This is a genomic window from Brevibacillus ruminantium, from assembly GCF_023746555.1.
GTDB lineage: Bacteria > Bacillota > Bacilli > Brevibacillales > Brevibacillaceae > Brevibacillus > Brevibacillus ruminantium.
Genome location: NZ_CP098755.1, coordinates 3,994,755 through 4,405,000, shown reverse-complemented (window position 1 = coordinate 4,405,000; position 410,246 = coordinate 3,994,755). Strand labels below are relative to the sequence as shown.

Annotated in this window: 362 protein-coding genes, 14 tRNA genes, 1 rRNA gene, 6 pseudogenes, 3 riboswitches and 2 other annotated features (2 of these 388 cut by a window edge); of the genes and pseudogenes, 303 read left to right on the top strand and 80 right to left on the bottom strand. The window is 50.0% G+C overall.

Going from position 1 to position 410,246, the window contains the following annotated elements:
• The 17 genes from NDK47_RS21675 to NDK47_RS21595 all read left to right on the top strand — a co-directional run.
• Nucleotides 1–1,292: ribosomal RNA gene (locus NDK47_RS21675) — 23S ribosomal RNA — on the top strand (it extends 1,636 nt beyond the left edge of the window).
• Nucleotides 1,293–1,412: 120 nt separating this feature from the next.
• Nucleotides 1,413–1,488: transfer RNA gene (locus NDK47_RS21670), tRNA-Asn, on the top strand.
• 3 nt (nucleotides 1,489–1,491) lie between these two features.
• Nucleotides 1,492–1,584, top strand: a tRNA-Ser gene (locus NDK47_RS21665).
• Nucleotides 1,585–1,589: 5 nt separating this feature from the next.
• Nucleotides 1,590–1,666 (top strand) — tRNA-Glu (locus NDK47_RS21660).
• An 84-nt stretch (nucleotides 1,667–1,750) separates the two neighbouring features.
• A tRNA-Val gene (locus tag NDK47_RS21655) sits at nucleotides 1,751–1,826 on the top strand.
• A gap of 84 nt (nucleotides 1,827–1,910) precedes the next feature.
• Nucleotides 1,911–1,987, top strand: a tRNA-Met gene (locus NDK47_RS21650).
• A gap of 75 nt (nucleotides 1,988–2,062) precedes the next feature.
• Nucleotides 2,063–2,139 (top strand) — tRNA-Asp (locus NDK47_RS21645).
• Between the two features lie 199 nt (nucleotides 2,140–2,338).
• Nucleotides 2,339–2,414 (top strand) — tRNA-Phe (locus NDK47_RS21640).
• A gap of 3 nt (nucleotides 2,415–2,417) precedes the next feature.
• Nucleotides 2,418–2,491, top strand: a tRNA-Trp gene (locus tag NDK47_RS21635).
• A gap of 6 nt (nucleotides 2,492–2,497) precedes the next feature.
• A tRNA-His gene (locus tag NDK47_RS21630) sits at nucleotides 2,498–2,573 on the top strand.
• Nucleotides 2,574–2,588: 15 nt separating this feature from the next.
• Nucleotides 2,589–2,663, top strand: a tRNA-Gln gene (locus NDK47_RS21625).
• A 4-nt stretch (nucleotides 2,664–2,667) separates the two neighbouring features.
• Nucleotides 2,668–2,743 (top strand) — tRNA-Gly (locus NDK47_RS21620).
• 82 nt (nucleotides 2,744–2,825) lie between these two features.
• Nucleotides 2,826–2,899 (top strand) — tRNA-Cys (locus NDK47_RS21615).
• Between the two features lie 9 nt (nucleotides 2,900–2,908).
• Nucleotides 2,909–2,991, top strand: a tRNA-Leu gene (locus NDK47_RS21610).
• A gap of 119 nt (nucleotides 2,992–3,110) precedes the next feature.
• Nucleotides 3,111–4,139, top strand: a complete 1,029-nt coding sequence (locus NDK47_RS21605) for a DUF4850 domain-containing protein (RefSeq protein ID WP_251871822.1) — start codon at nucleotides 3,111–3,113, stop codon at nucleotides 4,137–4,139.
• Entirely contained in the window at nucleotides 4,136–4,453 is a 318-nt protein-coding gene (locus NDK47_RS21600; protein WP_251871821.1) for a hypothetical protein, read from the top strand. Before NDK47_RS21605 ends, NDK47_RS21600 begins: the two co-directional genes overlap by 4 nt.
• A 247-nt stretch (nucleotides 4,454–4,700) precedes the next feature.
• Nucleotides 4,701–6,026 carry a purine/pyrimidine permease gene (locus tag NDK47_RS21595; protein WP_251876319.1) on the top strand — a complete coding sequence of 442 codons (1,326 nt, stop codon included), beginning with the start codon at nucleotides 4,701–4,703 and terminating at the stop codon, nucleotides 6,024–6,026.
• A gap of 80 nt (nucleotides 6,027–6,106) precedes the next feature.
• Here the strand turns inward: NDK47_RS21595 and NDK47_RS21590 are convergent, their stop codons facing one another.
• The gene (locus NDK47_RS21590) at nucleotides 6,107–6,781 is read right to left on the bottom strand and encodes a B3/B4 domain-containing protein (RefSeq protein WP_251871820.1); all 675 of its coding nucleotides are present in this window, start codon (nucleotides 6,779–6,781) and stop codon (nucleotides 6,107–6,109) included.
• Between the two features lie 149 nt (nucleotides 6,782–6,930).
• Here NDK47_RS21590 and rnhA point away from each other — a divergent pair, with 149 nt between their 5' ends.
• From rnhA to NDK47_RS21570, 4 genes are all read left to right on the top strand, one after another.
• A complete protein-coding gene (rnhA, locus tag NDK47_RS21585) occupies nucleotides 6,931–7,365 on the top strand; it encodes a ribonuclease HI (protein WP_251871819.1) in 435 nt (144 codons plus the stop codon).
• Nucleotides 7,362–8,531, top strand: coding sequence for a tRNA epoxyqueuosine(34) reductase QueG (gene queG / locus NDK47_RS21580; RefSeq protein ID WP_251871818.1), 1,170 nt, complete (start codon nucleotides 7,362–7,364; stop codon nucleotides 8,529–8,531). The genes rnhA and queG overlap by 4 nt, the downstream gene beginning before the upstream one ends.
• A gap of 141 nt (nucleotides 8,532–8,672) precedes the next feature.
• Nucleotides 8,673–9,200 (top strand): methylated-DNA--[protein]-cysteine S-methyltransferase, encoded by a 528-nt coding sequence (locus NDK47_RS21575; RefSeq protein WP_407653460.1) that lies wholly within the window; start codon nucleotides 8,673–8,675, stop codon nucleotides 9,198–9,200.
• Nucleotides 9,201–9,325: 125 nt separating this feature from the next.
• A complete protein-coding gene (locus NDK47_RS21570; RefSeq protein WP_251871817.1) occupies nucleotides 9,326–10,360 on the top strand; it encodes an amidase domain-containing protein in 1,035 nt (344 codons plus the stop codon).
• 138 nt (nucleotides 10,361–10,498) lie between these two features.
• Here NDK47_RS21570 and NDK47_RS21565 read toward each other — a convergent pair whose 3' ends face one another.
• The 3 genes from NDK47_RS21565 to NDK47_RS21555 all read right to left on the bottom strand — a co-directional run bounded on the left by NDK47_RS21565 (nucleotide 10,499) and on the right by NDK47_RS21555 (nucleotide 13,266).
• Nucleotides 10,499–11,704 (bottom strand): MFS transporter, encoded by a 1,206-nt coding sequence (locus NDK47_RS21565; protein WP_251871816.1) that lies wholly within the window; start codon nucleotides 11,702–11,704, stop codon nucleotides 10,499–10,501.
• Between the two features lie 139 nt (nucleotides 11,705–11,843).
• Nucleotides 11,844–12,146, bottom strand: coding sequence for an ArsR/SmtB family transcription factor (locus NDK47_RS21560; protein WP_251871815.1), 303 nt, complete (start codon nucleotides 12,144–12,146; stop codon nucleotides 11,844–11,846).
• Nucleotides 12,147–12,291: 145 nt separating this feature from the next.
• Nucleotides 12,292–13,266 carry a DMT family transporter gene (locus tag NDK47_RS21555; RefSeq protein WP_251876315.1) on the bottom strand — a complete coding sequence of 325 codons (975 nt, stop codon included), beginning with the start codon at nucleotides 13,264–13,266 and terminating at the stop codon, nucleotides 12,292–12,294.
• Nucleotides 13,267–13,397: 131 nt separating this feature from the next.
• Between NDK47_RS21555 and pdxR the strand changes: the two genes are divergently transcribed.
• A complete protein-coding gene (gene pdxR / locus NDK47_RS21550) occupies nucleotides 13,398–14,777 on the top strand; it encodes a MocR-like pyridoxine biosynthesis transcription factor PdxR (RefSeq protein WP_251871814.1) in 1,380 nt (459 codons plus the stop codon).
• Between the two features lie 217 nt (nucleotides 14,778–14,994).
• Here pdxR and NDK47_RS21545 read toward each other — a convergent pair whose 3' ends face one another.
• Nucleotides 14,995–15,684: a ferric reductase-like transmembrane domain-containing protein gene (locus NDK47_RS21545; RefSeq protein ID WP_251871813.1), complete on the bottom strand. Its 690-nt coding sequence runs from the start codon at nucleotides 15,682–15,684 to the stop codon at nucleotides 14,995–14,997.
• A gap of 96 nt (nucleotides 15,685–15,780) precedes the next feature.
• Nucleotides 15,781–16,533: a class I SAM-dependent methyltransferase gene (locus tag NDK47_RS21540; protein WP_251871812.1), complete on the bottom strand. Its 753-nt coding sequence runs from the start codon at nucleotides 16,531–16,533 to the stop codon at nucleotides 15,781–15,783.
• A gap of 184 nt (nucleotides 16,534–16,717) precedes the next feature.
• Here NDK47_RS21540 and trmL point away from each other — a divergent pair, with 184 nt between their 5' ends.
• From trmL to yhbH, 4 genes are all read left to right on the top strand, one after another.
• Nucleotides 16,718–17,188, top strand: a complete 471-nt coding sequence (gene trmL, locus NDK47_RS21535) for a tRNA (uridine(34)/cytosine(34)/5-carboxymethylaminomethyluridine(34)-2'-O)-methyltransferase TrmL (protein ID WP_251871811.1) — start codon at nucleotides 16,718–16,720, stop codon at nucleotides 17,186–17,188.
• A gap of 59 nt (nucleotides 17,189–17,247) precedes the next feature.
• Entirely contained in the window at nucleotides 17,248–17,976 is a 729-nt protein-coding gene (locus NDK47_RS21530) for an HAD family hydrolase (RefSeq protein WP_251871810.1), read from the top strand.
• A gap of 610 nt (nucleotides 17,977–18,586) precedes the next feature.
• A complete protein-coding gene (locus NDK47_RS21525) occupies nucleotides 18,587–20,485 on the top strand; it encodes a PrkA family serine protein kinase (RefSeq protein ID WP_251871809.1) in 1,899 nt (632 codons plus the stop codon).
• A gap of 187 nt (nucleotides 20,486–20,672) precedes the next feature.
• Nucleotides 20,673–21,830 (top strand): sporulation protein YhbH, encoded by a 1,158-nt coding sequence (gene yhbH / locus NDK47_RS21520; protein ID WP_251871808.1) that lies wholly within the window; start codon nucleotides 20,673–20,675, stop codon nucleotides 21,828–21,830.
• 76 nt (nucleotides 21,831–21,906) lie between these two features.
• On the opposite strand, the gene NDK47_RS21515 is transcribed toward yhbH, so the two are convergent.
• Nucleotides 21,907–22,797, bottom strand: a complete 891-nt coding sequence (locus NDK47_RS21515) for a DUF6282 family protein (protein ID WP_251871807.1) — start codon at nucleotides 22,795–22,797, stop codon at nucleotides 21,907–21,909.
• Between the two features lie 135 nt (nucleotides 22,798–22,932).
• On the opposite strand from NDK47_RS21515, the gene NDK47_RS21510 reads away from it, so the two are divergent.
• From NDK47_RS21510 to NDK47_RS21480, 7 genes are all read left to right on the top strand, one after another.
• Nucleotides 22,933–23,610, top strand: coding sequence for a GntR family transcriptional regulator (locus NDK47_RS21510; RefSeq protein ID WP_251871806.1), 678 nt, complete (start codon nucleotides 22,933–22,935; stop codon nucleotides 23,608–23,610).
• Between the two features lie 224 nt (nucleotides 23,611–23,834).
• A complete protein-coding gene (locus tag NDK47_RS21505; RefSeq protein WP_251871805.1) occupies nucleotides 23,835–24,167 on the top strand; it encodes a cupin domain-containing protein in 333 nt (110 codons plus the stop codon).
• Nucleotides 24,160–24,954 (top strand): HpcH/HpaI aldolase family protein, encoded by a 795-nt coding sequence (locus NDK47_RS21500; RefSeq protein ID WP_251871804.1) that lies wholly within the window; start codon nucleotides 24,160–24,162, stop codon nucleotides 24,952–24,954. Before NDK47_RS21505 ends, NDK47_RS21500 begins: the two co-directional genes overlap by 8 nt.
• Nucleotides 24,955–24,987: 33 nt before the next feature.
• A complete protein-coding gene (locus NDK47_RS21495) occupies nucleotides 24,988–26,025 on the top strand; it encodes a TRAP transporter substrate-binding protein (protein WP_251871803.1) in 1,038 nt (345 codons plus the stop codon).
• 92 nt (nucleotides 26,026–26,117) lie between these two features.
• Complete coding sequence (locus tag NDK47_RS21490; protein ID WP_251871802.1) at nucleotides 26,118–26,600, top strand: TRAP transporter small permease; 483 nt, start codon at nucleotides 26,118–26,120, stop codon at nucleotides 26,598–26,600.
• Entirely contained in the window at nucleotides 26,597–27,889 is a 1,293-nt protein-coding gene (locus NDK47_RS21485) for a TRAP transporter large permease (protein ID WP_251871801.1), read from the top strand. Before NDK47_RS21490 ends, NDK47_RS21485 begins: the two co-directional genes overlap by 4 nt.
• A 240-nt stretch (nucleotides 27,890–28,129) precedes the next feature.
• A complete protein-coding gene (locus NDK47_RS21480) occupies nucleotides 28,130–28,450 on the top strand; it encodes a WGxxGxxG family protein (protein ID WP_251871800.1) in 321 nt (106 codons plus the stop codon).
• A gap of 47 nt (nucleotides 28,451–28,497) precedes the next feature.
• Here the strand turns inward: NDK47_RS21480 and NDK47_RS21475 are convergent, their stop codons facing one another.
• Nucleotides 28,498–29,367, bottom strand: a complete 870-nt coding sequence (locus NDK47_RS21475; protein WP_251871799.1) for a DMT family transporter — start codon at nucleotides 29,365–29,367, stop codon at nucleotides 28,498–28,500.
• Nucleotides 29,368–29,487: 120 nt separating this feature from the next.
• On the opposite strand from NDK47_RS21475, the gene NDK47_RS21470 reads away from it, so the two are divergent.
• The 3 genes from NDK47_RS21470 (at nucleotide 29,488) to NDK47_RS21460 (ending at nucleotide 32,564) form a co-directional block, all read left to right on the top strand.
• A complete protein-coding gene (locus tag NDK47_RS21470) occupies nucleotides 29,488–29,652 on the top strand; it encodes a hypothetical protein (protein ID WP_251871798.1) in 165 nt (54 codons plus the stop codon).
• Nucleotides 29,653–29,772: 120 nt separating this feature from the next.
• Nucleotides 29,773–31,902 (top strand): bifunctional diguanylate cyclase/phosphodiesterase, encoded by a 2,130-nt coding sequence (locus NDK47_RS21465; protein WP_251871797.1) that lies wholly within the window; start codon nucleotides 29,773–29,775, stop codon nucleotides 31,900–31,902.
• A gap of 176 nt (nucleotides 31,903–32,078) precedes the next feature.
• Nucleotides 32,079–32,564, top strand: coding sequence for a ferritin family protein (locus NDK47_RS21460; RefSeq protein ID WP_251871796.1), 486 nt, complete (start codon nucleotides 32,079–32,081; stop codon nucleotides 32,562–32,564).
• 104 nt (nucleotides 32,565–32,668) lie between these two features.
• Here the strand turns inward: NDK47_RS21460 and NDK47_RS21455 are convergent, their stop codons facing one another.
• Together NDK47_RS21455 and NDK47_RS21450 are read right to left on the bottom strand one after the other, a co-directional pair.
• Entirely contained in the window at nucleotides 32,669–34,795 is a 2,127-nt protein-coding gene (locus NDK47_RS21455; protein WP_251871795.1) for an RNA degradosome polyphosphate kinase, read from the bottom strand.
• Nucleotides 34,796–34,856: 61 nt separating this feature from the next.
• The gene (locus tag NDK47_RS21450; protein WP_251871794.1) at nucleotides 34,857–36,392 is read right to left on the bottom strand and encodes a Ppx/GppA phosphatase family protein; all 1,536 of its coding nucleotides are present in this window, start codon (nucleotides 36,390–36,392) and stop codon (nucleotides 34,857–34,859) included.
• 216 nt (nucleotides 36,393–36,608) lie between these two features.
• Between NDK47_RS21450 and NDK47_RS21445 the strand changes: the two genes are divergently transcribed.
• The 4 genes from NDK47_RS21445 (at nucleotide 36,609) to NDK47_RS21430 (ending at nucleotide 40,114) form a co-directional block, all read left to right on the top strand.
• Nucleotides 36,609–37,736 carry a response regulator gene (locus tag NDK47_RS21445; protein ID WP_251871793.1) on the top strand — a complete coding sequence of 376 codons (1,128 nt, stop codon included), beginning with the start codon at nucleotides 36,609–36,611 and terminating at the stop codon, nucleotides 37,734–37,736.
• A 160-nt stretch (nucleotides 37,737–37,896) separates the two neighbouring features.
• Nucleotides 37,897–38,137: a binding site (T-box leader), on the top strand.
• 81 nt (nucleotides 38,138–38,218) lie between these two features.
• Nucleotides 38,219–38,719 carry an Lrp/AsnC family transcriptional regulator gene (locus NDK47_RS21440; RefSeq protein ID WP_251871792.1) on the top strand — a complete coding sequence of 167 codons (501 nt, stop codon included), beginning with the start codon at nucleotides 38,219–38,221 and terminating at the stop codon, nucleotides 38,717–38,719.
• The gene (locus NDK47_RS21435; protein WP_251871791.1) at nucleotides 38,716–39,900 is read left to right on the top strand and encodes an aminotransferase; all 1,185 of its coding nucleotides are present in this window, start codon (nucleotides 38,716–38,718) and stop codon (nucleotides 39,898–39,900) included. The genes NDK47_RS21440 and NDK47_RS21435 overlap by 4 nt, the downstream gene beginning before the upstream one ends.
• A gap of 70 nt (nucleotides 39,901–39,970) precedes the next feature.
• A complete protein-coding gene (locus NDK47_RS21430; protein ID WP_251871790.1) occupies nucleotides 39,971–40,114 on the top strand; it encodes a hypothetical protein in 144 nt (47 codons plus the stop codon).
• An 80-nt stretch (nucleotides 40,115–40,194) separates the two neighbouring features.
• On the opposite strand, the gene NDK47_RS21425 is transcribed toward NDK47_RS21430, so the two are convergent.
• Nucleotides 40,195–41,637 carry an amino acid permease gene (locus tag NDK47_RS21425; RefSeq protein ID WP_251871789.1) on the bottom strand — a complete coding sequence of 481 codons (1,443 nt, stop codon included), beginning with the start codon at nucleotides 41,635–41,637 and terminating at the stop codon, nucleotides 40,195–40,197.
• Nucleotides 41,638–41,752: 115 nt separating this feature from the next.
• Nucleotides 41,753–41,940: riboswitch (Lysine riboswitch) on the bottom strand.
• Nucleotides 41,941–42,181: 241 nt separating this feature from the next.
• On the opposite strand from NDK47_RS21425, the gene NDK47_RS21420 reads away from it, so the two are divergent.
• A complete protein-coding gene (locus NDK47_RS21420; protein WP_251871788.1) occupies nucleotides 42,182–46,048 on the top strand; it encodes a cadherin-like beta sandwich domain-containing protein in 3,867 nt (1,288 codons plus the stop codon).
• Nucleotides 46,049–46,154: 106 nt separating this feature from the next.
• Here NDK47_RS21420 and NDK47_RS21415 read toward each other — a convergent pair whose 3' ends face one another.
• From NDK47_RS21415 to NDK47_RS21405, 3 genes are read right to left on the bottom strand one after another with little or no spacing between them, the layout of a single operon-like run.
• Entirely contained in the window at nucleotides 46,155–48,110 is a 1,956-nt protein-coding gene (locus tag NDK47_RS21415; RefSeq protein ID WP_251871787.1) for a hypothetical protein, read from the bottom strand.
• Nucleotides 48,107–48,910: a PilW family protein gene (locus NDK47_RS21410; protein WP_251871786.1), complete on the bottom strand. Its 804-nt coding sequence runs from the start codon at nucleotides 48,908–48,910 to the stop codon at nucleotides 48,107–48,109. Before NDK47_RS21410 ends, NDK47_RS21415 begins: the two co-directional genes overlap by 4 nt.
• Nucleotides 48,907–49,422 (bottom strand): prepilin-type N-terminal cleavage/methylation domain-containing protein, encoded by a 516-nt coding sequence (locus NDK47_RS21405; RefSeq protein ID WP_251871785.1) that lies wholly within the window; start codon nucleotides 49,420–49,422, stop codon nucleotides 48,907–48,909. The genes NDK47_RS21410 and NDK47_RS21405 overlap by 4 nt, the downstream gene beginning before the upstream one ends.
• A gap of 244 nt (nucleotides 49,423–49,666) precedes the next feature.
• Between NDK47_RS21405 and NDK47_RS21400 the strand changes: the two genes are divergently transcribed.
• From NDK47_RS21400 to pilO, 10 genes are all read left to right on the top strand, one after another.
• Nucleotides 49,667–50,479: a hypothetical protein gene (locus tag NDK47_RS21400; protein ID WP_251871784.1), complete on the top strand. Its 813-nt coding sequence runs from the start codon at nucleotides 49,667–49,669 to the stop codon at nucleotides 50,477–50,479.
• Between the two features lie 8 nt (nucleotides 50,480–50,487).
• Nucleotides 50,488–52,167, top strand: a complete 1,680-nt coding sequence (locus tag NDK47_RS21395; protein ID WP_251871783.1) for a VanW family protein — start codon at nucleotides 50,488–50,490, stop codon at nucleotides 52,165–52,167.
• Between the two features lie 5 nt (nucleotides 52,168–52,172).
• On the top strand, nucleotides 52,173–53,828 hold the full coding sequence (locus tag NDK47_RS21390; RefSeq protein ID WP_251871782.1) for a GspE/PulE family protein: 1,656 nt from the start codon (nucleotides 52,173–52,175) through the stop codon (nucleotides 53,826–53,828).
• A 40-nt stretch (nucleotides 53,829–53,868) separates the two neighbouring features.
• Nucleotides 53,869–54,912 carry a type IV pilus twitching motility protein PilT gene (locus NDK47_RS21385; RefSeq protein WP_305883345.1) on the top strand — a complete coding sequence of 348 codons (1,044 nt, stop codon included), beginning with the start codon at nucleotides 53,869–53,871 and terminating at the stop codon, nucleotides 54,910–54,912.
• Nucleotides 54,913–56,121: a type II secretion system F family protein gene (locus NDK47_RS21380; RefSeq protein WP_251871781.1), complete on the top strand. Its 1,209-nt coding sequence runs from the start codon at nucleotides 54,913–54,915 to the stop codon at nucleotides 56,119–56,121.
• Between the two features lie 33 nt (nucleotides 56,122–56,154).
• The gene (locus NDK47_RS21375; RefSeq protein WP_251871780.1) at nucleotides 56,155–56,601 is read left to right on the top strand and encodes a prepilin-type N-terminal cleavage/methylation domain-containing protein; all 447 of its coding nucleotides are present in this window, start codon (nucleotides 56,155–56,157) and stop codon (nucleotides 56,599–56,601) included.
• A 262-nt stretch (nucleotides 56,602–56,863) separates the two neighbouring features.
• Complete coding sequence (locus tag NDK47_RS21370) at nucleotides 56,864–57,622, top strand: prepilin peptidase (protein ID WP_251871779.1); 759 nt, start codon at nucleotides 56,864–56,866, stop codon at nucleotides 57,620–57,622.
• Between the two features lie 242 nt (nucleotides 57,623–57,864).
• Nucleotides 57,865–58,890, top strand: coding sequence for a type IV pilus biogenesis protein PilM (pilM, locus tag NDK47_RS21365; RefSeq protein ID WP_251871778.1), 1,026 nt, complete (start codon nucleotides 57,865–57,867; stop codon nucleotides 58,888–58,890).
• A 5-nt stretch (nucleotides 58,891–58,895) separates the two neighbouring features.
• The gene (locus NDK47_RS21360) at nucleotides 58,896–59,543 is read left to right on the top strand and encodes a PilN domain-containing protein (RefSeq protein ID WP_251871777.1); all 648 of its coding nucleotides are present in this window, start codon (nucleotides 58,896–58,898) and stop codon (nucleotides 59,541–59,543) included.
• A gap of 10 nt (nucleotides 59,544–59,553) precedes the next feature.
• Nucleotides 59,554–60,453: a GspMb/PilO family protein gene (pilO, locus tag NDK47_RS21355; protein WP_251871776.1), complete on the top strand. Its 900-nt coding sequence runs from the start codon at nucleotides 59,554–59,556 to the stop codon at nucleotides 60,451–60,453.
• A 78-nt stretch (nucleotides 60,454–60,531) separates the two neighbouring features.
• Here the strand turns inward: pilO and NDK47_RS21350 are convergent, their stop codons facing one another.
• The gene (locus NDK47_RS21350; protein ID WP_251871775.1) at nucleotides 60,532–61,023 is read right to left on the bottom strand and encodes a DinB family protein; all 492 of its coding nucleotides are present in this window, start codon (nucleotides 61,021–61,023) and stop codon (nucleotides 60,532–60,534) included.
• 149 nt (nucleotides 61,024–61,172) lie between these two features.
• Between NDK47_RS21350 and NDK47_RS21345 the strand changes: the two genes are divergently transcribed.
• Nucleotides 61,173–61,730 (top strand): CGNR zinc finger domain-containing protein, encoded by a 558-nt coding sequence (locus NDK47_RS21345; protein WP_251871774.1) that lies wholly within the window; start codon nucleotides 61,173–61,175, stop codon nucleotides 61,728–61,730.
• A gap of 13 nt (nucleotides 61,731–61,743) precedes the next feature.
• Nucleotides 61,744–62,652: a GNAT family N-acetyltransferase gene (locus NDK47_RS21340; RefSeq protein ID WP_251871773.1), complete on the top strand. Its 909-nt coding sequence runs from the start codon at nucleotides 61,744–61,746 to the stop codon at nucleotides 62,650–62,652.
• 143 nt (nucleotides 62,653–62,795) lie between these two features.
• Here the strand turns inward: NDK47_RS21340 and NDK47_RS21335 are convergent, their stop codons facing one another.
• From NDK47_RS21335 to NDK47_RS21325, 3 genes are all read right to left on the bottom strand, one after another.
• Nucleotides 62,796–64,019 (bottom strand): MFS transporter, encoded by a 1,224-nt coding sequence (locus NDK47_RS21335; RefSeq protein WP_251871772.1) that lies wholly within the window; start codon nucleotides 64,017–64,019, stop codon nucleotides 62,796–62,798.
• Nucleotides 64,020–64,409: 390 nt separating this feature from the next.
• Complete coding sequence (locus NDK47_RS21330; protein WP_251871771.1) at nucleotides 64,410–65,048, bottom strand: bifunctional 4-hydroxy-2-oxoglutarate aldolase/2-dehydro-3-deoxy-phosphogluconate aldolase; 639 nt, start codon at nucleotides 65,046–65,048, stop codon at nucleotides 64,410–64,412.
• A 79-nt stretch (nucleotides 65,049–65,127) separates the two neighbouring features.
• Nucleotides 65,128–66,078, bottom strand: a complete 951-nt coding sequence (locus NDK47_RS21325) for a sugar kinase (protein WP_251871770.1) — start codon at nucleotides 66,076–66,078, stop codon at nucleotides 65,128–65,130.
• A gap of 492 nt (nucleotides 66,079–66,570) precedes the next feature.
• Between NDK47_RS21325 and tnpA the strand changes: the two genes are divergently transcribed.
• Together tnpA and NDK47_RS21315 are read left to right on the top strand one after the other, a co-directional pair.
• A complete protein-coding gene (gene tnpA / locus NDK47_RS21320; protein ID WP_251871769.1) occupies nucleotides 66,571–66,969 on the top strand; it encodes an IS200/IS605 family transposase in 399 nt (132 codons plus the stop codon).
• An 11-nt stretch (nucleotides 66,970–66,980) separates the two neighbouring features.
• A complete protein-coding gene (locus NDK47_RS21315; RefSeq protein ID WP_251871768.1) occupies nucleotides 66,981–68,093 on the top strand; it encodes a transposase in 1,113 nt (370 codons plus the stop codon).
• A 118-nt stretch (nucleotides 68,094–68,211) separates the two neighbouring features.
• Here NDK47_RS21315 and NDK47_RS21310 read toward each other — a convergent pair whose 3' ends face one another.
• A complete protein-coding gene (locus NDK47_RS21310; protein ID WP_251871767.1) occupies nucleotides 68,212–68,400 on the bottom strand; it encodes a hypothetical protein in 189 nt (62 codons plus the stop codon).
• A gap of 268 nt (nucleotides 68,401–68,668) precedes the next feature.
• On the opposite strand from NDK47_RS21310, the gene NDK47_RS21305 reads away from it, so the two are divergent.
• Nucleotides 68,669–69,418 (top strand): alpha/beta fold hydrolase, encoded by a 750-nt coding sequence (locus NDK47_RS21305; protein ID WP_251871766.1) that lies wholly within the window; start codon nucleotides 68,669–68,671, stop codon nucleotides 69,416–69,418.
• A 4-nt stretch (nucleotides 69,419–69,422) separates the two neighbouring features.
• Here NDK47_RS21305 and NDK47_RS21300 read toward each other — a convergent pair whose 3' ends face one another.
• The 3 genes from NDK47_RS21300 to NDK47_RS21290 form a co-directional block, all read right to left on the bottom strand.
• Nucleotides 69,423–69,824 (bottom strand): LexA family transcriptional regulator, encoded by a 402-nt coding sequence (locus tag NDK47_RS21300; protein ID WP_251871765.1) that lies wholly within the window; start codon nucleotides 69,822–69,824, stop codon nucleotides 69,423–69,425.
• 95 nt (nucleotides 69,825–69,919) lie between these two features.
• The gene (locus tag NDK47_RS21295) at nucleotides 69,920–70,441 is read right to left on the bottom strand and encodes an ImmA/IrrE family metallo-endopeptidase (RefSeq protein ID WP_251871764.1); all 522 of its coding nucleotides are present in this window, start codon (nucleotides 70,439–70,441) and stop codon (nucleotides 69,920–69,922) included.
• Nucleotides 70,442–70,530: 89 nt separating this feature from the next.
• On the bottom strand, nucleotides 70,531–70,977 hold the full coding sequence (locus NDK47_RS21290; protein ID WP_251871763.1) for a helix-turn-helix domain-containing protein: 447 nt from the start codon (nucleotides 70,975–70,977) through the stop codon (nucleotides 70,531–70,533).
• Nucleotides 70,978–71,162: 185 nt separating this feature from the next.
• Here NDK47_RS21290 and NDK47_RS21285 point away from each other — a divergent pair, with 185 nt between their 5' ends.
• The 60 genes and pseudogenes from NDK47_RS21285 (at nucleotide 71,163) to NDK47_RS21000 (ending at nucleotide 136,251) form a co-directional block, all read left to right on the top strand.
• Entirely contained in the window at nucleotides 71,163–71,615 is a 453-nt protein-coding gene (locus NDK47_RS21285) for an ArpU family phage packaging/lysis transcriptional regulator (RefSeq protein WP_251871762.1), read from the top strand.
• 246 nt (nucleotides 71,616–71,861) lie between these two features.
• Nucleotides 71,862–73,595: a hypothetical protein gene (locus tag NDK47_RS21280; RefSeq protein WP_251871761.1), complete on the top strand. Its 1,734-nt coding sequence runs from the start codon at nucleotides 71,862–71,864 to the stop codon at nucleotides 73,593–73,595.
• 24 nt (nucleotides 73,596–73,619) lie between these two features.
• A complete protein-coding gene (locus tag NDK47_RS21275) occupies nucleotides 73,620–79,163 on the top strand; it encodes an RHS repeat domain-containing protein (protein ID WP_251871760.1) in 5,544 nt (1,847 codons plus the stop codon).
• 13 nt (nucleotides 79,164–79,176) lie between these two features.
• Complete coding sequence (locus tag NDK47_RS21270; protein ID WP_251871759.1) at nucleotides 79,177–79,488, top strand: hypothetical protein; 312 nt, start codon at nucleotides 79,177–79,179, stop codon at nucleotides 79,486–79,488.
• Between the two features lie 142 nt (nucleotides 79,489–79,630).
• On the top strand, nucleotides 79,631–80,929 hold the full coding sequence (locus tag NDK47_RS21265; RefSeq protein ID WP_251871758.1) for an RHS repeat-associated core domain-containing protein: 1,299 nt from the start codon (nucleotides 79,631–79,633) through the stop codon (nucleotides 80,927–80,929).
• A gap of 10 nt (nucleotides 80,930–80,939) precedes the next feature.
• Nucleotides 80,940–81,317 carry a hypothetical protein gene (locus tag NDK47_RS21260; protein WP_251871757.1) on the top strand — a complete coding sequence of 126 codons (378 nt, stop codon included), beginning with the start codon at nucleotides 80,940–80,942 and terminating at the stop codon, nucleotides 81,315–81,317.
• Nucleotides 81,318–81,517: 200 nt separating this feature from the next.
• A complete protein-coding gene (locus NDK47_RS21255; protein ID WP_251871756.1) occupies nucleotides 81,518–82,534 on the top strand; it encodes an RHS repeat-associated core domain-containing protein in 1,017 nt (338 codons plus the stop codon).
• Between the two features lie 10 nt (nucleotides 82,535–82,544).
• Complete coding sequence (locus tag NDK47_RS21250) at nucleotides 82,545–82,790, top strand: hypothetical protein (RefSeq protein ID WP_251871748.1); 246 nt, start codon at nucleotides 82,545–82,547, stop codon at nucleotides 82,788–82,790.
• Between the two features lie 122 nt (nucleotides 82,791–82,912).
• Nucleotides 82,913–84,133 (top strand): RHS repeat-associated core domain-containing protein, encoded by a 1,221-nt coding sequence (locus NDK47_RS27875; RefSeq protein ID WP_407653331.1) that lies wholly within the window; start codon nucleotides 82,913–82,915, stop codon nucleotides 84,131–84,133.
• 16 nt (nucleotides 84,134–84,149) lie between these two features.
• Complete coding sequence (locus NDK47_RS21240) at nucleotides 84,150–84,548, top strand: hypothetical protein (RefSeq protein ID WP_251871755.1); 399 nt, start codon at nucleotides 84,150–84,152, stop codon at nucleotides 84,546–84,548.
• 203 nt (nucleotides 84,549–84,751) lie between these two features.
• Nucleotides 84,752–84,955, top strand: a complete 204-nt coding sequence (locus NDK47_RS21235) for a hypothetical protein (protein WP_251871754.1) — start codon at nucleotides 84,752–84,754, stop codon at nucleotides 84,953–84,955.
• Between the two features lie 23 nt (nucleotides 84,956–84,978).
• Complete coding sequence (locus NDK47_RS21230) at nucleotides 84,979–85,440, top strand: polymorphic toxin type 35 domain-containing protein (protein ID WP_251871753.1); 462 nt, start codon at nucleotides 84,979–84,981, stop codon at nucleotides 85,438–85,440.
• Nucleotides 85,437–85,871: a hypothetical protein gene (locus tag NDK47_RS21225; RefSeq protein ID WP_251871752.1), complete on the top strand. Its 435-nt coding sequence runs from the start codon at nucleotides 85,437–85,439 to the stop codon at nucleotides 85,869–85,871. The genes NDK47_RS21230 and NDK47_RS21225 overlap by 4 nt, the downstream gene beginning before the upstream one ends.
• A 90-nt stretch (nucleotides 85,872–85,961) precedes the next feature.
• Nucleotides 85,962–87,314 carry an RHS repeat-associated core domain-containing protein gene (locus NDK47_RS21220; RefSeq protein ID WP_251871751.1) on the top strand — a complete coding sequence of 451 codons (1,353 nt, stop codon included), beginning with the start codon at nucleotides 85,962–85,964 and terminating at the stop codon, nucleotides 87,312–87,314.
• Nucleotides 87,315–87,336: 22 nt separating this feature from the next.
• A complete protein-coding gene (locus NDK47_RS21215; protein ID WP_251871750.1) occupies nucleotides 87,337–87,999 on the top strand; it encodes a hypothetical protein in 663 nt (220 codons plus the stop codon).
• Between the two features lie 121 nt (nucleotides 88,000–88,120).
• Nucleotides 88,121–89,380, top strand: coding sequence for an RHS repeat-associated core domain-containing protein (locus tag NDK47_RS21210; RefSeq protein WP_251871749.1), 1,260 nt, complete (start codon nucleotides 88,121–88,123; stop codon nucleotides 89,378–89,380).
• A gap of 10 nt (nucleotides 89,381–89,390) precedes the next feature.
• Nucleotides 89,391–89,636 carry a hypothetical protein gene (locus tag NDK47_RS21205; RefSeq protein ID WP_251871748.1) on the top strand — a complete coding sequence of 82 codons (246 nt, stop codon included), beginning with the start codon at nucleotides 89,391–89,393 and terminating at the stop codon, nucleotides 89,634–89,636.
• 122 nt (nucleotides 89,637–89,758) lie between these two features.
• Entirely contained in the window at nucleotides 89,759–90,949 is a 1,191-nt protein-coding gene (locus NDK47_RS27870; RefSeq protein WP_407653330.1) for an RHS repeat-associated core domain-containing protein, read from the top strand.
• Complete coding sequence (locus NDK47_RS21195) at nucleotides 90,946–91,263, top strand: hypothetical protein (RefSeq protein ID WP_251871747.1); 318 nt, start codon at nucleotides 90,946–90,948, stop codon at nucleotides 91,261–91,263. The genes NDK47_RS27870 and NDK47_RS21195 overlap by 4 nt, the downstream gene beginning before the upstream one ends.
• A 496-nt stretch (nucleotides 91,264–91,759) precedes the next feature.
• On the top strand, nucleotides 91,760–92,014 hold the full coding sequence (locus NDK47_RS21190) for a preprotein translocase subunit TatA (RefSeq protein ID WP_251871746.1): 255 nt from the start codon (nucleotides 91,760–91,762) through the stop codon (nucleotides 92,012–92,014).
• A 57-nt stretch (nucleotides 92,015–92,071) separates the two neighbouring features.
• Nucleotides 92,072–92,275: pseudogene (locus NDK47_RS27865) on the top strand (RHS repeat-associated core domain-containing protein); the annotation flags it as partial.
• A 60-nt stretch (nucleotides 92,276–92,335) separates the two neighbouring features.
• Complete coding sequence (locus NDK47_RS21185) at nucleotides 92,336–92,827, top strand: hypothetical protein (RefSeq protein ID WP_251871745.1); 492 nt, start codon at nucleotides 92,336–92,338, stop codon at nucleotides 92,825–92,827.
• Nucleotides 92,817–93,065, top strand: coding sequence for a hypothetical protein (locus NDK47_RS21180; RefSeq protein ID WP_251871744.1), 249 nt, complete (start codon nucleotides 92,817–92,819; stop codon nucleotides 93,063–93,065). The genes NDK47_RS21185 and NDK47_RS21180 overlap by 11 nt, the downstream gene beginning before the upstream one ends.
• 66 nt (nucleotides 93,066–93,131) lie before the next feature.
• Nucleotides 93,132–93,494 carry a hypothetical protein gene (locus NDK47_RS21175; protein WP_251871743.1) on the top strand — a complete coding sequence of 121 codons (363 nt, stop codon included), beginning with the start codon at nucleotides 93,132–93,134 and terminating at the stop codon, nucleotides 93,492–93,494.
• Nucleotides 93,491–94,438 (top strand): RHS repeat-associated core domain-containing protein, encoded by a 948-nt coding sequence (locus tag NDK47_RS21170; RefSeq protein WP_251871742.1) that lies wholly within the window; start codon nucleotides 93,491–93,493, stop codon nucleotides 94,436–94,438. The genes NDK47_RS21175 and NDK47_RS21170 overlap by 4 nt, the downstream gene beginning before the upstream one ends.
• A 16-nt stretch (nucleotides 94,439–94,454) precedes the next feature.
• Entirely contained in the window at nucleotides 94,455–94,985 is a 531-nt protein-coding gene (locus NDK47_RS21165) for an immunity 42 family protein (protein WP_251871741.1), read from the top strand.
• A gap of 621 nt (nucleotides 94,986–95,606) precedes the next feature.
• Entirely contained in the window at nucleotides 95,607–96,881 is a 1,275-nt protein-coding gene (ltrA, locus tag NDK47_RS21160; protein WP_251871740.1) for a group II intron reverse transcriptase/maturase, read from the top strand.
• Between the two features lie 201 nt (nucleotides 96,882–97,082).
• The gene (locus tag NDK47_RS21155; RefSeq protein WP_251871739.1) at nucleotides 97,083–98,090 is read left to right on the top strand and encodes an RHS repeat-associated core domain-containing protein; all 1,008 of its coding nucleotides are present in this window, start codon (nucleotides 97,083–97,085) and stop codon (nucleotides 98,088–98,090) included.
• A gap of 2 nt (nucleotides 98,091–98,092) precedes the next feature.
• Nucleotides 98,093–98,347 (top strand): hypothetical protein, encoded by a 255-nt coding sequence (locus NDK47_RS21150; RefSeq protein ID WP_251871738.1) that lies wholly within the window; start codon nucleotides 98,093–98,095, stop codon nucleotides 98,345–98,347.
• Between the two features lie 493 nt (nucleotides 98,348–98,840).
• Nucleotides 98,841–99,326: a hypothetical protein gene (locus tag NDK47_RS21145; protein WP_251871737.1), complete on the top strand. Its 486-nt coding sequence runs from the start codon at nucleotides 98,841–98,843 to the stop codon at nucleotides 99,324–99,326.
• A 255-nt stretch (nucleotides 99,327–99,581) separates the two neighbouring features.
• A complete protein-coding gene (locus NDK47_RS21140) occupies nucleotides 99,582–100,748 on the top strand; it encodes an RHS repeat-associated core domain-containing protein (RefSeq protein ID WP_251871736.1) in 1,167 nt (388 codons plus the stop codon).
• A 21-nt stretch (nucleotides 100,749–100,769) separates the two neighbouring features.
• Complete coding sequence (locus NDK47_RS21135) at nucleotides 100,770–101,075, top strand: barstar family protein (protein WP_251871735.1); 306 nt, start codon at nucleotides 100,770–100,772, stop codon at nucleotides 101,073–101,075.
• Nucleotides 101,076–101,321: 246 nt separating this feature from the next.
• On the top strand, nucleotides 101,322–101,798 hold the full coding sequence (locus NDK47_RS21130; RefSeq protein ID WP_251871734.1) for a hypothetical protein: 477 nt from the start codon (nucleotides 101,322–101,324) through the stop codon (nucleotides 101,796–101,798).
• 64 nt (nucleotides 101,799–101,862) lie between these two features.
• Complete coding sequence (locus NDK47_RS21125; RefSeq protein ID WP_251871733.1) at nucleotides 101,863–102,027, top strand: hypothetical protein; 165 nt, start codon at nucleotides 101,863–101,865, stop codon at nucleotides 102,025–102,027.
• A 124-nt stretch (nucleotides 102,028–102,151) separates the two neighbouring features.
• Nucleotides 102,152–102,328: a hypothetical protein gene (locus NDK47_RS21120; RefSeq protein WP_251871732.1), complete on the top strand. Its 177-nt coding sequence runs from the start codon at nucleotides 102,152–102,154 to the stop codon at nucleotides 102,326–102,328.
• A gap of 78 nt (nucleotides 102,329–102,406) precedes the next feature.
• Entirely contained in the window at nucleotides 102,407–102,610 is a 204-nt protein-coding gene (locus NDK47_RS27860; protein ID WP_407653329.1) for an HGGxSTG domain-containing protein, read from the top strand.
• Nucleotides 102,611–102,749: 139 nt separating this feature from the next.
• On the top strand, nucleotides 102,750–102,920 hold the full coding sequence (locus tag NDK47_RS21115; protein ID WP_251871731.1) for an IDEAL domain-containing protein: 171 nt from the start codon (nucleotides 102,750–102,752) through the stop codon (nucleotides 102,918–102,920).
• 234 nt (nucleotides 102,921–103,154) lie between these two features.
• The gene (locus NDK47_RS21110) at nucleotides 103,155–104,408 is read left to right on the top strand and encodes a helix-turn-helix domain-containing protein (protein WP_251871730.1); all 1,254 of its coding nucleotides are present in this window, start codon (nucleotides 103,155–103,157) and stop codon (nucleotides 104,406–104,408) included.
• 427 nt (nucleotides 104,409–104,835) lie between these two features.
• A complete protein-coding gene (gene istA / locus NDK47_RS21105; RefSeq protein WP_251871729.1) occupies nucleotides 104,836–105,966 on the top strand; it encodes an IS21 family transposase in 1,131 nt (376 codons plus the stop codon).
• A 1,093-nt stretch (nucleotides 105,967–107,059) separates the two neighbouring features.
• Nucleotides 107,060–107,431, top strand: a complete 372-nt coding sequence (locus NDK47_RS21100) for a BlaI/MecI/CopY family transcriptional regulator (protein ID WP_251871728.1) — start codon at nucleotides 107,060–107,062, stop codon at nucleotides 107,429–107,431.
• On the top strand, nucleotides 107,424–109,283 hold the full coding sequence (locus NDK47_RS21095; RefSeq protein ID WP_251871727.1) for a M56 family metallopeptidase: 1,860 nt from the start codon (nucleotides 107,424–107,426) through the stop codon (nucleotides 109,281–109,283). Before NDK47_RS21100 ends, NDK47_RS21095 begins: the two co-directional genes overlap by 8 nt.
• Nucleotides 109,284–109,762: 479 nt before the next feature.
• Nucleotides 109,763–111,169 carry an MBOAT family O-acyltransferase gene (locus NDK47_RS21090; RefSeq protein WP_251871726.1) on the top strand — a complete coding sequence of 469 codons (1,407 nt, stop codon included), beginning with the start codon at nucleotides 109,763–109,765 and terminating at the stop codon, nucleotides 111,167–111,169.
• 21 nt (nucleotides 111,170–111,190) lie between these two features.
• Complete coding sequence (locus NDK47_RS21085) at nucleotides 111,191–112,465, top strand: DHHW family protein (protein WP_251871725.1); 1,275 nt, start codon at nucleotides 111,191–111,193, stop codon at nucleotides 112,463–112,465.
• Nucleotides 112,466–112,892: 427 nt separating this feature from the next.
• A complete protein-coding gene (aroF, locus tag NDK47_RS21080) occupies nucleotides 112,893–113,906 on the top strand; it encodes a 3-deoxy-7-phosphoheptulonate synthase (RefSeq protein ID WP_251871724.1) in 1,014 nt (337 codons plus the stop codon).
• 13 nt (nucleotides 113,907–113,919) lie between these two features.
• Nucleotides 113,920–114,600, top strand: a complete 681-nt coding sequence (locus tag NDK47_RS21075; protein ID WP_251871723.1) for a cyclase family protein — start codon at nucleotides 113,920–113,922, stop codon at nucleotides 114,598–114,600.
• A 1-nt stretch (nucleotide 114,601) separates the two neighbouring features.
• Nucleotides 114,602–115,750, top strand: a complete 1,149-nt coding sequence (locus tag NDK47_RS21070) for a DUF362 domain-containing protein (protein WP_251871722.1) — start codon at nucleotides 114,602–114,604, stop codon at nucleotides 115,748–115,750.
• A gap of 4 nt (nucleotides 115,751–115,754) precedes the next feature.
• Nucleotides 115,755–117,185, top strand: coding sequence for an anthranilate synthase component I family protein (locus tag NDK47_RS21065; RefSeq protein ID WP_251871721.1), 1,431 nt, complete (start codon nucleotides 115,755–115,757; stop codon nucleotides 117,183–117,185).
• The gene (locus tag NDK47_RS21060; protein WP_251871720.1) at nucleotides 117,182–117,775 is read left to right on the top strand and encodes an anthranilate synthase component II; all 594 of its coding nucleotides are present in this window, start codon (nucleotides 117,182–117,184) and stop codon (nucleotides 117,773–117,775) included. The genes NDK47_RS21065 and NDK47_RS21060 overlap by 4 nt, the downstream gene beginning before the upstream one ends.
• Nucleotides 117,776–117,793: 18 nt before the next feature.
• Entirely contained in the window at nucleotides 117,794–118,879 is a 1,086-nt protein-coding gene (locus NDK47_RS21055; protein WP_251871719.1) for a phenylacetate--CoA ligase family protein, read from the top strand.
• Nucleotides 118,880–120,274 carry an aldehyde dehydrogenase family protein gene (locus NDK47_RS21050; RefSeq protein ID WP_251871718.1) on the top strand — a complete coding sequence of 465 codons (1,395 nt, stop codon included), beginning with the start codon at nucleotides 118,880–118,882 and terminating at the stop codon, nucleotides 120,272–120,274. It begins immediately after the preceding gene.
• A complete protein-coding gene (locus tag NDK47_RS21045) occupies nucleotides 120,271–121,008 on the top strand; it encodes an SDR family NAD(P)-dependent oxidoreductase (protein WP_251871717.1) in 738 nt (245 codons plus the stop codon). Before NDK47_RS21050 ends, NDK47_RS21045 begins: the two co-directional genes overlap by 4 nt.
• 31 nt (nucleotides 121,009–121,039) lie before the next feature.
• Nucleotides 121,040–122,317, top strand: coding sequence for an ATP-grasp domain-containing protein (locus NDK47_RS21040; RefSeq protein WP_251871716.1), 1,278 nt, complete (start codon nucleotides 121,040–121,042; stop codon nucleotides 122,315–122,317).
• 39 nt (nucleotides 122,318–122,356) lie between these two features.
• Entirely contained in the window at nucleotides 122,357–123,619 is a 1,263-nt protein-coding gene (locus NDK47_RS21035; protein ID WP_251871715.1) for an ATP-grasp domain-containing protein, read from the top strand.
• A complete protein-coding gene (locus NDK47_RS21030; RefSeq protein WP_251871714.1) occupies nucleotides 123,606–124,934 on the top strand; it encodes an ATP-grasp domain-containing protein in 1,329 nt (442 codons plus the stop codon). The genes NDK47_RS21035 and NDK47_RS21030 overlap by 14 nt, the downstream gene beginning before the upstream one ends.
• A gap of 20 nt (nucleotides 124,935–124,954) precedes the next feature.
• Nucleotides 124,955–126,202, top strand: a complete 1,248-nt coding sequence (locus NDK47_RS21025; protein WP_251871713.1) for an MFS transporter — start codon at nucleotides 124,955–124,957, stop codon at nucleotides 126,200–126,202.
• On the top strand, nucleotides 126,192–127,586 hold the full coding sequence (locus tag NDK47_RS21020) for a pyridoxal phosphate-dependent decarboxylase family protein (protein WP_251871712.1): 1,395 nt from the start codon (nucleotides 126,192–126,194) through the stop codon (nucleotides 127,584–127,586). Before NDK47_RS21025 ends, NDK47_RS21020 begins: the two co-directional genes overlap by 11 nt.
• A 36-nt stretch (nucleotides 127,587–127,622) precedes the next feature.
• Nucleotides 127,623–128,999 carry an APC family permease gene (locus NDK47_RS21015; RefSeq protein WP_251871711.1) on the top strand — a complete coding sequence of 459 codons (1,377 nt, stop codon included), beginning with the start codon at nucleotides 127,623–127,625 and terminating at the stop codon, nucleotides 128,997–128,999.
• Nucleotides 129,000–129,014: 15 nt separating this feature from the next.
• Entirely contained in the window at nucleotides 129,015–130,343 is a 1,329-nt protein-coding gene (locus tag NDK47_RS21010) for an aminotransferase class V-fold PLP-dependent enzyme (protein WP_322112074.1), read from the top strand.
• A 116-nt stretch (nucleotides 130,344–130,459) separates the two neighbouring features.
• Entirely contained in the window at nucleotides 130,460–131,287 is an 828-nt protein-coding gene (locus NDK47_RS21005; RefSeq protein ID WP_251871710.1) for an alpha/beta fold hydrolase, read from the top strand.
• Nucleotides 131,288–131,502: 215 nt separating this feature from the next.
• Nucleotides 131,503–136,251, top strand: a complete 4,749-nt coding sequence (locus NDK47_RS21000; RefSeq protein WP_251871709.1) for an S-layer homology domain-containing protein — start codon at nucleotides 131,503–131,505, stop codon at nucleotides 136,249–136,251.
• Nucleotides 136,252–136,368: 117 nt separating this feature from the next.
• On the opposite strand, the gene NDK47_RS20995 is transcribed toward NDK47_RS21000, so the two are convergent.
• Together NDK47_RS20995 and NDK47_RS20990 are read right to left on the bottom strand one after the other, a co-directional pair.
• Complete coding sequence (locus NDK47_RS20995; protein WP_322112073.1) at nucleotides 136,369–136,692, bottom strand: metal-sulfur cluster assembly factor; 324 nt, start codon at nucleotides 136,690–136,692, stop codon at nucleotides 136,369–136,371.
• 104 nt (nucleotides 136,693–136,796) lie between these two features.
• Nucleotides 136,797–137,210, bottom strand: a complete 414-nt coding sequence (locus NDK47_RS20990) for a YjdF family protein (protein ID WP_251871707.1) — start codon at nucleotides 137,208–137,210, stop codon at nucleotides 136,797–136,799.
• Nucleotides 137,211–137,807: 597 nt separating this feature from the next.
• Here NDK47_RS20990 and NDK47_RS20985 point away from each other — a divergent pair.
• Both NDK47_RS20985 and NDK47_RS20980 read left to right on the top strand, forming a co-directional pair.
• Nucleotides 137,808–139,748, top strand: a complete 1,941-nt coding sequence (locus NDK47_RS20985; protein ID WP_251871706.1) for an ABC transporter ATP-binding protein — start codon at nucleotides 137,808–137,810, stop codon at nucleotides 139,746–139,748.
• Between the two features lie 225 nt (nucleotides 139,749–139,973).
• The gene (locus tag NDK47_RS20980) at nucleotides 139,974–140,447 is read left to right on the top strand and encodes a Rok-like winged helix domain-containing protein (RefSeq protein ID WP_251871705.1); all 474 of its coding nucleotides are present in this window, start codon (nucleotides 139,974–139,976) and stop codon (nucleotides 140,445–140,447) included.
• Nucleotides 140,448–140,510: 63 nt separating this feature from the next.
• Here NDK47_RS20980 and NDK47_RS20975 read toward each other — a convergent pair whose 3' ends face one another.
• Nucleotides 140,511–140,945, bottom strand: coding sequence for a Dps family protein (locus tag NDK47_RS20975; RefSeq protein ID WP_251871704.1), 435 nt, complete (start codon nucleotides 140,943–140,945; stop codon nucleotides 140,511–140,513).
• Between the two features lie 278 nt (nucleotides 140,946–141,223).
• On the opposite strand from NDK47_RS20975, the gene NDK47_RS20970 reads away from it, so the two are divergent.
• Entirely contained in the window at nucleotides 141,224–142,588 is a 1,365-nt protein-coding gene (locus NDK47_RS20970) for a putrescine aminotransferase (RefSeq protein WP_251871703.1), read from the top strand.
• Between the two features lie 289 nt (nucleotides 142,589–142,877).
• Here NDK47_RS20970 and NDK47_RS20965 read toward each other — a convergent pair whose 3' ends face one another.
• The 5 genes from NDK47_RS20965 to NDK47_RS20945 all read right to left on the bottom strand — a co-directional run bounded on the left by NDK47_RS20965 (nucleotide 142,878) and on the right by NDK47_RS20945 (nucleotide 148,756).
• A complete protein-coding gene (locus NDK47_RS20965; protein WP_251871702.1) occupies nucleotides 142,878–143,963 on the bottom strand; it encodes an ABC transporter substrate-binding protein in 1,086 nt (361 codons plus the stop codon).
• A 57-nt stretch (nucleotides 143,964–144,020) separates the two neighbouring features.
• The gene (locus tag NDK47_RS20960) at nucleotides 144,021–144,800 is read right to left on the bottom strand and encodes an ABC transporter permease (protein WP_251871701.1); all 780 of its coding nucleotides are present in this window, start codon (nucleotides 144,798–144,800) and stop codon (nucleotides 144,021–144,023) included.
• Between the two features lies 1 nt (nucleotide 144,801).
• Nucleotides 144,802–145,602, bottom strand: coding sequence for an ABC transporter permease (locus tag NDK47_RS20955; RefSeq protein ID WP_251876309.1), 801 nt, complete (start codon nucleotides 145,600–145,602; stop codon nucleotides 144,802–144,804).
• A 110-nt stretch (nucleotides 145,603–145,712) separates the two neighbouring features.
• The gene (locus tag NDK47_RS20950) at nucleotides 145,713–146,795 is read right to left on the bottom strand and encodes an ABC transporter ATP-binding protein (protein WP_251871700.1); all 1,083 of its coding nucleotides are present in this window, start codon (nucleotides 146,793–146,795) and stop codon (nucleotides 145,713–145,715) included.
• A gap of 140 nt (nucleotides 146,796–146,935) precedes the next feature.
• The gene (locus NDK47_RS20945; RefSeq protein WP_251871699.1) at nucleotides 146,936–148,756 is read right to left on the bottom strand and encodes a sigma-54-dependent Fis family transcriptional regulator; all 1,821 of its coding nucleotides are present in this window, start codon (nucleotides 148,754–148,756) and stop codon (nucleotides 146,936–146,938) included.
• Nucleotides 148,757–149,062: 306 nt separating this feature from the next.
• On the opposite strand from NDK47_RS20945, the gene mobA reads away from it, so the two are divergent.
• Entirely contained in the window at nucleotides 149,063–149,692 is a 630-nt protein-coding gene (gene mobA, locus NDK47_RS20940; RefSeq protein WP_251876307.1) for a molybdenum cofactor guanylyltransferase, read from the top strand.
• A gap of 18 nt (nucleotides 149,693–149,710) precedes the next feature.
• Here mobA and fdhD read toward each other — a convergent pair whose 3' ends face one another.
• The gene (fdhD, locus tag NDK47_RS20935; RefSeq protein WP_251871698.1) at nucleotides 149,711–150,508 is read right to left on the bottom strand and encodes a formate dehydrogenase accessory sulfurtransferase FdhD; all 798 of its coding nucleotides are present in this window, start codon (nucleotides 150,506–150,508) and stop codon (nucleotides 149,711–149,713) included.
• Nucleotides 150,509–150,892: 384 nt separating this feature from the next.
• On the opposite strand from fdhD, the gene NDK47_RS20930 reads away from it, so the two are divergent.
• From NDK47_RS20930 to NDK47_RS20885, 10 genes are all read left to right on the top strand, one after another.
• Entirely contained in the window at nucleotides 150,893–152,167 is a 1,275-nt protein-coding gene (locus NDK47_RS20930; RefSeq protein ID WP_251871697.1) for an L-lactate MFS transporter, read from the top strand.
• A 52-nt stretch (nucleotides 152,168–152,219) separates the two neighbouring features.
• Nucleotides 152,220–152,585: a Na-translocating system protein MpsC family protein gene (locus tag NDK47_RS20925; protein WP_251871696.1), complete on the top strand. Its 366-nt coding sequence runs from the start codon at nucleotides 152,220–152,222 to the stop codon at nucleotides 152,583–152,585.
• Nucleotides 152,586–152,791: 206 nt separating this feature from the next.
• A complete protein-coding gene (locus tag NDK47_RS20920; RefSeq protein ID WP_251871695.1) occupies nucleotides 152,792–155,140 on the top strand; it encodes an FdhF/YdeP family oxidoreductase in 2,349 nt (782 codons plus the stop codon).
• Between the two features lie 48 nt (nucleotides 155,141–155,188).
• A complete protein-coding gene (locus NDK47_RS20915; RefSeq protein ID WP_251871694.1) occupies nucleotides 155,189–156,448 on the top strand; it encodes a molybdopterin molybdotransferase MoeA in 1,260 nt (419 codons plus the stop codon).
• Between the two features lie 3 nt (nucleotides 156,449–156,451).
• On the top strand, nucleotides 156,452–156,973 hold the full coding sequence (gene mobB, locus NDK47_RS20910; RefSeq protein ID WP_251871693.1) for a molybdopterin-guanine dinucleotide biosynthesis protein B: 522 nt from the start codon (nucleotides 156,452–156,454) through the stop codon (nucleotides 156,971–156,973).
• Between the two features lie 119 nt (nucleotides 156,974–157,092).
• Entirely contained in the window at nucleotides 157,093–158,877 is a 1,785-nt protein-coding gene (locus NDK47_RS20905) for a M3 family oligoendopeptidase (protein ID WP_251871692.1), read from the top strand.
• 270 nt (nucleotides 158,878–159,147) lie between these two features.
• The gene (locus NDK47_RS20900) at nucleotides 159,148–160,110 is read left to right on the top strand and encodes a metal-dependent hydrolase (protein WP_251871691.1); all 963 of its coding nucleotides are present in this window, start codon (nucleotides 159,148–159,150) and stop codon (nucleotides 160,108–160,110) included.
• A 148-nt stretch (nucleotides 160,111–160,258) separates the two neighbouring features.
• Nucleotides 160,259–161,185: a winged helix-turn-helix domain-containing protein gene (locus tag NDK47_RS20895; protein ID WP_251871690.1), complete on the top strand. Its 927-nt coding sequence runs from the start codon at nucleotides 160,259–160,261 to the stop codon at nucleotides 161,183–161,185.
• On the top strand, nucleotides 161,185–162,411 hold the full coding sequence (locus tag NDK47_RS20890) for an MDR family MFS transporter (RefSeq protein ID WP_251871689.1): 1,227 nt from the start codon (nucleotides 161,185–161,187) through the stop codon (nucleotides 162,409–162,411). Before NDK47_RS20895 ends, NDK47_RS20890 begins: the two co-directional genes overlap by 1 nt.
• Nucleotides 162,412–162,545: 134 nt before the next feature.
• Nucleotides 162,546–162,980 (top strand): DoxX family protein, encoded by a 435-nt coding sequence (locus NDK47_RS20885; protein WP_407653327.1) that lies wholly within the window; start codon nucleotides 162,546–162,548, stop codon nucleotides 162,978–162,980.
• An 80-nt stretch (nucleotides 162,981–163,060) separates the two neighbouring features.
• Here NDK47_RS20885 and NDK47_RS20880 read toward each other — a convergent pair whose 3' ends face one another.
• The 3 genes from NDK47_RS20880 to NDK47_RS20870 all read right to left on the bottom strand — a co-directional run bounded on the left by NDK47_RS20880 (nucleotide 163,061) and on the right by NDK47_RS20870 (nucleotide 165,131).
• Nucleotides 163,061–163,678 carry a DUF6143 family protein gene (locus NDK47_RS20880; RefSeq protein ID WP_251871688.1) on the bottom strand — a complete coding sequence of 206 codons (618 nt, stop codon included), beginning with the start codon at nucleotides 163,676–163,678 and terminating at the stop codon, nucleotides 163,061–163,063.
• Nucleotides 163,679–163,739: 61 nt separating this feature from the next.
• Complete coding sequence (locus NDK47_RS20875) at nucleotides 163,740–164,600, bottom strand: arylamine N-acetyltransferase (protein WP_251871687.1); 861 nt, start codon at nucleotides 164,598–164,600, stop codon at nucleotides 163,740–163,742.
• A 156-nt stretch (nucleotides 164,601–164,756) separates the two neighbouring features.
• The gene (locus NDK47_RS20870; RefSeq protein WP_251871686.1) at nucleotides 164,757–165,131 is read right to left on the bottom strand and encodes a DUF423 domain-containing protein; all 375 of its coding nucleotides are present in this window, start codon (nucleotides 165,129–165,131) and stop codon (nucleotides 164,757–164,759) included.
• 183 nt (nucleotides 165,132–165,314) lie between these two features.
• Here NDK47_RS20870 and NDK47_RS20865 point away from each other — a divergent pair, with 183 nt between their 5' ends.
• The 6 genes and pseudogenes from NDK47_RS20865 (at nucleotide 165,315) to NDK47_RS20840 (ending at nucleotide 173,141) form a co-directional block, all read left to right on the top strand.
• Nucleotides 165,315–165,497 (top strand): hypothetical protein, encoded by a 183-nt coding sequence (locus NDK47_RS20865; RefSeq protein ID WP_251871685.1) that lies wholly within the window; start codon nucleotides 165,315–165,317, stop codon nucleotides 165,495–165,497.
• Nucleotides 165,498–167,479: 1,982 nt separating this feature from the next.
• Entirely contained in the window at nucleotides 167,480–167,677 is a 198-nt protein-coding gene (locus tag NDK47_RS20860; protein ID WP_251871684.1) for a hypothetical protein, read from the top strand.
• Between the two features lie 806 nt (nucleotides 167,678–168,483).
• Entirely contained in the window at nucleotides 168,484–168,861 is a 378-nt protein-coding gene (locus NDK47_RS20855) for an ASCH domain-containing protein (RefSeq protein ID WP_251871683.1), read from the top strand.
• A 312-nt stretch (nucleotides 168,862–169,173) separates the two neighbouring features.
• Nucleotides 169,174–169,902 (top strand): annotated as a pseudogene (locus NDK47_RS20850) (transposase).
• Nucleotides 169,903–170,284: 382 nt separating this feature from the next.
• On the top strand, nucleotides 170,285–171,496 hold the full coding sequence (locus tag NDK47_RS20845) for a hypothetical protein (protein WP_251871682.1): 1,212 nt from the start codon (nucleotides 170,285–170,287) through the stop codon (nucleotides 171,494–171,496).
• Nucleotides 171,497–171,716: 220 nt separating this feature from the next.
• Complete coding sequence (locus tag NDK47_RS20840) at nucleotides 171,717–173,141, top strand: SpoVR family protein (RefSeq protein ID WP_251871681.1); 1,425 nt, start codon at nucleotides 171,717–171,719, stop codon at nucleotides 173,139–173,141.
• Between the two features lie 86 nt (nucleotides 173,142–173,227).
• Here the strand turns inward: NDK47_RS20840 and NDK47_RS20835 are convergent, their stop codons facing one another.
• Complete coding sequence (locus NDK47_RS20835; RefSeq protein WP_251871680.1) at nucleotides 173,228–173,473, bottom strand: hypothetical protein; 246 nt, start codon at nucleotides 173,471–173,473, stop codon at nucleotides 173,228–173,230.
• Between the two features lie 84 nt (nucleotides 173,474–173,557).
• Nucleotides 173,558–173,740: a hypothetical protein gene (locus NDK47_RS20830; protein WP_251871679.1), complete on the bottom strand. Its 183-nt coding sequence runs from the start codon at nucleotides 173,738–173,740 to the stop codon at nucleotides 173,558–173,560.
• A 159-nt stretch (nucleotides 173,741–173,899) separates the two neighbouring features.
• On the opposite strand from NDK47_RS20830, the gene NDK47_RS20825 reads away from it, so the two are divergent.
• Nucleotides 173,900–174,298: an NUDIX hydrolase gene (locus NDK47_RS20825; protein ID WP_251871678.1), complete on the top strand. Its 399-nt coding sequence runs from the start codon at nucleotides 173,900–173,902 to the stop codon at nucleotides 174,296–174,298.
• A 139-nt stretch (nucleotides 174,299–174,437) separates the two neighbouring features.
• On the top strand, nucleotides 174,438–174,926 hold the full coding sequence (locus tag NDK47_RS20820) for a GNAT family N-acetyltransferase (RefSeq protein WP_251876303.1): 489 nt from the start codon (nucleotides 174,438–174,440) through the stop codon (nucleotides 174,924–174,926).
• Nucleotides 174,927–175,743: 817 nt separating this feature from the next.
• Here NDK47_RS20820 and NDK47_RS20815 read toward each other — a convergent pair.
• Nucleotides 175,744–176,961, bottom strand: a complete 1,218-nt coding sequence (locus tag NDK47_RS20815; protein ID WP_407653326.1) for an MFS transporter — start codon at nucleotides 176,959–176,961, stop codon at nucleotides 175,744–175,746.
• A 339-nt stretch (nucleotides 176,962–177,300) separates the two neighbouring features.
• On the opposite strand from NDK47_RS20815, the gene NDK47_RS20810 reads away from it, so the two are divergent.
• The 15 genes and pseudogenes from NDK47_RS20810 to map all read left to right on the top strand — a co-directional run bounded on the left by NDK47_RS20810 (nucleotide 177,301) and on the right by map (nucleotide 192,376).
• Nucleotides 177,301–177,765, top strand: coding sequence for a RidA family protein (locus tag NDK47_RS20810; protein WP_251871677.1), 465 nt, complete (start codon nucleotides 177,301–177,303; stop codon nucleotides 177,763–177,765).
• A 13-nt stretch (nucleotides 177,766–177,778) separates the two neighbouring features.
• Nucleotides 177,779–178,729, top strand: a complete 951-nt coding sequence (locus tag NDK47_RS20805; protein WP_251871676.1) for a threonine ammonia-lyase — start codon at nucleotides 177,779–177,781, stop codon at nucleotides 178,727–178,729.
• 149 nt (nucleotides 178,730–178,878) lie between these two features.
• Complete coding sequence (locus NDK47_RS20800; protein WP_251871675.1) at nucleotides 178,879–179,397, top strand: hypothetical protein; 519 nt, start codon at nucleotides 178,879–178,881, stop codon at nucleotides 179,395–179,397.
• Between the two features lie 185 nt (nucleotides 179,398–179,582).
• Nucleotides 179,583–180,632: a D-alanine--D-serine ligase VanG gene (gene vanG, locus NDK47_RS20795; RefSeq protein ID WP_251871674.1), complete on the top strand. Its 1,050-nt coding sequence runs from the start codon at nucleotides 179,583–179,585 to the stop codon at nucleotides 180,630–180,632.
• Nucleotides 180,629–181,390 (top strand): M15 family metallopeptidase, encoded by a 762-nt coding sequence (locus tag NDK47_RS20790; protein ID WP_251871673.1) that lies wholly within the window; start codon nucleotides 180,629–180,631, stop codon nucleotides 181,388–181,390. The genes vanG and NDK47_RS20790 overlap by 4 nt, the downstream gene beginning before the upstream one ends.
• Nucleotides 181,387–183,565 (top strand): annotated as a pseudogene (gene vanT, locus NDK47_RS20785) (serine racemase VanT catalytic subunit). Before NDK47_RS20790 ends, vanT begins: the two are co-directional and overlap by 4 nt.
• 107 nt (nucleotides 183,566–183,672) lie before the next feature.
• Nucleotides 183,673–183,882, top strand: a complete 210-nt coding sequence (locus NDK47_RS20780) for a hypothetical protein (RefSeq protein ID WP_251871672.1) — start codon at nucleotides 183,673–183,675, stop codon at nucleotides 183,880–183,882.
• Between the two features lie 367 nt (nucleotides 183,883–184,249).
• Complete coding sequence (gene qoxA, locus NDK47_RS20775; RefSeq protein ID WP_251871671.1) at nucleotides 184,250–185,263, top strand: cytochrome aa3 quinol oxidase subunit II; 1,014 nt, start codon at nucleotides 184,250–184,252, stop codon at nucleotides 185,261–185,263.
• Between the two features lie 23 nt (nucleotides 185,264–185,286).
• Entirely contained in the window at nucleotides 185,287–187,257 is a 1,971-nt protein-coding gene (locus NDK47_RS20770) for a cbb3-type cytochrome c oxidase subunit I (RefSeq protein WP_251871670.1), read from the top strand.
• A complete protein-coding gene (gene cyoC, locus NDK47_RS20765; RefSeq protein ID WP_251871669.1) occupies nucleotides 187,257–187,877 on the top strand; it encodes a cytochrome o ubiquinol oxidase subunit III in 621 nt (206 codons plus the stop codon). Before NDK47_RS20770 ends, cyoC begins: the two co-directional genes overlap by 1 nt.
• A gap of 1 nt (nucleotide 187,878) precedes the next feature.
• Nucleotides 187,879–188,196, top strand: coding sequence for a cytochrome o ubiquinol oxidase subunit IV (gene cyoD / locus NDK47_RS20760; protein WP_251871668.1), 318 nt, complete (start codon nucleotides 187,879–187,881; stop codon nucleotides 188,194–188,196).
• A gap of 225 nt (nucleotides 188,197–188,421) precedes the next feature.
• Nucleotides 188,422–188,994 carry an FAD-dependent oxidoreductase gene (locus NDK47_RS20755; protein ID WP_251871667.1) on the top strand — a complete coding sequence of 191 codons (573 nt, stop codon included), beginning with the start codon at nucleotides 188,422–188,424 and terminating at the stop codon, nucleotides 188,992–188,994.
• 169 nt (nucleotides 188,995–189,163) lie between these two features.
• Nucleotides 189,164–189,865 carry a hypothetical protein gene (locus tag NDK47_RS20750; protein WP_251871666.1) on the top strand — a complete coding sequence of 234 codons (702 nt, stop codon included), beginning with the start codon at nucleotides 189,164–189,166 and terminating at the stop codon, nucleotides 189,863–189,865.
• A gap of 114 nt (nucleotides 189,866–189,979) precedes the next feature.
• Nucleotides 189,980–191,524 carry an MDR family MFS transporter gene (locus NDK47_RS20745; RefSeq protein ID WP_251871665.1) on the top strand — a complete coding sequence of 515 codons (1,545 nt, stop codon included), beginning with the start codon at nucleotides 189,980–189,982 and terminating at the stop codon, nucleotides 191,522–191,524.
• Nucleotides 191,525–191,626: 102 nt separating this feature from the next.
• Nucleotides 191,627–192,376 (top strand): type I methionyl aminopeptidase, encoded by a 750-nt coding sequence (gene map, locus NDK47_RS20740; RefSeq protein ID WP_251871664.1) that lies wholly within the window; start codon nucleotides 191,627–191,629, stop codon nucleotides 192,374–192,376.
• Between the two features lie 270 nt (nucleotides 192,377–192,646).
• Here map and NDK47_RS20735 read toward each other — a convergent pair whose 3' ends face one another.
• From NDK47_RS20735 to NDK47_RS20705, 7 genes are all read right to left on the bottom strand, one after another.
• Entirely contained in the window at nucleotides 192,647–193,177 is a 531-nt protein-coding gene (locus NDK47_RS20735) for a cupin domain-containing protein (RefSeq protein WP_251871663.1), read from the bottom strand.
• A 19-nt stretch (nucleotides 193,178–193,196) separates the two neighbouring features.
• Nucleotides 193,197–193,991: an ABC transporter ATP-binding protein gene (locus NDK47_RS20730; protein WP_251871662.1), complete on the bottom strand. Its 795-nt coding sequence runs from the start codon at nucleotides 193,989–193,991 to the stop codon at nucleotides 193,197–193,199.
• Between the two features lie 5 nt (nucleotides 193,992–193,996).
• The gene (locus tag NDK47_RS20725) at nucleotides 193,997–194,980 is read right to left on the bottom strand and encodes an ABC transporter ATP-binding protein (RefSeq protein WP_251871661.1); all 984 of its coding nucleotides are present in this window, start codon (nucleotides 194,978–194,980) and stop codon (nucleotides 193,997–193,999) included.
• 12 nt (nucleotides 194,981–194,992) lie between these two features.
• Nucleotides 194,993–195,871 (bottom strand): ABC transporter permease subunit, encoded by an 879-nt coding sequence (locus tag NDK47_RS20720; protein ID WP_251871660.1) that lies wholly within the window; start codon nucleotides 195,869–195,871, stop codon nucleotides 194,993–194,995.
• Between the two features lie 16 nt (nucleotides 195,872–195,887).
• Nucleotides 195,888–196,892 (bottom strand): ABC transporter permease, encoded by a 1,005-nt coding sequence (locus tag NDK47_RS20715; RefSeq protein ID WP_251871659.1) that lies wholly within the window; start codon nucleotides 196,890–196,892, stop codon nucleotides 195,888–195,890.
• A 27-nt stretch (nucleotides 196,893–196,919) separates the two neighbouring features.
• The gene (locus NDK47_RS20710; protein WP_251871658.1) at nucleotides 196,920–198,536 is read right to left on the bottom strand and encodes an ABC transporter substrate-binding protein; all 1,617 of its coding nucleotides are present in this window, start codon (nucleotides 198,534–198,536) and stop codon (nucleotides 196,920–196,922) included.
• A gap of 66 nt (nucleotides 198,537–198,602) precedes the next feature.
• Entirely contained in the window at nucleotides 198,603–199,310 is a 708-nt protein-coding gene (locus tag NDK47_RS20705) for a M15 family metallopeptidase (protein WP_251871657.1), read from the bottom strand.
• A 175-nt stretch (nucleotides 199,311–199,485) separates the two neighbouring features.
• Here NDK47_RS20705 and NDK47_RS20700 point away from each other — a divergent pair, with 175 nt between their 5' ends.
• The 26 genes from NDK47_RS20700 to NDK47_RS20575 all read left to right on the top strand — a co-directional run bounded on the left by NDK47_RS20700 (nucleotide 199,486) and on the right by NDK47_RS20575 (nucleotide 227,626).
• Complete coding sequence (locus NDK47_RS20700) at nucleotides 199,486–200,136, top strand: DUF421 domain-containing protein (protein WP_251871656.1); 651 nt, start codon at nucleotides 199,486–199,488, stop codon at nucleotides 200,134–200,136.
• A gap of 80 nt (nucleotides 200,137–200,216) precedes the next feature.
• Nucleotides 200,217–200,435, top strand: a riboswitch (cobalamin riboswitch).
• Nucleotides 200,436–201,472: 1,037 nt separating this feature from the next.
• The gene (cobO, locus tag NDK47_RS20695; RefSeq protein WP_251871655.1) at nucleotides 201,473–202,021 is read left to right on the top strand and encodes a cob(I)yrinic acid a,c-diamide adenosyltransferase; all 549 of its coding nucleotides are present in this window, start codon (nucleotides 201,473–201,475) and stop codon (nucleotides 202,019–202,021) included.
• Nucleotides 202,021–203,130: a threonine-phosphate decarboxylase CobD gene (cobD, locus tag NDK47_RS20690; RefSeq protein WP_251871654.1), complete on the top strand. Its 1,110-nt coding sequence runs from the start codon at nucleotides 202,021–202,023 to the stop codon at nucleotides 203,128–203,130. The genes cobO and cobD overlap by 1 nt, the downstream gene beginning before the upstream one ends.
• Nucleotides 203,121–203,660: a bifunctional adenosylcobinamide kinase/adenosylcobinamide-phosphate guanylyltransferase gene (gene cobU / locus NDK47_RS20685; RefSeq protein WP_251871653.1), complete on the top strand. Its 540-nt coding sequence runs from the start codon at nucleotides 203,121–203,123 to the stop codon at nucleotides 203,658–203,660. Before cobD ends, cobU begins: the two co-directional genes overlap by 10 nt.
• Nucleotides 203,657–204,490 carry an adenosylcobinamide-GDP ribazoletransferase gene (locus tag NDK47_RS20680; protein ID WP_251871652.1) on the top strand — a complete coding sequence of 278 codons (834 nt, stop codon included), beginning with the start codon at nucleotides 203,657–203,659 and terminating at the stop codon, nucleotides 204,488–204,490. Before cobU ends, NDK47_RS20680 begins: the two co-directional genes overlap by 4 nt.
• Nucleotides 204,487–205,182 (top strand): histidine phosphatase family protein, encoded by a 696-nt coding sequence (locus NDK47_RS20675; RefSeq protein ID WP_251871651.1) that lies wholly within the window; start codon nucleotides 204,487–204,489, stop codon nucleotides 205,180–205,182. Before NDK47_RS20680 ends, NDK47_RS20675 begins: the two co-directional genes overlap by 4 nt.
• Nucleotides 205,183–206,139, top strand: a complete 957-nt coding sequence (gene cbiB / locus NDK47_RS20670) for an adenosylcobinamide-phosphate synthase CbiB (protein ID WP_251871650.1) — start codon at nucleotides 205,183–205,185, stop codon at nucleotides 206,137–206,139. It abuts the gene before it with no gap.
• An 87-nt stretch (nucleotides 206,140–206,226) separates the two neighbouring features.
• Complete coding sequence (gene cobJ / locus NDK47_RS20665) at nucleotides 206,227–208,134, top strand: precorrin-3B C(17)-methyltransferase (protein ID WP_251871649.1); 1,908 nt, start codon at nucleotides 206,227–206,229, stop codon at nucleotides 208,132–208,134.
• Between the two features lie 34 nt (nucleotides 208,135–208,168).
• On the top strand, nucleotides 208,169–209,176 hold the full coding sequence (locus NDK47_RS20660) for a sirohydrochlorin chelatase (protein WP_251871648.1): 1,008 nt from the start codon (nucleotides 208,169–208,171) through the stop codon (nucleotides 209,174–209,176).
• A 12-nt stretch (nucleotides 209,177–209,188) separates the two neighbouring features.
• Nucleotides 209,189–209,977, top strand: a complete 789-nt coding sequence (gene cobK, locus NDK47_RS20655) for a precorrin-6A reductase (protein ID WP_251871647.1) — start codon at nucleotides 209,189–209,191, stop codon at nucleotides 209,975–209,977.
• 40 nt (nucleotides 209,978–210,017) lie between these two features.
• Complete coding sequence (locus tag NDK47_RS20650; RefSeq protein WP_251871646.1) at nucleotides 210,018–210,668, top strand: precorrin-8X methylmutase; 651 nt, start codon at nucleotides 210,018–210,020, stop codon at nucleotides 210,666–210,668.
• 3 nt (nucleotides 210,669–210,671) lie between these two features.
• On the top strand, nucleotides 210,672–211,805 hold the full coding sequence (locus tag NDK47_RS20645; protein ID WP_251871645.1) for a cobalt-precorrin-5B (C(1))-methyltransferase: 1,134 nt from the start codon (nucleotides 210,672–210,674) through the stop codon (nucleotides 211,803–211,805).
• Nucleotides 211,771–213,000 carry a precorrin-6y C5,15-methyltransferase (decarboxylating) subunit CbiE gene (cbiE, locus tag NDK47_RS20640; RefSeq protein WP_251871644.1) on the top strand — a complete coding sequence of 410 codons (1,230 nt, stop codon included), beginning with the start codon at nucleotides 211,771–211,773 and terminating at the stop codon, nucleotides 212,998–213,000. The genes NDK47_RS20645 and cbiE overlap by 35 nt, the downstream gene beginning before the upstream one ends.
• On the top strand, nucleotides 212,997–213,713 hold the full coding sequence (cobI, locus tag NDK47_RS20635; RefSeq protein WP_251871643.1) for a precorrin-2 C(20)-methyltransferase: 717 nt from the start codon (nucleotides 212,997–212,999) through the stop codon (nucleotides 213,711–213,713). Before cbiE ends, cobI begins: the two co-directional genes overlap by 4 nt.
• Nucleotides 213,710–214,492, top strand: coding sequence for a precorrin-4 C(11)-methyltransferase (gene cobM, locus NDK47_RS20630; protein WP_251871642.1), 783 nt, complete (start codon nucleotides 213,710–213,712; stop codon nucleotides 214,490–214,492). Before cobI ends, cobM begins: the two co-directional genes overlap by 4 nt.
• Nucleotides 214,489–215,631 carry a cobalt-precorrin 5A hydrolase gene (locus NDK47_RS20625; RefSeq protein WP_251871641.1) on the top strand — a complete coding sequence of 381 codons (1,143 nt, stop codon included), beginning with the start codon at nucleotides 214,489–214,491 and terminating at the stop codon, nucleotides 215,629–215,631. Before cobM ends, NDK47_RS20625 begins: the two co-directional genes overlap by 4 nt.
• On the top strand, nucleotides 215,628–217,040 hold the full coding sequence (locus NDK47_RS20620) for a cobyrinic acid a,c-diamide synthase CobB (protein ID WP_251871640.1): 1,413 nt from the start codon (nucleotides 215,628–215,630) through the stop codon (nucleotides 217,038–217,040). The genes NDK47_RS20625 and NDK47_RS20620 overlap by 4 nt, the downstream gene beginning before the upstream one ends.
• 133 nt (nucleotides 217,041–217,173) lie before the next feature.
• Nucleotides 217,174–218,661, top strand: a complete 1,488-nt coding sequence (locus NDK47_RS20615) for a cobyric acid synthase (RefSeq protein ID WP_251876299.1) — start codon at nucleotides 217,174–217,176, stop codon at nucleotides 218,659–218,661.
• Nucleotides 218,662–218,672: 11 nt separating this feature from the next.
• On the top strand, nucleotides 218,673–219,719 hold the full coding sequence (cobT, locus tag NDK47_RS20610; RefSeq protein WP_407653459.1) for a nicotinate-nucleotide--dimethylbenzimidazole phosphoribosyltransferase: 1,047 nt from the start codon (nucleotides 218,673–218,675) through the stop codon (nucleotides 219,717–219,719).
• On the top strand, nucleotides 219,716–220,531 hold the full coding sequence (gene cobA, locus NDK47_RS20605) for a uroporphyrinogen-III C-methyltransferase (protein ID WP_251871639.1): 816 nt from the start codon (nucleotides 219,716–219,718) through the stop codon (nucleotides 220,529–220,531). The genes cobT and cobA overlap by 4 nt, the downstream gene beginning before the upstream one ends.
• Nucleotides 220,513–221,157 carry a precorrin-2 dehydrogenase/sirohydrochlorin ferrochelatase family protein gene (locus NDK47_RS20600; protein WP_251871638.1) on the top strand — a complete coding sequence of 215 codons (645 nt, stop codon included), beginning with the start codon at nucleotides 220,513–220,515 and terminating at the stop codon, nucleotides 221,155–221,157. Before cobA ends, NDK47_RS20600 begins: the two co-directional genes overlap by 19 nt.
• Before the next feature lie 106 nt (nucleotides 221,158–221,263).
• Nucleotides 221,264–221,710: a methyltransferase gene (locus NDK47_RS20595; RefSeq protein WP_251871637.1), complete on the top strand. Its 447-nt coding sequence runs from the start codon at nucleotides 221,264–221,266 to the stop codon at nucleotides 221,708–221,710.
• A 168-nt stretch (nucleotides 221,711–221,878) separates the two neighbouring features.
• Nucleotides 221,879–222,895, top strand: a complete 1,017-nt coding sequence (locus tag NDK47_RS20590; protein WP_251871636.1) for an ABC transporter substrate-binding protein — start codon at nucleotides 221,879–221,881, stop codon at nucleotides 222,893–222,895.
• Nucleotides 222,892–225,087 carry a PAS domain-containing sensor histidine kinase gene (locus NDK47_RS20585; protein ID WP_251871635.1) on the top strand — a complete coding sequence of 732 codons (2,196 nt, stop codon included), beginning with the start codon at nucleotides 222,892–222,894 and terminating at the stop codon, nucleotides 225,085–225,087. The genes NDK47_RS20590 and NDK47_RS20585 overlap by 4 nt, the downstream gene beginning before the upstream one ends.
• Complete coding sequence (locus tag NDK47_RS20580; RefSeq protein WP_251871634.1) at nucleotides 225,077–226,453, top strand: sigma-54-dependent transcriptional regulator; 1,377 nt, start codon at nucleotides 225,077–225,079, stop codon at nucleotides 226,451–226,453. Before NDK47_RS20585 ends, NDK47_RS20580 begins: the two co-directional genes overlap by 11 nt.
• A 225-nt stretch (nucleotides 226,454–226,678) precedes the next feature.
• A complete protein-coding gene (locus tag NDK47_RS20575) occupies nucleotides 226,679–227,626 on the top strand; it encodes a c-type cytochrome (protein ID WP_251871633.1) in 948 nt (315 codons plus the stop codon).
• 57 nt (nucleotides 227,627–227,683) lie between these two features.
• Here the strand turns inward: NDK47_RS20575 and NDK47_RS20570 are convergent, their stop codons facing one another.
• Both NDK47_RS20570 and NDK47_RS20565 read right to left on the bottom strand, forming a co-directional pair.
• The gene (locus NDK47_RS20570) at nucleotides 227,684–228,172 is read right to left on the bottom strand and encodes a hypothetical protein (protein ID WP_251871632.1); all 489 of its coding nucleotides are present in this window, start codon (nucleotides 228,170–228,172) and stop codon (nucleotides 227,684–227,686) included.
• Nucleotides 228,173–228,486: 314 nt separating this feature from the next.
• Nucleotides 228,487–230,013: an L-lactate permease gene (locus NDK47_RS20565; RefSeq protein WP_251871631.1), complete on the bottom strand. Its 1,527-nt coding sequence runs from the start codon at nucleotides 230,011–230,013 to the stop codon at nucleotides 228,487–228,489.
• A 136-nt stretch (nucleotides 230,014–230,149) separates the two neighbouring features.
• Between NDK47_RS20565 and NDK47_RS20560 the strand changes: the two genes are divergently transcribed.
• The 9 genes from NDK47_RS20560 (at nucleotide 230,150) to NDK47_RS20520 (ending at nucleotide 238,398) form a co-directional block, all read left to right on the top strand.
• Nucleotides 230,150–230,707: a helix-turn-helix domain-containing protein gene (locus tag NDK47_RS20560; RefSeq protein WP_251871630.1), complete on the top strand. Its 558-nt coding sequence runs from the start codon at nucleotides 230,150–230,152 to the stop codon at nucleotides 230,705–230,707.
• Between the two features lie 107 nt (nucleotides 230,708–230,814).
• Nucleotides 230,815–232,323, top strand: coding sequence for an SLC13 family permease (locus NDK47_RS20555; protein ID WP_251871629.1), 1,509 nt, complete (start codon nucleotides 230,815–230,817; stop codon nucleotides 232,321–232,323).
• Between the two features lie 261 nt (nucleotides 232,324–232,584).
• Nucleotides 232,585–233,607, top strand: a complete 1,023-nt coding sequence (locus NDK47_RS20550; RefSeq protein ID WP_251871628.1) for a TRAP transporter substrate-binding protein — start codon at nucleotides 232,585–232,587, stop codon at nucleotides 233,605–233,607.
• A gap of 122 nt (nucleotides 233,608–233,729) precedes the next feature.
• The gene (locus NDK47_RS20545) at nucleotides 233,730–234,221 is read left to right on the top strand and encodes a TRAP transporter small permease (protein WP_251871627.1); all 492 of its coding nucleotides are present in this window, start codon (nucleotides 233,730–233,732) and stop codon (nucleotides 234,219–234,221) included.
• Nucleotides 234,209–235,483: a TRAP transporter large permease gene (locus NDK47_RS20540; RefSeq protein ID WP_251871626.1), complete on the top strand. Its 1,275-nt coding sequence runs from the start codon at nucleotides 234,209–234,211 to the stop codon at nucleotides 235,481–235,483. Before NDK47_RS20545 ends, NDK47_RS20540 begins: the two co-directional genes overlap by 13 nt.
• A gap of 70 nt (nucleotides 235,484–235,553) precedes the next feature.
• Nucleotides 235,554–235,654, top strand: a riboswitch (guanidine-I (ykkC/yxkD leader).
• 171 nt (nucleotides 235,655–235,825) lie between these two features.
• The gene (locus NDK47_RS20535) at nucleotides 235,826–236,173 is read left to right on the top strand and encodes a DMT family transporter (RefSeq protein ID WP_251871625.1); all 348 of its coding nucleotides are present in this window, start codon (nucleotides 235,826–235,828) and stop codon (nucleotides 236,171–236,173) included.
• Complete coding sequence (locus tag NDK47_RS20530) at nucleotides 236,173–236,487, top strand: DMT family transporter (protein WP_251871624.1); 315 nt, start codon at nucleotides 236,173–236,175, stop codon at nucleotides 236,485–236,487. Before NDK47_RS20535 ends, NDK47_RS20530 begins: the two co-directional genes overlap by 1 nt.
• 77 nt (nucleotides 236,488–236,564) lie before the next feature.
• Nucleotides 236,565–237,533 carry an MraY family glycosyltransferase gene (locus NDK47_RS20525; protein WP_251871623.1) on the top strand — a complete coding sequence of 323 codons (969 nt, stop codon included), beginning with the start codon at nucleotides 236,565–236,567 and terminating at the stop codon, nucleotides 237,531–237,533.
• A gap of 238 nt (nucleotides 237,534–237,771) precedes the next feature.
• Entirely contained in the window at nucleotides 237,772–238,398 is a 627-nt protein-coding gene (locus NDK47_RS20520) for a hypothetical protein (RefSeq protein WP_251871622.1), read from the top strand.
• Nucleotides 238,399–238,660: 262 nt separating this feature from the next.
• Here the strand turns inward: NDK47_RS20520 and NDK47_RS20515 are convergent, their stop codons facing one another.
• Nucleotides 238,661–239,515 (bottom strand): metallophosphoesterase, encoded by an 855-nt coding sequence (locus NDK47_RS20515; protein ID WP_251871621.1) that lies wholly within the window; start codon nucleotides 239,513–239,515, stop codon nucleotides 238,661–238,663.
• A 255-nt stretch (nucleotides 239,516–239,770) separates the two neighbouring features.
• Nucleotides 239,771–240,814 (bottom strand): DctP family TRAP transporter solute-binding subunit, encoded by a 1,044-nt coding sequence (locus tag NDK47_RS20510; RefSeq protein WP_251871620.1) that lies wholly within the window; start codon nucleotides 240,812–240,814, stop codon nucleotides 239,771–239,773.
• A gap of 157 nt (nucleotides 240,815–240,971) precedes the next feature.
• Between NDK47_RS20510 and NDK47_RS20505 the strand changes: the two genes are divergently transcribed.
• The 8 genes from NDK47_RS20505 to coaA all read left to right on the top strand — a co-directional run bounded on the left by NDK47_RS20505 (nucleotide 240,972) and on the right by coaA (nucleotide 249,272).
• Nucleotides 240,972–242,525, top strand: a complete 1,554-nt coding sequence (locus NDK47_RS20505; protein WP_251871619.1) for an ATP-binding protein — start codon at nucleotides 240,972–240,974, stop codon at nucleotides 242,523–242,525.
• 54 nt (nucleotides 242,526–242,579) lie between these two features.
• The gene (locus NDK47_RS20500; RefSeq protein ID WP_251876295.1) at nucleotides 242,580–243,278 is read left to right on the top strand and encodes a response regulator; all 699 of its coding nucleotides are present in this window, start codon (nucleotides 242,580–242,582) and stop codon (nucleotides 243,276–243,278) included.
• 144 nt (nucleotides 243,279–243,422) lie between these two features.
• The gene (locus NDK47_RS20495) at nucleotides 243,423–243,623 is read left to right on the top strand and encodes a hypothetical protein (RefSeq protein ID WP_251871618.1); all 201 of its coding nucleotides are present in this window, start codon (nucleotides 243,423–243,425) and stop codon (nucleotides 243,621–243,623) included.
• 81 nt (nucleotides 243,624–243,704) lie between these two features.
• Nucleotides 243,705–245,360: a peptide ABC transporter substrate-binding protein gene (locus NDK47_RS20490; protein WP_251871617.1), complete on the top strand. Its 1,656-nt coding sequence runs from the start codon at nucleotides 243,705–243,707 to the stop codon at nucleotides 245,358–245,360.
• Nucleotides 245,361–245,399: 39 nt separating this feature from the next.
• On the top strand, nucleotides 245,400–246,326 hold the full coding sequence (locus NDK47_RS20485; RefSeq protein WP_251871616.1) for a S66 peptidase family protein: 927 nt from the start codon (nucleotides 245,400–245,402) through the stop codon (nucleotides 246,324–246,326).
• The gene (locus NDK47_RS20480) at nucleotides 246,323–247,546 is read left to right on the top strand and encodes a M20 metallopeptidase family protein (protein WP_251871615.1); all 1,224 of its coding nucleotides are present in this window, start codon (nucleotides 246,323–246,325) and stop codon (nucleotides 247,544–247,546) included. The genes NDK47_RS20485 and NDK47_RS20480 overlap by 4 nt, the downstream gene beginning before the upstream one ends.
• 132 nt (nucleotides 247,547–247,678) lie before the next feature.
• Complete coding sequence (locus tag NDK47_RS20475; protein WP_251871614.1) at nucleotides 247,679–248,167, top strand: Dps family protein; 489 nt, start codon at nucleotides 247,679–247,681, stop codon at nucleotides 248,165–248,167.
• 169 nt (nucleotides 248,168–248,336) lie between these two features.
• On the top strand, nucleotides 248,337–249,272 hold the full coding sequence (gene coaA / locus NDK47_RS20470; protein ID WP_251871613.1) for a type I pantothenate kinase: 936 nt from the start codon (nucleotides 248,337–248,339) through the stop codon (nucleotides 249,270–249,272).
• A 1,016-nt stretch (nucleotides 249,273–250,288) separates the two neighbouring features.
• Here coaA and NDK47_RS20465 read toward each other — a convergent pair.
• Together NDK47_RS20465 and NDK47_RS20460 are read right to left on the bottom strand one after the other, a co-directional pair.
• Nucleotides 250,289–251,812, bottom strand: a complete 1,524-nt coding sequence (locus NDK47_RS20465) for a glycine betaine uptake BCCT transporter (RefSeq protein WP_251871612.1) — start codon at nucleotides 251,810–251,812, stop codon at nucleotides 250,289–250,291.
• A 138-nt stretch (nucleotides 251,813–251,950) separates the two neighbouring features.
• Complete coding sequence (locus NDK47_RS20460; RefSeq protein WP_251871611.1) at nucleotides 251,951–252,844, bottom strand: LysR family transcriptional regulator; 894 nt, start codon at nucleotides 252,842–252,844, stop codon at nucleotides 251,951–251,953.
• Between the two features lie 138 nt (nucleotides 252,845–252,982).
• On the opposite strand from NDK47_RS20460, the gene NDK47_RS20455 reads away from it, so the two are divergent.
• The 6 genes from NDK47_RS20455 (at nucleotide 252,983) to NDK47_RS20430 (ending at nucleotide 262,556) form a co-directional block, all read left to right on the top strand.
• The gene (locus NDK47_RS20455) at nucleotides 252,983–254,278 is read left to right on the top strand and encodes an NCS2 family permease (RefSeq protein WP_251871610.1); all 1,296 of its coding nucleotides are present in this window, start codon (nucleotides 252,983–252,985) and stop codon (nucleotides 254,276–254,278) included.
• 155 nt (nucleotides 254,279–254,433) lie between these two features.
• Entirely contained in the window at nucleotides 254,434–254,748 is a 315-nt protein-coding gene (locus tag NDK47_RS20450) for an antibiotic biosynthesis monooxygenase (RefSeq protein ID WP_251871609.1), read from the top strand.
• 105 nt (nucleotides 254,749–254,853) lie between these two features.
• Complete coding sequence (locus NDK47_RS20445) at nucleotides 254,854–256,227, top strand: class II fumarate hydratase (protein WP_251871608.1); 1,374 nt, start codon at nucleotides 254,854–254,856, stop codon at nucleotides 256,225–256,227.
• Between the two features lie 118 nt (nucleotides 256,228–256,345).
• Entirely contained in the window at nucleotides 256,346–256,834 is a 489-nt protein-coding gene (locus NDK47_RS20440) for a ferritin-like domain-containing protein (protein ID WP_251871607.1), read from the top strand.
• A gap of 212 nt (nucleotides 256,835–257,046) precedes the next feature.
• Nucleotides 257,047–261,459, top strand: a complete 4,413-nt coding sequence (locus tag NDK47_RS20435; protein ID WP_251871606.1) for a DUF8508 domain-containing protein — start codon at nucleotides 257,047–257,049, stop codon at nucleotides 261,457–261,459.
• Between the two features lie 278 nt (nucleotides 261,460–261,737).
• Nucleotides 261,738–262,556: a helix-turn-helix domain-containing protein gene (locus NDK47_RS20430; RefSeq protein ID WP_251871605.1), complete on the top strand. Its 819-nt coding sequence runs from the start codon at nucleotides 261,738–261,740 to the stop codon at nucleotides 262,554–262,556.
• 80 nt (nucleotides 262,557–262,636) lie between these two features.
• On the opposite strand, the gene NDK47_RS20425 is transcribed toward NDK47_RS20430, so the two are convergent.
• Nucleotides 262,637–264,346 (bottom strand): glycoside hydrolase family 18 protein, encoded by a 1,710-nt coding sequence (locus NDK47_RS20425; RefSeq protein WP_251871604.1) that lies wholly within the window; start codon nucleotides 264,344–264,346, stop codon nucleotides 262,637–262,639.
• A 296-nt stretch (nucleotides 264,347–264,642) separates the two neighbouring features.
• Nucleotides 264,643–265,629 carry a tryptophan--tRNA ligase gene (gene trpS, locus NDK47_RS20420; protein WP_251871603.1) on the bottom strand — a complete coding sequence of 329 codons (987 nt, stop codon included), beginning with the start codon at nucleotides 265,627–265,629 and terminating at the stop codon, nucleotides 264,643–264,645.
• Between the two features lie 58 nt (nucleotides 265,630–265,687).
• Nucleotides 265,688–265,955: a binding site (T-box leader), on the bottom strand.
• Between the two features lie 295 nt (nucleotides 265,956–266,250).
• Here trpS and NDK47_RS20415 point away from each other — a divergent pair.
• The 7 genes from NDK47_RS20415 (at nucleotide 266,251) to NDK47_RS20385 (ending at nucleotide 272,585) form a co-directional block, all read left to right on the top strand.
• The gene (locus tag NDK47_RS20415; RefSeq protein WP_251871602.1) at nucleotides 266,251–267,549 is read left to right on the top strand and encodes a helix-turn-helix domain-containing protein; all 1,299 of its coding nucleotides are present in this window, start codon (nucleotides 266,251–266,253) and stop codon (nucleotides 267,547–267,549) included.
• 22 nt (nucleotides 267,550–267,571) lie between these two features.
• Nucleotides 267,572–268,021 (top strand): hypothetical protein, encoded by a 450-nt coding sequence (locus tag NDK47_RS20410; RefSeq protein WP_251871601.1) that lies wholly within the window; start codon nucleotides 267,572–267,574, stop codon nucleotides 268,019–268,021.
• Between the two features lie 148 nt (nucleotides 268,022–268,169).
• A complete protein-coding gene (locus NDK47_RS20405; protein WP_251871600.1) occupies nucleotides 268,170–268,445 on the top strand; it encodes an autorepressor SdpR family transcription factor in 276 nt (91 codons plus the stop codon).
• A 4-nt stretch (nucleotides 268,446–268,449) separates the two neighbouring features.
• Complete coding sequence (locus NDK47_RS20400) at nucleotides 268,450–269,103, top strand: SdpI family protein (RefSeq protein WP_251871599.1); 654 nt, start codon at nucleotides 268,450–268,452, stop codon at nucleotides 269,101–269,103.
• Nucleotides 269,093–269,890 (top strand): CPBP family intramembrane glutamic endopeptidase, encoded by a 798-nt coding sequence (locus NDK47_RS20395; RefSeq protein WP_251871598.1) that lies wholly within the window; start codon nucleotides 269,093–269,095, stop codon nucleotides 269,888–269,890. The genes NDK47_RS20400 and NDK47_RS20395 overlap by 11 nt, the downstream gene beginning before the upstream one ends.
• 208 nt (nucleotides 269,891–270,098) lie before the next feature.
• A complete protein-coding gene (locus tag NDK47_RS20390) occupies nucleotides 270,099–271,328 on the top strand; it encodes a Zn-dependent hydrolase (protein WP_251871597.1) in 1,230 nt (409 codons plus the stop codon).
• Nucleotides 271,329–271,394: 66 nt separating this feature from the next.
• Nucleotides 271,395–272,585: a M20 family metallopeptidase gene (locus tag NDK47_RS20385; RefSeq protein WP_251871596.1), complete on the top strand. Its 1,191-nt coding sequence runs from the start codon at nucleotides 271,395–271,397 to the stop codon at nucleotides 272,583–272,585.
• Nucleotides 272,586–272,732: 147 nt separating this feature from the next.
• On the opposite strand, the gene NDK47_RS20380 is transcribed toward NDK47_RS20385, so the two are convergent.
• The gene (locus NDK47_RS20380; protein ID WP_251871595.1) at nucleotides 272,733–273,374 is read right to left on the bottom strand and encodes a MerR family transcriptional regulator; all 642 of its coding nucleotides are present in this window, start codon (nucleotides 273,372–273,374) and stop codon (nucleotides 272,733–272,735) included.
• Between the two features lie 414 nt (nucleotides 273,375–273,788).
• On the opposite strand from NDK47_RS20380, the gene NDK47_RS20375 reads away from it, so the two are divergent.
• Together NDK47_RS20375 and NDK47_RS20370 are read left to right on the top strand one after the other, a co-directional pair.
• Entirely contained in the window at nucleotides 273,789–274,427 is a 639-nt protein-coding gene (locus NDK47_RS20375) for a cyclase family protein (protein ID WP_251871594.1), read from the top strand.
• A gap of 83 nt (nucleotides 274,428–274,510) precedes the next feature.
• Nucleotides 274,511–275,203, top strand: a complete 693-nt coding sequence (locus NDK47_RS20370) for a metal-dependent hydrolase (protein WP_251871593.1) — start codon at nucleotides 274,511–274,513, stop codon at nucleotides 275,201–275,203.
• Nucleotides 275,204–275,207: 4 nt separating this feature from the next.
• Here the strand turns inward: NDK47_RS20370 and NDK47_RS20365 are convergent, their stop codons facing one another.
• Nucleotides 275,208–276,077 (bottom strand): LysR family transcriptional regulator, encoded by an 870-nt coding sequence (locus tag NDK47_RS20365; protein ID WP_251871592.1) that lies wholly within the window; start codon nucleotides 276,075–276,077, stop codon nucleotides 275,208–275,210.
• 123 nt (nucleotides 276,078–276,200) lie between these two features.
• Here NDK47_RS20365 and NDK47_RS20360 point away from each other — a divergent pair, with 123 nt between their 5' ends.
• Complete coding sequence (locus NDK47_RS20360; RefSeq protein WP_407653324.1) at nucleotides 276,201–276,932, top strand: ankyrin repeat domain-containing protein; 732 nt, start codon at nucleotides 276,201–276,203, stop codon at nucleotides 276,930–276,932.
• 189 nt (nucleotides 276,933–277,121) lie between these two features.
• Here NDK47_RS20360 and NDK47_RS20355 read toward each other — a convergent pair whose 3' ends face one another.
• Nucleotides 277,122–278,339 carry an RNA-guided endonuclease InsQ/TnpB family protein gene (locus tag NDK47_RS20355; protein ID WP_251871591.1) on the bottom strand — a complete coding sequence of 406 codons (1,218 nt, stop codon included), beginning with the start codon at nucleotides 278,337–278,339 and terminating at the stop codon, nucleotides 277,122–277,124.
• A gap of 201 nt (nucleotides 278,340–278,540) precedes the next feature.
• On the opposite strand from NDK47_RS20355, the gene NDK47_RS20350 reads away from it, so the two are divergent.
• Complete coding sequence (locus NDK47_RS20350) at nucleotides 278,541–278,987, top strand: TspO/MBR family protein (protein ID WP_251871590.1); 447 nt, start codon at nucleotides 278,541–278,543, stop codon at nucleotides 278,985–278,987.
• A 160-nt stretch (nucleotides 278,988–279,147) separates the two neighbouring features.
• Here the strand turns inward: NDK47_RS20350 and NDK47_RS20345 are convergent, their stop codons facing one another.
• Both NDK47_RS20345 and NDK47_RS20340 read right to left on the bottom strand, forming a co-directional pair.
• Nucleotides 279,148–279,927: a MerR family transcriptional regulator gene (locus tag NDK47_RS20345; protein WP_251871589.1), complete on the bottom strand. Its 780-nt coding sequence runs from the start codon at nucleotides 279,925–279,927 to the stop codon at nucleotides 279,148–279,150.
• 93 nt (nucleotides 279,928–280,020) lie between these two features.
• Complete coding sequence (locus NDK47_RS20340) at nucleotides 280,021–281,301, bottom strand: MFS transporter (protein WP_251871588.1); 1,281 nt, start codon at nucleotides 281,299–281,301, stop codon at nucleotides 280,021–280,023.
• A gap of 25 nt (nucleotides 281,302–281,326) precedes the next feature.
• On the opposite strand from NDK47_RS20340, the gene NDK47_RS20335 reads away from it, so the two are divergent.
• Nucleotides 281,327–282,286 carry an AraC family transcriptional regulator gene (locus tag NDK47_RS20335; RefSeq protein WP_251871587.1) on the top strand — a complete coding sequence of 320 codons (960 nt, stop codon included), beginning with the start codon at nucleotides 281,327–281,329 and terminating at the stop codon, nucleotides 282,284–282,286.
• A gap of 75 nt (nucleotides 282,287–282,361) precedes the next feature.
• Here the strand turns inward: NDK47_RS20335 and NDK47_RS20330 are convergent, their stop codons facing one another.
• Nucleotides 282,362–283,654 (bottom strand): amidohydrolase, encoded by a 1,293-nt coding sequence (locus tag NDK47_RS20330; RefSeq protein WP_251871586.1) that lies wholly within the window; start codon nucleotides 283,652–283,654, stop codon nucleotides 282,362–282,364.
• 203 nt (nucleotides 283,655–283,857) lie between these two features.
• Here NDK47_RS20330 and NDK47_RS20325 point away from each other — a divergent pair, with 203 nt between their 5' ends.
• The 9 genes from NDK47_RS20325 (at nucleotide 283,858) to NDK47_RS20285 (ending at nucleotide 293,019) form a co-directional block, all read left to right on the top strand.
• Complete coding sequence (locus NDK47_RS20325) at nucleotides 283,858–284,709, top strand: MurR/RpiR family transcriptional regulator (protein ID WP_251871585.1); 852 nt, start codon at nucleotides 283,858–283,860, stop codon at nucleotides 284,707–284,709.
• A gap of 22 nt (nucleotides 284,710–284,731) precedes the next feature.
• Complete coding sequence (locus NDK47_RS20320) at nucleotides 284,732–285,772, top strand: serine hydrolase domain-containing protein (RefSeq protein WP_251871584.1); 1,041 nt, start codon at nucleotides 284,732–284,734, stop codon at nucleotides 285,770–285,772.
• Nucleotides 285,773–285,827: 55 nt separating this feature from the next.
• Complete coding sequence (locus NDK47_RS20315) at nucleotides 285,828–287,168, top strand: ABC transporter substrate-binding protein (RefSeq protein ID WP_251871583.1); 1,341 nt, start codon at nucleotides 285,828–285,830, stop codon at nucleotides 287,166–287,168.
• A 100-nt stretch (nucleotides 287,169–287,268) separates the two neighbouring features.
• Entirely contained in the window at nucleotides 287,269–288,222 is a 954-nt protein-coding gene (locus NDK47_RS20310; RefSeq protein ID WP_251871582.1) for a carbohydrate ABC transporter permease, read from the top strand.
• A gap of 106 nt (nucleotides 288,223–288,328) precedes the next feature.
• The gene (locus NDK47_RS20305; RefSeq protein ID WP_251871581.1) at nucleotides 288,329–289,153 is read left to right on the top strand and encodes a carbohydrate ABC transporter permease; all 825 of its coding nucleotides are present in this window, start codon (nucleotides 288,329–288,331) and stop codon (nucleotides 289,151–289,153) included.
• Nucleotides 289,140–290,138, top strand: a complete 999-nt coding sequence (locus NDK47_RS20300; protein WP_251871580.1) for an N-acetylglucosamine kinase — start codon at nucleotides 289,140–289,142, stop codon at nucleotides 290,136–290,138. The genes NDK47_RS20305 and NDK47_RS20300 overlap by 14 nt, the downstream gene beginning before the upstream one ends.
• Nucleotides 290,119–291,021, top strand: a complete 903-nt coding sequence (gene murQ, locus NDK47_RS20295; protein WP_251871579.1) for an N-acetylmuramic acid 6-phosphate etherase — start codon at nucleotides 290,119–290,121, stop codon at nucleotides 291,019–291,021. Before NDK47_RS20300 ends, murQ begins: the two co-directional genes overlap by 20 nt.
• A 392-nt stretch (nucleotides 291,022–291,413) precedes the next feature.
• A complete protein-coding gene (locus NDK47_RS20290) occupies nucleotides 291,414–291,746 on the top strand; it encodes a DUF3870 domain-containing protein (RefSeq protein WP_251871578.1) in 333 nt (110 codons plus the stop codon).
• A 61-nt stretch (nucleotides 291,747–291,807) separates the two neighbouring features.
• Complete coding sequence (locus tag NDK47_RS20285) at nucleotides 291,808–293,019, top strand: sensor domain-containing diguanylate cyclase (protein ID WP_251871577.1); 1,212 nt, start codon at nucleotides 291,808–291,810, stop codon at nucleotides 293,017–293,019.
• Nucleotides 293,020–293,030: 11 nt separating this feature from the next.
• Here the strand turns inward: NDK47_RS20285 and nhaC are convergent, their stop codons facing one another.
• Complete coding sequence (gene nhaC / locus NDK47_RS20280) at nucleotides 293,031–294,377, bottom strand: Na+/H+ antiporter NhaC (protein WP_407653323.1); 1,347 nt, start codon at nucleotides 294,375–294,377, stop codon at nucleotides 293,031–293,033.
• A 314-nt stretch (nucleotides 294,378–294,691) separates the two neighbouring features.
• Between nhaC and ybaK the strand changes: the two genes are divergently transcribed.
• The 5 genes from ybaK to NDK47_RS20255 all read left to right on the top strand — a co-directional run bounded on the left by ybaK (nucleotide 294,692) and on the right by NDK47_RS20255 (nucleotide 298,238).
• Nucleotides 294,692–295,159 (top strand): Cys-tRNA(Pro) deacylase, encoded by a 468-nt coding sequence (gene ybaK, locus NDK47_RS20275; protein WP_251871576.1) that lies wholly within the window; start codon nucleotides 294,692–294,694, stop codon nucleotides 295,157–295,159.
• Between the two features lie 276 nt (nucleotides 295,160–295,435).
• Entirely contained in the window at nucleotides 295,436–296,359 is a 924-nt protein-coding gene (locus NDK47_RS20270; protein ID WP_251871575.1) for an NAD(P)/FAD-dependent oxidoreductase, read from the top strand.
• Between the two features lie 26 nt (nucleotides 296,360–296,385).
• Nucleotides 296,386–296,634 (top strand): glutaredoxin family protein, encoded by a 249-nt coding sequence (locus NDK47_RS20265; RefSeq protein WP_251871574.1) that lies wholly within the window; start codon nucleotides 296,386–296,388, stop codon nucleotides 296,632–296,634.
• 457 nt (nucleotides 296,635–297,091) lie between these two features.
• The gene (locus NDK47_RS20260; protein WP_251871573.1) at nucleotides 297,092–297,589 is read left to right on the top strand and encodes a peroxiredoxin; all 498 of its coding nucleotides are present in this window, start codon (nucleotides 297,092–297,094) and stop codon (nucleotides 297,587–297,589) included.
• 121 nt (nucleotides 297,590–297,710) lie between these two features.
• Complete coding sequence (locus tag NDK47_RS20255) at nucleotides 297,711–298,238, top strand: hypothetical protein (protein ID WP_251871572.1); 528 nt, start codon at nucleotides 297,711–297,713, stop codon at nucleotides 298,236–298,238.
• Nucleotides 298,239–298,281: 43 nt separating this feature from the next.
• On the opposite strand, the gene NDK47_RS20250 is transcribed toward NDK47_RS20255, so the two are convergent.
• From NDK47_RS20250 to NDK47_RS20230, 5 genes are all read right to left on the bottom strand, one after another.
• Nucleotides 298,282–299,031 carry a hypothetical protein gene (locus tag NDK47_RS20250; RefSeq protein ID WP_251871571.1) on the bottom strand — a complete coding sequence of 250 codons (750 nt, stop codon included), beginning with the start codon at nucleotides 299,029–299,031 and terminating at the stop codon, nucleotides 298,282–298,284.
• A 154-nt stretch (nucleotides 299,032–299,185) separates the two neighbouring features.
• Nucleotides 299,186–300,502, bottom strand: a complete 1,317-nt coding sequence (locus tag NDK47_RS20245) for a YheC/YheD family endospore coat-associated protein (RefSeq protein ID WP_251871570.1) — start codon at nucleotides 300,500–300,502, stop codon at nucleotides 299,186–299,188.
• Nucleotides 300,503–300,538: 36 nt separating this feature from the next.
• The gene (locus NDK47_RS20240; protein ID WP_251871569.1) at nucleotides 300,539–301,915 is read right to left on the bottom strand and encodes a YheC/YheD family endospore coat-associated protein; all 1,377 of its coding nucleotides are present in this window, start codon (nucleotides 301,913–301,915) and stop codon (nucleotides 300,539–300,541) included.
• 14 nt (nucleotides 301,916–301,929) lie between these two features.
• On the bottom strand, nucleotides 301,930–303,009 hold the full coding sequence (locus tag NDK47_RS20235) for a YheC/YheD family endospore coat-associated protein (RefSeq protein ID WP_251871568.1): 1,080 nt from the start codon (nucleotides 303,007–303,009) through the stop codon (nucleotides 301,930–301,932).
• A gap of 6 nt (nucleotides 303,010–303,015) precedes the next feature.
• The gene (locus NDK47_RS20230; protein WP_251871567.1) at nucleotides 303,016–304,431 is read right to left on the bottom strand and encodes a YheC/YheD family endospore coat-associated protein; all 1,416 of its coding nucleotides are present in this window, start codon (nucleotides 304,429–304,431) and stop codon (nucleotides 303,016–303,018) included.
• A gap of 93 nt (nucleotides 304,432–304,524) precedes the next feature.
• Here NDK47_RS20230 and NDK47_RS20225 point away from each other — a divergent pair, with 93 nt between their 5' ends.
• The 3 genes from NDK47_RS20225 to NDK47_RS20215 all read left to right on the top strand — a co-directional run bounded on the left by NDK47_RS20225 (nucleotide 304,525) and on the right by NDK47_RS20215 (nucleotide 308,392).
• A complete protein-coding gene (locus NDK47_RS20225) occupies nucleotides 304,525–305,682 on the top strand; it encodes a DUF445 domain-containing protein (RefSeq protein ID WP_251871566.1) in 1,158 nt (385 codons plus the stop codon).
• Nucleotides 305,683–305,897: 215 nt separating this feature from the next.
• On the top strand, nucleotides 305,898–307,208 hold the full coding sequence (locus tag NDK47_RS20220; protein WP_251871565.1) for a DRTGG domain-containing protein: 1,311 nt from the start codon (nucleotides 305,898–305,900) through the stop codon (nucleotides 307,206–307,208).
• A 428-nt stretch (nucleotides 307,209–307,636) separates the two neighbouring features.
• On the top strand, nucleotides 307,637–308,392 hold the full coding sequence (locus NDK47_RS20215; RefSeq protein ID WP_251871564.1) for a leucine-rich repeat domain-containing protein: 756 nt from the start codon (nucleotides 307,637–307,639) through the stop codon (nucleotides 308,390–308,392).
• Between the two features lie 18 nt (nucleotides 308,393–308,410).
• Here NDK47_RS20215 and NDK47_RS20210 read toward each other — a convergent pair whose 3' ends face one another.
• Nucleotides 308,411–308,944 carry a C39 family peptidase gene (locus tag NDK47_RS20210; protein WP_251871563.1) on the bottom strand — a complete coding sequence of 178 codons (534 nt, stop codon included), beginning with the start codon at nucleotides 308,942–308,944 and terminating at the stop codon, nucleotides 308,411–308,413.
• 338 nt (nucleotides 308,945–309,282) lie between these two features.
• Nucleotides 309,283–309,594 carry a YtpI family protein gene (locus NDK47_RS20205; RefSeq protein ID WP_251871562.1) on the bottom strand — a complete coding sequence of 104 codons (312 nt, stop codon included), beginning with the start codon at nucleotides 309,592–309,594 and terminating at the stop codon, nucleotides 309,283–309,285.
• Between the two features lie 181 nt (nucleotides 309,595–309,775).
• Between NDK47_RS20205 and NDK47_RS20200 the strand changes: the two genes are divergently transcribed.
• The 12 genes from NDK47_RS20200 (at nucleotide 309,776) to NDK47_RS20145 (ending at nucleotide 324,625) form a co-directional block, all read left to right on the top strand.
• A complete protein-coding gene (locus NDK47_RS20200) occupies nucleotides 309,776–309,868 on the top strand; it encodes a putative holin-like toxin (RefSeq protein ID WP_251871561.1) in 93 nt (30 codons plus the stop codon).
• A 246-nt stretch (nucleotides 309,869–310,114) separates the two neighbouring features.
• Nucleotides 310,115–313,543: a DNA polymerase III subunit alpha gene (locus tag NDK47_RS20195; protein WP_251871560.1), complete on the top strand. Its 3,429-nt coding sequence runs from the start codon at nucleotides 310,115–310,117 to the stop codon at nucleotides 313,541–313,543.
• A 160-nt stretch (nucleotides 313,544–313,703) separates the two neighbouring features.
• Entirely contained in the window at nucleotides 313,704–314,948 is a 1,245-nt protein-coding gene (locus NDK47_RS20190) for an NADP-dependent malic enzyme (protein WP_251871559.1), read from the top strand.
• Between the two features lie 92 nt (nucleotides 314,949–315,040).
• Nucleotides 315,041–315,712, top strand: coding sequence for a FadR/GntR family transcriptional regulator (locus NDK47_RS20185; RefSeq protein ID WP_251871558.1), 672 nt, complete (start codon nucleotides 315,041–315,043; stop codon nucleotides 315,710–315,712).
• A gap of 84 nt (nucleotides 315,713–315,796) precedes the next feature.
• A complete protein-coding gene (locus tag NDK47_RS20180) occupies nucleotides 315,797–315,979 on the top strand; it encodes a glutamate decarboxylase (RefSeq protein WP_251871557.1) in 183 nt (60 codons plus the stop codon).
• Nucleotides 315,980–316,000: 21 nt separating this feature from the next.
• The gene (accD, locus tag NDK47_RS20175) at nucleotides 316,001–316,909 is read left to right on the top strand and encodes an acetyl-CoA carboxylase, carboxyltransferase subunit beta (RefSeq protein ID WP_251871556.1); all 909 of its coding nucleotides are present in this window, start codon (nucleotides 316,001–316,003) and stop codon (nucleotides 316,907–316,909) included.
• Nucleotides 316,910–316,912: 3 nt separating this feature from the next.
• Nucleotides 316,913–317,869: an acetyl-CoA carboxylase carboxyl transferase subunit alpha gene (gene accA / locus NDK47_RS20170; RefSeq protein WP_251871555.1), complete on the top strand. Its 957-nt coding sequence runs from the start codon at nucleotides 316,913–316,915 to the stop codon at nucleotides 317,867–317,869.
• A 220-nt stretch (nucleotides 317,870–318,089) separates the two neighbouring features.
• Entirely contained in the window at nucleotides 318,090–319,049 is a 960-nt protein-coding gene (gene pfkA, locus NDK47_RS20165; RefSeq protein ID WP_251871554.1) for a 6-phosphofructokinase, read from the top strand.
• Between the two features lie 33 nt (nucleotides 319,050–319,082).
• Nucleotides 319,083–320,837, top strand: coding sequence for a pyruvate kinase (gene pyk / locus NDK47_RS20160; RefSeq protein ID WP_251871553.1), 1,755 nt, complete (start codon nucleotides 319,083–319,085; stop codon nucleotides 320,835–320,837).
• A 495-nt stretch (nucleotides 320,838–321,332) separates the two neighbouring features.
• A complete protein-coding gene (gene nrdJ, locus NDK47_RS20155) occupies nucleotides 321,333–323,588 on the top strand; it encodes a ribonucleoside-triphosphate reductase, adenosylcobalamin-dependent (protein WP_251871552.1) in 2,256 nt (751 codons plus the stop codon).
• 205 nt (nucleotides 323,589–323,793) lie between these two features.
• Entirely contained in the window at nucleotides 323,794–324,225 is a 432-nt protein-coding gene (locus NDK47_RS20150; protein ID WP_251871551.1) for an acyl-CoA thioesterase, read from the top strand.
• Between the two features lies 1 nt (nucleotide 324,226).
• Nucleotides 324,227–324,625, top strand: coding sequence for an FxsA family protein (locus tag NDK47_RS20145; RefSeq protein ID WP_407653322.1), 399 nt, complete (start codon nucleotides 324,227–324,229; stop codon nucleotides 324,623–324,625).
• A gap of 124 nt (nucleotides 324,626–324,749) precedes the next feature.
• Here the strand turns inward: NDK47_RS20145 and ytvI are convergent, their stop codons facing one another.
• Complete coding sequence (ytvI, locus tag NDK47_RS20140; RefSeq protein WP_251871550.1) at nucleotides 324,750–325,871, bottom strand: sporulation integral membrane protein YtvI; 1,122 nt, start codon at nucleotides 325,869–325,871, stop codon at nucleotides 324,750–324,752.
• 511 nt (nucleotides 325,872–326,382) lie between these two features.
• On the opposite strand from ytvI, the gene citZ reads away from it, so the two are divergent.
• The 15 genes from citZ (at nucleotide 326,383) to NDK47_RS20065 (ending at nucleotide 344,184) form a co-directional block, all read left to right on the top strand.
• A complete protein-coding gene (citZ, locus tag NDK47_RS20135; RefSeq protein WP_251871549.1) occupies nucleotides 326,383–327,495 on the top strand; it encodes a citrate synthase in 1,113 nt (370 codons plus the stop codon).
• Nucleotides 327,496–327,646: 151 nt separating this feature from the next.
• Nucleotides 327,647–328,930 (top strand): NADP-dependent isocitrate dehydrogenase, encoded by a 1,284-nt coding sequence (gene icd, locus NDK47_RS20130; RefSeq protein ID WP_251871548.1) that lies wholly within the window; start codon nucleotides 327,647–327,649, stop codon nucleotides 328,928–328,930.
• Between the two features lie 67 nt (nucleotides 328,931–328,997).
• Nucleotides 328,998–329,936, top strand: a complete 939-nt coding sequence (gene mdh / locus NDK47_RS20125; RefSeq protein WP_251871547.1) for a malate dehydrogenase — start codon at nucleotides 328,998–329,000, stop codon at nucleotides 329,934–329,936.
• 314 nt (nucleotides 329,937–330,250) lie between these two features.
• The gene (locus tag NDK47_RS20120) at nucleotides 330,251–331,675 is read left to right on the top strand and encodes an FAD-binding oxidoreductase (RefSeq protein WP_251871546.1); all 1,425 of its coding nucleotides are present in this window, start codon (nucleotides 330,251–330,253) and stop codon (nucleotides 331,673–331,675) included.
• A gap of 4 nt (nucleotides 331,676–331,679) precedes the next feature.
• Nucleotides 331,680–332,984: a (Fe-S)-binding protein gene (locus NDK47_RS20115; protein WP_251871545.1), complete on the top strand. Its 1,305-nt coding sequence runs from the start codon at nucleotides 331,680–331,682 to the stop codon at nucleotides 332,982–332,984.
• A 307-nt stretch (nucleotides 332,985–333,291) separates the two neighbouring features.
• A complete protein-coding gene (locus NDK47_RS20110) occupies nucleotides 333,292–333,987 on the top strand; it encodes a response regulator transcription factor (RefSeq protein ID WP_251871544.1) in 696 nt (231 codons plus the stop codon).
• 16 nt (nucleotides 333,988–334,003) lie between these two features.
• Nucleotides 334,004–335,770 carry a two-component system histidine kinase PnpS gene (gene pnpS / locus NDK47_RS20105; RefSeq protein ID WP_251871543.1) on the top strand — a complete coding sequence of 589 codons (1,767 nt, stop codon included), beginning with the start codon at nucleotides 334,004–334,006 and terminating at the stop codon, nucleotides 335,768–335,770.
• 106 nt (nucleotides 335,771–335,876) lie between these two features.
• The gene (phoU, locus tag NDK47_RS20100; RefSeq protein WP_251871542.1) at nucleotides 335,877–336,533 is read left to right on the top strand and encodes a phosphate signaling complex protein PhoU; all 657 of its coding nucleotides are present in this window, start codon (nucleotides 335,877–335,879) and stop codon (nucleotides 336,531–336,533) included.
• Nucleotides 336,534–336,782: 249 nt separating this feature from the next.
• Nucleotides 336,783–337,865, top strand: coding sequence for a hypothetical protein (locus NDK47_RS20095; protein ID WP_251871541.1), 1,083 nt, complete (start codon nucleotides 336,783–336,785; stop codon nucleotides 337,863–337,865).
• A gap of 70 nt (nucleotides 337,866–337,935) precedes the next feature.
• A complete protein-coding gene (locus tag NDK47_RS20090; protein ID WP_251871540.1) occupies nucleotides 337,936–338,886 on the top strand; it encodes a VanW family protein in 951 nt (316 codons plus the stop codon).
• Nucleotides 338,887–339,030: 144 nt separating this feature from the next.
• The gene (locus NDK47_RS20085) at nucleotides 339,031–339,456 is read left to right on the top strand and encodes a MarR family winged helix-turn-helix transcriptional regulator (protein WP_251871539.1); all 426 of its coding nucleotides are present in this window, start codon (nucleotides 339,031–339,033) and stop codon (nucleotides 339,454–339,456) included.
• Nucleotides 339,457–339,465: 9 nt separating this feature from the next.
• On the top strand, nucleotides 339,466–340,125 hold the full coding sequence (locus NDK47_RS20080) for an HlyD family efflux transporter periplasmic adaptor subunit (protein WP_251871538.1): 660 nt from the start codon (nucleotides 339,466–339,468) through the stop codon (nucleotides 340,123–340,125).
• A gap of 2 nt (nucleotides 340,126–340,127) precedes the next feature.
• Entirely contained in the window at nucleotides 340,128–341,357 is a 1,230-nt protein-coding gene (locus tag NDK47_RS20075) for an efflux RND transporter periplasmic adaptor subunit (RefSeq protein ID WP_251871537.1), read from the top strand.
• Between the two features lie 14 nt (nucleotides 341,358–341,371).
• The gene (locus tag NDK47_RS20070) at nucleotides 341,372–342,952 is read left to right on the top strand and encodes a DHA2 family efflux MFS transporter permease subunit (protein ID WP_251871536.1); all 1,581 of its coding nucleotides are present in this window, start codon (nucleotides 341,372–341,374) and stop codon (nucleotides 342,950–342,952) included.
• A 161-nt stretch (nucleotides 342,953–343,113) separates the two neighbouring features.
• The gene (locus tag NDK47_RS20065; protein WP_251871535.1) at nucleotides 343,114–344,184 is read left to right on the top strand and encodes a branched-chain amino acid aminotransferase; all 1,071 of its coding nucleotides are present in this window, start codon (nucleotides 343,114–343,116) and stop codon (nucleotides 344,182–344,184) included.
• A 191-nt stretch (nucleotides 344,185–344,375) separates the two neighbouring features.
• Here NDK47_RS20065 and NDK47_RS20060 read toward each other — a convergent pair whose 3' ends face one another.
• Nucleotides 344,376–345,320: a DMT family transporter gene (locus NDK47_RS20060; RefSeq protein WP_251871534.1), complete on the bottom strand. Its 945-nt coding sequence runs from the start codon at nucleotides 345,318–345,320 to the stop codon at nucleotides 344,376–344,378.
• A gap of 97 nt (nucleotides 345,321–345,417) precedes the next feature.
• On the opposite strand from NDK47_RS20060, the gene NDK47_RS20055 reads away from it, so the two are divergent.
• Complete coding sequence (locus NDK47_RS20055) at nucleotides 345,418–346,194, top strand: N-acetylmuramoyl-L-alanine amidase family protein (RefSeq protein ID WP_322112072.1); 777 nt, start codon at nucleotides 345,418–345,420, stop codon at nucleotides 346,192–346,194.
• On the opposite strand, the gene NDK47_RS20050 is transcribed toward NDK47_RS20055, so the two are convergent.
• Nucleotides 346,171–346,995: a divergent polysaccharide deacetylase family protein gene (locus NDK47_RS20050; protein ID WP_407653458.1), complete on the bottom strand. Its 825-nt coding sequence runs from the start codon at nucleotides 346,993–346,995 to the stop codon at nucleotides 346,171–346,173. The two genes, NDK47_RS20055 and NDK47_RS20050, sit on opposite strands and share 24 nt — an antisense overlap.
• Nucleotides 346,996–347,163: 168 nt before the next feature.
• Between NDK47_RS20050 and polA the strand changes: the two genes are divergently transcribed.
• The 5 genes from polA to NDK47_RS20025 all read left to right on the top strand — a co-directional run bounded on the left by polA (nucleotide 347,164) and on the right by NDK47_RS20025 (nucleotide 353,867).
• Nucleotides 347,164–349,809 (top strand): DNA polymerase I, encoded by a 2,646-nt coding sequence (polA, locus tag NDK47_RS20045; protein ID WP_251871533.1) that lies wholly within the window; start codon nucleotides 347,164–347,166, stop codon nucleotides 349,807–349,809.
• A 108-nt stretch (nucleotides 349,810–349,917) separates the two neighbouring features.
• Nucleotides 349,918–350,778 carry a DNA-formamidopyrimidine glycosylase gene (gene mutM / locus NDK47_RS20040; protein ID WP_251871532.1) on the top strand — a complete coding sequence of 287 codons (861 nt, stop codon included), beginning with the start codon at nucleotides 349,918–349,920 and terminating at the stop codon, nucleotides 350,776–350,778.
• 14 nt (nucleotides 350,779–350,792) lie between these two features.
• A complete protein-coding gene (coaE, locus tag NDK47_RS20035) occupies nucleotides 350,793–351,395 on the top strand; it encodes a dephospho-CoA kinase (protein ID WP_251871531.1) in 603 nt (200 codons plus the stop codon).
• Nucleotides 351,392–351,955 carry a lytic transglycosylase domain-containing protein gene (locus tag NDK47_RS20030; protein ID WP_251871530.1) on the top strand — a complete coding sequence of 188 codons (564 nt, stop codon included), beginning with the start codon at nucleotides 351,392–351,394 and terminating at the stop codon, nucleotides 351,953–351,955. Before coaE ends, NDK47_RS20030 begins: the two co-directional genes overlap by 4 nt.
• An 865-nt stretch (nucleotides 351,956–352,820) precedes the next feature.
• Nucleotides 352,821–353,867, top strand: a complete 1,047-nt coding sequence (locus NDK47_RS20025) for a glyceraldehyde-3-phosphate dehydrogenase (RefSeq protein WP_251871529.1) — start codon at nucleotides 352,821–352,823, stop codon at nucleotides 353,865–353,867.
• A 105-nt stretch (nucleotides 353,868–353,972) separates the two neighbouring features.
• On the opposite strand, the gene NDK47_RS20020 is transcribed toward NDK47_RS20025, so the two are convergent.
• Nucleotides 353,973–355,103: an HD-GYP domain-containing protein gene (locus NDK47_RS20020; RefSeq protein ID WP_251871528.1), complete on the bottom strand. Its 1,131-nt coding sequence runs from the start codon at nucleotides 355,101–355,103 to the stop codon at nucleotides 353,973–353,975.
• Between the two features lie 136 nt (nucleotides 355,104–355,239).
• On the opposite strand from NDK47_RS20020, the gene nrdR reads away from it, so the two are divergent.
• The 3 genes from nrdR to dnaI all read left to right on the top strand — a co-directional run bounded on the left by nrdR (nucleotide 355,240) and on the right by dnaI (nucleotide 358,300).
• Nucleotides 355,240–355,710 (top strand): transcriptional regulator NrdR, encoded by a 471-nt coding sequence (gene nrdR, locus NDK47_RS20015; RefSeq protein WP_251871527.1) that lies wholly within the window; start codon nucleotides 355,240–355,242, stop codon nucleotides 355,708–355,710.
• A gap of 185 nt (nucleotides 355,711–355,895) precedes the next feature.
• Complete coding sequence (locus NDK47_RS20010; protein ID WP_251871526.1) at nucleotides 355,896–357,353, top strand: replication initiation and membrane attachment family protein; 1,458 nt, start codon at nucleotides 355,896–355,898, stop codon at nucleotides 357,351–357,353.
• An 8-nt stretch (nucleotides 357,354–357,361) separates the two neighbouring features.
• Nucleotides 357,362–358,300, top strand: coding sequence for a primosomal protein DnaI (gene dnaI / locus NDK47_RS20005; protein WP_251871525.1), 939 nt, complete (start codon nucleotides 357,362–357,364; stop codon nucleotides 358,298–358,300).
• Nucleotides 358,301–358,331: 31 nt separating this feature from the next.
• Here the strand turns inward: dnaI and NDK47_RS20000 are convergent, their stop codons facing one another.
• A complete protein-coding gene (locus NDK47_RS20000) occupies nucleotides 358,332–358,967 on the bottom strand; it encodes a YdcF family protein (protein ID WP_251871524.1) in 636 nt (211 codons plus the stop codon).
• Nucleotides 358,968–359,235: 268 nt separating this feature from the next.
• Between NDK47_RS20000 and NDK47_RS19995 the strand changes: the two genes are divergently transcribed.
• The 5 genes and pseudogenes from NDK47_RS19995 (at nucleotide 359,236) to NDK47_RS19975 (ending at nucleotide 366,742) form a co-directional block, all read left to right on the top strand.
• The gene (locus NDK47_RS19995; protein ID WP_251871523.1) at nucleotides 359,236–361,824 is read left to right on the top strand and encodes an Ig-like domain-containing protein; all 2,589 of its coding nucleotides are present in this window, start codon (nucleotides 359,236–359,238) and stop codon (nucleotides 361,822–361,824) included.
• A gap of 368 nt (nucleotides 361,825–362,192) precedes the next feature.
• Complete coding sequence (locus tag NDK47_RS19990) at nucleotides 362,193–364,109, top strand: copper amine oxidase N-terminal domain-containing protein (RefSeq protein WP_251871522.1); 1,917 nt, start codon at nucleotides 362,193–362,195, stop codon at nucleotides 364,107–364,109.
• Nucleotides 364,110–364,287: 178 nt separating this feature from the next.
• A tRNA-Ala gene (locus NDK47_RS19985) sits at nucleotides 364,288–364,363 on the top strand.
• Nucleotides 364,364–364,562: 199 nt separating this feature from the next.
• Complete coding sequence (sstT, locus tag NDK47_RS19980) at nucleotides 364,563–365,801, top strand: serine/threonine transporter SstT (RefSeq protein ID WP_251871521.1); 1,239 nt, start codon at nucleotides 364,563–364,565, stop codon at nucleotides 365,799–365,801.
• Between the two features lie 390 nt (nucleotides 365,802–366,191).
• Nucleotides 366,192–366,742: pseudogene (locus tag NDK47_RS19975) on the top strand (DUF1697 domain-containing protein).
• A gap of 428 nt (nucleotides 366,743–367,170) precedes the next feature.
• Here NDK47_RS19975 and NDK47_RS19970 read toward each other — a convergent pair.
• The 4 genes from NDK47_RS19970 to NDK47_RS19955 all read right to left on the bottom strand — a co-directional run bounded on the left by NDK47_RS19970 (nucleotide 367,171) and on the right by NDK47_RS19955 (nucleotide 369,850).
• A complete protein-coding gene (locus NDK47_RS19970) occupies nucleotides 367,171–368,130 on the bottom strand; it encodes an alpha/beta fold hydrolase (RefSeq protein ID WP_251871520.1) in 960 nt (319 codons plus the stop codon).
• Between the two features lie 114 nt (nucleotides 368,131–368,244).
• Nucleotides 368,245–369,030, bottom strand: a complete 786-nt coding sequence (locus tag NDK47_RS19965; protein WP_251871519.1) for a TetR/AcrR family transcriptional regulator — start codon at nucleotides 369,028–369,030, stop codon at nucleotides 368,245–368,247.
• Nucleotides 369,031–369,411: 381 nt separating this feature from the next.
• On the bottom strand, nucleotides 369,412–369,624 hold the full coding sequence (locus tag NDK47_RS19960) for a DinB family protein (RefSeq protein WP_251871518.1): 213 nt from the start codon (nucleotides 369,622–369,624) through the stop codon (nucleotides 369,412–369,414).
• The gene (locus NDK47_RS19955; protein WP_251871517.1) at nucleotides 369,590–369,850 is read right to left on the bottom strand and encodes a DinB family protein; all 261 of its coding nucleotides are present in this window, start codon (nucleotides 369,848–369,850) and stop codon (nucleotides 369,590–369,592) included. Before NDK47_RS19955 ends, NDK47_RS19960 begins: the two co-directional genes overlap by 35 nt.
• A 230-nt stretch (nucleotides 369,851–370,080) precedes the next feature.
• Here NDK47_RS19955 and NDK47_RS19950 point away from each other — a divergent pair, with 230 nt between their 5' ends.
• From NDK47_RS19950 to NDK47_RS19935, 4 genes are all read left to right on the top strand, one after another.
• The gene (locus NDK47_RS19950) at nucleotides 370,081–371,559 is read left to right on the top strand and encodes a YcdB/YcdC domain-containing protein (RefSeq protein WP_251871516.1); all 1,479 of its coding nucleotides are present in this window, start codon (nucleotides 370,081–370,083) and stop codon (nucleotides 371,557–371,559) included.
• A 331-nt stretch (nucleotides 371,560–371,890) separates the two neighbouring features.
• The gene (locus tag NDK47_RS19945) at nucleotides 371,891–373,336 is read left to right on the top strand and encodes a YcdB/YcdC domain-containing protein (RefSeq protein ID WP_251871515.1); all 1,446 of its coding nucleotides are present in this window, start codon (nucleotides 371,891–371,893) and stop codon (nucleotides 373,334–373,336) included.
• Between the two features lie 175 nt (nucleotides 373,337–373,511).
• Complete coding sequence (locus NDK47_RS19940; RefSeq protein ID WP_251871514.1) at nucleotides 373,512–373,820, top strand: MmcQ/YjbR family DNA-binding protein; 309 nt, start codon at nucleotides 373,512–373,514, stop codon at nucleotides 373,818–373,820.
• Between the two features lie 163 nt (nucleotides 373,821–373,983).
• The gene (locus NDK47_RS19935; protein WP_251871513.1) at nucleotides 373,984–374,541 is read left to right on the top strand and encodes a DUF1697 domain-containing protein; all 558 of its coding nucleotides are present in this window, start codon (nucleotides 373,984–373,986) and stop codon (nucleotides 374,539–374,541) included.
• 314 nt (nucleotides 374,542–374,855) lie between these two features.
• Here NDK47_RS19935 and NDK47_RS19930 read toward each other — a convergent pair whose 3' ends face one another.
• A complete protein-coding gene (locus NDK47_RS19930) occupies nucleotides 374,856–375,341 on the bottom strand; it encodes a MarR family winged helix-turn-helix transcriptional regulator (RefSeq protein ID WP_251871512.1) in 486 nt (161 codons plus the stop codon).
• Between the two features lie 153 nt (nucleotides 375,342–375,494).
• Between NDK47_RS19930 and NDK47_RS19925 the strand changes: the two genes are divergently transcribed.
• From NDK47_RS19925 to NDK47_RS19910, 4 genes are all read left to right on the top strand, one after another.
• Nucleotides 375,495–375,920, top strand: a complete 426-nt coding sequence (locus tag NDK47_RS19925; RefSeq protein WP_251871511.1) for an SgcJ/EcaC family oxidoreductase — start codon at nucleotides 375,495–375,497, stop codon at nucleotides 375,918–375,920.
• A 1,032-nt stretch (nucleotides 375,921–376,952) separates the two neighbouring features.
• Nucleotides 376,953–378,305, top strand: coding sequence for a YopA family protein (locus tag NDK47_RS19920; protein ID WP_251871510.1), 1,353 nt, complete (start codon nucleotides 376,953–376,955; stop codon nucleotides 378,303–378,305).
• 646 nt (nucleotides 378,306–378,951) lie between these two features.
• Entirely contained in the window at nucleotides 378,952–379,884 is a 933-nt protein-coding gene (locus tag NDK47_RS19915; protein ID WP_251871509.1) for a hypothetical protein, read from the top strand.
• A 13-nt stretch (nucleotides 379,885–379,897) separates the two neighbouring features.
• Nucleotides 379,898–380,542, top strand: coding sequence for a hypothetical protein (locus NDK47_RS19910; protein WP_251871508.1), 645 nt, complete (start codon nucleotides 379,898–379,900; stop codon nucleotides 380,540–380,542).
• A gap of 499 nt (nucleotides 380,543–381,041) precedes the next feature.
• On the opposite strand, the pseudogene NDK47_RS19905 reads toward NDK47_RS19910, so the two are convergent.
• Nucleotides 381,042–381,613 (bottom strand): annotated as a pseudogene (locus NDK47_RS19905) (TetR/AcrR family transcriptional regulator).
• Between the two features lie 708 nt (nucleotides 381,614–382,321).
• On the opposite strand from NDK47_RS19905, the gene NDK47_RS19900 reads away from it, so the two are divergent.
• The 4 genes from NDK47_RS19900 (at nucleotide 382,322) to NDK47_RS19885 (ending at nucleotide 386,531) form a co-directional block, all read left to right on the top strand.
• Entirely contained in the window at nucleotides 382,322–382,867 is a 546-nt protein-coding gene (locus NDK47_RS19900; protein ID WP_322112102.1) for a DUF6431 domain-containing protein, read from the top strand.
• Between the two features lie 38 nt (nucleotides 382,868–382,905).
• On the top strand, nucleotides 382,906–384,258 hold the full coding sequence (locus tag NDK47_RS19895; RefSeq protein WP_216541446.1) for a DDE-type integrase/transposase/recombinase: 1,353 nt from the start codon (nucleotides 382,906–382,908) through the stop codon (nucleotides 384,256–384,258).
• Entirely contained in the window at nucleotides 384,251–385,051 is an 801-nt protein-coding gene (locus NDK47_RS19890) for an ExeA family protein (protein WP_216541447.1), read from the top strand. Before NDK47_RS19895 ends, NDK47_RS19890 begins: the two co-directional genes overlap by 8 nt.
• A gap of 496 nt (nucleotides 385,052–385,547) precedes the next feature.
• Nucleotides 385,548–386,531 carry an arsenic resistance protein gene (locus NDK47_RS19885; protein WP_251876284.1) on the top strand — a complete coding sequence of 328 codons (984 nt, stop codon included), beginning with the start codon at nucleotides 385,548–385,550 and terminating at the stop codon, nucleotides 386,529–386,531.
• 182 nt (nucleotides 386,532–386,713) lie between these two features.
• On the opposite strand, the gene NDK47_RS19880 is transcribed toward NDK47_RS19885, so the two are convergent.
• On the bottom strand, nucleotides 386,714–387,175 hold the full coding sequence (locus tag NDK47_RS19880) for a DUF3995 domain-containing protein (protein ID WP_251871507.1): 462 nt from the start codon (nucleotides 387,173–387,175) through the stop codon (nucleotides 386,714–386,716).
• Nucleotides 387,176–387,324: 149 nt separating this feature from the next.
• Between NDK47_RS19880 and tnpB the strand changes: the two genes are divergently transcribed.
• Nucleotides 387,325–388,443 carry an IS200/IS605 family element RNA-guided endonuclease TnpB gene (gene tnpB, locus NDK47_RS19875; protein WP_251871506.1) on the top strand — a complete coding sequence of 373 codons (1,119 nt, stop codon included), beginning with the start codon at nucleotides 387,325–387,327 and terminating at the stop codon, nucleotides 388,441–388,443.
• Nucleotides 388,444–388,881: 438 nt separating this feature from the next.
• Here the strand turns inward: tnpB and NDK47_RS19870 are convergent, their stop codons facing one another.
• On the bottom strand, nucleotides 388,882–390,045 hold the full coding sequence (locus NDK47_RS19870) for an alpha-hydroxy-acid oxidizing protein (protein WP_251871505.1): 1,164 nt from the start codon (nucleotides 390,043–390,045) through the stop codon (nucleotides 388,882–388,884).
• Between the two features lie 407 nt (nucleotides 390,046–390,452).
• Here NDK47_RS19870 and NDK47_RS19865 point away from each other — a divergent pair, with 407 nt between their 5' ends.
• From NDK47_RS19865 to NDK47_RS19810, 13 genes and pseudogenes are all read left to right on the top strand, one after another.
• On the top strand, nucleotides 390,453–390,893 hold the full coding sequence (locus NDK47_RS19865) for a hypothetical protein (RefSeq protein WP_251871504.1): 441 nt from the start codon (nucleotides 390,453–390,455) through the stop codon (nucleotides 390,891–390,893).
• A 78-nt stretch (nucleotides 390,894–390,971) separates the two neighbouring features.
• Nucleotides 390,972–391,716, top strand: a pseudogene (locus NDK47_RS19860) (SDR family NAD(P)-dependent oxidoreductase).
• Between the two features lie 138 nt (nucleotides 391,717–391,854).
• Nucleotides 391,855–392,625 carry a nucleotidyltransferase domain-containing protein gene (locus NDK47_RS19855; RefSeq protein WP_251871503.1) on the top strand — a complete coding sequence of 257 codons (771 nt, stop codon included), beginning with the start codon at nucleotides 391,855–391,857 and terminating at the stop codon, nucleotides 392,623–392,625.
• A 174-nt stretch (nucleotides 392,626–392,799) separates the two neighbouring features.
• A complete protein-coding gene (locus tag NDK47_RS19850) occupies nucleotides 392,800–393,330 on the top strand; it encodes an RNA polymerase sigma factor (RefSeq protein ID WP_251876269.1) in 531 nt (176 codons plus the stop codon).
• A complete protein-coding gene (locus NDK47_RS19845; protein ID WP_251871502.1) occupies nucleotides 393,314–394,657 on the top strand; it encodes a peptidoglycan D,D-transpeptidase FtsI family protein in 1,344 nt (447 codons plus the stop codon). The genes NDK47_RS19850 and NDK47_RS19845 overlap by 17 nt, the downstream gene beginning before the upstream one ends.
• Nucleotides 394,658–395,036: 379 nt before the next feature.
• Entirely contained in the window at nucleotides 395,037–395,468 is a 432-nt protein-coding gene (locus tag NDK47_RS27745; protein ID WP_322112071.1) for a hypothetical protein, read from the top strand.
• Between the two features lie 33 nt (nucleotides 395,469–395,501).
• Nucleotides 395,502–397,055 (top strand): HelD family protein, encoded by a 1,554-nt coding sequence (locus NDK47_RS19840; RefSeq protein WP_322112070.1) that lies wholly within the window; start codon nucleotides 395,502–395,504, stop codon nucleotides 397,053–397,055.
• A 169-nt stretch (nucleotides 397,056–397,224) separates the two neighbouring features.
• On the top strand, nucleotides 397,225–397,797 hold the full coding sequence (locus tag NDK47_RS19835) for a MarR family winged helix-turn-helix transcriptional regulator (protein ID WP_251871501.1): 573 nt from the start codon (nucleotides 397,225–397,227) through the stop codon (nucleotides 397,795–397,797).
• Nucleotides 397,784–398,758 (top strand): alpha/beta fold hydrolase, encoded by a 975-nt coding sequence (locus NDK47_RS19830; protein ID WP_251871500.1) that lies wholly within the window; start codon nucleotides 397,784–397,786, stop codon nucleotides 398,756–398,758. Before NDK47_RS19835 ends, NDK47_RS19830 begins: the two co-directional genes overlap by 14 nt.
• A 189-nt stretch (nucleotides 398,759–398,947) precedes the next feature.
• Nucleotides 398,948–399,958 (top strand): ATP-binding cassette domain-containing protein, encoded by a 1,011-nt coding sequence (locus NDK47_RS19825; protein ID WP_251871499.1) that lies wholly within the window; start codon nucleotides 398,948–398,950, stop codon nucleotides 399,956–399,958.
• On the top strand, nucleotides 399,955–400,770 hold the full coding sequence (locus tag NDK47_RS19820; protein WP_251871498.1) for an ABC transporter permease: 816 nt from the start codon (nucleotides 399,955–399,957) through the stop codon (nucleotides 400,768–400,770). Before NDK47_RS19825 ends, NDK47_RS19820 begins: the two co-directional genes overlap by 4 nt.
• A 230-nt stretch (nucleotides 400,771–401,000) precedes the next feature.
• The gene (locus NDK47_RS19815) at nucleotides 401,001–401,522 is read left to right on the top strand and encodes a TetR/AcrR family transcriptional regulator (protein ID WP_251871497.1); all 522 of its coding nucleotides are present in this window, start codon (nucleotides 401,001–401,003) and stop codon (nucleotides 401,520–401,522) included.
• A gap of 105 nt (nucleotides 401,523–401,627) precedes the next feature.
• Nucleotides 401,628–402,599 (top strand): SDR family NAD(P)-dependent oxidoreductase, encoded by a 972-nt coding sequence (locus NDK47_RS19810; protein WP_251871496.1) that lies wholly within the window; start codon nucleotides 401,628–401,630, stop codon nucleotides 402,597–402,599.
• A gap of 135 nt (nucleotides 402,600–402,734) precedes the next feature.
• On the opposite strand, the gene NDK47_RS19805 is transcribed toward NDK47_RS19810, so the two are convergent.
• Nucleotides 402,735–403,895 carry a stalk domain-containing protein gene (locus NDK47_RS19805; RefSeq protein ID WP_251871495.1) on the bottom strand — a complete coding sequence of 387 codons (1,161 nt, stop codon included), beginning with the start codon at nucleotides 403,893–403,895 and terminating at the stop codon, nucleotides 402,735–402,737.
• 418 nt (nucleotides 403,896–404,313) lie between these two features.
• On the opposite strand from NDK47_RS19805, the gene NDK47_RS19800 reads away from it, so the two are divergent.
• The 5 genes in view from NDK47_RS19800 to NDK47_RS19780 are tightly spaced (at most 37 nt apart) and all read left to right on the top strand, a layout consistent with a single transcriptional unit that may run on beyond the window.
• A complete protein-coding gene (locus NDK47_RS19800; protein WP_251871494.1) occupies nucleotides 404,314–406,542 on the top strand; it encodes a hypothetical protein in 2,229 nt (742 codons plus the stop codon).
• 37 nt (nucleotides 406,543–406,579) lie between these two features.
• The gene (locus tag NDK47_RS19795) at nucleotides 406,580–407,749 is read left to right on the top strand and encodes a HEAT repeat domain-containing protein (RefSeq protein ID WP_251871493.1); all 1,170 of its coding nucleotides are present in this window, start codon (nucleotides 406,580–406,582) and stop codon (nucleotides 407,747–407,749) included.
• A 22-nt stretch (nucleotides 407,750–407,771) separates the two neighbouring features.
• Nucleotides 407,772–409,220: a glycosyltransferase family 2 protein gene (locus tag NDK47_RS19790; protein WP_407653321.1), complete on the top strand. Its 1,449-nt coding sequence runs from the start codon at nucleotides 407,772–407,774 to the stop codon at nucleotides 409,218–409,220.
• A 26-nt stretch (nucleotides 409,221–409,246) separates the two neighbouring features.
• The gene (locus NDK47_RS19785; protein WP_251871492.1) at nucleotides 409,247–410,059 is read left to right on the top strand and encodes a response regulator; all 813 of its coding nucleotides are present in this window, start codon (nucleotides 409,247–409,249) and stop codon (nucleotides 410,057–410,059) included.
• A gap of 5 nt (nucleotides 410,060–410,064) precedes the next feature.
• Nucleotides 410,065–410,246 carry the 5' portion of a nucleotide sugar dehydrogenase gene (locus NDK47_RS19780; RefSeq protein ID WP_251871491.1) on the top strand. Its footprint extends 1,174 nt past the window's final position, so only the first 182 of its 1,356 coding nucleotides appear in the window; its start codon is at nucleotides 410,065–410,067; the stop codon falls past the right edge of the window.

Here is a 410,246-nt window from a genome sequence, read left to right as displayed (position 1 = left end):
AGGTGCCCGTACCGCAAACCGACACAGGTAGGCGAGGAGAGAATCCTAAGGTGCGCGGGATAACTCTTGCTAAGGAACTCGGCAAAATGGCCCCGTAACTTCGGGAGAAGGGGCGCCCCGGTAGGGTTTATAGCCCGAGGGGGCCGCAGTGAAAAGGCCCAAGCGACTGTTTAGCAAAAACACAGGTCTCTGCGAAGCCGCAAGGCGAAGTATAGGGGCTGACGCCTGCCCGGTGCTGGAAGGTTAAGGGGATGGGTTAGCGCAAGCGAAGCTTTGAACCGAAGCCCCAGTAAACGGCGGCCGTAACTATAACGGTCCTAAGGTAGCGAAATTCCTTGTCGGGTAAGTTCCGACCCGCACGAAAGGCGTAACGACTTGGGCGCTGTCTCGGCAAGAGACCCGGTGAAATCATAATACCTGTGAAGATGCAGGTTACCCGCGACAAGACGGAAAGACCCCATGGAGCTTTACTGTAGCCTGGTATTGGAACTTTGTGCATCATGTACAGGATAGGTGGGAAGCTGAGAAGCAGGGGCGCCAGCCTCTGTGGAGCTGTCGGTGGGATACCACCCTTGATGTACGGAGTTTCTAACTCGTCACCCTGATCGGGTGAGAGGACCATGCCAGGTGGGCAGTTTGACTGGGGCGGTCGCCTCCTAAAAGGTAACGGAGGCGCCCAAAGGTTCCCTCAGAATGGTCGGAAATCATTCGTAGAGTGTAAAGGCAGAAGGGAGCTTGACTGCGAGACCTACAAGTCGAGCAGGGACGAAAGTCGGGCTTAGTGATCCGGTGGTTCCGCATGGAAGGGCCATCGCTCAACGGATAAAAGCTACCCTGGGGATAACAGGCTTATCTCCCCCAAGAGTCCACATCGACGGGGAGGTTTGGCACCTCGATGTCGGCTCATCGCATCCTGGGGCTGAAGTAGGTCCCAAGGGTTGGGCTGTTCGCCCATTAAAGCGGTACGCGAGCTGGGTTCAGAACGTCGTGAGACAGTTCGGTCCCTATCTGTCGCGGGCGCAGGAAGTTTGAGGAGAGCTGTCCTTAGTACGAGAGGACCGGGATGGACGCACCGCTGGTGCACCAGTTGTCACGCCAGTGGCACAGCTGGGTAGCTATGTGCGGAAGGGATAAGCGCTGAAAGCATCTAAGCGTGAAGCCCCCTCCAAGATGAGACTTCCCACAGCGCAAGCTGGTAAGACCCCTCATAGACGATGAGGTTGATAGGTTCGGTGTGGAAGCGCGGCAACGTGTGGAGCTGACGAATACTAATCGGTCGAGGACTTATCCACAAAACCCTTTAGCAATCATGTATATCCAGTTTTGAAGGTGCGAAACCGCACAAATGCTGTGCCAGTGCCGACGTTGAACAAGAACGTTGGCGATTTTGGTCAGCGCCCCTTCCTGAATATTCCTCGGTAGCTCAGTTGGTAGAGCAATCGGCTGTTAACCGATCGGTCGGGGGTTCGAGTCCCTCCCGAGGAGCCATGTGGATGGATGTCCGAGAGGCCGAAGGAGCACGATTGGAAATCGTGTAGACGGGGATGACTCGTCTCGTGGGTTCAAATCCCACTCCATCCGCCATATTTGGCCCGTTGGTGAAGCGGTTTAACACAGCAGCCTTTCACGCTGTCATACAGGGGTTCGAATCCCCTACGGGTCACCATACTACCCCACAAAGTGAAGTGAATGCTTTGTAGCAGCACCGGGTACTTTGCAGGGACCCTAAAACGAATGTTGAGGGGTATCTGGAGGCTTAGCTCAGCTGGGAGAGCATCTGCCTTACAAGCAGAGGGTCGGCGGTTCGATCCCGTCAGCCTCCACCACTCTTTCTTCGAAGCTTTCGACACGGGATCTCACCGTACCGGTTCACCCTCGAAGAAAGACCAGGAAGTAGAATATCATATCGTCGCGGGATGGAGCAGTCTGGCAGCTCGTCGGGCTCATAACCCGAAGGTCGCAGGTTCAAATCCTGCTCCCGCAACCAAATCATCTACTTGAACAATGTCGAGTTACTGCTTGATCGAATAAGATGGAATTGCCCTTAGGCGCAACTAAATATGGAGCTGTGGTGAAGTTGGAGTTCACGCCGGTCTGTCACACCGGAGGTCGCGGGTTCGAGTCCCGTCAGCTCCGCCATTTCAAAGAAGTCATGGGCCTCTCACCCGTAAACGGGTTCACCCTTGCAGAAGACTCATGAAGAATTGCTCGGGTACTGCAGATCTGGCTCGCCAAGAAGGTTTTCGAGGTAGAATCGCCAGTGGAAGCGAGTCCCGTCAGCTCCGCCATTTCACAAAGAAGTAGCGGGTTCTACTCCTTTTCTTATTTTTTGAAATGTGGCTCGGTAGCTCAGTCGGTAGAGCAGAGGACTGAAAATCCTCGTGTCGGCGGTTCGATTCCGTCCCGAGCCACCATAGAGGGGCATAGTTTAAAGGTAGAACGAAGGTCTCCAAAACCTTTGGTGTGGGTTCGATTCCTACTGCCCCTGCCATATGTGGCGGTCGTGGCGAAGTGGTTAACGCATCGGATTGTGGCTCCGACACTCGTGGGTTCGATTCCCATCGATCGCCCCATTTCCAACCTATCCTTGGGGCATAGCCAAGCGGTAAGGCAACGGACTTTGACTCCGTCATGCCTAGGTTCGAATCCTAGTGCCCCAGCCATTTTGCGGACGTAGCTCAATTGGTAGAGCGTCGCCTTGCCAAGGCGAAGGTCGCGGGTTCGAGACCCGTCGTCCGCTCCATTGAAATTAATCAGTCTCTCACCCGTACCGGGTTCACCCTCGGGGACAGACAGAAAGCAACGCTTTCTCAACAACCAAATACGGAGGCATAGCCAAGTGGTAAGGCACGGGTCTGCAAAACCCTTACCCCCGGTTCAAATCCGGGTGCCTCCTCCAAAGCAATGAGCCGGTATGGCGGAATTGGCAGACGCGCGCGACTCAAAATCGTGAGGGAAACCGTGGGGGTTCAAGTCCCTCTACCGGCACCATAAGAAAAAGGAATCGATGAACGATTCCTTTTTTTATTTGTCTGTATTTGGTAACGAAAAGAATGACAAATGCGTCTACCCATTATAAGCAAAGCATGAATAGATTGGGGAGGACGAACTTGAAGAATGGGGTACCTAAACCAATAGCAAGGATCGATAGCAAAACAAAAGCGATACTGATTGTGGCTTGGCTAGCTCTTATCGTAACCGGATGTTCGCCGGTACTGCAAACAAAAGCGATGGGTAATCAGATTCAGGACGAGAGCAGAATAGTCACGGCAAACACATCTAAAGGGACGCAAACAGCTGTTAGCGGAATCTCTGAAATAACTAAGAGCTCAACGGGTCCAAACCGAACAACTGAATCAACCCAATCAACTAACACCAGTGCAGGAGATGGGGAAAAGAGCAGCCCATCAGCAATTCAAAAAGTGCCCCGGATGATTTCCAGTGGCGAAGTCTCCTTGCAGGGAAAAGCAGAAGAAAAAATAGTCACCATCCCGCTGAAAGTCATCGTCGCCGAATTTTATCTCGACTACATGGAACTGCCTGCCGAGTCACCGGTAAAGCCTTACCCTGTGCTGCCGCTTTCCATCCCTGCTGAGAGCCTGAATGAGATGGCAGCTTATTGGATGGATCTTATGCATGATCAAAGTGTATTTTTTATCGGTCCCCGTGATTGGGAATTGGAATCAGCAGGTGTCGGTGCCAACGGCTCCATCTCCATTTCTTTAAAAAACCCGCAGAACCCCGGGGAAAAACTGGAATACCGGGATAACGCCGGCGGTTGCCAGGGGTGTGCGATAGGGGATGTCGGAACCTACTTCCCAGAAAGGGAAAAATGGGCAGATGAGCTCGGATTCGCTCCGTTTAAAAAAATGGATTTTTCAAAGAGAGTCATGGTGGCTCCAACTACCGTCAGATACGATCTGGCTCCCTCTGCTGAGGGAATGATAAAATCAGGTGTCGCCCATTATCTCGATGACCAGGGAAGTATTCGTTTTCTCAAAATGGAAGTGACCCACCCCTCGGGCGATACCAAGGCGTTTGAGGCGCTGCTTCATTTATTTGCCCAGACAGCCGGAAAAGAATGGAATACGTACGTTGAACATCAAAAACAGGCTGAAGGAGAAGCGTTGAAGAAATGAGCACAGTAACCTTTCCTGCCTGGTTTTGGGCAATCTATTACTTGCTGTTGCTCGCTACTCTGGGAACAGCAATTGTTTGCCTTATACGGGGGAAGATCGTGATACCGTCTAGCCTCGCCGTTGTTTTTGCCATTACCGTTCCGATCGTCAGTCTGTTGAACAGCATAGGAAGGGCAGAGGGGCTGAACGAATTTGCGCATCTGTTCAGGCAAATCCAACACGGGGCGATTTGGTCCGTCTATGCTTCGATCGGTTACTTGTACATCCTGGTATGGTGGGCCTTCTTTATCATGAACAGCAAAAAGAAGGAGTAGGATACATTTCAACGGATGATTTCCGGGAAGGACTTATGATAAAATAGCAAAGTCATCACCGAGCTAATTCAATTCCGACTTTTGCAGATGCAAATCATGCAGACGCTAAGGCAATATGATGGAGTTTTTAGAACGCACGCTATCGATGGCGTGCTTTCTATTTTCCCAAAAAACATATATGGGGTATTTGCCTTTCGCGTTCACAAAAAGAAAAAGTCAGGAAAGAGAAAAGAGGTTGTCGAACAAAATGGGATATGGATTACAGGAGAAACCCCCATTTGGCATTACCATCTTGTCGGCCTTGCAGTGGATGATTGTCACCGTTTCCAGTAGTGTGGCAGTTCCGCTGGCGATTGGCGATATTTACGGGCTGACGCCGGACGAGATCGGTGTGTTGATGCAGCAAACCATGTTTTTCGTCGGGCTTGCTTCTTTTCTGCAAGTCTGGATCGGCCATCGTTATCCCATGATTGAGGGACCGGCTGGATTGTGGTGGGGAATTTTTATCATTCTTGCGCAAATTGGAACGAGTGTGGGGATTGCGCCTCGAGAAATCGGGCAATCATTTCAGCTGGGCTTGCTTTTGGCCGGGGCTATGTTTTTTCTGTTTGGTCTATTGGGCTGGATCGGAAAAATTCAACGCTGGTTTACCCCGCTTGTTTCCGGTACTTATATGGTGCTGCTCGCCGTCTCCTTGTGCAGCAGCCTCGTAACCGGGATGCTGGGGATCGGTTATCAACACGCCAAGCAGGTTGATCCGGGGATTGCCCTTGTTTCGGTCGTTATTGTGGCACTGGTACTGATCTTTTTACGGACCAAACGGTTGGCCAGCTTTGCTGTGTTGCTCGGCATGTCGGTAGGCTGGGCCTTGTTTGCAGTCTTGGGCTGGACCGAGCCGGTACGGCCAACCGAGCAGTTTATCGTGATGCCTACTCTGTTTTTCTGGGGGGCACCGAAATGGGACTGGGGTGTGGTCTTGACCAGTCTGTTGACAGGATTTGTGTTGCTGACCAATCTCGTAACCAGTATGAATGTAATGGGAAAAGCAACACAATCGCCTCCGACCGTGCAACAGTTCAACCGGGGCGGGGTATTTACCGGGGTCTCCCATATGCTGTCCGGTTTATCCGGCGTGGTCGGGATGATTCCTTTGTCGATTGCAGCAGCCGTGATCGAGACGACCAAAATGGCTGCGCGGCTGCCGTTTCTGCTGGCGATGGGAGGAATGATGATCATTGGTCTTTTGCCATCCGTCTCTCAATTCTTGGCGGCGTTGCCTACGCCTGTTGCCTATGCCGGCATGTTTATCACCTATACCCAGTTACTCGGATTCGGGTTGAAGGATATCGCTTCAGTCCAGCTCGATAGCCGCGCCATTACAGTGGCAGGAAGCTCTATTTTGGCGGGGATTGGCGTGATGTTTGTCCCCACATCTGCATGGCAGCAGCTTCCGTCACTCGCCAGCTTTTTGTTTGGGAATGGTTTGCTGCTCGGTGTCATGGTCTGCATGCTGCTTGAGCATGTGGCTTTTCGTCAAAAAGGGGATGCGAAAAAAGACGGCCAGTCAGTCTGACGAGCCGTCTTTTTCATACAGTTGCAAGCTGAACAAAATCCATGTAAAGTGGAGCGTAAACACGCTGGCAAAACAACCATTCAGCGGGCAGTAACGATGATGGAGGAACGAACCTCACCGCCGTTGATTTCTGTAAACATGCGGGCAGTCGATCCCAGGATTTCCTGTTGCTGCTCGGGCGTGAGCTGTTCATGAAAGAAAATCACTTGCATCAGAGAAGTGCTGCCTTCTTCCACAGGGGTGCGCTTGGAGTCGACGATCGGACTGCCAAAAGCGCCGAGTTCATCCGCAAGCACCAGTTTTCCCTCCATATGTACGTCCCGCCCGTTTAGTCCCTCATATACGTCGGAGGCTTGTCCCAGTCGACAAACGACATCGCCTTCCAGTTTTGCTTCGTCATAGATGCCATAAGGCAGTGCGTGAAGAACGGAAAGGAAATTGTTTACGTCGACAGCGCTGTTGATCCAGAAAAAGGGGTTGCCTTGAAGCAATCTGCGTAGCAATGCTTCCGAAGATGGGCGATAACGGGACGGATCGATACCCAGACGTTTAAAACCCGAACGCCACTGTGTCACGCCCTCGATCTCGTTGATGCGGGATAGCTCGTGCTCCAAACGAAGGGATTCCACGAACAAATTGATCCGCCCCTGAAGCATTTTGGGAGAGGGGCTCACAGTCACGTCCGTGTAGCGCAGCACTCCCAGAGCAAACGAGGGAAGGATTTCGGCCAGCTCCGGGGATATTCTTACCGTCATAGTAGGTCACTCCTTCTCGAGTATGTGAAAAAGTGTATTACCTTTTGACATACTCATCTGACATCATTTTTGGGTAGTATAACAAATTATTTTTGTGATCGCGACTATCCTTCGATACAATAAGAGTAGACAGGAGGGATTCCTTGATCATGCGTGAAGTAACGATCTATACCGACGGAGCATGCTCCGGCAATCCAGGCCCGGGTGGCTGGGGAGCTGTGCTGATGTACGGTGAACATAAAAAAGAAATGTCCGGCGCCGAAAGGGAAACCACCAACAACCGCATGGAGCTGAAGGCCGCGATTGAAGCATTATCTGTGCTGAAGGAGCCTTGCAAGGTAACATTGTACAGTGACAGCGCCTACCTGGTGAACTGTTTCCAACAGGGCTGGTACAAAGGCTGGCTGCGGAACGGATGGAAAAACAGCAAAAATCAACCGGTGGAAAATCAGGATCTGTGGAAAGAACTGCTCCGGCTGATGGAGATCCATACAGTTCAGTACGTAAAGGTGAAGGGCCATGCAGACAATGTATGGAACAACCGCTGTGACGAACTGGCGACGGGAGCGATCAAGACGCTGTGAATCACCAAGGCTATTGGGAGCAAACCAAGCAGGCCATCATCCGTTACGCAGAAGAAATAGGCATCGACAAGATCGGCTTCTCCAGTGCTGATCCCTTTCTCACGTTAAAACAACGTCTGCTCGAGCATCGCGAAAAAGGGTATGAATCCGGTTTTGAGGAGCCTGATTTGGACAAACGAACCGATCCTTCTCTCAGTTTGGAGGGGGCGCGTTCGCTGATCTCAATTGCCCTTGCTTATCCAGCGAAGCTCACAAATCCGCCGAAGTCAGAGCCAGGGGCTTATCGTGGAATCATGTGCAGGGCTGCGTGGGGGACGGATTATCACCACGTCCTCAGGGAGAAGCTGGACAAGCTGGCCAGCTTTATCCGCCAACTGGAGCCGCATGCACAGGTAGAGTCGATGGTCGATACGGGATCGTTGTCTGATCGGGCTGTGGCAGAAAGAGCAGGTTTGGGCTGGGTCGGGAAAAATTGTGCGCTAATTACTCCCGAGTTTGGCTCGTGGGTGTACCTGGGGGAGATGGTTACCAATCTTCCCTTGCCTCCAGATACACCGGTTGAAGAAGGCTGTGGAGATTGCAATATCTGTGTAGATGCGTGCCCCACAGGTGCTCTCGTCCAAGGCGGGCAGCTTGACTCACAGAAATGCGTAGCCTTTTTAACCCAGGTAAAAGACTTTATTCCCGAGCAGTATCGAGCCAAGATCGGCAATCGCCTGTATGGCTGTGATACGTGCCAGACGGTTTGTCCAAAAAATCGGGGTAAGCACTTCTCTCATCACGAGGAGTTCCAGCCTGACCCGGAAATCGCCAAACCACTCTTGCGGCCTCTGCTGACGATGAGCAATAAAGAGTTTAAACAAAAATTTGGACTTTCTTCTTCCTCCTGGAGAGGGAAAAAGCCGATCCAACGCAATGCCATTCTCGCGCTTGCCCATTTTCGTGACCGCTCAGCAGTTCCTGATCTGATCCAGCTCCTGGAGAACGATCCGCGTGAAGTCATCAGGGGAACAGCGGCGTGGGCGCTTGGCAAAATCGGAGGAAATGAAGCAAAGGACGCACTTCTTCAAGCATTGGAGAAGGAGGCATCTGGTGAGGTTCTCTCTGAAGTGAGAAGAGGATTGGAGCTGCTCGAAGAAAACAAACTCTCAAAAAGCAGCAATTAAAACGGGACAAGGAAACACAGTGCAGTGGGCAAATGCGGAACCTGCTTTGCCTGGTACCTGTTGGCACAACAAGTTGGTTGGGAGAGGAAAAAACGGGTAGGGAGGAATGCTTACGTGGGACAAGTGATTGGCTATACCACCATGAATTCACCGATTGGACCGTTACTGTTGGCTTCTACCAAAGAAGGCTTGTGCTATCTCGGCTTTGGAAATGAGGAGCAGGGCTTGCCCGATCTGCAGCGATGGGCGAGGAAGATGTTTCTGGGTGCTGTCGTCGAACAAAATGAGGTCATCAATCAACAAGCGCAAACCGAACTGGAGGAGTATTTTTCCGGAAAACGGACAAAATTTGATGTTCCTGTTGTTTTGTATGGGACCGCCTTTCAGAAGGCTGTTTGGAATGAATTGACGCGAATTCCCTTTGGAGAGACAAAATCGTATAAAGATATCGCCCAAGCAATCGGGCAAGCGAAAGCGGTACGGGCGATTGGCGGTGCAAATAACCGCAATCCGATTCCCGTAATCGTTCCTTGTCACCGGGTCATTGGCTCGAATGGTGCCCTGGTCGGTTATGGCGGCGGGCTCTCCATTAAAGAAAAACTGTTGGCCCTGGAAGGGGGAGGCACCGCTTCCTCTGTCCCGAAATCTGTGGAAGCTATCCGCCGTTAGGTGGGTAGCTTTTTTGCTGTCTTTTCCTTCTGAATCTGAGGAACTGGTCATATTTTATCAGCATGGGTAGTATTCCAGAATGTTGGGATATGGCAGGACATGCAGGGGGGAAGGAGGATGAATGAATGGTCGACAGGTACGATTACGATTCTACTGAATCGGTGAGCCACCTGGAATGGCAGCAATTTCTGAAGGATTACTTTGATGATGTGCACCGTTTTGTTGTTGATCAGGGCTATGAACGCATCTGGCCGTTTTGGAAGGAGGGGCGGGAGCAGAAGCCGCAGATTTGGGAGCAGTGGCAGCGATGGGAGGAACAGCTTCAGCAACGAGGAGCAACCACCCTGGCCGTTCGAGGATGGGCCAAACCTTTGTATTGGCTGGAGCAAAAAAGAGAAGTGCAAGTCTGTGTCGTTTGGCATTTGCAGTACTGGTATGACTTGAATGGAAAGAAAGGAATGGAGGAAGCGAAGAGACTCATGCGGGTTGTGTTGGCTCGCAAAGAGGACGGCTGGACGGTGGAAAGTATGGAGGAACAAGGGGGAGATGGTGGTGCTGCCTCGCCTATGCAGGATGAGCAGCCTCCGCAAGCAACAGCGGAAGCAGAAAAAGAAGGAGAAGAAGAGAGGCTTGTTTACCCTACTTTGATTGTGCATGGAGCGGGAGGGTATGATCCCGAACGGGCAATTGCCTATGCCGAACGCTATTGGAATACGGCCAATCCGGCCTACCCCCATTTCACGGATAATTGTACGAACTATATCTCACAATGCCTGCATGCGGGAGGAATCCCGATGCTTTTTTCAAAGGAAAAAGGCAGGGGCTGGTGGATGCGGGGGAACGGGACGGAAGCAAATTGGAGCTTTAGTTGGTCGGTTGCGCACAGCCTGTACCTGTTGTTGAAGTCAGGAGGCCCTCCGCTCCGTGCCGTGCAGGTATCTTCAGTCGAGGAATTGGAGCCTGGCGATATCATCTGCTATGATTTTAACGGGGACGGACGCTTTCAGCATAACACCATCGTCGTTGCCAAGGATGAGGGCCAGGTGCCGCTCGTGAACGCAAATACAACAAACAGCCGGATGCGTTATTGGGAGTATAGGGATTCTACCGCCTACACCCCCGACATTCGCTATGCGTTTTTCCGCATCCGGGGGACATAATTCTCCGGTGATTCAGGCCTTCTGTGAACTGCTCCCCACACAGCAACATTTTTTTATCAGTAAACTGTCTACTGTACGGGGAGCGTATCACCTTACGGGAGGCCTTTTTTATTTTGGAATCTCCATCAAGCACCTGAATCAATCTGACAAAGCATGTTCTTGCGGCATGCCTTCTTTTCTGACCTCTTGTCTTATCCATGAAAATAATAATAAGGAGGCCGCGACTGCTATTGCCACACCGATTGTCCCGAACCACGGGATGGATGACAAGGATACCTGATCCACGGCGAGCCCGCCGATTCCCGCCCCTGCTGCCATCGATAATTGCATTGTAGACTGGTTGAGCCCGAGCATGACTCCCGAGTAATTCGGCTCAATTCGGATCAAATTATATTGCTGTGTAGGACCGGACGACCATGCTGCAAATGACCATAATATAAGGACCCCGACAACGACGGCCCAAGAACTATTGAGAGCAACGGCAGCAGAAAGTAACAGGAAAGCCGCGATGTGCAGGAGCATTCCCCCGATTAATGTGAAAGAAACCCCCCATTTATCCGTACTGTACCCGCCGAATTTGGAACCGATTAAGCTGGCCACGCCGAACGCCAGCAATACCCCGCTGAGCATTCCTTCATTTATGCCCGCAACCTTGAGAAGATAAGGAGAAATGTAGGTATACGCTATAGAGTAGCCGCCAAGCCAAAAGAAAGTAATCGAGAGTCCAAGGGCTACTTTTCTACTTTTGAGAAGCGCAAGTTGCTTGGTTAAAGGTACAGGGGCATCCCCTTTTACTTGCGGGATCGCTCTATATAAAACAAAGATGGCCAAAAGCCCCATTATCGCAATGAAGCCGAACACCGATTTCCAGCCATATGCTGCAGCAATCATGCGTCCGAGAGGAACACCGATAATTAATGAAGTAGTAAACCCCATCACGACAGTTGCAATCGAGCTGGCCTGTTTACCTTCGGGCGCGATTTTTGCTGCAATATCCAAGGCGGTAACCACAACCATTCCTGCGCCTAAAGCCATCAACACGCGCGCAAACACAAAAAGTCCGAAGCCCGGCAGAACAAAAGACAAAATGTTGGCTAACACGAAAATTCCCAGTGCTCCAACGAGCAGCTTTTGCCTCTCGATTTTTGCCGTCAAAGCCATTAATACAGGGGTACAAATGGCATATATAAAGGAAAAAACGGTCACAAGCTGCCCGGCCGAAGTAATGGAGATCCCCAGCGTATCCGAGATCTTGTCTAAAATACCTGAAATGACATATTCGGATGTCCCGACCAAAAAACTGACAATCGCCAAAAAATAAACCTTCCAAGTGCTCGCCTTCAATTTCACCACTCCTAATTTTTTCACATCTATATATATTAAATTATCGATGTGTTCCACATAAAAAATCTACACATCATAATATGTCGATATGTAGGTTTGAAACAAACCGAATCCTCAGGAGAGATTCAGCTTGTTGTCATCAAATTTCGTTATTGAAGAAGGCACCGATTTGGCGGATTACTTCCTCATTTCTTTTGAAGTACGTATACTTACCGATCCGTTCTGCTGTGACCAGACCTGCCCGTTGGAGTATCGATAAATACTGGGAAGTTGTAGACTGTGTCATCTTCAGCGTTTCCGTGACTTGACCAACACATACCCCGACTTTCCTCATATCAATCCCTTCGTGGGGCGTAAAATGTTTTTCAGGCTCCTTCAACCAACGTAAAATTTCCAATCTCGACTCGTTAGACAGTGCTTTAAAAATTTCAATCGGTTCCATACACATTATAATATCGCAAATTATCGATGTGTCAAGAGTGCTTATTTTGAGGTGAAAACAGTATATTCTTTCGAGTAAACTTGAAAGCAAGCAGTTTTTTTGCTTGGGATGAAACGGCAGAAAAATGAGGCGGGAAGCCGCCTCTTCATTTTGTCTGTAAGGATGTATGGCTGTCGCCAGCGTCAAAGGAAAGGCTTTCTGTGCGATCAGTCTCGGATTGTTGATTTGCCCCGATCAGAATCATGCCGAGGATAACGAGAAGACCACCCGACCATTGCTGCCACCCGGCACGCTCTCCCAATACGATTACAGACAGAAATAATGCACTAAAAGGCATCATGCCAGATAAAGCGGCAGCCGTCTGCGCATCACATCGTTTTATGCCTGCATACCAAAAAATGAAGGCAAGGGCTGTGACAAACGGTCCGTACCAAACCAGTGCCAGCCATTGCTTCCACCCAATTGCAAAGAGTGAGGATACGGGATGCTCAAAAAAGGCAGGAATCAGACATAAAGTCAATGCCATGGCCGTTACGAGCGTGGTTTGAGCAATAGGGTGGAGCGGTTCTCTGTGTGAGGCTTCGGTTTTAACCGCGAAGCGTGAAAATATATTAAACAAGGATTCGCTCACCGCAGCGCAGAGCACCAGTACATTGCCGGCAAGATGATGGATGGAGAATGTGCTGATTGATCCTGGTGCGAACAGCTTTTGTATGAGAAGAATACCTGCAACGGTACTGCCAATCCCCAGGAGCGCGGTTCGATTGACCGTTTCTTTCAACAGAAACATGGCAAGCAGAACGGTGACGGCAGGTGTTGCGCCGGTAATAATCCCGGCCTCGCCAGCGCTTGTATGGACAAGACCGTACAGCAAAAACATGCGAAACAAAAAAACGCCAAACAGCGCTTGAAAGGATAGAAGAATCCAGTCTCTCAAAGATAAACGGCGGACCGTCTTCACGAGTTCCCGCAAGCCTAATGGCAGCAGGCACAGCAGGGCGAAAAACAAACTGACTGCTGTTATTGTAAAGACCCCCAGATTATCGTCTAAGAACCGAGCAGCAATAACAGAGGTGCCAGCAAGCGAAAAAGCGCAAAACAGGTAAAATACCCCTTTCATACGTTCCAAAAAATCACATCCCCCACAAGTCGATAGAAAACTGGAAAAATCATGCTACAATCGTAATGAATAAACTGGTATGGGAAAAGATCCAGTATGACACAAGTTTATACGGACCAGTTGGAGGCTATATGTGGGGGATAGAACTGCATCGGCAAAGTGAAGTGCCATTGAAACGTCAGATTTATCAGGTTCTGAGGGACCAGATTTTAAACGGTAGATTGCAAGCAGGCGAGGCATTGCCTTCTACCCGGGAATTGGCAAGCGAACTGAAAGTATCCCGCAATACCGTGAATGAGGCATACGAAATGCTTATTGTTGAAGGCTTTGTTTTGAGCCGTCAGGGAGCACCAACACGAGTGGCAGATGGGGTGTGTTTGGAGAAAAAAACTGAAGCTGGATCGCCTGCCCAGGAAAAACCGAGACTGCCATTTTTGGCTGATTTCCGGACGGGGCAGCCGGATTTGCGGCAATTCCCACGATATGTTTGGAAGCAGATCTCGCAGAAAACGATGCAGGAGATGGCTCCTAGCCTCTTGGGATATACCGGCCCCGAGGGTTTGCCGAGGCTGCGTGAAGAAATTTCCGCATGGCTTTTTCGCAGCAAGGGCCTTTCGGTTGATGCTGAAAAAATCTTTATTACGGCGGGAGCCACCCATGCCCTGCATTTGATTGCCGTCTTGTTGTATCAGGAAGGGAAGGAAATCCTGGTTGAGGATCCGTGCAATGCCGGCATGTTAGGTGCGTTGGCAAGTAAAGGATACCCGATCACGCCAATTCCCGTAGATGCTTGGGGACTGCAGCCAGAATACCTGTATGGAAAACGCGCCTGCGCTGTTTATGTTACGCCATCGCATCAATTTCCTCTGGGAGGGATTCTGCCGGCAGGCCGTCGCGCCCAATTGATTCGATATGCACGAGAAAATGAAAGCTATATTGTGGAAGATGATTATGACAGCGAGTTTCGGTATTACGGCAATCCGGTAGCACCGCTGTATGCCATGGATCCCGAGCGGGTTATTTACGTCGGCACATTCAGCAAAGTGCTGTTCCCGGCGCTTCGCATCGGCTATGTCATACTGCCAGACAAGTTACATAAACGCTGGCGCCGTTTGCGCACCTTTACAGATGTGCAGAATCCGCCTTTTGAACAAGCGGCACTGGCTGAATTTTTGCATACGAGAAAGTTTGACCGGCATATCGGAAGAATGAAAAAGCTGTACGGAGGGCGTCGACAGGTGTTGCTGACAACGCTGAAAGAGCAGTTCAAAGATACATGGCACTCTTGGGGAGATGCCGCCGGGCTGCATCTTGCTGTAGAGTTTCCAGGCATGTCCTTTGACGATGCGTTTGTGGAAGCTTCCAGGCGCCACAAGATTCGCATTACGCCAGTGGAATATCATTGTATCCAAAAAGGTAAACATATGGACAAGCTGTTGTTTGGCTACGGTCATCTGGAACCGGACGAAATCTATAAAGGGATTTTATTGTTAAAAAATTTATTGCTTTGACAAACCAGCCGAAGTGATGTCTATCGTCATGAACAACATTCAAACAATTTCTGACAAGATCATACCCGAGAGTACCACCTGTTTGGCTCTGGCGTAATTCATTCAGGCAGAGTCGGCAGCGATGCGGTACAGGAACAACGAGAAAGCCCATCTCTCGGGAATGTTGCGAGAGATGGGCTTCTGACAGGTTGCCAGTCGTTGCACTGGCAGCTATTTTTCATGATGATCGTCTTTTGATTACATTCCGAACGAACGTAACCAGACGTATGACCGCAACCGGCACAGCCAGCCACAGAATATCACCGGGAGTATGCGGTTCCCCTTTTATGGATTGGACATAGATGAGTGCGTGAAACATCACCAGTACCATGATAAGAGGGTTTTGCAGATGGAGGCGTTTCCAGCTGGCGCCTCCCAGCAGCTTCTCGGCGTACCGTGACGATGTAAGCAGCAGGGTGATGATCATAAGGAAAGCAAGCAGTCCCATGTAGTTCGCGATCCCGATGAGAGAAAAATTAGGAGAGAGGCCGGCCCCGTAACGGCTATAATCGACGAAAAACAGGCCGAGCCACCCGTTCGCTGGTTTTTCCATTTGCAAGAAAAAGAGCTTGGTACCGCGCTCAAAGATATACAGGACCAATGAAACATGACTAATTGCGCAAAGCCCGGCCGCAATCCCTAAGTCCCGGCGCAGCACGAGCAGGTGCGGTCCCAGTCGCGGCAGCAGCCATTGCCTGATCGGCCCCAGCAAAAGGGTGAGGGCAATCAGAATGTATGCCAGATAACCAAGCAGCATACTGGTTGCTTCTGCAGCGGGAAATGCGGAAAATTGCGGCCATTTGATCCAGACGATGACGAGCAGAGCAAGCAGGCTGATCACAGAGGCAATCAGTCGAAACCTAGCCATGTACACATCACTCCCGTTGGGTCGTCAAACCCGTTTCCCTTTTGGATGCAGCAGCTCAGCAGTTTGTTACAGGAGTGAGGTTGGATACGTCATTTTTTATTTGTAGGCTTCAAAAGTAAAGACTTGATTGGCGTCAGATGGCGGATTGAGATACTGGTAGCCAGCCGAAACCGTGATGTCTGAGAAGCCGATGGATTGAAGCAAAAGCGTAAACTCTTCGATCCCGTACCATCTTAAAGGGAAGCGCTGGAGTTCCGTCTTCACAAGCTGCCCATTTTTCCACTTTTCGTATTTGAGGTAGGTGACCGTGTACTGGTCAAGAAGATTGACTTCCACTTGCTTGGATTCCATCGTAATGACATGCTGGTCCGGGGTCGTCCAGGTTTTCGTGGTGACGGAGCCTGTTGTGAAGTCACTGGGCAAAAAAACATCGAGAATTACCCGGCCTCCTTCGCCCAGGTGTTGGTAAAAGCATTGCAATGCGGCGATCGAATCTTTGCGCTGTTCCAACAACAAAAAGGAGCCGGTTGGAATGATAATCGCATCATACTTATTGGGAAGAGAGAATCCCTGCAGTTCTCCTTCATATAAGGAAGGCTGAAGTCCCCTTTCGGCACATCGGTTGCGGCAGGAGGCCAGCATCTCTGGGGAGTTGTCCACTCCATCGACAAGAAATCCTGCCTGGAGAAGAGGGATCAGCATACGGCCTGAACCAACAGCCGCCTCGAGAATTCTTCCTTTGCAACCGGATAGTCTTTGCATGTAATACTCAATGTCTCCAAAGGAATGGCCGACGGGCTTGTCCAGATCATATACTTCTGTGGCAAGTTCACTATAACTGCTAAACATGGTGAGTCGCCCCCTGTTATTTTTTGTGTAATAAACAAGACATTTCCATTATAGTAGCAACTCATCCGTCGGGAAAGCCCTGGTGCTTGCAATGTGGAAAGGGACGTGGCTTTTCGGTTGTCGCTTTCGGTATAATAGAGGGTGTTTCACAAGAGAGTTCGGATACCAAGGAGATTGTCAGAATATGCCGTTACATATTGTTTTGCACGAACCGCTCATTCCTGCCAACACAGGGAATATCGCTCGTTCCTGTGCTGCTACCGGGGCTCATCTGCACTTGATTCATCCCCTTGGCTTTTCTACGGATGATCGTTACTTGAAGCGTGCCGGCCTGGATTACTGGCATGCTGTCCATGTGCATCACTACGATAATTTTGAACACTTCGCCCAGGCTCAGGGAGAGCATGCTGGGACGTTTTACTTCGTGGAAACCTGGGGGGAGACCTTGTACACCGAAGTGTCCTTTCGCGATGGAGACTACATCATCCTGGGCAAAGAGACTACCGGCCTTCCTGAAGAATTGACAGATCGGTATCGGGAGCAGACAATCCGCATCCCGATGAGCGGGGCCACCCGATCGGTGAATTTGTCCAATTGTGCCGCGATCGTATTGTTTGAAGGCCTTCGGCAGTTAGGATTTCCCGGATTGAAGTAAGAGACAGATGCGTTCTTAAGCAGGATTGCGCCAATCGAAGAAAAGGGAGAGGACGAAAAATGACCATCAGTACAATACTGTTTGATCTGGATGGCACGCTTTTGGAGATGAGAACGGACCCGTTTGTCAAAGGGTATCTGCAAGAGCTTGGCCGTTTTCTGGGAGACCGCTACGATAGCGAGGCGCTTCTCGGGCTGATCTGGGAAGCGACAAAAGCGATGATCATGAACCAGGATGCTGACAAGACCAATGAACAGGTGTTTATCGAATATTTCTCGCAGCGCAGCCCGTGGCCAAAAGAAGAGCTGTGGCCTCTGTTTGATCGATTTTACCAGGAGGTATTCCCGACACTTTCCCATCTGACTCATCCTTCGCCATGGGCGAAAAAAATTATTGCCGCAGCAAAAGAGCAAGGCTATCGCATCGCTGTCGCAACCAATCCGGTCTTTCCCCGTGATGCCATTCACAGTCGGCTGGCTTGGATTGAACTGACTCCGGGAGACTTTGATCTGGTTACGGTCTACGAGGACTCCCATTTCACCAAACCAAACCCCGGTTACTTTCAGGAGATATGCGACAATCTGGGGGTAGAGCCATCTGCATGCATCATGGTCGGCAATCACATGCAGGAGGACATGGTGGCCAGCAAGCTGGGCATGAAAACCTTCCTGGTGACAAACTGGCTGGAAGATCGCGGAGAGCCGCAATATGAGATTGATCAGCAGGGAACACTGGAGGAGCTGTACGAGGCGATCGTGAATCGGACAGGTGTCTTTTCCAGAGCGTAACAGGGGAACAGAGAACCTAATCGTGCATGGCTTCTAAAAGCTCAACGTTTCTCGGACAATAAAAAACACTCCCTATGAAAAACAGGATGCCTGTACAAAAGGCATCCTGTTTTTCCTGGGAGCGTAGAAAGGTCAGCCGTTGATACGGCTTGTCCTTAGAGATTCCAGGTTTTGTCTTCGTTATATCCCGCTGTCAGCATAAAGAACAGAAAAGCGGCAAAGACCAATCCCACGATAAAAGTACCCATGTTGGACCGCTCCTTTCGTTACCAAACTACTCCCATTATATCGTAGCGTTCCCCGTTTGCAAGGACTATAAAAACAGCGTTTTCTGTCATTCTGATGAACATTTTGATCAAGCCCCCCTCCCTTATTTCAAAGGCAAGAGAGTTTGACGAAAAAAAGAAGCATGGCCAGAATGCGCAGATCGTAGCAAGTTGACTGAAACATGTATCGTCTTCCCGCATACAGATAGAAAAAGCCGGGAATTGCGTCATCGCCCGGTTTAGAAAACAGCTTCGATGTGAATGCGAAACCGCAAGCGGACATATACATGAAAGTACATGGTCGTTCGCGAAGAGAGAGGGCTTATGAGGGAGGAGAGACGAGCATGGACATATTAAAACGCATCGCCGAGCACCGGGCCCGTGAAGAAAAATTGATGTGGAAAGGCACTTTCGCCGAATACCTGGAGTTGGTTCGGAAAAATCCGCAAATTGCCCAAACGGCTCATTCGCGCGTTTATAACATGATCAAAAGTGCAGGCATAGAGGAAAATGATGATGACAGTCGTTCATACCGTTTCTTTAGCCGGGAGATTTTTGGCCTGGACCGTGCCATAGAACGACTTGTAGAAGAGTATTTTCACTCGGCTGCACGCAGGCTCGATGTTCGCAAACGGATTTTGTTATTGATGGGTCCCGTCAGCGGAGGGAAATCCACCATCGTGACGATGCTGAAAAAGGGTCTGGAGGAATTTTCACGTACGGATGAAGGGGCTGTCTACGCGTTGGACGGCTGCCCGATGCAGGAAGAACCACTCCATCTGGTCCCGCGTGAGCTCCGGCCGGAGATTGAAGAAGAGCTGGGGGTCAAGATCGAAGGAGAGCTGACGCCGTATAACCGCATGCGGCTGGAAACGGAGTATGGCGGACGCATTGAGGACTTCCCTGTGAGACGCATCCTCTTTTCCGAGGCGGATCGGGTTGGCATCGGCACTTTCAGTCCATCTGATCCTAAATCCCAGGATATTGCTGATCTGACGGGAAGCATTGATTTCTCTACGATTACCAAATACGGCTCAGAATCTGACCCGCGTGCCTATCGCTTTGACGGCGAATTGAACAAGGCTAACCGCGGGCTCATGGAGTTCCAGGAGATGCTGAAATGCGATGAAAAATTTCTCTGGCATCTGCTCTCGCTGACGCAGGAAGGGAATTTCAAGGCAGGCCGCTTTGCCCTGATTTCAGCCGATGAACTGATTATTGCTCATACTAACGAATCAGAGTACAAAGCGTTTATTTCCAATAAAAAGAATGAAGCCCTGCAATCCCGGATCATCGTCATGCCGATTCCGTACAATTTGCGGGTCAGTGACGAAGAAAAGATCTATGCCAAGCTGATCAAGCAATCCGATCTGGGGCATGTTCACATCGCTCCGCACGCGCTGCGTTCGGCCGCTATTTTCTCCATCCTGACCCGGTTGAAGGAATCCAAAAAGCAGGGAGCCGACCTGCTGAAAAAGATGCGTCTCTACGATGGCGAATCGGTAGAGGGCTTCAAGGGCGCTGATCTGGATGAACTGCGAAACGAGCATGTGGATGAAGGCATGGCCGGCATTGACCCCCGCTATGTGATCAACCGGATCTCCAGCGCATTGATCCGCCGCGATACCGAATGTATCAACGCTTTGGATATTCTGCGCGCGCTGAAGGAGGGCTTCGACCAGCATCCATCAATCAGCAAGGAGCAGCGGGAGCGTTTTCTCAACTTTATCTCCCTGGCTCGCAAAGAGTACGATGAGCTGGCGAAGAAGGAAGTCCAGAAAGCATTTGTCTATAGCTACGAAGAATCAGCCAAAACCCTGATGGACAATTATCTCGACAATGTGGAAGCGTACGCCAATATGAATAAACTTCGCGACCCTGTCACGGGTGAGGAATTAGACCCGGATGAGCGGCTGATGCGCTCGATTGAAGAACAGATCGGCATTTCGGAAAACGCCAAGCGTGCTTTCCGGGAAGAAATTCTGATTCGCATCTCCGCTTATGCGCGGAAAGGCAAGCGATTCGATTACAGCACGCATGATCGACTGCGCGAAGCGATTGAGAAGAAGCTGTTTGCTGACTTGAAAGATGTAGTGAAGATTACCACCTCGAACAAGACACCCGATGAACATCAGTTGAAGAAGATCAATGAAGTGACGCGCCGACTAATCGAAGAACATCACTATTGCCCCGTTTGTGCCAATGAACTGCTCCGGTATGTGGGAAGCCTCTTGAACAGGTAAGCGGGGGAGAAAAGAGCATTCTCGGCGCCGTAGCGCCAGTAGGAGGCACCCAAAGGGCACGCGGATCTGGCTTTGCAAGGAAGCATTCACGGCGCAGCTGCGCCAGTAGGAGGCACCCAAAGGGCACACGGATCTGGCTTTGCACGGAAGCATTCTCGGCGCAGCTGCGCCAGTAGGAGGGGACCCTATGGAGGATTCGGTACCGTTTGTCGTCTCCCGGGAAGACTGGTCGCTGCACCGCAAAGGGTACCAGGACCAGAACCGACATCAAGAAAAGGTGAAGGAAGCGATCAAAAAAAATCTGCCTGATCTGGTCAGTGAAGAGAGCATTATCATGTCAAACGGACGTGACGTCATCAAAATCCCGATCCGCTCCCTCGACGAATACCGGCTGCGCTACAATTTCCAAAAAGGAAAGCATGGCGGGCAGGGAAAGGGAGACAGCAAGGTAGGAGACGTGATTGCCAAGGACGGGGACCCGGCCCAGGGAGCAGGAAAAGGCCAGGGAGCAGGGGACCAACCGGGTGTTGATTACTTTGAAGCGGAAATCAGCGTGGAAGAGCTGGAGGAGATGCTCTTTTCCGAGCTGGAGCTGCCCAATCTGCAGCGCAAGGATGAGGATCAGATCGTCATCGAAGAGACGCGGTTTAACGATGTTCGCAAAAAGGGCTTAATGGGAAACATCGATAAAAAGCGTACGCTGATCGCCGCGATTCGGCGCAATGCCTTGGCCGGTTACAGCGATCTGGAGCTGGGGATCACAGATGAAGACCTTAGGTTCAAGACCTGGGAGGAAATCATCAAGCCGCATTCCAATGCTGTCATTATTGCGATGATGGACACTTCGGGGTCGATGGGCGTCTTTGAAAAATATATCGCGCGCAGCTTCTTTTTCTGGATGGTGCGCTTCCTGCGGACGAAGTATGAAAAAGTGGAGATTGCCTTTATCGCCCACCATACCGATGCCAAGGAGGTACCGGAGGACGTCTTTTTCTCCAAGGGCGAGAGCGGCGGGACGATCTGCTCCTCCGCGTACAAAAAAGCTTTGGAGATCATCGACAGCCGTTATCCCACTTCGCAGTACAACATTTATCCGTTCCACTTTTCGGACGGCGACAACCTTACCTCGGACAACGAGCGCTGCGTCAAACTGGTCAAGGAATTGATGGAGCGGTGCAATATGTTCTGCTATGGCGAAGTAAATCAATACAACAGGCACAGCACCCTGATGTCCGCCTACCGCCATATCAAAGACCCGAAATTCCAGTATTGTGTGATACGCGAGAAGGGCGAGGTCTATAAAGCTTTGCGAACGTTTTTTGGAAAAAGAGAAGCACTGGTCTGAAGAGAAGAAACGCTCTCTCCGGTATATCGGAGGGAGCGTTTGCGTGTGGTATTCATTTCGGAACGGAAAGGAGAGCCTACCCCTCCGCCAGCATTGTCGTATTTTCCACAGTCATCTTTTTGATCTCAGCTTTCGTAAATCCGTTTTCGAGCAAATTCTGCACGAAGGTAATCATCCCTTCATCCGGATAAGGGTTGTTTACCTGTCCCAGATCACTCGACAGGATACAATGCGCAGGACCGACATACTGGATGGTTTCATAAAGGCCGTCCCAATCAATCCCATAAACGGGCGTGATTACACCAAAACACTGCTCCAGATAGGCACCCAGCTCTGCCAGCTCTTTTTGTTCCTCTTTTGACAGGTTGACCGAAGAAAAGGTCGGGTGCGTAATGACGATATTTTTGACCTGCTGCTCTTTCGCCGCTTTGACCAAGGCAAAAATTTCGGTTTTGCTCAAGTGGCCGGTCGCAAGAATGAGCCGGTGCTGGGCAACAATATCCAGGACATCCAGCGTGCTTTTGGTCAATTTGCCGTCTTCCAAAATGCTGATACCGGCTTGCCCCTTTCCTTGCTGATTCAATTCCAGCTGGACTTTGGCCCAAGGCGGCAGTTCTCCATAACTGCCCTGATTCAAGAGATAATCCAGCTCGTTTGCCGCATCAAAGGTGGGCATCCAAACAATTTTGGCACCGTCTCGTGCTGCCATTTCTACGGCCGCAGGATTGATGCCGCCTGTCGGATAATTCAGGCAAACGGCGCCGAGCGGATTGATGTCCGGATACAGCTTCTTTACAAGACGAGCCCGTTCCGCTGTACAAAAATAATGGGATTTGATCCCGAAGCCTTTCATGCCGATTTTTCGCAACCTCTCTGCCATATCCAGGTCGTCCAGCTTTCTGGGGCTGACGTCGGGACCGGTGTGGACATGAAGATCGTAGGCGCCCTCAAGAATTTCAGCGTACATTATATCAACTCTCTTTCCAGGATAAAATGGAATCCGGCATGGCATTATATATAATTTCGTGTTAAATTGTATATTATAAGATGCGGCTTCATTTTTCAAGTAGGGATCATTTGCAAATAGAGAGGGAGTTGTTTGATGCTGATGGACCATCTCGAAGGGAATACCAAATCAGATAAAGTCTATGAATTTTTGAAGGAACAAATTAATACGGGGGTATACAAGCCGGGGGACCGTATCATCATACGTGAAATTTCTCGCCAATTGGGCGTAAGCGACATCCCGGTCAGGGAAGCAGTAAAAAAATTGGGCTCGGAAGGCTTGCTCGAAGTGAAGTCTCACAGCGGGGCTCGCGTGGCAGCACTAAATATCAACAATCTGGAAGAGATCTTTCTGATCCGGGTGGAGTTGGAAACCCTGGCGACTCGTCTTGCGGTCAGATCAGCAACTCCGGAAGAAGTCGCTGAGCTGGAGCGCTGCGTGGGGAAGATGGAGGAGAGCTACCAAAATAACGATATTCCCGCTTACACAGCCCACAATCGAGAGTTTCACCAACTCCTTTATCGGGCATCCCATGCACCATATTTGACAGAAATCATTGAAAACCTGTATGTGCGAAGCGAAAACTCCAAAATGATCTTCCAACACGACCCGGAACGGCTGCGCAGGTCAAATGCGGAGCATCGGGAAATTATAGAGGCAATCATCGCAAAGGATGAAGAGAAAGCGGCAGCGGTGATCCGCTTTCAGAAAGAAAATGGTTTCCGGGGCGTGTTACATGCATTGCGGTTATCACAATCACTTCTCGGAGGTTAAAATGGGCAGGCACCCATTTTACCTGATATTTGTATTCGGAATATTCAGTTAATTATATACAGCCCTTCCTCCTCAAAAAACAAAACGCAAAAAGCATATATTTTCGAATTGACAGTCTTTTTCTATTTATATATAATTCGAATCAAATAATATATAATTTGAGAAAGAATTATATAACTATTTTCGAAATAAGATATATCCGATAAAATTTAGGAGGAAGACAGATGCTGAAGGTTTCCAACTGGAATCAGATTCAAGAGGTTTTTGTTCGGGAAGGAGTAACCAGGAAAGGGTTTAGCGGCGAAGGAGCAACGCTCGCTATTAACACGCTGGTACCGGGACACGAACCGAGGCCGCACAGCCACCATTACGAGCAAATCGTGTATATCATGAGTGGCAAAGTGAAATTTCATGTGGGGGAAGAAGCAGTCATTTTAGAAGAAGGAGGATTATTGGTGGTTCCGCCTGATGTTGAGCATTATGCGGAAGTGATCGGTGATGAAGTCGTCATCAATCTTGACGTGTTCACACCGAAGCGGGCTGAGTATGATGAATAAGATCAAGCGTGAAACACCGCTGATGAAACAACAGCTTTCTGCGGGCAAACCGCAGATCGGAATCTTTTCGAAAGCGCATTCATTGGAACTGGTTGAAATCATCGGGCTGGCCGGCTTTGATTTTATCGTAATTGACATGGAGCACACCGCCTTGACGTTTCAGCAGGTGGAACAGATGGTTCGGGCAGCCGATCTGTACGGACTCCATACCATCGTCCGCGTTCCGGATGCACAAGCCAGCACAATTCTTCATGCGCTTGATCTGGGGGCAACAGGGATACAGGTCCCGCAAATCAATGATGCCCGGGACGTTAAGGCGGTCATCAAAAGCGCGATGTACCCTCCACGGGGTATACGGGGAGTTACATACGCGCACCGGGCAGCCAAATACGGATTTGTTTCCGGCAAGCAGTATATGCAGGAAGCAAATGAGAGAACCACGATCGCTGTCCACATCGAAACAGTAAGTGCGTATCAACAGGTGGACGAAATCTGCGGCGCGGACGGATTGGATGTCGTTTTTATCGGTCCTGTGGATCTGTCGATCGCCTTGCAGGTTTCCCCGGATTATCTAGAGGGAGGACTGTCTGAGGCGGTAAAAACGATCCTGGAGTCCTGCCGTAAAAATGGGAAGCAGCCAGGGATTGTCGTCAATAACGAAAGGGAGTACCGATTCGCTTTGGAACAAGGAATTCCTTACATCGTCTGGGGATCGGACTTGGCGGTGTTTAAACAAGCCCTAACCAGTATCAAGCAATTGCAGGAACAAATTGATCGCGAAATTTGATAGTTGGCAAACAGAGAGAAAGAGGGGATTTTCATGAAAAAAAGAAGCGGTTTTCTGGTAAGTTTGTCGATGGCGCTCCTGTTAACAGCTTGCGGTGGACAAGCTGGCGGCGGTTCGACTGCGAATTCGTCCGATGCAGGGGCCCCAAAAGAGCAAGTCATAAAAATTAAGTTTGCTCATGCGGCTGCAGAGACCCATCCTTTCCACATGGCTACCGAAAAATTTGCCGAGCTGGTGAAAACGAAAACGAACGATCGCGTCATCCTGACCGTTTTTCCGTCGCGTCAGCTTGGTGACGACAGAGAAATCCTGGAGCAAACGATGAACGGCACCTTGGATGCGGCTGCTGTTTCCAGCGCCATTTTCAGCGGATTTACCCCGGTGCTGGATGCCGTACAGATGCCGTTTCTTATCAATAACTACGATCTGGAAGCAAAGGTATTGAAGTCGCCGGTGACCAAGGAATTGCTGGACAGTCTCGACGGGTCTCTTGGATTGAAGGGGTTAACCTTGTTCGAAGGCGGCATGCGTCATATTGCCAACAACAAGAAAAAAGTGGAGACTCCCGCAGATTTGAAGGGACTGAAGCTTCGGGTGGTGCCTTCTGATCTGATCAAGGATACGTTCAGCTCGCTGGGTGCTTCTCCTACCCCGATGGCCTATGGCGAAATCTATTCCTCCCTGCAAACGAAGGTGATTGATGGGGAAGAGATTAATTTGACGTCCATCGTATCGGAAAAGCACTACGAGGTTTTGAAACATGTGACACTGTCGGGGCAGTTCCCTTTCCCCGCCGCAGTCGTGTTTAACTCCGATGTATTCAACAAGCTCTCCGCAGAGGATCAAAAAGCGATTCAGGAAGCGGCTGACGAGGCAGCGGTATACGTGCTGGAGGAAGTAAAGAAATTGGACGAGGACGCTTTGAAAACGTTAAAGCAGGAAGGTATTGAGGTCACCGAGTTGCAAGACAACAAAGAGTTTTTGGACATTACCCATGCTGTCTATGAGACCTACACGGCGAAAAATCCGCTCATTGGCAAATTTGTAGATGAAGTGCAAAAAATGAAATAAACAAAAGAGTGGGGCAAAGGGATCAGCTTTGCCCCGGTCTGCTTTCACAACAGGGTATCTGCTCATGACTAAACGGTAAGGTGGCGATTCGCTTGCAGCAGTTGAGCAACTGGGTATATCGAATTTCAACATGGCTGATCATGGTTCTGGTCGGGATCATGGCATGCGTTACGCTTACAGAAGTGATCGCAAGAAACGTTTTTCATCACTCGTTCTCCTGGTCGGAAGAAGTGGCGCGGTTTACGCTGGTCTGGCTTACCTTTATCGGAGCCAGCGCAGTCTATAAAAGGAAAGAGCTGGTCGGGTTTGATATGTTCATGCGCATGCTTCCTTCGCACGTCCGAAAAATCGCTTCCGGCTTCCTGCACTTTTTCACAATCAGCTTCATTCTGGTTCTGACTTTTTACGGCTTGCAACAAACCTTCTCAAAAACAGCGATGATCCAGCATACACCTGGACTGCAGATGCCCATGTTTGTGGTGTATATGTCCATTCCGCTCGGCATGCTAATGACGCTTGTTCATGCGGTCGCCCTATTGGTGGAGAAGAAACAGGAAGGGGGAGCTGACCAATGATGTACGCGCTGATTGGATTTGTGGTCCTGTTGGGACTGGGAGCTCCCATCGCCTTCGTGATTGGGATCACCGGTTTTCTCCATCTGCTCAGCACCGGCGAGTTCCACCTCTTACCGGCGATGACCCAGCGGATGTATTCCAACGTGGACAGCTTTACATTGCTTGCGATCCCGTTCTTTATTCTGGCGGGCGAGCTGATGAATGCCTCCGGGATAACGACAAAGCTGATTGGATTTTCCCGCAGCCTGATCGGATATGTACGGGGAGGGATCGGCTATGTCAATGTGGTGGTAGCGCTCTTTCTTGGTGCGATCGTTGGTTCAGCCAATGCGGAAGCGGCGATTCGCGGCTCGATGATGGTTCCCGAGATGGAGAAGGATGGATATGACCGCGATTTTTCTTCCGCACTGACGGCCACCTCTTCGATAATCGGGCCGATTCACCCGCCAAGCTTGATCTTCATCATTTATGGAGTGGCTGCCAGTACGTCTATTGGCGCGTTGTTCCTGGCGGGGATTATTCCGGCGTTCCTGATCGCTGTGGCTCACATGGTTGTCGTGTATTTCTATGTACGGAAAAAAGGAGTGGCACTAAAAAAGCACCCTTTCCCCACCTTTAAAGAGTTTTGGCTCTCTTTTTATCAGGCAATCCCTGCTTTGCTGATTCCCCTCATTATCTTGGGCGGTATTTATTCCGGTATCTTTACACCGACAGAATCCGGTGCGATCGCCTGCTTTGTGGCGTTGATCGTGGGATTGTTTGTCTACCGGACGTTGAAGCTTTCGCACCTGCCAAAAATTTTGCTGCACACCGGGATCATAACAGCTTCGATTACCTTTATTATCGCCACCTCGAATATTCTGGGATGGTCGCTGGCTATCGAGCAGCTCCCCCAAAAAATCGCGTCCGTAATGCTGGCCATCAGTGACAGTCCGATCGTGATCCTGCTTTTGATCAACGTCCTGCTCTTGATCGTCGGCATGTTTCTGGATATTACGGCAGCGCTTCTTATTTTGGTACCGGTGCTTCTTCCCGTTGTCACCAGCATCGGTGTCGATCCGGTTCATTTCGGTCTCATTATCTCGATTAACCTGGCACTTGGCCTGGTGACACCTCCCGTCGGCGTGGTTTTGTTCGTAACGTCCAACGTGACGAAGGTACCACTGCAACGGCTGGTAAAGGCATGTGTGCCGTTCTTTATTTCCATTCTGGTGACGCTCTTGGTCGTTACCTATGTGCCTGAGCTCTCTCTGTTCCTGCCGAAGATGGCAGGGTTGATCGGACAGTGAGAAACGCACTCCGACACCTCGAACGCTTGACAAACTCCTTTCTGTCAACGATCATGAGCCTGTTTGCCAAGAAGGAAAACGCGGAGCATCAGGTAGCACAGGAGAAAGGCAAACCGCCAATTTGTAACGCGGATTTGTAAAGTGGAACGGGCCAGCTTCCGTTAAAGAGCATGAATATTTACCCTTCAGGATGGAAACTCTTGCTAATAGCAAGTGATTATCCATTTTGGGGGGTTTTTCATGATGAAGAAGCTGGGTACATTGATTTTGACTCTCGCTCTGGTTTTCACAATGGGCGGCGTATCTGCGTTTGCGGAGACTGGAGGAACCGGGAATGTCGGTGCTACAACCAATACCGGAACCACTGGGCCAGGAACAGGAACTGCTGTAGGAACCGGCACGGGAACAGGCGTAACCGGTACCACAGGCGTCGACGGCTATCGCAATATGTACAGAACCACGGCTGCTACCGGCAGAAACTGGGGCTGGATCGGCTTGCTGGGACTGTTCGGTCTGGCCGGTTTGACGGGTCGTAACCGGAGCCGCGAACCACAGCGGTAAGCGAATAAACCTGGGTACTATTTTTCAACAAAAAGAACCCGCCTTGGCTAAGCTGAGGCGGGTTTTGGTTTGGCGACCGTCCAGTTGACCAGAAAGATACCGGAGAAAATGAGTGCGCCACCCAGATAGACGTACCACTCCACTTTTTCGCCCAGCAGCAGCCAGCCCGACAACACGCCAAAAAACGGAGCTAAAAAGAGGAATGCGCTTGTTTTGCCGGGATCGCCTTTGGCCAGAAGATAAAACCAGCCGGCGAATTGAACAATCGAGGCCATGATAGCGAGCCAGAGAATGATAAAAACTGAGGTGGGAGTCACGATCAGTTTGGGTGTCTCCAGGGTGACCGCCATCAAAAGCAGAAGCAGTCCACCAAATAACATCTGGAACGCAGTCAATACCCAGACGTGCAGATCAGCTCCCCACTTTTTGATGGAGAGGGTGCCGAGTGACCAAAAGATGGCTGCACCCAGACCCCAAAGCGTGCCGGTACTCCACTGCAAATGAAATCCCAGTGTGATGGCAACACCGATAAATCCGATGAGAACCCCGAGCCATTGGGAAGGACGGTATTTGGTACCGAGCAGCCAGGTACTTAGAATGACGACGAGCAGGGGATTTAAAAAGGTGAGAATGGATGATTCGGCAGCCGTGATCGTGCGCAAGCTGAGAAAAATACAGCCCATGACGCCGGCCGTTTGCAAAAAACCGATGAGAAGCACTCGCGTCCACCCTTGCAGGGTTTTCGGAAATGGCATGTTTCGCACCCATAGCGCCATCAGCAGACCGGCCAGTGTGAACCGACAGCCCACCAGCAAGAGTGGGGAAACATAGTCCAAGCCTATTTTCCCAATGGCAAAGGAGGAACCCATCAAGAGTGTGGTCAGCACGACGAGGCTTCCGTACAGCACAGGATTCATTTTCCAACCTTCTTTCCTTCAAGTTGTGAGGGGTTTCATTTTCTTCGTACACAGGCTCACATTTTTTATCTGTCATCATTATCGTACGGTTTTTACGTTTCGATTAACATCGAAGTATGCATGTTGTACGATAAAAGCGAAGAGTGGGAATCGTACGGGACCAATCGACTCTTTGAACTGGGCTGGATTGAGCGCCTTCCGAATGGGCGGGCCGTCCGCGTGACCGCTGCCGGACTAGCAGGGCTTTCCGACCAATTTGGACTTAGCCTCGAAGAACGAAAGTGAAGAAAGTCCATAAAAATTGGTACACTTTTCGTAACTTATCACGTATTTGTTTGTCAAGATGAGAAGATATGGTAATGTGGTAGAGAGAGAGCGTAATGACGGGAAAGAACCGGTGATAAAATGAAAAGTGAATTGTTTTCCCTCGATCAAAAGGAATGGGCTGGACTTTTCCAGACCAATGACAGATTAAAAGAAGTAATGCGCGAGCTGGCGGATGTGAAATATGCGCTTGACCAGTCCTCTATCGTTGCGATCACAGATCACAAAGGAATCATCCTTTACGCCAACGAACAGTTCTGCAGGATTTCCGGTTATGAGCCGGATGAACTGATCGGGGAGGATCATCGCATCCTGAACTCCAGCTACCACCCGAAGGAATTTTTCAAAAACATGTGGGCGACGATCGGTTCGGGCCAAATTTGGCGGGGCGAAGTGTGCAACCGCGCCAAAACCGGCTCTATCTACTGGGTGGATACCACCATCGTGCCTTTTATGGATGAAAAGGGAGTACCGTACCAATATGTATCCATCCGCAACGATATTACCGACCGCAAAAAGATGGAGGAAGAGGTAAAGCAAAGCGAAGAGAAGTATCGTTTGATCACAGAAAATACGACAGATTTGATCGGTGTAATCGACCGGGAAGGCAACTTCCTTTATCTTTCGCCTTCACATGAAGTGGTGCTTGGCTATGATATCGCTGAAAACGCAGAGCATAACCTGCTCTCCTGGATAGCGGAAGACGACAGGGAGATTATGAGCGAAGCGGTTGAACATGCTTTTGCAACCCGGAAGAGCAGGCAAATTGAATACCGTCTCTGTACCAAGGCTAAAAAGCCGATTTGGGTAGAAACGACGCTCAATCCGGTTTTGACTGCTGCTGGAGCCGTGCGCAAGCTGGTTCTGGTGTCACGTGACATTACCGAGAGAAAGAAATCTGAGCAAACGATCCACCATTTGGCGTACCATGATACGTTGACGGATTTGCCCAATCGCCGGTTATTTGTTCAGTATCTGAGCAAGGAGCTGAATAAAGCCAAAAGGGTCGGTGCCCAGCTGGCGGTGCTGTTTCTGGATCTGGATCGTTTGAAAGACATCAACGACACCTGGGGGCATGACGTCGGGGACTTGATCCTGCTGGAAGCGGCCAAACGCTTGAAAAGCTGTATCCGCAAGCATGATATGGTTGCCCGGCTCGGCGGCGATGAGTATACCATCGTACTGACCAATATTTCCGGCCAGGAAGAGGTAGAGAGCATCGTTTCCCGTCTGCAGGGGCTGCTGCAAAAGCCTCTCCTGGTGGCAGGACAGAGCTTTACGCTTTCAATGAGCATCGGGATTTCCCTGTTCCCCAAAGACGGGGATCAGTTGGATGACCTGCTGAAGAGAGCGGATACGGCACTGTATGTAGTGAAATCCAGAGGGCGAAACAGCTACGAATTCTTTGACCCGACGATGGAAGCGAAGACGCTGGAGCGCATCCTGATGGAAAATGAACTGCGCAAGGCCATTGCTCAGGGGCATTTTGAAATTTACTATCAACCGAAAAAGGATCTGTCGACGGGAAAATTGACCGGGATGGAGGCGCTTGTCCGCTGGATTCATCCGGAGCTGGGAATCATTCCGCCCAATCGCTTTATCCCGATCGCAGAAGAGACCGGGATGATTATCGAGCTGGGAGAGTGGATCTTGCGGCACGCATGCCAGCAGAACAAGCGATGGCAGGATGAGGGCTTCCCGCCGCTCAAGGTATCCGTCAATCTGTCGGCCCGCCAGCTTCACCAGAAAAATCTTGTCGAGGTGATCCAGACGGTCCTCAAAGAGACGGGACTGGACGCCCAATGGCTGGAGCTGGAGATCACCGAGAGTGTTTTGGTCAAGCTGGAAGAAGCGATTGAGATTTTGCAAGCGATCCGGGACTCCGGTGTGCAGATATCCATCGATGACTTTGGAACCGGTTATAATTCTTTTAGCTATATCAAACACTTGCCGATTGATACGATTAAAATCGACGCCTCCTTTATTCAGGATATCCATCAAAATCAGGAGAGTCAGGCGATTGTGAAAGCGATCGTGACGATTGCGGAAAGCCTGAATCTCAACGTCATCGCCGAAGGAGTAGAGCTGCTAGACCAAGTGGCGGCCCTCAGCGAAAACGGTTGTGATCAGGGACAAGGCTACCTGTTCAGCAAGCCTTTGCCGACAGGGGATTTTGAGCAGTATCTCTTGTCTGCCCATAAAAACTCATAAGATTTTCTCGGAATTGCCGGATACCATCCAGAGAGCCATGCTGCCATGCGCTCTCTTTTTACGTTCAAAAAAGCGGCAATTTCATAGGTTCCCTCTTTTCTCTAAAGTTGGGCGCACCTCCCTCTGGGCGGATCATATGCTGTGGTTGAATACCCATATCGTCTGGAGGAAAAAGCATGTACGGATACCCCGTCTACCCGGTGCGCTGGCCTGTACCGATGCAGGACGAAGGCAGGCAAAGGGCTGTTGAACCGGCAGAGAGGAGATTGGCTGCAGATCTCTTGCGGGCTGTACGCCGCGAGGAAAGGGCGGGAAAATTTTACGCCCAACTGGCGGAACTAGCCCCCAGCGAGAATCTGAGAGTCTTGATCAATATCATCAAGGACGAGCGAATCAAGCACTTGACGAACTTTTCCCAACTGTACAGACAGATTACCGGGAGAGAACCGCAACTGCTCAGAGAAGCTGTCCCTGCGCCCGAATCCTTTCGCAAAGGAGTTGAACTGGCGATTCGAGATGAGCTGGAGTCGATGGACTCGTATCGAGATTTTGCTGAGGCGACAGCGAATCCCCACATCAGGCGAGCATTTCTGCGGGCTGCTGAGGATGAACAGCGCCATTCCACCTGGTTTAGCAATATCCTGATTTCACTTGGCAGCTAAGCAGCTGTCACACAAGGTATGTACGGATCAGCCAAGGGGAAAATTGCAAAAAGAAGGCAGCCTCGGGGAAAGAGGCCGCCTTTTTTTCATTCATCACATGCCGTTTATTCTTCCGGGGCTGTGGTGATGGGCTGAAGACGCTGAAGCGAATTGTCCGCCTCTTGCTCCTGAACAAATTGATAGGCTTCTTCCCAAAAAGTGTCCTGGCTGTTCAAGGGAAAAGGGTCATCGGACAAAATCCGCTGGTAGGTTCCATCGGGCTGCAAAAGATGGGATTTTGCATTGTCTTTGAGCATCACGTCCAGCATGTGCAGGATACGCTTCTTGAGGTCTTCCTGAAGGACCGGGAAGAGAATTTCGACGCGGGCGACCATATTGCGGGTCATCCAGTCGGCACTGGAGCAAAAAATTGCTTCATCCCCGTCGCTACCGAAGCAGAAGATCCGACTGTGTTCCAGAAACCTTCCGATGATGCTGATGACGCGAATATTTTCACTGACACCTGGAATGCCCGGACGCAAACAACAGATCCCGCGGACGATCAGGTCAATTTTTACACCCGCGCAAGAGGCTTCGTACAACGCTTCAATAATTTGCTTGTCAGTGAGCGAATTCATCTTGGCGATGATCCGGGCAGGCACTCCGGCGAGGCTCTTGTCACGCTCTCGCTGAATCAGGCGCAAAAAGGTTTCACGCAATCCGACCGGTGCGGTGGCGATCATTTTCCAGGCCGGCGGATGGGAGTACCCCGACAGATGGTTAAAGAAATGGCTTGCATCGATACCAAACTCTTCGCGAGCGGTAAGCATCCCGATATCTGTATAGATGCGAGCAGTCGTATCGTTGTAATTGCCTGTACTCAGGTGGACGTAGCGGCGAAGCGCGTCATCCTCTGCCCGCACGACCAGGGTAATTTTGCTGTGCGTTTTGAGACCGACCAGCCCGTAAATGACGTGGCAGCCGGCCTTCTCCAGTTTTTTGGCCCAGACGATATTGTTCTCCTCGTCAAAGCGGGCCTTTAATTCGAGCAGGACCGTTACCTGCTTGCCGTTGTCTGCAGCGCGCAGCAAGGCATTGACGATGGGGGAGTCGCCGCTGACACGGTACAGCGTCTGTTTGATCGCCAGTACTTTGGGATCGGCAGCGGCCTGCTGCACAAACGCGACGACGGGATCAAAGGACTCATAGGGATGATGCAGCAGGATATCCCGTTGCCTGATCGTGGCGAAGATATCTTCAGAGCCGAACAGGTCGCGCGGAGGCTGGGAGACCAGCGGCTCAAAACGGAGATGATCAAAGCCGGGCAAGCTGTAGAATTTAAAGAAAAAGCTGGGGTCAAGCGGCCCGTCCAGCCTGAATACCTCGGAATTGTCCAGCTCTAGCCAGTCCTGCAAAGTGAGCTGCAAAAAGTCACTCATTGAGGCGTCGACTGCGAGGCGGACCGGCTCTCCCATTTTCCGCTTGCGCAGCTCCTGCTCAATGGCTTCCAGCAAATCCTCCGTTTCGTCCTCATCGATTGTCAAATCGGCATTGCGGGTGATCCGAAACGGACTCGACTCCAGGATGCGATACCCTTGAAACAGGCTGTCCATATGATCGCGGATGACGTCTTCCAGCAAAATGAAATGGGCTTCTCCAGCGGGAGAAGGAAGCTCTAAAAAACGCGGCACAACAGACGGTACCTGCACAACTGCAAAAAGCGGCCCTTCCTCCCGATCTTCCGGGTCCTCCAGCAGGACGGCCAGATTCAGACTTTTGTTCAGCAGCATCGGGAAAGGGTGGCTGGAATCGACCGCCATCGGCGTCAGGACGGGGTACAAATGGTGGTGAAAAAAGCCGTCGACAAACTGGCGCTGCTCCGCGTTCAATTGCTCATTTTTCAAAAAACGGATACCGGCCTGCTCCAGCTCAGGCATGATCTCGTGTTTCAACACATCGAACAGCCGCTGCATGACGGTATGCGTTCGCTCCCAGATCGCGGCAAGCTGCTGGGTCGGGGTCATCCCTGATTTGTTATCCGGCTTGCTGAAGCCAGCTTTCACCTGATCCTTCAGTCCGGCTACGCGCACCATGAAAAACTCGTCAAAATTACTGCTGGCAATCGCGATAAACTTCAGACGTTCCAATATCGGATAATCCGGATTGGACGCTTCGCCCAGCACCCGTTCATTAAATGCCACCCAGCTTAACTCGCGGTTTATGTAGTAGTTTGGATTGTCAAAATGCTCCATGTGGATCAACCTTTTTCTCCAGAGATAATGATGAAAACGATTCCAGTATAGCAATCTTCTGTTAAGAGTGTGTTAAGCTGCTGTGGACGAACACCCTGACCGGTTTTTTCCATGCCTTTGCCGCTTTTTGCACCGTCTCCTCCAACAGATCGTACTCAATCAGAGAGGGCTTGGTTCCATAGCAGTGCAGGAGGGTCTCCTTCTCTCCAATCTCGAGCTGGACTTGTTTGATTTGCTGCATCATCGTACGATCCAGTGAGCGGGCAAGCTGGACGAGCATGCCCAGCTTTTCAGCAGTGCCCTTGTCCGATTTGCTGAGGATATCAGCGTGAGTGGCGACCTGCTGTAGCAGCAGCTTATTGTTTTTGTAGGAGGCGATCATCGCGATGAGAAGCCGCTGACGATGTGTGTATCCCCATAATAAAACATTGGAGAGCAGGTAAAAGGTATGCTCAGAGACTTCATAGACGTTGATGGAGCGTCCGGCATCATGCAGGAGAGCGGCTGCCTCCAGAAAATCCCGCTCGGCATCGGAATACGGCAGAATGCCACCGTCCACAAGCTGGTCAAATAGGGAGAGAGCCAGGTCTCGCACATGCTCGGCATGCTTTTTGTCGATCCTGTAGCGCTGCATGAACTGTTCGATGCTGCGCTTCCTGACAGCGGTCGCATCGGGAGGAAGCGCAGGGCCCCATACCGCCTCATAGAGAACACCGTCTCTCAGGCCTTTATTGCTGACAATCAGTTCTTTGCCGCCGGAGAGGGTAAGCAAGGTGTCAAAGACCGAAAGCCCGGATAAGATGACGTCTGCTCTGTCCTTGGAAAGACCGGGCAGTTGTTTTCGCTCCTCCAACGGCAGAGAGAGGGTGGCAGCCAGGATGTTTTGGACGGTATCTGCGGACAGCTGATAATGATGCAGGCTGCCCAGAGAGTACCCCGTGCTGCGTTGATGCATCTTGGCCAGATTTCGCGCCGTACCGCCGATCGCGATAACCGGGCAGGCTTTGTCCCGAAGCCAGTCGCAGGTCTGAAACTGCGTGATCAGAAAATCCCGCAAGGACGTGACTTCTCCGGGTGCGGGCGGGTCCTGATGGAGAAAGAGGCGTGTCAGTGTGACGATGCCAAAGGGAAAGCTGACGCAATGCTGCAATTTCCGATCAGCAAAGTAGGTAAGCTCGGTGCTGCCTCCGCCAATATCTACCGTAATGCCTTCTGACAGATTCATCGTGTGCATGACAGCCAGATAGCCGTACCTGGCTTCTTCCTCGCCGCTCAATACGCGCATGGTAATGCCCGTCTCTGCTTCGATGGACTTGATCAGCTCGCCGCCGTTTTCTGCTTGTCTGACCGCTGCGGTGGCTACGCCGATCACCTTCGATACCTGATGGGCTGCCAGAATATCGCGGAACTGACGCATGCACGCCATGGTTTTTTCCCACCCGGCCGGGTCCAGCCGTCCGTCCTGCAGATGACTGCTCAGCCGCAGCCCTCGCTTGATATTATCCAATTCGTATACGAGTCCTTGCGCATCCTGCTGGTAGATAACCAGCCGCGCTGTGTTGGAGCCAAGGTCGATGACTCCCATATCGTTATGCATCGGAAATCCTCGCTTTTTGACAGTTTCGTTGTTGTCCGTATTTCTACTTCCATTATGCCATAGGATCGGCTGTTCTTGGAAAGTCTGTGTAAAACATGAAGAGCGCAAACCTCCCCTTCGCGCTTTTGAGCCAAAGTGTAAAGATTGGGAAAGATATAAGCCGTCTGACAGGTCCTGAGGTACAATAGACAAATAGCGAAGGACAAGACGTCGGGGGTGTTTAACCTGAAAGCGGTTATCGTAGATGACGAACGCCTGTCAATACATCTGTTAGACAGTTTGCTAAGCCGTTGTGAGGGTATGGAAGTGGTCGGACAGTTTCAGAATCCTTTTGAAGCCCTGAAACAAGTAAAGGCGTTGTCACCGGATGTCGTTTTTCTGGACATAGAGATGCCGCAGATCAACGGGATGGAGCTGGCTGAAATCGTCTCGCACGAGCTTCCTGAAACCGATTTCGTCTTTGTCACGGGTTATGATGAATACGCTGTGAAGGCGTTTGAATTAAATGCGATTGATTACGTCCTGAAGCCTGTCCAAAGCGAAAGATTGGCCAAAACAATCCAGCGTTTACGAGAAAGAAAAAACGGAGTGATTGAACAGCAGGCTATCCAAACAGGGATGATCCGCTGCCTTCAGTCGCTCCAGATCGAGTTGGCCGGGCAGGGACCGGAGAAAATTCGCTGGCGTACGGCCAAGGCGCAGGAGCTGTTCTCCTATCTGCTTTACCGCCGGGAGCAGCTTGTGCGAAAAGAGGCGTTGCTCGACCTTTTCTGGGCGGATGTGGAATGGAAAAAAGCTTTTTCACAGCTGTATACAACGATTTACCAAATTCGCAAAACACTGGATCTACTGAGGAGCGGCATTCAAATCAAGAGCCTGGAAGACGGCTACATGCTGGAGTTGATCAACATGAAAGCCGATGTTGATGTGTGGGAAACCGGGCTGCGTGAGGCGGGGGAGGTCACGGATGAATCCATCAAAAAGCATCTGGAGCTTCTGGAGCTGTATAGGGGGCATTATCTGGAGGATTGCGATTATGGCTGGGCTGAAAACGAACGGCAGCGTCTGCGCTCTCTTTGGTATTATCAGGCCAATGAGGTTGCGCAGCATCTGGTTTCGGTCAAAGATTTTACGAAGGCCTCGAATGTCTATCATCAGATGCAAAAGCTTCATCCCGAAGGGGAAGAAACCTATCTGGAGCTGATGAAATTATACGAGCTTATGGGCAAGCGGGATTTGGTCGAGGCCCAATACAACAGTTTTGTCAAAATGGTCAAAGAGCATTTTGATGAATCGGTTTCCCCGCTGGTACGGGAATGGTACAAAAACTGGAAAGAAACCTAGGCAAAAGCATGGCGTTCTTTACAGCGGTCAGCCATTTCGATCAATAAAGCCGCTGAGTCAAAACACCCGGACACAGATTTTTCCTGCATCCCTTTATTGACAAGTGGCGAAGTTCTTTTTATAATCTGAGTCATTCCTGATTTGGACAAAAAATTTATCACATACAGCTTGGATGAGGAAGAGTAAAAGAGAGCGCTGATGCCCAGAGAGCAGGCCCGTATGCTGGGAGGGCTGCCATCACCTCCCTTTGAAGCCGCCTTGGAGCTCTGCTTTTGAAACAACAGTAGAAAGCAGCGGATGGACACCGTTATTCGTCGCAAGTCTTCAGCAAGACTTCCAGAGTCTGTTCTTCGCGAGGGGAACAGAAAGCTGAGTGGTACCGCGAACAGTTCGCCTCAGCAACCGATTACCGGGATTTTAACCGGTCGGTTGCTGGGGCGTTTTTTGTTCTGACCTTGGATAAGAGAATGGAGTGGAGAGAAATGGATCGTCAGAAGCAACGAGAACTGCTGCGACTGCTCGAGGATGACAGCCGCCGAACACCTGAACAAATTGCCCGATTGATGGGCGTCGCTCAAGCAGAGGTCGAGGAAGCCATCGCCGCGCTGGAGAGAGACAAAGTCATCGTGAAATACCCGGCCCTGATCAACTGGGACCTGGTCGAGGATCATCCCTGTGTGACTGCGATGATCGATGTCAAAGTGACGCCGAAGCGGGACGTTGGTTTTGACGAGGTAGCCGATCGCATCTGTCGTTTTCCTGAAGTGGAGGCTGTCTACCTGATGTCCGGGGCAAGCTACGATTTGTCTGTGGTACTGGAGGGAAAAACGATGCGGGAGGTAGCGGCATTTGTCTCGCAAAAGCTGGCGACACTGGACTCAGTCGTCTCGACGGCCACGCACTTTATTTTAAAACGGTACAAGCATGACGGTATTCAGTTTGAAGACCGGGACGAAGACCGCAGGATGGTGGTTACGCCATGAGTCAGCAAACTGTGGTACGCAACCGCCTGTCGCAAACCGTGTCTGCGCTCAAACCATCGGGGATTCGCCGCTTTTTTGACCTGGCGGCTTCCATGGAGGGAGTCATCTCGCTTGGTGTCGGTGAGCCGGACTTCGTCACCCCTTGGCGGGTGCGGGAAGCCTGCATCTCCTCGCTGGAGAGAGGCTACACCGCCTATACATCCAACGCGGGCTTGCTGGAGCTGAGAGTCGAAATCAACAAATACCTGGAGGAGCGCTTCGCTGTCTCTTATCATCCAGAGACAGAGATGCTGATAACGGTCGGGGCAAGTGAAGCGATTGATATTGCGCTGCGGGCGATTGTCGATCCGGGAGATGAGATTCTAGTCGTAGAGCCCTGCTATGTCTCCTATGAGCCGGTCATCCGACTGGCGGGAGGTGTTCCTGTCTTCCTGCGGACGACGGCCGAGCAGCAGTTCAAGCTGACGCCCGAAGAACTGGAGGCTCACATCACGGCGCGGACCAAGGCGATTATCTTTTGCTATCCCAACAATCCGACCGGCAGCACGATGACCGCCGAAGAGTGGAAACGACTGCTGCCGGTTATTGAGAAACATGATCTCTTGGTCATTTCCGACGAAATTTATGCAGAGCTGACGTATGGACGGATGCACGACAGTATCGCAGCCCTGCCTGGAATGAAAGATCGCACCATCCTGATTTCCGGCTTCTCCAAAGCGTTTGCGATGACTGGCTGGCGTCTCGGGTATGTCTGTGCCTCCCCTGACCTTTTGTCCGGCATGCTGAAAATCCACCAGTACACGATGCTCTGTGCACCTGTGATGGCCCAGATGGCAGCGCTGGAGGCATTGCGTCATGGACAGTCCGACATGGAGCGGATGGTAGAGAGCTATCGTCAGCGGCGCAACTTCGTGGTTCAGGGCTTTCAGGAGATTGGCCTGGCCTGCCATGAGCCGGAGGGAGCCTTTTACGCTTTCCCTTCGATCCAGTCTACAGGTCTGGAGGCGTCCCAGTTTGCTGAGGGCTTGCTTTTGCAGGAGAAGGTAGCCGTCGTGCCTGGGGATGTGTTCGGCGATTGCGGCAGGGGGCATATCCGCTGCTCCTATGCGACCTCGCTGGAGCAACTGCAAAAGGCGCTGGAGCGGATTGGCCGATATGTCCAGAAGGTATCTGCCGGGTGACAAAAAGCAGGTTTTGGTACCGGAAGCCGTTCATGCTGCAGGAATGAAGAGGTAGCAGGCAGAACGAAGCGTGAAACATAAAAAAGCAGATGGCGTGCTTGAAGAAAAAAGGCCGGAGACAAAAGCCCCGGCCTTTCGGTTTGGAGAAGACAGTATTCATGGCTCCATGCACGTCGATCAGCACGATCAGCAAGTGCTGCCCTGCCTTGCCTGACATTGCTTGCATAACGTTGCTTTGACATTGCCCCTGCGTGACTGACTCTGTTTGCCTGCCCTGTTCGAATGGAATGTCCGCTATCTTTCTTTGCAGGAAAGATCGACATCCTGAAGCGGAACCAGCTTGGTCTTCATCGTAAACTTGTACCCCAGCCATACGGCGAGGAAGAGCGGAAGACCGATGTAGGAGACAAGTACGCCGTTCCAGTCAATGGAGTCCCCGGTAAAAGCCGTGTAGTTCTGGCCGAGCACTACGAACAGACAGATGATAAAGGCCAGGATAGGGCCAAACGGGAACCATTTGGAGCGGTAGGGAAGCTGGCTAAGCTGGTAGCCTTGCGCAAGGTACGCTTTTCGGAACCGATAGTGACTGACGGCAATTCCCAGCCACGCGATAAAGCCAGACATGCCGGAAGCATTCAGCAGCCAGATGTACACGGTGCCCTCACCAAACAAGGAAGCCAAAAAGGCAAACATGCCGATGCTGGCAGTCAGCAGCAGGGCGTTTACAGGCACGCCGCGCTTGTTCAGTCTGGCGAAGAGCTTGGGAGCCTTTCCTTCTTTGGCAAGCACGTACAGCATCCGCGTGGAGGCGTACATACCGGAGTTGCCCGCTGAGAGAACCGAGGTCAGGATGACCGCATTCATCACCGAGGCAGCAAAGGCAAAGCCCGCTTTTTCAAAGACCAGAGTAAACGGACTGACGGCGATATCGGCAATGTCGCTGTGGACCAGGTTGGGATTGTCAGAAGGAATCAGCAAACCGATAATGAAGATGGCAAAAATATAGAACAGCAGGATGCGCCAGAAAATTTGCTTGACGGCTTTCGGGATGTTGCGCGCCGGATCTTCGCTTTCCCCTGCCGCTATCCCGACCAGCTCCGTTCCCTGGAAGGAAAAGCCGGCAATCATAAAGACGCCGAGAATGGCCATAAAGCCGCCGTTAAACGGGGCGTCACCTTTGGTAAAATTGCTGAAGCCGACCGCTTCACCGCCCATGATTCCAAAAATCATCAGCGTGCCGACGATGATAAAGATGATGACGGTGCTTACCTTGATCAGGGAAAACCAGAACTCGGATTCCCCGTAACCTTTTACGGAAAGCATATTCAAACCAAACATCAGAACGAGAAAAAGGGCGCTCCACAGCATCGACGGAGTGTGGGGGAACCAGTATTTCATAATCAGCGCGCCGGCTGAAAGCTCGACAGCGATGGTAATGGCCCAGTTGTACCAGTAGTTCCAGCCCAGCGCAAAGCCGAGAGACGGATCGATGAACCTGGCTGCATAGGTGCTGAAGGAACCGGAGACGGGCATGAAAGCGGCCATCTCACCGAGGCTCGTCATCAGGAAGTAAACCATCAGGCTGATGGCCAGATAAGCGACCAGTGCGCCGCCAGGTCCCGCGGAGTGGATAGAGCCGCCGCTGGCCAGGAAAAGACCGGTGCCGATGGAGCCGCCGATCGCGATCATGGTCAGATGCCGGGCTTTTAACCCGCGCTGCAATTGATCTGAAGACATAAGAGGGAAGCACGACCTTTCTGTATTTATTTAGAAGGAAGGCCGGAAATCAAAAATACCGCCACAAGCCAATAACGGCATAAGGGCGGTATCATCCAATCCCCATCAAGCCTTCACGGAAGATAGCACAACACGTTTGCCGGCAAACAAACGTGACAGTTCTGTCCCTTTCGAGTACAGCCCCAGCCCGTGCACACAGAGAACGCGCAAACAGACTTCGGCAGCTTTTCCTTCTTCTGCATTCATGGATCTTCTCTGGATCTCGTGCAGAATAATATAAAAGCCGCGACCTCTATCCTCATCGTGGAGATGAGGATATATAGTATGAAAATATGTTATGGTTCAAGTATATGGATTTATGCCAGAATTTCAATAGTGATTTTGTGGCAGGCAGGCAAACCAGGTTGTAACAGATTGTTTCAAAACCATTATCCATATGAGTCTTTATTCATGGTAAAATAGTACCATAATAAGGAATTTTGTCTCCAATAGCGCAATCGATCAGAAGCATACATACAACGAAACTTTGGAAAGAGGTGGACCGATGGTAAAAGGGAGCATCCAACGTCTGTTCCTGATGTGCCTGGTATTTTTAATTGGTTGGACGAGCTTCTCGCCCCAGTGGACGGACAATACGGCCTTTGCCGCAGTAGATCGAAAAAATGACCCTTTGAACGGGGACTGGTCCAAGCCGTACGAAGTAAAATACGATACGGCCGAGGCTGACCTGATGGTGCGGGTTGGCGATATCGACAATCTGGGGATGGGATGGCCGGACGGTTATGATCCGTTTTCAGGGAAAAGCACCCCTGCCCCCTACCCGAGAGTGATTCACCAGTCCACGGACCCCCAAGGGACTGACCAGCTAATGGTCATCAGCTCGTTTCGCTATCCATCTCTCGCGGGTGCAAGAGACGCGGATACCATAGCGGATGGCTACACGCGCTCCAATACCTATAGCAAAGGGGCCAACCCGGTCGTTCCCGTCAAAATTACGTTTGATACGAGAAACACTCCGATTGAAGGCGCCATCCTTCAGATGTTCATCAATGATTACCAGCCGCAGAAATATCCGGGGCGCGTCAAGTATACAGCCGAGCTGAACGGCGTGCGGGCACCGTTTCTGGAGAATATCATCAACTCGCTGAATCAGCACGGACCGGTTGGAAAGCTGATCAGCGTAAAAATCCCGGACGAATATCTGCCGCTTTTAAAGGATGGCAGTCTCAGCATCGTTCTCGATGACAAAACAACAAAAGACCCATACGGAGATGCAGGAGCCATCGATTTCGTCAAGCTGCTGATCAATCTGGGCCAATATCAAAATACCGGGACGATCACCGGCAAGGTTATGGACTCTTCACCGACGCCCAAACCGCTGGCAGGCGCACTGGTATCTGCGGGGGGAATTGTCACCACCCTGACGAATGAACGGGGAGAGTATACGCTCAGTGAGGTGCCGGCGGGGCTGGTCTCCGTAGAGGCGTCCAAAGATGGATATATCCCGCAGATCAAGCTGATCGAAAACTTCGTGGCCGGCAGCAAAGCCCGACTCGACTTTCAGTTGGAGCTGCAGCCGAGCAACAATGCATTCCTGCAAAATTTGACTGTCAAAGGGGATACGCTCATCCCGCTTGTGCCGGGCTTTGATAAGTTGGAGAGCAGCTATGAAGTACAGCTGAACAGTCACGTACCAACGGTTATGCTGACGCCCACCCTGGAAGACAGCCGGGCCACCATGACTGTAAATGGAGAGGCGCATGAGAGCGGCACGCCAAAAGCAATCGCAGTCAAACCGGGAACGACAAAGGTGACGATTACGGTAACTGCGCAGGATGGGAAAACGACCCGTACCTACGAGGTGACTATCCTCACGCCACTTACCTCCATGGAGCTTTCCCGCTCGCTGACCAAATCAGCCATCAAGCTGGGAGAAACGTCAGAGATTCGCTATACAGTGACGCCAGCTTCCTTTCAGGCAGAAGGGCTGGCCGGCAAACCCGCTGACAGGGCAACAGGGATTCGCCCGTTCTTTTTGTTGAATGGACCGTTTGTGTACGGAAAAAGCTACGACATGGCTGCCGAACTGGACAAAGTGAAAGCAAGCGGCAAGGGCAATGACAACAACGGCGGGCTTGCCCTGGATACGAGAGGGAAAAAGAGCTATCGGGAAATGCTTCTTTCCGGCTACGACGGCACAGTCTCTGTGAATCAGAGTCTGACGACAGAGCCAAGCGCCAAGCAAAGTGACATTCTGGCGGGGCTGAAAGAACTGATCCAGACGGGCACGCGGGAGATTACGATCCCGCTTGTGGATGCCAGTCAGCTTGTGAATGATCTGCATGGCCGCGACAGTATTACGGTAAATGCGTTTGCCACATTTGGCATTTCGCTCGTGAATAACCGGGTGATCGCCAACTTTATCGGATACGGCCCCTTGCCCGAATCGTTTACTGTGACAGATGTTACACTGACGGAGCCTTTTCCGCCTGAAGTGAATATTGTCAGTATCGATAAAAACTGGAGCAAAACTGTGGCAAACGGTGTGTTGACGCTAAATGTCCCGGATATCACCTTTACTCGCAACGGAGATCGGTACGAAGCGGCGCCTGTAACCTTGGGCATTACTGTCAAGCCGACCCGGATCGGCACGTATCTGCTGTCCGAATCGCAGTTTCGCTATCGCGAGGGATCAGTGGTCAACAGTCGCTTTTTTAACAACGTGACGTTGCAGGTCGACTCCAATATTCCGCCTGTCACAAGCCTCACTGTTTCTCCGAAAAATGCGACTCTAACCGTGGGGGAAACCATCGGCTTGAAAGTGACCATCACACCGAGCAATGCGGACCGCAGCGTCGTCTGGACATCAAGTGACCCTGCAGTGGCAACCGTTTCATCCAGCGGTATTGTCACCGGCACGAAGCCTGGTCGCGCCGTCATCACGGTGCACACACCAGATGGCAAGTTCTCGGCAACCAGTGAGATCACCGTGACAAGCAAGCCGGAGTTAAGTGTCTCTGCGAATCAGGGATGGAATGTCCCGTATCCGGAAAAAGCTGTCATCACGGCAGAAGTGATTGATTACGCAGCCGCTTTTCCCGTTCGGGTTGATATCCGGATTGACGGTGTATCGCTTCCGGCAGCAGCACTCACCCAGTCGGAGCCGCTCTCCCTTGGAAATGGCCGGCAAAAGGTGACCTATACCTTTGAGATAGAGGCTGCCCGGAAACAATCCGGTACAGAGATCGGGGAGGTTTTGCGCGTGAAGCCGGCCGTGATCACGGTTGATGCCCGAAATGATTTTGGCATTCCGGCTGATCCGGTGCGCAACACCCTGCTGTTCAATCCGGTTACGGCATTTACAGCGACTTTGGAGCGTGAGGGGCCGCTCGTTACCAGCACGGGTGTCTTGACGGCGACGCCGACCACGCCGGTGCTGGACGAGGTGAAATTTTTCTGGCTCCCGGATGTTCCACTCAAAGAGGTAACAGTAGACTCGCCCTGGATTCCTTTTAACCAGGGACGAAAGGCGACGGGTATTCCACTGAATCCGGTAGGCACCACAACGCTGGTTGTCGGGATGTTCCAGGATTTCAATCAGGACGGGGATTATCGACAGCCGGACGGCAGTCCCGATGAACATGAGATGGTCGTTCGTAAGGTATCTATCGGACAAAGCCTGATCCCGCCCGATTTTACGCTGAAATCTGGGGAGCGGCTGGATGATTACGTCAAAGTGGTTGTCCAGCCGATGCCAGAGACGATCCAGGTGACGACAGAATGGTACTACAAGACACCATCACAGCGGGATTGGACGGAATTTTCCTTGAGGCAGAACGGTCAGAGAATCGCTGGAGAATTCGTTGTCCCCTTTGAAAAAGGGGCGGGCGGCTTGGTGGACACACTGGTGACAGTGAAAGCGGTCACGCTCATCAATGGCGTAGAGGATGAGCGGGCGATGACAGTAAAAACTCTGCTGTTGCTGCCGGAAAAGGGCAATGACGGTGGAGGCGGCGGAGAAGTTCCGGAGGATTTCTCACCCCATGTGTACATCAAAGTGGATAACGGCCATGAAACCCTGGAAAATCGTGCGGTCCAGGTACAGCTTGGATACAGCTTTGACGGCAGTGAAGGACTGAGACTTACCTCAGCCAGCTACGCCATTGCCGAAGCAAATAAAAAGCTTGATCTCATCGGGGAACTGAAGGCCGGCAAAGGAGTCTCGATCACAAACGGGCAGAACCGCATCGTGAAAAATTTAAAGACCACATCGGGGCAGAGCCAGACCTATAAGGCAGCCATCTTAGTAGAGATCAAAATGCTTCACTCGATTACCCACGAGGTATTGTGGACAAAAGAGTACAAACAGGAAGCGGACGTAACGGTAAAAGCGAAGAATAATTTGAACTAAAGGGAAAGAAATGCAAATGAAAAAGAACCTGGGATGCAGTTCACGGTTAAACTGCGCTCAGGTTCTTTTCGCTTCATGCCCTCGTCTCAACGGCCTTAGCTTTAAATCAGGGAGTGATTTGCACGTCGCCCGGATGGGGACTGTACTGCAGATCATACAGGTCGACAAAAAACTCCTCTGCTGACGGCAGACCGGGTGTCTCTGCTTCAAAGATTCGGCGGTTGAACTGGATGGCGAGGCGGGAGGCAAGGCGTTTATCCTCTCGTTTTGTGTTCAGCTCGATATAGGAGTCTGGGCTGCCGGTTGCGATTCCTCCCTGGATGCGGTTAAAGGAGGCGATTGAGTATATTTCCATCGACTTTTCCGAATAAAGAAAGGCGGAAAAGGGCGGCAGTGACTTCCACGAGTCGACGGCATGGGTAAAATCGGTTTCCTGAACGTATCGTGACGTCAAACTGATTGTTCCCGTGGCGACGATCGCCAGATTTTTGCTGTCCAGATTGGTAATCTCCCGGATGAGCACATCACCATCGACAAAAATGGTTCCGTTGATGCTGATGTCTCCGACGATATCCAGATTTCCCTTGATGTAGATCGTGCCGGAAAAGCGGAAGGGGTCGCCGCTCATTTTTTCAGAGGAGCTCGCCTCCGGGATAAAGGAGCCAAGCCTTCCCATTTCCACCGTAGCCATAGCCCTCCTGTCCGAAGAGTCCGGGGCGATGTAGAGCTGCCGTACCCCTGCGCTCTCCAGTTGGTCACCGGTCAGGCGAGCAGTCAGGACCGTGGCTGTCGCTCCGTCCAGCTCTCCCACAGGTTCGCCAGCGAGAATCGCCACGGATTCAGTGCCAGGGGCGATATCTACAGTGCGAAAGCCGTCGTTGAGGTAGGCGTTCCTCCCGCTGTGTTCCTCTAGCTGGATGGACTGATTTGTACTCACGCGAATCGTCTTATCAGAGCTGCTTTTGCCGCGGCTGATTTGCTGCGCAAGAAACGCTCCCGTTGTCTGCCCCTCCTGAAAGGCAAGCGGCCTTGCCGTATTCGGCGTATTCTGGACGATCGGCGGTTCATAGCCGGGCTCATAGGGCTTGTCAGCCGGTGCGGATAAGAGCGTTTCGCGGCTCTCACTCGCCAAGGTTTTGGGTGAGAACAGTTCTTCCAGGTCTTTTTTATTGCTGATTACGAGCTTCTCCCGGATATCTTCCAGGGAAATCCGATTGGCTGATTCGGTCACGTATTGCAAGTCACCCTCTTTGAGCTGATACAGCCCGCTCACCAGCCCATCCGCACTGTTTCCCGGCTGGGAAAGGGAGAGAAGGCCCTCCAGATAGGGGCGGCCGTTTTCTTTGGGACGGGTCGAGTCTACATTCCACACGGGCGGCTTTGCGGAGTCCGGGTTTTCCGTGCTGTAGCGATACTCTTTGGCCGTGATAACATGATGCGCCGTAACATTGCCGATGATGTTGGAACCGCCGAACAAACGCAGCTCGCCAGGCGTACTGACCGCATAATGAAACGGCGCCGCAATGGTGTTGATGTACACCGTCGAGTCCAGCCTTACCCGGCTTTTGACGACGGACAGGTCCTGACTGCCGCGCGCGGGAATGCCAATCACAGAGACGTGCAGCTTCAATATGTACGGCTGTCCGGGATTTTCCTGCAGACGAATCTCGTCCCCCAGTATCCGATACCCGATGGCAAAGCCCTGGACCGTACCATCTTCGAGAGCGGGGAGATTGGTTTGTTTGTAGGGTCCGCTTTGGGCCGCGTCGTTCATCTCAGCGGCGATCCGATCCAATATCCTTTTGATCTCCTGCTGGCCGCTGCCGCTCTTCAGATCGTCGGCGAGCCTGGCGTAAGAAAGATTTTGTTCGGCATATTTTTGAAAATAGGCAAGGCCCATGTCGGCCAGCATCTTGCCTTGTATCTCGTCCTCGGAGAAAACATGCTGCCTTGAGCTTTGCACTACGTAGCTGAAGATGGACAGACCCAGTACGGTAAACAAGACCACAATAAACAGAACAAGCAGCAGGGCGCTCCCCTGTTCATTCCGGAGGCGGCTCATTTGTACCCTCCTCTCAGGTTGGAGACGGCAAAATCGGTTTTCACCAGGCGGATGTACCCGCTTATCTGGTCAGGGTATGCTTCCATCCTGACCAGTTCAGCCAGAACCTCCTCCAGGTTTTGGAAACGCATCTGTTGTCCATCCCGATCCACGATTTTTTCCCCCTGCGGGGCGACGAGCAGATAGAGAGTCAGCGTTTTGCTGTCCGCGGAGACCGTAAAAAGACCGCGCACCAGATAGCCTGGTTCCGTACGGAAGGCCTTCACCAGCTCATCTGTGGGATCAACGGGAGGGAAGCGATAAATCTGTCTCGTCAAAAGCGACTGGCTCACACTGTTTTCGGCGGAGGGCTGAGAGGCATCTCCGAGTGGTGCGAACACTGTTTTGCTGTTGTACAGAATTATACTGTCCGCGATGTCGTCAGTCGCAGAGCCTTCAAGCGATGACACTTGGCTTTGCCGACTACCGGAGCTGGATTGCAGCAGTTCCCCCGCCTTTTTGCTCTTCAGTATTTGTACAAGCAGCTGTTGTTCAGCCGATTCTTGCCGTTCATCCAAAGCTTCCAGCTCAAAGTACGTCGCATCCTGTACCGTGCGCATCACGTCCCCTATGACAAAATCCGCTGCGTTCCGAAGAGCCGACTGTTCTCTCGTCTGGTTGTAAACCTGAACGCCGGAGACGTAGACCGAGGTGAGCGGGATCAGGATCATCAGAAGGATGAAGAGAGAAGCGATCACTTCGATCAAAGTCATCCCCGACTGATCACGCAGCAGGCGAGTGAGGGAGAGGGACCGTCTCATGGAGAAATCCCTCCTTTTTCAGGGTTGGCCATAGCTGATTGGAGCAAAGCCAATTCCTTCCCTTCCGGTGAGGTGACCCGGACGGTGATCAGGATCATCGTCTTCTCTTGCAAGTCATAGGCCGCGTCATCCAAAAAGGAGAGGGAGAGCTTTTGTTGATAGTGTCGTTCATTTACTTCCACGGCCGGAAAAGAAATCTCTTTGACATCATAATCCTTCAGGTATTCGGTCAATTGGGCCAACTGAGGATAGGTAAGCTTGTTTGCGGAGAGGGCGCTTGGGAGATCAATCGGCATCGTTGCGGAAGTCAGATCGCCGTTTCCGGAACGCCACGCTTCTGCCAATTGTCTGGCAAGATTCATGGCCACCAGCTTGCTGTCTTCTTTGCCGGACAGCTCCAGGCCCCGCACGAGAAAGTTGCTGAGCAGCAGCAGGGCGATGGAGAGAATCACGATCGAGGCAAGCACTTCGATCAGTGTCATTCCTTTTTCATTTCGGCTGTATGCCCACATGATTCGGCCTCCCTCCTTTTCTACGAATTCCTTTCCCATCATAACGGTTTGAAAGCGGATTCTAATGTGATAAAAGCGTGACATTTCATAGAGAGACAAACAATTTTCGACAAAAAGCAAGAGGATAAGCGAGAAAAATGTCGAATAAAGTACTACCAAATGAATGGAATACTACTAATGTCCTATGTTATTCTACCACCAAAGTACTATAAATAACATGAATTGGCTATAAACAGGTGATTCTATGATTCTATCAGGTTTAAGCGGTTATTACGTCGTCTACCTGTCACTCACTCTTCTTTTTTCTCTGCTTCTTTTCAGACGTACCCCATCCAGAAAACGGCTTATTGCAATTGCGGGCTTGGGGACAGCGATCCTGCTGGGAGCCCTGCTGCCGTTCTCGCTTCTATTCCTCGGGAGGCTGGAAACAGCTGTTATTTTCATTCTGATCACTCTTGCTCTCTCTTATTTCCTTGCAGGCAGGCTTGAACGAACAGCATTTTCGGAGGAAGCGGCCGCGATGGCTGATCCGCTGTCTACCAATCTGCCAGTTCAGTCGCATGAGAGTGTCATCCCGGCTGACACGCCAACACTGTCGACGTATTCGCCGGAAACGGTCCCGGCTGAAGGTCCACATGCCTGGGAGCCGGGTCAACAGCAGGCGGTCCTGGACGAAATTGCTGCCGCACTGCAGCCGGAGAGTGCAGCTGGTGTGGAGCATGCGGTGGAACCGGATGAAAGAGAACCAGCATCGGAATTGACTGCTTTTGTGGATGATGATTTGTTGGAATGGACGCTCAAGGATGACTCTTCGACAGACGATGCATGCGCTGAGCAAGTGGAAGTCTTGGCGGAGCAGGTTAATCTTTTTACGGATCGGGCAGAACCCTTCATTTCCAATTGGCCACAAGAGAACGGGGCGTCCGAGGACAAGCTTTTAAGCAGCTTTGAAGAAGAGCTGGACCGGGTTGATGATCCCTTTTTGCGAGAAGACAGTACATATTTGAAGCGGCCCACAGGCAATCAGTCTGAGTTGGCCACAACGAATCGGAAGTGAGCGGTGACGTGGTGCGAAAGAAACAGTTCAAGTTGATGGGCAAGGTCTGGACGATTCTCTTGATCCAGTCATGTGTATTTGGTGTAGCCGCGCTTCTTGCCTCTGGCTTGTGGGAGCGGCCGGAAGCAGCTATCGCAAGCAGACTTCCCGACCTGCGCGTAGCGGGGGTTTCGTTGGAAGGGATGACGATGGAGCAGGCCCGGAACAGTGTGCAGGAGAGTATCGCCAAGCTCTCCGATTTGCCGATTGTCCTGACGAAGGAGCAGACCGTCTTTTCGCTGGACAAAGACAAGCTGGGGATTCGCTTTGAAGTAGAAAAGACATGGGAAAAGGTTGCGGAGCAGGCAGAGCGATCTTCGGGCATTCGGGGATTTGTTTACGGCTTGACTGGCGAGCCAGCAGATCGAAGTATTCCGCTGGCGGTTGTCTATGATCGCAGTGAGCTGATCAGACAAGTAACGGAGATTGCCCGCAAAGTGGAACAGCAGGCTGAGGCGGCGACGCTGCGAATTGAGCAGAACAGAGCGCTCGTCGTTCCAGAGATGATCGGGTATCGGGTCAATGTAGAAAAGACCGTCGCAGATATTGAAAACGAGCTGCAACTGCCGCGCACCGAGCTGCGTATCCCGCTTCAGGGCGAAAAAGAAAGCCCTGCAATCGTGAGCAAGGATTTGGAGAACAGTGTCCATCTGCTCGCGGAATGGACAGCTCCTTTGAATACGGCCGTTCCTGATCGATTCGTCAATGTAAAACAGGCAGCAAGTCTGCTGAACGGGACCATACTTTTACCGAACCAGGTCTTGTCCTTTAACGAAAAAACTGGCCCGTATACAGAGGCGAAAGGGTATCATCCCTCGGCATCCCCCAAACAGGATACGATCCCTGATGGTCTCGGCGGAAGTGCGGCACAGGTCGCATCTGCTCTGTTTGAAACATCGGTGCTGAGCGGTTTGGACATCATCGAACGGCACCAGGCAAGACGTCCGGTTGATTTTCAGCGTCTGGGCATGGAAGCCGTTGTGAATGGCCGGGATATGGATTTGCGTGTGGCAAACCGCCAGACTGCACCGGTGTACATCCATGCTGTCGTGGAGGATTCCCGGCTGCGGGTAGCACTGTTTGGGGGAGCGGCATCCAGCAAAGAAAAGCCGCTGCTGCTGACGGATATAGACGAGCATTTTCCGCCTGATACCATCGTCCGGGCGGACCGTTCGCTGGTGACAAACCAGGAGCGAATCGTGCGAATCGGGGAAAACGGGCTTCGCGCCAAAGTGTATTTGTATTTTCCTCAAGCAGACAAAAAAGTGCTCGTGGCCGATAACCTCTACCCGCCGATTCCCAATGTGGTCGCCGTCGGTCCGCAGTTAGCCCGGAGCAAACGTACGGATAACACGGAAGCCGACTGGCCGCTGGAAGCCGGAGCAGAGGACTGGAGCGAAAACGGAACGGATTGGACTCCGGATTACGTTTACGGTGACCAGGGAGAGTATCTGGATGGCACCTGGCCGGGGGGAACCGAAAGCTCCTCACAGGCGAGCAGTATCAAGCCGCCGGATATCGATGTTCTGCCGGGGCAACCATCTGAACCTGTTTCCACGGGCGGCGTGCCTGGCGCAGGGGGAAGCCCGTCCGGTACGGTTGAGAAAAAGAATGGCGTCATTATTTTGCATGATGCGCCGGTGAGGTGACGGGTATGGGAAGAAGACGGCTGGGTGATATCCTCGTCGAAAGCGGCTTGATCAGCGAGGAGCAACTGCAGGATGCGCTGGTCGAGCAAAAGAAGTCAAAGCTGAAGCTGGGGGATCATCTGCTGCAGCAAGGCTATATCACCGAGCAGCAATTGATCGAGATTTTGGAATTTCAGCTGGGAATTCCGCACGTTAGTCTGTATCGCTTCAAAATGGACCCCTCGCTGTCCAGCATCGTGACAGAAGAGGTAGCTAAGCGATACTCTCTGATTCCGTTGAAAAAGGAAGGAAACAAGCTGACTGTAGCGATGGTCGATCCGCTCGATTATTTCGCCATTGATGAGCTGAGGCTCAGTACGGGCTTTGTTATCGAGCCGGTGATTGCTACCCGGGATGAGGTGCAGCGTGCCATCTCCCGGATGTACAGCATGCAAGGCTCGGTAAAAGAGCTGATGGAAAAAATGGAGGCAGACGAGATCGAAGAGTCGCGGATCGTCGATGAGGACTCGCCGATCGTCCGTCTCGTGAATCAAATGTTCGAGCAGGCAGTCCAGCTCCGGGCCAGCGATATCCATATTGATCCGCAGGAAGAGGGCGTGCGCATCCGTTACCGTGTTGACGGCGTACTCAGGACGGAGCGGGTGCTGCCGCGCCATATGATCGGTATCCTGACTGCGCGGATCAAGATTATGTCCAATCTCAATATCGCCGAACGGCGCACGCCGCAGGACGGCCGCATCCAGCTTCATATCGACTACAAAGAGATTGATGTCCGCGTCTCCACCCTGCCGACGATCTACGGAGAAAAAATGGTGATGCGCCTTCTGGACGTGTCCAATGCCTTGATCGAGATTGAAAAGCTGGGCCTGACCAATCGCAATCTGGCCTATTTCCGCGATCTGGTCAATCGGCCAAACGGAATTATGCTGGTGACCGGACCTACGGGGAGCGGCAAAACGACCACGCTCTACGCTGCGTTGAACCATCTCAATCAAGAGGATGTCAACATCATTACGGTCGAAGATCCAGTAGAGTACCAGCTAGAGGGGATCAATCAGGTGCAGGTCAACGACGGTATCGGGATGAGCTTTGCCTCTGTGCTTCGCTCTATTTTGCGGCAGGACCCGGACATCATCATGGTGGGGGAAATTCGCGACCAGGATACCGCCGAGATCGCGATTCGCGCGGCTTTGACCGGACACCAGGTACTCAGCACGCTGCATACGAATGATGCCGTAAGCAGTCTTACGCGTTTGCTGGATATGGGCATTCCTCCGTTCTTGCTGGCTTCGTCGCTCAACGGTGTGCTGGCCCAGCGGCTGGTCAGACGGGTTTGCAAGGAATGCCGGAAGGAAATGCCTGCGACAGAACAGGAAAAAGCCCTGTTTGCCCAGCGCGGTATTGCCGTCGAAACACTTTGGCGAAGCGAGGGCTGCGGGAATTGCAGCATGACGGGATACCGGGGAAGACTTGCCGTCCATGAAAGCTTCCGCATGGATGATACGCTGCGGCACATGATAATCCAGCGTCTGCCGGCTGTGGAGTACAAAAAGCACGCTGTGAAAAACGGCATGGTGCTGATGTTTGACGACGCGCTGCTGAAAGTGAGACAAGGGCTGACGACCCTGGAAGAAATCTATCGGATTGCCCTGCCGGAATAATAGAGTGTCCATGCGAGATTGTAGAGGAGAGTGAATACCCATGGCAGGGGTGGAAATCAAAAAGCTGCTCAGGTACGCCTTTGAAAAAAAAGCATCCGATTTGCATGTAACCGTGGGGACGCCCCCTGTCTTTCGAATCGACGGTGAGCTGCGCCGTCTGGATATCCCGCCGCTTGCGCCAGGCGATACGGAAGAGATGGCCCAGGAACTGATCCCGCAGCATTTGTACCAGTCGTTTGTGGAAAAAGGAGAGCTCGATTTTTCCTATGGATTGCCGGGTGTCTCCCGCTTCCGGATCAATGCCTATCACCAGCGCGGCTGTATTGGTATCGTGGCGCGGGTCATTCCCGCCGGGATTCCGACGCTGGAGGAGCTTCGTTTGCCGGAGGTCATCCGGAAATTTTGCCACAAGCCGCAGGGGCTTCTCCTGGTCACCGGTCCGACGGGAAGCGGGAAGTCGACGACGCTTGCTGCGATGATCGACTATATCAACCGGACGATGCGAAAACATATCGTCACGCTGGAAGACCCGATCGAGTATCTGCACAAGCATCAGCTTTCCATGGTGAACCAGCGGGAGATCGGTTTTGATACCAACGATTTTTCCAGCGGGTTGCGCTCCGCCCTGCGGCAGGACCCCGACGTGATTCTGGTCGGCGAGATGCGCGATCTGGAAACGATCCAGACAGCCGTCACAGCAGCGGAGACCGGCCATCTGGTGCTGGCTACCCTCCATACGACAGATGCTCCGAAGACGATTGACCGGATTATCGATGTGTTTCCGGGACATCGTCATTCCCAGATCCGCATGCAGTTGGCCTCGGTATTGGTGGGGATTATCTCGCAACGGCTGTTTCCCCGCGTGGGAGGAGGACGTGCAGTTGCCACCGAAATTCTCGTGCACACCCATGCGATTGCCAACCTGATCCGCATCGAAAAGGTGCATCAGATCAAAAGCATGATGCAAACCGGCCGCGAGCTGGGCATGCACACCATGGAATCCTCGGTCACAGAGCTGGTAGAGAGAGGAGAAATCACTCAGGAGGCTGCGCAGTACTATTTGAGTGAAAGGGCGCTGGAGTAGATGCTTACTTTTCATTACGAAGCAAAGGATCGCACCGGCAAGCGAAAACGGGGAAAAATCGAAGCCAGCAGCAAGCCGGCAGCGATCGTAGAGCTGAAGCGGCAAGGCTTGGCTCTGCTTTCGATCGAGCAGGAAGCAAAGGGGCTGCTCCAACGCGAGATTCATTTTGGCAAGCCGGTCAAATCTAAGGATTTTATCGTGTTTCTGCGTCAGCTTGCTACGCTCATCAGGGCAGGCATCGGGATCGTCGACTCTGTGCACATCCTGTCCCAGCAAAGCGAGAGCAAGGCGCTTCGCAAAATCCTGATCGAGGTGGAGGCCGACATTCGCAAAGGCGGTCAGCTTTCCGAGGCCTTTGCCAAGCACCCGAAGGTCTTCCAGACGATGTTTCTCAGCATGATCCGGGCCGGGGAGGCTTCGGGGAGTCTGGAGATCGTGCTGGACAGGCTGGCCACCTATTACGAGAAGTCGCATTACACCAAGGAAAAGATCAAGTCAGCCATGATGTACCCGCTCACAGTCGGCATTTTATCCATCGCGGTGACTATGTATCTGCTGATCAATATCGTCCCTACGTTTGTCACCATGTTTGCCAGCTTTCACGCGGAGCTGCCGGCCATGACGAGAATGGTGATGAGCGCAAGTGATAGTTTAGTTAGGTCTTGGTACCTATATATAATAGGTATTATAGTCGTGTATTTTATTGTTCGAATAGTTGTCAATACTTCTTATGGACGATATTTGCTGGATTATGCTACACTGAAAATGCCGATATTTGGTAAATTACTGCAAAAAGGCGCACTGGCCCGCATGAGCCGTACCTTGAGCACGCTGTTTTCCAGTTCGGTGCCTATTTTACAGGCCCTCACGATTGTAGAGGATGTCGTCGGCAACAAGATTATCAGTCAAGCTGTGCATGAATCGAAAACCAGCCTTCGCGAGGGGCGGCCTTTGTCTGAGCCGCTGAAGCGGGCGTGGGTGATCCCGCCGCTCGTCTCTCGCATGATCGCCATTGGAGAAGAGACAGGATCACTGGACCAGATGCTGGAAAAGGTAGCTGACTTTTACGAGGCGGAGGTGGAGAACGCCGTTGACAAGATAAAGACGCTGATTGAGCCTTTGATGATCGTGATGCTTGCAGCCATTGTCGGTACGATTGTACTCGCTATTATGATTCCGATGTTTGAGATGTTTGGAAAGGTTCGCTAGAGAACCAACATGTATGTATGGGAGGAAATTATGATGTTTAGACGTTATTTGAAGGATCAGCGGGGTTTGACGCTGGTAGAGTTGCTGGCGGTTGTGGTGATTTTGGGGATTATTGCAGCGATTGCGATTCCGTCGATTGGAAATATTATTGAGAACAGTCGCAAGGATGCTCATATTGCGAATGCGCAGATGCTCGGGGAAGCGGCTCGGATGGCTGCTACTACCAAGGGAGTTGCTACGGGGACTTTCACGTTAGAGGAATTGCAAAAGGAAGGTTTGATTGGAGATATTCAGGTTCCTGGCGAAAGTGGTAAAAATTACGACCCTAAAAAGTCGGAAGTGACTATTGAAACTGACAAAAATTCTAAGAAACTCGTTACAACGGTAACACTGACAGCAGATGGTAGAAAAAAGGCATTCATTGATGATATAGATATTAGTACATTAGAAAGAGCGAATGTCCATTTAGAAGATAATTAGGAAGGGGGACCTTCTTCCTTTTAGACGAGATTCGTTCACTCTTGTAACGGTTTCTTCGTATTCTAGGAGAGACAATCATGTATCAAGGTTTTAGAGAGTCGTACGAAATCGAACATGGTACAATGAAAATAAAGGTAGAACAAAAGTCTTTGGAAAAACCAAAACTTCCTCATCCCAACTGATGCAGGAAGTTTTTTCCTGAACGTAAACACAAACCTACCAGCAAAGCGAAGGCAAAGCAAGCCTCACGAGGAGAGAGACCATGGAGTACCTCATCAGCAGCATTCTATTTCTACTGGGCCTGCTTTTCGGCTCGTTTTACAACGTCGTCGGCCTTCGCGTTCCGCAGGGGGAGTCTGTTGTGCTCCCGCCTTCGCATTGCCGAAGCTGCGGGCACAGACTGGGGCCGCTTGATCTGGTGCCGGTCCTTTCCTTTTTGCTGAGAAAGGGCAAATGCCACTACTGTCAGGCCAAGGTGTCGCCTCTGTATCCGCTGATGGAGGGCTTGTGCGGACTGGCATTTGTTCTGGTATTCGTGAAGCATGGTTGGAGCGCTGAGACGATTCTGGGCTTGCTGTTTGTCTCGATGCTGGTCATCGTCAGTGTCTCCGATCTGGCTTACCGGCTGATTCCGGACAAGATCACCCTGCCCGCGCTGGCGCTGTTTCTGATTCTGCGTTTCTGGATTCATCCGGATCAGCCGTATTGGATGCATCTGCTGGCGGGTGTGGTCGGATTTGGTCTGTTTTTTCTCCTGACGGTACTCTCTCGTGGGGGTGTCGGTGGCGGGGATATCAAGCTGTTTGCTGTTGTCGGTCTGTTTTTGGGCCTTCCCCTGCTGGCACTGGCTATCTTTTTGTCCGCCTTGCTGGGAACCTTGTTTGGCCTTGGTTTGATGCTGCTGCGAGGCGGCGGCCGGAAAACGCAGGTTCCCTTTGGTCCATTTATCGCGGCGGGCTCGTTACTCGCCTATCTGGCCGGGGACTCGATTCTGGACTGGTACCTCCGCTTGTTCTTTTGACAGAGGCCGGGGCAGATTCTCCCGGTTGTGATGGCAGGTTGAACGGCTTCAGATGTCGAATGATAGGTAGAATCAAATGAGAATTTTGTCGAATATGAAAGAAACGTATCGGAAATGCCAGCCAGCCTACGAGCGTTGGACAAGATCGACTGGTCGACGCATCCACCGGACTCTTATGGGGAATCACCGGACTGGTCGACTTAGCTCTGATCGCATGCCCGCTACAGAAAGGAAAAGAGCGGATGAAACTGCGCATCCCTTTTATACAAAATCCCGTGCGTGTTGGAATTGCTGTGGAAGAGGACGGTCTTCGTTACACCGAGGCCAGACCGACCGAAAATGGTGTGGAAATCCGTCAGGCTGGCTTGATTCCTCTGGAAGCAGGCAGCATCGAGAACGGGCGTATCACGGATATGGAACAGGCCAAGCTACAGCTCACTCTTGCCAAAAAGGAGCTGCGCCTGACGAAAAAGAAAGCGATCCTCTCGATCCCGACTTCGACTGTCGTGATCCGAAAAACAAACCAGCCCAAGCTCTCTCCTGACGATATCCGTTCGCTGCTGGAGATCGAGCTGGGCACGACCATTCATCTGCCATTTTCTCGTCCGTACTTTGATTTTCACAAAATCGGAGAAGTACCGTCTGGCCCTGACATCGATGAGCTTAGGGAGTTTGCTGTCGGGGAGAACCCGTCGCCGGAGGATGAATACCTCGTCATCGCGGCTCCGGGGGACGTGATTGATCAGTATCTGGAGCTATTAAAGGTGCTGGATATCGAGGTGACAGCCGTCGATATTGAACCGCTGGCGTTGTATCGTCTGCTTCGAGCAAGTGGAGTGGCGCACAAGACAGATTTCATGTTTCTGCAGTTGGGAGAGCACTCCGTCAACGTGAGTATTTTTCAAAGTGACATCCCGGAATTTTTGCGGAACATCCCGATCCAGATGGCTCCTATTCCGGCATCTGCTGAGAAAGCAGAAGAAGAATCTATGATCGGACTGGAGTCTTTCGTCAACGATCTGGTCAGGGAAGTAGACCGCGTCATCAATTTTTACCAGTTCAGCATGAAAAATGACGGTACCCGCATCCAGACGATCTATCTTACCGGTGAGGCAGATCATCTGGAGAAGATTGTCCAACTGCTTCAGCGCCGGCTGACCAGCTTTGAAATCGTTCCCTTGCCTGTCCATCACATGCAGTGGCCGCAATTGTCGCGCATCGATGCGCAGGCGTTCACGGCGGCAGCGGGATTAACCTTGAGAGGTTGACGAAAGTGGTAACCATAAACCTACTACCGAAAAAGAAAAAGGTGAGCAGCGGCGCCATGTGGCTGTCCCTGGCAGGGATCATCTGGCTGCTGGGGGCTGGTTGGATGGGCTGGACCTATTATGCGGAAAAAGCCGCGATTGACCGGCTTCAGCAGGAAATCTCCCAGCAAGAGCTGTTGCTCAAGACAGCAGAGAAACAGATGGGTTCCCAATCCGTATCGGCCACTTTGGATAAGTATCTGGAGGTCGCCAAGCGCGTGCAGCATTTGTTTTCGCCAACCACGCTGTTGCTGGATCAATTTGCCGAAAATCTGCCAGAGATGGGCAAGCTGCAAAAGATCAGCTACAGTCTGGACGGTGAGGTGCAGCTCGTCGGCCGCTTTGAACAGTTCGACGATGTCGCCTCTTACCTGCACAACCTGCAAGCTTCTCCGTATGTGCGAGAGGCACAGGTCAAATCGATAGTGGCCTCGCCTGTCAAATGGAAGGGACCGGTTGATCCGAACGGCCAGCCGCAATCTCCTGCGCTGCAAGCAGTAGGTGGCGCGCTTATGCCGCGCTATACCGCTACGTTTGAACTGAAAGTGCAAGCGCTGAATCTCGACGAATTGACCGAACGCATCAATGCGTTGGCGTCAGAGCCGAAAAAGTAGGAGAGTGAACATGGCAGAGAAGACACGTCAACTCCTTTTCTTGTTCGCCGCTTTGCTGTTTGCCCTGCTTGCCGTCTTCTACTATTTCTATCTCGCGCCGTTGCAAGAAAAGAAGAATCGGCAAACTCTGGAGCTGGCTCAGCTTCGGGCTTCTGTGCAGGGAATCATGGACAAAAAGCAAGAAGAGAAAAAAGAGCAGGTCGTCACCGAAGAAGCATTGGCCAAAGTGATAGAGGCCATCCCGGTTACACCATATACGGATCAGCTCGTCAAGGATTTGGGCAGACTCCAGACGATCAGCCGCGTGGAGATACTCAGCGCCTCCTTTGACGAGCAAAAGGCCATGTCGGCGAAGGATATGGCAGAGCAGATCATTCCCAAAGAGGATCAACAGAACAAGGCATCGGCTGAAGCTCCGCAGGAGCGGTCAAACGCGTCCACGAACTCCGCAGAACAAACAGTCGCAGTTCAGACGAGTGCAGAGGCAACCGCAACTCATTCTGCCAAGGACCAAAAGGAGAACGCCGGAAACGAGGCTTTGTCCATCGAGAAACTGAAGCGCTTTTTACCGGAAACGATACTGGGAAGCGTAGCGATCACGATATCTGTGAAGGGCGAATATGAACAACTGTACCAGTTTCTCACGGAGGTACAGGAGATGTCGCGCTACCTGCGGGTCGATGAGATCAGTGTAGCCGATACGGAAAAGGATGAATTTGTCGTCCCATCAGATGAAAAGATGACGGCCACGGTAAAGCTGACGAGCTACTATGCTCCGGAGTTCAAGCAACTGATTGACAAGCTCCCAGCCGTCGATGTCGAGGCGCCGTCGGGAAAAGATAACCCGTTTCGTTACGGGGCAAAGAATTCGAACGGGGAAAATCCGAAGCAAGAAGAGGCATCAAACTGATGAACACAAAAGGAAAGCCGTTGCTCTTTTGCAGGAGTAACGGCTTTTGCGTTTCGTTTTTAGAGCAAAATACCTGCGTTAATCAAAGGATCGGCGGGCGGGCCAGGAGCCTTGCAGCTTTCGGATTTGCACGATTTGTCCGGTGTGGAAGGCATCGTGGAGAATGATGCTCCATACACTCAGTCCCAGGGTTTTGATTGGGGAGGGGCGATCAAAGGCATCCTCATCGAACGTTTCCAGCAGGCTCCGAAGTTGATGGTGAACGGTCTCCATCCGTTTGACATCGGCCTGCCAAGCCGCTTCATCCTCCGGGCCGCCTGATGGAGTGAAGGTGTCGTCGTTGCTGTCCGCTGTCACCTCATCTTGATTCTGCAAACGCTGGAGCAAGCGCTCCTTGTAAAAGAGAAGATGGCTGACGTTCTCCCAGATGGTGTTGCCTGCTTCGCCAGGGGGACGCCAGCTTGCCTGAGCGGCTGTAAGTCCAGCTAACGCATCTTTCAAAGGGGGGTACCAATCTTCTTTCGCATACGTGCAATCCAGTCCGTGTACAAGCAAATCCATCCGGTTCATGTGAATCCTCCTCTTCTGGGAAAGGGTAGCGGGGAGCGGTATAATGGGAAAGATGGGGATCAACCGCTTGTAACTACCAATTTCTATTTTAATGGTTACAACAAAAATGTACCATATTATGGTGCCGGTATCAAGAGAGGAGACGCATCGTGGAGTGGCTATGCCTTGATTTTATCAACAGCGATTGCCGGGACTGGCGCGGTTCCGGTGAGCGACTAGAGCGGCTGACTAAGCCGGAATGGTGGCAATATTTTTCGCAAAAATGGGAGTTGGGGGAGGGCATGCCGACAGACCCTGACTTAATCAAAGCCCTTGCCAAGCTGCGTTCACAAATGAGAAATGTGACCGAAGCCGTCGTGGCAGAGAAGGCCCCCGATCAGCAGGACCTGGACGGAATCAACCAGGTATCCGCTTCTGTGCCGACCTGCCGCCAGATTACCTTTCAGCAGACGGGCGGCTTTCAGGCGGTGGAGCTTGTTTTGGCCGAGGGCTGGGCGCTCATCATGGGGAAAATCGCTGCTTCTTTCATCGAGTTGCTGACCGGCTCTGATTTGCGCCGGTTGAAGATATGTGAAAACCAAAACTGCCTTTGGGTCTATTACGATGGAAGCCGCAACCGTTCCAGCCGCTGGTGCGACGACAAGACATGCGGCAACCTGATGAAAGTGCGCCGGTTTCGCGAGCGGCAAAAAAACAGGGAAGAGTAAAGGGGAGAAGAGAATGCGCAACCCGGATGTGCCTGCCTTGCGATTGGAAGAGTTCACACCAAAGGAGATTCCAGGATTGGTCAAGCTCTCTGCTTCTGTTGGCTGGGATTACGACGAGGACGAAGTGAAGACGCTTTTTTCTGCCGGGAAAGTATTTGGTCACAAAGACAGCCAGGGACTTGTTTGCTCCAGTGCTGCTGTCATCCCATATGGCAAGACGCTCGCCTCCATCGGAATGGTGATCGTTCATCGTGAATGCAGGGGATTGGGACTGGGTAAAGAGCTGACCCAGGCTTGCATTGATGCGGTTAGCGGCGGCAAGGCTTTCGCGGACGACATGGATGTGGCAAATGATCCGATTCTGATGCTGATCGCTACGCCAGAGGGCAGACCTCTCTATGAGAAAATGGGCTTTGCTGCCGTCGATTGCGTCCACAAGCTGCTCTGTGACGTGTATGCGGCCCCAAAAGAGTCTCCTAAAGACTCAGCGGCTTCTGTCCAGCCGTTGCTGCCGGAGCATGTGGAGCAGGTGGTCAAATTGGATCAGCGAGCAGTAGGCGCCGAACGAAAAAGCTTTTTACAGCGGCGCATTCAGCAGGCGCGAAAAGGAGTTGTCCTGTTGGATGCGGATGGTCGAGTCACGGGGTATGGTCTCGCTATTGAAGGCCCGGTAAACCTGATTCTGGGACCGATTGTCGCACCGGATGATCAGGGCGCATCCCGGATTGTGACGGAGCTTGCGCGGGATTGCCAAGGACGGCTGCGAATCGACGTGCCGTCAGGGCATCACGCATTTCGAACATTCCTTCAATCATGCGGCTTTGTTCAGGTAAGCCAGCCGCCCGTCATGATTAAAAATGGAGAGAGGCTGCCAGAAAGAAATGGACAGCTTTTTGCCATTGCTGCGCAAGTATTTGGCTGAAAAGAACGGTTTTCTTCCCGCCCTCACGAGGGATCGGAGCGGGGGGTAACGGTAATGAAAAGAAAGACGGTCGCCAGCACCAGCGAGGATGGAAGCGACCGTCTTTTTTTGTGGAAAAACAAAAAGGGGCAGATGCTGTGATCTTACGTGGATTCCTGCCCCAGCTTTGTCTGCGGCTGAGAGCGCAGAAGCGGAACAATAAAGAGCAGTCCGACAATAAAAAGAAGGGCGGCAATTTCATAAACGGATACAAGCGAAAGCCATTTCTTCATGGAACCGGAGATACTCATGGTCAGTACCATTGCCCCTGTAAAAAGCGGGCTGAGAATCCCCATTACCCGTCCGACAAAAGAGCCCTCTGTATACTTCAGAATCATTGTATTGATCCCGATTTGGATGCAAGGCATGAAGAGGCCGGTAAATAACTGAGCAGTCATGGTCAGCCACACATGGGTCGAATAACCGGCAATGGCGAGCGAAATCGCATTGGCCAGTATCCCGACCGCGAGAAGCTTTTGCGGCAAAACTTTCTTGGCAATCGTCATCGTCAAGGCCCCGCCGATAATCATGCCCACCCCATTGACAGCCATCAGCCATTTCAGACTTTCTTTGGGCAAACCGAGGCGCTCTGTGATCAGAAATATACCCAGCGGCTGAATCAATCCGATACTAAGACCAGCGGCCAAAAAGCAGAAGCCGAGCCTGCTCAGCACCTGATTTCCCAGGACATAGCTGATCCCGGCCTTCATTTCTTGCAGCAAAGAGGTCGGCTGCCCGGATTTTTCCTCCATCCGATCTGCGGGCAGGAAAACCAGGACGCCTGCCGACAGCAAAAAAGCAACCCCCATAATCGCGATCGCCGCACTGATCCCAAATGATTGATAAACAAAGGTACCAAGCACTGGCCCGAAAATCATAAAGACGGCAAACAAGGTCTGATAGACGGCCATCCCGGATTGCATTTGTTCCTCCGGCAAATGCATTTTAAACAGTTTCATTCCGGAAGGCTGAGAAAATTGGGAGAGAATAGCGGAAATGAGCGTGGCAAAAAACACGGCTTTCCATGTTCCGAACAGAAAGGTCAACAGGACGGCAAAGACAGAGACGGCACTGAGGATGTCACACCAAACCATGGTTCGTTTGGGCCGCCAGCGGTCTGCGAAGGTCCCGCCGATGAACGAAAAGATAAAGATGGGAGCAAATTCTGCAAGATAGATCATCGAGATGGCAAAAGGATCGCCGTTTGTCTGATCCATGACGAATAAAAGTACCGCAAAGTTGCGGACCCACACCCCCACCTGCAAAAACAAGGCCGAGAGCAAAATGGTCATAACCACGCGATTGTAAAAAATTCCTTTTTCAGGCATGAAAAAGCCTCCTTATCCACGTTTCTGGACAGGAGGCAGATCGCTCAAGATCGCAAAGGGGAACCTGCAAAGCTGAAGGCAGCATGGTTAAGGTCACCCTTTTTCCCAAATGGCCCTGAAGCATACTTCGTTCGACAAGTACCAGGCTCAGCCATCTTCAGTTACTCCCTGATTCGGTACAGAGCCACAGCTCGCACAGAATGGGAAGTCCGCGATTATGAACAAACACACCAATCCGATCCAGAAACCGTTATTGTTTCCTCGTTACGCATGGAATTGTCAACGGTTTACCTTTGGAGAACAGGATTAGTTGTTCATTGTTCATAAGTCACCCTTCCGATTTCGTATGGGTCTGATCATATCATGTAAAAAAAAGGAAGTCAACTATATTTATGAGCGCGCTTCCTTCACCGTCTGCACAAACTGACGTGCTGTTTTTGTCAGATTGGACAGGAAAGCATCATCGATCTCCCCGCGAAAGCTGACGAGGGAGCTTCCTACGCCGAGTGCAACGGCCCCCGCTTGAATATAGGCGGCTGCATTGGAGAGATCCACTCCTCCGGTGGGCATCAAGGGAATATGAGGCAACGGGGCGCGAATGTCTTTCAAGTACCCCGGACCGAATACATTGGCCGGGAAAACCTTGATCACATCGGCGCCGTGTTCATAGGCGGTCAAGATCTCTGTCGGGGTCAACGCACCGGGGATGCTGACAATACCGTAACGTTTGGTCATGCGGATCGTCTCCGGGTTGACGGTGGGTGAAAAGATAAACTGCGCTCCGGCCAGAATCGCAGCCCGGGCCGTTTCCGGGTCCAATACCGTACCGGCACCAACCACCAGCTTGTCGCCGTATTCGGAAGCGATTTGTTCGATCAAAGTAAGCACCTTGGGGGTTTCCATCGTAATTTCCAGGGTGGTGACGCCGCCTTCCAAAAGCGCGTTGGCCACTGCCATCGTTTTTTCCGGCTGGGCGCCACGGATTACGGCCACGATCCCGCTATCGAGGATTTTTTGCAACTTCGTCATGACAAGCTCTCCCTTCTATTTGACAAGCTCTCCCTTCTATTTGACAAGCTCGTACTCTTTTTCATTACTTTCTGCATGTTCATCTCAGCACGTCTTCGCCGGTCGCCTCGATAAACCGTTTTACATCCGATCGCTCTGGCAGACCCTCGATATCGCCGTTTACCATCGTGACCATCGCTCCGACGGCATTGGCCCGAACCACTGCATCTGCGATTGGCAAGCCATCCAGCAGTCCGGAGACAAAGCCGGCAGCAAACCCGTCTCCGGCCCCGACCGGATCAACGACCCGCTCTACGTGAAATCCCGGCATCAGCCGATTTTCATCCGGTGTAAAGTAATGAGCCCCCGCTTTTCCGAGCTTCAAGACCACCAGCTTGGCGCCCGCGTCGAGAAAGAGCTGACCCAGCTTGTGCGGATCGCTTTCTCCGAACAAAAAAGCACCTTCCGATACACCTGGCAGGATGATGTCCGCCTGCGAAGCGATGGTTAATAATGTTTCGCGAGCCTGTTCTTCTGACCACAGCTTCCGCCGCAGGTTGGGATCAAAGACGATGGTCAACCCTTTTGCTTTTGCCATGCGGATTGCGTCCAGCGTCATTTCACGGCAATTCTCGCTCAGAGCCGGTGTAATCCCGGAAACAAAGAGGAAGCGGGCCCGGGAGAGGTAGGCTTCGTCCAGATCGGCGGATGTCATGCGGCTAGCGGCAGACCCCTTGCGGTAGTAGTACACATTGATATCGCTTGCATTTCGGAGCTCTTTAAAAAAAACGCCCGTAGGTGCTTCCGGGTCAAAACGGACGCAGCTCGTATCGATCCCTTCCCCGCGGACAAAAGAAAGCAGGGCTTTCCCAAGCTCATCGTCTCCCACTCGGCTGATCCAGCCGACACGATGCCCCAGTCTGGCAAGCCCAATGGCAAAATTGGTTTCAGATCCGGCAAATTTTCTCGAAAACGTGTGCGCATAGCGCATCAGACCGGTGCTCTCCGGCGTAAACAGGACCATGGTCTCTCCAAAGGTGACGACGTCCATAAGCGTATCCTCCAGGGTGTGCAATTATCGTGATACGGCGATCATTTATCCGTCCTGGCTGCCAGTGGCATCTTTCATGTTTACCACGGTATTTTCCAGAGACATCAAGCGGTTCATCTAGACGTTCCGTATCGTGGAACAATGTTCCTAATTTGTTTCATCAACTAATTGTAAAAATAGACTGTCATCTTTGTCAATCATAACCGGGCTGCAAACGAAAAGCCTTGGCTCCAAGCTCTATGAAAGAAAGTCATGAAAAAGCCCCTCCAGGTCAACAGCAAGGAACTTCCTTTTTACTGTCAACGTAAAGGGGAGATATCAAAAAAGGGCTTTTAACTTTCCTCCGAAAGAAGTCTCCCACTTCTAAACGTGAAGGTGCTTTTAGCAACAGTGAAAGTGGGGGATGAATTTCGGTTAGGCGTAGCCTAAAGTTGTCTCTTTTTTTGTGCCATGATACAATCAGTCTTAGATAAAAGAAGGGCTGTTATATAAATGAAATTAGACAATAATAATCATTCAGTATTCCTATTGTATTATCATCTTGTTCTGGTCATAAAATATCGCAGAAAAGTGATGGATGATACCATATCTGACTATGCAAAAAATATGTTTGTTCGATTGGGCGAAAGTTACAATATTTCCTTAGTCGAATGGAATCACGATATTGACCATGTGCATATTTTGTTCAAAGCACATCCGAATACTGAAATGTCAAAGTTCATCAATGCCTATAAAAGTGCAAGTTCACGACGTATCAAAAAGCATTTTCCACAGGTGAAAAAGAAACTGTGGAAAGAGTATTTTTGGTCAAGGAGTTTTTGTTTGCTTACAACAGGTGGTGCTCCCATTGAAGTGATAAAAAAATATATAGAAAATCAAGGTGTAAAGTGAGGTGATTCGATATGGCAAACAAAGCATATAAGTTCCGTCTGTATCCAACGCAAGAACAAGAGAAACTCCTTGCCAAAACCTTCGGTTGTGTTCGTTTCGTCTACAACAAAATGTTAGCTGAACGAAAGGAAACATATGAACAATTCAAGGGTGACAAAGAAGCGCTAAAGAAACAAAAGTTTCCTACTCCTGCTAAGTATAAGGAGGAGTTTGCATGGCTCAAAGAAGTAGATAGTCTCGCATTGGCGAACGCCCAACTGAATTTGCAGAAGGCATACAAAAACTTCTTCTCTGGTCGTGCTGAATTTCCGAAGTTCAAAAACCGTAAGGCAGGACAATCCTACACAACCAATGTGGTAAACGGAAACATTATGCTTTTGGATGGCTATATCAAATTGCCGAAACTGAAACTTGTGAAAATGAAGCAACATCGGGAAATTCCGTCGCTTCATATGATCAAGTCTTGTACGGTTTCTCGAACAAAAACAGGAAAATACTATGTTTCTATTCTCACTGAATACGAACATCAACCTGTACAAAAAGAAGTGCAAGCTGTTGTTGGCTTAGATTTTTCCATGAATGGCTTATTTGTCGATAGTGAAGAAGGTGAGACAGCCAATTACCCTCGTTTCTATCGCCAAGCCTTGGAAAAATTAGCGAAGGAGCAGCGTATTTTATCACGTAGAAAGAAAGGCTCTAGTCGTTGGCACAAACAACGTCTGAAAGTAGCGAAGCTACATGAAAAAATTGCGAACCAACGAAAGGACTTTCTCCATAAGGAATCGCACAAATTAGTGAAACTGTATGACTGCGTGGTTATCGAAGACCTCAACATGAAAGGAATGTCTCAAGCACTCCATTTCGGGAAAAGCGTTGCTGATCATGCCTGGGGCATGTTCACGACATTTCTTGGGTACAAGTTAGAAGAGAAAGGGAAAAAGCTTATCAAAATAGATAAATGGTTTCCATCATCCAAAACTTGCTCATGTTGTGGTCAAGTAAAAGAGTCTCTATCCCTTTCTGAGCGTAAATTCCACTGTGATTGTGGTTTTGTGGCAGACAGAGATTGGAACGCTTCTATCAACATCAAACGTGAAGGATTACGCTTATTAGCGTTGGTATAGCAAAAAGAACTCTTGGAACGAGAGGGATAGCTCGGTCAGTTTTCGTTGGCTACTAAAAGCAACGATAAGTCGAGAAGCCCCCACTTCAAAAACCGTAAGGTTTTAAGTGGTGGGTAGTTCACAAATGGGAATGCTGTCCAGTATTCATATCATTGCGCACTTCATTTAGATAGTTCTCTGTATACATAATCTGAGAGCTGCTTATCTTTTGGGGAATAGTCTTTTTCCTCTTCTTCACACGGTCATACATCACAGCAAACGCCATCAAGCCGCCAAAAATCGTTAAGAGGAAGGCCCACATTGGCATACAAATCCCTCCTTGATAACACTTTATATAATAGTAGACGTTTTCTTCTGCGTGATGTTGCTCCTGATTTTAACTATTTTGTCCCCAAAACACGGCCTCTCTTCGCCGGAATCTTCAACGGCAGCGCCGTCCTCTACGTCGTTTCGTTCTTAGCAGGGCGGCGGACGCACGTCATCAGACCAGCTTTTCCCTCTGTTGTGCACACAAAGACGGGAGTGGTGCATACTATTGGAAGGAAAATGAAGCATGGCGAAAGGGGGCGCTTACGATGAAGAAACGCTTTTTACGATATCTGCTGTATGTATTTATAATCATAGCGCTGCTGGTTGCCGCGATCGCCTGGTTTCTTGACCCATACCGCCCGGATGAGGCTGCCATGCAAGCGATGAAGTCCGGAAACGGTGTCAAGGTTGAGGAGGTGGAAGGGCTGATTATCTTTGAAGGGGGCGAAAACAATCCGCCGGGTGTGATTTTCTATCCAGGCGGACTGGTCGGACCGGAAAGCTATGCCCCGATTGCCCGCCTTTTGGCGTTGTCCGGCCATCGGACCGTCATCGTCAAAATGCCGATGAACCTCGCGATTACCGGTGTAGATCGAGCCGATGATGTCCTGAAAGGCTATCCAAAGGAAACCTTCGTCATCGGGGGACACTCACTGGGCGGCGTGATGGCAGCCCGCTATGCCGCGGTCCATCCCGAGAAAGTCGCGGGCGTTTTCCTGCTCGCGTCCTATCCCGATCAAAAAGGGAATTTGAAAGAAAGTGGGTTGCCCGTGTTGTCGCTGATCGGCTCCCGGGACGGGGTGATGAACCGGACGGAGTACGAAAAAGCACGGCAATTTTTGCCCGATCATACCACCTACCTTGCCATACCCGGGGGAAATCACGCCCAGTTTGGAAGCTACGGAGCCCAAAAGGGGGACCAGCCTGCTGTCATCTCGCCGGAGGATCAATGGCAACAAACAACCGCTCTTCTCAGAGGGTGGATGAAGTCAGTACTCGATATACCGGGGAAATGATACCTTAGCCTTGATGAATCTTCGGTTGGGAAATGATCCCCGAAACGACGCCCACAATGCGGATATTTTCAGAGGGAAGGATTAAAGGAGGATGGTCGTCGGTGCAGGAAAAGACGCATTCTACAGGATTCACTTCGGTCGCCACGCGAATGATGTACTGTCCCTCCTGTCGGACCATGACGGGTCTGCCGATGATCGGCTCCAGCGAGTAGTCGGAGATCAGCAGTCCATCTCCCGGGGATATCCCCAAGCCCTGCAAACCATTGTCCCTCATGATCAAAGCGAAGCGAGCCACATGATAACTGGCGATCGGAATCCACGACATCAGCGAAAGCTCCTCTTCGTCCAGCGAAAGGTCGAAAAAATGGGAACTGAAGGCGTCCCCCGCCAAAAATACTTTTTTCATAGTTCCTCCTTTCAGCAGAAGCCGTTCGTGACAGCTTGCCGGACAAGCCTGCCACCGACCGGTCTTCTACCTACTCATCGGTTTTGCGCAAACAATCACCAGATGACCGGATGCCCCTTTGCATACATTCTGCCCAGCAAACGGTCAAACCTCTTTTGAGCCAGCGAGAGAGGCACGCGAAAAGCGCTGGCCAGAAGCGAAGGTGCTTCATAACGGGTGCAATGATCCAATAAAGGGACAAACATAGGATAAGGCAGCAGCAGATGCTCGGCAAAGTGATTGGCTTGTGCTTCCTGCATCCCGATCATCGTTTCGCCGCTCCAGGGCTGAATGCCTTCGTGCAGCAGCAGATGTCCCAGTTCGTGGGCGATCTTTTCGCGTCGCTCGGGCACCGACAGGCGTTGATCAACAGCGATGACAAACCGGTCAGGCAAGAAAGGATGTGGATGTGCGCGACTGCGACCGTCGATATCCCACAGCTCAATTCCATATGCCAGGCATAGCTCAGTCAGTTGTATATCTTCCGGCTGCCGGATGTCGTGAAGCTCCAACAGCTGATAGACGCGGGATTCCAGCCAGGTTTGCGGCTGGAGTGCATCGACAACGAGAGAGAACATCGAAATAAACCTCCTGAAGGAACGTATGTTCGTTTCTTGTCCGAAAAGATTGCCCCTTTTAACGGGGCTTTTTTATTTGGCGTTTCCTACTATTCATTCTTTCGTTTTTCCGTAATGTCATACAGGGATGGCGGACGAGACTCCTTTACCCGTTGGATCTTCATCTGCTTTTTCAAATCGTACCAATACCGGCGTATTTCTTTTTTCTCCTCCTCGGAAGCTTCCAGGTAGCCGTCGAGAAAGTAATAGTCGTCCGGGTCATCGATTTTTTCCTGAAGCAAATCGTCCAGCGTCCGATTGGCACCCGTTACGGCCGCATCTGCGGAAGCAGCAGAGACGTCGTCTACACGGCCGAGCAGCCAGTCCGTCGAGACATGCAGGATATCCGCAAGCTGTGTCAGCATCTCGTTGGGCGGTGAACTGTGATTATTTTCGTAGTTGCTAATGGTCCCCTTGGTGGTCCGGACCTTTTCCGCCAGTTCTTCCTGCGTCAGTCCTTTTGCCCTGCGGGCCGTTCGCAATCGCTGGGAGAGCATGAACGAACCATTCCTTCCTGTGAGTAGGTACAAATACATTGTACAACATTGGAGATAATTAGGGAATAGTATATAAAATTTTTGTATTTACTCTATTGACATACAAGATATTTGTATTTTATGATCGGGTTGTCCTGTATAAAGGTGGAAAAGTACAAAAATCCTGTAATTAAGGAGTGAGAATAATGGAAGCATGGTTTGCCGTTCCTACCGTACAAGTAAATTGGCCTGCGACACAGCGCAGAGTGAAAAAAACGCTTGATTTGGCACGCGATTTTATCCGTATGGGGTTTCATCCGGGAATGGAGGCGAGAACCACAGCCGGATGGCAGACTACGCCGGTGTCGACAACGAACCGTTTTCGCAGCAGCACGGAGCAGGTCGCGATTCGCAATGCGACGATTGAGCAGGAGAGGCGCGAGTATGTGGAGCAAATACTCCGTGCGGTTCGGCGCCTCTCTTCGCGCGAGCGGGAGCTGATCATGACCCGCTGGTTTGACGGGGAAGACCGCACTGACATCGAAGCGTATATCATGCTGAATCTGACCCATTCCTCGTACTATCGGGTACGGAACAGCGCTTTTCGCAAGCTGGCTTGCGGTCTCGGCATAGAAGTATTCACCGAAGCGCAGGCATGACCGGGATGAGATGATTTTGAAACAGTTGTGGAACACATTTTGGAAAGCAAGCTGCTAGGATGATAGTGACACCAACAGAAAGGAGGAGGGAGTCATGGAAAAATGGTGAGCAGATTCATTTTCATAGACCTGGGGGCCGATTTCGGCTCTTTTTTGTTTGCCTTTTTTACCCGTTGCCATGCGCAACGCAGGTAAAAACATGTCCTGCGAACACACAAATTCAAAGAAAAGGTGGGAGACCAAGGAATGAAAACAAATCTGAGAAACAACTGGCGGTGGTGCGCGCTTGTTTGCTCCTGGGCGCTTGTCATGCTCGTCACGATCTCGTCGATGCCAATTCCTCGAATGACGGCTTCGGCCCAGGAACTGCCGAAGCTGTTCCAAACGAGCCCTGATCTGAAATACGAGCCTGTAAGTGAAGAAAAGGCGCAGGAGCTGATGAACTACATTTCCAAACGGAAACAGACGCCGCCGCTATCCCTGCAGCAGTCGTCCGCGGCCAATGCTGGGTTCCGCGACAACTTTGAGCCGAACAACGATGCCGCCAGCGCCTACCCGATCAAGCGGGGACAACTCTACCTGTCACTGCTGTCGTCGGCAAATGATGTGGACTACTACAGGTTTGACTCGGGCAGTCAGTCCGGTCTGATGACTGTCAAACTGGGGGTTCCTGCCGGAAAAAACTACGATCTGGTCGTGCTGGAGGGATCGGAAATCGTGGGCGGAAGCGCCAACAGTGAGCCGGGAGCCGATGAAATCGTCGAGTTTCAGGCGAAAGCCCATACCACGTACTATGTCATCGTGCTAAGCCTGGATCAGCACTACAGCACGACAGCCCGGTACCACTTGCTGCTGAGCAGTCCTCCCGAATTGGCCTGGGGAAGCGCCATTGACCTTAGTCTTCCCAAGGGTGAGGCAGCCGGCTACAAAATCATCCCCCCTGTCACGGGGAATTACCGCATCTTCACCGGCCCCTACGGAGGTACGGGTGCGCCAAATGACACCATCCTGATGCTGTTCGCGGACGATCTCATGCAGCGGCTGGTCGATCTCAACGATGACGCATCGGAGGATACCGTATTTTCCGAAATCTCTGCCAGGCTCACTGGAGGAACCGCGTATTATCTCTACGTCGTCCACCGGGCATACGTGTTCGATGAGCCGGATGAAAGCGTGCGTGCCCGGCTGACCGTCGCTGCAGATGCGCAAATCAAAGCCGAAGTTCCCGTATTGCGCGAAGCGGCGGCGAACGATGGCAGTATCGCGATGGAGCAGAAAGTGACCCTGATGAACAGCGTATTTGTCCCCAGCATCACGGACGGTGTGCAGGTAAATCGCCTCCCCGAAGGCTTGCGTGCAGAGGTGGTTAGACTAAGCGGCACACAGCTTGCGATCCGTTTTCAGGGGAAGGCGCTGTCTCATGAAAACAAGGATGATATCGCCGATGCAAGCATCACGATTGCCAAAAAGAACATCGTTGGAGCGATCCAGGATGTGACGACCAATCCGTTCGCTTTTGACTTCACCGATACCGAAGCGGTCAGCTTGCAGGCTCCGCGCGATCTGGACGTGGCGGCTTCGCAGCAGCGGATTATCAAATTTACCCCGCCTGCCACCGGTACCTACGAGCTGTTCACCGATTACTTTGGGGGGAACCCGGCAGAGGGAACCAGTGACACCGTGCTGTCCGTCTACGAGGATTATCAGCTCACCCGTCATCTGGCGACCAATGATGACGGTCCCAAACCACCCTTTTCCAGCCTGACCCTGCTCCTGGATGGAGGACGGGATTATTTCCTCAGCGTGAAAGGGTGGGGAGGAAGAGCTGTTCACGCACGGCTGGCTGTCCGCTATCTCGGTGTCGAATACGTGTACAACGAAAAGGGACAGCTTGTTCAGATGAAACAGAATGACAAGGTGATCACGGAGTTTTTTTATGACAACAACGGAAATCTGCTTCGAAAAGTCATTCGCAAATAAAACGAAAAAGAAGGAGGCAAATCCATGCGGATAAAAAAAGCAGCTTTGAAAAGTATGCAGGTATTTTTGGCCTTGTCCTTGCTGCTGCCGGCGGCGGTACAGGCACAGGGGCCAGGCTGGGAAAAGAATGCGGTCATGGTCAACAAGAGGGAAAGGATGCCGGACACCAAAGAGTGGCTGGCGCAATTTGCTGCAAGTCCAGGCAGCAAGGGAGCTTCTGTCAACGAACTTGCACCTGATGAAATCCCCGCTTACACGGATGATGAGATAAAGGCGATGCCGTGGGAGCCGATTTCTGCCCAGACGGCGATTCTGCTGAAAAATGAGCTGGACCGAACCAGCCTGCAGATCGTCGCCTGGTTCTACCCGCAAGCAGATCGGCTTTTGTCACACGAGGAAAAAGTAGAGAAGTACGGCTGGTCCGATCAGGTCGTCATGGAGAAAGTCGCCAGCCTCTCCGCCCAATCATACAGTCTTTTGGCAAAACTCGTTCCCGTTGCCGGCGAGCGCTACCAGCAGTGGAAACAGACGGAACGACAGAGCGATGCTCAGCAGATGCCATCCGTACAAAAAGAGGAGGGGCTTGCACCATCCAAAACAGAGACAAATCGGGAAGCGTCAAACGCGGCTCCGTCCGCCGTGCCGGATTTGCCGGATGCCGTCTATGATCCTGAAGGTTTGACCTACCAATACAAGCGAAACATCGATGCGCCTGTCGACGAAGTACACCGTATGTCCAACGTGGCGGAAACCGACCTGTATCTCGAAGGAAAACACGGCTTGGATCTGAAGCTCGAGCGCAGGTATTCCCAGTTTGATGCGATTCAAGAGCGGTATTATTACAGCTACAATGGAAATCGCACAAAGAGCGATATGAAATATGTGAATACCTACCATATGCCCCGGGGATGGAAGCTCAATCTGCCGATGTTTGAGGAGATTGAAAAAGTGGATGCCAGTTGCGAGTATGTCGGCACGCGCCCCGAATACACGTGCGGCTCCAGCTATGTGGGAAAACGCTATATCTTTACACTGGACGATGGCACCGTGCTGGAGTCTTCTTCGGAAAAAGGGGACTGGGTGAATTATCCCTATCAGGGCGCTGTAATGTCCGGTTACGGGAAAGGAAAAACGGAAAACGGGAAAAAGGAGATTGTCACCCTGCTGTACAACGGCTACTCCTACACCTTTTCCAAAGAGGATATGGATCAAGAAAAGTATGAAGCCACTGATGTGGTCACGAAAACCAATGTCTACGGCGATACGATCGTCTACAAATTCCCGAAAAACGGCAAACCGATCCAGATCACTGACAGCGTCGGACGCTATATCGAGATGAACCCGAACGGTGTGATCACCTATCTCAAGCTATATGCCGACGCTACGAAAACCAAGCTGCTCAAACATATCGAGTACGATTGGGGAGGAACGGCAACAGCTACTGACAGGATCATTGAGCGTGATACGAAAGGAAGCGGCAGCAAGCTGATCGCCGAATACAGCTACCTCGATCCGACCGTATTCGGTACGACGGAGTTTAATCTTCGCGCTTCCTACTATTTGCCGGCCACAAACAAGGTCATCCCGCTCGACTACAAGGGGATGGAAAATGCCACGTATCACAGTGAGGATACGCACACTCGCGGACAGATCACCTACAAGCTGCTCCGCCAGGTGAGATACCCGGTAGAGGGATTGACGATGACGTACACCTACAGCCCCTACCAGCCAAATGAGCCGGATTTTCTCAGTCGCGGCGTCGCCCGCCTCTACCATGACAAGGAAAAGCTGACCTACACGACGTATCACCCGGTTACAGCGGTCAACATCCGTTTTGCCAAGACCCCGCATCCCAACCGGCCGAAAACAGAAACGTATGCCAAAACGATCTACTACCCTCTAACCAGCAAAGAAATCTGGAAGTCAAAGAAGGATGACTCGGTTCGACTGAAAAATCAGACCATTCGCGACGGTGCTGTTGCCGTATCGCAGACTGTACAGGAGGGGGTGCCGAGCCAGGAAAAAACCTTTGCGCTTAATCCAGACAAGAACTTTTTGCTCCGCTCTGCAAAAAGCTATATCGGCACAGGTGCCAATATCGATCAAATCGAGGGCAGCCTGAACCTGACAGAAGGCGGCAAAACGTATCGGTATCATCCGGTTTCGTACGTAAGCCACCTGTATCAGGGCAGAGAGACCAAACCGGCGTACAGCTATGAATTTGCCGGAAAACAGCCTGCCCGCACAGAAGATGTGGATGTGTACCAATATCTGCTGGCCCCGTCATCGGACCGACTGGACAGCGTCAAGAAGAGACTGCCGCAGTACGCCCAGGTGACCGCTTACGCCTACAATGCTTACGGCGATCTGATCAAGCTTGTAGATCCAAAGGGAAACACATCCACATGGACGTACCTGCCGCATACTTTGTATTACTTGCGCCAGCTATCGGAGATGAGCCGGACGGCGGCAGATAACCCCGAGCATTTTCACAAGGAAGTGTACACCTACAACAGTGAAAAGCTGCTCGCGACGCGCAACGTCCTCTATTCCTATCCGGCGGGCGGGCAAGTGAAAAAAGATTCAGTTGCTCAGGTCTTCAGCTATCAAAACAAACTGGTCAGCTCGATCCAGCAGCTCACCCTGGGGCTGGACGAAAAACATCTTGTCCAGTACATCAAATCCTACGACCGGTATGGTCTGTACCCCACTCGGATCGAGATGGAGGTGGAGACGTCTCCGCAAGTCAAAACCAATCTGCAGTACCTTTTTACTTATGATGAGCTGGGAAGAGTGACAGGGCGTCTTTATCCCGATCAGAGCGCGGCCCTCTACCAGTATGACTATCTGGGACGATTGACGAGTGAGTACTTCACCAACGAAGAGGAATACCGAAGCATCACATACGGCTACGAGGACGACAAGCGAAAAGTGACCATGACGTTGCCGGACGGAACCCAAAAGATTACCCATTTTACCCCGTACGGCGAAGTGGAGTACGAGGCGCAGGTCGGGACCAACGGACAAATTCGCCCGCTGCAGTACAATACCTTCACCCCGGATGGAGAGCGCCTGTCGTCTACCGCCCCCTATGCGATCGACAGCCGCGGAACCGTCTATCTCTACAACTCCGACGGCACGCTCTGGCAAATGCGGGAGCCGATCGGTACGACCGTCTACCTGCGGGCCAATGCGTATACCGACGAGGCAGGCCGCACCATCCAGGCAGAGACAAACAGAAGCCTTTCGCCAAACGGTTTGGTGATCACCCAGTTCCACGACCGCTTCGGGCAACTGGGGCAGGAAACGACAGAGACTGCAGACGGAACCCAAAAACGAACCGCCGTCTTTGCGTACAATGCGTTTCGCCAGCCTCTGCAAAAAACGGAGCAGGAACGAAGCGGCAAATCGCGCACCTGGTCCTATCAGTACAATCCCGGCGACAAGCTGGTGCGTCTGGTAGATCCGGAGAAAAACGAATACGACTACGGCTACGACGTATATGGCAATCTGGTCACCGTCTCGGAAAACAACACGCTGACCACCCGCTATCACTACAACGCACTTTTCTGGAAGCTCAGCGAGAAGGACGTCCCTTCCGGAGCGGAGGAGACCTTCGGCTACACGCCAACCGGTCATCTCGCGGTGTTTACCGACAAAGCGGGCAACCGGCATGAGTACGCCTACACACCCTTTTACGAACTGGCGCGCCTGACGACAAAAAACGCGGCAGGAACCGTGAAAAACCAGGAAACAAAGGAGTACTATCCGAATACTTCACTGGTAAAGCGGGAAACGAACAGCAACGGTCCCAACCTCTCGTCTGCAAGCCCGCTGTACCGCGAGCTTTCCTACACCTACGATCCGTTCCAGCGGGTGGATAGCTTTACGGCCTTTGGGCGGCTGTACCAGATTCGCTACACGGATGCCGACGACCAGATGGACCAACTGATCTACCCCGGCAATGCAGCCGTCTCCTACAGCTACGACGACGCCATGCGGCTGAAAACGGTGACCATACCGGGCGAGAGCGGCACGTCGAAAGCCGTCCGCTACCAGTATGAGCTGAGCAATACAGGGGACAGCTACACGTTGACCTATCCAAGCGGCGCCAGCCTGGAGCGCAAGCGAGATTCGTTCGGACAGGTGGATACAACCCGTCACCTGCAAAACGGAACTGCCGTCTGGACAGAAAAGCAGCGGTATTCCTTTGGCAACGTCATCGCCATCGAGCGAAACGGCACTACGAACACCTACGAGTACGACAAAATTGACCGTCTGACAAAGGAATCCATGCCACTGGGGACGAATCGTTATTCGTATAACAGCCGCGGCAATCGCCAGACCTTCGAAGGCACTCTGCCTGAGCAATCTGCGCCAACCACGTACAGCTTCGATGAGCGAAACCGCCTGCGCAGCGCCAGCAACGAAACAACCGGAGCGACCGCCAGCTACACCTACCATCCGGACGGCCTGCGCGCGACCCGGACAGCAGGCGGAAAGGAAACCCGCTATGTCTATCTGAACGGAAAAGTGATCGAGGAGCTGGACAAAAACAACCAGTTGCAGGCGCGAAACATCTGGGGCAACGAACTGCTCTTCCGCAAAGATACCGCGGCCAACAAGCAGGGCTACTACCTGTACAACAGCCACGGCGATGTGGTGAAAATCGTCGGGGAGCAAGGGGAAGAGCTGAACCGCTACGAGTATGACACCTGGGGGAATATCGTTTCCAAAAGGGAGGGGATGTCCAACCCGTTCGCCTACAGCAGCGAGATGTTTGATAGCGAGACCGGGTTTTATTACTTGCGTGCGAGGTATTACGATCCGACGGTGGGGCGGTTTATTTCGGAGGATACGTATAAGGGGCAAGTGGATAATCCGCTGAGTTTGAATCGGTATACGTATGTGAGTAATAATCCGTTGAGGTTTATTGACCCGAGTGGGCATGTTAATGAGAATGCTGGAAGTGATAGCGGGTATTGGGGTCTCACCTTTCTCGACTGGAATAGAATGAGTGAAGAAACGAGAAAGATGTACATTGACCGATATATTAAATATGGACCAGATTCTATCCCCAAGGGATTAAAGAGTACAGTTGAAATTATGGCTGATCCATCTGGTTTGATTCCAGGTGCGGGTGGAATAAAAATTGTACGTAATTCTGGCAGAGCTACTATTACCGCTATTAATGGTTTGATGACTGCGACTAATCTTAGCGGAAAGGCAATTTCGTCTTTAAAAGGAATTGATATAAACAAATTTGTTATTAAAAGTAAACATTTAGATATAGCTAATAATACATCTTCATGGAGGAAATTCAATGTTGGAACTGTTGAAGAAGCACAAGAAATGGTTAAATCAATTCTAAACAATGCGAAAAACAATACTAATATGATTAAGAGCGTTGTTGACAATGGTTTCGGATCTAAAGGACAACAATCTTTTTCAGTATGGATTGACGCAGGTAGGGTGATTGGTTCAAAAGGTGAAAGTGCGATTAGGATTGTTTACGACGAAATAGGAAATATTTGGACTGTTTTTCCAGATAAACTTCCGAAAAATTGATTGGAGGATTCAAATGAAAAAAAAATTTGATAAAAATAATTTTATTGAATTAAATAATGAGTTCTTATACCAAAAACTGGAGGATTTTTTAAGAACCGAAATAAATGATGAGACTTTTTTTATTATCTATAATTTCCTCCAACTGGAAAACTTCAAACAAGGGGAATTTGAAGGAAACCAATATCTAATCCAAAAAATGAATACTAAAGAATTGCTGATAATTGACATTGTTTCAGAAGAGTTTGTAAAAGATCATTCCCAAACAAGATTTAAGATAAGTGTTTCTGAAATGATTGAACTATTGGATGAAATGCGAACTAAATAGTATTACTATAAACTACAATACGTGATAAGTATCTTATTGAGGCAACCCCAAAAAGTAGATTCAACTACTCGTTTGGGGTTTCTTTTTTGCATTCAAGGCTTATATGGCCCGTCCATACCCTGACCGCCTGACAAAGGAATCCATGCCACTGGGGACGAATCGTTATTCGTATAACAGCCGCGGCAATCGCCAGACCTTCGAAGGCACCCTGCCTGAGCAATCTGCGCCGACCACGTACAGCTTCGATGAGCGAAACCGCCTGCGCAGCGCCAGCAACGAAACAACCGGAGCGACCGCCAGCTACACCTACCATCCGGACGGCCTGCGCGCGTCACGGACAGCAGGCGGAAAGGAAACCCGCTATGTCTATCTGAACGGTAAAGTGATCGAGGAGCTGGACAAAAACAACCAGTTGCAGGCGCGAAACATCTGGGGCAACGAACTGCTCTTCCGTAAAGATAGCGCGGCCAACAAGCAGGGCTACTACCTGTACAACAGCCACGGCGATGTGGTGAAAATCGTCGGGGAGCAAGGAGAAGAGCTGAACCGCTACGAGTACGACACCTGGGGGAATATTGTTTCCAAGACGGAGGGGATGTCCAACCCGTTTGCTTACAGCGGCGAGATGTTTGACAGCGAGACCGGGTTTTATTACCTGCGTGCGAGGTATTACGATCCGACGGTAGGGCGGTTTATTTCGGAGGATACGTATAAGGGGCAAGTGGATAATCCGCTCTCACTAAACCGGTATGCGTACGTGCATAATAATCCTTTAGCTAATATTGACCCTACTGGTAACTACTGTGTCTCTGCAAATGGAAATAATGCTCATAGAGGCGGATGCAATTCAGAAAGTAGCATATATTTAGGGGACGATAAGAACTTCAGAGGCCGTCCAGTCATCGAGAATGGTAATGTTACAGGGTATATAGGGATAGCAGGGCCAGGTCATGGTCAGCAAAATTATTGGGCGACATATAAAGAAGATTATTACTACGTAAGATGGGTAAGTGGTGATAATGGACTCTATTATAGTTTGGACCAAGCCACTCAGTCTAAATTAAGAACAAGACTGCTTCAAGGTTATATGTCTGACCAAATTGAAAAAGGGTTTCCTGATCTTGAGGCAGGAATAAATCTTGATCCTAGCTCACTGACGTCTTACGCAGGATTAAAGAATTCTACTACACCATGGGATATTAAAACTGGTGCTGCAAATAAAGTCAGTTATAAATTTAATAATGAAACAGTTTATGCTTACCAAGACCCGCGAACAGGATTATATTGGGCAAAAGATACAACAGGTCATGGTGATTCAGCATTTAAGGTGTTTGAAAAACGTGGTAATGAACTTCGCTGGGTAACTGATGCTGATAAATACGGAAACTATATCCTCAATAAACACAAAAGTATTACAGGCACGAGAATCAAACTTAAGTAGGTGAACCTAAATGTATTTGTCTAAAGAGCAAGCAATGGAATTGCATAAACTGGGGTTTCTGAAAACTTATTATGAAGGAGAAATCGCACCTTTTGACTTTTATTCCTATAATGCTGAAGAATGGATATTAGGTGGCAGAATTCTACCACAAGGAGACTTGCTAGCACCTGAGGAAGTCATTTCGGGCGGAATATGGCTGCCGAGTGTGCAAGATATGCTTTATTGGTTATCAGATCATAACTTTACGTTTACTATTGAGTGTAAAGAAAAAGGATATGGTTATAAAGTAAACGCATGTAAAGAAGGAAAGAATTTCATGGAAAAAGGGGGGACACTTGAGTTTGCTTTATATAAATTGATTGTGAAAATATTGGAACATAAAATGTGAAAATGTTGTTAAAGTTGACCCCAAATGATTACTCGTCTGGGGTTTCTTTTTATATTTGGATTGTACCTGCTCGTAGGGCTCCAATGCCGGGTGCAACGCGTCAACCGTTATTAAGTTCTGATAAAGTTAAATAGTAGGCTTTTTTCTGTGGAAATGGTTAGTCAAAGACAGACACTGACGTTTAAGTGAACAGAAAAGTCATGAAAGAGCTGGACAAAAACAACCAGTTGCAGGCGCGAAACATCTGGGGCAACGAACTGCTCTTCCGCAAAGATACCGCGGCCAACAAGCAGGGCTACTACCTGTACAACAGCCACGGCGATGTGGTGAAAATCGTCGGGGAGCAGGGAGAAGAGCTAAACCGCTACGAGTACGATACCTGGGGGAATATCGTTTCCAAAAAGGAGGAGATGTCCAACCCGTTTGCCTACAGCGGCGAGATGTTTGACAACGAGACCGGGTTTTATTACCTGCGGGCGAGGTATTACGATCCGACGGTAGGGCGGTTTATTTCGGAGGATACGTATAAAGGGCAAGTGGATAATCCGCTGAGTTTGAATAGGTATACGTATGTGCATAATAATCCGTTGAGGTTTGTAGATCCGAGTGGCCGTAAGGCAGCAGAAGGAGCAGGCGGATATTTTGGTGGTAGCTATGAAGACCTAATGCTTTATTGGGCAGAAAAGGCTGCCGCTTATGCAAATGCCAACAATATTGCAGACTATGGCGATGCAGTCGATATCGTTGTGCCAACAGAACATAGGGCAGAAGTTAAAACGATCGTGTATCAAAATGGGTCAGTAAAAGCCTGGGAAATGGCGGGCGATTTGCCAGGGTTAGGATTAGGAGCTGCTGGGGCTGGGGCGGCAGCTGCTTCGCTTAAAAACACGGGTAAGAATTCCGCGAATGGGGCTGCAAATACAAAGCGTTCTCAACATTCTCTGGAGAGGAAAAGCCAAGGTAGACCAACAGGAACTGCGTTTAATGATGCACAAAAAGCAAGAGATGCGGATATCCTTATCCAGGATGATGGTCGTTGGATTGTGAGAGGACAAAATGGTAGAATACATGTATTTGAACCAGATGGACAGCATCTTACCACATTCAAAAACCCTGATAACAATACCAAGATAAGGATTCAAAGAGGGCAATGGACTAGACCTTCTCAGGAATCAATTCAAAAATTCAGAGACATATTGAACAGCTTATTGAAATAGAGGTGATTATATGGAGTATTTAGCACACAAAGAAGTGGCGAGTGTTACTCTTTTTGATCTAAGACTCTCAGAAGGAGAACTAATGGTATACGAAGGTTGTATAGAATTTGTATTGAAAAACTGCGTCGATAGTGAAATTTTTAGAATAACAGGTTGTTCATCAAGAGAAGAACTTCAATCCTATCAAGACGACTTGAAAGATTTGGTAAGAGCTTATGTTTTAAAGGAGTATTTACCAGATAAATTTAAGGAGTAAAAATTTTTAAGTCAGATTTTTTTACCCCAAGCGAGTAAACAACTACTCGTTTGGGTTTTTTGTCCATGTAGCCGCCCTAGAAGAGGGGGAGGAATGAATCTGTCCGTTCTTAGTTTCATGAGTTGGAATGTAAGTACCGAAATGCTTTAAAATATACCCCTCGCAGCGCCAGCAACGAAACAACCGGAGCGACCGCCAGCTACACCTACCATCCGGACGGCCTGCGCGCGACCCGGACAGCAGGCGGGAAGGAAACCCGCTATGTCTATCTGAACGGAAAAGTCATCGAAGAGCTGGACAAAAACAACCAGTTGCAGGCGCGAAACATCTGGGGCAACGAACTGCTCTTCCGTAAAGATACCGCGGCCAACAAGCAGGGCTACTACCTGTACAACAGCCACGGCGATGTGGTGAAAATCGTCGGGGAGCAAGGGGAAGAGCTGAACCGCTACGAGTACGACACCTGGGGGAATATTGTTTCCAAGACGGAGGGGATGTCCAACCCGTTTGCTTACAGCGGCGAGATGTTTGACAACGAGACCGGGTTTTATTACCTGCGGGCGAGGTATTACGATCCGACGGTAGGGCGGTTTATTTCGGAGGATACGTATAAAGGGCAAGTGGATAATCCGCTGAGTTTGAATAGGTATACGTATGTGCATAATAATCCGTTGAGGTTTGTAGATCCGAGTGGCCGTAAGGCAGCAGAAGGAGCAGGCGGATATTTTGGTGGTAGCTATGAAGACCTAATGCTTTATTGGGCAGAAAAGGCTGCCGCTTATGCAAATGCCAACAATATTGCAGACTATGGCGATGCAGTCGATATCGTTGTGCCAACAGAACATAGGGCAGAAGTTAAAACGATCGTGTATCAAAATGGGTCAGTAAAAGCCTGGGAAATGGCGGGCGATTTGCCAGGCTTAGGATTAGGAGCTGCTGGGGCTGGGGCAGTTGCCGGTATTGGTGCAATTAAAAATACTAGTAAGAATGTTACGAACGGGACGGTTAAACAATCAACTGTTTCAATAACTCCAAGTTCAGTATCTGGTAGAGGAGACCATTTAAGACGTACGTTCAATATTGAAGGGCGCAGTGTTCGAATTAACAGTGGTCACGGTTACAACAGGAGCCATAGAACAGGTAGCGTACAGGGAATTGGCACAATGAATGAGATTGAAGGGAACATCTTATCGGATTTAAGATCGTTAATTAAATCTAATACATCACTACCAAGCAAAAATACTTTGCAGAGGACAGTAACAGTTAATGGTAAACATGTTGGCTACGATGTAATGCAACTGAAAGATGGTACTATCAGTATTTCTACTTACTATCCGAAATGAGGTGATTGAGTTGCTAATGGAACATATTGAAACTATTCAGATGCTTCAAAAACTAAATTGGAGTAGTTTAGGTGAAAAAGAGATAAAAGAAATCGAGTTGAAATACAATTTGGCAATCGCAGGTATTGCAGAGGAATTAAAACTAATCAATAATCCGTCTGTATTAAAGGGGATCATAAATAATAATGACTTCAACGATTCTATGCCCATTGAAACTATGTTTCGAGTTTATCAGCAGCTAATACGGATTGAAGATGATAAGTATTCGGTGTTAGAAAATTTTTCGAAGTACTTGCTGCTTTATGGTCCAGATTGGCAAGATGACTCTACTGCAATTACTACAGCGTTAGATAATGGAGAGATAGAAAATGCAGTTCAAATTGCACTTCAAGTCAATTACGATAAATATCAGTGAGAAATAACTATCGGTACGTATTAAAACTTGTTATTTTTTGCCCCAAACGAGTAACAACTACTCGTCTGGGGTTTCTTTTTTTGCATTCATTTCATCAAATGGCCTGTCCGTACGTTGACCGCCTGACAAAGGAATCCATGCCACCGGGGACGAATCGTTATTCGTATAACAGCCGGGGCAATCGGTAGACCTTCGAAGCTACCATGCCTGAGCAATCTGTGTCGACCACGTACAGCTTCGATGAGCGAAACCGCCTGCGCAGCTCCCGCAACGAAACAACCGGAGCGAACCCTGGCATTGGTGCGAGTCATCGGACGGTAAATGGTCTCGGCCAACGGGAAGTGGAGGGTGTAATAGTAGTACTTCAAAATGGAGTCAAGATTATAGCCACGATGGTGACTTCATAATTGAAAATGAAAAAGTTGTAGGGATGTTTGAGTACGTTGATGGAGTAAGGGAGTTAGAAGGCTTTGAAGACCCTTTCACCTATCTTGGTGGTTTGGGTGGGCTAGTAAAAGGACTTTTCAAAGCAGGTACAAAGGAAGCCGCTAAAGAAACTGGAAAGCTCCTTTTTAAAACGGACTTACAATATTTCAGTTCAAAAATTATACCTGAGGTTGCTTCCTTAAATAAAAATAATATCAATAAAATATTGAATCCCAAACATGCTTGGAATAAAATTGTAGAAAATCCAAAAGATTGGGATTCGATTTCGGTGATTATTTCTAAGGTGATGAAAGAAGGTGTTGAACAAACCTATATGAAAGTTAGTGGAGGGAAAAACACTGCATTCTACAAGTCACTACAAATTGGAGACAACATTGTTGAAGTAACGTATCAGAAAATTGATGGCGTCATCAGAATTTCAAATTCGTGGGTGAGAACGAGATGATAAGAGAGGCGATACTAAAAGGGGATTTACTAACCGCTAAGGAGCAAGTGTCTAAAATTGACTTTTCTGCTTTTAGCGACCTTTTACACGAACTGGCATATGATACTAGTGATTTGGTTTGCTACACTTTCGTTAACTTTTTAATGTATTCTCAGGGAGAAAGAAGTGACTTGCATCACCTAGCATCGTCTTTACTCAGTCATCCTTTGTGCCATATCGAAGGAGCTTATAAATCAGCGTTGCTTCATTCTAGAAGGGCATCAGAATTATCGCCAGAGGATGTAGCCTTAAAAGAATATTTGTTGTTTTTCCATATTATACCAGAAAAGTTGGTCTCCAAAGAAGAAGCTATTGAAATAGCAAGTGTGGTACTACAAGTTGAGCCGAATAGTCAAGTTGCAAAAGATATTTTTTCTAGATACGGAAATTGATAAAGCGTATTTTTTCTTAACCCTAAACGAGTAATCAAACGCTCGTCTGGGGTTTCTTTTTTTCATTTAATACGCAGAAATATTCATGGAGTGACATGTCGAAGCATCGACCGCCTGACAAAGGAATCCCTGCCACTGGGGACGAATCGTTATTCGTATAACAGCCGCGGCAATCGGCAGACCTTCGAAGGCACCCTGCCTGAGCAATCTGCGCCGACCACGTACAGCTTCGATGAGCGAAACCGCCTGCGCAGCGCCAGCAACGAAACAACCGGAGCGACCGCCAGCTACACCTACCATCCGGACGGCCTGCGCGCGTCACGGACAGCAGGCGGAAAGGAAACCCGCTATGTCTATCTGAACGGAAAAGTCATCGAGGAGCTGGATAAAAACAACCAGTTGCAGGCGCGAAACATCTGGGGCAACGAACTGCTCTTCCGTAAAGATACCGCGGCCAACAAGCAGGGCTACTACCTGTACAACAGCCACGGCGATGTGGTGAAAATCGTCGGGGAGCAAGGGGAAGAGCTGAACCGCTACGAGTACGACACCTGGGGGAATATTGTTTCCAAGACGGAGGGGATGTCCAACCCGTTCGCCTACAGCGGCGAGATGTTTGACAACGAGACCGGGTTTTATTACTTGCGTGCGAGGTATTACGATCCGACGGTAGGGCGGTTTATTTCGGAGGATACGTATAAGGGTGCGGTGGATAATCCGCTTAGTTTGAATCGGTATACGTATGTGTCAAATAATCCGTTGAGGTATGTCGACCCTTCTGGTCATGTGCAAGCTGATGCCCATGGAAATGGCGGCTTTGATAAACAAAGAATAGAACAACTAATGAACGATGTAATTACTGGACGAGTCGATTACGATAGGCTCCCTTCTGATCAAAAGGCGATGCTCAAAGCGTACAGTGATAATCTGAAGAGACAAGCTGTAAAGGATTATTGGTTCTCGGATACAGTCACCGGGTTTGCGTCTGGATTTACCCTAGGGGTTGAAGCGGTTGAAGTAGCAGGTGCTATTAGTCTTAGTCGCGCTATGTCGACACCAAAATCAACTCCATCAACATCTTTAACCCATCTCAATCCATCCGAAATAAGATTTAGTCAAAATAGTGCAGGGGGTAATGGGAGGTATGCGCCACTTAAAGAAAGTATGCAGAAAAATGGATGGAATGGACCACCAGTTGATGTTGTTCAAACACCTAATGGGTATGTTACGATTGACAATACGAGGGTGGCAATTGCTAGAGAACTAAACATTTCTAGTATACCTGTGAACATTAGACAGATGAATGAGTTATTACCATCTTCTATGGCAGGGAGATTTGGTACTGCTAAAACTTGGGGTGAAGCATTACAGCATAGGACAAGTAAGCAGAGACCACCATTACCAATTGATGGAACTAATGACTTGCCAAGATTGCCAAAATAATCTTTTTTCAATGGAGGGATATATGCGCGGAAATGTTAGTAGAATTCACAAGCATTACATTGCACGTATTGTGCTTGATCTAAGTGGAAGAATGATGGCTCCTTTTACTATTCCAGAAAATAAATCTAAGTGGTTTATTGAAACAGTAAATGAGGATAATTCGACCCCCTCTATAATTGACGTAGAAATTGATCAAGAAAATACCTTTAAACTGATGCTGCCTTATCTTTCCGAAAAAGGAGTTTTGGGAGCAATTGAAAAATATACCACGTTTATATCCAATAATTTATGGTTACCGGATGGTGGCTTGGCATTTATTGACACAGATACAGGAGAGTTTATTCCTACGCATTGGGATGTAGGAGAAATAGAAGAATGGCGGAACGTTCTCCAAGATCTTTCTAAAACGGGAGAGAGCTTGCATACTTTCTCTTCGACGGAAGCAGTTGTCGAATTAAAGAAGTCCAATAATGATGTAGTATTACAGTCACTAGACTGGGGAATTGGTCTTGATGAAAGTCGTATTTCTTCCACAGTGCACATTTTTAAAGATATACAGAGATTTATCCAAGAGGTAAAAAAATGCCTGGAGTGGCAAGAAGATTTATTTTCCAGGGTTAATAATCATGAACATCGAGATGTTAGAGACCGCCTTTTGCAAAACTTAAGTGTCGAGCATAGATGATTAAGTTCAGCCCCAAACGAGTATCCAACCACTCGACTGGGGTTTCTTTTTTTGCTTTCAAGACACGTAAATCTTTCATGAAATTGCCCGTCCATACCCTGACCGCCTGACAAAGGAATCCATGCCACTGGGGACGAATCGTTATTCGTATTACAGCCGCGGCAATCGCCAGACCTTTGAAGGCATCCTGCCTGAGCAATCTGCGCCGACCACGTACAGCTTCGATGAGCGAAACCGCCTCCGCAGTGCCAGCAACGAAACAACCGGAGCGACCGCCAGCTACACCTACCATCCGGACGGCCTGCGCGCGACCCGGACAGCAGGCGGAAAGGAAACCCGCTATGTCTATCTGAACGGAAAAGTGATCGAGGAGCTGGACAAAAACAACCAGTTGCAGGCGCGAAACATCTGGGGCAACGAACTGCTCTTCCGCAAAGATACCGCGGCCAACAAGCAGGGCTACTACCTGTACAACAGCCACGGCGATGTGGTGAAAATCGTCGGGGAGCAAGGAGAAGAGCTGAACCGCTACGAGTACGACACCTGGGGGAATATTGTTTCCAAAAGGGAGGAGATGTCCAACCCGTTTGCCTACAGCGGCGAGATGTTTGACAGCGAGACCGGGTTTTATTACCTGCGTGCGAGGTATTACGATCCGACGGTGGGGCGGTTTATTTCGGAGGATACGTATAAGGGGCAAGTGGATAATCCGCTCACAATGAACCGGTATACGTATGTGCATAATAATCCGTTACGGTTTGTTGATCCGAGTGGGCATAAGGCAGCAGAAGGAGCAGGCGGATATTTTGGTGGTAGCTATGAAGACCTAATGCTTTATTGGGCAGAAAAGGCTGCCGCTTATGCAAATGTCAACAATATTGCAGACTATGGCGATGCAGTCGATATCGTTGTGCCAACAGAACATAGGGCAGAAGTTAAAACGATCGTGTATCAAAATGGGTCAGTAAAAGCCTGGGAAATGGCGGGCGATTTGCCAGGGTTAGGATTAGGAGCTGCTGGGGCTGGGGCGGCAGCTGCTTCGCTTAAAAACACGGGTAAGAATTCCGCGAATGGGGCTGCAAATACAAAGCGTTCTCAACATTCTCTGGAGAGGAAAAGCCAAGGTAGACCAACAGGAACTGCGTTTAATGATGCACAAAAAGCAAGAGATGCGGATATCCTTATCCAGGATGATGGTCGTTGGATTGTGAGAGGACAAAATGGTAGAATACATGTATTTGAACCAGATGGACAGCATCTTACCACATTCAAAAACCCTGATAACAATACCAAGATAAGGATTCAAAGAGGGCAATGGACTAGACCTTCTCAGGAATCAATTCAAAAATTCAGAGACATATTGAACAGCTTATTGAAATAGAGGTGATTATATGGAGTATTTAGCACACAAAGAAGTGGCGAGTGTTACTCTTTTTGATCTAAGACTCTCAGAAGGAGAACTAATGGTATACGAAGGTTGTATAGAATTTGTATTGAAAAACTGCGTCGATAGTGAAATTTTTAGAATAACAGGTTGTTCATCAAGAGAAGAACTTCAATCCTATCAAGACGACTTGAAAGATTTGGTAAGAGCTTATGTTTTAAAGGAGTATTTACCAGATAAATTTAAGGAGTAAAAATTTTTAAGTCAGATTTTTTTACCCCAAGCGAGTAAACAACTACTCGTTTGGGTTTTTTGTCCATGTAGCCGCCCTAGAAGAGGGGGAGGAATGAATCTGTCCGTTCTTAGTTTCATGAGTTGGAATGTAGGTACCGAAATGCTTTAAAATATACCCCTCGCAGCGCCAGCAACGAAACAACCGGAGCGACCGCCAGCTACACCTACCATCCGGACGGCCTGCGCGCGACCCGGACAGCAGGCGGAAAGGAAACCCGCTATGTCTATCTGAACGGAAAAGTGATCGAGGAGCTGGATAAAAACAACCAGTTGCAGGCGCGAAACATCTGGGGCAACGAACTGCTCTTCCGAAAAGATAGCGCGGCCAACAAGCAGGGCTACTACCTGTACAACGGCCACGGCGATGTGGTGAAAATCGTCGGGGAGCAAGGGGAAGAGCTGAACCGCTACGAGTACGACACCTGGGGGAATATTGTTTCCAAGACGGAGGGGATGTCCAACCCGTTTGCTTACAGCGGCGAGATGTTTGACAGCGAGACCGGGTTTTATTACCTGCGTGCGAGGTATTACGATCCGACGGTAGGGCGGTTTATTTCGGAGGATACGTATAAGGGGCAAGTGGATAATCCGCTAAGCTTGAACCGGTATGCGTATGTACACAACAATCCGATAAGGTACTTTGATCCGACAGGAAATAAAGCTGTAGAATACGCAAGTGTGGGCGGCGGCGGTGGTGGAGTTGTGCTCCCAATAAACACAAAAGAAGCGTTCAATATTATTACCTTTGGTATATTAATGGGAGCTACAGCACCGAAGGAAGTTCCACAAGTTACTCATTCAAAACCAAATTTAACCGTAATAGAAGGTGGGAAAAACTCTAATAAGAACAAACCTGCTCCATTTCCTATACCAAATCTTAAAGAAAGACCAAAAGGCAAAAATATTGTTTATCGTGCTCTAAACGGTATGGATGTTGAGAACTTAGCTAATGGAATGGGAATTATAGCAAAAAATCCAAAAGGTGACTGGACTTTGGAGCAACACATTATCGGTGGAGATGCTTCTTGGAAGAATGATCCTTGGATTGCTACAACAGAAGATTATATTATTGCAAAAACGAGATTCAATAGTGGTCAAGGTATAGTTGCAATTGATTTAAGTAAGGTTGGAACGCCTCATCTTCGTGCTTGGGAAGCGTTACCTTACGATCCAACAGATGATATATCAGCTTACGAAATAGCGTTGTATGACAGAGAAGTCTCTGTTAAATATTTTATTCCTAGAGAATCGATTGTGGGGTTTGTGCCATGATAGAGCGATTGAAGATTATTGAGGAAGAATTAAAACAGCTATCACCTGAGATTATTGTTCCAGTTAGAACTCAAAAAATTGTTAATTCCAAAGCATTCGAACGTATGTACCTTTTACTAGATGAAATATTGGAATTAATAAAGGAGGAGGATAATATCTCCCGCAAGTTAGCAGGAAGGCTGTTTTTCCTCTACACCTATCTATTGCATCAAGCCAAATACACTAATATGCCAGAAGAGATATTTCATGAGGCAGGGAAGATTAAAGAGTATTTGGATAAGTTACTACTCTCTCCTTTTAGAAATAACGATTAGATTAACATATGTTGTTCCCCAAACGAGTAATCAACTGCTCGTCTGGGGTATTTTTTCGTTCTTTAGAACTATCCCCGTCCGGGAGGGCAGAGTGTCATACGCAATACGTACCGTCTATTTTCAGTCCCTGATAGAACGAAGCTAGGCTTTTCTGATGAAACAGGGGGGCGGTAGCGAGGATGATATTTACAGACGTAACGGAAGATCAGAGTGCAAGCCCTTGCTCTAATGGCTTTAAATAGAGTCTATGTGAGATATAAATACTACCCGCCCCGTGCAAAATAGCGTGTTAAGGTGCTGTAGAGAGGCAGGTATGACGCTAGTATTGCATAAGGATTTGCAGAATTGCGGTTCATGCTTGCATTGCTGTGATGTGACAAAATCAAGAATGAGTTGCTGTCTGCTCTCAGGATGGTGGTGGGTATACATCTGTGTTAGCCTCTGGCGGTAGCCGCCTAATCTATTAGAGACAAAACTAATAGAGGAGGTTATTCAGATGAATCATCCAGTCAAAGAGTGCATCTCTATGCTGGGAGTATCACAGGTATTATTTGCCGTGTTACACGTCTTATCGTTTCAACGATTGAAGGCTTGTCTATATGAACACACTCCCGTCATCCCGTTGAGAATCGTAAATGCTCTAGTACAACACGGCTACGATGAGCAGGAAGCACAGAAGCAATATACAACAATTGAGAAAGTGGAAAGCGGAGCAGGAACTCCTCGGCGCAGCCCGCAAGGGGGGAGGTGAACACAATGAATAGACACTACCGTTGGATATTGTCGTCACGTTGATGCGAAGTGAACAACTACTCCGTTTGCCTACAGCGGGGAGATCTTTGATAGCGAGACCAGGTTCTACTATCTGCGGGCGAGGTATTACGACCCGACGGTAGGGCGGTTTATTTCGGAGGATACGTATAAGGGGCAGGTCGACAATCCGCTGAGTTTGAATCGGTATACGTATGTAAGTAATAATCCCCTTAGGTTTATTGACCCGAGTGGGCATGTTAATGAGAATGCTGGAAGTGATAGCGGGTATTGGGGTCTCACCTTTCTCGACTGGAATAGAATGAGTGAAGAAACGAGAGAGATGTACATTGACCGATATATTAAATATGGACCAGATTCTATCCCCAAGGGATTAAAGAGTACAGTTGAAATTATGGCTGATCCATCTGGTTTAATTCCAGGTGCGGGTGGAATAAGGATTGTCCAAGGTGTAGGTAAAGCTGTTATTACAGCTATTAATGGAGCAAAAATAGGTCGAACTGCGTATGATATAGCAAAAGAGGGTGGAAAACATTCAGGATTTTATAAGCAGTATAAAGGAAAAACAGAAGATGAGGTCAAAAAGGGAATCGAATCTATTAATAAACAAATTACGGAGCACTTGGACAAGATAAAAAGTCCAGAAAAGTATATCCCTGACTTCAAAAAACTAGACTCAAGACAACAAGAGGCACTAATCAACAAAAAATGGCCTAGCGACATCCAACGACAAATGGAGCAAAGGGACATACTTAAGGGGATTTTAAAGGAGGTTTTTGGTGTTGGCAAATAAGACAGAGCAATTTCACAATTTTATAGGAGATTTAATACTATTAGTTCAGGAGAAGTACAACGGTTCATTGGAGAATGAGAAGGACGAGGATGAATTAGAAAAAGCATTTAGACTCGGTTCAAATATTGCGTACTATGATGTACTTGAATTAATACATTCACAACTGGAAGCGTTTGGTTTTGATAGTAACCGTTTTGGTGTAGTCTCCCCCACTCCAGGAGAAAAACTCAATAAATAAAAATTCTTAAATCCCAAACGAGTAATCAACAACTCGTCTGGGTTTTTTTTGCATTCATTTCATCAAATGGCCCGTCCATACGTTGACCGCCTGACAAAGGAATCCATGCCACTGGGGACGAATCGTTATTCGTATAACAGCCGCGGCAATCGCCAGACCTTCGAAGGCACCCTGCCTGAGCAATCTGCGCCGACCACGTACAGCTTCGATGAGCGAAACCGTCTACGCAGCGCCAGCAACGAAACAACTGGAGCGACCGCCAGCTACACCTACCATCCGGACGGCCTGCGTGCGACCCGGACAGCAGGCGGAAAGGAAACCCGCTATGTCTATCTGAACGGTAAAGTGATCGAGGAACTGGCAAAAACAACCAGTTGCAGGCGCGAAACATCTGGGGCAACGAACTGCTCTTCCGTAAAGATAGCGTGACCAACAAGCAGGGCTACTACCTGTACAACAGCCACGGCGATGTGGTGAAAATCGTCGGGGAGCAAGGGGAAGAGCTGAACCGCTACGAGTACGACACCTGGGGGAATATTGTTTCCAAGACGGAGGGGATGTCCAACCCGTTTGCTTACAGTGGCGAGATGTTTGACAGCGAGACCGGGTTTTATTACCTAAGGGCGAGGTATTATGATCCGGCAGTAGGGCGGTTTATTTCGGAGGATACGTATAAGGGGCAAGTGGGTAATCCGCTCTCACTGAACCGGTATACGTATGTGAGTAATAATCCGTTGCGGTTTATTGACCCGAGTGGGCATGTAGCTGCAGAAGCAGCAGGTGTGGGAGGAATGTCACGCGAGGAATATGTCCATTATTGGGTAATAAAAATATTTGAGATAGAAACCTCTACCGGAATGGTTTGGACTGATGCAGTAGAGAAGTATGTGCCAGCGTACTTAAAAGATGATGTTTACGCTGAAGGATCAGGTTATGGTTCATCTGATGCGTTTTTGAAAGCAGGAGACATGCCTGATTTGGGTTTTGCAGCTCCTGTTGTGGTAGCGGGTATGATAAAAAACACAGCAAAGAACATTGTGGGGAATGCTACAGAATCTCCAGCATTGAAAGGAAGTCCTTATCACCCAAGTACAGTGGCGGAAAGGATAAAACCGAAGTATCAACCTAATCCTGCACATGATAAAAGTAGTCCATTGTACAATCCAAGGAAGACACCGGAACCTTTTGATGCTCAGTACGTTTATGAAAATGCAGTTCGTGGGGATATGAAGACATGGTATGGCGTGGGAGGAGAAGGGAAGATCTATAGGTATTTTGATGATAATGCAGGAGGTGCTCATTTTAGTGGTATAGTTTCGAAAGAATCAGTGCCTAACGAGGTTTTGAAACAATTAGGAATAAAATATAAATAATTTTAGGGGGAGAGAAATGATAGTAGGAAAGCGAGAAAGATTCGCTATTGAATTTGAACTTGACAAGGATTGTGGTGGGGTATGGCTATTCGGACGTTTTTGTTATTGGATCGCAAATAAGAAGATTGGTGACTATGAAATGGGTACCTCTTTACGTGATGTTTTATTTGCGCTCGATACAATTAAAAATGATGCTGGTAATCGTGTTAGCAATCCCTTATTCAACTTAGATGCTACTATGCTTTATAATTATCTTAATGAAGAATTGTATGGATCAAGTGAATCTAGTGCTGATAATACCATGGTAATAGAAGAGGCTTGTGCACGCTTTAATATAACTTTGCCAGTGGATATTTTTGACCTTTGGAAAATTTTCTTGGTAGAGAATCTAGAGGAATCCCGATTGCTTTTTAAAAAAATTGATAGTGAAGATTGGCAGCAGGTATATGAAATATACCTTAAAAAAGGAGAGTTTGATGAAGTCGTCATTAAGGCACATAATGAGTTAGACGACATATATAATGATGAGTTGAGAAAAAATAAATAAAAGTAGTTTATTTATTATTAGCTGCCCCAAACGAGTAACCAATTACTCGTTTGGGGTTTCTTGTGCGCCCAGCATGGGCGTCCATCTATAGGGTGAAAGTCCCGAACGGGGGCTGGCGAGCGCCTACCGTTAGCCAAGAGCAAGGGTGCCCATCGCGAGGTGGGATCTGAAGGAAGCTGGAGGCAAATGCTCGACCCAAGGTACACGAACCCAATTTGAGGCTAGGGCAGTCGGATGAGCCTGCAAGACAAGGCGAAGTCCTAAGCCGCCAAGGACTGCTCTAGTAAACTTGGGTGGGTATATGAGCAGAAAGATGGCGTTCTTACCTGGGGAGGCCTGTGTGTGGGCCATCTGACGATGGTAACCGGAGCCGTGAGGTTCCGCTGAACGCACAGGAGTCAGCAGACGCCGTAGTACACGAGTACGGGACGCCGGAAAGTGGAAGGGCCGAACGTCAACTCAAGGACGAACCAGAATCTTTCGAGACATTCGATGCGTAGAAAGCAGAATTCCGAAAGGAACTACTTCGGGAAAGTAGGGGTGAAGCCCCGAGGGCACCGAAGAGGGCAGAGCGTCGACCGGCAAGACCTGAATCTCGTCCTGCGAAGGGAGAAGTATCAAGTGGAATTGTTGGAGCAAATCCTGGAACGGAAGAATCTCTTGGAAGCCCTAAAGAAAGTGGAGTCCAACGGTGGGGCGGCAGGCATTGATGGGGTTTCAACCGAACACCTCCGAGCCTATATCGTCGAACATTGGGAAAAGATTCACCAGCAACTGCTGGACGGCACCTACAAGCCTGCTCCTGTCCGAAGGGTCGAAATCCCGAAACCCGATGGAGGAGTGAGACTACTAGGTATACCTACCGTGCTGGATCGAATGCTCCAACAAGCCATTCTTCAAGTATTGACACCGATCTTCGATCCGTGTTTCTCACCAAATAGCTTTGGCTTCCGACCGGGAAAACGAGGACACGATGGGGTGCGTCAAGCGCAAAGATATATCCGCGAAGGATACCGAATCGTAGTGGACATCGATCTGGAGAAATTCTTTGATCGTGTGAACCATGACATCCTCATGAGCCGTGTTGCGAGGAAGGTAAAGGACAAGAGGGTTCTGAAACTGATTCGCAAATACCTGAAGTCAGGCGTAATGGAAGGCGGGATTGTGAGCCACACAGAGGAAGGTACTCCACAAGGCGGCCCACTTAGCCCATTACTGTCCAACATTATACTGGATGACCTGGATAAGGAACTGGAGCGCAGAGGACTGCACTTCAGTCGTTTTGCAGATGACTGTAACATCTACGTGAAAACAAAACGTGCCGGAGAACGGGTAAAAGCTAGTATCGAGCGATACTTGGAGGGGAAATTAAAACTCAAGGTAAACAGGGAGAAAAGTGCAGTGGAGAGGCCATGGAAACGCAAGTTTCTAGGATTCAGCTTCACGGCGCAGAAAGAGGCGAGAATTCGTATCTCTCCGAAATCACTCAAGCGGGTCAAGGATAAGATTCGCGCGCTGACAAAACCAACATGGAGTATATCCATGGAGGAACGGATTCAGCGACTAAATCAATATCTGATGGGGTGGATAGGCTATTACGCACTGATTGAAACCCCATCGCCGCTTAGAGAGCTGGAGTCATGGGTAAGACGCCGACTGCGGCTCTGCCTGTGGCACCAATGGAAACGGGTTCGAACTCGTTACCGCGAACTTCGGAAACTGGGACTGACACATAGACAAGCCCTCGAAATTGCGTCTACGCGTAAAGGCGCATGGCGCACCTCGGAAACTCCTCACATACACAAAGTCCTTGGAAACGCCTTCTGGCAATCCCAAGGACTTAAGAGTTTAACCCAAAGATATTTCGAAATTCGTCAAGGTTGGCGAACCGCCTAGTGCGGAACCGCATGCTAGGTGGTGTGAGAGGTCGGGGGCTAGCCGCCCCCTCCTACTCGATTTTGTGTTTTAGAATTGCACCCGCCCGTAAGAGTTTAATGCAGAATTGCAACACGTACAACCATTATTAGTTCTGATAAAGTTAAAAGTAGGCTTTTTTCTGAGGAATTGGCTAGGCGAAATCAGACATTGTACGTTTAAGTGAACAGAAAAATCATCGGGGAGCTGGACAAACACAACCAGTTTCAAGCGCGAAACATCTGGGGCAACGAACTGCTCTTCCGCAAAGATACCGCGGCCAACAAGCAGGGCTACTACCTGTACAACAGCCACGGCGATGTGGTGAAAATCGTCGGGGAGCAGGGGGAAGAGCTGAACCGCTACGAGTATGATACTTGGGGGAATATTGTTTCCAAAAAGGAGGAGATGTCCAACCCGTTTGCCTACAGCGGCGAGATGTTTGACAGCGAGACCGGGTTTTATTACCTGCGTGCGAGGTATTACGATCCGACGGTGGGGCGGTTTATTTCGGAGGATACGTATAAGGGGCAAGTGGGTAATCCGCTCTCACTGAACCGATACACATATGTTCACAACAACCCAGTTAACAATATTGATCCTACTGGGAATTGGTGTGAGTCGGCAGATGGCAGATGGTCACATGCAGGTAGTTGTAATAGTTCCTCTTCATCGTGGAGTCCTGATTATGAGCACATTGGTAGTAGAGAGAAATATGATGGTAGACCTTATGGAGATCGTTTCACAAAAGATGATTTATCAACTTATGACAAGTATATTCTTTGGATGAGAGGGGATAACGAAGTTTACCTTAATTCTAGTAGAGAAACTCAGTTGCAGCTACGACAGTGGAATCTACAGGAATATATGGCAGATCAGATAGCAAGAGGTTATCCTGATTTTCTTGCAGGGTTAAATCTAGATCCAGACGCACTAACTAACTATCCAAAACTTACCGATCATTCTGTAACAACAGGTAGGAATCTGCCAACTTCTAGCAGACCAAATTCATCAATGGACCTGATGGATGAAGATGGAAATTTGAAAACAAGAAGATATTTTGGTTCTGATGGAAAAGCATTACGAGATGTTGATTTTACTGACCACGGAAATCCTAAGATGCATCCGAAAGTACCACATGAACATGATTGGGATTGGACAAAAAAACCACCCCGAGGACGATGGAGGTAAGAATGGAAGAAGAGATGAAATACACTTTTGAACAACTTGAAGAAGATTTAGGTTTAGGGCATGAGATAGAGTTCGTTTATCAAGGAGAAAAATATTCAATAACCCAGACTGATAAAGGCTGGAACATTATGAAGTTCTATGATTATGAGACACTTCAAATTTTCAATAATGTGATGGATTTATTGAAGGATGCTAGAATAAAGTCAAAGCAGCTTAAAGATATTTGGGCTGATGTTGAGGTTACCACTATCTTCTAATCATTTACTACGAACCCCAAACGAGTAATCAACAACTCGTCTGGGGTTTCTTTTTGCCCTGTAGCGTATAAGAGAACCAAACGAGGGGCGAAGCCCTCCGAGCGTAGCGAGGAGAAGGAACGTTCCGACTCACGCCCCCGATACAGCGATTTCTGGACGCTCTAGCGTCCAGAAATCGCCCTAGAATCTTTCCAGCCTTCTAGCGTGATAGAAGATTTGGGAGAAAAGATAAGATGAAAATTTACCCCGTTTAAATCTCCCGTAACCATTTTATACGAGGAGAAGCAGGTAAGCGGTGGGGAATATAGAGACAGGAAGCAAGCGAGACTCAAATGGGGCCCTAGTGGAAGTCTTATTCTGGAGGCGCCGTGGGAGGAAATCAAGCATAGTGATGTGATGGAACCTTTGCGACATTAAATGCAGATCGGGTTATCAAAGCTTATCCAGAATTGGATGGTATCATTTTGGGAGAAGGAGAAGAAACCTGAAATGGGTGAGAAAAATTAGAAGAGTTCTTGATGTTACAGGTAGGATATTTGATCAAGTTGATTTTACAGAATCAACAATATTTTTTCAGGCTCATAGAGAATTGCCCCAGATAACGGAAATTGAAGTGTGGGGCCTAACACTAAAAGGAATGCAAAACGATGAGGACCAGTACGTATCAGGAATAGCTTCCATCAGTTTTGAAGGGGTGACATCTGTACTTTTAGAAGTTTCGATATACCAACCTGACGGAAACAGCTTTTTGAAAGTCAATAACGATAAACTACTGAAATTATCGAAAAGCTGGGGAGAGCCATTAGCTAATGAAAAGTACCAATATTCTCTTGCTGGAGTATTAGACTGGCCGAGTGGTTATTGTCAATTAGGTATTCATGCAACTGGAAAAGTAACAGTGTGCTTTGAACCAAATGATTGTGTATCTTCAGGTAACTATGTAAAGAATCCTGAAAAATATACGTACAAAGGAAAATAGAGTTTAAGTATTCGAAACACTACCCCCAATCGAGTAACCAACAACTCGTCTGGGTCTTCTTTTTTTCAAACAAGACACGCAATCTTCCACGAAATGACCCGCCCCCGCCCATACGTTGACCGTCTGACAAAGGAATCCATGCCACTGGGGACGAATCGTTATTCGTATAACAGCCGCGGCAATCGCCAGACCTTCGAAGGCACCCTGCCTGAGCAATCTGCGCCGACCACATACAGCTTCGATGAGTGAAACCGCTTGCGCAGCGCCAGCAATGAAACAACCGGAGCGACCGCCAGCTACACCTACCATCCGGACGGCCTGCGTGCGACCCGGACAGCAGGCGGAAAGGATACCCGCTATGTCTATCTGAACGGAAAAGTCATCGAGGAGCTGGACAAAAACAACCAGTTGCAGGCGCGAAACATCTGGGGCAACGAACTGCTCTTCCGTAAAGATACCGCGGCCAACAAGCAAGGCTACTACCTGTACAACGGCCACGGCGATGTGGTGAAAATCGTCGGGGAGCAAGGAGAAGAGCTGAACCGCTACGAGTATGACACGTGGGGGAATATCGTTTCCAAAAGGGAGGGGATGTCCAACCCGTTTGCTTACAGTGGCGAGATGTTTGATAGCGAGACTGGGTTTTATTACCTGCGGGCGAGGTATTACGATCCGACGGTGGGGCGGTTTATTTCGGAGGATACGTATAAGGGGCAAGTGGATAATCCGCTGAGTTTGAATCGGTATACGTATGTGAGTAATAATCCTCTTAGGTATGTTGACCCGAGTGGACATAAACAATGTGAAGGTGCGAATAATTGTGACGGAGATAGCAAGTCTCGACTGCACCATATTTATTTAAGCACTAAAGATATGGACTTGTCACAAGCCCTAACAATTTTATCATCAAGCGGAAAGTTTTCTGAGCAAGTTGTACAGAGTGCTCAAAGGATGGTAATGTTATCAGTTGCTGGGCCAGATGGAGGTTCAAAATGGTTTAGAAATGCTAAGAGTTCAGCTCAGTTAGCAAAATATAAAGGTGTATTGAAGACGTGGCAAGATGCCAATCCATTAATTGCGAATTTAATGAGTAAAGGTAAACTACCGTCAAATTATATTACGAAAGATCAGGCACGGGCTTATGGATGGTCTGAAGGTAAAGCATTGGGGAGTTGGGTAAAGGATATTCCGAATGTTCAGTTAGGTGGAGACATATTTGAAAACAGGAATGGAATATTGCCTATGATTGATGGAAGGGTTTGGTACGAGGCTGACGTAGGACTTGTTAATACGATGGGAAGAAATAAACAGCCTGGAACGAGATTACTTTATTCTAGTGATGGACAAATGTATATCACAGTCGATCATTATGAAAATTTCTATTATATCGGTAACTATTTTGATACTGGAAATATGACGTAAAGTATAAAAGGAGCGATGATGGTGGAAAACTTAGATGATGAAGTGCGCGCTGAAATTGTAGTCATTGATGTATCAGTAGTGCAAAATTCTTATGAATTACATCAGTTATTGAAAAGACAACTCTCATTTCCGAATTTTTACGGGAATAATTGGGATGCCTTTTGGGATGCAATAACTGGACTAGTAGAATTGCCGAATAGACTTGTGTTTATAGGATGGGATGAATTGCTAGTAATTCTTCCTAGGGATGCAAAAATTTTAAAAGAGTGCCTTGAAGATAAAAATAAAAAGTATCCATCTACATTTGTTGAAGTAGAGTATAGGTAAAATGAGCCCCCCAATGAGTAAATTCTTCTCATCTTCTCGTCTGGGGGGATTTTTGTTCAGTTTTTGAAAGAAAAAAATGTAACCGGGTTTACTTCTTACAAGCAGGGTCGTACAATATAACCAATAAACCAAACACAAAAAACTTGACAAAAACACTTAGATCAACTTTCAAAGGCTTATTCCCACTTGAACGATAAGGAGGAATGAGCCTTTTTGCATGTCCAAAATCAAAGGAGGAAAAGGAAAATGGCAAAACAAACACAGGAAAAGGTAGGTTTACTTGCTCAGGCGCAAGCAGAGTATGAGGCGATAGTAGAGGAAGTGAGAGGCTACTGCCAGAAAGCACGAGAGTTGCGGCAACAGGCAGATGAGTTAAAACGTTCTGGTAGTACCGACCCGCAAGTAGCAACAGAAGTAAACAAGCTGCTCGAACAGGCTGAGTATTTTGATCAGTTGGCTGATCAGAAGGACGGACACCCAAGGCTGGAAGCAATAAGCCGAATTGAAGATTTACAACGTGAAGTATCTGGATTAAGGGAGACTAAACAGCATAACGAAAGCGTGTTAGCTCGACAGCATAAGGAACTGGAGGAAGCAAAGGAAGAAGCAGTAGTGATGATTCGACGGGCAGAGGAACGAATACAAGAAACCGAACAGTTGCTAGCCGATCAAGTGGCGAAGCTGGAAGAATTGGAGGGAAACAGACATGAGCAAGCAAGATAAGGACGAAATCATAATCGAAATCGTGGATGATGAAGATGTAATTGAGAGCGTGGAGGTCTAGCACATGACACAACTAAGCCCCGAAGCACAGGAAGCCCGCCGCCAATACAGGCGGAACTATCAACGAGAGTATCAACGGAAGTGGCGGCAGAAGCCTGAAAACAAAGAGAAGCAAAAAGAGTACGAGCGACGATACTGGGAGCGCATGACAAAGGAGTCTAAGGAATAACCCGTGCATCCACACGCTCTTATAGCGCAAACCGTATCAACAAGCGAAGCAAGGACATTTTACCCGTCAAGGAACGAAACCATGATACAAACCAAATACAACGGTCACAGGAGGAAATAACAAAATGACGGAGCATGAAAAGTTCCTATGGGAAGAACTAAGCATGGCAAACGACTCGAATCTACGAATGGCTTATCTGTTAGAGGACTATATAGACTTCATCAGTGAAACTGGACTCCAAGAAGCGTTTAAGGTGTTCCGAGAACAAAAGGCAATAAAGCAGACAGAAACAAGCAATTGAAATATGTAATGTGTGATTGATTGAGCGGCTGAGGGCGTATAGAGACCTCCCCCCCGATCGGGGAACGAACCCCATGACATGAGGTTAGGCGGTGAAAGGATGGAGAAAAAGCTGTGCGGAGCTAAGACGAGAAAAGGTACACCTTGCCAGAAGGCGGCTCTGGCGAATGGGTGTTGTAATAATCATGGCGGTAAATCAACTGGACCGAAAGACCCTACAAAACTAAAAGGGAACAAAAGTCCTTTTTGCCTTCCCGCCGTTCGTTTACCGTTATCATGGTAAGCCAGCATCATTCAACGGGCAAAAGGAACAGAACGGCATTAGGCAGAAAAATGTGTTCCCCCGTATCATTAGCCGCCAGTTGTGGAACAAAGCAAGGCAGGTCAGCTAATCATTACGTAAACATTGGGAGGATGGACAAATGAGCGAATTCAAAGAACGGATGATGATGTGTTCAGAGGACTACGACGAAATGATTGACATGGCTCTGGCTATGAAGGACAAGGAATGGTTTGAGGAACTGGTTAACAAGCAAAAGCGATTACGTGAACTAGAAACTGAAATGCGCCGTGAGTTAGGCGTACTCGACTAGCATACGGAAGAATAAACAGCAGACCAACGAGAACAGGGCGAGACGACGTTTTCAAATAGAGTCACCACAAATGACACCGATAAGGGGAGAAACAAACGAGAGCCAACCTTTGTCTGTATATTTCCCCTTTTAAGTGGTTCGTCAAAATTAGCTAACAGTTTACAATGTTCTGTGCTAGTGTTATGATTGGTAAAAATAGTTAATACAATTTTTTACAGGCAGGGGTGATGTCTGGTGTTAATAAACTTAGGAGACCTTATCTATAACTTTCGCAAACAGAATGATTTATCATTAGATAAATTAGCTGAGATGACTGGTGTCTGTAAAAGCGTACTGTCTAAGATTGAGGTAGGACAAACGAAAAAACCTAGCTTTGGAACTTGGAAGAAAATTGCGAATGTTATTGATGTGCCGTATTACGACATGATTAGTTTTTACGTTGAATCAGTTCAGCGCGGCGAGACATTAAAATATATTCTGGAAGAGGTAGTGGGGAAAAACTACATCAGCCTAGTAAGCAAAGTTGCCCTGAAATTTTTGGAGTCTCCTCGGATGGATACTTTTTTATCATTAGATTACTTAATGCAGTACGCAAATAGTGTTGAAAACCTAAAAATTAGGACAATTCTGTATGACACGGTTATTTACTATGCTCGTAACAGAGGAGTTCCTTTTTATCTTGCAAAGGCATTATACGAACGATATTTACTTGAACGGGATGACTTTCTTCGCTTGAGTGAGACCTATCGAAGAGGTAGCGAGTTGATTCACTATACTGAACATTTGAATAATTTGGAGTACACTATCTTCTTTTATCGCATCGGTGTTCATGCATATGCTCTTCAGGACTACGACAAGTGTATTTATCTTTGTAAAAAAGGGTTTGATAAGGATGATTCAGACAATCAATTAAGGGCAGAAGCTCTGTCAGCAGTGGTGGCTTCGTACCTTGCCCTTGGTGATTATACCTTAGCAGATCTTTACCTAAGGGAATATTCTGAAAGTCAATATTCTGACTACAAGAAAGATCATGCGAAAGCCATGATACTTACTAAGAGTGGAAAATTAAAGGAAGCGGAAAAGATTTATAAGGAACTCCTAGAGTCATTAGATCGTGAACGTCGGATTACTATTCTTGTCGATTTAATGGATGTTTACTTTGCTATGGATGATAGCGAGTCCATAGGTAAGTTGATTGAATCGGAGAACAATTATCTTCCATCTAACAATGTAAATAACCCTAGAAGGATAGAGAAGTTAGCAAAATACTTCGGGCTGAAGGGTTCATATATGTTATCTGTGGGGCGATTACAGGAAGGGGCAGACAACCTTCTACACAGTGCAGAATATTATCAGAAATTAGGTAATAGCCAAGAGTCGATGAAGTGTTTGGGGATGGTATTAGATTCCTATAAAAAATTTGGTGAAAAAGGTCAGAATGAATTGATGGAAAAAATTACGAAATTATGTAATGATGATACTAAATAGCGATAGGGAGGTCGATTAGTTTGAGAAAAGTAATCGCTGTTGTATACTGTTTACTAGCTTTAACAGGCGTTACTGTACTACCAAGCGCTGTTCCAGATACACCAATTGTTACAAAAATAGACCCTGAATGGTGAAAGAGGTAGGAATATCCTACTTCTTTTATTTTTTTGATGTATACTCCGTTAGTTAATTCGTCACTTTCAGGTTGATGTAAAGCCTGTATATAAGATGGATAGAATAGCTGCTAGGGAAAGCCACTCGAATGATTCTTACTCGGGTGGTTCTTGTTTTTAGGCCGGATAATGTGAATGCTAACCTAATTATTGACCACCTAGCATCATGACGCTCATAAAAAAGCTGACCACCTGAGCAACTCTTTCCGATATCTTGAATGTTGACGAGACAACAAGATATGGGAGGAAAGGAAATGCTTCAGATGGCTAATTATGAGTTTATCAGGAAACAGCACTTCGTGCTAGGAAAGTCGATTCGCCAAATTTCCAGAGAGACAGGATATTCTCGGCAAGTCATTCGCAAAGCACTAACTTCTACGGAAATACCCGTTTACAAGCTGTCCAAACCGAAGCCAAAGCCAGTCATTGAGTCTGTTAAACCAATCATCTTGGAATGGCTACCTCAAGATGAACAAGCCCCTCCAAAGCAGCGACATACTGCCAAACGTATTTACCAAAGACTTGTGGAGGAATATGGTTTCTCAGGCGGTGAATCAACTATTCGCCGCTATGTTAGACAACTGCGAGTCTCTCCACCAAAAGCGTACGTTCCTCTTGAATTCCCGCCAGGGAAGTTTGCTCAATTCGACTGGGGAGAGGTTGATATTTTATTGTTTGGAAAGCAAGTTACCATCCAGGTATTCTGCTTGCGGTGCACGTATAGCCGGAAAATCTTTGTCCAAACATTCTTTCATCAAAAACAGGAAGCACTTTTACAAGGGCATGTAAATGCCTTCGAGTTTCTTGGAGCCGTACCTAAAACCATTGTCTATGACAATTTAAAGACCGCTGTGAAGAAGATACTGGAGGGGAAAAATAGGGAAGAACAAGAGCGTTTTATCCAATTACGAGCACACTATTTGTTCGAAAGTTACTTCTGTGAGCCTGCAAAAGGGAACCAAAAAGGACAAGTCGAGAACCTTGTGAAAATGGTGAAACAACAGTTTTTCACGCCGATGCCTTCTGTCTCCTCTTTAGATGAACTAAATTATTGGCTACTGGAAAAATGCGTAGCTTATGAAAACACCAAAGTCCCACGGTCAACGATGACGGTAGCGGATGCTTATATTGAAGATAAGGAGCGCATGTTGCCACTTCCTGCTCAGCCTTTAGATTGCTATCGGATGGTACCGGTCAAGAGTAATTCGCTCTCGTTGATTAGCTTTGAGCAAAATGCGTACTCCGTGAAGGGAATTTCTCTTTATGGGATATATGGCGGTAGACCCATTACTTTAAAAGAGTTATCTATTTTCTTTACAGTGTATTCAATTTGCTTTCCGTTCTCAAAAGACGTACCGTCCAAGTATTTAAAAGAAAGATTGTAGATGTATTCTTCATCATTAACCTTGGTTTTCTCAATAACCTTATCTATTTTTACTATGTTTCCTCCATTGATTGTACAATAATTTTCCAACAATTTTTGATAATCATCCTTGGCAACTGACGGATTGTTTCCAATTAATGACTCATAATCACCACCATACAGTTTTACCATTTTGCCATAGTCTTGTTTACTCAAGGCCTCAAAATATTGATGTAAAACTATATCAGGATCTTGAGTGTAATTCTCCACTTTTTCGTCAGTTTGAAGGCATCCTGCTAAGAGGACAGTTAAAATGCAATAAAGCAATATCCAAATACCTTTAAATAGATTCTTTGCCAAGAAATCATCACCTTCTATAGTAGAATAAAAAGCTAAGATATCCAGTAACATGAATATCTTAGCATAATTGGTTAAAATCGTTAATCAATTATGGTATATGGTGTATAACTTTGTGCATCATCCCAACTTCTATAGTATGACTTTGCTTTGTCTCCTGTTCCATCTGTTGTCGATTCATAGGTGTTGAACCCTTTAGGGTTGTCAGTACCTTTTTTGACTGATTCTAGCATCCAAACGTGCCCTTTTCGTAGGCCAATGTCACCAGCTTGGAAGTTATACCAACTCCGTTGCATTGAACAGGTCGATTATGGTCAGATATCACCATGATTGACCTGTTTTTTGTTATCTTCGTTTTGACAGACGGAAAATCACCTATGAGAACCTGAAAGCTGGCAATCAGCTGAATATTCTGTTGCTGAAGGATTCATTCATGAACCCGATTACGCCGTATTTGGCGTAGAATTTTCAACAAGCTTACGGTTTACGATAATCGTTACTATCCTGAATTCAGCTTGAAAAACATCTTGTCCAGCGAGTTATGACATCCTGATCATTGCCCTGCATGATGATAATCTTTAATTATGTTTTTGAAACAAAGGATAGCAAGTAGGAATTTAAGGCTCAGTTAGTATTCGTTGCCTCAAACAAGTAACCATCACTTGTTTGGGGGTTTTTGTATTTCGACTTTACTTTCGTTTCTACATGATGTAGAATGAAAAACAACACGTAGAAACGAAGGGGTGAATCTATCTGAAATGAACATTACAAAAGCGGAAATGGAGATCATGCAGGTCATTTGGGAATGCGGGCGGAGAATGACAACGAAGGAAATTGGTGAAAAGCTGCCGGATAAAAAACCGACGACCATTCTTACGTTGGCAGGCAGGCTAATCGACAAGGGTGCTCTGCATGCTGTCAAACTCGGAAGGTCCCATGCGCACGAGTATTGGGCGGCAATCACGGAAAAGGAATACTTGAACAGGCAAACAGAGAGCTTTTTGCACACGATACATAACGGTTCTGCCAAAAGCCTGATCAGTTCGTTGTTGCAGGCGGAGAAGTTAACCAAAAAGGACATTGAGGAGCTGCGGGCATTAATCAATAGCGAGGCTGATGAGAATGATTAAATGGCTGTTGATGACATCGCTGGCAGGCAGTATTTCAACCCTTTTGCTCATGTTATTCAAGGCAAGACTTGCAGCCAAGTATGGGGGACGCTTGTATTATGGCGCCTGCTTGTCGGCACTGCTGCTGTTTATTTTGCCACTCCAATTACCTGTGCCAGCGCTTTACTCCCACTCCATATCTTTTGAAAAGAACATCGTCGATGACAGCGCAAAAGAATCAGCAGCCCAGACAGTGAAGTTGATGTCCGGACAACCAGAGAATCCACTGAACGGGGTTAATGAAGAGAATGGCAGTCCGATTCTCAGCGTTGACCAATGGCTACTGATTATCTGGGCTTGCGGTTTTATCGTTACGCTGTGTAGATACTTGCTAGGTTATTTCTTGTATAAACAAAAAATACTGCGTGAGTCCAAGTGGATAGATAGCGTGGAAAAGCTGGATGTAGTCGTCTGCGACTATGTGACCTCGCCTATGCTGATCGGGTTCTTGAAGCCGAAAATCGTTATGCCAAACGTAAAAATAGACGGAATTGATTACGAAATGGCCGTACGACACGAATGGATTCATTACAGACAAAAGGATGCTTGGTTTAAGCTTTTGGCTGTATGGATCAATAGTGTGCATTGGTTTAATCCGTTCTCTTATATGGCTTTGGCAAATTTGAGCGAAGCCTGCGAATATGCGGTAGATGAAAAAATAACGGAGCATATGACGGCAGTTGAGAAAAAACGCTACAGTGAGATGATTTTACAATTTGCTGCCAATGCTTCACCTGCGTTAAATAATCATTTGGTCGACCATAAAAAGCTGCTAATCAGGAGGTTTCGACTTATTATGAAGAAAAATTCAGGAAGAGGCAAAGCATTCTCGGGCATCCTGCTAGCCGTCATGATGGGGGCTGCTTCCGTCTTCACCTCGTCTGTTGTGTTTGCAGAAGCGACAAAACCGCTAACGGAATATAGCGGAGGAATCACAACCTACTACAATACAGCTCAGACACTGGAACAAAATGTCCAAAGCACGCTAGGCATTCCCTCTTCGACAGAAAAGACGCGAGTTGAAGTCAAATGGAAAGCTTTGTATATCGATAAGGAAGGGCGAAAAATAGGTTATTTCAATCGTACAGAGCCTTACTATAAGGTGGAGCTCAAATGGCAGGACAAAGGATCGGCTGTTGCCAGCATGACAAGCAAAACGATGTCCATCGGGGGGCAGACGGTGACGGTTGCTTTCGGGGATAAAGCGGTCGCTTACAAGGATGATCGTGTCATCGAAAAAATGGTTGAGAACCAAATCACGTTTGAGATGAACTACCAAACCACCGATAGTCGTTTCATGTATGACCATAAGGCTTTCGTGAATGAACTGATCAAGCGGGGAGCCTATGTGATTGAGGAGGTTGTGGCACCGCAGCAATTTACGTATGAGTTCAGGCAGACAAAAGCTGGAGGACAGGTAGGGGCAAAACCGCTAACAGCCTATGACAAGGTGGACGTGCTGACTCCTATTTTCAAGGGGGACGTGTTGCTCCCTAAGCAACCAGATGACAGCGACGGAAGCAAGGGACAGCAGATTGGCAATTCCTTTGTCGTGAAGCCAGGAGAAACAGTAGCGATTGATCTAAAAGAAACCACAGATAAGACGCCAACAATCAGCCTGGCTATTCTGGATGAAACAACAAGTGAAATGACTTACTGGAATCCGGCGGCAGCAAATGGTTACCGCTATATTTTTACACCGGGTCAAAATGGCCTGAACCATACTTATAAAATCGTCGCTAGTGGAGAACAGCAGGATACTGTCAAAATCGAGATTTTTACGTATCAGACAAAAAGCGAAACGGCGAAGTAACGAGTGGCAATTGAATAGAGGATAAATGAAAAACGAAATCCCAAACGAGTATGAATATACCCGTTTGGGGTTTTTTTTGTCCATGTAGCTGCCATAGAAGAGGGGGAGGAATGAATCTGTCTGTTCTTAGTTTCATGAAATGGAATGTAGACACCGAAATGCTTTAAAATATACTCCGCGCAGCGCCACCAATGAAAAAACCGGAGTGGCCGCAAGTTACACCTTCATCCAGACGGCCTGCGCGCGACCCTGACAATACACTACCAGCTTACCCCAAACTTCCTGACCATCCAAAACAGCAGGAAGTCATCTCCAAAAATCAGTGCTAGCAAACAGATTCGTATCCTTCCGCACAGGTTTTACGTAATGTTTCTAGGAGAATCCGTAGAGATTCATGTAAGATATGCTAGTTCCTTTCCGGAGTTTTTCGATTATTATTTTAGGTGTATTTGAATCGCCAGCATCAGGAGGATATCACATTGGTCTTCAGTTCCGTCAGTTTTTTGTTTTTCTTTTTGCCGCTTGTCTTTGCCTTCTACTTTGCTGTTCCGTTTGCATATAAAAATTCGATCTTATTGATTTTCAGCTTACTCTTCTATGCCTGGGGTGAACCGAGGTACATTGTTCTCATGATTTTATCTATTATCCTGAACTATGGTTTCGGGATATGGATAGATCAGGCTGAAAATCATAGAAAAAAGAGAACCGCGATTTTAACGTTGGCGATCGCGGTAAATATCGGACTTCTGGGTTTCTTTAAGTATGCGAATTTCTTAGTGGATGTTGTGAACCAGGTCCTGCAAACCGATTTTTATGTAACACCTGTGCCGCTGCCGCTAGGCATTTCTTTTTATACGTTCCATGCACTCAGTTATGTAATCGATGTGTATCGAAAAACAGAAAAAGCGCAACGAAATCTGTTCAATTTGTCGCTCTATATCACATTTTTCCCGCAGCTTGTAGCAGGTCCGATTATTCGCTACAACGCTGTCGCCGAACAACTCAGCAAACGCGTATTCTCTTCCATCCAATTCGCAGAGGGAATCAAACGATTTATTTTGGGGTTGTCGAAAAAAGTACTCTTGGCTAACCCTTTGGGCTTCGTAGCTGACACTGTGTTTGCCACACCTGTCATGGATCTTTCGTCGGGAGGGGCCTGGATTGGAATCATCGCCTATACTTTGCAGATCTATTATGATTTTTCGGGCTATAGTGATATGGCGATCGGACTGGGGAAAATGTTTGGCTTCGAGTTCGCGGAGAATTTCAACTATCCATATATTTCCAAAAGTATTTCTGAGTTCTGGAGACGCTGGCACATTTCACTTGGCAGCTGGTTCAGGGACTATGTTTATATCCCGCTCGGCGGAAGCAAGGTAGCTCCCTGGAAAATCTATCGCAATTTATTGATTGTGTGGGCGCTGACGGGGTTCTGGCATGGGGCAAGCTGGACGTTCATTGCTTGGGGGATCTATTACGGCATTTTGATCGCTCTGGAAAAAGCCGGTCTCGAAAAGATGCTGCTCAGAATCTATCCGTTAAACCACGTTGTCGTACTGCTTCTTGTCATGATCGGATGGGTTTTCTTCCGTGCCGACAACTTTGGGTATGCAGCAGATTTCATCCTGGCGATGTTCCATTCACGTGGCCACGACATATTCGATTCTCAAGCGCTCGCGCTGTTATCGATGAATTGGGTTCCCTTTGCCATCGCGATCATTGTTGCCGCACCGATATATCCGAAGCTACAAAAATGGCAATTCGGCAAGCTGATGACAAATGTACAAACTGGTTTTGCCTTGCTATTCCACTGCTTCCTCTTTGCAGAAGTGGTCTTGTATCTGGTCAATTCCACCTATAACCCTTTCTTGTATTTCCGATTCTAGTTCGACAAGAGGAGTACCGACATGAGTAAACCGGTTTCAATCGCTTATATGGTTACTTTTTTCACGATTATTTTCGGGTTCGCGATAGCCAGCCTCTTTTCACCGGAAAAGGATATCTCTGCTATCGAGAACAGAGCGCTCGGCAAGCTGCCCGATTTCAGCCTTGAAGCTGTTACTACCCCCCGTTTCTTCGAAGAGATGAATCAGTATTTCAATGACCAAATTGTCCTTCGCAACGAAATGGTGAAGCTCTATCAAAAGCAGCAAAACTCCAGGTTGTTTAACTCCATGCTGTTTGAAAACATCATGCGCGATCAAACCCAGCACAAACCCGAGGAAGGAACAATCGTAGACGATTCTCGCATCGTGTCCAATTTGGTTCTGATCAATCGCAAATGGATTTTGCCTGTTCCGGATAAAGCTGTTCATACAAGCGAAATTGACGCAGCAACAGCAAATTTAAACGACGCGGTTGCATTCGCCGAAGCTCAAAAAACAGAAACGTTTTTTGTCTTTAATCCGTCGAGAACGATTTCGCTGATGCATTTGTATCCGCCTTACCTGCAGACCGACGCGTATGTCAGATCGAGAGACTATTTCTTGTCGAAGCTCGATAAAAACATAAACGTCGTGGATTTGAGAAGCAGGTTTGATACCTTTACGAACGCGGAGTTGGAGGACCTTTACCTGGAAACCGACCATCATTGGAATATCAAAGGTGCGTTTCTGGCCTATCAAGAAATGATCCGCCAAATCTCAAACAAGTCGTCCCATTTCAAGGGTGAGCCGATGTCATTGAGCGACATTCACGTGTCTGCATTGTCGAATGGCAGATTTGAGGGCAGCTATAACAGGCAAATCCATGATGCCGTTGATCCCGAAAAAGCCGATCGAACGATGATCTATGAACCGAAAGTGCCGTTCACATTTCAACATTTTGAAGTGATCAATACGGATGGAAAGCAAACCATTCGAGACTTCAGCGATTTTTACGGTTACAAAAGCGGGCAAAGCCCGGTTTCTTATGGAACCTTCTTTGGCGGAGACAGACGAAAAATCACGTATGAAAACCCGAAAGCAGGCAATCAATTACATGTCCTGTTGCTAAAAGATTCATTCATGAATCCGATTACGCCGTATCTGGCACAAAGCTTTCAAAAACTAACGGTATACGACAATCGCTACTACCCGGAATTCAGCTTGAAAAATATTCTCGCAAGCGAACATTATGACATCCTGATTATCGCTTTGCATGATGATAATCTTTATAGTCAAAATTACAGTTTTGAAAAATAAGCCCCCAAGCAGGGGATAACGGTTTTGTTGAAACAAAAAATCAAAATTATTTTAGGTATTTTTGCTCCGGATGAGTAATAATTCTACATCTGGGGCTTTTTTTCGCCCTTTAACAGCTACGGGAACCGACCAAAGGTCAAAGCGAACCGAACATAGCAAGGAGAAGAAAAGTTTTTCCCTCGTCTCGGATATGGCCAAAAAGTGCGGCGAACCGGCGCAGCAGCTAGCGTTTCCTTGCGGGGCAGGAACGGATTTTTTCAAGAAAATTGAGCATGCATCAATATTTTGTCAACAAAAAAGGAATATGTTGACATTTATTCAAATAGCAATTATGATGTAGCTCAAAATGGAAAAAATCATATGAAATGGTAAAAAAAGGTTGTTTTTAAATTCACAGCTAACTAAATATGTATCGGGGGTGTAATTTTTGGCTACGACAACAGTCATCGAATGTTCCCCTCCAGTCAGTCAGCAGGATATTGAAGAAATTCTCCGCACCTTTTCTTACAGCAAACACATTGTGCGAAATGGAAAACACTTTATTATCGGCAATGGAAAAATTTCTCGCAAAGAGCTTCCCTTTATCCACGATTCATTCACTCTAAAGTATGTTGACTCTCCTTTTCCTCTATGCAGTCAAGAATTCCAAGCAAAAAAATCAGTTGTGAAAGTCAGAGACATCGAAATTGGAAATGGTTCACCCGTAATCATCGCAGGCCCCTGCTCCGTTGAAAGTAGAGAGCAAATCCTGACGATATCGACCAATTTAGCGGCAGCAGGATGCCATATTCTTCGTGGGGGTGCTTTTAAACCAAGAACATCTCCGTACAGTTTTCAAGGTTTGGGTCATGATGGTCTCAAGTTGTTGGCTGAGGCGCGGGAAATGAGCGGGCTGCCATTTGTCACAGAGGTTCTCACCCCAGTAGATGTTGAGTTAGTTGCCGGATATGCGGACATGTTGCAAATCGGTGCGAGAAACATGCAGAATTTCGCGCTCTTGCGTGAAGTGGGGAGAACCAAGAAACCGGTTCTGCTTAAGCGAGCGCCTTGGGCTGATGTTGTGACTTGGTTGCAAGCCGCAGAATACATACTGGCCGAAGGCAACTTTGAGGTTGTTTTATGCGAAAGGGGGATTGCTGCGACTCAGGCCTCCTCTGGGCGGCATCTTGATCTGGCCGCTGTTCATAAAGTTCAAAACCTTTCCCATTTGCCGATGATTGTAGATCCAAGCCATGGAACGGGAGACAGAAGATTAGTCGGTCCCATGGCATTAGCTTCCTTGGAAGCAGGCTGCGATGGTCTGATGCTCGAAGTTCACCATCAGCCCGAAACCTCCCTGAGTGATAAAGAACAGGCAATATCTCTGGAAGATTACGACGGCATGCTAAAGAAAATCAAACTGTTGAACAGTCAGATGTTCGTTGATCCTATCAAAGCATGAGGAGGTTACATGCATGAAAATCATCGATATCACACACGGCTTTTATCCGGATATGCCATCCTATGAAGCAAAGTGGTACCCTAAGTTCGCGATCAAACCGGTCATGACACCCGAAACCGATCCAGCACCAACGAGACGCACATTTACCCGTTTGGAATTGTTTGCTCACAATGCAACTCATGTTGACGCCCCCAAGCATTTTTTCGAGGATCGGGAATCTTTGGATAGACTGCCATTGGATATTTTTATCGGAAGGGCATGCATCGCCGACCTTTCATACAAAAAGCCCTTCGAGCCCATTACTGCGGATGACATCGAAAAAGCGGTCAGGGATATCTGGGAGCCGGGGAGTCGACTCCTGATTCGGACAGACTACCTTTTGCACAACTGGGGCAGGCCTGACTTTTGGGACAGACCGCCGTATTTAACCCCTTCCGTTGCGGACTGGGTGATCGAAAATAAAGGGGTTCTGATTGGACTGGATTGCTTGACTGAAAAACCAGGTGATGTTGAATCCCCTGTTCACTTAAAGCTGCTTGGCGAAGGAATTCCCATTCTTGAGTATATTACGCATCTGCATCTTGCGGAATCGAAAGTAAGCTGCCTGTTTGCGCTGCCTACCAAAGTGGAAGGCGTAGAAGCTTCTCCCGTACGAGCGGTTCTGCTAGAAAATGTGATGGAGGCTGCCTTTTAATATGAAAACCAAAGTATCCTTGCTTCGCGAAGGGAAACATGTCTCAGAGACCGTTGAGGAATTGCTTCATCTATTAGGAAATCCACTGGATGAGCTTCAGCCGGGAATGAAAGTCTTGATCAAACCCAATATGTTTCAGGTGAAGCCTGGATTCCACAGCAACCCCGAAATCATATGTACATTAGCCAGATTGGCTTTTGAAAAAGGAGCAAAGGTGACGGTTTCTGAAAGAACTCGAAATATCTATACGATTTTAAAGGACTCCGAAATTCATCGATATGCCGAGGTCGTAAGCCTGGACGATGTCCCTTTGCGCGTGGCACCAATCAATGAAGCAACCTCGCTGCGAGTGCCGTTGGCCTTCCCTGAAATTGTTTTGGATTGTGACTATTTTATTGGGGTGCCACAACTTCGCACTCATGCAGGTGTATTGGTGACCAACGCGATGAAAAACTTGGTTGGGTTGCTCCCGGGCTTTACGACCAGAGTCGTCCACATGGCTGGAGTAGAAGAGTCGGTTGTCGATCTGAACATACTGCGGCACCAGCATTTACTTGTCTGTGATGCAACAACCGTGATCGAGGGGAATTATCCGATGGAAGGGGAAGCCACGCGTGTCGGCATCGTATCGGCATCAACGAATGCCGTGGCAATCGATACCGTCATGAGTACGGTATCCGGATATGACCCACTGGAGGTGGAGTATCTGCGCGATGCTCATGAACGGGGGATGGGACCCATTGCGATGAACGAGATTGAAGTGCTGGGTGCACTCCCGTCTGATGTGGCATTTCAGATGAAGCGGGCTCCCTCCGCTCCTGTTTCACCGAAAGAAACGATTAAAATTCACGCAGATTCCGCATGTGTCCAATGCCAACGCTACATCGCGGGAGCATTGGAGAAGCTCACCTCAGAGTTGGATGAATATCAAGGGGAATTAACCATCCTTTCCGGCCCGATGGATTCGCTGCCGGAACTGCATGGGCAAGTGGTGTTGGTTGGAAACTGCACGTATCAACATCGTCAAGCCGGAATCTACATCGAGGGCTGCCCTCCGCGTGCAATCCAGCTGGCAGCATTTAAATACGCATTAGGCCAAGAGGTAACCGAAGATCAACGAACCCAATTCCGCGTGCCTCATGGAGGTTAGCCATATGCAGAATATCGCCGATGGTCAAAAGAGAATCGTTACGATTAAGCGTTGCACGATCAAGCGATCAAACGGCTCATTCATCGGATTCGCGCGGAAAATGAGTCATCTCGAACCAATGATGCTAATCGAAGGAGAATTTACTGCGTCGGGGAGACAAAAGCTGTTTTTGGGAGGGGCAACTCTTCGGTTCACCGGAAAAGGGGAGGACTCCCTCTCTTATTGGCAGGATCATGCCAGAAATGATTACCTTGCCAGCCAGGACCCCCTCAACCATTTGGTCCAATTGCAGAGTGCTTATGATTTTCGGGGAGATGATTGTCCGGATTTTCTCAGGGGATTATTTGGATTTATCGCTTACGATGCCGCCAGAAGGTTTGAAAGACTCCCAACTGTTCCTTCCAAACAAACTACAAGCCTCCCTGACTACGAGTTCTTTTTACCGGAAATTGCTGTTTTATTCGACGAGGACAGTACGTCAGTTGTATGTCTGTCCGTCTACGGTGAATCTTATACAGCGGAGCTCATGAAAAAAACGATTGAAATGTTGCAATCCCCCGAGGAGCAAAACTCTGAAAATGAGCGGCAATCCGTTGAAAACATCTCCGTCTCAACCAGTTTTTGCAAAGAAGAGTATATGAGAGCGGTAGAAAAAGCAAAAGAGTACATTTTAAACGGAGATATCTTTCAAGTTGTCCTCTCTCTGCGATTAGAGGTTCCTTTTTCTGGATGTCCCATCGCTTCATATCAATCTCTCGCTCGTCTGAATCCTTCTCCATTCCAGTACTGCTTCATTACGAAAGAATTTCAAGTCGTGGGTGCTTCTCCAGAACCGCTTGTGATCGCAAACGGCAAAAAAACAGTATTAAGGCCATTGGCAGGTACACGTCGCAGGGGCCATACAGACTTCGAAGACAGAATGTTGGAGAAAGAGCTGCGTTCGTCTGAAAAAGAGTTGGCAGAGCACCGTATGCTAGTGGATCTGGCTCGGAACGACCTGGGAAGGGTATGCGCCATTGGCACCGTTGAAGTTGACCGTTTGATGGAGGTGGAGTACTACTCGCATGTCATGCACCTTGTATCAAATGTGGTTGGGGAGCTTGATCAGAAATGCTCGGTTTCCGATTTGGTTCGATCAAGCTTTCCGGCGGGGACGATGACAGGCGCGCCCAAAATCCGTGCCATGGAAATTATTGAGGAATTAGAACCGGTAGATCGAGGACTGTATTCCGGTGGCGTCGGATTCCTGGCCGGGGATACGTTGAGTCTCTACATCACTATTCGGAGTATCGTGATCCAGAATGGCGTAGCATTCCTGCAGGCGGGAGCCGGTATCGTATTTGACAGTGATCCCGAACAGGAATACCAGGAATGTTTGAGCAAGCTAAGGGCTGGATTGGCAGTACTGGGTGCAGAAAAGGAGGTTTTCGGTTGATCTTTGTTCTGGATAACTACGATTCCTTTGTCTATAACCTCGTCCAATACTTTGGTTGCTTGGGGATAGATTCGGTGGTCAGGCGAAATGATCAAACGACTATCGAAGAAATTCAGCGCTTGAATCCAACGGCCATTCTCATTTCGCCGGGGCCGTGCAGCCCGAGCGAAGCGGGGCTTTCTATGGAAGTGATTCGGCGCTTTGCCGGGGAAATTCCCATCCTTGGCGTTTGTTTGGGACATCAAGCGATTGGTCAGGTATTCGGAGCGGCGATCAGAAGGGCCAAACAACCGATGCATGGCAAGGTATCTCTTATTACCCATGATCGCAGCGGGGTGTTTGCAAACCTGGAGAATCCCCTGCAGGTGGTTCGCTACCACTCTCTGGTCATTGACCGCGACACGCTTCCTGACGAGCTGGAAATTACGGCTCTTTCCGATGACGGTGAAATCATGGGGATTCGTCACAAAACCTTCCCGATCCATGGCGTGCAGTTTCATCCGGAGTCGATATTTACTTCACAGGGAATGAAGATGCTTGACAGCTTTATTGCGACCGTCAAGATGTTACGTCCACAGCTTCATCTATAAAGGTATAGGGGTGAAATCATGAACGATATTTTCAATCGAGATTTCAATGATTTGCCTGATCTTGACGAGCTGATTGTTGAGACCATGCGGTGGCATTTCAGTTCAAAAACAGGATCACCTTTTTGGCTCTCTTACAGGAAACAGCTCGATTTCGATCCGCTTACAGACATAAAAACGGTTGAAGACCTCAAACGCTTTCCGGATGTAAGCACCTTGTGGCGAGACATTCCGGTTCGAGATTTGATCCCTCAGGGATGCTTAACCGATGAGTGGAGATTCCTGGTCTTCGAAAGCGGAGGAACGACTGGCGCCCCCAAAAGAATTATTGAGATGAACTCGAGGAAAAGAGGGGTCGAGTGGGTCAATCATGTACTGCAGATGCATCAGTTTCCCGATGATGGGGATTGGATACATATTGGCCCTGCTGGACCGCATGCGGTAGGAAGATCTGTCGGTTTATTGGCGCAGATGAGAAAGAAACTGTGCTACTACATTGATTTTGACCCCAGATGGGTGAAACTGTGCATAAAAAACAAGAAGGCAGAGGAAGTCAAACTCTATATTGACCACGTGATAGAACAAGCGGCAAGCATCCTGGAAACACAGCCGGTATCCGTCATTTTTGCTACCCCTCCGGTGTTGGAAGAGATTTGTTCACGGCCAAAGACGCTGGATTTATTCAGGAAACGGGCCAAAGCCATTATCTGGAGCGGAACAAGTATATCCGATGAAACGCTTCGGCTGCTGGAGGAAGAATTCTTTCCTGATTCAAAAATAATGGGTCTCTACGGAAATACGATGATGGGAATTGCGATCCAACGGCCACCCCACCCAGGTGATTTGGACCGGTGTGTTTTTCAGACATTTTATCCGTACTGCTTCATAGATGTGGTCGATCCTGAAAATCTGCAGCAAACAGTAGAGTACGGAAAAGCAGGGCAAGTGAAAGTAACCCTGCTCAGTCGGGAATTATTTCTCCCCAATAACCTGGAGCGGGATGTGGCTGTAAGAAATCAGGCAACGGATGTTTTCAAGTCGGATGGTCTTTCGAAGGTGAAAGTTCTGAAGAATCAGCAGCAAAGCATTATTGAAGGGGTGTACTGAATGGATCAGATTCCGATCCTGAGGCCCGCCGGAGAGTATCTATCCGAAGACAAAACAATCATTACCGGGGTAAATCATGAACCGATTGCCGAAATGAGCCTCGCTCCCCCTTTGTTGCTGCAGATGATTGTGAACGAACTGAAGAAAGCGGCGACACAGCCTTACGCACAGAGGGTAGCGGCTATATCCAAAGCCGGAGAAATTTTTGCGGAAGGAATTGTTCAGGGAGAGACGCCGGAAGCGTTTTGCTTGAAACAGGCCAAAGCAACGGGTGTACCGATCAGTGTGGTCACACGCAGTCTTGGCGAAATGAAAACGTACATGAATAACATTTCAAAGGTTGTGGAGAGTCAGCGTCCACAAGGTGCATCCCGTTTATTGGAAGGTTTGGATCTTGAAAGCGGCTCTTCGGCATTCTGGATGCCGCGGGGAAAAACATTGACCGTCATCGCACCGAGTAACCATCCGATGACGCATGTAAGCTGGATACAGGCGCTTGCCTTTGGGCTGCACGTGATCATTCGTCCAGGAAGCAGAGATCCTTTTACCCCCTTGCGCCTTATCCGCAGTCTGCTGCTGGCTGGTTTGGAACCGACCCAGTTGGCCTACGTTCCATGCTCATACGCAAATGCTGAAAAGATGATAAATGCAACAGACTTATCCATCATTTACGGAAATGAAAAAACGGTAGCAAGCTATCGAAATCATCCCCATGTCCTGGTCAGAGGCCCGGGCCGTTCGAAAATTCTTGTCGATGTGGAGGAAGTGACTGATGAGGTAATCGACGTATTAGCAGCTTCGGTTGCTGCAGATGGCGGAGTGAGATGCACCAATGTCAGTGCGATCTTTGTTCACAATCATTTTCATGAGGTGGCGGAAGCACTCGCTGAAAAGCTGGCCAAGATCCCGGTTTTCCCTTCCAACCATCCAAAGTCTCAGCTTCCAAGCGTTCCCGCAGCCGAAGCGAAGAAGATCCGGCAATCACTGGAAGCGTTGATGGGCGATGCGCAGGATCTCTGCTGCCCATACTATCCGGACGGTCCTGTCTCGTACGCTGAAGATGGATCGGCAATCCTGCGCCCGTCCGTAATATTGTCGAACGGTCATACTTCCCCTGGATTTGGAATGGAGCTGCCATTTCCTTGTGTCTGGCTCTCACCATGGGAGGAGAATGATGGCATTGAGCCATTAAAAGACTCCCTGTGCGTTACATTGCTAACTGAAAACAAGCATCTCGTCAGGCAATCACTGGAAGACCATACCATCCGTAAAGTTTTTTGGGGAAGGATACCTACCTGGTATAGTACCCCTTACATTCCGCATGACGGATATGTAAGTGAATTTTTGTTGGAATCAAAGGGTTTTGTCAAAGAGGGCGGGGGATATTTTTCATGAGAGCAGATGGGAAAACCGTACTGGTGACGGGAGCTTCAGGAACCGTAGGAAAACAGATCGTGAGGAAATTCCTGGGCGAGGGCGCTCATGTGATTGCGCACTGCTTTCGTCATACGGAAAAACTAAATGATCTCAGCGCAGAAAAAAGAGAAAGCCATCAAAAGCTGCTGGTCTTGTCTGCAGACCTGACGAACCAGCATGATGTCAGGAAAATGATGAGCGTAACGGAAAAGGAGTTCGGGCAACTGGATATTTTAGTGAATAACGCGGGTGGTGCCCGACCGCGTCCGCTCCTTGAACTTGATGCAGAGGAATGGACGTCGTGTATCGAGCTAAATTTAACAGCGCCGTTCTTGTGTACAAAAGAAGCTGTCCCGCTTCTTGAGAAGTGCAGGGGTACCATTGTAAATATTTCCTCCGTCGCAGGTTTAACAGGAGGCGCGTTTGGCCCCCACTATGCATCGGTTAAATCGGGCATGGTGGGTCTAACAAAAAGCACTGCGCGAGAACTTGGACCATTGGGAATTCGTGTGAATTGTATAGCTCCGGGGCCTGTTGAGTCTCCGATGACTGACTCTCTTGATCCACAAGTGATGGATGCCATTCTAAAAGCGACTGCGCTGGGTCGAGTCGTTCAACCGGAAGAGGTCGCAGATGCAGTATTTTGGTTGTCGACTGCCGATGCGATCACAGGGCAAACCTTGGTCATTGATGGGGGAAGGTTTTTTCACTGACAATAAAATTTAGAAAATTGAGGTGTTTCGGATGCGTCAAAAGAAAAAAGTGCTGCTGCTAAGAGGGCTGGATATATCGGTCGTGAATCCCCATCTCACTCACATTAACCAATATGCGAAGGAAAATGCGGATGATATAGAACTAAGTCTCGCGTATACGGAGGGACTTCCAGAGGAGAACCCGGAGGTTTTGGACGCAGAGAAATACTTTAACGGGAACGTGTATTACTTTCCGACTGATGTCAGTCATATGGAGTTGGCCCAATTTGTCATTGAAAATGGTTTCGATGTCGTGGTTTCCATATCCATGCCGGATAAAAACAACGTAAGAGACTCGCGGTTGAAGGAACATTTGGAAAAAAATCACGGAATCAAGGTCGTTGCTCATTCACTTGAAGTATGTGAGCTCATGTGTGACAAATATCGGACCGAGCTGCATCTGAAAAAACATCATTTTCATCCGATTCCGAGCCACTTTGTCTATAACCTGGAAGAGGCCAGGGAGGTTGCGCAGGCGATTGGCTACCCGATCATCATCAAGCCTTCGGAGTTGTGTCTGTCAGAAGGAGTCGAGTACATTCAATCAGATGAACAGCTCCATGATTACTTTGAAAAGTTTGGCTTCCCCAAAATGATGCAAAAATTCCTGCAAGGAACACAGATTTCTGTAGAAGTGATTGGACAAAAAGGAAACTACATCGACATGGTTCCGATCAGCAAAGAGGAAACGGGATTTAGCGAGCATTGCCCACTGGAAAAGTTCAGGGTCGGGCCGATCAAAAACACAATAGGCAGCAACGAAGAACTGGGGAGAATTTCACGTGAGATTGCGGAGTCGCTGAACATGGAAGGTGCAATCGAAATTGAATACATCATCGCCGATGGTCAAATCTATGTGCTGGAAATCAATCCACGTACCTCCGGCTGCGTAAACTTGAGCATTGCTTCTACTGAATTGAACACGTACACGCTTTTGATCGATATGGGATTGGATCGGTTTGATCTCCACCAAGTAGAGAAGAAGAAAAATTATGTTTGCGAGTTTCCGGTTAAAAAAGAGCTGTCCTATGAGGATCTGACCTACCTCTTAAAATTGCCAGGCGTCATTCATTTTGAGAGGAACAAGGCCGAGTGGTTTGAACATGAGGAAAACTTTAACCTGACGAACTTCGGGAGATTTTATATAACCGGCAAAACCCCCGCTGACATTCGCGGAATACTGGATGATTTCCGCAGGGTAACAGGAGACTTGGGCTTTGAAGAAAAAATAGATGTTTACCTGGCAAAAGACGAAGAGGTTCTTGTGTAAAATAGCGGGTCAATAAGATCTATGATGGAGTGAATCATTGTGAAAAGACACGTTCTTATCATCGAACCGATCAGCTCCGGTGATGGATTGCCAAAAGCGGCGAAGGAATTAAATTGTCACGTCACAGCCCTCGCCCTCAACACCGGTTTTGTGAAAATTAGCCCGGAATGCCTCAGCAATATTGATACCCTGATCGAAATGAATGTCAGCGATGAACGAGAGCTGGAGCAAACCATCATGAACGTCAACGAAAAGCACCCCATTGATGCGATACTTAGCGGCTTCGAGTATTTCGTTCCGCATGCGAATCGAATAGCAGCAAAACTAGGGCTTCCATCCAATCGCTTGGATTGGGTGGAAGCCACCCGCTACAAACACCTCATGTATGAGAATTTCTCACAGTTTCACCTCCCTTGTCCAAAGACTTATATCGTCCATCAGGCAGCAGAGGCTTATGAAGCAGCATCCATTGTCGGGTTCCCATGTATCATTAAGCCTTCTGACGGAATAGGCAGCAGCAACGTTTATAAAGTGTGGAACGCGGAAGAGCTCGATGAAAAGCTTTCCATTATTCAAAATCGGCCGTTGGAAGAGGATTGGCAATTTGCCATGAGTCAAACCGTTTTGATTCAGGAGTTTATCGACGGCGAGGAGATTAGCGTTGAGACCATTGTAAGGAATGGCGAGATCACTTTTCAGAACGTAACCGACAAAATCGTTACCAACGGTCCTTGCTTTGTTGAATTGGGACATTTGGTTCCAAGCAAAAAAGACCCCCTGATCATTGACAGGATTCTTACCGTTACGCGTTTGCTTCATCAGTCTTTAGGGATCCGATTTGGAGCGACTCACGTGGAAATGAGAATCGTAAACGGTCAACCAATCGTGATCGAAGTGGCTGCGCGATTGCCGGGCGGGAATATCCCTTCCATCATTCAACAAAGCAAAGGAATCGACCTTTGGAAGGAAACCGTCGCATCTTATCTCGATTTGCCCATGGAATACACACCTGATCACCCAAAAGGTGTATGCATTCGTTTTCTGACAACAGAAAAAGCGGGTTCATTTCAAATTGAGGGCGTTGATCGCATCAAAGATCGGCCCCATTTACTGAAATACTCGGTGAAAACTTGCCCGTTTGAAACCAGCGGGCGAATTGAAAATTACGCGGACCGTTATGGATACGTAATAACTTCGGGGAAAGATGCGGAAGAAGCATTGGCGGAGGCTGAGTTTTGTATCAGTCATTTAAAATGGGTTGAATTCGTAAAGAGTGGAGCTGTTGAAAATGAATCCGAATAACAAATTGGATGCCATTGTTATCATCGGGGTCAGTTTATCCAGTTGTTTGCCAAATTTGGTAAAAGAATGTAACGAAAGAGGGCTGGCAGTCGTATTAGTCAGTGAGAATCGTTACACACCGGATATGGCCAATTACCATGAGTTCATTCATCTCTATCAAGAGCGCACCAATATGGCAGATATTTTATTCGAGGAAAAAAGCCTGACAGAAGGGAAAATCCTGCAAATTATCCAAAAAATAAGAGAGACTTGCCATATTAAAGCGATCATTGCTTCCGTTGAGACTTATGTTGAAATCACAGCAAAAATAAATGCCGTTTTGGGCTTGCAGGGGCCGGGAGCAAAGGCTGCCTTTGTTTCAAGGAATAAAATTTTGCAACGCATGCTGTTAGAACAACATGGTTTCCATACTCCGGATTACATGGTCACGGATTCGGAAGCGGATGTCAGTGATTTTATCGATAAGCATAAAACGGCCGTGATCAAACTTCACAACCGCTCGGCAAGCTTCGGCGTAAAAAAAGTCAGCAGCCGGGAGGAGCTGTCTGCCTATTTGGAGGAGTTCGACGGCCAGACTTATCTTATCGAACAATACATAAAAGGAAGGGAGGTCAGTGTAGAGTGCATCGTCCAGGATCAGCAAATCTATCTGTTTAATATCACCAGCAAGGGAAAAGGGGAAGAACCGTATTTTGTGGAGACCATGCAATTGGTGCCAGCCGGCATAGAGAACCGCGTATCGCGCCAACTTTATCAGTTGGCGAAGGATCTGATTGAGATAAATGAGATGTGCACGGGGATTCTTCATTTGGAGGTCATGATCGAAGATTCCACAGAGAAACTGTATACAGTGGAATATGCAGTCAGAGAGCCGGGACATAACATTCTTGACTTGATTAACTGGCGTTTTAACGAATCCGCGCTCGGCTTATACATGGACGCGATGCTGGGAAGCCGCATTGATTATTCTCTGGAAGAAAAGAAAGAACGAATGGCTGTTACGGCGTACGTGGATTTCCCGGAAGGAGAGATTGTCGAAATCCTTCAGCGCCGCAGTTTATTGGAAATCGAAGGTGTGAAAGAATTTGATTTTTTTGGAAAGCCAGGTGACACAGTAAAGAGAGCGGAAAGCAACTATGATCCAATCGCAGCCATTATTATTTTCGCCGAGAATGAAGATGAGCTCCGTGCCACCTTAGATGAAATCGATGATGCGTTTACAGTCAAAATCCAAACGGCATCCGGTCTGGTGAATGCCACGTTGACTGAGAAAATTCGGCAGGAAGTGGCGGTTAACAGCACCGTGAAAAATTAAGAAAAAGGGTGAAGTTGACAGTGGAGGGTATTTCCGATAAAGCAACGGACAATAAACTGAACTTTGGCATATGGGTGATGCTGATAGGGACATTCTTCGTGGTGGTTGCTGACTTCATGATTATCCCGTATTATGCCATTTACTTTACAGAAACTATGAAATACAGTGTTTTTTTTAGCGGCATGGCACTCTCCACTTTTAGCATCAGTTCAAAGGTTGCCAATTTTACGGGCGGTTATTTAATTGACCGTTTCAGGCCTGAGATCTTTATCAACCTTGGGTTCATTCTGATGATTATCGCGTATATTTCCCTGATCTTTATAAATGTACAATTCCTGTTTATTATCGCGTTGATGCTGCTCGGATTCGGAGATGGCTGCATCGGAATTGCGATGAAATACAAGCTCATCGCGCAAAGCGAAACTCCCGCCCAAAAAGCCAGAATGTTTGCGCTGATCTCGATCTGCTTCAATCTGGGGAGTATGGTCGGACCGCTGATTGGGTTCCTGCTTGTGGGACTTTCCTACAAGCTTGCATTCACATGCATTGCGATCCTGTATCTCCTCACTTACATATCCATTCGACTGTTTACTTTGCCATCTGCCGCAACGGAGAAAAGGCAATTAAATGTAAAAGAAGACTTCAAAGAGATTGCTTCTCACAAACAGTTTGTAAGTTTCATGCTGCTCGTCATCGGGTTCTTCATTGTGTTTTCACAATTCCAGTTCTCGATCCCCGTCATTTTGAAATCCATCTACCAGTCTGATGCAGCGTTTAAAATTAGTACTATTTTTGCCTTAAATGGATTGGTGATCGTCCTTCTACAGTATCCCATCGTGAGAAGGCTGGAAAACCACAATATGCTCAGAACCTCGTTAGTCGGGTTTTCGCTGGTCTTGCTTGCTTTTACCCTCATCGCCATCTCACAATTTCTCAACCTCGGCTTTAGTATGATCTACCTCTCTATTTTTGTGTTTACTGTCGGGGAGATCATGTTCAATACATTCTCAAACAGTTATGTGAGCACCATTTCTCCCAAAGGCAGGCTGGCTACCTATCTCGGATTTATCGGACTCGCTTCTGGTCTGGGAAGCTTTTTCGGCAATTCAATCAGTGGAAACTTAATTCCCACACTTCTTGCTGTCAACAAGCATTACTTGGTCTGGATTGTTTTTGTCGTAATGGGTCTACTGCTCATGGGCGTCTATTTCTTCATGAGAAAACTGCTTCTAAAAAATGAAGTTGAGGAGATTCAAAATGCCAACTAATTTCATGGAAGATCATCTCAACCGTTTTTTTTCGGAATACTATCCCCGGACACATCATTTGCAGTACAATCAAAACCTTTTAGCTGAATTGGATAGGGAGGCATTTCAGCAAAAATTCGAGGAGTTTTGCCAAAGGATATCCAAATCGGTTGATTTTGCAAGCCCCCGCTATTTGGCCCATCAGGTTTCTGTCCCTACAGATGTAGGGCTCTTGGGCTTTTTTATTGCCAGTCTCTATAATCAGAATCAACACGCCTATGAAGCCTCTCCGGTGACGACAGAGATGGAGCTGGAATCAATCCGTGAGCTGCTGGACCTCTTTGAATTCCCGGAAGAGGGGTGGGGGCATTTTACCAGTTGCGGGACAGTCGCCAATTTAGAGGCGGCTTGGCTCCATCGCAAGAAACACAAGAACAAATTCCGTTTGCTTTTCCCTTCCACCGCTCATATCTCCTGGGGGCGCATCGCTGACATCATTAACGCTGATTTCAGGATCATCGGGGTTAACGAAAAATTTCAAATGGATTTGGAAAACCTTGAAGCAGAATTGAAAAAGGCCAGGGATGAACAGATCAACGTGCTGCTCGTGGCGAATTTGGGGGCAACCGGATGTGGCGCAGTTGATCCTATACACGAACTGGTACCACTAAAAAGAACGTATGATTTTTCTTTGCATGTGGATGCGGCATGGGGAGGATATCTAAAAGTTCTCATAAACACCGGCTTGCTCTCTGATCATTTCGTAAACAGTCTCGGAGCTCTGTATCATGCAGATTCGATAACCGTCGATCCTCATAAACAGGGATTGCTCCCCTACGGCTGCGGTGCCGTTTTGTATCGGGACGCCCAATTAAAAAAAGAGATTGTTCATCAGGCACCCTATACCTTCATTCTGGGTAACAACCTGGGCCAAATTTCTTTGGAAGGGTCACGCAACGGAGCGTATGCCGCAGCAAGCTGGCTGAACACTCAACTCTACCCGCTGTCGGAACAAGGACTGGGGAAATTGCTAAAAGCGATGATCCGGCAAACAAGGCAATTGAAAGAAGAGATCGAACGAAGCGGGTTCAAAGTGCTAGTCGAGCCGGAGATGAACATTCTTTGCTTTTATCCAGACTTGAGCACACTTTCACGTATAAATGATCTGACAGAAAAATTGATTGAGAGATGCTCCATCTCAAACGGTGCGCGCTACCCTATTTTTTCGAAATTCGTCATCGATGATCTAAAATATCTGGAGCAAATGCCATGTGTTGTGGATGACAGCAAGCTCGTTGCCATTCGCTGTGTGGTATCAAAATATTATCGGGATTGGGAGGAATGGAGAAAGATTTCAAGCTCCATGGCAGACAGTATGGATTCCTTGATGGCTGAATTTGCATAGGTTCGTTTGTATTGGTGCAAAAGGGAGGGAATTAGTATGGAGGTAAGTTCAAAGACCTCAGATAAACTTACATTGGCCATTGAATCCCTTGGATACAAGCAAGAACTGGGGCGAGTATTGCGAACGCGAGATCTGTTCGTTTTCGGAATGGTTTCGATGGCCCCGGTTTCCGCCCAGACTTTTTTTGGTTCCCTTACCCAAATGTCAAACGGACACGCCGTATTAGCCTATGTGATTGGGTTATTGGCTATCATTTTCACTGCAGGCAGCTACGGGAAAATGGCTGGGGCATTTCCTATTGCCGGTTCGACGTACAGTTATACATCCCGTGCGATTCATCCTGTATTGGGATTTCTGGCAGGATGGGCGATACTTATTGATTATTTACTGATCCCGATTCTTGTTTACAAATTAAATGCACTGTTTGCCATTCAGGTAGTGCCTATTCCTTTGTGGCTTATGCTGTTAATTTTTGTGTTATTTGTAACAATATTCAATTACATCGGGAACTCGGTGACAACAAAAGTGAATATGCTCATGACGGTACTGATGATCGGCGGAATCGTGCTGTTTATGACATTTGCCATCAAAGCCCTGCAGAACGGTGTTGGAGGCGGAGCCGTTTTCTCGCTGAAAGGAATTTATAATGAAAGCACATTTTCGTGGAATGCGCTTCTTGCGGGATCATCGATCGCTGTTCTAAGCTATCTGGGTTTTGATGGTGTTTCCACATTGGCGGAAGACTCCAAAGTGACGGGAAAAATGATAGGAAAAGCCTCGATCCTTGCTTGTATCGTTTGTACCTGTCTGTATGTCGGGCAGGTTTACTTTGCAACCTTGATTATCCCGGATTTTACCAGCTTCCAATCTGCAGATACCGCGTTTTTTGAAATCAGCACCATGATCGGCGGCAGTACATTGGCGACCCTACTAACGGCAATCCTTGCAAGCTCAGGGATCTCAACGGCATTGGCAGCTCAAGCGGCCGCTTCGAGACTGTTGTATGGAATGGGGAGAGATGGCGTCATTCCCAAGGTTTTCGCCTATATTCATCCGAAATTCAAAACTCCCTCGAACAGCATTCTCTTTATGGGCGTATTGGGTTACTTTGGTGCCTTGTTTTTTGATCTCAATCTCGTCTTTCTGATTGTTGCCTTTGGCGCTTTACTGGGATTTTGTTGTGTAAACCTGTCAGTCATTTGGAAATTCTTTATCAAAGATAAAAAAAGATCCGGGATACATTTCATAACCAATCTCGTCTCTCCCTTATGTGGGTTGCTTATCTGTTCATACATTATTTATGGAATGGATCAAATCGGGAAAATTTCCGGGCTTTTGTGGTTAGTCGTTGGTCTGATTGTGCTGGCAGTAAAAAAGAAAGGTTTCTCTGCGATTCAGACATTCCACAAATAATTGGAGGGGTACCGCATGAATATTTACCAGGTCCTGGAGTTAATGTATGAAAACGAGGTTAACAAATATCGGGTGATTAATATGACACCTAGCGAGAATGAGCCAAGCGCGTTTGCACGAATACCGTTCATTCTGGATCTGTACAACCGCTACTTTTTTAATGTGGAAGAAAAGCGAAATGAATGGGTATTTCGCGGTGCACAAGGCGTGCATCGGATTGAAACGGAAGTTGCCATACCTTTACTGAAAGAACTTGGCCAAGCGAAATATGTGAACCTGCGGCCGCTTTCCGGATTAAGCTGCAGTCAAATCGTACTTCGAGCCTTCGGGGGAGGGATCGACAGCAATATTTTAGCTGTTGCACCTGAACAAGGCGGGCATCACGCAACAGAAGATTTAGCGAAGAGCGTTGGTTTACATATCCACTATATGAAAGGGATTGATGAGCACACGATTGACCTCGATTTCCTCGAGCATCAATTGAAGGAAAGATTTTATCATCTTGTTTATGTAGATCAATCGACGTGTTTGTTTCCGGTAGATATCGAAAAAATGGTCCGAATCATTCGAAAGGTTTCTCCAAAAACGATGATTCATGTTGACATGAGCCATTATCTCGGACTGGTTTTTGGAAAAGCGAAGCGCAATCCTTTGGCCCTGGGTGCAGACTCGTACGCCGGGTCTACACACAAAACGTTTCCGGGCCCCCAAAAAGCCGTGTTCTTTACCGATAATCACGAGCTGATGAAGAAGTTCGATCAGACACAGTATTATGTTGTATCCAGTCATCATTTCGGGGCTGTAGCAAGTCTGGCCCTGTCATTAATGGAGTTTAAGGAATGTGGAGGATACCAATATTCATCAAGGGTTTTGGAGAATGCGAAAACATTGGCGCATTGTTTAGACGAACTTGGGTATGAAGTAAGCGGAAAACAATACGGTTTTACGGATTGCCACCAAATCTGGGTGAGCACCAGTCGTGTGGGAATGGATTCATTTGAAGCCAGCGAGCGTCTTTTCGATGTGGGAATCCGTGTCAATGCTTATCCTAGCCTCCCTGGAATGAACGAGCCTTCTTTACGTATTGGGGTAAACGAAATCACGAAGCAGGGTGCTGAAAAAGAAGAAATTCTCCAGCTTGCAGAAATTATGGATGCGGCGATCCGCGGGACATCCCCTCAGTCAGAATTGAGAAAAAGGGTGCAAGGAATTCGAACGAAAAAGATAGAACACTATGGATATTCTCTAAAAAACAGCGAGCTGAAGGAGCTGTGCTCCCGGCTTCTGGGCGCCAGTCTTGGAGGTGTTTTTGACAGAGAAGGCCAACCTGCACCGATTTCTTAGACACAAGTTTTTTGTTTGAACGCCTTCGATAGGGAATACACTTTGAATATACTTTCGGTTATCGGTTGTTGTATTGGCGAGTGTTTGCCATCATTACTGTCTCGGAGGGAGATCACATGCACAGGAAACCGGACACACAGATCAATATCCATTACACGGAATATGGAACAGGTACACCCCTCATCATGCTGCATGGTTTCGCACCTGATAGCCGGCTCTTACTCAGGTGTATGGAGAATCTGTTTTCTGATCAATTGCATGGATGGAAACGAATTTATGTAGATTTGCCAGGCATGGGAAAGTCCCCCGGCAAAGAGTGGATCAACAGTTCCGATGATATGCTTCAGGCGGTATTGGATTTCATCGAGGAAGTGATTCCCCATCAGGATTTTGTGATCGTAGGCGAGTCTTATGGGGCGTATCTGGCACGCGGAATTATCGCCAAACAATTTGAGCGGGTGAAGGGGCTGGCGATGATTTGTCCGCTTATTGAACCAGAAAAGTCCAAAAGGGATACACCCGAACATGTGGTGCTGTATAAAGATGAATCCTTTCTCTCAACGCTCAGCCGCGAAGAATACGAAGAGTTTACTTCGATTGCGGTCATTCAGGATGAGTACAATTGGAGAAGATTTGATGAAGAGATATTATCCGGGGTGAAAATCGCTGATGAAGAATTTCTCGGCAGAATAAAGAAGAACTACGCTTTTTCGTTTGATATCGATCAGCTTCCGTCAACCTTCACCCATCCGGTCGTCATCCTGACAGGAAAGCAAGACTCGATCGTAGGGTACAAGGACGCATGGAAGATTATCGAACAATTCCCCCACGCGTCTTACGCGGTTCTCGATAGAGCCGGCCATAATCTTCAAATCGAGCAGGCCGATTTGTTTGAAAGCCTCATGCTCGAATGGTTAAGAAGAGTAGAGAAACATATCGGCTGAGTCAGGCAGCGCTGCCTTCCACAAGGTCTAAAGCCCAAAATTGCGTAAAGTATTCCCCCTTTGCTTTGTGGAGCTGTATCAGTAGAGCACAGGGGGATTTTTTTACGTATCGAAACGTTAACGCTTTTTTCTTGTACCAGTGTTTTCCGTCCGATAAAATGAAGTATACAGTTTTTGGCTTTTTCTGATCGTTAGCTTGTTTTGGAGGTGGAGAAATGAGGGGCAAAAGGCTTTACTTATGGTTCACGGCATTGCTGATGGTGTGCGCGTGGATTCCCTTTACGGCTGCGCATGCGTCGGAACTTTCAGATAGGGAGCTGGCCCAGCATTGGGCGAAAAAAGAAATACAAGCGTGGGTAGACAAGGGGTATGTGCAAGGGTACAGGGACGGGACGTTTAAACCGAATAATCCCATCACGCGCGCCGAGTTCATTTCCTTGTTGAATCGGGCACTGGACCTCAAGGAACGGGCTGCCGTGCATTTTTTTGATGTGCAAAACACGGATTGGTACGCCAGCCAGGTCGCGATTGCGGTAGCGGAAGGGTACGTAAGCGGCTATCAGGATGGGACATTTCGCCCGAATCATCCGGTGACGCGCCAGGAAGTAGCCGTGATGCTGGCCAGAATCGCCAATCTGGAAGCAAATACGAGAGCTGCTGATCACTTCCTCGATGCGATTCCGTCATGGAGCAAAGGGAGTGTAGGAGCGGTGCAGGCCATTGGCTGGATGCAAGGGTATCCAGATGGCCGTTTTGGTGTGCAGCGGCCGATTACACGTGCTGAGGCCGTCGTGACGCTGGACCGTTTTCTGAATAAGCGTCAGACGATTACCTACGATCGTGCAGGGACGTATGGACCGGCTTCCGGCCGCGGAACCACGATCGGTGATGTCGTGATAGGCACTTCCGACGTCACCTTGAAAAACATGCGGATTATCGGCAGCCTGACAGTAACCAAGCAGGTAGGGAAGGGCAGCGTTTTCCTGAAGAATGTGAAGGTGGAGGGTGAAACCAGGATATACGGCGGTGGAAAAAACAGCGTCTACTTCGAGGATTCGGAGCTGGGCAAGATCTTTGTCGACAAAGACGATGACAGTGTACGGCTGGTAGCCTCGGGAAAAACCAAGACGGATCATGTCACGCTTCAATCTGGCGCTATTCTTTTGGAAAAAGATCTGTCAGGAAAAGGATTTACCGATGTGACGATCGCGGAATCGGTCTCGGACGACGCGAGCATTTCGCTGCAAGGTGATTTCGAAAACGTAGTGCTAAAAGCCGCAGATAGCTATGTGGAGTTGAAATCGGGACAGATCGATCAACTGGAGGTCAGTAAAACCGCCGGGAAATCGGAACTAAATCTGAATCGCGGAACAAGAGTTTATCAGGCCGATTTTTACGCCAAAGCAAAAGTGACCGGACAGGGCAGGATTGACAGGGCATATCTTGCAGTAACGGGTGTCCAGTTTGAAAAGCAGCCGGATCAGCTGCGTTGTGCAACCAATGTCAGTTGCCAGGATCGCCGCGATGACGACCGGGATGACCGGGAGAAACCTACGCCGCCAGCTCCCCTGGAAATGACAGACGTGAAAACCAATCTGGACAAACGCACGATCCAGGTAAGCATCAATAAAGCGCTCCAGGGCGTCGGGACTGAAATGTATCAGCATCCGAAAGGCGGCACCATACTCATCCCGAATATCAAGCTTCCGGATAAAATTAGTTATCATGCAGGTATCTGGAAACAGGGAACAAAAGACACAGACAGCCTGAAAATTGTGGATATCGATAAAGTAGCAGGGTCCAGCCGTCAATTCCAATTGACGTATAAGCCTGATGGCATCTCGCAAGGAAAATACGTTGTGGTTCTGTACACAGGCTATCCCGGAAAAAATAACATCCGCGTTATCGCAACGAGCAGCGCGTTTTCGTTGTATGAAGAAAAAACGCCTTTGATCAAAGGGGTGAAAGCTGAACCGCAGTCGATTCGCTTGACGGCATTGAATCAAACGCGGCAAATCAGCTTGAAGGCTAGCTGGAGCAACAACACCACGACGGACGAAACCGGGAAAGCGACGTGGAGCTCGAAGGATGAAGCGATCGCAACGGTGAAAAACGGGCTGGTGACCGCCAAGCGGAACGGAAGTACGGTGATAAAAGCGACGTACGGAGGGTATACGGTCGAGATTCCCATAACCGTAGACATATACGTGGAGCCTCCTGCGCCTAAGGTAACGGATTTGGTCAGCTCCTCCCGCTTCGTACAGATGAAAGAGATTGGTCAAACCACGCAGCTTCTCGTGACGGCAAAATGGAGCGACGGCAAATCCAGCGATGTGACGAGTCAGGCGACCTGGAGCTCGGAGGATGAAGCGATCGCAACCGTGAAAAACGGGCTGGTAACCGCCAAAGGCAAAGGAAGTACGGTGGTAAAAGCGACGTACGGAGGGCAAACGGTCGAGATTCCTGTAGCCGTAGACATATACGTGGAACCTCCTGCGCCACGGGTAACGGATTTGGTCAGCTCCCCCGGCACCGTGCAGATGGAGGAAATTGGTAAAACCGTGCAGCTTCTCGTGACGGCAAAATGGAGCGACGGCAAATCCAGCGATGTGACGAATAGGGCGACGTGGAGCTCCGAGGACACGTCGGTCGCGACGGTTCAAAACGGACTTGTAGCCGCCAAAGGCAAAGGCAGTACGGTGGTAAAAGCGACGTACGGAGGGAATACAGTCAAGATTCCCGTAACGGTAGACGTATCCACTGATCCCCCTGCGCCTGTGGTGACGGAGTTGGTCAGCTCCTCCAAAGCCGTGCAGATAGATGAAATCGGTAAAACCGTGCAGCTTCTCGTGACGGCAAAATGGAGCGACGGCAAATCCAGCGATGTGACGAATCAGGCGACGTGGAGCTCCAAGGACACGTCGGTCGCGACGGTCCAAAATGGACTGGTAACCGCCAAGGGTGAAGGAAAAACGGTCGTGCATGCGGCTTATTCGGGTCAAACAGTTGCCATTCCCGTAGACGTTCAGGTAGCGGTCACTCCTCCGCCAACGATCACAAAATTACAGCAACGGCCCGCATCCGTCACACTGACTTCAAAGGGGCAAACGGAGCAAATCCAAGTGGAAGCAACATGGAGCAACGGAAAGACGACAGACGTGACGGCTGAACTCACATGGTCTTCTGAGACTGAGTCCGTCGCTACGGTAAATAAAGGGTTGGTCACAGCCGTAGGCAGCGGCACTGCAACCGTGAAAGCGAAGCATAGCGATTTCCCGGACGAAATCAAAGTTCAGGTAACCGTCGATCTGCCTGCCGAAGCAGCTAAAGTCGAAGCGAAGATGGAGAACAACAAACCAGCCGCAGGCGAAACAAACTTGGTTACCCTGAGGGTGAAGAAATCCGACAATACGGCAGATACTAGCTTTTCTGGGGAAAAAACGGTCCGAATTTCCGGCTATAGCGCCGCACCGTCAGGAACAAGCGGCAGCTTCGCCGGTACAGACTTGATCAAGGGCGGGACAGAGGTTCAAGTGAAGTTTGAGGCAGGCGAAGCAAAGATTCCGCTCATCCTGCATCATGCGGCGTCCCAATCACTGAGCTGGAGTGTGACAGGTGTCACTCATGCAGCCGCTGATATGACAGTTGAAGTCGCACCTGCTGCGCCCGAACAGCTCAATATCACAAAGCAGCCAAGCAGCACGGTCAAGAGCGGAGAAAGGTTCGACCTGCAGCCAGTGATCGAAGTCGTCGACCGTTTCCACAATCGCGTGACAGCAGCTACGATTCAAATCGTTGCCAGTATCTCCTCAGACGGATCGGGAAGTGCAGTGTTGACGGGGACAACAAAGAAGAATGCTGTCGCGGGAGTTGCCGAATTTACAGATCTGGGATTGCAGGGCACAGGAAAGGGAGTACGGCTTTCCTTTACCGCAGCGGGCTTGGAAAAGGTAGATAGTGATACGATCGACTTCATGGGGGATTTCGCAGGTGGAGAAGGTACCAAGGAAGAACCCTACGTGATCAACTCCCCGGAACAACTGGATAAGGTGAGGAACAATCTGTCTGCCCACTACATCCTGGGCGGAGATATTGATCTGGGTGGAAACGAGTGGAACCCGATCGGGTCAAACAGCCAACCGTTTTCCGGAACTTTTGACGGCAGAGGGCATACCATTTCCCGTTTAACCATAAAACGGGCAGGAGTGGCACATGTTGGATTGTTTAGCAGTGTAAGCGGGTCAAGCGCCAAGCTTTCAAACCTCACACTGAAAAATGTTGAAGTGACCGGCGAAATTTCCGTAGGGGCACTGGCTGGCTCGCTCCAGAGTGGCAGCGTGACAAATGTACATGTGAAAGAAGGAAACGTAAAAGGGCGAGCTTCCGAAAATGCTTGGAATTCACGGGAAATAGGCGGACTCGTTGGAAGCATCCGCGCAGGGGCAACAGTGTCCCAGTCGAGCGCATCCGTGCGCGTGGAGGGAACAACAAGCATTGGCGGTCTTGCCGGAGCATCTGAGGGAACGATTGAACAATCCTATGCCGAAGGTCAGGCAGAGGCCAATGGCACCGATTTGGGTGGTTTGGTCGGCGGGAATTTCGGAACCATCAAGCAGTCATACGCTCGTGTGGAAGTGACCGGAGGATCTCAAAATATCGGGGGCCTTGTCGGAGGGAACGCTGGAATAAATGGATTCCCTGGAGCCATCCAGGAATCATTCGTAGCAGGGAAAGTTGACAGCAACGCTGAAAGGAAAGGGGGACTCGTCGGAAGCAACAACATGGGGAAGGTAGAGAGTTCCTATTACAACCAGACCCTGAGCGGGTTATCAGACACCGGCAAAGGGGAGCCAAAATCACAAGAACAGATGCAGAACCAAGGAACGTTTGCAGGCTGGGACTTCGACCGAGTTTGGGAGATTCTGGGGAGTAATACTCCAACCTTCAAATGGGCGAGAAAGTAAAAAGATAAACTGCACAAAGCTAAACAGAACGTAAAAACGAAACAAACATAACGAACAAAACAAAACAGACTGCCTCGATTGGCAGTCTGCTTTCATTCAAAAGGCAAGTTCGGGCGTTCACATCAATCTCTGACGCGCCCGAATCTCCTCTCTGGCACGGTCATTCATTCGGGCCGGACTCCATTTTGGTTCCCAAACAAGTGAAACATCCACCTCTTGAATTCCGGGTACGGCCGTAACCGCTTCTTTAACATTCTTTACGATATCATCGGCCAGCGGGCATCCGGGAATGGTCAGAGTCATGTCAATTTTCGCATGCCCCTGATCTTCCACCTCAACCTCATAGACGAGCCCGAGATCAACGATATTCACTCCGATTTCCGGGTCGATCACTTCTTCCAATGCCGTCCAGATTGCATCTTCTGTATTCAAGCAGAGCACCTCTTTCCTACCTGTTCGCTACTGCTTACGATACCCAATCATGCAACCGCTTTATGTATAAAGCGGGCATTGTCTTTTGTGAATCGACACAAATCGTCACGCGCCTACCTTCCCCGATGCTTCGCTTTTGCTTTTTGCTGCCGGATTTCCCGTTTTCGTTCCCTGTCTTCTTCTTTTTGCTGACGGGAGGTTACCCGCTTTTCTTTTTTCCTCTGCTCATGCTCCAGCTTCAAAACCTCTTGGGCGTGAGAAGAGATTCCTTTTGCTTTCAGCTCGCGAGCGACCTGTCTCGCTAACCGCTTGGGATTGATCCTCCGCTCCTGAAGATCTTCCACCTTCACTTCCTGGGAAAGCCTGTCGATGATACTGAAAATGCTGTTCTGTACGATAAACTCCAAAATTTCGGTGTCCTTCGGTTCGGAGCCGAAGATCCATTTGCCAGCCTTTAGTTTGCCGTTGTCAATTTCCTCCACAACACCTACCCAAAATTGACCGTCATGATACACAGTCAGCTTCATGTCGTTTCCCCCTCAAAAAAAGTATGACGGCAAAGACGGACATCCCGAGGGGGGAAGGTTACTGATATGGTGAAGCATGCTCTGCAAGGCTGGTGGCCAAAAGAGAGCCACGCGGTCACCACATGTTCGGACTACCAACCGAACCGTGTTTTTTCATTGCCGTTTCGTATTTCCCAGTATAAAGGATTACATCGCAGATCGGAATGGATGATAGGGAAATTACAATCATATTTTTGATAATTTACAAAAATATGGTAAAATATAGATTGGGTGGTAAAACCAGAAAAATGGCACCGAAAGGATGAGTGGTCTTACCGGTTTGACGGGAAAACGAATAACTGGCAGGCAGTCCTGGTGGGGGAATGGAGTACGAAGAGGGAATCCAACAGCAGTTTGTAGTGTAAAAGTTCCGGCAAAGAGGCAGATGGACTGGCTAAAAAAGTGCGGATGATCCAACGCCAAAACAGGCAGCCCCAGATGGTAGAGCGAACCCGAAAAACATGGTACCATGTGTGTTAGCGTCTATCGCTACATTTGACAATCTGGCCGCATTCTCTCTGAATGACTGCCTATCCTACAAAAGATCAGGTGACTGCTATGCAAATCTTGACAGTAGAAAACCTCTCCAAAAGCTACGGGGAGAAGGTTTTGTTTGACGATATTTCGTTTCACATCGCCGAGGGGCAGCGGATTGGCTTGATTGGCGTCAACGGCACGGGGAAATCCTCCCTCTTGAAAATCATCGCCGGAATGGACACAGCGGATAGTGGAAAGGTGATCCATGCCAACCATTTCCGCGTCGAATACCTGCCGCAAAACCCCCATTTTGCCGAAAATTCAAGCGTACTGGAGCAAGTCTTTTACGGGGATTCTCCGCTGATGCAGCTCCTGCGCGAATACGAGCAGGCCATGGAAGAGCTGCAGGCAGATCCCGCGGACGAGCGAAAACAGTCCCGGATGCTGAGCTTGCAAAGCCGGATGGATGCCGCCAATGCTTGGGAGGCCAGTACACAGGCGAAAATGATTCTGACCCAGCTCGGTATCCTTGATTTTTCCCAGCAGGTACAAGAGCTGTCCGGCGGGCAGCGCAAACGGGTAGCCATGGCACGGGCCCTGATCCAGCCGGCCGACCTGTTGATCCTGGACGAGCCGACCAACCATATCGACAATGAAACGGTAGAGTGGCTGGAGGAGTATCTCTCCCGTTATAAAGGGGCACTTTTGCTGGTCACGCATGACCGCTATTTCCTCGATCGTGTCACCAACCGGATTTTTGAGCTGGATCGCGGAAAGCTGTACAGCTATGAGGGGAATTACGGGGTGTTTTTGGAGAAAAAAGCGGAGCGGGAGGAGCATGAAGCGGCTGCGGAGAGCAAACGGCAAAATCTGCTCCGGCGGGAGCTGGCCTGGCTGCGCAGAGGGGCAAAAGCCCGGACGACCAAGCAGAAAGCGCGCGTCCAGCGGGCAGAAGAGCTGCGCGATCGGAAAGTGGACGGGCCCGCGGATAAGCTGGAGATGACTTTGGGGGCCAGCCGTCTGGGGAAAAAGGTTCTCGAAATCGAGGAGATCAGCAAATCCTTTGGGCCGCGTCAGTTGATCCGGGATTTTAGCTATATCGTCCTGCCCCAGGATCGCGTGGGGATTATCGGCCCAAACGGGAGCGGAAAATCGACGCTGCTGAATATGCTGGCCGGCAGGCTGGAGCCTGATTCCGGTCAAATCGAGGTGGGTCAGACCGTCAAGCTTGCCTACTATACGCAGGAAAATGTCGAAATGGATGAAAAGCTGAGAGTCATCGAATACATCAAGGAAGCAGCAGAGGTAGTGCACACCAGTGAAGGGGAAGTGATTACGGCTTCGCAGATGCTGGAGCGATTCCTCTTTCCTCCACACCTCCAATGGACGCCGATCTCGCGGCTATCCGGCGGAGAGAGACGGCGGCTGTATCTTTTGCGAACACTGATGGGTGAGCCCAATGTTCTCTTTTTGGACGAACCGACCAACGATCTGGATATCCAGACGTTAAGCATTTTGGAAGACTATCTGGAAACCTTTCCAGGTGCCGTGATCACCGTATCACATGATCGCTATTTTCTCGACCGGACTGTGGATCATCTGTTTGCGTTTGAAGGGGAGGGACAGATTCGTCCCTTTACCGGCAATTACTCGGAGTACCTTGAAATCCGGCGAACAGAGCTGGAGCAAGAAGCGGCGGAAAAGCGGAAGGTGGAGAAAAAAGAAGCAGCCGACAATGCCGGAGCTGCCGATGATAAAAGCCCATCAGGCCGCGGCGGCAACCGCACCCGCAAGCTCTCCTACAAAGACCAGAAGGAATGGGATGCGATTGAGGGGAAAATTGCCGCGCTGGAGGCCAGGAGCGAACAGCTGAAACAGGAGATTGCGCTGGCGGGCAGTGATTACGGGAAAATTGAGAAGCTGTATGCCGAAGAACAGCAGGTAGCCTCGGAGCTGGAAGCAACCATTGAACGATGGACAGAGCTGTCTCTTCTCGTAGAGGAGCTGGAGCAGGGGAAATAGCTGCGAAATAAATGTGAAATAACTGCTCATCCGCAATCGGAACGAGAGTAAGATACCCCTTCCAACAGCAGGCGGTAAGGGGTATATCTGAGCAGCTTGTGATTTTTGCGAATATTACACGAAATCATAGATTCACCATTTTGTTGTTTGACAAATCTACCGTTTTCAAGTAGACACAATTCTATTATGATAAGGAATATCAAAATATGAAAAAAGGAGAACGCTATGGCTGAATACCTGACGGAACGGAAAGCATTGCATATGACTTTGCAATCTCTTTTGGAACAGCGCGCTTCATTGCGACGCCAATATGTGGACCAAGACAAGCAACTGGGTCTGGACATTAAACAAATTTTGGCAAGAGTTCGTGAGCTTGACCAGATCGAAGGGAACCTGGAATCGTATTCGGTCGATGAAGAACCTGCTTACACAAGCAGCGAAACGGCAGAGGTCATGGGAAGGGTAAAAGCGAGAAAAACCCATATTCGGCATGACTACGAAGCCGTAGCCAATCAGGTGGAAACGATTTTAAAAGAGATGTCAGCGATGACGTTGAATGACCTCTGTGACGAGCTGAAGAAACGGTGCGGCGTTGAGTTCGCAAGCCCTTACATCGGCATTCACAAAGCCATCAAGCATTTACCGCATGTGAAAATCGAAAAGGACGGAAGAAAACTTGTTTTTTCTTTGGCAACATAGAACGACTGCAAAAAAAGAGGGCAGCGTGCATCACGCACAAGCGCTCTCTTTTTTGTATCTATATTAGCCGAGCAAAGCCCTGAACATCCACGCATGTTTCTCCAGGCTGGTTTGGATCGACAACAGCAGGTCAGCCGTACTCTCATCGCCCAGCTCGTCGGACTTTTTTATGCCGTCTTTTAATTCCTCGATGATAATGGAGAAGTCTTCAATCAGGGTTTTGACCATCTCCGTCGTGTTTTCTCGGTCAGTTGCTTCTTCAATACTGGCTTCGTGGAGACAATCACCCAATGTGGCCAAGGGCTTTCCATGGAGAGCCAGGATGCGTTCAGCGAGCGTATCGATGTGCAAAGACGCTTCGGTGTACAGCTCCTCAAACTTCGCGTGCAGCGTGAAGAAAGCAGGTCCTTTTACATTCCAGTGATAGTTTTGCAGCTTCATGCGCAGGACAATCCAGTTCGCTACCTGTTTATTCAATACCGGGAAAAGGCTTTCCATGGTGCACTCACTCCTTGTTTAAAATGATTATCAACTAATATCTATTATAAATAAGTTTCCGTACTTGTCAACCTCTTTTTCCACCCTTTTCCTAACAATTTCTCGAAGGCTCCTTCACCTCCCTCTGGTTATTCTAGAATCTGAGAAGAGAATTTCTCATTTTCTATGCGGTTTCCAGCCGAAACGATGGGTGTGGAGAGGTTGCTCCCCTTTTTTTCTCTGGCATTGTTCTTGCAACTTTTCTGAAGTGAGTAACCAATCAGGAAAGGATGAGGAGAATGGAGCGCAAAACCCGGGAAGAATCTCTGGAACTGGCAAAGGAAATTCTTACTTTTATCGAAAGTGAGACGTTGAGTGTTGAGCAGAAGAAAAAGATTGTCAGTGATTCGATTGATAACTTTACCAACCATGTGACCAAAGCAATATTGGCGCATCGGAAATCCGTTTCCAACGACTTCTCGGTGGTGGAATGGGAAGACGAAGGAGCCATTTTTCGCGATACGATGGGGGATGAGTACATCGATTGTCTGGGGGGCTACGGTGTGTATCTGCTGGGTCATCGCCACCCAAAAGTGGTCAAGGCGGTAGAGGCGCAGCTCAAGCGGTACGCCCTGCACAGCCAGGAGATGGTTGACCCGTTGCGCGGCTATTTGTCCAAGCTGGTTGCCTATATTACCCCCGGAGATTTGCAGCACTCTTATCTCGTCAACTGCGGTACCGAAGCCAATGAAATGGCTTTGAAGCTGGCGCGGCTGGCGACCGGCAAGAAATGTTTTATTTCCACGGAAAAGGGCTTTCACGGCAAGACGATGTTTTCGCTCTCTGCTTCCGGGAAATCGACGTTCCGTGAGCCGTATATGCCACTCGTTCCCGGCTTCCAGCATGTTCCGTTTGGCGATGCAGATGCCGTTGAGCAGGCCATTCGCATGCTGATTGCCACCGGTGAAACCGTGGCCGGTGTGATTGTAGAGCCGATTCAAGGGGAAGGGGGCGTCAATATTCCACCGGATGATTACCTCCCGCGCCTGCGTGAAATCTGTGACCGCTACGAGTGCCTCCTGATCGTCGATGAGATTCAGACAGGCATGGGACGTACGGGTACGCTGTTTGGCGTCGATCACTGGAATGTCGTACCGGATATCATGACGCTGGGGAAAGCCTTTGGCGGAGGCGTCATGCCGATTGCAGCCATGGTTGCCAAGAAAAAATGGTGGGGCAAGATGGAAGAAAATCCGTTTCTTCTCGGCTCATCCACCTTTGGTGGAAATCCGCTTTGCTGCGCAGGCGCCATCGCGGGCATCCACACGATCCTGGAAGACAATATCCCGCAGATGGCCAAGGAAAAAGGCGATTATATCATGGTGAGACTGGGCGAGATCCAGGAGCAATATCCGGAGGTGATGGTTCAGGTACGCGGACGCGGTCTTTTGATCGGCATGGAGTTTTCTAACAACAGCCTTGGCTACACACTGGCCAAAATGCTGTTCGGCAAGAAAATCCTCGTTGGCGGTACGCTGAACAACGCCACCGTGATTCGCATCGAGCCGCCCGCAGTGATCTCGTACGAACAGATCGATTATGTGCTGGCATGCATCGAAGAGGGGATTGCGCAGCTTTCCAAAGACATGAAGGTGGCGAGGTAAACTGGGGGAAGAGAGCAAGAAAACAGGAGCAATATAGAGACCGAGAAAACAGGAGCAATAAAGGGAGCAAGACAATCAGAGAGCAAGCAAATGGAAAGGGGAGCAGGCCCAATTCTGCTCCCCTTCTTTTTTGTGCATTCATAAAGTTTACTTTCGCTAAAGCGATGGAGGGTGAAAGTATACGTGCAGCTAAGGACACGTCAAAAAGCTTGGTGGAGCCAGGTTTTCTAATAAAAAATACCCCCACCCTTCATCTGGAGGTGGGGGTACCGTGTCCCGCGCTTTCCACTTACTGCGAGCTTTTTACCTCAGACCAAACCCGGTCGTACAGCTTGACTGCCTCGCCGATATCTGCCAGGCTTTCCACCCGTTTCATCTCCTCAGGCGGTGGATAGATCGCGATATTATCCAGCGTTTCCTTGGGGAGCAGCTTGCGTGCTTCCATGTTGGGACTGATGTAGGGAAAATCCTTGGAAATTTCCGCGTTGACCTCAGGCTCCAGCAGGTAATTCATAAAGGCCTCTGCCGTTTTTTTATGCTTGGCTCCGGCGGGAATGAGCAGGTTGTCAAACGTAATCATCAGCCCTTCCTTGGGCAGCACGGTGGTAATCTGCGGCTTTTCGCGCTGAGCCAGAGCGATCTCCGGTCCCCAGACGACGGCGACATTGACCTCACCATTTACCATCAGCGTTTTGGGGCTGTCACTGTCAAAAGCCTTGATATTGGGCATCAGCTTGAGCATTTTTTGCTTGGCTTCTTCGAGGTGGGCGGGGTCGGTATCATTGCCGGAGTACCCCAGCGTTTTCAAAACCATACCCAGAATGAACCGCTGGTCGTCTACCATCACGATTTGCCCTTTCAGCTCCGGTTTCCACAGGTCTTCAAAGCTGGTGATGCTGGTTTTGATCTGGTCGGGATTATAGCCGAGAGAGACGGTATTGCCCATGTACGGAATGCTGTACTCGTTTCCGGGGTCATGCTCTTTGTTGATCAATTCCGGGTCCAGGTTCTTGAAGTTGGGAATGTTGGACATATCGAGCGGCTGGATCAACCCCTGTTTGACCATGGACTGGATCAGAAAGTCACTGGCGACGATCAGATCGTAGATGCCTCCGCCTGCCGATACTTTGGCCAGCATCTCTTCATTGGATGAAAACGTACTGTAATTGACTTTTACCCCGTACTTTTCTTCAAAGCCTTTGATCACCCGCTCTGGCAGGTATTCCGACCAGTTGAAGACGTTCAGTTGCTTGTCCAGACCATTCTCTTCGGCGGTTCCCTGTGACGCCGGCGACGAGCTGCACCCTATCGCCGTCAGCACCAGTGACAGGGACAAGCCCCCTACCGCTGCGATATGCCTCCAGCCTTGCTTCATACAAAATCCCCCTCTGAAATCAGTTGATTTATGGGCAAATGACAAACGCGCCAAAGACTATTGCTTGCGCATTCGCAGGCGTTCCGCAAAAATGACGATCACCAGCGTGACGACGAGCATCAGGGTCGAGAGCGCGTTGATTTCAGGCGTCACGCCAAATTTCACCATGGAGAATATTTTCAAAGGCAGTGTTGCACTGGCAGGTCCGGCGACGAAAAAGCTGATAATCACATCGTCGAGAGACAGGGTAAAAGCAAGCATAGCTGCGGCCAGAATACCAGGAGCGATGACGGGTATCGTTACTTTGACGAAGGTTTGCCAGGGAGTCGCGCCGAGGTCCATGGCCGCTTCCTCGATACTCTTGTCAAAGCCGGCCAAGCGCGCTCGAACGACCACGACGACAAAGGGGACGGAAAACGTGATATGAGCGGCGATCAGCGTCATGTAACCGAGCGGTACCTTGAGCTGGGCAAAGAGAGCCAGCATAGAGATGCCCATGACGATTTCCGGAATGACGATCGGCAGGTAAAGCATCGCGTCCAAAGCCGTTTTGCCGCGAAAGTGATAGCGGTACATCCCGACAGCAGCCAGCGTGCCGATCATTGTGGCGGCGATCGTGCTGATCAGCGCGACAATCAGCGAGGTCTTCATCGCTTCCAGGACATCGCTGTTCTGCATCAATTTGAAATACCAGTCAAAGGTAAAGCCGGTCCAGACTGCATTCAGCTTGGATTGGTTAAAGGAGTAGAGGATCAAAATCGCAATCGGCATGTACAGAAACAGGTAGATGAGCGAAGCGTAGAAGACTGAGAGCTTGCTACCGAGCGAGTGGCGCATCCTACATCAGCTCCTTTCCCGATTTGTCTTTGCTGATCAGGATGTAAGCCGTTATAAAGAGCAGGGTCAGCGCCATCAGGATAATCGAGCTGGCCGAACCAAAGGGCCAGTCCCGTGCCGTGAGAAACTGATTTTTGATCAGATTGCCGATCAGTACGGTTTTGCTGCCGCCCATCAGGTCCGGGATGAAAAAGAGACCGAGCGACGGTATGAAAACGAGCAGGGAGCCGGCCATGATGCCCGGAGCCGTAAGCGGCAAGGTGACCTTCCAAAAGGTTTGCAGCGGTTTGGCACCGAGATCGGAGGATGCTTCCAGAAGCGAGCGATCCAGCTTTTCGATGGAGGCGTACAGCGGCAGGATCATAAAGGGCAGCATGGTATAAACCAGTCCGATCAGGACAGCCGTTTCGTTGTACAGCAGGGAGAGGGGCTGACTGATAATGCCCATCTGCTGCAGAAGGGTATTGATCACTCCTTCGGTGCGCAGCAGAACGATCCAGGCATAGGTGCGGATCAGTGAATTCGTCCAAAAAGGAACGATAATCAAAAGCAGCAGGATATTTCGGTAGGAGGCGGGGGAACGGGCAATGATGTAGGCAAAGGGATAGCCGAGCACCAGACAGATCGCCGTCGTAAAGAATGCGAGAACACAGGAGATCCAAAGAATCTTGATATAGAGCGGGTCGATAAAACGGACGTAGTTTTCCAGCGTAAGCGGCATTTCAATCCCGCCAAAAGTGCTGCGGGAAAAGAAGCTGACCCCTAAAATCAAAAGAAGGGGCAACAGGAACAAGGCAACCATCCAGATCACGATGGGGCCGATTGTCCAGGTTTTCCCGTAATCGCGGCCAAGCCGTTTCGGATTTTCGCTTGCAGTCTTTCGGAGCGCGGCAGAGTCGATTACCGGGGCTTTCATCGGGTTAACACCACCCCGTGCTCTGGTTGCCAGTTGACGAACAGTTGGTCGCCTTCACTGACGGGCAGGAGCTGATCTGTTTTTTCCACCGCGACAAAGGGAACGCCGCCGTGCAAGGTGACGACGGTCCGTGTAATGCCTCCGCAGTAAATCCGCTCCGTCAGGCGTGCGGGGATCTGTACCAGACGACCGGGCTCCGTATCCACTGGCTCCAGACTTAAAGCTGATTTTTCCGGCCGGATCGCTACTGTTACCTTTTCATTTTCCGGTACAGACTGAAAAGCAGTGGCGACCTGTATGCCCTCGCAGTCAATCAGCATCCGGTCTGTATCCCGGCCTGTAACTGTTCCGGTCAGCAGGTTGGTTTCTCCGATAAATTCTGCAACGAACCTTGTAGCGGGACGGTCGTAAATATCAGCAGGGGTGCCGACCTGTTCGAGAACGCCTTTGTTCATCACGGCGATCCGGTCGGACATGGTCAATGCTTCCTCCTGATCATGTGTGACGAAAACAAAGGTGACGCCCAATTGTTTTTGCAGATGTTTCAGCTCGACTTGCATTTGCTTGCGCAGCTTTTGATCCAGTGCGCCGAGCGGTTCGTCGAGGAGCAGCACCTTGGGATTGTTGACCAAGGCCCGGGCGATGGCAATCCGTTGCCGCTGCCCGCCGCTCAGCTGGTCCGGTTTTCGCCCGGCGTAATCCTCCAGCTGGACCATTCGCAAAGCGTGTTTTACTCGCTGGTCGATCTCCCCCTTTGACACTTTTTTGACACGCAAACCAAACGCTACATTTTCGAAAGCGTTCAGGTGTGGAAAAAGGGCATAGCTTTGAAACACGGTATTCACATCACGGGCATAAGCGGGCAAATTCTCGACGAACTCGCCATCTAGCTTCACGTGACCGGATGTGGGATGTTCAAAACCGGCAATCATGCGCAGCGTCGTCGTCTTGCCGCAGCCGCTGGGACCGAGCAAGGTGAGAAATTCGCCCTTCTCGATATGGAGGGACAGATCGTGAACGACTGTATGTTGGCCGAAGCGCTTGACGACATTTTGAAGCTCCACCATAGGACCTAGCATGGGAACCCCCCTCACTTTCTTTTCGTACCTTTAGTCACAAGCAAAAATAATGCCAATTTCGAATATTCAAACGAATGCGCGTGTAAACAGGAAAAAGGAAGCAGACGACAGGAAAAACCTCGCTCGTTGCTTCCTAGAAATTAGAATACTTTCTCATCGTTGAGAAGTCGATGTCCCTCCAGTTTTCGATATAAAGTCGCCAGGCCGATGTCCAGCTTTTCGGCTACCAGCTTTTTCGCCTCCAGTGAATAGCCGTACTGCTGCAGCATGCTGTAGAGGATTTGCCGCTCGTGCCGGAGAATTCGCTCTTTCAGCGGTTGATCACTTTCGCCCGGTCCTGTAATGCCGCTGACGCTGTGATGCTGACGGATGCGCATCGGTACGCTCTCCATGCCGATGTACGGAGAGACTTCCATGTTGACGGCATACTCGATCGCATTTTCCAGCTCGCGCACATTTCCCGGCCAGTGGTAATGCATGAACAAGGCGCGCACCTCCGGGGTAAAATCGAGGATCGGATGGTTCAGCAGCTCGCGGTACTTGGCCAAAAAATATTCCATCAGCAAAGGGATGTCCTCCACCCGCTCCCGGAGTGCCGGCATGTGCAGCGGAATGACGTTGAGCCGGAAGTAGAGGTCTTCGCGGAACTCACGGTCACGCACCATTTCTTCCAGGTTTTTGTTCGTAGCGGAGATGACCCGGATGTTGACCGGGATGAGCTGATTGGAACCGACGCGCTCGACCTGCTTGCTTTGCAGGACATGAAGCAGCTTCACCTGCAGATGGAGCGGCAGGTCGCCGATTTCGTCCAAAAAGATGGTCCCTCCGTCTGCCAGCTCGAACTTTCCCGCTTTGCCTTCCCGTTTGGCGCCGGTAAAGGCTCCCGCTACGTAGCCGAACAGCTCGCTTTCCAGCAGAGTTTCCGGTATGGCGCCGCAGTTGACGATGATAAAGGGTCCGTTGCGACGATTGCTCGCGAAGTGTATGGCGGCCGCGAGCATGCCTTTTCCTGTGCCGCTTTCACCTGTGATGAGAATATTGGAGGTGCCGCGCGCGACTTGCTCGGCCTGCTTGATTACCAGTGCCAGCGAGCGGCTTTTGCCGATGATTTCGGAGAAGTAGAGATCTTTATGTTCATTGGTGAGGACATAGGCGAGGCGGCGCATGTCCGCCATGCGGCGAAACGTAGCGACGACACCCGTGACCCGGTCATCGACGTGAATGGGACGGGCGGTGACGATGAAATGCATTTCGTGGTCACCCAGCCGGTAGATTTCCTCCTGCTCGACATACCCGGAGCCGGTTTGCAGGACTTGCAGCATGGGGGAGTCCGTCCAGATTTCGCCAAGGGACGTGCCGATCAAATCCTGCTTGGCTCGCTGGATCAGCTGCTGTGCAGTGTGGTTGCAGGTAATGATCGTGCCCCGCTCGTCAATCGCGATGATGCCTTCATGGATCGACTCGATCAAGGTTTCCAGCTTGGTAAAGGTCTTTTTCCACTCGTTCCAGGCTTCCTGCTCGGCAATTTTCCCCGTGAGAAGCTCGGTCATGCGCTGGAGAAACGTGAGATAGGCCAGGCGATTGTGGATCAACTGCCGCCTCTGTGTTTCCGTAAAGGCGATCAGGCCAATCACCCCAATGACCCTGCCTTTGTAATGGATGGGCGTACAAAGCTCCGCCAGTTCATCGGTTACACCGGCTAACACCGATGGATCATAAAAGGGATCGCTGCGTGCATCCTCGATGAAAAACGGCTGATTGGTCGTCAAGACACGGCCGTACAGATAACCGGCGTCGATCTGGCCGTCCTCCTCCTGGAGGTTGATCCGTTCCTTGTATTTGCCTGTGCCAGCGATGATCGTCATCGTGTCGTCGACGATCTCGGTCTCAATCTGCAATGCCGCCGAGATCGCTTCTGCCACCTGTTGGGTAATCTCCTGAAATTCCCGTAAAATACTCATCGCATCTCTCCTCCCATATACGAGGTGTTCATTCACAGCCAGAGATTCTTACTCTACAAAACCACCTTCGACAAAAAATGATTGAATCCTCTCAATTTTGGGAATATTTATCAAGGAGGAATTTATCTTGAGAATAGAGAAGCAGCATGATTTCCGCATATTTGTGACGTAGAATAGAGACAGAGATATCCAGACAACGGACTTCTTCATAAGGAGCATATGCCCGTTTTGGGGATAAAAAACGGAAATTCTCTGGTTGGTAGGGAGCTGCAGGCGTATGTCCGGAGAGAAAGGTAGTTGATTCAAGTGAGAATCCCATCCATTGGCGGTGTGATCCTGGCCGGAGGAAAAAGCAGTCGAATGGGTCAGCCCAAAGAGTTGTTGCCATGGAAAGAAGGCACACTGATTGCCCATTTGCATAAAGAATTGACAGGGGCAGGCCTCCCCTGCCTGATTGTCTCCCATGCACCGGAAACAATCGAGAGGATGGGGGGAATGCAGGCTGACGCTGCGGTGGACGTAGTCCGGGACCAGGTCCCTTCCTGCGGGCCGATCAGCGGGATCGTGACGGCTTTTCGCCTGCGGAGCGAAGAGGTTCTGCTAGTGCTCTCCTGCGATTTGCCGTTCGTGGAGCAAAAACATTTAAAGAAGCTCATCGACTACGCCGCACAACAGAGTGACTGGGATGCGGTGGTGGTCAAGACGGGAGATCGGGTTCATCCCTTGCTGGCTTTGTACCATCGACGGTCCCAGCCTTACTGGGAGGAAGCGCTGAGCGCAGGTCAGTACCGCCTGATGGAGGTTTTGCAAAAGCTGCGCATCGTCTGGACGCCTCCTGACCTGCTGGACGCTTGGGCGGCTTATAACGCCAATACGCCGGAGGAGTACAGATGCGCTTTGGAGGAAAAGAAAAAGAGGGAATCGGCTTCCCTCTGATTCGCTGTGTTTGGCCCGCTAAGACAAAATGACCCGCTGCGGGTTTGTGTACACATTCATTTTGTCCTGGCGAATAAAGCCAATCGCCGTGATGTTCAATTCCTCGGCCAACTGCAGGGCCAGCTCGGTTGGTGCGGATTTGGACAAGATGATGCTGGCTCCGATCTTGGCAGCCTTTAGCAGCACCTCCGAAGAAATACGACCGCTAAAGGTGAGAATTTTATCCGCTGTCCCGATATCGTTGCGCAGACAGTATCCGTAGATCTTGTCCAGTGCATTATGCCTGCCGATGTCGGAATACTGCAGCAGCACCTGATCCGGGCTGCAGAGAGCAGCGTTGTGGACGCCGCCTGTCTGACGGTGGATATCCGATGAGGCCTGCAGGGTGTTCATCAGCTGGAGGCATTGCTCCGGCGTGACGGTAACGCCGTCCTCTGCTGGCTTGGCTGTCCGTGCATCGCTGAAAAAGTAGAAGGACTGTCTGCTCTTTCCACAGCAGGAGGTGATGCGCCGCTTGGAGTAAAAGCTCTGGGACAAAATCGTCTGCTGATGGGTATCGACGTAGGCGAAGCCTTGTCCCTCGTCAATGGTTACCTGTTTGACATCACTGTAGGATCGAATGGCCCCTTCAGCCGCCAAAAAGCCGATCACCATGTCCTCCAGGTCGGAGGGGGTGCAGACAATCGTGGCAAACTCCTCGTCATTCAGAAAGATGGTTAAGGGGTATTCGGTAACGATCTCGTCATCCTCCCAGGCGGACTGTCCTGTCTGTATCTTCAAAACAGGCCGCGTAATGGTTTGGGACAATTGAGACATGGGAGCCTCCTCCTTCTCTCGCGAATCTGGCATATCAAAAAAATTTTGAGGAACATATTGTCGAGTAAGCGCTCACATGGTAGTATACTATGTGAGGTTTTGGTTGTCACAAAATTTTCACCTTTTTGCGAAACAGTTCACAAATTGACACGGGATAGCGCACCTGTCGCCGGTTCATTTGTCTGAACTGTCCAAATGTGAATACCAAACACTAGCTGTTGATGCTGAAGTAGCGACCCTGCTGATGATTAACTGCCGTGTTTCATCTTTTCCACTGCTGTCGGTTTTGCGACGGGGGTATGTAAAGATGGACCCGGCAGTTTTCTTGTTTTCGGGGCGCTCTTCTGGATCGCCCCTTCATTCGTAAAAAAGGAGATGAATCGCATGGAGCAAAAACTGAAGAACCGCTGGCTGATCGCAGCGGCTGCGGTGGGCATCCACCTCTCTATCGGTTCGGTGTACGCCTGGAGCGTTTTTACCAACCCGATCAAGGACCAGTACGGCTGGGAACTGAAACAGGTACAATTGGCATTTAGTATCGCGATTTTGTTCCTCGGTCTGTCTGCCGCGTTTCTCGGTCACTATGTAGAGAAACACGGACCGCGCAAGGCAGGAATCTTGGCTTCTATCTTTTTCGGAATAGGGATTACAGGATCAGGGATTGCGATGAAAATGGGAAGTCTGCCGCTGCTCTATCTCTGCTATGGCGTATTGGGCGGAATCGGTTTGGGCGTCGGTTATATTACACCGGTCTCCACACTGGTAAAATGGTTCCCGGACCGCCGCGGTTTGGCAACGGGTTTGGCCATCATGGGCTTCGGCTTTGCGTCGATGATTGCAGGTCCGATTATTCAGGCGCTGATTGAAAGCGTTGGCATTCCGAACACATTCTTTATCCTGGGTATTATCTATTTCATCGTGATGTTTGCCTCTGCTCAATACCTCGCTCCACCGCCGCAGGGCTGGGTGCCGAAGGGATACTCTGCAGAAGCGAGTGCAGGACAAAAGCAAATCAAAAAAGATCTCTGCCAGCTTACTGCCAATGAAGCGGTAAAAACAAGAAGATTCTACTGGCTGTGGCTGATGCTCTTTATCAACGTAACCTGTGGGATTGCGATTATCTCGGTTGCATCGCCGATGGCGCAGGAAATCGCCGGCATGTCTGTCGGTATGGCTGCTACCATGGTAGGGCTCAACGGTTTGTTTAACGGAGCCGGACGGATCGGCTGGGCGTCCATGTCCGATTTTATCGGGCGTCCCAATACCTATACCGCCTTTTTCGCGATTCAAATCGTACTGTTCTTCCTGCTGCCAAGTCTGACCATGCAGACGCTTTTCATGATCGCCATGTTTATCATCATGACCTGCTACGGCGGAGGATTCGCCTCCATCCCGGCCTACATCGGCGACCTGTTTGGAACCAAGCAGCTCGGCGCTATCCACGGCTACGTCCTGACGGCGTGGGCAGCAGCCGGATTGGCTGGTCCAATCTTTGCAGCCTGGGTTCGTGAAAAAACAGGCAGCTACACAGGCACACTGTCTGTCTTTGTGGGGATGTTTGTGGTTGCGCTGCTCATCTCGCTGATTGTGCGTCTCGATATCAAAAAACTCAAGGATGAAGCGGCAAGGAAAGAAAACTCTGTTGAACTGGCCAGCTAGGTAATGGTAAAGTCATTAGTAAGATCAATTTAGTAAAAGGTGACTTACTTCGATGAATAAATATGAAGCTGAGTTCAGCAATCTGGTCAGAACCTTTCGAAAGCGCCATATGGGCAAGGGGCCGAGCAAGATCGTCACGACCTTTTGTAAAAATTGGGCGATTTGTGAAATGGAGGGGAACCTCTCCCCTGTAGAAAAGTTCATTGCGACTGCTGATGAAGGGAAACAGATGCTCCGCGCTGCCCGGACGGAAATGGTCAAAGAGATGTATCGCAAAAACCGTCCGATTGAAATGGAGTCGTTTCTGGGTGCGGCTCTCGTAGATTTATTCGTCGATATTGACATTGAACGCGATTTTGGCATGTCCATCTTCGTATTTGACCAGGACATCGAAAAAAAGTTCAAGAATCTGCCGTAAGCCTAGTCGAGGCAGTTGCGCTGCCCGGCGTTTGTTAGACGGAGTATCGCGTCATACACGTAAGGTGCGAGGTAGCGATCCTGCCAAAGAACCACCGTGGACATTCCCGATTTCATCTGGGGGTTGTTTCACGGTGGTTATTTTCATGATGAACAGTGCGAATCATCTCGATTGACTTGGGGAAGCCATGAGAGGAGCGAGTTAGCATGGGCAAGACGAAACATACAGGTCCCATCAAGCTGGATACGTCATGGAAACCGTCCTTGTGGTCATCTTTGGTGCCGATGGGGTTGGGAAAAGTAAAGCCGCATCATATTCGGGACACGATGAAGGTCATCTATGAAAACAGAGACAATCTGGGCTACGCGTACCGAATCCTGACGCAGGGTGTCTGTGACGGATGTGCGCTGGGTGTATCCGGTCTGTATGATCAGACTCTGAGCGGTCCGCATTTGTGCACAACACGGCTCAACGTCCTGCGGCTCAATACGATGCCAGCCATCGAACCGAAATGGCTGGAAAACGTGGCGGAGCTAAAGAAGCTGTCCAGTACCGAGCTTCGCAAGCTGGGCCGGATTCCGTACCCGCTTTCCCGAAAGCCGGGTGAAAACAAGTTTACGAGAATCAGTTGGGAAGAAGCGCTGAACCGGATCGCGACCAAGATCAGAGCCGTTTCTCCCAAACAGATCGCTTTTTTCCTGACATCTCGCGGCATTACCAACGAGGTTTATTACACGGCAGGCAAAATGGCCCGTTTTCTCGGGACGAACAATATCGACAATTCATCCAGAATTTGCCATTCGCCCAGTAAAACGGCATTGAAACGTTCGCTGGGGATCGGCGCATCCAGCTGCAACTACAAGGACTGGATCGGCACAGATGTCCTCGTCTTTTGGGGATCAGTACCGGCCAATAATCAGCCTGTGTCCACCAAGTACATGTACGCGGCCAAAAAAGCAGGGACGAAGATCATCCTGATCAATCCCTACCGGGAGCCGGCCATGGAGAACTACTGGATTCCTTCAGTTCCCGACAGCGCGCTTTTTGGCACCAAGATCGTCGATGATTTCTATCAGGTGAACATTGGCGGAGACATCGCTTTTATGAATGGAGTCATGAAAATCTGGTTCGAGATGGAGGAAGCGCAGCCCGGCTCAGCCATCGACCATCGATTTTTGCAGGAGCACGCCAACGGTCTGGAGGAGCTGCGGGCGCATGTGAAGGCGCAGGAGTGGGCAGCGCTGGAAAAGTCAGCGGGCATGGGCCGGGAGCGAATGGAGGAGTTTGCCCAGTTGATCGCCGGAGCCAAATCAGGTGTCTTTGTCTGGTCGATGGGCTTGACGCAGCATCGTTTTGCGACGGACAACATCTCCCAGGTAGCCAATTTGGCGATATTGCGCGGCTTCATCGGGAGAGAGCACTGCGGCTTGATGCCGATTCGGGGCCATTCCGGCGTACAAGGCTCGGGTGAGATGGGCGCCGATCCCTTCAGCTTGCCGGGCGGTGATTTTGACGAGCCAAACAGACAGCGCGTGGAAAAGGTTTGGGGCTTTCCGGTCCCGGATTGGCAAGGAGATATCGTCGGCGTTTCCCTGGAAAATGCTTTGCTGCCAAGCGGTCATGAGCGCAAGACGCGCCTGTTGTACACGAGCGGCGGCAATTTTCTGGAGACGATGCCTGATCCGGCTTTCATGGAAAATTGCCTGAAAAACATGGAAATGCGTGTGCATCAGGATATTATTTTCAACACCTCCACACTGGTTGATGCCAAGGAGGAGGTGATCGTGCTGCCGGCGATGACGCGCTATGAGCAGCCGGGCGGAGGAACCTCGACGAGTACGGAGCGCATGGTCTATTACAGTCCGGAGGTAGAAGGACCGCGCATCGGGGAAGCCCGGGCAGAGTGGGAAATCTACGTCAGTCTGGCAGCGCGAGTCGATCCGAAGCGAAAGCATCTCATGCAGTTTGCGAGCACCGAGGAGATACGCAAAGAAATCGCGCTCGCCAATCCCCACTACGACGGGATTCAGCATCTGAAGCAAAAAGGAGATGTCTTTCAGTGGGGCGGAGCCTGGCTGTGCGAGGGCGGGATTTGTCCGACGCCCGACGAACGGGCCCGGCTGCTTCCGATCGAACTGCCGGAGCTGCAGCGGCCGACGGGACAATTTTACGTTACGACCCGCAGGGGAAAGCAGTTCAACTCCATGATCTACGGGGAAAAGGACCCTTTTAATGCAGCGGATCGCTATGATGTGCTGATCCATCCTGATGACGCCAAGGGCTTGCACATCCGCGAAGGAGAAGCGATCGTGGTCTACAATCAGTTCGGTGTCTTTCAGGGCAGGGCGAAATACGCGGAAACCCTGCAGGGGAACATACAGGTGTACTGGCCAGAGGGGAATGTCCTCATCCCTAAAGGTGTATATGAAAAATTTGCGGGCATCCCCGAATACAATACAGCGGTTACGGTGGAAAAAGCAGATCGTTATACGGCTGGGAAGGATTTAAAATGTCGGGAAAAGCGGGTAGACGATCTGGAGGTCGATGTAAGCTGATCAGGACCCGCCTACGTGCCAGGGAGCATCCAGAAGGAGGAACAAACAATGCGCTTTCAGCGACAGACCATCAGCGTGGAAGAAGCGGTCAAGATACTTTTGTCCGACCTGGAGACACCCAGGGAGGAGCAGGTGGGAATATACGAAGCGGCCGGGCGTATTTTGGCCCGGGATATTACAGCCACCTGCGATTTGCCGCCATTTGACCGCTCGCCGCTGGACGGTTTTGCGGTGAGAGCGGAGGATACGGCTGGGGCCACGGTTGACCAGCCGGTCTCGCTAGAAGTCCTGGAGACGATCGCTGCCGGCGACGTCCCCGCGAAGACCTTGACACCGGGTACGGCCAGCCGCATTATGACAGGCGCGATGCTGCCACAGGGAGCAAATGCGGTCATCATGTTTGAACAGACCGAACAGCCAGGGGAGTGGTCTCGACAAGTGCGGGTCAAACGCTCGCTCATTGCCGGCGAAAACCTTTCCAAACAAGGGGAAGAGGTGCCCATAGGGAGTATCGTCGCCAAAGCGGGAGAGCGGATCAACGCCGGAACGCTGGCAGTTCTCGCTACCTTCGGCTATGCGCAGGTACCGGTGGTGCGCAAGCCGCGTGTCGGTTTGCTATCAACGGGGCCCGAGCTGCTGGAGATCAATGAGCCGATGAAGCCGGGGAAGATTCGCAACAGCAATGCGATTATGCTTGCAGCGCTGATTGCGGAAGCGGGCGGGATACCGGTTCCGCTGGCGGGCCTGCCGGATGAACTGCCGCTGGTAAAAAGGCAGTTGGAAGAGTGTCTGCAGGATGTTGACCTTTTGGTTACCTCCGGCGGGGTCTCTGTCGGAGATTTTGACGTGATGGCTTACCTGGCGGATGAACCCGATGTGACCCTCCTGTTTAACCGCGTAGCCATGCGGCCCGGCACACCGACCACAGCCCTTATCTACCAAAACAAACGGATTTGTGCGCTCTCGGGCAATCCGGGTGCCTGTTTTTTGGGAGCGCATCTGTTTCTCCTGCCGTTGGTGCGCAGCCTATCCGGAGAGCGGCATTCCCAGGCAAAGCGAATCCAGGCGGTGCTGGGGGAGACCTACGACAAGCCTTGTCCCTATCCGCGCTTTTTGCGGGGAAGGCTGACGGAAGAGGCTGGGCAGCTCATCTTCTGGCCGGATTGGAATCATAAGGCAGGCAACCTCTGCACGATGTCAATGAGTGAAAGCTTTGGCATTATTCCCCCCGGGGGCAGAGGGAAGCAGGCGGGAGAGCTGATCGAGGTTCTGCCCCACACCATGCCGAGCTGGAGCAGGGAGGGATAAAAGATGGCGAAGCAACCGGTAGTCCTGCAGCTTGTCGGCTACTCCGATTCAGGAAAAACAACGCTTCTGACCAGGCTGATTCCGGGAATCGAGCAGGCGGGGATTCGCGTTGGCATCGTCAAGCATGACGGCGGGCATGACTTTGAGTGGGACCAGCCTGGCAAAGATACGTGGAAGTACCGGGAAGCAGGGGCATCGCTGGTCGCGATCACATCCCGGACCAAAACAGCGATGCTGGAACAGCGGCCCCTCGCGTTATCTGAGCTGATCGACAGGATGGCAATGGCTCAGGCCGACCTGGTGCTGGTCGAAGGCTTTAAACGAGAGAGCTACCCGAAATTGGTTCTGCTGCGGCGGCCCGAGGATCAGGAGCTGCTGTCGCTGGTGACGGCCCCCGTTGCGATCATCAGTTGGGAGGCGTTTGCCCATCCTGTTTTGCCTGTGTTTTCGATTAACGATACGGATGGGATTCTACACTTTATACGGAAATATTATGAAGATGGTTGGGGAAAAGGGGCGCGATAAGCGTCCTTTTTTGTAGAAGCTGATCCGTCGCTCGTCAATTTACATTTTTTGTATATTCATGTCGTTTTCGTACACATCGTGCGAACATTGCGCTACAATAGCTTTGGGAGGGATACCATATGGAAAAACAATTGCCGCAACGCTGGGATCTGGATGTGTTTTTTCCCGGTGGAAGTGCATCGGAAGCATTTCGTACATATTTGGAAAAACTGGAAACCGAGATTGACAATCTGCGCTCGCAGTTGACGCAGGAAGACTTTTCATTGCGGGAACCAGCGGTGTTTCAGGCAGTGCTGGTCACTGTGCAAAGCATTGCTGTTCGCTTGAAAGAAGCAGGCTCTTTCATCTCTTGCCTGACCGCGCAAAATGTAAAGGATGAGCAGGCGCCACTGCTCGGAGGACGCGTCAAAAGCTTGTCTGCCGCTTTTGCATCGGCACTGACCACGTGGGATGTGCATTTGCTGAAGCTGGATGAGCAGGCGTGGAGTGAGATGCTGCGTCTCCCAGAAGTGGAGCCGGTGACGTTTCCGTTGAACGAGCGCCGCAGACGGGCTCAGGAAAAGCTCTCGCCAGGGCAGGAGATGCTGGCAAATGATCTCGCTGTCGACGGCTATCACGCTTGGCAGGATCTCTACAATGCTGTCGTCGGCCGCATGAGCCTGGAAGTAGAAGTGGAGGGCGAGACCAAACAGGTGTCGGTCGGACAGGCAGCCAACCTGATGTATCATCCGGACCGTACTGTTCGGGCCCAGGTTTTTGCCAAGTGGGAAGAAGCGTGGGCGCGTGAGGCCGACCTGGCGGCGAAAGCGCTGAACCATCTGGCCGGCTATCGTCTGAGCCTCTACCGTCATCGCGGCTGGGATTCCGTCCTGCGTGAGCCGCTTGATATCGGCCGGATGCAAGAGAAGACACTGGATGCCATGTGGCAGGCGATCAACAATCGCAAGGATCGCCTGGTCGCCTATCTAGAGCGGAAAGCAAAGCTGCTCGGAGTGGAAAAGCTGAGCTGGTACGATGTTGCAGCTCCGATCAGCAGCAATCAAAAGAAAATCCCCTATGATGAGGCGGCAGCCTTTATCCTGGAGCATTTCGGCCGTTTTCATCCGGCGCTGGCTGATTTTTCCCGGAAAGCTTTTGAGGAGGCTTGGGTCGAGGCTGAGGATCGGGCAGGAAAAAGGCCGGGCGGCTTCTGCACCAGCTTTCCCGTAAAAGGCCAATCGCGCGTCTTCATGACCTATGCCGGAAATGCCAAAAACGTGTCGACGCTGGCGCATGAATTGGGTCACGCCTATCATCAGCAGGTGATGAGCGGATTGCCCCCGTTTGCCCAGAATTACGCGATGAACGTCGCCGAGACGGCATCGACCTTTGCGGAAATGATTGTAGCGGATGCCGCTGTGAAAAACGCATCCAGCAACGAAGAGCGCATCTCCCTTCTGGAGGATAAACTGCAGCAATGCGTTGCCTTCTTCATGAACATTCAGGCGCGCTTCCTGTTCGAAACCAGATTCTACGAGCAGCGGAAAAAGGGTCTGGTCAGTGTAGGCGAGCTGAATCGCTTGATGGTCGAGGCACAGAAAGAAGCCTACAGTGATGCTCTGGCTGAATATGAACCGCATTTCTGGGCATCCAAGCTTCACTTTTATATCACGACCTATCCGTTTTACAATTTCCCGTACACCTTTGGCTATCTCTTCAGCTTGAGTGTGTACGCACGCGCACTGAAAGAAGGGCCCGGCTTCGCCGAGAAGTACGATGCGCTCCTGCGCGATACGGGACGGACAACCGTGGAGGATTTGGCGATGCGTCATCTGGGTGAAGATATTACGACGGTGGAATTCTGGCAGACAGCTGTTGATTTGGCGGTTGCCGATATTGACGAATTCCTGCGTTTAACTGAATAGCGCATTTGAAAGGGGAAAGACCGGTCTTTGGCAGACCGGTTTTTTTGTGTTCCTTCCGAGAGCTTAGCCCTCTTCCGCTGAGCCAGGCCCTTTTGCTTTTGTAAAGCTGGACCTTCAACCTTAAAGAAACCTTTACCTGACATTGACGACAGCCATACGAACTTTTCGTACAGTGAAGAGGAACACAGCAATATTCAAGATCCATTCGAAAAAACAACTGCATCAGGGATAGGGCCATACAGTCAGAAAAAATGACTCGGGGGGATCAGCATGGATACGGCAAGTCATCTGTTGCTGGGAGTAACATTGGGAGGATTGGCCTATGTCAGTCCTGCGGTTGCGAGTGATCCGACTCTTGCACAAGCCGTCATGATTGCCACGGTGGTCGGCTCTCATGCTCCTGACTTCGACACGATTGTCAGGGTGCGCGGCGAAACGACCTACATCCGCTATCATCGGGGAGTGACGCATTCGATTCCGGCGCTGTTTATCTGGCCGGGTGCGATCTCTCTGCTGCTGTCAGCCGGTTACGAGTTGTGGCAGCATCTGGGGCTTCTCTATCTATGGGCCTTGATGGCTGTGGTGTTTCACGTTTTTCTCGATACGCTGAATACGTACGGCGTGCAATGCCTGCGTCCGTTCTCACAGCGCTGGATACATTTGGACATTTTATCGATCTTTGAACCGTTTCTGTTCGGTCTGCACAGCGCTGCTGTCATCTGGTGGGTCTTCTTCCAAGGCAAAGCGGAACTTATCTTTCCTATCGTTTATTTGATTACCTTTTTGTATATCGTATTGCGCGCCCTCCAGCATCGCTGGCTGGTTCGTCAGGTGCAAAGCCGGATTGGTCTGGCAGGCATTTATCATGTCATTCCCAGCTTTCATCCATTTCTCTGGAGATTTGTCGTGGAGACGGACCGCCATTTTTATACCGGAAAGATAGAATACCGGCATGTCCGTCTGGAGGACGTCTATCAAAAAGAAAGCCGCAATGAAATCATCCGGGCCACGATCGGAATGGATGGGGTACGGGCCTTTCTCGGATTTGCCCAGCGGATTCATGTCACCTGGAAGGAGCTGCACGACGGGTATGAGGTGACCTGGAGCGACGTGCGTTTTTGGTACGACCACAAGCTGCCCTTCGGTGTCGATGTCCGATTGGATCGAGAGTTGAATGTCGTATCGCTGAAAATGGGCTGGCGAAAAAAAGCGTGGAACCCTCCTTTTGTATAGGAGCGAATGGTCACGGAGCGCAGGGATCTTCCTGCGCTTTTTCTATATACGAAAAAGCGAGAAAGCCCTCCTCGGGGCATTTTTTGTTGACAAAGAATGGGGGAAAGGATAGAGTGAAAGAAAATAAATTATGTTCGATGGTGATCGAATGAATAAACTATATTCTATTGATATAGAATTCTCTCTGGTATATGAATGTCTGGTTAGTTTCTATGCGTATGTGAATCAGAAGGAAGCGAAAAATCTCCAGCTTGGCGCAGAATGGCGAGAGCAGACGAAACAGCGGCTCCCCGCTTCCTTTGCATCCGAGCTGGAGGATGAACGCTGGGAGGTATTGCATCGGGTTGTTTTGCTTGCCGCACAATCTCCGGCGAAAGAGTCGGTGGAACAGTTTTTGGACTGGCTGGCGGGATTGCCGGCTGGTGAAATGTACGAGCGCCTGGCGCCGTGGGTCGATTCGATCCCGCTCAATCTGGGAGAAATCCGCGATCAGTCCCTGCGGCTGCTGACCCGTTGGCATGAGCATTATTTCTCGCATATCCCCAAACAGAGATGGGAGCGACTGCGGGAAAGCGCTGCGATCCTTCAAAAACGGGCAGCCAGCGTAGAGGCTCCCGCGCTGATCGATGAAGCGACAAACGGCATCTGGATTGAGCCTTCCGACCATTTGAAGCGAGTCGTGCTGGTCCCTCAGGCGCATTGTGCTCCGACGACTATCCTGGACTTCCATCGCGGCATGGCTACTGTCCTGTATCCTGTCATCGATGGAGAGATTATCAAGGAAGATACACTGAAGCAATTGCTGATGCTGACACAGTGTCTGGCCGACGAGAAACGGCTGTTGATTCTCCAGACATTGGCAGAGAAAAACGCTTCGCTCCGTGATTTGCAGCAGGCCGTTTCGTTGGCGAAAAGCACCGTGCATCACCATGTCACTGCACTTCGGAGGGCGGGACTGATCCGTGCCCATTATCTCGACTCCACCACCGCCCAGTCGTACAGCTTGCGGACATCCGCACTGAACCGGCTGCCGCACCTGCTGTCTGATTTTCTTCAAAAGGGAGGCGGCCGCTGATGGGCAGATGGAACCGAATCTGGGCCTCGCAGCATCCCATCGTCCATCTATTGATGGGCGGGACTGTATTTGTCATGCTGACGCAGTCCATGAGTCTGCCCTATTTGGCAATTTTACTGAGTCAGACGACTGCTCTTACCCCGGCGGAGATCGGGATGATTATTGGAGCCGGGCCACTGGCAGGGATGGTAGGCGGCTTTTTGGGCGGGGTGCTGTCCGATCTGTTTGGACGACGGAAGCTGATGCTGCTCTCCATGCTGCTGATGGCGGTCGCTTACGCCGGATTTGTCGTCACCAGTGATCCACTCATGCTCCTGCTTAACAGCATTTTAAGAGGGCTGGCTGGTACGTTTTTCGGCACGGTATCCAAAGCCTTGATGGGGGATTTGACCCCCGAAGAGAAGCGTTTTCGCGTTTTTGCCAATCGCTATATGGCGATCAATCTGGGGTTTGCCATCGGACCGATGCTGGGAGCCTATCTGGGAATCGCGGGCAACGGCAGCATGTTCTGGCTGACGGCGGTCATGTACGTCTTGTTTGCCGGATTGCTGTGGTATTTTTGCAGGCATTACGGTGTCGGGGATATGCCGGCCAAGGATGAGCAGAAAAATCAACCGGGCGTCTCCCAAATGTGGAAGGTTCTAAGCAGGGATGGGGCTCTGCTGATGTTTGTTTTGGGCGGAGTGCTTCTGGTGACCGTTTACGGTCAGATGTCGGTCACTTTGTCCCAGTATGTACACAGCGAGATCAAAGGCGGAGTGGCGCTTTTCAGTGCCTTGATGAGTGTAAACGGGTTCACGGTATTGCTGCTGCAAATCCCCTTGACGAGATGGGCAGAGCGCTTTACGCTGTTCCGACGGATGATCGCCGGAGCTGTTCTGATGGCAGCGGGAGAAGTGGGCTTTGCGTTTTCCCTCGGATGGACGGAATTTATCCTCGCGATGATCGTGTTTACTTTGGGGGAAATCCTGATTATTCCTACCGAATACGCTTTGATCGACCAGATCTCCCCGCCGCAGATGAGGGGTACTTACTACGGAGCGCAAAGCTTCAGTGAATTGGGCAATTTCCTTGGACCGTGGGCAGGCGGCTTGATTTTATCCATTTATGGAGGGCCGATCATGTTTCTCGTGATGGCAGTGTTGGCGCTCGTCAGCCTGGTCTTTTATGGAGCAGGCCGATCGCTGCACGCCAAAAAGCAAAAGGAGAAAGCATGGGTAGTCTAATATGCAGATTGCACAAAACCCGGACAAAGATAGTTCGGGTTTTTCCTGTTTGTCCATCCAGGTGCATATAGTAGAAGGAAAGGGATCAGGAAGGATGGGATGATGCTTTGAAGAGAGGGGAAAGCGCGAGAAACTTGTCCAATCGGCGAAACCGGCAAAACCGGCGAGATCAGCCAATCATCACGATCGGGACCCAGATCGAGCAGGCGGCCTTTTTGCTGCTGCGAGCAGTCACGGGGATTATTTTCTGGGCGCATGGATTGGCAAAATGGAAGCAGGGGCTGGGGACGGTAAGTGAGTGGTTCGGCAGTGTCGGACTGCCGGAATGGCTGGTTTATCCGGTGATCGTGATCGAGCTGGCAGGAGGGATGGCACTGATTCTCGGAGTCGCTACCCGCTATGCCGCCTGGGCGCTGGCGGCTATCATGGTCGGCGCGATTCTCACAGTCAAATGGCAGAACGGTCTAATCGGCGGGGCGGGAAAAAACGGCTACGAGCTGGACCTGGTGCTGCTTGTCATAACCGTTTATCTCGGGGTGAGGGGGAAACGCCTACAGCCAGGGAATTGAAAAAAGGGGACACTTGCACATAAAAAACCGCTCTTATCCAGCGGTTTTTTCTCTTGATGCGCCCATGAAAAAGCAGGCGTTTACCGGTAAAAGGGCTGCTCCCACCAGCCTAGCGAGACAATCAGTTCAACCGCGTCACCCTCGGCGGGAAAATGAAAAAGCAGGGCGGTTCCCGGAGCCAGTATCCATTGCCCAGATTTTTCGCTTGTGACCGATGTGTGGGCAGGGACGATGTGTGTAGCCGCGGTGGTGCCATCCGAGGGAACCGGGCCCGCATCCTGGACGATTTGACCTTGAGCGGAGGGACAGGCAGGGAATTGGATGAACCCGGATGTTATCTGCGGGGAGACAACCGGATTTCCCAGCGAGGACGCTTTGCCGAACCACAGCTTGGCTTCGACCGAATGATCTGACGAGCGATTCGTGATCGCAAATTCATTGATATACAGGTGAACGCCGGAACGCTGCGGATTGATCAGGCCTCCTGAGGCGGCCGTACCGTTACCTGCAGATATGGGGCTGGTCTGTCCCAGATAGTACTTGCATTGCAATGCCATCGCTGCGGCCAGTGGATATTCCAGATGGATATTACGCGGTTCATCGGTTTGCTGACGGGGATAAGGGAAGTAGCCCATCTGCATGTACATATCCGTCATGCCGTAGTAGTAGGGTGCCTGTGATAACAGGTGTTTTGCCATCGGATTCGCGCTCCTTCTGGGAAACTCACCTACAGGATATGGCAGTTGCCCGATTGCGGTGCTAGGCATTTTCGCTGAAGATATCAATTCCGCGCCGGGTGAGAGCTTCGACAGCGTGGCCAACGGGCATGCGGGGCAGCCCTAAATCGTTGGCCACTGCATCCTCTATTTCCTTCACCGATTCCAGAATCCGCTTTTCCTCCCGTCCATCTACGTGCATGATCAGCAGGGAGTTGTTTTTCAGGGAGACACAGCGCGCGCGGTCCAGCTGGTATCGGTGAATCCGCAGGCAGGTGAGAAAAGTGCTGTCAGGATGAAAAGAGCGGACGATTTCGGGGGAAAAGTCAGCAGGCTCTCGTCGTTCATCCGGATGAAAATGCCAACTGTCGCTGACCAGCTCCCCACCCCGGTAACGCTGATAGCGGTAACGGCCCGGCTGTTGCCGATCAGGAGCAATCCGAATCGCCTCCGATCCAAAGGGGGACGAGTTGTCCGGTTCTGTAAAAAAGCGGACAGGGCGAAACAAGGGAGCGGCAGAGCCAACGTCGACATAGAGCGGTTCATGATTCAACTCGGGAAGCCTCACGATGATTCCGGCATGAGCAGTTCCAACCAGTACGAGATGTGCAACGAAACCGAGATTCTGCAACAACTGCAGAAAATGAGTGTGGAGGGTATAGCAGGTACCGCCGAAGTGAAACTCCTGTGCTGCCTGCAAAAAGAGATCCGGAGCCGGGATGGACGGAACGTCGCTTTTTTCCGCCTGTATCAGCTTGCTTACATTTTCAAAGGGAAATGCTTGCAAATGAGCACGGCATAAGTGGCCAAGGTAAGCAAAGCTGGCAGGCTGCACATCCAGTCCGAGATGACGCAGATACGTTTGCGTCCAGTTCGACATTGCTGGTTCCTTTGATTCTGACATCGCTTAGCCTCCGCTTCTTGTGATTTTTCTCGCGAGCTGTTTGAGAGTATCTATCTTTCTAACGAGTTGTTTGAGAGTATGCTTGTGTATGAATTTTCTGCTAAATATGAGCGAGCTTCTTCCAGGGGAAGAAGCCGATCATACTTGTTGTACGGATCAGGAAGCGGATTTCCAGGCCTGAATCGCAAGCAGCGCCCAGCCGATCAAAAAGAGTACCCCTCCAAACGGAGTAATGGCTCCCAGTACCTTGACGTTCGTCAGACTGAGGGCGTACAGGCTGCCCGAAAACAGGATGATTCCGATGAAAAAGCACCAGCCTGCCCAGTTCAGCGTAGAAGATCCCGGGAAAAGCTTGATCAGAACGGCAACCGCAATCAAGGCGAGTGCATGAGTAGCTTGGTAAGTCACACCGGTTTGAAAAATGCCGATCGCATATTCATCCAGCTTTTGTTTCAAACCGTGGGCGGCAAAAGCACCGAGTGCAACGGACAAAAAGCCATTGATCGCACCCAGAAGCAAAAAGATACGCACGTAAGATCGCTCCTTTTTAAGGGGTCATTTCCATTTCTATTGTACCCCATGAGGTACCGCTCTGCCCAATTGCAAATTGATGAACACGCCCTGTTTACTCGTCCAAACCGCTTGGCCACCTCTCGCATAGGGTGTAGTAAATCCAGCAGAAGTTAGTGCTGGGTGAACGGGAGGTGACAAAAGATGAACAAATGGCTGTCGCTTGTAGGCGGTTTGTTTGGCGGCTACGGATTGCTGAAAGCGCCGTTGGACGGCTCCTTCCTCTCTGGTCTGAATCCTGTCGTGGATGGTATAGGGATTATCGCCATGCTCGTTTTCTCCGGGGCACTTATCTTTTACGGTGTACGCGACATGATTCAGAAGTAAAGTGATGTAGGGGATACAGTGATTTCTAAAAGGAAGTGGCGGTGTCTACAAACGTAGGCACCGCTTTTCGTTTGAAGCAGCGGAAAAAGTGTACGAGCTTTGGAAAGTAAGTTTGATGGTTGAAGGTGGGGTAATTGTCGCAAGGTTGTTTTTAGTGTTTGTTCCTAGTCCAAATCTCGGCAACGGTTGAAATGAATTGGTGGAAAACATGAGCAATAAACTCAAACATCATAAACCACCTTTGGAATCGACTTTAATAATAGTACGTATTGGGAAAGTTTGGGTTTCGACCCTTTTACAAAGGATAACGTGATTCTAACTTACTGGGCTCTTTTTACACATCGGTAATAGATAAAGACCGAACGGAATTGCGAACGCCGTGAGAAGAAGGGTTCGATTGGATTGCTGGGCTTAGTGGCAAGAAGTCGATTTAACACAGCGGTAATTTTGGATAGAGCGAGGCGAGTTTTCAGTCTTGGTGATAAAAAATTCCCTCGGGAAAATCCCGAGGGCTGGTTGATGGAAATGATGATTACTCGATATATTTGCTTGTTATATTGGACACACCCGCTCGCTGTCCTCCTTCAACATTCATCCGGAAATAATAGATCCCGGAAGCAAAGGAGGGTAATTTAGCAATTACTTCATCCGTTGTAGAGGTAATAGGGCTATCCACTTCCGCGTTTTGCCATGTCTGTTGGTCTGTTGAATATTGAACTTTAGCCGAGGTAACCCCCGTTAGTTGGGAAAATGACAGAAATACAAATACATCTCCCAATTCATTTTTAGCGGTTCCATAAGCAACTAAGTCAGTAATCGGTTTTGAGCTATTCTCGACTTATTCCCTTCTCTTGAGGGTTTTCGTTCGAGCCTACACCGTGCGGGCGACTTTCATCGCACACGGCGTTCCATCAACGGATAAGAAGTTGTTTACAATGGGCAACTCTATTGTAGGACGAATGGTCGGCAAAAGAACGATTGAGTAAAAGGATTGAGACAAAATTGAGACTGAACAAGACTATGACAATATACACAACAATCGAAATCAGGGATTTATTGGAAGAGAGATTTACTGGGTTCTTATTACACATCGGTAATTGGGTAGAGAAAATGCCCTTAGGAATTAACCTAAGGGCAAACTTACACTATGGCTTGATAAAAGTAAATGCATTACCAACATTGGTCTGATTATCGGCAGTTTTGACTTGAACGGACACTCCATCTCCACTATCTATTGCTGTAATAAAAGAAATATCAAATCTAGTTACTCCGTAAGCTTTAGTTGGTAATAGAGGAACGTTCGTTGCACTGGCACTTCGTGAAACGCCATTGATTCCATAAATTTCAGTAGTAGACTGGTCATTGTTTGTCACGTAAATATCAATTGTAAACACATAACCAATGATTGGATTGGAGTTTTGATCCAGTGCAGTAACAGTTACGAATTTTGTACCGCTACCATCAAGCGGTCGATCAATTTCTGCTGTGAATTTTGGTTCGCTATTCTCGTTTTATACCTCTCTCTATTTTGGTTTTATAACGAGCCTACACCGTGCGGGCGACTTTCATCGCACACGGCGTTCCATCACCGGATAAAAAGGAAAAGGTTTTACAACGGGCAACCCTATTGTACGATGAATGGTCGGCAAAAGAACGATTGAGTAGAAGGATTGAGACAAAGTTGAGACTGAACAAGACTATGACAATACAAAACACACGGTTTGATGCAGCCAGCAGAAAACGGCTTGCCAAGACACGAGGCCATCGTAATTTAACAGAACCGTAATTATGATAATTAGGTTTCTCGGCGTGAGAATATTGCTACTAGAATAAAGCACCAAAGTAAAGTCTCAAATAAACTAGTACTAAGATTAAGGTGAAAAACAATACTCCTTAAATTTATCGTTTAAATCCTATTATTACCAGATGTCTGGGAAAACCATCTATTTTGATTTAACACGATAGTTAGGGAAGAAAGAACGATGAATAGCCAAGCAGTTTTGGACGTTCTAAACAGCCTGGAAGTGGTTGACATGCAAGGTGGAGAAGACTCTTATATCCTTGTTGATAATAACGAGAAGAAGAAGAACGACCACAAAGGCGAATGGGACGTGACAATGCAAAGAAGAACAGTCATTTGTGAAGATAAAAAACCCCCGGGGTATCCGGGAGTTCGTTGATGGATATTTTAGTGACCAGTCTTTTTAATTACATTGCCGTTAATATCCTTGACCGCTCCATCAATAAAGGTAACGAAAGCTCCTGATATTAAAGGCACATCCTCAGGATGTTTGGTACGAACATTTAATGTAGGTCGACTTGCGTCAGTTACATCCCACGTCATTTCGGTTGCATAGTACCCTAAATTTATGCGAGACGCACCTTTGGGTCCTTGCCATAACCAGTCAACGACTGTCTTGGGATCAGATTTTGATAATGTTTCACTGGATAAAGCTTTATCAAACTGGATGACAACCTTTTTAAAGCTGCTTTCTGATACAAGCAGGGTTCCAATCGCAGGTTGATCGCTATTCTCGACTTATATCCTTCTCTTTTTGAGGATTTTCGTTCGAGCCTACACCGTGCGGGCGACTTTCATCGCACACGGCGTTCCATCAACGGATAAAAAGGAAAAAGAGTTACAACGGGCAACCCTATTGTACGACGAATGGTCGGCAAAAGAACGATTGAGTAGAAGGATTGAGACAAAGTTGAGACTGAACAAGACAATGACAATACACGCAACACACGATGTGCCATGGACTGATATCTCAGTCAGAAGGACACCAAGTTTTGAGCAATATACTGAAACGTGTAAGGTGCCGCGTTCCGCTTATATAACCGACGGTTGGTCGATAAAGGTTAACCTAAAAGATACGCGCCACTGAAGAACAAACGAGGCCTTATTTAACAAAAGAGAAAGTATGTACTGTAAATTAAGCTTAGATTACTATGAAATTATAAGACACATGGGGAGGCCTAAAGAATGAAACGAACAACATTTTGGGGACGAGATGAGAACGATGAACGCTTGGTTGAACAAATTATTGAGGGAAAGAAAACAGCTACCTGCACACCTAAATGTTGGTACGACGCTCTTCCAGAGGAAGCGACAGAGGTAGGAGAAATGCTAGAGGTCTTTAGTAAAAAGGGCGAGTACATGTGTACAATCGAAATAACAAAAAAATATGAAGTTCCATTTGGTCAAATTGATGATGAAACAGTAAGAGGAGAAAACTGTGTATCTTATGAAGAATTTCGCAAGGACCATATATTTGCATGGGAAAATGATCTGAAAAGAGAAGGAAAAGAATTAAATGACCACACAATCATTGTTGTGGAGCACTTTCGACTGATCAAGTAATTCGTTGATAAAATTAACGTAATACTTCTTTTGATAAATGAACGGCTCAATAGGGTCTGTCAGGATTTTCGTATTATGAGGTTAGCCAGCTAAAAACTGGCTGAACTTTTTTTATTAAAGAGGCTTTAGGTTAAAGGTAGCCGGACAGGACGTTCAAGAATTGGGGACAATGATTTCGTTACACACACTGTTCGTCCCCTACTTGTTGGATCATGTTTGAGCTGGTTGAGACATAGATCTCGAATGACAAGCGAAGCTATGAGCGACAAGAAGGATTGGGGCTACCGGCATGATATAAAGGAGAGGATGACGATGAACCCTGTAATTGGCCTGGATGTGTCAAAAGGTGAAAGCCATGGCCAAGCCTTCCTTGACAAGAACAAGCCGTACGGCAAAACATTTCGTTTTACTCATACAGCCGAAGGGGTTGCTCACTCTTTTGGATGTACTGAGATCGTTAGAAGTAGAAAGTGGCCTTCGCCCAGCTATTATTCTAGAGGCTACTGGTCATTACCATTTTCCGCTGGTGGAACTAGCTGAAGAACACAGTTATAGACTTTATCTGCTTCATCCGTTATCTTCACAACGGGCGAAGAAATCCCATCTTAGGAAGGTCAAAACTGACTTGGCGGATGCCTTCCATTTAGGTGATTTATACTATCGAGAAGAGCTTGAGATTCATATTGGTATCGGCAGTAAAATTGCAGCCGCTGTTTTATCCGAGATTGGTGAAATTGAACGATTTGATCATCCCAAAAAACTAGTTGCTTTTGCTGATGTAGACCCAAGCGTCTACTCTTCTGGTAAGTATACTGCAAGTTCGAACCGCATTACAAAACGGGGTTCCAAACGCCTCAAAAGGGCACTGTATATTGCGGAACAGTGTAGTTTAAGAAAGTACGGGAGCAAGCGATTACGTGAATACTATGATTTGAAACGAAAAGAAGGCAAGCCTCATAAAGTAGCCTTAATTGCTTGTGTGAATTATTACATTGGATTTACGCCATACTGGAACAAAAAGAGATGTATAAAACAGTTTGAACATTAATGGAATAGATGCCCAAAACCTTCCAACTAACCATCGAAAAGGAAGGTTATTAAGCATGCCATTATTTAGCCCCGAAAGAAACTTCTGTGTCCTCATAACTTGACAAGATATTAGCTGGTTTGTGTAAACTCAATCACCCGATATATAAACAGGTTTCATCCCCCTAATTGGGATGTCTTTTTCGAAACCAATAGAGTCAAGGGCGTAAGGCGAAGCGAACCTTGACGCTTTGGTAGAGAGAAAGTTAATCCCTTCGGAGATGAAGCCTTTCATTTGTTAACGGCTGTACAATTGTAAAATGGGAAACCAATCGATTTTATAAACGTCATATATAGAACAAACAATTTTTCAAATGGAGAAAGAGGGAGAAAGCTCATGATTCATAAGCGAACCGTTTGGTTTTTGACCATTCTCGCCGTGTTCATGTGGAGTGTGCTGGGCAGCAGCCCGTCCACATTTGCTACTGCGCATCTTGAACCGGTCATTGAGCAAATGGTTACGTTGGTAAAAAGCCCTGGGCAGATACTGGTTAAGGAAAGTTGGTACCATACACAGAGCAAAGATGAGCGCCATGACGAACTCCAATACTCCTATGCCGGTAGTGAAGAAATTGAGTCTAGACGAATGATTTTGAAAGAACAAGAGAAAAAAGTCTATAAGATGATTCAAAAACAGGGGAAAACTACGGAGGAAACTGGAACAAGCCCGTATCAAACAGCAATACGACCTGGTAAAACCCTATTCCAGTCTTTGCTAGATGCTTATCAAACGTCGGAATGGACTTCAACAGGTACTGTTGGGCTTGACAGCAAACTTGCAGAGAAAAAGATACGAGTGGTTCGAGAGTCGGCTGCCGTTTATACCGAGGTTGTCTATCTAGAGAAGCAAACAGGCCTGCCGATGAAAAAGGAGTATTATCAGGGAAGTGACATATCGAAAGCACCGGAGATTACGGAGGTGTACTTTTTTGAAAAAGTACACGACCCGGCAGGTGCTGTCTTCACAATTCCGAATTCCCAGACGCATGAAACAGCCATTGAACATGTGAAAAGGATGTACAAAACTGGTGATGGCAAAAGAATAAACTACTCGAGAATATGGTATGATCGTCGAAATGAAGATGAGCGAATTGAAGATTTTACGTACGACTTTTTAGAAAACAAGAGCAGAACAAAACTAACAATTATTAGTGGCCAGAGGATAAATTTGTATACAAAGAGTACGGAACGGGATGAAGTTACGGAAAAGTTGGAACAAACTAAGGAAATCCCCAGGCTGTTGTCAAGTTTCCAGACCCCTTATGGACCAAAATGGAATTTTGTAGAGAACAAGAAATTTAACGGAAGAACTGCACAAGTGTATGAACGAATAGATGATACGCCGAAGGTTATTTATCGGGAGATAGCTCTTGTGGATGGGGAAACAGGCTTACCGATAAAGGAAGAAATGTATACGACATTTAGAGCTATTTTGGACATGAAGTATTTGAACGTCCCTAATCCAGAGGAATTAGAAGGCTGCAGTATTTATGTTTTTGAGGATGAACATAATCCGATAGGTACTCTTTTTACAGCACCAATTGACTAGTCTCCTTTTTACTACCGAAAAAAATTCAAACTGATCAAAGTAGCAATGGTGTTTGGAACGTTCCAAACACCTGCTGTAACAAATTCCGCGAACATCTTATTGGGTGATGAATAGTTTCTCCTTCCGAAAAAATCACCACGAAAACTCATCTATCCCCAAGCTCCCCCCATATACATAAGATAAGAAACAGTAAGAAACGGTAAGACTTGGGGGGAACAACATGACAAATGAAGAGCTTCGAGAGCTTGAGCGTTCGATTGACGAGATCACGGAGATTGCCAAAGGCTTCGGCCTTGATTTTTATCCCATGCGCTATGAAATCTGCCCGGCGGACATCATTTACACATTCGGTGCCTACGGGATGCCGACCCGTTTTTCCCACTGGAGCTTTGGAAAATCCTTTTATAAAATGAAGCTGCAATACGACCTCAACCTGAGCAAAATCTACGAGCTTGTCATCAACTCCAATCCCTGCTACGCCTTCCTCCTCGACGGCAATAGCCTGATCCAAAACAAGCTGATCGTTGCCCACGTCCTCGCCCACTGCGACTTTTTCAAAAACAATGCCCGCTTCGCCAATACCAACCGGGATATGGTGGAGAGCATGGCCGCCAGCTCGGAGCGGATTCGCCAATACGAGATCAAATACGGCAAGGATGCAGTGGAGTCGCTGCTGGATGCCTGTCTCGCTATCCAGGAGCATATTGATCCGAGCTTGCTGCGCCCGAAGCTCAGGTGGAAGCGGGAAGCAGAAGAGGCAGCAAATCGACCGCAGACCAAAACAGAGCAAAGCAGCCCCTATGATGATCTCTGGAAGCTGGATCAGCGCGAGGCGAAACAGGAGCAGGAAAAACCGGTTCGCAAGTTTCCGCCAGAGCCGGAAAAGGACCTGCTGCTTTTTATCATGGAGTACAGTCAGATCCTGGAGGATTGGCAGCGCGATGTCCTGACCATCGTCCGGGATGAAATGCTGTATTTCTGGCCGCAGCTGGAGACCAAGATCATGAATGAAGGCTGGGCTTCTTACTGGCACATGCGGATTCTGCGCGCAATGGACCTCACGGAAGCGGAGACGATCGAATTTGCCAAGCTGCACTCCTCTGTCATCCAGCCATCGCCGACCAGCATCAATCCCTATCATCTCGGGTTGAAAATCCTTGAGGATATTGAGCAGCGTTGGGATCATCCGACCAAGGAAGAGCAGGAGCGTTTCGGCAGAATGCCGGGCCAGGGGCGGGCGAAGCTCTTTGAAGTGCGTGAGATGGAGTCGGATATCAGCTTTATCCGCAATTATTTGACCAAGGATCTGGTCAGCAAGCTCGATCTCTACATGTTTGGCAAGCAGGGGAACGATTGGGTGGTGACAGACAAAGCCTGGGAGGATGTCCGGGATGGTCTGGCGGTCACGCGCGTCAACGGCGGTTTTCCCTATATCATGGTCCATGATGGTGACCACCTGCGATCAGGAGAGCTCTACCTGAAGCATCACTACGAGGGGCTGGAGCTGGACGTCAAATACGTAGAGAAAACGATCCCGTATATCTACCAGATGTGGGGCAAGAACATTCATCTGGAATCGGTGATTGAAGAGAGGGCTGTCCAGTTTACGTATGATGGGAAAAAAGTGCATCGACGTTTTCTATGAGAAGGGCTTGCTTTCGGATGCAGCACGGAAAAGGTGCTGTGTCTTTTTTTTTGACGCAGCTTCCATTGCCTTGGCAGGGAAAGGCTCTACACGGATACAAAAACATAAATTGAATAAATCAAAGCGAAAACCTGTAAGGCGGCCACACCAAAGAGCGCATATGCCATCATACGGTTTTTCTTCCATTGAAAAGTTCCGAGCGAAGCCATGACCACACCCAGACCAAGCGTCGTTAAAAAACGTAAGACGGGAGCACCTGTGAAAAGGGAAGCGATCGCAATGACAATCACAAGAACAGAGATGAGGTAATACCAGAGAGGGTACGTTTTCATTCGTTCAACCGAACTCCTTTTTTAAAATCGATATCGTAAACAGACAGGCCCTGTGAAGAATCGGGTGCCTTGCTGAACGTATCGCTAATGACCCACGTGATCAAGGTCCTCAAGGGACCAATTGTATTCGAACAAGATCAAGATAAAGATGCAAGTGATGAGGACAACCAGCCATCTGGCCAGATAAGACTTGGTGGTTACGATAAACATCCACGCAGCTAGTAGAAGCAGCAGAATAAACATACCTGATTCGAAAATCGTCCGCATTCAAATTTCACCCCATTTGCAAATAAGTACGGTTTATCCATAGGATCGGTCACATGTCAGCCCTTTTCTCTTGTTTGGATTTGATTCATAATGGTCGGTATGTCCTTGAAATAATGATGTCCTGTTTGTCAGCCAGAGGAAAAGGGAGAGGTTTTGAATATGAACATGGTACATGTTGATGTGGTGTATGCACTTCTTTACGATGAGTCCCTGGATAAGGTCCTGACCGTTCACAATGAGAGATTTTGGAGTCTTCCCGGTGGAAAACGAGAGCATGGAGAATTGTTGATGCAGGCTGCCGTTCGTGAGGTAAAAGAAGAGACGGGGCTGGATATCAGTGTGACGGCTATCATCCATGTCAGTGAAAAGGTGATTGCCGGCGAACACGTGACCTTTATCACCTTTCGGGGGGAGCTGATCGGAGGCACGATCGGAACGACCGATTCAGAGATTCAGGCGGTCGAATGGAAAACGATAGAAGAAACCGAAGCGTTGATGCCGTACTTGGGGAGCATTCGTGAACTGTTGGGCAATAAGGCGTATTACGTTGTGGAGTAATCTTAAACGCAAAAACGATGGCAACAAACATCTCGGCTTATTGGGGAGTAAGTGGGGAAAGCTACACATCGAAATACGAGAGGCCGGAATTGTCATCGGCATGAAGACAATCGTGGAAGTATGGGAAGTGGAGATCATGTTGCATTTGACCCAAATGACAGAGAAAGATGTAAATGAAATCATCACTTGGAAGTACCCGGAGCCATATTCATTCTACGATTTTGAAGATAGCGAAGAGACCATCCAAGAACTAATGGATGGCACTTATTTTGCCGTTCATGACGAATCAAACCAATTGATCGGGTTTTTTTGTTATGGAGGAAACGCGCAAGTACCTGGAGGCAGAAAATACGGCTTGTACACGGGAGAGCATGTGTTGGACATCGGACTTGGAATGAAGCCGGAGCTGACGGGCCAAGGCGAGGGATTTTCATTTTTAGAGGCAGGAATCCGCTTTGCAGCGCAAAAGTATTCTCCGCGTTTCCTGCGTTTAAGTGTGGCTTCGTTTAATGAAAGGGCATTCAGGCTTTATTCCAAAATGGGGTTCACAGAAACGGCTTCTTTTCTAAATCATGATCGTGAATTTATCATCATGTCCATGGATGTTTCGACCTTTCTTAAAAACTGAACATATAGTTTGTTGCCCTTTACAATACTATCCGCTAGTCAATCGAAGACAGGCTGTTTTCTCGAAGGAAACAGCCTGTCTTCGATTGACTAGCGGAAACGGCGCCCAAAGAATGGTGATTCTCTAAAAAAGAAAGGTGATTCCCGGAAGAAAAAGGGTGATTCCTGAAACCTTCTAAACCCAGGTGACTCAAAGGTTCTGAATCCGCGGCCAAATCCTCCCCGGCCACGAAACGGCGGCGGATCATCATACCTCATGTATGAGGATGACTCGCATTTGCATCTACAGCGTTTCCGTGACAGTGACTTCCCCCCCTTTCCAATCTCTATATGGATATGTACCACCTGGTTTCGTGGCTTGGGTATTTTCACCAGTCACGCTAGTCTACAGCAAACCCAATTTTCCAAAAGCGCTTGAAGCAAAAATACATCAAAAGAGAAATAGGATACCGTCCGAAACAATCAATCCGGACGGTATCGGGTTACCTAGAAGAAGCGGCGGCGGCGACGTCTACGAAAGCAACGACGACGGCGACGCCCAAAGAAGAAACCAGGCACGACTCCACCTCCCCTCATTCCCGTACTGTATATGTAGTCGAGAAGAACAGAAAGTGATTGGACGAACCTTCATTGGCAATACACCTATTTTCAAGATACAGTACGAAACCACCGTGCTATCATCAGGGAAAGATGATCATAGCGCTGATGAAATGGCAACTTCGAAACTTTTTTTATGACGAACAAAAAAGCAAAGACACCTCCTACTAGAGGAAGTGCCTTTGTTGTTCCCCAAAACATGAAAACAGTTTGAAAAACGATTACTCCTGCACTGCGGGCTTAACCTGGTTGCCGCCCCCCGCCCGCCGATTCCAGGAAACAGACAGGAACAAGCTAAAGAGCAACAGGAATGCGCCAAACAGATACGGCAGGTTGATCTGCACATCGAACAGGATTCCCGCCAGAGACGGTCCAATGATATTACCGATACTCATATAGGCGTTGTTCATACCTGCGACAAATCCCTGTTCCTTTCCGGCCATTTTGGACAGCAGGGTATTAATCGCCGGGCGAAGGATCGAGGTGAAGATGAAAAAGATGCTGGTGACAATCATGACATACCAGAAGTTCCCTGACAGCAGCATCAGGATCATGGTGACCGCGGAGAAGAAAAAGCTGATGTTGATCAGACGTTTCTCTCCAAAGCGGCGAAGCAGCCGATCGATCAAAAACGATTGGATGATTACGCCAATCAGTGCGCCTACTGTAATCAAAATGGAGATATCCTTTGGTGTGTAACTGAATTTCTGATCGACATACAAGCCAAAGATCGCTTCAAAGTTGGACAGCCCAAATGTGAGCGTGAAGACCAGAATCAGTGGCACCAGGTAGACCGCTTTGAAGGATTTTGTAAACTGCTTGAAGATGTTTTCCCGCTTGTTCCCTACACTGCGAGCTGCCAATTGTTCTTCGACGGACAGCGTTTCTTTCAGAAACAAGAGGGAGGCGATCGTGGAAACAAACGCAACGGCTGCAGATACGTAGAAAGGTACGCGCAGGCCGTATTCGGCCAAAAAGCCTCCAATTCCCGGTCCAATGACAAAGCCCAGTGACATCGCGGCTCCGAGGAGGCCCATCCCTTTTCCCCGTGCCTCGTTGGTCGTGATATCAGCAACATAGGCCATCATCGACGGGATCATGAATGCCGCTCCCATTCCCCCGATCAAGCGTGACAAGAACAGAAGCCACATGTGGTCAGCAACGGCAAAGATCAGCTGAGAGATCGAAAAGGCAGCGAGGCCAGCGACAATCATCCGCTTCCGCCCGTATTTGTCGGAGAACTCTCCGGCAATCGGGGAAAAGAGGAATTGAGTCAAGCCAAAGGCTGCGACGAGATACCCCAGCGAACTTCCGCTTGCACCAAATTCCAGCATAAATTTAGGCAAGACTGGAATGATCAGGCCGATTCCAAGCATCGCAATGAACATGTTGATCATCAAGATCGTGAGCGGCCCTTTTTTCAGATTTTCTTCTTTCACTTGCTGGTTCTCTCCCTTCATGACTCTCTACATTACATTCATTTTTGCAAGACGGGAGTCTGTTACAGACTGCCCCGCAAAAATGAAAATAAAACCCATTATAGTAAAACGATCGGAAGATGGCAACTGCTGAAATCTGTAAAATGTGCTCGCTGGTAAAAAAACTGCAGTTTGTCGTTTTGGTGGTGGCGTCAGAATACATCTGTTTCTACAAAAGCTTGGTGGGAAGTAGTCTGGCAGCCGGCAGGAACGTTTTGGTACAATGCAGGTAGACAGAGTATTCGATAAAGTTGGGCAATTTGCTGAATCACAGCACAACAAGGCAAAAGGAGAATGGACATGATCAGAGAGCGTCTGCAAGAACTGAAGCTGGAGCTGCCGGAAGCGGCACCCTCCCTGTATAATTACGTCCCCGTTCTGATCCATCAGGGAGTCGCCTACATCAGTGGCCAGGTGCCCCGCGTGGATGGCGAAATCCCATATACCGGCAAGGTGGGAGACGAAGTGACGGTAGAACAAGCCCGGGAGCTGGCGAAAATCTGTGTATTGAAAGGATTAAGTTGTCTGGAAGCAGAGCTTGGCAGTCTGGATCAGGTGGAACAAGTATTGAAAGTAACCGGCTTTGTCCAGTCTGCCCCTGGATTTTCTCAGCAACCCAAGGTGTTGGATGCAGCTTCTGATCTGCTGCAAGCGATCTTTGGAGAAAAAGGAAGGCATGCTCGTTCTGCTGTCGGTGTAGCCGAGCTGCCTAGCAATACCCCGGTGGAAATTGAGTTCATCATCGCTGTCCGTACAGACAAATAAGGAGGAGTGCTCAATGATTCATGTGGAGGACGTCCGGGAAGCTCGCAGGCGCATTGCCGACGTGGTGCGTGTCACGCCGCTGCTGACTTCGGAACAGCTTTCGTCTCGTTGTGGCAATGAAATCTATTTGAAAGCGGAACATTTGCAAAAAACGGGCTCCTTTAAAATTCGCGGGGCGACGAACAAGGTGAAGCAGGCAGTCCAGGAGGGGGCGACGCACGTAACCGCAGCCTCATCTGGCAATCACGGCCAGGCCGTGGCCTATATCGCGCAGCGGCTGGGGATTTCGGCAACAATTGTCGTCCCGGAGGATGCAGCCACGTGCAAGACAGACGCGATCCGGGCATATGGAGGCGAGATTGTGCCATGTGGATTTACTTCGGCTGAAAGGCTCCCGAGAGCCAAAGAGATCGCGGCTCAAAGGAACGGCGTCTATATCCCGCCCTATGACGATCCGTTTGTCATGGCGGGACAGGGCACCATTGGACTGGAGATATTGGAACAAATAGCAGATGCAGATGCTGTCATTGTGCCGATTGGCGGCGGCGGGCTGATTTCCGGAATATTGACTGCGATCAAAGAGACCAACCCGCAGGTGAAGGTGATCGGTGTGGAGCCTGCCCTTGCCAATGATACCTGGTTGTCACGCGAGCGAAAAGAGATCGTCTCGATCCCGGCAACCAAGACGATCGCGGACGGTCTGCGGACGTCGCAGCCAGGCTCGCTTACATTTCCGGTCTTGATGAAGTACCTCGATGACCTGGTGCTTGTCAGTGAGGAGGAGATCAGGCACGCCTTCCGTTTTGTCCTGGAGCGGATGAAGCAGATGATTGAGCCGTCCAGCGCAACGACGGTGGCAGCCGCCATGTTTGGAAAGCTCCCCTTTTCCGGTAAAAAGGTGGTCACCGTGATCTCGGGAGGAAATGCGGACATCGGGACTATAACAGATATACTCGAACAGTAATGACGGAAAAAGTCAGTCGGCCCACGTGGATTTGTCCGGTCTTCCTGCAGCGGAAGCAAACGTGCACGACTGGCTTTCATACAGTTTCCCCCCTGGATGTTTTCCATCTATTTGCTATCATTGACAGACAGGGAGGGATTTTTATATTCATGCGGAAGACAATGACAAAAGAGGCTTTTGATCAGATGGAAGACAGTCAGCTTGGCTGGGCGTGTATCGAGCAGGTCCTGCTGCCGCTGCGAGGCAAGCACCCGGATGTTAAGCTCCAGGCCTTTCGGCAATGCAATAAAGGCCAGCAGGCACTGATGATGTTCCGGGTATTTTTTGATCACGCCTGCAATTCCCGTGAGGAGTATTACTGCTGGGTCAGCGAACTGCTCACGAAGCCTGATACCTGGAGTGGCGTACAAAAAGGTCTGCAATATTTCGGCGCCGACGAGATGCTGGCTTTGCTAAGTGAGACAGAAGCGTATCTGCGCTCCCGCCATCGTTTCGGGCAGGAGAGCAAGAGGCAAGCATCAGTACTGGATCTCGATGGAGACGAGGGGCTTTGCCAGTCCATCGACCAGTTTTACCACCGCTTTTCGCAGGTTGCGATGATCACGCATCACCGCATAGCGAATACAATCCGCAACGATCCGCATGAGTTTGTCCTCTTCGAACAATAGGTTTCAGCCCGTTCCGATGATTCGGGGCGGTTTTTTTTGTTTTCCAAAAGTGAAGATTTGGACGGAAGAATGTAAGGAAGCCTTAAGAATTTCTACATAAATTTTACAACTCTTTGTCAGTAGAATACATGGGACAAAACAAGTACCGTACAGGCTGCTGATTGTCCGAGGAAGGAGCTTAACCCATGAAAAAGAAAAAAATCGCCATTCTGTTTGGCGGATGTTCCACTGAATATGAAGTATCACTGAAATCTGCCTACGCCGTATTGCAGCATCTCGATCATTCCCGCTATGAATGTGTGTGCATCGGGATTACCAGACAAGGTGAGTGGTTTCAATATAGTGGCGATCTCGACAAAATCGCGGCAGACACCTGGAGAGAGGATGAGCGCTGCATCCCGGCCATCCTCTCTCCCAGCCGGAATGTGCAGGGAATCATGACCTTTCACCCAGACCGAATGGAAACGACCAGACTTGATGCGGCATTTCCTGTTCTGCATGGCCGAAATGGCGAGGATGGCACGATTCAGGGCTTGCTTGAACTGGCTGGCGTTCCTGTGATCGGGTGCGGCACACTCAGCTCCGCGCTGTGTATGGACAAAGAAATGGCGCACAAGATCGTCAGTCTGGCCGGCATCAAGGTGCCGCGCTCGATCGTGATTACCGGCAGGCAGTCAGAGGAAGAGATGCAGGAGCTGACCCAAGCGCTTTCTTACCCGCTATTCGTCAAGCCGGTTCGGGGAGGCTCGTCCTTTGGGATCAGCAAGATCCACCGCCAAGCCGAGCTGTTTCAGGCGGCTGTCAACGCGCTTGAATACGATCAAAGCGTCATTATCGAAGAAAATATCGAGGGCTTCGAGGTAGGCTGTGCGGTATTGGGAAATGAAGAGCTGATCATTGGCGAGGTGGACGAGATCGAACTTATGGGCGGGTTCTTTGACTACAAGGAAAAATATTCGCTGGAGACCTCTCGCATCCACATGCCTGCCCGCATCGACCCGGAGTTTGCCGAGCAGATCAAACACACGGCTGCCAGGATCTACCGGGCACTCGGCTGCCGCAGCTTTGCCCGGGTCGATATGTTTGTCACCCCGGATCGGGAGATTGTCTTTAATGAAGTGAACACGATACCAGGCTTTACCCCCCATAGCCGATATCCCAATATGCTTCGCGGCGTCGGGCTGTCATTTACCGAAATCATAGACAAGCTGATAAGGACGGAGATCGACCAATGAAAACAGTAGCAGTGGAAAAAGCAAATATCCGGCAGGGCAGCTTGATCCTGATCAACCGAAAGCATCCGATCTGCGAAAAGCTGGAGCCGGAATTGGTTCCCGTCGATTCCGGCTATCCCGAGATTCTGCTGGAACAAAAGGCGGCGGCCATGTACGCCCAACTGATTCAATCCCTTCAGGCAGGCGGGCAAATCGTGCCGGTCAGCGGCTATCGTTCACTACAGGAGCAGGAGAAAATTTACGCGGAATCCATGCGGGAAAACGGTGAGGACTTTACTCGCAAGTTCGTGGCTTATCCCAATCATAGTGAGCATCAGTCCGGGCTCGCTATCGATGTGGGCGAGAACAGGGCAGAGATCGACTTCATCAGGCCCGACTTTCCCTACACCGGGATCTGCCAGGCTTTTCGCCAAAGGGCAGCCCAATTCGGTTTCATTGAGCGCTATCCCAAAGGAAAGGAAGCGATCACCGGGATTGCCCATGAGCCTTGGCATTTCCGCTATGTCGGTTGTCCTCATGCGGAGCTGATGCAGCGGGAGCAGCTGACGTTGGAGGAGTATACCGAATATCTGAAAGACTTCCCCTATGGCGGAAAACATCTGCATTTCGATGCGGGCAGACATACGGCAGAAATCTATTATGTCCGCGAATCCGCTTTGTCGTCTGGAACCATTCCGATTCCAGACGACACTCCCTGCGAGGTGTCGGGCAATAATGTCGATGGATTTGTGGTGACCGTGTGGAGGAGTAAGAAATGAAGACGGAAGGAGGATACGCAGGAATTGACTTCTTCCGAATCATCGCCGCTTTTCTGGTCGTGGCAGTCCATACGTCTCCCCTTCTTTCAATCACGGATACAGGAGATTTTATTCTCACCCGGATTGTGGCGCGCGTAGCCGTTCCGTTTTTCTTTATGGCGACAGGATTTTTCCTGCTGCCTCCATTCCTGGAGAACCAGGCTTCCGACCGGAAGAGCCTGCATCGCTTTTTCAAGAAGGCGTGCCAACTATACGCGATCTCCATCCTGCTCTTCCTTCCGGTCAACCTATACGCCGATCATTTTCTGGCCGAGCCGCTAATCCCGAACTTGTTGCAGGATCTGGTTTTTGACGGTACGTTCTATCATCTGTGGTATCTGCCGGCCACTATCGTCGGTGTCGGACTGCTCTATCTTCTCTTGCAAGCTTTCCAGGTAAATATGGTTGTAAAGTTAGCGGGTCTCCTTTACCTCATCGGACTTGGCGGAGACAGCTACTACGGGCTGCTGTCGCAGATTCCGTTTGTCGAGAGCTTCTATAACGGGATTTTCAGCTTTACAGACTATACGAGAAACGGGTTGTTTTTTGCGCCATTCTTTCTTTTGCTCGGCGGGCTGATTGCAAGACAGAAGGTAACCTACCAAGTGAAAGAATGCCTGGCGGGTCTGGCGGTCTCCGTGCTGCTCCTCCTGACAGAGGGCCTGCTGCTGCATCATTTTGAGGTTCAGCGACATGACAGTATGTATCTGATGCTGATTCCCTGCATGTTTTTCCTCTATCAGCTGCTGCTTCTGTGGAAAGGAAAAAGCAATAAAAATCTGCGGACGATTTCCATGATCATTTACATCATCCACCCGCTGATGATCATCGTCATACGGGGCGTGGCCAAGCTGACCAAGCTGCAGGCGATATTGGTCGAGAACAGTGTCGTTCATTATCTGGCAGTCGCAGCTCTTTCCTTCGTATGTGCCGCGATCCTCGCCATGCAACTGAGTCGAAAACAGAAAGGAAGATTACATGAGAGGCAGGGCGTGGGCTGAGATTAACCTGAATCATCTTCGCCACAATGTAAAGGAATTGGAAAAATGGTTGCCCGAAGGCTGCAAATTGATGGCGGTCGTGAAAGCAAATGCGTACGGACACGGCGATCATCTCATCGCAAAGGAACTGAATCAGGCGGGCGTCACCGCTTTTGCCGTGGCAACGGCGGCAGAGGGCGTCCAGCTTCGCCGCCAAGGAGTCGTGGGAGAAATCCTCGTGCTCGGTTATACACCCCCGCAGGAGTTCCCGGACCTGGTCGCATATGATTTAACTCAGACGGTCATCGATTTTGCCTACGGCAAGCAGTTGAACCAGTACGGACAAACCATAAACGTACATGTGAAAATCGATACGGGCATGCACCGTTTGGGAGAAAGCGACCAGCATGTGAACACGATTGCGCAAATGTTTGCGTGGGATCATTTGATCATTACAGGGATGTACACGCATTTGAGCGCGGCTGACCACACAGGTGAACTCGAACAGAACTTTACGCGTGAGCAGATTGAACGATTTTACGGTTTGTTGGAGCAGTTGAAATCCTTGGGGCTGAAATTGCCGCGCATTCATTTTCAGAGCAGCTACGGCCTGTTGAACTATCCCGGTCTGCCCTGTGATTATGTCAGAATCGGCATTGCCCTGTATGGCGTGCTGAGCCATCCGGACCAGCCTGTCCGGGCTTCGGTCGATCTGCGGCCCGTTCTTTCCCTAAAAGCGCGCGTAGCGCTGATAAAAGAGGTAGCAGCGGGGGAAGCGGTTGGATACGGGCGTCAATACAGTGCCGCACAATGTACGAAAATCGCTGTCGTCTCGATCGGGTATGCAGACGGCTACCCCAGAAGCCTGTCAGCGGGCAACGGGTCCGTGCTGGTAAAGGGGCGAAGGGCCCCAGTCATCGGCAAAATTTGCATGGATCAACTGATGATTGACATCACGGCCATTCCTGCTGTGGAACAAGGTGACATTGTGACCCTGATCGGTGAGGACGGGGGAGAGCGGATAACAGCCGAGCAAGTAGCCGCAAATGCCGCAACGATTACCAATGAGTTATACAGCCGACTTGGACCGCGGCTTGAACGGATCGTTGTATCCAGCATGAAACCAGGAACGGTTGGTGAAAAAGTAAAAATCTGAATAAAAATTGAACAAGAATTGAACAAAAAGTGAACAAAACGTGAAAAGTGTGTTACAATTACCCTACAAACATTTCGATAAACCGATAGAGACAGGGGTCATGAGAGATGAACAACGGGGTTAAAGCTGCTGACACACTGAAATGGTTCGCCTGGATTACATGCATGATCGGCGCAGTCTTGTTCGCTTGTCATGTAAGCGATTTCAGAGCAGAAAATTTTGGACTGATGGCCGCGATCGGTTTCCTGATTGCCGCTGCAAACATCTTTTTACTCAGCGTCGTTTTCCGTCTGCTGCATCTGGAACCAGGAAAATAACCGATGTATATTAAGGAAGCTTTACGATATAAACATATCTTTTCAACAACATACGATGAAGGAAGCAAGCAAATGGTTGCCTGAGCGGCAGCCATTTTTTTTGCTGCAATCCCGCCCAATTTTGGGAGGCAAAATCCAACGCAGGATATCCGTAACAATATTTTGATCATCTCGTGAATGCTTTTTGAACACTTTGTAACAGAAAAGAGACAGAATGTTGAACGCTCAAAAAAAACCCTGCAGAAAATTTTCCCCTCTGTTAGTATGTGAATGCGAAAAAAGTTCAACTCCTTTGAACAAATGAGGAACGGACGAATCGTTTCCATTTCTGTGTCTGCTGTGTCGAAAGAGGGAAGGGGTATTCAACATGAACAAACCGAAAAGACTCCGTCAAATGGGATTCTGGTTAGTCGCGATGATCGCGAGTGTCCTGTTATCGGGCTGCGGCAGCGAATACATTGTCCTGAATCCAAAAGGACCCGTGGCGGAGACGCAGTACAACCTCATTATGATTTCCGTGATTTTGTGTGCGGTGATCGTGATACCGGTACTGGCTATTACCGCCTATATCGTGTACCGCTATCGAGACAAACCGGACAACAAAGCGCCTTATCAGCCGAACTGGTCGCACAATACGACGCTTGAAGTGATCTGGTGGGGGATTCCTGTTGTCATTATCGCGATCTTGGGCTTCTTTACTGTGCGAGACACCTATGCTTTGGTGAAGCCGCCCCATACGGAGACAAAACCGATCACGATCCAGGTTACATCGCTGGACTGGAAGTGGATGTTTACTTACCCTGAACAAAATATCGCAACTGTTAACTATGTTCCGATCCCTGCCGGAGTACCCGTGCAATTCGAAATTACTTCGGATGCGCCGATGAATTCCTTCTGGGTACCGCAGTTGGCTGGACAAACCTACTCGATGCCGGGTATGGCGATGGGCTTGTGGATGCAGGCCAATGAGCCGGGCGAGTATTTTGGTTCCGGCGCCAACTTTACAGGGAAAGGCTTCGCTCATATGAACTTCAAGGTCATTGCCAAAACACAAGAGGACTTTGACAAATGGGTGCAGGAGGTAAAAGGAACTGCGCCGAAAATGAGCAAAGAAGATTACGAGAAACTGGCTGAGCCGGGTACGTCGGATCGCTTGACCTATTCCGCATTCCCTGAGGGCCTGTTTGAGGAGATTGTGAAGAAATACGGTCACGGTCACCATCATCCAGGTGGTATGAACCACTACAAGAACAATGAAGAGCCATCAACCGAACCAAATCACGCAGAGCATGACATGTCCGGCATGAACATGGATCATGCCCCGATGCAATTGAACCAATCCGGGACGAATACGGATTCCGGCAACATACTGAATCATTAACCCAGAGGGAGGAGGAACACCGTATGTGGGAGAACATCAAAGATTTTGCATCTACGTTCTTTGTCACCGGTGATCCGTTAATTTACGGCGCTGACGTCTCCATCGCCTTGACCATGGTGGCCATCGTTTTTGTTCTGACCAAATTTAAAAAATGGGGCTGGCTGTGGCGCGAATGGCTGACGACCGTCGACCATAAAAAGATTGGGATCATGTACTTGATCGCATCACTCTTGATGCTGTTCCGTGGCGGGGTTGACGCGCTGCTGATGCGTTTGCAGCTCGCTTTTCCAAATGTAGAGTTTCTGCATTCGGAGCATTACAACGCCATCTTTACGACACACGGTACGATTATGATTTTGTTCATGGCGATGCCGATGATGTTCGCTCTCTTTAATATCGTGGTACCTTTGCAAATCGGTGCACGTGACGTCGCTTATCCATTTTTGAACGCCGTCAGCTTCTGGATGTTCCTGTTCGGCGCGATGCTGTTCAACCTGTCGTTCGTCATCGGGGGTTCTCCCGACTCCGGCTGGCTGGCCTATCCGCCGCTGTCCGAGCTGTCACATAGCCCCGGCGTCGGACAGAACTTTTACATCTGGGGTATTCAGATCTCCGGGATCGGGTCACTGGCTACCGGGATCAACTTCCTGGTGACCATCCTGAAAATGCGCGCACCTGGCATGAAGCTGATGAAAATGCCGCTGTTTTCCTGGTCAGTTTTGTCCAGCTGTATTACGATCATCTTCGCTTTTCCGATTTTGACCGTTACCCTGGCATTGCTCTTTATCGACCGTTTCCTGGGAGCACATTTCTTCACGATGACCGGCGGCGGCAACCCGATGATGTACGTCAACCTGATCTGGATGTGGGGCCACCCGGAAGTGTATATCGTGGTGCTGCCGGCATTCGGAATCTTTTCGGAGATTGTGGCAACCTTCTCCAAGAAAACGATTTTTGGCTACAAATCCATGGTCTTTGCCATGATGGTCATTAGCGTACTTTCCTTCTTCACCTGGGTTCACCACTTCTTTACGATGGGCGCAGGGGCTGACGTCAACGCATTCTTTGCGATATCGACGATGGCGATTGCGATTCCGACCGGGGTGAAAGTTTTCAACTGGCTGTTCACGATGTTCCGCGGACGGATCTCGATCAAGCAGCCGATGCTGTGGACGATTGCCTTTATCCCGTGCTTCCTCGTCGGTGGGGCAACCGGTGTCATGCTGGCAGTCGCTCCGGCTGACTATCAGTATCACAACAGCTACTTCCTGATCGCTCACTTCCACCAAGTACTGATCGGCGGTGTCGTCTTTGGATACCTCGCAGGGATTTACTACTGGTGGCCAAAAATGTTCGGCTTCAAGCTGGACGAGCGTTTGGGCAAATGGGGCTTCTGGCTCTGGAACATCGGTTTCTACGTCTGTTTTATGCCGCAATACGCACTCGGTTTCATGGGGATGACCCGCCGTCTCTACACCTATGGCTGGGACATGGGCTGGGCACCGCTCAACCTGGTTTCGACCATCGGGGCATTCCTGATGGGGGCAGGCTTCGTCTTCCAGGTATGGCAGATTCTCTACAGCATCAAGCACGGTGAGCGCGATACGACGGGTGACCCGTGGAATGGCCGTACGTTGGAATGGTCGATTCCGTCTCCGGCACCGCTGTACAACTTCGCTGTCGTTCCGCAGGTAAAAGGCGCGGATGACTGGTGGCTGACGAAGCAAGCGAGGGAAAATGGCACAGCCCAAGAAGAAAAGGTTCAGCTCGAACCGATTCACATGCCGAAAAACTCCGGAATTCCGTTTATCATGTCTGCATGCTGGTTTGTCGCCGGTTTTGGGTTTGTATTTGGGTGGATATGGATGGCTGTCGTAGGAATGATCGGTGTTGCCCTGACCATGTGGGCGCGCTCGTTCCAGTACGATACTGACTACTATATCCCTGTCGATGAAGTGAAACGCACCGAGGCTTCACTGGGGAGGGCGTTATAATGCAACAAGTCATGACACATCACGAGCATGGTCATGATCACGAGCACGATCACGGACATGAGGACCACGAGAATCTCAAGGTCCTCGGGTTCTGGATCTTCCTCGTGACGGACTGTATCCTGTTTGCTACCCTGTTTGCTACGTATGTCGTACTCATGCACAATGTCGCCGGCGGCCCGACAGCCAAAGAGCTGTTCGAAATGCCGGGTGTCATTGCCGAGACCTTTATCCTGCTGACTTCCAGCTTTACGAGCGGCCTTGCCACGCTGGCGATGCACAAAGGCAAAACCAAGCAACTGATCGGTTGGCTGGTCGTGACCGCGCTCTTGGGTTTGAGCTTCGTCGGCTTGGAAATCAACGAGTTTGTCAATATGGTAAAAGAGGGCGCCACCATCTCGACGAGCGCATTTCTCTCGGCCTTCTACACGCTGGTAGGTACACACGGACTGCACGTGTCCGTCGGCCTCTTCTGGATGCTCGCGCTGATGATCCAGCTTGGCCGCCGCGGCATCACACCGGTGACGCGCCGCAAAGTGACCAACCTCAGCTTGTACTGGCACTTCCTTGACGTCGTGTGGATCTTCCTGCTCACGGTCGTCTACCTTCTGGGGGTGATGTAAGATGACACAACATGAGAATCACGGTGAACACCACGGTTCCCTGAAGGCTTATGTGATTGGCTTTATTTTGTCGATCATCCTCACGATCATTCCGCTGGTGCTGGTGATGAACCACATCCTGACCGGCACAGCACTGGTGTTCACAATCATGGCGATGGCAGTCGCGCAGCTTCTCGTTCAGTTGTTCTTCTTCATGCATATTCGTGAAGGGGATAAGCCTCGATACAATGTACAGGCGCTGATTCTGGGCGTGGTGATTGTGTTTACCATCGTGGCTGGATCGATGTGGATTATGACTTTTAACTCACAGGTACAATAGCAGATGAAATAACATATCTATCACGAAACCGTCCTGCATATCTACATGTCAGGGCGGTTTTTTCTGGTTTTGCCGGAAATATGGCCGAAAGTATACCCATTTCCCCTGACTGTGATATGACTACGAAAAAGATTTGTTACGAATCCCTAAAATAATAATTTCTCTTTTTCTATACATACTATATAATTAAGTCGTCTGGGATAAATCTGGAAAGGTGTGTTTCTTATGTACGATATCGCGATTATCGGAGCCGGTCCTGCCGGAGCCAGCGCAGCATTGTTCGCAGCCAAAGCAGGCAAGAGCACATTGCTCGTAGACAATGACAAAAGCATGACGAAACGAGCCTGGGTAGAAAATCATTATGGTGTAGTGGGAATTACCGGCCCGGATATGATTGAGACGGGCAAAAAGCAAGCGGTGCATTTTGGAGCCGAGCTGATTGACGATAAGGTAAATGACATTGCTAAAACGGATAACGGGTTTGTGATTACGACAGAGGAGAAGGGCACGTTTGAAGCCAAGCACGTGATATTGGCAACCGGCGTTCTGCTCGATCTGGCTGAAAAAGCAGGCGTCGCCACAAAACCTGGTACAGAGCCTCGCATCAAAACGGTAGTGGATGTTGATCAGGACGGGAAAACGAATGTCCCTGGATTTTGGGCAGCCGGCACTTGTGCAGGTGTGAGTGTTCATACCATTATTACAGCAGGGGACGGAGCCAAGGTAGCGATTAATGTCATCAGTGAGCTGAATGGCGAGCGTTACGTTGATCACGACATCCTGAAAACGACGGAATAAAAGCAGCAACTATCACTCCCCACTTGTTCGCTAACGATGCATCAGGCGAGAGGTGGGGGTGTTTTGTCGAATGATGTTCATCTACACCTGGAGCTATTTTCTTGTATAATAGGAGTAGTTATCATTGATGTCGATGAAAAGAGCGACTAACGTACGGAGCTGACAGACCATGAAAAAAGTTCTGGGAATTGGTTTAATGGCAGTCCTGCTTGGCGTCAACGCCTATATTTGGCCGGCTTTGTTTAAATCGGTAGCGGCAGAGTCATCCAAAGCGAAAACGGAAAACCGGGCCGGCAACAAACAGATAGCGGCAGCCGGCACAGACTTTTCCAACCAAGATCCGACCCAAACCAAGGCAGTCTTTGACCAATTGTCACCAAAAGAAGAAACCGTATCACCCGCGTCTGTTCTGACCGCTCAGGAAACAGGTGAGAAAAAACAGACGCAGACAGCGGCGGCTCCTGCTAAAGCGGCGGCCAAAAAGCCGGCGCAGAAAGCAAGCCCGAAGAAAGCAAGCCCGAAGAAAGCAGCACCGACTCCCAAACAGGCGACGGCCAATAGCCAAGAGAACGCTTCTGAGAATCCATCGGCCACTCCATCTGACAATCTGGCCCCGATCTACACAGATGATGGCCTGTACGTCACGGATTACGGAAGCTATCGGAGCAACTGGGTAGAGCTGTCGGACGGTTCCCTCCTTCGCAAGAGCGATGGCGTACGAGCCTTTAATCTTCCGTTTGAGAAAAATCCGTATACCGGAGAGATAAAGCCGTATGTGGAACCGATGTCGCAAGCTGCTTACCAAATGTATCAAAGTCAACAGGCGGGCTTTCAGCCTTCTGTGACCACTCACTACAGCAACCCTCGCTAAAGCGAGATCGATACAGCGCTTTTTATGCGCTGTTTTTTGTCCTTTTTCAAGATAACTTGTCCTCTTTGCATATAATGAAGAGGGGGAATCTAATCAAAGCCAGGAGGGTACCGTGTGATTGCAAAGGAAAGTAAAATTGGTTTTGTTGTTGCGGGACTCCTGCTGGGTCTGCTGATAGCTTCGATGGATAACACTATCGTGGCGACGGCGATGGGAACGATCGTGGCCGAAATGGGCGGGCTGGATAAATTCGTCTGGGTCACTTCCGCCTATATGGTTGCCACGATGGCCGGGATGCCGATCTTTGGAAAGCTGTCCGACATGTACGGACGCAAGCGATTTTACATTTTTGGTCTTACCGTCTTTTTGCTGGGCTCGATTTTGTGCGGGACAGCAAGCAGCATCGTACAGCTCAGCATTTACCGCGCAATTCAGGGGATCGGCGGCGGTGCGCTGATGCCGATCGCCTTTACGATCATCTTTGACATCTTTCCGCCGGAAAAGCGGGGGAAAATGACGGGTCTGTTCGGGGCTGTCTTCGGGACATCCAGTGTTTTCGGTCCGCTCTTGGGCGCGTACATAACGGAATACTTCGGTTGGCATTGGATCTTTTACATCAACGTTCCGATCGGTCTGTTGTCCCTGTTCTTTATCAGTATGCACTACAAGGAATCGCTTGCGCACCGGGAACAGAAAATCGACTGGTGGGGTGCGATTACATTGGTCGGGGCTGTCGTCAGCCTGATGTTTGCCCTGGAGCTGGGCGGCAATAAATTTGCGTGGAACTCCCCGCAGATCATCGGGTTGTTAGCTTCGTTTGCGGTGCTGTTCTTCCTGTTCATCGTGGTCGAGCGCAAGGCATCCGATCCGATCATTTCATTTTCGATGTTCAAAAAAAGGCTGTTTGCTGCCAGCAACGCGGTGGGGCTCTTGTATGGATCGGCATTTATTATCGCGACAGTCTATATCCCGATCTTTATCCAGGGAGTTTTTGGCGGCAGCGCCACCAGCTCCGGCCTGCTTTTGACACCGATGATGCTGGGCTCCGTATTTGGCAGTCAGATGGGCGGACTGTTGAGCACGAAAACCAGCTTTCGCAACATCATGCTGCTTTCTGCTCTTTTCTTTGTTCCGGGCCTGTTTTTGCTGGGGACTTTGTCACCGGAGACTTCGCGGGGCATGGTTACGTTTTATATGATTCTCACCGGCTTTGGCGTAGGGTTTTCGTTTTCGGTTCTCGGTATGGCGGCGATTCACAACTTTGACATGCGGCAGAGGGGTTCAGCTTCTTCCACCAACTCCTTCTCCCGTTCGCTGGGGATGACATTGGGGATCACGATTTTTGGGATTATTCAGCGCAACCTGTTTGAAAGCCGTCTGGCTGCGTCTCTGGCAGATCAAGCGGGCAGTATTCCCGCAGGCGCCCTGGCCGATCCGCGAGCGGCTCTGACTCCTGAGACAAGAGCCCAGATTCCCGCGGCGATTTTGGAAAAGATTACGGACGCGATGGCGTCGTCAATCGCCCATACGTTTTTATGGGCATTGGTCCCTGCGGTTCTCTCCGTCCTGTTCATTCTGATGATGGGCAACGAGCGGATTATGCTGCCTTCAGCAGAGGGGGCTCCACAAAAACGAAAACCGGTAGGCGGGCGCTCCTAGCTAGCCAGCCAAGCCAGCCAAGCACAAAAAAAGCTACGGCTGTGGAAGGTGCCTCAGATTGTCGAGAACGTACATGCACAAAGCAGAAAAGAGGGAAGAAGAATGTCAATTGAAAATGAAGAAGATTTGGAAGGCCTTCGTAAAATAGGGAAGATCGTGGCTGAAGCAAGAGAAGCGATGCTAAAAGCTGTCCGCCCTGGAATTACTACAGCAGAATTAGATGAGATTGGCGGAACCATACTTAACAAATACGGGGCAAAGTCTGCTCCTCGAACGGAATACAATTTTCCGGGATATACCTGTGTAAGTGTAAACGATGTTGTTGCCCATGGAATTCCCGATCATACGGTGCTGCGCGAAGGAGATTATGTAAATGTTGATGTTTCGGCAGTATTAAACGGGTATTACTGCGATACAGGTGCATCCATCGTGGTAGGAAGTGCAGAAATGAACAGGAAAGATGACTTATGCCGTTGTGCGGAAGAGTCACTTTATCTTGCGCTTGAGAAAGTGAAAGCTGGCGGAAAAATGAACCAGATAGGCCGTGCTGTACAGAACGAAGCGAAGAAAAGGGGCTTTACTGTAATCAAAAATCTGACAGGCCACGGTATTGGAAGAAAACTTCATGAGGAACCGGACCACATCGTCAACTACTATGATAAAACTGACACCAGGTTATTAAAGGAAGGCTGGGTGTTGGCGGTAGAAACGTTCATCTCGACGGGTGCAGAATATACGGAGGAAGGTTCCGATGGATGGGCTTATATCACTCCAGACAAAAGCCGAGTCGCACAATATGAGCATACCGTAGTCGTCACGAAGGATAAACCGATCATTTTAACGGCCATCTGATTATTTCTTGCAGGCTTGAGGCAGGCATTGAGCAATTCCGTTCTTTCGTTGACATAGCAAAAGGGGCTGTCCAAAAAGTGGTATTTCAGCCCGATAACTAAAAAAGTCAAAACCCAAGAATGCCGTAAAATCAGCATTCTTGGGTTTTTATTTCGGTGCATTTTGCCCCAAAATGGACTTTTTGGACAGCCCCTTCATTGAACATATGGGTTTTCTCGACAACCTGGGGTACGGCTTTTGAAGGCCGTACTTTTTTTCGTTTACACTTACTTAAGTTGCCCGTGCCCAGATCGCCAGCGAGACGGACGTGCCAGGGTTGATGAAGCGGTGCGGCGCGGAACTGTTGAAGCCGATGCTGTCCCCTTCGTAGAGATGGTATTCGCGGTCGGCCAGCAGGACCTTCAGCTCTCCTTTCAGGATATAGCCGCATTCTTCCCCCGAGTGGGAGATTTGCTCTTGCTCCAGTGTCTCTCCCGGCTCAATTTCGATCAGCAAAAACTCGATTTTTCCCGCCTGCAGGGGGGTGAGGACATGGTATTTCACATGGGTGTTTTTCAACTGGATCAGCTTGTGCTGATTTTTCCGGATGACCGGTTCTTCGTTGTCTTTGGCCTTGAAAAAATGGTTGATCGGCACATCAAGCGCAGAGCATATTTTCCAAAAAGTTCCGACGGTAGGGTCAACCAGCCCGCGTTCGATTTGGGAAAGCAGGCTCATGCTAAGACCGGTCTTATCCGCCAAATTTTGCAGGGTAAGCTGCTTCTGTTTGCGAATTTCTCTTAGTTCGGCTCCGTTAAACATGGTATCGACCTTCTTTGCATTACAAGCTGGAGGTAAAGCTGTCCGAATGAAGGCTGGGCAGTGAGGCCAACAGGGTTTTCGTGTAGGGGTCCTGCGGATGTGCAAAAATGTCTGCAACAGCCCCCGTCTCCACTACTTTTCCTCTTTGCATGACAGCCATTCGGTCGCACATATAGCGAATCACGGCCATATTGTGCGAGATAAACAGATACGTCAGCCCGCGCTCCCGCTTCAGCTCCTTCAACAGATTGAGGACGTGGGCCTGAACGGAAACGTCCAGTGCGGAGGTGGGTTCGTCCAGAATAACAAACGTCGGATCTGTAATCAAGGCTCGTGCGATGGCGATTCGTTGGCGTTGACCGCCGCTGAATTCGTGGGGGTATCGGGGAAGATGCTCTGGCTTAAGGCCAACCCGGGCAATCAGTGCGTGCAACCGCTCCTTGTCGGCTTTCTGCCGACGCTCTTCCGCTGATAATGCCCACAGCGGCTCCAGGATAATATCCTGCACAGTCATGCGAGGATCGAGCGAGGACTGCGGGTCCTGAAATACAATCTGAACCTCTCCCGGCTTTCTTCTGTTGTATTTTTTCTCGTTCCACAGCGAATTTCCTTCGTAAAGGATCGTTCCGGCAGTTGGATAATCCAATCCTGTCACCATTTTGCCCAGTGTGCTTTTGCCGGAACCGGACTCGCCAATCAGCCCGAAGGTTTCGCCCGTGTTGATCGAAAAGGAGACATTGGAAACGGCTTGAAAGGTTTGGCTGCCCTTTCCGTATTGCTTGCAGACGCCGGATAGTTGGAGTAATTCCTTCATATATATCACCTCACCCAACAAGCGACTCGATGTACATCTGGCAAGTACGCATCCCCGATGCCCGTTTCCGTCACCTGCTCCAGCACAGGCTGGTCCTCACGGCAGAGCGGGATAGCGCGCTCGCAACGGGGAGCGAACACACAGCCGGCAGGGAGATTGCGCAAATCAGGCGACTCTCCCGGAATGGCATGCAAAGGCTGGTCCGGAGTGGCCAGATCTGGCAAAGCGCCGATCAGCGCGCGCGTGTACGGATGAACCGGCTGATGCAGCACCTCTTCCGTCTTCCCTGTCTCCACGACTTTCCCCGCGTACATCACGACAACCCGCTGGCAGACCTGGGTGACCACACCCAGATCATGCGTGATCAGCATAATCGAGGTCCCGCGTTTTTCGGCCAACTCCTTCATCAGCTTCAGAATCTCGTGCTGGATCGTCACATCCAGTGCGGTGGTCGGTTCATCGGCTATCAGCAAATCGGGCGGAGCGGACATCGCGAGCGCGATCACCACGCGTTGCCGCATGCCGCCGCTCAGCTCAAAGGGGTACTTGCGCGCTACCAGCTCCGGGTCGTTGATCTTTACTTCATCCAGGCTGAGTACGGCTTGCCGATAAGCCTCTTTGTAGGAGATGCTGCGGTGGCGATGAATCACTTCTGCCAGTTGGTCGCCGATGCGCATCGTGGGATGAAGGGACGTCATCGGCTCCTGAAAAATCATGGCGATTTCCTTGCCGCGCAGCTCCTGCTGTTCTTTTTTGCTGATTTGCAGGATGTTCTTTCCTTTATAAAGGATTTCCCCACTCTTGATACGCGCGTTTTTTTCGAGAAGGCCAAGGATAGTCAGGGCCGTCACGGACTTGCCCGAGCCTGATTCTCCCACGATCCCCAGAATCTCGCCAGGACCGATCGAAAACGAAACGTGATTGAGTGCCTTCACTGTCTGCAGCATCGAGGAAAACTCGACAGACAGATTATTGATTTGAAGCAGCATAGCGATCTCTCCCTATCGGTTGGCTTTCGGATCGAGAACATCCCGAATGCCGTCACCGATCAGATTAAACCCGCATGAAGCGAGAAACAGGGCTAGTCCTGGAAAGGTAGGGTACCACCAATAATCGAGCAGGTACTTCCAGCCAATGCTGATCATCGCACCCCATTCAGGAGTAGGCGGCTGCGCGCCCAGTCCGAGGAAGCCCAGTGTCGCGACCAGCAGGATGGCATCTCCAATATCCAGCGTGACCTGAATCACCACAGGGGAGATGGCATTGGGGATGATATGGCGTGCGATGATACGCCATGGCTTGATGCCAAAGGTGACTGCCGCTTTGACAAACAGCTTTTCTCTGAGAGCCAAGGTCTCGGCACGGGCCAGCCGGACATAGACGGGTATCTTGATGATCGCAATCGCCAGCATGGCGTTTTGCAGATTGGGACCCAGTGTGGCTGCTACGGCCATCGCCAGGACGAGCGAAGGAAAGGCGAGAATGATATCCATCAGACGCATGATGATCTGGTCGATCCGGCCGCCGATGTATCCTGAGATGGAACCGATAACCGTCCCGATCAGACCGGCGGAGAGGACGGCAGCCACCCCGACTCCGAGTGACAGGCGTGCACCGTACAGGATGCGGGTAAAAATATCGCGCCCCACTTCATCCGTTCCGAACCAATGTGCAGCCGACGGTGGAGCGAATCGCTCCTTGATATTGATCTTGCTCGGATCATAGGAGGAGATCAGCGGTGCACATACAGATAAAAGCAGGATGGCGATGAGCAGAAACAATCCAAACAGCGTGAGCGGGTTGCGCCGAATCCGGAACCAGAAGGGGTTTACACTCCGGGGAGCAGTGGCGGCTTCCGCTTTGATAGGCAGACTGGACAAGCTGAAAACCCCTTTCCTATTCCTTGATTTGCGGGTCCAGCACGTAATACGTGAGGTCCACCAGCAGGTTGATTAGGACGTACCCAAAAGAGATGACAAAGGTAAAGCCCATGATCGCCGGAAAATCGAGAAAGGCGATAGAATCGACGACGTATTTCCCCATACCGGGCCAACTGAAGATCGTCTCGGTGACGACCGCTCCCCCCAACAGAGAGCCAAATGAGAGACCCACAACGGTTATCGTCGGGATCAGCGCGTTGCGCAAGGCGTAGCGGATCAGCAGGACAGGGCCGTGGATGCCGTTGGCCAAAGCCGTACGGATGTACTCCTGGCCCAGCACCTCCAGCATGCTGGAGCGGACCTGCCGAGTAACGACAGCAAGCTGTGCGAACGCCAGGGTTATGGCGGGCAAAATCAGGTGCCACAAGCTGTTGGTAAATGCAGCCCAGTTCCCCGTAAACAAACTGTCAACCAGATACAGTCCAGTGATGCGGGTCGGCGCCGGGACGGTCAGATCCAACCGGCCGCTGGACGGAAGCGCGCCGAGGAATTTGTAAAAGATCAGAATTCCAACCAGTCCGCTCCAAAATACAGGTGTGGAGATGCCTGCGATGGAGAAGAAACGGCTGATGTGATCCCAGGACGTATCCTTTTTGACAGCGGCGAGTACCCCCAGTGGAACCCCGATGATGATGGCGATGACAAAAGCGGTGATCGCCAGCTCGATGGTTGCGGGGAAAAAGGTGATCAGGTCATCAACGACCGGCTGCTGGGTGCGAATCGAGGTGCCGAAGTCACCTGCAAAAAGCCCTTTCATGTATGTAAGATATTGGACCCAGACCGGCTGGTCCAGGCCCAATTGACGGCGAACTTCTTGCAGTGTTTCCTCACTGGCGCGCTGTCCCACCATCATCCGCGCCGGGTCGCCGGGAATGACGTGGGAGAGAAAGAAAGTGATCATCGTCACTCCCAGAAGCACCAGCACCAGCATGGCGAGACGTTTCAGGATGATCTGTTTCATGAGGAAAGCACTCCTTCACGTAAGGCGTTATTTAGACATATCCGCCAGGTTGTAGATACCCTCCAGCATTGGGTTGAAGAGGAAGCCCTTCAGATTTTTGCTGATCGGCAGGAGGAAATCCTTTTGGTAGAGATAGAGATAAGGCGCATCTTCGATGACGATATTCTGTGCTTCCTTGTAGAGCTTTTCGCGCTCGGCTTTGTCGTTGATCGAGGCCGCTTTGCGTACCAGCTCGTCCACTTTGTCGTTTTTGTAGAAGGCGCGGTTGCCAGCCAAACCGAAGTTGACGGAGTCAAACCAGTAGTTCATAAACATGTACGGATCACCGAAGTCAGGACTCCAGACGCCGAGGGCGAGGTCGAATTCGCCGCTGTCAATCATCTCGCGGGAAGTGGCGTAAGCGATCTTCTTGAGATTCAGCTTGATGCCGATGTCAGCGAAAAAGGCTTGCAACGTGAGCGCTTCCGTTTCCCACCACGGCTTGTTGTCGGAGTACAACAGATCCAGCGTCAGGTTGGATGCGCCGGCTTCGGCGAGAAGCGCTTTTGCCTTTTCCACATCGCGCTTGTACTGATGGGCGGATTCATCATGCCCCCAGAGACCCTTTGGAATCGGACCGCGCATTTGCGTGGCGTAGCCTTCCTGTACGGATTCGGTCAGAGCGTCATAGTCGATGGAGTAGCTGAGTGCCTGACGCACCTTTGGATTTTTGAGCGCTTCATTGCCTTTGGACGAGTTGACGTAGACATAGTCGACAAACAAGCTGGGTTTCTGCAAAACTTCTACACCGGGCAAATCTTTAAGCGCTTTCAATTGCTCGTTGGAGATCCCCTCTGCAATGTCAATCTCGCCTTGCTCCAATTGCAGGCGCTGGGCAGTTGCATCCGGGACGATTTTAAAATAAACAGTTTGGAAGGCTGGCTTAACAGAGGAGTGTGGATTTACGGTGAGCTTGAGGTACTCGCCTTTTTTCCATTCGGTCAGCTCGTAGGGTCCGCTGCCCATTGTGTTGTTCGCCAGATAGTTTTGTCCGAGATCGCCATTTTGTTCTTTTTTCTTTACCTTCGGATTGACGATTCCGCCGTAGTTAGCTGCGAGGGTGGAGAGAAATGGCGGGAAGTTTTGCGAAAGGATGAAGGTAACGGATGTCGGTGAATCTACTTTCACTTCTTTGATCACGCTGTACACATCAGCGGGTCCTTTTTTGATTTCCAGTGTACGGTCGAAGGTGAATTTGACGGCTTCTGCCGTGACAGGTGTACCGTCGGCAAAGGTGTGGCCCTCCTCCAAGGTAAAGGTCCAGGTGAGACCATCCTCGCTGACTTTCCATTCCTTGGCGAGGCCCGGCTTTACTTCCGTCGATTCACCATCGTACTCAACAAGCCGTTCATAGGTGGGATAGGTGATCTTCCAGGCAGCATTGTCAAAGGTGACGGCAGGATCGAGCGTGCCCTGGTCGGCGTTGATTGCCACGAACAAGGTGTCCGTTACGGTCTTGGATGCGGGCGGCTCTGCTGGCTTGGCCGAATTGCCAGGCGGAGTATTCTGGGCTTGAGGCTGGGTCGCTGGTGAACTACACGCTGTCACAAGCATCGAAAACGTGAGCACGAGACTGGTTAAAGCGAATGACCATCTGCGCTTCAATGAAATCTACCCCCAATATTTGATAAATGAAATATATTTTTAATATATTGCAAATATTTCCGTGATTCAACCTCTTTTGTCAAATAAATGCAAAACCCCTCCGTACATGGCTTGTCCGCTGGTTCGTTTTGCCCAAGATAGCGTACCGTACTCAAAATGCCACCATTCTTTGGGGTAATTGACGAATCCGGCATCTGACATGAGGTGAAAGAGCAGACGTCTGTTGGCCCGGATCGCTTCGTCCCTCTGGCTGCCCGGTTGGATGCTTTCATAGTAGCGGGTAGCGGCTCGCTCGCTAAAATCATCAAAGTCGGTACCCATATCAAGCCAACCCTCGGGCCCCTCAATGGTAAGGTCGACGGCTCCACCTGAGAGATGGGGAGAGGGGCGGGTCACATCATCGCTTGGCACGGCGACAAATTTGCTCAGCTCGTTTTGCAGCAACTCGCCCTCCTGCCAGCCCTGCTTCAGTAATTTCTGTTTAAAGCCATCATAGAGGGAGGCTTGTACCTGGTAGGAGCGCCAACCGTCGAAAATCACGAACCGATAGCCGTCTGGCAATCCTTTCGCAGCCTCTGCCAGACGCAAGGCGGCACTTTTTCTCAGATACGCTTCAGGTGAGGTACCCGCATACCCTTGCTGGTAGTACATAGGGCAGATTGTGATTTTGTCAGACAGGGAGGAGAGGGGGAGCATGTCTTCCCCGCATTCTTTGAGCTCTGGAAATTCTGCGAGCTGACGCAGCTCCCGGGGAATCGGGATATCCTGTTTCAACAAAAATCACCTCCTGGTAGTGGATATGTTTTCCATCATCCTAGCAGAGAAAAAAACTTTAGTAAACTGCAAGTTTTTTTCATTTACTGAATTAAGAACAAAGAACATAAAGGCGGTGAATCTTGGAAGTCTAAAGGATGAGTGTAGGAAATACAAGCAGAACGAGGGGTTGGATATGGAGTTTATCTATGAGGCGATTTTGGTTTTGATGGTTGGCTATTTACTCATTCGGATCGCCGGCAAAAAAACCGTTTCGGAGATGACCGGGCTGGAAATCATTACTCTTTTGGCGGTGGCTTCCATGGTCAGTCACGCCATTTCCGGTGACGGGCTATGGAAAACGATCGCTTCTTTGTGCATTTTTGTAGGGGTATTAGTATCGATTCAGTACCTTTCCATCAAAAGTAATCTGGTGGAGAAGCTGATGATGGGATTCGCAACTCCGGTAATCAAGGATGGGCAGATATTGATTCCCAACCTGATAAAACTTCGTATGTCTGTCGATCAATTGGAGGGGAAGCTGCGGGAAAAAGGGGTGACCTCCTTGTCCGATATCAAGACAGCCACCATCGAAATGAGCGGGAATATCGGTTTTGAACTGATGAGACATGCGAAGCCGGTCACCATCGGCGAACTGGAAAAAATTCTTGCCCAGTATCAGATCACTCCCCTGGAGGTTGGATTGGAGCCTGGGCAAACACAGAAGAAGCCGGACGTCCCCGCTCTTCTCGCTCAATCCCCTCAAGCCCCTGAAGAGTGGGGAAACCTCTTTACCGAAGTCGTCGAATCCGGTCATCGCAACCCCATACCCCCCAAGCTCCAGTAATGCGCAGCTTGTTCTTTCTATCTTCCCCCACATTTGTTATGATGGTAGCAAAGCGCCAGTCTTGGGCTGGTTTACATAGGTTCATATCGTGCAAAACAGGTCTTTGCTTCATGCGCGCATGTATGCGCAGGAAGCGAAGTTAAAAGGGAAGTTTGGTGAAAATCCAACGCGGTCCCGCCACTGTAAGAGAGGAGTTTTCCTTCACGGCATTTGCCAGCCACTGCACCCCACTGGTGCGGGAAGGTGAAGGAAAGCAGCGATTCTCAAGCCAGGAGACCTGCCTGTATTTTGCGTAAGCACTGATTTCCTTCGGGTCAAAGGAAGAGGTGGATCGTTGTAGCGAACTTTCCGCGCTTTGTCTCCCTTTGTACCAGAGGGGGCAAGGCGCTTTTTCATTTTCGGCATCGGGGCCGTAGTGAGAAGAAGCATGCTTCCCTGCTCAGCTCCGTATTCCGCCCCGCGAGGAGGACTCACTGTCCGCTCCGGATCGATTCACGGGGGAGACGCAAAAGCAGAAACGCTCCGGGGTCATCCCAAGTTGCGCTCCTTTTTCCCGCGAATCGCCCCTCCGCTGGGTCGGGCTCCACAGTCGCAACGCAGGGAAACATGCTTCTTCCTCGGAACCGGTGCTTTTAAAAAAATTGTTCGGGTGAATGCTGAGATGGAAATGGAAGAAGAAAGAAAGAAAGAAAGAAGGAAGTAAGTATTTTGCTCTCTAAGGGTGAGACGTCAGATCCTTTGTAAGTCGGGGGAATCAATGAGCAATTGTTCCTCCGCAAATCGGACGTATTGATGAGAAGTTCCTCTGTAAGTCGGACGGAGCGATGAGTGAAATGCTCCTCAGTAGGTCAGACGTATCGAGTTTTCGGAAGCCAGATGTATCGAGGAGTGAACGTACTTCCAGTTTCGAACAAGCAAAATCTTTTACTTTTATCAAAAGTGGTCTTTCTTTTCAAGCTTTTACAAACAGGAAGGAAGCAAAATGTCTGGAGAAGAATCATGGTTCCCTGCGGTGCGACTGTGTAGCCCAACTTAGCGGAGCAGTGGATGGCGGGAAAAAGGGCCGCAACCTTGGGATGACCTCGGAGCGACACGGCTTTTGCGGACCCCCGCCAGCCGCTGTGGAGCGGACAGTAAATCCTCCCTTGCGGGCGGAATACGGAGCCAAGCAGGGAACCATGATTCTTCTCGCCACAGTCGCGGTGCAAGGACTTGGAGGGTGCAACCTCTAGCGTCAAAGCTCAGCAGACTACTTACTCATAATATACGATTCGTAGTATAAAACTCGCCAAGAGCGAACATAGGGAAGTGCTTTTCATAAAGAGGAGGGACTAGCATGAACAAGGCAGACAACAAACGGGGATTGCTATTGGTCTACACCGGAGATGGAAAAGGCAAGACGACGGCGGCTTTGGGCTTGGCTGTTCGGGCCACAGGCAGAGGAAAGCGCGTGCTGATGATCCAGTTTATCAAGTCGCCGGAGCGCACATATGGGGAAAAAATCATCTTTGACCGCCTGGGAATCGAAATGGTGCAAAAAGGCGTTGGCTTCACCTGGACCAAGACACCCGAGGAGCATCGCAAAGCTCTCCAGGAAGCGTGGTGCTTCGCCCGCGAAAAGGTGCTCGGCGGCGAGTATGATGTGGTGATTCTCGATGAACTCAACAACGCACTGGCCATCGACCGCTTCCCAATCGATGATGTTCTCCCGCTTGCAGATGTGCTGGAAACGGTGCGAAACCGGCCGCGCCACGTCCATCTTGTCATTACCGGCCGTAGTGCGAAGCCTGAGATCACGGAGATGGCCGACCTGGTGACCGAGATGAAACCGATCAAACATTATTACGACGAAGGCATCCCCGCTGTACTGGGAGTGGAATACTGATGAGCCTGCTGGAAAGATACGGCCATGGCGGTGACCTGCGGACGGCAGAAGAGCGATTCGGACTGGCGGGCGATGCTTTCCTCGATTACAGTGCGAATATTAATCCGCTTGGTCCGCCCGCCAAGGTTCTGGAAGCGATGAGTCAGTCGCTTTCGGCAGTGATTCGCTATCCTGACCCGGCCCATCGTTCATTTAAGGCAGCCTTGGCAGAGCAGCTTCGCATACCCGAGTCGTTCCTTTTGCCAGCAAACGGGGCCGCAGAAGCGATGGCTTTGGCAATATTGGCCCTTGGGCCGCAGAGAGTCGGCGTGGTAACGCCATGCTTTTCCGAATATGCCCAACTGTCAGGCCAATTCGGGGCACAGGTCATCGAATGCAGGGGTCTTGAGGAACATGATTTCAAGCCGGATATGGAAGAGCTGTACCAGCTTTTTCAAAAAGCGCAACTGGTCTTTATCGCCTCTCCGAACAATCCCACCGGTATCTTGTATCAACCGGAGGAACTGCTCAAGCTGGCTGCATGGACGGATGAAACGGATACTTATTTGGTGGTGGACGAAGCCTTCCTTGACTTTGTCGCCGTGGAAAAGCAATTTTCGCTGGCGGATCGTCTGGCCGACTTTCCCCGCGTCCTGCTGATGCGGTCGATGACTAAAATGTTTGCCATCCCCGGCTTGCGGCTCGGCTACGCCATCGGCCATCCAGAGCTGATCCGTCGGATGAAAGAGAAGCAAGTAAGCTGGAGTGTAAACGGTTTGGCCCTGCTCGCAGGAGAGCTATGTCTGCAGGAGTCCGCATACGAGGAACAGACTAGACTGCTCGTCGCCAAGGAGCGAGGGTTTCTCGCAAACGGCATACGCGAGCTGGGCTGGCAAACCTGGCCGGGAGAGGCCAACTTTTTGCTGGTGCGCTCGAAAGGCGAGCTGGATGCTGCGACCCTGCAGGAGAGAATGGGAAAACGAGGTATTTTGATCCGCAGCTGTGCGATGTATCCCGGATTGACGGACCATGATTTTCGCATCGCGGTACGGTCACGGTCGGAAAACGAACGATTGCTGCAAACCTTCCGTGAAGTAGCAGAGCAAGGGGGGAGGCATCCATGGGTCTGATACTGGTGACCGGCGGAGTCCGCTCGGGAAAAAGCAAGTTTGCCGAAGAAATGGCCCGGCAAACGGCCAACGAGGTTCTCTATGTCGCGACAGGTCGCGCCTGGGATGAAGAAATGCACCGACGAATCGAGCTTCACCGCCAGCGCAGGCCAGAGCAATGGGGCTTGTGCGAGATCGGGGAGCGCCTTTCCGACTCATTGGCAGAAGGCGGAAAGTATCCCGCAGTACTGATCGACTGTCTTTCCACCTGGGTCAGCGGACGCCTGATGGAGGTGCCCGAATCGAAGTGGAGAGATGAGCAGCTGACTCGCGAGATTCTGGATGAAGTGGAGCAGTGGCTGGATGCCGTCGATAAAAGCAAGCAAACCGTGATTGTGGTAACTAGCGAGGTCGGTCTGGGGGGCGTCGCGCTGTCGAAGCTCGGACGCTGGTTCGCCGATGTGCTCGGAGATGTGAATCAACGGACGGCTAAGCGTGCCGATACAGTATACGCCATACTCTCAGGCATTCCCTGGAGGATAAAAGGATGAATGCATTTTTTCACGCACTTGCTTTTTTCACCCGCATCCCGGTCCCGTGGCTGAAGCCTTCCGAAAAGGCCTGGCGGGAGAGCGTGGCCTGGTATCCGGCTGTCGGGCTGGTCATCGGCTGTGTTCTGTGGGCGGTTTATCAGTTGTCATTATGGGCGTTTTCGCCGCTGCTCGCTGCGGTTCTGACATGCGCGGTCTGGGTTTACATCACGGGAGGACTTCATCTGGATGGCTGGATGGACCTGGCCGATGGATTGGGCAGCAGCCGTTCACGTGAACGCATGCTGGAGATCATGAAGGACAGTCGCTCCGGAGCGATGGCCGTCTTGGCCGCGATTCTGCTGTTGCTGATCAAAACGGCCGGGCTGGTCGAGCTTGCGCCGCCATCGGTTGTACCTGCCCAAGTGATACATCAGGTCTATAGCGCTATTCTGTACAATACCGCGCATGACAACGCCTTGCTTGTCCGTTTATCGGCAGACTGGTCGATCCTGCTCTTGATCGTTCCCTTTGCCGCGCGCACCCATGTGCTGCTGGCTATTCGCTTCTGGCCGTATGCCTCTTCTGACAACGGCATTGGCAAAGGTATTAGCGAAGGGCTGCGACTCTGGCATATCGCCTTTGCTTATGTGATCTTGCTGGGGCTGTCCTGGTGGCTGGCTGACTTTCGAGCTGTGACCGCTGTACTTGTCTCGCTGCTATTTTCTCTCTGGTTCGCGCGCGGCATCACGCGGCGCCTGGGAGGACTTACTGGGGATTGCTACGGCGCCATTATTGAAAGCAGCGAAGCTGTGATGCTCGTAGTCCTTGCAGGGAGCTGGTGGGGATGAGATGGATCTGGATCAGGCATGGTGAGACCGAAGAAAATCGGCAGAGACGTTATCACGGTCATACCGATGCACCGCTGAATCAAGCAGGGATGGAGCAGGCACGGAAGCTGAGCAATTTGCTTGCTTGCGAGAAGCCAGACCTCTTTTATACCAGCGATCTGCTCCGCTCCAGACAAACGGCCGAGGGCCTGAGCGCTGCTTGGGGGATCGCTCCGACTCCGGTGCCGGAATTGCGTGAACTCTCATTTGGTGACTGGGAGCAGCTCACTTACGAGGAGCTGATGAGCCTGGCGGGCGAGCGGGCACGCCAGTGGTACGACGATCCGTTTCAGTACGCGCCTCCTGGCGGGGAGACTGTAGCCCAGTTGGGAAGTAGAGTAGACCGCTTGATCAAAGGTGTGCTGAGAAAGTTGAGCGATCGGGCTGAAGAACGGAATTCGGCAGATCAGGAGTGGAGCAAGGGGCGGCATCAGAGGCAGGGTCGGAAACCGGAGCAGACCGTAGTCCTGGTGACTCATGGAGGGGCTATCCGCTGGTTTCAGGCGGCGTGGATGCATGGCAATCCCCAGCTCTACTGGCAGATGACAGGCCTTGGACACGGGCAGGCGATGATCGTCAGGCAAACGGCTGACGGGTGGCGGCTGGTGACAGATTCAGGCAGAAGTGATTTTGGAGAAGAGAGTGAGACATAGATGATCATCGCCTTTTGCCTCATGGCGGCATACCTGACAGACCGCCTCGTGGGAGACCCGCGCAGCCTGCCTCATCCTGTCGTGATCATCGGCTGGTTCATAACCCGGCTGGAGCAAATCATCCGGCGCTTTGTCAGGCAAGCAGGCGGGCTTCGGGCAGCGGGATTGCTTTTTCCGCTCTTGATCGTGGGCGGAAGCTACGCTGCCGTCGCCGTACTGCTGTACGGGGCGTGGCTGGTTCACCCCTTGCTGGCGGTCGGACTGCAAATCTGGCTAATCTCCACGACGATTGCCACCAAAGGATTGGCAGATGCCGGACGGGAAATCTACGGCCATCTGCAGGACGGAAATCTGGTGCGGGCCAGACACTCGCTTTCCATGGTGGTCGGTCGGGATACGGAGCATCTGAATGAAGCAGAGATCAGCCGCGGTGCCGTGGAGACAGTCGCCGAAAATATCGTAGACGCCATCGTATCGCCGCTTTTTTACGCCGCGATTGGTGGGGCGCCGCTGGCGATGGCCTATCGCGCAGCCAATACGCTGGACTCGATGGTCGGCTACAAAAACGAGAAGTACCAGCATCTCGGCTGGGCCTCGGCCCGCTTTGACGATGTGCTGAATTATATACCTGCCCGCCTCACTGCACTCATTCTGCTGGCGGCAAGCTGGCTGCAAGGACTGGACTGGCGCCGCTGCGCCCTGACGATGAAGCGCGATGCCCATCTTCACCCCAGTCCAAACGCGGGTTTACCCGAGGCGGCTGTGGCTGGCGCATTGGGGGTCCAGTTGGGCGGGCTGAATTACTACCAAGGCGTAGCTTCCCATCGGGCAAAGCTCGGCGATCCGCTCCGGCCGCTCTGCGCAGCAGACATCAACGCCACCGTGCGGCTGATGTGGCTGGCTTCGGTCATCTGTGCGGTGTTGTTGACAGGAGCTGCGTACTTGTTGCACGGGTAAAAAATGACCAGAAACGCGTGTCGATTGGATTTGACCATTACATGGATAAACAACCTATCATGTTGAGCTTGGAAAGGGGGACTTCCTATGAGAGGCAAGCTGTTTGTGATCGGCTTTGGGCCGGGAAGCTTCGAACACATTACCAAACGGGCACGGGAAGCAATCGAAGAGAGTGAGATTATCATTGGGTATACCACCTACGTCGATTTGATTCGGGGGCTTCTTACCGATCAGGAGATTGTCAGTACGGGAATGACCGAAGAAGTGACGCGTGCGCGGGAGGCTGTAAGGCGTGCAGAAGCGGGCCAAAAGGTAGCGGTCATCTCCAGCGGGGATGCCGGCGTCTACGGCATGGCGGGCCTCGTCTATGAAGTCCTCGTGGAAAAAGGCTGGACCGAGGCAGAGGGCGTCGAGATCGAGATCGTCCCAGGGATCTCAGCGATCAACTCTTGCGGGGCCCTGCTCGGGGCTCCCATCATGCACGACGCCTGCACGATCAGCCTGAGCGACCATCTGACGCCGTGGGAGCTGATTGCCAAACGGATTGATGCTGCGGGCATGGCTGACTTTGTGATTGCCCTGTACAACCCGCGCAGCGGACGGCGGACAAGACAGATTGTCGAGGCACAACGCATCCTGCTGCAATACCGTTCGCCGGACACACCAGTGGGTATTGTGAAAAGCGCCTACCGCGAGAGAGAACACGTCGTCGTTACGACGCTGGCGGAAATGCTGAACCACGACATCGGCATGCTGACGACGGTGATTATCGGCAATTCGTCCACCTTTGTCTACGATGGCAAAATCATCACGCCGCGCGGCTATCAGCGGAAGTACACTCTGAGCACGGACGAACAGACTTTGAAGCCGCATCAGCGTCTCCGTCTGGAAAATGAGCCGTGGTCGCTGGAAGCGGCGGTGCAAAATGCGGAGGGTACGGCGGATAGCGGATCAAGCCAGGTTGCTGCAGGCACGGCAACGACACAGACAAAAGGCGCTCTGGCAACTGTGACACCACGGCCAGCAAGCGGCCTGTCAGTTGCGACATCACAAGCAACTGGCCTGGCAACAGCAACACCGCAAGCAACTGGTCTGGCGACGGCAACAACCCAAGCTGCTGGTCAGTCAGTAGCGGCATCGCAAGCGAGCAGTCTGGCCGTAACGCCGCCAGCGAGCAGTCCGGCTTCCGCTCCCAAGCTAAAGGAGTCAGATGAATCCCTTACGCCTTACGACTGGGCCGCACAGGCTTTGCAAGCGGTTAACGAAGCAAAAGGAATTGTAACGGAACCGCCAGCAAGTAGCGTTTCTGCGGCAGGTCCCAAAAACGCGGGTACTGTTTTTGTTCCGGAAATGATTTTTGAATGCGCAGTAAGCCCGGGTATCGCCAACAAGAAATTTACCCCGCAGCAAATGATGACGCTGGCCCAGGTGGCCGGAGAAAAGGGAGAGCTGGAGTATACGCCCCATCATCAAATCATCCTGCGCGTATCGACGAGCAATCCGGATGAAGTGACCACCCCGCTCCGCCAGCTTGGACTGATTTTGACCCCAGTCGGCGACGTGCTCCAGGTAAAGGCCTGCGATTTTTGTGACGGGGAGAAAAAAGACGCGATCCCGTATGCGGAGGAACTCCACCAGAAGCTGGGCGGACTGGAGATGCCCAAAGAGATGAAGATCGGCGTCAACGGCTGCGGGATGGCTTGCTATCGGGCCGTGCAGGAGGATATCGGGCTGGTTTTCCGCAAGGGCAAATTCGACCTGTTTCTGGGTGCAAAAACAGTGGGACGCACGGCTCATTCAGGGGTGCCGGTAGCTGAAGGAATCGATCCGGAAAATATCGTGCCGCTGATCGAGCGGATCGTGGACCGCTACAAACGGGAAGCATTTCCAAATGAAAGATTTAACAAATTTTTCCAGCGTGTAGGTGTGCTTGAGGGATTTGCTTGGCAAGAGGTGCCGATCCCCAAGATTGAAAACGCAGTCTGCGGCGATTGATGCAAAGCTACATAAATAACGAGGAGGAATCAGGATGGACGCTGTTTTGTTTGTCGGGCACGGGAGCAAGGACCCCGAGGGGAATGAAGAGGTTAGACAGTTTGTTGCTTCGCTGGCACAAGAGGTAGATGTGCCGATCCTGGAGACATGCTTTCTGGAGTTTGAGCGGCCTGACATGCTGCAGGGACTGGATACTTGCGTCAAACGGGGAGCTACTCGGGTAGCGGTCATCCCGATCATTCTCTTTTCCGCCGGTCATGCCAAGATCCATATCCCGGCAGCGATCGACGAAGCAAAAGCGAAGCATCCTCACGTGCAGTTCATTTACGGACGCCCTATCGGCATTCACGACGAGGTACTGAACATCCTGTCCACGCGGATGCAGGAGGCAGGTTTCTCCTCCGGCGAGGAGCATCAGGATACGGCTGTTCTGATCATCGGGCGGGGAAGCAGCGACGCGGATGCCAACAGCGATATTTACAAAATGTCCCGCCTTTTCTGGGAGCGCTGGAAGGCCAAGTGGGTGGAGACCGCTTTTATGGGCGTCACTTTTCCTCTCTACGAAGAAGGCATCGAGCGCTGCCTTAAACTGGGCGCGCGCCGCGTTGTCGTACTGCCGTACTTTTTGTTCACGGGCGTGCTGATCAAGCGGATGGCCGACCAGCTTGAGCAATTCCGCGCCAAATACCCGGAAGCGGAGTTTGTTCTGGCAGAGTATTTCGGCTTTCACCCACTCTTGAAGGAAGTGCTGAAGGACCGGATGGAAGAGGCTCTGTACGGCGAGGTAAAACTAAATTGCGATACCTGTCAGTACCGGCTGACAGCGATGGAGCATATCGACCATCATCATCACCATCACGATGATGACCACGGGCACCACCATCATCACCACCATCACCATGGCCATCATCACGACCACAGCCACGATCATGCGCATGATTACGATTACAGCCATGCTCACGACCACGATCACGACCACCATGAGCATGATCATAAGCACGGACATGACCACAGCCACGAACACGAGCATGTGAAAAAATAGGAGGGACGAGCGATGATTCTGGTACTGGCAGGAACCAGTGATGCACGGGAGCTGGCTCTTTTGATCAAGGAAAACGGCTATTCGCTTCTGACCACGGTCGTCACCGACAACGCCGCCAAGAGCATCGAAGAGGCTGGCTTGCCTGTGCAGGTCGGCCGTCTGACTGCCGAGGATATCGAAATGTTGATTCGCGAAAAAGGGTTTCAGGCAGTTGTCGACGCCAGCCACCCCTATGCCGAGGAAGCCTCGAAAAACGCGATGGCCGGAGCGCAGGCTGCGGAGGTGCCATACATCCGCTATGAACGCGAAAGCTTAGACTCGCCTCGTCACGACAAGATCATTTTTGCTGAGGATTATAAGCAAGCGGCCGAAATCGCTGTAGAAAAGCGCGGCGTGATCATGCTGACAACAGGCAGCAAAACGCTGAAAATCTTCACCGACCGGCTGCTCGGATTGCCTGACACAACGCTTGTCGCCCGGATGCTGCCACGCCTCGACAACATGGAAAAATGCGAGGAGCTGGGCATTGAGCAGAAGAACATCGTAGCCATGCAGGGGCCTTTTTCCAAGGAGCTGAACAAAGCCCTGTACGATCATTATGGCGTCACGCTGATGATTACCAAAGAAAGCGGCAAAGTAGGCGCCTTTGATGAAAAGGTAGAAGCTGCCCTGGAAATGGGCATCGAGACGATTGTCATCGCCCGCCCGAAAATTGATTACGGCACCAAGTTCTCCGATTTTGCCGGAGTGATCGGTGAATTGAAGCAGCTCTTGCCTGTGCCGCAATCATCGGAAGTCTAAGGGATTTGATTCAAGCAAAACAGTGAAGGAGGAGTTGGCTATGGACTTTCGCACGGAATTCAAGCCTTTGACCGTACAACCGCAGGAGATTGAGGAAAAAAGCTTTCAAATCATTACGGAAGAGCTGGGCGAGCATCCTTTCACGGAGGAGCAATACCCGGTCGTGCAGCGCGTGATCCACGCTTCGGCTGACTTTGATCTGGGACGCAGCCTGGTTTTTCACCCTGACGCGGTCAAAGCGGGGATTCAGGCGATCCGCAGCGGAAAAATTGTCGTTGCCGATGTGCAGATGGTGCAGGTTGGCATCAGCAAAAACCGGATCGAAAAATTCGGCGGTGAGGTAAAGGTGTACATCTCCGACAAGGATGTCATGGAGGAAGCAAAGCGCCTCAATACCACGCGGGCGATTATCTCCATCCGCAAAGCGATCAAGGAAGCAGAGGGCGGCATATTTGCCATCGGAAACGCGCCGACAGCCCTCCTGGAGCTGATCCGTCTGGTCAAAGAGGGGGAGGCCAAGCCCGGCCTGATCATCGGGATGCCCGTCGGCTTCGTGTCGGCGGCTGAATCCAAAGAAGAGCTGGCGAAGCTGGATATTCCGTTCATCACTAACATCGGGCGCAAAGGCGGCAGTCCTGTGACAGTAGCCGCGCTCAATGCAATTTCTCTGATGGCAGAACGGCAGGGATAAAACATGGCGGGGAAAGCGACTGCGGACGAAAAGGAAGCAAAACCATTACGTCACGGCTATACAACCGGTTCGTGCGCCACAGCAGCCACCAAAGCGGCGCTTACCGCCTTGATTTTGCAGGAAGAACAGCGCGAGGCGACGATCCGTCTGCCGATTGGACAGGACGTGACGTTTCAGATGGAGAGCTGTGCGTACGATACACAGTCAGCAACAGCCGGCATCATCAAAGACGGCGGGGATGATCCGGATGCGACGCACGGCGCCTTGATTCTTAGTAGGGTAAGCTGGCTGGCTGAGCCGGGTATTGTTCTGGACGGAGGGATCGGCGTCGGTCGTGTCACAAAGCCCGGTCTGCCCGTGGCGATCGGAGAGGCGGCGATCAATCCCGTCCCGCGCAAAATGATCCTGGAAACGGCCCAGTCGGTACTCGATCAGTACGAGATCAAACGAGGCATCAAGATCGTCATTTCCGTGCCTGCGGGCGAGGAAATTGCCAAGAAGACCTTGAACGGACGGCTGGGAATCATCGGGGGCATCTCCATACTCGGGACGCGCGGGATCGTCGTGCCGTTTTCCACCTCCGCTTACAAGGCCAGCGTGGCGCAAGCGATCAATGTCGCGCAGAAGATGGGCTGCCGCCATATTATCCTCTCCACCGGGGGCAAAAGCGAACAGTTCGGCATGTCGCAATACCCGGAGCTGCCGGAGGAAGCCTTCGTCGAGATGGGGGATTTCGTCGGCTTTGCCCTGAAGCAATGCAAGCTGAAAGGGATCGAAAAGGTAACCCTCGTCGGAATGATGGGTAAATTTTCCAAGGTAGCCCAAGGCGTCATGATGGTCCACTCCAAAAGCGCACCTGTCGATTTTGGCTTTCTGGCGCAGCTCGTTCAGGAGGCGGGGGCGCCGGAAGCGCTTGTGCAGGAGGCAAGAGAAGCCAATACCGCTTCCCAGGTGGGAGACATGATGGCAGAATATCCGGCCTTCTTTGAAAAGCTCTGCGAAAGCTGCTCGCGCCAGGGACTGCGGGAGGTAAACGGCGGCATGGAGATCGAAACCATGCTGATCACGATGAAAGGAACCCTGTTGGGAAAGGTGACGGTTCATGACACAGGCGATGAAAGTAATTGGAATCGGTGATGACGGTGTGCAAAGCCTGCTGCCGTTGTACCGGACGTGGATTGCGGAGAGTGAGCTGTTGATTGGAGGAGAGCGGCATCTCTCCTTTTTTTCGGATTATCCTGGGGAAAAGCGCGTACTGAAAGGCGGCCTCTCCGCCATCATCGAAGGACTGCGCGAGGAACAGCGAAAAACAGTCATCCTCGCTTCCGGCGACCCGCTTTTCTACGGGATCGGCAGTCTGCTCGCGAAAAAACTGAAGGTGGAAATCTACCCGCATCTCAGCTCGATTCAGCTCGCCTTTGCCAAAATGGGCGAGGCGTGGCAGGATGCCTCTTTTCAAAGCGTTCACGGGCGCAGCATCAAGGGGCTGGCCCAGCGGATCGACGGGAAGGAAAAAGTAGCGCTGCTGACCGATCAGGAGAACAATCCGGCAGCGATTGCCCGCTATTTGCTCCGCTTCGGAATGACCGAATACGATGCCTTTGTCGGGGAAAATCTGGGCAGCGCCGAGGAGCGAACCGGCTGGTACACGCTAGAAGAGATGGCCGACAGCGTCTTCGCTGAGCTGAACGTGGTCATCCTGCGAAAACGGCGGCTCAGTCCCGTGTGGCCCCTGGGAATCGCGGACGAACAGTTTTCCCAGCGCAAACCGGATAAGGGACTGATTACGAAAAAAGAAGTGCGGATTCTGAGCATCGCACAGCTCCAGCTGCACGCCAAAAGCGTCGTCTGGGATATCGGCACCTGCACCGGTTCCGTAGCCATTGAAGCGGCCCGCATCGCCAGAGAAGGCGAGGTCTATGCGGTCGAGAAAAACGCAGACGATCTGGCCAACTGCCATGAAAATATGGCGAAATTCCGTACTGATATCACCACTGTCCACGCCAAAGCGCCAGAGGGCCTGGAACAGTTTCCCGACCCGGACGCGGTCTTTATCGGAGGCAGCGGCGGTGAACTAAGGGAGCTGCTCGGCATCTGCTGCAGCCGCCTGAAGCCAAACGGACGAATCGTGGTCAACGCGGCAACCATCGAGACCTTGTACGAAGCGACGCAGGCATTTGCTGCAGAAGGCTTCGAGACATCGGTCACGCTTGCCCAGCTTGCACGGAGCAAGCCGATTCTCTCAATGACCCGCTTTGAGGGGTTAAACCCGATCTATATCATCACCGCCTGGGCCAAGCAGGAGGAGGAGCAAGGAGGAGACAGCAAGTGACAACTATCGGTACACTTTACGGCATCGGCGTCGGACCCGGCGACCCTGAGCTGATCACGGTCAAAGCATTTCGACTGCTGCAGCAATCACCTGTCGTCGCCTATCCCAAGAAACGGATGGGCAGCAAAAGCTACGCACACCAGATTTGCGAGCTGTATGTCAAGCCAGCGCCTGACAAGGAGATGCTCGGGCTGGTTTTTCCCATGACCAAGGATAAAGAGATTCTGGAGCGGGAGTGGAACAACACAGCCGATCTCGTTTGGGAGAGATTGCGTGAGGGCAAGGATGTCGCTTTCGTGACGGAAGGCGATCCGCTCTTTTACAGCACATTTATCCACATGCTGAGGATCATGAACGAAAAATACCCCGAGGTGCCCGTCGTAACGGTGCCGGGAATCTCATCGTTTCTCGGTGCGGCAGCCCGGCTCAATCTGCCGCTTGCCGACGGTGATGAACAAATCGGAATCATTCCGGCCACTGAGGATCGCGAGGCGATGCGAAAGGCGCTCTGGGAGCATGATTGCGTGATCTTTTTGAAAGTAGCCAAGGTTCTCCCGATGATCATCGGGCTGCTGGCGGAAATGGACCTGGTGGACAAAGCAGCCGTGGCGACCAAAGTAACCTCCGCGGAGGAAATGATCTGGACCAATGTCCGCGAGCTGGAGCGGGCCGAGCTTGGCTATCTTACGCTGATGGTGGTGAAAAAGGGATGAAGCTGTACATAGTTGGCGCAGGACCGGGCGACCCGGATTTGATTACAGTAAAAGGCTTGAAGCTGCTTCAATCTGCAGATGTCGTGCTGTACACCGATTCGCTGGTCAATGACGAGCTGGTCGCAAAGGCAAAGCCGGAAGCGGAGGTGCTGCAAAGCTCCGGCATGGCGCTGGAAGAGATGGTTGGGCTCTTGATCGACCGTATCCGTCAGGGAAAAATGGTCGTTCGTCTGCATACTGGCGATCCGGCGGTATACGGAGCGACGATGGAGCAGATCGCACTGTTAAAAGAAGCGGGCATTGAGGTGGAAATCGTGCCTGGTGTTAGCTCCGTCTTTGCGGCGGCAGCGGCGGTGGGTGCAGAGCTGACGATTCCGGAGCTGACCCAGACGCTGATCCTGACCCGTGCGGAGGGACGCACGCCTGTGCCCGAGCGGGAAAAGCTGCGCGCTTTGGCGGAGCATCATTGCACCATCGCGCTCTTTTTAAGCGCCACTCTGACGAAAAAAGTGGTGCGGGAGCTGACAGAGGCGGGCTGGAGTCTGGATACGCCGGTAGCCGTGGTGCAGCGGGCAAGCTGGCCCGACCAGCTCATCATCCGCACGACGCTGGAGCATTTGGATGCGGATATGGGCAAAAACGGGATTCGTTCCCACGCGATGATCCTGGCCGGCTGGGCGCTGGACCCGGACATTCACGCAAAAAGCGAGCAGCATCGCTCCAAGCTGTACGATAAAACCTTTACGCACGGGTTTAGAAAAGGTGTGAAAGAAGGATGATTATCGAGCTGACCGAAGGGGTAATCCCGGCCATCAGACAACGCGGCGAGTACGCGATCGTGGCGATCACCAAGCACGGTGTGGAGATGGCCCGCGACCTGCACCAGCGCTTTCCCGGTACGGACCTGTATTACATGAGCAAATTCGCCCGCGGGGACGAAGAGGCAAAAGGCATCCAGCTTTTCGCCAACAGCGTGCGGATGCTGTTTCCCGCCCTTTGGCCCGCTTACAAGGGATTGATCCTGATCATCTCTTTGGGCGCGGTTGTACGGATGATTGCCCCGGTTTTGCAAGATAAAAAAACAGACCCTGGCGTCGTCGTCGTCGATGATCGGGGAGAAAATGTCATCAGTGTGCTTTCCGGCCATCTCGGCGGTGCCAACGAGCTGACCAAGGAAGTGGCAGCCGTGCTGGGGGCAAACGCGATTATCACGACCGCCTCCGATGTGCAAAAGACGATCCCCGTCGATCTCTTCGGCCGCCGCTTCGGCTGGGAGTGGGAGTCGGACGAGAAGCTAACTCCTGTCAGTGCTTCGGTGGTAAACGAGGAGCCGGTGGCTGTGGTCGTGGAGTCAGGCGAGCGCAACTGGTGGATGCATGACACGCCAATGCCTCCTTCGATTCAGGTATACGAAACAATTGCCGCTGCGCAGGCAGCCAAGCCGCATGGCGCACTGGTGGTGACCCACAGGCTGCTGACGCCCGAGGAAGAGTCGATTCTCGATAACGGCGTTCTATATCGGCCCAAGGTGATCGTGCTGGGCATGGGCTGCAACCGGGGCACATCAGCCGAAGAGATCGAAGCGGTGATCCGGGAAACACTGGAAGAGCTGCGCTTCTCGATCAAGAGCGTAAAGGCGCTGGCTACGATTGAGCTGAAAAAGGATGAGCAGGGACTGCTGGAGGTCTGCGGCAAATACGGCTGGCCGTTTGTCTGGTATTCGCCGGAGGAGCTGAACAGTGTCACGCTGGAAGAGCCGTCGGAGACCGTGTACAAGTTTACCGGCGCTTACGGCGTGAGCGAACCGGCGGCGAAGCTGTTTGCAGGCGTCGATCAGCTCGTGCTGACCAAGAAAAAATCGGGCAACGTCACCATCTCGGTGGCGCTGATGCCATACGGAGGGGAGGGACGGCCATGAGTACGAGTCGTCGCCTCGTCATCGCCGGTACGGGAAGCGGTGCGGGAAAAACCACTGTCACCATCGGACTGATGGCCGCACTGAAGCGCAGGGGCCATGTCGTCCAAGGCTTCAAATGCGGTCCCGACTATATTGATCCGACCTACCATACAGCCGTTACCGGGCGCGTCTCGCGCAATCTGGACAGTTGGATGCTGGATCATCATACGATGAAGGAAATTTTTGCACGAGGCAGTAACGGTTCCGATATCGCCATCATTGAGGGCGTCATGGGCATGTACGACGGCAAGGACCCGACCAATGACAAAGGGAGCACGGCGGAGATCAGCATCTTGACGAAGACGCCTGTTTTGCTGGTCATTAATGCGCAAAGCATGGCCCGCAGCGCCGCTGCCATTGTCAAAGGCTTTCAAATGCTGAATCAGCAGGCGCGCATCGTCGGCGTGATCGCCAACAAGGTGGGCAGCGAGGGCCACTACAAAATCGTCAAAACGGCAATCGAGCAGGAGTGCGGCGTGCCTGTGGTCGGCTACCTGAAGCGGGAGAGCGACCTGGAGATTCCCGAGCGGCATCTCGGGCTGGTTCCCTCTGTGGAGCGGGGCGAGCTCAATCCATTGTTTGAGCGTTTGGCTGAGCTGATTGCCGATACGGTCGATCTGGATCAGATATGGGAGCTTGCCAAAACAGAGCCGCTTTCTGTAGAGCCGCGGATGTTTGCCGCAGTACCGCTTGGCGAAGCGGGGCATCCACCATCTGAAGCAGCGGGAGAAGATCTGGTGAAAATCGCCGTGGCCAAAGACCCGGCTTTTCATTTCTACTACCCGGAGAATTTCGAGCTTTTGCAAGCGTATGGCGCAAAGCTGCTGTTTTTCTCTCCTCTCGCCGGAGAGCCTGTCCCCGAAGATGCAGATGGCCTGTACATCGGCGGCGGTTTCCCGGAGGAATTTGCAGCGGAGCTGTCCCGCAATGAAGCTGTTCTGGCGTCCTTTCGCAAGGCGATTCGCTCCGGTCTGCCTACACTCGCCGAGTGCGGCGGTTTTATGTACCTGACTGAAGCGATCGAGACGACAGATGGCAGCAGCTACCCGATGGTCGGCCTGATCAAGGGCAAGGTGACGATGCAAAAACGGCTCGCGGCGCTCGGGTACCGGGAGATTACGGGAACGGCAAACAATTTTCTGCTCGGATCGGATGAACAGGCGAAAGGCCATGAATTTCACTATTCAATCTTTGCTGCCGATTCTGAACTCCCCTGCGCCTATCAGACCAAAGGCATGCGGGGAAGCAAATCAGAGGGCTATGCCCAGGACAATCTGGTGGCTGGCTATACCCATCTACATTTTGCCTCCAATCCAGGACTTGCCAAGCGTTGGGTAGAGCGTTGCCGGGAGGTGAAAGCGGGTGGCTGATCAGCCCATTACGGATCGGGCAGTCTCTGGCCAAGGTGTTTCGGACCAATCCGTTCCCGATCAGGTAAGCACTACTTCAGCAGTTTCCGCTTCTGTCGGAACGAGGCCGAAATCGTTCACCACTCTGCCGCTGATGATCCAGGGAACCAGCTCGGATGCGGGAAAAAGTGTGATCGCAACCGCTTTTTGCCGGATTTTTGCCCAGGATGGGTACAGGACAGCCCCGTTTAAATCGCAAAATATGGCGCTCAATTCCTACGTAACCATCGACGGAAAGGAAATCGGCAGGGCCCAGGGGGTGCAGGCAGAGGCGGCGGGAATCATTGCCACGACCGACATGAATCCGATCCTGATCAAGCCCACCCGGGATGCCGAATCGCAGATCGTCGTCAACGGCGAGCCGTATGGAAACATGAAAGCGATGGCCTACCGTACGGAGTTTTTTGATCAGGGCTTGCGGGTGATCGAAGAGGCGTACCGCAGGCTGACAGAATCGTATGAGCGGATTGTGATCGAGGGAGCGGGCAGCCCGGCGGAAGTCAACCTGAACGACCGCGAGCTGGTCAATATGCGGGTCGCCCGCCTGGTCAACGCGCCGGTGATTCTCGTCGCCGATATCGAGCGGGGCGGCGTCTTTGCCAGCCTCGTCGGAACCCTGCAGCTTCTGGAGCCGCAAGACCGCGAACGGGTCATCGGCGTGATCATCAACCGCTTTCGGGGGGATCTCTCGCTTTTGCAACCAGGGCTTGCGTGGTTCGAAGAGTACACCGGAGTGCCGGTGCTCGGGGTCGTTCCCTATATTCCTGATCTCTGGATTGACGCGGAGGATTCGCTGATCCTGCACCGCTATCAGGGAAATGTGGAAAAGACGGGCGAGATCGACATTGCCGTGATTCGCTATCCGCGCATCTCCAATTTTACCGATATCGATCCGTTTTTCGTGGAGCCGGATTGCCGGGTCCGCTTTGTCACCCGTACGGAAGAGCTGGGTGAGCCTGACCTGATCATTTTGCCTGGGAGCAAAAACACCCTGGAGGATCTGCTTTTTCTTCGGGAAACCGGATTGGAGCAAGCAATCCTCACTTTACATCAGAGCGGACGTACCTTCTTGGCCGGGATTTGCGGCGGCTATCAGATGCTGGGCAGCGCGATACATGATCCGGCTGGCGTGGAGTCTCCGTTGAAAACGGCACCCGGCATCGGCTTAATTCCGATGGAAACGACGCTGAAAGAGCAGAAGACAACGGTGCTGTCACGGGGGACGGCAAGGCTGGGCGGCAGCCAGATCGATGTGGAAGGCTACGAAATCCACATGGGCCAGTCGCATTTCACACAGCAGTGCTCTCCGTTTATCCAGATGCAGGATCGCACGGACGGGTACTGCCAGGAAGAGCGGCAGGTGCTGGGTTCCTACTTTCACGGGTTGTTTCACAATGATCCGCTCCGGATGCGCCTCTTGAATCTCCTTCGCGAGAAAAAGGGACTCGCTCCGATCACCCAGCGCCCTTCCTTCGTCGCCTTGAGAGAACAGGGCTTTGAGCTGATTGCGGAAACGGTGAGAAAGCATGTGCGTATAGACAGAATCGAAGAGCAGATGAGAGCTTTTCAGGGGAGTGAATAAATGTGAGCCAGATTGAATGGAAAAATCGTCTGGAGGATGTGCAGCCGCTGCATGCAGAAGCGAGGGAGCAGGCGAGTGCGCATGTGGATCAACTGACAAAGCCGCTCGGCAGCCTGGGCAGACTGGAGAAGCTGGCTGTACAGTTAGCGGCGATCACGGGCGAGCCGTTTCCAGTCGTCACACCACCGGGCATCCTTGTCTTTGCCGCCGATCACGGCGTAGCGGCTGAAGGCGTCTCTGCCTATCCGCAGGAAGTAACGGCCCAGATGGTCGCCAACTTTGCGCATGGCGGCGCGGCGATCAATGTATTTGGCCGTCAGATCGGCGCGCTGCTTCACGTCGTCGATGTCGGTGTTGCTGTAGATGTGGAAGCACCGGGTGTCTGGACGAAAAAAGTACGACTCGGAACAGCCAGCATGCTGCGCGAGTGGGCGATGAGCAGAGAGGAAGCGGAAGCCTGCGTGCAGGCTGGCTTTGCGAGCGCGGAAGCAGTCATTGCCGAGGGGGCAAGGCTGCTGATCGTCGGCGAGATGGGTATTGGCAACACAACTGCGAGCAGTGCAATGCTGGCCGCCCTGACAAAAGCAGAGCCCGATCAGCTCGTCGGTCGCGGTACGGGTGTCTGCGATGAGAAATGGGAAAAGAAAAAAGCGGTGGTAAAAGAGGCTCTGTCTCTCCATCAGCCGGATGCGAGCGACCCGCTTGATGTGCTGGCCAAAGTCGGAGGTTTGGAGATCGGGGCGATGGCAGGCGCCATCCTGGCTGCTGCCTCTCACCGCGTCCCGGTATTGCTGGACGGCTTTATCACGACGGTCGCCGCTCTCTTGGCGGTGAGGCTCTGCCCGGCTGCTGGGGATTATCTCGTCGCTGGACATCGCTCACAGGAGCCGGGACATACCTTCGTTTTGTCCGTCCTGGAGAAAGAACCGCTGGTGGATCTGGAGCTGCGTCTGGGAGAAGGCAGCGGCGCAGCAGTGGCCTTTCCGATCGTGGAAGCGGCGACGCGGATGCTGCGGGAGATGGCGACATTTGCCTCTGCCGGGGTGAGCAACCAATGAGCCGGCCGGGTCGGGTTTACCTCGTCGGAGCAGGTCCCGGTGATCCCAAGCTGATTACCGTCAAAGGATTGGAATGCTTGCAACAGGCCGAAGTGGTCATCTACGACCGGCTGGCCAACCCCGCCTTGCTGGAGCATGCCCCGGCAGAAGCGGAGCGCATCTACTGCGGCAAGCTTCCGGACAACCACACGATGCGGCAGGAGACAATCAACGCCTTGCTTGCGGAAAAGGCGCTGGAAGGCAAGACGGTCGTCCGTCTCAAGGGCGGCGATCCATGCGTTTTCGGCAGAGTGGGCGAGGAAGCGGAGCATCTGGCCCAGCACGGCATTCCGTTCGAGATTGTCCCCGGCGTGACAGCGGGTATAGCTGTTCCGGCTTACGCGGGCATTCCGGTAACTCATCGGGAGTACGGATCGTCGTTTGCCGTGGTGACCGGGCATTTGCGCGAGGGCAGAGCGGAAACGACGAATATGGATGTCGCAGAGGACACGGTCAGCGACAAATGGCAGGCGCTGGCGAAAGGCATCGATACCGTTGCCTTTTACATGGGAGTGGGCAATCTTCCGTTCATTCGCAAACAACTTATTGCCCACGGCCGCGCGCCTGAAACGCCTGTCGCCGTGATCGCCTGGGGAACCATGCCTGAGCAGACGACGGTTACGGGAACTCTGGCTGATATCGAAGAACGGCTGGCGGCAGGTCCGCACATCTCCAACCCGGCGATTATCCTGGTGGGCGACGTGGTCAACATGCGGGAGAAAATCAACTGGTTCGAGCGGATGGAGAGAGGGTCATGGGCTTCTACCCGATAATGGCCAAGCTGCAGGGCAAACGCTGTCTCGTCGTCGGCGGCGGTCAGGTAGCAGAGCGGAAGATCGGCGGCCTGCTCGTTGCCGGTGCGGACATAGTCGTAGTCAGCCCGGATTGCTCCCATGCGGTCGAAGAATGGGCGAAGGAAGGGAGCCTTACCCTGTTTCGCCGGCCGTTTGTTCCGGAAGATGTGCGGGATGCTTTGATCGTGGTCGCGGCGACGAACGATCCGGCTGTCAATCTGGCCGTCTACCAGGCTTGCGGCCCTCACCAATGGGTGAACGTCGTCGACAGCCCGGATTTGTGCAGCTTTACGGTTCCTTCCGTTGTGGAGCGGGGAGATTTGCAGATCGCCATCTCTACGGGCGGACACAATCCGGGATTGGCCAAAAAGCTGCGCAGGCAGGTGGAGACGTATTTCGGTCCCGAATATGCGGAATATACGGCGTTTCTTGGAGCGATCCGCAGCCGCGTGCTGGCGCTGTCGCTGGACGAAAAACGCAAGCGCGAGCTTCTCACAGAACTGCTGGATGACCGTTTCCTCCAGTGGACGAAAACAGGGGAGCGGGAGCGAAGGAACCTGGAAGCGGAGCGAATAATCGAAAAAGCAAGGCAGACCGGTACCTGAATGGTGGCCGGTATTTTTTAATGGGGTAGGAAACTTTTTACAGTTTACAGCGTCTTCTTAACATGGGCTAAAAAATATCCGCCCATTTTGAAGGAGAGAATATTTTATGAGAAGCCGATTCCTCGGATTTTGTTTCGCATTCTTGTCGCTTTTCTTCCTGTCAGCATGTTCAGAAAAGAGTGAGGATACCCAGAGCATCTTGTACGAAAATCCGACGCATCATTTTACATTGCAGCTTCCTAAAAGTTGGGAGGGGAAATACGAAGTAAAAGAAACGGAAAATCAGATTTTCTTTTCGAGCAAAGCAAATCAGCCCGGCGGCATTCTGTGCGAAATGAGAATTTGGAGCAAGGAAGAATGGAAGCAGGACGGCGAGGAATTGACAGCGATCATTCATCTTGAAAAAATCGGCGAGACAGATGACAAGGTATACTCGTTTAGCACGCCGACCGATGTGCAGTGGGTAGTGGGCGATGCCGAAAAGGAGCGGGAATACCAGGCGATGTTTGCTGACGTACCAAGCATCAAAGCGTCTTTTGCGATTCAGGAATAGGGTGTGGAGAACGCGCGGGGAAAGCCTGCGCGATTTTTTTCGTTCACTCTGTTGGCCTCTCCTGTTCGCCATTAGAGCCAAATCAGGAGCGTCGTAAGAAGAATTTGCTAATTTTTCACATCCTTTCCGCCATAATCCCGCTATGATGGAATGGGTTGGTGATGAACCGTGCACAGAACACGTCATGCGTTTTTCCTTACATGTGTCGTATTGGCAGCGATGGGACTGCTGTTTTTGTTGATTGCTTCCAATCGGAGCGAGCCGTTGCCGGTAAGCCGTATCGGCGTCGTGGTTTCGAATGAAGGAAGGACAGAAAAAATTGCCGGATTAAAAGAGGGTATGGAAAAACTTGGGTTGCCAGAAGGGAAGCGGGTGGAATACTTGACCGTCCGCCTGCTGCCGGATCAGGATCATTACCGGAATGACGAAGCAGTGGACGCTCTTCTGCGGGCTCATCCGGACGTCGTTGTCACAGCGGGAGCAAAGGAGACGGCTGCCGTCCAGACAGCGGTTGCCCGTATGGCATTGCCTGCGCCACCCATTGTATTTATCGGCGTCGCTTTGCCATCCGTGCTTTCCTCATCGGCAGCAAGCGCAGGCCAGGTGACAGGAGTGGACAATGCACAGATGAGTCTGATCGGAAAACGGCTGGAGCTGATTGTCCGATTGCTTCCGCACGCCGAAAACGTGCTGGTGATAGCCGACGATCAGACGCCGCTATTTCAAAAAGGAATAGAGGAAGCGCAAATGGCAGCAACGAAACTGGGCATCCGAACAGAAATTGCGACGATCTCAAGTACGGCGGACGTAGAGCGGGAGCTGGAGCAGTTGCCAGCAGGCAAATACGATGCGCTGCTTCCGCTGCCCAGCCTGATTCTCGAAGATGCGATCACGGACGCTCTGCCTCTGTTGACAGAAAAGCGGCTGTTCGTGATGGGAGCGTATCCCGAGCAAGTGAAAAAGGGACTGTTTGCAGCATACGGGGTTTCGTTTTTTGAACAAGGAGAGCAGGCGTCTATGCTGGTGGCGAACCTGCTTGACGGCGTTCCCGTCTCAAAGCTGCCGATCCAGTGGCCAAACCACGTCAAGCTGTCTCTTCATACGGCATCCATTGCGAAGCTCTCCATTCCGCTGTCGGACAGACAGTTGTCGCTGGCTGACGAGCTCTACGGAGGCGATGAATGAAGAGAGATCATGCTTTCGGCTTGAACAAAATCAAAACAAAAATGCTTCTCTTCGGACTCGTCATGTCCATTCTTCCCTTTCTGCTGGTGGGGTTCCTAAACAACTTGATCAGCAAAGGAAAGCTCTGGGAGGAGGTCGATGCGGCCAATCGCGACTTTGTGGAAAGCGCAGCCGATGAGCTCGACCTTCTGTTTTCGCACACCTTTAAGACGATGGATATGATCAACGACAGCCTCTTGTCCACCGATCTCTCCGAAGAAGACTTGTACTTTTTTCTGCATTCATTCTTGAAAAACTCCCCCTATCTAGAAGAAATTTCACTGATCGACGCAAACGGTGACGAATGGTACCAACTCAACCGATGGCGTCTTCTGGTTCCTCAAACGCAAACCACGATTGACAGGCAAATGGCTGAAGCCGTTCGTTACGGCCGATCCTATATCGGCTCTGTCGTCGCAGGTGAAAACGGTCAAATGATGGTCGACGCGGCTGTCCCGCGGTTGGGGCTGCAGGGCGTCAGCGGCGGAGTTCGGGTTCGCTTGAACGTGGGGGAGCTGGTTCAGCAGCTGGCGTTGAAGGCAAGCTTAGAAAAAACAGCCCGCCTCTATGTATTCGATAAATCCTTGCATGCGGTAGCTGGAACGCTTGCACCCGGCAGTTCGGCAGGATCATTGGGCGAGCAGACGGTTGGGAACCGCCTGTTGCTCTCCAGCCTTCCGGCGCATACCGCCAAGCCTGTGTCACACATGTTCAGGTCTCCGGCGGAAGAGACAATGATCGGGTACGCGATGCGCTCCCGGACAGCAGGCTGGATCGTCATGCTGGAGCAGCCGGCTGACAAGGCGTTTGCCACCTTTGCCAGGCTCCAGGAAAACCTGCTGCTGTCCACACTTTTGATCGGTCTGATCGTGTCAGCGATCAGCATCGCGGCAGCGGTCTTTTTCGGGAAAAAGATGGAACGCATCGAAATGGCTGTACGCAGGGTGGCAGACGGGGATTTCAGTGTCCGCATCCCGGTCTCCAGCTCTGACGAACTGGGCCGGCTGGCCTCCTCCTGCAATGACATGGCACACAGCCTGCAGGTGAAAACCAATCAGATCCTCGAGGAAAAACAGCGCTTGGATATGGTTGTCAGCGGTCTAGGAATGGGGCTGATCCTGATCGACGAATCTTTTCGCGTTCGCTGGGCAAACCGGACGATCGGCATGTGGTTTGGCGGAAGCGGGGACCTGCTTGGACAAGCGTGCGATCAGGCGATTGGCGAAAATTGCAGCTTGTGCCGCGACTGTCCGATGAAAACGAGGAAAATGGTTTCGGAAAATCAGAAGGAACTCGTTTCCACGAGGGTGGACGAATACGGGCGTACGCGTTATTTCCGCCATCAGGTCTTTCCTTTGAATCCGGCCAAAGAGAAATCGGCCTTTCTCGAAGTAATCGAGGATATTACGGAAAAAAGAGAAATGGAAGCGGTCGTCGTACAGGCGGACAAACTTTCGGCGATCGGTCTCATGGCTTCCGGGATTGCGCATGAAATCAACAACCCCCTGGGGATTTTATCCGTTTACGGGCAGGATCTTCGCGATCGTATGGCGGAGGAGGATATTGCAACCTTGGCCGAAACGGGTGAGCTGCAACGGTATCTGGAGACGATGGACAAGCAGATTGCCCGATGCAAGGATATTACCACTCGCTTGCTCCACTTTTCGCGCAAATCGCCGACAGCCCCCGAACGGGTCGATGTGCATCAGGCACTTGACGATGTCATCCTGTTGCTTTCACATAAGGTCCGGGAAAAACAAGTGGAGGTCGTCAGGGAGTTGGCTCCTGGACAGCCAGTAGTGGAAGCCCCTGCAGGGGAACTGCAACAAATCCTGCTCAACCTGCTCACAAACGCTCTTTACGCAGTCGACCATTCAGGGGTCATTCACATTCGCACCTGGGCGAAAGCGGACGAGATTCTCATCGAGATTGGCGATAACGGTGAGGGCATCGCAGTTGAACACCTGCCACATGTTTTTGACCCTTTTTACACGACGAAACCGATCGGCCAGGGAACGGGACTTGGATTGTCCATCTGTTACGGGATTGTCAAACGACTTGGAGGGGATATCAAAATGAGAAGTCAACCGGAAGAAGGAACCCATGCAACTGTCGTATTGCCATTGGCGAAGGAGAAAGAGCATGTATCCTGACAAATCGATTTTGCTTGTCGATGACGAACAGGACTACCGTCAGCTTTTATCCGCCCGTTTGACTCGAAAAGGCTATCGCGTATGGGAGGCGGGAGACGGAACGGAAGCGCTCGCCCGTGTAGCCAGCGATCATATTCAGTTGATCCTGCTTGATTTGAAAATGCCTGGCATGGACGGATTGACCTTTTTGAAGCGGTGCAAGCAGTCGGCTCCCTGGGTTCAGGTGATCGTGGTAACCGGTCACGGAACCATCGAGACAGCCATCGAGGCGATGAAAAGTGGTGCCTATGACTACCTGACCAAGCCTTACAACCTAAACGAGCTGGAGGCTTTGCTGGAAAAGGCGCTGGAAAAACAGCAGTTGGAGGAAGAAAATACGCAATTGAAAGAAGCGCTCTCGGCTTCGGGCAAAGCTGCTCCGATCATCGCGGTCAGTTCTGTGATGAAGGAGCTGTTGTCGACAGCGGTCAAGTTGGCGCAGACTGATTCATCTGTATTGCTTAGAGGCGAGAGCGGAACAGGGAAAGACTTGGTCGCCCGCTTTATCTTCGAAAACAGCCCCCGGAGCGGAAGAGCTTTTGTTCCGATCAACATGGGAGCGATCCCGGATGCTATGCTGGAAAGCGAGCTGTTCGGCCATGAAAAGGGCGCTTTTACCGGAGCTGTTTCTCCGAAAAAGGGATTGGTTGAAATCGCACATCAGGGAACGCTGTTTCTCGATGAAATCGGCGATTTGCCCTATCCGCTGCAAGTGAAGCTTCTCCGTTTTTTGGAAACGGGGGAATTCCGGCGAATCGGAAGCAACCGGCTGCAGCAGGTAGACGTCAGGATCATCGCTGCGACCAACGTCGATCTGGAACGCCGGGTAGAGGAGGGCAGCTTCCGGGCCGATCTCTTCTACCGCCTGCACGTGGTGGACATTTGCCTGCCGCCTCTGCGGGAGAGACAGGAGGATATCCTGCCGCTGGCCGAGCATTTCTTAAAGCGGTTGGAGCGGAAGTACCAGGCAAAAGCACTCAGCGAGCAGGCCAAGGCTGCCTTGGCCGAGTATTCTTATCCCGGCAATATCCGCGAGTTGGCTCATATGATCGAGCGCGGACTCGTTCTGTCGAAGAACGAGTGCATCGAGGCAGCCGATTTGTTTCCACAGCAGCTTCATCAGGCGGCAAGTGATTGGCGGCAGGCAAGCACCGAAACAAAGGATGCCGGGGATACGGAGATGTATTCGTTAAAACAATTGGAATGCCAGCATATCCGGAAAGTGCTCAGTCTGTCCAACTGGAACAAGACAAGGGCGGCGAAAGCGCTCGGCATCAGTGTCCGCAACCTGTATCGGAAAATCGAAGAGTACGGATTAAGACCGTAACGATCTGACTGGCAGGACTGTGACAAAATAGCAAGACATGGAACACAGCAACTGCGACAAAATGTCAGGAAGCAACCGTGACAATTTGTCGCAGTTTTTTTGGGCAGCAAAGCGGCAGGAGACAAAAAACGCGGTTATTCGACATCCATTTCTTTTTGCCCGGGTTGGCATAACTTTTGCAATCAGAAAAAGGTGTAGCCAATCGTACATGAAGGAGTGGTAGCTATGGCTAACCAAATGACAATGAAGAAAAGACTGTTACTGTTGACCGCAGCTCTGCTGGTCGTCGCCGGATGCGCCTCCCAGACAGCCGGGCCTCCGGCAGGGAACGGAGAAAAGACAGCAGCTGTAGAAAAGACGTCCTCGCAGCAGGATGCGGCAGCAATGTCAGCGGAACCTTCCGGGCTGCAGGACTATAAGCCCCCAAGTATGAATGACGTGCCAGAGGGCCCTTTGGGGGAAGCCATCACGTACGGTCACAAGCTGATCAATGAAACAAACGTGGCGCTGCCCGACTACGTCGGCAACAAGCTGTCTTGCACAAGCTGTCACGGCAACGCCGGTTTGGATGCGACCTCCCCTTTGACAGGGGTTGCCGCCGTCTATCCCCAATACATCCCCAGATCGGGCAAGGTTTTGACGATCGAGGATCGAATAAACGGCTGCTTTGTCCGCAGTATGAACGGTCAGCCGCTGCCGTATAACAGCGATGAAATGAGGGCGATGGTTGCGTATCTGAGTTATATTTCCACCGATGTTCCGGTCGGAACGAAGGAAAGGCCTTGGGTAGTAAAAAACAGCTTGAAAGAGGTACCGACTCCAAACGTGGAAAACGGCGAGCGTCTGTACATGCAGTCCTGCATACAATGCCACGCTGCGGACGGTTCCGGGACCGGGGCCAATTCTGGCCCGGCGCTGTGGGGCGACAACTCCTTCAATATCGGAGCCGGGATGGGCAGGATTTCGACCGCCGCAGGGTATATCAAGCGGAACATGCCGCTTGGAGAAATGGGCGGGGTCAAGCAGGGAACGTTGACCGACCAGGAGGCCGCAGATCTGGCGGCATATATTTTGAGTTTCCCGCGCCCTGACTTCGAGGACAAGGCAAATGACTGGCCGGCCGGCAATGCGCCAAAGGACGTGCCGTACGAATTGAACAGCCAAAAGCAGTAACCGAAAAACGAGGCGGCCACACAGAGAGCCGCCTCGTTTTTGAGTGTAAATAAATACCTATTTTTCGCCATTTCCGGATTCGACATAATAGTAAATTCCACTATTTTGATCAACAGCAGGCTGAACTTTATTTCCGTTTCTTAGGGTGATTTTATTTTCAGCAGAATTTGTTACTCCAAGGTAAACGTAGAAGGCTTTCTTCGAGTGAGTATGAATTTCAATTATTATAGAAGGTGATGCAGTACCATCCAGATGTTTTACTAATACAGGATCATTCTCTCTGTACCATGCGAATTGTCCGTCTTTCTTACGTAAGCTTGCAATACCGACGATTGTTCCATCGGGTACGTTTTGCTTAAAAATAAGTAATGTTTCCCCATCTGTTTCTACTGTTGACAGCAAATCACTTTCATTGATCTCCTCCTGTTTTAAACCATTTTGAATGGCGGCTTCGGGTGAAGGAAACCACACGAAACTATCTTCATTGCCGATTGAACAACCAGAAAGAATTACAATTGTCATGAATACAAACATCAAATGCCTCAAAATAATTTTCTCCCTTCTCCCTTCCGAACAAAATGTTGTGTTTGTAAAAGGAGAGTACAATGCTTATTTTCATAATATACCATGATAAAATATGAAAAGGTATATTTTGGGAAAAAGTTTTGGCGGTAACAAGGGAGTACAATGCTGACAATGATATGGATGAGAGCAAATTCCTCTTAAAACAACTGACAGGCCGGCAATGCGCCAAAGGACGTGCCGTACGAATTGAACAGCCAAAAGCAGTAACAGAAAAACGAGGCGACCTCCCGTAGAGCCGCCTCGTTTTTTGGTGCGAATGAAAACCGCAAAGCCTGTTATGAGAAAAGCTGAATCCGCACGAGGCCAAGCACGACGAGGCAGATCATCCCAAGTACGATCAAAGAGATTTTCTTGAGCAGCTCTTGCTCCCTGTCTTTCACGTCCCCCACAGAGGCACCGAGCAGGACGCGGGAGGGAGAAGCCATCATAGCGTGGGAGGACGCCGTGTTTTGTCCGTAGGCAACCAGCTCAGGTGAAATGCCCAGCTGCGTGGCCGTTTGCGTCTGCAGCTTGATAAACATCGCATTCGAACCGGTGTTGCTACCGGTCAAAAAGCCGCCCATCCCTCCGATCACCGGAGAGAAGAACAAAAAGGCACTTCCAAACAGAGCTGCTGCGGCATGGGCCAGAGTCTCCGTCATCGCAGCGGCGGACATCAATTCGGACAGGACCACGTAAAAGAGAGTGGAGCCAATCACTGGAGTAGCCTGCACCAGCGTAGAGCGGAGACTTTTGATAATCTTGTCTTTTTCCAAGGAAAACAGAAAGCAGGTCAGCAGGCATGTCACTCCCAGAAAAAATCCCGGTGAATACAAAAGGGGCAGCGAAAAACCATAAGCTGGCAGGCTTAGGACCAGATGGGATTGCAAAAAGGCTTCCACTGGGGTAATCAAGCGAGACAACAGCAAGAGAGTAATCAGGATTAGATAGGGACTGAACGTTTTCACCACGCTGCATCGCTGCTCACCTTCCGGCACGATTTCCTTTGCAACGGACAGCTCCGCTTCGGCTGCCCGCTTCCCAAGTCCGGTCCGTCCCGCTGCGAAACGGATGCACAGCAGCTCTGTCCCGATCGCTGTCAAAGAGCCGAATACCCCGGCAAGCTCTACACTGACATAGCGGTTTGCTGCCCAGACAGAGAGGCCGAACACACCGCTGATCAGCAGCGTTTCCCAGAAGCGCCGTTTGACTCCGCTCCAGCCTCCCGCCAGATAGACGATCAGCAAAGCGAAATAGACAAACGTCGGAAGTGACAACAGGGCGCTGCCAGCTCCCAGCTTGCCCACCGGAACATTCCCCAGGTTGGCCCCGATGATGGTACCCATGGCCAGCGACCCCCATGGCACAGCACTCAGGCTGACGAGCGAGATCAACACAGCACGAAAGCGGTCAAACCCCAATGAAATGAGGATGGGGGCGAGAACGATGACCGCGATGCCAAAGCCGCTGGACGACTCAACCAGGGGAGAAAAGCCGACTGCCAAGAGAAGCACTTGCCGAATCGGATCCTGTGCAGAATAAGCGATGAACGAAGCGATGGTCTGGATCACCCCTGATTCATTCATCAGATGATAGAGCAGGATGCCGAACAAAATCACATAAGCGACGAGCGAGGTGGTCAACGCACCTTTTACGGCGGCCGCATAAAGACTGCTGCTCGGTGTCGCGAAATCGGGTACGAACAAAGCGAGAGCGACAGTGACAAAGACCCCGATTAGTCCCGCTTTCCAGGCGGACAGCCTGCCGACAAAGAGCAGCAAAAGGATCAGCAAAATGGGAAAGCAGGCAAGGAAAATTTTCATCAAAAACTCCACCTTATTTATACTATAGTAAATTATTATTTATCATAGTGAATGACAACTTGACTCGTCAAGGTTTTTTTTCCTATAGTTTCTAGAAGATCAATCGTTTTCAGGAGAGATACAAGGGGGAAAGAAGATGAGCTTCGGTCTGAACGTCAAACAGGCGCGAAAAGAAAAGGGATTGACGCTGCAAGAGCTGTCGGATCGCTCAGGGGTAAGCCCTGCCATGCTGTCGATGATTGAGCGTGAGGAAAAAAATCCGACCTTGCATGTCGCTTGCCAGATCGCGGAGGCACTGGAGCTTACCCTGTCGCAGCTTTTAGGGGAGCAGGAAAAACGGGAGGTTATGCTCATTCGAAAAGGGGAGCGTCTCGTTTACCGCGATGAGCAGTCAGGCTTCGAGCGCCACTTGTTGTCTCCTTCGTTTCCAGCGAAAGGGATTGAATTTGTGCTGAATGTCGTCCCGGCAGGCAAAGAGTCTGGGCTGTTTCCCGCACACAAACAAGGGGTAAAGGAATACCTTGTCGTCGCTCAGGGGAGGCTGCGGGCTGTGCTTGGCGAAGGTCTGCTCGATACAATACTGGAAGAAGGGGATTCGCTCTACTTTGAGGCGGATCTGCCCCACCGCTTTATCAATGTCGGGGAAACGCCATGCAGCTATTATCTGGTGATCGACTCCAATGCGGGCAGATAGGCCCGGCTGCCGGAGAATTGAGAGGTCATATGAATCTTCCAAATAGATAGACAAATAAAAAAGGATGCCCTATCCTGTACGGAGAATGCGTTTTTGGGGGAAAGCTCATGTCCACGATCAGCAAGCCGCAGCCGGACGAGGAGACAGTCAGGCCAGAATCGGAGGCAGCCAAACGCCAAAAGGCAATGAAACTCCAGACGGCAACCAAACGCTGGACGGCGCTGCGAAAGCCGCTCTGGTTTGCCTTGTCTCTCCTCGCTTTTGTACTCATCTATTTTGGACTCGAAGCGTACATGGACTATGGGGCTCGGGTAACCCTTGCGATCACACTGGCCGTAATCGTGCTCTGGGTGCTGGAACCGATTCCCTTTTCGATGACAGCCGTGCTTGTTTTGATTTTGCTGCCGATATCGGGAGCGGTTTCCACGGACTTGATCTTGTCAGGCTTTGCGTCGCCAGCAATATTTCTTATCGTCGCGGGCATGATGATTGCGAGTGCCGTGGAACAAACACCGCTTGGCAAGCGTCTGGCGTATCAGCTGCTCTACTGGTTGGGCGAGAAAAAAGGGGGCGTGCTCGCCGGGATCCTTCTCGTTCCGCAAATTTTGGCCTTTTTCATTCCCGCTGCTGCCGTTCGGACAGCGATGCTGTTGCCCATCGTCTTTTCCATCGCGTCGATTCTCGGGGTAAAAGCAGGGGAAGTCCGCGGCAAAAAGCTGATGATGGGCGTCGTGGTCGGCTGTGGAATAAGCGGAACGGCTGTCTTGCCGGCAGCTCTTGGAAACGTAATTACTGTCGATTTGATCAACACCTATCTGCAGACACATGTCACCTATATGGATTGGCTCGTGCTGGCTTTGCCGATGTGGTTGATCATGATCCCGGCATCCTGGTGGGTGCTGTATCGCTCTTTTCCTGTGAAAGAGCCGATGCCGAGCGGATTGAAGGAAAAGATGAAAGAGCTGATCGCAGAACTGGGACCGATCAGTTCCAAGGAAAAACGGCTGATGGGCATTCTCGCCGGGGTATGCGTCTTCTGGGCGCTGGAAGGCGTTCACGGGTGGCCTCCCGTCATTCCCGCTTTGATCGGAGCTGTTCTGATGGCGTGGCCGGGGATCAAAGTGGCGGACTGGGAGAAGATTATCGATGTCAAATTTTCTCCGCTGGTGATGCTTGGCGTCACCCTGTCGCTGGGGAGGGCGCTGTACGAGACTGGCGTTACAGATTACTTGTCCAAATGGATGGAATCCGACGTGACCCTATTCCTTTTCTCTAATCCTGCGCTGGCTGTGTTGACGGTAGCTGTACTTACACAGCTGATTCACAAAGTGACGTCAAATGTATCTACGGCTGTGATCGCCACAGTGCCTGTAGTAGTGGCATTGGCGGCTCACTCTCCTGACTCCCCGGCGCTGCTGCTCGCCATTGTTGCCGGACTTACCAGTTTGTACGGATTTATTTTGGTCGTAGAAACGATTCCCGGCGTGATGGTGCATGGAACGGGATGGGTGACGCAGCAGGATTTCTTTGTACCCGGCTTTTGGTTGACACTCATCACGACGGGCGTCACATTCCTGATGGCGCTGACCTGGTGGAAATGGCTCGGGTATTATTAGTCCAGAACGTTGCGTGAAGTAAAACGAGAAAAAAGAGCGACTGACCTGAAGGCTGCTTTTTGGCGCCTTGCTGGTATCAGTCGCTTTTTTGGCATGTTCGTCATTCGCGCCCATTTGTCACACAAATCCCTTCTGCATGCCGATTCGGCCGAGACCAAAAAGACCAAAAAGAACAATACGTCCGTAATATTCCCATTCGCGGCAATATTCCCTAAAATAGCTCCAGAAAGCGTTTTCATCTGAAAGGTAGGGGGATTTCTCATGAAAAAAGGTTGGAAAGCAGCGATGGCGGGCTGTCTTTCGCTCGTGCTGCTGACAGCGGCAGGATGCGGCGGCTCCAAATCTCAGGATGCATCGGCGTACACACCAGAAAAACCGCTGATCATCAAGTTTTCACACGTAACCACGGCGGACAGTCCAAAAGGGAAGGCTGCCACCAAATTTGCCGATATGATGGCAGAGAAGACGGGCGGAAAGGTAAAAGTAGAAGTCTATCCGTCCTCTCAGCTCTACGGTGACAAAGACGAGATGGAAGCCCTCCAGGCTGGCAACGTCCAAATCATTGCTCCATCTGCAACCAAGCTGGTCGGATTCAACCCGGCTTTCCAGATCGTAGATATGCCGTTCTTGTTCAAAAACCACGATTCTGTACTTAAATTCTGGGACGGAGACTTGGGCAAAAAGCTTCTCGGTTCCCTGGATAGCAAAAACATGCTGGGTCTTGCCATGTGGGAAAACGGCTTTAAAGTCTTCACCGCAAATAAACCTCTTACCAAGCCGGAAGATTTCAAAGGTCTGAAATTCCGCACGCAGGCTGGGAAGGTGCTGGAGGCGCAGTTTAAGGCACTGGGTTCCGGGGCAGCGACGATTCCGTTTGGCGAAACCTACACGGCGTTGCAGCAGGGTACTGTAGACGGCCAGGAAAACACCTGGAACAACATCGACACGCAAAAGTACGAAGAAGTACAAAAGCATCTCATCATCTCCAACCACGGCCGCCTCGATTACATTGTATTGACCAACAAAAAATGGTACAGCGGTCTGCCGGAAGATATCCGCAAGGCTTTCGACGAGTCGATGACAGAAGCGACCAAATACGAGCGTGAGCTGGCAGTTGAACTGGACAAGGAGTCGGAGAACAAGCTGAAAAGCTCTGGCAAAATGCAGGTTGTCGAGCTGAGTGAAGCGGATCGCGAAGCCTTCGTGAAGGTAATGGAGCCGGTATACAGTGAATTCTCCGAAACCGTCGGCAAAGAGTTCATTGATGGAGCACGACAACTGTAAGCGGGAACAGGGATGGGAGGCACCTCTGTGGCAAAGAGCACGGTGCCTTCCTTTTTGATCAAGAGAAAAGCGAAGATCAATCACAGATAGTCATTTGATATCGATTGGAGGAGGTGGATTCGATGTCAACATGGAGGGAAAGGTACAGCAAATTTGAGGATTATCTGGCTGGATCGCTCCTGGTCATCGGTGTATCCCTGATTTTTTATGGCGTCGTATGTCGCTATGTTTTCAACAGTCCAAAAGCATGGATCGATGAAATATCAACGTATTTTGTCGTCTGGGGAGCCTTGATCGGTTTTGCAGTGGCACTTCGGGAAGGGCATCATATTCAGGTGGATATTTTGTATGATCGACTGCCGGCATCTTTAAAAAAAGCGTTTGATGTGTTTTCAAATGGATTGGGAATCCTGTTCTGCCTGGCATTTGTCTTTTTTGGAGGAAAGCTTCTCTCTTTGTACTGGGAAACACAGCAGCAATCGACGGACGTCGGCATTTATTTATGGATTGTGTACATGGTTATTCCCGTTAGCGGTCTCATGCTCGGTTATCGTTTCCTTGAAAAGCTGTTAATTAGTCTGAAAAAAGAGGTGAAAATCGAGTGGAATGGATAGTATTTATCCTCTTTTTTCTGCTTTTATTGCTGAGGGTGCCCGTCGCGATTGCACTGGTCTTTTCTGCTGCGCTGGCGCTGCTGGATAGCGGATTTAACCTGGATGTTCTGCCGCAAAAGATGTTTTCTTCCCTGAATGTATCCACGCTGATGGCGATTCCCGGCTTCATTCTGGCCGGCGTATTGATGTCCCGCGGGGGAATCTCGAAAGCGCTGATCGATTCGCTGCGTGCGTGGGTAGGTCATTATGCGGGCGGGCTGTCCGTCGTGACGATCCTTGCTTGTGCTGTTTTTGCAGCGATTTCCGGTTCCAGCCCGGCTACGGCGGCAGCTATCGGGGCGATCATGATTCCCGGTATGATCGAGGCAGGCTACAGCAAACGGTACTCGATGGGGCTGGTAGCGGCAGCGGGTACGCTGGGAATTTTGATTCCGCCGTCGATCCCGTTGATCGTATACGGTACGGTTGCCGAAGAATCCATCGGCAAGCTGTTTATGGCCGGCTTTTTGCCCGGATTGTTTCTCACCATGGTTCTTATTCTTGCGGCGATCATTTACGCCCGCGTGAAAAACTTTGGACGTCTTCCCAAGGCCAGCACGGAGGAGCGTATCAAGCTCAGCATCAAAGCCTTGCCGGCAGCATTTCTGCCCTTTTTGATTCTGGGTACAATTTATTTGGGGGTTGCCACACCGACGGAAGCCTCGGTGGTAGCCTGCGTCTATTCCCTGATCGTCGCCGTTTTTGTCTACCGCCAAATCTCCTGGAAGGATACCCATGCCATCCTGCGTGAAACGGTGAATACCAGTTCCATGATCTTTTTCATTATTGCCGGTGCCACGGTATTCGGGCTGTATCTGACCAACGCACAGGTACCGCAAAATATCGCGGCCTGGATCATGGAGGGCGACGTCAACAAATGGACGTTCCTGATCGCCTGCAATATCTTGTTCTTTATCATGGGGATGTTCCTCGAGCCCACCTCGATCATCCTGATTACCCTGCCGATTTTCCTGCCGATTCTGCAGCTTCTCGGCATCGATGTGATTCATTTTGCGATTATCATGACGGTCAACATGGAGCTGGGCATGATCACCCCGCCCGTCGGGTTGAATCTGTTTGTCGTCAGCGGAATCACCAGAGAAAAGCTGGAGGAAGTCGTCAAAGGCGTTGTCCCGTTTATCGCGCTGATGATTCTGGTTCTGGTTATCATCATCGTCTGGCCGTCCCTGTCGCTTTGGCTGCCGGTCCAGATGGCAAATTAAGGTGCTATTTGATCAAAAAAGGTACTTGAACAATCAGCCGCCGTTTGATAAGGTAAAGGCAAATCAAAGATGCAAAGTTTTCTAGGGTTCCGCAGCAGACATGCTGGTCAGGTCCGAGAGAAAACACACGGCATTGCGCTGTGGACACGGAGGGACAAAAGCCCGGGAGTATCGTTTTCAACGACGATAATCCCGGTTTTTTTATTTGTCCGGGTGGAATAACTACCATTGTTCTGCCTGGTCCCAATCGCACAGAGAGCTACAGAAACGAAGTATGCCGAAGTTTTCTTCTGACGGTCTGACACTTGCGAACAACTTTGCGGGAAAAGGGAGGAGAGCACTGTGAACAAGGAATGGGCCAAGGTATTTTTTGCCGCCTTTTTCGAGGTTTTTTGGGTGATTGGACTCAAGCACGCTTCCGACGTCTGGACATGGCTGGGCACAGCCGTTTCCATTTATGTGAGCTTCTACATGATGATCATGGCGGGCAAACGACTGCCTGTCGGAACGGTCTATGCCGTTTTTGTCGGATTGGGAACGGCGGGAACGGTTTTTGCGGAAATTGTCTTTTTTGGAGAGCCGTTTCAGACGGGCAAAATTCTTCTGATCCTGCTGCTACTGGCTGGGGTAATCGGTTTGAAGCTGGTGACGCGGGAGAAAGAAACAGAGCAGGAAGGGGCTGATTCCTGATGGCTTGGTTGTATCTGATCCTGGCAGGGATTTTTGAAATGGTCGGGGTGACAATGATTAATAAAATGCACCGCGACAAAAACTGGCAATCCGTGGTGTATATGCTCCTCGGCTTTGGAGCAAGCTTCCTGTTTCTTGCGTTGGCAATGGAAAACTTGCCCATGGGTACGGCTTATGCGATCTGGACCGGTATTGGCGCCTCCGGCGGAGCGATCATGGGAATGCTGTTCTATGGAGAGTCCAGAGACTGGCGTCGTATCTTGTTTATTTGCATGGTGCTCGGGGCCGCGGTTGGTTTGAAGGCGATTTCGTAAACATGATCGACAAAATTCTGCCACTTTCCTATAATAGGTGGAGGTAATAGGCAGGGGACAGCCCCTCGTTATAGGAGATGGTGACGATTTTCTATATCCTTTCTTTTTTGATCTCGTTTCTCATTGTTTTCCTGCTGATCCCCCCATTAGGGAGACTGGCATTTCGCCTTGATTTTGTGGACAAGCCTCGCAAAGACGTGGAGCGTAAAATACATCGGGAGCCGATTCCGCTTACCGCCAGCTATGCCATTTATGCCGGATTTGCGGTACCTTATATCCTGTTTTCAAATGAGACCCCGGTTCAGCTCATCTCCGTCCTGGTAGGCGGACTTTTGTTGCTGATTATCGGAACGATTGATGACTGGTACAAAACGCAGGGGAAAGACTTCTCCGCACTGCCCAAAACGATCGTGCAATTATCCGCGGCAGTGCTGGTGTACGCTTCTGGCATTGCCTTTACAGGATTTTACAACCCGCTTAGTGGTGAATACGTGCTGCTCCCTGTTTGGTTACAGTTTATTCTGACGATTCTCTGGATTTTCGGCGTGACGACGGTGATCAACTTTTCGGATGGCATGGATGGACTGGCAGGAGGACTCTCGGCTATTTCAGCCGGAACCCTCTTTATTGTCGCGCTGGCAAAAGGGCAGAGTACTTCGGCGATCATGGCGATTATTCTTGTCGGGGTGGCGGTCGCTTATCTGAGGTATAACAAGCCGCCGGCCAAAATTTTTATGGGCGATGCGGGAGCGACGTTTCTCGGATTCATTTTGGCGGTGATTGCGCTCGACGGTGCGTTCAAGCAGGCGACGATTCTCTCGCTGTTCATCCCGATCCTCGCGCTGGGCGTACCCATTTTCGACAATCTGTTTGTTGTCGCCAAGCGCTTTATGCAGGGCAAACCGATTTACCAGGCAGATGCCAGTCAAGCCCATTATCGTCTGTTGCGGACGGGGATGAACCAAAAGCAGGTCGTGGCGTTTCTTTGCCTGATCAGTGTATGCTTCAGCTTGACCTCGATTATTTTGCTGTTGCTGCAGGTGTAAAAAGCCAGGGGATTGACGATAGTCCAAACGATGTGCGTTGGATGTGCGTTTTTCTCTGCTGAAGCTATGAAATAATGTTCAGAAGAAAAGGCTTATTTCTTCTTCCTGGTGAAGAGGAGTAAGCTTTTTTTTGTAGTAGTTATTTACAATGCCCTATGATGATTTTGTATATAGCTCCAGACAAGAATGGACACATTCGTTATATGGATTTGAAAAAAGAGAATCGAGGAGGGAGAATATGAAAAAATCTGGTTTGTTCATTTGGGGTATAACAATTATTGCTGGAGTTTTTATAATTTCAGGTGTTGGAGCAATGAATAAAGGAAATATTGAAGCGTTGAATGCTTATAAAAAATTTGAAACCGTCAATCAAAATAAAACGTTATCGGAAGCAACAGATTTCGTTTTATCTGACTTCTCTATTGACGGTTCTGATTTGCCTGATACCGAAGAAATTCTGTCATTTCAGGGTTCACGCTTGACGGAGCTATTGATACCTTCTGATGAAAAGCTATGGTTTATCATGGATGGCAAGCAGGTTAAAGGTATTGTTTTAGCGACTGACACTGAGTCGAGGGGAGCAGGACGCGAAAAAACAGGCCCGGAATTGTATGAAATGTACCAAAAGATTGTGAATGATCTCGGGGAAGACGTTCGCTTGAAATATTTTGATTATGCAGGCGGCTATATATTTGTGGCAGTTAACTCTGACGGGGATGAAAGTGTATGGCTTGAACAGCGTGCTGCTCGATTACTCGACGCTACACCCGGTACTAAGTATAATCCTGAAGAAATCATTGAAAAAATTCGTGAAGGGATAAATCCTCTCGAAGAGGACTCTTCTGATGATGATACGATAGGCTAAGGTCAGTTATTAATAAAAATGTTAAGCCATTAGAAGACGGTGTCACTCCTATCCCCACGGAAAAGTACTGGAGGATAAGAGAGACACCGTGCTTTTTAAAAAACGCTACCGACCGGCCTTCCGAGAGGAGTATCAACGCAGTTGCTTTATGCTCAAAGCCTTTACCAGTGAATCTTTCCTTTCTACATAACCGTGAATATCCTTTGGAAATTCCGCCGCCAGCTTTACCTCCCACTCACTACTCACTGTACAGGAACGCCCCCTACTCATTGAGATGAAATACGGCGATCTCTGGAGGGCAGGCGATGCGGACGGGAAGCTTCACCGTCCCGAGTCCCCGATGAATGTAAAAATGCCTGTTCTCCTCCATCACCTTCAACCCCGTATGAAAATGTTTGTACTCCCCAAAGGTTCGGCCAAAAAAACGGATCTGCCCTCCGTGGGTATGACCAGTAAGCAACAGATCATAAGGAAAGTTGTGTTCTGCAAGAAAATGAATGATGTTGGGAGAATGGGCGAGGGCGATCAGAAAGACCGATTCCTCCCAATCAGCCGACGTGGCGTTTAGCCGTTCATTTCCGTAGATGGAGTTGTCAAAACCGTATAGGAACAATTGTTGGCCATCGACAGGAATTGTGAGAAAGCTGTTTTCTAAAACGGTGATATCCTGTTCACGTAAATTCGTCAAAAGAGCGTGGTATTCATCTACGTTATAAAGACGCTTTTGGAAACCTGTTTTCGTCTCGCGTTCGTAATTGCCTGGAACGAATACAATCTGCTTGCATTGAATTTTTTGAAGTTCTTCCAAAACTCGAGTCGTTTGTTTCAGTGAAGTTGTCAAATCGCCTGTGATGATCACGATATCAGGTCTGAGCAAATTGGCCATTCTACTGATCGAACCATTGAGAAAACGAGTGCGCCCATGAATGTCGGACAACTGAACGATTTTGAGCGGTTTCTTGAATGGCGAGCGTATCCGGTAATGTGAGCATCTTACATAACAGGTTTCGATAACGAGAGATACGAGGACAATTAAGCCGAAAAAGAGGGCAAATCCGATCATTCCCTTTTGATTCCCTCCTTGTTTGGTCGCTCCTTTGTTTGTTCGGGAAAGCATCAAATTTTTCCTTCAGAGACTCACATCGCCATATCCTTCTCTACTTTCCCCACTGCTGCCAATGACTGCGATTTTTTTCATGGATGAATAATTCCTCCCGACTCGCCCTAATTTTCATTTGCTAATACGTTACCTTGGTAGAGCGTTATAGAATTACTTTATAAAAGGATGGCAGATCATTCAATATCCATTTTGCATTTCAAAAAAACTGCATCAAAAAGGCGCCCCACCCGTTTTCACGAAGGACGCCTTTTCTTACCGTGCATGCAGTATTTCAATTTCATTCATCAGAGCGGGACCAATCACGGGAGCAAACTTTTCGTATACCGGCTTCATTGCCTCTTCCCAGGCAACCTTTTCCTCCGGCGTTAGCTCATGAATTTCCAGACCCATCTTTTGCAGTTCATCCCACTGCTGCTCGTTGATGGCCCGCGCTAGCTGATTGCTATAAGCGGTCGTTTCCTCCATGGCCTCCCGGATGATCGCTTGTGTACCGGGAGAGAGCTTTTCCCAAAAGCGTCGGTTCATGATCACTACATAGCCGAGATAGCCGTGGTTGCTCAGGGTCAAATAGTGCTGCACCTGATACAGCTTGCGGGTAAAGATATTGGAGATCGTGTTTTCCTGGCCGTCTACCTGGCTATTGGCCAGCTTCTGATAGACATCGATAAAAGGAGCCCCATAGGCTTTCGCTCCCATCGCCTGAAACTGGGCTTCCAGCACTTTGCTTTGAATAATCCGAAAGCGCTGGCCGACAAAATCCTCCGGCAGGCGAATCGGATAATTGCTCGTCATCTGCTTGAAACCGTTGCTCCAAAATGCGATGCCCTTCATGTCATAGGGCTCCAGACTCTCAAATAACAGCCGGCCAATTTCGCCTTCAAACGCCTCCTGTACATCTTCCTGGTTGCGGAAGACAAAAGGCAGATCGAGGACAGACCACTGCGGTATCTGGTCAGCCAAGTTGGAGAAAGCCGGAGCAATCATCTGGATGTCGCCGTTTCGCAGAGCGGCGCCTTCTGTGATATCGGAGTAGAGAATGCCGTTGGGAAAGACCTGCACTTCGATATGACCGTTGGACTTTTCCTTGACCAGTCGGGAAAAGCGTTCTACGGCCAGCCCCTTTGGTGTATTCTCCGCCACGACGTGACTGAATTTAATGATGATACGTTCTTGCAATCCTTCCTGTTCCTCGTCATAGTCCAGGGGAGAAAACGGAAGATCAGCCCGAAACCCAATCAGAATCGCACTGATAAACCCGAGGAAGACGATAAGTGTAATACTGATAAAAGATCTCATCGCGAACACCTGCTTACGTAATTGTTGCCAGGAATCTTTAAAAATTTCTGTCGTTTCCGGAAGCTTCGATCCATAAGTACGTTATAATGGTAACAGGAAAACTACGGAGAAAGGAAGAGCTTCTCTGATAAAACGACTCAAAATCAAAGGAAAGATCATGCTGCTGTCAGTGGGGATCGTCCTGTTTTCTCTGTTGATCGGCGGCATTATCCTTCTCGGCAGCATTATGCGCATGACAGAAGATGAACTGAGTCAAAGACTGATGACCACTGCCAGAACAGTTGCTGAAATCCAGATCATCCAGAAAAGCATTCAGGAGCCGGACGGGTGGAAGGTGATTGCTCCCACGGCACGCCGGATTCGCATCGTCAATGACGTCACTTATATTGTGGTGCTCAACATGGAGCGGATTCGCTATTCTGACCCGATAGAAGCCCGCATTGGCACTGTTTTTGAAGACAAGCATGTGGAAGCCGCTTTCGCCGAACACAGCTATCTGCGCAAACTCCGCGGAGAGATGGGAACCGCCCTGCGTGCATATGTACCGCTCATGAACGAGCAGCATCAGCAGGTGGGGGTGATTGTGGCCGGGCATGTATTGCCCAGTTTCTGGGAGATTGTCAACAATCAACGTGAAAATATCGCGATTACATTTCTCCTTTCACTGTTTTTTGGCATCTGGGGTTCTTACCTGCTGGCTCGTCACATCAAAAAGCAGATGCTTAATCTGGAACCGGAAGAAATTGCCCGTATACTGGTTGAGCGAACCGCCACCTTTCACGCCATGCGCGAAGGTGTGATCGCGATTGACAACCAGGAGCGGATAACGATTTGCAATGATAAAGCCAAGCAGATTTTCCACATCGAGGGGGATGTGCTGGGCAAACCGATTCGCAAAGTGATCCGCGATTCCGCCCTGCCGGAAGTGCTGGAAAAAAGACAGAACTTCTTTGATCACGAGCTGCATGTCGGGAACGCACTGCTTTGGTCCAACCGCTTCATGATCAAAGTGGACGGAAAGCTGGTAGGAGCGATTGCCATTTTTCAGGATCGAACCGAAGTGGCCCGCATGGCAGAGGAACTGACAGGGGTGAAAGAATTCGTCGATGCTCTGCGCGTGCAAAACCACGAGCACATGAACAAGCTGCATACGATTGCTGGCCTGATCCAGTTGAATCAACCGGAAAAAGCGCTGGACTATCTGTTTGACATCCAGGTTCAGCAGGAAGAGCTGACATCCTTTTTGGCAGCCCGTATTTCCGATGACAGTGTAACCGGTCTGCTGATGGGAAAAGTAAGCAGGGGCAAAGAGCTTGGGATTCGCGTCGTGATCGACCGGAGAAGTCATTTGGAAAGCTTTCCGCCTTATCTGGATCATCATAATTTTGTCTTGATTTTGGGAAATCTGATCGAAAATTCCTTTGATGTATTAGAGCAGACGAATCGTGAAGACAAAGAGGTCTTTATCAGCATCGCGCAAGATGAGGAGATCTGCTCACTGCTGGTGGAAGACAACGGACTGGGGATGGAGCCGGAAGTTCAGCAGCGGATGCTGGAGAGGGGCTTTTCGACCAAACAGATGGAACACCAGGGCCTGGGCTTGTATCTGGTCAATCAGTTGGTGAAAAAGGGGAGAGGGGAATTGAGTTGTCAGTCTCAATACGGTCAAGGGACAAGCTTTCTGATTACGTTCCCGATGAAGGAGGTGTAGTTGGGGTTGAATGTTCAAACATCATTTCGCGTCGTGGTGATCGAGGATGATCCGATGGTTCAAGAGGTCAATCGCCAGTTCATCGAGCGGGTATCCTCGTTTCAAGTGGTGGGCGTGGCCTCGAACGGTGCTGAGGGCATCCAGGTTGTCCAGGAGCTGAAACCGGAGCTGGTCATCATGGATGTTTTCATGCCTGTACAGGATGGAGCACAGACCTTGCAAAAGCTGCGTGCGACCAATCAGGAAGTAGACGTGATTGTGATCACGGCTGCAAAAGACAAGCCGACCATTCAAAACATGCTGAGGAGCGGTGTCATCGACTACATCATTAAACCGTTTACCTTTGAAAGAATCAAGCAGTCCCTGGAGAGCTATCGCTCCTTCCGCAAACAACTGGAAACAGAGGGGACCGTCTCCCAGGAGGAAGTTGATCAATGGTTGTTCCGAACAAGCATGGACAGTACCAACACGTTTGGCGGGACTGGTGAGGGAAAGGGGAATGCTCGGACCATTTCCAAAGAAGAATTTCTGCCTAAAGGGCTGCACTTGCATACGCTGGAGCAGATCGTCCGCCAGTTGAGCGCGGAGACAATGCCGCTCTCGGCAGAGGAAGTGGCCGAGCGGGTCGGGATCGCCCGTGTCACAGCCCGGCGCTATCTGGAGTATCTCGAAAAGACCAGGCGAGTAAATAGAGAGATCGCATACGGCGGTGTGGGACGGCCGACGAACAGATATATGCTGGTAGGACCCTGATCGAAAAACTTATTAGGTTAGCGCAACCGTGTGTCAGCGAAACGAACCTGGTGTACAGCAGTCCAAGCATGCGCCAGGTTGCCGTGATGGCAGACAAGCTGTTTTAAGCTAAATTCCTCAGTAATCTTGTTGGGAGAATCAGGTGTGGGAAAAGGAGTTTTGGCAAAGGATATACATAAGTGCAGTCCGCATAAGCAAAAGCAAGCCAGCCCTGCTTACGAAACCAGCCAGCCAAGCGCAAGCAGAAAACAGCGCAAATTTGCTATTCACCCTCGAATCGTTTCAGGCAAAATGGAATACGATTTTTGCTCGCTTTTTTGCTTTATTGTACAAAAGCTTGCATAGAATTTAGCAAAGAACGCGTGAGTGCTCTTAGTATAATATTTGGAATATTACGAAAAGTAATAGAACAGGAGGATGACTAGCATGAAACGGTATTTTTCGTTCCTACTCGGCACTTTGGTGGCAACAGCAATGATCATGAGCGGGTGTTCTGGCAGCAGCTCCTCTCCGGCTGTCACACCAGCACCGAAAACTACAGAAACGCCGCAGTCTGCTTCGACACCAGCTAAGGAAACAGGCAAGGCAGAAGCGAAAGTGCTCAGAATGAATATGGAGGAGCCCGCTACGCTTGATCCGACGTTTGCAGAGGATACGGTCTCCGGGGCTGTCATCCGTGCGATCTTTGATGGCTTGACGCGGCTGGACGAAAACGGAAATCCGCTCAATTCCATCGCGTCCGATATGAAGGTATCGGACGACAAGACGACGTATACCTTTACGTTGCGGGATGCCTTGTGGAGCAACGGCGATCCGGTCACAGCCCATGATTTTGAATTCGCTTGGAAGCACGCCTTGGACCCGAAAACAGGCTCACAGGCCGCGTACCAGTTTTACAGCCTGAAAAACGCACAGGCCTTTACGGCTGGACAAGCGCAGCGCGATGATATTGGGGTGAAGGCGCTGGATGACAAGACCCTGGAGATAATCCTGGAACACCCGATGCCCTTTTTCCCGACGCTGGTTTCGTTCCTCATGCCGATCAACAAGAAAGTGGTGGAGTCCAATCCGGACTGGGCCAAAGACTCGAAAACCCTGGTCGGCAATGGGCCGTTCAAGCTGGAGACTTGGGAACATAAAAACAAGCTGACTCTTGTCAAGAATGACCAGTATTGGGAGGCAGACGTCGTCAAACTGGAGCGCATTGAATTTTCCATGATTGAAGATGCCAATACGGAGCTGGCCATGTTCCAAAACGGCGATCTGGACTGGGCAGGCGGGCCGATCAGCGGTTTGCCTGTCGATGCAGTTGGCCCGCTGCACCAGGAGGGGAAGCTGGTCACCAAGCCAAAAGCGACTTCTTACTATATCCGGTTTAATGCAGAGAAGCCGCCATTTACCAATGTCAAGGTACGCAAAGCTTTTGCCTACGCAATCAATCGCAAGGAGATCGCCGACAACATCGGTCAGGCCGGCCAAACGCCGCTTATGGGCATCACCCCGATCACGGCGTCGCTCAAACCGGAGGGCTTTTTCGCCGACAACCAGCCGGAAGAGGCACGCAAGCTGCTGGCAGAAGGCATGAAGGAGCTGGGCATGACCAAGCTGCCGGAGATCTCGTATCTGTACAATACCTCTGATCGCAACAAAGCGATTGCTGAAGCCCTGCAGGCGGTCTGGAAAAAAGAGCTGGGCGTGGATGTAAAGCTGATCAACAAAGAGACCAAGGTGTACCTGGACGATCAGGAGCAGGGGAACTTTGTGATAACCCGTTCAAGCTGGACTGCCGACTACAATGATCCTGTCAACTTCTTGCAAAAATTTATCGAGAAATACAGCTCCAGCAATATCACCCGCTGGCACAATCCGACCTATACGGATTTGATCAAAAAATCGTATAGGGAGGGAGATGACCAGAAACGGAAGCAAACCCTGCTGGAGGCCGAGACGCTTTTGATGGAAGAGATGCCGTTGACGGGGATTTTCAGCGACGTCAACGCTTGGGTGCAAAGTGAAAAAGTAAAGGGGGTTCGGGTTGACCCGCTGAGCAAGATTGACTTTAAATGGGCGTATAAAGAGTAAAGAGAAGAAGGCTAGAAGCACTGAGAGGAGCAAATCGCGATGAAAAAAGGAAGAGCTCTCCGCGTCGGTGACATGATTGGACTGACAGCGCCGTCAAGCCCAACCACACCGGAGATTTTGGCAAAAGCGCAGTCTGATCTGGAGGCACTGGGCTTCCGGGTCAAAACGGGAGAAAGCTGCGGGCAGTCGTTTGGCGGTTACTTGGCTGGACATCCGCACCTTCGAGCAGAAGAAATCAACAGGATGTTTGCCGATCCAGAGGTAGACGCGATCCTCTGTCTTCGCGGGGGATACGGAACACCGCAGCTCCTGACGCTGCTGGATTATGACTGTATCGCGGCTAATCCCAAGCTGTTCATCGGGTACAGCGACATCACGGCACTGCATACCGTTTTTATGCAGGAAGCGGGGCTGGCCACCCTGCATGGCCCGATGGCCTCTTCAGGGATTGCCAGTGAACTGGACCCGTGGTCTCGCGATTACCTGCTGCGGGCGATGACGTCCTCTGATCCGCTGGGGGAGATCATCAACCCGGAGGGAGAGCAGATCACCTGTCTGGTCGGCGGCGAGGCCTGCGGTCCCATCGTCGGCGGCAATCTCTCACTGGTGGCTGCGCTGGCTGGGACCCCTTATCAGTTGGATACGCGGGGCAGGCTGCTGTTTCTGGAGGACGTTGACGAAGAGCCATACCGGATTGATCGCATGCTGATGCAGCTCGCCCTCTCCGGTGCATTTGAGGAATGCGCGGGGATCATCCTTGGCACCTGGGAAAACTGCGTCCCGAAAAAGGAAGGATTCTCTGTGCTCGATGTCTTTATGAATATCGTGGTCCCGTATCAAAAACCGATGATTTGGAACGTACAGTCTGGCCATGGGAAATGCAATATCGCGCTGCCGTTCGGCGTTCATGCCCGGTTGGATGCGGATGCTTGCAAGCTGGTAATCGAGGAGGGTCTGACACGATGAAGATCGATCCTCAGGCGATTTGGAAGCAGGCGCAGGCGATTTTGCCGTGGGTGACCGAAGTACGGCGGGATTTTCATCAATACCCGGAGTTTGGCATGGAGGAATTTCGGACGCGAGATCAAATCATCCACTACCTGGAGGAGATGGACATTCCTTATCAGGTGGTGGCGGGCACAGGCGTGGTCGGCCTGATCGAAGGCCACAGGCCGGGAGCGGTGGTTGCTTTGCGGGGAGACATCGACGCGCTTCCTATCGAAGAGGAAAACGACGTACCATATCGCTCCAAGGTTCCGGGAAAAATGCACGCCTGCGGACATGATGCCCACACCACGGTGCTGCTCGGCGCCGCCAAGCTGCTGCAGGAGCAAAGAGCGAAAATTTCCGGGGTAATCAAGCTGTTTTTCCAGCCCGCTGAGGAGACGGTTGGCGGAGCTGTTCCAATGATCGAAGCAGGAGTGATGGAAAATCCGCGTGTCGATGCCGTATTCGGGCTGCATGTGGCTCCAGAGCTGCCGGCAGGGCAGATTGCGGTAAAGTACGGGCAGGTGAATGCAGCATCCGATACGCTGAATATCCTCGTGAAAGGGGAAAATGGCCACGGTGCTTATCCTCATAAAGGGCGGGATGCGATCGTGATCGCAGCGCATGTCATCACCGCTTTGCAGACCATCGTCAGCCGCAATGTTGATCCGCGGGAAGCAGCCGTCGTCACCCTGGGTGTCATCCAGGGAGGGACACAAGGCAATATCCTGGCCCGTGAAGTAAAGCTGACGGGGACGATCCGCACAATGAACAGGCACACCCGTACCCTGGTCAAAGAACGTGTGCGGGAGGTAGCCGAGCTAACTGCCCGAAGTCTGGGCGGAGAAGCGATTGTTTCGCTGGAGGAAGGGTATACGGCTCTGATCAACGACAACCGGATGGTGGATTTGGTAAAGCAGTGCGGAGAAGAGCTGTTGGGGAAGGAGCATGTATCGGTACTGGAGGCAGCCAGTATGGGCGTCGAGGATTTTGCCTTCTTTGCGGAACAGGCCCCGGCAGCCTTTTTCCAGCTAGGCTGTCGAAACGATCAGACTGGCTGCGTCTATCCGCTTCACCACCCCCGCTTCAATCTGGATGAAAGCTGTCTGGCAGTCGGTGTGGCCATGCAAGTGTACAACGCTCTGTCTTTCCTGCAAGCGCAAGCAGAGGCCTCCCTCCTGGAGAGCAATCCAGTCTAAAGAGCGAGAGGAACCAGGCAGGAAGGCGCTTTCTGGCAGGGGGGATCGGCGGGCAAAATGGCAAACAGGAATAATCAACGGCTCAGGTCGGGAAACTATTTGTTGAAACTATCCCGAAAGGATGTATGAGACATGAGCCGTTCTGTGCAAGATGTATTGAACAGACAGATCGCCAACTGGTCCGTTCTCTACATAAAGCTCCATCACTGCCATTGGTACGTCAACGGGTCCCAATTTTTTACCCTCCACGCCAAGTTTGAGGAGTTGTACAACGAAGCGGCCGGTTATGTCGACGAACTGGCTGAGCGTCTTCTCGCGATCGGCGGAAAGCCCGTCTCCACGATGAGTGCCTGTCTGCAGGCGACGAGCCTGAAAGAAGCAGCCGGAAACGAGTCGGCTGAGGCGATGGTGCAAGCGGTCGTGGCGGATTTTCAGCAGGTTGTCAGCGAACTGGAGGAAGGGATGACTCTAGCTGAGAATGAGCACGACGAATCAACAGCAGACATGTTTCTCGGAATCAGCACCAGTCTGCAAAAACATGTATGGATGCTTCAGGCTTTTCTCGGCCAGCCGGTCACTTTGCCTCCGCAAAAAACACCGGTTGGTGCGGGCGCTCGCTAATCATAACGAGCCTTGCCTGTCACTTACAGACTACCCGTCTGCCGATACCCGGCGGCGGGTTTTTTCATCCGGAAGTGCAATCAATTGTTTCCAAGAGCAGGTGCCGGGTGTTACACTATGGGGGATTACCGGAAGATTGGACTTGATCGAGAAAGGATGTACGGTTCCGATGGCATCACCATATGTTACGTTCAGTCGCGAGCAGTGGAGAGGACTGCGGGCTTCCACACCGCTCACCATTTCCGACGAAGAATTGGCTTGTTTGCAGGGATTAAACGAAAAGCTGTCCCTGACGGAAGTGGCTGATATCTATCTCCCACTTTCCCGGCTGCTCAATCTGCATGTAGGCGCCACGCAGGAGCTGTATCAGGCTACCCATACATTTTTGGGCAATCTCGAAAAGAAAGTGCCGTTTATTATCGGTATTGCTGGAAGTGTAGCTGTTGGCAAGAGTACGACAGCCCGTATTTTGCAAACGCTTTTATCGCGCTGGCCTAACCATCCTAAGGTGGATTTGGTGACGACAGACGGGTTTCTCTATCCCAACCGCATTCTGGAGGAGCGCGGCTTGATGCAGCGCAAAGGATTCCCGGAAAGCTACAACACCGGGCGCCTGGTCTCTTTTTTATCCGACGTCAAATCAGGTGTTCCAGAAGTAGCCGCTCCGGTTTATTCCCATCTGGTTTACGACATCGTGCCCGATGAATGGCAGATGGTGCGGGAGCCGGATATCCTGATCGTGGAGGGCTTGAACGTCCTGCAAACGCCGCTCGACGAAAAGCAGCGAAGGATTTCAGAAGTGTTCGTCTCTGACTTCTTCGATTTCTCCATTTACGTGGATGCTCAGGAAGAAGCGATTAAAAAATGGTATATTGACCGATTCAAGCTATTGCGGCAGACAGCGTTCTCCGATCCGGCATCGTATTTCAAACGCTATGCCAGTCTGTCGGATGAGGAGGCGAATGAGGTCGCGACGGGGATCTGGAACCAGATCAACGGGACCAACCTCCGCCAAAATATCCTGCCTACACGCAGCCGCGCCCGGCTCATCCTGGAGAAGGGCGAAGATCATATGATTCAAACTGTGAAATTGAGGAAGCTGTAGCGATTGCGAAAAACCACAAGTATGAAGACCTGCTGTTTGGTCTCTGTGACAAGCGGCAGGTCTTTTTTCTTTGGAACGATCGATGCTTAAAAATTGGGGATTTGTTCCTCCTATCACCGTTTTAAAAAAATCCCTTGGAAATCGGGCTGTAGCGAGAAGAAGCATGTTTCCCTGCTCAGCTCCGTATTCCGCCCTCAAGGAAGTGTTCGCTGTCCGCTCCGAGGCGATTCGCGGGGGAGACGCAAAAGCAGTAACGCTTCGACGTCATCCCAAGGTTGCGCTCCTTTTTCCCGCGAATCGCCCCTTCGCTGGGCAGGGCTCCACAGTCGCAACGCAGGGAAACATGCTTCTTCACGAATCCGGAGCTTTAAAAAATGATTCTAAAAATATTTGGGTGGAAGCGTGATCACTGATGCAATTATCTAGATTTCCTCCTTTTATAAAGAAAATCGGATCGTTCGAAAGCATCGAAAGAGCAATGGTTGAGCTTCTCCGATGTCGGAAAGAGATCATGTTTGCTCTTCAACGAAAATGATATTCCTTTTTTTACCAAATGACTCTTCATCTGGTATAATCTTTATTTTCATCAGGTATAACTTGCTTTTCATCATTTAAAAAAAGGGAAGAAGCAGCTTGTTCGGAGAAGAATCCTGTTCCCCTGCGGTGCGACTGTGTAGCCCAGCTCAGCGGAGCAGGGGATGGCGGGAAAAAGGGCCGCAACCTTGGGATGACCTCGAAGCGAGGCGGCTTTTGCGGACCCCCGCCAGCCGCTGTGGAGCGGACAGTAAATCCCCCCTTGCGGGCGGAGTACGGAGCCAAGCAGGGGAACAGGATTCTTCTCACTGCAGCCCCGTTACACGTACCAAAGCCACGGGTTTACTCCCAAAGCGGATGCAAAGGGTCCAAAGTAGATGCAATGGCCAGCCCAAAGCAGGTGCAAAGAGCACAGGTTTAATCCGAGGAAGATGCAGAAGCACAGTTCACACCCATGCGTATGCTCAAGAGATTAAAGCCTGCTACATTTGATCCAGCAGACGCTTCAGCTTCCTTTCGTTTTCCCGCCGTTTTTTCCGCAGCTGGCGATCCTCCTCGGAAAGCGCACGCAACAGGGAAAAGCACAGCAAAGTCAAGATGACGGCAAAAGGCAGCGCTGCCACGATGGAGGCCGTCTGCAATCCCTGCAGCCCGCCGCTCAAGAGCAGCACGACGGCGATAGAGGACTGCAGGATTCCCCAGATGATTTTGATCGGGTTGGAGGGATTCATCCTGCCGTCTGAGGAAAGCATCCCCAGGACAAATGTGGCCGAGTCGGCAGAAGTGATGAAGAAGATGATGATCAGCACAGTGGCCGCAACCGACAGCATATAGCCCAGAGGAAGCTGCTCCAGGGTTGTAAACAAGGCGAGGGAAACGTCATTTTTGACGGCTTCACCGATCGGAGCACCCTCGTATATTTCCAGATGCAGAGCGGTTCCCCCGAATACGGAAAACCAGATAAAGCTGAGCAGGGTCGGGGCCAACAGGACACCGATCACAAACTCTTTAATCGTCCGACCTCGCGATATCCTGGCGATAAACGTACCGACAAAGGGTGCCCAGGCAATCCACCAGGCCCAGTAAAAGAGGGTCCAGTTCGCAATCCAGTTGCTTTCCGTAAAGGGAGTCAGGCGCATGCTCATGGAGACCAGATTTTGCAGGTAGCTCCCGAGTGTGTTGGTAAAGTTGTCAAAGAGAAAGGCGGTGGGACCCAGCAGGAGCGTCAGCAGCAACAGGACGGAGGCCAGGAGCAGATTGGCATTGCTCAAAAGCTTGATGCCTTTGTCCAGGCCCGAGGTGGCGGAAAACAGATACATGACGGTAATGATGACGATGACGGTGATTTGAACCGTCGTAGTGCCGGGCACATGAAAGAGATGGGACAAACCGCCGGTGATCTGCAATGTCCCCAGACCGAGAGAGGTCGCCACGCCAAAAGCGGTGGCAATGACGGCCAGAATGTCAATGGCCTTGCCGATCGGACCGTTTACCCTGTCTCCCAGAAGAGGGGCAAAGGCAGACGAGATCAAGCCTTTGGCTCCTTTGCGAAATTGAAAGTATGCAAGTGTGAGCGCGATCACGGCATAAATTCCCCAGGGATGCAGGCCCCAGTGAAAAAAAACATAGCGCATGGCTGTGCGTGCAGCTTCGGGAGTCTCGGCTTCAACCCCAACCGGAGGAGAGAAGTAATGGGACACCGGCTCTGCTACTCCCCAAAAGACCAATCCAATCCCCATTCCCGCACTAAACAGCATGGCAAACCACGAGAGAGTCGAGTATTCCGGCTCATCTTCATCATCTCCCAGACGGATATTGCCGTATTTGCTGAACGCCAGGTAAATGCCAAATACCAGGAAGAAAAAAGTAACCAGAAGATAGAACCAGCCAAAGTTGGACGTGGTGAAAGAAAGGACGTTTGTTGCTGTGTCTGTCAACTGGGAAGGAGCGAGGATCCCCCACAGGACAAACAGGATAACCACCGTCAGCGAGAGGGTTAATGTCATGTCATACCTCCTGATCCATGCAACTTGCTCTCCCGTTTTTTCTTTTATCAATGGTTTAGCGTCCCACGAAAGCTGCCTGTTTATCCCAGCATAGATGGAGGAAGCGGTGAAAAACGAAGTCAACGATGAAAGTCTGTGTCAGCGGCCAAAACGCTCAGCTCCGGGAGCAAACATCTCAATAAAATGACGGGCCGCTTTGGAGAGGTGGCGCTCACTCTGCCAGACGATCGCGGAGGAGGAAGCAATAGAAGTGCCCGTAATCTCCAAACAGCCGAGCTGGGCATGTGACTGTGTTTCCCAAGCAGAACGGGGAACAATGGACGAGCCGATTCCTGCCCGCACCATGCTGACGATGAGCGGCAGATCGGGACATTCACAGATGACATGGGGATGGACCCCGAGGCTGGCGAACTCTTTTACCAGCAGTTCATAAATGCCTAACCCGGGTGTGCTGGGCATAATCAAAGGGAGATGGGCAATGTCACGCATCTGAATCTGGCTTTGGCCGAAAAGCGGTGATGAAGCAGGCACGATCAGGACAAAGCTCTCCTCCACGAGCGGGATGGTGGTGCAATGCGCGAGCGAATGCGGAAGCCTCACAATCGCCACTTCGATGGTCCGTTGCTCTAGCCACTGGCTGAGAAGCTGGGTATCCCCTTTCCAGACCTTGTACGTGATCAACGGGTATCGGGCTTGAAACTGCCGGATCTGATCGGGCAAGCCATAAGAGGATAGCGCGCTCACGCCGATCGAGAGAACGCCGCGCACGCCCTCGCCTGTCTCCTTCACTTCCGCGAGCGCTTCCTCCATCTGGTGAACGAGGTTCAGCGCTTGCTTGTACAAAGCGTGGCCAGCCTGCGTCAGGGAGATTTTTTTACCCGTTCTCTCCACCAGCGAGACGCCGAGCTCCTCCTCCATCTGCTTCAGTTGCTGGCTCAGTGGGGGTTGGGCCATTCGCAAACGGCGGGCAGCACTGGTAATCTGCCCTTCCTCAGCGATGGCGATAAAATAGCGCAATTGCCGGATATCCATGGGGGACCCCTGCCTTTCATATGAAAATGATATGATAAAAAGATAAAACAGATATTTTTCATATCGATAAAGCTATGATAGCATAAGTCTGGTTGTACAACATGAGTTAGCTCAAGAAAGAAGGAAGGTACAAAGGACATGCGTCAGGTATTGGAACGGCTGTTTCATCTGCGTGCAGAGGAAACGACTGTGAAACAAGAAATCATCGCCGGCTTTATCGGGTTTATTACGATTGTCTATATTATGGCGGTAAACGCGTCGATTTTGGCGGATGCCGGAATTCCGTTTGAGGCCGGTATCCTGGCAACGGTCCTGACTGCGTTTGCGGGCTCGCTGCTGATGGCTTTTTGGGCAAATGCGCCGATTATTCTGGTCCCGGGGATGGGGATTAATGCTCTGTTTACCTATACGCTTTGCCATGCCATGGGGCTGCCTTGGCAGGAAGCGCTGGCTACCGTGTTTTTATCGGGGGTAATCTTTTCCGTCATCGCCTTTACACGGGCCGCCGCCGTGCTGTCCGCTGCCATTCCCCATTCGCTGAAAGAAGCCATTACGGTGGGGATCGGCTTGTTCCTCACTTTTATCGGACTGCAAAAAGGCGGTCTGATCGTCACACATCCCTCTACCTTCGTGGCGCTGGGGGATCTGTCCAACCCGCAGGTATGGGTGACGCTGGCCACACTGATCGTAACGGTCGTCTTGTTTGTTCGCAATATACCGGGCAACTTTTTGATCGGGATTGTAACCGGAACAGCTTTGGCCTGGGTACTGGGAGTGATTCAGCCCGGACAGGGATTGACGGGGCTTTCACTGGATGCCTATCGGGAGGTCTTCGCTGGATTTACCTTTGATCGCATGGTCACGCTTCCGTTTTGGGTCGCTACCTTTTCGCTGACGATGGTGATCGTCTTTGAAAATATCGGACTCGTGCACGGCCATACCCAGATGATGGGGCAGCCGCAGAAGTTTCGCCGCAGCCTGCAGGCCAGCGCTTTGTCTGTGGGGCTGTCAGGACTGTTCGGCACCAGCCCGACGGTTGCCACGGTAGAATCGGCTGCGGGCATTGCAGCCGGGGCGCGTACCGGATTGGCTTCCCTCGTGACGGGTCTAATGTTTCTGCTGTCGTTGTTCTTTTTGCCGCTGGTCAAAATGATTCCAGACAGCGCTATCGCTCCGGTGCTGATCATTATCGGTGCCTTGATGCTCCAAAACGTGCAAAACATAAACCTGCGTGATTTTTCCGAGGGGTTCCCTGCCTTTCTCATCATCGCGCTGATCCCGCTCTCGTACAGCATCGTGGATGGCATTGCCTTTGGTTTTGTGGCCTATCCGCTGATCAAGCTGGCTTTGGGCAAAAGAAGAGAAGTGCCGGCACTGCTGTATGTCGTCGCCGGATTGTTCTTGCTCAATATGGTATTGCCGATGCTAACCTGAGCGGTGGCGTAAGGAAAAGCCGTCTCTGGCACGAAACTGTGCCGGGGGCGGCTTTTTCATCGGTAAAAAAATCCGATAATTGACAATGATAATCTTTTTCAATTAACATAAAAGCAAGGAATTTGGCACAAATCTGGAAAGAAGGGTGATTCGCGATGTTTATTGAGACAAAGGCCATCACGGTGAAAGAAGGCACCTCCCATCTGGTGGTGGAGCGTTTCCGTCAGGAGGGCGCGATTGAGAAGTCTGAAGGCTTTATCGATTTGAGTGTGTTGGTGAAAAAAGTCCGCAGAGTCGACGAAGAAGTCATCGTCATGATTCGTTGGGAATCGGAAGAGGCCTGGAAAAAATGGGAGAAGAGCGAGGCTCACCTGGAAGGGCACAGACAGAGCAGAGGTAAGCCAAAGCCGGAGCATGTAATTCAGGTGACGCATGGCGTCTACGACGTGCAAGCGATCAAGACGCCGTAAAAAACGGAAGAGCTGCGTGTGCTGATGAGTGGAAAAAAAGGCCGCTGGGAAGAATAGGCGTGTACGTAAGCCCGAACGACAAGAAAGGGAAAGGAGCTGGACAGCTTGTCGATTCGCATCGGAGTAGACAGCTTGGGCGAAGTGAAAATACCGGGTGATGCTCTTTACGGACCGCAGACACAGCGCGCTGTGGAGAATTTCCCCATCAGCGGCCTGAGGCTGCCGCGTGCCTTTATCCGGGCCCAGGGCTTGATCAAGGCTTCGGCTGCTTATTCGAACATGGTCAACGGACAGCTTGATGAAAAGAAGGCCCGCGCCATCATTCAGGCGGCGGAGGAAGTGATCGAGGGAAAATGGGATGACCAGTTCGTGGTCGATGCTTTTCAGGCCGGGGCTGGAACCTCCCAAAATATGAATGCCAACGAAGTGATTGCCAACCGTGCGACTCAGCTTCTCGGCGGGCAAATCGATCAAGGGTTGATCCATCCCAATGACGAGGTCAACATGGCCCAGTCGACCAATGATACCATTCACGTCGCCATCAATATTGCCGGGGCGGAGCTGGTCCATCACAAGCTGCTGCCTGCCCTGGACAAAACGGTTCAGGTGCTGTGGAGCAAGGCCGAGCAATTTATGGGCATTATCAAAGCGGGCCGCACCCATCTGCAGGATGCGGTACCGATCCGGATGGGACAGGAATTTTCCGGCTATGCGCAGTCCTTTGAGAACGCGGCCGAGCGGATTCGCCAGAGCGCGTCCAGATTGTACGAAATCGGACTGGGCGGCAATGCTGTCGGCACGGGGATCAATGCCCACCCGCAGTATGCCGAACGGGCGATTCAGGAGATTGCCCGCCGGACTGGACTGCCCTTTGTCCAGCCGCGCAACCGTTTTGCCTTTATGCAAAATACCTCGGCTGCGCTGGAAGTGCATTCGGCTCTGAAGGAGCTGGCTGTTCACGTCATCAAGGTAACGAGCGATCTGCGGCTTTTAAGCTCCGGTCCGCGCACTGGTCTGGCGGAGGTGCGCCTGCCAGCCGTACAGCCAGGCTCGTCGATCATGCCCGGGAAGGTGAATCCGGTCATGCTGGAGATGTCCTACATGGTGGCCGCGCAGGTGATCGGCAACGACGCGACAATGACAGTAACGGGATGCGGAAGCCAGCTGGAGATCAATGTTATGATGCCGGTTATCGGCTACAATCTGCTCCAGTCGCTCACCATTCTCTCCCAGATGCTGGAGATGCTGCGTGAAAAATGCCTGGTGGGATTGGAAGCGAATGAAGCCCAGTGTGCTGCGTGGATGGAATCCAGTCTCTCGCTCGTGACCGCTCTCAATCCGCTGATTGGGTACGACAAGGCCGCCGCCTTGGCCAAGCAAGCCTTTGCCGAGGATAAGACACTTGTCCGCGTCATACAGGAAGCCGGTCTCTGGTCAAAAGAGATTGAAGAGGCGCTCCGACCCGAGCAAATGGTATAGCAGAGCGAGCTTTGGAGCAGTGGAGAAGTTGAGAAGTGGCAATGTCCCTGCGGACATGCGCCATTCTATCGATGGGTGAATATCCTGACAGAGAAAAAAGCAGAAGGAGTCAGGATAGATGAATGGTTACTGGTACGGGCCTTATGGCTATTCGACGTATGCACCAATTCGCCCGGTCTCGATGGATCGCTACGATGACCGCACAGAGGTCGTGATCAGACTGATCCAGGAGGGAATCGCAGGGGAGAGAAATGACGAGCTGTTTTACGATTACTTGATCAGTGTAGCGCCCACCCAGCAGGAGAAGGACGTCATCACCGGCATTCGTGACGATGAGCGAAAGCATCGCCGCCTGTTCCGGCAGTTGTATACCCAGTTGTCTGGTCAACAGCCCGGCCCCATCGAAGAGGGGGAGATGTTTCACAAGCCGGCCAGCTATTTGGCCGGACTGGAGCAGGCATTGCTGGGCGAGCTGAAGGCTTTTGAAAAGTACCGGACGATCTACCGGTATATTCCCCAGCAGTATCGGGACACAGTCTTTGAAATTATGACTGATGAGCTGAAGCATGCAGGCTACTACAATTGGCTGTATGCGAAAAATAAATAAGCACTACCGGAAAAAAGTAGGAGTCGGCAAGCTTTTTTGCGTAGTGCCCAAGTCATAACCGTCTGGAGCCATTCTGTGGCTTTAGACGGTTTTTTGCTAAATAAAGGAGGAGTGGGCAAAAATTCATGTAACATTCACATAACATTTAGAAAACTTCTATAAAATCTGGAAATGCAAGAAGAAAGAACAAACCTGCGAGGAGGGAAAAAGCAATGAGCAATACCCGGAAGAGGTGGAGGACAGCCTGGAAGCAGCTCGTACTGGCTGCAGTCGTCGCAATCACGACAGTGCTACCGCTTGGTTTGACACCATCGACGTGGGCAAAAGTGGCCGAGCATGTTGTAATCAGCGAGATTTACGGTGCAGGCGGCAATTCTGGCGCACGGTTTCAGCACGACTACATTGCGTTGTACAACCCCAGCGGACAGGCTGTCCCGGTCAACAACTGGTCCGTCCAGTACGCGGCCGCAGACAAAGAAAACTGGCTGGTGACGAAGCTTTCCGGCAGCATCTCTGCCCACAGCTACTATCTGGTTCGGCTGGCGAGCGGCGGTGCCGTTGGAGCAGCGTTGCCTGCAGCAGATGCGACAGGCAGCACCAATATTTCTGCGACACAGGGAAAAGTGGCACTGGTCAACCACACGACCGCGCTGACGGGAAATCCGGTGGGCGACCCTGCTGTTGTTGATTTTGTTGGCTATGGGAAAGCGAATGCCTACGAGGGAGCGAGTCCCGCACCGGCACCTTCAGCGACCAAAAGCATTGTGCGTAAAAGCAATGCCACTGGCGTGATTCCAGGGAAAGGAAATGCTTGGGACAGTGACAACAACGGCGACGACTTCCTTCTTTCCGAACCGCAGCCGAAAAACAGCCAAAGTCCGGCAGAACCGCCTGGGGAAGGCAGCGGGGAACCGGGAGAAGAATGGCCGGAAGCGCAGCCGATCAGTGAAGTCCGGCTGGCCGCATCGGGAACACTGGCTGCGGTTGAAGGGATTGTCACTGCCTTTTTTGAAACCGGAGGCAAAACAAATGTATTTCTGCAGGATGAATCCGCCGGGATGGTCATTCGTGCCTCCGGGCTTGGCCAGATCGTTCAGATTGGAGACAAGCTCAAAGCAAAGGGACGGGTAAATGATTATTACGGCCTTCCCCAGCTGGAACCGGCCAAGGCGAGCGATGTCGCCATCACCCAGAAACAAGCAGGAGTGCCAACGCCGAAGCAAATCATCTCGACCGACTTCGCCGCAGACAACGGTGAGCAGTACGAAGCCGAGCTGGTCACCATCCGCAATGTAAAGGCAGAGTCCCGAGACAGCAAAGGCAACGTGACACTGAGCGATTCCTTTGGCACCTTTCTCGCCAAGCCATATGACGCCTCGCTGCTGAAGCCGGGAGCTGTTTATGAGAGCCTGACAGGCGTGATGACGTATGACTTCAACGAGTACAAGCTGATCCCCCGATTTGCCGAAGATGTGATCGGCGAGGGGGGAGGCCAGCCGGAAGCATTGCGCATTCATGACATCCAGGGCAGGTCCCATCGTTCTCCCTATGAAGGAGCAAATGTGTCGGGCGTAGAGGGGATTGTGACGGCTGTTGTGAAGAGCGGATCGAGTACGGCCGGTTTTTACATGCAGGACCCCCAGCCGGATGATGATCCATTTACCTCCGAAGGGATCTATGTTTATAAGCCGAGTGCAGCCGTTCGCCCGGGCGATCTGGTCGAAGTGAGCGGCGTAGTAAAGGAATACGTCAGCAAAAGCAGAGAGGCCACTGATCTGACATTGACCGAGATCGAGGCCACTGGCATCACCGTCAAGATGAGAGATCTGCCCTTGCCCGAGCCAGTCATTTTGGGTGAGGACGGGTATCGGTATCCGACGAAGACGATCGATAGTGACAGCTTTTCCGTGTTTAATCCTGATGTAGACGGGATTGACTTCTGGGAGAGTCTGGAGGGAATGCTGGTCCAGGTCAACAATCCCCGCGTGGTAGGCGTGACCAAAACGTTTAGCAATCCGCCGAGCGTGGAATTTGTCATTGTCTCCGACGATGCGGACCCTGACAAGGTGAGAACGCCATCGGGCGGTTTGCCCATCACAGCGGACAACTACAACCCAGAGCGAATCACTGTGGGGGACCGACTCGTGGCTGGCGCTCCCAATGTGAAGGTGGGGGATACCTTTGACGGACCGATCGTCGGTATCATCGACTACAGCTTTGCCAACTTCAAGCTGTACAACATCGCACCGCTGCCTGCGCCGATCGACGGCGGATTTGAGCGGCAAGTGACAACGTTGACACCAAAGGAAGACCGTTTGACCATCGCAACCTACAACATTGAGAATTTCTCGGCCCGTGACACGCCGCAAAAGATTAACGGATTGGCTCAGTCGATTGTTCACAATTTGAAGCAGCCCGATATCATCGCAGTTGTGGAGATGCAGGACAACAACGGCCCGCAGGATAACGGAGTGACCGACGCCAGCCAATCGGCACAGGCGTTGATCGACGCCATATCTCGCGCGGGCGGGCAGCCTTATCGTTATGTCGACATAGCGCCTGAGGACAAGCGGGACGGCGGACAGCCGGGAGGCAATATCCGTGTCGGCTTCCTCTACAACCCGGAGCGTGTCAAGCTGGCAGATCGTCCGGCCGGAGACGCGGTGACAGCCGTCAGGGTGGAAGCAGAAGCGGGGAAAGCCCATCTCTCGCACAATCCGGGACGGATCGATCCGCTCCATCCGGCGTTTACAGACAGCCGCAAACCGCTGGCCGCCGAGTTTCTATTTCACGATCAGTCCGTTATCGTCATCGCCAACCATTTTAATTCCAAAGGCGGAGACAGCCCTCTCTACGGCAACCAGCAGCCTCCTGTGCTGGTCAGCGAGCTGCAGCGTGTGGAGATTGCCAAAGTCGTCAACGGCTTTGTCAAAGAGATCCAGGCAGCAGATCCGAAGGCCAATGTCGTCGTGTTGGGCGACCTCAATGATTTTCCGTTTTCTCTTCCGCTGCGCACACTGGAAGGGAAGGAATTGATTAATCTGGTCGGGGAGCTTCCTCTGGGAGAGCAGTACACCTACAACTACCAAGGAAACGCGCAGGTGCTGGATCAGATTCTCGTCAGCAACCATTTGGCCGACAGGGCAAAGGTCGAGATCGTCCATATCAATGCAGACTTTACAGAAGCCCATGGGCGAGTGAGTGACCATGATCCGGTCCTGGCCCAGCTTGCGCTTGCGGACAACTCCGGGCCGTCACCTGGAGAGGGAACGCTGGAGAAGCAGCGGGCGCTCAATCTGGCCGCTGCGAAGAAGATTCGCGTATCCACGGATGAAGCGAGCATTCTGGAAGAGGTCGATCTGGTGGTGAAAAGCCTGCAAAAGCTGATCCGCGCAGAGGAGATCACCGCTTCTGACAAATGGTCTGCAATCTCTCATACCATCACAACCGTGCTCGGCGCGACAGTGGAACAAGCCGATCAGGGGATCGTGAAAGAGAGTACGCTGGCCCGGCTGATTACGGATTTTCTCAAGGATGTATTTGAACCTGCGATCCGTTCAACAGACCTGACAGATCGGGTAGCCGGTCGACAGGCGTTAGTCGCTCTGGACGATTTGCTGAAAACGGCTGTACTTCCGCTTGATGTAGGAGAAAGGACGAGGGAGCTGGCAGCAGAACTATCGTCCGTAGCCGAAACATTGCTGGCAGCAGGCGGTACGCTCCATGTAGAGCGCGGCGATCTGATTCGGGTGACCGACCCGCAGGCAGAGATTGTGCTCTCCGTGCTGGGAGCGTTGGCGGAGGCGTTGGAAGAGCACGCAGGGCAGGTCTGGTTTGAACCGACGCTGTCCATCCGGGTAAAGGATGCCGGTGATCAGGCGGCAGAGGCAGCCGTCACACTTTCCGCAGAAGTGATGTCGCGTTTGGCTGACAGCAAGGCCGCAGTCAAGGCAGAGTGGTCCAGCGGGGCCTGGGTGCTGCTGTCCGAAGAGGTGATCAACCGATATGGGGACGAAGAGCTGGGGATCACGCTGGAGTCGGTTGACTCCCCGGAGAGTGCAAGCAATGTGAAGCCCGCAAGCGGCGTGTATGAGTGGGTGCTGCTCGTTGACGGCAAGCGCGTACAAAGCATGGACAATGGAGAAGCATTGCTCGGTATCCCTGTAGAGGCGGATGCAACCCGAAATCTGAATGTGTTTACGTATAGTGGGAATAAATGGGAGAAACTGACGGATAAGAAGGGCAATCCGGTTCGTATTACTTGGACGAAGAATACCGCTGTATTTTCCACGGCCCACACCGGCTTCCTCGTGATCGGTGAAGAAAAGCAACAAGAGGAAACGCCGAAGGTGCGTACGCTGATCTTCAATGAAAATCATTTCATGCTGAAACCGGGAGAGGAAGCGCAAATCCAGGTGACGGCCAATCTGGGCAATGGCGGAAAAGTGGATGTGACGCACGACGATGAAATCCGCTATGAATCAGCCGATCCTGAGCTTGTCTCGGTCAGTCCCACAGGCGAGATACGCGTCTCGGACACCGCGAAAGAGAAGGATCGGACGCAGATTGCGATTTCCTACGGAGGCAAAACGGCTACGATAAAGGTTACGGTGAAAAAGAGATAGAATCTGGATAGGGTGTTAGCAAGAGAGGGTGTCCCCATGTCTCATTGAGACGGAAGGACACCCTCTTTGATGAAAGATTGCCCGTTTCAGGTTGTTCGCATTTCCTGTAAAATAAAAATTGGAAAAAGTACGAACACGAGCAGGATGTCCGGGTGGACAGACCCTGCATGAAGAACATAGATCGTCTTTCCAGCCGTACAGCGCAACAAAGTACGCCGGGATAGGTACGCCGGGAAAGGCGCAGGATCGAAAATGGGAATGAAGGGAGCGAAGATGGAGTGACAGATACCCAGAACCAATCGCGCACAGAGACTGTGACGCATGTCATTGGCGCGATGAAAAAGGATATGGAGAATTCATCGTTTACGCTGAATGTCCTGGCAAAAATCGCCATGTACAGTCCGTTTCACTTCAACCGGATGTTCCAATCCGTCACAGGTGTCACGGCACGCCAGTTCTTGGCTGCCCTGCGCCTGGATCGCGCCAAGGAGTATCTGGCCACCAGCGACCTGCCGATTACCGAGATCGGGCAGCAGGTCGGGTACAACAGCTATGGAACGTTTTCCACCCGTTTTGCCAAACTGGTGGGTCTCTCCCCGCAACAGTTTCGTCAGCAGGTCGATTTGTGCAAAGAACGCATGCGAGCTTATTACGAGAGGAAGCGGGACCACGCGCCTCTCCCAGCTGTGTATGCAGGTCTGAGTGGAACGGTAGCAGCCCCGGAAAATTTCGAGGGCCCCATCTGCATCGGTTTGTTCACCAAGCCGATCCCGATGGGGCCACCTGTCGCCTGTACGATGGTGTTTCAATCCGGTTCCTTCTGGATCCCGCCTGTACCTGATGGGACCTACTATCTGCTCTCAGCGGCATTTACCTGGGATGACCCGCTGATGGAATATTTCCTCCCTCGCAACAACTTGCGGGGAAAGGCAGCGGGGGCCATTTGCATCAAGGAAGGGCAGACACTCGGAGAAACCGATATTGTTCTGCGTCCGCCCCGCGTCTATGATCCTCCCATCCACATTTCTTTGCCGCTGCTGATTCATCAGTTTTTGAACAAAGCCGAGGGCCTTGAACAGAAGGGAAACGGTACGTAATCCCAAATTCGAGAGGCGCCGGAGGGATGAAGCCAGAGAGATGATGCCGAGGGGATGAATCGCCCCGTGAAGGTGTCGTCTTACTCTTTGGCCCGCTTCCAGTATTCATAGGCATGTACCGCATTGCCCCTGTAGGAAGGGTGATCTGCCAACAGCTCTGGCAGCAAGGAAAGCTGCCTGCGCATCTCTGCTTTTCCCTCCTCGTGAAAGGAGACGTAATCCCCTTCGCTGCTCTCTTTCATCTCTACAGCGATGATCGCCTTTTTCCCCAGTTCGTCGGCGAATCTCAGCTCGTCCTCCACGATGGCCGCAATCCCTCCTGGTCCGGCGGCTTGGTCGCGAAAAGCCATCAGCGTGATGTGGTCATGCTGGGCGATCATCCACTTGCTAAAAGAAGTGCCGGGATCATCAGGCACATCGAATCGGTCCAGCCAGACAGCAAGATCGCTGCTCGTCTGCAGTTGGCTGTCCTCTTTGGTCTCCCGGACAAATGCTTCGATATTCCCCATCCATTGACGCAGGACCCGATCCGGATCTTCGCGCCACGCCGGCAATACATAAGGCTCAATATCCAGATGAATGCCTCGAAACTGTTCGCTTGGCGAAGCATGCTTGTTGTAATTCTTTACGTAACGCACCAGCTTCAGCATCCGCTCCCGGTAAGCTTCCTGTGCCCATAACGGGTGACCGCCCATCGCATGGACCTCGATTCCTGCTGCCGTCGCTTTTCCGACCAGCTCCCGATAGACCTCGTAGGGCTGCTCCAGATCGAGCCTGACATACAAGAGGTTGATGCCCTCCAGCTTGGCAAAAGAGAGAATTTCATCCGCTTCCTGGACTGCGACATCCGCATGCCAGATGTAGGTACCCAGCAACGGCTCTTTGTCGGGTGGCGGCGGTGTCTGTGGCGATTCTGTTTGTCGAAGGTTTTGCCAATAGCGATAATCGTGGACGGCGATTCCCGCAAAGGAAGGATGGATGCGAAGTCTTTCGGCAGTCTGCTCCAGCACCCGGTTCATGACTTCTTCCCCCGCGCCATGAAAAGTGGTATGGGCCTCCCCCGGCATTTCTTTTGCATTGACCGCAATGACCACGGATTTGCCCAGCCGGTCAGCAATGCCCAGTTCGTTTTTGACCAGTGCCTCGATTCCGTTGCTGCCGTCCAAGCTGTTGCGGTAGGCCATCAAGGTAACATGGTCAAATGTCTCGATCATCCATTCGCTCACAGAGCGTTCAGGGTCGTTCGGGACGGGCGTATCATCCAGCCAGAATGCCAGATCTGCGCTCACTTCCAAATCCGCTTCCTCTTTGACCTGTTCCACAAAAACTTGCATGTTGGCAACCCATTGCTGCAAAACCTGCGTCTGATTACTGTCCCACGCCGGAAGAAGATACGGCTCGATATCGAGATGAATCCCAGCGATACGTTCATCCGGCTGTGCCTCTCTGTTGTAGCGATGGACCCAATCCACCAGCTCCATCATCCGTTCCCGATGCGCAGTCAATGCCCAGGCTGGATGGCCTCCCAGAGCGTGCACGTTGATCCCCGCTTTGCTGGCGGCTCTGAGAAAAGAGCGATAGTGGCTGAACGGCTTTTGTCTGTCGATGTGCAGATAGATGGTATTGATCCCGTTTTCCCGGGCAAATTGCAGAATCTCCTGTTGCTGGGTGGCGCTCATTTCGGCCTGCCAAATCCACGTCGCTTTTATGGTTTTCTCCGGAGAGGAAAAGCCGACAAGAATTCCTGCAGTCATACAGAGAAGCGTGAACAAGAATCGAGAGAGCTTCATTTTTTTGTTCCTCCATCAAAAAGTTGCGTATCCAGGCTTGTCCGACTTGTCTTGATAGGGGTGACGCCAAATTTTTTTCATCGTAGTACAGGTAGGCGATCCCTCACAAGCTCAGAAAAGCCTAGTTTCTTGTGAAAAAACACCCAACGTGATGAGAGAGGCAAAAAAACAGGGCCAACCCTCCCAGATGACGCCAGTGTCCTGCTGCGGCGCATCGGAAAAGAGGGCTAGCCCTGTGTAAAGAGAAGAGATATTTCGTTTTATGAAACCAAAAATGGGCTGATCAGCATGGTCGATTAGAGGCGGGCCATGCCCATCGCTGTTTCCACTTTGTGCAGCATTTCTCCCGCCACCTTGTTAGCCTTTTCAGCTCCGGCGGAGAGGATCTCATCCAGCTCGGGGGAGGAGAACAGCTCGTGAAAACGGTCCTGAATCGGTTTCAGCGTATCCACGACCACCTCGGCCAGATCGCTTTTGAAGGCGCCATAGCCTTTTCCTTCGTACATGGCCTCCAGCTCGGCAATGGTTTTGCCGGAGCAGAGAGAGTAGATGGTCAACAGGTTGGAAATCGCCGGTTTGTTTTCCTTGTCGAAGCGAATGGCATTGTCAGAGTCCGTTTGCGCCCGCTTCACCTTTTTCACGATCGTATCCGGATCATCCAGCATGGAGATGAAGCCTCCCTGGTTCGGGTCCGATTTGCTCATTTTTTTCGTGCCATCCTGCAGGGACATAATGCGCGCGCCCACTTCGGCGACGCGGACATCCGGGATGGTAAAGATTTCGCCGTACCGGTGGTTAAAGCGGGTTGCCAGATCGCGGGTCAGCTCCAGATGCTGCTTCTGATCCTCGCCGACCGGGACAAAATCGGTGTTGTACAGCAGGATGTCGGCCGCCATGAGCGGCGGGTAAGCCAACAGACCGCCAGGAACAGATTCGCCGCGTCCCGAGGATTTGTCTTTAAATTGGGTCATGCGCTCCAGCTCCCCGACGTATGAGGTGCAGAGCATGATCCAGCCGAGCTTGGCGTGGGCCGGGACTTCCGACTGGATAAACAGGGTTACCTTTTCAGGATCAAGCCCGACGGCCAAATAGAGCGCAGCCAATCGGCGGATGTTCTCCTTGAGCACAGCCGGTTCTTGCGGCACCGTGATCGCATGCTGATCGACAATGCAATAAAAACAGTTGAATTCATCCTGGAGCGGAACGAAATGCTTCATTGCTCCCAGATAGTTGCCCAGGGTGAGAATGCCGCTGGGCTGAATGCCGGAAAAAATGGTTTTCATAACTACATCGCTCTCCTTTCCAAATTGACAACGAAAATAAAAAAGGTCCACTCGTCCAAATAGGGACGAATGAACCGTGGTGCCACCCTTGTTATTCCACTACTGCCGTCACGGGCAGAGATAGAATCGCTCTCGTTTCCGCAAGTAAATCTACGGAAAGTCCTTTTGTAACGTGAGGACATGCACGCCAGGGCCTACTGCCGCACAGGGCGGGTTCGGGCTGGGGCTCGGAAGGCCATTCAACATCCATTTGACACTGATTTGCACCAACCATCAGCTCTCTGGGGTCTCCTGCGATGTTTACTCTTCTTCGTCAACGCCGTATTGTCATCCTTTGAAAAGTTATTTTACTCCCAACCGGAAAAGAAATCAACTGGTGATTGACAGAATGTTCCTGCCGGTATACAACCGAAAGTACAAAGGCGTTTTGTCGAGGGAGAAATTGAGGTAGAATTCTCTTCTATATGGAAATTTTCGTCTGGTAAAAGGAAAATCCTACAGTAACCAATGAAGCCGCAAAAACAGAAGCATATACGAAGCAAGTGCAAAGCAGGCGCTGATGCAGAAGTGGAATTGGAAACCGAAGAATTACCGCATGAAAGCATGAAAGAGGGAGCCTATTTGAAGCTGCGTTTGGGTTTATTGGGAGCGGATGATACGCTGGAGCTCATCCGTTCCGTTGTCTGCCACTATCCAGAAATTGAGCCGCTTCCCATCGTCTATCACGACGAGGAAGAGATTGTGAAGCTGTTGGAGCCGCATGTCGACGAAGCCCATATGTGGCTGTTTTCCGGCCAGGTACCGTATGCGATGGCGAAGGAATGGGGAAAAATCCAGAAGCCGATGGCCTATATCCCGCATACCGGTGCCAGCCTCTACCGGACTCTGCTGCATATCGTTCATGAGGAACAGCTCAAGATCAGCGAGCTTAGTTTTGATACGATCCCGCTGGAGGAGTTTGCCCAGATGCTGGAAGAGTCGGGGATAGCGAAGACTGCCATCTGGCTGAAATCATATGAGGGCGCGATTCGGGCAAGCGAGCTGGCTGACTTCCATGAACAGCTTTGGCGTGAGGGGAAGACGAGAGCGGCTGTTACCTGTCTGCGGACGGCAGAGCTGGAGTGCAAGCGCAGAGGCGTCCCTGTTTACCGCGTGCTACCGACGCGCGCCGGAATCGAATCCATCCTGAGCATGCTGCTGCGCACACATGAAATGCTCCTTTTCAAAGATTCGCAAATCGCCGTCCAGTTGATCGAGCTGGATTCGTTGACGGGAATGACTTCGGAAACGTTTTCTACAGATGAGCTGTATCAGCTGGAACAGGAGTCGACTGAAAGGCTGCAGCGCTATGCTAAACAAATACAGGGATCGTTGAAGACGACAGGACCGGGCCGTTATGTGATCTATACCACGCGTGGGATTTTGGGGGATTTCACAAAGGGCTTCACGACTGCTCCCCATTTCTCTGAACTGCTTGGCATCAAAGACGAGCTGGTCATCTCCGGCATCGGCATCGGCAAAACGGCCTATGAAGCGGAAATTCACGCCGGAACCGCTCTCTTGCATGCCAAAAGAAGCGGGCCAGGTGCCTGGATGGTCTTTTTTGATGACAAGCAGATTGCCGGGCCGCTTGGAAAAAGCGAGCAGATCACCTTCAGCGGCGCGTCTGATCAGTTGCAGGAGGTCAGCCGTCTGACATCCCTCAGTGTTCAAACTCTGAGCAAGCTGCAATCGATTTTGAAAAAGCGCGGCTCTTCGGAAATCAATGCCCATGAACTGGCGATGCATATGCAAATCCTGCCGCGCAGCGCCCGCCGTATTCTGATCGAACTGGAGTCGAAAGGGATCGCTCGGGTCGTCGGGGAAGACAATCCTCACCCGCGAGGCAGGCCGCGCAAGGTGTACCGGATCACGCTGTGAAAAAGACGAGGGGGGAAACAATGTGGGGAGAATGATGGATAGGAAACAATGGTATCGGTTACTCGGTTATTTTGGGTATTCGCTATTCTTTGGCTTCGTCTTACTGCTCTTGTTGGAAGTGCAAGGGATACTGAAAGAACAAGTGGGAATGACCTACCGGCCTTTGCCCCTTATTATGTTTTCATCGCTCATGCCGATTGCTCTCGGTATCCTGGCAGCGATTCCGGGATTTGTCCGTGTGTACAGGATGGCAGGGAAATGGGCCTATGACTGGATTCGCTGTCTGGCCATTGGCCTGCCTGCCTTTGTCGGTGCTTTTTATCTCGTGTTCTATTTTTCTGGTTCGCTCGGGGAGTTTTTGCCATTCAAAGAAGTGTTCTTGAAATCGGGGACTTTCTTAACACAGCTCAGTGGATTTATTCTAGGCTACACCTTGCTTCATTCTGTGGGAAAGAAGGAAAACGGTTCATAGGCACGCTAAGTGCGAGAGCAAGAGTATTTTTATAGATGGGCAAGGACCGCTGTTGACATCGCCATAAAAATGGCGTATTTTTTTCTTAGATAGTTAGATAATTGTCTAAATGTCTAAAAGAAGGGTTTTCAAAAAGGTCGTGATTTTTGTGAATGAGACGTTTAAAGCACTGGCTGACCCGACGCGACGCCAGATCATCCGGCTGTTGAAAGAAAAAGACATGACAGCGGGAGAGATCGCCGATCATTTTTCGATGACAAAGCCAAGCATCTCTCATCATTTGAACTCGTTAAAACAAGCGAAGCTGATTCTCGATGAGCGCCAGGGACAACATATCGTTTATTCGCTAAATACGACAGTCGTCCAGGATGTTATGGGCTGGTTTTTGGAAATCATGACTGAGAAAAAGCCTGGGAAGGAGTGAACATATGAATCGAATCATTGCATTAGTGATCTTGCTCGTACCGACTATACTGGGTATCTATGTGTACGACGATCTTCCAGAACAGTTGGCCATCCACTTCGGACCGAGTGGAGAACCTGACGGCTTTCAAAGCAAAGGGTCGTTTCTGGTCGTGTATTCGCTATTAGGCATCGCGATTGTAGGGGGACTTGAGTTCTTTCGCTTTATCGATCCGAAGAAGCAAAACTATGAGAAGTTTCTCAGAGCCTTCTCGATCATGCGCATCCTCATTGCGCTGATCTTGAGCGTCACTTTCTGCTTCCTACTGGTGTTCAATCTGGGGATCGAAACGATTGGTCCAGGCGTTTTTGCCAAGCTGCTGGTCGGCACGATGTGGGTGCTCATCGGCAATTACCTGCCTCAAGTACGAGATAACTACTTTATTGGGATACGCACACCGTGGACGCTGGCCAGTGAAGAAGTGTGGCGAAAAACACACCGCTTCTCGGGGCCGCTTTGGGTGATTGCCGGAATCGTGATGATCCTGATGGTCTTGGTCCCGATTACCCGGTCATCGACGTGGCCGATGTTTATCGTCCTGGGAATATCCGTCATCGTACCTACGATTTACTCCTATATCGTTTTTCGGAATATAGGGAGGACGAATCATGGAGCATAACCATGAGAACAAGAAAGGGCCAGCATTTGGAAAGTCCTATTTGATCCTTTTTGCTGCAGGTCTGGCCGGAATCATTGCGCTGGTTCCCATCTCTGTCAAACAGCTTCAAAATCTTCCCGGGTTGCCTGTGATGCCCTTTGGCATGCTCATCGTATTATCCATGCTGCAGCCGTTGATCCTTTTGGTGATTGCACTCGCTTTTGGCACCTGGATGGCTCCACGGGCCGGGCTTACCTCCCTGCTCATGAACAGAGCGACGCGAGGTGAGCCGATTTGGAGCCGCCTTCGTCCGCAATTGACTGCAGCCATCCTCGCGGGTATCGTGGCAGCTGTTCTCCTGCCTTTGCTCGATGCACTCTTTCAGCCCTGGCTGCCGGCCAGCCTGTCTCAAGAGGCGCCTCCCAGAGATCTCGTCTTCACCGTCAGTGCCATGCTGTATGGGGGGATTACAGAAGAATTGCTGCTGCGCTGGGGGATGATGTCTGTTTTGGCCTGGGTGGGCTGGCGTCTGTTCCAGCGGCACGAGGAGCGCCCGGGACGTTCGGTCATGGTGATCGCGATTCTGATTAGCGCCGTTCTGTTCGGCATTGGTCATCTGGGAGCTGTCGCGGTCCTGGCACCGCTCACGCCGGTTCTCATTCTCCGTACCATCCTGTTGAACGCCGTCGGGGGAATTATATTCGGCTGGCTGTTCTGGAAGCGCAGCCTGGAAGCGGCGATGATCGCCCATGCTACCGCCCATGTGGTCATGACGCTGATCGCTCAGATCCTCATCCTGTTTGTTTGATCTGCCTTTGCATTTTATCGTCAAGCCACACTTCTGCAAGGGAGACCGATTTAATTGATAGCAGATTCAGCCGGGAGCGCACCCGGCTGTTTTTTCATGTTTGATCTTTTCAAAATAACCCGACTATTATACAATTTGGGCACAACCGTAAATCAACCGTTAATCCATAGAAGAAACCAAATGACAGGGGAAGTTGAGGTGAAAACGTATGATCAATCCAGATAGGCTCTGGGAGCGGTTAATGCGTTTGGGAGAAATCGGAAAACAGGAGTCGGGTGGTATTACGAGGCTCTCTTTTACACCCGAGGAGAGAGCGGCGAAGGATCTCGTTCGCAGCTTTATGCTGGAGGCGGGGCTTTCGGTAAGAGAAGACGCAGTCGGCAATCTGATTGGACGGTGGGAGGGGCGCAATCCGGAAGCGCCTGTCGTGCTTGTCGGATCACATATCGACTCGGTTTTTAACGGGGGCAATTTTGACGGTCCGCTTGGCGTCATGGCCGGAGTGGAGATCCTGCACGCGATGCAGGAACAGAACATCGTGACAGAACATCCGATCGAAGTGATCGCCTTTACCGACGAAGAAGGAACACGCTTCAGCTACGGCATGATCGGCAGCCGCGGCATTGCCGGCATTCTGGAACGAAGCGAGCTGGTGCACTCTGACAAAGACGGGATATCGATCGAAGAGGCGATGCGGCAAAATGGTTTGGACCCGGATGCGATCGGCGAGGCGGCACGGCCGAAGGGAAGTGTCAAAGCCTATGTAGAACTGCATATCGAGCAGGGAAAGGTCCTGGAGAGCCGCAATCTCTCTGTAGGGGTCGTCAACGGAGTAGCTGGTCCGCTGTGGATGAAATTTATCCTCGAAGGGGAAGCGGGACACGCTGGCGCGACACCGATGACACTTCGCCGCGATCCTTTGGCAGCAGCGGCGGAAATCATGCTGGCCATCGAGCAGGAGGCAGGGCAAACGGACGCGGCGGTCGGCACGGTCGGACAGATGCAGGTATTCCCCGGTGGAGTCAATATCATTCCGGGCCGCGTAGAGTTTTCCCTCGATCTGCGTGATGTGGATCAGTCGATTCTCGATCGTGTGGAAGCCCAGATTGTCAGCCGGGCTGAGCACATCTGTGAAAAGCGGGGCATTGCCCTCAAGGTAGAGCTGCTGCAGCGCATTCCGCCTGTTATCTGCTCCGAGGAAATTCAGCAGGCAGCAAGAAACGCCTGTGAATCGCTTGGCTTTGAACCTTTTACCATGCCGAGCGGCGCTGGACATGACTGCATGCAGTTGACCGGACTTTGCCCGGTCGGAATGATTTTTGCGCGTTCACAAAAGGGCATTAGCCACAATCCTGCTGAATATACCACAAAAGAAGACTGTGCAGACGGAGCCAACGTTCTGTACAAAACAGTTCTCTCCCTGGCCGTGGAAGCATAGCCGGACCAGGCAGGGATCATATCGTTTCAACGGACATTACTCATCGGAAACAGGAGGGGTTCGAGGATGACGACGACAGCCACACTCAATCTGGAGGCAGAACAGATCAAAGAGCAGGTCATTGCTTGGAGACGCTATTTGCATCAGTATCCGGAGCTGTCCTTTCACGAGGAGAAAACGGCACAATTTGTCTATGACACATTGGTCTCTTTTGGAAATCTGGAGGTACGAAGACCGACCAAAACCAGTGTGGTAGCCAGGCTGATCGGGCCGGAGCCAGGAAAGGTTTTGGCGATGCGTGCCGATATGGACGCGTTGCCGATTACCGAAGAAAATGATTTCGAATTCGCTTCGAAAAATCCCGGCGTGATGCACGCATGCGGACATGATGGACATACGGCCGTGCTGCTGGGCGCAGCCAAAATTCTCTCTGGCATGAAAGATCGGATCAAAGGAGAGGTCCGCTTTCTGTTTCAGCATGCGGAGGAGATTTACCCGGGCGGAGCAGAAGAAATGGTGCAGGCAGGTGTGATGGACGGGGTTGACCTGGTCATCGGAGCGCATCTCTGGTCGACATTGGACTACGGAAAAGTAGGGATTTGTCCCGGTCCGATGATGGCCGCACCCGATGCCTTCAGCATCACCGTAACAGGCAAAGGGGGACACGCTGCACTGCCGCATCAGACGATAGACAGCATTGCCATCGCGGCACAGGTCGTCACGAATCTGCAGCACGTCGTCTCTCGCAACACCGATCCGCTGGATAATCTGGTTGTCTCCGTCACGAAATTTATCGGCGGGACGGCTTACAACGTCATCCCCGGCTCCGTCAGCATTCTCGGAACCGTTCGCAGCTTTGACCAGAAGCTGCGCGAATCGACAGCAGCTCTGATGGAGCGCGTCGTCAAGGGAATTACGGAAGCGCACGGGGCCAGCTACGAATTTGAATACTCCTATGGCTATCGTCCGGTGATCAATGACCAGGAAGTGACCCAACTGATGGAAAGTGTCGTCGTGGAAACGTTGGGACAGGATTGGGTTGATCATATGAAGCCGAATATGGGCGGTGAGGATTTTTCTGCCTTCCAGCAAAAAGCGCCAGGCTGCTTCTTTTATGTGGGAGCTGGCAACAAGGAAAAGGGAATCGTCCATCCGCATCACCATCCGTTGTTTACCGTGGATGAGGATGCACTTGAAGTGGGCGTGAAAATGTTTGTCAACGCTGCACGCAAGGTCGTCATGAAACCAGAAGCATAACAGGCACCAAACCAAATCGGCAGCACAGGGTTGTTCCGTCGGAGGGAGTTCCTCCGGCCGGGGCGGCCCCTTTTTTTGTTTACGGGCACCAGGGGAATTCTCTTTTCAATTCAAGTAAATTCTTTTTCAATTAAAATAAATTCCTTTTCAATTAAAGCGAAACAACCGATGCCAAAACGACGTTTTCCGTTGAGCGTCTTTAAGCCGAGCAAGCTCCTGCTTGGTCGAAATGATGTCACTCATCGCTTTGGTCAATCTCCGGTCCCGTTCTTTCAGACTGTTGCGGATAAACGTGCCCTGCTGCTCAATTTGTTCCATCAGAGACATCTGTACGGCCTCCTGATGCTGCACGTGTTTGGCCAGGGCTTGAAGCTTTTCTTCCAGGTGATCGACGTGGGAGCTGGTTCGCAGCGCCAGGGCGGCAGCGTTTTCGGCAAGGGCAGGATTGCTGGCGGGAGCGTTGTTTGCGGGTAGAACAGGGGCCAGACTGAGCGAGGCAGCGGATTCTTTTCGAGCATGCTGGTGGGAAGATTGATTGGCAACGGTAAGGGCGGCGTCTTCAAGCGGCATCATTTGCTCTTTGGTCAAATGAAAAAACCTGCGCATCGCAATCACGTCAGCGGGCCTGTACTCACGCCTGTTTTGAGCATCGCGCTGAAACCAGTACCCCTGCTGCTCCAAGAGCATGCTCCATTTTCGGAGTGTACTGGCTCCAATGCCCAGCATTTCGGCTACATCCCGTCCGGAGTAGGTTTTTTCCTTGGCGACCAATTCAATGACGTTTTTCAAAGGCGATCCCTCCGTTCCTGCGAAAGTTTTCTGAACGTTACGACTGATATATGATAGTCTTTTCGATGAGTGGAGAAAAATTCCTGTGGCCAACCGTGCGACAAATTCTATCAGCGTTCGTTGTAAAAGGAGAGAAAGAGTCAAATAATGGACCAAGGTCCGCTTTGGTTGAACTACTTTGCATGCACATAGAATACAGATAAAAGAGGGTTTAACCATGGCATTCCGCGATCAAGCACAAAAGCTGTTGGGGGAGCCTCATTTTCTCAGGCTGCCTTTGATCGGCAGCCTTACACAGTGTTTGACAATGGAAAAGCGTCGCAAAAAAACCTTGCCAGTTCATCAGTGGGGATGGATAATAATAGAAAAATACTCATTATTCCTACGTGTTAGATCGGGAAAGAGGAGGCGCTCATGCGTATTATCGATCTGTCTCAGGTGTTTGAACCAGGAATGCCGCAGTATCCAGGTCAGCCGGATGTCGTTTTTCAGCAGGTTGCACGTGTAGAGTCAGACGGGTATCAGGTGACGGACTTCCACTCAGTCGTTCATGTCGGTACGCATTGTGATGCGCCGGCTCATTTCATCCCGAATGGCGAGACGATTGATTCGATTCCCCTGGAGCGATTTGTCGGAGAGGCGGTCATCGTGGATGTCAAGCTGGATGGCAGTCAGCGAGAACTCGGTCCTGCTGTGCTGGAAGGAGCGGATATTCGTCCAGGTGATATTGTTCTGTTTCGCACAGGACTCAGCGAAAAATGGGGAACGGCTGCGTACGAAAATGAATTCCCCTATTTTGGAGAAGAACTGGCAAAGGAATTGGTGGCACGCGGAGTGCGGGCCATTGGACTTGATTTCATCTCCCCTGACCCGATCGAGACCGAAACCTTTCCCGCACATCATATATTTCTCGGCAATAAGCTGGGCATCGTGGAAAACCTGAGAAATCTGGATGTGATTGACCGCGAGCGCGTCTTTTTTGCTGCTGCTCCGCTGAATATCAAAGGGAGCGATGGTGCGTTTGCCCGTGCCTTTGCGGTTCTGTTTGATTAGAGAGCAACGAGTCCGCGAATTGACATGGATACCATTCCCACCTATGATCAAAAGAAAGATCAGGAAGAAGGAAGGGAATGCGCATGTTGGAGATCAAGTACCACGGTCACTCCTGTGTCCAGCTTACCAGCGAAGAACATTCGATCATCATCGACCCGTTCATCTCGGGAAACCCGCAGGCCGCTACAAAGCTGTCTGACATTCGGGTTCAGTACATTCTCTTGACACATGGACATGAGGATCACATCCTGGACGCAGTTGAATTAGCAAAGCAAAACGACGCGACGATTATCGCCACCTTTGAGCTGGCCAACTACCTGGGCTGGCAGGGGGCCAAAACGATGGCGCTCAATCTGGGCGGGTCTGCCGCGTTTCCGTTTGGCCGCGTCAAAATGACACAAGCCTTCCACAGCTCCGGCATGGTTTTTTCCGAGGACAACCGGATCGTCTATTTGGGCATGCCCGGCGGCTTCCTCGTAACCATGGGCGGAAAAACGGTTTACCATGCAGGCGATACAGGTCTGTTCGGCGATATGAAAATGCTGGGCGAGCGTCATGACATCGATGTGGCCCTTCTGCCGATCGGCGATGTTTTCACGATGGGGCCAGAGGATGCCCAGACCGCTGCGGAATGGGTAGGGGCCAAGCTTGTCGTACCGATCCATTACAATACGTTCCCGCCGATCAAACAGGATGGCCAGGCATTTGTAGACAGCCTGAAAGAAAAAGGAATCGACGGGATCGTACTGAAACCGGGCGAGTCGACAAGTCTCTAAGGCATCAACCTTTCAAAAGATCGAGGAAATTTTGCGCTGGCTTGGACAGGTAGTAGTCCTTTAGCCAAATGACACCGGATGAAGCGTTCAGGGTCGCATCAGCAATCTCGAACACCTGCAGCTCATGCCCGGGATGCATCTGGAGTACCGCTTCCGGCACGATCGTGGCGCCAAAGCCAGACGACACCAATTGCAGCAGGACCGCGATATCCGAGCATTCGCCGAGGACGTACGGCTCCATGCGGCGGCGGGAAAATTCCTCCAGGATCACGTGATACACGCCGAGTCCTTCGACACTGGGCAAGATCAGAGGATGCTGGCGAATCTGTTCGTAGGTGATCGATAGGGACGAGTGCGAGAAGCGCGTAGAGGCGACAAAGCGCAGAGGTTCCGTTTTCAGATGCAGGATCGAAAAGTCATTGAGTTCCAGCGGCAGCCTGATGATCGCGAGCTCAATGGCTTTTTCTTTGACCATTTTGAGAAGCTGGTCCGATTCGTTCTGCTGGATTTTATACGAAACATGGGGATAGCTTTCCCGAAACTGCTTCAACAGCCTGGGCAAAGGCTCTGCTGAGAGTGTATTGACACCGATGCTGAGTGTTCCTTTTGTTCCCTCGCCTACCTCTTTTACCTCAATGGTAGACTCTTCGACAAAGCTGGCAATTTTGACGGCATGCTTGTACAAGATGCGTCCGGCCTCCGTCAGCTCCAGACCTCTGGCGTGCCTGATCACCAGAGTAACGCCCAATTCCTGCTCGAGATTGATCAGTTGCTGGCTAAGCGGCGGCTGAGCGAGATGAAGACGTTTGGCAGCAGCCGAAATCTGCTTCTCCTCTGCAATGGCGATAAAGTAGCGCAACTGTTTGATATCCACCAAAGACACCTCCGCTTAGATATATGAGAAAAGTAAGTGAATATAATATAAGTAATATTTTTCGTATATCAGTTGCCATGATAGCATGGAGGAAGAGAACGTGCAAAGGGAGGGGGAGGATTTGTGATCCGCCTGGCAATGACTTTCTTTTCTTCATTTTTGATTCTGGCAGGCTGCGAGGAGCCTGCCAGCACAGGGGAAGTTCTACATCATGCACAGAATATTGCAAAGGAGAGTGCGCAAAAAGTGGTGCAGGAAAATATGGGACAGGAGCTAATCAAGGCGGCGGAAAAAGGTGAAACTGCTGCGGTGCTGGAGCTGCTCAAAAAAGGTGCGGACATCAACGCTACGGATGAAAAAGGACGGACGGCGGTGCTCGCAGCCACACATGGCAATCACACAGAAACGGTCAAAGCGCTCATCGATGCCGGGGCTGATATGAATATCCGGGACAACCGTTTGGACAACGTGTTTTTGTATGCGGGCGCAGAGGGACTCCTGGATATCGTCAAGCTGGCTATTGATGCTGGTGCCGATCCCAAGCTGACGAACAGATACGGCGGGATAGCCCTGATCCCGGCGTCGGAAAGAGGGCATGTAGAGGTTGTACAGGAGCTACTCGCCCGCTCTGGCGTAAATGTCAATCACGTGAACAACCTGGGCTGGACAGCGCTGATGGAAGCGATCGTGCTCAGCGACGGGGGAGAGGCCCACCAGAAAATCGTTCAGCTGCTGATCGACCACGGAGCCGACGTGAATATTCCCGACAAGGACGGGGTTACGCCGCTTGTCCATGCGAAAAAGCGCGGATACCGGGAAATCGAGGAGATGCTGATCAAAGCCGGAGCTCGATGAACACTCCCTCCACCTACGCTTTACGTTGAGGTGGGGGTTTCTGATCTAACTGGCAACGCTATCGTAGCAAGCGCCCGTTCGAGCGTTTTCCATCTCCAAGGGAGGAGGCGATGGCACGTCTAGGCTGACAGATAATCAGCAACATGCCTTTCGGCAAGGGTCGTGACAGACCATCTACTACTTCTTGCGCTAGGCAATCCGTAGATACATTGGCGGTAAGATGGGAAAAGGAAGTTGTTGAATCCCCCCATACCAAACCTTGGCCAAAAAGTTCCCGGCACCGTGGATATCACGATGTTGCGTATAGCCGCACTTGCATTGATAGACTCTACCCGATACTTTCTTGCGCCGGGTGCAAACGGGACACGTTTGCGAGGTAAATGACTCCTCTTCTTTTCTCAGTTTGATCCGATTGACTTGCAACTTATAACCTAAATAACTTGTGGTTCTTCCAAAGGCCCATTGACTCATTCGTTGATTATGGCGGCGAGAGCGTACCTTCTTCTTTTTTCGTTTGGAGGTATGTCGTCCAACGCCATCCAACTTTCCTACAACGACCTCATTCACCTGTTGCCAGGCAGCCCACTCGACAAATTGCTTGGTGGTTTTATGAAGAGCGTCCCGTAATTGTCGTTCACTCTTGGAAAGAAGGTACTGCTTTGCCCGATTGTATTTCTTCCACTGTCGGCTGTACCTTTGGCAGTGGGACATCTTTCGTTGGAGCTCTGCGAGCTTCTTATTCCGAAGACGCCGGATGCTTCGTACTTTCCGACCGGTAATGATCACACTCTTTCCTGTCGTCGCAACCGCCGCAATGGTATGGATTTCGCCAAGGTCAATCGCACAGCGATGTTCTCCTGAAACGGTAGAGCTTTCGACTTCTGCTTCATACGTTACGGCTAGCATCAGCTTTCGATCAAACAGCAACTCAATTTCTTTGATGGTTCCTTTGGGAAGAGTGGTGACATAGACAACGAGCGGAATCTGACGCTTCCCTTTCCATATCCCACGACTCAGCTCTATGCGTCCATTTGCATGGATGGTAAACCCATCTTTCGCCCAACGGGTGTTGAAGTGTTTTTTCCGTTTGTACGGATAGCGGATGTGCGAATGACCGTTTTTCTTTGCTGCATGAGCACCATCCCGGGCACGAAGATACTTATGACATACGGCTTGGATACATTGGCTATGGAGAGGGAAACGCCGCTTGATTCTCTTCTGCAACTCAGTTTGCCCGATCCACTTGCCAGTTTCCAGATGGTATTCTTCTGCTTCTTCCAAACAGGTATTCCATACATCCGCCGAGAGGCGATTACAGGCGAAAAGTTCATCGATGACGCGGGGATGAGCGTGAAAGGACACCTTTTCTGTTCGAATCACAGTGATCGTTTCTGTGGTTGCGAGCAAGTTGAATCCTCCTTTCGATAAGAATGTACGTTCTGATTATACCATATTCAGGCACAAAAAACGCCATTCATCCCACCACTTATAGAAGTGGGGAACTTCTGGCTAATTAGGTTAAAATCCCGTTGGACAAATCGTGATGAAACGAAGGCACGTCTCATAAACTATGGCAAGAAGGTCAGATGTCAAAGGATGGGATGTGCGGTGAAAATCGGTACCTCCGCGCTGTTGTTTTTCGCCCTCTATGCGCTTTACTCATGGGCAACCTTTCTTTATCCGGAGGGTGGGGACTGGTACGAGGCGCTTGCCAAACCGCCAGGCACTCCACCTGCCAGCTTCTTCCCCGTCGTGTGGGGACTTATATCGTTATCAATTGTCCAATTAGCCAGAAGTCGGCAAATGGACGCGGAAACCCTGCTGCTGTTTTTTATCAACTGGGCGGTCATTCAGGTGTTTACCTGGCTTTTCGTTGAGAAGCATCTGCTCTTGCCAGCGGCGGTAGACACCGTGCTTGTCGCTTATTCCACCTGGCTGCTGATCAGAATGATCCGGCCCCGCAAACGAGTGGCGGCCTATCTGCTCATGCCCTGTTTGCTGTGGGCTTTGTACACGGCGTATCTGTCTTGGGGGATCTTCTTGCTCAATCGATAGATGGATGTCCTTGAATATTGCATGGGATGCTTAGAAGCATGGAAAGCCGCCGCAACTATCAGAGGGTGCGGCGGTTTATTCACTTCAGTTGCGTTTATTCACTTCAGTTGCGTTTATTCACTTCAGTTGCACTTTTTCACTTCAGTTGCACTTTTTCACTTCAGTTGCACTTTTTCACTTCGGTCGTACTTTTTTCTTTGACTGCAAACGATTCCGCAGCGGTGGATAAATAGTAAGCAAGACCAGTCTGCTGTTCCTCAAGCATCTTTCGGTGAAAGTCGTCATCCAGAAAAAAGCGCGTTCGTGCCGCAAAATCGGCGGGGCTGGTCGGATGTCCGCTCTGATTCAAGAAGGCGATATGCTCGGCAATCAGCCTGTGTACACTCTCATCATCAAATTTGACGCCCTTCGCCAGAGAATCCGCCATTCCATCGGTAAATCGCTTCGCTTCCCGTGCCATTTCATTCATCGCCTGGACCTCGGACGAGTCGATAGACGGAAGGGAAAAGTCATAGGTCTCCTCCAAATACCGTTTTTGTTCGGCCAGTGCCTCCATCCACTCCTCTTCGTCACAAAACCCCTTGAACATCTCTGTCTGATTCATCTGTTCACCGTTCTTTGCATGTGCAATCGATTCGTCCAGCGTTTGAATGACTCTTTCCAGCCGCTGCTTGCGGGCGAGCAAAAGCTCTTTCTGACTGGCGAGAATGGACAACCGTTCAGGGGCGTCTTCAAGCAGCTGTTTGATTTTTTCCAGCGGGAAATCAAGTTCCTTGTAAAACAAAATATGCTGCAGACGCTCCAGCTCTTTTGTTCCATACAGGCGGTACCCCGCTTCGTTAATCTCACATGGCAGCAGCAGCCCGATGGAATGATAGTGATGCAAAGTCTTTACCGTTACATTCGACAGGGCAGCTATCTCTTTTACCGTGTAGAGCATTTTCATTTCACTCCTTTCTGTTCACAGCATAATGGCTCCTCCTAGGTCAGAGTCAAGGCATCTCGAACGCGGAAAAACTGTTTGACTCTCCTGTCACAGGTCCGCTTTTTCCAGCTGGTGCTGCTCTGCCGCCAACCGCTTTTCCGCCCGCAAAAAGGGAAGATGGACGAGCAGCTTCAGCACCATGCCGATCCCGAGAATAACGACGGGAACAAGCAGATCATCGGAGTCAAACAAACGTCCGTACAAAGCAAAACCAAAAAAACGGGATATCGAGAATAGCATGGCCATCACGGAGACAAAGCGCCCAAGCATCGAGCTGTCCACTGTTTGCTGGTAAAAGGTGCGAAAGAATACGCCGTACGTTCCAAAGGAAAAGAACAGCAGAAAACCAATCCCTCCGAAAAAAGCGACGACCAGCCACGGAGATTGGCCGAGGAGAGAAGCAAGAGCTTCATTCTGCAAAAAAAGCAGCGGACAAACAAAGAGGAGCATCCCGAGAATCCCGATGCCGATATTGGCCGAGAGGGAATATCTTTTCTGCAGGAACATGACTGCGGCCAGCGAGCAAAGCGATCCTGCCGTCATCATGCTTTCCACCAGACCGAAATCGGTGTCGCTGCCGAGAAAAAGCTGTTTGATCATATACGGAAAGCCGACCAGAATAAAGGGAAACAGGAACAGATGAGTCAGCATCCCGTTGATCACCAGAGAGCGGATTCGGGCATCACGCGTAAATGGCTGTAAACTGGAGCGCATATCCTGTAAGATGGTGGAAGAAACGCCCGCAGTCCGTTGTGCTTCCACTCGGATGAGAGCGGCTGCGGCGCCGCACAGGCAGCACAGGATACCCCCGACCAAAAACACCGCATGCAGCCCCGCCCAACTGTAAACAACTGTACCAGCAAATGGAGCGAGGACGCGGACGGTTTCGACAACCGTCGTATCGAGCGCATTGGCGTGGGTGAGGTCCTGCTTGCGGACGATCCGCTGCAGCAGGGTGAGGGAGGCGGGGGCGACAAAAATATCGCCGGCGGCAAACAAGAGCACGATGACATAAATCATTTCCAGCCGTACGGGCATGAAGCTGGAGACAAGAAAAAACAACAGCAGCAATAATCCGCGTCCGCTATCCAGCCACATCAGAAGGCGACGCTTGTCAGCGCGGTCTACGAGGGTGCCTGCGAAAGGCCCGAGCACAAGCTGGGGAATAATCCCGAGGGCAAGCACAGAGGCAAACGAGGCTGCCGAACCCGTTGCAGCCAACGTGTACAGTGCAAGCGAAACATTCAGGAAAAGGGTTCCCGAAAGCGAGATCGATTCCCGCGTTACAAACAGAACAAAATTTCGATTGCGAAGCAAGGAAACATTCATAGAAGATACCTCCGGATCATCAGGGGTGGCTTTGCTTTATTATGACCGGGAGGAAAAGCTTCGGCGCGACAGCGGTTGCGGGAGCCATGCGGCATTCATTGCTCCTGCAAAATGGCCACGGACAAAGGAAGGGAAAAACGGCATGGACCCGATAAAAAGGCTATTGTCTGCAAAAATGGAACACTGTGCCATCACGCTTTATCAGGTGGCGGCACAATCTGCGGACGACCTGCACGATCATGAAGAGTTTTACCAAATCAGCATCCCCCTGGGCGGCTCCCCGCATATGCAATGCAACCGGGAAGTTCGGAGGGTAGCAGGGGGAGAGCGACTGGTTTTGTCGCCCGGCTATCAGCATCGTCATTTTGCAGGTGACGAGACAGCACTGATGATGCTCGTATTTGTGCAGGAGTCTTTTTTGCGAAAAGTAATGTCTGACCGATTGGAAAAGGAAGCGGGAAGCATTGAATTTGCCCCGTGGGGAAATGGAGCCACTGACAGATTTCGCCTGCTGGCGGAGAAGTCGGTCATGCAGACGATGAAAAACCCGCTGAACGTGCTGGAGCGGCAGGAGCTGGAGTGGGAATTGGCCAGTCTGTTATTGTCACTCCAGGAAGGGACCCACGCCATTCCTGCCAGAGGTGATCTTGCAGCCGTCGATCATCCTGCGATTCGCCGGGCCATAGAGCTCATCCATGACGAATCGTCCGCCGACCTGACCCTCGACAGACTGGTGGAGGTATCGGGGATCAGCAAGTACCATCTGATCCGCTTGTTTCGAGAACAGACGGGGCAAACGCCCGGACGTTTTCTGGCGGAACAACGGATAAAAAAAGCGCGAAGCCTGCTGGAGGGGACCAGTCTGGACATCACCTTCATCGCGTATGAGAGCGGCTTCGGCAGTTTGCGAACCTTTGAACGAGCCTTTAAAAATGCCTTTGGTGCAAGCCCGAGCGAATACCGTCGGCAGAGGGGAAAAAGGTGAGGCCATAAATGCCGCCATAATAAATGGAAAATGCCGTCCCGCGACAGGACGGCATTGTTTCGTTCTCCTGATCCCCTACAGCCCTTCGACCAACCGGGCAGCACGACTGGCGGCTTCCCGTTGAATTTCTTCCCAGGAGAGGGTCGTCAGCTGGCGCTCTCTCATCAGGATTTGTCCGTTTACGATAACGGTGTCGACGTCTGAGCCATTGACGCTGTAGGCGACCAATGAAAACGGATTGTGAATGGGCTGCAGGTGCGGCTGATTCAAGTCGATCAGGATCAGGTCGGCCTTTCTGCCCGCCTCCAGCGTCCCGACCTCATGATCGATGCCGAGCAGCTTGGCGCTCTCGATCGTGGCCATGCGCAGGGCTTCTTCGGCTGACAACTGTGTTGGGTCGCCGTAGTCCAGCTTTTGCATCCAGGTCGCGGCCTTGATCTCGGCAAACATGTCCAGCGTGGTGGCGCTTCCGGCACCGTCCGTTCCCAGTCCGACCGTGATGCCGTGCTTTTTCAGCTCCATGACAGGAGCGATCCCGCAGCCCAGCTTCAGATTGCTGACCGGATTATGGGCGACACCGCCGCGTATGCCGCGAAGGAAATTGATATCCCGGCGCGTGAGATGCACGGCGTGAGCGAGCAGGACATGCGTATGCTCGAACATGCCGAGATGATAGAGATACTCTGTGGGCGTCTCGCCGTACTGTTCTCTGATTTTGACGATTTCTTCTTTCGTCTCGGCCAGGTGAATATGCAGCGGAATTCCACGCTCCCGGGCCAGAGCGATCACCTCGCGAAGCGGTTCCGGCGGGCAGGTGTAGGGAGCGTGCGGGCCAAACATCGTCGTGATGCGGCCTTCTCCGGCACCGGACCATTTTTCAACGAGATCGATGCCTTCCCTCATTCTCTTGCCGCCGTCGTCCTGTAAAAAGACCAGCCCGCGGGTAAGGGAAGCGCGCATTCCGCTCTCTACGACAGCGTGAGCGACCGCGTCCATGCAGACGTACATATCGGCAAACGTCGTGGTGCCCGATCGGATCATTTCCGCGATAGCCAGCTTCGTCCCCCAGTAAACATCCTCTTCGGTCATCCTCGCCTCGGCGGGAAGCATTTTTTTATCCAGCCAATCCATCAGCTTCAAGTCATCGGAAAAACCGCGAAGCAGCGACATGGCCCCGTGATTATGAGCGTTGATCAGTCCCGGCATGACCGCCTTGCCTTTTGCCTCGATCATCTGATCAGCCGGTTGCGTGATAGACGGCGCTACCGCGAGGATATCCTCCCCCTCGATCAGAATATCGCCGATGAACGGCTCCTCTCCTTCTTTCATGGTCAGGATCGTTCCCTGTTTGATCAGGATTCGTTTCATAGCTTATTCCTCCTCATCGTTTTCTGCGGTTTTCAGTCTAAGCCTTCACGCAAGGGAAAGGTCAAGCGACGCATAGAAAAAAGTAATCTTTCAGCAGGACTTTTTCGAAAAAAACGTAATATTATTTAATATCAGGGAATTGACTAATGAAATAAAATTTCATACAATGTAGGAAAGAAATGGTAAAAAGGGTCGGTGTGTGGATGTTACACGGAGGACTTGTCAGTATTCAGGCCATCATAGAGGAATTAAAACCTTCCGAGCGCAAGGTGGCAGAATTTATCCTGGCCCATCCGGAAGAAGTGGTCAAGCTTTCCGTACAAAAGCTGGCGGAGTTAAGCGGTGTCTCCGAGGCGACGATTATCCGGTTGACCCGCTCTCTCAATATGAAAGGATTTCAGGAATTGAAGCTGCGTATCGCTGGCGATCTGAACAAGCAGACGACGATGGGCAGCTACCAGGAAATCATGATGGAAGGTTCTGTCGATTCGATCATGCAGGCGGTAAGCTGGAATAATATTCAGTCGATCCAGGATACGTTATCCGTCCTCTCCGGGGATGAAGTGACGCGTGCAGTGGAAGCGCTTGCAAACGCCCGCAAAATCGACGTTTACGGAGTGGGGGCTTCCGCAGTTATTGCTGCTGATATCCGGCAAAAGTTTTCCCGCATCAATCTCTGGTGTGAAGCGTATTCCGATTTCCATGCACAACTGACCTCGGCTGTGACCCTGTCGGTGCGGGACGTAGCATTCGGCATCTCTTACTCGGGGCAGACGGAGGACATCATCCAGACTTTGACAGAAGCCAAGCAGCAGGGAGCGACGATCATCACCCTGACCAAATTTGGCCCCTCTCCGGTTGCCGAGCTGGCTGATATCAAGCTGTTTACCAGTTCGGTTGAAAAAAGCATCCGCAGCGGAGCGATGGCTTCCCGGATGGCTCAGTTGAACGTGATCGATATCCTGTTTATCACAATGGTCAGCAAACAGCAGGATGAAGTGATTCCGCTGTTGGAAAAGACGCGGCTGGCGGTCAGCCGCAACAAACGCTCGTAACGAGAGGGGAGGAGGACAACTGATGGAAGCAGTGGGCCATTTACTGCGGGGATGGATCGCCGAGGGTTTACTGCCGGGAGCGGCTCTTCGCGTCCTTTACCGGGGAGAGGTGGTGTATGCCTGTGATGTCGGTAGGACCAGCATCACGGAAGAGGGCCTTCCCGTGACGAGTGAAACGCTGTTTGATTTGGCATCGTTGACCAAGGTGACAGCTACGCTCCCGGCTCTTCTGCTCCTGCTGCAGGAGGGCAGGCTGCAGGAAAATGATCCCCTCTCCCGCTACTTCCCGGACTGTCCCCCGGATAAAGGGCGGATTACCATCGACCAGTTGCTTACTCATACCTCCGGCTTGCCCGCTGACCTGAGCGAGCGAAGCCGGGATGGACAGATCGCTCTGCCTGAGCTGTTGTATCAGATGTCGCTGCTTCACGCACCAGGAGAACGCGTGGTTTACAGTGACCTCGGCATGATCTGGCTGGGGCTGCTAGTGGAGCAGCTCACAGGCGAGTCCTTGGAGACCTTTCTCTCTGACCGCATGTGGATGCCACTGGAGATGAAGCATACCTGTTTTCGCCCCTCTGCCGAACGTTTTCCGAATATTGCGTCTACCGAGTTTTGCCGCCTGACCCATCGGTATATTACCGGTGAGGTCCACGATGAGAAGGCGTTTGTCATGGGCGGTATTGCCGGCCATGCCGGTCTTTTTTCCACAGCCGACGACCTGTGCCGCTACGCCCGCATGTGGCTGACCGGAACTCCGCCGCTGCTTGCAAGTGAGCTTCGAAACCATGCCATTCAATGCTTAACCGAAGGAAAAGGGGGCAGACGCGGATGGGGATGGGAGATCAACGGCCATGGAGGCGGAAACAGCTGCGGCAGCAGATTTTCTCCCTCCAGCTTTGGGCATACGGGGTTTACGGGAACCAGTCTCTGGCTGGACCCGGTTCAGGAGATGGCGGTCATCTTTCTGACCAATGCCGTGCATCTCGGTAGGCAGCATCGCTTGCGCCAGCTTCGGCCAATTCTTCACGATGCGGTCACGGCTCATTTATCAGGGGCCTGACATAAAACTGCCAAGCGCCAAGGCAGTAGCGGAAAAAAAGGGGGAGGATGTTTCAATGAGGAGGTTCCGTGTTCAGGGGTATGTATCCGTGGTGCTGTCTCTCTTGCTCGTGCTTGCCGGCTGTAGCGGAGGGTCAGGCTCCACACCGTCGGCTAGCGATCAAAGCGGCGGACAAACGGCAAGTCCCGGCAGCAGCGGTGGTGGCGGTTCAGGCGGTGGCACGGGCGGCGAGAAAGTAACCGTTTCGATGCATAGCTGGCGCGTGGAAGATACGGAGGGCTACAAAAAAATCATCGCCGCTTTTGAAAAAGAGAATCCGAACATCAAGATCGAGTTCAAGCCGTTTAAAGCAACGGAATACAACACGATACTAAACACCGCCCTGCAAAGTGAAAGCGGGCCGGATATCCTGCAGCTTCGCCCGTATGCACCTGGTGTTTCCCTCGCTGAAGCCGGACATCTGGAGCCGCTGGACAATTTGCCAGGCATTCAAAACTTCCCCAAAGACGTTCTCGCAGCAGCCACCGCAAAGGATGGCAAGGTATACGGCGTCCCCCTCTCGCTCAATTCGACCCAAATCTACTACAACAAAAAATTATTTGAGCAGCACGGTCTAAAAGAGCCATCATCCTGGGATGAACTGATCAGCACGGCCAAAACCCTGAAAGAAAAAGGCATCGTTCCGTTTGCTTTCGGAGCCAAGGAAGGCTGGCTGCTGTCGCTCAGCCATGGTGTGATCGCACCTGGTACGTACAACGGAAATGGCTTCGTCGAAAAGATCGTCAAGGGCGAGGCTGATTTCAAAAGTCCAGAGTTCCTCAAATCTATTCAGAGGATGAAAGAACTGGTCCCCTACTTCCCGGACAACTTTGTCGGGCTAGATTTGAATGATACGCGGACGATGTTCTTTACCGAAAAGGCAGCCATGTTTATCAACGGCAGCTTTGAGCTGGAAGGCATACAAAAGATGAATCCGGATCTGGCGCTCGATTTCTTCCCGATGCCGACAGAGGATGGCAAAAAGGTGCTGACGACCTGGGTAGATGGCTCCTATGCAGTCAACTCCAAAGCGAAGCACAAGCAGGAAGCGCTCAAATTTTTGGAGTTTATGGCGACGCAGCAATTTGGCGAGCTGTTCGCCAATGAGTTTAAACGAATCAGTGCCATCCCGGGTGTGAAAACAAGCGATCCGCTGGTGAACAAGATGGCGGAGCTGTCGGCATCCAGCTCGACACCTTACCTGATGGTCGTCTATTTTGCGGAAGGCAAGCCGACGACAAAGCAAACCCTGGAAAATGACCTGCAAGGGATGTACCTCGAAAAGATGACGCCGGAGCAAGTCGTTGAGGATGTGCAAAATTCAGCGGCGAGCTGGTTCCCTGGATTCAAAAAGTAAACGGCTGTAGAAAACAGCAACCGTACGGAGCAGAAAAGCGAAACGGGCGGCAGGGGCATTCCTGTTTCTTTGCCGCCCCATGATGCCGGGGGTGGTCTGTATGGACGTAAGCGCACCCGAGAGGCAGCAGGGGAAATCGAGGGGGAAGGCGAAAGCACGCTGGCTGCTGCACCTGTTTCCCCTGCCAGCCCTCATTATTTACGCACTTTTTGTGGTCTATCCGATCATCTCCGCTTTTACATACAGCATGTACGAGTGGAATGGGATCGCTCGGGGCGCGTTTGTGGGGATCAAAAATTTCCTCACGCTGTTTCAGGTAGAACCTTTTAACAAGATGTTCTGGAATGCGTTTGGACACAATGTCATCTACTTTGTCGTGGAAATGGTGGTCCAGAATGGCATCGCATTTGCCCTCGCGTATGTCATCTATCGAAAGATACGGGGAGCCGGGTTTCTCAAGATCGCCTATTTCATGCCGCGGCTGCTGTCGGTGATTATCGTCGGGTTTCTGTGGAAATTGATTCTGAATCCCAATTACGGTGCGCTCAATACGTTCCTGGGAAAGCTGGGGCTGGAGGAATGGGCCAAGCCGTGGCTGGGAGAACCCGACACAGCGCTGCTTGCTATTATTCTAGTCAACTGCTGGTTCGGCATCGGCTTCGCTGTTCTGATCTTTCTGGCTGGCTTGCAATCGATTCCGGAGGAGCTGATCGAGGCAGCCAGACTGGATGGGGCCAGTGGAGTCACGCTTTTAGTCAAAATCATTTTGCCGCTGGTGATGCCCTCGATTACGATCATGACGGTGTTTACCTTTATTCAGGCCTTTGAAGCGTTTGAACTGATCTATGCCATGCAGGGCTCGATGGGTGAACCGTTTTATTCGACGGATACACTGGCTGTCTATTTCTACCGCCTGGCGTTCAGCAGTTCCGGCGGAGCGGGCGATGTATCGATCGGACTGGGCTCAGCATTGGCCGTTGTGCTGTTTGTCATCGTGGCCTCCGTTTCGGCCGTCTCCCTGCGCCTGATGCGGAAACGGGAGGTTCAGCACTGAGCGGGCGAAACGCAGCGCAGTCGATTGCAGGGCCGCCAATTGCAGGCCTGCAATGAACGGTCTATCCCCATGTTTGGGAGTTGCCAACGCAAAGGAGGTGAGCAGCTTGCTATCCAAAATCAGCTCGCGTTCCCTGCAATATGTTTTCGCCTACTTGTTCGTGCTGGTTTCGCTTTACCCCATCGTGCTGATGGTCAGCTCGTCGCTGAAAACCAATGCGGAGATTTTCACAAATCCGCTCTCGTTACCAGGATCATTCCATTTCGATACCTACCGCAAGCTTTGGGAAGCTGTGCCGTTTGCCGACTTTCTGATCAACAGCGCCGTCGTCAGTGTCACATCGGTGGTGCTGATCGCTGTCAGCTCCTCGATGGCAGCCTTTTACCTGGCGCGCTTTTCCTACAGGTGGACAGGATGGCTCTATTTCTTTTTTGTCATGGGCTTGATGATTCCCGTCAAGCTGGGGATCGTTCCGTTGTTTTTGCTGATGAAAAAGCTGGGACTGCTCAATTCGCTCTGGTCGTTGATTCTCATCTATACAGCGAGTGGGATTCCCATCTCGGTCTTTATTCTGACCGGTTTTTTTCGGACGCTGCCGGTGGAGCTGGAGGAAGCCGCGCGGATCGACGGCTGCAACCATTTCCAGGTCTTTTGGAAGGTACTGCTGCCGCTGATTCGTCCGGCGCTGGGCACGGTAGTGATCATCAACTTTATTCACGCCTGGAACGACTTTTTCTTTCCGCTGATCTTTATCCAGAAAGATACGCTGAAAACCATACCCGTGGGCATGATGGTGCTTTTCGGGGAGTACGAGACGGACTGGAGTCTGCTGTTCGCAGGACTTACCCTGTCTGCTCTGCCGATGATCGTTGTCTTTCTCTTGGCGTCCAGGCAATTTATGGAAGGGTTGACCGCAGGTGCAGTTAAATAAAAAGCAAAGCTGGTTTATCGGTTTGGATGGGGGAGGGACCAAAACAAAAGCCGCCCTCTGCGATTCGGCCGGCAGGATTGTCGGCCTGGCGGAAGGTGAGGGGAGCAATCCCCTTTCCCGGCCATGGGAACAGGTGAGGGAGACGCTGCAGGTACTGATGGAGCAGGTGTGCAGGCGAGCTGGCGTGGGAGCTGACGAGGTGGCAGGAGTTTTTCTCGGCTTGGCCGGTGCGGACCGTCCGCAGGTAAAAGCGTGGATTGAGGATGCTTTTCTGCCAGTCTGGGGTGAACGCCTCCACATCGACAATGATGCGGTCGCCGCACTGTACTCCGGTACATGGGGGAGTCCCGGGATCGTGCTGATTGCCGGCACAGGCTCGATCGCCTATGCGGTGGCAAAGGACGGCCGACGCCATCGGGTGGGCGGTTGGGGATATCTGCTCGGAGACGAGGGGAGCGGCTATGATCTCGGCAGGCAAACCGTAGTCGCTGTGCTGAGGGCCTGGGACGGGCGGGGAGAGCAGACACTGCTCAGTGAACTGCTCCTCAGACACTACGGGATCGAACAGCCGGATCAGTTTATCGCTCGCTTCTACAGCTCGCCAAACCCGCGCAAAGAACTGGCGGAAGCAAGCGTCCTGGCCGAGCAGGCGGCAGCCTCCGGCGACCCGCTTGCAATCCGGTTAATCCAGCAAGCGGCCGATTCTTTGGGGGAGCTTGTGGAGACGTGCAGAACCCGTGCAGGCCAGGATTTGCCGGTCGTTCTGGCCGGAGGATTGCTGGCAGCCGATACGCTGCTGCGAAGACAGTTGCTGCGCTCATCCCGCTATCCGGTCGTCATCCCGGAAGCGCCGCCGGTGGCTGGCTGCCTGGCAGCGGCACTGCTGCGAGTGAATCTGCCCGTGGATAAGCAGGTGAAGGCCAGGCTTGCAGCTTGGGAAACAGATGGAGTAGAGGAGGACACCCATGACGGAGAACTTGCATGAGTTGACGACAGAAATGCGCAATCAAGCGAGCTTGATGCTGGATCGGATGACCAGCCTGGAAATCCTGACGCTGATGAACGAAGAGGATAAAAAAGTGGCGGGTGCGGTCGAGCAGGTTTTGCCGGAGGTGGCCAGGGCGGTCGATATGATCGCCTGCGCCCTTGAGCGGGGGGGACGGCTTTTCTATTTTGGTGCGGGCACCAGCGGCCGCTTGGGTGTGCTGGATGCTTCCGAGTGTCCACCCACCTTTGGCACGGACCCGCAGTTGGTGCGGGGAGTCATCGCCGGCGGCTCGGTAGCGTTGGTGGAAGCGATCGAGGGAGCGGAGGATTCGGCCGACAGAGGAAAAGAAGATGTGAGGGAGAATGGCGTTCGATCCGGGGATGTGGTCGTCGGTATTGCAGCCAGCGGCCGTACGCCCTATGTGATGGGTGCCCTGGAAGAGGCAAAGGCCTGTCAGGCAACGACGATCTCGCTTTCCTGCAATCCCGCGCCGGACATCGCACATGGCGCTGATCTGTCCATCAACATCGTCGTCGGTCCGGAGGTCGTGACCGGCTCAACGCGGCTCAAAGCGGGGACGGCGACCAAAATGGTCCTCAACATGCTGACGACAGCCACGATGGTTCATCTGGGCAAGGTATACGGCAATCTGATGGTCAATGTGCAGGCAACCAACCAGAAGCTGCGTGAGCGGGCCAAGCATATCGTCATGGAGGTGGCGGGCGCCGGTTATGAGGAAGCAGAACAGTTGATCGCGTTGGCCGATGGAGATGCACGCGTGGCCATCGTCATGAAAAAGACAGGGCTTGCGGCTCCGGAAGCGCGTGATCGGTTGAGCCGGGCCGGCGGCAAATTGCGACAGGTGATCGGGGACTTGTAAATAGTCGTGAACGCATCGGCAACGAAACAATTGCTGCCGTTTTCCTTCCAGATGAAGGTATCTCTTTACTTGGGATACCTCTTTTTTTCGTAAAGAAATGTCCGCTCCGCATCAGAGAACAAATACACCAAAGCCAGGAGGGCCACGGTTCTTGTCCTCCGCCGGAGCAGCCGCGCACGAAATACGTGCGTGCCATCCCTTTGCGGTACAGGCTTTTGGAAGTATTCACCTTCAAATCGGCATTGAGGGATGGCAAGAACTGAGCGAATAGAGTATCATGAGTGATACATAGCAGAACAGAACATCACAGGCTATTTCCGAAATGAGGGGTAGCCGTTTTCTCGTATTTTGGCAGGCAGAACAATAACGGAGGAAGAAGGGAGCGGAAGCAAATGAGCGACTGGTCTCAAACAAATACCGTGCTGACAGCGGGATTTGCTCAGATTCCAAAGGGAACCACGCTGTACGAGGTGTCTACAGTGGTTGGCTGCGTGCTGATTATCGATGTGGACAAAGAAGTGATCTGCGACGCAAGCTTCACGTTCTACATGGATAAGACCAGCGATTTTCTGGCTGGTCTGCTCAGGGGCAGGTCCGTAGCAAACGGGATGGCCGAAATCACCCCTGTGGTGCAGGATCGTTTTCTGGGGCCGGGCCAAGGAGCCGTGCTGCAGGCAATTCGGGGAGCTGTGGAACGCTTCATGGAGAAAAAAAGGCAGTCTTGATACTCAACATCCAGGTCTGACATGCGAAGGGGATTTGCCCGAGTGTACGAGGGGGTTATTCATGGAAGAGAAGGCGAAGCTCAGCGAAGAGTTCGAACTGCATCTGCTTGAACGTTACAATCATTGGCTGACCCATATTGAAGCTGTCCATCACGAGGAAGTGGTAGCTGTCAAGAAAGAACTGAGCGGAGTTTTAACGGAAGCCAAGCAAGAAAAGCATGCCCGGATTTTAGGGGAAATCGTGCAGCTTCATGAAAAGGTAACGCATTTATCCTGGCTATCTGAACATTTGAAAATTTTACACGACCTCAGTCATACCTTTTCGAAAACCTATGATGAAAAAGAAATTCTGGCCAAAGCCTTTGAGCTTGTCTCCCGCGTCATGCGGACCGATGCATTTTTTATCGCGTTCTATGATGAAGGGGATGACGAAATCAACATCTCAATTACTATTGACGACGGAGTCAATTACGGTCCGCTGAAGATTCCATACGGAGAAGGGATTATTTCCAAAGTAATCGCCACGCGGGAAACCGTACATTTGCGAACATCCCGAGATGAAACCGTCGGCGCATCGGCAGTGCGCTGGGGAAATCCCGATAATGATACCAATACTTGTATCTTCGTCCCGCTGATGCTGGGCAATCAGATGAAAGGCGTCATTTCTGCCCAATCCTACCGTTCCTTTGCCTACAAAAAGGAGCATGAGGAATTGCTGAAGATCATCGGTTCCCAGGTAGCGAGCGCGGTGGAGACAGCCAGGCTGTATGACCGGATGTACCAAATGTCCTTCCGCGATGAATTGACGGGGATTCTGAACTACCGGGCATTTCATCGCGACCTGGAAAATCTGCTGAGTCAAAAACAGTCCGTCGCTCTGATCATGCTGGACTCTGATCATCTGAAAAAGGTGAACGACCGATATGGCCATCATGTCGGGGATGCGCTGATAAGCTGTATAGCGGAAGCATTGAAAAGCAATGCGGAGCCATGCGAAAGTGTCTACCGCTATGCCGGGGACGAGTTCATGTTTCTCTCCCCCGGCGCTACGTTAGACAAAGCGATGATGAAAGTACAGTTTATTCGCGAGTATCTGCACAACCACCCGCTGATTTATCAGGGAAAGCTGATCCCCGCTACCGTCAGCGTCGGCATCGCCCTTTCTCCCGACCATGCGCACAGTGCGGACGGACTGAAACGGGCCGCAGACGAGGCTTTGTACCGTTCCAAAAACAACGGGAAAAACTGTGCCACGGTGTATGGAGCGGGATAAGGCCATTTTCGTTACCGCCGGCCCCAGGCAAACAGAAACGTAAACAGGGGCGACAGCCAGAGAAACAGGGCATACGGCAGGTAGTCAAGCGTCGGGACATGCAAGGTCGACGTGAAAAAGGCGCCGCTGACACCCCAGGGAATCAGCGGGTTGAGTAAGGTCCCGCAATCCTCCAACGTGCGGGAAAGCCGCTTCCGGGCGATCCCCCGCTTTTCAAAAGATTCCCGAAACATCTGCCCCGGCAGCAGGATGGAAAGATACTGCTCGCCAGTCAAGCCATTGACCAGCATGGAGGAAGAGCCAGCCAGGGTAATCAGCCCGCCGTCATGGCGGATACGCGCCAGAAGACCGGCGAATAACGCCTGAAACACACCGCTTTGCTGCAAGAGCCCTCCCAGGGACAGAGCGATCAGGATCAGGGTCAGCGACCAGGTCATGGACATCAGCCCGCCGCGGTTCATGATCGTCGCAATAATCTCGTTGGAGAAGTCCTGATGAAAGCCGTTCTGCATGACAGACAGCCAGACAAGTGGAGAATGTACGCCCTGCAGGAGGGCGGCTGTTACAATCCCGCTGGCGATTCCGGCGACCAGCGTGGGCAAAATCGGTTGGCGCATTGCAGAACAAACGATCACCACGAAGGCGGGAATCAGGGCCAAGAGCGATATCGTAAAATGCTCCTTTAGCTCGGTCTGCAGCAAAGAGATCGAAGAAAGATCGACTGTGCTCTCTTGCCCCTGAAAGGCAAAAAAGAGGGCAGTCAGGCCAATCGCTGGCACAGTGGTTCGAGTCATGTAGCCTACATGAGTCAATAAAGGCACACCGGCAACGGCCGCCGAGAAGTTGGTCGTGTCAGACAGCGGGGACATTTTATCGCCAAAGCAGGCACCGGAGATGATGGCGCCGGCAGTCATCAAAGGATCGACTTCCAGCGCCGTCGCAATCCCCATCAAGGCTACACCGACAGTGCTTACCGTGGTAAAGGAGCTTCCGGTTGCCGTGGAGACGAGAATAGTCAGAAACAGTGCGCTTAGGCAAAAGTACGACGGATGGATCACTTGGACCCCGTAGGAAAAAATCGTCGCCACCGTTCCGCTCATCATCCAAACACCGATCAGGATGCCGATCAAGGCCAGGATCAGGATGGGAAGGACGGCGGATTGAATCCCTTTGACTATGCCGCCCTCAATCTCGCGCCACGGGATTCCGTAGCAGCGGATCAATAGAGCGGATGCGACCAAAGCGGACAGCAGCGGCATATGAGGTTCGGCCTTTCCCCAGAACAAGGCGGGAAAGAGGATCGAAAAGACTACCAGCAATATACTCAGACTTTGTCCAAAGGTAACAGATTTGTTCATGAGAATAATGACTCCTAGTTGCGTTGTTTTGGATGTGCGCAGGTTTGCTTGCGTGCTTCTCTGCTTTTTGGCTCTCTTGCTTTGCTGCGTTCAAGCAATAGAGGTACTGTATCCTGAATGGACAGAAGCGTCAATGCGTTCGCCTGTATTCGCAATCGCAAAATAATTACGGTAACTGGAAATTGACGATGTGAGAGACCTTTCGCAAGCGCAACGCGTTCGTTAAAATGAAAACAAACGGACGCTTTCAGATTGCAGACTGGCGCGGGTGACGCAGGGCAGGCTGCAGGCAAGCGCTGAACAAGGAGCACAGGATGAAACAGGGAAAAACCAATGTCATGCGGCTTTTGGACAAAGAAAAAATCGCATACAACATGCTGGCGTACAGCACAGACGACGGAAAAATCGATGGCGTATCCGTTGCCCACAAAATCGGGAGAGAAGCGGGGATCGTCTACAAAACTCTGATTTGCCAAGGTTCCAGCAAGGCGTATTACGTCTTTGTGATTCCCGTTGAAGCGGAGCTCGATTTAAAAAAGGGAGCAAGAGCCATCGGGGAGAAGAAAATCGAGATGATTGCGGTGAAGGACTTGCTGAAGGTGTCCGGCTATGTGCGAGGCGGCTGTTCTCCGATCGGGATGAAAAAGGCGTTTCCCACGTTGATCGAGGAAAAAGCGCAATCGCTTGAAACAATCATCGTCAGCGGAGGAAGCATCGGACTGCAGATCGAGATCAAGGCTGAAGATTTGGCAAAAGCAGCCAAAGCACAGTTTGCAAAGTGAATCGACAGAAGAGCGGGGCCAAAGCGGTCACCTGCACAAAAAAGACTGCCGACATGGATAGGTTGGCAGTCTTTTTGCTGTGCGCTGGTATAGAAATGGGTACCGCTCAGGAAAATGTCCTTCCCGCTGCAAGAGATGCTTATCGTATTCCCTGTGGCCCTCTTTAAAATTATTATAAAAAGATATTGACTTTCAGATAGTATTTAGTAAAATGATAATTGTTCCTAGTTGATAATGATTTTAAAATAAAGACGGACGTGAAAGGGGGACGCGAGCATGTACGACGTAATTATCATTGGTTCTGGACCGGCAGGCGCATCTGCTGCGATCTACACAGCACGCGGCAATCTGAAAACGCTGGTGATTGATAAAGCTCCTGGAACCGGAGCATTGGCTTTGACACATAAAATTGCCAACTACCCTGGTGCTGAAGGAGAGCGAACAGGGAAGGAGCTACTGGATATTATGCGCAGGCAAGCGGAAAGCTTTGGTGCCGAATTTATCCAAACCACGATTACCGCAGTGGATGTAGAGGATGAGGTAAAAAGCATCTATACCGCTGACGGTGCATTTGAAGCAAAAACGGTCATCGTCGCGACCGGCTCCAAAGGCCGCAATCGTATGCTGCCGGGTGAAGAACGCCTGCTTGGTCGCGGGATCAGCACGTGTGCAACCTGTGACGGAGCGTTTTATGAAGGCAAAAGCGTGGCGGTCATCGGAGATAACGAAGAGGCACTGGAAGAGGCGCATGCACTCACCAAGTTCGCCGACCAGATTGTCTTTATCGTACCCCGTCCCGAGCTGCAAGGTGTAGAGGAAGTGCCCGAACTGCCGAAAACAAAATTTTTGTTCCGCACTCGTCCACTGGAAATCGTCGGTGAGCAGTCGGTCAAAGGTGTTCAGGTGCGTCATGCGGATGGCAGCGAGGAGCTGGTGACCGTGGATGGCGTGTTCATCTTCCTGTCCGGAAGCAAACCTGGCACCGATTTTTTGGAGGATCAGGTGCCGCTTGACGAGGAAGGCTTTATGATCCTCGATGAATACATGCAAACGTCGGTGCCGGGTGTATTTGGTGCCGGGGAAGTGCGCAAGACACCGGTCAAACAAGCGGTAGTAGCTGCTGCTGACGGTGCCATCGCCGCTATGGCTGTGGATCGCTATATCAACAAACGCAGCAAAATTGTCCCCCAATACAAATAAGAAACATCACAAGGAGAGATCTTTTTATGGCACAAGCAATCGTTTATTCCAGCACCAACTGCGGTTTTTGCAAACAATTGAAAAGCTATCTGGATGAGCAAAACATCTCCTATGAGGAGCGCAATATTGATGAAAACGAAGCCTATCGCGAAGAACTGAGCCGTCTTGGGATGATGTCTGTTCCGCTCACACTGATCGGTGAAAAGCAAATTCTGGGCTTCAACCCAAACCGTATCAAAAAAGCGTTGGCTGCTCTGGAAACCGCTGAACAGTAATTCCCAATCCAACAAAAAGGAGCAACTTACGATGAACCCAAACACAATCAGTGATCGCGTACAACTGCAAGTAGGCAAACCAGCCCCTGATTTTAACTTATAGGTGGAGAAGTCTCCCACTTCTAAAACCTTACAGCGTTTGGTTGTAAGTGGGGGATGAATCGACTTTGGACAAGGACAGGCTTTTGCCTGTTCAGTTGTCCGACACTTTGGTAAAATCTACTTATGATGTTCTTTGATAACTGGATATATGGGGTTGCATGGAGAAACAAAATGCGAAAACCAAGCTTATCCTTCTATGCGTAAAATATCCAAGGTAACAAAAGAACTCCGAAACGTCGGACATCTAGGGTAGGGACTACCCGAAGTAACGCTCGAGGAGACGAAAGGTTACTTTCGTCGTGGATTTGAGAAGCTCCCACTTCAAGGCGTTAGCCTAAGTGGAGAGTAGTTCACTATGGTAACAACCAAGAATCTGGAGACGCTGGAGGAGCGTGCTACTCTGGCGGATTACAAAGGAAAGTGGCTGATTCTATTCTTCTGGCCCTTTGACTTTACCTTTGTCTGCCCGACGGAAGTAACCTCCTTCAGTGACAATGTCGCAGAGTTTGAAGATCTGGACTGCGAAGTTCTGGGCGTCTCCACGGACAGCGTTCACGTCCATCGCGCGTGGATTCGCACCCCACGTGATCAGCAGGGAATTGGAGAGGTTCATTTTCCGCTCGCCAGCGATATTACCAAGAAAACCGCGGAGGCATACGGGGTTCTCGACGAAGAGACGGGAGCCGCACATCGCGGACTGTTCATCATTGATCCGGAGGGTGTCCTTCGCTACCAGGTCGTGACGGATATGAACGTCGGCCGCAGTGTTGACGAAACGCTGCGTATCTTGCAAGCCTTGCAAGCGGGCGGTTTGTGCCCGGCCAACTGGAAACCTGGCATGAAGACGCTGTAAAATACACGCTTTTCATAACCTGCCTGCTGACCGCCATCAGCGGGCTTTTTCTCTTTGGGACGGCTGCGGTACAATGAGAAAGTACAGACGTTATCAGAGCGGCAGAAAAGAGGGGAATAGCATGCGAGATGTACCGAACAGACACCGCGGATTGCCTCCGCGGACTCCGGAGTTGCTCTATCAGATCGTGCGCAAATTTTATCGAGGGGCAGTCAGCCATTTCGACCTGATACAGGAGAAAAAAGCGGAAGTCCAGCAGGTGCTCACCTCTACTGCGGGATGGCCGGATAGGGAGCGGGAGACAGCCATACGCCAAGCTCTCACCACGCTTTTCCTGGAATTTCACTTCTACGTCACCTGTTGGCTGCAAATCGAGATGGCGCTTTATCGCCTGGCAAAAGGGAATGATAGGCACGCGAAGATTATGGACAACTATCGCGAGGTGCTAAAGACTCACGTGACTGTTCGCCATCATTTGGATGACACAGAAGCATGCGTAGAAGCTCAGCGTGGGGAAAGCAGCAGTGTCTGGTCTGGGGCCACAAGTGATTTGTACCGGTTTGGCGACCTGTATTTTACCGTCGATCAGAGGAGCTTGGACAGCCTGCACACACTCTATGAAGCAATCATGGCTGAAAAAGAAACGTGACCGCAGGAACAGCCATGCGGTCACGTCACTCGAGAGTATTTGCTTAGAAACCGGCGTAGATGGAACCGGTATAAGGTGCGTGTTGACCTGCGTTGAGCGCGCGTACTTCTTGGGCATTGGTTCCGGCGAAGCTAGGGTGGAATACGGCTTGTACACTGCTGCCCAGCGGAGCGGTGTGCATGTGCTGATGCTGCTGAGCAGGGATGGCACCATAGCCAGCTCCTATGGAAGCGAAGCCAGCCGCTTGAGGGGAATGCCCTTGGTTCAACTGGCGCACTTCTTGTGCATTGGTTCCTGCAAATCCGGGGGAGAAGATGCTGCCAGCATGGCCGGAGATCGGAGCCGAGTAGCCGGTGTAGCCTTGGTTGAATCCTTGGTTGTAGCCCGTATGGTTACGAGCTTGTACTTCTTGTACGTTGGTGCCTGCGAAACCAGGGGAGAAAACAGCTTGAGCAGACTCGCCGTATTGCGGCAAATAGCCGGTTTGTGCTTGCTGGTAGCCGTAGGGTTGCTGCTGGTACCCGGCTTGAGGCGCAAAGGAGGCATAGCTGGTTTGGTTTTGGTGACGAACCTCCTGTGCATTGGTGCCCGCAAATCCCGGTTGGAAAATGGCCTGAGCGCCTGCAAATCCTGACGTGGAACCGCCGTATGTAGAGGTCAATGGGGCATGTCCGCCTTGATTCCAGTAGCGAACCTCTTGTACGTTGGTGCCTGCAAAACCAGGTTGGAAGATTGAATGGGCACTGCCTGAAATGGGTGTTTGGTGTGTATGCATCATGTTTTGATAGGTCATTTTGACCACCTCCTGACATTTATAATTTCCAAGGTTTAGAAGCTGATTCATCAAACATTGATAAAAGACAATTCTCATTTGTACAAAAAGCCCGCCCAAGCAAACGGGTCAGCACGTCGTGCTTGGGTGAGCTGCATATCACAGGTATTTCTGATTAGCCGGATACGGCTCCTCGACCGTCGTGAAGGCGCCAGACGTATTGCGAATAGTGGATCAGATTGGAAAGGGAAATCCTGCGAATCGAAGGCTCATCAAATTTTTCAGGCTTGGCGTTGGCTTCAAACAACCAGAGCTTTCCTTCTTTGGTTAAACCTAAGTCCATCGACATCTCGGCCAGCCCGGGGATGGTTTGATTCAGAGCGTTGGCGATGGTTAAAGCCGTTTCTTTTATCTTGGCTTCCAGCTTTTCCGCTTCATCTGAGAAGATCTCTTGCAGGACCGTTTCCAGCGAATGAATAGATCCTCCGCGCGGCACATGGGTCGTTATGTTCTGTGAGCCTGAGCGGCGAATCCCGATGCCCGTTACTACCCATTCGCCCTGACCATTTTTCTGTACCAGTGCCCGTACGTCAAAGGGTTTGCCCAGGTATTTCGCCCGGTGGATACCCTGTTGCATGATGTAGGGTTTGTTGCGTATATGCTCCTTTACATACTTCCAAGCCCCATCCAGGGTAGAAAACTTGCGAGTGACGGTTTTCTGCTCCTTCAGCCGCAGAACCACCCAGCTGTTTTTCTTATACTCCAGACGCATAATCCCTTCGCCTGCTTTGCCCAATACCGGCTTTAGATAGACGAAACGAAATTGACTGCAGAACTGGCGAAATTTGTTGAAGGTATCCAGCTTGAGCGTATCCGGCAGGAAGGGAGTCACTTCCGAATAGGCTCTCAAAGTATGAAAGAGTTTGTGCTTTTCAAAAAAACAGCGGTTGAACAGCGTGACATTTTGCAGGTTATCAAATTGATTGAGTGTCTCCTGCACGTCAGAACGCTTTTCGGCCTTACGGGAAGGAATTCGATTGTAAACGACATGCGGGATGGGCAGCATGGTTTCCAGCCACTGATTTTGCTGTTCATCGTAGAGATAACCGCGCACAACCTTCTTTTTCCAGTCAATCCCGTTTGGTGTAAATACATAAACGAGGGCGCCCAGCTTTTTACCAGCCAGCGCAATGTCTTTAAAGTTTTCTCGGTTTCCTAAAAATTGCTGGCCTCGGGCTACGGTCAAGATTCCGATTATAGGGCCAAGCTTCAATGAGTCATTCGTTGCTCTCCAATTAATTCTGGTACGGATGCGGCCTGGTTGCAGACGAGGGAGACCGATGTACACTAGTTTTGATAATTGAAATGGACCTAAACTGGCAAGCAGTCTTTTGCGGCCGCGCAAGACAAGAAGTTGGTGTTGACGCGGGATTTTCAAAAACCAACGGCCGCCGGGGAGGATCGTCAACCACCCGGAGCGCAGTTGAGGCATGGGTGTTCCTCCTTCCTTACGGTGTTCGGTCATTTGTTAAAAATTGGCGAGATAGCAACTGTAGTCTACAAGCAGGCTGCGGGACTCCTGATCGGCCTTTTTCAGTCTGGCATGCTTGAAAATCGAACGACCTGGCTTGGAATTGGCTTCAAACATCCAAACATGCCCATGTTTGTCGATTCCCATATCCAGCCCCAGTTCGCCAAGATCCATGCCTTTGGCCTGTTCAATCGCGGAAGCCAACCGTATAGCTGCCTGAGATACGCGCTCCGTCATTAAAGTTTTCTGTTTGCCGAATAAATAGGACAGCAACTCGTCACCTGGAATGACAGTCCCCCCCGTACGGACATGGGTCGTGACACTGCCGGAACCGGCTACCTTTGCTGCCATGCAGGAGACTACCCACTCGTTTTGCAGGTTTTTGTGCAAATGAACGCGGAAGTCGAATGGCCGTCCCTGGAAGGTTAACAGGGAAATCCCCTGTTGAGCCAGATAGGCACTAGCCCTGCGTGTCCGAAACACATGCTGGTACAAAGCGGTGATGTTGGTGAATCGTCGACTTACATTTCCGCTTCCATTATGGTAAGTCACTGCATAGCCTTTTACTCCGGGAGAGGAGACGATTTTGACAATTCCGTACCCCAGACTCCCGTTTTTCGGCTTGAGGTAGACGATCGGGTATTTCCGAAGAAGGGTGCGGAGAGTTTGCAAATTGGGTGATGAATACGTTTCGGGGATAAATTCATTTACCTCGGGATTAGGATATAACAGCTGGTGGATGCCCCACTTGTTGAAAAAACCCTGGTTAAACATGGGCATGCTGTAATTGGCCAGCTTGAATTTGAACGCCTGGACCGCCTCATGTCTCTCTGCGCTTCGTGACGGTATGCGGTCGTAGACAACATCAGGGAGAGCTGTTTTGTATTTTCTCCAGACATATCCACCTTGCTTGGTAGAGCGAAGGAACCAGGCATTTACCCGATTGGTCTCCCAATCGACGTCGTTTGGCTCGAAGATGAAGTAAAACACCCCTTTTCCTTCCTGTGCCTGCAGCAGTGTCTGAAAAAACGAGGTGCGCTGACCAATTGGTTGGCGAGAGTTTTGTCTGAGACCAGTGGTGACGATACCAATTGCGGGACCAATCCGCAGTGTTTCTTCTTCTTTTTTCAACTGAATCAGACCACTGTGCGGTATGCCCAAGTCCGTTTTCAGCATGGTTGTTATTTTTACAACATTACCTTCAGGGTTACGACGGTCTTGAAAAACAGTGGCCACCACTTCCCGTTTCCCCAGAGAGATTTTGACCTTTTGCCGTGGGCGAAGCTGCAGCTTCTGACAGAGCTGGGATGGCAAGATAATACCCGATACGTGGGGATACGAAAGGAAACGGAGCCGCACTCTGATCGATTCCATGCTTGTTTTACCTCCTACGCATGTTTCATGAGATAGCAGGCGTAGCGTACGGGCTGGATAATCGAATGAATCCTGGCTTTCGGATCATTAATCATGGTAAAGACGGTACGCCCGGGTCTGCTGTTTACTTCGATAATCCATATATTTCCAGCTGTATCAATGCCGACGTCAATGCCAAGCTCAACGAGTCGACCGTGTTCTCTCTCCAGGAACGGCGGCAGCTCTGCCACAAGTTGTTCCAGTTCCTTCTCGATCGTACTTCTGGTTTTAGCAGGAAAATGCATGGTGAGGAAGCTATCCAGGGAGGTGGCCTGACCTCCTCCATGCAAATTGGATGTGATGCTCCGTTTGTCACCAAGTCGTACTGCCCTTCCCGTCGTTTCCCATTCTCCTTCTCCATTTTTCTGCACCAGCACGCGCACATCGAACGGAGTACCGTCCTGGGTATGCAGAGGCAAATAAGGCTGGAGGAGATATTTTCGACTCCCGATGTACCCGGTTAGAAAGGTTTTTAATCCATTCAGAGTGCGGAGTCTTTTCGTGAACGGCTTGTTTTCACGATCGCGTCCTGTAAGTTGGTACCCATTCGGATTTCGGTCGATCCGAATGACCCCGATTCCATGCGTACCGGCAATCGGTTTGATAACGGCGGAGCCTCTCTCCTGAAGCGTGCGATCCAGTGCAGCAAAGGAAAAAGGACTCGTGGGAGGAAGCCATTTTGTGAGCAGGGGAGATTTGTTCAGCATTTCATGAACCTGCCATTTTCCCGACAACCCATAGCCTAAAAAAGTAATCGATGGATCATTTTGCAACTTTTCTACAAATGGTTTATAGTGGCGATAGGATGGCCCGACAAAGCAACGGTCGTAGATGTAAAGAGGCAAGGGAAAGGTCTTGTTCTGCCAGACACCTCCCCGGTACTCAAATCCATTCACCATACGTGTGGAAAAATCCACTTGGCGTGGTGAAAAAACGAACACGCGAATGCCTCTTTTTCGCGCGATCATTGATAATTTTTTGTAATACCCTTTTTCACGAAAGGAAGAGCCGCGGCAAATGGTGATAATGCCTAGGCTTTTTTGGTTTTCGGACATGAAAGGTCACCTTCGTCTTGGTTTCTTGGGCGCTTGGGAACCCTTGCCCGATCGAGGAAACCCGCTCAAGTAAGAAGCGTAGTCCAGCATGCGAGAGGCAGAGGGCCGGATTTTTCTGAATGATGGTTCTTGCTCTCCTTCCTGCATGGGAAGACTATTTTTAGTCTTGGAGGGCTTGCTATTCACTTCGAGAAGCCACACATTCCCGCGTACATCGACTCCCAGATCGATGCCAAATTCGGCGTAATGTCCCGAGAGCGATTGTTCCAGCAGTTGTGACAGCTTGAGAGCGATCCCGTGCAAAGTTTGGACGGAAGGACGATTTGCCGTCATCCAGGGGCCGCACATTCGAAGAGCAGTGGCAGGAGTTGTCATGGAGCCACCGCGGGATACGTTGGAGACGATTCGGTTTTGCCCCAACCGTGCAACCATGGAAGTGACTTTCCACTCTCCTTGCCGATCCTTCTGCACCAGTACGCGAAAGTCGGTAGGGCGTTGATTGATTCCAATTAACGGCAGTCCTTGCTGAAGCAGATACGCCTTCCCTTTTGTTTTGCGGTTCAGATGGCGGTGAAGATCACCTATGGTTCCGAAGCGAAGGGAACGGCCGCCCGCATAATGGAGCTGGTAGCCGTTATTGATCCGGCGAATCCGGGCAATCCCTCGGCCCATGCTGCCATTTGACGGTTTGGCATAAATGGTCTGGTAGGAGTTCAGCATCGTATGGAGGTCTTGCAACCCTTCGTAGCGGATGGTTTGAGGAAGGTGCTGAGCGGCCTCAGGTTCATTTTCCAGGGCGGCATGTACATGCCATTTGTTCAAGAATTGTTCGTTGAAAAAAGGGATATCTGCTTCACGGCACCGCTGTTTCCAGTCACTCATCGCATCACTTTGCTCGAGCTGACGAGAGACCATGCGGTTGTATATACACTGCGGGAGAGGCAAAAGCACCTGCCTCCAAGCTCCATTGCGGCGGACCATACCTTTGACAGTTCCTGCATTCCAGTCCACATCCTGCATGCGGAAAACACAGACGACGCCCCCTCGCTTTTGGCAGCTGTCCGTGACCTCGTCAAAAAACGAGGTGAATGAGCCAAAAGGGGATAATGGATAGTGAGCATTGTACGTGGAAACGAGAATGCCCAGATAAGGCCCAAAAACAAGACGCTGCTGGCTCGCATGAAAACGCACCAGCAGAGGTACTCCCTTTGGCAGGTGAAGTGCCTTGGCAAGAGATGGCCGGATCAGGGCTTTGCGACTTTGCTGCACTCCATCTACTTTGGCCTTTGCAGTTTTGCCGCCGAATTGAACAGTTAGCGAAGAAGGTGCGAGTTTCCATTTGCGCAAGAGCGCCTGGGGCAGGTACAAGTCGATGTCTGTTTGGGGTTCGTACGATTGCAAAGTAACGGGAGCATATGACATGGCAATCCCCTTCCCATCAGGCATGAAGTTGGTCTATTTTATGAGAACACAGATACTTTGGTTCCAGAAGGAAAAGAGAGGTTGTTAGTATAGATGAATATTTGGATGCTGGCAGTAAACGTAGCGGTAGGCTCCGCCATTGGGGGAGTAACCAATGAATTGGCGATTCGGATGCTGTTCCGACCGCATCGCCCATGGCAAATTGGCAGATGGAGATTGCCTTTTACACCAGGCTTGATTCCTCGGAGACGAGATGACATCGCTGTCCAAATGGGACGATTGGTGGAGGAACATCTGCTGACGAAGGAGGGGATAAAAAAGGCGCTTGCCCAAGGAGAATTTGAGAAAAATCTAACGGTCTGGCTTGGGCGTACAGCCGATCATTGGCTGCAGGACAGCCATTCCGTGCGTCACTGGCTGTCCGTTCTGTACCCGCAGGCGTTTGATGACAGCGGCCGATTTTCCCCAAATATTCGCCAGCCGATCCAGCAAGCGTGGGACAATTGGCTGACAGGCCAAGTCGAAGCGCATCGCGACAAGACCTTGGAGCAGTTGCTTCCAGAGACAAGCAATGAGCGGATCGACATCGCTTTGGAGCAAATCAGCCGGCTGTTCCTGGAAAAATGCCGGGACTATTTGCACTCTCCCGACGGTCTGCAAACCCTTCAGCAAATGGTGCGTGGCCTGGTAGGAGGCGGAGGCGGCATGTTTGGCGGACTGGTCAATATGTTTCTCGGAGATGAGAAAATCATTGGGAAGCTGCTTCCTTATCTGGATGAAATTTTGACGAATCCCGCATTGGCCCAAAAAGTTCACGGTGTGCTTCGCCTGGAAACAGACAAGCTTTTGCAGAAAACAGTAGGAGATGTCGCAGATTGGCTCGGGAGCGAGCAACTTGCTTCCTGGTCACAGATCATCTTTTATAAAATCGAAGAAGAAGCGCTTCGGCTGGAGGACAAGCCTGTTTCAGAGCTGCTTGCCCCGCTTCGCAAGACGATTACCCAGGCGCTGGTTCCCCGCGTATCCCGATGGATGGTGGAAAAGCTGGAAGCCAATGTTGAGGTATTGTTCGAGAAGCTGCCGATCCGGGAAATCGTGACGCGGCAGGTAGAGGGCTTTCCCATTGAAAGGATCGAAGAAATGGTGGTCGGCATCTCCGGTCGGGAATTTCGGATGATCACCGTCCTTGGGTTTATACTGGGAGCGGTCATCGGGCTTGCCCAAGGTCTGCTTGCTCAGCTTTTTTCCTGATTCAGCCAGATTGAAACGAAACTGTAAACCGCTTGTAATGGTCCTGTAATATTTGGCGGGTAAGATAAAGACACGATGAAAACCCCCTTAATGATATACTTTCTGCCGGAGTAGCCGAAAAGCTACCCTTTTTTTTTGCCCGTCCTTCGGGTATATTGATGCAAGAGACCGGAATCACGGAAGGCCTGAAGAAAGGGGAGGGGGGCACTAGAAGCATGGCAACCAAACATGAGCAAATCCTTCAATATATAGACAAATTGCCAATTGGCTCTAAAATATCGGTACGCCAGATCGCCAAAGACCTAGATGTGAGTGAGGGAACCGCTTACCGCGCCATCAAGGAGGCGGAGACGCAGGGCTACGTCAGTACGATCGAACGCGTCGGTACCGTGCGGATTGAAAAAAAGCAGAAAGAAAATATTGAACGGTTAACCTTTGCCGAAGTAGTCAATATCGTGGACGGCCATGTACTTGGCGGTCGCGAGGGGCTGCACAAGACACTGAATAAATTCGTCATTGGAGCGATGCAGCTGGAAGCGATGATGCGCTACATTGACGCGGGCAGTCTGCTGCTGGTCGGGAATCGCTTTCAAGCGCATAAAATCGCCCTGCAGCAGGGAGCAGCCGTACTGATTACGGGCGGGTTTGACACCAGTGAAGAGATTAAGCAGCTGGCCGATCGTCTTGCTCTGCCGATCATCTCGTCCAGCTACGATACATTTACTGTGGCCTCGATGATTAACCGGGCGATCTACGACCGGCTGATCAAAAAAGAGATCGTCATGGTAGAGGATATACTCAAGCCGTTGGCCGAAACGCCTGTGCTGCTTGCCTCCGATCCCGTTGCCAAATGGCATCAATACACCGAGCTGTACCATGAGACGCGTTTTCCGGTCGTAGATGAACAGATGCGGCTGATCGGGATCGTGACCTCGAAGGATATCATCGGTCATGATCAAACCGCGCTTGTAGAAAAAGTAATGACGAAAAATCCGATTACCAGCTCGCCGCGTGTCTCCGTTGCTTCCTCTGCGCACACGATGGTGTGGGAGGGCATCGAGCTGCTCCCCGTCGTGGACAATGGACGCAAGCTGGTCGGGGTGCTGAGCCGGAACGATGTGTTGAAAGCTCTGCAATACACGGCCAAGCAGCCGCAGATGAGCGAGACGTTCCCCAATCTCATCATGTCGCATTTCCGCGAGGAGCGGCAGGGGGAAGACCTGGTCTACACCGGTGAGGTTACACCGCAGATGACCAACCATCTGGGAACGATGGCAAGCGGCATCATGACAACCGTAATGGCGGAGGTTGGGTGCAATTTGCTGAGAAATCACCGGCGTGCGGATATGGTGCCGGAAAACATTACGGTCTACTTTTTGAAGCCCGTGCAGATGGAAAGCAAGATCCACGTGAAGCCGCGCTTGCTGGATATCAGCCGCCGCTTCGGAAAGGTGGAAGTGTCAGTCTACCAGGGGGAGCTTCTGGTCGGGCAGGCGATGGTGTCTGCGCAGATTATTGATCGGTGAAACATATTGCCTCACTCGCTTATAGATGAAATGGATACATTTGCAAAGAAAAAGCTGGGGATTTTGCCCAGCTTTTTTCTGTTCTACGCTTGAGCTTGCTTCGAGGTTGATTCAGAGGTTGCGCTTCTTTTTCCCGCGAATGCCCCCTCCGCTGGGTAGGGCTCCACAGTCGCATGCAGGGGAACATGCTTCTTCGCGTAGCCGGGAAGAATCTCTTCGATCCGGCCGTTGCTCGCAGACGCAGACATGCATTCAGATTTGATGACGAAATCGATATCTCATTCAATATGGGAACGGGTTTCCACAAAAAGGTAAATAAAAAAGGCATAACCCTGCGCCCTGATTTGTTTGATGTAACTTTACATTAGCTTGATGCGTCCTATAGATAAGTAATTTACATAAAATGGTATAAACGGGAGGTAAACGTCTTGAAAAACAAGGTGTTGATTATACTGAGTTGTATTTTTTTTAATGCCTGTTCACCGTCAAATGATCTCCAGTCGACTTTTGAACATGTACCCAAAAAGGTTGTGGAGGCTATCGCAGAAAACTTGAAAAAGGACATTTCTACTCTTATAGAAGAAGATTATAGTAAGGTGGAGCACCTTTTTCTTAGTGCAGAGATGTTCGATGACCAGGATAAAAATGCAATTCAAATGGAGTTTTTGCAAAAAATGACCAATTTACAATCATTGGAATTAAGCGGGGTTGAAGTGGAGAATATCGCACAAATAAAATTTCCGAAGAACTTGTCTTCTTTAACGATATCTGATGTTCATCTGGAAAATTTGGATTTCGTGAAGAACCTTCCTTCACTGAAAATGTTGACAATAAGTAATAATCAAATCCAAGATATAACTTCCGTCAGCACATTGCAAAACCTAACATACTTGGCTGTTATCAACAACCCGGTACGTGACATTGGCGTTGTACAGGAATTGCCGCATTTAGAACGGTTACTGTTGATGGAAACGGATGTTTCTGATCTTACAGCTTTGGAGAACCTGCAGACACTGACGTATCTTGATATACGAGATACTAAAGTAACGTCAGTAAAACCTCTCGTGAGTGTACCAGGCTTGAAATACCTACTGTTGAGTAAAAAGGAAGTAAAAGATGTTCACCTGCTGTCTGGACACAAGGATTTGAAAATATCCGAACAAACTATTTTGGAAGTAGAGTAAAAGCCCCTGATGGGACTTTTACTCTAAAATACGGTATCCAGTTACCGTTGGGTACGAAGTTAGTACCTGCGCCAATGTCGTTCTGTTTTTACTACCAGGATCGTTGACAAGAATCATGCTGGGTGTAATCTCCGAATAATTGGGATTTCCATCAGGATCAATACTCAATGTTCCTGAAAAACCCTGGGCTACAACCATGTGTGTGTTAGAACCAGAGACTCCGATCATTACCGGGGTATCCGAATAATAAAGATAATCAAATATATCTGCTCTGATTTTTTCAAAGTTTTTATCCACCCTGGTATATTTTAATCGGTACCTAGTTGCAACGACTGAAAAGTCAATCGGGCAATCATACGGTTTAATTGCATTTCTCAACGTTCCCGGATCGACATTATAACCGTTATAGGTTAACACCATAGCCGCCGAGGTAATATAACATCCTTCCTCACACATGGTTTTACCGCAACTTGTTTTCTCTGATGACCACGACTGCCCACATTGATAAAACGGGCTAATGCCAAGATTTGCACGAAACATTTTTGATGCCATCACTCATTCTCCTCAATTTTTAGGTTAGCGTTATAACGCTTTCATCAATAAAGGTAAAATGGTGATTACAATAACAACCAAAACAGAATTTTTTGAGCAATTTTTTTTCAGGAGGAGAGTTGAGTGGAAACAGATGTGGTTTGATGTCCTGCAATCCGTTATGTAGTCCTCGGGAAATAAAAAAGGACAACCGTCGGCACAGCACTCGGGTTGTCTGAAGCAATAGTATGTCACACACGCTCATTATAGCGCAAGCAAAAATCGTTTAGCCAGAAAAAACAGTTGCCATTGTAGGAAAATGATTCCCCACCCTGCGAAAAAGCTCGATCCATTACAGGTTAGGAGCTTTTTTTCACTTCGGCCTGCCAAGCTGTACGGTAGCGCAAATAATTGCGTGTGCCGAGCACCAGATTCATAACACCGACAAACAGAAGCAACAGTCCGACGACGATGCGGATCTTGTCCAAATCGTCGAAAAAAAGCTGATTCAATCCAAACAAAGAGACCAAAACACCAAGTGAGATATTCATTTTGCCCAGTGTCATCCGGGAAGCGAGCGGGTGAATGCCTCGCTGGCGGGCTGTCACACTGAAATAAACACTGGCGACCAGCGAAGCGACTACACCCGTCATATAGGTAGCAAACCACATGAATGGATTCCATCCTCTCTTTAAATCTAGGATTATCCTACTAAAGATTGCAAATCAGGTCAAATTCGGAATACGAATGTTTGTTCTGGTTATACTTTGTGGTATAATTTTCTTGTACAATCTGGACAGCTTACCAGGGGCAGCGTGCTCACCCCACTTCCGCATGAAAGGGGGTGATGCGTTGACTGTTTTCGAAGCGATCAGTCTGATGCTGTCTTTCGGTTCCCTCGTCGTATTACTCGTCACCCATGATACAGGCAATAAAAAGAAGTAGCCCACACCTTTGTCCATCCTGACAAGCGGGCTACTTCCCCGGCGGGCCGCTCCTCTGCGGGCACCAGTTGTACACGACCGGAGCGCTGCAACGCTTCGGTCCTTTTCTTTCACTATACCTGTGACATCCAGGAATGTAAAGACGGCGAGCCGTGAGAAAGTGGTTTGCCATCGTAACTCCAGCCGCATGCGGTATAATGGAGGAGAAGAAAAAAGACAACGGAAACGCAAGAGAGGGAGAATGGAAATGACCCCCTTTGTGCATTTGCATGTGCATACGGAATACAGTCTGCTGGACGGGGCGGCACGAGTGGAGGAGCTGGTAAAGCGCGCTGCGGAGCTGGGGATGAAAGCCCTGGCTATCACAGATCACGCCAATCTTTACGCGGCAGTCCCTTTTTACAAGGCATGTCAGCAGGCGGGAATCAAGCCGATCATCGGGATGGAGGTTTACGTAATCGAAGGAAACCTTCAGGATCGGGTGAGAAATGCGCCACCCCCCTCCCATCTGGTCTTGCTGGCGGAAAACAGCATCGGTTACGCAAATCTGCTGAAGCTGGCTACGATTGCAGGTACCGATGGCCATTTTATCCTGCCCCGATTAAATAAAGAAATACTGGCCAAACACGCGGACGGCCTGATCGCGCTCAGCGGCTGTCTGGAAGGCGAGGTGGCTCGCCTTCTTCTGGCGGGTGATGCCGTGGGTGCAAAGCAGGCAGCGCTGTGGTACCGCGATATTTACGGACCTGATCATTTTTATCTGGAGCTGCAGGATCACGGTGTAGAGCGTGAGCGGCGGCTCAACCAGCGGCTGCTTCGACTGGGCCAAGAAACAGGTCTGCCGCTTGTAGTGACCAACAATGTACATTATGTAGACCGCAATGAGCATCGTGAACATGACATCCTGCTTGCGATTGGCGAGGGGAAAACGGTGGATGAAGAAAACCGCTTCCGCTACGAAACCGACCAGTATTACTTGAAAAGCGGGGAGGAGATGACTCAGCTGTTTGCGTACGCTCCCGAGGCTCTGGCCAATACTGTGGGGATTGCAGAGCGGTGCAACTGGGAATTGTCGTTTGGACGTCATATTTTGCCGAAATATCCGCTGGCTGACGGACTGGAACCGACGAATTACTTGCGCGAGCTGTGCGAGCAGGGCTGTCTTGAACGGTATGGAACGATTACGCCTGAGATCAGGGAGCGGCTGGATCACGAGCTTTCCATCATCACCCGGACCGGTTTCACCGATTACTTTCTCATTGTGTGGGACTTCATGCGCTTTGCTCATGAACAGGAGATACCGACCGGACCGGGACGTGGGTCGTCAGCAGGCAGTCTGGTCGCCTACGCACTCAAAATCACCAATGTCGATCCGATAAAGTACAACCTTCTCTTTGAAAGGTTCCTCAATCCCGAGCGGGTGACGATGCCCGATATCGATATTGACTTCTCGGTGGAACGGCGTGATGAAGTGATTCGGTACGTCGCGGATAAATACGGACGTGATCGCGTGGCCCAGATTATCACCTTTGGCACGATGGCTGCCCGTGCTGCCGTGCGCGATACGGGAAGAGCGCTGGGGCTGTCGCTCGGACTTATTGACCGTGTCGCCAAAATGATTCCGCAGTCGCCGGGGATGACGATTGCCAAAGCTTTCGAGCTGAATCCCGATTTGGACAAACTGTGTGCGGAAAATGCGCAGGCTCGTCAATTGATCGAGACGGCCAAAGGTGTGGAGGGGCTGCCCCGCCATGCTTCCACCCATGCGGCAGGAGTCGTCATCGCACCTGAGCCGTTGACCCATTATGTGCCGTTGCAGACAGGCAGTGAGGGACTGGCATTGACTCAGTTTCCGATGGAGGACCTGGAAGAGATCGGGCTTTTGAAGATGGATTTTCTCGGTCTCAGGAACCTGACGATCATCCAGGAAGCGTTGCGCCATTTGCACCAATCGGGTGTAGAGGTGGATCTGGAGAACATCCCGACCGATGACGCCAAGACGTTTCAAATGCTAACGCGCGGAGAGACGACGGGAGTCTTTCAATTGGAATCAGCCGGTTTTCGCCATGTCCTGAGGGATTTGAAGCCGACAGTCCTGGATGACATCATCGCCGTACTTGCCCTGTACCGACCCGGACCGATGGAGATCATTCCACAGTACATCCGGGCCAAGCACAAAGAGAGTCCTGTCGAGTACGCCCATCCCGATCTGGAGCCGATTCTCAGTGAAACGCATGGCTTCATGATCTATCAGGAGCATATCTTGCTGATTGCCTCAAAGCTGGCCGGCTTCAGCATGGGAGAGGCCGATATTTTGCGGCGAGCGGTTGGAAAGAAAAAGCGCGAACTACTCGCAGAGCAGCGGGAAAAGTTCGTTGCTGGCTGTGTACGACAGGGTTACGGAGAAAAGCTGGGGCATGAAATTTATGATTTGATTGTCCGTTTTGCCGATTACGGATTTCCCAAGGCGCATTCCGTCGCATACGGGATGATTTCCTACCAGATGGCTTATCTGAAAGCCAACCATCCGCTCGCTTTTATGGCTGCCTTGCTTTCACTTTCCATCGGCAGTCAGACGAGAATTGCCGAGTACACGGAGGAAGCCCGCCGTCTGCATCTGCAAATTTTGCCGCCCGACGTCAATGAAAGCGAGGCCGTTTTCACAGTCAGCCGGGATGCGATCCGCTTTGGACTTGCCGCGGTAAAAAACGTCGGCTATGGAGCCATTGAATCGATCGTACGGGAGCGGAAAAGTAGACCATACCGAGATCTATTCGACTTTTGCGCGCGGGTAGACGGCAGGTTGGTCAACAGGAGGGTCGTCGAATCCCTGATTCTCTGCGGTGCGCTGGACGGACTGCCGGGGCATCGCAGTCAACAGATGGTCCTGCTGGATGAAGCGATGGGCAAAGCGACAGGCAAAAGAAGCGAGCGCGATGCGGATCAGCTTAATCTTTTCGCCGCAGATACGGCGGTTGATCCGGTGCGCCAGCCAGCGGAATACCCAGAGGTGCCGCCCTTTTCCCACGTCCAGCAGCTAAAGGAAGAGCGCGAGCTGCTTGGAGTTTACCTGTCCGGCCATCCGCTCGACCAGTATGCTCATCTGTTCAACCGTCCGGAGGTGCATTCCGTTGCCAGCTTGCCGGAGTGTGCCCGCGAACAGAACGTAAAGGTAGTGGGCATGATCACCCACCAGAAGCGCATCCAGACGAAGAAAGGGGAGCCAATGGTGTTTCTTCAGCTGGAGGATAAGACGGCACAGGTAGAGACGGTTGTGTTTCCCAAAGTGTTTGCCAAGTATGCCGAACTGTTGAATACAGAGCAGGTGGTCGTGGCTGAAGCGCGGGTCGACCGCCAGGATGATGCGGTAAAGCTGATCGCCAACCGCTTTTGGGACGCCTCGCTGCTACCCAAACCGGAAATGGAGCCGGTCCTGTTTGTCAAAATATCGCCACAGCAGGAGCAGGATTCGACCCTGCACAGTTTGCAGAGACTGTTTGTCGAAAAAAGGGGAACGATTCCTGTTGTATTGTATTACGAAGGAAAAAGACAGACAATTCGCCTACCCGATTCGATTCGGGTAGAGGTAAATGAGTCATTTTTGGAGCTAGCGCGAGAAATTGTGGGACGTGACAGCGTAATTCAAAAAGAATTGCCCATAAACGGGGGAGGATGACCAATGTCCTCCCTTTTTTGACGATTTCGGCGGGTTTACAGGATTACGCGTTTTGCTATAATGAAAACATAATTAAAAAAGTGGTCTGACCACTAAGCGCTGGTTCAGTATAGATAATTCCTAAAAAACATACATAACATTGATGAATGGAGTGGTTATTGTGTCCAACTTGCGAGAGGAATCACTGGAACTTCACAGAAAGCATCAGGGGAAATTAGAGGCTGTCACCAAGGTGCCTGTACGCAATGCGCGTGACCTCAGTCTGGCTTATTCGCCAGGGGTAGCAGAGCCTTGCAAGGAAATTTTTGATGACAAATCGAAAGTATACGACTACACCATGAAGGGGAACCTCGTAGCTGTTGTCAGCGATGGCACCGCTGTGCTCGGTCTGGGCAATATCGGTCCTGAGGCTGCCATGCCTGTAATGGAGGGCAAGGCGGTTCTGTTCAAATCCTTTGCTGGTGTAGATGCATTCCCGATCTGCCTCAATACCACTGATGTGGACAAAATCGTGGAAACGGTAAAGCTGCTTGAGCCAACGTTCGGCGGGGTAAACCTGGAGGATATCGCGGCTCCTGCCTGCTTCGAGATCGAAGAGCGCCTGAAGCGCGAAACCACGATTCCGATTTTTCACGACGACCAGCATGGAACAGCGATTGTAACGGCTGCCGGTCTGATCAATGCGCTGCGCGTGGTGAACAAGAAGCTGGAAGACATCCGCGTCGTTGCCAACGGTGCTGGTGCGGCAGGTATTGCGATCATCAAGCTGCTTCTGTCCATGGGCGTAAAAGACGTTATCATGTGCGACACTAAAGGGATTGTGTACGAAGGTCGTCCTTTCGGCATGAACCCGATCAAAGAAGAAATGGCCAAGATCACCAACCGCGACAAACTGGAAGGCAATCTGGCCGATGCCATGAAAGGCGCAGACGTGTTTATCGGCGTTTCCGTAGCAGGAGCTGTGACACAAGAAATGGTAAAAACCATGAATCGCGATGCGATCATTTTCGCCATGGCCAACCCGACTCCGGAGATCATGCCGGAAGAGGCCAAAGCAGCTGGTGCGGCTGTCATCGGTACAGGCCGTTCCGACTTCCCGAACCAGGTAAACAACGTACTGGCTTTCCCGGGCATCTTCCGCGGGGCGCTGGATACGCGTGCGACATGCATCAACGAAGAGATGAAGCTGGCTGCTGTTTACGCGATCGCCGATCTCATTTCGGAAGAAGAGCTGTCTGCTGACAAAGTGATTCCGGGACCGTTCGACCCGCGTGTAGCTCCGCAGGTAGCCGCAGCCGTAGCCAAAGCAGCGATGGATTCCGGATTGGCGAGAATCACAGTCGATCCAGAAGAGGTTCGCGAAAAAACAGCAAGACTCACCGCCATTTCCTATCAAAAAGTGTAATCGGCCGCATTCATTGACGAACACCCTCCGGGAACAGCAATGCTCCTTGGAGGGTGCTTCACGGAAGGCCATCTGGGAGGAGGAGCTTCAGGATGCTTGATTCGTTACAGGAAAAAAAAGTGTACGAAGGCATTCTCCTGCAAATCCACGAAATCGTTCAGGAGAAAAACTTGCGTCCCGGTGACAAGCTGCCCTCTGAGCGGGAGTTGTCTGAACAGCTGGGAGCAGGCCGCTCGTCTGTGCGGGAAGCGCTGCGTGCCCTGGAACTGCTCGGCTTGATCGAGACCCGCAGAGGGGAAGGCACCTTTTTAAAGCATTATCGTCACAATCGGTTGATTGATATTCTCGGCTTTTTTATTCTCCGTGATTACAAAACGAAAAAAGATTTGATCGAAATGCGAAAAGTGCTGGAGCTGGATGCCGTTCGGATGGCTTGTCGCAGGGCTACGGAAAAGCACTTTGAGGAAATGGAACGAATCCTTGCCGCAGCCGAGGAAAAGGTGGCCCAAGGGGAGATCCCTGCGGAGGAAGACTATCAGTTTCACCGCGTAATCTGTCGTTCCAGCCGCAACTCAATTCTGCACCGGATCTGGGCACCGCTGGTAGAGTACAGTAATTCCGTTCGCATCGAATCATTGGCTCGAGAGGGGCGCGCCCGTTCTGCTTTGGTAGAACATCGCCAAATTATGGAAGCCATTCGGGCAGGAGACGAGGAAAAGGCTGTAGAACGTATGAGAGAGCATCTGGAAAATTCAAAGCTTTGACATCTCCGGCCCTATTTGCGGCAGTTGCTGAGGCTGTGATATGATGATGCAGACCTGTATTGGACGATCAAGGAGGAAGCCACCATGTGGACGGTCATCTATATCGCTCCCAGCGAAAAAATCGCGGAACGGATACAGCAACGATTGACAGATGAAGGATTCCTGGTAAAGGTTCGCGAGGCGAAGGTCTCCAAGCAGTACGAGATTCTCGTCCCCGAGAGCGAAGTACTCGAAGTCCAGGAAGTACTCGGCACGATCCTTCACTGAAGAGAAGAGTGAGGTGTAACTGTGCTTAAGGATCTATTTGGAAAAAAACGCAAATTTGCTACAGTCCCCTCGGAAACGATTTCGCGAAGCACTTCTGCTGCGAGCAGCGCGAGCGAGGTTGTGACAAAAGGTAAAGAAGTACCAGAGGGACTGATGAACAAGTGCCCCCACTGCGGAACAATTCACTACTCCAAGGACCTGGAGAAGAATCTGCTCGTCTGCAAGGGATGCCAGTTTCATTTTTCAATGTCAGCTCCTGAGCGTATTTCGGCCCTGTTGGACGACGGTGGACTGGTTGAGGAATTTGATACGGACATCGTAACGACAAATCCCCTCGGCTTTCCGGGCTATATGGAAAAGCTGGAGAAAGATATGGAAGCGACCAATCTCAAAGAAGCAATCATCACCGGTGAAGGGCTTCTGGGAGGCAAGCGGATTGTCCTTGGCGTGATGGATTCCCGCTTTCGCATGGCCAGCATGGGTTCGGTCGTCGGCGAAAAAATTACCCGCGCGATCGAGCGGGCGATTGAACGGAGACTTCCGTTTATTCTGTTCTCCGCTTCCGGCGGGGCGCGGATGCAGGAAGGCACGCTCAGCCTGATGCAGATGGCGAAAACAAGCGCGGCCCTGGCGAAGCTTGATCGAGAAGGGCTTCTGTATATTTCCGTATTGACCAACCCGACCTATGGCGGTGTTACTGCCAGCTTTGCTTCCCTTGGCGATTACAATATTGCCGAGCCGGGTGCGATGATCGGCTTTGCCGGCAGACGTGTGATTGAGCAAACCATTCGGCAGGAGCTGCCAAAGGATTTTCAGACAGCCGAATTCCTGCTGAACCACGGCCAACTCGACATGGTTGTGCATCGGAGGGACATGCGCTCCACACTCATGAAGCTGGTTGAGATGCACACGACTGGGGAGGGAGTATAGATTATGGCAAACGAGCTTCCCTTTGAGAAACCATTAGTGGAGTTGCAGGATAAGATCAAGGAGCTTCGCAGGTTTACAGAGGAAAAAGGAATCGACTTCTCTGACGAGGTCGCACGCTTGGAGCAAAAGGCAAAAGATCTGGCCGAGCAAATCTATGGCAGCCTGACCCCGTGGCAGCGCGTACAGCTCGCGCGTCACCCCGAACGGCCCACCACATTGGACTATATTCAACATATTTTTACTGATTTTATAGAAGTGCACGGTGACCGATTGTTTGGCGACGACCTGGCAATCGTCGGGGGAATTGCCAATTTGGATGGAAGACCGGTAACCATCGTCGGCCATCAAAAAGGAAAAGATACCAAAGACAATATCAAGCGCAATTTTGGAATGGCTCACCCAGAAGGGTACCGCAAGGCGCTTCGCATCATGAAGCAAGCTGACAAATTTGGCCGGCCGATCATCTGCTTTATCAACACCTCGGGGGCATATCCGGGGAAAGCAGCGGAAGAGAGGGGACCAAGCGAAGCGATCGCAAGAAATCTCCTGGAGATGGCGAGATTTCGCGTGCCCGTTCTCTGCGTCGTGATTGGCGAGGGCGGAAGCGGCGGCGCCATTGCCATCGGCGTGGGCAATCGAGTCTATATGCTGGAGAATTCCTATTACTCCGTAATTGCGCCGGAGAGCGCTGCGGCGATTCTCTGGAGAGACGCCAGCCTGGCGATGCGCGCGGCGGAGTCTATGAAGATCACCGCTCCTGATCTGAAGGAGCTGGGTGTGATTGACGGAATCATTGAGGAACCGTTTGGCGGTGCCCATCGCGATATGTCCCTTCAGGCTGCGCTCGTAAAGGCCAAGCTGCTAGAGGGACTGGAACAGCTCTCGCATTTGAGTGAGGATGAACTGATACAGGACAGGTATGAGAAATTTAAACAGATTGGCCAGTACGCTTCCCTTTAAAATGGGGGGCGTTTTTTTCTTTTTTCTTGCGGTGGAATCTGATACAATCGTATACGAAGTCGAGACTTGTCAGATCTTTCTAACAGTATGTCACATTGCTTTGGTTGGTGTAACAGATATCTGTTTTGCACTGATACAGAGTGTTGAAAAGGGCATATGGTACATACTGTTTTCGTTTCAAGGCATCCTAATGACGGACAGAATGGCGAGGTGGTTTTCCATGCAAAAAATTGCGGTTTTGACCAGCGGCGGAGATGCGCCCGGCATGAACGCTGCCGTACGTGCAGCAGTCAGGCGTGCCGCTTTCCATGGGATTCAAATGTACGGCGTGTATCACGGGTATGAAGGGTTGATGTACGGAGACATCCAGGAGATGTCACTTGGCTCCGTAGGGGATATTATCCATCGCGGCGGGACGATTCTATACTCTGCCCGCAGTGAAGAATTCAAAACCGAAACGGGACAACAAAAAGCAATCGATCAGTTGAAGAGACGCGGAATCGAAGGACTGATCGTCATCGGAGGAGACGGTTCCTTCCGTGGTGCCCAAAAGATTTCGGAAAAAGGCGTGGCGACGATTGGCGTCCCGGGAACCATCGACAACGATATTCCTTGCACCGATTTTACCATCGGCTTTGACACGGCGCTGAATACCGTGGTTGATGCCATCGACAAGATCAGGGATACGGCCACCTCGCACGAGCGCACGTACATCATCGAGGTCATGGGACGGGATGCAGGGGATTTAGCCCTGTGGTCGGGTCTGGCAGCCGGAGCGGAGTCGATTCTCATCCCGGAGGCAGACAACGACATGAATGATATCGTTGAGCGCCTGGAAGCCGGGCATCGCCGGGGCAAAAAACACACGATCATCATCGTGGCAGAAGGGGTAGGCAGTGCCTCCCACTATGCGGAAGAGATCAAAAAGATGACCGGACTGGAGACGCGTGTCACTGTTCTAGGACATATCCAGCGCGGAGGTTCTCCGACTGCTTTTGACCGCATGCTCGCCAGCCGGATGGGAGCAGCAGCCGTTGATTTGCTGCTGGAAGGAAAAAGAGATCGCATGGTGGGCATTCGAAATAATGAGATTGTGGATGTCGATTTCCAGGAAGCATTGTCGCAGAAACATCATTTGGACTTATCTATTTATCAATTGGCACGCACGCTCTCCATCTAAGAGCGGAAGTACATTGACTAGGAGGGACTTCTTTTGTTGCGCAAAGCGAAAATCGTATGTACTATTGGACCCGCCAGTGAATCCGTAGAAACTCTGGTCAAACTGATTCAAGCAGGAATGAACGTGGCCCGCCTCAACTTTTCACACGGCTCCCACGAAGAACACGCCGCCCGGATCGTCAACATCCGCGAGGCTTGCGAGATCACCGGAAAACAGGTCGCCATTCTTTTGGATACCAAAGGCCCGGAAATCCGTACCGGTTCTCTTGCGGTGGATGCGGTAGAACTGGTAGAAGGAGAGCAAATTACGCTGACGACGGAAGAGATCGCCGGTACGGCTGAACGCGTCTCCATTACCTACGCGGATTTGCCAAACGACGTCAAATCGGGAGACACGATTCTGATCGATGATGGCTTGATTGGCTTGACGGTAGTCGAAGTGAAGGGAAATGACATTCTCTGCGATATTAAAAACGGCGGTGTTCTGAAGAGCAAAAAAGGGGTAAACGTGCCAGGCGTTAAAATCAATCTGCCGGGAATTACCGAGAAAGATGCACAAGATATTGAGTTCGGTATCGAGCAGGGTGTTGATTTTATTGCGGCTTCCTTTGTCCGCAAAGCATCCGACATCCTGGAGATCCGTGAAATTCTGGAGCGTCACAAGGTCAAGATCGATATTATCGCCAAGATTGAAAATCAGGAAGGCGTTGACAACGTCGATGAGATTTTGGCTGTCGCTGACGGAACGATGGTGGCCCGCGGCGATTTGGGTGTAGAAATCCCGGCGGAAGAAGTGCCGTTGGTGCAGAAAAAACTGATCAAAAAATGCAATGATCTGGGCAAACCGGTTATTACGGCGACCCAGATGCTTGATTCGATGCAGCGCAACCCGCGTCCGACGCGTGCAGAGGCAAGCGACGTCGCGAATGCGATTTTTGACGGCACCGATGCGATCATGCTATCTGGAGAAACGGCTGCGGGCAAATATCCAGTCGAGTCGGTAGAGACCATGAACCGAATCGCGCTCAGAGCGGAACAAGAGCTGAACTACCGTGAAATTCTCTACAGTCATGCGATCCAAAGACAGGTGACAATCACTGATGCGATCAGCCAGGCAGTGGCCAACGCTGCGCTTGATCTGAATGCGGCGGCCGTGATTACGGCAACCGAAAGCGGTCATACGGCGCGCATGGTGTCCAAGTATCGTCCCAAAGCGCCAATCGTGGCTGTGACGCCCAATGAAGATGTCATGCGCCGCCTTGCCTTGGTCAACGGGGTTTACCCTGTACTGGGGCCTGTCGCCAATACTACTGATGAAATGCTGGAGCTCTCCGTACAGCAGTCGCTGCAGGCAGGCTTCGTGCGTCATGGCGATCTCGTCGTGATTACGGCAGGCGTACCGGTTCGAGAAGTAGGGACGACCAACCTGATCAAAGTCCATGTAATTGGCGATATTGTGGCCAAAGGGCAAGGAATTGGCCGCAAAGTGGTAACGGGGAAGGCCGTCGTGGCCCGCTCTGCCGCAGAAGCGTTGGCCAAGACAGAAGAGGGAAGCATCCTGGTCATGCTGGGCACCGATTCGGAGATGATCACTGCCTTTGAAAAAGCAGGAGCTGTGATCACGGAGGAGGGGGGACTTACGTCTCATGCCTCCATCGTGGGATTGAACCTCAATGTTCCTGTGATTGTCGGAGTGCCTAAAGTGACGGACCTGATAAAAGATGGCCAGATCATCACGGTAGATCCCGAACGCGGCCATATCTACACAGGGCATGCACGGGTGCTGTAGCTGACGGATTCAGCTTTTGCCTATCTGAGGAAATACCAGGAAAAGGGAGAGGGTCAAAAACAGGCCCCCTCTCTTTCTTGTGCCTTCAGACAGAGTTCAACGACCAGCGTATAGGTAGAGAATCCTCTGGTTCAGTTGTCCATAGGAATATATGTCTAGATTTGTGGAAAGAAGGGTGAAGAGAATGTGTCACCCTTCTTTGTTTTTAGGTAGAAAATCCTAAGGTTTGAGGGGTGACCAACCAAAAGAGAATCTGGTAGAATTGGATTTTCTGCTACTCTCTTTCGATTTTTTGAAGAATAGCTTGTCAAGTCTTTTTTTTGCGAAAACACTATATATTGTGTTGTCGAAAAATCTTTCTCACAAGATGTAGAAAATCATATTGAGTTTTTTGAGGAAAAGGAGTTAACTAGAAAGAGAGAGTTGCACCGCTGAACGGTACGTTTAGTTTGTTACCATTCGATGCAGTTTGGCTATTTTGAAGGAGGAACCGACATGTTGGCAACAGAAACAAGGACCCGGTTTATTCGGGATGAATTCCTTGATCAATATCCGGATTTCCCGGTACATATGAATCCATTGGGACAATTTGTATATTATCGCACCTATTCCCGCTTTATTCCGGAGCTTGGCAGACGTGAAACATGGAAAGAAACCTGCCGTCGTTCCGTAGATTACAACATGAAGCTGGCGTATCAGCATATCCAAAAGATCGGTCTTGTTCCGAATTTGCAGGAGCTCTGCGAAGAGGCGGAAGGTCTGTTTGACAACATGTTCAACTTGAAACAATTCCTGTCCGGACGCACGCTATGGGTGGGCGGAGCAGAAAACGGCGTTGCTGATCTGTACCCGCTGGCCAATTTCAACTGCTCGTTTTTGAACATCAAGTCCTGGGAAGATCTCTGCGACCTTTTCTACCTGCTGCTGGTTGGCACGGGCGTAGGGTTCAAGTGTACAAAACAGATGGCAAAAGCGTTGAAGCCGATTCGCACCAACGTGAGCCTGCTATCATCCGAATATAAGCCGTTGCCGGTTCATCAGCGCCTGGAGCGATCAGAGCTGAAGGTGCTGGAAAATGGATACGCCAAGATTTACGTGGGCGACAGCAAGGAAGGCTGGGTGGAATCCCTCCGTCATTACCTGACCATTTTAACTGACCCGGCGTACGAGAATATCCATACGGTGAAAATCTCCTACAACAGTGTCCGTCCCAAAGGAGAGCGCCTGAAGCGTTTTGGCGGCACCGCAAGTGGACATGAGCCGCTTCGCGAAATGTTCGAGGGCATCGACAAAGTGCTGAAAAACCAGATCGATGCCAACCTGGAGCCGATTGAAATCGATGAAAAGGGCTACGGCAAGGTTCGTCCGATCCACATCCTGGACATGGGCAATCTGATCGGGGCCAACGTCGTAGTCGGCGGGGTTCGCCGGACCGCTGAAATTTTCCTGTTCGACCATGACGATTACGAGTGCCTGTTTGCCAAATACGGCATCAACGGCTTTTGGACGGACGAGCAGCTGACCCACCACCGCAAAGTAGGCGAATTGCTGGGCGAGAAAAAGCCAAACTGGTTTGAGCAAATCCAAAAGGTAGGCGACGGTCGTTTTGGACTGGATCATCGCCGCATGTCCAACAACTCGATTGCCTTTAATCAACAGCCAAGCCGCGACTTCCTGCACCTGGTATTCACGATGATGCAGCTGGAAGGGGAACCTGGCTTTGTCAATCTGGAGGAGGCGAACCGCCGCCGTCCAAATGCAGAAGGTCTGAACCCTTGCGCAGAGATTTTGCTGGACTCCTACGGGGTGTGCAATCTGACTACGGTCAACCTGGTCCAATTCGTCAAAGAGAGCCCGGATGGCTCCAAATATCTCGATGTGGACGGTCTTTTGGATGCGCAGCGCAAATCAGCCCGCGCCGGACTGCGGATGACGCTGGTTACGCTGGAGCTGCCGCACTGGGACGTTGTCCAGCAGCGCGACAGACTGCTCGGCACTTCCCTTACCGGCGTCAAGGATGCGATTGCCTCACTGGGATATACCGAACTTCAGGAAGTAGAGCTGCTTCGTCTGTTGGGCGACGCAGCGCGTGAAGAGGCTGACCGTTATGCGTATGACCTGCGCGTCAATTCACCGCTGCTGGTCACGACTGTCAAACCGGAGGGAACCCTGTCCCAGGTGGCAGGCGGCGTATCGAGCGGACTGCATTGGTCCCACTCGCCTTACTACATTCGCCGGATTCGGATCAACGCCGAAGACCCGTTGGCAAAAGCCGTTCAAACACTGGGCTGGACAGTAAATCCGGAGGTAGGAACGCCGGGTGAGACACATGAAGAGCGCATGGCCAATGCCCGTACCCTTGTGATTGACTTCCCGGTCGCTTCGGGTGCCAAAGAGACGAAAAACGAGGTCGATGTTAAACGGCAGTTCGATACGTATTTCCGTTTCCAAAAGGAGTACACGGAGCACAACTCGTCAAATACCATCACGGTGCGTCCGGGTGAGTGGGATGAGGTAGAAGAGATCGTTTACCAGAACTGGGATGACTTCGTGGGTGTATCCTTCCTGCAGTTGGATGGAGGAACCTATCAGTTGGCTCCATACGAGGCTTGCACAAAAGAGGAATACGAGCAGCTAAAGGCGAGCATGAAGCCATTTGACCCATCCATTTTGCAGCAATTTGAGAGTGGCTCGGATTCTGATCTGTCGACAGCAGACTCATGCGAAACAGGGGCTTGCCCAATTCGCTAAAAGAAACGAATGCCCAAACACCGTAGCGTAAACCATGCTGCGGTGTTTTTGTGTATAACTTTTTCAAGGTGCCCGAAATGCGCTGCGCTGGTTATTCGAGAAATTTTTCATTTTTGAAAAGCGGAAAATCAGCAAAGAGGAGAACCGAAAACGGAGAAAGAAACCTTGTCTGTGGTACAATACGAATGAGAAAGGAGCGATGCGTTTGAAACCGAATGTCCACGCTCATCAGATCCGTGTGCGCTACAGTGAAACCGACCAAATGGGGGTAGTGTACCATGCCAATTACCTCAACTGGTTTGAAGTAGGACGCACCGAATTTATTCGTGATTCAGGCATGACTTATCGCAGTCTGGAGGACAAGGGAATCCTGCTTCCCGTCACAGACATTGAGATTTCGTATAAGCAGCCCGCCCGGTATGACGACTGGGTGGAAATTCGGACGAAGCTGGAAGAGCTCTCGGCCGTTCGTCTGACGTTTGCCTATGAGCTGTATCGGATGGAGGATGAACAACTGCTCGTCTCTGGAGTGTCGAAGCACGCCTTTACAACCAAGGAAATGAAGCCGATCCGGCTGGCTCGCGCGGAACCAGAGGTATACGCACTGCTTCAAGAGCGGTGTTCAGGAGGGAGATAGCATGCTGTTTCGCATCCTGCTTGTTCTGTTTATCGTGATCCCCGTCATCGAGCTGTGGGGATTGATTGCGGTTGGGAAAGTAATCGGGCCCTGGTATACCATCGCGCTCGTCCTTTTGACGGGTTTTGTCGGCGCCTGGCTGGCCAAACAGCAGGGGCTGCAGGTGATGCGGATGCTGCAATTGCAGCTATCCAGAGGGCAGATGCCGGGGGAGACGCTGATCGATGGAGCGCTGGTTCTGTCCGGCGGGATTATGCTGCTCATGCCCGGCTTTTTTTCCGATGTAGTGGGCATTATTTTCCTGATTCCGTATACCAGGATGATCGTGCGCCATCTTGTGAAAAAATGGTTGTGGTCTTTGATTTCATCGGGAAGGGTTCATTTTTTCTTCCGGCGCTGATGAAAAGCGGAGCTGTGTCCGGTGCCGCAGGGACGAAAAAAATAAGTTGGTTTTGCTCATACAAAAAGGAGGCAGAAGCGCCTCCTTTTTTGTGTGGAACGAACAGTTGAGTCTATCCGTTAAACTAGCCTTTGATGTATCTCCAGATGTCTGTTAACACATTGGCTTTCACCAGAGCGTTGATCAAAACCAGCGAAACCGGACCAATGATCAAGCCGAGAAATCCGAAAAGCTGCAAGCCGACGAACAGGGCGACCAGTGTCAGAAGGGGGTCCAGACCAACATTCTCTGCGACGATCTTCGGCTCGATAATCTGCCGGAAGATCAGAACGACGCCGTACAGAATGGACAAGCCGATAACCAGACTGTAGTTCCCTTTGAAAAACAGATAGATGATCCAGGGGATAAAGACAGTTCCGGTGCCCAGATAAGGCAGCAGATCGACGAGCCCGGTCAGAAGCCCGATGGTGACTGCATACTGCACCCGCAGAATTAAAAGGCCGATGATGACGATGGCTGCAGTCAACGAGATCAGGGTGAGCTGCGCTTTGACAAAGCCGAACAGCGCGCTTTTCAAATCTTTGAATATCTGGTCGATCCGCGAGTTGACGCCGCTCGGAAGAACCCGGCGAAAACGCGCTTCCCATAGAAAGAAGTCTTTCGCGATAAAAAATGCGCCGAGGATGGAAATCACCGATACCGTCGCAAGATTTGGCAGAGAAACCAGGAAGTTTTTCAAGCTGTCTAAAAATTGAACAATCAGTTGTTGCCCCGTTTGTGTAATGGACGTGATCCCTTGTCCAATGGTATTATCCAGCTTTTTCTTCGATTCAAGATCGAGCTGCGTGTAGAGCCACTGGATCTGCTCGTAGAAGCCCGTCAAAAAATCCTGGGAGATCGTTCGCTGTAAATATTGGGCAAGCTCGCTGGAAAATACAGGGAGTTTTCTCGCCAATTCACCGATTTCCACAACCGTCTCCGTAATGATTACCGTGACCACTCCGCCGGAGACGGCAATCAGGAGCAGAAGGGCAAGGGTAACAGAGAGCCACCGGGGAATCCGGGCCTTTTTTGTCAGGAAGGTCACGGGTCGGTGAATAATCAGTGCGATGAGTAAGGAGATAATAAATGGGTAAAGTAAAGGTGACGCAAATACGACAATCTTAAAGCTGAGGTAAATGAGCAGACAAACCCATAGAAACCGAATAATTTGGAACAAACGTTCAACCCAGTTACTCCGGTTCAACAGAACTCTCCTTTCTGACCTGGACAGGACAGTGAATTATGTATTTCGGTATGCCGGAAAACGTCCCCTCTCATCGAGGGATCGAAACGTCTCGACGTTTTTCATTAAAATTCCATTACAAAACGGTCAAAGACCATGCAGTTGTAAAAAACATCTCGACGTTTTTTATTAAAATTGCATTACAAAATGGTCAAAGACCATTTTGTAACTATTATGCAGTATGCTGATAGGTGCTAGCAAGTTTTCCCTTTGGGACATGCATTTTTGCATCTTGTACTTTTATCATTCACAAAATCGCAATAATCTTTTATAATTGTGTCGAATTATGGTTGGATCCTTTTTATTGACAGGCAGCAGTCCATGCTGGAATTTCCTCCCTACTATATGCGTTTACGATAAAAGCGAATGATTATGCCAATCATTTTCTCAATCATTCATATGTGGAGGGTGGTCGAAAAAGGAACCGCCACGACAATTACATATAGCATAGAGAGGAAAAGGAGAGAGTTACATGACAGCTACTCGTGGACTTGAAGGCGTAGTTGCCGCTCAATCTTCGATCTGTTCGATTGTTGATGGGGTACTTTGTTACGGAGGTATCAACATCGATGAGCTTGCTGAAAACGCTACCTTTGAAGAGGTTGTGTACTTGCTCTGGCATGGAGCCCTACCGAAGCGCGATCAGCTGGACGCTTTGAAAAAGCAACTGGGCGAAAACGCTGCGGTGCCGCAAGAGGTTATCGACAGCATTCGCAGCTATCCGAAAGGCGTACACCCGATGGCGGCGTTGCGCACAGCTGTCTCTTCGCTAGCGCTCTACGACGCAGAAGCACAGGAAATGAATCCAGAGGCGAACTACCGGAAATCCATCCGTCTGATGGCCCAAACGCCTACCTTGGTCGCAGCGTTTGCTCGTCTGCGCAAAGGTCTGGAACCGGTTGCTCCCAATCCTTCCTTTGGCATCGCTCAAAATTTCCTTTACATGCTGACAGGAGAAGAACCGACAGAAACAGCAGTCAAAGCTTTTGACGTTGCGTTGATCCTGCACGCTGACCATGAGTTTAACGCTTCGACCTTTGCGGCTCGTGTAACAGTAGCGACTCTGACTGACATCTATTCCGGTATCGTGTCTGCGATCGGCACACTGAAGGGGCCTCTGCATGGCGGTGCCAACGAAGCTGTAGCCGCGATGCTCACTGAGATTGGTTCACTGGATAAAGTGGAAGGCTACATTCGTCAAAAGCTGGACAACAAGGACAAAATCATGGGCTTCGGTCACCGCGTTTACAAAGATGGCGACCCGCGCGCAAAATGGCTGAAACAAATGTCCAAGGCGTTGACCGCACAGATCGGACGTCCTGAGCTGTACGAAATGTCCACCAAGGTGGAAGACATGGTAACTGGCGAAAAAGGCCTCAAGCCAAACGTAGACTTCTACTCCGCATCCGTGTATATCGCACTCGGTCTGGAGAGCGATCTGTTCACGCCAATCTTTGCAATCAGCCGCATGTCTGGCTGGACTGCGCATATCATGGAGCAGTACGAAAATAACCGTCTGATCCGCCCTCGCGCAGATTATACAGGACCGGTCAACCAGCACTTTGTGCCGATCGACCGCCGATAAGACCATTGCTTTTCCGAGCGTGGAGGAGATTTGATCCCTCATGGAGAAATGATTCCTAAGCGCAAGCTTGAGAACTACCACCTGGGCGTGGTAGTTCTCCTACGTCTGGAAATATTTCCACAACATTTTTCATACACTGGAGGGATTTATAGTGTTTAAAAACCTGTCGCAGCCAACTGCTGGTGAAAAAATCACGGTAGACAACGGCAAACTGGTAGTTCCAAACAACCCGATCATCCCATTTATCGAAGGAGACGGTACGGGTCCTGATATCTGGAATGCATCTGTACGCGTACTGGATGCTGCTGTAGAAAAAGCATACAAAGGCGAAAAGAAAATTGCTTGGTTTGAAGTATTTGCGGGTGAAAAGTCCTTCAACCAATACGGTGAGTGGCTGCCAGAAGATACACTCACAGCAGTTCGCGAGTACCTGATCGCGATCAAAGGTCCTCTGACTACACCAGTTGGCGGCGGTATCCGCTCGATCAACGTTGCGCTTCGCCAAGAGCTCGATCTGTACGCTTGCGTGCGTCCGGTTCAATACTTTGACGGCGTGCCTTCCCCAGTCAAACATCCTGAATTGACAGATATGGTGATCTTCCGCGAAAACACCGAGGACATCTACGCGGGTGTTGAGTGGGCTGAAGGAACAGCGGAAGTGAAAAAAGTAATCGACTTCCTGCAAAACGAGATGGGCGTGAAGAAAATCCGCTTCCCGGAAACTTCCGGTATCGGTATCAAGCCTGTATCCAAAGACGGTACAGAGCGTCTGGTTCGCGCAGCCATCAACTACGCAATCGACAACAACCGCAAATCCGTTACCCTCGTGCACAAGGGCAACATCATGAAATTCACCGAAGGCGCGTTCAAAAACTGGGGCTATGCTGTAGCTGAAGCTGAATTCGGCGACAAAGTATTTACATGGGCTCAGTACGACCGCATCAAAGCAGAAGGCGGAGACGCGGACAAAGCTCAGAAAGAAGCAGAAGCAGCAGGCAAAATCATCGTAAAAGACGTGATTGCTGACGCCTTCCTGCAACAAATCCTGACTCGTCCGGCAGAATACGATGTCGTAGCGACGCTCAACTTGAACGGTGACTACGTATCGGATGCACTGGCTGCTCAAGTGGGCGGTATCGGTATCGCACCAGGTGCCAACATCAACTACCTGACCGGTCATGCTATTTTCGAAGCAACCCACGGTACAGCTCCGAAATACGCAGGTTTGGACAAAGTGAACCCATCTTCCGTGATCCTCTCTGGCGAAATGATGCTTCGTCACTTGGGCTGGAATGAAGCGGCTGATCTGATCATCAATTCTATGGAGAAAACAATCTCCGCGAAAACCGTTACGTACGATTTCGCTCGCTTGATGGAAGGTGCGACCGAGCTGAAATGCTCCGAGTTCGCTGATGCGCTGATTAAAAACATGTAATTCCTGGTTTGCAAACCGCAGTCTATTGAGAAAACCAAATTACAAAAGCTATTGGAGGCGACCTTACATGGCATTCCAACGCAAAAAAATCGCAGTGATCGGCAGCGGCTTCACAGGTGCAACAACCGCATTCATCTTGGGTCAAAAAGAGCTGGGAGATGTTGTTCTCGTAGACATTCCACAGTTGGAAAACCCAACCAAAGGGAAAGCGCTTGACATGATGGAATCTTCTCCGGTTCTCGGTTTTGATGCGAGTATCACCGGTACGTCTGACTATGCGGACATCAAAGACGCAGATCTGGTGATCATCACTGCCGGTATTGCTCGCAAACCAGGCATGTCCCGCGACGATCTGGTCAACACCAACGCAGGGATCATGCGTTCAGTTGCTGAACAGGTGAAAACCTATGCACCGAACTCCATCGTGCTGGTTCTCTCCAACCCGGTTGACGCGATGACTTACACCTTCTTCAAAACATCCGGTTTCCCGAAAGAACGCGTAATTGGTCAATCCGGCGTACTGGATACTGCACGTTTCCGTACGTTCGTCGCGATGGAACTGAATGTATCTGTCGAAGATGTAACCGGCTTTGTACTGGGCGGACATGGTGACGACATGGTTCCATTGGTACGCTACTCTTACGCAGGCGGTATCCCGCTCGAAACACTGATTCCAAAAGATCGTTTGGATGCAATCGTCGAACGCACCCGCAAAGGCGGAGGCGAGATCGTGAACCTGCTGGGCAACGGTTCTGCTTACTACGCACCTGCAGCTTCCCTGGTGCAAATGGCAGAAGCGATCCTGAAGGACAAGAAGCGTATCCTGCCTTCCATCGCTTATCTGGAAGGAGAATACGGCTACAACGATCTGTACCTGGGCGTGCCAACGCTGCTTGGCGGCAAAGGTATCGAAAAAATTATCGAGCTGGAACTGACTGCTGAAGAAAAAGCTGCACTTGATCAATCAGCGGAATCCGTGCGCAATGTCATGAAGGTTTTGCAATAAGTGTTTTGACTGCTATTTGCCATTGAAAAAGTCCCTTTGATACAAAAAGGTACAGTTTCTCATGGAAATGAGGAATCTGTACCTTTTTTCTGTATAACTGATCGTTAGTCTGTATTTTGAACTGTATTACCTGGTGGTTCCCAAGGGTAATATGCTGTGTGTTCATTAATGTTTGAATTATTTGGATTTTCGAAATGGATATAGTATGATTTTTTTGCGGTTTAGTGGTTTGACCACACGACCACCTAACCTCAATACAAATATTGGCGGAATTGATGTGAACTTGCAGATCGAACTATAGGCGGTGACATAACATGGCATACTCAAAAGTGGATCAGGGAATTCTGGCGTCTCTGCGGCAGATCATCCCGGATCCCAAGCGGCTGCTGACCGACAAACAAGATTTGGCGGGGTATTCGTATGATGCTTCCTTCGGTACGTACTGGCCAGAGGTGGTCATCCAGCCCAAAAACACGGAAGAGGTAGCGGCGGTCATCAAACTGGCAAACGCGCAGAAGATTCCGGTGTATCCACGAGGTCAATCGACGTCTCTCTCCGGCGGTCCGCTGCCGGTGGAAGGCGGAATCGTGCTGGATTTGTCCAAAATGAATCATAAGCTGGAGGTACATGCAGACGATCTGATCGCCATCGTGTCGCCAGGGGTGCTTACGGCAGCCATCCACGAAGCCGCGGAGAAGGTGGGGCTGATGTACCCGCCTGATCCCAGCAGTTCGGCAGTTTCGACAATCGGCGGCAATCTGGCGGAGAACTCCGGAGGACCACTTGGTTTGAAATACGGAGTGACCAAGGATTACGTCCTGGGTCTGGAAGTTGTCACACCAGAAGGAGAAGTTATTCGGACGGGTGGAAGAACGGTAAAAAATGTGACGGGCTATGATCTGACCAAGCTGTTGGTGGGATCAGAGGGCACGCTCGGGGTGATCACAGAAGCGACGCTACAGTTGATCCCCAAGCCTCCGGCAGCGGCAACCCTGCTGGCCATTTTTGATGACATCGTGAAATCTGGTGAAGCGATCTCCAAGGTGCTTACTTCAGGCATTTTGCCAGCCAAGATGGAAATCATGGACCAGGCTTGCATTATCGCGGTCGAGTCCTACGAGCCACTGGGCTTGCCAGTCGATGCGGAAGCGATCATTCTGATCGAGGTAGATGGACATCCGCGGGCTGTGGAGGAGGAGATTCGCGAGGCAGCAGAGATTTGCGAGCGCATCGGCGCACGCCAGGTGCAGATCGCAAGCACGGCTGCTGAGCGGGCCAATCTGTGGAAGGCGAGGAAAATGGTTTCTCCTGCGATTACGCGTGTGAAACCGACCAAGATTTCAGAAGATGCAACGGTGCCGCGGAGTCAAATTCCTGCGATGTTTTCCCGATTGAAACAAATCCGGGAGAAATACCAGGTGAACCTCGTCGTCTTTGGTCACGCAGGCGATGGAAATCTGCATCCCAATATCGTGGCTGACAAACGCGACAAAGAAGAGATGCAGCGCGTGGAGAAAGCTGTGGAGGAAATCTTTCAAGCAGCGATTGAATTGGGAGGCACACTCTCTGGTGAACATGGCATCGGCAATATGAAAGCCCCCTTTATGGAAATGGAGCTGGGGACTGCAGGTCTGGACATGATGAAGCGCATCAAGGACAGCTGGGATCCAAATAACATCATGAATCCGGGAAAAATTTTCCCGAAGCCGGGACAGAAACTGAATCTGACGGAGGAGTAAAACGATGAGTCATTCACACAATCACAAGCTCCCCTACGACGAGACTTTCCAATGTGTCCAGTGCGGCTACTGTCTACCGGCTTGTCCGACCTACCAGACGATGGAGAAAGAAACTCATTCGCCTCGCGGGCGGATCAATCTGGTGAAAATGGCGGCAGAAGGACATCTGACACTGGATGAGCTGAAAGAGCCGATCGATCTGTGCCTGGGCTGTCGCGCTTGTGAAACGGCCTGTCCTTCGGGTGTCGAGTACGGCAAGATTTTGGAGGGTGCCAGAGACGTGCTGGCATCCTATCAGGAGCGCAAGACATCCAAACCGATGCGTTTTGCGCAAAAGGTGATGTTTCAGAACGTTTTCCCGGACTCCAAAAAGCTGCGTTTGGCGGCTGACGCAATCTGGATGTATCAGAGGACCGGTTTGCAACGTGTCGCACACAAGGGCAAGCTTACACATATCTTGCCGGAAAACCTCTGGGCTTTTGAGGAAGTGTTGCCAAAGGTCAGCTCTCCGTCGGAGCGTCGGAAGCGACCTGCCTTGTTTCATCCTCCAACGGGAATGGCGCCGCGATTCAAGGTCGCCTTTTTCAAAGGGTGCATCATGGACGCCATTTTTGAAAAGATCAACCGCCTGTCGATGGAATTGCTGGCTTTAGCGGGCTGTGAGGTCATCGTCATTCCTTCGCAAACCTGCTGCGGGGCCTTGCATGCTCATGCTGGCCGTCGCGATGATACAATGACGCTGGCGAAGCAAAATATCGAGGCCTTTGAAAAATTGGATGTCGATTTTATCGTAAACAATGCTGGAGGATGCGGCGCCCAACTGGTAGAGTACCACCATCTATTCCATGGAGACGAAGAGTGGGAGGATCGGGCAAAAGCGCTCGTGGCCAAGACGCGGGACATTACCCAGGTGCTGGGACAGTGTGAGTTGCCGCTGAACAAACCGATTCCAGCAGTTGTGACGTATCAGCGTTCCTGCCATATGACCAACGTGCAGAAGGTGACCAAGGAGCCGGTAGATCTGATCCGTCAAATTCCGGGAGTGACCTTCCGCGAGATGGCCAACCCCAATATGTGCTGCGGTTCTGCTGGGATATACAATGTGATTCATTATGAAGAATCCATGGAAGTGCTGGATGTGAAAATGGGGGCCGTCAAGGATACGCAGGCTTCCGTCATCGTCACGACGAACCCTGGTTGTCTGCTGCAGATGAAGCTGGGTGTTCAACGGGAAGGAAAAGCAAATGAGATGCGTGCCGTTCATCTGGTTGAGTTGCTGGCAGAGGCGTGCGGGCTTGCAGATTCTTGAGAGATCGTGCGCTCTTTTCATCGGGAACTCCCTCCAGGAAGACAATCCCCGGAAATCAAAAACCGCTTGGCTGTTCATTTAAGCCCAAGCGGTTTTCCTGTCTTTCCACCAGTCCAAACTCCGGTACATCATTGCCGATACCGCTTCAGTCGGCAACAGGTCGCCGCCAATGAAGCGAAGGTTATACGGAACAAGGAGCTATCAATCTTTACAAAAAAATAACTTGTTAACCTATGCGGGGTTTGGCAGACTGGACAGTGAGAAGACTAGAGAAAAGCCCAAAATGGCAGCGTAGGGGGGAAAGACCGTGACGAAAATTCTTGTTGTGGATGACGAAGCATCAATCGTCAAATTATTACAATTTAACTTGGAAAAAGCGGGATTCCAAGTAGTGACCGCCTTTGATGGAAAACAGGCATTGGATATGGCACGTACGGAACAGCCCGATTTTATTATTCTTGACTGGATGCTGCCGAAACTGGAAGGCATGGATGTCTGTAAGCAATTGCGTCAGGAGCGAAATAATACCCCTATTTTGATGTTGACCGCCAAGGATGATGAATTGGACAAGATTCTGGGGTTGGAGCTGGGGGCTGACGACTACCTGACGAAGCCTTTTAGTCCCAGAGAAGTGATCGCACGGGTAAAAGCCATTCTTCGTCGCACCCAAACGGCTCCTGAGACTGTCGCCACACCTGATGAGGTAGTCCTGCAGTTTGGGGAAATACGCATTTATCCAGAAAAATACGAAGTGTACCGTGGTACGGAAAAGGTGGAGCTGACCCCCAAGGAGTTTGAATTGCTCCATTACCTCGCAAATCACCATGGACGCGTGCTTACCCGCGACCAACTGCTGAACGCCGTATGGAATTACGATTTTATCGGGGATTCCCGGATCGTCGATGTGCATGTAAGCCACTTGCGTGAAAAGCTGGAGGATGACACCAAGAACCCCCGCTATATCAAAACAGTCCGCGGATTAGGGTATAAGCTGGAAGGCTGACGGGAGGCCTGGTTCCTTGACACGCTTTCGAATCAAACTAACTTTAACCATACTTGGCCTGATCTCTATCGTCCTGCTTGTCATGGGCATGTACTTTGCCAAGGTCCTGGAGCGCTACTACCTGGATACGTTAAGTGAACTATTGACGCGTGAATCCAAGCTGGTCGCCCAGTCCGTCCGCTTTCCCAAGGTCCTGGGGGACAAGAGCGAATTGGCAGAAAGAGTGCAGCAGGTAGCACCCGAAGAGGAAGTCCGTCTTACCGTGATCGACCGTACGGGGCGCGTGCTTTTTGACAATGTTCACAAGCCGGAGGAGATGGAGAACCACGCGGGCCGTCCGGAATTTGCGGCCGCGCTGCGCGGTGAGACAGGCATTGACAGGCATTACAGCGAAACACTCGGCTACGAAATGATGTATGTAGCGGTCCCGATCTTCTCGGACGATACCCTGGTTGGCGCCGTCCGATCGGCCATGTCGATGAAGGACATTACCGACACGGTTCATAATTTGTGGTACACCCTGCTGACGGGCTTGCTGGTCACCCTGATTCTGGCCTCTATCGTGGTTTCCCGCATTTCTTTCAATATCACGAGGCCGATCGAAGAAATTACCCGTGTCGCCCGCAACATCACTCAGCGTGAATATGAAAGTCGCGTGCGAATCAAGGCGAAGGATGAGATCGGACAGCTTGCATCAGCCATCAATTTTATGGCCTCCAGTCTGGAGCAGCAGATGTACGAAATTTCGGAGAATCAGCAACGGCTTACCGGTGTGCTGACAAACATGTCGAGCGGCGTTATCTTTATTTCCGAACATCGTCGGATTATGCTGGTAAACCCTGCTGTGGAGAGGCTCTTGGGCAAATCAGCCAATGACCTGATCGGCAAACTCCACATCGAAGCCGGAAAAAACTTCGGCCTCAGCAAGTATATTGACCGCTGCCTGGACCGCGGTGAAAAGTTTCGGCAAGAAATTCATATTTACTATCCACAGGAGAAAATCCTCGACGTCAATTTTGCACCGTATATCAACTTCAAGGGAGAGGCGAAGGGTGTCGTTGTGGTGCTGCATGACTTTACCGAGGTCCGTCGTCTGGAGAAGATGCGCAGTGATTTTGTCGCCAACGTCTCGCATGAGCTGCGCACCCCCATCACATCGATTAAAGGTTTTACGGAAACGCTTCTGGATGGGGCGATGCAAGACGAAGAGACCTGCCGTAATTTCCTGCAGATCATCTACGATGAAAGCGAACGGTTGTACCGGATGATCCGCGATATCTTGGACCTCTCCAAAATCGAGCAAAGACGGATTGCCCTCCATGTCGCCGAGGTCGATTTACAGGATTTGATGAGCTCAACCGTAGCGCTGCTGCAGGATCAGGCGCAGCGCAAGCAAATCTCCATCCAACTGCCGAAGCCAGAACCCAGAATTACGCTGACCACAGACAAGGACTGCCTGCAACAGATCATCCTGAACCTCGTCACCAATGCCGTCGTGTATACACCCGAGGGCGGTGCTATCTCCCTGGAGCTTCACCAGGAAAAGGAGCAGGTGGAGATCCGGGTCAAGGATACGGGCATCGGCATACCCGAGACCGATTTGCCCCGCATTTTTGAGCGGTTCTATCGCGTAGACAGGGCGCGGAGCAGAGATTCTGGAGGGACAGGGCTGGGACTGGCCATCGTCAAGCATCTGGTAGAAAATCTGCACGGACAGATTACGGTGAAAAGCACGGAGGGAAAAGGCACCACGTTTACGGTAACGCTTCCGATCAATTGGTAAACAGTCTTTGTCAGAAACCTTTACACAAAGATAACAATCCCTTTACCTGTGGTATACATTCCCCTTGTACCATGGTCGTGACAGAGAATGGGAGGGAAAACAGGGTATGACAAGACATGTATTCGAAGAGCAGCTCGACGGATTACATCGGAAACTGATGTCGATGGGAACATTGGTGGAAGAAGCCATTCATAAATCCATCAAAAGCCTGGTGGAGCGCGATATCCAGCTTGCCGAGCAAGTGATTGCCAGCGATCATCTGATCAACGAGCTGGAGCAAGAAATCGAAATAGGCTGCTTTCAGATGATTGCGCTTCAACAGCCGGTGGGAGGGGATCTGCGCCGGCTGGGCACCATGCTGAAGCTGGTGACGGACCTGGAGCGGATGGGGGATCACGCCGTTTCCATCGCGAAAACAACACGCAGACTGATGGCAGAGCCGTATGTAAAGCCATTGATCGATATTCCCTTGATGGCTGACCATGTAAAAGCAATGGTTCGGGACAGTCTAAACGCCTATATCGGGCTGGACAAACAGGCGGCCGAAGAAATCGCCATGCGGGATGACATCGTTGACAAGCTGTTCTCCACGATCTTCCACGATCTGATTGATGTGATGACCAAAAACAAGCAGTCTATTTCACAAGGAACCCATCTGTTGCTCGTGGCGCAGTATCTGGAGCGCATCGCCGATCATGTCACCAACATCTGCGAATGGATCATCTATATGAGCACGGGCAAAATGACTGATTTGAACAAGTAATGGAGTAATTCCATAGAAAGCCATCCCTCGGGAAGGGGAGTGAAAGACCGCTGTATCGGATACAGCGGTCTTTTTGTCAGAATGCGAACTGTCCTCTCCGAAAGAGTCACAGTGCGACTGTAGAGCCCTGCTCTAGCAGATGGGAGGATCAAAGCGAGTTCGCACAGGACATTCGCCTAACCGAAGAGTGCTGCATACGATATAACGAATCAGACCGAAGGATTCAGCTTATCTACAGGAGGGATCGCTATGAATCAACGCGTGCGGCATATCTATGCAGGCGGAAATACAGCAAGAGGATATCGTTCCTTTTTGGATTCTGTACTGAGCGGAATTACCAAGCGAATTGTGCTGACGGGTGATGTGGAAGGGCTCCCTTCCTCGCTCATCCAGGCGATTGGTGAAAAAGCAGTGCATCAAGTCAAGCTGGTGGAGTGGATTCACTCCCCGTTTGTCACAGGAGCGATCGACGGGGTCGTGATCCCCGAGTGGAAGGCAGCTGTCGTCGACGGAAGCTACCCGCGTCAGCTCAAGCCCCAAGCCCCCGGATTAAGGGAAATCTATGTGGATCTCCAGAGAGTCGTGAGCAAAGAAAGGCTGGTCCGCCACAAAGATGACATCCTGGCCCTGCAAGAGAAGGTACACGTGGAAACGGAACGTGCACAGCACGCTTTTGCCGAAGCCCTTCGGGTGCATGAGGAATGGGAGTCTGTCTTTATTGCCCATCTCGACAGAGAGCAGGCCAATCGGGTGTGCGACGAGGTGTTGCGATTGTTCTTCGGAGATGCGTATGCAGAAAAAGAAAGCACGATCAGACGCATGTATCTGGGAGCGGCCACGCCAGAAGGCCCGCATGATTTTGTCCCCAATCTCACAGAGGTCGTGCCGAAACGCTATCTGATCAAAGGCAGACCGGGTTCCGGAAAATCGACGATCCTCAAAAGGCTGGTTGCAGAAGCAGAGCAGCGCGGTTTTGATGCAGAGGTATACCATTGCGGATTGGACCCGAACAGCCTGGATATGGTGGTCGTGCCTGAGCGAGGGCTGGCCATTTTTGACAGCACCGCGCCCCATGAGTACTTTGCCGAGCGCGACTCGGACGAAATCATCGATATGTACGCCAGAGCCATTGCGCCAGGGACAGATGAGAAATACAAAGAAAAACTGGAAAAATATCGCGTGCGGTACAAAGAGGCGACGAAAAAGGGAACCGCGCATCTAAAAGAGGCCCAGGAGGCTCGCCTCCTTCTGTCCCGGCTGTATCTGGATGCGACGGATCAAGAGAGAGTGGCGGAAATAAGAGCGGCTATTGTCCGTGTGCTGGACGTGTAATAGCTGTTGTTCTACCGTCGCATGAAACCTCTCTGACTGCTCATACTACCCTAAGGAGGTGAGCAGCCGGATGGGGTTTTCTTTTTGGTTGGCACTACTTATTCTCGGACAAACTCCTTTGGACGCAACCGATTTTCTTCGGATTACCTGGAAAGGAAACCCGCTCGCCTATGTGGATCGCGCGGATTACACGCTTCCCTTTTCCGGCGTTCCGCTGGTGGACGAAGCCAGACTGGATGAGGTCCGCAAAACAATAGAAAAAAAAGTGTACAAGCCCCCGGTTAATGCCATCATCAATGAGCAAGGGCAGATTATTCCGGAACAACGAGGCCGCGCTCTGGATCGCCAGGTATTTTGGGGGCAGGTCTATGAATATTTCTACGGCAATGGCCCGGCTGAGATCTCGCCGGTGGTACGGGAAATTTGGCCGCGAGTGGATCGCGCCTTGCTCCAGGAGGTGCGGAAGCGGCAGATTGGTTACTATACCACGTATTTTAATCCGAACAACTACAATCGTTCATACAATATCTCGCTTGCCACAAAGTCGATCAATAATTATGTCGTCCTTCCTGGTGAAACCTTTTCCTTCAATAAAGTCGTTGGACAGCGGACGAGAGAAAAAGGCTATCTCGATGCCCCGATCATTGTCAAAGGGGAGCTTTCCGAAGGGATCGGAGGAGGTATCTGTCAGGTCTCATCAACGCTTTTTAATGCAGTCGATCAAGCAGGACTGCATATAATCAAACGATATTCGCACAGTCGTCATGTTCCTTATGTGCCACCGGGAAGAGATGCTACGGTAAGCTGGTGGGGTCCTGATTTCGTTTTTCAAAACAGATACGCGCACCCGATTTTGATTCGCGCTCATTCCGGCCACGGGAGAATGATGGTGACGATCCATTCTTTTCCCGAGATCGAGTATGAGCCGAGAAGCGTGCCAAGTGTTCAATCTGAACTGCCGGAGGAAACGCCATCGGACAGTATTGATCCGCATGCAAACGCCGTACCGCCGCTGCCATAAAGAGAACAGCAGACAGCACCCCGACGTCGGAGTGCTGTTTTCTTTGAAAGTACAAAAATTAAGTTGAAATTCTACCCAAAAACCCGTATAGTGTTTCGTGTGGTAAAATTTCGTGCACGAAATAAATTAGAGAGGAGGCGAATCATGAACAAGCCAGTAACCATCCGTGACCTATTAAAACGCCTGAACAAGACGATTAACACGATAGCGGCCAGAGAGCTGGAAAAATTTGGTTTAACTGTTCCACAACTGATGGTACTGCGAGCCCTTAAGACTGACAGCTTGACTATCGGCCAAATCAGCAAAACCGTTGATCTTTCATACAGTACTGTTTCAGGCATCATTGACCGGTTGGAGCGGGATAAGCTGGTAGAGAGAAAAAGAGACGAAAAGGATCGTCGTGTCGTCTGGATCAGCACGACGAAAAAATTGCAGGAGCAATTTGAGAAATTGCCCATTTTTTCGGAAGCGTTTTACAACACGCTGTTTAGCGATTTTTCCGATGCTGAGTTGGAGCAAATCGTTCGCGCCCTGGAAACCTTGATCTCAAAACTAGAGAAAGAAAGCTGAGGAGAAACCATGAAGCGAAAACTAATCCTGTCTGTCATCTTGCTCCTGATCATCGCCGGAGGAGGAGGCATTGGTTACTACTACTGGTATCAGGGTAGCCACTTCGTGAAGACGCAAGACGCGCGGATTTCCGCCGATATTTACCGTGTCATGCCGCGTATTTCCGGCAAGCTGCAGAAGCTGAGTATTATGGAGGGAGATACGGTAGTCTCCGATCAGATCGTCGGTCAGCAGGATACGACCAACCTGACCACCAACCTCCTGGAAAACGCACTGCTTCGCGCACCGATTACAGGAAAAGTGATCAAAACCTTGGCAAAAGAAGGCGAGGTTGTCTCCCCGGGTCAATCCATTGCCATGGTGATTGATGAATCCAAGCTGTATGTTTCTGCCAATGTGGAAGAGACAGAGCTGAACCGATTGAAGCTTGGGCAAAAGGTAGACATTGTTCTCGATGCTTATCCCAATACAAAGCTGGTCGGCCATCTGAGCGAAATCGGACAGGCGACCAACTCGACATTTTCGCTGATGCCTGCTGTAAGTACGAGTGGAAACTTTACCAAAGTCACGCAACGCATTCCGATCAAGATCGCGATTGATGATCCTGCTGGACTTCATCTGGCCGCTGGTTTGAATGCAGAAATCAAAGTGTACGTGAAGGAGATGTAACCATGCAAAAAGCGAGACAATGGAAAACGCTTGGAACTGTCTTGGCAGCTGTTTCGCTGTTCGCGGCTGGATGCAGTCAGCCGTCAGCAGCCGGACCCTCTGAGAATATTCCGGTTGTAAAGGTATGGAAAGCGGACATGACAGGCGCCAGTAGCATCTCCAACGGGAAAATCACCGCAGCCGATCAGGTTCAGGTCGTTTCCAAACTGGCCGGAAAAGTGGCACAGGTGAACGTGAAAGAAGGTTCAGTCGTACACAAGGGCGATATTCTCATTGCGCTGGATGCTTCTGATTATCTGGAGCAAACAAAGCAAGCCCAGGCCGCGATTGCCAGTGCCCAGGCGAGATTGCGCGATACACAGGCAGGCACCCGCACGCAGGAGCTGCAGCGTCTGGCAAGCAACGTGGAACAAGCCAAAGCGACGCTGCAGGTTGCAGAAAATACGCAAAACCGGATGAAGGCCCTTTTTGATTCCGGAGCGATTTCCCAGGCGGAGTTCGAAAAGTCCGGACTTGAGCTGGAAAAAGCAAGAACGGCTGTTCAACAGGCAGAGGCGGCGTATGATCTGGGCAAAGCGGGCCCAACATCGGATACGGTTGCTGCCCTGCAAGCAGAGGTAAGCCGTCTGCAATCCTCTCTGGAAATGGCCAAAAACACATACCAAAATACGCAAATTCAGGCACCCATCAGCGGGGTCGTAGCCCGCAAGAGCATTGAACCGGGGGAAATGGCCCAACCAGGCGCACCTCTGCTGGTGTTGGTGAATATGGACCAGGTGAAGGTAGAGGCAAGCATCCCTGCTGAGCAAATCAACCAGGTCAAAGTAGGTGATCAGGTGGACGTAAACGTCAGCAGTCTGGGCAAAGTGCTGAAGGGTACCGTAGACTTTGTCAGCCCGATTTCTGATGTAAACAGCAGTTCTTTCCCAATCAAAGTGGTGGTGGACAATAAGGATGGCGAGCTGCGTGCCGGGATGCTGGCAGAAGTCACCCTGCCAAACCAGAGCGAGGCTGTAACGGGATGGAAAGTGCCTGCTGCTGCCATCGTGACGAAAGACAACAAGCATTATGTGTTTAAAGTCGATCAAGATGTCGTACACCAGGTAGAAGTCTCCATTGGCGAAACATCTGGAGAATGGACGGCTGTGACACAAGGCGTTTCCCAAAACGATCGTTTGGTATTGACACCGACTGATTCCTTGACCGAGGGCGGTAAGGTAATCGTCAACTAGCGGAGGTGAAAACAATGGCAGAAGCAACGGCTCAGCAGCAGAAGGACAGTGGAAACGGCGGGATGTGGTTGACACTCCTGGCCATTCTCATGGGGACCTTCGTTGCGATTTTGAACAACAGCCTGATCAACGTCGCTTTGCCCACGCTGGTTAATGTGTTTGGTTCTACCACAGATACGATCCAATGGGTCTTGACGGGGTACATGCTGGCCAACGCGGTCGTCATTCCGATGAGTGGGTCCCTCGGAGATAAATTTGGTTACAAGAAGATCTTTCTGACCTCCCTGATCGGTTTTACTGCGTCTTCCGTACTATGTGCGCTGGCCTGGAGTGATACCAGTATCATCGCTTTCCGGATTATTCAAGGCTTGACCGGCGGATTCATCATGCCAATCGGGATGTCGATGATTTACATGGTGGTTCCGCGGGAAAAGATCGGGATGGCGCTTGGCCTTTTCGGGATTGCCTCGATGGTGGCTCCGGCAGTAGGACCGACCTTTGGCGGCTATCTCATTCAATATTTGAGCTGGAAATTTTTGTTCCTCATCAGTGTTCCTTTTGGTATTTTTGCGATCATCATGAGCAGCGCACTTCTAAAAGAAACGACGAAAAAACCCGACTTGAAATTTGACTATTCGGGAGCGATACTCTCTATTATCGCCTTTGGAACATTGCTGCTCGCCTTGAGTAAAGGGCAGTCAGAAGGCTGGACTTCTTTCTACATCGTCAGCCTGCTTTTCACCGCCTTCTCCAGCATGGCACTCTTCATCTGGGTAGAGCTGGGGAAGGAGGAGCCCCTGCTCGATCTCAGTTTGTTCAAAATCCCGATCTTTACACTCAGTGTCATTACCTCCGGCTTCGTCATGATGGGGATGATGGGAGCGATCTTCATGATGCCGCTCTTCCTGCAAAACATCCAGGGCATGACGGCGATGGACTCCGGTTTGCTGCTGATGCCGCAGTCTATTGCAATGGCAGTCATGATGCCGGTCGGCGGGAAGCTGCTCGATAAATTCGGGATTGGACCGATCGCTCTGGTGGGGTTGACCGTAATGGGCGTAACCACCTACGAGCTGCACAACCTGGAAATCGACACCCCGCACCATCTGATCAACACGATCATGACCATCCGCGGATTGGGAATCGGGCTTTGTATGATGACCCTCTCTACGGTCGGGATGAATGCGGTGCCCCGCCAGATCGTGGGGAAAGCCTCTTCTCTGTCCAACGTTATTCGTCAGGTGATGAGCTCGTTTGGAATCGCCATTTTGACCATGGTGATGACGACGCGCACCAATTTTCATTCCGTAACGATTTCGGAAAGTATTTCGATTACCTCAACGACGGCTTTGGAATTCATCAAGGGCTTGACCGGGATTTATGCACAGGCAGGCGTGGATGCTGCGACTGCACAAGGTGGCGCCAGCTCTGTCCTGATCGGGATGATGATGAGAGAAGCGACCGTCAGGGGGATCGCAGATGCGATGCTGTTCTCCGCTATTCCGATTTTCTGTTCACTTCCTTTGATTTTCTTCATGCATAAGAAACCGAAAAAACCGGATGCACCGCAAGCCAAGGAAAAGGCTGCAGCCTGATCCATGAAAAAGGGTTGGTCAGAAGTAGGTACCTCTACTACACTGGCACAACCTCTTTTTCATTGGAATCGTTGTAATACTCTTTTATTTTTTCAAATTTGTGTTTTAATTACTGTATCGAAGTCACTTTGTACTCATATAGAAAGGGAGATGTATCGCCCATGGCTTTGCAACTGGATGTTGTGTTAACCAAGGAGAAGAAAGAGAAACCTGATTTTACTCAACTGGGATTCGGACAACACTTTACCGATCATATGTTCATCATGGATTACAGCGCAGAAAAGGGATGGTACGATCCTCGCATCGTTCCCTATGCTCCCGTGACTCTGGACCCGGCTGCGATGGTTTTTCACTACGGACAAGCCGTATTTGAGGGCTTGAAAGCATACCGGACGAAAGATAATCGCATTTTGCTGTTCCGCCCGGAAAAAAACATGCAGCGTTTGAACACCTCCAATGAGCGGATCAGCATTCCGCCAGTAGATGAGGCATTTCTGCTGGATGCGCTTCAAAAGCTGATCGAGGTTGACCAAGAGTGGGTGCCCTCAGCGCCAGGCACCTCGCTATACATCCGACCCTTTGTCTTTTCCACGGAGCCTTATCTCGGTGTGCGCGCTTCGCATTCCTACAAGCTGCTCATCATCCTGTCCCCCGTGGGTGCCTATTATGGGGATGGCATGAAGCCGGTTAAAATCCATGTGGAGAACAAATACGTACGCGCAGTCAGAGGAGGAACCGGCAACGCCAAGACAGCCGGGAACTATGCAGCGAGTCTGAAAGCGCAGAATGAAGCCAAAGACCTCGGGTATGAACAGGTTTTGTGGCTGGATGGCGTGGAAGGCAAGTACATTGAAGAAGTAGGCGCGATGAATGTCTTTTTCAAAGTAAACGGAGAAATCTGGACCCCCGCCTTAAACGGAAGCATCCTGGATGGCGTGACCCGTAATTCTGTTCTCCAGTTGCTGCGTCATTGGGGCTTGCCCGTTTATGAAAAGCGCATCTCCATGGAAGAGCTTTACGAAGCATACACACGCGGTGAACTGGAGGAAGTCTTCGGCACCGGAACAGCAGCAGTCATTTCTCCGGTTGGGGAACTGAGCTGGAACGGAAACCAGCTGCGTATTCATGAGCAGCAGGTGGGTGAACTGACCATGAAGCTGTATGAGACATTGACTGGGATTCAGTACGGGGAAGTAGAAGATCCATTTGGTTGGACCGTACAAGTGAACTAGCCCCTTGCATAGAAAAATAAGAAACAGCGCTCCTCGCCAAGAGAAGCGCTGTTTTGTTTGAGAAAAATGTACAAAGGCAGGCCGCGTTTCAAGAAAAAGCCTTGATCACCCAATAAATGATCCGTCCGACGATGTACCCGAGAAAAATTGTCCAGCCGATTTTCGCCCAAACATTTAATCCCTTTACAAATTCACGCAAGCTTTTTCGGCGAGGCGGCAGTTGGCTCATCCTTTTCCACTCCTTTGGCAATTTGGTTGTAGCGGATGAAGAGGTAGATACCTGCGAGGATGATCAGCCCGCCTACGTATTGGGGAATCGTGACGACCTCCCCGAGAATAAAGTAGGCCAGGATTGCTGTGCCGACGGGTTCGCCCAGTATCCCCATCGAAATAGTTGTTGTATTAAGCCATTTGATAATCCAGTTCAGGATGGAGTGACCCAGCAGTGTTGGGAACAATGCCAGGCAGAAGAACCAGCCCCAGTCGGCAGCCTCATACCCGGTGAGCGGGTACCCCAGAACGAGATCATAACATACCAAAATGATGCTGGTGATTGAGTACACCACTAAGGTATAGGAAAAGGAAGACAGATATTGGCGGATGTACTGGGCGATCAGCCAGTAGCCGGTCACCGTGGCAGCACCGGTTAACGCCAGGATATCGCCCCATAGCGCCATGCCGCCTACCTGAAAATCTCCCCACCCGATGACAAAGCTCCCGACAATCGCCAGAAGTCCGCCAGTCAGAGCCAGAGGCCGCACTTTTTCACCAAAGAAGAAATACCCGCCAATAAAGGCGAACAGCGGCTGCAGGGTAACCAGCACCGTAGAGCTGGCCACGGACGTATAGTTCAGAGACTCAAACCACAAAAGAAAATGACTGGCCAAAAAAGCGCCTGAGAGCGTGCACAGGAGCCATTGCTTGCGGGGCATCCTGATGATTTCTCCGATGGCTCCGCGGTTCCAGTACAGGAGCGGCAAGGTTAACACAACAGAAAATACCAGTCGGTACGTTGCAATAATCGGTGAAGGCGCCACAGACAGCTTCACAAAGATGGCTGAGGTCGAAATGGCGACGACCCCTAGAAATAAAGCAAGATAAGGTGGAAATAATGGCTTTTCAGTCGAATTGGTCATGGAAAGCACCTCTTGTGAAGGATCGTTCGCATGAATCCTATTGTACTCGTCCCTCGGAGAATTCACAATCATCCCTCGATACCAGGTGAAGGATAGAATGGCGGGATGGGAGGAAGACTCTTACGTGATGAGACATTCCAAATTCCTCTTCCTGCTTGCAGCATTTCTTTTCCTTTTGCCGGCACAGGGCTCAGCCGTTCCGCTTACGAGTGTCCAGGTGCTGATCGATGTCGGTCATGGAGGTGTAGATTCCGGCACGTCACACGGTTCGATATTGGAAAAAGATATTAACCTGGAAGTGGGTAAGCGGTTATATCGGTTGCTGACGGAAAAAGGCTATCGAGCGGTACTCAACCGCGATCGGGATATGGCACTCAGTGATGAAAATCAATGGCTGAAGAATCCTTCCCGCCATATCCGCGATCTGGCGCAGCGTCGTCATTTGGCCAAAGAGATGAAACCGGAGCTGATGGTCAGCCTTCATGTCAATTGGTCTTCAGACAGCAGAAGTCGCGGACCTTTGGTGATTTACCAGGCCAATGATCAAAGTTATTGGCTTGCTTCTATTCTTCAGAACAGGCTTAACCAATTGGCGAAAACCAATAGTCACCCTGTAAAAGGTCGGACCTATTATTTGTTGAAACAAGAACTTTGTCCGACTGTCATTGTCGAGATGGGCTTTATCAGCAACAGGGCTGACCGTGCCCTGCTGACCACACCCGAGCAGCAGGATAAGCTTGCCCGGGTGATCAGCGAAGCACTCGAAGAGTATCTTTTGCTTACAAATGACTTGCAGAGAAAAGGCAGTCAGGCATCCTTTGGAAAACGACAGCTTGGATGGTGGGAGCGTTTAAGGAGCACCATTCGCAACTAGCGTCGATATGGTTACGAACGAGGCCTCCTTCTCTATCCGGGGTATATATTCGGATAAGACGGAGGCTGTCTTTTTTCCCGGAGGCCCTACATGGCCGATGGCAATGTAATAGGGGTCAGTCTGGGAATCAATTCGTTTGCACAAGCGCTCCATCTGTCGGGTAATATGCGAAACGGTATAGATGTCATCCAGAAACAGCTTGTTCTCCAAATACGGGACGCCCAGTTCCGTGGCCAGCTTTTTTGCTACGCTTTTGGACGTGGTTTTACTGTCCAGGTAAATCATCCCCCGCTCCTTGCATACCTCCAGGACGATTCTCATCACCCGCTCGTCCGCTGTCGCTTTGGAGCCCATATGATTATTTAAGCCAACCGCATGCGGGATATTATCGATAGCCTTATGCACGCGCTCGCGAATTTCCGCGTCCCCCATTTTGGTCGTAATACCGCCGGGCCCCATCCACGAAGCTTTTCCTTTCACTGGTTCCATGGGCAAATGAACGAAGACGTCTTTGCCTTTTTGATGGGCCTGTTCAGCATCCTGCTTGGAGCTGGGCAGAAAAGGCATCACTGCGATCGTCAAGGGAACAGGCAAGGATAGAATTTCCTCTGTCCCCTGCATGTTGTTGCCAAAATCATCAATGACAAAGGCAACCTGCTTGTTTTTTAACTTTTCGATCGGCGTGAGCGGGAGCGGCGTTTCTCCTGCTCCCATAGCAGGGCTGTGACCGGTACCCAGTCCCCATGCCATGATTAGTGTGAAGGCAAGAATCATCCCTTTTTTTCGCTTGTCCGCTTTCATTTGCTGCACCGAAAGATCACACCTCTCTTTTTCCTTAGTTTGTGTAAGCTGGCAGCTCATTACCCTTCATTGCTGAGTGAAAGAGGGAAAGACTTCTGGTGCTTTGCCGTCATGCAACCCCTGTGATAAGATGAAGGATAGCGAAAAAAATGAGAGGGTGCGGACGAAATGAGCCATTTGGTGTTAATAGACGGGAACAGTATCGCGAACCGGGCTTTTTACGCTTTGCCGCTTTTGTCCACATCAGCGGGATTGCACACCAATGCAGTATTGGGATTTACCACGATGCTGCTCAAGGTGCTGGAGGAGATGAATCCGACGCATGTGCTGGTTGCGTTTGACGCGGGGAAAGTGGTGTTTCGCCACAGTGAGTTTGCCGAGTATAAAGGAGGCCGAAGCAAAACGCCTTCCGAGCTCTCTGAGCAGTTTCCCCTGATTCGCGATTTGCTGGACGCCTTTTCGATCCGCCGTTTTGAGCTGGAGGGATATGAAGCGGATGATATCATCGGAACGCTGACACTCCATGCGGATCAGAACAACTGGAAAACGACAGTGATTACGGGCGACAAGGACATGCTTCAGCTTGTTTCTGATCATGTCTCCGTCGCCTTGACCCGAAAAGGCGTCAGCGAGATCGAGCTCTATACACCCAAGGAAATTGAAGAGAAATACGGGTTAAAGCCGCTTCAGATCATCGACCTGAAGGGGCTGATGGGCGATACCTCTGACAATATTCCGGGGGTGCCGGGTGTTGGGGAAAAAACAGCGTTGAAGCTGCTGCACGAGTACGGATCGGTGGAAAGCGTACTGGAGAACATCGATAAGGTATCCGGTAAAAAGCTGCAGGAAAACCTGCGGGAAAACGTAGACAAGGCCAAGCTGAGCAAAGCGTTGGCGACGATCATGCGCGATGCCCCCGTCGAAGTCACGGTGGAAGAGACGGCGTATGAGGGGTACACGCCGGAGCCAGTCACGGATTTCTTCAAGAAAATGGAATTTAAATCCTTGCTTTCCAAAGTAAAAGGAGCAGGGACCGATGACGAGAAAAAAGGCAAAGGGGCGCCCTTTGACTTTGCAGTGGTTGAGAGCGAACATACTGCGCGCTTTGCGGACAAGCTGACCTCTCCCATGGCAGTGTCGGTGGAAATGGACGGAGAGAATTACCACCACGCGCCGATCCTGGGCTTTGGTCTGGCTGCTGACGGTGTTTCGCTTTATGTGCCCTGGGATGTGGCAAAAGAATGGACGGCCTTTCAACAATGGCTGGCAGATGACCAACAGGAAAAATGGGTGTTTGACGGAAAGCGGGACACGGTAAGCCTGGCCTGGCATGAACTGACCATGGCCGGTATCCGATTCGACAGCTATCTGGCGACCTATTTGCTCAACGCCGCTGAGAGCAGCCCGCAGGTGGCCGATATCGCCAGTCATTATGCCGACGTGCAGGTGCTGCCGGATGAAGAGGTATACGGCAAAGGAGCAAAACGTCTCGTGCCGGAGATGGGTGTACTGAGTGAGCATGTAGCACGCAAGGCGACAGCCCTTTGGCAGAGCGTGCCGCGCATCAGGGATGCGATGGCTGAAAGCAAGCTGGAGGAGCTGCTCAGCGATCTTGAAGAGCCGCTCAGTCTGGTGCTGGCAACAATGGAAAAGCAGGGTGTCAAAGTAAATGAGCATCGCTTGCAGCAAATGGGAGAGGAATTGGACACACAGCTGGAGAAGTTGACGGAGACCATCTACGAGCTGGCAGGAACGTCCTTTAATATCAACTCGCCCAAACAGTTGGGGGAAATCCTGTTTGACAAGCTGGATTTGCCGGTCTTGAAAAAGACCAAAACCGGACCCTCCACCAGTGCGGATGTGCTGGAAAAGCTGGCTCCGTACCACCCGATTATCGAGGCGATTTTGCATTTCCGTCAACTGGGCAAGCTGCGTTCCACCTATATCGAAGGCCTGACCAAAGAGATTCATCCCGGTACCGGAAAGGTGCATACGATCTTCAATCAGGCGACAACCGCGACCGGTCGTTTGTCGAGTACAGATCCCAACCTGCAGAACATCCCGATACGGCTGGAGGAAGGCAGAAAAATACGTGAGGCGTTTATCCCCTCTGAAGAGGGCTGGTACATTCTCGCGGCGGACTATTCGCAAATCGAACTGCGGGTCCTGGCTCACATCTCCGGGGATGCCAATTTGATCGATGCCTTCCAAAAGGGAATGGATATTCACACCCGCACAGCGATGGATGTGTTTGACGTAGCCGAGACAGAGGTGACCTCACTGATGCGTCGGCAAGCCAAGGCGGTCAATTTTGGGATCGTATACGGGATCAGCGACTATGGCCTTTCGCAAAATCTGAACATTACGCGGAAAGAAGCAGGCGAATTTATCGAGCGTTACTTCGCTGTTTTTTCCGGTGTGAAGCAATATATGGAAGATATCGTGAAGCAGGCAAAGCAGGATGGCTTTGTCACGACCCTGTTGAATCGCAGACGCTACCTGCCGGATATCAAGAGCAGCAATTTCAATCTGCGCTCATTTGCTGAGCGGACGGCGATGAATACCCCGATTCAGGGGACGGCAGCCGACATTATCAAGCTGGCGATGATTCGCATGCAGGGGAGCCTGCGAGAGCAGGGACTGGAGAGCCGGATGCTGCTTCAGGTACACGATGAACTGATTTTTGAAGTGCCGGAGAAGGAACTGGAAATCATGCAGCAGCTCGTCCCTGATGTGATGGAGAATGCGCTGAAACTGAACGTTCCGCTGAAAGTGGATGTGAATTACGGACGAAGCTGGTATGAAGCTAAGTAACCAGGCAGGAACTGCCGTTTGACGATGGATAATCGCGAGCGGCAGTTTCGATCATGAATCCCGGACAGAAAACGATAGAGAAAGGACAACAGAGAGGAGGGAGATACCATGCCAGAATTGCCAGAGGTTGAGACCGTTGTACGTACGCTGCAGCGTCTCGTGCTGGGGAAAACAATCAAAAACGTCAGTGTGTTGTTGCCGCGAATTATTCGCAGACCGGATGATATCGAGGAATTCAAGGCCATGCTGGTTGGACAGACCATTCACGATATCAAACGGCGCGCCAAATTTATCCAGTTTGTGCTGGACCGTGACGTGCTTATCTCCCATCTTCGGATGGAAGGGCGCTATGGTCTTTACCGCGTGGATGAGCCGGTAGAAAAGCATACCCATGTCATTTTTCACTTTACCGATGGGACAGAGCTGCGTTACCGTGACGTCAGACAGTTCGGGACGATGGATCTGATTCCCCTGGGATTGGAGACGAGTGAAGGTCCGCTGGCCAAGCTTGGGGTCGAGCCCCTGGATGAAGGCTTTACGGCAGAAGTGCTGCACAGCCTCCTGAAAGGCCGCCCGACAAAAATCAAGCCGCTGCTCTTAAATCAGGAATGTATCGTCGGATTGGGGAATATTTATGTGGACGAGTCCCTTTTTCGAGCACGCATCCATCCTGAACGTCCGGCCGGAACACTGACCGCCCGGCAAACAGCCAAGCTGCATGAAGCAATCGTAGCAACACTTTCAGAAGCAGTCGAGCAAGGCGGCAGCTCGATCAAATCCTACGTAAACGGCCAGGGTGAGATGGGGATGTTCCAGCAGTCCCTTTTGGTATACGGCCGAAAAGGCGAGCCCTGTACAGTCTGCGGAACAGAGATTATCCGCTTTGTCGTCGGGGGAAGAGGCACACATATTTGCCCCGCTTGCCAAAAACTGGCGGGCAAGCGTCCCAAGCGGGGAGAGCAGAAATAAGGGAGGGTGAACGGATGATTCTAGGACTGACAGGCGGCATAGCGACCGGCAAAAGCACGGTGACGGCTATGCTTCGTGAAAGAGGGATACCGGTCATTGATGCGGATCAGATCGCCCGTGAGGTGGTAGAGCCGGGCATGCCGGCATATGAGTCCATCGTTCGCTACTTTGGCGCCGACGTTCTGCTTCCTGATGGGCAGATCAACCGGGCCAAATTGGGAGAAATCGTTTTTTCGGACGAAGCCGAGCGTCAGAAGCTGAATGCGATCGTTCACCCGGAAGTCCGTCGTGTCATGCGCGAAGAGGCAGAAGCAGCCGAAGCGGCCGGAGCCAAAATCGTGTTTATGGACATTCCCTTGCTGTTTGAGAGTAAATTGCAGCACATGGTAGACAAAGTAGTCGTCGTCTATGCGACAGCCCAGATGCAGCTCTCCCGGATGATGGAGCGGGATGAATTTGAAGAAGAGCAGGCACAGAAGCGCCTTCGTGCCCAGTGGCCGATTGATCAGAAGAGGGAGCAAGCAGATTTTGTCATCGACAATACCGGCTCCCGGGAAGAGACAGAAAAACAGGTAGAACACCTGCTTGAGCGCTTACAGGCGGAAGTGGCTCCATGACGAGGAGCAGAAGCGCGATCTTTGTTTTGGCAGTTCTGTTAGTCGTCTTTTTCCTGCTCAATACCCCGCTGGTCTGGAAATGGATGTACCCGATCAAATATCAACAGCAGATTCTGAGTGCTTCCCAGCGTTATCAGGTTGATCCGCATCTGGTCCTGGCCATCATTCGGTCGGAGAGCGGTTTTCAACCGGACCGGGTATCGAAAAAGGGAGCAATCGGCTTGATGCAGGTGATGCCGGATACGGCCGAATGGATCATCGAGCAAGCCGGCTTGAAGCCGAAAGGAGAGGATTACCTCTACGACCCTGACATGAATATTCAAATGGGGACGTGGTATCTCTCTTTTTTGGAGAAACGGTATGAGGGTGATCCGGTCAAAGTCATTGCCGCCTATAACGCAGGGCCCGGCAAAGTAAGCAGTTGGCTGGCCAAGGAACAATGGAGCGGAAGACGGGAGACGATTGAAGATATCCCGTTTGGAGAAACCCGTTTGTACGTGCAGCGGGTTTTGTATTACCATGATCGCTATCAGAAAATCTATACGGAACAATTGGAGTAGGAGCCGCTTTCTCATTAGGATGAAAGCGGCTTTTTATTTTGTTTAGAAGAGACTTTATCTCTGTTTTGCTGCGGGGTTAATTTTTCTGAGGGCTTTTCCCTGGAAACGTTTAGGGAAGGGGCCGCAGTGAGAAGAAGCATGTTTCCCTGCTCAGCTCCGTATTCCGCCCGCAAGGAAGTATGACTGTCCGCTCCGGGGAGATTCACGGGGGAGACGCAAAAGCAGAACCGCTCCGAGGTCATCCCAAGGTTGCGCTCCTTTTTCCCGCGAATCCCCCCTCCGCTGAGCGAGGGCTCCACAGTCGCAACGCAGGGAAACATGCTTCTTCACGAGACCGGAGCTTTTTAAACAATTGTGGGTGGAAGCGATGAAGAAGACAAAGTCTGAGGGAAGAACGTTTCTCCAGACTCAAACGGAAATGTTTTTTGCTTTTTATCCTAAATAACCTTTCTTTTAATCATTTGAAAGCGAGGAAGGAGCAGAATGTCTGTAGAAGAATCATGTTTCCCTGCGGTGCGACTGTAAAGCCCATCTCAGCGGAACAGCGTTTGGCGGGAAACAGGGGTGCAACGTGGGATGACCTCGAAGCGCTACTGCTTTTGCGCACCCCCGCCAAACGCTGTGGAGCGGACTGTCAATCCCACTGAAGGGCGGAACCCGGAGCCAAGCAGGGAAACATGATTCTTCTCACAATCGCCCCGTTGCACCTCCAAACTCCCATTCAATTAAGTCAAAATAAGCACAAAGTAATCAGACAAATCGTCCAAATATTTATTTTTCAGTAAAACACATTGATAATTGTGACATACTTATTATAATAGGAGTAACGGATAAGTGTAACTCAATTAGGAAGGGGTTTCTAAATATGACTATCAAAATTGGTATTAATGGTTTTGGCCGAATTGGACGCATGGTGTTTCGCCGTGCAGTTCAGGACCCCAACATCGAGATCGTCGCGATTAACGCCAGCTATCCGCCTGAAACGCTTGCACATCTCTTGAAATATGACACCATTCATGGACGGTTTCAACATAAAGTGGAAGTACAAGACAACAAAATCCTGGTCGACGGCAAACCTACCGTCGTTCTCTCCGATCGCGATCCACTCAATCTCCCGTGGGGCGAGCTCGGCGTCGAGATCGTCGTGGAAGCAACCGGCAAATTCAAGGATCGCGAAGGAGCAGGCAAACACCTGAAGAGCGGTGCGAAAAAAGTGGTGATTACTGCTCCGGCCAAAGAAGAAGATGTCACTATCGTGATGGGCGTAAATGATGAAGTCTACAACCACGAGCAACATCATATTGTCTCCAATGCCTCTTGCACCACCAACTGCCTGGCACCTGTAGCCAAAGTGCTTCATGATGCTTTTGGCATCGAACAGGGCCTGATGACGACCATTCACTCGATTACCAACGATCAGGTGAATATCGACAATCCCCATAAAGACTTGCGCCGTGCGCGTGCAGCCGGAGAATCGATTATCCCGACTACGACCGGTGCTGCCCGTGCGGTAGGGAAGGTACTGCCAGAGCTGAACGGCAAGCTGAATGGTTTCGCACTGCGTGTGCCAACTCCAAATGTATCGGTTGTCGATCTGGTCATCACGACGAAAAAATCAGTGACTGTAGAGGATGTAAACCGCGTGCTTCGCCAAGCAGCAGAAGGCAGCATGAAAGGCTATATCGAATTCTGCGACGAGCCGCTTGTTTCCAGCGATTTCAATGGCAATGACAACTCTGCCATTATCGATGGTCTGTCCACCTTGGTGATGGGGACCAATCAGGTAAAAGTCATCGCCTGGTATGACAATGAATGGGGCTACTCCTGCCGTGTCGTGGATTTGGTGCGCCACGTTTCTGAGGACCACAACCATGCCCGGCTCCAGGAAAAAACGGCTGTAGCGGCAAAATAACAGCTCCCACATCACAAGAGAGCTGCGCTCAAAGTGAATCAATCGTCTGAACAGAGAAAAACCCCCAAAGAATTGGGGGCTTTTTGTTCTGCGACTTTCGTCCGGTCAGTCGACCGTTTTTTCGATTAGTCCACCGATCGAGAAGAGGTGATCGTCTTCAAATCCGGTGATAAACAGCTTGATATTGGTTTTCAGATCGAGGTCATAAGTAGCCCGGACCTCGTTCCCGCGCCCATCTTTGAGGACACGGACGGTTGGACGGTGGCAGTAGTCCGGATCGACCCGGCAGACGACGCCGACTTCGCCCGTATTTAGCACAACACTGCTTCCGATCGGAAAAATGGCAATGTGGCTGCGAAATGCATTGATCAGGCGGTGATCAAATAAATGGCCGCCTGCCCCCAGCAGATATTCCAGCGCATCTTGCGGCATGTACCGTTTGCGCCAGGGACGCGGAGAGGTCAGGGAGTCATAAATATCGCATATCCCTACGATCTGCGCGTATTCATGAATATTCTTGCCTTTCAGACCCTGTGGATATCCGCTGCCGTCCAGCCGCTCATGGTGCTGCAGACAGACGTGTGCGGACAGCAGGGAAATGTCATGCTCTTTCCGCAAGAGGTTGAAGCCCAGCATACAGTGTTCCTTGGCGATCTCCATCTCGGCTTCATTCCAGCGCTCTTTTTTCTGGAGCAGCTCGGCAGGCAACTGAACCTTGCCGATGTCGTGCAGCATGGCGCCCACACCCAGCTCCGTCAGTTGTGCGCGATTGTAACCGATCGACATGCCGACAGCCGTAGCCAGCACAGCCACGTTCACAGAGTGATGATAAAGAGAGGGAGAATGGGTAGAAATATTGGCCAGATGCATCACCATCTGCTTATTTTGCATCAGGTCGTCCAGAATGGACCCGAAGGCCTGTTGAAAATGAAGCCCCATTTCCTTGAGCGAGATTTTGCGTGCCAATTTATTGGAATTGGTAATTTGTTTGACGGTTTTCTCTATTGTTTCAACGGCTACCTGGCGCGTTTCTGGACGGATGACATCCTCTACTACGATGTCTTGTGTTCGTGGATCGTCGATGTAAAGAGAGTCAATCCCAGATCGCTCCAGCCCTTGAATCAGGCGATCCGTCAGAGTCATTCCAACCCCAAGCAATACCTTCCCGTCTTCCGTAAAGATCGAGCGCCCAACCTTCATCCCAGGTTGCACATGTCTGATTGAAACTAATCTCATAGAAATCCCTCCAGCTTGTACCATCATTGTACTCAAATAGTCAGGTGTATGAAATAGGCCCAAGGATTGACTTGACTTCTACTGTAATATTGAGGGACACTTAGATAAGTATTGACAGTATTGGAGTTGATTTCGGATGCGATGTCCATTTTGCGAATATAATGGGACTAGAGTCCTAGATTCTCGTCCGTTTAATCATAATAAATCAATTCGGCGCAGACGTGAATGTGAAAAATGCGAGCGGCGGTTTACCACGTTTGAAGTGGTTGAAGAAACCCCGTTGTTGATTATCAAAAAGGATGGAACGCGCGAAGAGTTTAGCCGGGACAAGATCTTGCGCGGTTTGGTGCGCGCCTGTGAAAAGCGTCCGGTTACGCTGGATGAGCTGGAAAACGTCGTCAACGAGATAGAAAGAGAGCTGCGCAGCTGCGGCCAAGCGGAAATCCCCAGCAAGGATGTCGGGGAGAAAGTCATGGAACGTTTGTATCATGTCGATGAAGTGGCCTACGTGCGATTCGCATCGGTCTACAGACAGTTTAAGGATATCAACGTCTTTATGAAAGAATTGGAAGAGCTTCTCTCACAGGCGCGAGGCAGCGCTGAGTAGGAGAAAACCTCTCATCCGATCCTATCAAGACCAGGGGAATCCTGTATGTGCTAGGCGACGGGCGTTTTTTGCCTCCGCCTGTTTTGGCGTTCCTCTGAAAGGGCAGCTTCCAATCACTCTCGTATCTATGACAAACCGGACATGCTATAATAGGAAGACAAGAATCGACAGGAAGGAACAGATACATGAGTCGTCTCGTTTGGAACGAATTGACGCCCAAAGATCGCTATGTAGTGCGGATGGCGAGACCCCTGAGCTTTGCGGAGCTGGGGTATGTGACACAGCTTTATCTGCCGATCATCGGTTCCGATTCGTTTTCCCTCTATCAGCTTCTCGTCCATGAAGTGCAGGAGGAAAGCGGGGCGGCAACCGAAAGCACACATCGCAACCTGATGCTGATGAGCGGCCACTCGCTGGATCGTCTGCTCTCTGCGCGCGAGCGGCTGGAGGCACTCGGTCTGTTGACCGTTCGCCGCAGGGAAAACATGCAGCGGGACTACTTTTATGAATACCTGGTAAAACCGCCGCTGACCCCGCATGAATTTTTTGCCGATTACGTCTTGTCCCTGATGCTTTTAAACAAGATTGAAAATATCCGTTACCAGCAGCTTCGTCAAAAATATGCCGACCCGCTGGGGGCTGCCCTGGATCAGGAATATACGATAACGGAAAATGTGACCAAGGATTTTCACGAAGTGTTCCAATCATTGAAAGCCTCCGAATTGGAGGTCAGCCGAGGCTCGGAACGGGAGCAATTTCTGCAGGAAATGGAGAACCGCTACCCCCCAGCGCCGATGCAGGCAGAATTTGCCCCCGCGGTCGATCATCAGCTCAGTCTCTCTTCGCTGCGTCACTATCTGCCGGACAACGCCAAGGCGGAAAAAGTCTTTTCCCACGAAGGTGTAGAGCTTCTCTACCGGCTTCACCATTTTTACCTGTTGGATAGCTGGGGACTTGGTCAGGAGCTGAGAGATTGGACGCTGTACAAGGCAGACGGCGATCTGGATGGCGAAGTGCTGCGGAAGCGGCTGATTCAGCGCTACACCGACGACAAGCTTTCACGTACAGCACCCAAAGCCGTTCCCGGCGAGGAAGAATGGGGACCGGGAAATCTTCCGCAGGCAGGAAGCGAGATCTTCACAAGGATTTGCCGCCAGCTCTCCCCGCTGACGATTTTGGAAAAAGTAGTCGGCGGCAGGGTCAGCAAGGTGTTTTTGGAGCGAGCAGAGACGCTGGTATTTAGCGATGGGATGACGGGGGAAGTCGTCAATGCGCTGTTGCTACATACGCTTGTCAGCATGCAGATGGAGCTGCCCAAGGCTTATCTCGAGACGATACGCGATAGCTGGAAGGCGAAGCGGATCACGACCGTTGACGAGGCTGTACGCCAGATTCAGGAGCGGGCGGATCAGAAGGCACAGCATGCAGAGAAATCGAAGCAGACGAAGGCCGGAAAAGATGCACCGGTCCGTCGGAATGGCCGGGCCGTTCTGCAAGACAAGCTGCCTGCCTCCGTGGAGTGGCAGCTTTCCCAGGAGCGGGAGCAGAAGCGTGAGGAACCGGTGCCCGTGAAGACGATCGAGGATGATCCGGAATTGAAAAAGATGCTGGAAACTCTCAGAAAACGGAAGAAAGGAGTGTGAACAGGTAGATGGAATCGATAAGCGACTTTATGGAAGAGTTGGCCAAGCGAACACCGCGGCATCTGCTCACTCCAGACCAGCAATTGGATAAAATGCTGCGTTCCTCCAGCTATCTTCAGGCATTCCAGCAGGCCCATCCGGAGCTGAGCCGCGAGGATTATCTCAAAGCGCTGTCCAGTGTGTATACGGCGGTCAAAGAACAGTACTGGTGTGAGCGTTGTCCAGGGCTGGAGAATTGCCCCAATCTGTTAAAAGGCCATCGCAACCGTCTGGAGCTGGTTCAAGGGACGATTGTCAGTCCGATCAATCCTTGTGAGAAGCAGTTGGTCTATGAGGAAGACCAGCGCCGCCGCCGCCTGATGCGCAGCTACTACATCTCTGAAGAGACGATGCAGGCCAGCTTTGAAAAATTGGAGCTGGATGCAGGGAACCGGGCGGCCGTCGCGGCGGGCATCCATTTCAGCGAGCTGGCTGGTACGGGGGAGAAGATCAAGGGACTGTATCTGCACGGGCCGTTCGGGGTCGGAAAAAGCTTTCTGATGGGGGCCATCGCCCGCGAGCTTTCCGAGCGCAACGTGGCTTCCCTCATGGTGTACGTCCCCGATTTTGTCCGGGAGATGAAAGACTCGCTCTCCGACCAATCCCACGTAGGCAAGCTGGAGGTATTGAAGGATGTTCCCGTCCTGATTCTGGACGATATCGGGGCTGAAAATCTGACGCCATGGGTTCGGGATGAGATCATCGGGGTCATTTTGAATCACCGGGTCAACAATCATCTGCCGACCCTGTTTACCTCCAACTACTCGCTGGAGGAGCTGGAGGAGCATATGTCGATCTCAAACGGCAACCGGATTGAAAAAACAAAGGCGGCCCGCGTCATGGAACGGATCCGCCACTATGTCGATGTATTTGCCATCATGCGAAAAAATCATCGCATCGAAAGCTGATCATACGTATTCAGTTTTCTGGCGATGTGCTTTAGAACGGGGAGAGGTGCCATTTGGTCAAAGCCAGCACCTCTCTTGCTTTATGATAAGGACCGTACAGGACATGTGACGTGACACCGACGGGAGTTGCATCCATCTCCAGACTGTGTGCCATATCGATCGCCCGGGCGAGATGGTAATCATGGCTGACCACAAGCGCGCGGGAAAGTCCATGCTCCTGCATGACTTCTTTGCTAAACAAGAGATTTTCATAAGTATCGCTGGACTTAGGCTCCAGGAGAATCCGTTCCGCCGGTACACCCTGCTCCACCAGATAGTTTCGCATGACGGCGGCCTCGGTCTGCGTTTTTCCTTCGCCAAGCCCGCCCGATACCAGCAGATAGGAGACATAGCCTTCCTGAAACAGCTTCAGCCCCTCATCCAGTCTCTCCCGCAGTCCAGGACTGGGGCGATCCCCCCAGATGGCAGCACCCAGTACGATCGCCACATCCGCTTTTCGCGGCACGGCTTCCTGAATTGTCCGGTCCATTTTCCACAGCAGATAGGCTGACCAGCATCCGAATAAAAGCAGACAGATCCCGAGTATGCGGAAAAATCCACGTGCTTTGCTCTTTTTTTGCTTTACGGCAGAAGAAGTATCTTTGCTTTTCAATCTTTGCAAACTCATTTTTTTCAAATACTCCCGATTTCTCTATTTTCCCCAGAGGAGAATCATCTTAAATCATTACATAGCTGTGTTGTTCTACTGTTTGGGACGTTTGAAGCCGGGAAAGGTTACGGTTTCCCGCATATCTTCTCATCCGTATCCATTTTGACAGCTTTTCGACGCTGCAAAAACAAATTTTTCTCAAATAATCGCCGTCTTACTCATGTATTGCCGCTATGGTGCCGATACCCTTATAGAGGGTTTAAAATACTAACGGGGGAGGAAAGTCATGACCTGGAAAAAGATTGTATGCGGATTTCTCGCTCTGCTGCTAATCTGCGGGAGCGGAAATCTGGGGACAGCGCTGGCGAATACAGATGAACTGACACGCATCGTTCTGTCCAAGAATGAACTGACCATGGAGACAGGAGATACCCAATCGCTGAAGGCGACAGCCGTCTACCTCTCAGGCAAGACGGAAGACGTCACGATCTCTACCGATTGGAATAGTGAAAATATTAGTGTGGCTACCGTGCATGCGGGCACGATTACAGCAAAAGATGTAGGTACATCGGTCATCAAGGCGGAATACAAAGGCAAATTGGCCGTAGCGACTTTGTCCGTCACCAAAAAGCTGAAGGCACTGACAGTGGACCAGCAAACGGTTGACCTCAGGAAAGGCGATGAGGTACAGCTTATCTTGGAGGCTCTCTACAGCGATGGCGAAAAAGATTTGGTTACGCAAAAAGCGGACTGGATCATTGATAACTCGTCGATTGCGACCGTGACGAACGGTTTGATCAAGGGACACGGATCAGGGACGGCCTCCATCACAGCCAAGTTCGGTCGCATGAGTGTCGTGATTCCGGTCAGTGTGGAAATCGCTCGCCGTCTGGAGCCCGACAAAAAGCAGGTGTCGCTGTTGACCGGGAAATCCTACAATATTCAGCTCAAGGCGATCTATCCAGATGGAAGCTTCGATGAGAATGTAGAAGCCTTGGCGGAATGGTCCAGTGACAACGAGGGAGTTGCGGACGCGATCAAGGGCGAGATCAAGGCATACGGTCCGGGTACAGCAGTGATTACCGCCAAATACGGCACCAAGACCGTAGCGATTCAGGTAGATGTCGATACGACACGCGCGCTTACAGTTAGCGAGCAGGACTTGTATTTGAAAATAGGAGATAAAAAACCTGTTACACTCACCGCAATTTATGCAGATGGAAAAGAAGAACCGGTAACATCCGTTGCGGAGTGGAGCTCGGACAAGCCTGATATCGTTTCCGTCAGCAAAGGGGTAATTATGGCCCACGCTTCCGGGGAAGCGGTGATTACGGCCAAATACGCAGGCAAGACGATCCAGATCAGAGTAGACGTAGAAGTTCCGCGTTATTTGGACCCAAGTCCATCGTATCTGGGGATGCGATCGGGGGATTCCAAACAAATCAAGCTGGAAGCCTCATTTGTTTCCGGAAAGCCTGAAAATATCACGGACAAAGCAGAGTGGACATCCTCCAACAGTGATATCGCCTACGTCAAGAATGGCTATGTCACTGCCTATAAAGCGGGTACGGCTACGATTACAGCCAAATACGGCGGCAAGCAAGTGACGATTCCCGTCGACGTGGATTTGCCGCAAAAAATAACGCTCAATAAAACAGCGCTCAATCTGCAAATTGGCGACTCCTATACACTGACCGCCAATGTCCTGTTCTCAAACGGGGACAGCGAAGATATTACCTCAAAAGCAGAGTGGAAAAGCAGCTCAGAGAACGTGGCAACAGTGCGTCAAGGCTCTGTCATTGGCGTAGGGACGGGAGCTGCCACGATCACGGCTTCGTATGCGAACCGCTCTGTCAGCCTGTCCGTAAATGTCGGGGTCATCCAAAGCATCACCCCGAGTGAGAAGAAACTGGTGATGAAAAATGGTGAGACGGAAACAATCACGCTGAAGGCAACCTACACAGATGAGTCGACCAAGGACATCACCGCACAGGCAGAGTGGAAAAGCTCCAAACCGGATGTGGCACAGGTTGTACTGGGGAAAGTAACAGCCCTGTCCTCCGGCAAAGCGACGATCAGCGCTGTGTTTGACGGCAAGACGATCTCGATACCGGTCGAGGTGGATCAAGCGCAGACTCTCAATTTCGAACCGCGGATGCTGGTCCTGACGGTCAACGAATCGGCAGACATCACGCTGACGGCTACGGATGCTTCGGGGAAAACCGTGAAAGTAACAGAGGATGCCGAATGGAAGTCCAGCAATGCGAAGGTAGCCGATGTGAACAAAGGACACGTCGTCGGCTACGGCAGCGGTCGTGCGACGATTACAGCGACGTACGGCGGTAAAACGGTCAGCATCCCAGTTGAAGTGGGGATTGTCACCACGCTGGAGGCAAGCAAACGCTTCGTTCAAGTGAAAACCGGCAAACAGGTACAGGTTTCCTTGACAGCTAAATTCTCGGATGGTAGAACGACAGATGTGACGAACGATGCCGAATGGAAGGTCAGCGGATATAAAGTGGCAGACGTGTCCAATGGATTGATCTCCGGTATCGGGTATGGGAAAACAACCGTAACAGCTAAATACAATGGAAAAACGGTTTCGATTCCCGTAGAAGTCGATATGCTGAAATACCTGAAGACCGACGTGGTCCAGATCGAGATGAAAAAAGGCGAGACGAAAAAGGTAACGGCGATTGCCACCTATACGGATGGCTCGGAGGAAGATGTGACCAAGCCTGCTCTCTGGACGACCTCACGCCTGCTCACTGCTGATGTGAAGGACGGAGTCATCAAAGCGACAGGCCCGGGAAAAGCAACCATCACGGTCACCTACGGCGGCAAACGTACACCAATTGTCGTGATTGTAAAATAAAGTTCGGTTTCCATTCTTTCAATTACCGGGAGCTCTGCCAATGTGCAGGGCTCTTTTTTTGGTCACGGGCTGGATCTGGTCTACTTGCCATACGCTGCTTGAGCTTAGGGCTATACAGGCCAGAACCACACCGGTCAGAGAAAGTGGAATGGATTTAAGCAATAAGAGGCTGTGAGTATCTAAAGTTCTTTGTGAAAGTGAGTCTATAGTAATAGGGAAAAGTGCCTAATGCTTGCCTTCGGACTTTCCGATAAAGAAATATGCCCGGAGACGAATCTCCCAAATCTGTGAACAGGACATGCCAATACCTGTTTTAGAAAACGGGAATCGATTCCAAAGAGAATACATCCAAAAAGGAGTCTAACAGCATGAAAAGGCACTTCACATCAAGCACAGTCGTACTTACCTCACTTTCGCTCATTCTCAGCGCGGGGATAATTCCAGGCAATGCCCATGCTGCGTATGAAGAGGCAACTCTGGTGTCAACCTATTCATTTCCGCCGATCTTGCAGGAAATCGTAGTCGCCGAGAACGGCAGCCTTTCCGGTACCGTGGTGATCGACGCCCGTTACCAGGCCAATGTATCACTCTTGATCACGGATGAAGATGGACGTGATCAGGGAGAGCTGGTCATCTGGAATGGCACAAAAGGGAAGCTGGGTCCCGGGATCACCACCAAGGCCAAAGATGGCAAGGAAAAAGTACTTCATCCCTCCGGACAAAGTATGTACATCGAAATCAAAACACTGACATTTTCCGTGACGGCAAAGGCGCTTGATTTAGCACCGGGCCGATATACAGCGGTTGTGCGGGTGCAGGATACACCGATTTATGTGCAGGATGTGACCCGTGAGGCATATTCCAAGGAGATCTCCTTTATCGTGCCGGGAGCGAAGGCAGACAAAGCTTTTCCCGGCGAACTGAAAGTGGACAAGGATGGCACGATTCAAATCACGATCCGCTCGTCTTCTGTGTCCAGCCAGGCAGAGTGGATGCTGGTCATCGTGGATGAGGACGGAGAAATTGCCGGACGCATCAGCTTTAATCCGAAAAATCCCAAAGTTTCGTTGGGCAACCTAAAGCTTTCGCCCGGAGAATATACGATCTATCTGGAAGTTATCGATGGGCGTGACACGCTACAATCGAAATCAGTTGTTGTGGTCATCCAGGCAGCAGGTGGTAGCGGGGCAGGAACTGTTGTCCTGGGCGGTGGAGCCGGCTCGGGAGGCACTGGTGCAGGTGGAACAGGCGGAAGTGGTGTCGGGTCGCCAGGCGCAGGTGCAGGCGGTTATGGTGCAGGCTCAGGAGCAGGCACGTCGGGCAGTTCCGGTACGGCAACAAGCAATTTCCCCGGTCAGGTTCTGGTCTCGACCGATGGAACCATCCAGATTCGTCTGGACCTGAATTCTGCCGATGCCAAAGCAAAATTTACCCTGCTTGTGAAAAGTGAGGATGGAAAGGTCGTCAAACGCATCCCGATCAATCTGAAGAACCCTTCATCCATTTCTGGCAGAGGACTGTCCCTTCCGGAAGGAGAGTATTCGCTGGTGCTGGAAATGGTGAGCAGCGGAAAGCGAAGCTATTCCTCCAGCGTCACCTGGAAGGTCTCTACCAAAAGCAGCTCCACCGTTGTTTTCCCGATTCCGAGCGGGGACGCTTTCCCGGGCGGCATCAAAGTCAACACCGACGGCAGCATCAGCATCACGATAAAGTGGAAAGCCTCCTATAGCGACTATCAGTGGTATGTCGTCGTGTATGATGAATACGGCAAATCGCTGAAACGTGTTTCACTCAACCCGCAAAACCCGATTTTCTCCTGGAAGGAACTGAATCTGCCGACAGGGGGATATTCCGTAGTCATCGAGGTGGTCGACCCGGTCAGTGGTTCAAGGGCTGCGTCTTTGCCAGCCTTCGTCACGGTGAACCAAACCAAGGGCATTCTCATCTTCATTGACGGAGAGCTGCAAGTCTTCCCGAAACCTCCGGTAGAAATCGATGGGCGGACGCTCGTTCCGCTGCGTGCGATCTTTGAAGCGCTCGGAGCCAAGGTGGATTGGGATGAAGCGACTCAAACCGTAACCGCTACGAAAGACGGCAACATCATCCAACTGACGATTGGCTCCAAGGTGGCCTACAAAAACGGCCAAAAGATCAATCTGGATGTGCCGGCGCAGCTTTTCAACGGGGACACCACCATGGTGCCGATCCGTTTTGTGAGTGAAGCGCTTGGAGCCAAAGTGGGCTGGGACCCGTACTCCAACTCTGTTGTGATTAGCAATCAGTAACGTAGTTTCAAGTCGGTAAAGCAAAACAAAAATCCCGCTTGCTGGAACAAGGAAACGAGAGCTTCGTCACCTTGCTGCAAGCGGGCTTTTCCCGAAATCTGCTTGTAATTTTTTAGTTGCATCATATTTTTTGATGTGCTATACTTCTTTTGTAAGCAACAATGATTGATGTACATATGGGGCATTAGCTCAGCTGGGAGAGCGCTACACTGGCAGTGTAGAGGTCAGCGGTTCGATCCCGCTATGCTCCACCATATGAAAGACATTAAAAACGGCAGAGATGCCGTTTTTTTGTCTTGAATCATGTTGATAAGTATAGTAATGAATGTTGTAAAGTGTAGAAAAATTCATTATAATAGTATTTGTTTAAAGAAATTAAACTTTATCGCAGGGTTATTAGAAATGAATAGCTCGATATTACAATTTTTATCTTCAACTACTGGGGGAACATCTATGAAAAGTATACTGAAAAAGTGGAGTCAATTGAGCCTGGTAAAACAAATAATTGTAGGTTTGATTATTGGTATTACCCTAGCTGTTACGATCCCCGAAACAGCAAAGCCTGTTTTAATTTTAGGCACTTTATTTGTAGGTGCTTTGAAAGCGGTTGCACCTGTGTTGGTGCTCTTCTTGGTCATGTCAGCCATCGCTCAACACAAGAGTGGTCACCAAACGAATATGAAATCCATTATCGTCCTGTATCTTTTAGGAACCTTTTTAGCTGGATTAACCGCAGTAATTGTAAGTTTTATTTTTCCCGTAAGCTTAACACTTGCAAATGCCGCTGAAGGTGTGACGGCTCCTGGCGGTGTTGTAGAGGTTCTCAAATCATTACTGCTAAACGTTGTTGATAACCCAATTAAGGCAATTTATAATGCGAACTATATCGGTATTTTAGCTTGGGCGGTACTCCTTGGTTTGGCTTTAAGAAATGCCCCTGATACGACAAAAACGATGATTTCTAATTTTTCAGATGCTGTATCCAAAATGGTTACATGGGTGATTAAGTTTGCACCACTAGGAATCATGGGTCTAGTATTTGATTCTATTACAACAAATGGAATTGAGTCGTTACTAAGCTATGGAAAATTACTTGCGGTATTACTTGGCTGTATGGTCTTTGTGGCGTTAGTTGTCAATCCAATTATTGTGTTCATCGTTATACGTCAAAACCCTTTCCCGCTTGTTTTTAAGTGCTTAAAGGAAAGTGGTATTACAGCATTCTTTACACGTAGCTCAGCTGCGAATATTCCTGTAAATATGAAATTATGTGAAAATCTTGGTTTAAATAAAGATAGTTATTCAGTATCCATTCCATTAGGTGCAACCATTAATATGGCTGGTGCCGCTGTTACCATTTCTGTTTTGACACTTGCGGCGGTTCACACACTTGGTATTCAGGTGGACATCCCTACAGCAATCATCCTCAGCGTACTATCAGCGATATGTGCTTGTGGTGCTTCAGGGGTTGCTGGTGGATCCTTGTTACTGATTCCTCTAGCGTGCAGCTTATTTGGAATCTCTGCTGATGTTGCGATGCAGGTTGTTGGAGTAGGCTTTATCATCGGTGTTTTACAAGACTCTTGTGAAACAGCACTTAACTCATCTACAGACGTACTTTTCACAGCAGCTGCTGAATTTAAAGAGTGGCGTAAAAAAGGCAAAAAAATAAACATCAACGAAGCAGCATAAAGATGATATCTTCTTAGCGGGTAATTGAACTGCACCCCAATTGTTAGATTCTACTAGCAATTCGAGGTGTAGTTTTTTTATGGAAATGGAGCCAGAGGTTACGATTCAATGAGTTGAACCCGGTAAGGAGAAGAGCTTTTCCGATTCTGGGGTGCAGTGACCCTGATTTTTATTCCGGTAACGATGGTGTCGAGAATGATCATTGAGATCATATTCATTATCGTTAACCGGATCGCCATGAAGGAAACGCATCCTCATTCGCAGACCGCCGACCTTTGCTAGGGCGGTCTTTTTCTGGATTCATATGTTTTTTCGGTAATTTCTGTTAACATTGATAGTAAAGTATAAATAACTTCTTCCTTCTGAAATTTTACCAATCCTGGAGGCAATATGGTCTATACTGCTCTGCTTCGCGGGATCAATGTCGGCGGAAAAAACAAAGTAGATATGAAAATACTTAAACAAACATTCGAGCAAGCCGGAATGAAAAACGTCGTAACTTATATCAATTCGGGCAATATTATTTTTACAACCACCGACCACTCCAAAAATGATATAGCGCATATTCTCGAAAAAGCAATTCTGAATACCTTCGGATTGCATATCAAGGTGCTGGTACTAAGTTTAGAAGACATGAAGAAAGTAATGTCCTCGCTTCCTGAATCATGGACAAACGATGATAAAATGAGGAGCGACGTCCTATTTTTATGGGAAGATATCAATGACGAATCCGTTCTCGATCAGCTGACCTTCAAACCGGAGATCGAAACGGTGAAGTATGCTCCAGGTGCGATTTTATGGGCAATTGACAAAATAAACGGGGCGAAGGCAGCATGACAAAGTTGGTTGGTACGAAATTGTATAAACAGATGACGATCAGGAATGTAAATACGACACGTAGAATATATGAGCTGATGTTGGCAGCAGAAAAAAATGGGTAGGATGAATGCGGACTTCATCATATAGGAGATGAATCCTCTTATGAGTCAATACAAAGCTAGATGAAAATCCAAAATGACAAGACACTTATGTATACTCCATGTTTCGTGATGAATTTTTAAGTAATCGTGAGTTTGGCAGTAAAATCGACCACGGCGGTAGAGCGCTACACTGGCAGTGTAGAGGTCAGCGGTTCGATCTTGCTATGCTCAACCATACAAAAAATAGTAAACACGCCAACATCGGGCGTGTTTTTTTGCATCCGACGGAGCCGTATTGGTTTTTTCGAACGGTGAATTTCGTTCGTCGTGCGTGGGTCGAATCAATTGGTAGGAGAGCTAACTGTATTCAGAGAAACCCAGTGCTGGGATCTTCTCATATTTGCTCGGTGCTAGAAATATTGGGGCACAGTGAAATCAACTTTATGTCATTATACCTTGATAACGTTTGAATTTTTTGACTTTACAAGTCTATTAATGATCTCAACTACGTGCTTCGGATGGTTTTGTGGTATCATATGAGCTACTTCTGGTAGAATTATAAGCTCAGCATGAGGAATATCTTCCTTTAATCGAATAGCCTGCTCTTTTACTCCAAACGGGTCTTTATCTCCTACTACAATTACAATTGGATTTTGTATTTCCTTATAACGAGCACTTATATTCTTTGCAGCAGGTGAAAAAGCCAAAATATCCTCGCGATTTGCTCTAAACTGCCCTGGTCGGAGCCATAGCGCATGAGTAGCTTCCCGATAACCGTTAGGAATCTCTTCTGGAGCAAAAGTGGCTTGTAAAATACGATCCGCTAAGAAAGTTCCAAGCGGACTACGTAATACCGTATGGAGAAACAGCTTCCCGATTACAGGAGTCGTTACAAGTTTTGAAATCGGATCTCCGTTTTCTGCTGGATAACCTTCCTTATACATCGCCGCAGCGATGGTGACAATCCCATCAATTTCCTTCGGATAAAGTAAAGCGTATGACAATACCAACAATCCGCTCCAAGAATGCCCAACTATGATTGGTTTTTCTATGCCTAACTTCTTTAAAGCAGCATTAATAAGACGTGCCTGAACCATCGGGGTAACTTTATGGGACTTTGGTCTTTCACTATGTCCATATCCGGGACGGTCAAAGGCAATCGCCTGGTATCCTTTGGTAGCTGCGATATTAAGTACATTTATAAAATCATTACCAGTTAAGACACCTCCATGGAGAAACACTACGGGTTTACCTGAACCTTTTCGAATATAGTGCAATTGGATACCTTCTACTGTAACGAACTGACCACTCGGAGGAAACTTTAGGTCCGCTTGCTTAAATTTGTATTGGTTAAACCAGATGAGTCCCCCTAATATTACTACGAACGTTAAAACAACAGCTATCCACATCGACATTACTCTCCTTTGTATTGTTGTAGATTAAATACTATATTTTTATTGCTATAAAAACATACTCGCAGGTATGTAATGGCGTTTTAAAAAACCCGTAATAATACGGGCTATTTAATCTTTATACGATTCTGAATGAATCCCATTCCATAACACCTTGGAGATCTCTGCAGCAAGTGAATCAAAAGAAACTTGTTCTGGTGAAATGAGCCACATGAGAACTGCCCCGTTGATAAGAGCATGAATAGTTATGGCTAATTCGTGTGGGTCCGAGTCCTCTGAAATGAGATGTTTACGTTGCATTTCCTCTAAAAATATTGAAGTGCTTAGAATTAATTTAGTAAAAGCAGCATTTAACTTTTCTTGGACTAGAGGCTCACGGATATTTGAAACAAATTCGAAGAAAAGTAAGGTGCGTTCCCCTCTATCTTCTTTGCATGATTCAAATTCTGATACTAGTAATAGTCTCAACGACTCCATTGGATGATCAGAAGTTAATACCTCTTGAACCTGTTTTGGAAGTCTACTTTGAAGGTGATCTAGGCTCAGTTCACACAATGTAAGGAATAAATCGCTTTTACTCGAAAAGTGCCAATATACAGCACCTTTGGTCATTCCTGCTTCATGCGCTATTAAATCAAGTGTAGCTCGACTATAGCCATGTTTAGCAAATACTCGATTAGCAGAGTTCAAGATTTTGGTTCGTGTATCCGCCATAGAAGGATTCTCGTAATTTTGCAAAATAAATGTCTTCATTGCTTCCTTATTTCCGAAATACCTTTGAACCGTAGTCCAATGTAGTCCAGATAATTTTGCCACATCAGCAAATGTTACTTTATCATGCGGAATACGATGAGCCATTTCGATAACAGCTTTTTGAATTTGTTTTGAGGATCTCATTTTTTCACCTTATACTTTACATAGCAGTAATTAGATACTTTATAGTATGTATTTATAGTAATTATTTGGAAATAACTTGTCAAGTACAACCATGTAACTCAATAAACTATGTTGTAGTAGGGGAGTGAAACCGACCATTGTGGGAGAGCGCTACACTGGCAGTGTAGAGGTCAGCGGTTCGATCCCGCTAAGCTCCACCATATGAAAGACATTAAAACCCTTGAGAAATCAGGGGTTTTCGTCATTTTGGGGGAACGGCAGCCAACCAGAGGATATGACCATTTAGGTCTGTTGGGGACGAATTGGGGACGGATTATTTTACACCTTTCTTCAACCCACTGAACGTGACTGCCGCTCTTTTATTCATGTCTGCAAGGACAATTATCTCACAAATCTAATAAAGTCAACATGAACTGGTTCAATACCAACTGCTCGAAGTCGTGAGTTAATCTGTCCTCGGTGATACTGACCATGCAATGCTACATGAGTTAAAATATCCCGTACAGAATACCTAAACTCTCTTCCTTTACTATTCGTGCAGGCGATTATTTTATCTAGGTCAGTATTTGCCAAATTCGTAAAAAAAGCTTTCATTTTGTTTCATAAGTTCTGCACAGATCTCTAAATCGCTCTCCGACCATATGGGAAGTTGTGAACTGTCCACTCCACGTAATCTAGTAATCCATATTTTTTCTGCATGAAGGATATGGGATAATAAACGCCATATCTCCTGATTTTCATCTTCAATACTCTGCAGTGTTTTAAAAATACGTTGGTTAGCCCAATCTAAATGCTCATACATCTTTTGGATCGTTTTCAATACGAATCACCCTCTACCAATTCTTATGCCCGATAGTTGAGCAATGCCGTCAGCCTACCTCTTTATTATTTCAGTCTACAACATTATTATCTAGTCTAAAGTTTTTCTATTTTCGGACAGATGAAGTCGTTTTTCTTGTGAGATATGTTTTCTTATCATGTGACAATCATTTCCAAACATCGTCTTAATTGTGTGAGCTTCAACGTCAAAAAAAGATGGAGGATACACGTATGACCACTCAAAGGCGTTATCCTGTACTGGCAGGCATCGTACTAACAGCCGCACTGCTCCTGTCACCAGCCATGGGCACAGTCATGGCAAATCAGGCGGGCAACCAACAAGCAGCAGCTAACCTTCAGGAAAATCAATTAAGCGAAAAGGCAAAACGAACGGAGCAAAAGCTGCAAATGCTCTTCCCAGCGCTCGATGACACATCAAGACAAATTACCTTGGAAACGAAAGACCACCTGCCTGTGTACGAAATCCGTTATGAAAAAAATAATGAATTCTTTGCCAGTGCCAATATCCATGCAGAAACCGGGAATCTGCTTACGTTTTATTGGGATAGCAAGGTTCCGGATTTTAAAAATCCTGATGACAAGCTGGCCTATAAGAGCGCCGATACCTTCATGGAGGGCCTGATCGGTGAAATGCGCAGCCTGTACAAGGTAACGCGGGCTCCTGTAGGCGATGTCATCTATAGCCGCTATGTAAATGGCATCGAGGTAGTAGGAGATGAGTTTCGGTTATCAGTAAACAGTGCGGGACAGGTAACCGGCGTTTCGGCAGGAGAAAACACGCTGACAAACATCGATCCAGCGGATTTCCTCCCCCCAGCCCAAGCGATGAAGAAAGATCAACTCAGTCGCTGTATCCCACCCCTACTGCAACTCATGTACAAGACTGGTGAAAATCAGACCGATCTCGTCTACTCCGCTGTATTCTCCGGTTATGTGGACGCAGTAACAGGAGCTGAGCTGATCACTAATCGGCAATACAGAACCTGGAGGTGGAAACCAATCTCCCTCACGCCTGGTGGAAAGGTAGTAAAGGTGAAGAATGAGCAGGAGGCAAAGCAGATTTACGAAAGTGAGTTTGGTATCAGCCTGAAGGGTAGTACCTTCAACAGCAACATCGGCAAAGGCCAGATGGAAAGTTTTTATTTTTCCCCTGATGAAAAAGAGTTTTTATTTATGAAGGATGACGTTGTGATCGGATTTCAAAGCTATGCGAACGGCCAACCCCAAAAAGGGAAGGCAACATTGTCGGAAAAGCAGGTTCTTGAGAAAGCTGTTCAGTTCCTGCAAACCTATCTCAAACGGGAAGAAAAGGAGTTCTACTACAGGGTGAATCATCCTGGTACGCAGAATCCACATGAGTACGTAGTAACGTTTGTGCCATCTGTTGAGGGACTTCCTTTGGACTACCGAGGAGGCAGTGGTATCGGTGTAAATGGAGAAACGGGGAAAATCACATGGTACAATCAAAGGCTCGACCAAAAGCCCGCCAAGCTCCCGGATAAGAGGAAGGCTGTCTCCATAGATACAGCAGCCAAGGCCCTGCTGGCGAAACCCACTGAACTGCGATACATCTACCCATTCGTTAATGGTGAGAGGTTAGCCAAACCGGTTCTTGCCTATTACATTGATGTTAACGATATCAATGCCCTGACAGGTAACTTTTTCAGCATGAAGGATATGGAAAAATAAACGCGATATCTCCTGATTTTCATCTTCAATACTTTGCAGTGTTTTAAAAATACGTTGGTTAGCCCAATCTAAATGCTCATACATTTTTTGGATCGTTTTCAATACGAATCACCCTCTACCGATTCTTCTGCCCGTTAGTTGAGCAATGCCGTCAGTCTACCTCTTTATTATTTCAGTCTACAACATTATTATCTAGTCTAAAGTTTTCATATTTTCGACAGATGAAGTCGTTTTTCTTGTGAGATATGTTTTCTTATCATGTGACAATCATTTCCAAATATCGTCTTAATTGTGTGAGCTTCAACGTCAAAAAAAGATGGAGGATACACGTATGACCACTCAAAGGCGTTATCCTGTACTGGCAGGCATCGTACTAACAGCCGCACTGCTCCTGTCACCAGCCATGGGCACAGTCATGGCAAATCAGGCAGGGAACCAACAAGCAGCAGCTAACCTTCAGGAAAACCAGCTTAGCGAAAAGGCAAAACGAACGGAGCAAAAGCTGCAAATGCTCTTCCCAGCGCTCGATGACACATCAAGACAAATTACCTTGGAAACGAAAGACCACCTGCCTGTGTACGAAATCCGTTATGAAAAAAATAATGAATTCTTTGCCAGAGCCTATATCCATGCAGAAACCGGGAAACTGCTTACGTTTTTATTGAATGACAAGGATCTAGAAATTCCTGATGACAAGCTTGCCTATAAGAGCGCCGATACCTTCATGGAGGGGTGGATCGGTGAAATGCGCAGCCTGTACAAGGTAACGCGGCTTGGTGTAGGCGATGTCATCTATAGCCGCTATGTAAATGGCATTGAGGTAGTTGGTGATGAGTTTCAGCTGGAAGTAAACAGTGCGGGACAGGTAACCTACATTTCGGAAGGAGAAAACACGCTGACAAACGTCAATCCTGCTGACTTCCTCCCTCCAGCCCAGGCGATGAAGAAAGATCAGCTCAATCGTTTTATCGCACCTCATATGCAACTCATGTACACCCTTGGTGAAAATAAGACCGATCTCGTCTACTCCGCTGTATTCTCCGGTTATGTAGACGCAGTAACAGGAGCTGAGTTGATCCCTGTTCGGCAATACAAAACCTGGAGATGGAACCCAATCTCCCTCACACCCGGTGGAAAGGTAGTAAAGGTGAAGAATGAGCAGGAGGCAACGCGGATTTATGAAAGCGAGTTTGGTATCAGCTTGAAGGGTAGTACCTTCAACGGTGTCAGAGACGAGAAGGAAAGAGTCTATGTTTCCCCTGATGAAAATGAGGTTTTGTTTACGAAGGATGGCGTTGTGATCGGTTTTATAAGCTATTCGAACGCCGAACCCCAAAAAGGGAAGGCAACATTGTCGGAAAAGCAGGCTCTTGAGAAAGCTGTTCAGTTCCTGCAACCATATCTCAAACAGGAAGAAAAGGAGTTCTACTACAGGGTGAATCCAGATACGCAGAATCCACATGAGTATGTAGTAGAGTTTGTGCCATCTGTTGAGGGACTTCCGCTGAAATACGGACCAAGTATTGGTATTTGTGTGAATGGAGTTACGGGGAAAATCACCAGGTACCATCAAGAGCTCGACCAAAAGCCTGCCAAGCTCCCGGATAAGAGGAAGGCTGTCTCCACAGATGCAGCAGCCAAGGCCTTGCTGGCGAAGCCCACTGAACTGCAATACATCTATCCACTTATTAATGGAGAGAGGTTGGCCAAACCGGTTCTTGCCTATTCAATTCATATTAACATTATCAATGCCCTGACAGGTAAAGTCGAAGAGTAGGACTCAAGGATGTTGTCAGGCAGAAACTGGTATGTTAAAATCGTGCTGACAATTAACGATAGGAGATGAAGAGGATAATGTAATCATTCTTGCCACTTTTTTAAAGAATAAAGCAGAATTTGTCTTATTCTTAATTGGCAAGATCGTTACCTTATTCTTTTCTCTCAGAAAATATATGCCGGAAACAGAAGAACACGAGCATTGGGGAAAATTATCGTTTCGGGTGAGGAACAAAATTTTTGCAGTGATTCAGCCTGACGGGGTATCTGTTGCAATAAAAACGACGCATGATAACCGGGACGCATATACGTCAATCGCCCCAGAGGTCTTTCGTGTGCCTGACAGTTTCGCGAAACTTTCTTTCATGATGGTTCGCATCGATCGTATCAATCAAAAAGAATTTGGTGATTTACTGATACAAGCATGGAAGCTTGTATCACCTAAAAAACTGGTTAAAGCCTACAGTGAATCTTGCAATCGATAGTTTAATCACGGCGGGTAAAGATCGCTTCATGAAACAGGCACACATATCATACGAAACCATACCAATTATCTGGATTCATATGTTTTTTGGGTAATTTCTGTTAACATTGATATTCAAGGATATTTAACTTCCTTCTGAAATGAAACCAATCCAGGAGGTAATGATGGTCTATACTGCTCTGCTCCGCGGGATCAATGTCGGCGGAAAAAACAAAGTAGATATGAAAATACTTAAAAAATCATTCGAGCAAGCCGGAATGAAAAACGTCGTAACGTATATCAATTCGGGCAATATTATTTTTACAACCGCCGACCACTCCAAAAATGATATAGCGCAGATTCTCGAAAAAGCGATTCTGAATACCTTCGGTTTACAGATCAAGGTGCTGGTACTTAGTTTAGAAGACATGAAGAAAGTAATGTCCTCGCTTCCCGAATCATGGACAAACGATGATAAAATGAGGAGCGACGTCCTTTTTTTATGGGAAGATATCAATGACGAATCCGTTCTCGATCAGCTGACCTTCAAACCGGAGATCGAGACGGTGAAGTATGCTCCAGGTGCGATTCTATGGGCGATTGACAAAATAAACGTGACAAAAGGCAGCATGACAAAGTTGGTTGGTACGAAATTGTATAAACAGATGACGATCAGAAATGTAAATACGACACGTAAAATATATGAGCTGATGCTGGAAACAGAAAAGCAATGGATAGGATGAATGCGGACGTCATCATAAAATCCAACATGACAAGACACTTATGTACACATATTTCGTGATGGAATTTTAAGTAATCGTGAGTTTGGCAGCCACGATGGGAAAGCGCTACACTGGCAGTGTAGAGGTCAGCGGTTCGATCCCGCTATGCACCACCATAAAAAATAGTAAACACGCCAACATCGGGCGTGTTTTTTTGCGTTCGACGGAGCCGTAATGGTTTTTGCGAACGGTGGATTTCGTTCCTCGTCCGTGGGTCGAATCAAACGGTAGGCAAGCCAACCCGACTCAAGGTAGTCGGGGTTTTCCTTACTGTCTTATTCTTCTTTCAGCTTGTTCATCTCGGCTAACGTCATGTCGTTGCATTGCCTGAGGAAATTCAGGATCAACTGCAACTCCTCGTCCGTATATTGCGAGATGATCTGGAGCGTGGATTGACTAACAGATTGAAACAAGGGCGAAATACGAGCCGACCCTTCCGGCACGCACTTGACGACGACGCGTCTTCGATCATTCGGGTCCTTATCTCTGGAAACATAACCTGCCTGTTCCAACCGATCGATGACACTCGTAATGGCCCCCGTCGTGAGGCCGGTCAATTGAGCCAACTGTCCGGCCGTAACGGGACCGGTGCGATTCAGGAAATCCAGACATTTGTGATCGGTGGCATTCAGCCCCATTTTTTCCGAGATCAGTTGATGAAACATGACGGCTCGTGCGCTATTCTGCCGCAATTCGTACAGCAATTTTTGCTGCAATGAGGGAAGACTGGCAAATTCGGATGAAAAATTATCTGTTGACATTTAGAAATTATCTCCTTATGATGATATTATCTTAATCGATTAAGATATTAGATCATGTAAGATGGTTGTTGTATCAAGATTTATTTGCTCCCAAGTATAGCACAAGAGGTCAGCTCCGCAATACAAATTTCATTCATGAGAGGAATGGTTCAAATGACCAAACAAGAGGACTTGAAGGCGATCAACCAACTGTTCGCGAGATTGAACGACGCGTGGAACAAAGGAGACGGGGAAGCCTACGGCAGTTGCTTTACGGAAGACGCCGATTATGTCACTTTCATGGGCCAACACCTGAGGGGCAGGAAGCAAATTGCCGACGTCCACCAGATGCTGTTTAACGGCCCGCTGAAAGGCTCTGTCCTGGAATCCAGCGCATTATCCGATTTGCAGCCCCGATTCATTACACCGGACGTAGCAATCGTGCACGCAATCGGAGAGGTTCGTCTCGCCGAGCAGGTCTATGATCCGAATGATCGGGAATCGATTAATACGAACGTGGTCGTCAAGCAGAACGATGAATGGAAGTTGACCGCTTTCCATAATTGCCGCATTCAACCGATGCCTCAAGGCAAGCGATAATCTGCATGAATGGTGGATGCAAATGGATGATGGATTAAGGGGAAAGGTCGTCTTGATAACCGGGGGTTCCTGCAGCGCTCTTCAGTTGTCTTAGGATAATAAAAAGAGTATTCTAACTCTTCCGCTAATTCCGCAAGTAAAGCGGCTTTGCATGGATTCAGCCGAGCCTTGTAGGTCGAATTGGCGGTAGATTGCATATTCTCTACTGTCGTAATCCCTGAATTGACTGTTATCCTAATGGGTATCCGATGCATTTCCAGCCCTTGTGTGGGAGTGGTATTTCAATAATATTTTTCACGTCATCATAATCATTTAACTTTACTCAATTAATGAGTTTTAGTTATCGAAACGTTATATGATACTTATCTTCCAGCATATTCCTAATTTTATTCAAGGCTTGAGTAAGTAAGGCAAGAAGTATCATTACAAGTGGAAGAAATTTGCCTGTCCATGTGTATACGTAATATGTTAAAGAAATAATTAATAGCCATTTCGAAAAAAACTTGCCGGCATCTGCATGGTACAAAACAATACCAGAGTTTTTTGTGAAGAGAATGTATTTCGACATTGTTACGAAAACAGAAGATACAAACATTCCTATACCGAAAATTAATATGAATGGGCTCCAAAGTTGAAATAAGTTCATTGTATTATCATTATATTTAATTATTATAGATGGAATTAATTCAGTAAATTCCTTTATTTCGAGAACCTGTACAATAAATAGGGACAAAGAATTTAACATTAAATAGTATAGTTCAATTAACCAAACATATTGCAAGAGATGATAAACATTAGTACCCTTTGTTTTTTCCTCAGTGATTTTATTTCCAAGGTCAAATAAGTAGCTCAACAATGGTTCTCCCTCCATTAATTAAAAAAATTAAATTATTTTAAACTCTTTTATAACATTTAGTTGGATGAAATTGTAGTTATAATATCTTTAGATATGAAGCACAAATAGATTATTCAAATTCGGGGCTCCTACTAATATATTCGTTTCGATAATATTATTGAAGGGCAGGAAGTAATTTGAGTATTTTTTCTTTCGACTTGGAAGAAAGTCCATCTCCTCTGCAATCAAATTTTCTTCGTTATCAAGTAAATGAAGATATAGTTATTTATAAAGGTTATTGCTATATAACTATCGAGCCATTTCTTATTCCGTTTTTAGGTGAAATCAAAATCAAATGGCTTCCAGTTCCAAGGCTAGATTTTTGGGGCGAGTTAGTAGATAATTCAGATGTAATTTTTTTAAAAGAGAGAACTTCAGGATATGTACTAACAGATTGTGGTCATTTAGGGAATATCGGGACAATTACCACTGAATATAATAAACGTAAGGATATAATTAGCATATTCGGATCTTTACAAGAAAATCAATTACAAAAAGATGTTATAGAAGTAACATGTTTAATATTCTGTGTAGTTAATTGCAAAGATACGGGTAGAGAATTTCTTAAATCAACCAACGGTGAATATATATACAGGGGTAGAAGTTACTTTGAATTAGGTGATTGGAATGTAACATTAGATGTTCGGGAAGATCGTGAACACTATTACAAAATTTTAAATGCTACAGTTGGATACGGAATAACTCATATCGGAAAGCTCGAAAAAAAGGATGGGAGTAAATTTACTATTGAGGAGTGCGAATCGCTTTTAGGAGCGCTTCAATGGTTATTATCTTTTATTTCATGTAGAAATGTTGCAATATGCAATTTCAAAGGGATAACAAATAGTGTTGACTTGATTTGGGAAAAATATTTTATCCCTTCTATTTCTGGATATAGAAATGCTGTTACGTCTTTCCCAATTGATATGAAGTTAGAATGTATGCTCGAACCTTTACATAAAAAACTTCTTGACCCTATTTGGAAACAAGCTTTACCTATGATATTTAAATGGTACCTAGAAAGTCAATCTGCTGACCATATTGACAATAAAATAATATCTGTTCAGCCTGCTTTAGAAATGATCGCCTGGACCTATCTTGTTATCGATAAAGGCAAAATTAAACAAGATACATTCTCAAGGGAATTGAGAGCTTCTGATAAAATTAGGTTATTATTAAAGGAAATAGGCATAGAGTTACAAATTCCAGAGCTTGAAGACTTTAAGATTTTAAGAAGATGGTATAAGGATGGTGTACATCTTTATACAGATGTTAGAAACAATATTATTCATCCTATCAATAATAAAAAAATAAATAGTCTATCTGATTCTCAAAAAAACAATATTTTATTATTAGGAAGACAGTATTTAGAACTCTGTATTCTTTTTTTACTTCAATATGATGGGAAATATTTTAATCGGCTAAATAAAAAATATGGACCGAAATCATACGAATATGTTCCGTGGTCTATACATAAACATAAAAACTAGAGTTATGTATATTATAAAGTACTCATTTGAATCTACTTGCAAAGAGTTATATTAATGGTTTTTAACAATTTTAACAGCTATTTGGAATAAATCTCCTAATAATAAAGAAAATGAAGAAGTGTAACCAACCATTACGGAAGAGTGCTGCATTGGCATTATAAAGGTTATCGGTTCAATCATCCTCCTTCGTTTCATAGCACCACTTGCACAAGTTCAAGTGGTTTTTTGACTTTCACTTTTTTCTAAAAACAAAAAGACAATATATTGACAAAAATCATTATTGGGGCAAAGGCTCATCTCCGAATTGACTACCTGAATCTCTTCATTTCACACGAGATGATATTGTATTTTCTGAACCGAGGATAGTCAAGAATAATGGGGAACCTTCTTATCTATGTAAGTCCTTGACGATCCTCGATACATTTTTTGATAGATAAAGAAAATATGGAGTGTGTCCTAATAACTATATTTTGGGTATATCATTAACAATTTGGCGAGCGTTCGTAGAAGCTCTTAAAACTACTAATTTTAGATGAGTCTTTTTTTTTTATAGAAGTTATGATAATGTAAGAACAAATGTTCTCTTTCCTTGGAATGGCTATTGGAACATAATGGGATTAGTCAAAGAAAGGGGAAGTGCGTCCAAATGGCAAGAGTTAGAAGAAAAACTTTTGCAGTTCTAGCTATGAGAATTAGGACTCCAAAATTAAATTTGTTATCAAACGAGTTAATAATCAATAGATTTGACATAGATGATGTTGTCGCATTTTTTAACCACATAGTGATGTTGCAATCTAGATCCCAGGACCTTGGAGACAGATTTATTTTTCTTGAACAATTTAATGACGACTACGATAATGATTATTATTGCGGTTGGTTTATTTCTGCTCGTTATGGTGAAACACCAGATTGGATTGACGCAAGAACGATGGAAAGGAGGGCAAATAATAAAAGAATTACTGAAGGCGAGGAGAATAGAACCTACTTTGTTCTAGATAAAACGACAGGTTTATTTTTACTCCAATCCGATAACAAACGCATTGCAACTGGTGCTACGGTAGATAATTACTTTCGGTCCAAGATTGAAGGTTTTCAAAATTATATCAACTCTTATAATCGTCGTAATGCCAGAAGAATGATGATAGCCAATGAGACATTTATTCAACTTGATTACTCTATTGATACGACATTTATGGATGAAGTAAGAAGATTGGCTAGAATTAAGAAAACTACGATTCAATGTACTGTTGCTAATGCAAGGCAAAATAATATTGTGACAGCTATTAATAACCAATTAAATGGAGTTGATCTGTATCATGAGGTTGAATTCTCAATAGTTAATAAAGAGCGAAGGATGGGGGTTCGCGGAATTGAACAATTCCTTGAAGGTTTGCAAGACCACGAACTGTATAGGAATGTTATTGTTCAAGGTACCACAACAATGGGGCGGCCAAAAACAATAAGTTGGGAAAATCATACAAAGAAATTTGAAGTCAAGGTAGCAATTAACACAAATGGATTAGTATACCAAGATGATATGATCACTCAATTAATAACTTTGGCAAGACAAAACCAATAAGGTGTTGATTAGTGTGACTATTGAAACGAAAGTGAAGAAAAAGGGACAAACAAATGAGTTTGTAATAGCCATTTGGAAGGACTATCGAAAGTATTCATCAAGGGAAGAGGTATCTTTTGATAGAAATATCCCGATAGCAATTGCGTGCTTTGTATCAGTAATCGCAATTGTAGTCATTAAAGATGCAAACGGTATAGTTTCTATTCTTAAAGATTTTAACACCGTTGCACTCACGGTCGTTGCAATACTCGCCGGTTTCAATACTGCTAGTCTTTCGGTGATTGCAGCATCAAACACCAAAGCGCTTGGAAAATTATATGCCTCGGAGAGACAAGATGATAATGAGAATTCTTCCAACTTACTGAAACAGACAGTGTCACTATTCGGTTATTCAATTATTATAGAACTTGCTATTTTGGTGATTGGTGGAATTCTGATATTTGTATTTAATACCCTTGGAACTGTATTAACATATCTTCCACAATTGAAATACTCGGATCTTTACGAAAGAATCATTATTACTTTATTTGCAATACCGTGGATTGCTATGATTTTTCATAGTTTATTCATATCGATTAGAAATATTTCAATACTTTATAACTATATACTTTTTCTTGGACATCAAGCAAAGGAAGACAATGGTAGCGAAGGCTTTTAAACTATTTCTTGTTGCAAGGAGGGTTAGTTTGCTAAAAGGTTAATTAGTTTTTGTTTGTTTGATAGCATCATGGGCAGTTAAACTAACCTCTCCGACAGAGAGCGCAGTGTAGTGGTCAGCGGATCGATCCCGCTATGCTCAACCATATATCAACCTAAAACACAGATGAAATACAGGCTGTGTTTTTTGTTTGAGCGATATATAAAATATTTCCGGGCTGGATTCCCGTATACATAAAATAACGATAAGCAGCACGTGCCGTAAATCAAATAGGAGGAGACTCATAAAAGCAATTGTGTAGACAAAATACGGACTATCGGATATTGAACTGTGACCCATAAGATGGACACTTAAAAAAGTGGCCCTTTTATGGAGATCTTTCGTAGCGCAGGTTTTGTAAGGCGTATGCACAGATGGCATGTTGGTGGCTGCTTTTATTAAAGAGAAGAGAGTTGATGGGAAAAACATGTCCCTAACGTCATACCTAATATACGATGATTTAGCTATCGGAACAAAAGTGCCGAATAACCTGCTCTTTTGTTTCTTCGACCGGGTAATGATCAGGGTATGTGGATGTCAGCAACATAGCTCTTTGAAGAGCAGAAGAGAAGTATAGCGATTTTATGCGCGCATCCGCGGCTCCAAGTTCTATGAACATCCCACACTGTACCTCGAATAGTCTGGCCATCGCCTCATTGAGCATTTGGCTGTATTTGGACAGGACTTGACCCGCTTCCGGCAAATAAGAGCGGTAAACTCGAGGACGCTGCCTGACACCGTAGAGTGCGCCTTGGACTATATATTTTAATTGTTCAGCTGGGGAGACGAGAGAAGCAGCAGTTTGCATCACTTCGCTGATCTTCGGTCCGGTGCTCTACAATTTCTGCAAGCAGTTCTTCCTTCCCTTTGTAATAATTGTAAATCAAGCCTTTGGACACTCAGGCCCGTTTAGCAATATTGTATCGAAGCATTATGGTAGCCGCGTTCGATAAAAGTCTCCATAGCGGATGAGCGAATATTTTCTTTGGTGGATTGACGAATCCGATCATTTTCTTCCGGGGTCCGCGGCATTATCGAATCCTCCCTGTACAAAATTAAGGATATGCTCGGCGAGTTCTTGAGCGTGTGTCAACATAAGCATATGGTCTGCCCCTTCGATTTCGGCAAACCGGATCGAGGGAACTCGCTCCAATTTTGAGTATGTCCGGCCAATCTATCGTACCGTGAATGAACAACGTCCTCGCCTCAATTTTCCCCAATTAATGATTAAAACTCTTTGTGACAATCTTGTTTTGTAACTGAATGGTCAGTCAATGGAAATTTGCAATATACGTACATGGACAAATGGTAGGGTCAGCTTCTTTTACGTTTTTGCCCTAAGAAGACCTTCTCGAAAATCTAAACGGACATCACAGATCTTATTCAAAAAAACTGGACTCAAAGGAGCAGCATCTTATTATGAGTCTCCGTATAATTCTGTAATTCAGAGGAAAACTGAAGGCAAAAATCCAAGGTGGTCCCAATCATGAAATGGGTGCTGAAATCAAAACATACAAATGAGGAAGAAAGAACGATAGCATTAGAGCTACAAGATGAAGATGGAACTGTTTACGCTGAAGCATAATGCCCGAAAGCTGACGGTATTGCCTGTCCAGGGATTGACGAATATAATGTCCGTATCACAGAAAAGGAAAAGGATGCCTCCATATAGCGTGAGCCTGTTCGCGCAAGCTCACTGGAGACATCCCCTCACAAAACGTATGATCATTGTATCAAATTATGAGCTGGATGAGAAGATCCCCGGCGTTTTTTGTTAGGTGTGCAGAAATTGTCCCTAGCCCTTGCTGCATTGCGAGTTTAACGGTAATCGGTAGCCGAGGCCGGAAGATTGTTCATGCTACAGGGGAAAAGAGCGAGTTGGTTATTCGAAGATTGCGTTGTACGGCTTGTCGGAAGATTCATCATGAGTTACCGGATTGCATTGTACCTTACAAGCGTTACGAGTCGGAATGTGTGGAAAATGTCATCACGTCTGAACCGTCAGAAGTAGATGTTGCCGCAGACAACTCCACGTTGTACCGTTGGCGGGCTTGGTTTTGCTCCATGGCCACCTACTTGCTAGGGTGCTTAGAGTCTATCGCCATTCGCTTTCATCTAGATGTTGTGGAGGAATCGTCCACTCCTTCACAAGCTGCACACCATAGATTCGGACGTTATGTCGGTGATGCTGACGGATGGCTAGCTAGAGTTGTCCGGCCTGTTGCAAATTCAAACTTTTGGGTTACATACCCGTTCTGCATTCTTGTCCAAGGCCCTCTGAGATAGACTCGTAAACGAATCTATCAGAGGAAAGGTGTAATGGGATGAAAGATCAAAAGAAAGCAGAGCAAATCGCAGCAGACCGTGTGCAGCTCCTTGCCCCGTTGCTTACGGAAGGGCTCGATCCGGCAAAGGCGAGGGAAATCAAGCAAAGAATTTGCGAGCAAATCGGAATATCGGAGAGAACGCTGCGGCGGTATCTAGCAGCCTACCGGCAAGATGGCTTTGGCGGATTAAAGCCGAAGAGCAAAGGGAAGCAACCCGCAGCCCCCGCCATTCCGTCGGAGGTCTTGGAGCAAGCAATCTTGCTGCGGCGAGAGGTACCAAGTCGTAGTGTCACCCAGATCATTCAGATCCTGGAATGGGAAGGCCGCGTTAAGCCAGGTCAAATCAAACGGAGCACGCTTCAAGAGAAGCTAACGGAACGTGGTTACAGCACAAGACATATGCGAATGTATGCAAACTCTGGTGTAGCGGCTCGCAGGTTCCAACAGCCACACCGCAATCGTCTATGGCACTCGGACTTAAAGTATGGTCCGTACCTGCCCATTGGACCGGATGGAGCGATGAAACAAGTGTTTCTCGTCACCTTCATCGACGATGCGACGAGATTCGTGCTGCATGGCGAATTTTACCCGGTCATGGATAAGACGATCGTCGAAGACTGTTTCCGAAAGGCCATTCAGAAATACGGTGTTCCGGAGGCGGTGTACTTCGACAATGGGAAGCAGTACCGTACCAAATGGATGACACGGACGTGTTCCAAATTGGGTGTGCGACTTCTTTTTGCGAAACCGTACTCGCCAGAATCGACCGGTAAGGTTGAGCGATTCAACCGGGTGGTAGATTCTTTCCTTAGCGAAGCAGCACTTGAAAAGCCTAAGACGATCGACCGACTGAATGAGTTGTTCGAGGTCTGGCTCTCGGAATGCTACCAGAACAAGCCGCATTCGGCATTAGAAAACAAACGAAGCCCTGAAATCGCCTTTCGAAATGACAAGAAGGCGCTTCGGTTTGTGGAACCGGAGGAACTTGCCAATGCATTCCTTCACTGTGAAACCCGCAAAGTCGACAAAACCGGTTGCATTAGCTTCTTGGATCGAAAATATGAAGTGGGGCTTCCTTTCATCGGATGTACCGTGGATGTCGTGTATGACCCGTCAGACACCACCGAGTTGACGATTGAGTATGAAGGCCACGAACCGTGGAAGGTCAAAGAGCTCGTGATCGGTGAACGCGCCGGAAAGCGTCCTCCGTTGCCAGACCATCTTCAGCCTGTTCCAGTAGAATCGTCAAGGCTGCTAAGTGCTGCCGAAGTACAGAGTCATCACCGCCGTTCCGTGCAAGCTCCGGCCGTTAGTTACCGTAGGAAAGGTAAGGTGAATGGCGATGTTTGAGGCATTCTACGAGCTTAGTCGTTCACCGTTCTCCAGAGATGTCCCGCCTAGCGAGCTGTATGAGTCGGTCATTTTGGAAGAGACGCTGGGACGGTTAGAATATGCGGCAGAGAGGCAATGGTTTGCTGTCGTTACCGGAGACTGCGGAACGGGGAAGACGACAACGATTCGGCGGTTTGCGGAAGAACTGGATCCCGCAAAGTTCAAAGTGCTCTATCTGTCAGATTCAAAGCTGACCCCGCGGCATTTCTACAAGGGACTACTGGAACAACTCGGTTGTGAGTCGAAGTTTTATCGCGGGGATGCGAAGCGTCAGTTGCATCGGGAGATTGAGCTCATGCGAGGAATTCATGGATTGCAGCCCGTCGTGGTCGTGGATGAAAGTCATCTTTTGGATCGTGAGATGCTGGAAGAGGTTCGCTTTCTTCTGAATTTTAAGATGGATGCACAAAGCCCAATGGCTCTTATCCTTGTCGGGCAAAGCGAACTCTGGGATCGCATTAACCTACAAGCTTACGCTGCAATTCGTCAACGCATCGATCTGCAATGCAAACTTCCGCATTACGACCGGGCCCAAACAGGAGCTTACATCGAGAGACACATGACCTATGCCGGTGCGGAACGGGACATATTCACCGACGGAGCCATTGATGACATCTATCGCTTTTCTAGTGGAGCAGCTAGGCTAATCAACAAAGTATGCACCCATTGTTTAATCTATGGGGCCCAGAACAAACACCGCATCATCGATGATCATATGGTTAAACGCGTCATTCAGGGAGAATTATCATAATTCCCCCTCTCGTATATCCGGATGCGGTCAGATTAACCGTCAATAGCAGGATAACTTACACCATCAATCTCCGGACATTATGCGTTAGCAATAACAATGGAACTTTTGATGCCAATGTGAGATGGGACGGGTGTATGGAAATACACATACGATCAAAAACCGAAGAAGATAACGTAATAGTTGATACCATACATACTTGTGATATAGAGGGGCTCATAACCAAATTGCGGGGATTACAACAAGCGTGTTTTGATAATCTTGGCGGGTGGGAACAGAATAGTGAAAAGGTAAAAGGAACAGATTGATGAGGAAATACCATGCTGCTCGATATTGATCTGACAGATGAACGTGTTCGGTTAGGCAAGCCTGCTGATGAACCCAATCCCAGCGAACCAACGCCCTTCTGGATTTACATCACTTTCCTTAACGACATATACTTGAATCATAAAACGTCAAGTTAAGTGCGGGTTCGTGTTAGGAAGGGAAAGTGCGAGAAGTGATTTCAAGAGAACAATTAGAAAAGAATCAAGTATGGCTATATGCTTTCGTACTAATTATCGCCGCTGTCTATGGCTTGTTGCGGCCAGAATCCAGCGAAAGTTTAGATCGTATGATTTCGTTTGTACTTGCCATCTTAATGTATGGCATGTTTGCCCAAATCCCTTTTTTTCGTTTAAAGGAGGCGTTAACAAATCGAAAGTTTATCTATGCGCTGCTTATTACGAATTACATAGCTGTACCTTTCCTTGTTTGGGGGTTAACCTGGTTTCTACCAACTGATCCAGCAATCCTATTAGGCGTACTTCTTGTTTTGCTTACCCCCTGCATTGACTATGTTATTGTCTTTACACATCTTGGGCGTGGGAACGAGAAGCTTGTTTTGGTTTCAACCCCTATACTCTTTGTCACTCAAATGCTTTTTTTGCCTATTTATCTATGGATTTTTATGGGCGAGAAAGCGGCAGAGATTGTGAGTGTCGGGCCATTTTTCGAAGCATTTTTAGGTCTTATTGTTGTTCCACTGGTACTTGCTCTCCTTACGCAATGGTGGTCAAGACGGCAATCACAGGGAGAACGTTTTCTTGATGCGACAGCATGGCTTCCTGTTCCTTTTATGGCACTAACCCTTTTTGTTGTCGTTGCCTCACAAATCTCTAAACTATATACCTCGTTTGATTCTATTATCCAAGTGATTCCCGTCTATGTAGCATATATGGCCATTACACCGATTATTGCGCGTATCGTTTCTCGTATATTCCGTTTAGATACCGGAGCAGGGCGGGCTCTTATTTTTAGTGCAGGAACTCGTAACTCTCTTGTCGTTCTTCCTTTTGCACTGGCGCTGCCTGAACCTCTAAACGGGGTGGTGTCTGCAGTAATCGTAACGCAGACAATTGTAGAACTTATTGGGGAGCTATTGTATATTCGTCTCGTTCCAAGGGTACTTTTACCAGGGACGGACGGGATGATAAACGGTTAGGTAGATTGCGATCCGAATCAGAGAAGGGGGCACCTGCGGAATCCGGATAGGGACCCCTTCCATACGAGAAAAAACCGAGATTTCAAGGGTTTTTGAGATTGGCTCGTTTTCACAAAGAATTTTTATCACTGGCAGTGTAGAGGTCAGTGTTGCGCTCTCCCACAACGGTTCACTTTACTTCCCTAATTTGATTTTTTACCATACCCAGCAAGTACATAAAAGATGCCACCAACGATCCAAAACGGCTCCCAGAATAGAAGCCTCCATTTTATCGCATAAGGCTCCAGATCAAAATCTAGTACGTGTATTGCTGAGAAGGAGATGGTGATGAAGTTTCCCACACCGTATAAAATCATAAAGATTCCCGCTAACATGCTCATAATCGATAACCATTTGCTAATCTTTAATCGCGAGCTTCCTTTTCTCATCAAACAGAATAAAAGAAGCACGCCTCCTAATTTAACAACCCCTGTAGCCCAAACTATCGGAATAAACTCCTGGTCCCGGTTCAGCGCCATTTGGTATATTTGTCCACCCAGTGATTTTACCCCGATCATTCCGCCAGCTGCCCAGTAGAAACTCATGAACGCAAAAAACAAGGTCCATACAATACCGGCATAGATAAACCATGTTCGCCATCTCATTTTATTCTCACCCCTTCGACAAGCCCATTTTATCATTATTTGACCAGAAGACTCCTACCTTCTATAAGTGGGAGATGAATGGTCGACTTCTTTGGAATTACATGGTAAACTAGACTAAGAACAAGTGTTCTTAAAGGGGGTGAAACTCCATGGAACAATACAAAGCGTTTCAATTCCGTCTATATCCAACACCAGAACAGGCCACGCTCATCAACAAAACGATTGGATGCTGCCGGTTTGTGTTCAATCATTTCCTCGACAAGTGGAATCAATCGTATCAGGAAACAGGGAAAGGACTAACGTATCGTCGTTGCTCCTCACAACTTCCTGCTCTCAAAACCATGTATGGATGGCTAAAAGAAGCAGATTCCATTGCCATTCAAACGACTGTAAAGAATTTGGGAGACAGCTTCGCGCGGTTTTTCAAGGGACAAAATGATCGGCCCAGATTCAAAAGTAAGAAGAATCTTGTGCAATCCTACACAACGAAGTACACCAATGGAAATATAGGAATGGTCGGTCATCATGTGAAACTTCCGAAACTGGGACTTGTGAAATGTGTCAAGTCAAGAGAAATAGAGGGACGGATCTTGTCTGCTACCATCAGACGCAAACCATCCGGGAAATACTTTGTTTCCATTCTCTGTGAAGTGGCCATCAAACCATTCGAACAAGGAGAACAAACGGTAGGCGTTGATCTTGGGATCAAGGATTTTGCTACGCTTTCCACTGGAGAAAAAATAGCGAATCCAAAGAACGATCGAAAGTATGAGAAGCAACTAGCCAGATGGCAACGAATCCTTTCTCGTAGAAAGAAAGGAGGGAAAAACCGGGAAAAAGCACGGATCAAAGTTGCTCACTTACATGAAAAAATATCCAACACACGCAACGACTTTCTCCACAAGCTCTCTGCCAGACTGATTCGCGAAAACCAAGTGATCTGTATGGAGGACTTGCAGGTGGAAAACATGGTCAAAAATCACAAGCTGGCCAAATCAATCGCAGATGCATCATGGGCTGCTTTTCGTACCATGGTTGAATACAAGGCGAAATGGTACGGTAGAATCATCAGCATCGTAGACAAACGGTTCCCATCCAGTCAGCTATGTTCCCATCCCTCTTGTGGATATCGACATAAAGAGGTAAAGAATCTCAATCTACGTGAATGGGAATGTCCATCGTGTGGAACCGTCCATGATCGCGATATTAATGCAAGTAAGAATATTGAGCAAGAAGGACTTCGATTGTTAGGGATCATCCTAACTTAACTGTGGGTCGCACAGGGATCGCTTGGTACATTTGGCTTCGGTAGAAGTCATTACCCAAGAATCCCCCACTTCAAGCGAACGCGAGTAAAAGCTAAGTGGTGGGAGCGTTCAACAAATTGCTTACGGACAATCCTCTTCCTGTAAGACAGCTTATCGGTCCATTTTATTTTCCAGGTGGAGGGAGGATTCCAAATGATATTCCGCTCTATATCGGAAAGATAGAATCGGTAATCGGAATAGTATGGTAGCATTTTCGGTATGAGATGTTTTAGATAGAGGCCATGGCCAGCAGGGTAATGATTTCAAGACCTGTCATTTCCCCTGCTGTTTTTTTGCCAGCAATATGCAGCAAACAAAATCCGACGAATCATACGATCAAAGCTTCCCACATGAAATGAAAATTCATACGAGCTTCCTCATTTCCTACCGGATGATGGGTCATTTTACTTTTATAATAAGAGATTGATCCACTTCTTGAATGGAACTTCGCCCGGATATAGCTAATTGCAGTTCGGTTTCTGCAACCAGGTGTCTAATCACTTCTTCTACCCCCGTTTCTCCAGCAACGGCTAAGGCGTAGGCATACGGGCGACCGATTAGAACGGCAGAAGCGCCAAGGGCAATCGCTTTTAGGATATCAGCTCCTCTGCGAATGCCACTATCCAGGATAATAGGGATTTTTCCTTGTATGGCTTCACATATGGAAGGCAGGCTGTCCAATGTTGCTACTGCTCCGTCAAGCTGACGCCCCCCGTGATTCGAAACGATAATGCCGTCCACTCCATGTTCTAAAGCCAAGATGGCATCGTCCGGATGAGTAATTCCTTTGATCAGCACAGGCAAACGGGTGTGTTCGCGAATAAAGTCAAGCTCTTTCCAGGTAAAACAGGTATTATTCCCTTCTTCCAGAGCTTTCAAAGCCGCCTCTTTGACGTTTTTATCAGGTGCTTCCTTAAGCTTTGAACAAAAGACCGGATCAGTAAAATAATTACCCATACCTTGTCCGGTAAGGAACGGCAAGTATGCGTTGCGCAAGTCGGTTTCGCGCCAGCCAAGAAGGGTGGAGTCCACCGTGACGACGATAGCCGTGAATCCGGAAGCCTCTGCACGTTTCAGGAAGCTTTTTGTAAGATCATGATCTTTCGGGGGATACATTTGAAACCATCTTACGCCGTCCTGCATCGTTTCTGCCACTTGCTCCATGGGGACACTGGATACGTTACTAAGTATGTAAGGAACGCCCAACTTCGCTGCGGCTTTAGCTGGGGCCAGTTCGCCGTCAGAATGAAGAATTGTGTTGACTCCGATCGGCGCTAGCAAGAAGGGGACCGGGAATTTGGTTCCGAAAATCGATATGGAAAGGTCGAGTTTGGAAACATCGCAACAAACCCTTGGCCTGAGTCGATATTTTTGAAAGGCATCTACATTTGCGCGATGCGTATTTCCTGCTCCTGCAGCTCCGTAAACGTAGCCAAATGGCGCGGCAGCGAGAATTTTTTTTGCCCGATTCTCCCATTCTTCAAATGATATCGGTAAAAGTTTTGCAGCTTCATCGCCAGATTGATAGATGTCCATTTGTATCGTTTCGCTATGAATAGACATTCATGTACCTCCAAGTTTCGGTAGATATTTTTTTCTTCATGGAAAAGTAACCTATGACCGAAAGTGCCCACGTAGTCGATACGACGGTGCCGCTCACCTCATTCATAAGTCGTCTTGATTGATGTTGGGATCGATTTTTCGAAGCGCACCCAAGATTCTTTCATGGTGCTCTTTGGTGGGGCCAATTTGCTTAGGTGTACTTGTTTAGATTCGTTTTTTTGATGCCCCATTCTTGGGGATTGCCTTTTTTGTCCAGCCATTTTCCGAAAGGATTCCGCCGTTTTCCAAGTCCAAACATGACGAAGCATCTCAGTCCCAGCTTGGACAAATTTACGGGAAATTAGTCCACTGAAGGGTGTAATCTTCTCACAGCTGTCGTCAAGCGTGCTGATCTATCGGGTAATAAAATGTTTGAAAGGTTGGCTGGCGATTTACTGTTGGATGAGAGCAGCGCGGCCGATCCGGCTAAATTTCGCCGGTTGCTGGAAGAAGCTGTCCGTACATCCTACCAATTTTTATTTGATAATCCCAGGTACGTAAAAATTTTTACATGGGAAGCAGCGGAAGAATGGAAAACGTGGAAGAAAATATCGTATTCTCCAGATGATATTTACCTATTCTATGAGATCGCGAAAAAGGCTAAAAAAAATAGAATCCTCCGCCAGGATCTGGATGAGATGATGCTTCCCATTCTCATGATGAATATGGTCATTCCATTTTTACAGTCATACAAGCGGCTCAATGATAGGGTTGATCATGAAGCTGCAAGGACGCTCTCACAGGAAGACTTCAGAGATCAGATTGTGAAGTTCGTTATTTGCGGGGTAATGGAGCCATCGCTGTTGTGATGTACAGTGATGGCATTCTTTATCCGTAAATATAAATAACTAGTTAGTTTTAAAAGAGAATGCAGGAGGTCTGTTCCAATGAGATTTCAGAACAAAGTGGTTATTGTTACTGGTGGGGCGAGTGGGATTGGAGCAACGACAGCCAGATTATTTGCTGAGGAGGGTGCGAAAGTCGTCATAGCAGATGCTTCTGAAACAGGGCAGATCATTTCCAATGAATGGAATGAACGAGGTTTGGACTCTTATTTTATGAAAACGGACGTCACCAAAGAGGATGAGGTTATTCGACTGATGGATCAGACGATCTGGAAATACGGCAAGTTAGACATTTTATTTGCCAACGCGGGAATCGGATGCGACGGTCCGACGGATCAGCTTGACCTAGGCCAATGGCAACGTACCATTGATGTGAATTTGACAGGGGTTTTTCTTTGCAATAAACATGCGATTAAGCAAATGCTGAATCTTGGAGACGGAGGCGTGATCGTCAACTGCGGCTCTGTGCACAGCTATGTTGGAAAAAGCAAGAGTTTCCGCTTATGCCTCCGCAAAAGGCGGTGTCATACCGCTGACATTATCGACAGCAGTTGCGTATGCGAATAGAGGGATTCGTGCCAATGCAGTATGCCCTGGATACATTGATAGTCCGTTAATAAGTGACTTGGACGAAGAAGCTTCGAATTATCTGATCGGGCACCATCCACTTGGCAGATTGGGAAAACCCGAGGAAGTAGCGAAAGCCGTTCTTTTTTTGGCTAGCGAGGATGCATCCTTCATTACGGGTACGAGTTTGCTAGTGGATGGAGGCTACACCGCAGTGTAACACGTCCCATTATCATGCCTATGACAACGGCCCTTGGGAAATCAAGGGTTTTTTGCATTTATGTAGAAAGAGATTGAAGTGAGCACATAGATAGACGGGAATATCGAACAAAGAAATGTGAAACGAGGGGAATCGGATATGAAAGAATCGATACAAAAAGAACTCATGCGAATGGAACGAGAGCAGAATATCAAGGTTTTGCTTGCAGTTGAATCCGGTAGTCGGGCATGGGGCTTCCCGTCACAAGACAGCGATTATGATGTACGGTTTGTTTATATATGCCATCCAGAATGGTATCTTTCGATTGATGATAAAAGGGATGTTATCGAAGTGCCTATCAATGATCTTTTGGATATGAGCGGGTGGGATATCAGGAAAACGCTAAAGCTGTTTAGAAAATCGAACCCACCATTACTAGAATGGTTGATCTCTGACACAGTGTATTATAGCGCTTACGGATTTAAGGACGACATGGTGAAGCTGAGAGACAGAGTATTTTCTCCTAAAGCATCTTTACATCACTACTTGAGTATGGCGAAAGGAAATTTTAGAGATTACTTGCAGGGGGAAGAAGTCAGAATCAAAAAGTACTTCTATGTATTACGCCCATTGCTCGCATGTATGTGGATTAAAAAATACAATACAAGCCCACCATTGCTATTTCAAGACCTGATTTTTGACTTGATTGTTGAACCTGACTTGAAAAGGGAAATCGAAGAATTGCTCACTAGAAAGATGTCTGGAGAAGAATTGAAAATGGAAAAGCGGAACGATATTTTACATCGGTTTATCGAAGAGCAATTTGATGATATAACACAATATGCGAGGTCGTGTACAAGTTTACGAACAGACCCAACAGCAGAGTTGGATGAATTGTATCGAAAATATCTAAAAATCGTTTGGGGTTAACATACGATTGTTGATACCAGCTTCTCCGAATTACTATACAAAATCCCGTCCACTTTTTTTGAGTGAGCCGGGATTTTTTCATTTCGCCTTTCAAATGGAGTCATGAAGAAAAACTGTAAGCAAATCTCTTTTCTTCGTCTAATAAGAGAGAAGAACATGGAAAGGAGCGTACAAATGGAATCGGATGATCGAATAGAGCGATGGTTTCAGCAATACGGCAATGATATATACAATTACCTCGCGTATTTTACCGGAAGAAGAGATGTGGAGGATTTGGTCCAGGAAGTCTTTACAAGAGCACTGAGGGGGTTATCCGATTACGAAGGACGAGCACAGCCCAAGACGTGGCTTCTCACCATTGCGCGCCATGCAGCGATTGATTCCATGAGAAAGCAAAAAATGATCGATTGGTTTCCCGAAACCGTCCTCGGCTTCCTCATTTCCAAAGAGCGTACACCTGAGAAAGCATTGGTGTTGAAGGAACAATTGCATGAAGTTTATCAAGCGATGAATCAGCTTAAAAGGACGTATCGCGAAGTTATGATTCTCCGTTTGATTGAGGGAATATCTACAGAAGAGACTGCAAAAATCTTGGGATGGAGCGAAGCAAAAGTAAGCACGACGCTGCATCGAGCGATCAAACAACTGCAAAAACAATTGACCAATCGTGGCAAGGAGGTTCATCTGCATGACGCCATCTTCTGAAGACAAAGAGATCCGTACGTTGCTTGATTCATTTCCAAGGTTTCGGATGGATGAGCACAAACAAAGGGAAATAGCAGAGCATATCTATCATGTAAAGGAATCGCTTGCTCGGATGAAAAGACGAAAACAACATCGTAAATGGATCGGAGGCATCGTGATTTCCTTTGCTTTTGTGTTGATTGTCTATCAGTTGGTTATTCCATTGCTGTCTTCATCTGTGCCGATTGCGCAACGGATGATTGAAGAAGAGGTACTGCGTGCAACCTCGATAGAGACCCATGAAAAAAAAGCAGAGACCGTCCTCACAATCGATCCGCAAATTCAAGCATATGTGGATGAAGCGTTACAGAAGGCCAATGCACTCTACCACCCTGAAAATATGACGGTAATTGTATCCGATCCAAATACCGGTGAGATTCTTGCGATCGGGAATCATAATCCAGAAGCCATCGATGATAAAAAACAGGCTGATGCCGTAAGAGCGATGCCTAGCCCTGTAGCCGCTTTTCCAGTCGTGACCCTGGCGGCAGCGATTCAGGAGGGAAAGTTCAACCCAACAGAAATCTATGAATCGGGAACATACGAGATTGCTCCAGGTGAGCTAATAAAAGACCACAACAATGGAATTGGCTGGGGGAAGATTCCCTATTTAGAAGGAATCCAGCGTTCTTCTAATGTCGCATTCGCCAAGCTCGGCAGCGAACGTTTACAAGGGGATGTGCTTCAGGAATATTTAGAACGCTTTGGTTTTGGACAGAAGACAGCAATTGAGCTTACTGATGAAGAGGCAGGACAGATACCCAATTTGGGCAATGCACGAGAGGTAGCCGTCGCTGCTATGGGACAAGCTGGTTCTGCGTCGGCGATTCAACAGGTAGCTGCTATCGGCGCTATTGCCAACGGTGGTAAGCTGCTCAGACCTCATATCAACAAGAAGCCAGAATCGAAAAAGAATCACGAGTATTACGTCCGGCAAGTCATCTCAGAAGAAACCGCCAGAAAAGTGCGAGATATTTTAGAGTCTGTTGTACACAGCCAGTTTGGAGCGGATAAAACTTTTGTCATAAACAATTATCCAGTGGCCGGGAAATCAGGAATATCCCCAAAATATGATCAACAAGGAAAAGTCATGGATAACAAACAGATCTTTTCGTTTATCGGCTTTGCACCAAGTAATAATCCCAAGCTATTGGTGTACGTAGCTGTTGATGGTCCGAAGATTGAACCTCCTGTTGGATTAGCGTGGAGGAAGGTCGTATCTCCGCTATTCAGAGAAGTGATGGAAAATAGTTTACAGCATCTCCAGCAGCAAAAGCCTGTAGATTGAACACTCCCGCAGACCTACTGCTTGGTTTTCGCTTTTCGGTCAGAGAGAGTGAATGTGCTTGAACAAGCGTGTTTCGATTACCTTGATGAGTTTGAAAAGGAAATACCATGCTGCTGGACATCGATCTGACAGATGAGCATAGTTACAAAAACGAAAAAAACCAAGTCCTACAGCTTAGAACTTGGTTTTTATTGTTTACAGTTACAATTTACGACAATTATGTATGTGGTTTTTTGTACCCACGATAAAAATATAATACTACAAAGAAAAATATAAGTCTATATTTTTTTTGTATTCCCTCTATACTTTTGAGTATTCTTAAAAGAAAAGAGGGCGTTTTATGATACGGAACCAGTCGGAAAGGGAAGAACGTGAATATTTGGCGAATCTGATTTCCAGGCTGCGAGAAGCGCTTCGGAAGATAGAATCAACGATCAACTCGGCACATCATGAAATTATCGATGCCAAAAAATATCTCTGGGAGAACAGATCTGAAATTGATCCAGCGGAGACAGCAGCACATAAAGTTGACATCATACTGAGGATTGATCAAGGAGAGAAGGCAGTCGACAAAAGAAGAAAACTTCAAAAATTGATGGAGTCCCCGTATTTTGGGAGGGTGGATTTCGTCGCTGATGGCCAGAAGAAAAGAGAATCTCATTATATTGGGGTTCATGCTTTTAGCGAAGAGAACAGCCAAAAGAATCTCATCTATGATTGGCGCTCCCCTATAGCGAGCATGTTTTATGATTTCGAAGTCGGCAGAGCGTCTTATTCTGCTCCAGCAGGACATGTTGAAGGGGAAATCTGATTGAAGAGGCAGTACAAGATTAGAGATGGCGTCATGCAATATATGATTGAAAGCTCGATGAACATCAACGATGAAGTGCTGCAAAAGGAGCTCAGTCAGACTTCGAATGAGAAGATGAAAAATATAGTCGCCACCATTCAAAAGGAACAAAACGCCATTATTCGAAATGAGCACTCCTATGAACTGATCATTCAAGGAGTTGCCGGATCGGGCAAAACCTCTGTCGCGCTTCACCGGGTCGCCTTTTTGTTGTACAGGAATAAAGGAACATTAACCTCTCAGAATATATGGATTATCTCCCCGAATAAAGTGTTTTCCGACTATATTTCCAATATTTTGCCGGAGCTGGGTGAAGAGAAGATTATGGAGCTTGGCATGGAGGAGATTGCGGCCAGAGAACTTGAAGGAGTATGCAAATTCCAGACCTTCGGCCAGCAGGTGTCGGAGCTTGCGGTTTCGAACGACCAGTCGCTAATTGAGCGTATCCAATTTAAATCTGGCATAGACATGGTCGAACGTTTGGATCGGTTTTTGGCTGAGATGAGCGAGTCTTACTTTGTCCCGGTCGATATAGCATTCGAGGGCGTACAAATCGCAAAAGAGGACATCATGAGCGCTTATCGAAGTGCGGGAAATCTGCCGATCAGACAACGACTGGATAAAACGGCGTCGGTTCTTACAGCAAACATGAGAGATGAAAACGGAGAAAAAATAACGGCTCCAACAGCTAAAAAAATCAAAGCGGCAATCAAAAGGATGTTTACATCTCTGAATTTACTTGTGATTTATAAGGATTTTTATGAATATATGGGAAGGCCGGAACTGTTCAAGTATAAACGAACAAAGGTATTGGAATATTCCGATGTTTTTCCTTTGGTATATATAAAGATCCACATAGAAGGCACAAAGGGTTTCGATTCGGTGAAGCATGTATTGGTGGATGAGATGCAGGACTACACGCCCGTTCAATACGCTGTTTTGTCCCGTCTGTTTAAATGCAAAAAGACAATTCTGGGGGATAGCAATCAATCCGTGAATCCTTACTCATCCTCGTCACTACAAGAGATCAAAAGGGTTTTTCCCGGAGCGGATGTCGTTGAGTTGTTAAAGAGCTACCGGTCGACAATCGAAATTATAGGATTTGCCCAGCAGATAAACCGGAACAGCCGGATCATGCCAATCGAGCGCCACGGCCCTTGCCCCGAGATTAAAAAGACGAATGACAGCAGCGATGAGATTGCACAGATTAAGAAAATCATTGAAGATTTCCAAGGATCGGAGCAGCGCTCTTTAGGCATCGTCTGCAAAACGCAAAGTCAGGCGGAAAGACTGTATCAAGAGATTCGAAATAGTAGCAAAGCGGTCTATTTATTGGATTTCAGCAGCGATAAATTCCATGAGGGGATTATTGTCACTTCGTCACATTTGGCAAAAGGGCTTGAATTTGATCAAGTCATCGTGCCCTTCGTGGATGCGGAGAATTATAAAACAGACATGGACCGAAGCTTGCTGTATATTGCCTGCACAAGGGCCATGCATATGCTTACGATTACTTACTCAGGAGAAGTTTCTCCATTTTTAAATTAAATTTGGGGCAGTGAAGCTAACCACCGCGATAATCGGACAGCGCCACTTGCACAAAGTGCAGGTGGTTTTTGTATACTTTTCAAAAAGTAATTAGACAATATATTGACTAAGATCCTCTTCCTTGGTACGATTCAATTAGACTATATATTGTCTAACTGGAGAGATGCGCATGGATATGTACAGAGAATTGTTTTTGATGCAACAGACTTATGCGACCTTGTTTTCACTTGCAAATAAGATTCAAATAAAAGGCGACCAATACCTCGAGAGCCTGACATCCAGACAGTACATGGCGATGTTGGCGATTGCCCATCTGGAGGAAGACGAAACAACGCTGAACAACATCGGAAGAAAATTGGGCACCAGCAAACAAAATGTGAAACAAATCATCATGATATTGGAGAAGAAGGGATACATTCATGTTACTCCCAGCCGGAAGGACAAGCGCGCTGTCAATGTCAAAATCACGGATTCGGGGAGACAGGTTTTGGTGGAAGCTTCCGAAAAAGGAATCTATTTTATGACGGATCTTTTTACAGAATTCACAGCGAAAGAACTCGAACAACTGTGGGGGCTGTTGAAGAAATTGTATCGTTTTGACGGTGAAGAACAGGACGGTTTTGAGCAGGAAGGCTACCTGGAACCGGTTGAAAATCAAGATGAAATACAAACAAGAGTGTTAATGGAATTCGAAAAGCGAAGAAACCAATCAAACAAGGAGAAGGTAAATGACGAAGAATAAATCCAAAAGGCCCATTTGCATGGAGGAATATGTAACCATTAATGGGATCAGTCAATATTTATACCACTTGGGAACAAACGTTGATAATCCCGTTATGCTGTTTTTGCATGGAGGACCTGGATCGGTTGAATCCTTATTCACGAGGGCATTTCAGGAAAAATGGGAGGAAATTTATACCGTAGTACATTGGGATCAGCGTGGAGCGGGAAAAACATTAACGAAGAATCCAGATACACTCCCAACCATTGATTTGCTGCTGCAGGATTTATATGAACTCATTCAATACCTGAAGACCAAATACGATAAAGAAAAGATCGTCATTCTCGGTCATTCATGGGGCAGTGTTTTAGGATCGGTATTCATCAGAAAATACCCCCAAGAGGCAGCTTACTATATCGGCGTTGGGCAAGTTGTCAATATGCTGGAAAATGAGCAAGTTGGCTATAACAAACTGTTAGAAATGATTGAGCAATCCGGTGATGAAAAATCTAAAAAAAAGCTTCAGTCGATCGGCGAATATCCAGGTAATCAGATCGTTTTTGAAAGAGAATTCTTGAAAAAGTGTAACAAAGTACGAAAGCTTCAAGGAAAATATAACTTGGCCATGAAAATAGATCTTTCGATTTGGATCACGGTATTCAAGAGCCCCATTTTCCGATTTTCGGATATTGTCGCATTTATGAAGATTTTTCGTGCAAATGCACATCTTCACAGGTTTCTGGGGGATTTCAATCTCCGTGATGAAAAGGCAGAATATGAAGTGCCCATCTATTATATTTTGGGGGGAAATGACTGGCAGACTCCCTATGTCATTGCCCAAAAATACTTTGAAGAGATTGAAGCTCCCAATAAAGGCATATACGTCATTCCCGAGGCCGGACATATGACGATGATGGATCAACCTGATCTGTTCTTCGAAGCGCTGATGGAAATAAACAAGAGGGAGATATTGAAGAAATAGCTCCACCATAAAGGAAGGACGGAAACGGCAGAGATGCCGTTTTCTTGCTGTAGAAACACCGTTCGCATGGAGGGGTAAGGCGCGAACGAAAAGTCTTGAACCATGAACATGCCAGCCAGTTTACATTCAGTTTACATCAGCAAGCTATTGTATCCATATAAAATAATCAGCAGATAAGGAGATGGAGAAATGAACGATAAGCACAGCAATGATTGGGCGGTCGAAGCCCGTGGACTTGTAAAAACGTTTGGGGACAATCGTGCTGTAGACGGTGTGGATTTGCATGTGCGAACCGGTTCGATTTACGGCGTGCTCGGTCCAAATGGAGCAGGCAAAACCACGACAATTCGCATGCTGGCGACTTTACTCCGACCGGATGCCGGGGAAGCGCGCATTTTCGGGCACGATGTGGTGAAAGAGTCGCATATCGTACGGCAGTTGATTGGAGTGACAGGGCAATACGCCTCGGTGGATGAGTCGCTTAGCGCAACAGAGAACCTGATTATTTTCTCCCGGCTGCTTGGACTGGGGCGCTCCGAGGCACGGCGCAAGGCAGCGGATCTGTTGGAGGAATTCGGTTTGACCGAAGCCGCGAAGCGTCCGCTGAAGCATTTCTCTGGAGGAATGCGCCGCCGACTGGATTTGGCAGCCAGTCTCATTGCGCAGCCTCCGCTCATTTTCCTGGACGAACCGACGACCGGGCTGGACCCGCGAACGCGTTCGCAGATGTGGGATACGATCCGTCGCCTGGTGGTAACAGGGTCGACTGTGTTGCTCACCACGCAATACCTCGATGAAGCAGACCAACTGGCCGACCGGATCGCGGTGATTGATCGGGGCCGGGTCGTGGCAGAAGGTACGGTGGATGAACTGAAGGCATCCGTCGGGACCTCGGCGCTGCATCTGCGAGTCCAGCATGTACGGGACATCCCAGATGCCAGGGAAATCGTGGAACAGGTGCTCGATGTTCGTTCCGGTATAACAGCAGAAGCTGGCAAGATCACGGCACCAATGGCCGACGCCGATCAAGTAACTGATTTGCTGATCGCTCTTCGCACCAGGGGAATTCAGCTAGCTGAGATCAGCGTGCAGAAGCCGACCTTGGACGAAGTATTCTTAACGATCACGGGTCATGGTCCCGCCGAAAACGTGCCGCAAGCTTCAGAACAACCGGACAGAACGGAGGAAGTCAGAGCATGAAAAGTGCATCCTTGACGCAAGAGATTGGTCGTCCATTAAAAAATCGCGCAGGTCTTGGTCAGGCGTTTCGCAACTCGTTGACGATGGCCTATCGGGGACTGCTGAAGATCCGGCGCACTCCCGAGCAATTGTTTGACGTCACGCTTCAGCCAATTCTTTTCACCTTGATGTTCACCTATATATTTGGCGGCGCCATTTCAGGAAACGTACAGAATTATTTGCCGATCATCATTCCAGGTATCCTTGTGCAGACCGTCATCGCCACTTCCATCGTCACCGGCGTCCAGCTTCGCGAGGACATGGATAAAGGTGTATTCGACCGGTTCAAATCACTGCCGATCGCGCGCATCGCGCCTTTGGCCGGAGCCCTGCTCGCAGACACAGTACGCTATACCATTGCGACTGTACTCACCTTTGCTATGGGGTATATCATGGGCTATCAGCCCGGCGGAGGTCTCGGATTCGTCGTTATTGCTGGTTTGCTTGTCATTGCTTGCTCGTGGGCTGTCAGCTGGATATTTGCCTTTTTCGGAGTCATTGCCCGTACGGCCGCAAGCGTACAAGGGATTTCCATGATCGTGCTTTTTCCGCTCACCTTTCTCTCCAACGCTTTCGTACCAGTTGATACGATGCCAAACTGGCTCCAGTGGTTCGTAAAAATCAACCCGATCTCACATTTGGTCAGCGCCGTCCGCGAATTGGCCAATAACGGCGCGATAGGCTTCGAGTTCATTATTTCTCTCGTTAGCGCTGCAGTCATTGTAGCCATCTTCGCACCGCTCACGGTACGTGCTTATATGCGCCGCACTTAACTATTTGTGAACAGCAAAACTGGCCACCGTGGGAGAGGCTATTCTGATACATTGCCACCGCTTAGCAAAAAAGCAAGGGCAACCTCTCTCACTCGGTCATGTGAGCATCAAGCTGCGATTTTTTGTAGTGATGTCGAATCACTCAATGCGAAATTGTTTCGTAGCCAATCCTAGTATATAATAGGGAACTAATTGATGAATCACTAACCTGAGCAGGGGGCGGCAAACCGATGGCGAAATCCGAGACGACCTCAGTTAATCGCAAAACAGAGATTATTTCAGCGGCGATTGAGGTGTTCGCAGAGATTGGGTACTACCGGGCAACGACGGCACAAGTCGCGAAACGGGCAAATATATCGCAGCCGTATATTTTCCGCTTTTTCTCCACAAAAGAAGCATTGTTGCTTGCGGCGTTGGAGGTATCTTGGACACGAGTGATCGATTCCTTCCGCAAAGTCGTGGAGTCTACCTCGTCGGAACAGCTGGAGACCAATTTGATCCAGGCCTACGATGATATTTTGAACGCCTACGAGAATGAAATTCTGCTGCAAATGCAAGCGCAGACGATTCAGGAAGACTCGATTCGGGAAGCGATGCGCAATGGATTCGGGGAGGTTCGCCGCATGGTTCTGGAGGCTTTTCGAGCAGCCGGCATTCCGAATCCTGAGGAACGGACGATGCTGTTCCTGGCGCGGGGGATGCTGTGCAACATTTCTACAGCGTTGAACATGCCGGAACTGATGGGAAAATGAAGGGGGGTACTTAAAAAACAGTGATTGACTGATCAATTACAAAATGATAAGTTGTTTGGTAGTTAGTGATTGATCAATTACAATTATGAAAATGAGGTGATTCCAATGAAAAAAGCGATTGTTGTAGGAGCAACTGGCGGTACGGGCGCTGCGATTACAGAGGAGCTCGCTAAGCGAGGGATTCGAACGGTGGCCTTCGGAAGATCTTTACAAAAGCTGGAGCAACTCAAAGATAGGCTGGGTAATCCCGAGAATGTAACCATAGCAACAGGTGACGCTTTCCAACCGAATGACATCGCCATGGCGGCAGAAGGTGCGGATGTCCTGTTCCATTGCGCGAATGTGCCGTATCACGAGATGGAGAGCAGGCTGATTCCTTTAGGTGAATCAGTGATGATGGCCGCCGACCAGCTAGGCTTGAAAGTAGTCGTAATTGACGGCATTTATCCCTATGGAAGAAGACAGATGGACCGGGTCACCGAGGAGCATCCGAAGCAGCCGCATACCAGAAAAGGGAAGACAAGGCTTGCTTACGAGAAAATGCTGTTCGACAGCCGGTGGAGCCAGGCAAAAGTAATGATCACCCGCTTGCCGGATTATTACGGCCCCACGGCGAACGAGGCTTCTTATCTGGGCTCGACTCTCGATGCCATCGCAGCCGGCAAGATGGCATTTTTCATCGGCAATATGCGGGTCCCTCGGGAATACGTGTATTTGCCTGACGCAGCATTTATGATTGTGGAGCTGGCTGCCAATGACGAAACCTCTGGAGGGAACTGGAATATTCCGGGGGCAGGCCTGATTTCAGGCAGGGAGATCGTGCGAATCGCCAGGCAGGCAAGCGGAAGCGCCAAACCGGTTATTTCATTGGGGCCAGTTGGGCTGTCATTGCTCGGTCTGGCTGTACCAGTTATGAAGGAGGTAGTGGAAATGCTTTACTTAACCGAAGAGCCGCTTACCTTAAGCGGGGAAAAATACGAGAGGTTGATCGGCCCGGTGCGTGCGACACCTTTTGAAGAAGGTATTACGAAGACGATTCGCATGTTGCAAAGAAAAAATAAGTCTACATTGAAGTAATTGATTAATCACTAACTAGAAGCTGGAAAAAATCAGTATTTTACTCACTGCTCCCGGCGATGAACGGGCTGGATAGGGGCCGATTCTCCTTCACGTAAGGAAAATCGGCTTTTTTCCATCCTTTTTTAAGCTTGCTTACTTCCCTTGCTTTTGTGCTGATATCGTCAAGCCGTCTATCGTGTTCACCGGCAAGATTTTTTCTCTTCCTAAGTGATTGACATATTCGAGGGTCCGCTTGAGCAACTCTGGTTTGATTTCATACAACTCGTCGTTTTCTGTTTTGATCCCGTGAAGCATGATTATACACCATTGCTTGTTTTTTACCGCTTCATCGATACGAGCCTTGATTTGGTCGAACGTCGTCTCATTGGTTACTGCAATTGCGGTGTGCAGCCAATAAGGATCGTCCGGAGGAATATGATTTTGTTGATGTTCAAAAACACGGACACCTTTGTAGTATTTCTTGGCAACTTCCCTTACACGATTATCGTAAGCGGAAAACGGAATGGCGATTGTATCTACTTTTGGCACGATGCCCAAAAGGATTTCTTTGCTTTTCGAAAGCTCAAATTCCAGGTCTTCGTCGTTGTTGCTGGTTAAAGGATCGTAATGGGAGTAGGCATGGGAACCGATCTCTACACCCCTGGCATAGCTGTCTTTGATCTGGTCTGCATCCAGGAATTCCGTATTTGCTCCGTTTTTTATCCTTTCCGCGATCACATTCAGCGTAGCAGGAATCCCGTATTTTTCATGCAAAGGCAGAGCATTCTCATAAAACGTATCCAATCCGTCATCATACGAGAATGTGATCATCGCTTGTCCCTGAAAATCCTTCGCCGCAGGGTTGATAATCTTATTCGCAATCCAAATGGTTTTCTTTTCCGGATTCCACTCGACAGATGAACCGAATTGTTCTGCAATCACTCGAACAGGCACCATTGCTCTTCCGTTAACGATTCGGGGAGCTACATCCGATTTTACCTCTTTACCGTTAACGACCAATTTTATCTCGTTTATTTGGTTTGAATTTTGTTGATATGTAATGGGAACGCTCTGTTTTTGTTTCCCATCCGTTACAAAGACGATTCTTTTGTCTGCATCAAAGGTAACAGAAGCCCCCAAACCCTCTGCGACTGAACGGATCGGTACAAGGGTACTTCCCTTCACAATTTGCGGCGGCACATCTGTCTGAAGCTCATGCCCATTCATCTTGATGGTAATGTTGGAGTCGGCAGACGCCCATACACCTGACAACACGACAATTCCAGCGACAAGCGTTGATGCTATCTTTTTCATCTTCCCCTCCAATGACATCAAAATTTGATTGTGTAATTTTAGTGTAATTATAAATTAATGAGGGCATCGCGTACACAGTCTATTGTGCTAGGAATCTTTTCCCAGACATCATGCAGATCAGATGACATGGGGACTTTTCCAGTTTTGTGGAAAAACATTGCAAATGAACCAATAATCCAATACAGACAGACACATACAAAATGACGTACGATGTCCAAAAAACTGAACAAGCTATATCTTCTGCACGAAGTTGCTCACATTTTAGGTGTAACTCCAAAGACGGGATCTGGAAAAGAAGCTGACATCTGATCCCAAAAGTACTTCTACCGATTGGTAAAAGAGGGCATTGAACGAGCAACTTAGTACCATTTTGTCCTCTACGTTGACATTTCAACATGAAAAACAAAGGAAGGATAAGATGAGAAAAATGTTCAAAAGCCGCCTTGCCAAGCTGGGGCTTGCTATGGTCATTGCAGTTGGAGCAGCCGTCTATTGGTTCTGGCCGCCAACAGCAAGCGTAGAAAGTGCCGAAATTCGTAAGGGAATTCAAGTGAAATTTAAAGCGAACGGCTCTCAAATCGAAGAGTATTCGAATCAGTCATGGAAGCCCTATTTTGCAAAAGGGGTAAACATGGGAGCCACGATCCCTGGGCACTTTCCCGGAGAATTGGCGATTTCAACCGATGATTATGAGAGATGGTTTGAAATGATTCAGCAGATGGGTGCAAACGTCATTCGCGTCTATACCATCTTAAAACCGGAGTTTTATGAAACCTTGGTTAGATACAATGCCAAGCACCAGGATCATCCGCTTTTCTTTATTCAAGGGGTGTGGAGTCCGGAAGAAGAGTTAATCGCGGGCAAAGATGCCTTCGATCCAAAGCTAAAAGAGAAATTTGCAAAAGAAATTGAAGACGCTGTTGAGGCTGTGTACGGGAATGCAACGATTCAATCAGAAGCACATTCAGGAAAAGCAAGTGGGAAGTACGTCTTTAATGCGGGCCCTTATCTGATGGGATGGATTGTTGGAACGGAGTGGGATCCCGTTATGGTGAGAGAAACGAATAAAAAACATCCAGATGCTGCGGATTACAAAGGTGCCTACTTCCAAAGCAAACCGGGAGCGAATCCATTCGAAAAATGGGTAGCGGAGATGGTTGATCGTACCGCAAAAACAGAGGCCAAACATGGCTGGCAGCACCCGATCGCCTTTTCCAATTGGGTAACCACTGATCCAATTGAGCATCCGGGGGAGCCATTGGTCGCGGAAGATATGGTAAGTGTTGACCCGACTCACATAGAACCTGTCAATTGGGATGCGGGTTACTTCGCTTCCTATCACGTCTATCCATACTATCCCGATTTTTTTACTTATGATAAATCCTTTCAGACGATGAAAAATAAGAAAGGACAAATCGACAGCTATCAAACATATCTCCATAAATTGAAAGAGTACCACCGTGATATCCCGATTATGATTACGGAATTTGGAGTGCCTGCTTCGCAAGGGATCGCCCATATGGGGATGTTGGGCCGCAATCAGGGGGGGCATGATGAGAAGGAACAAGGGGAAATGGATGCCGATATGTTCCGGCAAATCCATGAAGAAGGCTATTCCGGCGCCATCCTATTCACCTGGCAGGATGAGTGGTTTAAAAAGACATGGAATACGCTGAATTACGACATCCCTGATCGTCGTGCTTATTGGTATAACACCTTGACCAATGAATCTTTCTTTGGCGTTCTCGGCATGTTTCCCAGTAAGGATGAGAAACTCCGCATCGATGGAGACACCTCTGATTGGGATAAGCTTGGAACTGACGAAAAAGCAAAAATAGATACGAATAGCAAAGGTTTAAACGAGCTTTGGGTATCGCATGATGAGGGGTATCTCTATCTGATGGCCAAGCTGTCCGAACCTTTTGATCCATCGAAACAAGCGATTTATTTCGGGATGGATACGTTACAAGGCGGGAATCGCCATGCCCCGCAGCTTCAGGGAAAGACCTTGGATGAAGGTTTGGAAACCCTTCTGGAACTGTCTGATGAACAGAAGGGCAAGATGATGATCGCTTCCAACTACGATTTCCATACGCGCGCTTTCGGAAAAACAGCTGATCCGGCGCTAGACAGCAAGCAATTGCAAGATGACTCTGGCATTTTTAAACCATGGAAATTGGTCGTGAATTATCTATTGGAACGTCCCGATTCTCGGGTTTCGCATCCATTCAAGGATGTTGAGGTAGGCGATCTGCTCAGAGGGAATAACGATCCATCGCAGCCTGATTACAATTCCAAAGCGATGTGGCAGGCGAAAGGAAATATCTTGGAAGTTCGTATCCCTTGGATGTTGCTTGGATTTAGCGACCCTAGCTCTTTACGAGTGATCAATTACGAAAAGACCGACAGAAGACAATTTAAGACAACCCCAGTGGAAGGGATTCGCATCGTCCCCTGGATTGTGAAAAAGGATACGAAGGAAGTGATCGGCTTTGATGGCAACCCTCCGTATCCGGTATCAAAGCTGCCTCTTTATACCTGGAAGAGCTGGAAAGACACGGATGTACAATATGTAGAACGTCCGAAACAGAGCTACTACATCATGCAGAAAGCCATGCATGAAGTGGATCAACCGGTAAAGAAATAAAGGTCTACAGCTGGGAATGAAGGAAGGAGTTCGATGTGTGAATACCTCGTTTACCATGGCGATCAATATCTTGTATGTTCTCGTTGCATGTAACGTGATTTTTCTCGTAGTGGTCTATATAAAGAAGATCAAAGAAGTGAAGAATCAGCAGGCGTCCGATCGATTTCAGAAAAAATACAAGGATTATCTTTTGTACATTCAAGCACACAGCCAGGGTGATGAACGATTGCGGGTGCCAAATATCCCGATGAATGAGGGGGAACGCCTGATTTTGCAAGACCGGATCAATGATCTGATCGAATCCTTTACAGGCGTTCAACGGCAAAAGCTGATCGTTCTTTGCAAAGATTTGGGATTCACACAGTATCACTTAACACGTCTGAATGGACGATCCTACTCTGCAAAAGTAGATGCTGCGTATCATCTGGGATGCATGCGGGCAGGAGAAGCAGTCGAGCCATTGCTAAAAATGCTGCGTAATCATAAGCTCGATTCTTCGCTTTTCGTGATCGCTCGCGCTGTCGCCAAATGTGCCCGTGATGAACAGGATGTAAAGCAAATGGTTCGAATCCTGTTACAACACGAGAAAGGATTCCACGATCTGTTAGTGGATATCATCCAAGAGGCAGATATTGATCAGTTTGCCGTGTTTGCCCAGTTCGTCGAGGAAGAACATCCGACCTTGATAAAAATCGGGTTAACCGGATTGAAAGATTATAGCAAACCAAGCGTTGCGTCTGCCGCTTACCGATTGATTGACCACGAGAATGGCGAAATTCAGTTGAAAGCAGTAGAGGTTTATCTCAATTCAAGCCATTTGTTGCCAAAGAATGTAATCAAAAAGCTGTTGGGGCATGCGAACGCAGAAATCCGTCTGTTAACCATTGGGGCATTATCTGCCTTCCGAAATGAATCCTATGTAAGTGCGCTGAAAGAGTCGTTACAGGATACGGATAAACGTGTGGTTTACGCAAGTGCGATCGCTTTGATCAATCTGGGACAAGACGGTATGGCGACTCTATGTTCAGTTGCTGCGGAAACCATCGGGAAGGAACAAGGTACGTTTATCCAACAAATTATCGAGGATGAGCTCAAAAAATTATCGACGCAGCTTCATGATCTGGATAAACTGACTCGCTATAATGCACTTCTCTATTCGTACGAAAAGACCTTTGGCAAATACAAACGCATCTATCGTGTTGTGTAGTTCATAGGAGGTTTACAAGAGAATGAAGTTCTTAGAGTATTACCTTCAAACCGATTCATTTCTCGATTTCCTGCGGGAGTTTCTATTGGGATACGGGTACTTCGCCATGTACTACGTGATAGTGATCACTGTGATCTATTATGTGATTTTTGCTCTGTCGATTCGCCATACCTTCCCGCTCAAAAGAGGTATTCAGTACAACCGGATTAAGAAGCTGTCCGGCTCCAAGCACGTTCCTCCGGTATCCCTACTGGTACCTGCCTATAACGAGGAAGTAACGATCATTGAGAATGTCCGATCACTTTTAGCGCTTAACTACCCAAAATATGAAGTGATCGTCATCAACGACGGATCGAAGGACGAAACGTTCAACGTGATGATCGAAGAGTTCAAGTTGGAAAAGATCAATCCGATTGTTGCTGATCATATCAAGACGAAACAAGTAAGAGGGATTTATCACAATCCAGAATATCCTTTCCTGTATTTCATCGATAAGGAAAATGGCGGAAAGGCCGACTCGCTAAACGCAGGTATTAACCTATCCCACTATCCATTGATCTCCACGATCGATGCCGATTCGCTTTTGGAGAAGGATGCTTTAACGCGGATCGCCAGAGTGTATATGGAAAATCCCGAAGATACCGTTGCGGTCGGGGGAAATGTACGAATCGTCAATAGCTGTACAGTTGAGGATGGCATCGTAAAGCGTGTAAGATTTCCCAAAAAATTGCTGCCTGCTCTGCAAAATGTTGAATATATCAAAGCGTTTCTGGGTGGACGGATTGGCTGGAGTGCCATTAATGGCTTGATTATCGTATCTGGTGCCTTCGGGGTTTTCCAAAAGGATAAAGTGATTGCCGTAAAAGGCTACCGTGGCGGATATCCTGGTGAGGACATGAATATCGTCATTAAGCTGCACCGTTATTGTCTTGAGAATAAGATCCCTTATCGCGTGGCTTTTTGCCCGGACGCGGTATGTTGGACCCAAGCTCCAGATACCTACCGTATCCTAAGCAGTCAACGGAAGCGTTGGGGGCGAGGAAATCTGAAGAACATGATCGAGGAAGGAATCCATATGGTATTCCGTCCGAAATATAAAGTATTTGGTTTATTGACGCTGCCGTACAACATTATTTTTGAGACATTAAATCCTTATGTCCGGATTACCGGATTACTCGCCATCCTCGGATATTGGCTGTTAACGATGACCGACTGGGCAACACTGGTCGTCTTTGCCTTGGTAAACTTCTTTTCCTGTTTCATTCTTAGTCTTGGTGCCCTGTTTATCGAGGAATCTGCCTTTAGCCGTTATCCCAAAATCAGTGATCTTACCAAAATGATCCTGTATTCTTTCTTGATGTTTTTCGGTTATCGTCAAATTGGCGTATGGTGGAGATTCATGGGTCACATCGACTATCTGCGTAACAACAATACGTGGGGAACAATGGTCCGCACGAATTTTAATAAATAGCAAATCGATGAAAAGGAGTGGGCAGCATGGCGGTTTTCATGCGGGATAGGTTTGGTGAGCTACCCCAACAACTTTTTCACATGACCAATATGACCGTTATCCGTCACCAACCGTGTGGAGTGATCTTGGCACCCTGTACCAACATCAATCAACAGATGTTGGATCAGTTGGAATCGTTTGTGAGCAAAAGTGAAACGAAGCTTGCCGCCAAATATCTCTTTGACGATCAAAACCTCATTTTCGCGATGGTTGTAGAAGATGGCAAATTTGCAGCGACACATTATACGTCATTAATCGTAAAAGATTTTCTCGAAAGTCATGGCCTTCTCCAGGGACAATTGGTCGTCGCCAGTTTCCCCGAATGCGGAAAACCGACGGAGGGCACGGTGTCGGAATTAATCAATTTGGCAATAATGGCAAGAGGCGAGGATAAGGAGATTCGACTGTTTGTCGAGCAATCCCCCGATCAAGGGATTTCTTCGATCCTGGTCGTTGATCCGGACGAAGTGGTTCGCGAGTTCGTAACCGTACATCTCGAACTGGAAGGATACAAAGTATTTGAAGCCAAAGACGGCGCTGAGGCTTTGGAGAAGTATTCACAAGTAACTCCCGATTTGGTCATCACTGAATTAAATCTGCCGATCGTGGACGGATATCAATTAATCAACAAAATTAAGCAGCAGAGTGAAACCGAAGGGAAAGTGCTCGTATTAACGGACAAGCAGCTTATCGATCATCTTAACCGATCGTATGAAGTAGGAGCAATCGATTATGTGACAAAGCCCTTTTCAATCTCCGAACTTCACTGGAGAATCAAAAAACTTGGTGAATGGAGATGAAGAAGATGAATCACTTTCATATCGTAAAAGAAAAATTGCAGAATAAAACAGGGAAGATTGGCGTCATCGGACTGGGGTATGTCGGATTGCCGCTGGCCATGGAGATGGTAAAGGGCGGGTTTCGCTTATACGGAATTGATTTGGATAAGCGAAAAGTAGAATCCCTTTTGAGCGGCAAGTCTTACAT

What these genes read in the sequence shown, in the direction of transcription:
- NDK47_RS21600 (WP_251871821.1), top strand. Translation starts at nt 4,136, where the DNA reads ATGAGCACAGTAACCTTTCCTGCCTGGTTTTGGGCAATCTATTACTTG.
- NDK47_RS21595 (WP_251876319.1), top strand. Translation starts at nt 4,701, where the DNA reads ATGGGATATGGATTACAGGAGAAACCCCCATTTGGCATTACCATCTTG.
- NDK47_RS21590 (WP_251871820.1), bottom strand. Translation starts at nt 6,781, where the DNA reads ATGACGGTAAGAATATCCCCGGAGCTGGCCGAAATCCTTCCCTCGTTT.
- rnhA (WP_251871819.1), top strand. Translation starts at nt 6,931, where the DNA reads ATGCGTGAAGTAACGATCTATACCGACGGAGCATGCTCCGGCAATCCA.
- NDK47_RS21575 (WP_407653460.1), top strand. Translation starts at nt 8,673, where the DNA reads ATGAATTCACCGATTGGACCGTTACTGTTGGCTTCTACCAAAGAAGGC.
- NDK47_RS21570 (WP_251871817.1), top strand. Translation starts at nt 9,326, where the DNA reads ATGGTCGACAGGTACGATTACGATTCTACTGAATCGGTGAGCCACCTG.
- NDK47_RS21560 (WP_251871815.1), bottom strand. Translation starts at nt 12,146, where the DNA reads ATGGAACCGATTGAAATTTTTAAAGCACTGTCTAACGAGTCGAGATTG.
- NDK47_RS21555 (WP_251876315.1), bottom strand. Translation starts at nt 13,266, where the DNA reads ATGAAAGGGGTATTTTACCTGTTTTGCGCTTTTTCGCTTGCTGGCACC.
- pdxR (WP_251871814.1), top strand. Translation starts at nt 13,398, where the DNA reads ATGTGGGGGATAGAACTGCATCGGCAAAGTGAAGTGCCATTGAAACGT.
- NDK47_RS21545 (WP_251871813.1), bottom strand. Translation starts at nt 15,684, where the DNA reads ATGGCTAGGTTTCGACTGATTGCCTCTGTGATCAGCCTGCTTGCTCTG.
- NDK47_RS21540 (WP_251871812.1), bottom strand. Translation starts at nt 16,533, where the DNA reads ATGTTTAGCAGTTATAGTGAACTTGCCACAGAAGTATATGATCTGGAC.
- trmL (WP_251871811.1), top strand. Translation starts at nt 16,718, where the DNA reads ATGCCGTTACATATTGTTTTGCACGAACCGCTCATTCCTGCCAACACA.
- NDK47_RS21530 (WP_251871810.1), top strand. Translation starts at nt 17,248, where the DNA reads ATGACCATCAGTACAATACTGTTTGATCTGGATGGCACGCTTTTGGAG.
- NDK47_RS21525 (WP_251871809.1), top strand. Translation starts at nt 18,587, where the DNA reads ATGGACATATTAAAACGCATCGCCGAGCACCGGGCCCGTGAAGAAAAA.
- yhbH (WP_251871808.1), top strand. Translation starts at nt 20,673, where the DNA reads ATGGAGGATTCGGTACCGTTTGTCGTCTCCCGGGAAGACTGGTCGCTG.
- NDK47_RS21515 (WP_251871807.1), bottom strand. Translation starts at nt 22,797, where the DNA reads ATGTACGCTGAAATTCTTGAGGGCGCCTACGATCTTCATGTCCACACC.
- NDK47_RS21510 (WP_251871806.1), top strand. Translation starts at nt 22,933, where the DNA reads ATGCTGATGGACCATCTCGAAGGGAATACCAAATCAGATAAAGTCTAT.
- NDK47_RS21505 (WP_251871805.1), top strand. Translation starts at nt 23,835, where the DNA reads ATGCTGAAGGTTTCCAACTGGAATCAGATTCAAGAGGTTTTTGTTCGG.
- NDK47_RS21500 (WP_251871804.1), top strand. Translation starts at nt 24,160, where the DNA reads ATGAATAAGATCAAGCGTGAAACACCGCTGATGAAACAACAGCTTTCT.
- NDK47_RS21495 (WP_251871803.1), top strand. Translation starts at nt 24,988, where the DNA reads ATGAAAAAAAGAAGCGGTTTTCTGGTAAGTTTGTCGATGGCGCTCCTG.
- NDK47_RS21485 (WP_251871801.1), top strand. Translation starts at nt 26,597, where the DNA reads ATGATGTACGCGCTGATTGGATTTGTGGTCCTGTTGGGACTGGGAGCT.
- NDK47_RS21480 (WP_251871800.1), top strand. Translation starts at nt 28,130, where the DNA reads ATGATGAAGAAGCTGGGTACATTGATTTTGACTCTCGCTCTGGTTTTC.
- NDK47_RS21475 (WP_251871799.1), bottom strand. Translation starts at nt 29,367, where the DNA reads ATGAATCCTGTGCTGTACGGAAGCCTCGTCGTGCTGACCACACTCTTG.
- NDK47_RS21470 (WP_251871798.1), top strand. Translation starts at nt 29,488, where the DNA reads ATGTTGTACGATAAAAGCGAAGAGTGGGAATCGTACGGGACCAATCGA.
- NDK47_RS21465 (WP_251871797.1), top strand. Translation starts at nt 29,773, where the DNA reads ATGAAAAGTGAATTGTTTTCCCTCGATCAAAAGGAATGGGCTGGACTT.
- NDK47_RS21460 (WP_251871796.1), top strand. Translation starts at nt 32,079, where the DNA reads ATGTACGGATACCCCGTCTACCCGGTGCGCTGGCCTGTACCGATGCAG.
- NDK47_RS21455 (WP_251871795.1), bottom strand. Translation starts at nt 34,795, where the DNA reads ATGGAGCATTTTGACAATCCAAACTACTACATAAACCGCGAGTTAAGC.
- NDK47_RS21450 (WP_251871794.1), bottom strand. Translation starts at nt 36,392, where the DNA reads ATGCATAACGATATGGGAGTCATCGACCTTGGCTCCAACACAGCGCGG.
- NDK47_RS21440 (WP_251871792.1), top strand. Translation starts at nt 38,219, where the DNA reads ATGGATCGTCAGAAGCAACGAGAACTGCTGCGACTGCTCGAGGATGAC.
- NDK47_RS21435 (WP_251871791.1), top strand. Translation starts at nt 38,716, where the DNA reads ATGAGTCAGCAAACTGTGGTACGCAACCGCCTGTCGCAAACCGTGTCT.
- NDK47_RS21425 (WP_251871789.1), bottom strand. Translation starts at nt 41,637, where the DNA reads ATGTCTTCAGATCAATTGCAGCGCGGGTTAAAAGCCCGGCATCTGACC.
- NDK47_RS21420 (WP_251871788.1), top strand. Translation starts at nt 42,182, where the DNA reads ATGGTAAAAGGGAGCATCCAACGTCTGTTCCTGATGTGCCTGGTATTT.
- NDK47_RS21415 (WP_251871787.1), bottom strand. Translation starts at nt 48,110, where the DNA reads ATGAGCCGCCTCCGGAATGAACAGGGGAGCGCCCTGCTGCTTGTTCTG.
- NDK47_RS21410 (WP_251871786.1), bottom strand. Translation starts at nt 48,910, where the DNA reads ATGAGACGGTCCCTCTCCCTCACTCGCCTGCTGCGTGATCAGTCGGGG.
- NDK47_RS21405 (WP_251871785.1), bottom strand. Translation starts at nt 49,422, where the DNA reads ATGTGGGCATACAGCCGAAATGAAAAAGGAATGACACTGATCGAAGTG.
- NDK47_RS21400 (WP_251871784.1), top strand. Translation starts at nt 49,667, where the DNA reads ATGATTCTATCAGGTTTAAGCGGTTATTACGTCGTCTACCTGTCACTC.
- NDK47_RS21390 (WP_251871782.1), top strand. Translation starts at nt 52,173, where the DNA reads ATGGGAAGAAGACGGCTGGGTGATATCCTCGTCGAAAGCGGCTTGATC.
- NDK47_RS21385 (WP_305883345.1), top strand. Translation starts at nt 53,869, where the DNA reads ATGGCAGGGGTGGAAATCAAAAAGCTGCTCAGGTACGCCTTTGAAAAA.
- NDK47_RS21380 (WP_251871781.1), top strand. Translation starts at nt 54,913, where the DNA reads ATGCTTACTTTTCATTACGAAGCAAAGGATCGCACCGGCAAGCGAAAA.
- NDK47_RS21375 (WP_251871780.1), top strand. Translation starts at nt 56,155, where the DNA reads ATGTTTAGACGTTATTTGAAGGATCAGCGGGGTTTGACGCTGGTAGAG.
- NDK47_RS21370 (WP_251871779.1), top strand. Translation starts at nt 56,864, where the DNA reads ATGGAGTACCTCATCAGCAGCATTCTATTTCTACTGGGCCTGCTTTTC.
- pilM (WP_251871778.1), top strand. Translation starts at nt 57,865, where the DNA reads ATGAAACTGCGCATCCCTTTTATACAAAATCCCGTGCGTGTTGGAATT.
- pilO (WP_251871776.1), top strand. Translation starts at nt 59,554, where the DNA reads ATGGCAGAGAAGACACGTCAACTCCTTTTCTTGTTCGCCGCTTTGCTG.
- NDK47_RS21350 (WP_251871775.1), bottom strand. Translation starts at nt 61,023, where the DNA reads ATGAACCGGATGGATTTGCTTGTACACGGACTGGATTGCACGTATGCG.
- NDK47_RS21340 (WP_251871773.1), top strand. Translation starts at nt 61,744, where the DNA reads ATGCGCAACCCGGATGTGCCTGCCTTGCGATTGGAAGAGTTCACACCA.
- NDK47_RS21335 (WP_251871772.1), bottom strand. Translation starts at nt 64,019, where the DNA reads ATGCCTGAAAAAGGAATTTTTTACAATCGCGTGGTTATGACCATTTTG.
- NDK47_RS21330 (WP_251871771.1), bottom strand. Translation starts at nt 65,048, where the DNA reads ATGACGAAGTTGCAAAAAATCCTCGATAGCGGGATCGTGGCCGTAATC.
- NDK47_RS21325 (WP_251871770.1), bottom strand. Translation starts at nt 66,078, where the DNA reads ATGGACGTCGTCACCTTTGGAGAGACCATGGTCCTGTTTACGCCGGAG.
- tnpA (WP_251871769.1), top strand. Translation starts at nt 66,571, where the DNA reads ATGAAATTAGACAATAATAATCATTCAGTATTCCTATTGTATTATCAT.
- NDK47_RS21315 (WP_251871768.1), top strand. Translation starts at nt 66,981, where the DNA reads ATGGCAAACAAAGCATATAAGTTCCGTCTGTATCCAACGCAAGAACAA.
- NDK47_RS21310 (WP_251871767.1), bottom strand. Translation starts at nt 68,400, where the DNA reads ATGCCAATGTGGGCCTTCCTCTTAACGATTTTTGGCGGCTTGATGGCG.
- NDK47_RS21305 (WP_251871766.1), top strand. Translation starts at nt 68,669, where the DNA reads ATGAAGAAACGCTTTTTACGATATCTGCTGTATGTATTTATAATCATA.
- NDK47_RS21300 (WP_251871765.1), bottom strand. Translation starts at nt 69,824, where the DNA reads ATGAAAAAAGTATTTTTGGCGGGGGACGCCTTCAGTTCCCATTTTTTC.
- NDK47_RS21295 (WP_251871764.1), bottom strand. Translation starts at nt 70,441, where the DNA reads ATGTTCTCTCTCGTTGTCGATGCACTCCAGCCGCAAACCTGGCTGGAA.
- NDK47_RS21290 (WP_251871763.1), bottom strand. Translation starts at nt 70,977, where the DNA reads ATGCTCTCCCAGCGATTGCGAACGGCCCGCAGGGCAAAAGGACTGACG.
- NDK47_RS21285 (WP_251871762.1), top strand. Translation starts at nt 71,163, where the DNA reads ATGGAAGCATGGTTTGCCGTTCCTACCGTACAAGTAAATTGGCCTGCG.
- NDK47_RS21280 (WP_251871761.1), top strand. Translation starts at nt 71,862, where the DNA reads ATGAAAACAAATCTGAGAAACAACTGGCGGTGGTGCGCGCTTGTTTGC.
- NDK47_RS21275 (WP_251871760.1), top strand. Translation starts at nt 73,620, where the DNA reads ATGCGGATAAAAAAAGCAGCTTTGAAAAGTATGCAGGTATTTTTGGCC.
- NDK47_RS21270 (WP_251871759.1), top strand. Translation starts at nt 79,177, where the DNA reads ATGAAAAAAAAATTTGATAAAAATAATTTTATTGAATTAAATAATGAG.
- NDK47_RS21265 (WP_251871758.1), top strand. Translation starts at nt 79,631, where the DNA reads ATGCCACTGGGGACGAATCGTTATTCGTATAACAGCCGCGGCAATCGC.
- NDK47_RS21260 (WP_251871757.1), top strand. Translation starts at nt 80,940, where the DNA reads ATGTATTTGTCTAAAGAGCAAGCAATGGAATTGCATAAACTGGGGTTT.
- NDK47_RS21255 (WP_251871756.1), top strand. Translation starts at nt 81,518, where the DNA reads ATGAAAGAGCTGGACAAAAACAACCAGTTGCAGGCGCGAAACATCTGG.
- NDK47_RS21250 (WP_251871748.1), top strand. Translation starts at nt 82,545, where the DNA reads ATGGAGTATTTAGCACACAAAGAAGTGGCGAGTGTTACTCTTTTTGAT.
- NDK47_RS21240 (WP_251871755.1), top strand. Translation starts at nt 84,150, where the DNA reads ATGGAACATATTGAAACTATTCAGATGCTTCAAAAACTAAATTGGAGT.
- NDK47_RS21235 (WP_251871754.1), top strand. Translation starts at nt 84,752, where the DNA reads ATGCCTGAGCAATCTGTGTCGACCACGTACAGCTTCGATGAGCGAAAC.
- NDK47_RS21230 (WP_251871753.1), top strand. Translation starts at nt 84,979, where the DNA reads ATGTTTGAGTACGTTGATGGAGTAAGGGAGTTAGAAGGCTTTGAAGAC.
- NDK47_RS21225 (WP_251871752.1), top strand. Translation starts at nt 85,437, where the DNA reads ATGATAAGAGAGGCGATACTAAAAGGGGATTTACTAACCGCTAAGGAG.
- NDK47_RS21215 (WP_251871750.1), top strand. Translation starts at nt 87,337, where the DNA reads ATGCGCGGAAATGTTAGTAGAATTCACAAGCATTACATTGCACGTATT.
- NDK47_RS21210 (WP_251871749.1), top strand. Translation starts at nt 88,121, where the DNA reads ATGCCACTGGGGACGAATCGTTATTCGTATTACAGCCGCGGCAATCGC.
- NDK47_RS21205 (WP_251871748.1), top strand. Translation starts at nt 89,391, where the DNA reads ATGGAGTATTTAGCACACAAAGAAGTGGCGAGTGTTACTCTTTTTGAT.
- NDK47_RS21195 (WP_251871747.1), top strand. Translation starts at nt 90,946, where the DNA reads ATGATAGAGCGATTGAAGATTATTGAGGAAGAATTAAAACAGCTATCA.
- NDK47_RS21190 (WP_251871746.1), top strand. Translation starts at nt 91,760, where the DNA reads ATGAATCATCCAGTCAAAGAGTGCATCTCTATGCTGGGAGTATCACAG.
- NDK47_RS21185 (WP_251871745.1), top strand. Translation starts at nt 92,336, where the DNA reads ATGAGTGAAGAAACGAGAGAGATGTACATTGACCGATATATTAAATAT.
- NDK47_RS21175 (WP_251871743.1), top strand. Translation starts at nt 93,132, where the DNA reads ATGGCCCGTCCATACGTTGACCGCCTGACAAAGGAATCCATGCCACTG.
- NDK47_RS21165 (WP_251871741.1), top strand. Translation starts at nt 94,455, where the DNA reads ATGATAGTAGGAAAGCGAGAAAGATTCGCTATTGAATTTGAACTTGAC.
- NDK47_RS21150 (WP_251871738.1), top strand. Translation starts at nt 98,093, where the DNA reads ATGGAAGAAGAGATGAAATACACTTTTGAACAACTTGAAGAAGATTTA.
- NDK47_RS21130 (WP_251871734.1), top strand. Translation starts at nt 101,322, where the DNA reads ATGGCAAAACAAACACAGGAAAAGGTAGGTTTACTTGCTCAGGCGCAA.
- NDK47_RS21125 (WP_251871733.1), top strand. Translation starts at nt 101,863, where the DNA reads ATGACACAACTAAGCCCCGAAGCACAGGAAGCCCGCCGCCAATACAGG.
- NDK47_RS21120 (WP_251871732.1), top strand. Translation starts at nt 102,152, where the DNA reads ATGACGGAGCATGAAAAGTTCCTATGGGAAGAACTAAGCATGGCAAAC.
- NDK47_RS27860 (WP_407653329.1), top strand. Translation starts at nt 102,407, where the DNA reads ATGAGGTTAGGCGGTGAAAGGATGGAGAAAAAGCTGTGCGGAGCTAAG.
- NDK47_RS21115 (WP_251871731.1), top strand. Translation starts at nt 102,750, where the DNA reads ATGAGCGAATTCAAAGAACGGATGATGATGTGTTCAGAGGACTACGAC.
- istA (WP_251871729.1), top strand. Translation starts at nt 104,836, where the DNA reads ATGCTTCAGATGGCTAATTATGAGTTTATCAGGAAACAGCACTTCGTG.
- NDK47_RS21100 (WP_251871728.1), top strand. Translation starts at nt 107,060, where the DNA reads ATGAACATTACAAAAGCGGAAATGGAGATCATGCAGGTCATTTGGGAA.
- NDK47_RS21095 (WP_251871727.1), top strand. Translation starts at nt 107,424, where the DNA reads ATGATTAAATGGCTGTTGATGACATCGCTGGCAGGCAGTATTTCAACC.
- NDK47_RS21085 (WP_251871725.1), top strand. Translation starts at nt 111,191, where the DNA reads ATGAGTAAACCGGTTTCAATCGCTTATATGGTTACTTTTTTCACGATT.
- NDK47_RS21075 (WP_251871723.1), top strand. Translation starts at nt 113,920, where the DNA reads ATGAAAATCATCGATATCACACACGGCTTTTATCCGGATATGCCATCC.
- NDK47_RS21070 (WP_251871722.1), top strand. Translation starts at nt 114,602, where the DNA reads ATGAAAACCAAAGTATCCTTGCTTCGCGAAGGGAAACATGTCTCAGAG.
- NDK47_RS21065 (WP_251871721.1), top strand. Translation starts at nt 115,755, where the DNA reads ATGCAGAATATCGCCGATGGTCAAAAGAGAATCGTTACGATTAAGCGT.
- NDK47_RS21055 (WP_251871719.1), top strand. Translation starts at nt 117,794, where the DNA reads ATGAACGATATTTTCAATCGAGATTTCAATGATTTGCCTGATCTTGAC.
- NDK47_RS21050 (WP_251871718.1), top strand. Translation starts at nt 118,880, where the DNA reads ATGGATCAGATTCCGATCCTGAGGCCCGCCGGAGAGTATCTATCCGAA.
- NDK47_RS21045 (WP_251871717.1), top strand. Translation starts at nt 120,271, where the DNA reads ATGAGAGCAGATGGGAAAACCGTACTGGTGACGGGAGCTTCAGGAACC.
- NDK47_RS21040 (WP_251871716.1), top strand. Translation starts at nt 121,040, where the DNA reads ATGCGTCAAAAGAAAAAAGTGCTGCTGCTAAGAGGGCTGGATATATCG.
- NDK47_RS21030 (WP_251871714.1), top strand. Translation starts at nt 123,606, where the DNA reads ATGAATCCGAATAACAAATTGGATGCCATTGTTATCATCGGGGTCAGT.
- NDK47_RS21020 (WP_251871712.1), top strand. Translation starts at nt 126,192, where the DNA reads ATGCCAACTAATTTCATGGAAGATCATCTCAACCGTTTTTTTTCGGAA.
- NDK47_RS21015 (WP_251871711.1), top strand. Translation starts at nt 127,623, where the DNA reads ATGGAGGTAAGTTCAAAGACCTCAGATAAACTTACATTGGCCATTGAA.
- NDK47_RS21010 (WP_322112074.1), top strand. Translation starts at nt 129,015, where the DNA reads ATGAATATTTACCAGGTCCTGGAGTTAATGTATGAAAACGAGGTTAAC.
- NDK47_RS21005 (WP_251871710.1), top strand. Translation starts at nt 130,460, where the DNA reads ATGCACAGGAAACCGGACACACAGATCAATATCCATTACACGGAATAT.
- NDK47_RS21000 (WP_251871709.1), top strand. Translation starts at nt 131,503, where the DNA reads ATGAGGGGCAAAAGGCTTTACTTATGGTTCACGGCATTGCTGATGGTG.
- NDK47_RS20990 (WP_251871707.1), bottom strand. Translation starts at nt 137,210, where the DNA reads ATGAAGCTGACTGTGTATCATGACGGTCAATTTTGGGTAGGTGTTGTG.
- NDK47_RS20985 (WP_251871706.1), top strand. Translation starts at nt 137,808, where the DNA reads ATGCAAATCTTGACAGTAGAAAACCTCTCCAAAAGCTACGGGGAGAAG.
- NDK47_RS20980 (WP_251871705.1), top strand. Translation starts at nt 139,974, where the DNA reads ATGGCTGAATACCTGACGGAACGGAAAGCATTGCATATGACTTTGCAA.
- NDK47_RS20975 (WP_251871704.1), bottom strand. Translation starts at nt 140,945, where the DNA reads ATGGAAAGCCTTTTCCCGGTATTGAATAAACAGGTAGCGAACTGGATT.
- NDK47_RS20970 (WP_251871703.1), top strand. Translation starts at nt 141,224, where the DNA reads ATGGAGCGCAAAACCCGGGAAGAATCTCTGGAACTGGCAAAGGAAATT.
- NDK47_RS20965 (WP_251871702.1), bottom strand. Translation starts at nt 143,963, where the DNA reads ATGAAGCAAGGCTGGAGGCATATCGCAGCGGTAGGGGGCTTGTCCCTG.
- NDK47_RS20960 (WP_251871701.1), bottom strand. Translation starts at nt 144,800, where the DNA reads ATGCGCCACTCGCTCGGTAGCAAGCTCTCAGTCTTCTACGCTTCGCTC.
- NDK47_RS20955 (WP_251876309.1), bottom strand. Translation starts at nt 145,602, where the DNA reads ATGGTTGCCTTGTTCCTGTTGCCCCTTCTTTTGATTTTAGGGGTCAGC.
- NDK47_RS20950 (WP_251871700.1), bottom strand. Translation starts at nt 146,795, where the DNA reads ATGCTAGGTCCTATGGTGGAGCTTCAAAATGTCGTCAAGCGCTTCGGC.
- NDK47_RS20945 (WP_251871699.1), bottom strand. Translation starts at nt 148,756, where the DNA reads ATGAGTATTTTACGGGAATTTCAGGAGATTACCCAACAGGTGGCAGAA.
- fdhD (WP_251871698.1), bottom strand. Translation starts at nt 150,508, where the DNA reads ATGTCTCAATTGTCCCAAACCATTACGCGGCCTGTTTTGAAGATACAG.
- NDK47_RS20930 (WP_251871697.1), top strand. Translation starts at nt 150,893, where the DNA reads ATGGAGCAAAAACTGAAGAACCGCTGGCTGATCGCAGCGGCTGCGGTG.
- NDK47_RS20925 (WP_251871696.1), top strand. Translation starts at nt 152,220, where the DNA reads ATGAATAAATATGAAGCTGAGTTCAGCAATCTGGTCAGAACCTTTCGA.
- NDK47_RS20920 (WP_251871695.1), top strand. Translation starts at nt 152,792, where the DNA reads ATGGGCAAGACGAAACATACAGGTCCCATCAAGCTGGATACGTCATGG.
- NDK47_RS20915 (WP_251871694.1), top strand. Translation starts at nt 155,189, where the DNA reads ATGCGCTTTCAGCGACAGACCATCAGCGTGGAAGAAGCGGTCAAGATA.
- mobB (WP_251871693.1), top strand. Translation starts at nt 156,452, where the DNA reads ATGGCGAAGCAACCGGTAGTCCTGCAGCTTGTCGGCTACTCCGATTCA.
- NDK47_RS20905 (WP_251871692.1), top strand. Translation starts at nt 157,093, where the DNA reads ATGGAAAAACAATTGCCGCAACGCTGGGATCTGGATGTGTTTTTTCCC.
- NDK47_RS20900 (WP_251871691.1), top strand. Translation starts at nt 159,148, where the DNA reads ATGGATACGGCAAGTCATCTGTTGCTGGGAGTAACATTGGGAGGATTG.
- NDK47_RS20895 (WP_251871690.1), top strand. Translation starts at nt 160,259, where the DNA reads ATGAATAAACTATATTCTATTGATATAGAATTCTCTCTGGTATATGAA.
- NDK47_RS20890 (WP_251871689.1), top strand. Translation starts at nt 161,185, where the DNA reads ATGGGCAGATGGAACCGAATCTGGGCCTCGCAGCATCCCATCGTCCAT.
- NDK47_RS20880 (WP_251871688.1), bottom strand. Translation starts at nt 163,678, where the DNA reads ATGGCAAAACACCTGTTATCACAGGCACCCTACTACTACGGCATGACG.
- NDK47_RS20875 (WP_251871687.1), bottom strand. Translation starts at nt 164,600, where the DNA reads ATGTCAGAATCAAAGGAACCAGCAATGTCGAACTGGACGCAAACGTAT.
- NDK47_RS20865 (WP_251871685.1), top strand. Translation starts at nt 165,315, where the DNA reads ATGAACAAATGGCTGTCGCTTGTAGGCGGTTTGTTTGGCGGCTACGGA.
- NDK47_RS20860 (WP_251871684.1), top strand. Translation starts at nt 167,480, where the DNA reads ATGAATAGCCAAGCAGTTTTGGACGTTCTAAACAGCCTGGAAGTGGTT.
- NDK47_RS20855 (WP_251871683.1), top strand. Translation starts at nt 168,484, where the DNA reads ATGAAACGAACAACATTTTGGGGACGAGATGAGAACGATGAACGCTTG.
- NDK47_RS20845 (WP_251871682.1), top strand. Translation starts at nt 170,285, where the DNA reads ATGATTCATAAGCGAACCGTTTGGTTTTTGACCATTCTCGCCGTGTTC.
- NDK47_RS20840 (WP_251871681.1), top strand. Translation starts at nt 171,717, where the DNA reads ATGACAAATGAAGAGCTTCGAGAGCTTGAGCGTTCGATTGACGAGATC.
- NDK47_RS20835 (WP_251871680.1), bottom strand. Translation starts at nt 173,473, where the DNA reads ATGAAAACGTACCCTCTCTGGTATTACCTCATCTCTGTTCTTGTGATT.
- NDK47_RS20830 (WP_251871679.1), bottom strand. Translation starts at nt 173,740, where the DNA reads ATGCGGACGATTTTCGAATCAGGTATGTTTATTCTGCTGCTTCTACTA.
- NDK47_RS20825 (WP_251871678.1), top strand. Translation starts at nt 173,900, where the DNA reads ATGAACATGGTACATGTTGATGTGGTGTATGCACTTCTTTACGATGAG.
- NDK47_RS20810 (WP_251871677.1), top strand. Translation starts at nt 177,301, where the DNA reads ATGATCAGAGAGCGTCTGCAAGAACTGAAGCTGGAGCTGCCGGAAGCG.
- NDK47_RS20805 (WP_251871676.1), top strand. Translation starts at nt 177,779, where the DNA reads ATGATTCATGTGGAGGACGTCCGGGAAGCTCGCAGGCGCATTGCCGAC.
- NDK47_RS20800 (WP_251871675.1), top strand. Translation starts at nt 178,879, where the DNA reads ATGCGGAAGACAATGACAAAAGAGGCTTTTGATCAGATGGAAGACAGT.
- vanG (WP_251871674.1), top strand. Translation starts at nt 179,583, where the DNA reads ATGAAAAAGAAAAAAATCGCCATTCTGTTTGGCGGATGTTCCACTGAA.
- NDK47_RS20790 (WP_251871673.1), top strand. Translation starts at nt 180,629, where the DNA reads ATGAAAACAGTAGCAGTGGAAAAAGCAAATATCCGGCAGGGCAGCTTG.
- NDK47_RS20780 (WP_251871672.1), top strand. Translation starts at nt 183,673, where the DNA reads ATGAACAACGGGGTTAAAGCTGCTGACACACTGAAATGGTTCGCCTGG.
- qoxA (WP_251871671.1), top strand. Translation starts at nt 184,250, where the DNA reads ATGAACAAACCGAAAAGACTCCGTCAAATGGGATTCTGGTTAGTCGCG.
- NDK47_RS20770 (WP_251871670.1), top strand. Translation starts at nt 185,287, where the DNA reads ATGTGGGAGAACATCAAAGATTTTGCATCTACGTTCTTTGTCACCGGT.
- cyoC (WP_251871669.1), top strand. Translation starts at nt 187,257, where the DNA reads ATGCAACAAGTCATGACACATCACGAGCATGGTCATGATCACGAGCAC.
- cyoD (WP_251871668.1), top strand. Translation starts at nt 187,879, where the DNA reads ATGACACAACATGAGAATCACGGTGAACACCACGGTTCCCTGAAGGCT.
- NDK47_RS20755 (WP_251871667.1), top strand. Translation starts at nt 188,422, where the DNA reads ATGTACGATATCGCGATTATCGGAGCCGGTCCTGCCGGAGCCAGCGCA.
- NDK47_RS20750 (WP_251871666.1), top strand. Translation starts at nt 189,164, where the DNA reads ATGAAAAAAGTTCTGGGAATTGGTTTAATGGCAGTCCTGCTTGGCGTC.
- map (WP_251871664.1), top strand. Translation starts at nt 191,627, where the DNA reads ATGTCAATTGAAAATGAAGAAGATTTGGAAGGCCTTCGTAAAATAGGG.
- NDK47_RS20735 (WP_251871663.1), bottom strand. Translation starts at nt 193,177, where the DNA reads ATGTTTAACGGAGCCGAACTAAGAGAAATTCGCAAACAGAAGCAGCTT.
- NDK47_RS20730 (WP_251871662.1), bottom strand. Translation starts at nt 193,991, where the DNA reads ATGAAGGAATTACTCCAACTATCCGGCGTCTGCAAGCAATACGGAAAG.
- NDK47_RS20725 (WP_251871661.1), bottom strand. Translation starts at nt 194,980, where the DNA reads ATGCTGCTTCAAATCAATAATCTGTCTGTCGAGTTTTCCTCGATGCTG.
- NDK47_RS20715 (WP_251871659.1), bottom strand. Translation starts at nt 196,892, where the DNA reads ATGAAACAGATCATCCTGAAACGTCTCGCCATGCTGGTGCTGGTGCTT.
- NDK47_RS20700 (WP_251871656.1), top strand. Translation starts at nt 199,486, where the DNA reads ATGGAGTTTATCTATGAGGCGATTTTGGTTTTGATGGTTGGCTATTTA.
- cobO (WP_251871655.1), top strand. Translation starts at nt 201,473, where the DNA reads ATGAACAAGGCAGACAACAAACGGGGATTGCTATTGGTCTACACCGGA.
- cobD (WP_251871654.1), top strand. Translation starts at nt 202,021, where the DNA reads ATGAGCCTGCTGGAAAGATACGGCCATGGCGGTGACCTGCGGACGGCA.
- cobU (WP_251871653.1), top strand. Translation starts at nt 203,121, where the DNA reads ATGGGTCTGATACTGGTGACCGGCGGAGTCCGCTCGGGAAAAAGCAAG.
- NDK47_RS20680 (WP_251871652.1), top strand. Translation starts at nt 203,657, where the DNA reads ATGAATGCATTTTTTCACGCACTTGCTTTTTTCACCCGCATCCCGGTC.
- NDK47_RS20675 (WP_251871651.1), top strand. Translation starts at nt 204,487, where the DNA reads ATGAGATGGATCTGGATCAGGCATGGTGAGACCGAAGAAAATCGGCAG.
- cbiB (WP_251871650.1), top strand. Translation starts at nt 205,183, where the DNA reads ATGATCATCGCCTTTTGCCTCATGGCGGCATACCTGACAGACCGCCTC.
- cobJ (WP_251871649.1), top strand. Translation starts at nt 206,227, where the DNA reads ATGAGAGGCAAGCTGTTTGTGATCGGCTTTGGGCCGGGAAGCTTCGAA.
- NDK47_RS20660 (WP_251871648.1), top strand. Translation starts at nt 208,169, where the DNA reads ATGGACGCTGTTTTGTTTGTCGGGCACGGGAGCAAGGACCCCGAGGGG.
- cobK (WP_251871647.1), top strand. Translation starts at nt 209,189, where the DNA reads ATGATTCTGGTACTGGCAGGAACCAGTGATGCACGGGAGCTGGCTCTT.
- NDK47_RS20650 (WP_251871646.1), top strand. Translation starts at nt 210,018, where the DNA reads ATGGACTTTCGCACGGAATTCAAGCCTTTGACCGTACAACCGCAGGAG.
- NDK47_RS20645 (WP_251871645.1), top strand. Translation starts at nt 210,672, where the DNA reads ATGGCGGGGAAAGCGACTGCGGACGAAAAGGAAGCAAAACCATTACGT.
- cbiE (WP_251871644.1), top strand. Translation starts at nt 211,771, where the DNA reads ATGACACAGGCGATGAAAGTAATTGGAATCGGTGATGACGGTGTGCAA.
- cobM (WP_251871642.1), top strand. Translation starts at nt 213,710, where the DNA reads ATGAAGCTGTACATAGTTGGCGCAGGACCGGGCGACCCGGATTTGATT.
- NDK47_RS20625 (WP_251871641.1), top strand. Translation starts at nt 214,489, where the DNA reads ATGATTATCGAGCTGACCGAAGGGGTAATCCCGGCCATCAGACAACGC.
- NDK47_RS20620 (WP_251871640.1), top strand. Translation starts at nt 215,628, where the DNA reads ATGAGTACGAGTCGTCGCCTCGTCATCGCCGGTACGGGAAGCGGTGCG.
- NDK47_RS20615 (WP_251876299.1), top strand. Translation starts at nt 217,174, where the DNA reads ATGATCCAGGGAACCAGCTCGGATGCGGGAAAAAGTGTGATCGCAACC.
- cobA (WP_251871639.1), top strand. Translation starts at nt 219,716, where the DNA reads ATGAGCCGGCCGGGTCGGGTTTACCTCGTCGGAGCAGGTCCCGGTGAT.
- NDK47_RS20600 (WP_251871638.1), top strand. Translation starts at nt 220,513, where the DNA reads ATGGGCTTCTACCCGATAATGGCCAAGCTGCAGGGCAAACGCTGTCTC.
- NDK47_RS20595 (WP_251871637.1), top strand. Translation starts at nt 221,264, where the DNA reads ATGAGAAGCCGATTCCTCGGATTTTGTTTCGCATTCTTGTCGCTTTTC.
- NDK47_RS20585 (WP_251871635.1), top strand. Translation starts at nt 222,892, where the DNA reads ATGAAGAGAGATCATGCTTTCGGCTTGAACAAAATCAAAACAAAAATG.
- NDK47_RS20580 (WP_251871634.1), top strand. Translation starts at nt 225,077, where the DNA reads ATGTATCCTGACAAATCGATTTTGCTTGTCGATGACGAACAGGACTAC.
- NDK47_RS20575 (WP_251871633.1), top strand. Translation starts at nt 226,679, where the DNA reads ATGGCTAACCAAATGACAATGAAGAAAAGACTGTTACTGTTGACCGCA.
- NDK47_RS20565 (WP_251871631.1), bottom strand. Translation starts at nt 230,013, where the DNA reads ATGAAAATTTTCCTTGCCTGCTTTCCCATTTTGCTGATCCTTTTGCTG.
- NDK47_RS20560 (WP_251871630.1), top strand. Translation starts at nt 230,150, where the DNA reads ATGAGCTTCGGTCTGAACGTCAAACAGGCGCGAAAAGAAAAGGGATTG.
- NDK47_RS20555 (WP_251871629.1), top strand. Translation starts at nt 230,815, where the DNA reads ATGTCCACGATCAGCAAGCCGCAGCCGGACGAGGAGACAGTCAGGCCA.
- NDK47_RS20550 (WP_251871628.1), top strand. Translation starts at nt 232,585, where the DNA reads ATGAAAAAAGGTTGGAAAGCAGCGATGGCGGGCTGTCTTTCGCTCGTG.
- NDK47_RS20545 (WP_251871627.1), top strand. Translation starts at nt 233,730, where the DNA reads ATGTCAACATGGAGGGAAAGGTACAGCAAATTTGAGGATTATCTGGCT.
- NDK47_RS20530 (WP_251871624.1), top strand. Translation starts at nt 236,173, where the DNA reads ATGGCTTGGTTGTATCTGATCCTGGCAGGGATTTTTGAAATGGTCGGG.
- NDK47_RS20525 (WP_251871623.1), top strand. Translation starts at nt 236,565, where the DNA reads ATGGTGACGATTTTCTATATCCTTTCTTTTTTGATCTCGTTTCTCATT.
- NDK47_RS20520 (WP_251871622.1), top strand. Translation starts at nt 237,772, where the DNA reads ATGAAAAAATCTGGTTTGTTCATTTGGGGTATAACAATTATTGCTGGA.
- NDK47_RS20515 (WP_251871621.1), bottom strand. Translation starts at nt 239,515, where the DNA reads ATGCTTTCCCGAACAAACAAAGGAGCGACCAAACAAGGAGGGAATCAA.
- NDK47_RS20510 (WP_251871620.1), bottom strand. Translation starts at nt 240,814, where the DNA reads ATGAGATCTTTTATCAGTATTACACTTATCGTCTTCCTCGGGTTTATC.
- NDK47_RS20505 (WP_251871619.1), top strand. Translation starts at nt 240,972, where the DNA reads ATGCTGCTGTCAGTGGGGATCGTCCTGTTTTCTCTGTTGATCGGCGGC.
- NDK47_RS20500 (WP_251876295.1), top strand. Translation starts at nt 242,580, where the DNA reads ATGGTTCAAGAGGTCAATCGCCAGTTCATCGAGCGGGTATCCTCGTTT.
- NDK47_RS20490 (WP_251871617.1), top strand. Translation starts at nt 243,705, where the DNA reads ATGAAACGGTATTTTTCGTTCCTACTCGGCACTTTGGTGGCAACAGCA.
- NDK47_RS20485 (WP_251871616.1), top strand. Translation starts at nt 245,400, where the DNA reads ATGAAAAAAGGAAGAGCTCTCCGCGTCGGTGACATGATTGGACTGACA.
- NDK47_RS20480 (WP_251871615.1), top strand. Translation starts at nt 246,323, where the DNA reads ATGAAGATCGATCCTCAGGCGATTTGGAAGCAGGCGCAGGCGATTTTG.
- NDK47_RS20475 (WP_251871614.1), top strand. Translation starts at nt 247,679, where the DNA reads ATGAGCCGTTCTGTGCAAGATGTATTGAACAGACAGATCGCCAACTGG.
- coaA (WP_251871613.1), top strand. Translation starts at nt 248,337, where the DNA reads ATGGCATCACCATATGTTACGTTCAGTCGCGAGCAGTGGAGAGGACTG.
- NDK47_RS20465 (WP_251871612.1), bottom strand. Translation starts at nt 251,812, where the DNA reads ATGACATTAACCCTCTCGCTGACGGTGGTTATCCTGTTTGTCCTGTGG.
- NDK47_RS20460 (WP_251871611.1), bottom strand. Translation starts at nt 252,844, where the DNA reads ATGGATATCCGGCAATTGCGCTATTTTATCGCCATCGCTGAGGAAGGG.
- NDK47_RS20455 (WP_251871610.1), top strand. Translation starts at nt 252,983, where the DNA reads ATGCGTCAGGTATTGGAACGGCTGTTTCATCTGCGTGCAGAGGAAACG.
- NDK47_RS20450 (WP_251871609.1), top strand. Translation starts at nt 254,434, where the DNA reads ATGTTTATTGAGACAAAGGCCATCACGGTGAAAGAAGGCACCTCCCAT.
- NDK47_RS20440 (WP_251871607.1), top strand. Translation starts at nt 256,346, where the DNA reads ATGAATGGTTACTGGTACGGGCCTTATGGCTATTCGACGTATGCACCA.
- NDK47_RS20435 (WP_251871606.1), top strand. Translation starts at nt 257,047, where the DNA reads ATGAGCAATACCCGGAAGAGGTGGAGGACAGCCTGGAAGCAGCTCGTA.
- NDK47_RS20425 (WP_251871604.1), bottom strand. Translation starts at nt 264,346, where the DNA reads ATGAAGCTCTCTCGATTCTTGTTCACGCTTCTCTGTATGACTGCAGGA.
- trpS (WP_251871603.1), bottom strand. Translation starts at nt 265,629, where the DNA reads ATGAAAACCATTTTTTCCGGCATTCAGCCCAGCGGCATTCTCACCCTG.
- NDK47_RS20400 (WP_251871599.1), top strand. Translation starts at nt 268,450, where the DNA reads ATGAATCGAATCATTGCATTAGTGATCTTGCTCGTACCGACTATACTG.
- NDK47_RS20395 (WP_251871598.1), top strand. Translation starts at nt 269,093, where the DNA reads ATGGAGCATAACCATGAGAACAAGAAAGGGCCAGCATTTGGAAAGTCC.
- NDK47_RS20390 (WP_251871597.1), top strand. Translation starts at nt 270,099, where the DNA reads ATGATCAATCCAGATAGGCTCTGGGAGCGGTTAATGCGTTTGGGAGAA.
- NDK47_RS20385 (WP_251871596.1), top strand. Translation starts at nt 271,395, where the DNA reads ATGACGACGACAGCCACACTCAATCTGGAGGCAGAACAGATCAAAGAG.
- NDK47_RS20375 (WP_251871594.1), top strand. Translation starts at nt 273,789, where the DNA reads ATGCGTATTATCGATCTGTCTCAGGTGTTTGAACCAGGAATGCCGCAG.
- NDK47_RS20370 (WP_251871593.1), top strand. Translation starts at nt 274,511, where the DNA reads ATGTTGGAGATCAAGTACCACGGTCACTCCTGTGTCCAGCTTACCAGC.
- NDK47_RS20345 (WP_251871589.1), bottom strand. Translation starts at nt 279,927, where the DNA reads ATGCTCTACACGGTAAAAGAGATAGCTGCCCTGTCGAATGTAACGGTA.
- NDK47_RS20340 (WP_251871588.1), bottom strand. Translation starts at nt 281,301, where the DNA reads ATGAATGTTTCCTTGCTTCGCAATCGAAATTTTGTTCTGTTTGTAACG.
- NDK47_RS20330 (WP_251871586.1), bottom strand. Translation starts at nt 283,654, where the DNA reads ATGAAACGAATCCTGATCAAACAGGGAACGATCCTGACCATGAAAGAA.
- NDK47_RS20325 (WP_251871585.1), top strand. Translation starts at nt 283,858, where the DNA reads ATGTTACACGGAGGACTTGTCAGTATTCAGGCCATCATAGAGGAATTA.
- NDK47_RS20320 (WP_251871584.1), top strand. Translation starts at nt 284,732, where the DNA reads ATGGAAGCAGTGGGCCATTTACTGCGGGGATGGATCGCCGAGGGTTTA.
- NDK47_RS20315 (WP_251871583.1), top strand. Translation starts at nt 285,828, where the DNA reads ATGAGGAGGTTCCGTGTTCAGGGGTATGTATCCGTGGTGCTGTCTCTC.
- NDK47_RS20310 (WP_251871582.1), top strand. Translation starts at nt 287,269, where the DNA reads ATGGACGTAAGCGCACCCGAGAGGCAGCAGGGGAAATCGAGGGGGAAG.
- murQ (WP_251871579.1), top strand. Translation starts at nt 290,119, where the DNA reads ATGACGGAGAACTTGCATGAGTTGACGACAGAAATGCGCAATCAAGCG.
- NDK47_RS20290 (WP_251871578.1), top strand. Translation starts at nt 291,414, where the DNA reads ATGAGCGACTGGTCTCAAACAAATACCGTGCTGACAGCGGGATTTGCT.
- NDK47_RS20285 (WP_251871577.1), top strand. Translation starts at nt 291,808, where the DNA reads ATGGAAGAGAAGGCGAAGCTCAGCGAAGAGTTCGAACTGCATCTGCTT.
- nhaC (WP_407653323.1), bottom strand. Translation starts at nt 294,377, where the DNA reads ATGAACAAATCTGTTACCTTTGGACAAAGTCTGAGTATATTGCTGGTA.
- ybaK (WP_251871576.1), top strand. Translation starts at nt 294,692, where the DNA reads ATGAAACAGGGAAAAACCAATGTCATGCGGCTTTTGGACAAAGAAAAA.
- NDK47_RS20270 (WP_251871575.1), top strand. Translation starts at nt 295,436, where the DNA reads ATGTACGACGTAATTATCATTGGTTCTGGACCGGCAGGCGCATCTGCT.
- NDK47_RS20265 (WP_251871574.1), top strand. Translation starts at nt 296,386, where the DNA reads ATGGCACAAGCAATCGTTTATTCCAGCACCAACTGCGGTTTTTGCAAA.
- NDK47_RS20260 (WP_251871573.1), top strand. Translation starts at nt 297,092, where the DNA reads ATGGTAACAACCAAGAATCTGGAGACGCTGGAGGAGCGTGCTACTCTG.
- NDK47_RS20255 (WP_251871572.1), top strand. Translation starts at nt 297,711, where the DNA reads ATGCGAGATGTACCGAACAGACACCGCGGATTGCCTCCGCGGACTCCG.
- NDK47_RS20250 (WP_251871571.1), bottom strand. Translation starts at nt 299,031, where the DNA reads ATGACCTATCAAAACATGATGCATACACACCAAACACCCATTTCAGGC.
- NDK47_RS20245 (WP_251871570.1), bottom strand. Translation starts at nt 300,502, where the DNA reads ATGCCTCAACTGCGCTCCGGGTGGTTGACGATCCTCCCCGGCGGCCGT.
- NDK47_RS20240 (WP_251871569.1), bottom strand. Translation starts at nt 301,915, where the DNA reads ATGGAATCGATCAGAGTGCGGCTCCGTTTCCTTTCGTATCCCCACGTA.
- NDK47_RS20235 (WP_251871568.1), bottom strand. Translation starts at nt 303,009, where the DNA reads ATGTCCGAAAACCAAAAAAGCCTAGGCATTATCACCATTTGCCGCGGC.
- NDK47_RS20230 (WP_251871567.1), bottom strand. Translation starts at nt 304,431, where the DNA reads ATGTCATATGCTCCCGTTACTTTGCAATCGTACGAACCCCAAACAGAC.
- NDK47_RS20225 (WP_251871566.1), top strand. Translation starts at nt 304,525, where the DNA reads ATGAATATTTGGATGCTGGCAGTAAACGTAGCGGTAGGCTCCGCCATT.
- NDK47_RS20220 (WP_251871565.1), top strand. Translation starts at nt 305,898, where the DNA reads ATGGCAACCAAACATGAGCAAATCCTTCAATATATAGACAAATTGCCA.
- NDK47_RS20210 (WP_251871563.1), bottom strand. Translation starts at nt 308,944, where the DNA reads ATGGCATCAAAAATGTTTCGTGCAAATCTTGGCATTAGCCCGTTTTAT.
- NDK47_RS20205 (WP_251871562.1), bottom strand. Translation starts at nt 309,594, where the DNA reads ATGTGGTTTGCTACCTATATGACGGGTGTAGTCGCTTCGCTGGTCGCC.
- NDK47_RS20195 (WP_251871560.1), top strand. Translation starts at nt 310,115, where the DNA reads ATGACCCCCTTTGTGCATTTGCATGTGCATACGGAATACAGTCTGCTG.
- NDK47_RS20185 (WP_251871558.1), top strand. Translation starts at nt 315,041, where the DNA reads ATGCTTGATTCGTTACAGGAAAAAAAAGTGTACGAAGGCATTCTCCTG.
- NDK47_RS20180 (WP_251871557.1), top strand. Translation starts at nt 315,797, where the DNA reads ATGTGGACGGTCATCTATATCGCTCCCAGCGAAAAAATCGCGGAACGG.
- accA (WP_251871555.1), top strand. Translation starts at nt 316,913, where the DNA reads ATGGCAAACGAGCTTCCCTTTGAGAAACCATTAGTGGAGTTGCAGGAT.
- pfkA (WP_251871554.1), top strand. Translation starts at nt 318,090, where the DNA reads ATGCAAAAAATTGCGGTTTTGACCAGCGGCGGAGATGCGCCCGGCATG.
- nrdJ (WP_251871552.1), top strand. Translation starts at nt 321,333, where the DNA reads ATGTTGGCAACAGAAACAAGGACCCGGTTTATTCGGGATGAATTCCTT.
- NDK47_RS20145 (WP_407653322.1), top strand. Translation starts at nt 324,227, where the DNA reads ATGCTGTTTCGCATCCTGCTTGTTCTGTTTATCGTGATCCCCGTCATC.
- citZ (WP_251871549.1), top strand. Translation starts at nt 326,383, where the DNA reads ATGACAGCTACTCGTGGACTTGAAGGCGTAGTTGCCGCTCAATCTTCG.
- mdh (WP_251871547.1), top strand. Translation starts at nt 328,998, where the DNA reads ATGGCATTCCAACGCAAAAAAATCGCAGTGATCGGCAGCGGCTTCACA.
- NDK47_RS20120 (WP_251871546.1), top strand. Translation starts at nt 330,251, where the DNA reads ATGGCATACTCAAAAGTGGATCAGGGAATTCTGGCGTCTCTGCGGCAG.
- NDK47_RS20115 (WP_251871545.1), top strand. Translation starts at nt 331,680, where the DNA reads ATGAGTCATTCACACAATCACAAGCTCCCCTACGACGAGACTTTCCAA.
- phoU (WP_251871542.1), top strand. Translation starts at nt 335,877, where the DNA reads ATGACAAGACATGTATTCGAAGAGCAGCTCGACGGATTACATCGGAAA.
- NDK47_RS20095 (WP_251871541.1), top strand. Translation starts at nt 336,783, where the DNA reads ATGAATCAACGCGTGCGGCATATCTATGCAGGCGGAAATACAGCAAGA.
- NDK47_RS20090 (WP_251871540.1), top strand. Translation starts at nt 337,936, where the DNA reads ATGGGGTTTTCTTTTTGGTTGGCACTACTTATTCTCGGACAAACTCCT.
- NDK47_RS20085 (WP_251871539.1), top strand. Translation starts at nt 339,031, where the DNA reads ATGAACAAGCCAGTAACCATCCGTGACCTATTAAAACGCCTGAACAAG.
- NDK47_RS20080 (WP_251871538.1), top strand. Translation starts at nt 339,466, where the DNA reads ATGAAGCGAAAACTAATCCTGTCTGTCATCTTGCTCCTGATCATCGCC.
- NDK47_RS20075 (WP_251871537.1), top strand. Translation starts at nt 340,128, where the DNA reads ATGCAAAAAGCGAGACAATGGAAAACGCTTGGAACTGTCTTGGCAGCT.
- NDK47_RS20070 (WP_251871536.1), top strand. Translation starts at nt 341,372, where the DNA reads ATGGCAGAAGCAACGGCTCAGCAGCAGAAGGACAGTGGAAACGGCGGG.
- NDK47_RS20065 (WP_251871535.1), top strand. Translation starts at nt 343,114, where the DNA reads ATGGCTTTGCAACTGGATGTTGTGTTAACCAAGGAGAAGAAAGAGAAA.
- NDK47_RS20060 (WP_251871534.1), bottom strand. Translation starts at nt 345,320, where the DNA reads ATGACCAATTCGACTGAAAAGCCATTATTTCCACCTTATCTTGCTTTA.
- NDK47_RS20055 (WP_322112072.1), top strand. Translation starts at nt 345,418, where the DNA reads ATGGCGGGATGGGAGGAAGACTCTTACGTGATGAGACATTCCAAATTC.
- NDK47_RS20050 (WP_407653458.1), bottom strand. Translation starts at nt 346,995, where the DNA reads ATGAAAGCGGACAAGCGAAAAAAAGGGATGATTCTTGCCTTCACACTA.
- polA (WP_251871533.1), top strand. Translation starts at nt 347,164, where the DNA reads ATGAGCCATTTGGTGTTAATAGACGGGAACAGTATCGCGAACCGGGCT.
- mutM (WP_251871532.1), top strand. Translation starts at nt 349,918, where the DNA reads ATGCCAGAATTGCCAGAGGTTGAGACCGTTGTACGTACGCTGCAGCGT.
- coaE (WP_251871531.1), top strand. Translation starts at nt 350,793, where the DNA reads ATGATTCTAGGACTGACAGGCGGCATAGCGACCGGCAAAAGCACGGTG.
- NDK47_RS20030 (WP_251871530.1), top strand. Translation starts at nt 351,392, where the DNA reads ATGACGAGGAGCAGAAGCGCGATCTTTGTTTTGGCAGTTCTGTTAGTC.
- NDK47_RS20025 (WP_251871529.1), top strand. Translation starts at nt 352,821, where the DNA reads ATGACTATCAAAATTGGTATTAATGGTTTTGGCCGAATTGGACGCATG.
- NDK47_RS20020 (WP_251871528.1), bottom strand. Translation starts at nt 355,103, where the DNA reads ATGAGATTAGTTTCAATCAGACATGTGCAACCTGGGATGAAGGTTGGG.
- nrdR (WP_251871527.1), top strand. Translation starts at nt 355,240, where the DNA reads ATGCGATGTCCATTTTGCGAATATAATGGGACTAGAGTCCTAGATTCT.
- NDK47_RS20010 (WP_251871526.1), top strand. Translation starts at nt 355,896, where the DNA reads ATGAGTCGTCTCGTTTGGAACGAATTGACGCCCAAAGATCGCTATGTA.
- dnaI (WP_251871525.1), top strand. Translation starts at nt 357,362, where the DNA reads ATGGAATCGATAAGCGACTTTATGGAAGAGTTGGCCAAGCGAACACCG.
- NDK47_RS20000 (WP_251871524.1), bottom strand. Translation starts at nt 358,967, where the DNA reads ATGAGTTTGCAAAGATTGAAAAGCAAAGATACTTCTTCTGCCGTAAAG.
- NDK47_RS19995 (WP_251871523.1), top strand. Translation starts at nt 359,236, where the DNA reads ATGACCTGGAAAAAGATTGTATGCGGATTTCTCGCTCTGCTGCTAATC.
- NDK47_RS19990 (WP_251871522.1), top strand. Translation starts at nt 362,193, where the DNA reads ATGAAAAGGCACTTCACATCAAGCACAGTCGTACTTACCTCACTTTCG.
- sstT (WP_251871521.1), top strand. Translation starts at nt 364,563, where the DNA reads ATGAAAAGTATACTGAAAAAGTGGAGTCAATTGAGCCTGGTAAAACAA.
- NDK47_RS19970 (WP_251871520.1), bottom strand. Translation starts at nt 368,130, where the DNA reads ATGTGGATAGCTGTTGTTTTAACGTTCGTAGTAATATTAGGGGGACTC.
- NDK47_RS19965 (WP_251871519.1), bottom strand. Translation starts at nt 369,030, where the DNA reads ATGAGATCCTCAAAACAAATTCAAAAAGCTGTTATCGAAATGGCTCAT.
- NDK47_RS19960 (WP_251871518.1), bottom strand. Translation starts at nt 369,624, where the DNA reads ATGAAAGCTTTTTTTACGAATTTGGCAAATACTGACCTAGATAAAATA.
- NDK47_RS19950 (WP_251871516.1), top strand. Translation starts at nt 370,081, where the DNA reads ATGACCACTCAAAGGCGTTATCCTGTACTGGCAGGCATCGTACTAACA.
- NDK47_RS19945 (WP_251871515.1), top strand. Translation starts at nt 371,891, where the DNA reads ATGACCACTCAAAGGCGTTATCCTGTACTGGCAGGCATCGTACTAACA.
- NDK47_RS19940 (WP_251871514.1), top strand. Translation starts at nt 373,512, where the DNA reads ATGCCGGAAACAGAAGAACACGAGCATTGGGGAAAATTATCGTTTCGG.
- NDK47_RS19935 (WP_251871513.1), top strand. Translation starts at nt 373,984, where the DNA reads ATGGTCTATACTGCTCTGCTCCGCGGGATCAATGTCGGCGGAAAAAAC.
- NDK47_RS19930 (WP_251871512.1), bottom strand. Translation starts at nt 375,341, where the DNA reads ATGTCAACAGATAATTTTTCATCCGAATTTGCCAGTCTTCCCTCATTG.
- NDK47_RS19925 (WP_251871511.1), top strand. Translation starts at nt 375,495, where the DNA reads ATGACCAAACAAGAGGACTTGAAGGCGATCAACCAACTGTTCGCGAGA.
- NDK47_RS19915 (WP_251871509.1), top strand. Translation starts at nt 378,952, where the DNA reads ATGGCAAGAGTTAGAAGAAAAACTTTTGCAGTTCTAGCTATGAGAATT.
- NDK47_RS19900 (WP_322112102.1), top strand. Translation starts at nt 382,322, where the DNA reads ATGAGCTGGATGAGAAGATCCCCGGCGTTTTTTGTTAGGTGTGCAGAA.
- NDK47_RS19895 (WP_216541446.1), top strand. Translation starts at nt 382,906, where the DNA reads ATGAAAGATCAAAAGAAAGCAGAGCAAATCGCAGCAGACCGTGTGCAG.
- NDK47_RS19890 (WP_216541447.1), top strand. Translation starts at nt 384,251, where the DNA reads ATGTTTGAGGCATTCTACGAGCTTAGTCGTTCACCGTTCTCCAGAGAT.
- NDK47_RS19880 (WP_251871507.1), bottom strand. Translation starts at nt 387,175, where the DNA reads ATGAGATGGCGAACATGGTTTATCTATGCCGGTATTGTATGGACCTTG.
- tnpB (WP_251871506.1), top strand. Translation starts at nt 387,325, where the DNA reads ATGGAACAATACAAAGCGTTTCAATTCCGTCTATATCCAACACCAGAA.
- NDK47_RS19870 (WP_251871505.1), bottom strand. Translation starts at nt 390,045, where the DNA reads ATGTCTATTCATAGCGAAACGATACAAATGGACATCTATCAATCTGGC.
- NDK47_RS19865 (WP_251871504.1), top strand. Translation starts at nt 390,453, where the DNA reads ATGTTTGAAAGGTTGGCTGGCGATTTACTGTTGGATGAGAGCAGCGCG.
- NDK47_RS19855 (WP_251871503.1), top strand. Translation starts at nt 391,855, where the DNA reads ATGAAAGAATCGATACAAAAAGAACTCATGCGAATGGAACGAGAGCAG.
- NDK47_RS19850 (WP_251876269.1), top strand. Translation starts at nt 392,800, where the DNA reads ATGGAATCGGATGATCGAATAGAGCGATGGTTTCAGCAATACGGCAAT.
- NDK47_RS19845 (WP_251871502.1), top strand. Translation starts at nt 393,314, where the DNA reads ATGACGCCATCTTCTGAAGACAAAGAGATCCGTACGTTGCTTGATTCA.
- NDK47_RS19840 (WP_322112070.1), top strand. Translation starts at nt 395,502, where the DNA reads ATGCAATATATGATTGAAAGCTCGATGAACATCAACGATGAAGTGCTG.
- NDK47_RS19835 (WP_251871501.1), top strand. Translation starts at nt 397,225, where the DNA reads ATGGATATGTACAGAGAATTGTTTTTGATGCAACAGACTTATGCGACC.
- NDK47_RS19830 (WP_251871500.1), top strand. Translation starts at nt 397,784, where the DNA reads ATGACGAAGAATAAATCCAAAAGGCCCATTTGCATGGAGGAATATGTA.
- NDK47_RS19825 (WP_251871499.1), top strand. Translation starts at nt 398,948, where the DNA reads ATGAACGATAAGCACAGCAATGATTGGGCGGTCGAAGCCCGTGGACTT.
- NDK47_RS19820 (WP_251871498.1), top strand. Translation starts at nt 399,955, where the DNA reads ATGAAAAGTGCATCCTTGACGCAAGAGATTGGTCGTCCATTAAAAAAT.
- NDK47_RS19815 (WP_251871497.1), top strand. Translation starts at nt 401,001, where the DNA reads ATGGCGAAATCCGAGACGACCTCAGTTAATCGCAAAACAGAGATTATT.
- NDK47_RS19810 (WP_251871496.1), top strand. Translation starts at nt 401,628, where the DNA reads ATGAAAAAAGCGATTGTTGTAGGAGCAACTGGCGGTACGGGCGCTGCG.
- NDK47_RS19805 (WP_251871495.1), bottom strand. Translation starts at nt 403,895, where the DNA reads ATGAAAAAGATAGCATCAACGCTTGTCGCTGGAATTGTCGTGTTGTCA.
- NDK47_RS19800 (WP_251871494.1), top strand. Translation starts at nt 404,314, where the DNA reads ATGAGAAAAATGTTCAAAAGCCGCCTTGCCAAGCTGGGGCTTGCTATG.
- NDK47_RS19790 (WP_407653321.1), top strand. Translation starts at nt 407,772, where the DNA reads ATGAAGTTCTTAGAGTATTACCTTCAAACCGATTCATTTCTCGATTTC.
- NDK47_RS19785 (WP_251871492.1), top strand. Translation starts at nt 409,247, where the DNA reads ATGGCGGTTTTCATGCGGGATAGGTTTGGTGAGCTACCCCAACAACTT.